Annotated in this window: 302 protein-coding genes and 13 pseudogenes (2 of these 315 only partly in view); 144 read left to right on the top strand and 171 right to left on the bottom strand. The window is 66.1% G+C overall.

Going from position 1 to position 349657, the window contains the following annotated elements; all coding sequences use genetic code 11:
* From LDB29_RS22380 to LDB29_RS22355, 6 genes are all read right to left on the bottom strand, one after another.
* Positions 1–379 carry the start of a hypothetical protein gene (locus LDB29_RS22380; RefSeq protein ID WP_257557951.1) on the bottom strand. 2021 nt of this gene lie to the left of the window's left edge, so 379 of the gene's 2400 nt are visible here — the first part of the coding sequence; its start codon is at positions 377–379; the stop codon falls past the left edge of the window.
* A 125-nt stretch (positions 380–504) separates the two neighbouring features.
* A complete protein-coding gene (locus LDB29_RS22375) occupies positions 505–1221 on the bottom strand; it encodes an HAD family phosphatase (protein WP_257557949.1) in 717 nt (238 codons plus the stop codon).
* Between the two features lie 102 nt (positions 1222–1323).
* Positions 1324–2145 carry a DUF3618 domain-containing protein gene (locus tag LDB29_RS22370; RefSeq protein ID WP_257557948.1) on the bottom strand — a complete coding sequence of 274 codons (822 nt, stop codon included), beginning with the start codon at positions 2143–2145 and terminating at the stop codon, positions 1324–1326.
* Positions 2142–2588 (bottom strand): phage holin family protein, encoded by a 447-nt coding sequence (locus LDB29_RS22365; protein ID WP_257557947.1) that lies wholly within the window; start codon positions 2586–2588, stop codon positions 2142–2144. Before LDB29_RS22365 ends, LDB29_RS22370 begins: the two co-directional genes overlap by 4 nt.
* Complete coding sequence (locus LDB29_RS22360) at positions 2585–3076, bottom strand: hypothetical protein (protein ID WP_257557946.1); 492 nt, start codon at positions 3074–3076, stop codon at positions 2585–2587. The genes LDB29_RS22365 and LDB29_RS22360 overlap by 4 nt, the downstream gene beginning before the upstream one ends.
* A gap of 142 nt (positions 3077–3218) precedes the next feature.
* On the bottom strand, positions 3219–4202 hold the full coding sequence (locus tag LDB29_RS22355; protein ID WP_257557945.1) for a YihY/virulence factor BrkB family protein: 984 nt from the start codon (positions 4200–4202) through the stop codon (positions 3219–3221).
* Positions 4203–4270: 68 nt separating this feature from the next.
* Here LDB29_RS22355 and LDB29_RS22350 point away from each other — a divergent pair, with 68 nt between their 5' ends.
* A complete protein-coding gene (locus LDB29_RS22350) occupies positions 4271–4540 on the top strand; it encodes a hypothetical protein (protein WP_257557944.1) in 270 nt (89 codons plus the stop codon).
* A 33-nt stretch (positions 4541–4573) separates the two neighbouring features.
* Here LDB29_RS22350 and LDB29_RS22345 read toward each other — a convergent pair whose 3' ends face one another.
* Positions 4574–5464 carry an EamA family transporter gene (locus LDB29_RS22345; RefSeq protein ID WP_257557943.1) on the bottom strand — a complete coding sequence of 297 codons (891 nt, stop codon included), beginning with the start codon at positions 5462–5464 and terminating at the stop codon, positions 4574–4576.
* Between the two features lie 113 nt (positions 5465–5577).
* On the opposite strand from LDB29_RS22345, the gene LDB29_RS22340 reads away from it, so the two are divergent.
* On the top strand, positions 5578–6054 hold the full coding sequence (locus tag LDB29_RS22340; protein ID WP_044662929.1) for an Lrp/AsnC family transcriptional regulator: 477 nt from the start codon (positions 5578–5580) through the stop codon (positions 6052–6054).
* On the opposite strand, the gene mtnA is transcribed toward LDB29_RS22340, so the two are convergent.
* Genes mtnA through mtnB form a run of 5 tightly spaced genes read right to left on the bottom strand, consistent with a single transcriptional unit; the run spans position 6041 to position 10194 of the window.
* Positions 6041–7105: an S-methyl-5-thioribose-1-phosphate isomerase gene (mtnA, locus tag LDB29_RS22335; protein WP_257557942.1), complete on the bottom strand. Its 1065-nt coding sequence runs from the start codon at positions 7103–7105 to the stop codon at positions 6041–6043. The genes LDB29_RS22340 and mtnA overlap by 14 nt on opposite strands.
* Positions 7102–8343: an S-methyl-5-thioribose kinase gene (gene mtnK, locus LDB29_RS22330; protein ID WP_257557941.1), complete on the bottom strand. Its 1242-nt coding sequence runs from the start codon at positions 8341–8343 to the stop codon at positions 7102–7104. Before mtnK ends, mtnA begins: the two co-directional genes overlap by 4 nt.
* Complete coding sequence (gene mtnC / locus LDB29_RS22325; RefSeq protein WP_257557939.1) at positions 8340–9023, bottom strand: acireductone synthase; 684 nt, start codon at positions 9021–9023, stop codon at positions 8340–8342. Before mtnC ends, mtnK begins: the two co-directional genes overlap by 4 nt.
* Positions 9020–9571 (bottom strand): acireductone dioxygenase, encoded by a 552-nt coding sequence (locus LDB29_RS22320; protein ID WP_257557936.1) that lies wholly within the window; start codon positions 9569–9571, stop codon positions 9020–9022. The genes mtnC and LDB29_RS22320 overlap by 4 nt, the downstream gene beginning before the upstream one ends.
* Positions 9568–10194, bottom strand: coding sequence for a methylthioribulose 1-phosphate dehydratase (mtnB, locus tag LDB29_RS22315; RefSeq protein ID WP_257557934.1), 627 nt, complete (start codon positions 10192–10194; stop codon positions 9568–9570). The genes LDB29_RS22320 and mtnB overlap by 4 nt, the downstream gene beginning before the upstream one ends.
* A gap of 439 nt (positions 10195–10633) precedes the next feature.
* Between mtnB and LDB29_RS22310 the strand changes: the two are divergent.
* A pseudogene (locus LDB29_RS22310) lies at positions 10634–10843 on the top strand (transposase); the annotation flags it as partial.
* A 217-nt stretch (positions 10844–11060) separates the two neighbouring features.
* Positions 11061–11850 (top strand): annotated as a pseudogene (locus tag LDB29_RS22305) (IS3 family transposase); the annotation flags it as partial.
* On the opposite strand, the pseudogene LDB29_RS22300 reads toward LDB29_RS22305, so the two are convergent.
* Both LDB29_RS22300 and LDB29_RS22295 read right to left on the bottom strand, forming a co-directional pair.
* Positions 11840–12049 (bottom strand): annotated as a pseudogene (locus LDB29_RS22300) (transposase); the annotation flags it as partial. The pseudogenes LDB29_RS22305 and LDB29_RS22300 sit on opposite strands and share 11 nt — an antisense overlap.
* Positions 12050–12208: 159 nt before the next feature.
* A complete protein-coding gene (locus LDB29_RS22295) occupies positions 12209–15931 on the bottom strand; it encodes an autotransporter domain-containing protein (protein ID WP_257557932.1) in 3723 nt (1240 codons plus the stop codon).
* Positions 15932–16571: 640 nt separating this feature from the next.
* On the opposite strand from LDB29_RS22295, the pseudogene LDB29_RS29440 reads away from it, so the two are divergent.
* The 4 genes and pseudogenes from LDB29_RS29440 (at position 16572) to LDB29_RS22270 (ending at position 23317) form a co-directional block, all read left to right on the top strand.
* Positions 16572–17362, top strand: a pseudogene (locus tag LDB29_RS29440) (IS5 family transposase).
* 5 nt (positions 17363–17367) lie between these two features.
* Positions 17368–20124 carry a cadherin-like domain-containing protein gene (locus LDB29_RS22280; protein ID WP_257557931.1) on the top strand — a complete coding sequence of 919 codons (2757 nt, stop codon included), beginning with the start codon at positions 17368–17370 and terminating at the stop codon, positions 20122–20124.
* Positions 20125–20198: 74 nt separating this feature from the next.
* Positions 20199–21971: a type I secretion system permease/ATPase gene (locus LDB29_RS22275; RefSeq protein WP_257557929.1), complete on the top strand. Its 1773-nt coding sequence runs from the start codon at positions 20199–20201 to the stop codon at positions 21969–21971.
* Positions 21972–21976: 5 nt separating this feature from the next.
* Complete coding sequence (locus LDB29_RS22270; protein ID WP_257557927.1) at positions 21977–23317, top strand: HlyD family secretion protein; 1341 nt, start codon at positions 21977–21979, stop codon at positions 23315–23317.
* 311 nt (positions 23318–23628) lie between these two features.
* Here LDB29_RS22270 and LDB29_RS22265 read toward each other — a convergent pair whose 3' ends face one another.
* The gene (locus LDB29_RS22265) at positions 23629–24507 is read right to left on the bottom strand and encodes an SDR family NAD(P)-dependent oxidoreductase (RefSeq protein ID WP_257557925.1); all 879 of its coding nucleotides are present in this window, start codon (positions 24505–24507) and stop codon (positions 23629–23631) included.
* Positions 24508–24704: 197 nt separating this feature from the next.
* On the opposite strand from LDB29_RS22265, the gene LDB29_RS22260 reads away from it, so the two are divergent.
* Positions 24705–25631 carry a LysR family transcriptional regulator gene (locus LDB29_RS22260; RefSeq protein WP_257557923.1) on the top strand — a complete coding sequence of 309 codons (927 nt, stop codon included), beginning with the start codon at positions 24705–24707 and terminating at the stop codon, positions 25629–25631.
* A gap of 27 nt (positions 25632–25658) precedes the next feature.
* Here LDB29_RS22260 and LDB29_RS22255 read toward each other — a convergent pair whose 3' ends face one another.
* Genes LDB29_RS22255 through LDB29_RS22235 form a run of 5 tightly spaced genes read right to left on the bottom strand, consistent with a single transcriptional unit; the run spans position 25659 to position 30528 of the window.
* The gene (locus LDB29_RS22255) at positions 25659–26168 is read right to left on the bottom strand and encodes an aromatic-ring-hydroxylating dioxygenase subunit beta (protein WP_257557921.1); all 510 of its coding nucleotides are present in this window, start codon (positions 26166–26168) and stop codon (positions 25659–25661) included.
* Positions 26165–27532 (bottom strand): Rieske 2Fe-2S domain-containing protein, encoded by a 1368-nt coding sequence (locus LDB29_RS22250; protein WP_257557919.1) that lies wholly within the window; start codon positions 27530–27532, stop codon positions 26165–26167. Before LDB29_RS22250 ends, LDB29_RS22255 begins: the two co-directional genes overlap by 4 nt.
* 11 nt (positions 27533–27543) lie before the next feature.
* On the bottom strand, positions 27544–28353 hold the full coding sequence (locus tag LDB29_RS22245; RefSeq protein WP_257557917.1) for an SDR family oxidoreductase: 810 nt from the start codon (positions 28351–28353) through the stop codon (positions 27544–27546).
* Between the two features lie 44 nt (positions 28354–28397).
* Positions 28398–29552 (bottom strand): S9 family peptidase, encoded by a 1155-nt coding sequence (locus tag LDB29_RS22240; protein WP_257557915.1) that lies wholly within the window; start codon positions 29550–29552, stop codon positions 28398–28400.
* Complete coding sequence (locus LDB29_RS22235; protein WP_257557914.1) at positions 29545–30528, bottom strand: glyoxalase; 984 nt, start codon at positions 30526–30528, stop codon at positions 29545–29547. Before LDB29_RS22235 ends, LDB29_RS22240 begins: the two co-directional genes overlap by 8 nt.
* Before the next feature lie 256 nt (positions 30529–30784).
* On the opposite strand from LDB29_RS22235, the gene LDB29_RS22230 reads away from it, so the two are divergent.
* The 7 genes from LDB29_RS22230 (at position 30785) to LDB29_RS22200 (ending at position 40260) form a co-directional block, all read left to right on the top strand.
* Positions 30785–31714, top strand: coding sequence for a 3-keto-5-aminohexanoate cleavage protein (locus tag LDB29_RS22230; RefSeq protein ID WP_257557911.1), 930 nt, complete (start codon positions 30785–30787; stop codon positions 31712–31714).
* Positions 31711–32751: an SMP-30/gluconolactonase/LRE family protein gene (locus LDB29_RS22225; protein WP_257557909.1), complete on the top strand. Its 1041-nt coding sequence runs from the start codon at positions 31711–31713 to the stop codon at positions 32749–32751. The genes LDB29_RS22230 and LDB29_RS22225 overlap by 4 nt, the downstream gene beginning before the upstream one ends.
* A 225-nt stretch (positions 32752–32976) precedes the next feature.
* Positions 32977–33930, top strand: coding sequence for an aromatic ring-hydroxylating dioxygenase subunit alpha (locus LDB29_RS22220; protein WP_257557907.1), 954 nt, complete (start codon positions 32977–32979; stop codon positions 33928–33930).
* Positions 33931–33985: 55 nt separating this feature from the next.
* Positions 33986–36232 (top strand): TonB-dependent receptor, encoded by a 2247-nt coding sequence (locus LDB29_RS22215; RefSeq protein ID WP_257557906.1) that lies wholly within the window; start codon positions 33986–33988, stop codon positions 36230–36232.
* 54 nt (positions 36233–36286) lie between these two features.
* The gene (locus LDB29_RS22210; RefSeq protein ID WP_257557905.1) at positions 36287–38071 is read left to right on the top strand and encodes an FAD-dependent oxidoreductase; all 1785 of its coding nucleotides are present in this window, start codon (positions 36287–36289) and stop codon (positions 38069–38071) included.
* Positions 38072–38079: 8 nt separating this feature from the next.
* Complete coding sequence (locus LDB29_RS22205; protein WP_257557904.1) at positions 38080–38529, top strand: c-type cytochrome domain-containing protein; 450 nt, start codon at positions 38080–38082, stop codon at positions 38527–38529.
* Between the two features lie 63 nt (positions 38530–38592).
* Positions 38593–40260, top strand: coding sequence for an FAD-dependent oxidoreductase (locus LDB29_RS22200; protein WP_257557903.1), 1668 nt, complete (start codon positions 38593–38595; stop codon positions 40258–40260).
* 635 nt (positions 40261–40895) lie between these two features.
* Here the strand turns inward: LDB29_RS22200 and LDB29_RS22195 are convergent.
* Both LDB29_RS22195 and LDB29_RS22190 read right to left on the bottom strand, forming a co-directional pair.
* Positions 40896–41686, bottom strand: a pseudogene (locus tag LDB29_RS22195) (IS5 family transposase).
* Between the two features lie 209 nt (positions 41687–41895).
* A complete protein-coding gene (locus LDB29_RS22190) occupies positions 41896–43107 on the bottom strand; it encodes an IS256 family transposase (protein WP_011950834.1) in 1212 nt (403 codons plus the stop codon).
* Between the two features lie 418 nt (positions 43108–43525).
* On the opposite strand from LDB29_RS22190, the pseudogene LDB29_RS22185 reads away from it, so the two are divergent.
* The 10 genes and pseudogenes from LDB29_RS22185 to LDB29_RS22145 all read left to right on the top strand — a co-directional run.
* Positions 43526–43927: pseudogene (locus LDB29_RS22185) on the top strand (glucose/galactose MFS transporter); the annotation flags it as partial.
* Between the two features lie 68 nt (positions 43928–43995).
* Positions 43996–44196 (top strand): annotated as a pseudogene (locus LDB29_RS22180) (glucose-6-phosphate dehydrogenase); the annotation flags it as partial.
* Between the two features lie 53 nt (positions 44197–44249).
* Positions 44250–44495 (top strand): annotated as a pseudogene (locus tag LDB29_RS29315) (hypothetical protein); the annotation flags it as partial.
* 443 nt (positions 44496–44938) lie between these two features.
* Complete coding sequence (locus LDB29_RS22170) at positions 44939–46390, top strand: TonB-dependent receptor (RefSeq protein WP_257557902.1); 1452 nt, start codon at positions 44939–44941, stop codon at positions 46388–46390.
* Positions 46391–47023: 633 nt separating this feature from the next.
* Positions 47024–47206 carry a hypothetical protein gene (locus LDB29_RS22165; protein WP_257557901.1) on the top strand — a complete coding sequence of 61 codons (183 nt, stop codon included), beginning with the start codon at positions 47024–47026 and terminating at the stop codon, positions 47204–47206.
* A gap of 484 nt (positions 47207–47690) precedes the next feature.
* The gene (locus tag LDB29_RS22160) at positions 47691–48158 is read left to right on the top strand and encodes a helix-turn-helix transcriptional regulator (RefSeq protein WP_257557900.1); all 468 of its coding nucleotides are present in this window, start codon (positions 47691–47693) and stop codon (positions 48156–48158) included.
* The gene (locus LDB29_RS22155; RefSeq protein ID WP_257557899.1) at positions 48155–49471 is read left to right on the top strand and encodes a type II toxin-antitoxin system HipA family toxin; all 1317 of its coding nucleotides are present in this window, start codon (positions 48155–48157) and stop codon (positions 49469–49471) included. The genes LDB29_RS22160 and LDB29_RS22155 overlap by 4 nt, the downstream gene beginning before the upstream one ends.
* Positions 49472–49481: 10 nt before the next feature.
* Entirely contained in the window at positions 49482–49757 is a 276-nt protein-coding gene (locus LDB29_RS22150) for a hypothetical protein (RefSeq protein ID WP_257557896.1), read from the top strand.
* Complete coding sequence (locus LDB29_RS29435) at positions 49685–49867, top strand: hypothetical protein (protein ID WP_373886383.1); 183 nt, start codon at positions 49685–49687, stop codon at positions 49865–49867. Before LDB29_RS22150 ends, LDB29_RS29435 begins: the two co-directional genes overlap by 73 nt.
* 65 nt (positions 49868–49932) lie before the next feature.
* The gene (locus tag LDB29_RS22145; RefSeq protein WP_257557894.1) at positions 49933–50160 is read left to right on the top strand and encodes a hypothetical protein; all 228 of its coding nucleotides are present in this window, start codon (positions 49933–49935) and stop codon (positions 50158–50160) included.
* Positions 50161–50178: 18 nt separating this feature from the next.
* On the opposite strand, the pseudogene LDB29_RS22140 reads toward LDB29_RS22145, so the two are convergent.
* Positions 50179–50694 (bottom strand): annotated as a pseudogene (locus LDB29_RS22140) (IS5 family transposase); the annotation flags it as partial.
* Between the two features lie 134 nt (positions 50695–50828).
* On the opposite strand from LDB29_RS22140, the pseudogene LDB29_RS22135 reads away from it, so the two are divergent.
* Positions 50829–51148, top strand: a pseudogene (locus tag LDB29_RS22135) (transposase); the annotation flags it as partial.
* 54 nt (positions 51149–51202) lie between these two features.
* Here the strand turns inward: LDB29_RS22135 and LDB29_RS22130 are convergent.
* A pseudogene (locus LDB29_RS22130) lies at positions 51203–51319 on the bottom strand (hypothetical protein); the annotation flags it as partial.
* A 331-nt stretch (positions 51320–51650) separates the two neighbouring features.
* Between LDB29_RS22130 and LDB29_RS22125 the strand changes: the two are divergent.
* Positions 51651–52700, top strand: a complete 1050-nt coding sequence (locus LDB29_RS22125) for an NADP(H)-dependent aldo-keto reductase (RefSeq protein WP_065846307.1) — start codon at positions 51651–51653, stop codon at positions 52698–52700.
* 119 nt (positions 52701–52819) lie between these two features.
* Here LDB29_RS22125 and LDB29_RS22120 read toward each other — a convergent pair whose 3' ends face one another.
* Positions 52820–53713 carry a LysR family transcriptional regulator gene (locus tag LDB29_RS22120; protein ID WP_257557889.1) on the bottom strand — a complete coding sequence of 298 codons (894 nt, stop codon included), beginning with the start codon at positions 53711–53713 and terminating at the stop codon, positions 52820–52822.
* A gap of 76 nt (positions 53714–53789) precedes the next feature.
* Between LDB29_RS22120 and LDB29_RS22115 the strand changes: the two genes are divergently transcribed.
* Both LDB29_RS22115 and LDB29_RS22110 read left to right on the top strand, forming a co-directional pair.
* Positions 53790–54389: a pyridoxamine 5'-phosphate oxidase family protein gene (locus LDB29_RS22115; protein ID WP_025550667.1), complete on the top strand. Its 600-nt coding sequence runs from the start codon at positions 53790–53792 to the stop codon at positions 54387–54389.
* 5 nt (positions 54390–54394) lie between these two features.
* On the top strand, positions 54395–54805 hold the full coding sequence (locus LDB29_RS22110) for a VOC family protein (protein ID WP_025550669.1): 411 nt from the start codon (positions 54395–54397) through the stop codon (positions 54803–54805).
* A 77-nt stretch (positions 54806–54882) separates the two neighbouring features.
* Here LDB29_RS22110 and LDB29_RS22105 read toward each other — a convergent pair whose 3' ends face one another.
* Positions 54883–57849: a TonB-dependent receptor domain-containing protein gene (locus LDB29_RS22105; protein ID WP_257557885.1), complete on the bottom strand. Its 2967-nt coding sequence runs from the start codon at positions 57847–57849 to the stop codon at positions 54883–54885.
* 115 nt (positions 57850–57964) lie between these two features.
* Positions 57965–58921: a cupin domain-containing protein gene (locus LDB29_RS22100; RefSeq protein WP_257557883.1), complete on the bottom strand. Its 957-nt coding sequence runs from the start codon at positions 58919–58921 to the stop codon at positions 57965–57967.
* Between the two features lie 104 nt (positions 58922–59025).
* Between LDB29_RS22100 and LDB29_RS22095 the strand changes: the two genes are divergently transcribed.
* Complete coding sequence (locus LDB29_RS22095) at positions 59026–59487, top strand: hypothetical protein (RefSeq protein ID WP_257557882.1); 462 nt, start codon at positions 59026–59028, stop codon at positions 59485–59487.
* Here LDB29_RS22095 and LDB29_RS22090 read toward each other — a convergent pair.
* Complete coding sequence (locus tag LDB29_RS22090; protein WP_257557880.1) at positions 59465–60784, bottom strand: MFS transporter; 1320 nt, start codon at positions 60782–60784, stop codon at positions 59465–59467. The two genes, LDB29_RS22095 and LDB29_RS22090, sit on opposite strands and share 23 nt — an antisense overlap.
* 108 nt (positions 60785–60892) lie before the next feature.
* Between LDB29_RS22090 and LDB29_RS22085 the strand changes: the two genes are divergently transcribed.
* Together LDB29_RS22085 and LDB29_RS22080 are read left to right on the top strand one after the other, a co-directional pair.
* Entirely contained in the window at positions 60893–61813 is a 921-nt protein-coding gene (locus LDB29_RS22085; RefSeq protein ID WP_257557878.1) for a cupin domain-containing protein, read from the top strand.
* A 58-nt stretch (positions 61814–61871) separates the two neighbouring features.
* The gene (locus LDB29_RS22080) at positions 61872–62888 is read left to right on the top strand and encodes an SMP-30/gluconolactonase/LRE family protein (RefSeq protein WP_257557876.1); all 1017 of its coding nucleotides are present in this window, start codon (positions 61872–61874) and stop codon (positions 62886–62888) included.
* Positions 62889–62933: 45 nt separating this feature from the next.
* Here LDB29_RS22080 and LDB29_RS22075 read toward each other — a convergent pair whose 3' ends face one another.
* A complete protein-coding gene (locus LDB29_RS22075; protein ID WP_065846312.1) occupies positions 62934–63263 on the bottom strand; it encodes a cytochrome c in 330 nt (109 codons plus the stop codon).
* A 9-nt stretch (positions 63264–63272) separates the two neighbouring features.
* The gene (locus LDB29_RS22070) at positions 63273–65198 is read right to left on the bottom strand and encodes a pyrroloquinoline quinone-dependent dehydrogenase (RefSeq protein WP_257557872.1); all 1926 of its coding nucleotides are present in this window, start codon (positions 65196–65198) and stop codon (positions 63273–63275) included.
* Positions 65199–65345: 147 nt separating this feature from the next.
* On the opposite strand from LDB29_RS22070, the gene LDB29_RS22065 reads away from it, so the two are divergent.
* Positions 65346–66533 (top strand): CaiB/BaiF CoA-transferase family protein, encoded by a 1188-nt coding sequence (locus LDB29_RS22065; RefSeq protein WP_257557870.1) that lies wholly within the window; start codon positions 65346–65348, stop codon positions 66531–66533.
* Complete coding sequence (locus LDB29_RS22060; RefSeq protein WP_257557868.1) at positions 66530–67312, top strand: enoyl-CoA hydratase; 783 nt, start codon at positions 66530–66532, stop codon at positions 67310–67312. The genes LDB29_RS22065 and LDB29_RS22060 overlap by 4 nt, the downstream gene beginning before the upstream one ends.
* A 33-nt stretch (positions 67313–67345) precedes the next feature.
* On the opposite strand, the gene LDB29_RS22055 is transcribed toward LDB29_RS22060, so the two are convergent.
* From LDB29_RS22055 to LDB29_RS22020, 8 genes are all read right to left on the bottom strand, one after another.
* On the bottom strand, positions 67346–67822 hold the full coding sequence (locus tag LDB29_RS22055) for a c-type cytochrome (protein WP_025548698.1): 477 nt from the start codon (positions 67820–67822) through the stop codon (positions 67346–67348).
* Positions 67823–67855: 33 nt separating this feature from the next.
* On the bottom strand, positions 67856–69925 hold the full coding sequence (locus LDB29_RS22050) for a PQQ-binding-like beta-propeller repeat protein (protein ID WP_257557866.1): 2070 nt from the start codon (positions 69923–69925) through the stop codon (positions 67856–67858).
* 53 nt (positions 69926–69978) lie between these two features.
* Positions 69979–71463 (bottom strand): NAD-dependent succinate-semialdehyde dehydrogenase, encoded by a 1485-nt coding sequence (locus tag LDB29_RS22045; RefSeq protein ID WP_257557865.1) that lies wholly within the window; start codon positions 71461–71463, stop codon positions 69979–69981.
* Positions 71464–71483: 20 nt separating this feature from the next.
* Positions 71484–72719 carry an iron-containing alcohol dehydrogenase gene (locus LDB29_RS22040; RefSeq protein WP_257557863.1) on the bottom strand — a complete coding sequence of 412 codons (1236 nt, stop codon included), beginning with the start codon at positions 72717–72719 and terminating at the stop codon, positions 71484–71486.
* Positions 72716–73114 carry a c-type cytochrome gene (locus LDB29_RS22035; protein ID WP_048576760.1) on the bottom strand — a complete coding sequence of 133 codons (399 nt, stop codon included), beginning with the start codon at positions 73112–73114 and terminating at the stop codon, positions 72716–72718. The genes LDB29_RS22040 and LDB29_RS22035 overlap by 4 nt, the downstream gene beginning before the upstream one ends.
* A gap of 85 nt (positions 73115–73199) precedes the next feature.
* Entirely contained in the window at positions 73200–74522 is a 1323-nt protein-coding gene (locus LDB29_RS22030; protein WP_257557861.1) for an MFS transporter, read from the bottom strand.
* Positions 74519–75889 (bottom strand): amidohydrolase family protein, encoded by a 1371-nt coding sequence (locus LDB29_RS22025; protein ID WP_257557859.1) that lies wholly within the window; start codon positions 75887–75889, stop codon positions 74519–74521. The genes LDB29_RS22030 and LDB29_RS22025 overlap by 4 nt, the downstream gene beginning before the upstream one ends.
* Positions 75890–76049: 160 nt before the next feature.
* A complete protein-coding gene (locus LDB29_RS22020; RefSeq protein WP_257557858.1) occupies positions 76050–76775 on the bottom strand; it encodes a GntR family transcriptional regulator in 726 nt (241 codons plus the stop codon).
* A gap of 284 nt (positions 76776–77059) precedes the next feature.
* On the opposite strand from LDB29_RS22020, the gene LDB29_RS22015 reads away from it, so the two are divergent.
* The 5 genes from LDB29_RS22015 (at position 77060) to LDB29_RS21995 (ending at position 81579) form a co-directional block, all read left to right on the top strand.
* Positions 77060–77719, top strand: coding sequence for a hydrolase (locus tag LDB29_RS22015; RefSeq protein WP_222886498.1), 660 nt, complete (start codon positions 77060–77062; stop codon positions 77717–77719).
* An 87-nt stretch (positions 77720–77806) separates the two neighbouring features.
* Positions 77807–78646 (top strand): alpha/beta fold hydrolase, encoded by an 840-nt coding sequence (locus tag LDB29_RS22010; RefSeq protein ID WP_257557855.1) that lies wholly within the window; start codon positions 77807–77809, stop codon positions 78644–78646.
* Between the two features lie 20 nt (positions 78647–78666).
* The gene (locus LDB29_RS22005; protein ID WP_025548708.1) at positions 78667–78897 is read left to right on the top strand and encodes a DUF1427 family protein; all 231 of its coding nucleotides are present in this window, start codon (positions 78667–78669) and stop codon (positions 78895–78897) included.
* Positions 78894–80819: an amidohydrolase gene (locus tag LDB29_RS22000; protein WP_257557854.1), complete on the top strand. Its 1926-nt coding sequence runs from the start codon at positions 78894–78896 to the stop codon at positions 80817–80819. The genes LDB29_RS22005 and LDB29_RS22000 overlap by 4 nt, the downstream gene beginning before the upstream one ends.
* A 64-nt stretch (positions 80820–80883) precedes the next feature.
* Positions 80884–81579: a YoaK family protein gene (locus LDB29_RS21995; protein ID WP_140043183.1), complete on the top strand. Its 696-nt coding sequence runs from the start codon at positions 80884–80886 to the stop codon at positions 81577–81579.
* Here the strand turns inward: LDB29_RS21995 and LDB29_RS21990 are convergent, their stop codons facing one another.
* Positions 81580–82509 carry a LysR family transcriptional regulator gene (locus LDB29_RS21990; protein ID WP_257557845.1) on the bottom strand — a complete coding sequence of 310 codons (930 nt, stop codon included), beginning with the start codon at positions 82507–82509 and terminating at the stop codon, positions 81580–81582.
* 123 nt (positions 82510–82632) lie between these two features.
* Between LDB29_RS21990 and LDB29_RS21985 the strand changes: the two genes are divergently transcribed.
* From LDB29_RS21985 to LDB29_RS21970, 4 genes are all read left to right on the top strand, one after another.
* The gene (locus tag LDB29_RS21985; protein ID WP_025548712.1) at positions 82633–83331 is read left to right on the top strand and encodes a pirin family protein; all 699 of its coding nucleotides are present in this window, start codon (positions 82633–82635) and stop codon (positions 83329–83331) included.
* 71 nt (positions 83332–83402) lie between these two features.
* Complete coding sequence (locus LDB29_RS21980; RefSeq protein WP_257557843.1) at positions 83403–83720, top strand: hypothetical protein; 318 nt, start codon at positions 83403–83405, stop codon at positions 83718–83720.
* Positions 83721–84041: 321 nt separating this feature from the next.
* Complete coding sequence (locus LDB29_RS21975; protein WP_257557841.1) at positions 84042–86948, top strand: TonB-dependent receptor domain-containing protein; 2907 nt, start codon at positions 84042–84044, stop codon at positions 86946–86948.
* A gap of 58 nt (positions 86949–87006) precedes the next feature.
* Positions 87007–88548, top strand: coding sequence for a carboxylesterase/lipase family protein (locus tag LDB29_RS21970; RefSeq protein WP_257557839.1), 1542 nt, complete (start codon positions 87007–87009; stop codon positions 88546–88548).
* 52 nt (positions 88549–88600) lie between these two features.
* On the opposite strand, the gene LDB29_RS21965 is transcribed toward LDB29_RS21970, so the two are convergent.
* The gene (locus LDB29_RS21965; protein ID WP_257557837.1) at positions 88601–89254 is read right to left on the bottom strand and encodes an HAD-IA family hydrolase; all 654 of its coding nucleotides are present in this window, start codon (positions 89252–89254) and stop codon (positions 88601–88603) included.
* Positions 89255–89382: 128 nt separating this feature from the next.
* Entirely contained in the window at positions 89383–89862 is a 480-nt protein-coding gene (locus tag LDB29_RS21960) for a pyridoxamine 5'-phosphate oxidase family protein (RefSeq protein WP_025548719.1), read from the bottom strand.
* Positions 89863–89997: 135 nt separating this feature from the next.
* Between LDB29_RS21960 and LDB29_RS21955 the strand changes: the two genes are divergently transcribed.
* From LDB29_RS21955 to LDB29_RS21915, 9 genes are all read left to right on the top strand, one after another.
* Positions 89998–90762, top strand: coding sequence for a histidine phosphatase family protein (locus tag LDB29_RS21955; protein WP_061939158.1), 765 nt, complete (start codon positions 89998–90000; stop codon positions 90760–90762).
* Positions 90759–91661, top strand: a complete 903-nt coding sequence (locus tag LDB29_RS21950; RefSeq protein ID WP_257557834.1) for an NAD(P)H-hydrate dehydratase — start codon at positions 90759–90761, stop codon at positions 91659–91661. Before LDB29_RS21955 ends, LDB29_RS21950 begins: the two co-directional genes overlap by 4 nt.
* 150 nt (positions 91662–91811) lie before the next feature.
* A complete protein-coding gene (locus LDB29_RS21945; RefSeq protein WP_025548724.1) occupies positions 91812–92522 on the top strand; it encodes a Crp/Fnr family transcriptional regulator in 711 nt (236 codons plus the stop codon).
* Between the two features lie 56 nt (positions 92523–92578).
* Positions 92579–92776 carry a hypothetical protein gene (locus tag LDB29_RS21940; RefSeq protein ID WP_257557832.1) on the top strand — a complete coding sequence of 66 codons (198 nt, stop codon included), beginning with the start codon at positions 92579–92581 and terminating at the stop codon, positions 92774–92776.
* Between the two features lie 104 nt (positions 92777–92880).
* The gene (locus LDB29_RS21935; RefSeq protein ID WP_257557830.1) at positions 92881–94371 is read left to right on the top strand and encodes an ATPase domain-containing protein; all 1491 of its coding nucleotides are present in this window, start codon (positions 92881–92883) and stop codon (positions 94369–94371) included.
* Complete coding sequence (locus tag LDB29_RS21930; protein WP_257557829.1) at positions 94368–96380, top strand: ATP-binding protein; 2013 nt, start codon at positions 94368–94370, stop codon at positions 96378–96380. The genes LDB29_RS21935 and LDB29_RS21930 overlap by 4 nt, the downstream gene beginning before the upstream one ends.
* A 171-nt stretch (positions 96381–96551) precedes the next feature.
* Entirely contained in the window at positions 96552–98462 is a 1911-nt protein-coding gene (locus LDB29_RS21925; RefSeq protein ID WP_257557826.1) for a TonB-dependent siderophore receptor, read from the top strand.
* On the top strand, positions 98450–99031 hold the full coding sequence (locus LDB29_RS21920; RefSeq protein ID WP_025548731.1) for a YfiR family protein: 582 nt from the start codon (positions 98450–98452) through the stop codon (positions 99029–99031). The genes LDB29_RS21925 and LDB29_RS21920 overlap by 13 nt, the downstream gene beginning before the upstream one ends.
* A complete protein-coding gene (locus LDB29_RS21915) occupies positions 99028–100746 on the top strand; it encodes an ATP-binding protein (protein WP_257557822.1) in 1719 nt (572 codons plus the stop codon). The genes LDB29_RS21920 and LDB29_RS21915 overlap by 4 nt, the downstream gene beginning before the upstream one ends.
* A 504-nt stretch (positions 100747–101250) precedes the next feature.
* Here the strand turns inward: LDB29_RS21915 and LDB29_RS21910 are convergent.
* From LDB29_RS21910 to LDB29_RS21895, 4 genes are all read right to left on the bottom strand, one after another.
* On the bottom strand, positions 101251–102288 hold the full coding sequence (locus tag LDB29_RS21910) for a zinc-dependent alcohol dehydrogenase family protein (RefSeq protein WP_257557820.1): 1038 nt from the start codon (positions 102286–102288) through the stop codon (positions 101251–101253).
* A gap of 152 nt (positions 102289–102440) precedes the next feature.
* A complete protein-coding gene (locus LDB29_RS21905; protein WP_373886374.1) occupies positions 102441–102656 on the bottom strand; it encodes a 3-keto-5-aminohexanoate cleavage protein in 216 nt (71 codons plus the stop codon).
* A gap of 397 nt (positions 102657–103053) precedes the next feature.
* The gene (locus LDB29_RS21900) at positions 103054–105582 is read right to left on the bottom strand and encodes an ABC transporter permease (RefSeq protein ID WP_257557819.1); all 2529 of its coding nucleotides are present in this window, start codon (positions 105580–105582) and stop codon (positions 103054–103056) included.
* A complete protein-coding gene (locus LDB29_RS21895) occupies positions 105579–106298 on the bottom strand; it encodes an ATP-binding cassette domain-containing protein (RefSeq protein ID WP_103001700.1) in 720 nt (239 codons plus the stop codon). Before LDB29_RS21895 ends, LDB29_RS21900 begins: the two co-directional genes overlap by 4 nt.
* Here LDB29_RS21895 and LDB29_RS21890 point away from each other — a divergent pair.
* A complete protein-coding gene (locus LDB29_RS21890; protein ID WP_044660954.1) occupies positions 106297–106998 on the top strand; it encodes an arylesterase in 702 nt (233 codons plus the stop codon). The two genes, LDB29_RS21895 and LDB29_RS21890, sit on opposite strands and share 2 nt — an antisense overlap.
* Before the next feature lie 36 nt (positions 106999–107034).
* Here the strand turns inward: LDB29_RS21890 and putA are convergent, their stop codons facing one another.
* The 16 genes and pseudogenes from putA to LDB29_RS21810 all read right to left on the bottom strand — a co-directional run bounded on the left by putA (position 107035) and on the right by LDB29_RS21810 (position 124748).
* Entirely contained in the window at positions 107035–110637 is a 3603-nt protein-coding gene (gene putA, locus LDB29_RS21885; RefSeq protein WP_257557817.1) for a trifunctional transcriptional regulator/proline dehydrogenase/L-glutamate gamma-semialdehyde dehydrogenase, read from the bottom strand.
* Between the two features lie 139 nt (positions 110638–110776).
* Positions 110777–110917 (bottom strand): cbb3-type cytochrome oxidase assembly protein CcoS, encoded by a 141-nt coding sequence (ccoS, locus tag LDB29_RS21880; RefSeq protein WP_007688161.1) that lies wholly within the window; start codon positions 110915–110917, stop codon positions 110777–110779.
* On the bottom strand, positions 110914–113046 hold the full coding sequence (locus LDB29_RS21875; protein ID WP_257557816.1) for a cation-translocating P-type ATPase: 2133 nt from the start codon (positions 113044–113046) through the stop codon (positions 110914–110916). The genes ccoS and LDB29_RS21875 overlap by 4 nt, the downstream gene beginning before the upstream one ends.
* Complete coding sequence (locus LDB29_RS21870) at positions 113046–113522, bottom strand: FixH family protein (protein WP_257557815.1); 477 nt, start codon at positions 113520–113522, stop codon at positions 113046–113048. The genes LDB29_RS21875 and LDB29_RS21870 overlap by 1 nt, the downstream gene beginning before the upstream one ends.
* 3 nt (positions 113523–113525) lie before the next feature.
* Positions 113526–114956 (bottom strand): cytochrome c oxidase accessory protein CcoG, encoded by a 1431-nt coding sequence (gene ccoG / locus LDB29_RS21865; protein ID WP_257557814.1) that lies wholly within the window; start codon positions 114954–114956, stop codon positions 113526–113528.
* A 3-nt stretch (positions 114957–114959) separates the two neighbouring features.
* Positions 114960–115865, bottom strand: a complete 906-nt coding sequence (ccoP, locus tag LDB29_RS21860) for a cytochrome-c oxidase, cbb3-type subunit III (RefSeq protein ID WP_257557813.1) — start codon at positions 115863–115865, stop codon at positions 114960–114962.
* Entirely contained in the window at positions 115858–116025 is a 168-nt protein-coding gene (locus LDB29_RS21855) for a cbb3-type cytochrome c oxidase subunit 3 (protein WP_044660960.1), read from the bottom strand. Before LDB29_RS21855 ends, ccoP begins: the two co-directional genes overlap by 8 nt.
* Entirely contained in the window at positions 116022–116768 is a 747-nt protein-coding gene (gene ccoO / locus LDB29_RS21850) for a cytochrome-c oxidase, cbb3-type subunit II (protein WP_257557811.1), read from the bottom strand. Before ccoO ends, LDB29_RS21855 begins: the two co-directional genes overlap by 4 nt.
* Before the next feature lie 98 nt (positions 116769–116866).
* Positions 116867–118525, bottom strand: a complete 1659-nt coding sequence (ccoN, locus tag LDB29_RS21845; protein WP_048576787.1) for a cytochrome-c oxidase, cbb3-type subunit I — start codon at positions 118523–118525, stop codon at positions 116867–116869.
* A gap of 282 nt (positions 118526–118807) precedes the next feature.
* A complete protein-coding gene (locus tag LDB29_RS21840) occupies positions 118808–119575 on the bottom strand; it encodes a Crp/Fnr family transcriptional regulator (protein ID WP_257557808.1) in 768 nt (255 codons plus the stop codon).
* Positions 119576–119822: 247 nt separating this feature from the next.
* A complete protein-coding gene (locus tag LDB29_RS21835; protein WP_048575303.1) occupies positions 119823–120485 on the bottom strand; it encodes an OmpW family protein in 663 nt (220 codons plus the stop codon).
* 336 nt (positions 120486–120821) lie between these two features.
* Entirely contained in the window at positions 120822–121106 is a 285-nt protein-coding gene (locus tag LDB29_RS21830) for an SDR family oxidoreductase (protein WP_257558042.1), read from the bottom strand.
* Positions 121091–121555: pseudogene (locus LDB29_RS21825) on the bottom strand (SDR family NAD(P)-dependent oxidoreductase); the annotation flags it as partial. The pseudogene LDB29_RS21825 and the gene LDB29_RS21830, both read right to left, overlap by 16 nt.
* A gap of 220 nt (positions 121556–121775) precedes the next feature.
* Positions 121776–122747, bottom strand: coding sequence for a Gfo/Idh/MocA family protein (locus LDB29_RS21820; protein WP_373886372.1), 972 nt, complete (start codon positions 122745–122747; stop codon positions 121776–121778).
* A gap of 10 nt (positions 122748–122757) precedes the next feature.
* On the bottom strand, positions 122758–123486 hold the full coding sequence (locus LDB29_RS21815; protein WP_226870331.1) for a FadR/GntR family transcriptional regulator: 729 nt from the start codon (positions 123484–123486) through the stop codon (positions 122758–122760).
* A 191-nt stretch (positions 123487–123677) separates the two neighbouring features.
* Entirely contained in the window at positions 123678–124748 is a 1071-nt protein-coding gene (locus tag LDB29_RS21810; RefSeq protein WP_257557806.1) for a family 43 glycosylhydrolase, read from the bottom strand.
* Positions 124749–124917: 169 nt separating this feature from the next.
* Between LDB29_RS21810 and LDB29_RS21805 the strand changes: the two genes are divergently transcribed.
* From LDB29_RS21805 to LDB29_RS21790, 4 genes are read left to right on the top strand one after another with little or no spacing between them, the layout of a single operon-like run.
* On the top strand, positions 124918–126498 hold the full coding sequence (locus LDB29_RS21805) for a sodium/solute symporter (RefSeq protein WP_257557805.1): 1581 nt from the start codon (positions 124918–124920) through the stop codon (positions 126496–126498).
* Positions 126495–127367: a 2-dehydro-3-deoxygalactonokinase gene (locus LDB29_RS21800; protein WP_257557804.1), complete on the top strand. Its 873-nt coding sequence runs from the start codon at positions 126495–126497 to the stop codon at positions 127365–127367. Before LDB29_RS21805 ends, LDB29_RS21800 begins: the two co-directional genes overlap by 4 nt.
* A complete protein-coding gene (locus LDB29_RS21795) occupies positions 127364–127999 on the top strand; it encodes a 2-dehydro-3-deoxy-6-phosphogalactonate aldolase (protein WP_257557803.1) in 636 nt (211 codons plus the stop codon). The genes LDB29_RS21800 and LDB29_RS21795 overlap by 4 nt, the downstream gene beginning before the upstream one ends.
* Complete coding sequence (locus LDB29_RS21790) at positions 127996–129033, top strand: glycoside hydrolase family 43 protein (protein WP_257557802.1); 1038 nt, start codon at positions 127996–127998, stop codon at positions 129031–129033. Before LDB29_RS21795 ends, LDB29_RS21790 begins: the two co-directional genes overlap by 4 nt.
* A 25-nt stretch (positions 129034–129058) precedes the next feature.
* On the opposite strand, the gene LDB29_RS21785 is transcribed toward LDB29_RS21790, so the two are convergent.
* The 5 genes from LDB29_RS21785 to LDB29_RS21765 form a co-directional block, all read right to left on the bottom strand.
* Positions 129059–130237, bottom strand: a complete 1179-nt coding sequence (locus LDB29_RS21785; protein WP_257557800.1) for an SGNH/GDSL hydrolase family protein — start codon at positions 130235–130237, stop codon at positions 129059–129061.
* A gap of 38 nt (positions 130238–130275) precedes the next feature.
* A complete protein-coding gene (locus LDB29_RS21780; protein ID WP_065846637.1) occupies positions 130276–131358 on the bottom strand; it encodes a cellulase family glycosylhydrolase in 1083 nt (360 codons plus the stop codon).
* A 64-nt stretch (positions 131359–131422) separates the two neighbouring features.
* Positions 131423–132559, bottom strand: a complete 1137-nt coding sequence (locus LDB29_RS21775) for an aldose epimerase family protein (RefSeq protein ID WP_257557799.1) — start codon at positions 132557–132559, stop codon at positions 131423–131425.
* Between the two features lie 19 nt (positions 132560–132578).
* Complete coding sequence (locus LDB29_RS21770) at positions 132579–133430, bottom strand: SMP-30/gluconolactonase/LRE family protein (RefSeq protein ID WP_257557797.1); 852 nt, start codon at positions 133428–133430, stop codon at positions 132579–132581.
* Complete coding sequence (locus LDB29_RS21765) at positions 133430–135160, bottom strand: IlvD/Edd family dehydratase (protein WP_257557795.1); 1731 nt, start codon at positions 135158–135160, stop codon at positions 133430–133432. The genes LDB29_RS21770 and LDB29_RS21765 overlap by 1 nt, the downstream gene beginning before the upstream one ends.
* A gap of 290 nt (positions 135161–135450) precedes the next feature.
* Between LDB29_RS21765 and LDB29_RS21760 the strand changes: the two genes are divergently transcribed.
* The 3 genes from LDB29_RS21760 (at position 135451) to LDB29_RS21750 (ending at position 140145) form a co-directional block, all read left to right on the top strand.
* Positions 135451–138156, top strand: coding sequence for a TonB-dependent receptor (locus tag LDB29_RS21760; protein ID WP_257557794.1), 2706 nt, complete (start codon positions 135451–135453; stop codon positions 138154–138156).
* 476 nt (positions 138157–138632) lie between these two features.
* Entirely contained in the window at positions 138633–139940 is a 1308-nt protein-coding gene (gene hemN / locus LDB29_RS21755; RefSeq protein ID WP_257558038.1) for an oxygen-independent coproporphyrinogen III oxidase, read from the top strand.
* Positions 139930–140145: a hypothetical protein gene (locus tag LDB29_RS21750; RefSeq protein WP_257557791.1), complete on the top strand. Its 216-nt coding sequence runs from the start codon at positions 139930–139932 to the stop codon at positions 140143–140145. Before hemN ends, LDB29_RS21750 begins: the two co-directional genes overlap by 11 nt.
* A 72-nt stretch (positions 140146–140217) precedes the next feature.
* Here the strand turns inward: LDB29_RS21750 and LDB29_RS21745 are convergent, their stop codons facing one another.
* A complete protein-coding gene (locus LDB29_RS21745) occupies positions 140218–141306 on the bottom strand; it encodes a helix-turn-helix transcriptional regulator (protein WP_257557789.1) in 1089 nt (362 codons plus the stop codon).
* 84 nt (positions 141307–141390) lie between these two features.
* Here LDB29_RS21745 and cysD point away from each other — a divergent pair, with 84 nt between their 5' ends.
* The 3 genes from cysD (at position 141391) to LDB29_RS21730 (ending at position 145101) form a co-directional block, all read left to right on the top strand.
* Complete coding sequence (cysD, locus tag LDB29_RS21740) at positions 141391–142302, top strand: sulfate adenylyltransferase subunit CysD (RefSeq protein ID WP_025548510.1); 912 nt, start codon at positions 141391–141393, stop codon at positions 142300–142302.
* Between the two features lie 133 nt (positions 142303–142435).
* Positions 142436–144349 (top strand): sulfate adenylyltransferase subunit CysN, encoded by a 1914-nt coding sequence (gene cysN, locus LDB29_RS21735; RefSeq protein ID WP_257557787.1) that lies wholly within the window; start codon positions 142436–142438, stop codon positions 144347–144349.
* A gap of 2 nt (positions 144350–144351) precedes the next feature.
* Positions 144352–145101: a 3'(2'),5'-bisphosphate nucleotidase CysQ gene (locus LDB29_RS21730; RefSeq protein WP_061937016.1), complete on the top strand. Its 750-nt coding sequence runs from the start codon at positions 144352–144354 to the stop codon at positions 145099–145101.
* 76 nt (positions 145102–145177) lie between these two features.
* Here LDB29_RS21730 and LDB29_RS21725 read toward each other — a convergent pair whose 3' ends face one another.
* The gene (locus tag LDB29_RS21725; RefSeq protein WP_257557784.1) at positions 145178–145810 is read right to left on the bottom strand and encodes a class I SAM-dependent methyltransferase; all 633 of its coding nucleotides are present in this window, start codon (positions 145808–145810) and stop codon (positions 145178–145180) included.
* A 225-nt stretch (positions 145811–146035) separates the two neighbouring features.
* On the opposite strand from LDB29_RS21725, the gene LDB29_RS21720 reads away from it, so the two are divergent.
* Positions 146036–146320, top strand: coding sequence for a hypothetical protein (locus LDB29_RS21720; protein WP_025548506.1), 285 nt, complete (start codon positions 146036–146038; stop codon positions 146318–146320).
* 51 nt (positions 146321–146371) lie between these two features.
* On the opposite strand, the gene pcaD is transcribed toward LDB29_RS21720, so the two are convergent.
* From pcaD to LDB29_RS21655, 13 genes are all read right to left on the bottom strand, one after another.
* Complete coding sequence (pcaD, locus tag LDB29_RS21715) at positions 146372–147157, bottom strand: 3-oxoadipate enol-lactonase (protein ID WP_257557782.1); 786 nt, start codon at positions 147155–147157, stop codon at positions 146372–146374.
* Positions 147157–148359: a 3-oxoadipyl-CoA thiolase gene (gene pcaF, locus LDB29_RS21710; RefSeq protein ID WP_257557780.1), complete on the bottom strand. Its 1203-nt coding sequence runs from the start codon at positions 148357–148359 to the stop codon at positions 147157–147159. The genes pcaD and pcaF overlap by 1 nt, the downstream gene beginning before the upstream one ends.
* Positions 148356–149012, bottom strand: a complete 657-nt coding sequence (locus LDB29_RS21705; RefSeq protein WP_257557778.1) for a 3-oxoacid CoA-transferase subunit B — start codon at positions 149010–149012, stop codon at positions 148356–148358. The genes pcaF and LDB29_RS21705 overlap by 4 nt, the downstream gene beginning before the upstream one ends.
* On the bottom strand, positions 149012–149767 hold the full coding sequence (locus LDB29_RS21700) for a CoA transferase subunit A (RefSeq protein WP_257557776.1): 756 nt from the start codon (positions 149765–149767) through the stop codon (positions 149012–149014). Before LDB29_RS21700 ends, LDB29_RS21705 begins: the two co-directional genes overlap by 1 nt.
* Positions 149768–149781: 14 nt before the next feature.
* Complete coding sequence (locus LDB29_RS21695; RefSeq protein WP_257557775.1) at positions 149782–150672, bottom strand: dioxygenase; 891 nt, start codon at positions 150670–150672, stop codon at positions 149782–149784.
* Positions 150673–150697: 25 nt separating this feature from the next.
* Positions 150698–150988 carry a muconolactone Delta-isomerase gene (catC, locus tag LDB29_RS21690; RefSeq protein WP_025548499.1) on the bottom strand — a complete coding sequence of 97 codons (291 nt, stop codon included), beginning with the start codon at positions 150986–150988 and terminating at the stop codon, positions 150698–150700.
* A gap of 4 nt (positions 150989–150992) precedes the next feature.
* Positions 150993–152162 (bottom strand): muconate/chloromuconate family cycloisomerase, encoded by a 1170-nt coding sequence (locus tag LDB29_RS21685; protein WP_257557773.1) that lies wholly within the window; start codon positions 152160–152162, stop codon positions 150993–150995.
* 87 nt (positions 152163–152249) lie between these two features.
* Positions 152250–152465 (bottom strand): hypothetical protein, encoded by a 216-nt coding sequence (locus LDB29_RS21680; protein WP_025548496.1) that lies wholly within the window; start codon positions 152463–152465, stop codon positions 152250–152252.
* A 5-nt stretch (positions 152466–152470) separates the two neighbouring features.
* A complete protein-coding gene (locus LDB29_RS21675) occupies positions 152471–153778 on the bottom strand; it encodes an acetamidase/formamidase family protein (protein ID WP_061937030.1) in 1308 nt (435 codons plus the stop codon).
* A 49-nt stretch (positions 153779–153827) separates the two neighbouring features.
* Positions 153828–154172, bottom strand: coding sequence for a hypothetical protein (locus LDB29_RS21670; RefSeq protein WP_025548494.1), 345 nt, complete (start codon positions 154170–154172; stop codon positions 153828–153830).
* 10 nt (positions 154173–154182) lie between these two features.
* Positions 154183–155418: an aromatic ring-hydroxylating dioxygenase subunit alpha gene (locus LDB29_RS21665; RefSeq protein ID WP_257557771.1), complete on the bottom strand. Its 1236-nt coding sequence runs from the start codon at positions 155416–155418 to the stop codon at positions 154183–154185.
* A 134-nt stretch (positions 155419–155552) separates the two neighbouring features.
* Entirely contained in the window at positions 155553–156080 is a 528-nt protein-coding gene (locus tag LDB29_RS21660) for a nuclear transport factor 2 family protein (protein WP_226870204.1), read from the bottom strand.
* A 5-nt stretch (positions 156081–156085) separates the two neighbouring features.
* Entirely contained in the window at positions 156086–158491 is a 2406-nt protein-coding gene (locus LDB29_RS21655) for a TonB-dependent receptor (protein WP_257557769.1), read from the bottom strand.
* A gap of 295 nt (positions 158492–158786) precedes the next feature.
* On the opposite strand from LDB29_RS21655, the gene LDB29_RS21650 reads away from it, so the two are divergent.
* The 4 genes from LDB29_RS21650 to LDB29_RS21635 are packed head-to-tail and all read left to right on the top strand — an operon-like array spanning position 158787 to position 161149.
* Positions 158787–159980, top strand: a complete 1194-nt coding sequence (locus LDB29_RS21650) for an aromatic ring-hydroxylating dioxygenase subunit alpha (protein WP_257557768.1) — start codon at positions 158787–158789, stop codon at positions 159978–159980.
* Between the two features lie 13 nt (positions 159981–159993).
* Positions 159994–160362 (top strand): hypothetical protein, encoded by a 369-nt coding sequence (locus LDB29_RS21645; RefSeq protein ID WP_061937042.1) that lies wholly within the window; start codon positions 159994–159996, stop codon positions 160360–160362.
* A complete protein-coding gene (locus tag LDB29_RS21640) occupies positions 160332–160850 on the top strand; it encodes a nuclear transport factor 2 family protein (RefSeq protein WP_140043141.1) in 519 nt (172 codons plus the stop codon). The genes LDB29_RS21645 and LDB29_RS21640 overlap by 31 nt, the downstream gene beginning before the upstream one ends.
* Positions 160847–161149, top strand: a complete 303-nt coding sequence (locus LDB29_RS21635) for a non-heme iron oxygenase ferredoxin subunit (RefSeq protein ID WP_044660979.1) — start codon at positions 160847–160849, stop codon at positions 161147–161149. Before LDB29_RS21640 ends, LDB29_RS21635 begins: the two co-directional genes overlap by 4 nt.
* Positions 161150–161318: 169 nt before the next feature.
* Here the strand turns inward: LDB29_RS21635 and LDB29_RS21630 are convergent, their stop codons facing one another.
* Positions 161319–162347 (bottom strand): AraC family transcriptional regulator, encoded by a 1029-nt coding sequence (locus LDB29_RS21630; RefSeq protein WP_044660980.1) that lies wholly within the window; start codon positions 162345–162347, stop codon positions 161319–161321.
* 528 nt (positions 162348–162875) lie between these two features.
* On the opposite strand from LDB29_RS21630, the gene LDB29_RS21625 reads away from it, so the two are divergent.
* Positions 162876–164096, top strand: coding sequence for an NAD(P)/FAD-dependent oxidoreductase (locus tag LDB29_RS21625; RefSeq protein WP_257557766.1), 1221 nt, complete (start codon positions 162876–162878; stop codon positions 164094–164096).
* 48 nt (positions 164097–164144) lie between these two features.
* Here the strand turns inward: LDB29_RS21625 and LDB29_RS21620 are convergent, their stop codons facing one another.
* On the bottom strand, positions 164145–165053 hold the full coding sequence (locus LDB29_RS21620) for a LysR family transcriptional regulator (protein WP_257557765.1): 909 nt from the start codon (positions 165051–165053) through the stop codon (positions 164145–164147).
* A 100-nt stretch (positions 165054–165153) separates the two neighbouring features.
* On the opposite strand from LDB29_RS21620, the gene LDB29_RS21615 reads away from it, so the two are divergent.
* From LDB29_RS21615 to LDB29_RS21605, 3 genes are read left to right on the top strand one after another with little or no spacing between them, the layout of a single operon-like run.
* A complete protein-coding gene (locus LDB29_RS21615; RefSeq protein ID WP_048575215.1) occupies positions 165154–166653 on the top strand; it encodes a CoA-acylating methylmalonate-semialdehyde dehydrogenase in 1500 nt (499 codons plus the stop codon).
* A gap of 52 nt (positions 166654–166705) precedes the next feature.
* Complete coding sequence (locus tag LDB29_RS21610; protein WP_257557762.1) at positions 166706–167479, top strand: nucleotidyltransferase family protein; 774 nt, start codon at positions 166706–166708, stop codon at positions 167477–167479.
* Positions 167463–168206 (top strand): metallophosphoesterase, encoded by a 744-nt coding sequence (locus tag LDB29_RS21605; RefSeq protein WP_222886766.1) that lies wholly within the window; start codon positions 167463–167465, stop codon positions 168204–168206. The genes LDB29_RS21610 and LDB29_RS21605 overlap by 17 nt, the downstream gene beginning before the upstream one ends.
* Here the strand turns inward: LDB29_RS21605 and LDB29_RS21600 are convergent.
* From LDB29_RS21600 to LDB29_RS21590, 3 genes are all read right to left on the bottom strand, one after another.
* A complete protein-coding gene (locus LDB29_RS21600; protein ID WP_257557758.1) occupies positions 168185–169267 on the bottom strand; it encodes a PepSY domain-containing protein in 1083 nt (360 codons plus the stop codon). The genes LDB29_RS21605 and LDB29_RS21600 overlap by 22 nt on opposite strands.
* Positions 169267–171417 (bottom strand): TonB-dependent receptor, encoded by a 2151-nt coding sequence (locus LDB29_RS21595; protein WP_257557756.1) that lies wholly within the window; start codon positions 171415–171417, stop codon positions 169267–169269. The genes LDB29_RS21600 and LDB29_RS21595 overlap by 1 nt, the downstream gene beginning before the upstream one ends.
* 103 nt (positions 171418–171520) lie before the next feature.
* A complete protein-coding gene (locus tag LDB29_RS21590) occupies positions 171521–171916 on the bottom strand; it encodes a hypothetical protein (RefSeq protein ID WP_025548474.1) in 396 nt (131 codons plus the stop codon).
* 145 nt (positions 171917–172061) lie between these two features.
* On the opposite strand from LDB29_RS21590, the gene LDB29_RS21585 reads away from it, so the two are divergent.
* The gene (locus tag LDB29_RS21585) at positions 172062–174086 is read left to right on the top strand and encodes an elongation factor G (protein ID WP_257557754.1); all 2025 of its coding nucleotides are present in this window, start codon (positions 172062–172064) and stop codon (positions 174084–174086) included.
* A 308-nt stretch (positions 174087–174394) separates the two neighbouring features.
* Here LDB29_RS21585 and LDB29_RS21580 read toward each other — a convergent pair whose 3' ends face one another.
* Positions 174395–174757, bottom strand: coding sequence for a hypothetical protein (locus tag LDB29_RS21580; RefSeq protein ID WP_025548473.1), 363 nt, complete (start codon positions 174755–174757; stop codon positions 174395–174397).
* Between the two features lie 114 nt (positions 174758–174871).
* On the opposite strand from LDB29_RS21580, the gene LDB29_RS21575 reads away from it, so the two are divergent.
* The 3 genes from LDB29_RS21575 to fixJ all read left to right on the top strand — a co-directional run bounded on the left by LDB29_RS21575 (position 174872) and on the right by fixJ (position 177544).
* A complete protein-coding gene (locus LDB29_RS21575; protein WP_257557753.1) occupies positions 174872–175687 on the top strand; it encodes a universal stress protein in 816 nt (271 codons plus the stop codon).
* Positions 175688–175707: 20 nt separating this feature from the next.
* A complete protein-coding gene (locus tag LDB29_RS21570) occupies positions 175708–176853 on the top strand; it encodes a sensor histidine kinase (protein WP_025548469.1) in 1146 nt (381 codons plus the stop codon).
* Between the two features lie 67 nt (positions 176854–176920).
* Positions 176921–177544 carry a response regulator FixJ gene (gene fixJ, locus LDB29_RS21565; protein WP_025548467.1) on the top strand — a complete coding sequence of 208 codons (624 nt, stop codon included), beginning with the start codon at positions 176921–176923 and terminating at the stop codon, positions 177542–177544.
* A 38-nt stretch (positions 177545–177582) separates the two neighbouring features.
* Here fixJ and LDB29_RS21560 read toward each other — a convergent pair whose 3' ends face one another.
* The 4 genes from LDB29_RS21560 to LDB29_RS21545 are packed head-to-tail and all read right to left on the bottom strand — an operon-like array spanning position 177583 to position 180849.
* Positions 177583–178374 (bottom strand): DUF2182 domain-containing protein, encoded by a 792-nt coding sequence (locus LDB29_RS21560; protein ID WP_257557751.1) that lies wholly within the window; start codon positions 178372–178374, stop codon positions 177583–177585.
* Positions 178375–178376: 2 nt separating this feature from the next.
* Entirely contained in the window at positions 178377–179009 is a 633-nt protein-coding gene (locus tag LDB29_RS21555) for a DUF1326 domain-containing protein (protein ID WP_025548464.1), read from the bottom strand.
* Between the two features lie 38 nt (positions 179010–179047).
* A complete protein-coding gene (locus LDB29_RS21550; RefSeq protein WP_257557748.1) occupies positions 179048–180196 on the bottom strand; it encodes a sterol desaturase family protein in 1149 nt (382 codons plus the stop codon).
* A gap of 53 nt (positions 180197–180249) precedes the next feature.
* On the bottom strand, positions 180250–180849 hold the full coding sequence (locus tag LDB29_RS21545; protein ID WP_257557746.1) for a TetR/AcrR family transcriptional regulator: 600 nt from the start codon (positions 180847–180849) through the stop codon (positions 180250–180252).
* Between the two features lie 109 nt (positions 180850–180958).
* Here LDB29_RS21545 and LDB29_RS21540 point away from each other — a divergent pair, with 109 nt between their 5' ends.
* From LDB29_RS21540 to LDB29_RS21530, 3 genes are read left to right on the top strand one after another with little or no spacing between them, the layout of a single operon-like run.
* Positions 180959–183982, top strand: a complete 3024-nt coding sequence (locus LDB29_RS21540; protein ID WP_257557743.1) for a DUF2339 domain-containing protein — start codon at positions 180959–180961, stop codon at positions 183980–183982.
* A gap of 24 nt (positions 183983–184006) precedes the next feature.
* Positions 184007–187402 (top strand): acyl-[ACP]--phospholipid O-acyltransferase, encoded by a 3396-nt coding sequence (locus LDB29_RS21535; RefSeq protein WP_257557741.1) that lies wholly within the window; start codon positions 184007–184009, stop codon positions 187400–187402.
* A 45-nt stretch (positions 187403–187447) separates the two neighbouring features.
* Positions 187448–188293 (top strand): oxygenase MpaB family protein, encoded by an 846-nt coding sequence (locus LDB29_RS21530; protein WP_257557739.1) that lies wholly within the window; start codon positions 187448–187450, stop codon positions 188291–188293.
* A 40-nt stretch (positions 188294–188333) separates the two neighbouring features.
* On the opposite strand, the gene hutC is transcribed toward LDB29_RS21530, so the two are convergent.
* Positions 188334–189029: a histidine utilization repressor gene (gene hutC, locus LDB29_RS21525; RefSeq protein WP_044660992.1), complete on the bottom strand. Its 696-nt coding sequence runs from the start codon at positions 189027–189029 to the stop codon at positions 188334–188336.
* Positions 189026–190354: a formimidoylglutamate deiminase gene (locus LDB29_RS21520; protein ID WP_257557735.1), complete on the bottom strand. Its 1329-nt coding sequence runs from the start codon at positions 190352–190354 to the stop codon at positions 189026–189028. Before LDB29_RS21520 ends, hutC begins: the two co-directional genes overlap by 4 nt.
* Before the next feature lie 302 nt (positions 190355–190656).
* Here LDB29_RS21520 and hutI point away from each other — a divergent pair, with 302 nt between their 5' ends.
* The 18 genes from hutI (at position 190657) to LDB29_RS21430 (ending at position 208786) form a co-directional block, all read left to right on the top strand.
* Positions 190657–191844: an imidazolonepropionase gene (gene hutI, locus LDB29_RS21515; RefSeq protein ID WP_257557733.1), complete on the top strand. Its 1188-nt coding sequence runs from the start codon at positions 190657–190659 to the stop codon at positions 191842–191844.
* Positions 191841–193361, top strand: a complete 1521-nt coding sequence (hutH, locus tag LDB29_RS21510) for a histidine ammonia-lyase (RefSeq protein WP_257557731.1) — start codon at positions 191841–191843, stop codon at positions 193359–193361. Before hutI ends, hutH begins: the two co-directional genes overlap by 4 nt.
* A complete protein-coding gene (gene hutG / locus LDB29_RS21505) occupies positions 193358–194185 on the top strand; it encodes an N-formylglutamate deformylase (protein WP_257557729.1) in 828 nt (275 codons plus the stop codon). Before hutH ends, hutG begins: the two co-directional genes overlap by 4 nt.
* 121 nt (positions 194186–194306) lie before the next feature.
* Positions 194307–195974 carry a urocanate hydratase gene (gene hutU, locus LDB29_RS21500; RefSeq protein WP_257557727.1) on the top strand — a complete coding sequence of 556 codons (1668 nt, stop codon included), beginning with the start codon at positions 194307–194309 and terminating at the stop codon, positions 195972–195974.
* Positions 195975–196081: 107 nt separating this feature from the next.
* On the top strand, positions 196082–196945 hold the full coding sequence (gene phhA / locus LDB29_RS21495; RefSeq protein WP_257557725.1) for a phenylalanine 4-monooxygenase: 864 nt from the start codon (positions 196082–196084) through the stop codon (positions 196943–196945).
* A 67-nt stretch (positions 196946–197012) separates the two neighbouring features.
* Positions 197013–198053: a 4-hydroxyphenylpyruvate dioxygenase gene (gene hppD, locus LDB29_RS21490; protein ID WP_257557723.1), complete on the top strand. Its 1041-nt coding sequence runs from the start codon at positions 197013–197015 to the stop codon at positions 198051–198053.
* A 312-nt stretch (positions 198054–198365) separates the two neighbouring features.
* Positions 198366–199277 (top strand): Flp pilus assembly protein CpaB, encoded by a 912-nt coding sequence (gene cpaB / locus LDB29_RS21485; protein WP_257557721.1) that lies wholly within the window; start codon positions 198366–198368, stop codon positions 199275–199277.
* A 218-nt stretch (positions 199278–199495) separates the two neighbouring features.
* Positions 199496–200617 (top strand): type II and III secretion system protein family protein, encoded by a 1122-nt coding sequence (locus LDB29_RS21480; RefSeq protein WP_257557719.1) that lies wholly within the window; start codon positions 199496–199498, stop codon positions 200615–200617.
* Between the two features lie 2 nt (positions 200618–200619).
* On the top strand, positions 200620–201771 hold the full coding sequence (locus tag LDB29_RS21475) for a histidine kinase (protein ID WP_257557717.1): 1152 nt from the start codon (positions 200620–200622) through the stop codon (positions 201769–201771).
* Positions 201768–203096: a CpaF family protein gene (locus LDB29_RS21470; RefSeq protein WP_257557715.1), complete on the top strand. Its 1329-nt coding sequence runs from the start codon at positions 201768–201770 to the stop codon at positions 203094–203096. Before LDB29_RS21475 ends, LDB29_RS21470 begins: the two co-directional genes overlap by 4 nt.
* Positions 203090–203983, top strand: coding sequence for a type II secretion system F family protein (locus LDB29_RS21465; RefSeq protein WP_257557713.1), 894 nt, complete (start codon positions 203090–203092; stop codon positions 203981–203983). Before LDB29_RS21470 ends, LDB29_RS21465 begins: the two co-directional genes overlap by 7 nt.
* Positions 203983–204846 carry a type II secretion system F family protein gene (locus LDB29_RS21460; protein WP_257557711.1) on the top strand — a complete coding sequence of 288 codons (864 nt, stop codon included), beginning with the start codon at positions 203983–203985 and terminating at the stop codon, positions 204844–204846. The genes LDB29_RS21465 and LDB29_RS21460 overlap by 1 nt, the downstream gene beginning before the upstream one ends.
* Before the next feature lie 8 nt (positions 204847–204854).
* Entirely contained in the window at positions 204855–205457 is a 603-nt protein-coding gene (locus LDB29_RS21455) for a tetratricopeptide repeat protein (RefSeq protein ID WP_306812592.1), read from the top strand.
* Position 205458: 1 nt separating this feature from the next.
* Positions 205459–205656, top strand: a complete 198-nt coding sequence (locus tag LDB29_RS21450) for a hypothetical protein (RefSeq protein ID WP_257557709.1) — start codon at positions 205459–205461, stop codon at positions 205654–205656.
* Entirely contained in the window at positions 205653–207449 is a 1797-nt protein-coding gene (locus LDB29_RS21445) for a TadG family pilus assembly protein (RefSeq protein ID WP_257557708.1), read from the top strand. Before LDB29_RS21450 ends, LDB29_RS21445 begins: the two co-directional genes overlap by 4 nt.
* A gap of 73 nt (positions 207450–207522) precedes the next feature.
* Positions 207523–207705 (top strand): Flp family type IVb pilin, encoded by a 183-nt coding sequence (locus tag LDB29_RS21440; RefSeq protein WP_025551558.1) that lies wholly within the window; start codon positions 207523–207525, stop codon positions 207703–207705.
* A gap of 5 nt (positions 207706–207710) precedes the next feature.
* Positions 207711–208136, top strand: a complete 426-nt coding sequence (locus LDB29_RS21435) for a TadE/TadG family type IV pilus assembly protein (RefSeq protein WP_025551556.1) — start codon at positions 207711–207713, stop codon at positions 208134–208136.
* Positions 208137–208252: 116 nt separating this feature from the next.
* Complete coding sequence (locus LDB29_RS21430; RefSeq protein WP_257557707.1) at positions 208253–208786, top strand: hemerythrin domain-containing protein; 534 nt, start codon at positions 208253–208255, stop codon at positions 208784–208786.
* A 271-nt stretch (positions 208787–209057) separates the two neighbouring features.
* Here the strand turns inward: LDB29_RS21430 and glf are convergent, their stop codons facing one another.
* Complete coding sequence (gene glf / locus LDB29_RS21425; RefSeq protein ID WP_257557706.1) at positions 209058–211304, bottom strand: UDP-galactopyranose mutase; 2247 nt, start codon at positions 211302–211304, stop codon at positions 209058–209060.
* 292 nt (positions 211305–211596) lie between these two features.
* Between glf and LDB29_RS21420 the strand changes: the two genes are divergently transcribed.
* On the top strand, positions 211597–213816 hold the full coding sequence (locus tag LDB29_RS21420) for an NAD(P)-dependent oxidoreductase (RefSeq protein ID WP_257557705.1): 2220 nt from the start codon (positions 211597–211599) through the stop codon (positions 213814–213816).
* Positions 213817–214049: 233 nt separating this feature from the next.
* Positions 214050–215117, top strand: a complete 1068-nt coding sequence (locus tag LDB29_RS21415) for a cellulase family glycosylhydrolase (protein WP_025550482.1) — start codon at positions 214050–214052, stop codon at positions 215115–215117.
* A 140-nt stretch (positions 215118–215257) separates the two neighbouring features.
* On the opposite strand, the gene LDB29_RS21410 is transcribed toward LDB29_RS21415, so the two are convergent.
* Positions 215258–215470, bottom strand: coding sequence for a hypothetical protein (locus LDB29_RS21410; RefSeq protein ID WP_025550480.1), 213 nt, complete (start codon positions 215468–215470; stop codon positions 215258–215260).
* A gap of 315 nt (positions 215471–215785) precedes the next feature.
* On the opposite strand from LDB29_RS21410, the gene LDB29_RS21405 reads away from it, so the two are divergent.
* Both LDB29_RS21405 and LDB29_RS21400 read left to right on the top strand, forming a co-directional pair.
* On the top strand, positions 215786–217006 hold the full coding sequence (locus LDB29_RS21405) for a molybdopterin-dependent oxidoreductase (protein WP_257557704.1): 1221 nt from the start codon (positions 215786–215788) through the stop codon (positions 217004–217006).
* Positions 217003–217317 carry a hypothetical protein gene (locus LDB29_RS21400; RefSeq protein WP_007684475.1) on the top strand — a complete coding sequence of 105 codons (315 nt, stop codon included), beginning with the start codon at positions 217003–217005 and terminating at the stop codon, positions 217315–217317. The genes LDB29_RS21405 and LDB29_RS21400 overlap by 4 nt, the downstream gene beginning before the upstream one ends.
* A gap of 78 nt (positions 217318–217395) precedes the next feature.
* Here the strand turns inward: LDB29_RS21400 and LDB29_RS21395 are convergent, their stop codons facing one another.
* From LDB29_RS21395 to LDB29_RS21375, 5 genes are all read right to left on the bottom strand, one after another.
* Positions 217396–218394 (bottom strand): ParB/RepB/Spo0J family partition protein, encoded by a 999-nt coding sequence (locus tag LDB29_RS21395; RefSeq protein ID WP_025550476.1) that lies wholly within the window; start codon positions 218392–218394, stop codon positions 217396–217398.
* A gap of 94 nt (positions 218395–218488) precedes the next feature.
* A complete protein-coding gene (locus LDB29_RS21390; protein WP_257557700.1) occupies positions 218489–219706 on the bottom strand; it encodes an autotransporter domain-containing protein in 1218 nt (405 codons plus the stop codon).
* Between the two features lie 191 nt (positions 219707–219897).
* Positions 219898–221388 (bottom strand): hypothetical protein, encoded by a 1491-nt coding sequence (locus LDB29_RS21385; protein ID WP_257557698.1) that lies wholly within the window; start codon positions 221386–221388, stop codon positions 219898–219900.
* Positions 221389–221970: 582 nt separating this feature from the next.
* Positions 221971–222531, bottom strand: coding sequence for a 2OG-Fe(II) oxygenase (locus tag LDB29_RS21380; protein WP_025550470.1), 561 nt, complete (start codon positions 222529–222531; stop codon positions 221971–221973).
* 48 nt (positions 222532–222579) lie between these two features.
* Positions 222580–224274, bottom strand: a complete 1695-nt coding sequence (locus tag LDB29_RS21375) for a ShlB/FhaC/HecB family hemolysin secretion/activation protein (RefSeq protein WP_257557696.1) — start codon at positions 224272–224274, stop codon at positions 222580–222582.
* 450 nt (positions 224275–224724) lie between these two features.
* On the opposite strand from LDB29_RS21375, the gene LDB29_RS21370 reads away from it, so the two are divergent.
* From LDB29_RS21370 to LDB29_RS21360, 3 genes are all read left to right on the top strand, one after another.
* Positions 224725–225000 carry an HU family DNA-binding protein gene (locus tag LDB29_RS21370; RefSeq protein WP_007684484.1) on the top strand — a complete coding sequence of 92 codons (276 nt, stop codon included), beginning with the start codon at positions 224725–224727 and terminating at the stop codon, positions 224998–225000.
* Between the two features lie 756 nt (positions 225001–225756).
* Positions 225757–226611 (top strand): MucR family transcriptional regulator, encoded by an 855-nt coding sequence (locus tag LDB29_RS21365; protein WP_257557695.1) that lies wholly within the window; start codon positions 225757–225759, stop codon positions 226609–226611.
* A 1156-nt stretch (positions 226612–227767) separates the two neighbouring features.
* On the top strand, positions 227768–228697 hold the full coding sequence (locus LDB29_RS21360) for a hypothetical protein (protein WP_257557694.1): 930 nt from the start codon (positions 227768–227770) through the stop codon (positions 228695–228697).
* A gap of 794 nt (positions 228698–229491) precedes the next feature.
* Here LDB29_RS21360 and LDB29_RS21355 read toward each other — a convergent pair.
* The 3 genes from LDB29_RS21355 to LDB29_RS21345 all read right to left on the bottom strand — a co-directional run bounded on the left by LDB29_RS21355 (position 229492) and on the right by LDB29_RS21345 (position 233418).
* Positions 229492–230682 carry a replication initiator protein A gene (locus LDB29_RS21355; protein WP_257557693.1) on the bottom strand — a complete coding sequence of 397 codons (1191 nt, stop codon included), beginning with the start codon at positions 230680–230682 and terminating at the stop codon, positions 229492–229494.
* Between the two features lie 388 nt (positions 230683–231070).
* Entirely contained in the window at positions 231071–232168 is a 1098-nt protein-coding gene (locus tag LDB29_RS21350) for a ParB/RepB/Spo0J family partition protein (RefSeq protein WP_061937162.1), read from the bottom strand.
* A gap of 53 nt (positions 232169–232221) precedes the next feature.
* Complete coding sequence (locus LDB29_RS21345) at positions 232222–233418, bottom strand: AAA family ATPase (protein WP_013054122.1); 1197 nt, start codon at positions 233416–233418, stop codon at positions 232222–232224.
* Positions 233419–233617: 199 nt separating this feature from the next.
* Between LDB29_RS21345 and LDB29_RS21340 the strand changes: the two genes are divergently transcribed.
* The gene (locus LDB29_RS21340; protein ID WP_257557687.1) at positions 233618–234958 is read left to right on the top strand and encodes an anti-phage deoxyguanosine triphosphatase; all 1341 of its coding nucleotides are present in this window, start codon (positions 233618–233620) and stop codon (positions 234956–234958) included.
* A 130-nt stretch (positions 234959–235088) separates the two neighbouring features.
* Here LDB29_RS21340 and LDB29_RS21335 read toward each other — a convergent pair whose 3' ends face one another.
* The 3 genes from LDB29_RS21335 to LDB29_RS21325 form a co-directional block, all read right to left on the bottom strand.
* A complete protein-coding gene (locus LDB29_RS21335) occupies positions 235089–236666 on the bottom strand; it encodes a family 16 glycosylhydrolase (RefSeq protein ID WP_257557685.1) in 1578 nt (525 codons plus the stop codon).
* A gap of 412 nt (positions 236667–237078) precedes the next feature.
* Positions 237079–237915: a TIGR00266 family protein gene (locus LDB29_RS21330; RefSeq protein ID WP_025551437.1), complete on the bottom strand. Its 837-nt coding sequence runs from the start codon at positions 237913–237915 to the stop codon at positions 237079–237081.
* A gap of 120 nt (positions 237916–238035) precedes the next feature.
* The gene (locus LDB29_RS21325; RefSeq protein WP_025551439.1) at positions 238036–238251 is read right to left on the bottom strand and encodes a hypothetical protein; all 216 of its coding nucleotides are present in this window, start codon (positions 238249–238251) and stop codon (positions 238036–238038) included.
* A 253-nt stretch (positions 238252–238504) separates the two neighbouring features.
* Here LDB29_RS21325 and LDB29_RS21320 point away from each other — a divergent pair, with 253 nt between their 5' ends.
* Positions 238505–239170, top strand: coding sequence for a TetR/AcrR family transcriptional regulator (locus tag LDB29_RS21320; protein WP_257557682.1), 666 nt, complete (start codon positions 238505–238507; stop codon positions 239168–239170).
* 76 nt (positions 239171–239246) lie between these two features.
* Here LDB29_RS21320 and LDB29_RS21315 read toward each other — a convergent pair whose 3' ends face one another.
* The 4 genes from LDB29_RS21315 to LDB29_RS21300 all read right to left on the bottom strand — a co-directional run bounded on the left by LDB29_RS21315 (position 239247) and on the right by LDB29_RS21300 (position 242288).
* Complete coding sequence (locus LDB29_RS21315; RefSeq protein WP_257557680.1) at positions 239247–239531, bottom strand: hypothetical protein; 285 nt, start codon at positions 239529–239531, stop codon at positions 239247–239249.
* Between the two features lie 32 nt (positions 239532–239563).
* Positions 239564–239983 carry a PaaI family thioesterase gene (locus LDB29_RS21310; protein WP_226870507.1) on the bottom strand — a complete coding sequence of 140 codons (420 nt, stop codon included), beginning with the start codon at positions 239981–239983 and terminating at the stop codon, positions 239564–239566.
* A gap of 31 nt (positions 239984–240014) precedes the next feature.
* A complete protein-coding gene (locus LDB29_RS21305) occupies positions 240015–241196 on the bottom strand; it encodes an acetyl-CoA C-acetyltransferase (RefSeq protein ID WP_025551447.1) in 1182 nt (393 codons plus the stop codon).
* Positions 241197–241358: 162 nt separating this feature from the next.
* On the bottom strand, positions 241359–242288 hold the full coding sequence (locus LDB29_RS21300) for a 3-keto-5-aminohexanoate cleavage protein (protein ID WP_257557677.1): 930 nt from the start codon (positions 242286–242288) through the stop codon (positions 241359–241361).
* A 196-nt stretch (positions 242289–242484) separates the two neighbouring features.
* Here LDB29_RS21300 and LDB29_RS21295 point away from each other — a divergent pair, with 196 nt between their 5' ends.
* From LDB29_RS21295 to LDB29_RS21250, 10 genes are all read left to right on the top strand, one after another.
* Entirely contained in the window at positions 242485–243195 is a 711-nt protein-coding gene (locus tag LDB29_RS21295; RefSeq protein ID WP_025551449.1) for a GntR family transcriptional regulator, read from the top strand.
* A gap of 69 nt (positions 243196–243264) precedes the next feature.
* Entirely contained in the window at positions 243265–243555 is a 291-nt protein-coding gene (locus LDB29_RS21290) for a DUF1330 domain-containing protein (protein WP_044661015.1), read from the top strand.
* Between the two features lie 62 nt (positions 243556–243617).
* The gene (locus LDB29_RS21285) at positions 243618–243776 is read left to right on the top strand and encodes a hypothetical protein (protein ID WP_157009794.1); all 159 of its coding nucleotides are present in this window, start codon (positions 243618–243620) and stop codon (positions 243774–243776) included.
* A 144-nt stretch (positions 243777–243920) separates the two neighbouring features.
* Positions 243921–244223 (top strand): hypothetical protein, encoded by a 303-nt coding sequence (locus tag LDB29_RS21280; protein ID WP_025551453.1) that lies wholly within the window; start codon positions 243921–243923, stop codon positions 244221–244223.
* An 82-nt stretch (positions 244224–244305) separates the two neighbouring features.
* Positions 244306–244989 (top strand): hypothetical protein, encoded by a 684-nt coding sequence (locus tag LDB29_RS21275; protein ID WP_257557669.1) that lies wholly within the window; start codon positions 244306–244308, stop codon positions 244987–244989.
* Between the two features lie 87 nt (positions 244990–245076).
* Positions 245077–246597 carry an aldehyde dehydrogenase gene (gene adh / locus LDB29_RS21270; protein ID WP_257557667.1) on the top strand — a complete coding sequence of 507 codons (1521 nt, stop codon included), beginning with the start codon at positions 245077–245079 and terminating at the stop codon, positions 246595–246597.
* A gap of 248 nt (positions 246598–246845) precedes the next feature.
* Positions 246846–247235, top strand: a complete 390-nt coding sequence (locus LDB29_RS21265) for a DUF779 domain-containing protein (RefSeq protein ID WP_257557665.1) — start codon at positions 246846–246848, stop codon at positions 247233–247235.
* Positions 247236–247276: 41 nt separating this feature from the next.
* On the top strand, positions 247277–248419 hold the full coding sequence (locus LDB29_RS21260; protein WP_044661018.1) for an FIST N-terminal domain-containing protein: 1143 nt from the start codon (positions 247277–247279) through the stop codon (positions 248417–248419).
* On the top strand, positions 248416–250623 hold the full coding sequence (locus tag LDB29_RS21255) for a NahK/ErcS family hybrid sensor histidine kinase/response regulator (RefSeq protein WP_257557663.1): 2208 nt from the start codon (positions 248416–248418) through the stop codon (positions 250621–250623). The genes LDB29_RS21260 and LDB29_RS21255 overlap by 4 nt, the downstream gene beginning before the upstream one ends.
* 116 nt (positions 250624–250739) lie before the next feature.
* The gene (locus LDB29_RS21250; RefSeq protein WP_257557661.1) at positions 250740–251519 is read left to right on the top strand and encodes a phytanoyl-CoA dioxygenase family protein; all 780 of its coding nucleotides are present in this window, start codon (positions 250740–250742) and stop codon (positions 251517–251519) included.
* A 26-nt stretch (positions 251520–251545) separates the two neighbouring features.
* Here the strand turns inward: LDB29_RS21250 and LDB29_RS21245 are convergent, their stop codons facing one another.
* The 8 genes from LDB29_RS21245 to pedF all read right to left on the bottom strand — a co-directional run bounded on the left by LDB29_RS21245 (position 251546) and on the right by pedF (position 259463).
* Positions 251546–251707, bottom strand: a complete 162-nt coding sequence (locus tag LDB29_RS21245) for a hypothetical protein (RefSeq protein WP_162195987.1) — start codon at positions 251705–251707, stop codon at positions 251546–251548.
* Positions 251708–251838: 131 nt separating this feature from the next.
* Positions 251839–254061: a catalase/peroxidase HPI gene (gene katG / locus LDB29_RS21240; RefSeq protein WP_257557657.1), complete on the bottom strand. Its 2223-nt coding sequence runs from the start codon at positions 254059–254061 to the stop codon at positions 251839–251841.
* A 162-nt stretch (positions 254062–254223) separates the two neighbouring features.
* On the bottom strand, positions 254224–254688 hold the full coding sequence (locus LDB29_RS21235; RefSeq protein ID WP_025551354.1) for an aminoacyl-tRNA deacylase: 465 nt from the start codon (positions 254686–254688) through the stop codon (positions 254224–254226).
* A 177-nt stretch (positions 254689–254865) separates the two neighbouring features.
* Entirely contained in the window at positions 254866–255399 is a 534-nt protein-coding gene (locus tag LDB29_RS21230) for a GNAT family N-acetyltransferase (protein ID WP_257557654.1), read from the bottom strand.
* A 100-nt stretch (positions 255400–255499) separates the two neighbouring features.
* The gene (locus LDB29_RS21225; RefSeq protein WP_257557652.1) at positions 255500–256276 is read right to left on the bottom strand and encodes a response regulator transcription factor; all 777 of its coding nucleotides are present in this window, start codon (positions 256274–256276) and stop codon (positions 255500–255502) included.
* A gap of 13 nt (positions 256277–256289) precedes the next feature.
* The gene (locus LDB29_RS21220) at positions 256290–258032 is read right to left on the bottom strand and encodes a methanol/ethanol family PQQ-dependent dehydrogenase (RefSeq protein WP_044661020.1); all 1743 of its coding nucleotides are present in this window, start codon (positions 258030–258032) and stop codon (positions 256290–256292) included.
* A gap of 142 nt (positions 258033–258174) precedes the next feature.
* Positions 258175–259032, bottom strand: a complete 858-nt coding sequence (locus LDB29_RS21215) for an ABC transporter substrate-binding protein (RefSeq protein ID WP_257557650.1) — start codon at positions 259030–259032, stop codon at positions 258175–258177.
* Between the two features lie 5 nt (positions 259033–259037).
* The gene (gene pedF / locus LDB29_RS21210) at positions 259038–259463 is read right to left on the bottom strand and encodes a cytochrome c-550 PedF (protein WP_025551362.1); all 426 of its coding nucleotides are present in this window, start codon (positions 259461–259463) and stop codon (positions 259038–259040) included.
* Positions 259464–259631: 168 nt separating this feature from the next.
* Here pedF and LDB29_RS21205 point away from each other — a divergent pair, with 168 nt between their 5' ends.
* Positions 259632–260603, top strand: a complete 972-nt coding sequence (locus LDB29_RS21205; protein ID WP_257557647.1) for a PQQ-dependent catabolism-associated beta-propeller protein — start codon at positions 259632–259634, stop codon at positions 260601–260603.
* A 223-nt stretch (positions 260604–260826) separates the two neighbouring features.
* On the opposite strand, the gene rpoZ is transcribed toward LDB29_RS21205, so the two are convergent.
* Positions 260827–261171, bottom strand: a complete 345-nt coding sequence (gene rpoZ, locus LDB29_RS21200) for a DNA-directed RNA polymerase subunit omega (RefSeq protein WP_007688625.1) — start codon at positions 261169–261171, stop codon at positions 260827–260829.
* Positions 261172–261290: 119 nt separating this feature from the next.
* On the opposite strand from rpoZ, the gene LDB29_RS21195 reads away from it, so the two are divergent.
* From LDB29_RS21195 to LDB29_RS21170, 6 genes are all read left to right on the top strand, one after another.
* On the top strand, positions 261291–262505 hold the full coding sequence (locus LDB29_RS21195) for a phosphatidylserine/phosphatidylglycerophosphate/cardiolipin synthase family protein (protein WP_257557644.1): 1215 nt from the start codon (positions 261291–261293) through the stop codon (positions 262503–262505).
* Between the two features lie 219 nt (positions 262506–262724).
* Positions 262725–264233, top strand: coding sequence for a glycerol-3-phosphate dehydrogenase (locus LDB29_RS21190; RefSeq protein WP_257557642.1), 1509 nt, complete (start codon positions 262725–262727; stop codon positions 264231–264233).
* Positions 264230–265696, top strand: coding sequence for a glycerol kinase GlpK (locus LDB29_RS21185; protein ID WP_044661021.1), 1467 nt, complete (start codon positions 264230–264232; stop codon positions 265694–265696). The genes LDB29_RS21190 and LDB29_RS21185 overlap by 4 nt, the downstream gene beginning before the upstream one ends.
* Before the next feature lie 66 nt (positions 265697–265762).
* On the top strand, positions 265763–267544 hold the full coding sequence (locus LDB29_RS21180; protein WP_025549454.1) for a diguanylate cyclase: 1782 nt from the start codon (positions 265763–265765) through the stop codon (positions 267542–267544).
* A gap of 271 nt (positions 267545–267815) precedes the next feature.
* The gene (locus LDB29_RS21175) at positions 267816–269204 is read left to right on the top strand and encodes a porin (RefSeq protein WP_257557638.1); all 1389 of its coding nucleotides are present in this window, start codon (positions 267816–267818) and stop codon (positions 269202–269204) included.
* A 117-nt stretch (positions 269205–269321) separates the two neighbouring features.
* Positions 269322–271625 (top strand): TonB-dependent receptor, encoded by a 2304-nt coding sequence (locus LDB29_RS21170; RefSeq protein ID WP_257557636.1) that lies wholly within the window; start codon positions 269322–269324, stop codon positions 271623–271625.
* Here LDB29_RS21170 and LDB29_RS21165 read toward each other — a convergent pair.
* The 3 genes from LDB29_RS21165 to LDB29_RS21155 form a co-directional block, all read right to left on the bottom strand.
* Positions 271622–271828, bottom strand: coding sequence for a hypothetical protein (locus LDB29_RS21165; RefSeq protein ID WP_025549452.1), 207 nt, complete (start codon positions 271826–271828; stop codon positions 271622–271624). The two genes, LDB29_RS21170 and LDB29_RS21165, sit on opposite strands and share 4 nt — an antisense overlap.
* Positions 271829–271893: 65 nt before the next feature.
* Positions 271894–272841 (bottom strand): quinoprotein relay system zinc metallohydrolase 1, encoded by a 948-nt coding sequence (locus LDB29_RS21160; protein ID WP_257557634.1) that lies wholly within the window; start codon positions 272839–272841, stop codon positions 271894–271896.
* Positions 272838–273611 carry a quinoprotein dehydrogenase-associated SoxYZ-like carrier gene (locus LDB29_RS21155; RefSeq protein WP_037482691.1) on the bottom strand — a complete coding sequence of 258 codons (774 nt, stop codon included), beginning with the start codon at positions 273609–273611 and terminating at the stop codon, positions 272838–272840. Before LDB29_RS21155 ends, LDB29_RS21160 begins: the two co-directional genes overlap by 4 nt.
* Before the next feature lie 105 nt (positions 273612–273716).
* On the opposite strand from LDB29_RS21155, the gene LDB29_RS21150 reads away from it, so the two are divergent.
* From LDB29_RS21150 to acs (LDB29_RS21140), 3 genes are all read left to right on the top strand, one after another.
* Positions 273717–274259, top strand: coding sequence for a rhodanese-like domain-containing protein (locus tag LDB29_RS21150; RefSeq protein ID WP_025549449.1), 543 nt, complete (start codon positions 273717–273719; stop codon positions 274257–274259).
* A gap of 61 nt (positions 274260–274320) precedes the next feature.
* Positions 274321–274788, top strand: coding sequence for a pseudoazurin (locus LDB29_RS21145; RefSeq protein WP_025549448.1), 468 nt, complete (start codon positions 274321–274323; stop codon positions 274786–274788).
* A gap of 9 nt (positions 274789–274797) precedes the next feature.
* Positions 274798–276750: an acetate--CoA ligase gene (gene acs, locus LDB29_RS21140; protein WP_025549447.1), complete on the top strand. Its 1953-nt coding sequence runs from the start codon at positions 274798–274800 to the stop codon at positions 276748–276750.
* 67 nt (positions 276751–276817) lie between these two features.
* On the opposite strand, the gene LDB29_RS21135 is transcribed toward acs (LDB29_RS21140), so the two are convergent.
* The 10 genes from LDB29_RS21135 to LDB29_RS21090 all read right to left on the bottom strand — a co-directional run bounded on the left by LDB29_RS21135 (position 276818) and on the right by LDB29_RS21090 (position 285545).
* On the bottom strand, positions 276818–277711 hold the full coding sequence (locus tag LDB29_RS21135) for a pirin family protein (RefSeq protein WP_048575653.1): 894 nt from the start codon (positions 277709–277711) through the stop codon (positions 276818–276820).
* A gap of 119 nt (positions 277712–277830) precedes the next feature.
* Positions 277831–278901: a phosphotransferase gene (locus tag LDB29_RS21130; RefSeq protein WP_025549446.1), complete on the bottom strand. Its 1071-nt coding sequence runs from the start codon at positions 278899–278901 to the stop codon at positions 277831–277833.
* Positions 278898–280067 carry an acyl-CoA dehydrogenase family protein gene (locus LDB29_RS21125; protein ID WP_257557621.1) on the bottom strand — a complete coding sequence of 390 codons (1170 nt, stop codon included), beginning with the start codon at positions 280065–280067 and terminating at the stop codon, positions 278898–278900. Before LDB29_RS21125 ends, LDB29_RS21130 begins: the two co-directional genes overlap by 4 nt.
* Positions 280068–280083: 16 nt before the next feature.
* Positions 280084–280815, bottom strand: coding sequence for a glucose 1-dehydrogenase (locus tag LDB29_RS21120; protein WP_257557620.1), 732 nt, complete (start codon positions 280813–280815; stop codon positions 280084–280086).
* Between the two features lie 19 nt (positions 280816–280834).
* On the bottom strand, positions 280835–281563 hold the full coding sequence (locus LDB29_RS21115; RefSeq protein WP_025549443.1) for an SDR family NAD(P)-dependent oxidoreductase: 729 nt from the start codon (positions 281561–281563) through the stop codon (positions 280835–280837).
* Positions 281564–281588: 25 nt separating this feature from the next.
* Positions 281589–282029, bottom strand: a complete 441-nt coding sequence (locus LDB29_RS21110) for a nuclear transport factor 2 family protein (protein ID WP_025549442.1) — start codon at positions 282027–282029, stop codon at positions 281589–281591.
* 206 nt (positions 282030–282235) lie between these two features.
* A complete protein-coding gene (gene istB, locus LDB29_RS21105; protein ID WP_054944222.1) occupies positions 282236–283003 on the bottom strand; it encodes an IS21-like element helper ATPase IstB in 768 nt (255 codons plus the stop codon).
* On the bottom strand, positions 283000–284496 hold the full coding sequence (gene istA / locus LDB29_RS21100) for an IS21 family transposase (protein ID WP_082430708.1): 1497 nt from the start codon (positions 284494–284496) through the stop codon (positions 283000–283002). Before istA ends, istB begins: the two co-directional genes overlap by 4 nt.
* 96 nt (positions 284497–284592) lie before the next feature.
* Positions 284593–284802, bottom strand: a complete 210-nt coding sequence (locus LDB29_RS21095; protein ID WP_257557616.1) for a TetR family transcriptional regulator — start codon at positions 284800–284802, stop codon at positions 284593–284595.
* A 125-nt stretch (positions 284803–284927) separates the two neighbouring features.
* Complete coding sequence (locus tag LDB29_RS21090) at positions 284928–285545, bottom strand: TetR/AcrR family transcriptional regulator (protein ID WP_257557615.1); 618 nt, start codon at positions 285543–285545, stop codon at positions 284928–284930.
* A gap of 100 nt (positions 285546–285645) precedes the next feature.
* Between LDB29_RS21090 and LDB29_RS21085 the strand changes: the two genes are divergently transcribed.
* From LDB29_RS21085 to LDB29_RS21075, 3 genes are all read left to right on the top strand, one after another.
* Positions 285646–286407: an SDR family NAD(P)-dependent oxidoreductase gene (locus tag LDB29_RS21085; RefSeq protein WP_048575642.1), complete on the top strand. Its 762-nt coding sequence runs from the start codon at positions 285646–285648 to the stop codon at positions 286405–286407.
* A gap of 106 nt (positions 286408–286513) precedes the next feature.
* Positions 286514–287674: an acetyl-CoA C-acetyltransferase gene (locus tag LDB29_RS21080; protein ID WP_257557614.1), complete on the top strand. Its 1161-nt coding sequence runs from the start codon at positions 286514–286516 to the stop codon at positions 287672–287674.
* Between the two features lie 193 nt (positions 287675–287867).
* Positions 287868–289577, top strand: a complete 1710-nt coding sequence (locus LDB29_RS21075) for an ATP-binding protein (protein ID WP_306812586.1) — start codon at positions 287868–287870, stop codon at positions 289575–289577.
* 213 nt (positions 289578–289790) lie between these two features.
* On the opposite strand, the gene LDB29_RS21070 is transcribed toward LDB29_RS21075, so the two are convergent.
* Complete coding sequence (locus tag LDB29_RS21070; protein ID WP_044661041.1) at positions 289791–290444, bottom strand: CoA transferase subunit B; 654 nt, start codon at positions 290442–290444, stop codon at positions 289791–289793.
* On the bottom strand, positions 290444–291154 hold the full coding sequence (locus tag LDB29_RS21065; RefSeq protein ID WP_140043106.1) for a CoA transferase subunit A: 711 nt from the start codon (positions 291152–291154) through the stop codon (positions 290444–290446). The genes LDB29_RS21070 and LDB29_RS21065 overlap by 1 nt, the downstream gene beginning before the upstream one ends.
* A gap of 84 nt (positions 291155–291238) precedes the next feature.
* Between LDB29_RS21065 and LDB29_RS21060 the strand changes: the two genes are divergently transcribed.
* Positions 291239–292141 carry a LysR family transcriptional regulator gene (locus tag LDB29_RS21060; protein WP_044661042.1) on the top strand — a complete coding sequence of 301 codons (903 nt, stop codon included), beginning with the start codon at positions 291239–291241 and terminating at the stop codon, positions 292139–292141.
* Positions 292142–292159: 18 nt separating this feature from the next.
* On the opposite strand, the gene LDB29_RS21055 is transcribed toward LDB29_RS21060, so the two are convergent.
* From LDB29_RS21055 to LDB29_RS21030, 6 genes are all read right to left on the bottom strand, one after another.
* Complete coding sequence (locus tag LDB29_RS21055; RefSeq protein ID WP_025549430.1) at positions 292160–292759, bottom strand: hypothetical protein; 600 nt, start codon at positions 292757–292759, stop codon at positions 292160–292162.
* Positions 292760–293051: 292 nt separating this feature from the next.
* Positions 293052–294848 (bottom strand): fatty acyl-AMP ligase, encoded by a 1797-nt coding sequence (locus tag LDB29_RS21050; protein ID WP_257557612.1) that lies wholly within the window; start codon positions 294846–294848, stop codon positions 293052–293054.
* Positions 294849–294964: 116 nt separating this feature from the next.
* Positions 294965–295831, bottom strand: coding sequence for a cyclopropane-fatty-acyl-phospholipid synthase family protein (locus LDB29_RS21045; RefSeq protein WP_044661043.1), 867 nt, complete (start codon positions 295829–295831; stop codon positions 294965–294967).
* A complete protein-coding gene (locus LDB29_RS21040; protein ID WP_044661044.1) occupies positions 295828–296130 on the bottom strand; it encodes an acyl carrier protein in 303 nt (100 codons plus the stop codon). The genes LDB29_RS21045 and LDB29_RS21040 overlap by 4 nt, the downstream gene beginning before the upstream one ends.
* Positions 296130–296864, bottom strand: coding sequence for an acyl-homoserine-lactone synthase (locus tag LDB29_RS21035; RefSeq protein ID WP_257557610.1), 735 nt, complete (start codon positions 296862–296864; stop codon positions 296130–296132). Before LDB29_RS21035 ends, LDB29_RS21040 begins: the two co-directional genes overlap by 1 nt.
* A gap of 176 nt (positions 296865–297040) precedes the next feature.
* A complete protein-coding gene (locus LDB29_RS21030) occupies positions 297041–297589 on the bottom strand; it encodes a hypothetical protein (RefSeq protein WP_025551310.1) in 549 nt (182 codons plus the stop codon).
* Between the two features lie 243 nt (positions 297590–297832).
* Here LDB29_RS21030 and LDB29_RS21025 point away from each other — a divergent pair, with 243 nt between their 5' ends.
* Both LDB29_RS21025 and LDB29_RS21020 read left to right on the top strand, forming a co-directional pair.
* Positions 297833–300025, top strand: a complete 2193-nt coding sequence (locus LDB29_RS21025) for a TonB-dependent receptor (protein ID WP_065846771.1) — start codon at positions 297833–297835, stop codon at positions 300023–300025.
* Between the two features lie 171 nt (positions 300026–300196).
* The gene (locus LDB29_RS21020) at positions 300197–302314 is read left to right on the top strand and encodes a bifunctional diguanylate cyclase/phosphodiesterase (RefSeq protein WP_025551311.1); all 2118 of its coding nucleotides are present in this window, start codon (positions 300197–300199) and stop codon (positions 302312–302314) included.
* Between the two features lie 190 nt (positions 302315–302504).
* Here LDB29_RS21020 and LDB29_RS21015 read toward each other — a convergent pair whose 3' ends face one another.
* Complete coding sequence (locus LDB29_RS21015; protein ID WP_044661049.1) at positions 302505–303356, bottom strand: glucose 1-dehydrogenase; 852 nt, start codon at positions 303354–303356, stop codon at positions 302505–302507.
* Positions 303357–303452: 96 nt separating this feature from the next.
* Here LDB29_RS21015 and LDB29_RS21010 point away from each other — a divergent pair, with 96 nt between their 5' ends.
* The 4 genes from LDB29_RS21010 (at position 303453) to LDB29_RS20995 (ending at position 307188) form a co-directional block, all read left to right on the top strand.
* Complete coding sequence (locus tag LDB29_RS21010) at positions 303453–304061, top strand: flavodoxin family protein (RefSeq protein WP_025551314.1); 609 nt, start codon at positions 303453–303455, stop codon at positions 304059–304061.
* Between the two features lie 6 nt (positions 304062–304067).
* Positions 304068–305024 (top strand): cation diffusion facilitator family transporter, encoded by a 957-nt coding sequence (locus tag LDB29_RS21005; RefSeq protein ID WP_025551316.1) that lies wholly within the window; start codon positions 304068–304070, stop codon positions 305022–305024.
* 120 nt (positions 305025–305144) lie between these two features.
* Positions 305145–306434: an MFS transporter gene (locus tag LDB29_RS21000; protein WP_025551318.1), complete on the top strand. Its 1290-nt coding sequence runs from the start codon at positions 305145–305147 to the stop codon at positions 306432–306434.
* Positions 306435–306456: 22 nt separating this feature from the next.
* Positions 306457–307188: an SDR family oxidoreductase gene (locus LDB29_RS20995; RefSeq protein WP_025551320.1), complete on the top strand. Its 732-nt coding sequence runs from the start codon at positions 306457–306459 to the stop codon at positions 307186–307188.
* 6 nt (positions 307189–307194) lie between these two features.
* Here LDB29_RS20995 and LDB29_RS20990 read toward each other — a convergent pair whose 3' ends face one another.
* The 9 genes from LDB29_RS20990 to LDB29_RS20950 form a co-directional block, all read right to left on the bottom strand.
* A complete protein-coding gene (locus tag LDB29_RS20990) occupies positions 307195–309231 on the bottom strand; it encodes a M3 family metallopeptidase (RefSeq protein WP_257557609.1) in 2037 nt (678 codons plus the stop codon).
* Between the two features lie 84 nt (positions 309232–309315).
* Positions 309316–309705: a nuclear transport factor 2 family protein gene (locus LDB29_RS20985; RefSeq protein ID WP_137708754.1), complete on the bottom strand. Its 390-nt coding sequence runs from the start codon at positions 309703–309705 to the stop codon at positions 309316–309318.
* A gap of 203 nt (positions 309706–309908) precedes the next feature.
* Entirely contained in the window at positions 309909–310931 is a 1023-nt protein-coding gene (locus tag LDB29_RS20980) for a glycosyl hydrolase family 8 (protein WP_257557608.1), read from the bottom strand.
* A complete protein-coding gene (bcsD, locus tag LDB29_RS20975) occupies positions 310921–311397 on the bottom strand; it encodes a cellulose biosynthesis protein BcsD (RefSeq protein WP_025549999.1) in 477 nt (158 codons plus the stop codon). Before bcsD ends, LDB29_RS20980 begins: the two co-directional genes overlap by 11 nt.
* Positions 311397–314795 (bottom strand): cellulose biosynthesis protein BcsC, encoded by a 3399-nt coding sequence (locus LDB29_RS20970; RefSeq protein WP_257557607.1) that lies wholly within the window; start codon positions 314793–314795, stop codon positions 311397–311399. Before LDB29_RS20970 ends, bcsD begins: the two co-directional genes overlap by 1 nt.
* Positions 314796–314797: 2 nt before the next feature.
* On the bottom strand, positions 314798–319123 hold the full coding sequence (bcsA, locus tag LDB29_RS20965; RefSeq protein ID WP_257557605.1) for a UDP-forming cellulose synthase catalytic subunit: 4326 nt from the start codon (positions 319121–319123) through the stop codon (positions 314798–314800).
* On the bottom strand, positions 319123–319860 hold the full coding sequence (locus LDB29_RS20960) for a cellulose synthase operon protein YhjQ/BcsQ (RefSeq protein ID WP_025550001.1): 738 nt from the start codon (positions 319858–319860) through the stop codon (positions 319123–319125). The genes bcsA and LDB29_RS20960 overlap by 1 nt, the downstream gene beginning before the upstream one ends.
* Positions 319860–320189 carry a hypothetical protein gene (locus LDB29_RS20955; RefSeq protein WP_140043096.1) on the bottom strand — a complete coding sequence of 110 codons (330 nt, stop codon included), beginning with the start codon at positions 320187–320189 and terminating at the stop codon, positions 319860–319862. The genes LDB29_RS20960 and LDB29_RS20955 overlap by 1 nt, the downstream gene beginning before the upstream one ends.
* Before the next feature lie 479 nt (positions 320190–320668).
* On the bottom strand, positions 320669–322039 hold the full coding sequence (locus tag LDB29_RS20950; RefSeq protein ID WP_257557601.1) for an FAD/NAD(P)-binding protein: 1371 nt from the start codon (positions 322037–322039) through the stop codon (positions 320669–320671).
* A 253-nt stretch (positions 322040–322292) separates the two neighbouring features.
* Here LDB29_RS20950 and yaaA point away from each other — a divergent pair, with 253 nt between their 5' ends.
* Positions 322293–323045 carry a peroxide stress protein YaaA gene (gene yaaA / locus LDB29_RS20945; RefSeq protein ID WP_025550004.1) on the top strand — a complete coding sequence of 251 codons (753 nt, stop codon included), beginning with the start codon at positions 322293–322295 and terminating at the stop codon, positions 323043–323045.
* A gap of 85 nt (positions 323046–323130) precedes the next feature.
* Here the strand turns inward: yaaA and LDB29_RS20940 are convergent, their stop codons facing one another.
* From LDB29_RS20940 to LDB29_RS20905, 8 genes and pseudogenes are all read right to left on the bottom strand, one after another.
* The gene (locus LDB29_RS20940; protein ID WP_044661059.1) at positions 323131–324006 is read right to left on the bottom strand and encodes a MucR family transcriptional regulator; all 876 of its coding nucleotides are present in this window, start codon (positions 324004–324006) and stop codon (positions 323131–323133) included.
* 173 nt (positions 324007–324179) lie between these two features.
* On the bottom strand, positions 324180–324527 hold the full coding sequence (locus LDB29_RS20935) for a hypothetical protein (protein WP_025550005.1): 348 nt from the start codon (positions 324525–324527) through the stop codon (positions 324180–324182).
* A 31-nt stretch (positions 324528–324558) separates the two neighbouring features.
* Positions 324559–324705 carry a hypothetical protein gene (locus LDB29_RS20930; RefSeq protein WP_171407208.1) on the bottom strand — a complete coding sequence of 49 codons (147 nt, stop codon included), beginning with the start codon at positions 324703–324705 and terminating at the stop codon, positions 324559–324561.
* 670 nt (positions 324706–325375) lie between these two features.
* Positions 325376–325753, bottom strand: coding sequence for a hypothetical protein (locus tag LDB29_RS20925; protein ID WP_044661060.1), 378 nt, complete (start codon positions 325751–325753; stop codon positions 325376–325378).
* Between the two features lie 72 nt (positions 325754–325825).
* On the bottom strand, positions 325826–326242 hold the full coding sequence (locus tag LDB29_RS20920) for an acyltransferase (protein WP_084694358.1): 417 nt from the start codon (positions 326240–326242) through the stop codon (positions 325826–325828).
* Positions 326243–326328: 86 nt separating this feature from the next.
* Positions 326329–326903: pseudogene (locus tag LDB29_RS20915) on the bottom strand (pseudouridine synthase).
* 6 nt (positions 326904–326909) lie between these two features.
* The gene (locus LDB29_RS20910) at positions 326910–328055 is read right to left on the bottom strand and encodes a cupin domain-containing protein (protein WP_257557592.1); all 1146 of its coding nucleotides are present in this window, start codon (positions 328053–328055) and stop codon (positions 326910–326912) included.
* A gap of 61 nt (positions 328056–328116) precedes the next feature.
* Positions 328117–328569, bottom strand: a complete 453-nt coding sequence (locus tag LDB29_RS20905; RefSeq protein ID WP_007686433.1) for a hypothetical protein — start codon at positions 328567–328569, stop codon at positions 328117–328119.
* 72 nt (positions 328570–328641) lie between these two features.
* Between LDB29_RS20905 and LDB29_RS20900 the strand changes: the two genes are divergently transcribed.
* A complete protein-coding gene (locus LDB29_RS20900) occupies positions 328642–329322 on the top strand; it encodes a spermidine synthase (protein ID WP_025550010.1) in 681 nt (226 codons plus the stop codon).
* A 285-nt stretch (positions 329323–329607) separates the two neighbouring features.
* Complete coding sequence (locus tag LDB29_RS20895) at positions 329608–330195, top strand: outer membrane protein (RefSeq protein ID WP_025550011.1); 588 nt, start codon at positions 329608–329610, stop codon at positions 330193–330195.
* Between the two features lie 60 nt (positions 330196–330255).
* Here LDB29_RS20895 and LDB29_RS20890 read toward each other — a convergent pair whose 3' ends face one another.
* From LDB29_RS20890 to LDB29_RS20880, 3 genes are all read right to left on the bottom strand, one after another.
* On the bottom strand, positions 330256–330774 hold the full coding sequence (locus LDB29_RS20890; protein ID WP_044661061.1) for a GNAT family N-acetyltransferase: 519 nt from the start codon (positions 330772–330774) through the stop codon (positions 330256–330258).
* Between the two features lie 166 nt (positions 330775–330940).
* Positions 330941–332689, bottom strand: coding sequence for an MFS transporter (locus tag LDB29_RS20885; protein ID WP_025550013.1), 1749 nt, complete (start codon positions 332687–332689; stop codon positions 330941–330943).
* 14 nt (positions 332690–332703) lie between these two features.
* Entirely contained in the window at positions 332704–334146 is a 1443-nt protein-coding gene (locus LDB29_RS20880) for a DcaP family trimeric outer membrane transporter (protein WP_025550014.1), read from the bottom strand.
* Between the two features lie 179 nt (positions 334147–334325).
* Between LDB29_RS20880 and acs (LDB29_RS20875) the strand changes: the two genes are divergently transcribed.
* Positions 334326–336278, top strand: a complete 1953-nt coding sequence (gene acs, locus LDB29_RS20875) for an acetate--CoA ligase (RefSeq protein WP_099186592.1) — start codon at positions 334326–334328, stop codon at positions 336276–336278.
* 59 nt (positions 336279–336337) lie between these two features.
* Entirely contained in the window at positions 336338–336895 is a 558-nt protein-coding gene (locus LDB29_RS20870; RefSeq protein ID WP_229742670.1) for a LuxR C-terminal-related transcriptional regulator, read from the top strand.
* Here the strand turns inward: LDB29_RS20870 and LDB29_RS20865 are convergent.
* From LDB29_RS20865 to LDB29_RS20825, 9 genes are all read right to left on the bottom strand, one after another.
* Entirely contained in the window at positions 336885–340214 is a 3330-nt protein-coding gene (locus LDB29_RS20865) for a PAS-domain containing protein (protein WP_065846469.1), read from the bottom strand. The two genes, LDB29_RS20870 and LDB29_RS20865, sit on opposite strands and share 11 nt — an antisense overlap.
* A 95-nt stretch (positions 340215–340309) precedes the next feature.
* A complete protein-coding gene (locus LDB29_RS20860; RefSeq protein ID WP_257557586.1) occupies positions 340310–340525 on the bottom strand; it encodes a hypothetical protein in 216 nt (71 codons plus the stop codon).
* A 163-nt stretch (positions 340526–340688) separates the two neighbouring features.
* Complete coding sequence (locus tag LDB29_RS20855; protein ID WP_099187045.1) at positions 340689–341162, bottom strand: YaiI/YqxD family protein; 474 nt, start codon at positions 341160–341162, stop codon at positions 340689–340691.
* A gap of 58 nt (positions 341163–341220) precedes the next feature.
* Positions 341221–341397 carry a hypothetical protein gene (locus LDB29_RS20850; RefSeq protein ID WP_167706776.1) on the bottom strand — a complete coding sequence of 59 codons (177 nt, stop codon included), beginning with the start codon at positions 341395–341397 and terminating at the stop codon, positions 341221–341223.
* Positions 341394–341633: a hypothetical protein gene (locus tag LDB29_RS20845; RefSeq protein ID WP_025549459.1), complete on the bottom strand. Its 240-nt coding sequence runs from the start codon at positions 341631–341633 to the stop codon at positions 341394–341396. The genes LDB29_RS20850 and LDB29_RS20845 overlap by 4 nt, the downstream gene beginning before the upstream one ends.
* 53 nt (positions 341634–341686) lie before the next feature.
* The gene (locus LDB29_RS20840; protein WP_140043091.1) at positions 341687–344899 is read right to left on the bottom strand and encodes an efflux RND transporter permease subunit; all 3213 of its coding nucleotides are present in this window, start codon (positions 344897–344899) and stop codon (positions 341687–341689) included.
* Positions 344900–344902: 3 nt separating this feature from the next.
* A complete protein-coding gene (locus LDB29_RS20835; protein WP_025549461.1) occupies positions 344903–346030 on the bottom strand; it encodes an efflux RND transporter periplasmic adaptor subunit in 1128 nt (375 codons plus the stop codon).
* Entirely contained in the window at positions 346027–347292 is a 1266-nt protein-coding gene (locus LDB29_RS20830; RefSeq protein WP_257557582.1) for a TolC family protein, read from the bottom strand. Before LDB29_RS20830 ends, LDB29_RS20835 begins: the two co-directional genes overlap by 4 nt.
* 60 nt (positions 347293–347352) lie before the next feature.
* Positions 347353–347691 (bottom strand): hypothetical protein, encoded by a 339-nt coding sequence (locus LDB29_RS20825; RefSeq protein ID WP_025549463.1) that lies wholly within the window; start codon positions 347689–347691, stop codon positions 347353–347355.
* Positions 347692–348379: 688 nt separating this feature from the next.
* On the opposite strand from LDB29_RS20825, the gene LDB29_RS20820 reads away from it, so the two are divergent.
* On the top strand, positions 348380–348520 hold the full coding sequence (locus tag LDB29_RS20820; RefSeq protein ID WP_197565247.1) for a hypothetical protein: 141 nt from the start codon (positions 348380–348382) through the stop codon (positions 348518–348520).
* Positions 348521–348604: 84 nt separating this feature from the next.
* On the opposite strand, the gene LDB29_RS20815 is transcribed toward LDB29_RS20820, so the two are convergent.
* Positions 348605–348955, bottom strand: coding sequence for a helix-turn-helix domain-containing protein (locus tag LDB29_RS20815; RefSeq protein ID WP_226869602.1), 351 nt, complete (start codon positions 348953–348955; stop codon positions 348605–348607).
* A 107-nt stretch (positions 348956–349062) separates the two neighbouring features.
* Between LDB29_RS20815 and LDB29_RS20810 the strand changes: the two genes are divergently transcribed.
* Positions 349063–349657, top strand: partial view of an SDR family NAD(P)-dependent oxidoreductase gene (locus LDB29_RS20810; protein WP_099186588.1) — the 5' portion only. The gene runs 140 nt beyond the window's last position; the window shows 595 of its 735 coding nt (coding positions 1–595); it begins with the start codon at positions 349063–349065; the stop codon falls past the right edge of the window.

Here is a 349657-nt window from a genome sequence, read left to right as displayed (position 1 = left end):
GCGTCATCTGCCGCGCGCCCTTCGGCACGGTCAGGCTGAGGCTGTTGTCCTTCGCCTTCTTCTTCCAGGTTTCGGCGGACTTGATCCAATCCTTGGGCGGCGGATTGGTGGCGCCCCGCAGGAAGGTGGAGAGCAGCAGGAATCTTGCGCCCTGGTCCTCCGGCAGGTCGGCCCCGATCGACAGCCTGTCGCCTTCGGCCAGGCTGGGCACCTGCGCAATGGGCAGCACGTCCTTGCCCCGCATGACCGTGATGCGCAGGCCCGGCCCGCCAAGCTCGAACGGTGCGGGATCGGCCGCCCGCACCGATGCGGCCGACAGCGCGATGCCGGCGGCACCGCAAGCCCAGGGCAGGATCTTCCATCGGCTAGGCAGCGGCATAAGGTCCCGGTATCTTCCTGTCAGCGATCCAGATTCCGCTGTCCCACATCGGCTCCCCAATTCCAAGAGCGCGGGCGACGCAACCGGCTTTGCGACGAAGGGTCAGGATCGCGGGACGAGCAGGGTCAGCCCTTCGCCGAGGGCAGGATCATGGCGGCAAGGTCGTGCAGGCTGGGGAGCACCGCCGCGACCAATGCCCGTTCCGCGTCGGTCGGCGGGAGCAGGTCAGGCACCATCACGGTCGCGATGCCGGCCGCCGCCGCCGAACGCACCCCGGCATAGCTGTCCTCCACCGCCACCGCATCGGCAACCGCCACGCCCAGGCGCTTCGCCGCCAGCAGATAGGGTTCGGGATGCGGCTTGGGCCGTTCCACATCGTTGCGCGTCACAACCACGTCGAAATAGTCGAGCAAGCCCGCCTTTTCGAGGCGATGGCAGGCATGGGGCGCCTCGGTCGAGGTCGCGACGGCCATGGGAATGCCTGCTGCGGCAAACCCGGCCAAAGCCGGTTCGACGCCAGGCCGCTTCGGAATGGCGGCCTCCAACGCCGCCTCGAACAGCAGGTCGCTGTCGGCGTAGAACTGCTCCAGCGGAAAGTCCGCGCCGAAATGCTCCGCCAGCATCACCCGGTTCGCATCGCGGTGAATGCCGACCATGGCAAGCTGCAACGCCTCGGAAAAAGGCCAGCCCAGCGCGGCAGCCGCCTCCGCCATGGTGCGCCGATGCTCCGCCTCCGTATCGAGCAGCGTGCCGTCCATGTCGAAAATCACCGCCCGCACCGGATCGGGCAGGCGGCGGTTGAGGATGGCGGGTTCAGCGCTGGCGAAGGTCGACACTTTCATCGCGCCAATGTGGAGATCAAGCGGCTGTTTTGCGAGTGCATAAACCGCGCGGCCAGATGCAGATCATGCGCATGTGGCGGCGCGGCCTCACCCCCGTCCCGGTCAGGAGGGTTGCCGGGGCGCCGAATGTCCACCCTGCTGGAGCGTCGAATCCGCCTTCTGGACAAGCTCGTCCTTCTTTTCGCGCAGCGTTTCGGCCAAAGCGTCCTTCTGCTCGGCCGCCATGCCGCGCGCCTTCTCGCCCAGCGCACCCAGCCTTTCCTGTTCCGTCCGGCTGAGCGGCAGCACCGATCCCAGCGCCGCGCCGACCGCCGCGGCGATCAGGCCGCCGACGAAGGGATTGTCGTCATAAAGGCTGCGCGCCCTTTCGGTGGCCTGCGTGGCCGCATGTCCGGCGACGTCGCGCGCCTGCCCCGAACCCTGCGCCCAGGCATGGCGCTTTTCCCGGAATTTGTCGGTCAGGTCGTCGAGCCGCTGGCGGAAGCTGCTCTCATCCTCATCATGCCGGCGTTCGAGCATCAGATAGTTGGCGCGTGCGGCGTCGCGGCGGCGCTGATAGGCGATCGCATCTTCCCCATCGCGAATCTCGATGCCGGACATATGGGCCACATAATCGCGATGGTGCGGATCGACATGGCGGTTGCCCGTGCCGGAGCCGAAGCTGGGGAATGGGGAGTCCTTGTCGCTGATCAGCCAGATCGTGCCGGCGGCGATCAGCCCAAGCGCGATGGGGTTGCGCCGCGCGCCGTCCAGCAGCGTCCGGGCGTCGACATGATGTTCATCCGCCTTGTCCAGCAGGGCATTGAACAGGTTGCGCGGCGTCAACCGGTCTCCGATCCTGTCGATCGTGCGGCTCATATCCTCCTGCGTGCGGCGGATGTCGCGCTCTATGGCGTCGGGATCTCGGTCAAGCGTGTCGGTCATGGTCTGTGCTCCGGATTGAGGTCGCCGCGCAGGGCGGAGGGTGTGCGTTCCAGCATGTGCTGCGTGCGTTCGGGCGCGAGTTCGGCGGCGCGAACCTTGGCCAGCGCCCCGCGATAGAGGATGAAGGCGACGATCAGGGCGACGATGCCGACGATCAGCGTAGCAAAGCCCAGATGGTCGATGGCGTCGGCCAGCAGATAGGCAAGGCCCATCAGCAATACGCCAAGCCCGGCGATGCCGACCACGGCCGCGACCGCGACCGAGCCGACGGCCAGTTTCACGCTGGTGGCGGATTCCCGCACTTCGGCCTTCAACAACGCGATCTGCTGTTCGGCCAGATGCGTTCCCTGCCCCATCAGCGCGCGGAGGAGCGAGGCTATGTCCTCGTCCCTGCCGCCGCCGGCTCCGGCGACGCTGGCGCGGTCCGGTTGCGGGTCGCTCATATCACTCCTCCCGTTCCGGAAGGCTGCACGGGCGTCGTGACGGTCGTATAGGGCTGCGGCTGGGGCGCCGGCGGTGCCATGGCGGCACCTGTGGCGCTGCCGTCCGCCTCCGCCCGGAAGATGCGGCTGGCGGCAAATCCCGCCGCCGCGCAGGCGGTCAGGAAGGTCACGGGATTGTCGCGGGCCAGGTGGCGGATGCTGCCGGCCAGTTCCCGGGAGTCCTTCTGCTCGATGGTTTCGGCAAGGCGCCGCATCTGCTGCGCGCCCTGTTCCAGCGTCGATCTGATCCAGGACGGCATCGCGCCCTCGCCCAGTTCGCCCGCTGCCCGGTCGAGCGCGGCGGAGACCGATTTAGCCTGATCGACCAGCGGGCTCTTGCGCGCGTCCACCTCTTCATGGAGGCGGTCGGTCGCGGCACTGGTCAGGTTTTCGGCATCGTTGCGCAGTTCGCTGCGCAAGTCGTTCCGATCATCGGATGGCGTCTGCATAAGTTCATCTCCTGGGCTGTACGGGATGAACAGTATGAAACTGGCGCGGTTCCGTGCCTTTTCCCCGATTTGCGGTGAATCGATATTTGGACGGACTGTCGAAAGATGATGAATATGGATAATCCTTCAGCGAAGATTTGGACTAACCCAATTTGGTAACTTGGGTTTGTCGATCTTCGCCCGCCCGCGTTCCCTGCGCGACATGATCCGCCGCCCAGGCGTTCCTCTGTCCCAGCGGGCGTTCGTCGCCTTCGGTCGTGTCGCGCGCCGTCTGGTGCTCCAGTTCCGAATTGAGTTCTGCGCCGAAGATCAGGATGTAGCTGGACAGATAGAGCCAGGTCAGCAAAATGATGACGGTCGCCAGCGATCCATAGGTGGCCCCGTAATTGCCGAAATTCGCCACATATATTCCAAAGCCGAGCGTCAGCAGCACCCACGCCGCCGCGAAGAACAGGGAACCGGGGGTCAGCCACATCCAGCGAGCGCGGTCGCGCGACGGACCGAAGCGGTAGAGCGTCGCCGCCGCTGCCGCCGCCGCCAGCGCGAGGAGGAGGTAGGACATGAGCCTGGACAGCATGGCAAGGACCGGCGAGGACGGCAGCCAGGCCTCGATATAGGCAAGGACGGTCATGGACAGCAGAGCGAATACGGCCATCGCGACGGCCCCGGCCGTGATGAGAAGCGCGAGCAGGTTCACCTTTACCAGGCCTCGCTTCTCCTCCTCTTCATAGGCGATGTTGAGCGCCGTCACGATCGCCGCCGCGCCATTGCGCGCGCTGAACAGCGCCAGCGCCAGCGCCACCAGCACGCCCAGCCCCTTCTTCCCGCCGGAGGTCTGGACGACATACATCAATTGTTCGCCGATGAAGCGGGCGATGTCCGTGGGCATGACCCGCGTCATCGCCGCCATGTTTTGCGTCACCGTCTGCGGATCGGCAACCAGCCCATAGGTCAGCACGATGGCGCCGAGCAGGGGCAGCAACGCCAGGAAGGCATAGAATGACACGCCCGCAGCGACCAGCCCGACATTGTCCGCCGCGCTTTCCTTCCATGTGCGCATGAGCACGTCCTTCCACGCGCCTGCGGGCATCCGCCAGGGCGAGGTCGCGTCCCGTCCCCTGCTCATGATCCGGTTCCTGCCGATCCGGTCGCGGGCATGGCGGCGGCTTTGCTGATGATGTGCATGGATGTGGAATGGACCGCACCCGGCATTGGTTCCCTGTTCGGCCCGCCATCCCGCCGGGCCGGCAGGCTGCGGATCGCAACGGGATGCGGCAGCGGCCTCCATCCGCGCGCCGCGATCGCCATCGCCTGCAAAGCTTCGCCATCGTCGACGCTGCCCACGATCTCCGCATGCGTCTGGCCGGGCAGAGGCTCACTGTGCCCGATGGCGGTGCGCCGCCGCTACAGGATCGGCTTGCCGCCGGTGACGGCTATCGTCGCCCCGGCCCTTGCGCCACATAGGTCAGCCGCCCTTCCGGTTGCGCCGCCGGGCGATCAGGGCTGCTCCATCGCCTCCCCCGCCCGGGCGGTGACCGCCGTGCCGATGGACGCGCAGATGATGAGGCCGATCGCGAACCATTGGGACAGCGTCAGCACCTCGCCCAGCAGGATCAGCGCCATGACCGCGCCGACGGCCGGCTCCGCGCTCATCAGGATGCCGAATGTGTTGGACGGCAATCTGGGCAGGGCGACCATCTCCAGGGAATAGGGGATGGCGCTGGACACGATGCCCACCGCCACGCCAAGCAGCAGCGCCTGCGGCGTCAGCAGCGCGGCACCGGCATGGACCAATCCCACCGGCGCGACGAGCAGGGTGGCGACAATCATGCCGCCGGCGGACGCGGCGGCTCCGTGCATGCGGCCTGCATGCCGGCCGATCAGGATATAGCCGGCCCAGCACGCGCCGGCGAGGAGCGCCAGCGCAATGCCGCGCCAGTCGAGCTGGGACGCCGCGCCCCAGAGCGGCAGCAGGCTGGCAAGGCCCAGCACCGCAAGGCCGATCCAGAGAAAATCGAGCTTCCGCCGGGAGGTAAGCAGCGCGACCGTCAGGGGGCCGGTGAACTCTATCGCAATCGCCAGGCCCAGCGGAATATAGGCCAGCGCATTGTAGAAGGAGAGGTTCATGACGCCCAGCACCACGCCATAGGCCAGCAGCGACCGCCAGCCCGCCCGCCAGTCCAGCCGCCACGGCCGGAACACCAGCGACAGGATCACGGCGCCGACGATGAGGCGCAGCGTCGTCGCCCCCTCCGGGCCGACGAGCGGGAACAGCCGCTTGGCCAGCGACGCGCCGGAAGTGACCGACAAAAGGGAGAGGGAGAGCGCTCCGAGGGCGACAGGATCCACGCGCGTGGAAAGGGGGCGGGGCGCGGCAACGCTGGACATGCAACACTCGAATATGGATGGACGGACGCGGCATAGCTATCGCAACGCATGCGATAAGTGCGTTCGATTTTGTCGCTTTTCCGATAAAATTTATCGCCTATTCTTTGAAGGCGATGAAAAACGATCTCCTCGATTCCTTCGACCGGAAACTGGTCGAACTGTTGCAGGCCGATGCGCAGCGGCCGGTCTCCGCCCTCGCCGAAACCGTCGGCCTGTCGCCGCCCGCCTGCTACCGCCGCATTCGGCGCCTGCGCGCGATCGGGGTGATCGAGCGCGAGATCGCCATCGTCAGGCCGAGGAATCTGGGCTGGCCCCTCTCCATGATCGTCCTCGTCTCGCTGGAACGCGAAAGCGCGCACACGATGAACGAGATGATGGAGATATTCCGCGACGAGCCCGAGATATTGGAGGCCTGGAACGTCACCGGGGATCATGACTTCGCGCTGCGCATCGTGGCGCGCGACATGGAGGGCTATGACGATCTGGCGCAGCGCCTGTTCGCCGCCAATGACCGCATCCGCACGTTCAAGACGCTGGTCGTCATTCGCGAGGTCAAGCCGCTCAGCCCGGTACCGGTCAACGGAGCGTGAAAAGGCCCGCCGCGTCCCTGATCAAGCCCTTTTCCGTGACATAGCCTGTGACCAGGCCGGCTGGCGTGATGTCGAAAGCCGGGTTGAAGGCGGGCGATGCGGTGATGCCGACGCGGGTCTGCGCGCCATGATCATCGGGGCCGGGGATGAAGCGTATCTCGTCGGAGGCACGCTGCTCGATCGGCACGGCCGCGCCGTCCGGCGTCGCGGGGTCGAAACTGCTGGAGGGAAGCGCGACGTGGAAGGCTATGCCATGCGCCTGCGCCGCCAGCGCCTTCAAATAGGTGCCGATCTTGTTGCAGACATCGCCATTGGCGGTTACCCGGTCGGTGCCGACGATGACCATGTCCACCCTGCCCTGCTGCATCAGCAAGCCGCCGGCATTGTCGACCACGACGCTGTGCGGGACGCCGTGGCCCGCCAGTTCGAAAGCGGTCAGCGCGCCCTGGTTCCGGGGTCGCGTCTCATCCACCCAGACATGGACGGGCAGGCCCTCGTCATGCGCGAGATAGATGGGCGCGGTCGCCGTGCCCCAGTCCACCGTTGCCAGCCAGCCGGCATTGCAATGGGTGAGGATATTGACCGGTTCCCCGCCCTTGCGCGCGGCGATTTCCCGGATGAGGGGCAGGCCGGCTTCGCCTATCGCCCGGTTCGCCGCGACATCCTCGTCGCAGAGGCGGGCGGCCTGTGCATAGGCCAGCGCCGTCCGTTCGTCGGCCGGGCGTTCCGCGACGGCGGCCCGCACCCTCTCCAGCGCCCAGCGCAGGTTGACCGCCGTCGGGCGGGCCGAGGCGAGATGGGCGAAGCTGCGCTCCAGCGACGCGGTGCTCGGGTCTTCGCGCAAGGCCAGCGCCAGCCCATAGGCGGCGACGGCGCCGATCAGCGGCGCGCCCCGCGTGGCCATGTCGGCTATGGCGTCGAACGCCTGTCCGGGCGTTTTCAGGACCAGCCGCTCCAACGCCCAGGGCAGGCGCCGCTGGTCGAAGATGCCGACGCTCCATCCATCCGGCTCCAGCCATATGGAGCGCGTGGCCCTGCCCTCCAGCCTCATGCGGGCGCCCTGTCCAGCCGGATTGCATGCGACACGGCGGCGATGCCGGGAAAGGCGGCGCGATCGACCAGCAGCCTGCGCGCGATCTGGAGCGCCCGGCGCTCGCAATCGGCGCGCAAGGCTTCATCCGCGATGCTTTCGAAATCAGCGACATGGGCAAGGCCGAGGATGCGCCGGATCATCTCGCAACCGGCAAAGCCCAGCGCGTCGGTCCAGATGCCGGCGAGCACATCCTCCATCGCCGCCGCGCGCAGATCGGCATCGCCCCTGGCAAGCGCATGCAGCGCGCCATGGTCCGCCTGGGGATCAAGGGCGTTCCCATACCCGGTGAAGCGCTTTGCAAAGCCCTTCCACAATGTTTCGGACTGGTCCAGCAGCCAGGGGTCGGGCCGCTCCGCCGGACGTTGGCCGGGCTGGGCGAGATAGGCCATCCAGAGATTGGCGAGCACCATGCCGACATCGAAGCCGATCGGCCCGTAAAAGGCGAATTCGGGATCGATCACCTGCGTATCGTCCGCCGTCACCATCACCGATCCGGTGTGGAGATCGCCATGCAGCAACGCCTCCGGCGCGGCGAGGAAGCGCGCCTTCATCCGCTGCGCGGCAAGGCGGAGGGGCACGTCCGTCCGGAAGGCGGCGACGATGTCCTCCAGCCCCCGGGTATGACGGTTCATGGGCGCGTCGAAATAGGGTTCGTCGAAGATCAGGTCCTCTGTTATCCGACACATGGCCGTATTGCCCAGATAGGCGGCGATGCGCGCCTTCTTGTCCACCACCGGCACGGCGAGGTCGGAGGTGAAGAACAGCGTATCGGCCAGGAATTCGGCCAGATGAATGGCAAGCAGCGGGTAGCGTTCCCCTTCGACCAGCGCGCCGCGCAAGGTGCGGTGGGGTTTGAGCAACGCCATCACCGTGAGCGCCATAGCATCGTCATGATGCAGCAGCGGGGGGACGCGCGCAGGCGCATGGGCGGCCTGATCGGCCAGGGCGAGACGCTCATAATAGGCGCGCGACAGCGGCAGCGGCCAGCTTTCGCCCACCATGCGCACATAGGGCAGCGCCTGCTTGGCGGCGACGCCCCCCGACGGCCCGGTCACCAGGAAGACGAGATTGAGATTGCCGTCCCCGACCTCCGCCACCGTCCAATCGCCCGGCCTGCCGCCCAGACGCTCGGCAATGGGGGCTATATCGGCCAGAAAGGGGCCGACGCTGCGTTCGTCCAGGGCGGTGTAGCTCATCGGCGATCCTCCTGCCATCCGATGGCGTCGAAGCTGTCGGCTATGGGAAAGCGGCTGTCGGCCGGTGCCCCGTCGCGCGCCAGCAGGGTCACGGCAAGGCCCGCCTCCGTCGCCGCCGCCAGTTCCTCCGGCGTGTCGGAGAGGAACAATATCTCGGCGGGCGGGCGGTCCAGCGCTTCGGCAATGGCGCGATAGGAGCGCGCTTCCCGCTTGCCGCCGACCGCCGTATCGAAATAGCCGGCGAATAGCGGCGTCAGGTCGCCATGATCGCTATGCCCGAAGAGCAGCTTCTGCGCCGCCACGGACCCCGACGAATAGACATGCAGGGCAATGCCCGCGTCATGCCAGCGGCGCAGCCCTTCGGCCGCGTCGGGATAGACATGGCCGGTGAAATGCCCCTGCGCATAGCCGTCCGCCCAGATCATGCCCTGCAATTGCTTGAGCGGCCCGATCTTGCGGTCGGCATCATGCCATTGGCGCAGAAGGGCGATGCAGGCCTGCCGGTCCAGGTCCGTGCCCGCTTCCGCGCGCACGGCATCGAATATCGCAGCCGCCGCGTCGGGATGATCGGTGAGGAAGCGCTCAAGCCGCGCACGGGAATAGGGGAAAAGCACGTCATGGACGAAGGCGATGCTGGACGTGGTGCCCTCTATGTCGGTGACGATTGCGCCCGGCCTCATGCCGCCCCCTGATAGAGGGGGAGGGCGCGGGCGATCTCATCGCCCGTGAACCGCGCGACCCAGCCTTCCGGCGTCGTGAACAGGCGGATGGCCGTGAAACGCGGCCGCTCCCCGGTGTCGAACCAGTGCGGCGTCCCTGCGGGCAGGACGATCAGGTCCCCCGCCGTGCATTCCAGCGCATGGACCGTGCCGCCGAAGCGAATGTAGAACAGGCCCGCTCCTTCGACGAAGAAGCGGACTTCATCATCGTCATGCACATGTTCCGCCAGGAATTTGGCACGCATGGCTTCGCGGTCGGGATGGTCCGGGGTCATCTTGACGATGTCGCAGGACCGGTAGCCGCCCCGCGCCTTCAGCCGCTCTATGTCCTCCGCATAGGCGGCCATGATCTCGGCATCCGCCGCATCGGGCGAGAGCGTCGCGCCCGCCTCCCACCGCTCAAGCCGCACGCCCGTCGGCTCCAGAATGGCGGCGATCGCGCCGTGATCGTCCAACCGGCCCCGCGCTCCATGAGGCGGGCTGTCGTCATATTGGATCAGACTGGTCATCGGCCCCCTCCCCTCAGCTTCATTTCTTCCCAGGCGCAGGCCAGCAGGAATTCGCACCCCTCCACCATCGCCTCGGCCGCGTCCAGCGTCGGCCCCCAGGCGTAAAGCCCGTGGCCGCGAATGTAGAAAGCCGGCACCAGCCGCTCCTGCGCCAGCAATATCGGCCGCAGCAGGGCGGCGAGCGCGGGCATGTCCTGGCTGTTGTCGACCAGTGGCAGGGTGACGCTCGCCTCATGGGTAGCGACGCCCGGAAAAATCTTGAGCAGCTCATATCCGGCCAGCTCGATCCCGTCCCGGCCGGCCAGCGCCCGGCTGAGGACCGTGCCGGCGACGGAGTGGGTGTGGAGCACCGCCCCGGCGGCGGGATCGACGGCATATATCAGGCAGTGCAGCAACGTCTCGGCAGAGGATAGACCCGCGTCGATGGCCGTGCCGTCCGCCGCCACGCGCATGAACTGCGCGGCATCGAGGCGCCCCTTATGCACGCCCGACCGGGTAATTAGGATCGTCCCGTCGGCCAGCCGGGCGGAATAATTGCCGGCGGTCGCGGGCGCCAGGCCGCGGGCATCCAGGCGGCGACCGGCCTTGGCAAACGCATCCGCTGGATCAGGTAAATCAGACACGGTGGCAGGCATATCCAGATCTGGAGAAAAGCGCGGTTCGGCGCGGCGCCGGTCATCCCTGTCGGACGTCCCGGCTGGACAAGGGCGTTCGGTGATCCTTCGATGACAAAGAACCATGGCGACCTTAGCGGGCGGAACGGAGGGCCGCAATCGGTCCTTTCGCGGCCCGGAGCGCGCGCAGCGTGAAACGATCGGCGGCCGCGCGGCCATCTCCCGTTCCGCCGGGCTCCGGCGACCGTAAAAACAGGCTTGCTCAACGCTTTATGAAATTATCTTGAGTGTCCTGCCGCCTCCAGCGTCTAAGGAGAATGGGCGGAGGCCAGCTTCTATAGGGATACGGAATGGAATATCGCACATTGGGATGCACCGGGATCGAGGTCAGCCTGATCTGCCTCGGCACCATGACATGGGGGCGCCCGAAACATCGATAGGCTATCTGATCGACCGCCGCACGACCCGTCATGATAGTTATGCCGTCAGCCTGCGCATCCGTAAACGGATCGAGGAGGCCTTTGGCTGGGCCAAGACCGTCGGCGGTATCGCCGGGCTCAAGGTCAGGGGCCTCGCCAGAGCAGAGGCCGCCTTCACCTTCCGAATGATCGCCTACAACCTCGTGCAACTTCCCAAACTCATCGCAAAGCCCACATGAAAGCCATCCAACACCCGGCTTGGCGATCAACGACACTGGCAAAACGCCAGTTTGAAACTTCATGTTGCCGCAGCTATCGCCCCAGGGAAGCGATTGAACTGCCAAATCCTGTTTCCCAAACGCAGGCGCCCGCCAGACGATGAGGTGACATGGGCAGAGTGGTCCACACATAACGTTAGTTTTTCCGACGGATTTTCATTGTTGAGGAGGTGCGTCGATGAAGAAGCAGCCGTTTTCGGTGGAGCAGATCGTGGCGGTGCTGAAGCAGGCTGAACTGGGTCTGCCGGTGGCTGATTTGATCATCCGTCAGCTCGGGATCTCGGAACAGACGTTTTGTCGCCTGAAGCGGCAATATGCGGGTCTGGAATCGGACCAGTTCCGCGAGCTCAAGCAGGTGGTGGTGGACGCGCGGCCCAAGAAGCTGGTTGCAGAACTGAGCCTCGACAAAGCCGTGCTGCAGGACGTCCTGTCAAAAAAGGTCCCCGGCCAGCGCTCATGAAGGAAGTTGTAGCCCATAACGTGTCGTCACACGGCTACAGCGAGCGTCGAGCCTGTGAGGTGACGCATCAGCACCGTTCGACGCGGCGTAAGCCGAGTACGCGCGATCCGCGCACGGCGGTTCGGCAACGGATACATGAGATCGTGGCGACGCGGATCCGCTATGGCTATCGACGGTGCGCGTTATGCTGAAGCGCGAAGGCTGGCAGGTCGGGAGGAATGTTGTTTATCGGCCATACCGCGAGGAAGGCTTGACGCTGCGCACCAAGCAGCCTCGTCGCCGCAAGATGGTCATGCACCGACAGGCGCGCTGCCAGCCCAGGCGGCCTAACGAAGCCTGGAGCCTTGACTTCGTCCACCACCAGCTCAGCAAAGGGCAGAAGTTCCGCTCGCTGACGGTGGTCGACGTGTTCAGCCGCGAGGCCCTGGCGATCGAAGTCGGGCAGCGCCTGCGCGGCGAGCATTGCCGAAGTGTTCAATTGGTTTGTAAGGCGCTTCGAAGCAGCCCGCCGCCAACCAGCGCTGCGTCTGTTGATACACGGTCGCCCAAGGCGGCAGGTCGTTCGGCATCCAGCGCCAAGGCGCGCCCCGTCTTCACGATATAGCGCAGACCATTGAATACTTCGCGCAGGCTGTGCTCACACTGCCCCGCATCCTCCCGTTGGAGCGTCAAATACGGTAAGATCAGCGACCACTCTCATCGGACATGTCAGACGGATAGAGCTTGCAAGACGCTCAGGAGCGAATTTCTTGCTCCGAGGCCGGTCGGTCCATTTTCTCATTTTTCAAAGCCTAAAATTGGCCGATTTCCGAACGACCGTCAGCGGAAAACAATTCGGGAAAGCTGGCTTCTATTCTTCTGCAAGATCAAAATTGCCAGTTCAGGCCGGCCTGAAACTGATGATTTTGCCCGCTACGGGCCAGGGCGCCTTGATAACCGAGATTGACCTGCAACCGGTCACGGATCGCGCCATGCAACCGCAATTCGCTGACCAGACTATCCTGTGCAATCGGCAGGCCGCTTACGGCGAAACGCTGGCCGTCAAGGGCAGCCTGAACCACCGGCAGTTGATCTCCGAAAACATGCTGCCAGCCCGCCGATGCGCGCACCGCGAGCCGAGCGCTTCCTACAGCCAGATCGAGGTCGCCGCGCGTGCCCGCGGTCGCGTAGCTGGTGCGCAGGGAATCCGCTTCCAGTTGCAATGCCGCCGCCGCGCCGCTTTCCTGCCCGCGACCGACATCCAGCCTCACATGCGCGATGCTGGCGAAGGGTTCGATCGATCCCGCCGCCGTCTCGATGCGATAAGCGGTCTCGCCGAACATCTGCGCGGTCGTTGCGCGATACTGGGTGGCGACACCGTCTGCAAAACCGGAAAAGCGCACGGAACGCTGGACCGCTACATCCTGCCAGGCGAAGGCCAACCCGCCCCGCAACGCCACCCGGCCCAGCATCCCGCCGCCGTAAAGTCCGGCGTGGTAGCTGTCCACATCCGCCTGCCCCTGTCCCCTCATGCGATCGCGGTTGTGGCCGCCGACCATGCCGAGGCGAAAGCTGCTGCCGGGTGCCTGAGCCTCAATGCCTATCAGTCCGCCCGACGAGCTTTGGTCGAACCGCGCGGCATTGCCGTCGCTGCGCCAATGGCTCCAGGCGTCGAGCGCCTGCCCCCAATAGATCAGCCCCGGACGGTCCGGGGTCGTCCCACGCAGTCGGTCCAGCGCCGCATCGCGCGACAGGCTGCTGTTCTGGATCAACGCGGCACGCAGCGAGGCATGAAATTCGCCGGACAGTTGATCGAAGGCTTTGCGCGCCGTCTCGGCATCACTCATCAACACGGCGTCCTGTACCTTGCTGCCTGCCGCCATCCTCTCCAGCGCCGCACCGGTCGCCTGCTGGTTCGAGGATGCGGCGACATCGCTGAACCGGACATCATTGCGATCCAACCTCAGCCTCACGCTGTCACGGCCGTAGCGGAGCTGAGGCGTCAGGAAGGCGTAGGTGGACGTAACCCCGTCGAACCGGCCCTGCACCCCGCCCTCCGCGAGCAGGATGACATAGGTGGAACTGGGCCGGTAATTGCCGCTGGCGCCGATATGGGCGACTGTGCCGCCGAGCGTCGCCACGCCGGTCACGATGATCGCATCCGCGGACGTGCCGAACGGATCGACCTCCACCTCATAGCGGCTTCCCGGCGCGAAGGTCAGATTTCCCTCGACATGAAGCTTTGCGATCCCAGGGCCGGGCGCGATCCTGCCGCCCGGAGCGACCCGGACGGAACCCAACGTCCCGCGGCCGGCCAGCATCGCGTTCGCCTCCACCGCAATCTGGCCGCCCAGCTTTCCCTCGACGATCAGGCGTCCGAACTGAAGCTGGGTGCTGCCGGTGAAGCCGGAGGAATCGCCATCGAGGGTCAACGCGCCGCCGCCCGCCTTGATGAACCGCCCGCTGCCGCCGATCCGGCCGGAATAGCGGCTGGCGCTGGTCTCCGCGAACTGGAGTTCCGCGCCCGGCCGCAGGTCGGCATTGCCTGTAAAGCGGCTCGCCGCGGTCGTCAGCCGTCCCTCTTCCAATCGCCAGTCGAGCGCGCTGGGGCCAGTGAGCGTCAGCACGCCACTGCTTCTTTTCACCATCGTCCCGGCGTTTCCATCGAGCGCCCGGATCGCGCCGCAGAAACTGCCATTCTCCCGCTGGTCGAACACTAGCGTCGCCGCATTGCTGACATTGCCGCGAAGCGCGCGGCTATTGCCGATCAGCGTGCCCGCCTCGACTTCGGTATCGCCCGTGTAGCTGTTGGCGCCGGACAGGATGAGCGTGCCCGCATCGCGCTTGACCAAGGTGGTGGCTCCGGCCAGGGGCGCGGCGATTTCGGCGGTCAGGCCGGAATCCCACAGGCTGCCCGCGCCGACGCGGATGACCGTGCGATCCCCTCCCGCCAATGTCAGTGTGCCTCCCGACAGGACATAGCCGCCGGTCGCGAACTGCAATCCGCCGGTTTTTACCGCCCCGGCGCTATTGTCGATCAGCACCTGCCCGCTATTGCCGGTGAAGATCGCAAAGCCATTGGCCTTTCCAGCCTCGTTGACGGTTCCGTCCTGCCCGGTCCAACTGAGCGCTCCGTTGCGCCAGACGCCGGGGCCGCCGTCCACCCGGCCGTTTCCATAGCGGGTCGGGTCGCCACCGTCCCAGAATTGCAAGGGCCGCGCCGCCGTGCCGGAAAGAAGATTCACTTGCCCCACCGTCGCGGTCTGGATCGAAAGGCTGCCGGCAGCTTCCCCGGGCGGCAGGGCACCGATCTCCAGCCCGTTGTCGGTGAGCTTGCCGCCATAGCTGATGAGCCGATAAAGCCCTTCACCCAACGGCGCGCCGTTGGAAACATGCAACGTGCCGTCCAGCGTCACATCGCCCGCTACATCGAACAGCGCCGGATCTTGCGTCGTCCCGAAACTGGCCTGGGTGATCGAACCGGCGCCAAGTACAAGACTTCCCATATGAAGCGTCGCGCCGGCCCTGCCCGTCAGGCGCCCGCCTGTGGCGATCTCCACGGCGCCGACCTGCCCCCCGCCGCTCAACATGCCATTCGCACCGACATGGAGCGTGCCGCCCAATGCGCCATCCACCCGCAGCGCGCTGTCGACAACTTCCGTGCGGCCGGAGAATGTGGACTGGCCGGTCAGGACGAGCATGCTGGCCCCTTTGATGTCGAAACGGCCATTACCCGAAAGAGCGTAGGGATAGACGGTTTCCGTCTCCGCCCCCTCGCCCGCGTCGAAGGTCAGCTGTCCCGTCGCGCCTATCTCGACATTGCCGCCAAAGCCGGCCGCGCGAGCCACCAGAGCGCCTTCTTCCACACGCCAAGCCAGATTATTGCTGCTTCCAAGGGTCAGCGTGCCTTCACCCCGTTTGATCATGAAGCCCCAGAAGCTGAACAGGCCGCTCACACCTCCGGCAAAGATTCCGTCTTTATTCTGATCGAAGATGACGGTGCCGCCATTTTCCAGATTGCCGCGGATCGAATCCGCGTTGCCGATCAGCGTGCCGCCATCGACGCGCGTATTGCCTTGATAGCTGTTCGCGCCGGTCAGGATGACCGTGCCGAAATCATTGAAGAACACGCCTCCGTTGCCGGTCAGTTCGGCCTCGATCCGCGTGGTCGCCCCCGCCGTTGAACGAATCGAGGTGTAGGCGCCACCATCGAGTTTCAGTTGCCCGCCGACGAGCCGATAGCCGTCCGTTAGAAAATGCATGCCGGTGACAGCCGGTACGCCGCTCCTGTCGTCGATCGTTACCGTGCCGGCGTGTCCCTGAAAAACGGTGAAGGCGGGGACGGGCCGCATCGGACCATTCACCGTGCCGCTGCTGTCGGTCCAGCTCGGGTCGGTGGCGCTCCAGACGCCCGAGCCACCGTCGATGACGCCATTCTCATGCTCGGCCGGATCGCTGCCGTCCCAAAAGCGCAGCGCCGGTTGCGCTTCCGCACTGTCGGGCAGCACCATCAATCCACCCACGACCAGCGCTGCGATACTATCGCTCGCCAGCCGTCCTGCTTTCGATACGGAATACGCAATCGCTCCGCGCCGTCCTTCACCTCGCATTGGCGTAACCCCTTTATTAAGAAGGCATTTTTATAGCCTCCTGAAGAGCTGTGACGACGCAATAGCTTTGCGCCATTATGTTATCATTCTGCGGGGGAAAGAGGGGTGATCGCCGAACTTGCCGCGAAGGCTGTTATCCCCGCCTCATCGCGAAGCGGAGAGGCGAAGACTTTGAAGAAGTTGGGACATGGTGCATTCGATCTTCTGAGCGCCGGCTTCATAGCCGGAATGCTCTTTGGCCGATCCCAGAACAGGATCCATGGGGAAGCTGCCGTTTGTTTGAACAGGCTGGTCCGCCACATGCATCCCAATCGTGCGCGCCCGTCTTGAGTTTACGATTCCCGCGCTTTTTCAGCCGAGTAACAATGGCGCAATAATATAGCAGATGATATATATCAAACTAGATATTTATGCCGTTTGTTATATACAATTAGTCTTAATTGATAAAATATATGTTCTTTAAAGGGACAACTTATTAATTTTAACCAACAAACATTGGTAACAGTTTTCTCCAAATTATATATGGTCCACCAGATCCGTCCGGATTTTTTTAACAGCGACAGACATGTTTGGGGGGCTAGGTTTCGTGGACAAAGGTTGACAGCAGGATCGGGCGTTGATTCAAGGCTGCCTTTTGGAGGTGGCGTTGGGCGAGCGTATTGGGCTGACGGAGGACGAGTGGGGGATCATCGGCACATTACTGCCATCTGAGCGTGGTCGTGGCTGTCGTCCAGCACAGGACAACCGGCTGTATTTCGAAGGCATGATGTGGATCGCCCGCACAGGTTCGCAATGGCGCCACTTGCCGGATGAATATGGCAAGTGGAACAGCGTTTTCCGCCGCTACCGGCGCTGGGTTACGACCGGGGTGTTCGAGGCGATGCTCGAGACACTGGGCGAAATGGTGGCTCGTGATGCCACTGCGGACATGATCGACAGCACCGTGGTCCGAGCACATCATTGTGCCGTCGGCATAAAAAAGGGACTCAGGAAACCGAGGCGCTTGGCCGATCGCGAGGCGGATTCAGCACAAAGCTCCACGCCCGCTGCGATGCCAAAGGCCGACCGCTCGGCTTTGTCCTGACGCCGGGCCAGAGCCACGATATCCAAGGCTTTGGCCCGCTGTTCCGTTTGATTGCTCATAAGATCGAGGCATTGTTGGCGGACAAGGGCTACGATGCAGATGCCATCCGCGAGGAATTGGCCAATGCTGACGTTGAGGCTGTCATTCCCGCCAAAAGCAATCGGCGCGATCCAATCCCACACGATCGCGAAAAATACCGTTGGCGCAATCTTGTCGAACGCCTCTTCAACAAACTCAAGAACTGGCGGCGTATCGCAACTCGATACGACAAAACCAAAGAGTCCTACCTCGGCTTCGTCAATCTCGTCTCAGCCCTGCAATGGATACCCTTTGTCCACGAAACCTAGTGAACATGGCGAATTCGACTACATCGGTAAACACGACGTCGATGTACAACACGCCGCAGGCAGTGGACGATTTCTATTCCGTCTCGGAAGGGAACGCGACTCACATATTGACGTTCGATGTCATGGCGAACGATCTGGGCGGCAACGCCAAGAGCCTCTATTCGGTCACCGATCAGACCGACAGCGGCGCCGTAAACTACAACACCAGCCAACTGATCACGAAAGACACTCCTGGCGGCGCCTGGGAACCGACGGAACGGGGCGGCAGCATTCGCATCAACAATGGCAAGCTTGAGTATCTCGTCTCTTCCAGTCTGCAGGCGAGCATCGATCATCTCGGCGTCGGCGAAACGATCGTCGACCGCGTGACCTATACCATTCAGCTCGCGAACGGCACGTTGAGCGTCGCCGAAGCCACCATCACCTTCGTCGGCACGAACGACGCGCCCGTCATCAGCCTCGCCAGCGGCGACAGCGCCGCCACGAGCCTTGACGAAACCAACAGCGGGCTGAGCAAAGCCGGTACGTTGACAGTCACTGATGTCGATACATCGGACAAGATTTCCTCCGTCGTGAGCGGCGTGACGGTGAACGGGCCCTCCGGCGGCCTTAGCAACGACGCGCTGAAAGCCATGCTGACCTTGTCGCCGTCCAGCGCACTCGAAGCTAACAGCGGCGATCACAACAATCTTGGCTGGAACTTCAACTCGGGCACGCAGGCCTTCAATTTCCTGGCCGCCGGCGAGACACTGACGCTGACCTACGGCGTGCAGGTGAGCGATGGTCATGGCGGCACCGATAGCACGAATATTACCATCATCATCCACGGCACCAACGATGCCCCCGTTCTGACGGCTCCGGCGGCAACGCTCGCCCATGGCACGGAAGACACCGGCTACACCATCTCGGCCACCGACCTGTTGGCTGGCTTCACCGATGTCGACGGCGATACCCTCGCGATCTCCGGCCTCACCGCCGATCATGGCACGCTCGCCGACAACGGCGACGGCACCTGGACCTTCTCACCGGCCGCCAATTATAACGGCCCGGTCAGCCTCAGCTACAATGTCGTGGACGGCCATGGCGGTTCGACCGCCGCGACGCAGGACTTCGTGCTGGATGCAGTCAACGACGCGCCCGCGCTGACCGGCATGGCGGCCACACTCGCCCATGGCACGGAAGACACCGGCTATACCATCTCGGCCGCCGATCTGCTGGCCGGCTTCACCGATGTCGACGGCGACACGCTCGCGATCTCCGGCCTCACCGCCGATCATGGCACGCTCGCCGACAACGGCGACGGCACCTGGACCTTCTCACCGGCCGCCAATTATAACGGCCCGGTCAGCCTCAGCTACAGTGTCGTCGACGGCCATGGCGGTTCGACCGCCGCGACGCAGGGCTTCGTGCTGGATGCGGTCAACGACGCGCCCGCGCTGACCGGCACGGCGGCCACACTCGCCCATGGCACGGAAGACACCGGCTATACCATCTCGGCCACCGATCTGCTGGCCGGCTTCACCGATGTCGACGGCGATACCCTCGCGATCTCCGGCCTCACCGCCGATCATGGCACGCTCGCCGACAACGGCGACGGCACCTGGACCTTCTCACCGGCCGCCAATTATAACGGCCTGGTCGGCCTCAGCTATAATGTCGTCGACGGCCATGGCGGTTCGACCGCCGCGACGCAGGGCTTCGTGCTGGATGCGGTCGCTGATCCAGCCTTGATCGGCGGCGTCGATACGGGATCGGTGACTGAGGACGCCGCGCTCACGACGGCACAGGGGCAGTTGACCCTTTCCGATCCGGATGGCCCGACGAGCTTTACCTCCACCAGCCAGAGCGGTTCCTATGGCAACTTCAGCATGGGCAGCGACGGCCTGTGGACCTATGCGCTGCTCAACGGCGACGCCGACACGAACGCTCTCAACAACGGCGATCATCCGACGGAAACATTCGTGGTGCAATCTGCGGACGGCACCAGTCATAATGTCGTCATCACTGTGAACGGACATAGCGACTTCGCCTATGTCGCGCCGACGATCTTCACCGGAACGGGCGATCCGAACGACAATGACAGTGAGACCGTCACCGGGGCCAATGCGCAAACCGGATCGAGCGGACCTGACACGCTCACCGGCTCGGTCAATAACGACAAGATCGCAGGCGGGGCCGGCAACGACATCATCAATGCGGGCGACGGGAACGACAGCCAGCTTTATGGACAGGCGGGCAACGACACCCTGAATGGCGGGACAGGAGCGGACAAGCTATGGGGTGGGTCCGGGGACGACCTCCTCTACGGCTATCAGGCGCCGGCAGCCTCTTCGTCGGCTCTGGACGGCGCGGACGACATCTATGGCGGGTCCGGCAACGATCAGATCTTCGGACAGAATAGCGCCGATCTGATCGTCGGCGGCTTTGGCGCCGATCTGCTGACCGGCGGGACGGGCGCGGACACCTTCCGCTATCTCGACGTCCGGGATACGGGCGACACCATCACCGATTTCTCGCAAGCACAGGGCGACAGGATCGATCTGACCGCGCTGTACACGGCCGGTGTGAATGGCGGCGTGCTGATCTTCGACGACGCGCTTTCGGCGGCGGGCGCCGTGGCGGAAGGGCATGTCGGCTACGTCTATGATGCCGGCACCAATGTCACGACCGTCTATGTCGGGGTGAATGCCGCCTACGGGGCCGATCTGGAGATCAAGCTGAACGGCAATATCGATCTGGCGGCGGGCGACTTCCTGCTCTGACCGCCGGGGATCGATGGCGGGCGGGCCGCGGTGGCCGCGCCCGCTCCAGCCACGAAGAACGGATTTGACGGGCCATGCAGCCTCGCTTTTCAGCCCTCTCGCTCCTGCTCAAGGACAAGGAACTGGCCCGGATGGTCGGCCCGTACCGGTCCGCCCTGTGGACGGTGCTGGCGCTCAGTGTCGTCCTCAACATCCTGCTTCTCGCAGGTTCGATCTACCTGATGCTGGTCTATGACTCGGTTCTGCCGAGCCATAATCTCGCGACGCTAGCGGGATTGTTTCTGATGGTGGCGCTCGTCTACGGCTTTCAGGCCATGCTCGACACGATGCGGGCGCGGATCATGGGGGATGTCGCCAATGCGTTGGAGCGCCCCCTTTCGGCGCGGGTGCAGCAGGCCATGTTCCGATCCTCGCTGAGCAGCGCCGCTGGCGCAGGCGATCCGCTTCAGCCCATGCGCGACCTTGATCACGTCCGCGCCTTCCTCGGCGGATCGGGACCGATGACGTTGCTGGACCTGCCTTGGGTGATCTTCTTCCTGCTGATCCTGTCGCTGCTGCATGTCTATCTCGGCCTCACGGCGTTGTTGGGCGCGATGGCCCTGTTCGGGCTGACGCTATTCACCGATCGGGCGACGCGCGATCCAGTGCGAACGCTGGCCGAAGTGACGGGTCAGCGGCAGGCGCTGGCTGCCGACAATGTGCGGCATGTCGAACTGCTGGCCAGCATGGGCATGCGCGGCGTGATGCTGGAACGCTGGGCCGGCATCAACCGGCAGTTTCAATGGGCCCAGACCCGCCTCTCCGAAACGACCGGGGCATTGGGCGGGGTCAGCAAGACCGGCCGCATGTTCCTGCAATCGCTGCTGCTATCGGTGGGAGCCGTGCTGGTGATCCGAGGAGAGGCCAGCGGCGGCGCGATCTTCGCCTCCTCGGTCTTGGGATCGCGCGCGCTGGCGCCGGTCGATCAGCTGATTGGCAACTGGCGCTCATTCGTTTCCGCCCGGCAGGGCTGGTTCAGGCTGACTGAGCTGCTGTTCCGCTGTCCGGCGGAAAACGGTATCTCGACCACCCTGCCGCCGCCCGTCCGCGAAGTACAGGCCGAACAACTGGTCATCGTCCCGCCCGGCACCCAGACACTCGCCGCCCATGGCTTGGACTTCAGTCTGGCGGCCGGCAGCGCGATGGGCGTCATCGGACCCAGCGCGGCGGGCAAATCCTCCTTCGTGCGGGCGCTGATCGGCGTGTGGCCGCCCGTGCGCGGCTGCGTCCGGTTGGACGGCGCGGCGCTCGACCAGTGGGACCGGGATCGGCTGGGCCGTCATATCGGCTATCTGCCGCAGACGGTCGAGCTGCTGGAGGGCAGCGTCGCCGAGAATATCGCGCGCTTCGATCCGGCCGCCCCATCCGAAGCGGTGGTGGCGGCGGCGATGGCGGCGGGATGCCATGACATGATCGTGCGTCTGCCCCAGGGCTACGAAACGCGGGTGGGGCGTGACGGCATCAGTCTATCCGCGGGCCAGCGCCAACGCATTGCACTCGCCCGCGCCCTGTTCGGCGATCCGTTCCTGGTGGTGCTGGACGAACCAAACAGCAACCTCGATGCCGAAGGAGAGGCGGCATTGGAAGCCGCTATCGCCGGCATCCGCCAGCGTAATGGGATAGCAGTGGTGGTATCGCATCGCCCCTCCATTCTTGCGGGAGTCGACCGCATCATGTTCATGCGCCACGGCCGGATGGAGGGCTTCGGCCCCAAGGACGAGATATTGGCACGTTTCGTGTCCGGCCAGGCTGCTCCGGTCGCGATCGACGGCGGCAGGCCCGCGCATGCCGCGCGGGCGAAAGGGTGAGCGGCATGGCCCAGGTTCCGATGACGGTCGCCAACGATATTCTCGCCTCACCCGCCTATGATACCGACGCCCTGCTGCCGATCCGGATCAGGCGCGCGCGCGTCGCCTTGGCGGCGATGGTGTTTGGACTAGGCGGGCTGGCCGCATTCTTGCCTATGGGAGCGGCGGTTATCGCCCCCGGCCAGATCGGGGTCGAATCCCGGATCAAGCGCGTCGCCCATCCCTATGGCGGCACCATCGCGGAAATTTTCGTCAGCAACGGCCAGCATGTGCGCAAGGGCGACAGGCTGATCCGGCTCGACGACAAGGTATCGGGCGGCGATGCCGACCTGTCCCACCTTTCCGTCGACCAGTTGCTCGCACAACGCGCCCGGTTGGAGGCGGAGAGCAATGGCGCCGCCCATATCGCCTTTCCCGCCCTGCTGACGCGGCGGAACGATCCGGGCGCGATCCGGGCGATGGCGGACGAGCAACGCCAGTTCGCGCTCCATCGCGGTGAAGCGGCCGGGCTGATCGCCCAGCTTCAGGCCCGGATCGCCCAATATGAGCAGCAGATACGAAGCCAGCAGGCTCAGGTCGAGGCGCTGCGTCGTCAGGCCGGGTTGATCGAGCCGGAACTGCGCGGGCTGCGCGAACTGTACGACAAGCAGCTGGTGACCATCACCCGGAAAAATCAGCTTGAACGCACCTCGGTGAGCATCGATGGCGAGGCGGCCTCGCTGGAAGCGAACATGGCCGAGGCCCGTTCGCGCATCAGCGAGGCGCGTGCCCAGATCCTGGAGGCGACCCAGAAGAAGCGCTCCGATGCGGGCACGCTGCTCGCCCAGGTCAATGCCGCACTCAACCAGCAACAGTCCAAAAGCCTGTCGTCCACCGACATGCATGACCGCAGCCTGCTGGTCGCGCCTTATGACGGGGTCATCGACAAGCTCGCCTTCAGCGCGGCGGGCGACGTCATTCGCCCGGCCGAGACGATCATGGAAGTCGTGCCCGACAAGGACCAGTTGGTCGTCGAGGCGGCTATCACCCCGATGGACATCGATCAGGTCCGCAACGGTCAGCATGTTCGGATCAAATTCACTTCGCTGAATTCCACGGCAGCCCCTGAACTCACCGGGAGGGTCATCTTCGTGGCGCCATCGCGAACGAGCGATCCCGATGGACACAATAGCTTTTTCCCTGCGCGAATCATGATCGACCGAGAAGCATTGAAGCGGCATTCCACCTTACGAATCCGACCGGGCCTGCCCGCCGAACTGTTCATTGAAACGGGTAGCCGATCGATGCTGTCCTATCTCACCAAGCCATTGCGGGATCAGTTCGACCGCGCGTTCACCGATAATTGAACTATCGCCGTCACTCCTGTTTCGGCCTGGGCAAGAAATTTATACCCGCTCCTTATGGTCGCCTGCCACAGGACAGCGTTCCTGCCGAGAGCCGTGTCCGCACAAGGATATGGAGGCGCGACTCATATGCGCGGAATGACCGTTCCAGAATCGCTATCCGGGTGCTGGAGCGGCCCGAAATGGCGGTAGCAGCCACTTCCGCAGTCGACCCATCGAAGACATTCAACCCCGGTTTTTCTGTTCCAAGCAGCAAATGTCCAGCTTAACCCATCTTCAGTCCCCAATGACCTTCGCGAGATAGGAAACATCTTCTAAGACGTTAATCGGCTATCAGCCCTCGAAATCTCGTGGGCAAACTGATCAGGGCCATGGGCTGGGATAAACGCATCCTGGTGATCATTTATGCTGTGCCAACTGGATAGAATTGCGCCTGCGGAACCGTGCTCCCCAAGGCACAATCCTTGCGTGAGCAAGATCTTGGCAACTTCGAAACTTCCCGCACCAGCGCATAATATGGCGCCGTTCGGGGCATCGTCAGACGAAAGCGCAACGACGCCAGGCGCGACCAGGCCAGGATGGAGCCGAGACAGATCCTCCGACTGATATAATCCATCGGTCATGCGTGTGGCCGCTGACGGCGACAGGCAGTTGACGCGAATGTCGTATCTTTCCCCTTCCAGGCGTAGGGTCTGCATCAACCCCACCAGGGCCATCTTGGCCGCGCCATAGTTGGCTTGGCCGAAATTGCCGAACAGGCCTGATGAGGAGGTGGTGAAAATGATCCGGCCGTATCGCCGTTCCCGCATGCCGGCCCACACAGCCTTGGTGCAATGGACGGAACCCATCAGATGGACCTCCATCACTGCACGGAAATCATCCATTCCCATCTTGGCGAAGCTGCGATCCCGCAGGATTCCGGCATTATTGACGAGAATATCCACGCCGCCCCAATTCTCCTGCGCCGTGTCGATCATGGCATTGACGGCGGCCGGATCGGTAATGTCGGTAGCATCGGCCACCGCTTCCCCGCCCAGCGAGATGATCTCCTGAACGACGGAACCCGCACCGCCGCCGACATCGTTGACCACTATGCGTGCGCCATGGGCGGCCAAAGCGAGAGCATGAGCGCGGCCAAGCCCTCCCCCTGCCCCGGTCACGATTGCTGTCCGGCCCGTGAGGTCGATCTCCATTATCATCATCCGTCCTGCTGCGTCATTGTCGAAAGGCGTCTACGCACGCGAAAGCGGGGCAGGAAATCAGTTCGTCCTATGTTGATCATAAGCCCAAAAGATGAGCAAATCAGAGCTGGGTCTGGCATCTTCACATATATGAGAAGCAGACTGCCGTGAGGGTCAGCCAGTCAGGGAGAGGATGGAAACAAGCATATATGGCTAACCTCAATCGCTTCGATTTCAACCTTCTCCTGGCACTGGACACATTGCTGTCCGAGCGTAGCGTGACGCGCGCAGCCGATCGCCTTTGTGTCACGCAGCCGGCGCTGAGCGGATCGCTGCAACGGCTTCGTCAACATTTCGATGATCCGCTGCTTCTGCGGGTCGGGCGCGAGATGGAATTGACGCCAAAGGCGCGCGCCCTGATCGAGCCGGTTCGCACTGCCTTGCTCCACATCAATGCAGCACTGGAGACGCAGGCAATCTTCGATCCGGGAACATCGGAACGGACCTTTCGTATCGCGATGTCGGATTATTGCGTCCACGTCTATCTGCCCAAAGTCGTGCGCATTCTGGCCGCGCGTGCCCCGCAACTCAGGCTGATGGTCGAAAATGTGTTTGGCCCCAGTTTCTCGCGGCTGGAGGGCGGAGATATCGACATGGTGATCACCCATGGAGATAGAAGCCTATTCGGTCGCGAGGGACGCGACGTCGATCTTTTCTCCGCAGACCTGTTCATGGACCGTTTCGTGTGCGTCGTCGCGCAGGATCATCCGATCGGCGAGAATATGACGAAAGACGACTATCTTACCTATCCGCATGCCCTGGCGTTTTTCGGCGCCAACGTGCGTACTGTCGAGGAAGCCGAAATCGAGCGGCGCGGCATCGTCATCAAGGAGTTGCTGCACGTCCCCACCTTCGCAGGACTGCTGCAAATGCTGCCGGGCACCGAATTGATCGCGACGGTTCAGTGCAAGCTCGCCCAGCAACTTGCCGACAATGACAAGGTGCGGGTGCTCCGCCCACCCATCAATCTCGGGACTCTGCAGGAAACGCTGATCTGGCATGTCCGCAGCGATGACGACCCAGGGCATATCTGGCTTCGAGAGGTGCTGAAGGAGGCGGCGGCGGAACTGACCTGATGTCCTTTCCGCCGTGCCCGATAACGTCTAGAGAAAGACAGCCAGATTGGGCGTCTGCAGGATCGTTTCGGCGAGAATGACGGTGCGACGCACGAGCTGGCATGCACCATCGCTGCCGACCCGGATGCGGTCGATCCGACGCGCCGGAATCCATTCGTAAGCGCGATCGATCGCGCGCTGTCGGTACAGCGACAATGCACTATGGACGCGGTAGATGCCGTCACCCTCGTCCGCCTCGACCAACACCGACCCGACCGTTCGCACGGTTCGCGAGGCAGGGTCTTCCGCCCAATTCTCGTTCGTGCCCATGCGTTCGAGGCGCTTGCGGATCATCGCCATATCCTCATGCATGCGGAAGGCGCCCTTCGGGAACTCATCCTCCCGCTTGCGCGCGCTGATACGCAGAGGAATTTCGTAGAGGATATTCTCGTCGAGCAGCGCGACCCAGTCATCGAGCCGGCCATTGTCCAGAAGCATGGCCTCGCGACCCAGGAACTGGCGGATGGAAAATTCGATGTCAGGCGTGATCGCGCTCATCGGCCGGCCTCCGTCATCTGGCTCAGCCAATGGCGATAGAAGGCTCGCTGGCTGGGTTCGCCAGGGCCGGGACGCCAAGCTTCGCCGGGTCCGTCCCAGCTTTTGTCCAGAACCTGTTGGCCCATGCCCTCCATGCCCATTTGCATGTTGAACACGGTGTTCTCCTTGCGCGCCCAGACGCTGCGCGCGGCTTCCGGCGCGCCTTCCCAGACCACCGTGTCATCCTGCTCGAAGATGCCGGCAGAGCTGAAGCCGAACTGGCCGGCGGCATAGCTGTCGGATGCCTGCTGATCGTCCATGAAGTTCCATTTGAGTTGCCAGGACCATAGCTCCATCTCACCGGGACCGGACGGCTGCCACTGGCGCCAGGAGGTGTAGACGACCGGTGGCTGACCCGGCGAAGGCGGGCCGAAGAAGCGGATGAAGCTGAGGTTGGGGAAGATGGTGCCGACGATTGGCGGATTGCGCCTCACCACATCTTGGAGCACCGGATCGAGCCGATCGAGATCGAAATGCTGCTGGATGTCCGGGGGATAATACCAGACATGGCCGTCGGGACCGAACATGCCGTCGAAATCGTGACCCAGGAAGCTGTGCCCGTTCGGCAGCACGTAGTGGGTCGAGTAATTGTTGAGGACGTCGAAGCCCTGCGCCAGATGGATGGTCTGGACCGACCCATGCGCCACGCCGACATGATAGCCGTCGCCGCCGAAATTCTCCGCCCCCGTCTTCCAGTCACCGCGCACCTTGTAGCGATCGGGCGGGCCCATCGGGCTCATCCCGTCGGGGTGCAGATCCGCAATCCCCCGCATGAACCAGGCCGCGCCACCCAGATAGTCCATGAGTGTTGGCGCGTCGGGATCGAGCGAGGCGAAGATCATCCCCAGGAAGCTGTCGACATGCGGCGCTTTCAGCAGCCCCCAATCCTTGGGATCGAGGCCCTTATATGCCTTGCTCTTATCCGGTGCGCCGATCCAGTCGCCATTATTCTTGAACACCCAGCCGTGATAGGGGCAGCGGAAATGGCTCTGGTTGCCGACATCGGTCTGGCACAGCTTGGTGCCGCGATGACGGCAGAAATTGGCGAGAACATGGATATCGCCCTTGCCGTCGCGAGTGACGATCACGCTATCGCGGCCGATGCGGCGCTGCATGAAATCGCCCTTCTCCGGAATTTCCGTTTCGAAACCCAGAAAAACCCAACTCTTCGCGAAGATGCGCTCCATTTCCGCGTCGAAGATGTCCGAATTGGCGAATATGTTCACGGGAACCAGACCCCGGTCCAATTCGGCACCGGTGCGGGCAAGAATGTCGTCCAGCCGCTCGCCTATGCCAGGGCGTGACGGTGTCGTGTGCATGTCCATGATCGCTTTCCTTAGCGGCTGGAGATGATCGGGCGGTTGGCGAGGCCCTGGTCGGCCATGATGATCTCGCCGGTCAGGATACGCTGCTTCGGATCAGCCAGGATCGCATAGGCCGGGCCATATTCCGCGCCGGTCGGCAGATGATCGAGCAGCGTGACCTTGCGGATCATCGCCATGAAGCTGTCCTTGGGAATGTCGTTCTGGCTTTCACTCTCTAGACCCAGCGCACCGGGGCCACGCAGATCCGAATCCGCGATGCCGCAGGGCGATACGGCATTGACGCGGATGTCGGGAGCGAACTCGAACGCCAGCTGGCGCACCACGCCGACCACTGCATGTTTGGACGCGGTATAGAGCAGCCCGCCGCCGTCGGCGCAGTAGGAGGCGTTGGACGAGGCGGTGAGCGTAATCGACCCGTTGCGCTTTGCCAGTTCCTCGCGGAAGACGATGGCGGACAGTATATAGCCCAGCACGTTGATCTGCATCACCTCGTCGAAGGCGGCCGGCACCTTGTCCACCGGCAGGTCGGAGATCGGACGGTTGCCGTCGAAAATGCCTTGCGCGCCGACCAGACAATCGACCCGGCCGAAGCGGGTGATGATCGCGTCGCGAAACGCCGTCAGCGCGCCGATGTCGCGCACGTCGCCCTGCATCGCCAGGATGTCGTCGCCAAAGCTTTCCTGCAGCGCTGCGACCTTCTCGGACGAAATATCGAGCAGGGCCAGCGTCGCCCCGCAATCGCCGAAATATTGCGCCAGGCCAAGGCCGAGGCCTGAGCCGCTGCCGGTGAGCGCGACGACGGCGCCAGTCAAATCGGTCATGTTCTTTCCTACTCCTACATCATTTTCACGCGACTGTCGCGCGATTAGGTCATTTCGGCAAATCGGTCTTGAATCCAGTCGGTGATATAGCTGCGGACGGGCTCCATATTGTCGGCGCTGCAATGTTCGACGCCCCCTTCGCGGGCCGTGAAGATCTTGAGATCCGCGCGCGGGCTGCGCACCGCCTGTTCGTGCGAGCGATGGGCATATTCCAGCGGGATCTGCCGGTCATTTTCGCCATGCACGACCAGGAAGGGCACGTCGATCCGTTCGACCACGCCGGTCAGGGTGATGCGTTCCGACAGAGCCATGAAAGCGTCGATATCCGTCTGCCCCCACACCCACATGACATGCGCCCAATAATGCGGGACCGGGTTTTCGCCCTCGTTCCGGCGACGGCGCTGCTGCACCAGGCCCCATTCATGATTTGCACCCCAGGCGACGCACAGCTTGAAACGCTTTTCGAACGCGGCGGCGCGTGGCGCATAATAGCCGCCCAGCGACCAGCCCATCATGCCGATCCGGTCGACCGCGACATCGGTTCGCGCTTCCAGCCAGTCGACCGCCCGTCCGGCCCATAATTCTGTCTCGATGATCGCAGGCAGGCCGTTGCGGCGAAGCGCGCCGCCGACACCGGGCTGATCGACGATGAGGCAGGAGATGCCCCGCGCCCGCAACGCCGCCGGCAGGCCGACAAGGAACACCATCTCCTTCACGCTGTCGAGGCCGTTGCAGAAGACCATGCAGGGCGGCGTGGGATTGTACAGGGTCGCGGCCGAACAGAAGAGCGCGGGATAGCTGCTGCCCGCATAGGGAATATCGACGCGCTCGCACGGTGCGCCGCTGCATGCGATGAAGCTGTAGAACGTATCCAGCATGTTGGAATAAGCCTGCTGGCGCGGGGGATAGTCGCTCGCCTGCATCCGCTCGGCGGTGATCAGATAGGCGCAGGCGCGGCGATATTTGGCGGCCGCGCTGCCGACATGCCCAGCGGCATGGTCCGCATCGCCCATCGCCTTCACTCGCGCCGCCATCGCGAGCCAGGTATCGAAGAAGGCGTCTACGCCATTATCCCCCGTTTCCGCCGCGCGGGCGGTGGCGCGGTTGGCCGCGTCGATCTCACCGATCGCGCCGCCCATTTCCAGAGCGAGGTTGATCGACAGGTTCCAGACATAGTTGGTGGGAAAGGGTTCAAACATCCTCGATCCCTTCGGCCACCTGCGCTTCGGTCAGATAGTTGAAATGCCAGTCCGGTTCCGTTTCCAGAAAATGCGGCACATTATGGGTGAAATGGCTGTAGCCGAACAGCGGCACGTCGAATTCGCGAGGGACCCACGCATCGTCCACATAATCGGCGTCCGCGCCATATTCCGCCTCCCCGCCGGCCGGACAGGGCAAATAGTAGAAAAGCGCGGAATCGATGCGATGACGGCCAAGCCCGATGTCGGACGGCTGCCAGCCATGACGCACCATGTAATTGGCGCCGGTCATCAGCTCGTCGATATCCTCCACCCCGAAATTGGCGTGGTCGAACCGCAATTGCCCGTCGCAGCCGGGGAAATGCGCATTGGCGTTCAGGAACAGCAGATTATGGTGATTGTTACTGCCACTGGCGCGCAGATATTGGCCAAAGCCGGTCTGCATGTCGCTGAGGCGAAAGCCGAGGCGCGCACGCATGAAGCGGGCCGCCTCGACATAGTCGGGCAGGCGGAACACGACATGGTTGATCACCTTGGGCCGCGCGCGGCGGCGCCACTTGCGATGCGTGTTGAGCCGCCGCACCACGCCGGGCGCATTCACCGGATCAGGCGCATTGGCGAAAGCACGTGGCGTCCAACGGACGAAGGAAAAGGGAACGCCGAACAGCGTCGCGCGAAAGCCGCCCTCGACGGTTTCCAGCGCATGATCGCGGCCCAGATCATCGGCGAGCGCGCCCAGAGAGGCCTCATCGTCCACGCCCCAGCAAATTTCATGCACGCCATCGCCGACGATCTGCGAGGCGGGCAGCGCTGGATCGCCCGTCGCCAGGACCTCCACCTCCGATCCATTGGCCAGGGTGAAGAGGGCAGGCTTTCCCTTCCCTGCGGGATCAAGCCCGAAATCAGCAAAAAAGCGCCGCGAAGATTCCGTATCCGAGACTGAATAGCGCAGCCGCCTGATCCCGATGATTGCCATTTTCTCGATCTCTCCCTTGCCCTTCCCGGGCTGGATGAGGCTGTTCCTCACCCGGACCATGCCTCGTTGAAAGCCGGGGGTAATATGCCGGGCCGGAGGGCAAAAATCGTTTGTCGAAATGCGTGGCATAATCACCGCCTATCGGCGATCGACGCCCGATCATGGAGGCTTATCAGTCCTATCGGGGAAAGTGATTTCCCGTGCCGCCGCCAATCTGGAAGCTTTGCCACAAACAAGCCGACAGGAAGGATGACGGATGCGTAAGGTGATTGTGACATGTGCGGTGACGGGCGGGATACATACGCCTTCCATGTCGCCGCATCTGCCGGTGACGCCGGAGGAGATCGCCACATCGGCCATGGAAGCGGCACGGGCCGGCGCCACGATCGTCCATCTGCACGCCCGCGATCCCGAAAATGGTCGACCTAGCCAGGACCCGACGATCTACGCGCGTTTCCTGCCGGTCATAGCGGACCGCTGCGACGCCATCATCAACATCACGACGGGCGGATCGCCCATCCTCACGCTGGAGGACAGGCTTGCGCCTGCTCTCACCTTCCAGCCCGAAATCGCCTCTCTCAACATGGGGTCGATGAACTTCGCCTTTTACGAAATGCTGCAACGCTGCGACAGCTTCGAGCACGACTGGGAGGAACCCTATGTGCGCGGCAGCGACAATTACATCTTCCGCAACACGTTCCGCGACATCGCTCATATTCTCGAAAGCTGCTCGGCTCAGGGCACGCGGTTCGAAGTCGAATGCTATGATATCGGCCATCTCTACTCGGCCGCCCATTTCGCAGATCGCGGCCTGCTGAAGCCTCCCTTCTTCATCCAGTCAGTGTTCGGCATCCGGGGCGGCATCGGCGTGCATCCCGAAGATGTCGCGATGATGCGCCGGACGGCCGACCGCCTGTTCGGAGACGATTATATCTGGTCCGTGCTGGGCGCCGGCCGCCACCAGATGCCGATCGCGACAATGTCGGCCTCCATGGGTGGCAATGTCCGCGTCGGTCTGGAAGATTCGCTTTGGGGCGAACCCGGCCGCCTCGCGAAGTCCAATGCCGAACAGGTGGAACGCATCGTCGCGGTGCTGCATGGCCTGTCGCTGGAGGTGGCGACGCCGCAAGATGCGCGCGAGATGCTGCAACTCAAGGGCGCCTCTGCCACGAGGATCGGGGCATGACCGTGATCAGGCATAGGCGCGGGCCCAACCCGCTTGTCGGCTTCAGGGTCGAAGACCCCATGCTGCGCCGTATCGGCCAGGATCTCCAGCGACCGGAATGTATTTTGGCGCAACGAGATGGATCGCTCTGGTCCGCCGACGCGCGCGGCGGCGTGATGCACATCGCGCCGGACGGCCAGCAGACGCTGATCTGCCAGACCGCCGACGCCCATTTCGACCTGTCGGGCGATGCCAAGCAAAGCCTCGTGTCCGGCACCTTGCCCAACGGTCTCGCCTTCGGGCCGGACAACAGCATCCTCATCTCCAATTTCGGCACCGACCGGCTGGAGATCATGGATCGCGACACCGGCGTCACCCGCATCCTGCACGATCGGATCGACGGCAAGCCGATGGGCAAGGTCAATTTCGTGCTGCGCGACAGCAAGGGGCGGCTGTGGGTGACGATATCCACCATGGTCAATCCCTGGACTGACGCGATCACGCCGACGATCCGCGACGGCTATATCGCGCTGGTCGACGAGCGGGGCATCCGCGTGGTGGCGGACGGCTTTGCCTTCACCAATGAAGTGCGGCTCGATGCGGCGGAGGAATGGCTTTATGTCGCCGAAACGACCGGCAAATGCGTTACCCGCCTGCGCGTCGGCGCGGACGGATCGCTGAGCGACCGGGAGGTTTATGGTCCCTCCTCGCTGGGACGCGGCGTGATCGACGGCATCTGCTTCGATGCCTATGGCAATCTGTGGGCGACGATGATCTTCGCCGACCGGCTGGTTGCGATCACGCCGGAAGGCGACTGCCTGGAACTGGCGGAATTCGGCAATGCGGCCGCGACCGATCGGTTCGAGGCGGAGTTCGCCAGCGGCGCGCCGGTCTCCTTCGAGACGCTGGCGGCGTGCGGCGGCACGGTGGCTCCCTGGCTGGCGAGCGTGACCTTCGCCGGACCGGACCTGCGCACCGCTTGCCTCGGGTCGCTGCGCGGCACCCACATACCGGCCTTTACCGCGCCGGTCGCCGGCCTGCCGATGGCGCACTGGTAGGGCGTCCATCGCCGATGCCCCCTCCTTATGCGTGCCATCAGCAACGACAATTGGATGCGCCGGGCGAGGCAAAATAGGGATGAAGTCAAGGAAGCGCGCGCCGAAACGACGCCTTCCAGCCATGCACAGGAGCAGGCATTGTCGACAAGGGCTCACCAACGCAGCTACCCTCTGAACGCTTGGTATATGGCGTGCTGGGCTGATGACCTGGCCCGCGACAGGCTCATGGCGCGGACCCTGCTCAGTCTGCCGATCGTCCTGTTTCGCGGTGCCGATGGCGCACCCGTAGCGCTCGATGATATGTGCCCACATCGTTTCGCGCCGCTTTCGCGCGGGCAGGTGCGGGACGGCATTGTCCAGTGCGGCTATCACGGGCTGCGCTTCGATGCGAATGGCGACTGCCTGGGCAACGAATCCGCCTTCAGCAGCTTTCCCGTAGGCACCTGCGTGCCGTCCCATCCGGTCATCGAGCGGCACCGCGCGATCTGGATCTGGCTGGGCGATGCGGCGCTGGCCGACCCGGCATTCATTCCCAATCTCTCACGCATGCCGCAACCGGGCGGCCATGAGAATATCGGCAATTATCTCCACGTTCAGGGAAACTGGCTGCTGGAAACCGACAATATCATGGACCTGACCCACGTCCATTATTTGCATGACGGTTCGCTTGGCAACGCCAGTATGCGCAGCGGCGAGATGACCGTGCACGAGGCGGACGGTGTCGTGCGCGCGGAACTTTGGATGCCGGGCACCATATGCCCCTTCGGTCCCCTGGAGGGACAGCTCTGCGACCAGTGGAACAATGTCGAGTGGCACGCGCCTTCGGCAATGATCCTGGACTTCGGCGCGGTGCCGCCGGGTGCGCCGGCGGTGCAGGACGAGGGCGGATACGCTTTCCACATCTTCACGCCGGAGACGGAGAGCACCACCCATTATTTCTTCGGCAGTTCCGGCTCCTACGCGGCGGAAGATGCCGATCGGCCACGCATGATCGGCACGCTTCAGAACCGCATCTTCCTCGAAGAGGATAATCCGATGATCGAGGCGATCCAGGAACGGATGGCGGGCCGCGATTTCTGGGAAATGCGCCCGGCCATCCTGTCGAGCGATGCCGCCGCCGTTCGGGTGCGACGCAAGATCGCCAAACTCTGTCGCGAAGAAATCAAGGCCGCAAGTTGAGCACGGCGCTGCGACCGCAAGGATATCAATGAAAATGCAAAAATCGGGAGGATTTATGATCTATAGAAAACTGCGTGTGACGTCTCTTTGCAGCGCAGCGGCCATCGCCCTCGTAGCAAGTCCGGCACTTGCCCAGAACAGCGCGCAGCAGAGCGACGACACGACTGGCTCGTCCGGTATCGCCGATATCGTCGTCACGGCGCAGAAGCGAGCGGAGTCCGTGCAGGATACGCCGATCGCCGTTTCGGCTATTGGAGGCGCCGCTCTGGCACAGCGCGGAGCGACCGACCTGACGGCTATCTCCTCCAGTGTGCCCGGCCTGAATGTGTCCGAACAGGTCGGACAGGCCCGGCTGACGCTGCGCGGAATCGGCGTCGACAACATCTCCACCGGCGCGGAAAGCAGTGTGGCGTTCAACCAGGACGGCGTGTTCTTCTCCCGTTCGGCCGCCGCGCTGGCCTCCTTCTACGATGTCGAACGCGTGGAAGTGCTGCGCGGTCCGCAAGGCACGCTCTACGGCCGCAACGCCACCGGCGGCAGCGTCAATATCATCACCAACCGCCCCACTTTCACCACCAAGGCCGGTGTCAGCCTTACCTATGGCAACTACGACACGATCAACGCGGAAGCCTATTATTCAACGGGCCTCACCGACAAGGTCGCGGTGCGACTGGCCGGACAGATCCAGAACCATGGCGGCTATGGAGAAAATCTCGTCAGCGGCTCGGACGTCGATGACAAGCATTCACAGGCCATTCGCGGGCAATTGCTGTTCGAGCCGACAGAGCGCCTGACGATCCTGCTAGGAGCGGATTATTATCATCAGAAAGACCGGTCCAACATCTATCATTATTTCGGTCCGGCGGGATTTACCGCGGCGGGCGCTCCTGTAACGCCGACCGGCCTGCTGCTCGGCGGCTATAATCCCGGCCCGCGCAACGTAGCGAGCGCGCGTGATCCCTCCAACCGAGCCGAGTTCTGGGGATTGCGTGCCGATATTTCCTATGAGCTGAGCGACACGCTCTCGCTGCGGTCGCTCACGGCCTATCGCAGCAGCGCCTTCTTGGTGGATTCGGACCTTAATCCGGTCGGCAACGACCTCTTCCCGATCACCTTTGGCGAGACATCGGACGAATATAGCCAGGAGCTTCAGCTCAACCTCGACACCGACCGGAACAAGCTGGTCATAGGGGCTTTCTACATGCACGAAAAGATCGACGGCTTCATTCAGGGGCCGTTGAACCTTCGAGCCGTGGGCGGCCCCGACCTGTTCGTGCAGGGCTTCTATTCGGGCGGGCGGCTCAAGACGGATGCGGCCGCTGTCTTCGCGCAAGATAGCTATTCGATCACCGACGCGCTTCGTGTGACTGTCGGCGCGCGATATAGCTGGGAAAAGAAGAAGGTCGCCGACCAGTCGGACTTCAACTTCGACGATCTCTACGATCCCGCCGCCGGCCCCCGTTTTCCCGTCCATCGCGATAGCCAGACCTTCAAGTCCTTCACGCCCAAGATCGGCCTAGACTTCGACATCGCGCGTGATGTGATGGTCTATGCCTCTTTCTCCAAGGGGTTCAAGGCGGGCACCTTCAACCTGGGCTCGACCGGTCCCGCGCTCGATCCGGAGAAGGTCGATGCCTATGAAGTCGGACTGAAATCGACTTTGCTCGACGGCCATTTGCGCGCGAACCTCTCGGGCTTCTACTATGACTATTCCGACCTGCAGGTAGGCAAGGTGCAGGGGCAGTTGCTGGTTCTGGAAAATGCGGCCGCCGCCGAAATCTACGGGCTGGAGGGCGAGTTCACGCTGGAACCGGTGCGCGACCTGATCCTCACGCTCAATGCCAGCTGGCTCCATTCGCGCTTCAAAAACTATGTCACGGCGGACCAGGCACGGCCAGCTGGCGACGGCACCACCGTCGACGAGAATGGCTTACCGGCCTTCGACCTGTCCGGGAACAGGCTGCCACAGGCGCCTCGCTATACGATCGACCTGACGGCGCAGTATAGCTTCGACCTACCCGGCGGCTCGCTGACGATCCGAGGGGAGAGCAACTGGTCGGACCGGATCTACTTTTCGCCGTTCAACCTCAATTACGTCTCGCAACCCGCGTTCGATACGCAAAATGCCTTCGTCACCTATCGCCTGGACAACGGGCTGCGGTTCACGGGCTACATCCGGAACATCGGCAACGAGACGATCCGTGCCTCTGGGCAGGTAGCGACCACTTTGCTCGGATCGCCGGTCATCGGCTTCGTCAAACCGCCGCGCACCTACGGTCTGACGATCGCAGCGGATTTCTGAGCTGTTTCCGCATCACGAAGCTGAGCCGGGAGCAATTTTCAAAGGAGGATCGACATGACAGGCAATCCGACAACAGTTGATGCCGGCTCCTCCCGCCGGCAATTTTTCTCGACGGCGGCCGGCGCAGCGGCGGGTGGGGCCTTGGGGCTTGCCGTGGGCTCCACCCTGTCGTGGCCATCAAGGGCTGCCATCGACTGGGCGCACGAGACCGATATTTTGATCGTCGGTTCGGGCGCCGCGGCTCTGTCGGCGGCCGTCGCGGCCGTCAACGAAGGTGCTTCGGTCATCATAGTGGAAAAGGGCCCCAGTTTCGGGGGAACATCAACAAAGTCCGAAGGCGGGATGTGGGTACCAAACAACCGTTTTCTGCGCGCCCGGGGCAAGGTCGATGACCGCGATGATGCGCTTCGCTACATGGCGCGTTGCGCCTGTCCAAACCTCTATCGCAGCGGCACTCCCTTCTTTGGCATGCCGGAACCGGAATATCGGCTGATGGAAGCGTTTTATGACAATGCAGCCAAGGCTTTCGAGTTCTTGGAGGGCATCGGAGCGTTGAAGACCACGCAGATACTCCAGCTTCCCGACTATTATGAGGGTCCGGAGAACAAGGTTCCCGTCGGCCGACAGATCATGACGCAGAAACCCGATGGCACGTACGGCCTTGGCGTCGAACTGATACGGCAGCTCAAAGCATGGCTGGACGAACGGAAGGTCACATTTTTCCTCAAGCACCGTGCAAAGACGATTCTGCGCAACGAAGCAGGTGAGGTCGTCGGACTTGACGTCACGGCGCCAGAGGAAAAAAGCCTGAGGATACGGGCGCGCAAGGCCGTGATCTTCGCCACCGGCGGCTTTGCGCATAACAAGGATATGATGCGCAATTTCCAGCCCGCGCCGATCTACGGCACCTGCTCGGTGCCGACCAGCGAAGGCGACTTCGTCAAGATGGCGCAGGAGGTCGATGCAAAACTCGGGAACCTCAACAATGCCTGGCGGATGCAGGTCGTGATGGAACATACGCTGGACCTGCCCAGCGTCCCCCGAGGCATCTGGCAGCCGCCTGGCGACAGTATGGTGATCGTTAACAAATATGGCGAGCGCGTGGTCAACGAGAAACATAATTATCATGACCGGGCCAAGGTCCATTTCTCGTGGGATGCCAATCGGGAAGAATATTCCAACCAGTTCCTGTTCATGATTTACGACCGGCGCGTTGCGGAGCTTTTCGCCGATAACTTCCCGTTGCCAGCTAGCGGCGCCAAGGCTGCCTATGTCATCGAAGGCGATAGCCTTGCCGCGCTCTCAGCCGCGATCCAGGCCCGGTTGAAGCAGCATGCAGACCGATGGGGGGAATTTTGCCTGGACAGCCGCTTTCCCACGACCATTGCCGAAACGGTGGCGACCTTCAACGGCTTCGCAGAGGCCGGCACAGACGCACAATTTCAACGCGGCGCATTCCAGTGGGACAGGGACTGGCTGAGCTATACGTCGATCCCGCGCGAAGGCACGTCCTGGAAGACCGGAGAAACACCCAGCGCTACCATGCATCCATTTCAGTCGCAGGGCCCCTATTATGCCATCATCCTTGGGTCAGGCGTGCTCGATACCAACGGTGGGCCCGTTATTAACCCACGCGCGCAGATTCTTGATACGTCCGACCACCCAATTCCCGGCCTGTACGGCGCGGGCAACTGCATTTCCTCGCCGGCGGGCCAAAGCTATTGGGGCGGCGGATGTACGCTCGGTCTAGCAATGACCTACGGGCATCTTGCCGGGATGAACGCCGCACGGGAGCCCGTGAAAGATGATGCCGGCGTGACGCTGTCAGTCGCCGCATGAGAAATGCCATGACGCATTGGTCGAAAGCGACCTTGAACAGAGGTACGCGGCTTCTGCCCTGCCTTGTCCTACTGCTGATCAGCGCCTGCTCGCGCGATGATGCCCAGAAGGCCGACGAACCCCTGCGGGTTGCAAGCGGACCGAGCTTTGCCGGGGAGATACAGCCAATATTCGATGCGAACTGCGTCAGTTGTCATCAGACACAGGGCGCGTCGGGCAATCTCAATCTCGAAAGCGGAGTATCGTTCGGCGCCATCGTATCGGTGAAAAGTGACGAGAGCCCGCTTCTCTACGTCACCCCTGGCAAGCCGGACCAAAGCTATCTGATCCGCAAGGTAGAGGGGTCGCATGTTGCAGCCGGTGGATCGGGCGAGCGAATGCCGCTGACCGGCTCGCTGGACGCGCAGTCAATCGCCAAGCTGAGAGACTGGGTGACGGCCGGCGCCAAAGCTGACTGAGCACCAGAACAGGTCGACGGCAACGCCGTGTCGCCGCCAGTTGCAGAATTTGAGGACTGACTGATGGATAATGACGCGATTTTCGATCTGGTGGTCGTCGGCTCGGGAGCTGCTGGACTCACGGCGGCGATCGTCGCGGCCTCTCACGGACTTTCGGTTCTGGTGATCGAGAAAGGAGAGAAGTTCGGTGGCACAACCGCGCGATCAGGTGCGGTCGCGTGGATACCGAACAACCCGCACATGGCGCCTGCTGGGTTGCCTGACAGCCTCGAACAGGCGGACAGTTATCTGCGCGACCTGATGGGCAACTATTATGACGGGGCGAAGATCGGAGCCTTTCTGCGGCATGGTCCTGATATGATCAGGATGATGGAAGCGAACAGCGCGGTCCGCTTCGATAATTGGCACAGCCTTGACTATGAGCCATCGCGCCCGGGAGCAGCCCGCGGGAGAAGCATAGGTGCAGCCGAGTTCGACGGCAGACGGCTTGGCAAGGACTTGGCAATGGTCAGCCCCGGCCTTCCTAATTTGACCATTCTAGGCGGCATGCAAGTGGGATATGCTGATGTCGCACATTTCGGATCAGCGTTTCGCAGTCGGGCTGCCTTCTCTTACACCGCGCGGAAAATCGGACGATATGTTCGCGATCTGCTGGTTCATCGTCGTCCGACCCGACTGGTAGGGGGCAACGCACTCATTGGAGCATTGCTTTTCACAGCGCGGGAAAAGGCGGTAACGCTCTGGCCATCCACGTCAATGATCAGACTGCATCTCGATGAGGAAAGAGTAAGTGGCGTTCTGGTGCAACGCGATGGCGTTGAGCAACTCTGTCATGCGCGACATGGCGTCGTCTTGGCGACGGGAGGTTATGGCGGCAATGACGCCATGCGCCGAACTTTCCTCCCCTTCGCTGACGCGGGGCGTTCGCTTCAGCCTGATATAAATGCGGGCGACGGAATCCAAGCGGGAGAGCAAGCGGGAGGGCATGTCGTCGCGGATAATATTGCCAACGGCATCTGGGCGGCGCTTTCGACGATGCCGGATCGGCACGGGCGGCCGCTTCATCATCCGCACATATTCCGGGACCGCGCGTTCCCTGGCTTTATGCTCGTGGATCAAGACGGACATCGCTTCGTAAACGAAGGCGTGTCCTATCAGGAATTGGGCAATGTTATGATCCGCAGGGGCACTCGTTCGGCGTGGCTGATCTGCTGCCATTCTGCGTTGCGCAACTACGGCATGGGCCATGTCAAACCCGCGCCCCTTCCCTACAAGGCCTATATCCGCAGCGGCTACCTGAAGGCCGCGACAACGATACCGGCACTCGCCGAGAAGCTTGGAATTCCGTTATCCGCCTTGGATGCGACTGTCCAACGTTTCAACGACTTCGCGCGCAATGGTGTGGATCCCGACTTCGGCAAGGGGCAAGACACTTACACAGCTGAGCAGGGAGATCCACAGCATCGACCAGACCCCACCTTGGGGCCTGTCGCGCCGGGGCCGTTTTATGCGGTTGAGATCAAGCCGGGCGAATTCTGCACGATAAACGGCCTAGACACCGATGCCTCAGCGCGTGTGCTGGATGGCGAAGGCGAGCCAATTGCCGGTTTGTACGCCATCGGCATCGATTCCAATTCTGTATTCCGAGGCGCCTATCCTGGAGGAGGCGCTAGCATCGGTCCGGCAATGACCTTTGCTTATATCGCAGCTATCCACGCGGCAAGTTGCTGATCAGTTTTACGGCTAAGACCGGATCAGAGCCAGTTGATGCCTTCCGAGGCCGACCCTTCTTCGCCGCTCAGCGGCCAAATTTCGCTCCCCAGTAGCAGACATCTCATTACCGCACTCGGGCCGGTCATTATGTCCGCCTTGTCGAACGTCGGAGACTGTCCGGAATAGCCACGCGATATGCAATGAGCGGCCGTTCGAAACGGCGAGGCTGACGCAATCGCTTCATCGTTGAATTTTGGCCTTCAGCCAAACGCCGTCTCAACTATCTCATCTTTTGGCGCAGATCTTCTAATCGCGCCTGGGCCTCGGCAATACCATCGCCATCGCGCTCTGCCTGGTATGCAGCGACCATACGTACTCGAAGGCAGTGTCCCTAAAAGCTGTCGATTGTTCAGGCGTTGGGAGGCACGTCATGAGATAAACTAATCGATCGAACCATGCTTCAGCCCCCCGTTAGCCCCTCGACAGCCTCTCCCTAGATCTTATCAACCGCGGAAGGCATCAATCGCGGCTGGCAAATCCCTGAGCTGTGGTATGACCTTTGCAGAATATTCGGGCAGGGTTTCTCTGACTAAAGCCGAAAAACGGCGGTCTGAGCGCCAAAAAATCTACGTGCGGTATATAAAATGCATGCACTAGGTTTCGTGGACAAAGGGTATCCATTGCAGGGCTGAGACGAGATTGACGAAGCCGAGGTAGGACTCTTTGGTTTTGTCGTATCGAGTTGCGATACGCCGCCAGTTCTTGAGTTTGTTGAAGAGGCGTTCGACAAGATTGCGCCAACGGTATTTTTCGCGATCGTGTGGGATTGGATCGCGCCGATTGCTTTTGGCGGGAATGACAGCCTCAACGTCAGCATTGGCCAATTCCTCGCGGATGGCATCTGCATCGTAGCCCTTGTCCGCCAACAATGCCTCGATCTTATGAGCAATCAAACGGAACAGCGGGCCAAAGCCTTGGATATCGTGGCTCTGGCCCGGCGTCAGGACAAAGCCGAGCGGTCGGCCTTTGGCATCGCAGCGGGCGTGGAGCTTTGTGCTGAATCCGCCTCGCGATCGGCCAAGCGCCTCGGTTTCCTGAGTCCCTTTTTTATGCCGACGGCACAATGATGTGCTCGGACCACGGTGCTGTCGATCATGTCCGCAGTGGCATCACGAGCCACCATTTCGCCCAGTGTCTCGAGCATCGCCTCGAACACCCCGGTCGTAACCCAGCGCCGGTAGCGGCGGAAAACGCTGTTCCACTTGCCATATTCATCCGGCAAGTGGCGCCATTGCGAACCTGTGCGGGCGATCCACATCATGCCTTCGAAATACAGCCGGTTGTCCTGTGCTGGACGACAGCCACGACCACGCTCAGATGGCAGTAATGTGCCGATGATCCCCCACTCGTCCTCCGTCAGCCCAATACGCTCGCCCAACGCCACCTCCAAAAGGCAGCCTTGAATCAACGCCCGATCCTGCTGTCAACCTTTGTCCACGAAACCTAAATCCCCGCCGAAACTGCGTTCGATCGATGCCGATTTGGCCGATACGCCAACAACTTGGAGAGTGTACCCCCGCACCAGAGACGAAAATATAGGGGTCGCGTCCGTCAATGTGGTGTAGAATTGGGTGTGGCCAGCGGGCTGCATTTTCAGGCGGCCTTGGGTGTAATCTGTAGCGGCTGTGCCTCCTCGATCATTGGTGTAGCAAGGGCGGCCATGCCCTCGATCTGCATGTAGCGGTGCTGGAGCTGGTATTCGTCATTCTGCTCCAGCAGGACGGCGCCGACGAGGCGGATGATGCTATCCTCGTTCGGGAAGATGCCGACGACATCGGCGCGGCGCTTCACTTCCTTGTTCAGGCGTTCCAGTGGATTGGTGGAATGTAATTTGACGCGGTGCTGCTCGGGGAAGGTCATGTAGGCCAGCACGTCGTGCTCGGCATCGTCCATGCAGGCGCCGAGCTTTGGCCAGCGGGTACGCAACTGGTCGGCGACCTGGCGCCAGACCTGTGTCGCGGCGGCATGGTCGGGCTGGAGGAAGACCTGGCGGATGGCAGCGGCGACGACGGTGTTCTGGCCCTTGGGCACGTAGGCCAGGGCATTGCGCATGAAGTGGACGCGGCACCGCTGCCAGGTGGCGCTGAGCACGCGAGTGATCGCTGCCTTGAGGCCCTCGTGGGCATCGGAGATGACCAGCTTCACGCCGGTCAGTCCGCGGCGTGCGAGGTCCTTGAGGAAGCTCGACCAGAATGGCTCGGCTTCGGAGGGTCCAATGTGAAGGCCAACGATTTCGCGCTTGCCCTCGGTGTTGACGGCAACGGCTATTATCGCGGCGACACTGACGATCCGCCCGCCCTCGCGCACCTTGAGGTAGGTAGCATCGAGCCAGAGGTAGGGCCAGTCGCCGGTGAGCGGCCGCTTAAGGAAGGCATGGACACGTTCGTCGATATCCTTGCACAGCTTGGACACCGAGGATTTGGAGATGCCGGTCATGCCCATGGCCTGCACCAGCTCGTCGACACGCCGGGTGCTGACGCCGGCGATCCACGCCTCCTGGATCACCGCGACCAGCGCCTTCTCGACGGTCTTCCTGGGTTCCAGGAAGCCAGGGAAGTAGGCGCCGGTCCGTAGCTTGGGAATCCTCAGGTTGAGCGTGCCGAGCCGGGTATCGAGGCTGCGGTCGCGGTAGCCGTTCCGCCAGGTCGTCCGGTCGCCGGAGCGCTCGTGTCGGCTAGCGCCGACCAGGCCATCGACGTCGGCCTCCATGATGATCTGTAATACGCTCTCGGCGATCGTGCGCAGGAAATCTCCATCTCCAGTCTTCGCCATCAGCTCGGCAAGCGGTAGTCTGTCGTCGGTCATCGGGATCAACTCCTCGGTGGGCGTGTGAAGTGTGGTAACTCCACCTTACCGATGAGCCCGGTGGCCACCGAGATCGAAATCGCATGGGGTGGGGCATGCCCCACCCCATGCGATCATCTCAATCTACACCAGAAATTACACCACGAGCGCGGACGCTAACAATATAGGGCACGCTGGGACCGTGGAGCGTAGTTGCGAATTGCCTTTAAAGGCATCGAGCACCCCCGCTGTTCTCGAAAGCCCTCAAATACATCTGGGACATCAGGATACCAGCGGCGCTCGCCTCGCAGAACCAACTCATCGGGCGGGGCATCGATCAACAGCGCGTCATAAGCTGCCTTTGCAACTTCTATGGCTATGGCGCGCGGGGGATATGCCACAGCATTGGCACCGCACAGGCGTTCAATCGCTTCGGCTTTACTCGGGTGGCGCGATGGTCGGCCGCTTTGTGGGCGCGGGCATTCTGCGTGTCATCAATCCGGGCAAGGTGCTGGCGGGCGTCGCTACCGCCGCGATCCTTCTTATCCTCCTCTCGGCCAATACGGTCGGTGCCGTTTCCGGATGGTCATTGCTGGCGATCGGCCTAATGAACTCGATCATGTTCCCGACGATATTCACGCTGGCGAGCGCTGGTTTGGGCAAGCGTGCCGCCGAAGGTTCCGGTGTCATCTGCATGGCGATCGTAGGCAGCGCGATCATTCCACCTCTTACTGAGCAGATGGCCGACATTTCCAGCTTGCGCTCATCGCTGCTGATTCCGGCCATCTGTTACGCCGTCATCGTCACTTTCGGACTGATCTCCCGAAAACCGGATTTCTGACCAGCACATAATCTGGCGCGCGCGGAGCACGGCGCAGGCCGCCGGCGGAAGCGAAAGAGGATGATCTGATGCCTAGGTTATTGCTCTTCGGAGCAACCGGAGACCTGTCACAGCGTATGTTGTTACCATCGCTGTTCGGCCTTGAGGTCGACGGTCTGTTGCCGCCTGATATGCGGATCATCGGAACGGCGCTCAGTTCGATGAACGACGAGGAATTTCGAGCGCTGATCTCCGACGCGCTTGAACGAACGGCCAAAAGCACTCGCCTCCTGGCAGGGCCTTCGCGCGCCGCCGCCGCTGGCGACGCGGCACAGCCCGCAGAGTGGAGCAAGTGGCCCTGCTGCGCTTCCCTGCGGCGTTCCTCTTCTATGCCACCCTCGGCGGCATCTGGACCTTCGCCGGGAGCATCGGCGAGACGGTCGGCCTCGGCAACCCGTCGGTGACGATCCGCGGCATCGGAGTGACGACCTTCGATCCCGTCGCCGGCAATACGGTGGCGACCTATGTCGACGAGGTGCCGCTGGGGTCGACGGGGCAGATGAACTTCACGACCTTCGACCTGGAACGCGTCGAGGTCCTGAAAGGCCCCCAGGGCACCCTGTTCGGTACCGGCACCACTGCAGGCGTCATCCAGTTCGTCAGCAAGCGCCCGACCGATGTGCTCGAAATCACGGCGCGCGCGGGTGCCGCCAACTACGGGAACTTCTTCGGCGAAGCGGTGGTGAGCGGCCCGCTCGGCGAAAATGTCGCCGGCCGGATCAGCTTGCGCGCCGACACGTCGGACGGCTTCTTCCATAATCTCGCGACCGGTCGCGACGCCGGCGGCGCGGACACCATCCAGGTGCGCACGCAGCTTCTCTGGCAGCCCGACGGCGGCACGGTCCTTCTCAAGGGCTATTACAGCCGCTCCGACGGTCGTTCGAACCTCTACGACTACGTTCCGCTGCTCGATCCCAAAGCCAGGCGACCAATTTCTGCGCGCCGATCCAGGCAGGGCTTGCCCGCGGGCGGGTGCTGCAGCGCGACATCGAGCTCGCACGCGCGAGCTGCGTCGACACCTATGGTCAGCGCAGCACGAGCACGAGCCCGTTCGATGCCTATCACCGCTCGGTATTCGGCGATGATCCGAAGAATGTCCTCACCAACTATGGCTTCGTAGCCAATGCGAGCTTCGATCTCGATTTCGCGATGCTGTCAAGCATCACGGCGTTCGATCATACCTCGCAAGGGTCGAACGACCCCGAAGGCCCGGGTCTCGGCGATCGGGCGGGGGCGTTCGATGTCCGCTTCGACACCGACATCAACCAGTTCTCGCAGGAAATCCGCCTGAGCTCGCCCGCCGGCGCGCGCCATACATGGGTCGCGGGCGCGACGCTCATCAAGAATGACACGCGCGTCCGCGAGGCGATCCAGGTCAATTTCAGCTCCTTCGGCGGCGCCTCGCTTTCGACCGAAACGCCGGCGCAGACGCTCGCGGGCTCGAGCGCCTATCTCGAGCCGGTCACGCAGGATGCGGTCGATATCGGGGCCTTCGCCCAGGTCGACTGGAGCCTCGCCGATCGCCTGACGCTGGTGACGGGCCTGCGCGGCTCCTGGTACAAGAAGACCTTCACCGCGAGCCTCGACTTCCCGGGCCTCTCCTTCCCCGAAACTGAGGAGAGCATCTCGCAGTCGAGCATCTCGTTCCGCGCCGGCCTGAACTTCAAGATCAACCGCGATGCGCTGCTCTATGCATCGGTGTCGCAGGGGGTGAAGCCCGGCGGCTATTCGGTCCAGTTCATCCTCAACGCGAACCAGCTGCCGGGCGCCAAGCAGGAACGGTTGCTCGCCTACGAGGCCGGCTTCAAGGGGCGCATCGCCCCCGATCTCAACCTGAACCTCGCCGGCTTCTACTATGACTATGACGACCTCCAGTCGCTCACCCAGGTGCTGGCGAACGGCGTCTTCACGCAGCGCTTCTCGAATATCGGCGATGCCCGCGTCTATGGCGCCGAGGGAGATGTCTCCTGGTCCCCGAGCCGCGCGCTGCTGTTCCGCGCCGGCGCGACCTATCTCGACACGCGGATCACGCGCTCGGTCGATATCGACGGAAACGGCATCGCGGGCGACGTGACCGGCAACAAGCTGCAGAGCGCGCCTAAATGGTCGGCGAACTGGCTGGGCCGCTATACGGCCTCATTGTCATCGGCGGTCGATCTCGTGGTGCAATATGACGGCAGCTATACCGGCGCGAACTGGCGCAGCATCGACAATTCGCCATTCAACTATACCGAGGCCTCAACGCTCCACAATGCGTCGATAGCGCTCGCGTCGCCTGACGACACATGGGAGGCCTCGGCCTGGATCCGTAACATCTCGGATGAACGCGTTATGGCTTGGCAGTTCAATTTCGGGGGCAACATGCGGCGCAGCTACATCCCGCCGCGCACCTATGGCCTGACACTTTCCTATCGGTTCCGGTAGAAGCATCCCGGCCGGGCGCGCCGTTCCATGCGGCGCGCCCCGGCTTCCAGGACTGTCCCGATCGATGGCCGGAACAGATGTCAGGCTGCGGCTGCTCCGCTGACGAGAAGTGGAAAGACGATTGCACCGATCTAAGGCCGATGCTGACCATGGCCGCCCACTCACCCATGCATATCGGGCGTCCCTGTTTTTCAGCCGGGCAGCCGGGGCTTTTCCTTGCTGAAATTTGCCGGGTTCGCGACATGTGCAGTTGGAGATTTTTTACCCTGAGTTGACGGTCCGTTACTTGCCAAGGATACTGTTCCGCTCTGTTCGGCAGAAAACGGGCGCGCATCGCTCCGTCTTGGAGGCATCTCGCGCTGCGTCCGGTCATGCACGCTGCTATGCGCCGCGCGGGAGCGTTGCAGCCCGACGAGTGGCCATGATGATACGGCTAGCAACCGTAAACGCGCCCATTATGCGTTGATCTGCCGTTCGGACTGCGGTCTCGACCTCGGCCATAGCGGCGCCCGGTTCGAACCAGATGCCTTTCCCAACGCCGGCGAGCAAGGCCGGCCGGCCGGCGCGTCACAGGTGACCGCTCTGTTGCGGCAAGCGGCCGATCAGCGCGCGGATGGATCCTATGCCGTCAACATGGAAGCAGACCTAGTCGGTGCCTATTGGGTACGCCTGACCTCGCCGGTGCCGCTGGCGTGCGGTGCAAAGGCGATGTTGGATCGCGCCGAAGCGATGAGTGTCGCTGCCTGGCTGGATTTTACCCAGCAGCTTCGCGGGCGACGGGTTGCCGGCGCGGTATCGCACGATTGCCTGCTCTGACGGTGCTTTGGCGGGTTTCCCAGCGCGACCCAGATTTTCTAGAGTAAGGACGGCGCACATCGACGGGGACCTTTGGACGCGGAGTGTAATCGACTTATCGAAGAGTTGCGGCAGGCAGGATTCAGCCGCACCGCGATCAATGCGGCATGGCCGAGTTGGTGGGATGAGAGCCTCGGCCAATCTCCCTCCGGCCGCGCGGAACTGCGCTTCGCCATCGCCCGGCGCCTTGGTCTGCGACCCCTTCTCGGCGAACGGGTCGAATTCATCTGGAATGACGAGCCCCATTAAGCATCTGACGGCAGATAGTGCGCATCTTTGCGCCATGGCGTGCTCCCGTACGGTAGCGGTTCATTTCGCGTTTCGCATTGCGTTTGAATTTGCTCCCGTACAGGAACCGGGTTCGGCTGAGTATGATACCGAGCGGGATCATTTTTCTTGCCAAATGGGATAAAACGGCCTATCTGCTCCCGCTCAGGAGCATATCGTGGCAAAGTCTTCACATTCATCACCGATCGATCTCGCTGGCGACGGCTCGCTGAGCAATGCGGTGCGATCGCGTGGCGCCGGTGGGCTATCTGGGACTGACCAGGCTGCGATTTCGGACATCCTCGGCGGGGGAAGATCTACTCTTGCGCCCATCGCGCGAGGCAAGCCCGCACTGCCCCCCGGGCCGACGCCACCTGCAGTCCACTCGACGCCAATCGAACCCGGCCCACGCGAAGACCGCAAACGCGGCACCGTGGTCACCTCGGTTGCTGATATCGGCGATCTCGTGCGACAGGCCCGAGTGCGCCTCGGCTTCAACCAGCAGCGCTTCGCCGATATCGCTGGCGTCGGACGTCGCTTCGTCTCCGAACTGGAAGCGGGCAAAGGCAGCGTCGAAACGGAGCGCTTGCTGCGGTGCTGCCTTGCCGCTGGTATCGACCTCTTTGCGCGGCCCCGCCAATCGTGACAACGCTCGACGTCTGGCTGGAGGCGTTCGACCAGCCGGTCGGGACACTCGCGCGCAGCGATGCGGGCGATCTGACCTTCACCTATGCGCAGACCTATCTCGACACAGCAGCCGCGCATCCCATCTCGCTTTCGTTGCCACTGGACGAGCGCGCCTATGACGACCGCATCGCGCGCGCCTTCTTCCAGAATTTGCTGCCCGAGAACAACCAGCTCGATCAGTTGATTGTTCGCGAACGCCTGGAGCGCAGCGATATCGCCGGCATCCTGTTTCATCTCGGCGCCGACCTGTCCGGCGCGTTGTCGTGTCTTCCCACGGGAACGGAGCGGATAAAGATCCCTGGCATCTTCGAACGCGACTATGACCTGATCGACACCGATCAACTCGTCGACATTGTTCGTCGTCTCGGCAATGATCAGCCGCTCCCAGGCGAACTACGTGATCCATCACCCGTGTCGGGCTATCAGCGTAAGGTGGCGCTGACGCTCCTGCCGGGCGATCGCTACGCGGTCCCGAAGCCTGGATGCGGTGCGCCCACAACGCACATCCTCAAGGTGCCCGAGACCGCATTCCCGCGCGAAGCCTTTTATGAAGCGGTCTGCGCGAGCCTTGCCGATCATGTCGGGCTTGACGCCGCGCCCTCCCGGTCCTTCTGGATCGACCAGTACGAAGTCATCTTGTCGACCCGCTACGACCGTGTCGTGGCCGACGGAACCGTCTATCGGCGCCATCAGGAGGATTTCGCGCAGGCGCTTGGCCTACCGCCCCGCCTCAAATATGAACGCGAAGGCCGCGAGGGCTATCGCTATGACACAATATCCATCGCGACTGTCCTTCGCCAGACCGAGAGTCCGGCGCTCTCGATCGACGCATTCCTGCGTGCGACGATCTTCAACCTCGCCATCGGCAACACAGACAATCACGCGAAAAACCATGCCTTGCTCTATGAGGCTGGCGCCGCGCCCCGGCTCGCGCCCCTGTACGATCTGGTACCCATCACGCTGAGCGCCGCGCACAATCACAATCTGTCCTTCAAGATCGGGACCGCTGACCATCCCGATGCCATTGCGTCTGACGACTTGGCTGCGCTGTTGGCACAGTTCGATCTCATCGGTCCCTCGGCGCGACGCTTCATTGAACAACGGCTGGTTCCGGTCATCGCGCCGCTGGCCCAGGCGCGCGACGTCGAGGGCGATTGGGCCAAGCGCTTCGATGCCGCGCTGACGCAGCGAAGTGCGCGCTTGCTCGACCAGCTCGCCCAAGTGATTGAACAAACGAGGCATAGCGCGCGCGGCACCCGGCATCAGGGATGAGAGGAAACGCATGTCCGGCATCGACCTGCTAAAGGCAATCAACAAGGTATCGGACGTGGTGCACAATCGCCCCCGCCCACTGCGCGAGTTCGACCAGATCTATATGAAAACCGGTGATCTGGTCATACAAAGCGATGTCGTCGCCGGCTGGGCGCCGGCAAGCGCCTCGCCTTCATCGGCAACGGCGACGTCGTCAGCGTTTGCGTCGCCTATCTGCGCGACCCCGAAATACTCGCGTTTGGCCCCTCGAAGGTCACCGTCTTCGATTTCGACGAGCGCATCGTAAGCGCCGTCAAACGCTTTGCTGAAAAGGAACGGATCGACGGCGTGCTCGACGCCATCTGGTGCAACGTGCTCGATCCCTTTCCCGAGTCCGGCAGATATGATTGCTTCTAAACCAATCCACCCTGAGGTGAGCACAATGGTGTGGTTTCGAAGCGACCGATTATCGCGGCGAAAGCTTGCTGGTCATCGCAGATGATGATGACTTGCCATGGGCGCAGCAGGTTCTAGCCAACGCCCAACGCTGTGCCGCCGAACGCGGCTTTCGCGTCTCGCAGCTTCAGCCCAGGCGTCATCGCTATCATCTCGATGTCGAGATTCTCTCGTGCAACCTGTTCCTGCGCGTCGTGCCGGGAAATAGCGCGCCGCCTGAACCCACGGGGCCGATCGCGCCCGACCGGCTCTAGGGTGTGGTGACGAATTAATTATTTGAGCCATAGCATGATGCTCGCGAGTTTGACGAAGCCGAGAAAGTTTGCGGCGAGTTTGTCGTAGCGGGTGGTGATGCGTCGCCATTGTTTGAGCTTGGCGAAGAAGCCTTTGATGCCCCAACGCTGCTTGTAGGCGATGCGATCGTAGCGGTGCTGGTATGTGCGATGGCGACGGGTCGGGATGACTGGCTCGCCGCCTTGCTCATAGATGAGATCATGCAGGCTGTCGGCGTCGTAGGCGCGATCAGCGAGCACTTTGTCGGCTGGGATGCCCCGGATGAGATCGCAAGCGGGAGCCATGTCGTTCTGCTGCCCGGGGCCGAGGAAGAAGCGGATCGGCAGTCCCAGCGCATCGACTACGCATGGACCTTGTGCCGAACCCACCTCTCGATCGGCCGAGAGCCTGGGCTTGAGCGCGCCCCCTTTTTACCCGTGCCCGGCGGCTTGAGCCTGAGCGCGGATCACCGTGGCATCGATCGTCAACCACTCTATGTCGGGATCATCCGACACATGGGGTAATCGCGGGAGCGAGTCGCTGAGATGCCTGTGCAAAGGAATTGAACAGGAGGTGGCTGCTCTCCGATAAGATGGAAGTACGGGCTCACGACTGGACGCCGGGCCCAAACATCTAGCGGAGAACAGCCATGGATGAGTATATCGGACTCGACGTTTCGATGAAAGAGACCGCCGTTTCTATCCGTAGTGAGGGCAAGCGGATTTGGCGCGGCAAGTGCGCATCAAATCCCGCAGCTTTGGCAAAACTTGTTCGCAAGCGGGCGCCCTATGCGAAGCGAGTTGTGTTTGAGACCGGGCCGCTGTCGTATGGTTTTTCCATGCCTTGAAGTCCGAAGGGCTGCCAGCGATCTGTATCGATGCACGGCATGCCAAGGCGGCCCCCGACATGGCGCCGAACAAGACCGATGCTAACGACGCCGACGGGCTGGCACATCTGGCCCAAATCGGCATCGAGGCGCCCCTTATGCGCCCCTGACCGGGTGATGAGGATCGTCCCGTCGGCCAGCCGGGCGGAATAATTGCCGGCGGTCGCAGGCGCCAAGCCGCGGGCATCCAGGCGGCGACCGGCCTTGGCAAGCGCATCCGCAGGATCAGGTAAATCAGGCACGGTGGCGGGCATATCCAGATCTGGAGAAAACCGCGGTTCGGCGCGGCGCCGGTCATCCCTGTCGGACGTCCCGGCTGGACAAGGGCGTTCGATGATCCTTCGATGACAAAGAACCATGGCGACCTTAGCGGGCGGAACGGAGGGCCGCAATCGGTCCTTTCACGACCCGGAGCGCGCGCAGCGCGAAACGATCGGCGGCCGCGCGGCCATTCTCCCGTTCCGCCGGGCTCCGGCGACCGTGAAAACAGGCTTGCTCAACGCTTTATGAAATTATCTTGAGTGTCCTGCCGCCTCCAGCGTCTAAGGAGAATGGGCGGAGGCCAGCTTCATATAGGGATACGAAATGGAATATCGCACATTGGGACGCACCGGGATCGAGGTCAGCCTGATCTGCCTCGGCACCATGACATGGGGCTCGCAGAACAGCGAGGCGGAGGCGCATGAGCAGCTCGACCACGCGGTGGGCCACGGCGTCAACTTCATCGACACGGCGGAGGCCTATCCGGTGACGCCCGTATCTCGCGAGACGCAGTTCCTGACCGAAACCTATATCGGCAACTGGATCGCGGGCCGGAAGCGGCGGGACGACGTCATAGTCGCCACCAAGATCGCAGGTCCCACCCGCGACGCCGTGCGGGAATTTCGCGGCGGCAACAACCGGCTCGACCGGCGCAATGTCGAACAGGCGGTGGAGGACAGCCTGCGCCGGCTGCGCACCGACTATATCGATCTTTACCAGGTGCACTGGCCCGACAGGCCGGTGCCGTCCTTCGGCGCTCGCGGCCTCACGCGACTGGACGATACGCCCGACACCGTGCCCATAGAGGAAACGCTGGGCGCGCTGGCCGACCTGGTGCGGGCAGGAAAGATCCGCCATTTCGGCGTCTCCAACGAAACCCCCTGGGGCGTGTCCGAATATCTGCGCCTGTCGCGTGAGAAGGAATGGCCTCGCGTCGCATCGATCCAGAATGCCTATAATCTGCTCAACCGCACCTTCGAACATGGGTTGTCGGAATATGCGCTGCGCGAACAGGTGTCGCTGCTCGCCTATTCCCCTCTGGCCGGCGGCAATCTGACGGGAAAATATCTGGGCGGCCGCATTCCGGAGGGTTCGCGCAGGGACGTGAGCCGCCAGTTCGTGCGGTACGACCTGCCCGGACAACCGACCGCCAGCGCGCGCTATGTCGCCATCGCGCAGGCCCATGGCCTGCCCCCGGCGCAACTGGCGCTGGCCTTCGTCAACAGCCGGCCCTTCGTCACGTCGACGATCATCGGCGCCACATCGCTGGAGCAGCTCAAGATGGACCTCGCCAGCGTCGACGTCCGCCTGGATGCAGATGCGCTGGCCGCCATCGAAGCGATCCATCGCGAACTGCCCGATCCCTGCCCCTGATCGCGGGGATCGGCGGCGATCCTTTAGAAGGCGTGCCGACGGCGCGCTATCACCATATTCGTGCAAAATACCCCAAGCGGGGCGCGGCAGGAGCGATTCCGGCCAGGCGTTTCCCGCCATCAGTCCCACGACCCCTGCCGCGCCCGCTCGCGCATCGCCTCCAGGAACAGCCGCACAGCAGGCATTGCCGCGCGCCCGGCGTCGTAGAGCAGGCTCACCGGCACGGGCGGCGGCGCGTGGTCCTCCAGCAGCCGGACGAGCCGCCCGGCCGCGACCGCCTCCGCCGCCTGGTAGCTCAGGACATTGGCCACTCCCACCCCTGCCTTGGCCGCCGCGATCGTGCCGTCGATCGTATTGACGGCCAGGCGGGGAGCGACCTCGACCGTGCTTTCCGCCTTCCCGCCGAAACGCCAGGCGGCGCCGATCCTGATGCCGCTGCCGACGATGCAGCGATGGCCGGCCAGATCGGCCGGCGTCGCCGGAACGCCATGCGCAGCCAGATAGGCAGGGCTGGCCACGATGGTCTGCCGCACCGATCCGATGCTCATCACCCGCAGCGCGCTGTCGGCCAGCGGCCCGATCCGCACGGCCACGTCGATCCCTTCCTCGACGATGCGGACATTGCGGTCGATCAGCATCATGCGCGCGCTCAGCCCGTCATGAGCCGCCAGCAGCGCGCCGATGGCAGGCAGCACATGCAGTCGCCCGAACATCACCGGAGCGGTCACGTAAAGTTGGCCGCGCGGCGCCGACCGGCCGCCCATGACGATCTGCTCGGCCTCCCGCAGGTCGGACATGATCCGCCGCGCCCGGTCCAGAAAGGCCGCACCTTCGTCCGTCAGCGACACCGCGCGGGTGGAGCGGTGGAACAGCGTCACGCCCAGATGCCGCTCCAGCGCGGCGACGGCACGGGTGACGGCGGGCGGGGACATGCCCAGCTTGCGCGCTGCGGCGGCGAAGCCGCGCTGGTCGGCCACCGCGACGAAGGCGGACAGGGCATCGAAGCGACCCATTATTCCCCGAACTGAAACAGTGAAAGCCAATCATCGACCATTATCATGCAGCGCGCAATGGCTTAGCTTGCCCGGCATGGCACAGGTCTATCTCCACACCATGTTCGGCAACGGCGCACGCGCCATGCAGGAAGCCGCCGGTTCGCGCGCTTCCTATGCGCGCATGGAGGCGAATGCGGGCGCGGCCGACATGCTCACCGACCGGGAGGCGGACTTCATCGCCGCCCGCGACAGCTTCTACATGGCCAGCGTCAGCGAGGATGGCTGGCCTTACGTCCAGCATCGCGGCGGCCCGGCCGGCTTCCTGCGGCGGATCGGGGACAACCGGATCGGCTTTGCCGATTATCGGGGCAACCGCCAATATCTCTCGGCCGCGAACCTCGCCGCCGACGACCGGGTGTCCCTGTTCCTGATGGACTATCCCAACCGCCGCCGCCTGAAGCTGATCGGCCATGCCCATGGCAGCGACGATCCGGCGACCATCGCGGCGCTGATGACGCCCGGCTATGGCGCCGAACCTGAGCGCGCCTTCCTGATCGATGTCGTGGGCTTCGACTGGAACTGTCCGCAACATATCACCCCGCGCTTCACGCAGAAGGAGATCGAGCGCCTCACCGCGCCCCTGGTGGACGAGCTCGACCGGCTTCGCGCACGCATTGCCGAACTGGAAGGATAGAAATCATGAAAGACAAACTCACGCGCGGCGTCCATCATGTCGGGCTGACGGTGCCCGATCTCGACCAGGCGCGGGCCTTCTTCTGCGGCGTGCTCGGCTTCGACGAGGTGGGCGGCGTTCCCGATTATCCCTCCATCTTCCTGTCGGACGGCGCGATCCTCCTCACCCTCTGGCGCGCCGCCGATCCGCTGAGCGCCCGGGCCTTCGACCGGCGGGCCAATATCGGGCTGCACCATCTCTCGCTCGCGGTGGCCGACGATGCAGCGCTGGACACCGCGTGGGAGAAGGTGCGCGCCCATCCGGAGGTGGTGGTCGACGCCCCGCCCGGCCCGATCCGCGCCGGATCGGCCACCCGGCACTTCCTGGTCTTCATTCCGGGGGGCATCCGCCTGGAATTCGCCACGCCCTTTTCCTGAACCGCCGTCCTCCGATGTGGAAAGGGCTCCGGAGCATGCATGCTCCGGAGCCCTTTCCGTGCGACCCGGCGAAGGGATTACATGCGGATGCGCAGGCCCACCGAAACCATGCGCCCGATCGGGTTCGACACGAAGCCGTTATAGCCCCATGCGCCGCCCAATATGCCGTTGGTGTTGCCGTTGTAGAAGGGCGGGTTCTTGTCGAAGATGTTCTGGGCGTCGACATAGATCTGCCATCCCCGGGCGAAGCTTTCACCCTGGAATTCATATTGCAGGTGCAGGTCGAACGTGTCGTTGGCCTTGACCTTGTCGCCGCCGCCGATCGGGTTGCCGATCGAATTGACGATGATCGGCTCCACCGTCGTGCTGATCCAGTTGCGGTAGGAACCGGTATGGTTCCAGAACAGATCGGCGGACAGTCCATCCTTGGCCCAGCCCAGTTGTGCGCGGTTCTTGAACCGCACCGACGGGAAGGTGGTGTTGTAACCGGAAGTGTTGAGGATGCTGAAGTCCGTGCCGCCGCCGAAATTCTGCCGGAACTTCGTGAAGTAGGTGAAGCCCGTGCCGATCACGAAGCTGCCCAGTTCACCGATCTCCGTGCGATAGTTGAACTGCCCGTCGATCCCCTCCACCGTCAGGTTGAGCGCATTGCGGCTGCTCTGGTCGATCAGGAAATAGACCTGCGGCGGGATCGCGCCCGACACCGTCGCGCCATTGGCGATATTGGCGAACTCGTCGATCTGCGCCTGCGAACAGGTCTGCGGACAGATGGTCAGCAGGTTGCGCAGCCCCGCCGAGTTCACGATGGCGCTGGGGCTGGGGGAGGAAACGCCGCCGATGAACTTGTTGTGGAAATAGGTGAAGGCGGCGGTGAAGCCGGGCAGGAAGCGCGGCGCCAGGTCGATGCCCGCCGACCAGCTGCGGCCCTTTTGCGGGGTCATGTTGGAAAAGCCGCCGCCAAGCTGGCGCCGCATGCCCTGGATCGCCGGCGTGCCGATGGTGCAGGTGGTCGCATTGCACTGCACGCCGGGGATGTTCGCCACATCGGGATAGTTGGCGATGGGCACGGCGATCTGCGTGCCGTTCACGCCGACGCTGCCGGATGCGTAGAGATAACCCTGCGTCGGATCGCCGATCACCGCGGTCGGCGGCGCCACGAAGGCGCGGGAATAGTTGCCGCGCAGCTTGACGCCCTCCACCGGCTCCCAGTTCGCGGCGAACTTCGGATTGGTGGTCGATCCCACGTCGCTATAGCTGTCGTAGCGGCCGGAGATGCTGAGGTCGAAACTGTGCACCAGCGGAATGCCCATATCCGGTGAAACGACCGGAATATAGAGTTCGGCGTAAAGCGACTTCACGTCGCGCTTGTAGTTATAGACGCGGAAGTTCGAACCGGTCGTGGTCGGGCCGGTATTGTTGGAGCCCGTGATCTTCTGGGTCTGTTCATACCAGAGATATTCGCCGCCGACCGCGATCTTGAGCTTGCCCGCGGGAAGATTGAACAGCGACCCGTTGAGGTCGAGCTTCATCTGGTTGAAGGTGTTGTAGTTCGTATTTTCGCTATTGTTGCGATAGAGCGAGCGGATGACCGCTTCGGAAGTCCGGTTGGTGCCGTCGAAGGGCCGCCAGACGTCCAGCGCGTTCGCCGCCGTCAGCGGCAGGTTGAGCGCGATGACGTTCTGGCCCGGAATGTCGGTCGCCGTGGTGCTGCCGCTCAACTGCGCGGTGCCGTTCAGCGCCAGCAGGGCGCAGGCGGAACAGAAGCCGTTGACGGTGTTGAGCGCCGAGCGGTTCCAGCCGAAGGCGTCGCTGAAGGTCAGCGTCCAGTCGTCATTGACATGATATTCCGCGACGGCGGTCGAATAGATCGAATCCGACTGCGATTCCTGTTCGCCATAATCCGCGTCGGGCAGCAGGGCGAGCCATGTGATCGTCTGCTGCGTGGCGCCGGGCGCGCCCGCGGGCGCCTGGTAGAAGGGGTTGATCTGGCCGCCCCGGCCCGATCCGGGACCGAATACGGTGGCGTTGGTCAGGCCGCCGGGTCCGGACGCATTATGCGTTTCCTGGCGGTTATAGTTCATCATCGCGGTGACGGTGAACTTGTCCGAAAAATCGTTCGTGACCTTGATCATCGCATTCGCGCGGAACTGCGAAGGCAGAAGATTGGCGTAGACCGAATTGTTGCAGGGCGCGTTCGCCTGAATATTGGGAACTGTCGTCGTTGCACCGGGCGAAAGGAAGACGCCGCTGACCCCCGGCGCGATGATCGTCGCGGGGCTGCACTGATAGCTGTTGGTGTTGGTGCCGCCGACCGGACGATAATCGCCCAGGCTGGAAAAGCGGCGGTCCCTGTTCTTCAGTTCCGACTGGTCGGAATAGGAGCCCGCGACATAGACGCCGCCCGTGTCCCACTTCTTGCCCCAGATGAAGTTGAAGTTGGTATTGTGATAGCTGTCGGCAAAGCCCGCCTGCGCATTCGCCTCGAACCCGTCGAAGGTCCGCCGGGTGATGAAGTTGACCACGCCCGCGACCGCGTCCGACCCGTAGACGGACGATGCGCCGTCGGCCAGCACCTCGACCCGCTGGATCGCGCTGACCGGGATGATGTTGGGGTCGGTCTGGGCGAACTGCGTGCCGCCGCCGGGCAGGCGCAGGCCGTCAAGGATCACCAGCGTGGTGTTGGACGACGATCCCGCAAGGCTGTGGATCTGCGGCGAATAATAGGAATAGGCATTCTCGCCCTGCGCGACCGAACCGGCCGTGGAAATGGACGGCACGGTGTTGACGAGTTGCGACACGTTGACGGGCGCGGTCTTCTCGATCGTATCCTGGCCCACCGAAATCAGGTTGGACCCGACGGGCGCCACGCCCCGGATGGCGGAACCGGTGACGACGATGTCGCTGTCCGTCACCGACTGGCTGTTCTGGGGCGGCGGCGCGATCGTCGCATTGTCCTGGGCCAGCACGGGCTGGCCGGCCACCATCACCGCCGCGATCGCGATCAGCGAACTGTTCAATCGTGCAGGCAGATATTCTCCCAACATGGCTCTCTCCCTCATTATCATATACTATAGGATTTTTATGTGAGTTTATGGCTGTCCGGAGGCTGAAAGTCTCCGGATTCCGGGGTATTTGGCGATGGCCCCCGAGGGGCGCGGTTCAGTGCGGCTGGAAGCTGTGCAAGCCGCGGGGATAAGGGTTGATCGCGACGCGCGTGGCCATCTGGCCCGGCTGCCCGCCGAAGCTGGCGCGATGCCACCGGCCCTGGGCGGCGGTCACGACGTCGCCGGGCGACGCGGTGAAGAACGGCACGCCTTCGATCTGGTAATCGACATTGCCTTCCATGATGAACCAGAATTCATCATAGCCGAAGTGGAAATGGCCAAGATCGCTGGTCGGCGGAGTCTTGATGCCCTTTCCGCGAATATTGTTCACAAACAGATGATCGCCGGCGATGAAGGCGCCGGCTCTTTGCCCGCCGGTCACCACATCCTTGTAATAATCGAGATAAGGCCGGTCGGCGGCGCCATAATGCCCGTCGCCGCCCATCAACGCGGCCTTCACATAGGTGAAGCCCGGCACGTCCCTGGGCTTGTCCGGCCTGGTCGCGGCGGGATAGAGCGGCACGTCGCCCGCGCCGTGCACCTCCAGCCACAGCGCCGGCTCGTCGCCCACGCTTTCCAGGGTGAAAGGCAGGCGGAAGGGAATATTGACCTCTCCGCCCTTGACCGCGACGAAGGGTTCCTGTCCCTTGATGCTGACCCGAAGCTGCCCGCCCCAGACGATGAGGGCGGTCGCATTGTCGGCATACATCAGCGGTTCGGTGCGCTGCCCGGCCGCCATCTGGTGCCAGTCCGCCTCCAGATCGCGGTTGCGGACGATGGCGTGCGTCCAGCTTTTCTGGCCCTTGTGCGCGGCAAGGATGTCGGCGAGCTTCCACCAGGGACGATTGGGCGCGTCATAGGCGCGCGGCGGCGTCCGCTTGGGCGACCAGGCATTTTCCATGGGCGGGCGGGCGGGCGGCGCAGACGGCGCCGGCGCAGATGTCTGGGCCGACGCCCCCAGGATGAGCAGGGCGGGCGAACACAGATAGAATGCGGCCTTTATGATTGCCATCAATCCTCCCCTTGAGCAGACTTTTGCGTCTTGCATTTGATCATATAGGATATGATGTTAGAGCATTAGTCAAACAAATTATGACATGAAAAGAGGAGAAGGGCGTGAAACACATCTGGAAACTGGCCGTGATCGGCGGGATTGCGTTGTTTCCGCAATGTGTCGCGCTGGCGCAGGAAGATGGCTGCGCGCGTCTGGACGACCCGTCGGAACGCCTGGCCTGCTACGATCGCCGGTCTGGCCGGGCCGCGCAGGACAGCCGCCCGATTCCCGTCCCCGCGCCCCCCGCCGCGGCATCGGCGGCTGCGATCGACAGCTATCAGGACCGTCGCGACGCCCTCAAGAGCCGCACGGATTTCGACAGCCGCTTGAAGGCGGCGATCCCGCTGCGGCACGGCTATCACCGGCTGGAGCTGGAGGACGGCACCGCCTACGACACGACGACCGTCGCGCCGCCGCCGCCGGTCGGGGCGGTGATCCATGTCCGCCGCACGCCGTTCGGCACCACCTTCTTCGACATGGAAGGGCGCAAGCCCTTCACCGTCAGGCTGTCGCGCCGCCAATAGGCGCCCTGGCGCCCTCCCCGGCCGGCTGCTCCAGCAGCCGGTTCGGGTCCACGATCACCCAGGCGAGCACGCCCGCCAGCACCACGGCGGCCCCCGCGATGAAGGCGGCGGTCCAGCCGAATTGCGCGGCGATCATCGGCGTCAGGGTGGAGGTCAGCGCCCCGCCGATCTGGCACCCCATGTTCATGAAGCCGGACACGACGCCGCTATGCGGGCCCGCTATGTCCGCTGTCACCGACCAGAAGGAGCTTTGCGAGAGGTAGATCGCCCCCGCCCCCCCGGCCAGGATCAGCACCGCGAGCGGCGCATTGTCCACCATCGATCCGCTGGCCAGGAACAGGCCGGTCAGCACGAAGGAGAGCACGCCCAGCCCGGAGCGTCCCCAATAAAGGCCGTAGCGCGCCGACACCCGGTCGTTGATGACCCCGCCCAGCAGGCAGCCGAAGGTCATGCACAGGAAGGGCAGCATGGAGAAGACAGCGCTGGATTTGACATCCAGATGCCGCGCTTCGGCAAGATAGATGAAGAACCAGCTGAAGAAGATCCAGATCACATAGCCGAAGGCGAAATAGCTGACGAACAGGCCCCAGACATTGCGGCTGGAAAATATGGCGCCCCAGGGAATGGGTCCGGCCGACGCCGTTTTGGCCGGGGGCAGGCCCGCCTCGATATGCGCAAGTTCGGCCGCGTTCACCGACGGATGCTCCCGCGGCCGGTCCCGCGCGAGCCAGAACCAGACCGCGGCGGCGGCAAGGCCCATTGCCGCGCAGGCATAGAAGGATGCGCGCCAGCCGCCCCACAGGATGATCGCGGTGATCAGCGGCGGCGTGATGCCGGAGCCGGCGCCCACCCCGGCGAAGATCCACCCGTTCGCCTTGCCGCGCTCCTGCGCCGGTATCCAGCGCGACAGGAACTGGTTGCCGCACGGATAGACGACCGACTCGCCGATGCCGAGCGCGAAGCGGGTCAGCGCCAGCAGCAGCAGCGCGGCGCTGCCCTCCGGATGGATGAGCGCCGTCGCCGCGGTGAACACGCCCCACCAGAGCAGCGCGCCGGTCAGCACGATGCGGGGACCGTAGCGCGCGGCGAGCCAGCCCGCCGGCACCTGGAACAGCGCATAGCCGATCAGGAAGGCGCTGAAGACCCAGCCCAGCTGCACCTGGTCGATGGCATATTCCTTCCGCATCTCCACCCCGGCGACGGAGATGTTGGTGCGGTCGAGAAAAGCGATCGCGCTGATGATGAACAACAGGAAGATCAGGCCCAGCCTGACCCTGGACCGCGCGGCTCCATTCATAACCATCCCTCCCGCTTGGCTTCTGCGCCAAACAATATACTATATGATTCGTGATAAGATGATGTATGTCGGCATAAGCAGGCAAGAGCAAGCATTGGAGAGGGGAAGATGGGCATGGGCACGCCGCGCATGGCGCTGGTCGCAGCGCTGATGGCCTTTGGCGGAACGGCCATGGCGCAGGCCGCGCCGCCGCTGGCGCAACGTATCGGCCACAGCGATCCGGACAAAATGCGGGTTGCGAACGGCGTCCATGGCGGTGCGGGATCGATGAAGTTCGGGCCGCTGCTCGGCGCCAATGCGCTCAGCACCAACCTCATCTTCGTCCATCGCGGGACGATCGCGCCCAAAAGCGGCATCGGCCAGCATTTCCACAATGATTGCGAGGAGATGTTCATCATCCTCGACGGCGAGGCGGAGTTCACCATCGACGGCCGCACCTCGCGCCTGGCCGGGCCTGCCGGCGTGCCCGACCGCAAGAGGCATGCCCATGGCATCTACAATCCGACCGACAGGCCGCTGCAATGGCTGAACATCAATGTCGGCATGACCAAGAGCTATGACAATTTCGATCTGGGCGACCCGCGCACCGATGCGACGCTCGATCCCGTGCCGCAGTTCATCAGCATGCGGCTGGACCGCGCCCTCCTGAAGCCGGCGGCGGCCGCCCTGCCCGATGCGACCGGCGGCGTCCTCTTTCGCCGCGCGCTGGGACCGGCGGTCTTTTCGACGCCCTGGTCCTATGTCGATCATGTCCTGCTGCCCTCAAATGCGGCGCTCGGCCGCCGGGTGCAGGCGGATATGAGCGAGGTCTATTATGTGATCTCCGGCACGGGCGAAGTGACGCTGGACGGGGAAACCGCGCCGCTCAGCGCGGGCGACGCCGTGCCCGTCGACCTTGGCGAGGCGCGGGCGATCCGCCAGACGGGGGCGCAGCCGCTCGAACTGATGGTGATCGGCGTGGCGCGCGATCTGGCGGCGAAGGCCCGCTACCGCGCCGAAGCCGAAGCGCGCATGCAACCGCGGCGGTAACATCGCGCCGATCCTCTCGCGTCCCTCCTTTTCGATCATCCAAGAAGGAACCAAAGCCATGTCATCCCGCCTTCGCGCCGCCCTGCTTGCCGCTGCGCTCTGCCCCCTGACCGCGCCATTGCTGGCGCAGGAACCCGCCGCACCGGCTGCCGCGCCATCCTTCGAGCGGCTGGACCCGACGCTCGACGCGATCATAGCGCCGGGCACGCCGATCGAGCGGGTGGCGACCGGCTTCGGCTTTACGGAGGGGCCGCTATGGCATGAGGGCCGGCTCTGGTTCTCCGACGTCACCGGGGACAGGATGCGGGCCGTCAGCCCGGATGGAAAGGTGGAGGAACTGGTGGCCAATTCAGGCGGCCTGCCCAATCCCCCGGCGGGCGCCAGCATCGGCTCCAACGGCATGGCCCCCGCCCCCGACGGCACGGTGCTGATGACGCAGATGGGCGCTCGCCGCATCGTCAGGGTCGGCAAGGACGGCAGCCTGCAACCCTTCCTGTCGGAATATCAGGGCAAGCGGCTGAACAGCCCCAACGATCTCGTCTACGACAAGAACGGCGCGCTCTGGTTCACCGATCCGCCCTTCGGCCTGTTCAACGGCATGGACAAGGACCCGGCCAAGGAACTGCCCTTCAACGCCGTGTTCCGCTATGCCGACGGCAGGCTGACGCCGGTCATCACCGACATGACGCTGCCCAACGGCATCGGTTTCTCCCCCGATTTCAAGACCCTCTATGTCGGCAATTACGGCCCCGAAATGTATATCCGCGCCTATGATGTGCGCCCGGACGGCAGCCTGTCCGCGCCGCGCGAGCTGATCCGCTTCCCCGGCGGTCGCGGCGGTCCGGACGGGCTGAAGGTCGACACGGCCGGCAATATCTGGATGACGGGCCCGGGCGGCATCCGCATCGTCACGCCGCAGGGCAAGGTGCTGGGGCAGATCAGGCTGCCGGAAACCGCAGCCAATCTGGCCTTCGCGGAGGATGGGCACATGGTCTATATCACCGGCAGCACCAGCATCTATCGCCTGCGCAGCAAGGTGAAGGGGATGCTGCCGCTCTACGCCGGGGGCCAATGAAGGGCAGCGGGCGGCGACGCGCCGCCCGCTTGGGCCGAACCGCGTTTAACGGCCGCCCGCGCCCGGCCCGGCACCGGGCGCGGGGGCATAGTTTTTCGCCAGATAGGCCGTGATCGTCTTGACCTCCTCCGGCGAGACCTCGGCCCCGCGATCCGCCATGCCCTGCACGGTCGCCGCCCATTCCGCCTCGCTCCGCCGCTTCTGGAAAACCTGCCCGGTCGTGTGGCAGAAACCGCAGCGTTCGTTGATCAGGTCCAGGCCAGGGCCGGGCGGCGGCGGCGCCACGGCTACGGTCGCAGGCGCCTGCTGGGCCAATGCCCCCGCACCGATCAGGGGCAGGGTCAGGGCCATGATCATCAGTCCGACTTTACGCATGTCATGTCCTCAAGGAAGCGCATAGGCCACCACCTCGTCGCTGGTGGCCGGTGAAAAGGCGAAGCCCCCTGTCGCCACGACGGCGACCATCTGCCGTTTCCCCACGGCATAGGTCATCGGCGTTCCGTAGCTGGAACCGGGCAGTTCCGCCGTCCAGAGCAGCTTGCCCGTCTTCGTTTCGAACGCGCGGAAGCGCTGGTCCTTGGTCGCGCCGATGAAGGTCAGCCCGCCCGATGTCGTGAACGGCCCGCCCGCGCTGGTGATCCCCGCATCCTTGAGCGCGGGATGGCCGGTGTCGCCCAAGGGCCGGCGCCACGCCACCGTGCCCTTGGCGACATCTACGGCCATCAGCTCGCCCCATGGCGGCTTGTGACAGGGGAAGCCGGTTTCCATATCCGCGAAATAGGCGTAGCCGCCCTTCATGCCCCAGCTTCCGTCGGGCTGCTGCTCCAACTGCTGGGGGCTGGCGAGTTCGTTGAGGTTGATGACGTAGAGGCCCAGATCGGGGTCGAACGCGCCCCCGCCCCAGTCCACGCCTCCCAGGCTGCCGGGAAAGAAATTGATCGCGCTGTCGGCGCGCAGCGGCTGGAACGGCTTGCTGGGGGTGATGTTCAGCTTCTTGACCAGCGCCTCGCACCGGGCCTTCAGCTCCGGCGTGACATCCAATATGTCCTCGGCATTATAGGACAGGCGGGTAAGCGGCGGCGGCGCGACCGGCATGGGCTGGGTCGGCCAGGGCTGCTCGCCCGGCACGTCGGTCTCGGTCGGGACCGGCACTTCGCGCACGTCGAACAGCGGCTTGCCGGTCACGCGGTCCAGGATGAACATGATCGCCGTCTTGTTCATCGCCACCAGCGCGGGCGTGACCCGCCCGCCGCGCTTGATGTCGACCAGCGTCAGCGTCGGCAGGTCGAGGTCCCAGATGTCGTGATGCACGGTCTGGAAATGCCAGAGATATTTGCCGGTCGCCGCGTCCACCGCGACCACCGAGTTGGAGTAGAGATTGGCGCCCTTTCGGTCAGCGCCCCAGCGGTCGAAGGTCGGCGCGCCGACCGGCAGATAGGCGATGCCGCGCTTTTCATCGACCTGCACGAAGGTCCAGACATTGGTGCCCGATCGCGCCTTCGCGCTGTCGCCCTCCCAACTGTCCGCGCCCTTCTCCCCCGCCTGCGGGATGGTGTGGAAGGTCCAGACCAGCTTGCCCGTGCGCGCGTCCCAGGCGCGCACATCGCCCGCCGCGCCCTTGACCGGCATCTCCTGCACCCGCGATCCGGTGATGACCAGGTCCTTGTAGATGGCGGGCGGGCTGCTCATGCCCAGCGGCGCGGCGCGCAGGCCGTTCATCACCTCGGGCGTCTTCATGTTGACGATCCCGGCTTCTCCGAAAGCGGCGGCAGGCTGGCCGGTCGCGGCATCGAGCGCGATCAGCTTGCCGGACCGGGTGCCGAAGAAGATGCGCGCGCCCTTCCCCCTGGCTCCGGGCCAATAGGCGACGCCGCGAGTCGAGGGCTGGTCCTTGTTCGCGAGCGTATAGGCCCAGCGTTCCTTCCCCGTGGCGGCGTCCAGCGCGACGACGCGATTATAGGGCGTGGCGAGATACATGACGCCGTCGACCACCAGCGGCGTCGCCTCCGACGCTGAGAATCCAGTGGCGAACTTGGCGCGCATGCCGTCTGGCATTGGTCCCACATCGGCGGTCACGCCGGGCGGGCGCATATGATATACCCAGGCCTGCCGCAGCGTGCCCACATTGGCGGTCGTGATCTGCCTGAGGGGCGAATGGCGCGCGCCGCCGGGATCGCGGCCATAGGCGGCCCAGTCGGCATCGGCGGACGGCGCCGCCGTGGCTGCGCCGTGCAAGGCGCCGGCGGCAACGGAAATCAGGGAAGCCAGTGCGATGGACCGGCGGAACGAAGATGTGATTTTCAACGACATGCCTCTCCTGAAGGCGGGGTTTGACCTTTGGTCGACAAGCCCGGTTGTTCTTTTGTCAGGGGAATGCTAGCAGAGGGTCAAATCATATACAATATGATCTGTGACCGAAAATCGGCGCCCCCATATGGCGCATAAGGGAGAAGGAATATGGCGACGCTGCCATTGGCGGGCATCAGGGTACTCGACATTTCGCAGGTCATGGCAGGCCCGTTCTGCTGCATGCTGCTGGGCGACATGGGCGCCGACGTCATCAAGATCGAACCGCCGGTCACGGGCGATTCGACCCGGCATTCGATGGGCTTCCGCCTGAAGGGGGAGGACAGCCCCGGTTTCCTCGCGCTCAACCGCAACAAGCGCAGCATCGCCCTCAACCTGAAGGACGATGCCGATCGCGAAGTGCTCTATGCGCTGGTGAAGAGCGCCGACGTACTGGTGGAAAATGCCCGGCCCGGCGTCGCGGCGCGGCTGGGCATCGACTATGACACGCTGGCGAAGATCAATCCGCGCCTCGTCTATGCCAGCATTTCCGGCTTCGGCCAGACCGGCCCATGGGCGCAGCGCCCCGGCTTCGACCTGATCGCGCAGGCCATGTCGGGCATTTTGAGCTCCAACGGCTTTCCCGGCATGGAACCGGCGAAGAACAGCATCGCCGTGGCCGATCTGGGCGCCGGTCTTTTCTCGGCCTATGCCATCCTCTCCGCCATTATCGGCCGGGAAAAGAGCGGGCAGGGCCAATATATCGACGCCTCCCTGCTGGAAGCGGCGCTGGGCCTTTCGATCTGGGAGACGACGGAGCTTTGGGGAACGGGCAAGTCGCCCACGCCCATCGGTTCGGCGAACCGCATGTCCGCCCCCTATCAGGCGATGCAGGCGTCGGACGGCTGGTTCGTCATCGGGGCGGCCAATCAGGGATTGTGGCTGACCTTCCTCGACGTCCTCGGGCGTCCGGAGCTTCAGGACGATCCGCGCTATTCCAGCAACGCCGCCCGCGTCGTCAACCGGCTCGCGCTGATCGAGGATCTTGCGCCCACCTTCCTCACCCGCACGCGGCAGGAATGGATCGACGCCCTGCTGGCGGCGGGCGTTCCCGCCGCGCCGATCCTCGACTATGGCGAGGCGGTGACCAGCGAACAGGCCGTCGCGCGGGAGATGGTGATGCAGGTGCCCCATCCGGTGGAAGGCGAATTCAAGGCGCTGGGCTTCCCGGTGAAGATGCGGGGCACGCCGCAGGAGGTCCGCCTGCCCCCGCCGCTGCTCAACGAACATAGCGACCTGATCCGGCAGGAACTGGTGGAAAAGGGCCTGCTCGCCCCGCAGCGGGAAGCCGCGAAATGAGCGAGGCGCGCCTCATTTACGAGAAGCGGGGCAATCAGGCCCATATCCGCTTCGACAATCCCGCCGCCCATAATGCGCTGACCGGCGCGATGTGGCACGACCTGCGCGACGCGGCGCGGGACATAGCGGCCGACCCCTCCATCCGCGTCGCGGTGTTCCGCGGCGTCGGGGGGAAGGCGTTCATATCCGGCACCGACATTTCCAAATTCGCGGATTATACGACCGGCCGGCAGGGCGTCGATTATGAGCGCGACATCGACGAATGCATGGGTGCGGTCGACGCCATCCCCTGCACCACCATCGCGGTCGTGGAGGGTTGGGCCGTGGGCGGCGGCATCAACATCTCCTCCGCCTGCGATTTCCGGATCGCGACCCGCGATGCGCGCTTCGGCTCTCCCATTGGCCGCACCATAGGCAACTGCCTCTCCGCCGCCAGCATCGCTCGGATCGGCGCGGCGGTCGGCGTGCAACGGGCGAAGCGCATGGTGCTGCTGGGCGAGATGCTGACGGCGGAGGAGCTGCTCGCCAGCGGTTTCCTGCTGCGGATCGTGGAGCGGGAGACGCTGGATGCGGAGGCCGACGCGCTGGCGCGGCGGGCCGCCGAAAATGCGCCGCTCACCACCCGTGCGACCAAGGAGACGATCCGGCGCATGGCCTTCGGAGCTTTGCCCGATGTCGAGGATCTGATTGCGGAGGTCTATGGCAGCGCCGATTTCCGGCGGGGCGTGTCCGATTTCCTGGCGCGCACGAAGAAAGTGCCGGACTGGACCGGCGCCTGATGGGGAAGCGGGCGGCGGGACGCCGCCCCGCCCTCATTTACCGCATTTGCATTCCGGCGCGGGCTTGGCCGGTTCGGGCCTTTGCGCCACGATCCTGACATTGGGCATCAGCGCCGCATTGGGCGGCAGCGCCAGGTCGCCGGCGGGAAAGCCGTTGGCTTCGAACATATAGGCTTCGATGTCCGCGACCTTCCGCCCGCCCAGGCTGCCCGGCGCGTTGAGCGGCATGGTCGTCTGGATGCGCGCGAACAGATCGCCGGCGGACGTGTTGTTCCAGTTGTTGAGGAAGGTCGGCCCGACCAGAGCGGGCGCGACGTCGATCCCGGCCAGCGTTTCGCCATGGCAGGCCGCGCAATTCTCCGCATAGGCGGCCTTGCCGCGCTCGGCCTGATCCTTCGTATAGACCCCGGTCCAGACATGGCGCTCGGGCGCCTGCGCGCGCGTCACGACCGCGCCGCCCGCAAGCAGCAGCGCGCCCGCCAGCCAATATCCCCGCGTCACCTTGCCCATCGAGCCACTCCCGCCATTAAGCCACTCCTGCCATCAAGCCATTCCTGGAAGTCGGAACGCCACCAGTTCGGCGCTGTAATTGCCGCCGCCAATGGCGACGACGATATATTGGCGGTTGTTCAGCATATAGGTCATGGGCGATCCGCTCTGCGGCGCGGGCATGTAGACCGCGCCCTTCTCCTCGCCCGTGGCCTTGTCATAGGCGCGCAGCATCGCGCCCCGGATGCCATATTCATTGGTGTAGAAGCCCGCCTCGCCGCAGATCACCAGGCTCTTGGTGCACAGAGGCCCCAGATTGCCTGCCCGGCCGGTGCGGGGAATCTTCAGGCCCTTGAGCGCCGGGTGGTTGCGGACATTGTCCGGCGTCTCGCCATGGGCGACCTGCCATTTGAGGTCGCCCTTGCCCAGGTCGATGGCGGTGATGCGGCCATAGGGGGGCTTGAGCAGCGGCAGGCCCTGCACGGTCAGGAAACCGGGCGGCGGCCCCGAACCGGGCTTCGCCGCCGGGGGCCGCATGAAGGGCGTCGGCGCCGCCGCGCCCATCGCCACCTGCGGTCGCACTTCGGACCCGGCAATGCCGTGCACATGCGGAAATTCGGAGACGCTGGGGTCTTCGTTCGGGATGATGCCGATCACGGAGGGCTGGGTTTTCGAATAGACGAAGACGGTATGGCTTTCCGGATCGTAGCAGCCGCCCGGCCAGTTGGTCCCGCCCTGGATGCCGGGCGCGGATATGGTGCCCCAGCGGCCGGGCTTGCTGACCACGGGCGGCGTGTAGAGCGGCCCGATCTTGTACTGCTTCACCAGTTCCACCGCCTGCGCGCGCAGTTCCGGCGTGAAGTCGATGAGGTCGTCGATGCCGACGCCCTGCACGTCATAGGCGGGGGGCTTGGTCGGGAATGGCTGGGTCTTGGCATACCATTCGCCCGGCACGTCGCCCGCCTCCACCGGCCGCTCGACAATGGGCCAGATCGGCTGGCCGTTGGTGCGGTCCAGCACATAGAGGAAGCACTGCTTGGTCGGCTGCGCCAGCGCCTTCACCGTCCTGCCGTTCACCGGAATGTCGCACAGGATCGGCGCGCAGGGGATGTCCCGGTCCCACAGGCCGTGATGGACGAGCTGATAATGCCAGCGCCGCACGCCCGTCTCCAGGTCCAGCGCGACCAGCGACTCCCCGAACAGGGCGTTGCCGCGGCGGAACATGCCCATCTCGTCGCCGGTGGGCAGCTCCACCGGCACATAGACCAGCCCCAGTTCCTCGTCGGCGGACATTTCCGCCCAGACGCCGCCATTGCCGGCTTCGTCGGCGTCGCCGTTCAGCCAGCTGTCATAGCCATATTCGCCCTTTTTCGGGATGGTGTGGAATATCCACTTGCGCTTGCCGGTGCGCACGTCGAAGCCGCGCACATAGCCCTTCACATTCTTGCGCACCGCCGGCACGTCGCCCGCCGTATGCGCCGCGCCCACCACCACCGTGTCGCGGGCGACGAGCGGCGTCGCGTGCAGCCCGACATCGGCGGTTTCCGGATCGATCTCCTGATCGAAATCCTTCTTGAGGTCGACCACGCCGTTCACGCCAAAGGCCGGATCGGGGATGCCGGTCGCCGCATCCAGCGAGACGAGCTGATAACCGATGGTCACGAACAGGATGCGCTCCTGCTTGCCGTCGGTCCAGTAGGAGCAACCATGGCCCGAAAGCTGGCGCGGGGAATTGAGCGCGCGCTGCCCCTCATCCTTGCGGAACATCCAGAGCAGTTCGCCCGTCGCCGCGTCGATGCAGACGCAGTCGCGGCGCGACCCGGCGGTCAGGAACAGCCGTCCCTTGATCAGCAGCGGCGTCGGTTCGAACTGATATTCCTTGCGCGCCCCCAATATGTCCGTCTTGAAGCTCCAGGCCACCTGAAGATCGCTGAAATTATCGGCGTTGATCTGGTCGAGCGGCGAATAGCGCGTATTGGCCTGGTCGGCGGCATAATGGCGCCATTCGGTGTCCGGCCCGCCGGGCAGATCCTGCGCCATGGCGCGCCGCATCGGGGCCGTGCCGATGCTTGCGGCGACGGCGACCGTCCCGCCCAACAGCCTGCGTCGGGTCATCTTGAACATCGCGCTTTCGGCCCCTTCCCTCTCTCTTTTCCGTGCCGTCGACCGGCTGCGGCTTACCAGCTCACCGCGATATATTTCGCCTCGCAATATTCGAGCAGGCCGTGATGTCCGCCCTCCCGCCCAAGGCCGCTCTGCTTGACGCCGCCGAAGGGCGCCGCGGCGTCCGACACCAGGCCGCGATTGACCGCCACCATGCCGGCCTCGATCTGCTCGGCCAGTTGCAGCCCCCGCTTGAGGTCGGCGGTATAGACATAGGCGGCAAGGCCATATTCGGTCGCATTGGCCAGCGCCACCGCCTCCGCCGGATCGTCGAACGGGATCACCGCCGCGACCGGGCCGAACACTTCCGTCGTCAATATCTCCGACCCCGGCTGGACGTTCGCGATCACCGAGGGCGGGTAGAAGAAGCCCGCGCCCTCCGGCGTCCTGCCGCCCAGCCTGACCTCCGCGCCGCGCGCCACGGCATCCGCCACCAGATGCTCGATCTTGTCGATCGCCTGCCGGTTGATCATCGCGCCGCACTGGGTCGCGCTCTCCAGGCCGGGGCCCATCTTCATCGCGCCCATGCGCTCTGCCAGCTTCGCGACGAAGGCGTCATGGATGCCGCGCTGGACATAGAAGCGGTTGGCCGCCGTGCACGCTTCCCCCGCATTGCGCATCTTGGCGACCATCGCGCCCTCGATCGCCTCGTCGATGTCGGCATCGTCCAGCACCAGGAAGGGCGCGTTGCCGCCCAGTTCCATGGAGGAGCTGATGACCTGGTCCGCCGCCTGGCGCAGCAGGATGCGGCCGACCTCGGTCGATCCGGTGAAGGACAGCTTGCGCACGCGCGGGTCGCGCAGGATGCCGCTGCACAGCGGCCCCGGATCGCTGCTGTTGACGACATTGACCACGCCCGCGGGCACGCCCGCCCGGCGCATGATCTCCGCCACGGCGAGCGCCGTCAGCGGCGTTTCCTCGGCCGGTTTCAGGATGCAGGTGCATCCCGCCGCCAGCGCCGGGGCGATCTTGCGCGTCGCCATCGCCGCCGGGAAGTTCCAGGGCGTGATCAGCAGGGCGATCCCGATGGGCTGATATTGCACCATGATGCGGTTCGCGCCGGAGGGCGAGACGGCCAGCTCCCCGTTGATGCGCACCGCTTCCTCCGCATACCAGCGGAAGAATTCGGCGGCATAGGCCACCTCCCCCCGCGCGTCGGGCAGCGCCTTGCCATTTTCCAGCGATATGAGCTGCGCCAGCCATTCCTGCTCCGCCATCATCGCATGGAAGCAGGCGAGCAATATGTCGGCGCGCTTGCGCGGCGGGGTCGCGGCCCAGTCCGCCGCTGCGGCGGCGGCGGCGTCGACAGCGGCGATGCCCTCGGCCGGGCTTGCGTCCGCGACGGAGGTCAACACCGCCTCCGTCGCGGGATTGAGGATGTCGATGCGCTTGCCGCTGGCGGCGGGCACCCACGCCTCCCCGATCAGCAGGTCGGTCGGGATGGCGAAGGGACCGGCATGGCCGTCGGTCGTCGTGCAGCTATAGCTTTGCGTCGTCATGGGAAACCTTGTTCGAGAAGTCAGGCGGACTTGAGCGCCGCCCGCTCGCCGGAAAAGGCGGCGCGGGTGATGCTCTGCATCGCCGGGAGATCGAGGGGACGGGGATTGTTCTTGACCAGCCGGGCGGCGTTCAGGGCGTTTTCCGCCACGAAGTCCTGCTGGTCGGCCTTCAGCCCCAGCGCCGCGAGCGAGGGTGGAATGTTGACGCGGCCAAGCAGGTCCGCGACCGCATCGATGAACGCCTGCGACATGTCCTCTTCCGCCGCATCGGACAGCCCCACCGTCCGCGCCAGTTCGGCGAAGGCGGGGGCGCAGAAGGGCCGGTTGAACTGCATGACATAGGGCAGCAGCGTCGCCACCCCGTCGCCATGCGCGGTGTGCGTCAGGTTGCCGACCGGATATTGCAGCGCATGCGCCGCCGCCGTACCCGCCGTGCCGAAGGCGCAGCCCGCCGCCAGCGCCGCCAGCATCAGCCCTTCGCGCGCTTCCATGTCGCTGCCGTCGCGATAGGCCCGCTCCAGGAAGCGGAAGATGTTGTCGACCGCCAGCCGCGCGAAATGATCCGACAGCAGGTTCTTGCCCACGAACACATGATCCTGCGTCAGCATCGGGTCGGCGGGGCGCGCCAGCGTCGTATAGGCCTCCACCGCATGGGTCAGCGCATCGGCGCCGGAACAGGCGGTCAGGGCAGGCGGGCAGGTGGCGGTCAGTTCCGGATCGCAGATCGCGACCAGCGGGATCAGATGCGGGCTGGCGATGCCGACCTTCACCCCGCGCTCGTCGTCGGACACCACCGCGACCGGCGTCACTTCCGATCCGGTGCCCGCCGTCGTCGGCATGGCGATCAGCGGCATGACCGGGCCGGGCACGGCGAATTCGCCATAATAGGACCGGATGTCGCCGCCATGGGTCAGCAGCACGGCGACGACCTTGGCCATGTCCATCGAACTGCCGCCGCCGATGCCGACCACCAGATCGGGGGCGAAGCCGCGCATCTCCTCGACACAGGCGTTGATCGATCCGATCGGCAGGTCGGGGATCGTCCGGTCGAAGACCCGGACCTCCAGCCCATGGGCCTGAAGGTCCGCGACCATGGCGTGGAATTCAGGCTGGGCGGCCTGCCGTTCGTCAGTGCAGAGCAGGGCGCGCTTGCCCAGCTTGCCGGCGGCGGAGCCGAGCGCGTGGCGCTGCCCGCGTCCGAACAGGACGGAGCGGGGCAGGCGGAGCGCGCCGAAGGCGGGAGGGACGTCGCTCACTTCTTGCCACCATCCGCGCCATATTGTTTCAGATAGGCGATGATGTCGGCGCGATCCTGCGCGGCGGCCATGCCGGGGAAGATCATCTTCGTGCCCGGAACCAGCTTCGACGGACCTTGCAGCAGCTTGTCGATGCTGGCCTCGTCCCATCTGATGCCCGACGCCTTCATCGCGGGCGAATAGCCATAGCCGCCTTGACTGCCCGCCACGCGGCCGACGACGCCGTTCAGCGAAGGCCCCATGGAGCGCGCCGGGTTCGGCCCGACCTTGTGGCACGCGGCGCAGCGCGCGAAAAGCTGCTGCCCATGCGCGGCATTTCCCTTCGGCGCGGGGGCGGCGACCGCCGTGCCGGCGATGACCGCGCCGATGCCCACAGCGAATATCCAAGTCTTCACCTAAACAACCTCCTGTCGTGCGCGCCATGCGCGCGATGTCCGAACCGAAGCGCCGGGGCGCTGCGGATGATTTCCGGCGATGGCATCACGCCTGGGCCCCCTGCCCGTCACGCAGCTTGCGCGAGGCGTCGATGCGCAGGAACAGCGCCGCCGCGATCAGGCAGAGGACGGAGAGGACCGCGAAGGCGGCGAACCAGCCGCTCATGCTGACGATATAGCCGGTGACCGCCGCCGCGACCGCCGCGCCGCTGTTGCCGAGCGTGTTCATGACCGCCGATACCGAGCCCGCATATTCGCCGCCAATGTCGAGCGTCACCGCCCAGGATACGCCGACCGTCAACTCCAGCCCGAACAGCGCGATGCAGAAGCAGAGGATGCTCGCCACATGCCCGTCCATGGCGGCCGCCAGCGGGATCATCGCTGCGGCCGTCAGGAAGCCGACCACCGCGACCGAGCGGCGCGCCATCTTCAACCCCGCGCCGCGCTTCACCAACAGGTCGGACGCCCATCCGCCCATCAGGTCGCCCACCACGCCCGCCATCAGCGGCAGGCTGGCGAACAGGCCCATCATGGCGATGTCGAACCCGCGCGCATCGTGCAGATATTTGGGGAACCAGGTCAGGAAGATGTTGATGCAATAAGCGTAGCAGAAATACATGGCCGACAGCACCCAGAGCTGCGAATTGGCCAGCAGGTGCCGCCATGGCACGCTCACCCGCGCCCGGCCCGCGCCCAGCGCGCCCTCGATCATCGCCAGTTCGGCGCGGTTGACCGAAGGATGCTCGCGCGGCGTGTCGCGATAGTAGAAGAACCACAGGGCCGCCCAGCCGATGCCGACCAGCGCGAAGGCCATGAAGGGCATGCGCCAGCCGAACTGGACGATGAGCAGCGCGACGAACACCGGCGTCACCGCCCCGCCCAGCCGCGCCCCCGCATGGGTCAGGCCCTGCGCCCAGCCCCGTTCCGACGGCAGCATCCAGCGCGAGAGCGACCGGGTGGCGATGGGAAAGGCCCCCGCCTCCCCCATGCCGAAGAGGAAGCGGCACACCATCATCGACCCGGCCGACCAGGTCAGCGCCGTCGCGGCGGTGAAGGTCGACCACCAAAGCACCACGCCGGTCAGCGCCCGGCGCGGCCCGAACCGGTCGCCCAGCCAGCCCCCCGGAATCTGGAACAGCGCATAGGCGATGGAGAAGGAAGCGAAGATCCAGCCCATCGTCACCGGCGAGAAGCCATATTCCTTCTCGATCACCGGGGCCGCCGTGGCGATTACGACGCGATCCATATAGGTGATGAGATAGGCGAGCACCGTCAGCCACAGCACGACATGGCGCGCCCGCGTCGGGCGCGCCGCACCGGCTCCGGCGGCCGCGTCGCGCGGTTCTGCGACGCTTGCCTCGCCGGTCACGGACGGGGCCCGCAGGCATCGGCCGCGCGGCCGGTGCAGGTCTGCCAGATGGTCGGCACCTTGTTGCCGGCGATATAGACGGCGTCGATGGCGCGGGTGTTGCGGATGTCCGCCGTGGGATCGCGATCCAGCACCAGCAGGTCGGCCCATTTGCCCGGCGCGACGGTGCCGATGTCCCTGGCACCCATGAACTCCGCATTGGCGCTGGTCGCGGCCGTGATCGCCTGCATCGGCGTCACCCCGGCCTTCACCATCAGTTCCAGTTCCCAATGCGCGAAATAGCCGGGAAAGCGCGCCGTCGGGCCGCTGTCCGTGCCCATGCCGTAGCGGATGCCCGCCTTCGCCTCCCGCGCGAAATTGTCCATCGCATATTGCAGGGTCGGCGCATATTTGGGGAAATTGGGCGCCGCGCCCAGTTTCGCCGCCCGCTCCGGACTGGCCAGTTCCTTCAGCACGGCGGGCGTCACCCCCCGCGCGAAGAAGGGATCGTCCAGGAAGGGCAGCGTCCTGTAGGTGAAGGACGCCTCGCGGCTCAGCGTCGCCGCCATCTGCCACATGCCCTTCGCCTTCATCTGGCCGAGCAGCGCGTCGTCCACGGCGCGGTCGCGCACGGAATGGGCGAAGGCGTCCACCCCTTCCCGCGTCAGTTCGGCGGCGTTGGAATAATAGAAGATGTGGGCGACGGTCTTCTTCCCGTCCTTGTGCGCCTGGTCGATCACGGCGCTGCTGATCCGGGGCGGCATGCGTTCCTCCAGCATGCCGAATTCGTCGTCGACCCACAGCTTGATGAGGTCTGCGCCCTTCGACGCCTCCTTGTCCACCATCGCCCGCGCCTCTTCCGGCGTGGCGACCGACTGGTCGAGGCCGGGGACGCCGCCATAGCTGCCCTTGAAGACCACGCCCTGCCCGACGGTATAGACCCGCGACATCGCCGTGGGCCCCTTGCGCCTCTGCTGGATCGGGAAGATCAGGTCCTTCTCCGTCCCCAGCGTCTGGACGGTGGTGACGCCATAGGCGGCGTAGATGCGAAGCTGCTTCTCGATATTCTCAGCCGTCTGATATTGCAGATTCTGGGTGATGCCGTCGACCAGCCCCAGATGGATATGGCTGTCGATCAGGCCGGGCATCAGATATTTGCCCTTCAGCCTTTCGACCTTCGCCCCGGCCGGCGCCTTCAGCTTCGCGGACGGCCCGACCCAGTCGATCCGCCCATCCGTCATGACCAGCGCCTGGTTCGCCGCCGGCGCCTTGCCGGTGCCGTCGATCAGCGTGAAGTCGCGCAGCACCCTGGTTTCGGCCAGCGCCGCCGCCGGAAGTCCGGCAAGCATCGCGATCGTCAGGCTGACAAGTGAAAAACCGGCTTTCATGGCTGACCGCATTACCCATCCTCTCCAGGATCTATTTCATATCCTATATGATCCTGTGCGACCGTGGTAGGTGGTTGCCGCGGGCCCGTCAAGGGGCTTTCCCACGTCGTTGAACGTTCGGCCGACACGTGATGCCTCCCTCCTTCCGGGGGTTGCGCGATCAGCGTCGAGACGTGCCGTTCGCCCGGTCCATCCGCTGCTGCGAACAGGTGAGATGGTCGCGCACCGACTGCTCGGCCGCGACGGGATCATGCGCCAGCAAGGCGGCGATGATCGCCTGATGCTCCCGCGCCGCCACTTCAGGCGCATTGGGCTGGGCGCTGTTCTGGTAGAGCGATCGGAAGATCTGGAGATGCGCGTGCAGCCGCTCGATCGTCTCCTCGATCAGGCGGTTCCCGCTGCCCTTCGCGATCAGCCGGTGGAGCTGCGCATCCGCTTCCGCGAAACGGGCATAGGCCTGCTCGTCGCGCTCGACCACGGCGTCCATGTCGGCCTGGATCGACTGCAGGACGGAAAGCGTCTCATCGTCGATCTGCTCGGCTGCCCGGGCGGCGGCATAGGGTTCGATCAGCAGGCGCAGCGTATAAAGGTCGTGCACCTCCTCCGGCGTCATCTGCGGGCTGGCGCGGTAGCCGACATTGGTGGTCTTGTAGACCAGCTTCTCCGCCTCCAGCTGGCTCAGCGCCTCGCGAATCGGCGTCTGCGAGATGCCGAGCTGGCGCGCGACGGTGTCGATGGGAATGCGTTCCCCCGGCGCGATCTTCACCGTCATCAGCATGGAGAGAAGATGCTCATAGGCACGCTCCACCAGCGTCGGTCCGGAGGCGGCGCGTGCCGGGGAACCAAGGGTGCCCGCGGGCTGTGACATGTTGTGAAGGTCGGACATGGAGGCCGCTTATAAGGTCAGATGCGGAACATATAGGATATTTTCGTCGCAATGGCGATGACCATCTTGCAGGAGACAGGGCCGGCGCGACGATCCGTAACCGTCCTGCTACAATGAAGGCGCAATATCGATTATGCTCCATTGGACCAGCCGGCCGCTTAGGCTTTTCCAGAATTTGGAACGAATAGGTAGATTTTATACGCCTGTTTCGCAGAAGCGAGGGAAAGTAGACCGACATCAGCCCGAATGACGGGCCCCTGCACTTTCAAGGAAGGAGACCCGCCATGTCGATCACCGCCATTCCCACCCCCGCCGATGCGCTGCTGTCCCCCGACGACCACGCCCTGATCCTGATCGACTTCCAGTCGCAGATGGCCTTCGCCACCAAGTCGATCGCGCCCGAAATATTGCGCAACAATGCCGCCCTGGTCTCCAATGCCGCGGCCGGATTCCACGTCCCCACCATCCTCACCACCGTTGCGGAGAAGAGCTTTTCCGGCCCGATGTTCAGCGAGATCGCCGACGCCTTTGGCGACCAGCCGATGATCGACCGCACCAGCATGAACAGTTGGGAAGACGCCGCCGTGATCGAGGAGGTGAACCGCATCGGCAAGGACCGCCTGGTCATCGCCGGACTGTGGACCAGCGTCTGCATCGTCGGCCCGGTGCTCTCCGCGCTCGAACAGGGTTTCGAGGTCTATGTCATCACCGACGCCAGCGGCGACATTTCCGAGGAAGCCCATGACCGCGCCGTGGAACGCATGATCCAGGCGGGCGCGCGCCCGATCACGGCGCTGCAATATCTGCTCGAACTGCAACGCGACTGGGCGCGCGCCGAAACCTATGCGCTTACCACCGGCATCGCCCGCCAGTGGGGCGGCGCCTATGGACTGGGCATCACTTATGCCAGCACCATGTTCGGCGCCTCCGAAGGCGGCCACTGATCCCCCTTCCCCACAGCCGGGCCGCCCCTTTGGCCCGGCTGCCCCTTCTCCCGCACCCCCAAGCCAGAGCGATGAAAGGATTTCCCGATGAGCAATTTCGTCACCACCCCGGACGGCGTCGACATCTTCTACAAGGATTGGGGCAGCAAGGACGCCCAGCCGATCATGTTCCATCATGGCTGGCCGCTTTCCGCCGACGACTGGGACACGCAGATGCTGTTATTCCTTGCCCGGGGCTATCGCGTCATCGCCCATGACCGGCGTGGCCATGGCCGCTCGCAACAGGTCGATTCCGGCCATGACATGGCCCATTATGCCGCCGACGCGGCCGCCGTGGCCCGGCATCTCGATCTGCGCGACGCCATCCACATCGGCCATTCGACCGGCGGCGGCGAAGTGGCCGCCTATGTCGCCCGTCACGGCCTGCCCGAAGGGCGCGTCGCCAGGGCGGTGCTGGTCAGCGCCGTGCCGCCGATCATGGTGAAGACGGACCGCTATCCCGGCGGCCTGCCGATCGATGTGTTCGACGGGCTGCGCGCCGGCCTTGCCGCCAACCGCGCGCAATTCTTCCATGAGGTTGCGGCCGGCCCCTTCTACGGCTTCAACCGCGAAGGGGCGGAGGTGAAGCCCGCCGTCGTCGACAATTGGTGGCGGCAGGGGATGATGGGCAGCGCGCTCGCCCATTATGAAGGGATCAAGGCCTTTTCCGAAACCGACCAGACCGACGATCTGAAGGCGATCACCGTCCCCACGCTCGTCCTGCACGGCGACGACGATCAGGTCGTGCCCTACAGGAATGCAGGCCTGCTCCAGGCCGAAATCCTGCCGAACGCCACGCTGAAAATCTATGAGGGCTATTCGCACGGCATGCTGACGGTGAACGCCGATGTCCTCAACGCCGACATTCTGGCGTTCATCAAGGCCTGACGCAGCGAAGGAACGGACCCATGAAAGCCTATATATTCTCGCTGGGCGCCGGGCTGCTGGTCGGCATCGTCTACAGCCTGCTTGGGGTCCGTTCCCCAGCCCCGCCGGTCATCGCGCTGGTCGGGCTGGCAGGCATCCTCGCCGGCGAACGGGTCGTGCCCGTCGCCGGCAGCCTGTTGCGCGGCAAGCCTTTCACCCCCGCGCAACAAAGCGCCGCCGCCCTGCCGCCAAAGCCGGAGCAGGAGCAGTGATCACCCGCCGCCGGGCGCTTGCCGGCGCCGGCGCCACCACCCTGTTCACCGCCACGGAAAGCTTCGCCATGACCGCCAGGGACGTCATCATCATCAATGCCAGGGTCACGACGCTGGACCGGGAAAATCCGGTCGCGCAGGCCGTGGCGATCCGCGACGGCACATTCCTGTCCGTCGGCGGCGAAGGCGAAGTCCGCGCCGCCGCCTCCCCCGATGCGCAGGTCATCGACGCCGGGGGCCGCCGCCTCATCCCCGGCCTGATCGACAGCCACATCCATGTCATCCGGGGCGGCCTCAACTATAATATGGAATTGCGCTGGGAAGGCGTTCCAACATTGGCCGACGCCATGACGATGCTGAAGCGCCAGGCGGAAATCACGCCGCCGCCGCAATGGGTGCGCGTCGTCGGCGGCTTCACCGAGCATCAGTTCGCGGAAAAGCGCCTGCCGACCCTTGAAGAGATCAACGCCGCGGCGCCCGACACGCCGGTCTTCATCCTCCATCTCTATGACCGCGCGTTGCTGAACGCGGCGGCGCTGCGGGCGGTGGGCTATGCGAAGGATACGCCCAACCCGCCGGGCGGCGAGATCGTCCGCGACGCGCAGGGCAATCCGACCGGCCTTTTGCTGGCGCAGCCCAATGCGACCATCCTCTACGCGACGCTGGCGAAGGGTCCGAAGCTGCCGCCCGAATATCAGCTCAATTCGACCCGGCATTTCATGCGGGAACTGAATTCGCTGGGCGTCACCAGCGTGATAGACGCAGGCGGCGGCTCGCAAAACTATCCCGACGATTATGAGATCGTGGAGAAGCTGCACAGGGACGGCGATCTCACCCTGCGCATCGCCTATAATCTCTTCACCCAGAAACCGAAGGAGGAGCTCAGGGACTTCGCCAACTGGTCGACGAAGATCAGGCCCGGCGACGGCGACGACAGCTACCGCCACAACGGCGCGGGCGAGATGCTGGTCTATTCGGCCGCGGATTTCGAGGATTTCCGCGTCGCCCGCCCGGACATGCCGCCGGAAATGGAAGGCGATCTGGAACCTGTCATCCGCCTGCTGGCCGAACGCCGCTGGCCCTGGCGCCTGCACGCCACCTACGACCAGACCATCGGCCGCGCGCTCGACGTGTTCGAGAAGGTGAACAGGGATATTCCGCTGCAGGGTCTCAACTGGTTCTTCGACCATGCCGAAACGATCGGCGACCGCAATATAGACCGGATCGCGGCGCTGGGCGGCGGCATCGCCGTGCAGCACCGCATGGCGTTCCAGGGCGAATATTTCGTGGACCGCTACGGCGCGAAAGCCGCAGAGGCCACGCCGCCGATCAAGCGCATGATGGCGGCGGGCCTGCCGGTCGGCGCGGGCACCGACGCGACCCGCGTCGCCAGCTACAATCCCTGGGTGTCCCTGTCTTGGCTGGTGACGTCGAAGACGGTCGGCGGACTGGCGCTTTATCCGGCGCGCAACCGGCTGGACCGCGAGACGGCGTTACGGCTGTGGACGGAGAAGAACACATGGTTTTCCAATGAAGTCGGCAAGAAGGGGCAGATAAAGACCGGGCAACTGGCCGACCTGGCGCTGCTGTCCGACGATTATTTCACCGTGCCGGAGGATGAGATCGCCCATTTGCGGTCGGTGCTGACCGTGCTGGGCGGCAGGATCGTCTATGGCGAGGGCGACTATGGCCCGCTTGCCCCGGCCGCGCCCAAAGCAATGCCCGACTGGTCGCCGGTCGCGACCTTCGGCGGCCATTACCGGAAGGATGCGACGGCCAGGAAGATGGCGTCGGCCTGCGGTTGCCATTCCGCCTGCGCCGTCCACGGTCATGACCATGCAGCGGCGCTGGGCGCATCGGTTCCCGCCGCCGATGTCCAGAGCTTCTGGGGCGCGCTCGGCTGCGGCTGCTGGGCGGTGTGATTTCGCCTGCCGACCGGATAAACGCGCCCAGCCCCCTTTAACAGCCAAGCGATTCGAGGACATCATGACCGCTCCCAACGGCCCCGCCGCGCCGCTGCCCTGGTTGCTGCTCCTGCTCTCCGTCACCACAGGCCTGGTCGACGCGATCAGCGTGCTGGGCCTGGGCAAGGTGTTCACCGCCAATATGACCGGCAACATCGTCTTCCTGGGCTTCGCCGCCGTGGGTACGCCGGGGTTCCACGCGCTCTCCTATCTGGCCGCCATCGCCGCCTTCCTGATCGGGGCGCTGGTGGCGGGGCGCGTGGGCAGGCATCATGTCGGGCTGCCGTTGCGCCGCTGGCTGATGGTGGCCGCGCTGGCAGAGGCTGTGCTGCTCTGGATCGCGGCGGGCGTCGCCACCGGCTTCGACATCGCCAGCCAGTCGCCCGGCAGCGCGCTCTATGCGATCATCGCGCTGACCGGCCTTGCCATGGGCTTCCGCAACGCGACCGTGCGCCAGCTCAAGGTGCCGGACCTCACCACCACGGTTCTCACCCTCACGCTCACCGGGCTGGCGGCGGATTCGGCGCTGGCGGGCGGCAGCAGCCCCAATCGCGGCCGCCGCATCGGCGGCGTCGCCGCCATCCTGCTGGGCGCGGCCATCGGGGCCTTGCTGGTCAATCGCGCCGGTCTCGTCGCGCCGCTGATCCTCTCGGGCGCGCTGGTCCTCTTCGGCACCGCCGCCTGCGCGCTGCACCCGGACGCCAAGGCGCCCGCCTGATCAGATGTCGCCCATGCCCTCCACGTCCCGGTCCAGCGCGCCCAGCGCCACGAACTGATCGAGCAGCCAGGAGGCGGCCGGCCCCGGCGGCGTGTCGCGCCGCCAGATGGCGGAGAAACGGTACATGCCCCCGTCATGGTCGGGCATGGCGAGCCGCACCAACGTCCCCGCGACCAGATCCGGCTCGATCATCGGCAGCGGCATATTGCCCCATCCGATGCCTTCCCGCAGCAGCGCATGCTTGGCGCTGAGGTCGGCGAGGCGCCAGGTCTTGGGACTGCGCACCGAATAATCCCGACCCTCCGTGAATCGCGAACGGTCCGTCAGCACCAGCTGTATATGGTCGCGCCCGGCGCCCGGCGCGATGGCCTCCATCCGTCCCAGCGGATGATCGGGCGCGGCGACCGGCGCCATCGCCACCGCTCCCGCCGTCCGGCTCTCGATCCCCTCGACCCCTGCGGACAACGGCCCGGATATGCCGACCACCGCCGCGCGGTCCAGCACCATCGCGGTGATCGCGCCCAGCGCCTCGGCATGCAGGCGAAGCTGGACCGTCGGGAATTCGCGGGCGAAGGCGCGCAGCACGCGGCCCAGGCGCTCCGACGGCAGCATCACGTCGACCGCCAGGTCGACCTCCGCCTCCAGCCCGTCGAGCAGCCCCTTCACCTTCGCGCGCAGGCCGTCGACGCCGTCGGCGATGCTGCGCGCCTCCGCCAGCAGGGCGCGGCCGGCGACGGTGAGTTGCGGTTTGCGCGTCCCCTCCCGGTCGAACAGCGTCAGGCCAAGCTGCGCCTCCAGATTGGCGATGCCATAGCTGATGACCGACACGGCGCGGTTCAGCCTGCGCCCCGCCGCCGCGAAACTGCCGCTGTCCACGATCGTCAGGAAGATGTGCAGCTGGTCGAAGGTCGGCATGCCCGGATTGTTCACTGTTCCATTTCCTCGAACGGTTCGATGCAATTTATCCCACTGAACGGGAAAGCCGCACGCCTGTAAAGAGATGTTCAACAGGGCAAGGCCATTTCCGGCCCACGCCCGATGAGGAGACAAGACATGATCGAACTGCGTCCCTTCGACAGCCTCGGCGGCGCCAATCACGGCTGGCTCGACGCCAAGCATCATTTTTCCTTCGCCGGCTATCACGATCCCGCCCGCATGCACTGGGGCAATCTGCGCGTCTGGAACGACGACACCATCGCGCCCCAGACGGGCTTTCCGCCCCACCCGCACCGCGACATGGAAATCATCACCTATGTCCGCGAAGGCGCGATCACGCATCAGGACAGCCTGGGCAACAAGGGCCGGACAGAGGCCGGCGACGTCCAGGTGATGAGCGCGGGCACCGGCATCCGCCATTCGGAATATAATCTGGAGGATGTGACGACCCGGATCTTCCAGATCTGGATTCTGCCCACCCGCGACGGCGAAGCGCCAAGCTGGGGCGCCCGGCCCTTCCCCAAGGGCGACCGCGCCGGTCAGTTCGTCACCCTTGCCTCCGGCTACGACAATGACAATGACGCCCTGCCGATCCGCACCGATGCGCGGGTGGTGGCGGCGACGCTGAAGGCCGGGGAGAGCGCGGAATATCCGATCGGCCGCGACCGCAAGGCCTATCTGGTGCCGGCGACCGGCGCGATCCGGATCGACGACGTGCGCGTCAACGCCCGCGACGGCGCGGCGATCAGCGACATGGACGTGATCCGCGTCACCGCGATCGAGGACAGCGAGATCGTCCTGGTGGACGCGGCATAACGAAAGCAAAAGCAGGAGCGGACGCGGCCCAAAGGCCGCGTCCCTTCACCCTGCGCATGAGGAGGACGGCCATGCTGAATATCGCCACGCCCGAGCTCAGCCCCGCCGAATGGCATGATGTGAAGGCTGCCCTGATCGCGGTGGCCGATTGCGGCTGCGGCGATCCGGCGCCCGTCGGACCGCTGCGCGCGCGCCTTTCCCATGCGCTGAACGCGATCATCGGCGCGCCCCGCGCCGCACGCACGCCGCCCGCCGATCTTCTGCCCCTGCGCGATTTCCTGTGCGAGACCGGCCGCACGCGGCAGATTGCCGAACGGCACATGCCCGCCCTTTACGAAAGAGGCTTTTCCCGGCGGCAGATCGATGCGCTGGCGCTCCTGGGCGCCTGATTTCGTCGCGACGGCCCACTGCGGGAGCGCGGTCGAACCGGCGATGAAAAGCGCGTCCGAGCGATAGAGACACAGCGCGGCCCCCAGATGAAAGGGGTGGCCGCGACGAAGCCGTTGCGGCTGCCCTTCAAGCCGATCCTGCGATGCACCGGCGAAACTCCCTGCCCTGTCACGCCGCGACGGCGCCGCCCGCATGGCGGCGGACACCCGGCGCGACCGCTTGCGAAAAATGCATTGACATGCACTTTTTATGCTTCTAGCGAATTATGCATCACAGTATATATTTGAATAACAAACCCTTCCAGCGAGAGGAGACTTGGGATGAAGCTGTCCGTTGCGTCCGCCACATGCGTCAGTGTGAGCTTGCTGGCACTTGTCGCTCCGGCCATGGCGCAGACCGCTCCCCAGGTCGACGGCGCCCAGGTCCGGTCGGAAGACCCGGCCGACGCCGGCACGGACGCCGCCGCCAGCGACATCATCGTCACCGGATCGCGCATCGTGCGCGACGGCTATACCGCGCCCACTCCCGTGACGGTCGCCACGACGGAGGATCTGGTCAAGGCGACGCCCACCAACGTGCCCGATGCGCTCAACAAGCTGCCGCAGTTCCAGAACAGCTCCAGCCCCTCGCGCAGTTCCCACAACTTCGCCAACAGCGCCAGCCATGGCAATGTCCTCAACCTGCGCGGCGTCGGCGGCAACCGCACGCTGATCCTGTTCGACGGCATGCGCGTGCCGCCCACCACCTATCAGGGCACGGTCGACACCAATGTCATCCCCAACGCCCTGCTCCAGCGCGTCGACATCGTGACGGCGGGCGCATCGGCCGCTTATGGGTCGGACGCCGTGGCGGGCGTCGTCAACTTCGTCCTCAACCGCAAGTTCACCGGCCTCACCGGCAGCGTCCAGGCCGGCGTGTCGCAGCGCGGGGACAATGGCAATCAGCGCATCAGCCTGGCCGGCGGCATGGACCTGTTCGGCGGGCGCGGCCATCTGCTTCTGTCGGGCGAATATTATAATAATGACGGCATGCTGCGGTCCGACCGCAAGGGCGGCAATTCCAACTATGTCTATGTCGGCAGCGTGCCCGGCAGCAGCGCGACGCCGGGTTCCAACGCCAATCCACGCATCCTTCAGGACAATATCCACCTGATCTTCGCCAGCGACAACGGCAAGATACTGGACGGCCCCTTCGCCAATTACCAGATCAACGGCGACGGCACGATCCGGCCCTTCGACAACGGCACGCCGACCGGAACGGCGGCGTTCAACATCGGCGGCGACGGCTTCGTCATCCCGTCGGACGTCCATGCGGTCGCGCCGCTGCGCACCTACCAGACCTTCGGCCGGTTCAGCTACGATGTGACGGACGACATCAATTTCTTCGTGCAGGGCAATTTCACCCGCAGCGAACTCAGCTATATCAGCCAGTCCAATGCCTGGGTCGGCACGCAGAACGCCCCCGTCTTCCAGGGCAACCCCTTCATCCCCGCCCAGATCGAGGCGGCGCTGACCCCCGGCCAGCAGTTCAATATCGGCAAATATTCGGGCGACAGCGCGAAAAAGCCCTTCACCCAGGAACGCACCGATTTCTGGATGGCGACGGCGGGCCTCGAAGGCAATCTGGGCGACGGCTGGAAATGGTCGGTCAACTATACCCATGGCAGTTCCAGGCACAGCGTCGACCAGCATGGCCTCTACGACTATCAGAAGGCCTATGCCGCGCTGGACGCCGTGCGCGACACCAACGGCAATATCGTCTGCCGCCCGACGCTGAGCGCCGATCCCGTCATCCGGGCGCGCTTCGCCGGATGCCAGCCGCTCAACATCTTCCTGACCGGCGACGCCTATACCAACCAGCCGGGCTATGATTATGCGACCGGCACCATGTCCTATGACGCGCGGATCAAGCATGACGCCGCCGCGCTGCAGTTCCAGGGTTCGCCCTTCGAACTGCCGGGCGGTCCGGTGGACATCGTGGTCGGCGGCGAATGGCGCAAGCAGTCGCTGGACCTCACCAGCAACAGCGATCCCTCGCGGCTCGACACCGCCGCTGAGCGCAGCGAATATTTCGCCGGCCTGCGCGGCGTGTCCTCGACCTCCCTCTTCTACTGGCTGACCAATGTGGGCCAGGCGCAGGGCAGCGTGACGGTCAAGGAAGCCTTCGGTGAAATCAACCTGCCGATCGTCAGGGACATGCCGTTCCTCAACTCGCTGGAACTGAACGGCGCGGGCCGCATCACCGACTACAGCACGTCGGGCCAAGTCGAAACGTGGAAGGTCGGCCTCACCTGGAAGCCGGTACAGGACATATTGCTGCGCGGCACCATCTCCCGCGACATCCGCGCGCCCACCTTGTTCGACCTGTTCGCGGGCGACCAGAGCGGCATCGGGCTGCTGACCGATCCGGTGTCGGGCCAGAGCGGCAACGTCTCCACCGTGTCGGGCGGCAACCGCCTGCTCGATCCGGAAAAGGCGAAGACCAGGACCTTCGGTTTCGTGCTGACGCCGCGCTTCCTGCCCGGCTTCAGCCTGTCGGCAGACTATTTCAACCTGAAGATCGACGGCGCCATCGGCACGCTCGACACCACGCGGATCGTGCAGAACTGCGTCGCCAATGCCTCCGCGCCCGAATGCGCGCTGATCACCCGGCCAAGCCCGACCGCCTTCCCCAGCCTGGTCCGCATCGCGGCCGCCAATATCGCCAGGCTGGAAACGGCGGGCGTCGACATCGACGCCAGCTATGCGACGCGCCTTGGCAACGGCAATTTCAGCGCCCGCGCCTATGTCAGCTGGCTCGACAAATATGTGACGCAGCAGAGCGCGGCGGTCCCCGCCTATGACTCCGCGGGCTACGGCATCAACAATGGTCCCATCGCCCGGCCGAAATGGCGCGGCACGCTGAACCTCAACTATGTCAGCGACGGCGGGCTCACCATCTTCGTCTCCGAACAATATACCGGTCCGGTGAAGGTCGGATCGCGCGAACCGAACAACAATTATTCCGGGGCGAAGGCGCCTTCGGTCTGGTACACCGACCTCACCATCAGCCAGAAGATCGAGGGCTGGGGCGGCAGCCTGGAGCCGTTCATCACGATCAACAATCTGTTCGACCGCGATCCGCCGCTGGTGGCCGCAGATATTCCGGGCGTGAACCTGCCGACGATCATCTCCACCTATGACACGGTGGGACGGGCGTTCACCGCCGGCGTCCGGTTCAAATTCTGATCACGGGGCGGGCGGCGCACCGAAAGGACGCCGCCCGCCCTTCCTGGGGAGAGATGGGGTGAAGGCAGCAGCATTTCTGGCGGGCGCCGCCTGCCTTTCGCTGGTCGGCGGCAGCCTGGTCGCGGCGGCTCCGGCAGGTCCGGTGGTGGCGACCGCATCCGGACCCGTGCGCGGCGTGGCGCAGGGCGAAGGCGGCGTCTTCAAGGGCATCCCCTTCGCCCGGACGACCGGCGGCGATCATCGCTGGATGCCGCCGCGCCCGGCCGCCCCCTGGACCACCCCTCGCGACGCCTCCCGCTTCGGCCCGATCTGCCCGCAGCCCGAGACCCCCCATGAACGCAGCGCTCCGCAAAGCGAGGACTGCCTGTCGATCAATGTCGCCACCCCCTCGTTCGACGGCAGGATGCCGGTGCTGGTGCTGATCCATGGCGGCGCCTTCTTCGTGGGTTCGGGCGCGGAACTGTTCGACGATGCCGCCCGGGTCTATAACAGGCGCGGCATATTGGTGGTGTCGCTCAACTATCGGCTGGGGCGGCTCGGCTTCTTCTCGCACCCCGGCCTGCGCGCGGAGCAGCCGGGGGCGCCGACCGGCAATTACTGGCTGATGGACCAGGTCGCCGGTCTGAACTGGGTGCGCGACAATATCGGGCGCTTCGGCGGCGATCCGGACAAGGTCACGATCATGGGCTGCTCGGCGGGCGGCTCCAGCATCAACGCGCTGGTCGCCTCGCCCCAATCACGCGGCCTGTTCGCCCGCGCCAGCGCGCATAGCGGCGGCGGCATCAACAATGCGACCCGTCCGCAGGCGCAGGCCGAACGGGAAGGCGTCGCCTTCGCCGGGCGCGCGGGCGTGACCGGCGAGGGCAAGGAGGCCATTGCCGCCCTGCGCAGGCTCGATCCGGCGGCGGTCATGGCGGCCGATCCCGGCCCCCCCAATTTCGGCGCGGTGGTCGACGGCGAGATGATCCCGGAGGAAACCGCCATCGCCTTCGCCAGGGGGCATATCGCCCGCGTCCCCTATATCGCCGGCTCCACCAGCAATGAAGCGAGCATCTTCGGCCTGATGGGCTTTGACGAAAGGGTGCTGAAGGACCGCTTCGGCATCGACATGGCGGCGGTGCGGAAGGTCTATGATCCGCAGGGCAGGCTGCCCCCGGCGGAACTGCTGCGGCAGGTGCAGACCGACTTCATCTTCACCGCGGCGGCGACCGCGACGGCGGCTCTCGCGGCGCGCTGGCAGCCAAGCTGGTCCTATCATTTCGCCTATGTCCCGCCCGCCGAACGCGGCAAGGCGGCGGGCGCGCCGCATTGCGCCGATTTCGGCTATACGCTGGGCGCGGCCAAGGCGTCGCAGGGCGCCGAAAATGCGCGTCTGGCCGCGATGATGCAGGATTATTGGGCGCATTTCATCAAGGACGGCGACCCCAACGGCCTTGGGTCGGGCAACAGGGCTCTGCCGCGCTGGACGGAATATGAAGGCCCTCATCGCGGCCCGCTGCTGATCGACCGCAGGACCGCCGTCGCGCCCGATTTCCGGGCCGGGCAGATCGCCTATTGGTGGCAACTCTGGGCCGACCGCACCGGCCAGACCCTGCCCTGAGCGAAGGAAGACGATGGCCCGGCGTCCGATCTGACGCAGCCTCCTCCTGGTCTTAGCCGATGGGTCCGATGCGGACGCACCCGCCGGTGGCAGGAACCGCGCCAAGGCCGCGATAGTCGACAATGGCGGGATGCGGGGTCTCCATCGGCCGGTGATGGGTCGCGGTGACGACCAGGATGCTTGCGCCCGCACGCTCCGCCGCCATGATCCCCGCCACCGAATCCTCGATCACCAGACAGCGGTCCGCCGTCGTTCCCAGACGCTCGGCGGCCAGATGGAAGCAGTCCGGGGCGGGCTTGCCGCGTTCCACATCCTCCGCCGCGATCAGCAGCGGCGGAACGGGCAACCCAGCGGCCTGGATGCGGCGCAGGGCAAGCTGCCGCGGGGCTGAGGTGACGACGGCCCAGCGGCAATCGGCCAGCGCCGCGAGAAACGCCGCCGCGCCCTCGATCGCCTCGATCCCGTCGACCGTATCGATCTCCGCCTGGGTGACGAGCGCCGCCTCCGCCACCGGATCGACGCCGGGCAGGCCCAGCCGCCCGATCGTCTCCACCGACTGCACGCCATGGACGGTCGGCAGGAAAGCCTCCACATCCAGTCCATGGCGCAGCGCCCATTCGCCCCAGACCCGTTCCGCCACCTTGATGGAGTTCAGGATCGTGCCGTCCATGTCGAGCAGCACCGCATCCACGGACCTGTGTTCCATCGGCACCGCCATCCTTGCGAAAAGACCATGTGGACGGACCGGCATCCGCCCCCCGACCGCCTCCTACACAGGACCGCCGCGAAACGCACGCCCGTTTCGATCCGGCGGCTCGCCGCCGGATCGCCAGGTCACTTCGCCGTCGTCTCGACCCTGGCGTGGCTGCCCTCCTCGCTCGGGCGTATCCTGCCGCCGAACAGCATCTTGAGCTTTCCGGTCAGCGACACGTCCGCCTCCCACAATTCCGCCTCGTCGATGTCGAAGCGCAACAGGGCCAGATTGGGGTCCGACCTGCCGCCCGGAAACCACGCTTCGACCGTCGTCGACCACAGCTTGTCGATCATCGCCGGATCATTGTCGATGCGCGCGCGACCGGCGAAACAGGCGAAGAAATCGTGCCCCTTGGAAACGAACTGGCCCATCGCCGCGCCGCCGCCGGCCAGACGGTTGTCCTTGCCCACGAAGAACCACAGTGTATCCACCTGGTCCTTGTCCAACTGGACGGTCAGCGGCTCGCTATGCTGCCCGCTGCCGGTCAGGCCCAGCATCATGAAGGGGCTGTCCGACATGCGATCCCACAGATGTTCCTTCAGCTTATGCGCATCGCTCATGATCATCTCCCGATTATGGAACGGACTATACGAATGGCGGGCGCGAAGGGTCCGCCCGCGCGGCGGGATGAAGCCGATCCGCCGCCCGGGCGTTGTCCCCCCGATGCAGGGAAGAAGGGAAGGAGAAGAAGTCAGATGACGATCCGCTGGCCTGCCCAATTGATCATCGCGCGCCATGGCCAGAGCGCTGGCAATGTCGCGCGGGACGCCGCCCATGAAGCGGCGGCCGACCGCATCGCCCTGTCCATCCGCGATGCCGACGTGCCGCTGAGCGATCTGGGGCGGGAACAGGCCGCTTCGCTCGGCCGCTGGTTCGCGCGCCAGCCAGAGGATTGCCGTCCGGATGTGCTGCTGTCCTCCCCCTATTTGCGCGCCTGCCAGACCGCCCGGCTCTTCCGCGACCATGGCGGCGCGGCGGGAGAGGAGCCGATCTGCTTCGACGAGCGGCTTCGCGAAAAGGAGTTCGGCATATTGGACGGCCTCACCACCGGCGGCATCCGCAACATCTTCCCCGACCAGGCCGAATTCCGCCGCCTGCTGGGAAAATTCTATCATCGCCCGCCCGGCGGAGAGAGCTGGTGCGACGTCATCCTTCGCCTGCGGTCGGTGATGGACACCATCTCGCTCCACTATGCCGGGCGGCGGGTGATGATCTTCAGCCATCAGGTCGTGGTGCTGTGCATGCGCTATATATTGGAGAGCCTCACGGAAACCGAGATTCTCGCCATCGACGCGAAGGGTGACGTCGCGAACTGCGCCGTGACCGATTATCGGCTGGAGGCGGATGCGGGCCACGACGGCCGGCTGGTCCTTCAGCGCTACAATGTCACCGCGCCGATGGAGGAGGACCGCACGCCCGTCACCAAGGCGCCCGACGCCATTGCGGGAGCGCGCGGATGAGCCCGCCACGGATCGACCGCCGCTGGCTGCGCGACCATCCGCTGCCGGGGCTCGCGGACGCATCGGACAAGAATGAGCGCGGCCGCGTGGTTGTGATCGGCGGCGCCGAATTCGTCCCCGGCGCCCTGCGCCTGACGGGCGAGGCGGCGCTCAGGGCGGGGGCCGGCAAGGTGCAGCTGGCGACGGTCCAGTCGGTCGCGACCGCGCTGGGCGTGCTGGTGCCCGAGGCGTCGATGCTGGCGCTGCCGTCCGACCGCAATGGCGAGATCGCCGCCCAGGCCGTGGCCATGCTGGAGGACCATGTCGGACGATGCGACGCCATGGTCCTGGGACCGGGGATGAGCGTCAGCGACCGCACCGACACGCTGGTGGCGCGCCTGCTCGCGTCCCCGCGCCAGGGCCTTGGCGTCGTGCTGGATGCGGCGGCGCTGACCTCCGCCCGCGACCTGGCCCCCGTCATCGCCAGCCATGAGGGCCGCGTGATCATGACGCCCCATCGCGGGGAGATGGCGATCTTCGCGGGGATGGATGAAGCCGCCGTCGCCGCCGATCCCGAAGGCGTCGCAGCCGGCATGGCCGGCCGCTTCCGGTCGGTCATCCTGCTCAAGGGGCAGGAAAGCATATTGGCCGATCCGTCCGGCCGGCTGCTCCGCTTCGACGGGGGCTGCGTAGGCCTGGCCACGGCGGGATCGGGCGATGTTCTGGCGGGCATCATCGGCGGCCTGCTGGCGCGTGGGGCCGATCCGTTCCGCGCCGCCGCCTGGGGCTGCTGGCTGCACGGCGCGGCGGGACGGGCGCTGTCGGAAGAGATCGGCAGGATCGGTTTCCTGGCGCGCGAACTCGCCGCCGTCGTCCCCCGCCTGCTGGATGAGACGATGACCGCGCCGCAGGATGGGTGAGACGGAAGCGGACTTCGCTTCGCTGCCGTCTTCCCGCCTCATCCCGGCCGGGCCATGGGACCAAAGGCCGGAGAGAAGAGGCTGGCCGCCGGCAGGCCCTGCTGATAAGCCATTGGCCGGGCCTCCATGCCCTGGGGAGACATGCTGCCGATGATCTTTGCCGACTTCCTCCGCAATCGTCGCCGCGAGCAATTGTCGGATCAGGATCTCGCGGCGCTGGAGGCCAGCGTCAGCCAAGTCCGCAAGACCCATGCGCGACAACTCCTCGCCCATGCGGGCGAACCGATCGCATGCAGCACTTACCTGATGGAAGGGTTCATCTGCCGCTACATGGACGACCGCAACGGCCTGCGCCAGCTCGTCGCCGTCCACGTCCCCGGCGATTTCGTCGACCTCCACGGCTATCCGCTGGGGCGGCTGGACCATGATGTCGCGACCCTCAGCGCTTCCAAGATCGCCATGGTCCCGCATGAGGCGCTGGACGGCCTGCTGGCCCAGCGGCCCAATCTGACGAAGCTGCTGTGGTTCAGTACGCTGCTGGACGCCGCCATGCACCGGGAATGGATATTCCGCCTCGGCCGGCTCGACGCCGTCGCGCGGATCGCGCATTTCTTCTGCGAGATCGAGGCGAAGCTGCGCGCCGTGGGGCTGAGCGACGGCAGCCGGTTCGCGCTGCCGCTGACCCAGGCCGATCTGGGCGAGGCGTGCGGCATGACGTCGGTGCACATCAATCGCATGTTGCGGGAACTCCGGGAACGGGAACTGCTCCAGGTCCAGCGCGGCAGGGTCACCATCTCCGATCTCGCCGCGCTGCGGCGGCTGTGCGATTACGACCCATCCTACCTGTTCATCGGCGGCTGAGGGAACCGCATCCGCCTGCGGAGCGTCCTTCCCACATGAACGGAAGAGGATGGTCCATGCCCCGAGAAGGCGTTTTCGATGAATCCGGCAAGGCCTATGCAGAGGAAGGACAGGTGATGCTCGACGGCCCGGACGGGGTCGCCATCAGCATGACGCCGGATGCCGCGGAAGAGACGGCGAACGAACTCATCAGGGCGGCGTCGGAGGCGCGGCAACAGATCGACGACAGGGAAAGCGGCGCGTCCGGCTTGTGACGCGCATCGGACAGGCCTGACTTGATCGAAATCAATCTGCGACGCATTCAGGGCGGCCGCTTCCCATGGTAATCGCCGATGCTCCTGCCCTGAAAGGAGATGACGTGGAGACCTATTCAACCGAACAGGCCCTGGCGGGCGTGGATGGCCTTGACGACATTCTCTCCGGCGGGCTGACCCGCGGCCGGGTCTTCCTGCTGGAAGGCAGTCCGGGCACGGGCAAGACCACCATCGCGATGCAGTTCCTGATCGAGGGCGCACGGCGCGGCGAACGCTGCCTCTACATCACCCTGTCCGAAACCGAGGACGAGATGCGCGAGAGCGCGGCATCGCATGGCTGGGCGCTGGAGGGGGTGGACCTGTTCGAACTGGTGCCGCCCGAAAGCCTGCTGGACGAGCAGCAGCAGCAAAGCCTGCTCTATTCGTCCGACCTGGAACTGGGCGAGACCACCCGCCGCATCTTCGATGCGTTCGAGCGGGTCCGGCCGGACCGGGTGGTGCTGGACAGCCTGTCGGAAATCCGCCTGCTGGCGCAAAGCTCGCTGCGCTACCGCCGCCAGATACTGGCGCTCAAGCACTTCTTCTCGAAACAGAATGCGACGGTGCTGATGCTGGACGACCTGACGGCGGAGGTGGCGGACAAGACCGTGCACAGCGTCGCCCATGGCGTCATCCGGCTGGAGGAACTGTCGCCCGGCTACGGCCCGGAGCGCCGCCGGATGCGCATCATCAAATATCGCGGCCGGGATTTTCGCGGCGGCTTCCACGATTTCGTCATCGAGAAGGGCGGCGTCCGCGTCTTTCCCCGGCTGGTGTCGGCCGAACACAAGACCAGCTTCGTTCGCGACGTGCTGAAAAGCGATTCCGGCGAACTCGACGCCCTGCTGGGCGGCGGGATCGAGCGGGGCTCCAGCGTGCTCGTCCTCGGCCCTGCGGGCACCGGCAAATCCCTGCTCGCCCTCACCTTCGTCACGGCGGCGATCCGGCGCGGGGAAAAGGCGGCGATGTTCGTCTTCGACGAGGAGATGGGCCTGCTCTTCAACCGCGCCCTGGGCCTTGGCATCGACATGCAGGCCATGGCCGGGAGCGGCGACCTGATCGTCGAGCAGGTGGACGCGGCCGAACTGTCCCCCGGCGAATTTGCCCAGCGGGTGCGCAACTGCGTGGAACGGCATGGCGTGAGGACCGTCGTCATCGACAGCCTGAACGGCTATCAGTCCGCCATGCCGGAAGAAAATGCGCTGGTCCTGCACATGCATGAGCTGCTGCAATATCTGAACCGGCAGGGGGCCACCACCTTCCTGACGGTCGCGCAGCATGGGCTGGTGGGCGACATGAAGACGCCGGTCGATGTCACCTATCTGGCCGACACGGTCATCCTGCTGCGCTATTTCGAAGCGCTGGGCCGGGTGTGCCGCGCCATGTCGATCATCAAGAAGCGGACCGGATCGCATGAGGACACGATCCGCGAATTCCGCATCGGATCTTACGGCATTCGCCTGGGCGAACCGCTGGTGGGCTTCCAGGGCGTGCTGCGCGGGGTTCCGCATTTCGTCGGCAGCGCGCCGGCGCTGCTCGAAGACGAGAAGGCGTGATACCGCATCTTTCCGAACGGGCGCTGATCCTCGCTCCCGTCGGGCGCGATGCGGAGATCGCGGCATCGATGCTGGCCGAGGCGGGATTGCGGTCGCAGATCTGCCGGGACCTTCCCGCCCTGCTGAACGGCATCGACCATGGCGCCGGCTTCGCGCTGGTGACGGAGGAGGCGCTGCACAATCGCGACCTGCACCCGCTGGTCGGCTGGTTGCAGGATCAGCCGGAATGGTCGGACTTCCCCTTCATCCTGCTGACCCGGCGCGGCGGCGGGCTGGAGCGCAACCCGTCGGCGTCGCGCTATCTGGAGATGCTGGGCAACGTCAATTTCCTGGAGCGGCCCTTCCACCCCACCACGCTGATCAGCCTTGCCCGTTCGGCGCTGCGCGGCCGCCGGCGGCAATATGACGCCCGCGCGAGGCTGGAGGAACTGCATCGCGGCGCGGAGAAATATCGCACCCTGTTCGATTCGATCGAGGCGGGCTTCTGCATCATAGAGATGATCTTCGACGAAGCGGGGAAGCCGGTCGACTATCTCTTCATAGAGACCAATCCCGCCTTTGCGCGCCATACCGGGCTCACCGACGCGGTGGGAAAGCGGATGCGCTCGCTCGTGCCGAGGCATGAACAGCATTGGTTCGACATTTACGGCCAGGTCGCCTGCACCGGCGAGGCCGTCCGCTTCGAGGACGCGGCCGATGCGCTGGGCGGCTATTGGTACGACGTCTATGCCTTTCGCGTGGGCGATCCCAGGGCGCCCCAGGTCGCCGTGCTGCTCAACGACATCACCGAACGCCGCCGCATGGAGGCGGCGCTTCGCCAGAGCGAGGAGCGCTTACGCGCGCTCAACGAAACGCTGGAGGAGCGCGTACAGCAGCGCTCGCATGAACTGGAACTGGCGCAGGAGGCGCTGCGCCAGTCGCAGAAGCTGGAATCCATGGGCCAGTTGACCGGCGGCGTCGCCCATGATTTCAACAATCTGCTGACGCCTATCGTCGGCAGCCTCGACCTGCTCCATCGCCGCGGCCTGGGCACCGATCGGGAGCGGCGACTGATCGAAGGCGCCCTGCAATCGGCCGACAGGGCGAAGATGCTGGTGCAAAGGCTGCTCGCCTTCGCGCGGCGGCAGCCCCTGCAACCCACCGCCATCGACATTGGGGGATTGGTGCGGGACATGCGCGACCTGATCGTCAGCACGTCGGGCCCGCGCGTGCAGGTCGAACTGGCGGTGGCGGACGACCTGCCCGCCGCCCATGCCGACGCCAACCAGATCGAAATGGCGTTGCTGAACCTGGCGGTGAATGCGCGCGACGCGATGCCGGACGGCGGGCAGCTTCGCATCGGCGTGAACTGCGACAGCATGGCGGCCGACAACCGGCTGCATCTGCGGGAGGGGCGATATGTCAGGCTGTCGGTGGCCGACACCGGCATCGGCATGGACCAGCAGACCGCCGAAAAGGCGATAGAGCCCTTCTTCACGACCAAGGGCGTGGGCCAGGGGACCGGCCTTGGCCTGTCGATGGTGCATGGCCTGGCCGCGCAGCTGGGCGGCGGCCTCACCATCGAAAGCGCCGTGGGCCATGGCACGACGATCAGCCTCTGGCTGCCGACCAGCGAGATCGAGGCCGGGAAGGAGGCCGCCGGGCCGGACATCGCCCCGGTCAAGCTGGACCATGGCATGGCGCTGGTGGTGGATGATGAGGAACTGGTGCGCGCCAGCACCGTGCACATGCTGCGCGAACTGGGATATGACGTGCTGGAGGCCAGCTCCGCCGAACATGCGCTCGCGATCATGAAGGCAGAGCCGGGCATCGACGTGCTGGTCACCGACCATCTGATGCCCGGCACGACCGGCACCGACCTGATCGAGCAGGCGAGGGCGCTGAAGCCGGAGATCAGGGCGCTGCTGATTTCCGGCTATGCCGAAAATGCCGGAATTTCGGCGGAACTGCCGCGGTTGACCAAGCCCTTCAAGCAGATCGATCTGGCCAAGAGCCTTGCGGCCCTGTGAAGGCGGCGTGCGGCTGCCGGCTTCCAACCGTGGGTTTCAGGCACATTATGCATGGAATTGCGGAGGTTGGCGTGGAACTTTTCCGACGCGGCTGCGTAACGACTCCACGATGCGCGGGCGATCCTCGCGCCGGGGGCAAGCGCAACGGGCAGCGCAGGGGGATGAACGAAAATGGCATGGGCTTTTGGCGGCGCGGCGTTCGGCGGAGTGGCCGTGGGCCTTCTGTCCCTATACTGTACGGCCGCCCAGGCGCAGAGCATCGAAGAACTGCGCGACATGCCGATCGCCGCGCTGTCGAAGCTGGACGTCACGTCCGTCACCCGGTCGGCGGCTTCGCTGGCCGACTCCCCGGCGTCCATCTATGTCATCACCCATGACGACATCGTCCGTTCAGGCACGCTGACGCTGCCCGGCATTCTCCGGCTCGCCCCCAATCTGCAGGTCATGCGCGGCGGCCCCAACGATACGGTCGTCGCCGCCCGCGGGCTTGGCGGCAACGACGCCGCGCAGAATTTCTCCAACAAGCTGCTCGTGCTGATCGACGGGCGCAGCGTCTATTCGCCGCTCTATTCCGGCGTCTATTGGGACATGCAGGACATATTGCCGGAGGATGTCGACCGCATAGAGGTGATCTCCGGCCCCGGCGCCACGCTCTGGGGATCGAACGCCGTCAATGGCGTGATCAACATCATCACCCGCGACGCAGGGGCGACACAGGGCCTGTACGGCACCGGCGTGGTCGGCAACAGCACCTATGATCTGGGGTTGCGCTATGGCGGCCATGCCGGCGGCAACGCCAGCTATCGCCTGTTCGTGAAGCGCCATGAGAATTTCGAAAGCGCGTCGAACGCGGACGACGGCAACCGCCGCACCCAGGGCGGCTTCCGCTTCGACTGGAACGCGACCCCCGCCGACGCGCTGATGGTGCAGGGGGACGGCTATTACGGCTCGCGCTCGCGGGGGACCGCGCCCGACGAGAGCCTGCACGGCTACGACCTGCTTGCCCGCTGGCGCCATGGCGCGGCGTCCGGCGCGACGCTCCAGCTTCAGGCCTATTACGACCACACCGCCCGCAAGATCGAGGATGACGGCGGCCGCTTCGCGCTCGACACCTTCGATGTGGAGGGGCAGCACAGCTTCACCCTGGGGCGCAACCACAGCATCGTCTGGGGCGGCGGGGTGCGCCTCGGCCGCTATGTGATCCGCGACATTCCCGGCCTGGACTTCGTGCCCGAGCGGCGAAACCTTTTCGTCGGCAATCTGTTCGCGCAGGACAGCATCGCCCTGACGCCGTCCATCACGGGCACGGTCGGGGCCAAGCTGGAGCAGCGCAGCTACATGGACCTGACCTTCCTCCCCAGCGTTCGCCTGTCCTGGAAGCCCGACCCCGGAACCCTGGTCTGGGGCGCGATCTCCCGCGCGGTGCGTTCCCCCACCCCCTTCGACGAGGATGTGGTCGAATCCATCGAAGGCACCGTCTTCCTGACCGCCCTTCCAAGCTTCCGCTCCGAAAAGCTGACCGCCTTCGAACTGGGCACGCGGCTGATGCTCTCGCCCCGCGCGTCGCTTTCGGTCTCGGCCTTCTACAATGTCTATGACGACCTGCGGACGGTGGAGCCGGCGCCGGAGGGGCTGCTGCCGCTGCGCTGGGGCAATGGGATAAAGGGCGACAGCTATGGCTTCGACGCCTGGGCCGACATCCGTCTGGCAAGCTGGTGGCGGCTCAAGCCCGGCTACAGCCTGCTGATCCAGAAGTTCCGCTTCAAGCCGGACTCGGTGCCCCTGCTCGGCGTGTCGCAGGTCGGCAACGATCCCAAACACCGCGCGACGCTGCGCTCTTCCATGGACATCGGGCCGGAGGTGAATGTCGATTTCGACCTGCGCTATGTGTCCGCCCTGCCCGACCCCCATGTGCCGGGCTATGTGGAGCTGGGGGCAAGACTGGGCTGGCAATTCGATGAGCGCGCCGAACTGTCGGTATCGGGCTTCAACCTGCTGCACCGCCGCCACCGTGAGCTTCCCGCTTCGCAGGCGACGCCGCTCCGCCGCAGCGTGTTCGTGGCGCTCAAATGGACGATCTGAACCCTTCACCGCGCGGCAGGCGGGCACGACGCCGGCGATGGGCCGCCCTGTCCTGCCTCGCCGCGGCCGCGATCGTCGTTCCGGCGCCCGTGCCGGCCAATTCGCCGACGACGCTGGAACGCGCGATCCAGGCGAATTTCCTGTTCAAGTTCGCGCCCTTCGTGGAATGGCCCCCGGCGGCATTTTCCGGGACGGAAAGGAATTTCGTCATCTGCGTCGTCGGAGAAGACCCGTTCGGCACCCTGCTCAACGAGGTGGTGCGCGGCCAGAAAATGGTCGGCCGGCCGGTGGTGGTGCGGCGGGCCGGCGGGGAAGCGGGCCCGGCCGGCTGCCACATCCTGTTCGCCGGACACTCGACCGATCCCGGCTATGCGCCCTTCGCGACGACCGAGGGGCAGCCGGTGCTGACGGTCGCGGACAAGAGCGCGGGGCCCAGCGGCGCGATGATCGAATTCGTGCGGCAGAGCGGCCGGGTGCGGTTCCAGATCGATGACGGCGCGGCCAGGGCCAACGGCCTCAAGATCAGTTCCAAATTGCTGGGCCTTGCCATCGCGGTGAACCGGAAATGAAGCAAGCGACCCCAAGCCGGCTCAGCCTGGGCAAAGTCGTCGGACAGATGGCGACGCCCCTTTCCGCCGTCCTGATCGCCTTCCTGCTGCTGGCCGCGGGGCTGGCCGCCGCCATCCAGCTCGAACAGCTCGGCCGCGTCGAAAAGCTGCGGCAGACGACCGTCCAGGCGCAGGTTCTGGCCAATGGGATCGCCGCCCCGCTGGCGTTCGAGGACGATGTCGCGCTCCAGGAATATCTGAACGCGCTGAAGGCCGATCCCCAGATCGTCGCGGTCGCCGCCTATGACGGCAAGGGCGCCTTCGCCGCCGGCTTCGCGCGCCCTCCCGCCCGGCTGCCCAAGCGGGCGGAGGAGGCCAGCCGGGACGCGCCGCCCGCCGCGCTCGCCGTCACCGTCCCGGTGAAGCAGGGCAGCACGCGGCTCGGCTCCGTCTATCTCCAATCCACCATGGACAGCCTGTCGCGCCGCCTGACCCGCTATCTGGGCATCGCCGTCATCGTCATCGCGGCGGCGGTGCTGATCGTGATGCTCGCCGCCTCCTATTCCTCGCTGCGCCGCGCGCACCAGGCTCTCCAGGCGGAAATCGCCAGCCGCCAGCAGGCCGAAGAGGCGCTGCGCCAGTCGCAGAAGATGGAGGCGATGGGCCAGTTGACCGGCGGCGTCGCGCATGACTTCAACAATCTGCTGATGGTCGCTTCCGGCGGTCTCGACCTCATGGAACGCACCCAGGACGCGGCCAGGCTGGAAAAGCTGCGCGCCGGGATACGCCAGGCGCTGGACCGGGGCGCGAAACTGACGCGGCAACTGCTCGCCTTCTCCCGCCGCACCCCGCTCAACCCGGAGGTCGTCGACCTGCGGGACCGGATCAGGGGCATGGATGCCCTGCTCGAACGATCGCTGGGCGAAAGCATAGGGGTGACCATGCACCTTCCCGCGGACCTTTGGCCGGTGGAGGTGGATGCGTCGGAACTGGAGGTGGCGATCCTCAACATCGCCCTCAACGCCCGGGACGCCATGCAGAAGGGCGGCACCATCCTCATCGAAGGCGCGAACCGCCCGGTCCATGGCGACCTGCCCGACCGGGTGCAGATAGCGGTGACGGACAGCGGCGCCGGCATCGCGCCGGAACTGGTCAACAAGATCTTCGAACCCTTCTACACGACCAAGGCGGTCGGTCAGGGCACGGGGCTTGGCCTCAGCCAGGTCTACGGCTTCGCGCGGGCGTCGGGCGGGGAGGTGCTGGTCGACAGCATCGTCGGCAGGGGGACGACCATCACCCTGCTGCTGCCGCGATCCCTGCTCGCGCCCCGGGAAAGCGACAGGCCGGCCGAACCCGTCGGCGCCTCCGGCAGGCAGCGCATCCTGCTGGTGGAGGATGACGACACGGTGGCCGACACGGTGGGCGGCATGCTGACGACGCTGGGCTATGAGATGGAGCGGGTCGACAATGGCGACGCGGCGCTGCGCCGGCTGGAGCGGGCGGACGATTTCTCCCTGATCCTTTCCGACATGATCATGCCGGGCGAGGTCGGCGGCATGGAGCTGGCGCTGCGGATCAGGAAGCACTGGCCGCATCTGGGCACGATGCTGATGACGGGCTACAGCGCCGCAGCGGCCTCCGCCGCGAAGGAGGGCGTGCCGCTGCTGGCCAAGCCGTTCACGATCCAGGACCTGTCGGTCCACCTGATGGCGGCGCTGGACCACAGCAAGGCGTGACCGTCGGCCCGGCCTCGGCCCGCCACAAGCGGACTGCGCCGGCCATCCCATCCACTATCCTGACGGCCGGAGGAAAGAGGGGGGAGATCAGGGATGCACTTGTCGGGCCCGATCATCATGGCGGCGTTGGGCAAGTGCGGGGCAGGGCACATCCGCCATCATCTGAAGCATGATATCTTCCGGCGGGCATCGACCATATTGTTCGCGGGAGGAGGGTGAGGACTGGCTGAAGACACCCTTCATCCCCCCTCAGCCCGGCAGCTTGGCCAGGATGATCGCGCAAATCGCGATCACCAGTCCGAACGACAGCGTCGCCAGAAAGACGACATCCAGCGATTGCCTGACCCGATCCACCATCGACATCTTGTTTCTCCCTCATCGAAAACCCGCTTCGCGCCGCCATTGCGGAGCGCGCCGCGGTGAACCGGACGCAAGATCGCGCACGCCGGATCTTTATTGCCGCATCCCTTCAGGCGGAAAGCCGGTCGCCGCCCTTCGACCGGCTCAGGGCGTGATCAGGACCTTCAGCGCTTGGGTCTCCGCCGCCCGCCCGAAAACGTCATAGGCGTCCAATATGGCGTCCAGCGAAAAGCGGTGGGTGACGAGCTGTCCGGCGTCGATCTTCTCCGCCGCCACCGTCTTCAGCAGCATCGGCGTGGTCACCGTGTCCACCAGCCGGGTCGTCACCGTGATATTGTGCGACCAGAGCCGTTCTAGATGCAGGTCTGCCTTCCTGCCATGCACGCCGATATTGGCGATCACCCCGCCCGGCGCGACAAGGTCCTGGCAAAGCTCGAATGTGGCAGGGACGCCGACGGCCTCTATGGCTGCGTCGACGCCCTGGCCGTCCGTCAGGCCCCTGACGATCTCCACCGGGTCTTCGGACCGGCTGTCGATGGTGCATGTGGCGCCGAACCGCCGGGCCACGGCCAGCCGGTTGGCGTCCATGTCGATCATGATGATCTGCGCCGGAGTATAGAATTGCGCGGTCAGCAGCACCGCCAGCCCGATCGGCCCCGCGCCCACGATTGCGACGCTGCTTCCGGGCGCGACCTTGCCGTTGAGCACGCCGCATTCGAAGCCGGTCGGCAGGATGTCGCTCAGCATCACCAGCGCTTCCTCGTCCATCCCCGCCGGAATGGGATAGAGGCTGGTGTCGGCATGGGGTATGCGGACATATTCCGCCTGCGTCCCGTCGATCTCGTTGCCCAGCAGCCAGCCGCCGGTCCTGCAATGGGAATAGATGCCGCGCCGGCAATAGCCGCACCGTCCGCAGGCAGTGATGCAGGAAATGAGGACATGGTCGCCGGGCGTGAAGTTGGTGACGGCAGGCCCGACGGAATCGATCACCCCGACGCCTTCATGCCCCAATATGCGGCCGGGCGCGCAACCCGGCACATCGCCCTTCAGGATATGAAGATCGGTGCCGCAGATGGTGGTGTGCGTCACGCGGACGATCGCGTCGCCGCCCTCCGCGATCTGCGGCTTGGCCCTTTCGCCCAGGCTCTTCTCGCCCGGTCCTCCATAGATCAAGGCTTTCACGATGGCCGATCCCTTCCAGATGGTTCGCCTCAGTGGCGATCCCCCGGAAGTTCCTCTCACCGGCGCTTCATTCCTATCCGTAGATTCCCGGACGGCGCCTGCCTGAACGCGCAAGCGGTCCTTGCCTCATCCTCCTGCCCGCCGGCCCGTGCCTAGAAGGCGACATTGTCGGCGCCCTTGAGGTCAAGGATCGCGCGGGTCTCCTCCGCCGTCGCGACCTCCAGCGACAGAAGTTCGAGGATGGACCGGATCAGCGCGACCTGCTCCGCATTGGATGTCGCCAATTTCCCCTTCCCTGCGAACAGCGAATCCTCCAGCCCCACGCGGATATTGGCGCCGTTCAGCGCCCCCATGGTGACGAACGGCAATTGAGCCGCCCGCTCGCCATCACATCTTCCGCTATGGCGGGCGCTTCCTGACGGACAACTTCCCCTGTTCCCGAATCCGGATCGTGCCGCTGGACCGCGACCGGATGGTGGGGCTTTTCAACCTCGGCATCGAAATACCGTTAGCGCCCTTCTTCGGCAGCATGGGCGTGGCGCGGCCGACCGCACGCGGCAGGGTCGATTCCTCGCCGCCCGCCATCGATCGTGGTAATATGGACAGCCACGCCACGCGCAAGGCGCTTCGCAACATGATCGACTTTCTGGGCGAGGCAGCGTTGCGGGCGATGGCTCGTCGACCGCAACAAGGGCGTGCATGTCGTGCTGCCGAAACGGTTGTTCGCGCAGTAGCGGCCGCTTCCCTGCGCGACAGGGCCGCTCCCTACAACGCCCGCAAGGCGCGGGCCGGCCGCACCGACATCAGCGGGATCGACCCCAACAGCCCGATCCCCAGTGTAAGCACCGCGCCCGCGCCCAGGGTCGAGAGCACGAGCAGCCAGTCCGGCGCCCAGTGGAAATCGAATATCCGCACGATCACGAACCAGCCCGCGCCAAGGCCAAGGCCAAGCGCCACCAGCGCCAGCACACCGGCCAGCAGCGCATATTCAATGCCCTGCGCGCCCAATATCTGCCAGCGGGTCGCGCCCAGCGTCTTCAGGATCACACTGTCATAGGCCCGCGCCTGGCGCGACGCCGCAATCGCCCCGATCAGCACCGCGATCCCCGCCAGGATCGCGACCGATCCCGCCAGCACGATGGCCGTGGACATCTGCCCCAGCAGCATCGTGACCTGCGCCACCACCTCGCCCACGGCGATGATCGAGACGGAGGGGAAGGCCGCCAGCAGCGCGCGCGTCATCGCCCCTTCCGACGCGCCCTTCATCGTGATCGTCGCCGACAGGCTGTGCGGCGCGCTGCGCAGCGTGTTGGGGGAGAAGACCATGATGTAGTTGAAACCCATCGTCTCCCAATTGACCTGCCGCAGGGAGGCGATGCGCGCCTCGATCTCCCGCCCCAGCACCGACACGGTAAGCGTGTCGCCGATGCCGACACCCATCACCTCCGCCGCCTTGCGGTCGAGCGAGACGAGCGGCGGCCCGGCATAGTCCCGGGGCCACCATTGCCCCTCGACCAGTTCCGACCCCTCCGGCAGCGCCTCGCTATAGGTGACGCCCCGCTCACCGCGCAGGAACCAGGCGCCCTCGGGCAGTTCCTTGAGGTCCGCCACCCGCTGCCCGCCATAGGCGACGATCGTCCCGCGCAGGGTCGGCACCATATTGACCTTGGCACCCGGCGCCTCCCTGCCGACCAGCGCAAGGAACCTGTCCTTGGCGGCGATGGGGATGTCCAGCACGAACTGGTCCGGCGCGGTGCGGGGCACGGTGTTGCGGATTTCGGCGCTCAGGCTCGACTGGATCGCCGCCAGCGTCACGAACAGCGTCAGGCCCAGCCCCAGCGCCACCACCAGCGCCGACGTCTGCGCGCCGGGCCGATGGAGATTGGCGACCGCCAGCCGGGCAAGCGGACGACGCGGCGCGGGCAGCCGACGGGCGATGCGCCGGACCAATAGGCCGATGCCGGTCAGCAGCACCAGCATGGCCGCGACCGCGCCCAGCATCGCCGCCGCGAACCAGGGCTCCCGCGCCGTGCCCAGCGCCAGCGCCACGGCGGCCGCCCCCGCCGCGCCCACCGCGATCATGCTCAGCCGATCGACCCCGCGCCGCCGGTCCACCGTTTCGCGGAACAGGGCAGCGGCGGGGAGGGTCCGTGCCCGCGCCAAGGGCGGCACGGTGAAGATGAAGGCGATCAGCAGTCCGTAAAGCGCGCTGGTGACGAGCGGCCAGGGCGCGATGGCGAAACCGGGCTGCACCGGCAATATGTCCCGCATCGCCGTCACCAGACCCAGCGGCAGCACGACTCCCGCCGCCAGCCCGCAGCCAATGGCCAGCACGGCCACCGCGCCGATCTGCATCAAATAGATGCGAGCGATGTCGGCGGAGGAAGCGCCCAATATCTTCAGCGTCGCAATGCCGTTGCGCTTGATCGCCAGATAGGAGGCTACCCCGTTGCTGACCCCGATCCCCGCTATGGCGAGCGCGGCGAGACCGATCAGCGACAGGAATTGCCCCATCCGCTCCAGGAAACGGCTGGTCCCCGGCGCCGCGCCGTCGCGGTCCTTGATCTCGAAACCGGCAGAGGGGAAGGCGCGCTTCAGCCGCTCGCTCTCAGCCCCGGCATCCCTGCCTGCGCCCAGGCGGATGCGATATTTGCTCTCATACAGGCTCCCCGGCTGGATCAGGCCGCTGCGCCTGATGCCCTCTATGGAGGTGAGCGCGACCGGCCCCAGGGTGAAGCCCTCCCCCACCCGGTCCGGCTCCTCCGCGATGATGTCGCGGATGCGGAAGGTCGCCGCGCCATAGCGCAGGCCATCGCCCGGCTTCACGTCCAGCCGGTCCGCCAGCGCCTGTCCGATGACCAGCTCGTCGGCGCGCATCGGCCCGGCCCGCCCGCCTTTCAGCGCCAGCGCGCCATAAAGCGGGTAGGCCCCGTCCACGCCCTTGAGTTCGGTCAGCACGGCGGAGGGTCCGGTGCCCTCCCCCACCCGCTGCGCCATGGCCCGCAGTCTGATCGTCTCGCTCAGCACGCCCTCGCGCCGGAAGGCCGCCTTCTCCGCCGCGCTGGCCTCGCGCTGGGACATCGCCACCTCGACGTCGCCGCCCAGCAACACCTGCCCCTTGCTCGCAATCTCGCCGGTGATCGCGGCGGTCAGGCCGCCAATGGTCGCCAGCGTCGCCACGCCCAGGAACAGGCAGATGAACAGCAGCCGCAATCCCCGGAAGCCGCGATGCAGGTCGCGACGCGCAATCCGCCAGCAGCCGCGCCAGCCCAGCGCGGTTTCGGGCCCCGTCACAGCCTCCGGTCCGCGACAATCAGTCCATCCCGCATCTCCACGACGCGGTCGCACCGCTCCGCCAGTCCGGGGTCATGGGTGATGATCACCAATGTCGCGCCATTCGCTTCCCGCCGGGCGAACAGCAGTTCGACGATCGCCCCGCTGGTCGCGCCGTCCAGATTGCCCGTCGGCTCGTCCGCGAAGATGATGTCCGGCCCCGGCGCGACGGCGCGGGCGATGGCCACGCGCTGCTGCTCGCCGCCCGAAAGCTGGGCCGGATAATGGTGCAGCCGGTGCCCGAGTCCCACCGCCTCCAGCTCGCTCGCCGCGCGCGCGAAGGCATCCCCGAAGCCCGCCAGTTCCAGCGGCACGGCGACATTCTCCACCGCCGTCATGGTCGGCAGCAGGTGGAAGCTCTGCAACACGATGCCCACGCGCCCGCGCCTCGCCCGCGCCAGCGCATCCTCGTCCAGCGGCCCATAATCGATCCCGGCGACCCGAACCTCCCCGCCGCTGGCGCGCTCCAGCCCCGACAATATCGCCATCAATGACGACTTGCCCGATCCCGAAGGCCCGAGGATCGCCAGGCTCTCGCCCCTGGGAATGGAAAGGTCGACGCCCTTCAAAATCAGCGTCGGCGCTTCGCGCGTGCCAAGCGAAAGGGTGACATTGCGCGCTTCAATCGCAATATGGGCAAGGGAGGACGAGCCGTGCATCAGCGAAAGGAACCCCATGAAGGCGGGAAGATGGTCGATATATGTGGGCGCCATGGCGATTGTGCAATTGCTCACCGCCTGTTCGGGCGAACCCGCCGCCGACAATAGCGCCGCGCCGACGGCCGAGGTCCGGAACGCCGCAGCCCCGATGGCCGACGGCAAGCTGGTCCTGGCCTTCGGGGACAGCCTCTATGCCGGCTATGGCGTGGCCCAGAATGAAAGCTTCCCCTTCCGCCTCGAACAGGCGCTGAAGGCAAAGGGGCTGGCGGTTCAGGTCCGCAATGCCGGGGTTTCGGGCGAAACCTCTCTGGGCGGCATGCAGCGCCTCGCCTTCACGCTCGACGGCCTGCCGCGCAAGCCCGACCTGCTGCTGCTCGACCTGGGCGGCAACGACATGCTGCGCGGCCTGCCGCCGGAGGACAGCGAGAAGAATCTGCGCGCCATATTGGACCAGCTCAGGCAGCGGCAGATCCCCGTGCTGCTCACCGGCATGATGGCCGCGCCCAATATGGGCAAGGATTATGGCGCGAAGTTCGACGCCATCTATCCCCGGCTGGCGAAGGATTACGGCCTGCCGCTCTACCCCTTCTTCCTTGACGGCGTGATCGGCAATCCCAGGCTGATGCAAGCCGATTCCATCCATCCCAATCCGGCCGGGGTGAACATCATCGTCGGCAAGATCGCGCCGGTCGTGACGGGCTTGCTGAAGAAAAGCTGAGCGTGACCTGCTCCTGCGAAGGCGCGCTTTAGCCCCTCACCCAATCATCATCAGGCTGGCATTACCCCCCGCAGCGGTCGTGTTGATGGAGGTCGACACCTCCTCCAGCAGCCAGTCCAGCGGATACTCCCCATCCGCCCCCGCCGCATGGACGCTGACGACCGGCCCCGGCATGCCGGCCACGTCCCGAACCACCGCACCGATCCGCGCGGCATCGCCCTCGACCAGCACCGCCCCAAGCGGCCCATCCGCCTGCAACGTGAAATGCGCCGCAATATGCGCGGGCAGCCCCAGCGGCAGTTCCATGTCCCACAGCACCCCGCGATTGCCGGTCGCCAGCACCGCCGCCATCTGCTGCAACAACCCCTGCCGCGTCGCGGGCCGCATCCCGATCAGTCCTCGCGGATGCAGCGCATAGAGGTTGCGCTCCCCCACCGGCCCCGGCAGGGTCATCTCGACGCCCAGCGCCGAGGCATCGCCACAGCGCCGCTCCATGGCCGAAGCCTCCGCCTCGCCCTTCGCCGCCAGCCAGTCGGCAAAATCGCTGAGCGGCGACCTTAGCGAACCGGCCCGCTCCGCAAAGACCGGCGGCACCGCCACCAGCCGCCCCAGATAAAGCGGCCCGCCCGCCTTCGGCCCGGTGCCCGACAGGCCCCGCCCGCCAAAGGGCTGTACGCCCACGATGGCGCCGATCACATTGCGGTTCACATAGAGATTGCCTGCCTTCACCCGCCCCGTCACCTGCGCGACGGTATCGTCCAACCGCGTATGCAGGCCGAAGGTCAGGCCATAGCCGGTCGCGTTGATCGCATCGACCAGCGCGTTCAACCCGGCGCGAGGGAAACGGACGACATGCAGCACCGGCCCGAACACCTCGCGCCGCAATTGCGCGATGTCGTCAATCTCGATGATCGTCGGCGGCACGAAGCTGCCATGCGCGGTTTCCTGCGGCAGCGGCTGCTGCTCCACCGCGCAGCCCAGCGCCCGCATCGCCCCTATATGCCGCTCTATCCCTTCCTTCGCTTCGTCCGTGATGACCGGCCCGATGTCGACCGCCAGCCGGTCGGTCCGCCCGATGCGCAATTCCCTGAGCGCGCCCTTCAGCATCGCCAGCGTCCGGTCCGCCACATCCTCCTGCAGGCAGAGGATGCGCAGCGCCGAACAACGCTGTCCCGCGCTGTCGAAGGCGGATGCGATGACATCCGCCACCACCTGCTCCGCCAGCGCGGAACTGTCGACAATCATCGCATTCTGCCCGCCCGTCTCCGCGATCAGCGGAATGGGCCTGCCCGAAGCAGAGAGGCGGGCGGCCAATTGCCGCTGGATCAACCGCGCCACCTCGGTCGATCCGGTGAACAGCACCCCGGCGGTCTGCGGCGCCGCCACCAGCGCCGCGCCGATCTCCCCAGCGCCGGGCACAAGCTGCAACGCATCGCCCGGCACCCCAGCCTCATGCAGCAGTCGCACCGCCTCCGCCGCGATCAGCGGGGTCTCCTCGGCGGGCTTGGCCAGCACCGCATTGCCCGCGACCAGCGCCGCCGCGACCTGCCCGGTGAAGATCGCCAGCGGGAAATTCCAGGGCGAAATGCACACGACCGGCCCCAAGGCCACCTGTGCAGGGCCGAAAGCCGCCCGCGCCTGCGCCGCATAATAGCGCAGGAAATCGATCGCCTCCCGCACCTCGGCTATGGCGTTGGGCAGCGACTTGCCCGCCTCCCGCACGATCAGGCCCAGCAGGATCGGCATGCGCGCCTGCATCGCGTCGGCGGCCCGCTCCAGCATCGCGGCCCGCTCCGCCACCGACACCAGCGCCCAGCCGCTTCCCTCCGCGCGCAGGACCGCCGCCCGCGCATGGTCCGCCGACCCCTCGAACACCGTCCCCACGACATCGCGCCGATTGGCGGGGTTCAGCACCAGCCGCGCCGTGCCTTCCTCGCCCTGCGGCGCCGCCGTCCAATTGATTTGCGCGCTTTCCGCCAGCGTCTGCGCCAGCATCGCCAGCGCATTCTCGTCGCTCAGGTCGATCCCGTCCGAATTGCGCCGATCCGGATACAGTCCGGACGGCAGCGCGATCTCCGCATGCCGCGCGCCCGGATGCGGCATCGCCAGCACCTGCTCGACCGGGTCCGCGATCATCTCCTCCACCGGCACCGCCGGATCGGCAATGCGGTGCACGAAGGAACTGTTCGCGCCATTTTCCAGCAGCCGCCGCACCAGATAGGCGAGCAGCGTCTCATGCGTGCCGACCGGCGCATAGATGCGGCAGGGACGGTCCAGATTCCCCTTCCCCACCACCTGCTCATAGAGCGGCTCGCCCATGCCGTGCAGGCACTGAAACTCATAGTCGCCCAGCGTGAAACCCGGCCCCGCCAGATGGTGGACCGTCGCCAGCGTCTGCGCATTATGCGTCGCGAATTGCGGGAACACCCGGTCCCGCGCCGCCAGCAGCTTCTTCGCGCAGGCGATATAGGCGACGTCCGTATGCAGCTTGCGCGTATAGACCGGGAAGTCCGCCATCCCATCGACCTGCGCCCGCTTGATCTCCGCGTCCCAATAGGCGCCCTTGACCAGCCGCACCATGATCCGCCGCCCGGCGCGCTGGGCCAGATCGACGATCCAGTCGATGACGAAGGGACAGCGCTTGCCATAGGCCTGCACCACGAAGCCCAGCCCGTTCCATCCCGCAAGCTCCGGGTCCAGCGCCAGACTCTCCAGCAGGTCGAGCGACAATTCCAGCCGATCCGCCTCCTCCGCGTCGATATTGAGGCCGATGTCATAGCTTTTGGCGAGCAACGCCAGCTCCTTCACCCGCGGCAGCAATTCCCCCATGACCCGCTCCGCCTGGGCGCGGGAATAGCGCGGATGCAGCGCCGACAGCTTGATTGAGATGCCCGGCCCGGCATAGACGCCGCGCCCATCCGACGCCCGGCCGATGGCGTAGATGGCCTGCCGATAATCCTCCAGATAGCGGGCCGCGTCCGCCGCCGTCGCCGCCGCCTCCCCCAGCATGTCATAGCTGTACTGGAAGCCCTTGGCCTCCTGCGCCCGCGCCCGCTTCAGCGCTTCCCCGATGGTCTCGCCGGTCACGAACTGCTCGCCCATCATCCGCATGGCGAGGTCGACGCCGCGCCGGATCACCGGCTCGCCCAGCCGCGCCACCAGCCGGGTCAGCGCCGCGCCCAAACCCCGGTCGTCCACGCTGCCGACCAGCTTGCCCGTCACCACCAGCCCCCAGGTCGCCGCATTGACGAACAGCGACCTGCCGCCGCCCAGATGCCCACCCCAGTCGCCATCCGCGATCTTGTCGCGGATCAGCGCGTCGCGGGTCGCATCGTCGGGAATGCGCAGCAGCGCTTCGGCCAGGCACATCAGCGCCACGCCCTCCTGGCTGGAGAGCGAATATTCCTGCACCAGCGCCTCGACCCCGCTGCCCTTGCCGTTGGCGCGCAGCGTCGTCACCAACCTGCGCGCCATGTCACGCACCCCCTGCCGCATGGCGTCGGGCAGCGCGGCGGCTTCCAGCAGGGGCGCCAAGCACTCGGCTTCATCGCGGCGATAGGCGGCGGTAATGGCCCGGCGGAGCGGCGATTGTAGCCGGATGGCGGGGGCGAAATCGGTGAAGGGGGGCGGGTTCGTCATGTGCGCCATGATAGGGAAATCATGGCATGCAATCCGACTTATAAACGGCTCATGTTAAGGCAATATGCCTTATTAATCGCAATTCTCCCGTCAAATCATCCACCTTATCCACCCCAAAAGGGCGAAAATCCGCCTGCCATCAATCCTCGTCAATCAGGATGCGCACAGCCGCTCCATCCGTATCCTCGAACTGGCCATTGCCCAGCGCCCAGAAAAAGGCCGCCAAGCCCAACAGCCCCAGCCCAAGCGCAATCGGAATCAACAGGCTGAGACCGGTCATTTCACGACTCCTTTCAGGCGCAGGGCATTGGCGATCACGATCAGCGAGGATGTCGACATCGCCACCGCCGCGACCAGCGGCGTCACCTTCCCCGCTATGGCCAGCGGCACCGCCAGCACATTATAGCCGATCGCCAGCGCGAAATTCTGCTTCACCACCGCGACCGTCCGCCGCGCCGCATGCACGGTCAGCGCCACCGGCGCCAGCCTGTCGCCCAGGAACACGGCGTCGGCGGTAAGCTGGCTCGCATCGCTGGCGGAGGCGGGCGCCATGCTGGCATGGCCCGCCGCCAGCGCCGGACCGTCGTTCAGCCCGTCCCCGATCATCAGCACCTTCTCGCCCCTGGCCTTCAACCGGTCGATCAGCGCCAGCTTGTCGGCGGGGCGCAGATGGCCGATGGCGGTAGTGCGGGTTTCGCGGGCAATCTCCTCCAGCGCTTCGGGCCGGTCGCCGCTGGCGATCAACATCTTCAGCCCCATGCCGCGCAGCACGTCCAGCGTTTCCGCCGCATCGGGACGCAACGCGTCGGTGAAGCCCAGCAGCAAGGCCTGATCCCCGCGCCGATATTCCGCCGCCAGCCCGAACAGGTTGATCAGGCTGCGCGGACGCGCCAGCGACACGGCCACGCCCCCATAGTCCCCGAACACGCCCTCTCCGGCGACTTCGCGGACATTGTCGAGCGCGGCGGGCGTCACCCCCCGCGCCTCCAATGCTTGCCTCAAGGCGACGCTCAGCGGATGGCGGGACGCCCGCGACAGGGACAGCAGGATCGACCGGTCGTCCCGCCACAGACGGCGCAACCCCTGCGGCACCGGACGGCCCAGCGTCAGCGTGCCAGTCTTGTCGAACACCGCCTCGCTGACCTCCGCCAGCCGTTCCAGCGCCGACCCGTCCTTGACCAGCACGCCCCGCCGCATCAGCGCGCCGCAGGCGACGATCTGCGCGGCAGGCACCGCCAGCCCCAGCGCGCAAGGACAGGTAATCAGCAGCACGGCCACCGCGATCAGCAACGCCTGATGCACGCCCGCCCCGGCGATCATCCACCCCGCGAAGGACAGCGCCGCCAGCAGATGGACGCAGGGCGCATAGAGCCGCGCCGCCCGGTCGGCCAGCCGCACATAGCGCGACTTGCCCTGCCCCGCCTCCTCCATCAGCCGGGCGATGTCGGCAATGACGGTGTCGGCCCCCGCCGCCGTCACCTCCACCCGGATCGGCCCCTCGATATTGAGCGCACCCGCCTGCACATCGTCGCCGGGATGCACCCGCACCGGGGCGCTTTCGCCGGTCAGAAAGGCGATGTCGAGGCCGCTTTCGCCCTCCGTCACGCGCCCGTCGGCGGCCAGCCTTTCGCCTGCCGCCACCAATATCGTCATGCCGGGGCGCAGAGCGTCGGCCCGCGTCCACCGGCTGCTCCCGTCCGCCTCCAGCACCAGCGCGCCCGGCGCGGTCTGCTTCAGCAGCGCCGCCACGCCCGCCCGCGCCCGCCCCCGCATCATGCTGTCGAGCGAGCGCCCCGCCAGCAGGAAGAACAGCAGCATCACCGCCCCGTCGAACCAGGCATGCGCCCCACCGGTGACGGTCTCATAGAGGCTCATTCCGGTGGTCAGCAGCACGCCGATGCTGATCGGCACGTCCATATTGGTCCGCCCCTGCCGCACCGCCGCCCAGGCCGAACGGAAAAAGGGCTGGCCCGCATAAGCCACCGTCGGCAGGGCGATCAGCGCGGAGAGCCAGTGGAACATCTCCCGCGTCGCCCCTGCCGCCCCGGACCAGACAGACACCGACAGCAGCATGATGTTCATCGCCGCGAAGCCCGCCACCACCAGCGCCCGCGTCAGCCGCCGGCTTTCGGCCGCCGCGACATTCAGCCCCGCATCGGCCAGCGGCTCCGCCTCGAATCCCAAAGCGGCGATGGCGGCGCGCAGGTCGGGCGGGGTCAGCGCCGGATCGTGCCGGATGGCGACCCGCTTCGCCCCCATATTGACCCGCGCCGACAGGATGCCGGGCTGGCGCGGCAGGCCCTCCTCGATCTTGGCGATGCAGCTCACGCAATGGATGCCGGGAACGGCGAACAGGCTTTCGACCGTCTCTTCCGCCACCGGATCGGGGATCAGCGCCTTCGTGGCCATCAGTCGACCTCCCTCAACAGATGCTCCTCGCGCCCGGCAAGACGAAGGTCGAAGCGGACCTGCCAGCGCCCCTTGGGCAAGGCGCGGTCGCCGACATAGACGCCCGGCGCGGTCTCGCGAAAGACCAGCGACAGGTCCGGCGTCCGTCCCAGCGGATGCTGCGCCACCGCCGTCACCTGGCCGCCCGCCACTGGCGCGCCCTTGGCGTCGGTAAGGACCAAGCCGACATGCCGCGCCGCATCCAGCGTCACCGCGTCCCGCCATCCCAGCCGCTTCTGCGCCCGCGCCTGCGCCAGCCAGCCGTTGAATTTCTGGCTGGCGACATAGCTGTTTTCGACCACCGTGCCGCCGAAGGACCGCACCGCAACGGTCGCCATCAGCATGTTCACCGCGATCACCACGGCAAAGAACGCCACCAATATCGCCGTCATGTGCCAGCCGGTGAAGCGGCGGATGGGGGATGGAGCAGGGGTCATGCTTCAGGGCCTTTCAAATCGGGCGGGTTCGCTGGCGCTGCCGCCTTCGCGATCGATGGCGCGCACGGTGAAGCGGAAATCCTGCCGCGCCGGGCCGCCGGAAGGCAGCGTCAGGAAGATGCGCAGCTTCGCCACGCTGTCGGCGGGCACGGTCGTCCGCACCGTCGCGGCCGCATTCTCCCGCGACCCCGCATCGGTCCACATCCGGCCGCCGGGCAGGCCGGTGAGGCCCACCTCCATCGGCCGGGGCCGCGCCTGCATATTGCGCAGCTTGACCGTATAGGCGTTGCGGATCGCGCCGTCGGACAGGCGCACGAAGATCGGATTGCGGTCCTGCTGCGCGCTGATCTCCAGCCGCTCGCGCGCGCCCAGAGCGAACAGCATGGCCGCGCCGATCCCCGCCCAGACCGCAAAATAGGCGATGGTGCGCGGCCGCCGCAGAGTCTTGAGCACCGGTCGCGGCGCCGCGCCCTTCTGCTCCGCCTCCGCATCGTCCTGCGTGCAATAATCGATCAGGCCGCGCGGCCGCCCGACCTGCGCCATCACCTTGTCGCAGGCGTCGATGCAGAGCGCGCAGGTGATGCAGCCGATCTGCGGCCCTTCCCGAATGTCGATGCCGGTCGGGCAGACCGCGACGCACTGGTTGCAATCCACGCAGTCGCCAAACGCGCCCGGATGCGCCTGGGCCTTCTTCAGGCTCCCGCGCTTCTCCCCGCGCCAATGCTTGTAGGTGACGACCAGCGACTTCTCGTCCAGCATCGCGGTCTGGATGCGCGGCCAGGGACACATGTAGATGCACACCTGCTCCCGCATGAACCCGCCCAGCACGAAGGTCGTCGCGGTCAGCACGAAAGTCGTCGCATAGGCTTGCCACGCGGCGGTCCCGCTCCAGAACGCCCGTTGCAGCGTCGGGGCGTCCGCGAAATAGAATATCCACGCGCCTCCGGTGACGAAGGCGATCCCCAGCCAGACCGACCATTTGAAAAGCCGCCGGGCGATCTTCGCCGCCCCCCATGGCGCCTTGGCGAGCCGCAACTGCGCATTGCGGTCGCCGTCCACGAACCGCTCGACATGCTGGTAAAGGTCGGTCCAGACCGTCTGCGGACAGGCATAGCCGCACCAGGCCCGCCCCACCGCCGACGTGACGAGGAACAGCCCGATCCCCGCCATGATCAGCAGGCCCGCGACATAATAAAATTCCTGCGGCCATATCTCGGTGGAGAACATGTAGAAACGGCGGTGCGCCAGATCGACCAGCACCGCCTGATCGGGCGCATAAGGCCCCCGGTCCCAGCGCAGCCAGGGCGTGCCCCAGTAGATGGTCAGCGTCACCGCCATGATCGCCCATTTCAGGCGGCGGTAGAAGCCGTCCACCGCCTTGGGATAGACGCCCTTGCGCTTCTCATAGAGCGAGGCGGAGCCGGACATGAACATGGCTTATCGACCTGCCCCCGCATCAGCGGGAGGGGCCACCTCACCCCCGCCCAGGCTGTGCACATAGGCCGCCAGCATCCGGATGGTCGCCTTGTCCAGCTTGTCGTCCCAGCGCGGCATCACGCCATGGCGGCTGTTCCAGACGGTCTCGTGGATGGTCTCCGCATCGCCCCCGTAAAGCCAGATCGCATCGGTCAGATTGGGCGCGCCCAGCTCCCGGTTGCCCTTGCCCGCCGGGCCATGGCAGACCGCGCAATTATCGGCAAAGACCTTGTCCCCGCGCCGCGAAGCCGCGCTCGGGCGGTCCTGCCCGCTGATCGCCCGGACATGCGCCACCACATCGTCCACCTGCGCCGCCGTCAGCAACTGATCCTTGCCGAAGGCGGGCATCAGCGACTGGCGGGTCGCATCATGATCGGGATTGCGGACGCCATCGGTGATCGTCTTCTCGATCGTCGCCAGATCGCCGCCCCACAGCCAGTCGTCGTCATTGAGGTTGGGATAGCCCTTGGACCCCGCCGCCCCCGATCCATGGCACTGGACGCAATGCACCCGGAACGCCGCGCGCCCGCCCTCGACCGCCTGCTGCATCAGTTCGGGCCGCCCCGGCAGCGCCGTGACCGGCGTCGCCGCAATCGCCCGGCGGATCGGCGCGATCTGCCTTTCCCGCGCCGCCAATTCCTTGTCCAGCGCCCCCCGGCTAGACCAGCCCAGCATGCCGCCGGTCGCCCGGTCGATCATCGGAATAGCCGGATAGGCGATCATATAACCGATAGCGAACAGGATCGTCGCATAGAAGGTCCACAGCCACCAGCGCGGCAGCGGCGTGTCCAGTTCCTGAATGCCGTCCCATTCATGATGCTTGATCTCCGTCCCGGTGGCGGGATCGATACGCTTGTCGTCAGCCATGCCCGGCCTCCGTCTGATCGTCGAAAATGGCGAGCGCGGCCTGTGCGCTGCGCTGCCGCCCATGGGGCAGGAAGTGCCAGCCGATGAGGGCCACATAGAGCACCCCCATGAACACCAGCCCCCAGCTATCGGCAAAATGCCGCAAGGCGTCGTAGCTCATCTGTCGACCTCCTGCGGTTTCGCGCTGTCCACATCGACCAGCGTGCCCAGCATCTGGAGATAGGCGACCAGCGCGTCCATCTCGGTCAGCTTGCCCGGATCACCGTCGAAATCGCGCGCCTGCGCCTTGGGATAGCGTTTCAGCAGGTCGCCGCTGTCCGCATCCGGATCGGCCTGCGCCTTCAGATCGTCATTGGCCTTTGCGATGTCGTCCTTCGTATAGGGAACGCCGACATCATTGAGCGCGGTCAGGTCCTTGCGCATGTCGGGCAGCTTCAATTCCCGCTCCGCCAGGAAGGCATAGCCGGGCATGATCGATTCCGGCACCACGGCGCGCGGGTCCTTCAGATGCTGGACATGCCACTCGTCCGAATAGCGGCCGCCCACCCGCGCCAGGTCCGGCCCGGTCCGCTTCGACCCCCACTGGAAGGGATGATCGTACATGCTCTCCGCCGCCAGACTATAATGGCCATAGCGTTCCGTCTCGTCCCGGAAGGGCCGGATCATCTGGCTATGACAATTATAGCAGCCTTCGCGGATGTAGATGTTCCGCCCCGCCAGCTCCAGCGGCGTATAGGGACGCACGCCCTCCACTTTCTCGATCGTATTGTCGATCCAGAAAAGCGGTGCGATCTCCACAATGCCGCCGATGGCGACTGTAATCAGGGCTGCGATGCCCAGCAGCGAAACATTCCGCTCGAGCCTGCCATGATCGAAGAATTTACCCTTGGATGGTACAGTCATTATCCGGTTCCTCAAAGGAAAACCTCCGTTCGCCCTGAGCCTGTCGAAGGGCTTTTCTTCTTCTTGAAGAGCAGGCCCAGCCCGAACGGAGAGGGGTTTCAGGTCGCCGCGGGCACCAATGGCCGGTCGGCCTCCACATCATAGGCCGCATCGTTCATCGGCTTCTCCACGCGCAGCGGGCTGCCCGCAATGGTCCTGCCGATGTTCCAGGCCATGACGATCGCGCCGCTCAGGTACAGAAGGCCCCCCGCCGCCCGGATCAGGTACATGGGGAACATGGCGCTCACCACTTCGGAGAAGGCGTAGACCAGATAACCGTCGCTGCCATATTCGCGCCACATCAACCCCTGCATGATGCCCGCGACCCACATCGACGCCGCGTAGAGGACGATACCCACGGTCGCCAGCCAGAAGTGCCAGTTCACCAGCCGAAGACTGTACAACCGTTCCCGCTTCCACAGTCGTGGCGTCAGATAATAGAGGCAGGCGAAAGTGATGAGCCCATTCCACCCCAGCGCACCACTATGCACATGGCCGATGGTCCAGTCGGTATAGTGGGAGAGACTGTTGACCGCCTTCACCGACATCATCGGTCCTTCGAAGGTCGACATGCCGTAGAAGGCCAGCGCCATCACCATCATGCGGATGATCGGATCGGTGCGGATGCGGTCCCATGCGCCGTTCAGCGTCATCAGCCCGTTGATCATCCCGCCCCAGCTCGGCATCCACAACATGACCGAGAAGACCATGCCCAAAGTCTGCGCCCAGTCGGGCAACGCGGTATAATGAAGATGGTGCGGACCCGCCCAGATATAGAGGAAGATCAGCGACCAGAAATGGATGATGGAAAGCCTGTAACTATAGACCGGCCGCTCCGCCTGCTTGGGCACGAAATAATACATCATGGCCAGGAAACCGGCGGTCAGGAAGAAACCGACCGCATTATGCCCGTACCACCATTGGGTCAGCGCATCCTGCACGCCCGCGAAAGCGCTGTAGCTCTTGGACCCGAGCCAGCTCACCGGCATGGAAAGATTGTTGACGATATGCAGCATCGCGATCGTCAGGATGAAGCTCAGGTAAAACCAGTTCGCGACATAGATATGCGGCTCGCTGCGGCGCAGGATCGTCCCGCCGAACACGACCAGATAGGCGACCCAGACGATGGTCAGCCACAGGTCGACATACCATTCGGGCTCGGCATATTCCTTGCCCTCTGTGATTCCCAGCAGATAGCCGGTCGCCGCCAGCACGATGAAAAGCTGATAGCCCCAGAAGACGAACCGGGCCAGCGCCGGAAAGGCCAGCCGCGCCCGGCATGTCCGCTGCACCACGTAGAAGCTGGTGGCGATCAGCGCATTGCCCCCGAAGGCGAAGATGACGGCGGAGGTATGCAACGGCCGCAGCCGCCCGAAACTCGTATATTCCAGCCCCAGGTTCAGCGCCGGAAAGGCCAATTGAAGCGCGATATAAAGCCCGGCCAGAAAACCCGCCAGCCCCCAGAAGACCGTCGCGATCACGCCCCAGCGGATCGGATCGTCGTCATATCTGCCCTGCAACGCGGGCATTTTCAGCAGCCCGCGGGTGATCGCCTCATAATCGGCGTGCCGCATCGTCAGCACGGCGACGGCCAGCGCGGCCGCGCACACGATCCCCATATGCACGGCAAAGCCGAAGTCCGCCGCCGCCAGCGCCGCCAGAAAGGCCAGCGTCGCGAGCGCGAACCAGCCGCCCGTCTTCCAAACCAGTTGCTCCATAGGATTTCCCCGTCAAAGGCTTTGCGGCGTCCTTCGTCCGGGAGCCGCCCTTATGCATTGACCTCTGTCAAAGCCCGCGCCGCAGGTATGTAGGGGAATGTCCGTATCGGGTGGATTGCGGACATTCCCCTCCCGCAGGCGGGAGGGGGCTAGGGGGTGGGCTGGCGCGACATCTGCGCTGTTTTGCAACGGCTAAGTCAGAAGCTCGCTACGCTCGCGCCCACCCCTAACCCCTCCCGTTTACGGGAGGGGAATGTCTTGGATTGGCCAAATTCGGCCCCCTCACTCCCCCTCGGCCATCCCCTCCAGCCGCCCGGCATCCACGATCCGCACCCCGCGCCGCCCGGCGAGCGCGATCACGCCCATCCGCTTCAGATCGCCGATCTGGCGCGACACCGTCTCGATGGTCAGCCCCAGCACGTCCGCGATCTGCTGCCGCGACAGGGGCAGTTCGATCACCCCATCCCGATCCGCCCGCAACCGCCGGTGCATGTCCAGCAGCAGGGTCGCCACCTTCTCCCGCGCATTCTTCCGCCCCAGCAGCAGCATCCACGCCCGCGTCCGGTCGAGATCATCGAGCGTCCGCTGCAACAGCCGGTGCTCCAACGCCGGATGTTCCCGCGCAAAGCCGTCGAACGCCCCCCGCGGATAAAGGCACAGCCGCGCATCGGTCAGCGCCGTGACGCTGTGCGGCGTCCGCGCGCCGAAGGGGCGGCCGATGAAATCCGATGCATAGACCACGCCGACAATCTGCTCACGCCCGTCGCCGGTGGAGGTGGACAGCTTCAGCGTCCCCTCGATCACATTGGCGACCAGCGTCGAACTGTCGCCTTCCCACATCACGGTCTGCCCGGCCTGCAACGACACCCGCCGCCCGATCCGGTTCAGCGCCACGCGCTGCTTTTCGTCGAGATCGGCGCAGATCGCCTGATCGCGCACCTCGCACCGGTCGCAATATTGCCCGCCACAGCCCTTGGCCGGCGGCGTCGCCGCCATGACGAAGGCCCCATCGTCCTGCGCCTTTTGCGCCAGATCAAATCGCATATCCATGCGCCGATCCATGCCGCCGCCGCGCGCCGCAACCTATCCGTAATTGTCCCTAAGAGGCGAAAGTGGGTGGATTGCGGACATTCCCCCTCCCGCAGGCGGGAGGGGGCTAGGGGGTGGGCTGGCGCGGCATCTGCGTGAATTTTCAACGGCTAAGCTGGAAGCTCGCTACGCTCGCACCCACCCCTAACCCCTCCCGCCTGCGGGAGGGGAATGTCCTGGATTGGCCAAAAGCCGCCACCCCTTCCCATCAGAACTTCATCCCCACACCCACGCCGAAGACAAAGGGATCAAGCTCCAGCTTCACCCTCTGCACCCCGGCGGCAGCAGTCGACAGCCGCGCCGTCGTATCGATGTCGATATATTTGACGTCCAGATTCAGGAACACCCGCTCGTTAAGGTCGATGTCGACACCGACCTGCCCCGCCCAGCCGAAGCTGTCGGACATATGCACCTTGGTCGCGCCCACAGCGTCCTCCAACGCGTTCGACGCCTTCTCATTATAGAATAGCGTATAATTCACCCCCGCCCCGACATAAGGCCGGATCTTCCCTTCGGGCAGGAAATGATATTGCGCCGTCAGCGTCGGCGGCAGCACCCAGGTCGACGCAAGCCTGCCGATACCCCCGGTCGTGCCGGTCCGCCCGCTCGCGCTATGCTTGGTGGTCGCGGCGATCAGCTCGAAACCGATATGGTCGGTCGCCATATAGGTGACGTCCACTTCCGGCATCACGCTGTTGTCGACCTTCACTTTCTCGCCCGGAAAGGCGGGCAGCACGCTCCCGCTCTTCTCGTTGGGCGCGACCATGATGCCGCGCAGCCGCACCAGCACATCGCCCTGCGCCGCCTGCGCCGGCGCGGCCAGAACGGCGCAGCCGGCAGCCGCCCCCAGCAGGATCGTCTTGATGGTCATGTCCTTGATCTCCATCCCTGTTTGTCGGTGCCGCCCTTCTGCCGCGCCCGAACGGACCCGGCATTGATCCTGCGCAACCGGCAATTTGACCTGCCTCAATGCCTCGGTCGCTCGCGTCCCTTCTTATGCCGACGGCGCAGTGATGGCCCGGACGACGATGCTGTCGATCATGTCGGCCGATCTCTCTCGGCCCGCCATTTCGGCCAAGGTTTCAGGCATGGCGTCGAACATCGGAAATGCATCCGGTGACAACGCATTCGCAGTGGGCCGACAGCAGCCATGCCTCCCGTCACCGAACAGATTCCGGTCTCCGGATCAGGCAAATGCGAGGCATTTCTACAAGCTGAGACCACCTGAAACGACCAGGACCTGCCCGCTGATGTAATCGCTCTCGGGAACGCACAGCAGGTAGATGCTGTCCGCGGCCTCCCGCGCCGTTCCCGCCCGTCCCAACGGCACGCTGTCCAGCAGGGCGTCCCGTACCGAAGAAGGAATACCGGTGTGCAGGGGCTGCCCCCCCCAATCGGGATGGATGCCTCCGACCCCGAAATGGGCTGCGTCAACCGCGTGTCGATGATGCCGAAGGCCACGCAATTCACGCAGACTTTCAGGCGCCCCCATTCCTTGGACAGCGTCTTGGTCATGCCCAGCAGGGCGGATTTGGCCGCGGAGTAGTTGATCTGTCCGGCATTGCCGTGGGTGCCGGCCATGGATGATATGTTGACGACCTTGCGGATAACCTCGCGGCCTTCGGCGGCTTCTTTTCGGGCCATCGTTCGCAGAGGCTCCGCGGCTGCGCGCAGGATGCGAAACGGGGCCGATACGTGCACGTCGAGCATTGCCTGGAACTGCTCGTCCGTCTGCTTCTGGATGACGCCGTCGCGCGTGTAGCCGGCATTGCTGACGATGATGTCGAGCCCGCCGAACGCCTCGAGAGCCGTGCGGACGAAGCGCTCGCCGAAGTCATCGGCCGTGACATCGCCAACGCAGGCGGTCGCTGTCCCGCCCGCATTCCCCAGCCGGCCTATACCCGCCCAGGCGCGCAGGAAGTCGAGTCCGCTCGGCAGCATGAGCGCGATCCGGTCTCCCGCCCGAGCCCCGGCCGCCGCCGGCATGCCGGCGACCTGCGCTGCATCGTCCCACAGCCGATGGTTGACGCGACCAAAATCGACCCATCTCCGCCATACAAGGAACCGTTTTTGATCTTCAGGTCCGCAGGGGCAGCTATCCAGACCACACCCCCCAAATGCGAGAGACCGCTTTACGATAATCCCGATAGATAGGCAGCCATTAGAATGCGAAGGCTTCGGTGATCCGCCGCTCCGCAATCAGGAAGGCGTCGGAGACAAGCCGTAGCGGCCTTATATCCACATCGCTTTGCCCCGCTGCGATCAACTCCGCGAACCGGGCGTAGAGGCGTGCATATTCCCGGTCCGCCGCAATGCTCTCCGGTTCGCCGGGAAGTTGCAATATGCTGCCGCCCATGGCGAGGCGCAGGGTGCCGGCGTCGGTATCGACTTCTATGGACCAAATCTGCGGGCCGGTTTCGAGAAAGTCGAATATTGCGTGCACTGCGGCATCGCCGCAGCGCATCCTGAGCTCGGCGGCGATGGGAGACATGCGTCCTGCCGGCACATCCAGGCTGGCCTGCTCAAGCAGCAGTTCGTGCGGCAGGATCTCGGTCGCAATCGACAGGGCGTTGATGCCGGGGTCGAATACGCCAAAGCCCCCCGAACCGAGGATCCATTCCTGATCCGGATGCCAGCGGCGGATGTCTTCGCGCCAGTCGATCCGGACGGCGAGAATGCGTTTATCGGCAAGCCACGCGCGCGCTGGAGCCACACCCGCCGCCTCGCGCGAGTGCCAGGTTGCAAAGAGCGTCACGCCTGCCGCGCGCGCGGCCTGCGTCAGTGCCGCGATATGCGAAAGCGTCACCGTCGGCGGCTTTTCCAGCATGACATGCAGCCCGGCTTCCATGGCGGTCAGCGCCTGTGCGTAGCGCCCATCCGGCGGCGTGCAGAGTGAAACCGCGTCCAGTCGGCAGGCTCCGATCATATCCTCAATGTCATGATAGCCGTCGATCCCCTCCACGCGGCCCTGACGACTGGCAGTGGCGGCAAGGCGGAAGCGGCGGTCGGCGGCGATGGCGGGCAGATGCTGGTCCCTGGCGATCTTGCCGATGCCCACGAGACCCAATCGGACAGGCTCCACGGTAAATCCTCTTGTCTGGACAGGATGCAGGCTGAACGCCTGGCCGGCCATTGGCGCTGGTCTAGGGCAGCCGGTCCTCGATGAGGAGGAGCACATCGCCAATGATCCGCCGCATGGCGATCCGCGCCCCGTCGGGATCGTGCAGGACGATGGCATCGCGCACCTTGGCATGCTCGACGACGTCGGCGGTGCGGCCCTTGATACGATTGGTGAAGCGGATCGAGGTGCGCAATGCGGTACTCACCACATCCCGCAACTGGATGTAGAAGGGGTTTTTCGACGCGCGGAGCACGGCGACATGAAAAGCGATATCCGCTTCCAGCGGGTCATCCAGCCCGTTTTCCGCCGCCTGCATACGCTGCAGGCCATCGTCGATGCGCTTGACATCGTCCTCCCCCGCGACTCGCGCGGCCAGGGCGGCCGCCTCCGGCTCCACCGCCACGCGCAGTTCGTTGAACTGGCGCAGCAGGTTCACCGAAAGCTGGCGTTCCAGCATCCAGCGCAGCACGTCGGTGTCGAACAGATTCCATGAGGAGGTCGGCTGCACGGTCGTGCCCTGGCGCGGGCGGGCGCTCAGCAGGCCCTTGGCGGTGAGCATCTTGACCGCTTCCCGCGTGACGGAGCGGCTGACGCCATGCTGCTTGGCAAGTTCCCCCTCGGTGGGGAAGACGACATCGTCGAACCGGCCGGTAACGATGGCGCGGCCGATGCTGTCGAGCAGGCCATAGGTCAGATTGCGGCCAAGCTGCGCTGCCGGTTCGTCCACGATGAGATGAGATGCCTCTGCCAAGACGCTGTCCTTGTCCTTACCCGCTCCGATGCCATGGCAATCCATGTTAATGCCCGCTCCAGCCCAGGCAAGGTCCTTTCATATGATAAGTCAATTCATATGATAATTCCGACAGGCATTGGACGCCCCTTTGCGCACCTTTATGGGCCGGATCGTGCCGCAGGCGAGCGCGGCACGAGCACGGCCGCCTCTCACTTGCGGTTCGGAAACGCCCTCACCAGCCTATCATATTGCTCCTTGCTGATCTCGACCATGGAGCCGTGGCGCAGTCCGGCCGGCACCTCATAACGGTTCCATTCCGGCACGCCCGAATTGCCCGAGACCTGGAACCAGGGGCCCGTCAGGCGCGGCGCCTTGGACAGGCCATAGCTCGTTCCCGCATATTGCTCATAGTACATCAGCCAATCCTCGCCGTTCGGCGCGCGGATGACGGTCGGCGCTTCGCGGAAATTGGGGCTGACCGGCGGTCCCGGCGGCGGATAGGGACCAAGCAGGTCCTTGGCGCAGGAGATGCGCACCGTCTTGCCGGTGGTCCAGTTGTAGCTGGGATAGCGCTCATCCTTCACGATCGCGCAATAGGCGCTGCCATCGGCCTCCGGCCGGATGAAGGTGTCGATCGTCGCCATGTCCCAGTCGAACAGGCGGCGCGGCGGCTTCGCGAAGCGCTTGAGATCGGGCGAGAGGACGTAGAGCGTGCGCTGGCTCGCCCAATAACGCTCCGGGTCTTCGGGAACGCCAGGGACGGTGGCGGTGTGCCACGTCAGCAGGAACTGGCCCGACGGCTTGTCGAAGAACAGCTTGGGCGCGCCGATCCGCTGCATGGCGTGCGGCAGGCCGGGGATGTTCGACAGGTCGGGACGATAGGTGCCATAGGGTTTCCAACCGACCAGATCGTCCGAAACCCAGAAGCGGATATAAGGGTCTTCGTCGCTCTTGTTGCCGACCAGATAATAGCGCCCGTCGCCCCCGCGCGCGATCGAGGCGTGGCCGTGATAATCCTCCGACACCGGCCTGCCGCCGTTGATCTGCTCCCAGTGCAGCCCGTCCCGGCTGACCGAATAATAGAGCACGCCATAGCGCTCCTTGGTCATGTGGGCGAAGAGATAGGCCTTGTCGGGATCGACATAGGGCGTCTCAGGCGCGCCGGGCACGACCTCGGCGCGCACCGGTTCCGACTGGGCTGCGGCGGGAATTTGCATGAATGAAAGCGTGATGGCGGCCGATGCCGCAGCAAGCGCGAAAAGCGATTTGCCCCGAGCCAATTTCCGTCTCCCTTGATTGTTCGGCGGAAGATAGACCTCTCCATCGAAATATTGTCAAGATTGATATTATAAATATGTGTTTTATGAAGAAGCAGATCGGCAGGCCCGGATCGCGCGATTCGCGGCCATGCGACCGGCACGTCCGTTGCTGGAAGATTGGGGAGACGAGATGGGACTGGCGACGATCGACATCAGCGTGGTCGTGATCTACGCGATCGGCATATTCGGCCTCGCGCAATGGGTCAGCCGCGACAAGGCGGGGGCCGGGCCGAAAAATTCGACGGACTATTTCCTGGCGTCGAAGAACCTGCCCTGGTGGGCCATCGGCGCCTCGCTGATCGCGGCGAACATCTCGGCGGAGCAGATCGTCGGCATGTCCGGTTCGGGCTATGCCATCGGCCTCGCCATCGCTTCCTATGAATGGATGGCGGCGGCGACGCTGCTGATCGTCGGCAAATTCTTCCTGCCGATCTTCCTGCGCAACGAGATCTACACCATGCCGCAATTCCTGGAGCGGCGCTACGGCAACGGCATCCGGACGCTGATGGCGATATTCTGGCTGGTCCTCTACATCTTCGTGAACCTGACCAGCATCATCTGGCTCGGATCGGTCGCGGTGATGAAGGTGGCGGGCGTGAACCAGGACGTGGCGCTGGTCGCGCTCGGCGTCTTCGCCTTGCTCTACCAGCTTCGCGGCGGGCTGAAGGCGGTGGCGCTGACCGACATCGTGCAGGTGACGCTGCTGGTTCTGGGCGGCCTCGTCATCGCCGTGCTGACGCTGGGCGAGATCGGCGGGGGAGAAGGCGTCATCGCCGGTTTCTCGCGCCTGGTCGAACGCGCGCCCGACCATTTCCACATGATCCTCCAGAAAGGCGACCCGCATTATATGGACCTGCCCGGCCTTTCGGTGCTGATCGGCGGCATGTGGATCGCGAACCTCAGCTATTGGGGCTTCAACCAATATATCATCCAGCGCGCGCTGGCGGCCAAGTCGGTGGACGAAGCGCAGCGCGGCATGCTGTTCGCGGCCTTCCTGAAGCTCATCATGCCGATCATCATCGTGCTGCCGGGCATCGCCGCCGTCGTCCTGGCGCCCGACCTCGCCAAGCCGGACGAAGCCTATCCGACGATGATGCGGCTGCTGCCGCCGGGCCTGCTCGGCCTCGTCTTCGCGGCGCTGGTGGCGGCGATCATCGCGTCCACCGCCTCGAAGATCAATTCGATCGCCACCATCTTCACGCTCGACGTCTGGGCGAAGTTCCGCAGGATGGAGGAACCCGGCGAAAGGCGGGAACGCCATCTGGTGCTGGTGGGCCGCGTCGCCGCCGCGATCGCGATCCTCATCGCCATCCTCACCGCCCGGCCGCTGGTGGGCTCCAGCGAACAGGCGTTCCAGTTCATCCAGGAATTCACCGGCTTCTTCACGCCGGGCATCACCGTGATCTTCCTGCTCGGCCTGTTCTGGCGGCGCGCCAACGAGCCGGGCGCGATCACGGCGGCGGTGGCATCGGTGGCGCTGTCCTGGGGCTTCAAGCTCTGGGCGCCGGGCGTCCCCTTCCTCGACCGCATGGGCCTGGTCTTCCTGGCGGCTCTGGCGCTGGCGGTCGCCGTCTCCCTCGCCACCCCGGCGCGGCGCGACAAGGACAGCATAGCGACCGGCGACGTGCGCTACGCCACCTCGACCGGGTTCAATGCAGGAGCGATCGCGGTGATTCTGGTGCTTTGCGTCCTCTACGCGGTGTTCTGGTGAGCGGCGCGGCGTTCATCGCGGTCGATTGGGGCACGACCAACCGCCGCGCCTATCTGATCGAGGGCGGCGAGGTCGTCGCCACCGAGCGCGACGATATGGGCATCCTCTCCGTTCCGCCGGGCGGCTTTCCCGCAGCCGTGGCGGGGTTGCGCGAGCGCCATGGCGGGCTGCCGATGCTGCTCGCGGGCATGGTCGGCTCCAACCGGGGATGGCATGATGCGGGCTATGTGCCCGTTCCGGCGTCGCTCGCGGACCTTGCGGCGCGCCTCGTCTCGCCCGCAGAAGGCGTCGCCATCGTGCCGGGCGTCTGCCGCGACGGCGACGAGCGGCAGGACGTCATGCGCGGCGAGGAAGTGCAGCTTCTGGGCGCGGTCGCGGCGGGGCTGGCCCCCGGCGACGCGCTGCTGTGCCAGCCGGGCACCCATGCCAAATGGGCGCTCATGAAGGATGGCGCGCTTGCCGACTTCACTACCGCCATGACCGGCGAGATGTTCGCGCTGCTCAAGGGTCATGCGCTGATCGGCAGCGAAATGACCGGCGAGGTCGACGCGGATGCGGATTTCCGCAAGGGCGTCGAAGCCAGCGCCGACCGGGACCTGCTTTCCGCCCTGTTCGGCGTGCGCGCCGCGGCGGTGCTGGGCAGACGCGCGCCCGGCGCGGCGGCCGCCTATGTCAGCGGCCTGCTGATCGGCAGCGACTGCCGGGCCCGGATCACGCAGCCGGGGCAGCAGGTCCATCTGCTTGCCGACGGCCTGCTTGCGCGACTTTATTCCGCCGCCATCGCCATCGCCGGGGGACAGGCTGTCGTCGTCGACAGCCATGCTTCCTTCGTCGCCGGCATCACCCGCATCTGGGACATCAAAGCATGATCGATTTTTCCGACGCCTTCTCCCAACTCCCACTGGTCGCCATCCTGCGCGGCATCCGCCCCGATGAGGTGGAGGCCGCCGCCGACGCGCTGGTCGAGGCGGGCTTCCGCCTGATAGAGGTTCCGCTCAATTCGCCCGATCCGCTGCTCAGCATCGAAAGGCTGGCGCGCCGCGTCGGGGATGCCGCCATCGTCGGCGCGGGCACCGTGCTGACCGTCGATCAGGTGGCGCAGGTGCAGGATGCGGGCGGCGCGATGGTGGTTTCGCCCAACACCGACATCGCCGTCATTGCCGAAACCGCCAAGCGCGGCATGGTCTCGCTGCCCGGCTATTTCACGCCCAGCGAAGCCTTTGCGGCGCTGGCGGCGGGCGCGAGCGGGCTCAAGCTGTTCCCGGCGGAGGCGGCGACCCCCGCCGTGGTCAAGGCGCAGCGGGCGGTGCTGCCCAAAGAGGTGCCACTCTTGGTCGTTGGCGGCATCACCCCCACCAATATGGAACCCTGGCGTCAGGCAGGCGCGGACGGTTTCGGGCTGGGATCGGCGCTGTACCGCATAGGCGCCACCACGGAAGAGATCGCCGCCAGCGCCCGCGCCTTCGCGCAAGGCTGGGCCGGACTGGAGGACCGCTCATGATCCGCGCCTTCGCTCCCCTTACGCTGGCTCCCCTGACTCTGGCCGCCCTGCTGGCGCTTGGCGGCTGCGCCACCGCCAGCACGCAGCAGGCCGCCCCGACGCTCGCCAATCCGCTGCTGTCGAGCGGGCCCGATCCGTGGATCGTCCATCATGGCGCGACCTTCTATTTCCTCGGGACCAAGGGCGACCGCATCGCCATCCGCCAGACCGACGATCTCGCGAAACTGGCCGACGCGCCCGAACATGTGATCTGGACCCCGCCCGCCAGCGGCCCCAATGCGATCTCGATCTGGGCGCCGGAACTGCACCGGCTCGACGGCAAATGGTATGTCTATTACACCGCCGCGGAGGCCGGGCATGATGACGACGCCCATCGCGGCGTCTTCGTGCTGGAAAATGCCAACGCCGATCCGCTGAAAGGCGAATGGATCGATCGCGGGCGCGTCAACACCCGCATGACCGGGCTGGACGGCACGGTGTTCGAGCATGGCGGCCAGCGCTATTTCGTCTATTCGGCCTATGACGGGCCGGACAGCGTGCTCGCCATCGCACCGATGACCAATGCATGGACGCTCGGCCCCGGCGAAACGGTGATCGCGCGCCCCGACCAGCCGTTCGAGCGTCAGGGCGGGCGGCAGATATTGGAAGGCCCGGAATTTCTGCCCGGCCCCAAGGGCGACCTGTTCCTCACCTATTCGGCCAGCGCCTGCTGGTCGGACGATTATGCGCTCGGCCTGCTTCACGCCCGGCCCGGCAGCGATCCCATGAACCCGGCGAGCTGGACCAAGGCGCCCCGCCCGGTGCTGGCCAAGGCGCCGCAGAACAATGTCTATGCGACCGGCCATAACGGCTTCTTCACGACCGATGGCGGCAGGCAGACATGGATCGTCTATCACGCCAATGACGGGGCGGACCGGAAATGCACCGCCGCCCGCTCCCCCCGCGTGCAGCGCATGGAATGGAGCAGCGACGGGATGCCGATCTTCCCTGTGCCCTCGCGCGCAGGCGAAGCTGTGGCAGCCCCAAAGCCGTGAAGAAGCTGCGGATTCTCCGCCCGGATCAGTTTGCCGGGCGGAGCGCCGAAAGATCCACCGCATCCCCCATGGCGCGCAGACCCGCGTCATTGGGGTGGAGGTGGTCGCCCGGATCATAGTCGGGCCGCAGGTCGGCGGGCGAGGCCGGATCGCGCACCGCCGCGTCGAAATCGACGACATCGTCGAAAATCGCCCCGGTCCGGATCGCGGCGTTCACCGCCTGACGCGTCCGCTCCTTCGCGGGCGACATATAGCCCGCATGGAGCGCGGGCGTCATGGTCCCGCCGATCACCCTGATCCCCAGCGCATGGGCCCGCGCCACGAACTGGCGATAGCCCTGGACGAGCTGGTCGGGCGCCGTCGCCTCCGGACCGCTGTCCTTGCCCGCGCCGATGTCGTTTATGCCCTCCAGGAAGATTACATGGGTGACGTTGGGCACGCTCGCCACGTCGCGCCAGAAGCGGTCGAGCGCGGATGTCGCCCGGCCCCGGCGCAGCACGCGGTTGCCGCTGATGCCCATGTTGACGACGCCGCAGCGCCGGGCAGAGGGCAGCGCCGCCAGACGCTCGGCCAGACGGCCCGGCCAGCCGCGGGTCTGCGGCGAAAGGCCAAGGAAGCCGTCGGTGATCGAATCCCCGAAGGCGACCACGGTGCAGGGCGCCCGCTTTGCCCGCACCGACGCGAGCGAGAGATAGGATCGCACCTTGATCGGCGTGAATAGCGGCCCGGCCCCGGCGGGCGCGAACGCCATCTCCAGCCCCAGATTGGTGCGCGCCGGCCGCGTCGGCGTCGTGAAGGTGACGCTGACGATCACGTCCTGCCCGACACGGAACGGCGCGGCCAGCGGATCGCTGACGACCGTATGTCCCTCAGGCAGCGCGATCCCCGACTGGCCTGAGAAAGTGAGCGGGCGGAGCGGATGGGCGCCGATCTCCGTGCCGGTGGCGGCCGAAGGTTCGGCAATGCCGACCGCCGCGATCGCCAGCGGCCTGTCCCCCTCCGCATTGCTGAAACTGAGCTGCAAGGCGTCGCCCGCCTGCGTCAGCCTTACCCGGTACCGATAGGTGCCGGGCGGCTGTTCGGGCTCCCGGGCATCGCTGTCGGCCGGAGCATAGCCCCATGCCCCTGCCCACACCGACGCGGCATGGGCGGGAACGGACAGCGCAAGGCCGCAGAGAGCGGCCAATAGCGGGACGGTGCGCATGCAGCTCTCTCCTCGAACCGGCTGACCGGCTGACCGGCTTATTTCTTCGCGGGCACCACGCCCTTGGGCGCCTTGGCCAGCGAACGTATCAGGTCGGTTTCGGCCTGGCGATAGGGCGTGCCGTCGTTGCGGAAGACCTCATGGAACCAGATGGTCGGCTCATCCTGCGTATAGGGTTTTTTCCAGCTGTCCCAGGGCAGGCGGGTCTGCGTCCTGCCGTCGACGAAGCCCCAGTTCATCATCGCCACATTCTCGCGCTTGCCGATCGGCAGCGATCCGTCGAAGGTCGATCCATTGCCCCGCGCCATATATTCGGTGCACAGGATCGGGCGGCCATAGACCTTGAGCTGGTTCACGCGGTCCTGGAATTTCTCCGGCCAGTTATAGTCGTGGAAGGAGATCACGTCCGACTGGCTGAGTTGCAGCTTCTCCATCGGCGTCAATGCGCTTTCGGTCTTCCAGTCGTCATGCTGCCACACGCCCGAGGTGAGCGGCTGCGTCGGGTCCACGTCGCGCGCCCAGCCATAGACTTTGGTGAGCAGCGCCAGGACCAGGGGCTGCTTGCCTTCCTGGCCCTTATACTGGTCGGCGCCATTGTCGGGCTCGTTCCACAGATCCCAGCCGAGCACGCGGTCGTCCTTGGCGAAGGCGCCGACGACGCCCTGCACATAGGCCTTCAGGCGCGGTTCCTGCGCGGGGTCGCGCAGCGCGGGCAGGCCGGGGCTCTGGACCCAGCCGGAATTATGGACGCCGGGGATGGGCGGGCGCTGCGGCCCCAGCACCGGATTGGGGTCCCAGCAACTGTCGAACAGCACGAACAGCGGCTTGATCCTGTGCTTCGCCGCGATCGTCAGAAACTGGTCGATGCGCTTCCTGAAACCCTCGGCATCCTGCTGCCAGAGCTGATCGTGCAGGAACACGCGCATCGTGTTCATGCCGATGCCCTCCGCAAGGCCCAGTTCGTGATCGATGCGCGCCGGGTCCCATGTCTCCGCCTGCCACATCTCAAGCTGGTTGATGGCGTTGGCGGGCGCATAGTTGGAACCGACCAGCCAGGGCTGCTTGGCATACCACGCCTTGGCTTCCACAGGCGTCCATTGCGGGCGCGCATCGGCGGGCATGGCGGTCAGCGCGGCGACGGAGGCCAGCAGGCAGGTGGTGAGAGCTTTCACGAACAATCCCCTCTTATTGTGCGACGAAGAATTTGTAGGTCATGACATTCCGGTAGGTCTTGCCCGGATCGAGGCGGACCGACGGAAATTGCGGCTGGTTCGGGCTATCCGGGAAAAGCTGCGGCTCGAACACCAGCGAGTCGCCCTCGCGGTAGATCTGCCCGCCCTTGCCGACGATCGTGCCGTCCATGAAATTGCCCGAATAAAATTGCAGGCCCGGCTGGTTCGACCAGAGTTCGAAGCCGCGGCCGGACGCGGGTTCGGTGACGCGGGCCATCAGATGCTGGTCTTTGGTGACGGCGTTACCGACCACCCAATTATGGTCATAACCGCGCCCGTAGCGGATCTGTTCGTCCGCGCCTTCGCGCACCCGCGCACCGACCGGGGTAGGCTGGCGGAAATCGAACACGGTGCCCGCGACGCTGCGGTGCTGACCAAGCGGAATGGAGGTCGCGTCGGTGGGCGTGAAGCGATCCGCCGGGATGGTCAGCACATGATCCATCGCCGTGCGGCCCGGCCCTGCGAGGTTCCAATAGGCATGGTTGGAAATGTTGACCACGGTCGGCCTGTCGGTCGTCGCGGTATAGCTGATCGTCAGATTGCCCTGCTCATCCAGCGTGTAGGTCGCGTCGGTGGTCAGCGTGCCGGGATAGCCCTGATCGCCGTCGGGGCTGACATAGCGCATGGTGACGCTGGCCACTCCACCGGATTTCCGGCCCTGCTTCACCTCGCGGATGGTCCAGACGACCTTGTCGAAACCCTTCGTCCCGCCATGCAACGAATTGGGGCCGTTGTTGACCGGGACTGCATAGGCCTTGCCGTCGAAGCTGAACCTGCCCTTGGCGATGCGGTTGGCGACCCGGCCCACCGTCGCGCCGAAGAACTGGCCGTCCTTCGCATAGCCTTCCAGGCTGTCATAGCCGACCGCGATGTCCACGGCCTTGCCGTCGCGGCCCGGCATCATCACCGACTGGATCGACGCGCCCAGCGTCATCACGCGCACCGACATGCCCTTGGCGTTGGTGAGCGTCACCGCCTCGACCGCCGTGCCGTCCGGCATCCGGCCGAAGGTCTCGCGCCGGGCCTCGGCCGCCAAAGCGGAAGTCGACACCGCGCCCAGCAGGGCGACGGCGGTCATGGTCCTCAGCATCGTCTCTCCTCTCGAAACTTCAGTCTTGGTACAGGAACTGGGCCAGCCCGCGGCAACCCGGATCGATCTCGAACAGCGCGCCGCCCTGCGCTTCCTCGACGCCATCGGCGGCGCTCGTGACATAGATCCGGTCGAGGTCCGGGCCGCCGAACACGCAATTGCTGATCTGGCTCGCGGGCAGCGCGATGCGGCGGACCGGCGTGCCGTCCGGCGCGAAGCGGGTGACGCAGGAGGCGCCCCAGCACGCGACCCAGAGATACCCCTCGGCATCGAAGGTCATCCCGTCCGGCGCGCCCCAGCCCGCCTCGAAGCTGATGAACGGTTCGCGCCTGCCAAGCAGGCCATCCTCCAGCGGATAGCGGAAGATCACACCCATCGCGCTGTCGGTGTGGAGCAGGAAGCGCCCTTCGGGATCGATCGCAGGACCGTTGGGAATTGTATAGGGCGTGGCGTCGGCGGGACTGAACAAACCCTTCGCGAAACGATGGAACGCCCCTGTCGGCCCATCGCAGGCGAAGGGCATGGTGCCCAGCCAAAGGCGGCCCTGCGCATCGGCGGCGGCGTCGTTGACGCGGTTGGCCTCCGGCTCGCCGGGGATCGCCGCCAGCGTCTCGCAGGAAAAGGGATCGAGCGACACGCTGGCGACCGAACGGCCGATCCCGGCCACGAAGCCGCCGCTGGCCCGCCCGATGATCCAGCCGACGACGTCCGGCGCTTCCCAGCTCTCGACCTGCCCGGTGGCGGGCGTCAGGCGGTTGATCCGCTTGCCCAATATATCCGTCCACAGCAGCGCGCCGTCGCGGACCGACCAGAACAGCCCTTCGCCCAGAATATCCACGCGGTCGCGGGCGATGACGCGCACGGGGTCCATCAGTGGCTGTCTCTCGGCAATCCGCGCGTCTGGGCGATGCGCTGATATTTTTCGGAACCTTCCAGGATCGCGCCGGTCGCGAACTGGCCCACCAGGCTGCGCTGGATTTCCTGCCAGGGCGTCTGCGATTCGGGCGTGACGGCGCGTTCGATCTCCGCAAGTTCCTCCCGCCGGCGGGCGATCTCCGCATCATCGACCAGCATGTCCGCGCTGCGGTTCTTGAGGTCGATGCGCACCCGGTCCCCCGTGCGCAGCAGCGCGAGGCCCCCGCCCACCGCCGCCTCCGGCGAGGCGTTGAGGATGGAGGGGCTGCCCGACGTGCCGGACTGCCGCCCGTCGCCGATGCAGGGCAAGGCGTGGATTCCAGCGCGGATCAGCGCTGTGGGCGGGCGCATGTTCACCACTTCGGCACCGCCCGGATAGCCGACCGGTCCTGCGCCGCGAATGACGAGAATGCAATTTTCGTCAATGCCAAGGTCCGGATCGTCGATGCGCCGGTGATAATCCTCCGGCCCGTCGAACACGACCACCCGACCCTCGAACCTGTCGGGATGCTCGGGATCGGAGAGATAGCGGCTGCGGAACTCCTCGGAGATCACCGACAGCTTCATCACGGCGCCCTCGAACAGATTGCCGCTGAGTACGGTCAGCCCGGCCGCCTGCTTCAGCGGGCGCCCGAACGGCCGGATCACATCCTCGTCATGGATTTTCGCGCCCGCCAGATTCTCCGCGACGGTGCGGCCATTGGCGGTCAGAGCATCGCCGTCGATCAGGCCCGCCTTGAACAATTCGCCCATCACGGCTGGCACGCCGCCCGCCCGGTAATAATCCTCGCCCAGATATTCGCCGGCAGGCTGGAGATTGACCAGCAGCGGCACGTCCGCCCCCTGCTCCTCCCAATCCTCCAGCGTCAGTTCGACGCCGACATGGCGGGCGATGGCGTTCAGGTGGATCGGCGCGTTGGTCGACCCGCCAATGGCCGAATTCACCCGGATCGCATTCAGGAAAGCCGGGCGGGTGAGGATGTCGGAGGGCTTGCGGTCGGCCTTCACCATCTCGACGATGGCGCGTCCCGTCTCCCAGGCGCATTCCTGCCGGTCGCGATAGGGCGCGGGGATCGCCGCCGATCCGGGCAGCGACATGCCCAGCGCTTCGGCCAGCGAGTTCATCGTCGTCGCCGTGCCCATGGTGTTGCAATAGCCGGTCGATGGCGAACCCGAAGCGACCAGCTTCAGGAAGCCCTGATAGTCCAGCTCCCCCTTCGCCAGCATCTCGCGCGCTTTCCAGATGATGGTGCCCGCGCCGGTGCGCTTCCCCTCATGCCAGCCGTTGAGCATCGGACCGACCGACAGCGCGATCGCGGGAATGTTCACCGTCGCCGCCGCCATCAGCGCGGACGGCGTGGTCTTGTCGCAGCCAATGGTCAGCACCACGCCGTCCAGCGGATAGCCGTAGAGCAGCTCGACCAGGCTGATATAGGCCAGGTTACGGTCAAGGCCCGCCGTCGGCCGCTTGCCGGTTTCCTGCAACGGATGGCTGGGAAATTCGATCGGAATGCCGCCGGCGTCCCGGATGCCCGCCTTGATCCGCTCGGCAAGGACCAGATGATGGCGGTTGCACGGCACCAGATCGCTGCCCGACTGGGCAATGCCGATGATCGGTCGGCCCGACTGCATCTCCTCGATCGAAAGGCCGTAGTTCAGATAGCGCTCCAGATAGAGCGCCGTCATGTCAGGATGGCTGGGATCATCGAACCATGCGCGGGAGCGCAGCTTCAGGGCCGGTTCGATCTTGCCCTCATCAGCAGAAGAAATGTTCGCCTCCCATCCATTTTACCCGATTCGGCCGCTCGCCACGCAAAGCAGCATCTCTCGGGAATGTTAAGGATGCCGCTACCATCGGCTTTTCATACAGGCAACCTATTTATCCTACAAATATGTCTTGTCCGATCAGACCGCGAGGGTTATGAGCGCCACCAAGGCCCAACACAGGGCCGAGCTGCTGTTCGAAGGGGAGGACCATGAACCGTATCGCCCGCTCACTTATCTGGACGTCTTCCGCACTGGCGATCTTCGCCGGCATACCGGCCCATGCGCAGGACGCGGCCGCGCCGGCCGACGATAGCGCCGACATCATCGTCACCGGCCAACGCGCCAGCCTTGAAGCCGCGCGCAATGTGAAGAGGAATTCCGACCTCGTCGTCGACTCGATCGTGGCGGAGGACATCGGCAAGCTGCCCGACACCTCGGTCGCCTCCGCGCTTCAGCGCATCGCGGGCGTGCAGGTGCAGAACGGCTTCAACAACGAAATCCAGAATCCGATCATTCGCGGCATCGGGGACATATTGACCACGCTGGACGGGCGGGAGATCTTCACCGGCGTCGGCCGTGGCTTCTCGTTCCAGGACCTGCCCGCCGAAGCGATCGGCGGCATCGACGTCTACAAGTCGAACTCAGCCAATCTGATCGAAGGCGGCGTCGCGGGCGTCATCGACATGAAGCTGCAGAAGCCCTTCAATTTCAGCAAGGGCTTCACGGTCGCAGCCAACGGCCGCGTCTATCGCGGCGACATTTCCGGCGAGACCAGCTATACCGGCGGTCTTCTCGTCTCGAACCGCTGGGATGCGGGCGACGGCGAAATGGGCCTGCTGGTCGACGTTTCCTATGGGCGCAACAATTTCAGCCGCCCGATCTCCTTCAACTGCGATCCGCGGTCGAGCAACCATGGCCCGGCGGGCGCCGCGAACATCGTCCTGCCCACCTGCGTCGGCGGCCTGACCGATACCGGCCACAACACCCGCCCGCAGGTCAACGCCGCCTTCCAGTGGCAGATCACGCCGGAACTGCAATTCTATCTCGATGGCCTCTACACCGGCTATCGCTCGACCTTCGCCACGAACTTCATCTTCTCGGACCTGTTTGCGGGCAGTTCGATCACCAATGCGGTGGCGAGCGACAATTGTTTTACGGCGGGTGTTGGGAACGACGGCTTCCCCGGTGGCACCGTCGAGAATTTGTGCCTCGGCAAGTCGGCCACGTTCAACGGCGTGGACGTGCTCACCAGCACCCAGGCGAAGAAGCAGCGCACCGACCAATATGTGTTCGGCGGCGGTCTCAAATGGGACAGCGACACGGTGCATCTGGTCTTCGACGGCAGCTACATCCAGTCGAAGAACGCGAACCGCACGATCATCGTCGACACCGCCAAGCATGGCGCGTCGGTGGACATCATCGTCAATGACGGCGGCCACGGCACCACCGTCATGCAGGGCGATCCGCTCGGCAATCCCGACGGCTTCGTCTTCGCGAACTCGCTGTTCCAGGATCTGAGCAAGTCGAACAGCCGCCAATATGCGTTCAAGCTCGACTCGGCCTTCGACATCGAAAGCAATTTCCTGCGCCAGTTCCAGGTCGGCCTGCGCTATTCCGACCGCACCGGAACGTTCCGCGCGGTTGCGGGCGGTCCGAACTTCCCTGGGGCGAACCGCGCCACGCTGGTCTCCTCGGTGGGCCTGCCGTCGGACTTCATGGTGCTTTCGCCGGACTCGATCCCGTACATCAACAACGGGGCCCACTGGTACACGCCGAACCCGGACTATCTGCTCAGCAACACGGATGACCTGCGCGCACTCTATGGCGCCCCCGCCGGCGATCCCGCCTGGGACCCCACGCGCAACTATGAAGCGGCCGAGAAGACCTGGGCGGCCTACATTCAGGGCAAGTATCAGATCGACCTCGGCGGGTCCTCGTTGATCGACGGCCTGGTCGGCGTTCGCCTGGTCGACACCAAGCGCACGCTGGACGGCACCTCGCGCGTGATCGGCGCGGGTCCGAACAATACCGACCTGTTCAATCCGATCAGCCAAGGCACCCGTGACTTCTACGCCCTTCCGAACGCCAGCATCCGCTTCCGCGCCACGCCGAACCTGCAGTTCCGCGCGAGCTACGCCAAGACCGTCGCGCGGCCGACCTTTGGCGACCTCAACCCCGGCCTGTCGCTGGCGGCTCCCGGTGGCAACCCGAACGTCAGGCTGGCCGGCTCGGGCGGCAACCCGGACCTCAAGGCGCAGATGTCCGACAATTTCGACGTCACCGCCGAATATTATTTCGGCCGGTCCAGCTATGTCTCGGTCGCCGGCTATTACCGCAAGCTGAAGGATCGCGTTGCGCCCTCCAACTCGGTGCAGGTCATCAACGGCCAGACCTACCTGATCACCCAGCCGCGCAACCTCGGGTCCTCCAAGCTCAAGGGCATCGAAGTCGCGGGTCAGGCCTTCTTCGACTTCCTGCCGGAAGGTTTCGATGGCCTGGGCGTGATGGGCACCTTCACCCTCGCTGACAGCGAGGTGACGACCCCCGGCGATCCGCTGGAAGGCAAGGAACTGCTCGGCGTCTCCAAATATAGCTACACCGCCGGTGCGCTCTACGAGAAGTACGGCATCACCGCGCGCGTCGTCTATACATGGCGCTCGGGTTACAACGAGTCGCTGTTCGGCGCCGGCACCCTTACCAGCCCGGATTACGACAGCCAGTTCAACAAGGTCAAATCCAATGGCCGCCTCGACTTTTCGGTCGGCTATGACGTGACGCCGAACATCACCGTGACGGTGGACGGCGTGAACGTGAACGGCGGCAAATATTACAGCTATTTCGACTCGCCGGCCTTCCCGCACGACATCCGCATCGATGACAAGTTCTACGGTGCGAGCGTCCGCGTGAAATATTGACGCCACCCTTCCGGGGGCGGGGCGGACTGCACGCCGCCCTACCCCTCCAATGCCCCCGGCGGATCGGGCGGGACGGCGATGGCCGTTCCGCCCTTTTTTTCAGATCATGCGCCGCAACTTCACCGTCCACCTTTGCCGTGGAATTCGCCGATCGATAGTCAGGTAGGACCTCCGTCCCTGCCCTGCCTGATGCCGACCGCCGCGCACCGTCCATAAACAAAGGCTTCCCAAAGTATCGCCGTTGATTTTGAGGCACATCAAGACGGGCTGGCGATCATTGGGCTACATGGCTTTCAACGCTTGTGACCGACACCAGCTGAAGCGTCAGACATCTCTTCGACGGAGCTATCGCCATGTTCATCGCGCATCGTGCCGCGAAATCCCCTGCGCTGGCGAACAGAGCGCGGCAACAAGCCAAAAGCTGCGGAAATCCGTGGCTTTTGGCAGGATATTCGGCGCGCTCCTGAGTGGAAATGATGTGGACCTACCATCCCGACCTGCTCGCCCGGCCCGTGCCGCGCTACACCAGCTATCCCACCGCCGCGCAGTTCAGCGGCGATGTCGGCGCGGCGGAGCTTGCCGCCCGGCTGGACGGGGTGGAAAGGAACGACCCGCTCTCGCTCTACGTCCACATCCCCTATTGCCACGACATATGCTGGTATTGCGGCTGCAACACGGGCGCGGCGAACCGCGTCCAGCGCCTCACCGCCTATGTCGAATCGCTGGAGCGGGAGATTGCGACCGTCGCCGCCCGGCTGAACGGCAAGGGCCGGGTGCAGCGCATCGCCTTCGGCGGCGGCAGCCCCAACAGCCTGCCGCTGGTCGATTTCGTCCGGCTGCTCCAGCAATTGCTGCTCTGCTTCGATGCGCATCATGCCGAATTGTCGGTCGAACTCGATCCCCGCCGCCTCGATGGGCCATGGATCGCGACCATGGCCGCCATGGGCGTCGACCGGGCGAATCTCGGCGTCCAGACCTTCACCCCGCATGTCCAGGCGCGGATCGGCCGCATCCAGCCGCTCGACATGGTGGAGCGCGCCGTCGACCGGCTTCGCGCCGCCGGCATCGCGACGGGTTTCGACCTGATGTACGGCCTGCCCGGCCAGACGCCGGATGACCTCGCCGCCACGCTTGAGGCTGCCATCGCCCTGCGGCCCGCCCGCATCGCCCTGTTCGGCTATGCCCATATGCCCCGGCTGCTGCCCCGCCAGCGCCGCATCGACGCCAGCGACCTGCCCGATCTCGCCAACCGCTTCGCGATGGCGGCGCAGGGCCATGGGACGCTGACCGGCGCGGGCTATGTACCCATTGGCTTCGACCATTTCGCCCTGCCCGAAGACGGCATGGCCCGCGCCGCCCGCCTAGGCACGCTGCGCCGCAATTTCCAGGGCTTCACCGACGACCCGGCGGAGATATTGCTGGGTCTGGGCGCCAGCGCGATCAGCCAGTTCCCCGACCTCATCGTCCAGAACGAGAAACAGGCCGGTCCCTGGCGCGCGCTGGCCGATGCGGGCCGATTATCCGCCACCCGCGGCACGCCGCGCACGCCGGAGGACCGCCGCCGCGGCCGCATCATCGAGGCCCTGCTCTGCCAGGGCGAGGCGCATGTCGGCACCGCCCATCCCATGCCCGATTTCAGCCGCTTCGAGGAACTGGGCCTTGTCCGCGTCAGCGAGGGCCGGGTGGCGCTGACGCGGGACGCGCTGCCCTATGCGCGCAGCATCGCCGCCTGCTTCGACGCCTGGCTGGAACCGGCGGAAAAGCGCTTCAGCCATGCGGTCTAGCGCGCTGGCCCTGCTGGCCGTCATCCCGCTGACGACAGTCCATGCGCCCGCCGCCGCCATGCCGAACCCCTGGTATTGCGGCTCCGCGCCGCCGGGCTGGACGCCCCCCTGGCAGCGCAAGCCCGCCACCCCGGACGACAAGAACGCCCCCTGTCATGTCATCCCCTGCGACCGGAAGAAAATCCGCAGCGAAACCTGCCGGTGACACGACCAGGTGCTCCTGCGCAGGCAGGAGCACCTTGCGCTTAACGGCAACCGCCCGCACCGCCAAACCCCATCAGGCCAGGGCCAGCACGCTCGTCAGAATATAGCGCACCAGTTCCGCCTGCCCCCGCGCCCCCGTCTTGGCGTAGATCTTCTTCGAATAATTCCGCGCCGTCTCCACCGTCAGACCCAGATCGGCGGCCGCCTCGCTGATCGACATGCCCTGCGCGATGGCCCAGGCCAGCCGCGCCTCGCTGGGCGACAGGCCGAACAGGTCGACCAGCTGGTCGCAACGATCCGCCTGCGACCAGCGGTCCCCGCTGATATAGGCGATGGCGACGGGCGCCGACTGGGCGGACAGCGACCGGTCCTGGATCGGCCGCACCAGCATGTCCATCAACGGATCGCGGCTCAGGTTGATCGCCCTCGGCCGCGCGTCCCGATCCGCCGCGAAGCTCTTGACCAAGGCGGTCAGTTCCCGGTCGACCGCCGGGGAAGCCGGCGTCAGCCGGTCATAACGCCCCCGGCGCAACAGCCGCGACCGCTGGAAAAGCTGCTCCAGATGCGGCGTCATGTCGACGATGCGGCACTGGGCGTCCAGCGTCAGCCAGCCGAAATTGAGCCGCCCGAACGCCTCCGAATTGACCGAGGAACGGAACTTCTCCCGCTCGAACGCGACGAAGCTGCGCAGCGCGATGCGCAGATGCGGCACCAGCGCGGTCAGCAGCGCGCCGACGCCCGATCCCACTTCCCGCCCGCCCGCGCAGCTCAGCCAGGCGTCCATGCCGCTCGGCTCGGTGACGCGGACCGAACGCATGTTGGCGATGCCCAGCGGCTCCAGAAACTCGGCGCGATAGCCTTGCTGCACCCTGTCGCCGGGGTCGAGCAGTTCGTCCAGCGTATAGACCCGCGCCTCCCGCATCCGCCGGTACGGCAGGGGATCGCGCCCATATTTCTGGTTGAACAGCCGGTCGAGATGCAGCGGCGTCGGCGGCCCGGCATAGAGTTCGACGATCCGCTCCTCATCCACCGGGCGGAAGGCCAGGCTGGCATAGGCGGCCCCCGACCGCGCCCGCAGCCTGTCGAGGAACCCGTGCCAAAGGGGTTGCTCGAACATACCCTCATGGAGAGCCGCCAATAATCCGCCGTCGTCCAGTCGCATGGCTAATATGTATATCCTCCCATATGGGAGGTCCAGAGCTTCGCCACTTCTGCCATCAGGCAGTCACGAAACAAGGCGGTGAACATGATCGATTCGAAAAGGCTGACGCATTTGGAGCGTCTGGAGGCGGAAAGCATCCATATCCTGCGCGAAGTAGTGGCGGAGGCCGAAAAGCCGGTGATGCTGTACAGCGTGGGCAAGGACTCGGCCGTGATGCTGCATCTGGCGCGCAAGGCCTTCTACCCCTCGCCGCCGCCCTTCCCGCTGCTGCACGTCGACACCACCTGGAAATTCAGGGCGATGTACGAGCTGCGCGACCGCATGGCGCGGGAATCGGGCATGGAACTGCTCGTCTATCAAAATCCCGAAGCGCAGGAACGCGGCATCAACCCGTTCGACCACGGCCCGCTGCACACCGACATGTGGAAGACGGAGGGGCTGAAGCAGGCGCTCAACCTCTACGGCTTCGACGCGGCCTTCGGCGGCGCCCGCCGCGACGAGGAAAAGAGCCGGGCGAAGGAACGCATCTTCTCCTTCCGCACCGCCTCGCACGGCTGGGACCCCAAGAACCAGCGGCCGGAACTGTGGAACCTCTACAACGCCCGCAAGAACAAGGGCGAGAGCATCCGCGTCTTCCCGATCAGCAACTGGACCGAGCTGGACATCTGGCAATATATCCACCTCAACGACGTCCCCATCGTGCCGCTCTATTTCGCGGAGGAACGCCCGACGGTGGAGCGCGACGGCATGCTGCTGATGGTCGATGACGAACGCTTCCCGCTGAAACCGGGCGAGGAGCCGGTGATGCGCTCGATCCGCTTCCGCACGCTGGGCTGCTACCCGCTGACCGGCGCGGTCGAGAGCGAGGCGAAGACCTTGCCGGAGGTCATCCAGGAAACGCTGCTGACCACCACATCGGAACGGCAGGGCCGCGCCATCGACAAGGACGCAGGCGGCGCGGGCATGGAGAAGAAGAAGCAGGAGGGGTATTTTTGACGAGCCGCCACCCCAAGCCGTCATCCCAGCGAACGCTGGGATCTCAGGCCCGATGGCAGACCCTCTCGCAGACCGACCCTTCGACCCAGATCAACCAGATGCCAGCCTCCGCTGGCATGACGGGACAGATGACATGACCGACACGCTCGACGACCCCATCTACAAGACCGACGCCCTCATCGCGGAGGACATCGACCAGTATCTGGAGGTGCACCAGCACAAGACGATGCTGCGCTTCATCACCTGCGGGTCGGTGGACGACGGCAAGTCGACGCTGATCGGCCGCCTGCTCTACGACAGCAAGATGATCTTCGAGGATCAGCTCGCCGCCCTCGAAGCGGACAGCAAGCGCGTCGGCACCCAGGGGCAGGAGATCGACTTCGCTCTCCTCGTCGACGGCCTCGCCGCAGAGCGGGAACAGGGCATCACCATCGACGTCGCCTATCGCTTCTTCGCCACCGAAAAGCGCAAGTTCATCGTCGCCGACACGCCCGGCCATGAGCAGTACACCCGCAACATGGTGACCGGCGCGTCCACCGCCGACCTTGCCGTCATCCTGATCGACGCGCGCAAGGGCGTGCTGACGCAGACCCGCCGCCACAGCTATCTGGCGCACCTCATTGGCATCAGGAACATCGTCCTCGCCATCAACAAGATGGACCTGGTCGACTATGACCAGGCGGTCTATGACGGCATCGTCAAGGATTATACCGATTTCGCCCATAGCATCGGCATCAAGGCCTTCACGGCCATGCCCATTTCCGGCTTCAAGGGCGACAATATCACCGGCCCGTCGGCAAACACCCCCTGGTACAAGGGGCCCGCGCTGATCGAGCATCTGGAAACGGTCGAGGTCGATCAGGTCTCCGACCAGCTCAAGCCGTTCCGCATGGCGGTGCAGTGGGTCAACCGCCCCAATCTCGACTTCCGCGGCTTTTCCGGCCAGATCGCCACCGGCACGATACGCAAGGGCGACGCCATCCGCGTCCTGCCGTCGGGCAAGACCAGCACCGTCAGCCGCATCGTGACGCTGGATAGCGACCTTGACGAAGCCGTCGCCGGCCAGTCCGTCACGCTCTGCTTCACAGATGAGGTCGACTGCTCGCGCGGCGACGTGATCGCGGCGTCCGACAACCCGCCCCAGGCCGCCGACCAGTTCGAGGCGACCATCGTCTGGATGGCGGATGAGGAAATGCTGCCCGGCCGCCCCTATTGGCTGAAGATCGGCACGAAGACCGTCACCGCCACGATCCAGCAGCCCAAATATCAGGTCAACGTCAACACGATGGAGCATCTGGCGGCCAAGACGCTGGAGCTGAACGCCATCGGCGTCGCCAACCTGTCCACCGACCGCCAGATCGTGTTCGAACCCTATGAGACGAACCGGACCTTGGGCGGCTTCATCCTGATCGACAAGATCACCAACGCCACCGTGGCGGCAGGCATGCTGCACTTCTCGCTTCGCCGCGCGCAGAACGTCCATTGGCAGGCGACCGACGTCACCCGCGAATTCCACGCGGGCCTCAAAAACCAGAAGCCCGCCGTGCTGTGGTTCACCGGGCTTTCGGGGGCGGGCAAGTCGACCATCGCCAACCTTGTCGAAAAGAAGCTGGCGCGGATGAACCGCCACACCTTCCTGCTCGACGGCGACAATGTCCGCCATGGGCTGAACAAGGATCTGGGCTTCACCGACGCCGACCGGGTGGAGAATATCCGCCGCGTGGGCGAGGTGGCGAAGCTCATGACCGACGCCGGCCTGATCGTCATCACCGCCTTCATCTCGCCCTTCCGCGCTGAACGCGAGATGGTGCGCCAGATGATGAAGCCGGGCGAGTTCATCGAAGTGCATATCGACACCCCCCTCGCCGATGCGGAGGCGCGCGACGTCAAGGGCCTCTACCGCAAGGCGCGGTCCGGCGAGCTCAAGAATTTCACTGGCATCGACAGCCCCTATGAAGCGCCCGAAAATCCGGAAATCCGGGTCGACACCACCGCCATGACCGCCGAAGAAGCGGCCGAAGCCATCATCGCGAGGCTGATCCCATGAGCATGACCGACGCCGATCTCGCCGCCCATCTGGCCGACATTGCGGGGCGCCTGCTGCTCACGGTGCGCGACAGCGGCCTGTTCAGCGCCGGGGCGCTGGGCAAGGCGGGCGACCAGACCGCCAACCAGTTCCTGGTCCATGCCCTGCGCGAACAGCGCCCGGAGGACGGCCTGCTGTCGGAGGAGATGAAGTGCGACGGCTCCCGCCTTGGCAAGTCGCGCGTCTGGATCGTCGATCCGGTCGACGGCACGCGCGAATATGGGGAGGAACGCGCCGACTGGGCGGTGCATGTCGGCCTGTCGGTGGACGGCGCGGCGACGGTGGGCGCGGTGGCGCTGCCCGGCCTCGACGGCGGCATCGTGCTGCGCACCGACCAGCCCCGCCCCATTCCGCCCGCACCGGAAAAGCTGCGCATGGTGATCAGCCGCACCCGCCCCGCCGCCGAAGCGGTCGCCGTCGCGGAAAGGCTGGACGCCGAACTCGTCCCCATGGGCAGCGCGGGCGCAAAGGCGATGGCGGTGATCCTGGGACAGGCCGACATCTATCTCCATTCGGGCGGCCAATATGAATGGGACAGCTGCGCCCCGGTCGCCGTCGCCCTCGCCCATGGCCTCCATTGCAGCCGCCTCGACGGATCGCCGCTCCTCTACAACCGGGAGGACGTCTATCTGCCGGACCTGCTCATCTGCCGGAAGGACCATGCGCGCCAGGTGCTGGACCTGATCGCCGATCTGGCCCCCACCGGCAACTGAAGTTCCCGCCGCAAAAGGACGAAATGGCGGGAGGGGGCCGGAATTCCCCCTCTCCCGCAGGCGGGTGTCCCGCCCGTTATCCCCGGAACGGACGCGCCGCCCAGTAAAGATGGCATGGCGGCACATTGCGCCATTCGAAACCCGTCTCGACCGTTTCGAACCGCCGCTCCAGCAGGGGCTGCACGGCCTTCCGCATCTGATAGGCGAGGAACCGTCCATCCGGCGCCAGCGCCCGCGCGCTCGCCTCCATCAGCCGCTCCGCCCGGTCCGGCGCCAGAGTGGAGAAGGGCAGGCCCGACAGGATGCAATCGGCCTCGTCCAGCCCATGATCGGCCATGATGGCGCGCACGGCATCGGCGGAACCGGCAACGGCGATCAGCCGCCTGTCGGGCGTCGCCTCGCGCAGATGATCGATGAAGCCCGCACTCGTGTCGATGGCCAGCAACCGCGCATGGCCCGGCAGCCGGTCCAGCAGGGCGCGGGTGAAGATGCCCGTGCCCGGCCCATATTCGACCACGCAATCCATCCGGCCCCAGGCGATGGGGGACAGCATGCGCTCGACCAGATAGCGCGAAGCGGGAAAGGCGGAGCCGACCGCCATCGGATTCCTGAAGAACTCCCGAAAGGCGAGAGCCAGATATTCCGGACCGCGGCCCTCGGCGGCGCCCCATGCGCCCCGCGCCACCCTGTCTTCGAACGATGTCGCCACGATTGCTTCACTCTCCCGTCCTGTGATGCCGCAATGCCCGCGCATCGAAGCTTGCCCAGAAAACCCATGGGATCGGAGGCGGGTTCCTCGAAAACCGCCTTACATGGATCAGGAACCGGCCGCCGCCCGGCGGAAGGAGGGTGACAGCGCGCACCATTGCGCTATCGCGGGGATCGACTTTAAGGACTCGGGCGTCATCGCCGGAAGGCAATGGAGACAATCGACATGCGGCAGGTGGACCCGATGAGCGTGGCACTGGGCTATTGGAGCCTCGGCCTGGAGGCGGCGATGGTGATCGGCCTTCGACTGCCCCGGCTGCTGGCCGGCAATCCGGCGGCGGCGCTGGAGGCGCAGAAGATGGTGGCGGAGAAGATCGAAGCCGCCGCCCTGCTGCAGTGGAAGGCGATGACCGGCGCGCTCGGCACGACGCCGCTTTCCGTCATGCACGCTTCCACCGCCCATTATCGCAAGGCCGTGGGCAAGAACCGCCGCCGCCTGACCCGTCGTTAGGACCGACCCCTCGGTGAAGCAGGGCGCCGTCCACGCAGGACGGACTTCGGCTCAGCCAAGAAACGCCGTCACCGCCTCTGCAAAGGCCTGGGGCTGCTCGACATTGGCGAGATGCGCCGCCTCCAGCATCGTCAGCCGCGCCCCCGCTATCGACCGGCCCAGCGCCTCGCTGTGCGGCGGCGGGGTGGCCGGGTCCTTCGTGCCCCCGATCACGAGCGTCGGCGCCTCGATCAGCGCCACCGTCCGCCGCATGTCCATGTCGCGGATCGCCGCGCAGCAGCCGGCATAGCCCTGCGGATCGGTCGCCTGCAGCATCGCGGCGACGGGCGCGATGGCGTCCCCGCCGCGCGCGGCGAAGGCCGCGGTGAACCAGCGCTCGACCGAAGCCTCCGCCAACGGCGCCATGCCCCGCTCGCGCACCAGCGCGATCCGCGCGTCCCAGGCGGCGGGCGGCCCCATGAAGCTCGACGTGTTGGCCAGCACCAGCCGCCGCAGCCTGCGCGGCTCCCTTATGCCCAGCCATTGCCCGACCATCCCGCCCAGCGACAGCCCGCAAAAATCCACCGCGTCGATCCGCAGCGCATCGAGCAGCTCGATCGCGTCCCGCCCCAGCCGGTCGATGGAATAGCCGCCCGCCGGCGCGTCCGACGCGCCATGGCCGCGCTGGTCGTAGCGCAGCACGCGGAAGGCCCGCGTCCATGCCGCCATCTGCGGCGTCCACATCTCCAGCCCGGTGCCCAGCGAATTGGACAGCAGCAGGACGGGCGCATCCTCCGGACCGTCCATCCGCCATGCGATGCGGCATCCGTCGCCGGTCGTGACGAACCGCTTCTCCATCAGACCCGCTCCACCGCCAGCGCCAGCCCCTGGCCGACGCCGATGCACAGCGTCGCTAGGCCCAGCCTGCCGCCCGTCCGTTCCAGACGATGCACCAGCGTCATTGCGATGCGCGCGCCCGACATGCCCAGCGGATGGCCCAGGGCGATCGCCCCGCCATGGGCGTTGACGCGCGGGTCGTCGTCGGCAAGGCCCAGCCCCCGCAACACCGCCAGGCTCTGGCTGGCGAATGCCTCGTTCAGCTCGACGGCGTCGAACCGGTCGATGGACAGGCCCAGCCGCGCCATCAGCTTCCGCGTGGCCGGCACCGGCCCGATGCCCATGACGCGCGGCGGCACGCCGGCGCTCGCCATGCCCAGGATGCGGGCGCGGGGCGTCAGTCCATGGGTCTTCGCCGCCGCCTCGCTGGCGACGATCATCGCCGCCGCGCCGTCATTGACCCCCGATGCGTTGCCCGCCGTCACCGTGCCGTCCGGCCGCACCACCGGCTTCAGCGCCGCCAGCATCCCCATCGTCGTGTCCGGGCGGGGATGTTCGTCCGCGTCGACCGCGGTTTCGCGACCCTTGCGGTCCGCGACGGCGACCGGCACGATCTCCTCGGCGAAATAGCCCGATGCCTGCGCAGCGGCCGCCGCCTGCTGGCTGCGCAGGGCGAAGGCGTCCTGATCGGCGCGCGATATGCCGAAGTCGGCCGCCACATTCTCGCCCGTCTCAGGCATGGAATCGACGCCGTAGAGCGCCTTCATCCGGGGATTGACGAAGCGCCAGCCGATGGTGGTGTCATGGATCGCATTGCTGCGCGAATAGGCGCTCTCGGGCTTGGGCATGACGAAGGGGGCGCGGCTCATGCTCTCCACCCCGCCCGCGATCATCAGTTCGGCGTCGCCCGCGCGGATGGCTCGCGCGGCGGAGCCCACGGCGTCCAGTCCGGACGCGCAGAGCCGGTTGACGGTCGATCCGCCGACGCTGTCGGGCAACCCCGCGAGCAGCGCGGCCATGCGCGCGACATTGCGGTTGTCCTCCCCCGCCTGGTTGGCGCAGCCCAGGATCACGTCGTCGACGGCGGCGGGATCGACGCCGCTCCGCCCCATCAGCGCGCGCAACGGGATGGCGGCGAGATCGTCGGCGCGGACGCCCGCCAGGCTTCCGCCATAGCGGCCGATGGGGGTGCGCGCCGCATCGCAGAGGAAGGCCTCGCTCATGCGGCGGCGGCCACGCCGGCGACGTCGATCGGCGCGCCGGTGCCCGCCGCGATCTCCTGCACGGTGACGCCCGGCGCCGTTTCGACCAGCCTCAGCCCGCCTGCCCTGCGGTCCACCGCGATCACGCCCAGATCGGTGACGATCAGGTCGACCACGCCCCTGCCGGTCAGCGGCAGGGTGCAGCGCTCCAATATCTTCGGGCTGCCGTCCTTCGACCTGTGGTCCATCACCACGACCACGCGCTTGACGCCCGCGACCAGGTCCATCGCGCCGCCCATGCCCTTCACCATCTTGCCGGGGATGGTCCAGTTGGCGAGGTCGCCGTTCGCCGCCACCTCCATCGCGCCCAGCACGGCCATGTCGATATGCCCGCCCCGGATCATCGCGAAACTGTCCGCGGAGGAGAAGAAGCTGCTGGTCGGCAGCGCGGTGATCGTCTGCTTGCCGGCGTTGATCAGGTCCGGGTCCGCCTCACCCTCATGGGGAAAGGGGCCGATGCCCAGCATGCCGTTCTCGCTCTGCAGCGTGACGTTCACCCCCCGGGGCACATGGTTCGCCACCAGCGTCGGAATGCCGATGCCCAGGTTCACATAATAACCGTCGCGCAGTTCCTTCGCGGCGCGGGCCGCCATCTCGTCGCGGGTCCAGGGCATCAGGCCGCCCCTCCCACGGTCTCGCGCGCCTCCCCGGTCTCACGCGCCCCCCCGGTCTCACGCGGACGCGTCGTCAGCTTCTCGATCCGCTTCTCGTTGATGGTGCTCAGCACGATGCGGTCGACATAGATGCCGGGCGTATGGATGCAGTCGGGGTCGAAACCGCCCTCGGGCACGATCTCCTCCACCTCCGCCACCGTGACCCTGCCGGCCGTCGCCATGTTCGGGTTGAAGTTGCGCGCCGTCTTGCGGAACATCAGGTTGCCCGCGGGGTCCGCGCGCCACGCCTTGATGATGGAAAGGTCGGCGCGCAGCCAGCTCTCCCGCACATATTCCTCCCCCTCGAAGGTCTCGACCGGCTTGCCCTCCGCCACCACCGTGCCCACGCCCGTCTTGGTGTAGAAGGCCGGGATGCCCGCGCCGCCCGCCCGGATGCGCTCGGCCAGCGTGCCCTGGGGGTTCAGCTCCAGCTCCAGTTCTCCCGAAAGATACTGGCTCTCGAACAGCTTGTTCTCCCCCACATAGGAGGAGATCATCTTGCGCACCTGGCGGCTCTCCAGCAGCATCCACAGCCCGAACCCGTCGGCCCCCGCATTGTTGGAGATGATGGTGAGGTCCTTCACGCCCGATGCCCGGATCTCGGGGATCAGGCTTTCGGGATTGCCCGAAAGCCCGAATCCGCCCGACATGATCGTCATGCCGTCGAACAACAGGCCTTCCAGCGCGCGCCTCGGACTATCGACAATCTTCTGCATGGAAAAGCCTCTTCTCAAACCGCTGCGCGGGCCCGTAACGAAAAACCCTCCTCGGTGGAAGCGCCGGCCTTCTGCAGCTCGAAATCGAAGACGATGGTGGCGGCATCGCCCTGCCGGTTCGGCACGGGCAGCAGGCCTTCCCGCGTGGCGAAGGCGAAATCGTCCGCCGCGAACGGATCGTCCCCGAAGTTGATCTGCGTCGTCAGCGTGCGATAGCCGGGCGCCTCGACGAAGAAATGCACATGGGCCGGGCGGTTGCCATGGCGGCCCAGCGCCCGCATCAGCCGGTCGGTCGCCCCGCCGGGCGGCACGCTATAGCCGTTGGGCATCTTCGAATGGAAGCTGTAGCGCCCGTCGCCGCCGATCCGGATGCGGCGGCGGTTGTTGAAGGGCGTCTGCTCGCCGGTCGGGTCGAAATGCGAATACCAGCCCTGCGAATTGGCGTGCCAGACGTGCAGGATCGCACCCTCGACAGGCTCCCCCCCCGGCCCCCTGATCACGCCGCTCATGTACAGCGTGCCGGTATCGTCGGGATCGTCGCTCAGGTTGACGTCCCCCTCCACCAGCGGCGCGCCCGCGACATAGAGCGGCCCTTCGATGGTGCGCGGCGTCCCCCCGGTCCTGCCCGCCTCGGCATCCCGGGCGTCCATCAGCAGGTCCATGAAATGCTCCAGCCCCACGCCCGGCACGATCAGGCCGAATTCAGCGGCGCCTTCCTGGAAATACTGGATCGCGGCCCAGAATTCGCTTTCGCTCACATCATGGCGGACGATGGTCCTCATCACCGCTTCGGCCAGCTCGCGGACGATGGCCTTCAGCCGCCCGTCGCCGCCTTCGGCATCGAGGCCGCTGGCCCGGTCGAGCAGGGCCTGGACCGCTGCGCCGTTCACGAAATCTTCGGTCATGTTCACCTCTCCGGAAGTTTGAATATCAGCGATCATCGTCGTGGAGCGAGGAAGGATGGCGGCACAGCGCCGTCACCTTCACCTCCATGAAGGGATAGAGCGGCAGGCTGGTCAGCAGGTCGTGGAGCTGCGCATTGTCCTCCACATCGAAGATGCTGACATTGCTGTACCGGCCCACCACCCGCCAGATGTGCCGCCATGTCCCGTCCCGCTGCAACTGCTGGAAACGCGCCTTTTCCGCCGCCTTCAACTGCTCGAAGCGCGCCGGGTCGCAACCGTGCGGAACATGGACATCCATGGTGACGTGAAACAGCATCGGCCTATCCCTTCGCCTGTCCGGAAAGAAGGACGGTGGTGCGCGCGGGCGCGTCGCGGCGGAAGGCGGCGACCGCATCGGGGTTCAGCGCGATGCCAAGGCCCGGCCCGTCCGGCACGGCAAGGCTGTAGTCCGAATAGTCCAGCGGCTGCGCCAGCACCTCCTCGGTCAGCAGCAGCGGCCCGAACAGCTCCGTCCCGAAGGCGAGATCGGCGAAGGTCGCGAACAACTGCGCCGACGCGACCGTCCCCACGCCCCCCTCCAGCATGGTGCCGCCATAGAGCGCCACGCCCGCCGCTTCGGCAATGGCCGCCAGCCCCCTGGCGGCCGTCAGCCCCCCGGCCTGGGCGATCTTGATCGCGAACACGTCGGCGGCCCCGGCGGCGGCATAGGCAAAGCCCGTCTCCGGCCCGTACAGCGCCTCGTCCGCCATCACTGCCAGGCGGCCCATCGCGGTCAGCCGCGCCATGCCCGAAAGGCTGCTCGCCCTGATCGGCTGCTCCACCAGGTCGACGCCCGCATCGGCCAGCATCGCCAACCCGCGCTTGGCCGTCACCTCGCTCCACGCCTGGTTCACGTCGACCCGCACGCTGGCCCGGTCGCCCAGCGCCTTCTTGATCGCCGCCGCATGCGCGACATCGGCCTCCAGCGGGCGCTTCCCGATCTTGAGCTTGAAGGCGTCGTGGCGGCGCGACGCCAGCATCGCCTCCGCCTCCTCTATGTCGCGCGCCGTATCGCCGCTGGCCAGCGTCCAGAGCACCGGCAACCGGTCGCGCACCCGCCCGCCCAGCAATTCGCTGACCGGCACGCCCAGCCGCTTGCCCTGCGCGTCGAGCAGCGCCGTCTCCACCGCGTTCCTGGCGAAATGATTGGCGGCGATCTCCCTGCGCAGCCGGGCCATGATCGCGGCCGGGCGCGTGGCGTCCGCCCCGGTCAGGACCGGCGCGAAATAGGTGTCGACGGCCAGCTTGATGCCCTCCGGACTTTCCGCGCCATAGCTGAGGCCGCCGATGGTCGTTCCCTCGCCTATCCCTTCCACCCCGTCGGAACAGACCAGCCGGACGATGACCATCGCCTGCGACTGCATCGTCGCGACCGACAGCACATGCGGCCGGATGGTCGGCACGTCGAGTATGAAGGCCTCGACGCTATCGATGGTGATGGAGGACGCCATGAATTCTCCGTTGCAGTCCGGAACAGATAGAAAGGCCGATCGGCAAGGGAAAATGCCGTTTCGGTTCGATTTCATACCGGCAAGGTATCAGACACCCGGCTCGATGCTCTCGACGCGCCGCACCAGCCGGGCGGCCATGGACGACCGGACCGGCCGCCCCGCAATGATCTTGCGCCAGCTATTATAGCTGATGCCGAACCGCGCGTTCAGCGCCTCGTCGGTCCGGCCGGTCTCCAGATGCAGCATGCGGTCCACGACATCGCGGCCGATGACGACCGATCCCGGCATTTTCGCCCCGCTCATGGCGATCACGCCTGCGTGCCATATTGCCGCCGCACCAGCTCCGCCACGCCCATCCGCTCCAGGATCGGCGTCGGACAGAGGAAGGTGACGCGCACCACGCCGGGCAACCGGCTGATCTCGATCGACCCGGCGATGGTCGCGCGATTGAGGATCTCGTCATAGGGCAGTCCCGTCACCTCGGCGGCGCGGGTCAGCCCGTTCCTGGTCGCGTCGTTCAGCGTCGGCCCCGAACCGATGAAGGTGATCGGCGCATTGTCCTCTATCACCTTCTGCCCATGGCGCTCGGCCAGCCGCCCGACCGCCGCGCGCTCCTCCCGGCTCATCGGCTGCGCCAGGAAGGGCAGGTCGTCGCGATGCTGCAACAGGATTGGGCCGTCCAGCTTCAGCCCCTTGATCACCTTCACTTCCAGCTCGACCACGCCCGACACGTCGGTGGCATGGCCGGCAATCTCGCCATTGCCCTGCTGCGCATGCATGTCGCCCATATAGACGCCGCCGCCGGGCACCTTGACCGGGCAGATGAGGATCGCGCCCTCCCGCACCGAATTGGTGTCCATATGCCCATCGGTCTTGTGCCGGTCCAACTCCTCCTGCGTGAAGCTGTAGCCATGCGGCGCATCGATCAGGAACGACCCGAAATCCCCCGCATTATGCGAATCCGGCAGGTCGCGGGACGGCGCCGTGCCGATATTGCCCAGAAAAGGCCGCATGCGGCTCGCCAGGCCCGCAATATCCGCCCGCGCCAGCGCCAGGATCGAATGCTGGTCCGCCCCGTCCGGAATGGCCGCAATATTCCGCGCATCCCCGGCGATCCGTTCCGCGACATCCTTGCTCACGGTCAGCGACACATTGTTTTCCCGGTCCAGCACGATGACATAGCCGTTGGAAAAGCGGAACGCATTCACCTCCGCCCCGCAATTGTCGCAGCGCACCGCCTCGTCCCCAATGCCTTCGATATGGCTGGACGGCGCGGTCGTGCCGCAGCTCGGGCACAGCTTCGCGACGAAGGGATCGCCCACATAGCGCCCCTCGACAAATTCCATCACGCCCGAAGAGGTGGCGAGCGACGTCACCCGCACGGTCTTCAGCGTGATGGCGATGGCGTCCCCGACCTCCGCCCCTTCAACCAGCACGGGACGGGTGACTTCATGCCCGCCCTGGAATTTCGGCGTGATCATCGGCCCCCAGCAGCCCGGCGGCGTGCCGGTGCGGATGGTGCCGCCGTCGCGAACCGTCCCGGCCGGCGCGATGCCCGGCCCGACGATCCCGCCGCTATAGTCATGAACCTCGATATGCGAACGCGCGTCAGACATTGGAACTACCCTTTGTTGCTATGGGACCGCTCAGTTTCCGTGGGAACGCTCAGAGCGCGGCATCGCCATCCATGCGCACGAAGCGCCGCGCATCGAAGCTGAAGGGAACGGCGCTGCTGCCCCCGTAAAGCTCATGATGCGGCGACGCCTCGGCAAAGGCGCAGGCCAGCAGGAAGAGATTATGGACATCCTCCGGCATGCCGCTGGCCGGATGCTCCGACAACAGCCGCAATATTGCGTCCAGACGCGGCATCATCGCCTCATACAGCGCCCTGAAATCGGCGGCGCTGGCGCTCCAGCGTATCTCGCTGCGCTCATTCTCGCTGGGCCGCGCCCAATGGGCGGCCAGCGGCGCCAGATCGGCAAAGGGCGCGGGGAGTATCGGGTCGGTCATGCTAAAATCCTCAAGCCGCGAGATAGGTGTCGAGCGTGCGCGCCGCGTGGCGGATCAGGAATTCCTGATCCATCAACTGCATCGCGTCGATCGATCCGGACATGATGCCGGCGAAAGTGTCCTCCATGGTGGCGGTATCCTCCAGCCAGGCGTTCCGGTGCAGCGCGTTCACATGCTGCTGCGCCACCTGTTCCGCCGCATTCTGGGCGGGCCGGAAATAGTTGATCCCCTCCCACAGCGTCCGCCCATGGTCGAGCGGCCAGAACTGGTGCGTGAAGAAGGACATGCCCGGATAGCCGCAGCCCGACGCCAGATGGATGATGAAATTGGGGAAGAGATTGGGCAGTTCGAACTGGAAATCCGCCCGCCGCTCCGGGTTGATCGCGGGCGGCAACTGGTCGGGCCGCGGGCGATGGCGCTCGGTCGTGCTCAGCATCGACGCGAAGGCCAGCGTCGACGGCGCCGTGTCCATCCCCGCCCCATAGATGGTGGAGGAGGCATGCGGCCCCATCAGCTTGAAATCGCCATGCTCCACCCCCTTGAAGCCCGGCAGCGACCCGGCATGGATGGTCGGCACATGATAGCCTTCGCTGAAGGCATAATGGGCGACCTTCCAGTTGCAGTTCAGCACCGTCGAATAGCGGAAGGCGGTGGTCGATTCCGCATAGGGATAGCCGCCGAACAACCGGCCGAAATCGCCCAGATAGTCGGTCAGCGTCTGCGCCGGTTCGGCATCGAAATGGATGAAGACGAAACCTTCCCAGCTATCGCAATGGATTTCGCGCAGGCCAAGACAGGCGGTATCCAGCTTGCCGAACTTCTCCTTCATCGGCACGGAACGCAATGGCCCGTCGGTCGAAAACACCCAGCCATGGAAGCGGCAGGCGACGACATTGGCGCGCGACCGCCCGAAAGTCTCGAAACCGCTGCTCGGAACGACCTTGTTCCCGCGATGGGTGCAGACATTGTGGAAGGCCCTGATCCGCCCGTCCTTGCCCCGCACGATCAGCACGGATGCATCCGCCACCGGCAGTTCCTTGACCTTATAGTCGCCGACATGAGGCAGCTCCCAACTTGTCGCGACCTTCAGCCAGGTCTTGCGGAAGATTTTCTCGCGCTCCAGTTCGTAAATGGCCGGATCGCTGATCGCCCGCACCGATACCGGATCGACGCCCAGTTCTTCGCGAATATCATCGACGCTGCGGTTGATATGGCGCAAGTCTTCCGCCGTGCATGTCGTGGTCATCCTACTCTCCGATATTTCCCGTAAACTCTATCGCTTCTTCGCCACAGGACCCAGGGCAACAGCGTGCCGACCCGCCCCCGTTCGGGCTGAGCCTGTCGAAGCCCTCCTCTTTCCTAACAGGACATGCTCCAACATCACGCATCTCCCAAAGCCTCTGGCTTGTCCCGCCACCCATCGGGATAGTGGGAGATCAGATCGGCCCGCAGTTCCAGCGCACCGAACCGCCAGCCGCCCGCCATCTTCCGCACGTCCGCGACATAGCGCCCGCCGATCCAATAGGCCCGCCCGCTGGCTGAGGTCGCAACCTCCCACAGCATGAATTCCACGTCCGCCCGCTCATAAGCGGGATCGAGCGTCACCTTGGGCGAAACCAGATAATGCAGGGTCCATCTGAACCCCTGCTCCGCATTGCCCGCCACACCCTCAGCGATGGCGTCCCCACCCGACAACAGCCCGTATCGGTCGACCCGGAAGACCGCATCCTCGGTGAAAAGCGGCCGCAGCATCTCCGCCGAAGGCCCCGCATCGAAGGCCCGCGAAAGGTCGACGATCAGCGCATCGATGTCGCGCAACGCCTCCAGCCGCTCGACCCTGCGTTCCCATATTTCCGCCATGCCGTCCTCGCCCGCCAGGGCGGACGCCGGGAAGACCGGCGCCCGCATGATTGTCAGAAGGTCCGCCGCGCGCTCAGGAACCATTCGCGGGGCCGCCCGAACGCCCCCTCCGTGATCCCGCCGAAGGAATCCACGAAGCCCGATCCCAGATAGACTTGCTTGGTCAGGTTCTTGACGCCCAGCGTGATCAGCCAGCTTTCCGGCTCGTCGCTATAGCCGATGGAGGCGTTCACCAGATGATAGCCCTTCTGGATCAGCAGCGGGCTGTTCACCGCGTCATTATAGACCTTCGACCGGTAGGACCAGTCGACCCGCGGCGTGAACCGGCCCACCCCGTCGACCCGAATGTCGTAGGAAGCCCCCGCGCTCAGCGTCCATTTGGGCGCATTCTGCAAATGGGAATCCCTGGTCACGCCGCTGTTGAGCGCCCGGATGTCCACCTGCCGATATTTCGCGTCCAGATAGCCGAGCCCCGCCTCCAGCTTCAGCGCCTCGGTCGGCCGGGCCTGCACTTCCAGCTCCAGCCCCTTGATGCGCGCCTTCGCCGCATTCTGGATGATCGGCGCGAAGCCCAGACGCGGGTCGTTCACCGTGATCTGCAGATCGTCATAATCGTTGACGAAGGCCGCGCCGTTCACCCGCAGCCGCCGGTCGAACAGGTCGGACTTGAAGCCGACTTCATAGGTGGTGCTGGTCTCCGGCCGGAAGGACGGAATATTGGCGAAGGGCGGGAAGACGCGCTGGGTGAAGCCGCCGCCCTTGAACCCCTGCGAATAGGATGCGTAGGTCAGGAATTCGGGCGACCAGCGATAGGAAAGGCTGGCCATCGGCGTCCAGGCGCGGTCCTTGATCGTCGTCCGTCCCGGCGGGCCCATCAGCGGATCGCCGTCCTGCAACCCCGACCCGTCGGGATTGAAGGGCTGCCCCGTCAGGAAGCCCGCCGCCACGACATATTGATTGCCATTGTCGAATGTCTTCTTGTCCTCGGTCCAGCGTATGCCGCCGGTCAGGCTGAGATTATGGACGATCTCAAACGTCGCCTGACCGAAGGCGGCAAGGCTCCGCCCATCGAGGATCGCACCGCTCATGAAGACGGCGTCGACAATATTGACCAGATCCTGGTGATTGCCGCTTTCCTTCGAATAATAGCCGCCGACGACCCAGTTCAAACGACTGTCGAGCGCATCGCCGATCAGTTGCAGTTCTTCCGAAAACTGATCCTGCTTCCAGTCGCTCTTGGTCTGGACGATGCTGGCCGGGCTATGATCGGAATCGCGGGTCCAGAAGCCCGTCACCTTGCGATAGGCGGTGATGGACTTGGCCGACACATTCTCGCCCAACCGCCATTCCACCGTGCCGGAAACGCCCCAGATATTGAGGTCCGACGCCGACTGGTAACGCCGCTTCCCGAAATTGTCGAAGACGCTCGACACCGCCCGGAACGTCCCGCCATGGCGATAGGGCGCCTGCGCCCACTGGCTGTTGTAACAGCGCGTGTCGGACAGCCGGGCCGGGTTGGACAGGTCGGTGCAGATGCCCGCCGCGCCCGAATAAAGGCCGTTCCACACCTGTGCCGCCGGCGCGTTCTCATCGACCGCCAGCATGACGTTGGGCGCGGTTTCCTCCCGCGACCGCGTGCCGTCGACGGCGATGTTGATGGAAAGCTTGCTCGTCGGCTCCAGCCGCAGCGCGAAACGCCCCGCCATCGTATTGGTGTCGCCCAGGTCCGGCGCCAGCGGCACCGTGCCTTTCACATAGCCGTCGCGCATATGATAGAAGCCCGAAAGGCTGGTATAGACCCCCTCGGCCAGCGGCACGTCGATCGAGCCCTTGATCTGCACCCGGTCGTAGCTGCCGGTCGTCAGCTCCAGGCTGGCCCCCAGATCGTCGGCGGGCTTCTTCGTGACGACGCTCACCGCGCCGCCAATGGTGTTGCGGCCGAACAAAGTCCCCTGCGGCCCGCGCAGCACTTCGATCCGCTCGACATTGAGGACGTCGAGCACATTGCCGACCCCCCGCGAAATATAGACGCCATCCAGATACAGTCCCACGCCCGGATCGGCGGAAAGCTGATAGTCATTCTGCCCGATGCCGCGAATGAAGATCGCCGCCGTGGCGTTGCTGGCCGATACCGGCACCGAACTGTTGAACTTCACGTTCGGGGTGAAGTCTCCGATCTGCGTGACATTATCGATCCCCCGCTGCGCCAGACCTTCCGAAGTCACCGCCGATATGGAGATCGGCGTGTCCTGAAGCGACTCCGCGCGGCGGCGGGCGGTGACGGTGATTTCCGCGATACCGCTATTCTGGCTCGCAGCCGGGTCTTCCGGCGCCTGCTGCGCCAGAACGGGCGCTCCGGACGCCAGCGCCAGCCCGGCGACCAGCGCGCGCACCGAACCCGATTGCAGACGCCGGGCCGCGCGGCCGGACGATATGGGTTTGCAGCTTTCATCTTCCATTTTCGACTCCCCGTCTCGATTGGCATTTTGTTTTTCTGGTACCGCCATAATCGAACCCAGATCGGCCAGCCGCGCTAGCCTGATCCCGCGAAGTTCATCATCTGAGCGCGACGGAGTGAGGAACCGCGAAAAAGCCCTTCCGCACCGCTTCCGTCCCCCCGCGCCTTTGATGCGCCCCCAGGCTAAGGCGCACCGGATCGGGCTAGCGGGGCATGGCGCGCGCCGACATCATCCATGCCGATTTCACGCATTCGGAAGCCGCAACGACAACCGATGCAACGGCAAGGACAGGATGATGAACGACGCGCATCGCTGGTTACACGAACATCCCGAACTGGGATCGGGGCCCATCTCCATCGAACCCTATATCGACCCGGACTGGTATGAACGGGAACGGGAGAAGATATTCAGGAAGGTCTGGCTCTGCGTCGGCCGCGTCGACGAAATCCCCGACAGGGGCGATTACAAGGTCAAGCGCCTCGCCGCCGCCGACACCTCGGTCATCCTGATGCGCGGCAAGGACGATATCGTGCGCGCCCATCACAATGTCTGCGCCCATCGCGGCAACACCGTCGTCACCGAAACCGGCCCGGAAACCTTCGGCCGCAGCAAGGCGGCCATCGTCACCTGCCGCTTCCACGGCTGGGTCTATGGCGCGGACGGCGCGCTGAAGCATGTGCCGAGCGAGGAACGCTTCTACCCATGTTTCGACAAGCAGCGGAACGGCCTGACCCCTATCCACACCGATGTCTGGGAAGGCTTCATCTTTGTCAACCTGGCCGAAAATCCGGACAACAGCCTGGCCGACTTTCTGGGCGACTATGCCGCGCATTTCGCGGGCTTCCCCTTTGCCGAACTCAACTACCAGTTCACCTACCACACCGAACTGGAATGCAATTGGAAGGTCGCGCACGACGCCTTTGCGGAGGCCTATCATGTCGACACCATCCATGCCGGCTCCTTCCCCAACACCTTCTCCACCGGGCTGCAAAATGTGAAGCTGATGGGCCCGCACCGCAGCTGCGCCGTCTGCCTGACGCTGGGCGCGAAACTCACCCCGGTCGCGGGCATCGCCAATGGCATCGCCGGCGCCTCGCTCGTCACCCAGCGCGCCGAAACCATGCTGCCCCCCGCGATCAACCCGGACAAGCGCGACGATTTCGCCTTCGAACTCAGCGTCCTCTTCCCCAACACGCTGATCCATGTGTCGGAAGGCATCTGGTTCACCCACCAATTCTGGCCCATCGCCCATAACCGCACGCTCTGGGAGGGCCGCTATTATGTCCGCCCGCCGAAGACCAACGCCGAACGCTGGGCCATCGAACATGCGATGACGCTTCAGCGCAACGCCTGGCTGGAGGACACCGCCACCATGGAGGACACGCAAAGGGCGATGCAGTCCCGCGCCAAGCTCGTCCAGAATCTCCAGGACGACGAAATCCTCATCCGCCACAGCGCCGCCGTGGTCGACCGATATGTCAATGCGTGAGGGGGAAAAGACCATGACGCAACCCACTTTGCCCACCGGCTTCGAAGACCTCTCCCCCCTTCTCGACTGGAACCTGCCCACCGCCGACCAGCGCCAGCGCAAGCGGCAGGCATCGAGCGCGGCGGAACTGCGCGCTTTCTACGACCGCATGCTGCCCCGCCTGCCGGACGCGCTGGCGGAGGTCGACCGCTTCCCGCTGGGCGCGCTGCCGGAAAGCCACCACGCCCTCTACAATCTCGCCCTCTCGCTGGCCGAGGTCGCCCCGCATATCGAACTATATTCCGGCTCCCCCGGCGTCCCCTATGCGTTCGAGGAGGCGCGCTTCCTCGCCGTCCATGGCGGGCAGGAGACATGGCGCGGGCTGCGCCCGATGGCCGCCTGAATATGGCTCCCCTGCCCATGGAGGAACGGCTGTTCCGCATCGAAGCGCGCCAGGAGATGGAAGGTCTCGTGGCGCGCTACGCCCACGGCGCGGACCGAAGGAACGACCCGGCGATCATGCGACCGCTGTTCCACGCGGACGCCACCTGGTCGGCGGAGGGCTTCGCCACCTTCCACGGCGCCGCCGCCATTGCCCGGGGCCTCGCCCGCATCGCCGCCGAACAGGTGCTGTGGTCGATCCACTATATGGTCGCCCCCCATGTCGAATTTATGGAAGACGCCCGCTCGGCGCGCTGCCGCTGGTATCTTTGGGAACTGTCCACCATGGCCGGGGACTCCGGTCCGGAAGATCGCTGGCTGGGCGGCTGGTACGACAGCCTGACAATATATGAGGAAGAAGAATGGAAATTCACGTCCGTGAAGCTGGACCTGCGCGTGCAGGGCGTGGCGACGCCCCCCTGGGCGATCAAGAAGGCGTTCGCCCCATGATCCGCCTCTGCGCAATCGACGATCTCAGCGAAGACGAAGTGCACCGCGTCGAACTGGACGGCGGCCACGGCATCGCCGTCTATCTGCTGGACGGGGAGGTGTTCGCCACCGACGACCTCTGCACCCATGGCGAAGCCTCGCTGGCGGAGGGCGAGATAGAGGATGGCAGGATCGTCTGCCCCTTCCACCTCGGCAGCTTCGACATCAGGACCGGCGCGGCCTGCGCGGCCCCCTGCTCCATCGCGCTCAAGACCTATGCGGTGGAGATCATCGACGGCGCGGTGCATATCGCGCCCTGATGGCCGGTGCAGCGCTTAAGTCAAACCTCCACCCTGTTCCTGCGAAGGCAGGAACCCAGTCCCGCCGCTGGAACTGGACTCTCACGAGCCACTCGTCTCGTTCGAGTGCCTTCGCAGGAGCAGGCCGTACCTCAATCCCACCGGAACAGAACTGACACGCGCCCGCCCCTCACCCCTTCAACTGCCGCAACGTGGCCGAAGGCCGCTCCCCGAACCGCTCCGCATAATCGCGGGCGAATTTGCTCAAATGGCTGAACCCGCAGGCCAGCGCGACATCGGTCACGCTATGCCCCTCCTCCACGCCGCCCAGCAGCATCTTGCGCGCCAGGTCCAGCCGCACATTTTTGAGGTAGACCATCGGCGTCACCCCGCGAAACCGCCGGAACCCCGCATGCAGCGACCGCGCGCTGACCCCGGAAATCTCGATCATGTCGATCAGGGAGATCGCCTCGCACGCATGGCCCCGCACGAAATCCTCGACGCGCCGCACATAATAGGGCGCGGGCCCGGATGGCGCGCTGTCGAACAGTTCGGAATGATTGTGCGGCACCGCCGCCAGCAGCAGGCGCTTCAGCGTATCCTCCACCGCGCCGCTGGCGCGGGGATGGGTATAGCCCGTCAGCCCGTAATCGATGTCGTCGCAGATCGTCCGGACCAGATGGGCAAAGGCCTGCGCCGCCCCCACCAGCGGCACCGGCCGGGTCGAAAAGACCAGATCGTCGGGCCGGAACCCCAGTTCGCTCGCCAGCACCTGCTCCAGATCGGCCTTGGGTATCTTGATGGTGAAATGCTTGTAGCCCGCCTCGAACGTCTGGCGGAAATGCGAATCCGGGGCCAGCACGCACATCTCGCCGGGCGCCAGGCTGAAACTGTCCCTGTCATGGGTGATGAAGGACGTGCCCGTCAGCGAGAATTGCACCAGATAGATCTGCCCCATCTGCGGCACGTCGATGGAAATCCGCCCGAAGGGATTGCCATAATCCTGCGCGTTGAAGGTCAGCGCCTTGAGCTGCGCCTGATTGTGGCGGAAATCGATCGGCGGCCGCCCGCCCTGCACGTCCAGCCTGTGGGGGCAGAACATCCGGCTCATATGCGCCTCGACATCGCCCGCGTCGGTGCTGCTGAACCTGTTCCACTGAACCAGCGGAAGCGCCTCGCCATTCCAGAACCGGCTCGGCGCAGCCATTTGCGTCAACATGCTCGTCCTCCCTGGCCCGGTCCCCGACCCGGCTTGAAACGCCTGCCTCGCTCCGGTGGACGCTGCCCACCCCGGCGACGGATCATCGACACGGCCCTCCCTCGGCTGCATCGACATCCGGAAAATGACGCGCCGGACATGGCGGTCCCGCGATCCGGAACGCAGCGTGCCGGAAGCGCGGACGACCGCCCTTTGCAGGCCGTCATGGCTGGATGTCGTTACAGCCTCGTCCCTTGCGCGATGACACTCTTATTACAGGGCCGGGTCAAGCCTGCCGCCCGAAAAGACCGCGCGATCAGGGCAAGGCCTGCGCTCAGGGGATAGTTGCCGCGGCGATTTTGGCCCAGCTTCGAAGCATCGGCATGGGCTGTCGCCGGCCCGAACGATCCGCAATGTCGATGGGAAACAGGCCGTTGCCCCTCGCCGCCCGGCAATCCGTTCGCGCGGCGCGGCGGCGGCGCGCCCGCGACGGGGCCGACAGCGCGCCGGATCGTCGCCGGCGACCGCGCACAGGGGAGGAGAATCGCATTGAACGAGCAAACGGACGTCCTCATCGTCGGCGGCGGCCATGCGGGCGCGCATCTGGCCATTGCGCTGCGGCAGAAGGGCTTTGCCGGCAGCATCGCCGTGGCGGGCGAAGAGGACTGCCTGCCCTATGACCGCCCTCCCCTCTCCAAGGCCTATCTGGTCGGCGCCATGCAGATCGACCGGCTGCTGCTGCGGGACAGCGGCTATTGGGACGAACAGCGGGTCCGGTTCGAACTGGGATGCAGGGTCCGTTCGCTCGATCCCGCCGGGCGGCGCGCCGAACTGGACGATGGCCGGACGATCCGCTTCGGATGGTGCGTGCTGGCGACCGGCGGCAGGGCGCGCACCCTGCGCTGCCCCGGTTCCGGCCTGCCGGGCATCCATCATCTGCGCACCGTCGCGGATGTGGACGCCATTCGGGCGGGGCTTCGCGGCGGCGGCCGGGTCGGCCTCGTCGGCGCGGGCTATGTCGGGCTGGAGGTCGCGGCGGCGGCGCGCGAAATGGGGCATGAAGTCGTCGTCGTGGAGGCGCAGCCCCGCGTCCTCCAGCGCGTCACCTCCCCCCTGCTCTCCGATTTCTTCGAACGGCAGCATCGCCGCCGGGGCGTCGACCTGCGCCTGGACGAACGGATTGCGGGCTTTTCCGGCGCGGATCGCGTCTCTGCCATCCGCCTGGCCTCGGGCGGGGAAATCCCCGTCGACATCGCCATCGTCGGCATCGGCATCGATGCGGAAACGGCGCTCGCGGAACAGGCGGGCATCGCCTGCGACGGCGGCGTGCTGGTCGACGGATATTGCCGGACCTCGGCGGAAGGCATATTGGCGATAGGCGACTGCGCGCGGCACCCCAATCCCCATGCGGGCGGGCTCTGGCGGCTCGAATCCGTGCAGCATGCGATGGATTCCGCCGCCACCGCCGCCGACACCATATTGGGGGCGCCGGCCGAATATCGCGCGCTGCCGACCTTCTGGTCCGACCAGTATGACATCAGGCTGCAATCCGCCGGCCTCAACCGGGATGCCGACGACATGGTCGTGCGCGGCGATCCGGAAAACGGTCCGTTCACCGCCCTCTATCTGCGCGGGGACCGGGTGATCGCGGTCGACGCCATCAACAGCCCCAGGGATTTCATGGGCGCCCGCACCCTGATCCTGAAGGGCGTCGCGGTCGACCGGACAAAGCTGGCCGATCCCGCCATCCCCGTGAAGATGGCGGCCTGAACGCCCGATCTCCCGCCGAAGGCGGCGGTCGGGGATCGGCCCGCGCCCCTATAAGCGCTCCCGCATCCCCCGCGTCACCTCCTCCAGAAAATCCGCCGCCGCCCGCACCCTGGGCAGCCTCTGCAGATCGGCATGCATCACCAGCCAATAGCTGCGCCACACCTCCATCGACTCCGGCATCGACTCCGGCATCGACTCCGGAAACAACTGCACCAGCCGCTCATCCTCCGCCGCCGCGAAGACATGCAGCACGCCCAGCCCCATCCCCGCCGCCACCGCTGCATGCTGCGCGGCGCTGGAACTGGCGCGGAAGACGATGGCCGCGCCGGGCAACAGCTGGTCCAGCGCGATCATCTCCGCGAACCCGGCCAGTTCCTCGATATAGGAAACGAAGACATGACGGCTCAGGTCGCCCCGCCCCGTCGGCGCCCCCTCCCGCGCCAGATAGGCTTTCGACGCATAGAGCCCCAGCCGGTAATCGGCCAGCTTGCGCGTCACGAACCGTCCCTTGGGCGGCGGCTTCAGCATCACGGCGATCTCCGCCTCCCGCCGCGACAGGCTGGCCGCCTTGCTTTCGGACGCAAGCTCCAGCGTCAGGCGCGGATGCCGCTCCCGCAACTCGGCCACGCGCGGCGCGATCAGATGGCTGGCAAAGGCCTCCGGCGTGGCGAGCCGCACCGTCCCCTCCACCTCCCGGTCGCGCCCCGCGACGCTGCTCATCGCGGCGAGCAGCTCGCTCTCGATCCGCTCGGCATGGGAAACCAGCGCGAAGGCGGCGGGCGTGGGCGTCACCCCGCGCGGGCTGCGGTCGAACAGCCGCGCGCCCAGCGTCGCCTCCATATTGGTCAGGCGCCGGGCGACCGTGCTATGATCCACGCCGACCCGCCGGGCTGCGGCCAGCATGTTGCCCTCCCGCATCACGGCCAGGAACAGGCGCAGTTCGTCGGAATTCAGCATGGGCAAATCCGCACAACCAATGTGTCCACATACCCGTATATCTGCAAAGCTGACCCGTCTATACCAAAGCCATCCACCGGCAGGAGAGGAAACCGGAAAAATGCGTTCAATTACTCATTTCATTCATGGACAATCCGCCCCGCTCGCCGGCGCCCGCCTGTCCGACGTGCTGAACCCCGCCACCGGCGCTGTCCAGGCGCAGGTCGAACTCGCCACCGCCGCCCATCTCCAGAAGGCGGTGGATTCCGCCCTCGCCGCCCAGCCCGAATGGGCCGCCACCAACCCCCAGCGCCGCGCCCGCGTCATGTTCCGCTTCAAGGAACTGATCGAACAGAATATGGACGAACTCGCCGTCCTGCTCTCCTCCGAACATGGCAAGGTCGTCGCTGATGCGAAGGGCGACATCCAGCGCGGCCTGGAAGTCGTCGAATTCGCCTGCGGCATCCCCCATCTGCTGAAGGGCGAATACACCCAGGGCGCGGGTCCGGGCATCGACGTCTATTCCATGCGCCAGCCGCTGGGCATCGCCGCTGGCATCACCCCCTTCAACTTCCCCGCGATGATCCCCCTCTGGATGAGCGCCATGGCCATCGCCTGCGGCAACGCCTTCATCCTAAAGCCCTCCGAACGCGACCCCTCCGTCCCGGTGCGCCTCGCTGAACTCGCCATGGAGGCAGGCATGCCCGCCGGCATCCTGAACGTCGTCCATGGCGACAAGGAGATGGTCGACGCCATTCTCGACCATCCCGCCATCAAGGCGGTCAGCTTCGTCGGATCGTCCGACATCGCCAATTACGTCTATGCCCGCGGCGCGCAGAACGGCAAGCGCGTGCAGGCGATGGGCGGGGCCAAGAATCACGGCATCATCCTGCCCGACGCCGACATGGATCAGGCAGTGGCCGACATCGTCGGCGCGGCCTATGGTTCGGCGGGCGAACGCTGCATGGCGCTGCCGGTGGTCGTGCCGGTGGGCGAAGCCACGGCCGACGCCTTCCGCGCCAAGCTGCTGGACGCCATCGAAACGCTGCGCCCCGGCATCCCTACCGATCCCGACGCGCAATATGGCCCGCTGGTCACCGGCGTGCACAAGGCCCGTGTCGAAAGCTATATCCAGATGGCCGCCGACGAAGGCGCGGAGATCGTGGTCGACGGACGCGGTTTCTCGCTTCAGGGCTATGAGGAGGGCTTCTACCTCGCCCCGACGCTGATCGACCGGGTGACGCCGCAGATGAAAAGCTATCAGGACGAGATTTTCGGCCCGGTGCTCCAGATCCTGCGCGCCCAGACCTTCGAGGAGGCGCTCAGCTATCCGTCGAAGCATCAATATGGCAACGGCGTCGCCATCTTCACCCGCAACGGCGACTATGCGCGCAAATTCGCCGCCGATGTCGAAGTCGGCATGGTCGGCATCAACGTGCCGATCCCGGTGCCGGTCGCCTATCACAGCTTCGGCGGCTGGAAGCGTTCGGGCTTCGGCGATCTCGACCAGTATGGCATGGACGGCGTGCGCTTCTACACCCGCACCAAGAAGATCACGCAGCGCTGGCCCGACGGCGGCGCGGTGATCGACCAGAGCTTCGTCATCCCGACGATGCGATAGGCTTCTGCCCGGCAGGGGAACGGAAGCGCCCGCTTGTCCGTTCCCCAGGGTGATGAGCCAGTACCCCGTCACCTTCGATCCCCCTCCGGAGGCTGCCGAATTCTACGCCGAAAGCCTTGCGCATCTGGTGGAATCCGGCATCCCGTTCATGCTGTCGGGCACCTATGCGCTGGGATGCCATACCGGCATCATGCGGCCGACCAAGGATCTGGACGTCTTCTGCAAGCCCGGCGACGCGCCCCGCATCCTCGCCTATTTCAAGGCGCTGGGACATCGCGTCGAATTCGAGGATGAACGCTGGATCGGCAAGGTCTGGCGCGGCAGCAATTTCTTCGACGTCATCTACAACATCTCCTCCGCCAGCCTGCCCGTGACGGAGGAATGGTTCCGCGATGTCTCCCATGCGGAGGTCTATGGCACGACGGTGCGGATCACGCCGCCGACCGAATTCATCCTCTCGAAGGTCTTCATCCAGGACCGCTACCGCTATGACGGCGCGGACGTCGCGCACATCATCCTGCGGCAGCATGAACATATCGACTGGCAACGCCTGCTGGACGCGATGGAACTGCACTGGGAAGTGCTGCTCATCCACCTGCTGAATTTCCGCTTCATCTATCCGACGGAACGCCATTGCATCCCGCTCTGGCTGTTCGAGGAATTGCTGGGGCGCTTGCAGACCCGCGCCGAACTGCCCGTGCCCAATCTGCGGGTGTGCCGCGGCCGTCTGCTTTCACCGCGCGACTATCTGGTCGACATCACCGAATGGGGCTTTGCCGACGTGGTCGGCAAGGGGCTGGAGGAGAGCCATGATCGCAACCAGTGAGCCGCGGCCTAAGGACAGCCTTGTCCTCGCTGCCGTCGGGGACCTGCATGTCACCGATGCGTCCGAACATCGCTACCGCGCCATGTTCGAGGAGATTTCGGCTCAGGCGGACATATTGGCGCTATGCGGCGACCTCACCAATTTCGGCAAGACGCGGGAGGCCGAGATACTGGCCGAAGACCTGCGAAGCTGCACCATTCCGACGGTCGCGGTACTGGGCAATCACGACCATGAATGCGGCCAGCCTGAGGTCGTGGCGCAGATATTGCGCGGCGCGGGCGTGACCGTGCTGGACGATCAGGCGGTCGAGATAAAGGGCGTCGGCTTTGCCGGGGTAAAGGGCTTTGTCGGCGGTTTCGGCCGGGGGGAGCTTGGCGCTTTCGGGGAAAGCGCGATCAAGGGCTTCGTCGAGGAATCGATCAACGAGGCGCGCAAACTGGAAAATGCGCTGCGATCCCTGCGGACGGAAAGGACCGTGGCCGTGCTGCACTATGCGCCGGTGGTGGACACGGTGCAGGGGGAGCCGCCGGAGATTTTCCCCTTTCTCGGTTCCTCACGGCTGGCCGAGGCGATCGACAGGTTCGACAATGTCCGCTTCGCGGTCCACGGCCACGCTCATCGCGGCGCCTTTGAGGGGAAAACGCCCGGCGGCGTTCCGGTCTATAATTGCGCGCAGTTCGTGCTGTCGGAGCGGTTCGACCGTCCCTACGCGCTGATCGCCATTTGACGGGCACGCGCCGGCTTCACAGGACGCCTGAACCAGAAGGTCCAGACCGTCAGCGTGCCGAGCAGCGTCATCGCCAGGCCCGACAGGGTCATGACCAGCCTGAACGCCAGACCGCCGACCTTCGCCGCGTGGAGCGGGTAGAGCAGATTATAGCCCTTCGCCGCCATCGGCAGCGTCGCGGCATCGCGCGCCGCGACCAGCGCGCCGCTGTCCGCCGCGAACCAGAGGGTGGTGCGGCCATTGGGCAGCCATTCCTGCGGCCGCCGCATGCGGATTGCGATCAACCCATTATCCTTGCGCGGCAGGCTGAGGCTGCGCAACTCCGCATCGGGAAAGCGCGCCTTGGCCGTCATGACCATGGCCCCCCAATCGAGCCCTTCGCCAAGTTTGGCGTCGCGCGGCGGCGGTGGAGCGAGCGCCGTGTCGATCTGCGCTGGCGCCCCCGGCCCGAACAGCAGCGCCGCCATCGGCCGGAACACCAGCACGGCCCCTGTGACCAGCGACAGCAGCAGCAGCGGCGCGACGACGACGCCCAGATCGCGGTGATGCCGCACGATCGCCGGGCGGCTCATCCGCGCCGGCCATAGGCGCCATTCGAAAGTCCGCCGCGTGCGCCACCAGAGGATGAGGCCGGTGAACACGAAGAACAGGCCGCAAAGCGCGGCGATGCCGATCACCCAATCGCCCGTCTCGCCGGAAAAGAGATGATGGTGGAAGTCGAACAGCCAGAGTTCGGGCCGCTCCCACTGGCTGCTCCACCGCGTCACCATGGCACCCCGCTGATCCGCATAGGCGCCGCCGCCATTGTCGAACAGCAGCTTCAGCAACCCGAAATCGTCGGACGCATAGCTGATCGACTGGGGCCGTCCCGCCGGATTCGCCATGATGCGCTGCGTCGTCTCGGCCAGTTGGCGGACATCCTCCACGCGCGGGTCGCCGGCGTGGGGCGCCAGGGTCCAGGCATTTTTATGCACCAGCAACGCGCCGCTAAGGCCCAGAAGGGCGAGCAGCAGCCCGATCAGCCCGCCGGTCCAGCGATGGAGGGTGTCGATCAGCTTCATTAGAACCTATAGTCCCATGAGAGGGTGAAATTGCGGCCGCGTCCCGCGAAATAATGGGCGTTGTCATTGGGCCGGACGGTCTGGCTGTAATAATCGATGTAGAATGTGTCGAAGATATTCTGCGCCGCGAGCGTCAATGCCCCGAACCGGGTCTGATAACGCAGCGACAGATCGGTCACGTCATAGCCGTCGAACCGGTAGAGCGGCGGATAGGCGCCCGGCGTCCGTTCGAACTGCCGGGACAGGAAGAATTGCGTCTGGATGCGCGCTGAAACCGGACCGTGCACATAATTGGCGGCCAGGTTCAGACGGTCAGGCGAGATATTGGCGCCATCCAGATCGCGATCCACCTTGTCGATGCCATTGTCCGATCCGTCGGTGCGACCGATCAGATGGGCATAGCCGGTCGAGAGGGTCAGCCCCGGCAGCGGCGTCCTGGCCGACAGGTTCAGTTCCAGCCCATGTATTTCCACCCGCTGACGCTGGACCTCGAACACCCCGCCGCTCTGCACCAGCAGCGATCCGTTCTTGCTGGTGGACCAGAAATAGGCCGCGCTGGCGTCGATCGGGCCTCGCTTCACTTCGAATCCGATCTCCCGGTTGTTGGAGACGATCGGGCTGATATTCACATAATCGTCGATGTCGACGCCGGGCGTGGCGACTGCCCGGGCGATCCGGCCGACATCGGGCACGGTATAGCCCTCGGCATAGCTGGCATAGGCGCGGATGCCGGCCCAGGGTTCCAGGATCACGCCACCATTGAGCAGCGTATCGCTGAATGTCGGCCTGCCGCCCGCGACATCGACGCCGCCGCCATAGGTCCAGAGAGTATGATAGTCGTCGATGCTGATGCGCACATCCTCATGACGCAATCCGCCCGCCACGCGCAGCTTCTTGTCGAACAACGCCAGATTGAACTGGGCGAAGGGCGCGAGGCTGCGATAGTCGGTCGGCGGCACCCAGGTCCGGCCGGTCGCGATCAGCCGCTGTTCGGTCAGGTCATAGAGCGCGTCAAAGCCAATGGTGGCGGTCAGCGCCTCGAACCCCGGCATTGCGCGTTCATAACTGATCTTGCCGCCATATTTGCGGCTGCGGTTCTGCGACTGGTCGAACAGCGTATCCCTGGGCGCGATGCGCGGGTCCTGGAAGCTGGCGATCGGCGCCACCTCCCCGCCATAGGTGTCGCGCGAACGGTTGAAGAAGAGCTGGGCGATGAAATTGCCACCCCACAAGTTGCTGTCGGTCAGGGTCAGCGCCGCACTTTCTGTGCGGTTCGCGGCAGGAACGCCCGGCGGCGTGCCGCGCACCGAACTGGTCGGGCGGTCGACGCGATAATTGCCGTCTACAGCAACATAATCGCCCTCCCCCTTCAACTGGAAGCGGCTCATGGTCAGGTCCAGCCGCGCGCTGTCGCTGAGCGCATAGCCGAAGCGGCCGAACAACGACCAACTCCGGCTATCCTGCGTCTCGCCCTGGGTCAGGTCGGTGCCGACGCGATTGCCATGGCCGTCGTAAAAGGCGCCGCGCTTCTCATAGGCTGCGCCCACCGTCGCATCCCACCCCCCGGAACGCCAGCCGATCAGCCCCGCCACCTTGCCCCCGATGCCGTCGCTGCGAAAGCCGGTGTCGGCATTCCCCTGCACCAGCATCCGGCCGGTCAGTCCATCCGCCTGGGGAGGCGCAACGGTCACTTGGTTGACGATGCCGCCCGTGCCGCCGATCCCCTGCAGCGCATTGGAACCGTAGATCAGCTCCACCCGGTCGATGAAGAAAGGATCGATGGTGAAGCCATCCCTCGCTCCGTCGCGCAGCGGAGCGGTCTGCGGAACGCCGTTGATCGCATAGAGCGGCGAGCGGCCGCGCAGCGTCTCCCCCGCGCCGGACAGCTTCTGCCGCGTGGGCGAGAAGGATGGGGTCAGCGCGGACACCGCATCGACAATGGACCCGCCGATTGCGACCTGCTGGTTGAGCGTTTCCTGATCGATGACGTCGATGGTCAGCGGCAGGGCGTTGGCGGGCAGGATCGTGCGCGCCGCAGTCACGATGATCGGGCCGGCATCCTCGGCTGCAGGTTCGGACTGGGCCAGCGCAGGCTGGCTCAACAGCGCAAGCGCGCTGGTGGCGAACAGGACAGACGAGCGGATATGCATTCTTTCCCCCATAAGGCTGCTCGTCCGCTAGCCAAATGAGCAGGATGTTGCAAGTCATTAGCAGTATAAGAAGGGTGTTTTGCGGGTCGGGCCTGCGTGCACCCTAGCTTTCGATCAACGCTTTCAGGGCCTTCAGGTCGCGGTTGATCCAGCGGATGTCGGCGGCGAATCGGTCATCGTCCATGTCGGGTTGGCGGAACAGCGTCAGCATGACTTCCGCCCCTTCGCCATTCTGCACGACGCGCAGCGGGACAAACACCTCCTCGCCGTTGCCCAGGTCGACATGATGATCCATCACGCCATAGACATTATGCGGCGTGAAGCGGATGCGGATCGGACCTTCGGGGCCATCGGCCAGCCAGTGCGCGCCTTCCTGCCGCAAGCCGGATTCGGCAAGGCCCGACGCCCAGCGCGGGAAATATTCCGGGCGCCAGATGATTTCGTAAAGTGCGCGCCAATCGCGGGCGATGGTGATGCTGAAGGTCCGGGCGGGCAGCATGTCGCTCTCCAATGAATCGTTGCGCGGGGCCATAGCATGCGATGGACGATCTCGCCCTTGCGTTCCGGCCGATATGGGACGAACATCCCTGCTTCCAAGCGACCGGCTTCATCAAGAGAGACGGATGGATTGGAGGAGAGCCAGGATGAGCGGCTGTTACACCCGGGCCATCGCGCTCGTCGGACCCGCCGGGGCGGGCAAGACCAGCCTTGCCGAAGCGATGCTGTTCATAACCGGCGCGATCCCGCGCCAGGGATCGGTTCAGGCGGGAAACAGCACGGGCGACGCCAGCCCGGAGGCGCGCGAACGGGGCAGTTCCACCGAACTCAACCTGATGCATTTCGAATGGATGGGCGACCGGTTCGCGCTGATCGACGTGCCCGGCGCGCCGGGCTTCGCCGCGGATGGGGCATCTGCGCTCGACATGGCCGACCTTGCCGTCGTGGTGATCGATCCCGATCCCGAGCGCGCCGCGCTGGCCCAGCCGGTGCTGCGCAGGCTGGAGGGCGCGGGCATCCCGCACGCATTGTTCGTCAACAAGATCGATCAGGCGCGGGGCAGCATAGAGGACCTGTTGACGGCGCTCGCGCCGATGAGCGCCGCCGCTCTGGTGGCGCGCCAGATCCCGATCCGCGCCGGGGAACGAGTCGCGGGCTTCGTCGACCTCGCGCTGGAGCGAGCCTATCATTATGAGGCGGGCAGGAAATCGCAGCAGGTCGCGCTCGCCCCGCATGTGAAGGACGATGAAAGCGCGGCGCGTTTCCACATGCTGGAACAATTGGCCGACCATGACGAACTGTTGCTCGAACAATTGCTGTCCGACGAACAGCCCAGCCTGGAAACCGTCTTTGCCGATCTGGCGCGGGAGACCGCCAGCGGCCTGATCGTCCCGGTGCTGTTCGGTTCCGCCTCCAACGGTTTCGGCATCCGGCGGCTGCTGAAGATGCTGCGCCATGACACGCCCGCGCCCGCCCGGACGGCGGAGCGACTGGCGATCAGGGGCGAAGCGGCGCAGATCTTCAAAATCTCCCACGCGGCGACGGTCGGCCGGCTGGCGCTGGCCCGCATCTTCGGCGGCGCGCTTGCCGACGGGGCGGAGATGGCCGACGGCAAGGGGCGGCCACTAAGACCCGGCGGATTGTTCGCGATCCAGGGCATGGCGACGGCGAAGATCCCGGCGGCCGAAGCCGGCTCCATCGTCGGCATCGCCAAGGTCGAGGCCGTTCAGGCAGGCGAGCTGATCGGCATGGCCGGCACGGCCCCGCAGAGCGGCCTGCCGGTGGAGAGGAGGGCGGCGAACTGCGCGCTGGCGATCGCGGCGAAGGACCATAAGGACGAGGTGCGGCTTTCCACCGCCCTCAACCGGCTGGCCGAAGAGGATGCCGGACTGCACTGGGACCAGGATGAAGGTTCGCGGGAGACCCTGCTGCACGGCATGAGCGAGGACCATCTCGCCGTCGCAGTCGACCGGCTGAAGCGGCGTTACGGCGTCGCCGTGTCCGTTCAGGCGCCGACGATTGCCTATCGCGAATCGATCCGCAAGGCCGTGACCCAGCGTGGCCGCCACAAGAAGCAATCCGGCGGCCATGGCCAGTTCGGGGACGTCGTGCTGGAAGTCCGTCCTCTCGAACGGGGCGAGGGCGTGCGTTTCGAGGAACGGATCACTGGCGGCGCGGTGCCCCGGCAATATATTCCCGCGGTCGAGAAGGGCGTGATCGACGCCGTCGCAAGGGGGCCGCTCGGCTTTCCCGTCGTGGATGTCTGCGCGGTGCTGGTGGATGGATCGTTCCACAGCGTCGACAGTTCCGAACTCGCCTTCCGCACCGCCGGGCGCATCGCCATGGCCGACGCCCTGGCGGCGGCGTCACCCTATCTGCTGGAACCGGTCGCCCATGTGACGATCATGAGTCCGGGCGCCGCCACGTCCCGCATCACATCCGCCATTGCGAGCCGCCGGGGCCAGATGTTGCGAATGACGACGCGGGACGGCTGGCACCATTGGGACGTGCTGGAGGTCCTCCTCCCCGAGGCTGGGTTGCAGGGGCTGGAAGCCGAGATCCGCTCCATGAGCCAGGGCATGGCGCATTATGAGGCGCATTTCGATCATCTGGCGGAGGTCAATGCGAAGCTGGCCGACAGCATCGTGCAGCGGGCGAAGGAGCCGGCTTAGAGCCAATCGACATTCAGATGATGACGAGCCGAAAATGGCGGTTTTACGTCGAAGTTCACAGTGTACGCGCGCGCGTGCCAGCGCGCGCGTATGCGAAGGCGGGATTTTGATCGGACGTTTCAAAGAGGGACGCGAGATAGCGCGGCAGGGACGGAATAGGACAGGCCGAATGGGCCCTGTTGGAGAAATAGGATGTTTTTGGAGGAAGCTGTTGCGGTTGGGTGACGCATTTGAGGATGGCCGCGCGCAGACGCAATGGGAACGGGCCTAGGCTCAGGACCCAAAGCGGCGGTCCGGCGCGCCTGCGATCAGGCCGGGCTGAGCCCCTTCACCACGAAGGGCAGGCATTCCCCGTCCGGGTCGGTCAGGGTCAGATAGGCGCCCGGATGGATGGCATGCGCGTCCAGCCGATAGATTTTCTCGTCATCCGCCTCCCCCGGCTCATAGGACAGCGCCCAGCCATGCCGGGTGTGCAGCAGCGTACCGTGCCGGTCCGGCTCATTGGGCCAGAACCGCCGCGCCGTCGCCAGTTCGGGATGGATGCGATATTCCCTTTCGTCGATCACGCCGCCGCTGCCGAGCGGCAGGCGCAGGACATAGCTTCGCGCCGCCGATCCATTGGGAAAGGCCGGCGTCCGGGCAAGTTCAAGGCGTATGGTCGTCCAACTCATGACCATTGCAATCGGATTCCGCGGCGGAAAGAGATATAAGGATTATTCCTGATGGCGACCGCGCCGGGGCAGTCCTAGCCAGAGGGTGAAGAGACGCTTGCCGGGAGACAGACGATGAAATCGGTCCTGCTGCACATTCATGAAGATCATGGCGCGGAAAGCCGCTTGCAGGCGGCCTGCGATCTCGCCCGCGCATCGGGCGCGCATATTCATTGCGTGCAGGTGACCGCCATGCCGGATTTCGTGGCGGCCGACATGTATGGCGGCGCGTCCATGGCCCCCGCGATGATGGCGGAGCTTTACGACATCGATGAAAAGGCGCGAATGCGCACCGAGGACCGGCTGCGCCGCGAGGACGTGAGCTGGGCCTGGCGCCATGTGGAGGGCGATGTCGTCCATGGTCTGCTGTCCGCCGCGACGTTGACCGACGGCATGATCGTCACCCTGCCGTCCGGGCCGCGCCGGGAATTCGCCGACCCGCTGCATCTGGCCGCCGATCTGGCGCTGGCCGGGCGGGTTCCCGTGATCGCCGTGCCGCAGGAGGCGAAGTCCTTTCCGGTGACGGGCCGCGCCGTCGTGGCGTGGGAGGGCTCGCAGGAAGCCTCCGCCGCGCTGCGCCTGTCCGTGCCGCTGCTGAAGCTGGCGGAGGAGGTGCATGTCGTGACGGTCGAGGAAGCGGGCAAATATCCCTTCCCCGCGACCGACGCGCCCGAATATCTGGCCCGCCATGGCATCAAATGCCAGTTCCATAGCTGGCCGCAGGATGGCCGGACCGTCGAAGCGGCACTGAAGGCCGCGGTCGGCACGCTGAAGCCGGACTGGGTGGTGATGGGCGCCTTCGGCCATAGCCGGCTCAGGGAAATGGTGTTCGGCGGCGTCACCCGCGCCATGTTGCGCGAGGTACATGTTCCGCTCTTGCTGGCGCACTGAAGCCACGGCATGGTGGAAGCATGGCGGTAGCGGACGATGAGACGGAAGGCTTGACGCAGCGCGAGCACAGCCTGGAACAGGCGCTGCTCGGCTCGATCCTGGCGACCGTGCCGGACGCGCTGATCGTCATCGACATGCACGGGCAGATCGTGTCCTTCAGCGCGGCGGCCCAGCGCATGTTCCAATATGCCGAAAGCGATGTGCTGGGCGAGAATATCTCGATGCTGATGCCCTCCCCCGACCGGGAGAGGCATGACGGCTATATCGGCCATTATCTGTCCACGGGCGAAAAGCGGATCATCGGCATCGGCCGCCTGACCAGCGCGCGGCGGCGGGACGGGTCGACCTTTCCCATCGAACTGTCGGTGGGCGAGGTACAGGACGAGGGGCGGCGGCTGTTCACCGGCTTCATCCGCGACCTGACCGAGAGCCAGCAGGCCGAGCGGCGCGTGGCGGACCTGCAGGCGGAACTGGCCCATGCGGGCCGCGTGACGGCGATGGGCACGCTGGCGTCGGCCCTTGCGCATGAACTCAACCAGCCGTTGACCGCCATCGCCAATTATCTGGAGGCGGGGCGCGACATGCTCGACGCCGAGGGTCCGGTGGACCGCGATCTGCTGCGCGAGGCGATGGCGGAAAGCGCGGCCCAGGCGCTGCGCGCGGGGGAGATCATCCGGTCCCTGCGCGAGTTCATCAAGCGCGGCGAGACGATGCGCCAGCCCGAACCCCTGCGCCTGTTGCTGGCGGAGGGGGCGGCGCTGGCCTTCATCGGCGTCGACAGCCGGGGCCTCGATATGGACATCAGCGTCGATCCGCGCGTCGACAAGGTGCTGGTCAACCGGGTGCAGTTGCAGCAGGTCATCATCAACCTCACCAAGAACGCCGTGGAGGCGATGGCCGGCAGCCCGGCGCGCATCCTGCGCCTGTCCGCCATCCCCGGCGAAAACGGCAGGGTCGAGGTGATCGTCGCGGACAGCGGGCCGGGGCTCGCGCCGGAGATGTCACGCACCCTCTTCACCCCGTTCACCACCACCAAGCCATCCGGCATGGGCGTCGGCCTGTCGATCAGCCAGACCATCGTAGAGGGTCATGGCGGGCGCATCTGGGCCGGACCGTCGCAATGGGGCGGCACGGCCTTCCACTTCACCCTGGACGCAGCGGACTAGCGCATTTTGAAGTCGGCCGGCAAGGCTGACGGGCTCGCAAAATGCGGCCAACAAGAAGGACCAGAGCATGAGCGAGCCATTCCCCATCTATGTCGTGGACGATGACGAGGCGATCCGGCGGTCATTGTCCTTCATGCTGAAGACGAGCGGTTTCGCGGTGAAGCTGTTCGACGGCGGCCTGCCCTTTCTGAAGGAGGCTGCCGACCTGGAGCCGGGCTGCGTGCTGCTGGACGTGCGGATGCCCGACATGGACGGGCTGGCGGTGCAGCGCGAGCTGCGGGCGCGGGGCATCATGCTGCCCGTGGTGATCATGACGGGCCATGGCGACATCGACATGGCGGTGACGGCGATGAAGGCAGGCGCAAGCGACTTCATCGAAAAACCGTTCGAGAAGGCAGCGTTGCTGGGCTGCGTCGATGCCGCGCGGCGGGTGGCCGTGGCCGACCGTGGCGCGAGCGCGCGGGCGGACGATGCGCGGGCGCGGCTCAACATCCTGACGGAGCGGGAGCGCGAGGTGCTGGACGGGCTGGTGGAAGGGCTACCCAACAAGACCATCGCCTATGACCTGGGGATCAGCCCGCGCACGGTGGAAATCCACCGCGCCAACCTGATGCAGAAGCTGGAGGTGAAAAGCCTGGCCGAAGCGCTGAGGATCGCCTTTCATGCGGGAGCGGAGAAGGACGAGGCGTAGATTGGGCTGGCGCCCGGCATGGCCCCGGCCGAAAACCGTCAGCCCGTCAATATCGCCCATCCCAGCAGGATACAGCCCATACCCGCCGCCACGGAGACCATGCGGCCCCAAGGCAGCAGCTTCTCCAATCCCACCAGCAACGTCAGCAAAGCGATCCAGGCCAGGTTCATGGTCCCGCCCACGAACAACAGCGTCATCAGCATCCAGCAGCAGCCGACGCACCAGGCGCCGTGGATCATCCCCATGCGGAAAGCGCCGGTCCATCCCGGCCGATAGTGGCGGCTGAGGAATTGCGCGGGATTGCGGCACTGGCGCAGGCAGGCGTCCTTCCATGGGCTGATCTGATAGGCCCCCGCCCCGATCAGGAGCGCGGCCGCCAACGGGCGGCTGGATGTCGCCATCGCCATGGGGGACAGCATCGCCATTGTGGCCAAGCGCCACTGCGCCAGCGTGGCTGTCAGGGAGAAAAAGCCCCAGACCAGCAGATAGCCCAGGGTGAAGCTCTCCGTCGCGGGGCGCGTGGAGGCGGGTGCGGCGCGAGCGTAGAGGAGGACCATCGGCGCGGCGGAGGGGAGCATCATCGCGATCATCATCACCCACCACATGGCGAACGTCACGATGAACTGCGCGGCTGTCCATGGCATGTCGCCGGGCATCATCATCGCCAGCATCGGGTCTTCCGCCAGGCCGGCCGGAAGCAGGGAGGCGGTCGGCGCCATGCCCATGCCCGCGCCCGAAAGCAGCCAGCCCCAGGCCACAAGGATCAGCACCGCGAGCGCGACAAACGAAATCAAGCGGTGCCGGGCGAGCACCGCGCCAAATGCGGCCACCGTCAGCCCCTGACGACGCCGTGGCTGTCGAGGTGGAGATAGGCGAACTGGCCGTAGCTCGCCGCATGGTCGAGCCGCATCGGCGCAATCGAGCGGCTGGCGCCGGAGCCGACCTCCGCCACTTCATATTCGAAGCCGTCGGGCAAGTGGATCTGGGCGCGGATTTCCGATCCGTCCACCGGGCTGCGGATCGGTTCGCCGTCCATTTCCAGATGGCCCGGGATGCGCAGGCGGCCCTTGCGTCCTTCCACGTCGACCTCAAAATCGACAGGAACGAAGCTGGGTTCGTGCATGGTGGCGATGGTGGAAGCGAAGACGGCGAAGACCGTCGCCATCGGAGCGGTGTCGCCGCCAGTCATGATCGTCAGCAGGGCATTGCGCTGCGCTTCTGTCGCCCGTTCGTCGACGAAGGCGGCACATTCCCCCTGCCCTTCATGGATCGGGCCGGGCCAGCGGAAGACTGCGGCGATATTGAGGCCCGACAGGTCGGTACTGCCGTGGCGCCCCTCATCGATGGCGAAGCCGAAGGCGGCCTGGCAATGCCCCTTGTCGGGCAGGCCGCCGAACTGGCAGTTGCAGCCATATTCACAGTTGCAGTTGGCGAATTCGCGGCCCTTGAGCATCCAGTAGACCATGGTCCGACTCCCCTGACAGCCGGAAGACCATAGCAGATTCACGCGGCCGCGTCGCGCTTTCGGCGGAAGGGATAGAGGAATTGCGCGCGATAGCCCTGGGGCACCTGTTCGGGCACGCCATAGCCGGTCGGCCATGCGCTGTCGGGCAGATGGTGGGTGCCGAACAGGCGGTCCAGCAAAGGGAAGTGGATCGCGAAATTCTTGTCGACCGCGACCTCCTCTATCGCATGATGCCAGTGGTGGAAGCGCGGCGTCGCGACGACCGCGCCCAGGCGGTTGAAGTCGCCGCGCAGATTGGCGTGGAGCAGCGAGGAGTAGATGTAGACGAAGCCGATATAGGCCTGCATCACCGATGGCGAGAAGCCGAAGGTGAGCAGCGGCAGCGATGTCACGCCGCGCAGGGCGATGATCTCGAAGAAATGCATGCGCGCGCCGGCGAGCCAATCCATGGACCTGGCCGAATGGTGCACGGCATGGAAACCCCAGAGGAAGGGGATGCGGTGGAAGGCGCGATGGAACCAATATTGGACGAAATCGGTCAGCAGCACCACTTCCAGGAACTGGAGCGGCCAGGGCTGGCCAGCGATCATGGCGCGGATGCCTGCGAGGCCGGCGGTGTTGGCGTTGATGAAGCTGGACGGCGCCAGCGCGAGGAAAGTGATGAGCTGCACCATCATCGAGCTGATCAGATAATAGAACAGGTCCTCCCGCCATTCCTGTCGGAACAGGCGCTGCTGCGCCCTATGTGGGAAGAGGCGCTCGATGGGGGCGAACATCAGGCCGGTGGCGACCATGTTGACGGCGAAGAAATCGACGCCGAAGAACACGCCCCAATCATGGGTCTCACGCGGCTGGACTTCCGCTCCGCCCAGCAGGGTGGCGAGCAGCGCGACGATGAGCGCGGTGGCGCCGATGGCTTTGCGTGTACGCAAAAGCAGGCTGAGCAATGCCAGCGCATAGCCGCCGATCAGCAGCGCATGGATCATGGGACGCAGCCCGCCCCATGCATGCAGCGCCGCCAGTTCGGGCGTCGAAAACCAGTCGGGCCAGCGTAGCGCCATGACCAGACAGAGCCCGGTGATGCTGAGCAACAGCGCGAAGAAGCCGGAAAACCAACCGCTGCCTAGGCGCCGCACGGCAAGGGGCGATTGCAGGTCGCGTTCCAGACTGTCGAACCAGTTTGCCATGATATGTCCCCTTTGCCTCCGGCTTGCCCCGCCTGCCGAGCCTGCTGCCTATGTTAAAGCTTCGCCCCTGCCGCCCTCAAGCTTTCCTTGACCCGCGCGGTGGCCATTTCGAGAGGGGCCGCCTCGCCCAAAAGGGCGAAGCTGCCGTTGAGCGCGAAGGTGCAATGGCCATGCACCGTCGCCACCAGCGAGCGGGCAAGGCGCGGTGCCACGTCCTTCGCATCCGGCGGCAGGACAGCCGCGACTTCGCGCACGACGACCTCCGTAAGGCCGGCGCGCTGGCGGGCATAATCATCCGGCATGGGAACGCCGGGCGGCAGGCGATGGTCGTAGATCGCCATCCAGATGTTCGTGTTTTCCGATGCGAAGCGGAAATAGCCCTCCACCAGCGCGGCGATCCTGTCCTGCGGCCGGCTGGCGAGACGCTGTTCCAGAAAGGCGGCCCAGAGGTCGAAGGTACGCGTGTTGATGGCGACGATCAGCCGGTCATAGCTGCCGAAGACATTGTAGAGCGTGCCCACCGAATAGCCGATGCGCTTCGCCACCTCCCGCGAGGAGAATTTGGCGAAACCGGACTCGGCCATGTGGCGATGGCCTTCCTCCAGGATGAGCGCCTCCAGTTGTTCGCGGCTATGGTCGGATCGTCTGCCCATGGACAAGCGGATAGAAGATCAATTGAACGCTGTCGAATTATTTTATTGAACGGTGTGTAATTTTTGGGTAGCTGAGACTCCATTGGCTGGGTTTGCAGGGGTTCGACTCATGCTTGTGACGCTGGTTCTGCTGGTTTTCGGAGTGATGCTGTTCGACATGCGCGGGCGGTTGAAGGCGGCCGAGCACAGGTTGACGCTGCTGGAAGGGGGGATTGGAGACGCGCCCTTCCCCGCTCGCTACCGGCACGCCGGCGGGGATGGAGATGACGATGCCGGGGTGAAGACGGCGGCGCCCGCAAGCGTCGTGGAGCGGCGGGTTGCCATGGACACCGCTCCCCCGCACCCCGTGCCTGCGGTCGTGATCGACCGTCGATCCAGCGAAGGCGCGACTCACTCTCCTGCGCGGTCCGCTTCGGATGAGGTTCGGGAGATGGATGCCCCCTTTCCCCCGGATGACGGGGAAAAGGCGGAAGGCATCGATATGGCAGCCGAGCGCCCGGCCCGCCCCTCCTTCAGCTTCGAGGACCTGTTCGGCCGCCGCCTTCCGATCTGGGCGGGCGGGGTGACGCTCGCCGTGGCTGGCGTGCTGCTGGTCAAATATTCGATCGATGCAGGGCTGCTCGCGCCGCTGGTGCGAGTGGTTCTGGGGCTGCTGTTCGGCGGAGCGCTGATCGGCGGGGCCGAGGCGGCGTTGCGGCTGGAGGATCGGGTCCGCGACGCGCGGGTGCGGCAGGCGCTGGCGGGTGCGGGGCTGGCGACGCTCTATGCCGCGATCCTGGCGGCGCACATGCTGTATGGGCTGGTCGGGCCGGGCATCGCCTTTGCGGGGCTTGCGGGCGTGACGGGGCTGGCCATGGCGCTGTCGCTGCGCTTTGGCGCGCCGAGTGCGCTGCTGGGGCTGGTCGGCGGTCTGGCGGCGCCCGCCCTGGTCGAGGCGGGGCAGCCCAATGTGCCCCTGCTGAGCTGTTATCTCGCGCTGGCGGTCGGTGGGCTTTGCGTGCTGTCGCGCACCCAGCGCTGGATGTGGCTGGGGGTGAGCGCGCTGGTCGGCGGGGCCGGCTGGGGCGTGGTCATGCTGGCGATGGGCGCGCTGGATTGGGCATCGTCGCTGTCGGTCGGGTTGCTGGTGCTGATGCTGGGAATGGCGTTGCCGGTCCTGGCCTTTTCCGGAACGCGGGCCGCGCCGCTGCGCATGGGCGCGGCCGTGGCGGCGGCGGGCCAGATGGCGGCGCTGGTGGCGACGGGCGGCTTCGGCCTGCTGCAATGGGGATTGTTCGGGCTGCTGTCGCTCATGCTGGTGTGGCTGGGGCGGGACGCGGCCTTGCGGCCGCTGGCGGCGATCGGCGCCGGTGTCGCGCTGCTGCTGGCGGCGGTGTGGCCGCAGCCGGAAATGGGCCACTTCGCCCTGGTGATGCTGGGCATGGTGGCGATTTATGGCGGCGCGGCCCTGCTGCGGGTCTGGCGCGGCGCTCTGGTCGAGGCGGGACAGATCGCAGGACTGGCGCTGGGTGGATTTGCCGTCGCGCTGGGGCAATGCTGGCGGGTCGGGCTGGACGGGGAATTCGCCCTGCTGGCGCTGGCGGCCGCCGGATTGCCGGGCGCGGCCATGGCGATGGGCTGGCGATGCGGGACGCGGCGGGAGGATGCGCGCTTCGTGACGCTGGCGAGCGCCGCGGCGCTGCTGCTGGTGGTGGCCGGCGGGCTGGGGCTGCCGGAGTGGAGTCTGGCCATGGTGATCGCTGCGGTTGCAGCCGCGCTGCTGAGGTTGGCGGCGCTGGCGGAGGACCGGCGGGTCGAATGGAGCGGCTGGGGCTTCGCCTTCGGCGCGCTGGTGGTTCTGGCCGGATCGGACGATGTCGTCCGGCTGTGGGGAGAGGCGGCGGATGAGCCGGGCTGGCAGGGGGTGATGCGTTGGGCGGCGGGAGCGGCAATGGCGGCGCTGTTCGCCTGGCGGGCGCGCTTTGCCGAGGGGCGGATGGTCGCGCAGGGCGTGGCCGTGCTGCTCGCCTATGGGGCCGTGGCGCAGACGGTGCCGGCGCTCTGGGTGCCGGTGGGACTCGCGCTGGGGCTGGCCATGCTGGCGGAAGGAGCGCGGCGGCTGGCCGTCAGGCGAATGGCGCCCGCCCTGGGGGTGGCCTTGGCGCTGGTGGCGCTATGGGCCGCCTGGCCCCTGGGGATTTGGCTGGGCCGGGTGTTGCTGTCGCTGGTGGGTGAACCCGTGCTGGTGCGGGACTTGCCCGGAATAGGCGAGGTGGCGCGGCGGATCGCCTTGCCGGCGATGGCGCTGGGCCTTGCCCTGTGGCGGGGCGGTTCCGCCGTGGATGCGGTCGGGCGGCGGATCGGCTGCTGTGTCGCGGCGGTGCTTGGCGGAGCGGCGGCGCATGTCGCATTCAAGCAGCTTTTCGCTTTGGGGAGCCTGGCGGAGGTGACGCGCCTTGCCCTGGCGGAGCGCACGCTTTGGGAGGCTGTGCTGATGGGCCTGGGTTTCGTTGCGTTGCGGGGCCGGATCGCGCTGGCCCGATTCCATCCGTTGCGGAAAGCCGGGGAGAATGTCGAGCGCGCGGTCGGGACATGCCTCATCGCGGCGGGATTGGGGCATTTGCTGGTTTATTCGGTGGTGCTGCACAACCCGCTCTGGTTCCCGCAGGCGGTGGGGCGTTGGCCCCTCCTCAATCTGCTGCCGGTGGTGCTGGCCCTTGCCTTCGTGGCGCTGAAGGTGGCGGATGGCTGGTCACGGCGTATGGCGGATGGCGTGCGGATGGCCTTGATCGCGCTGTTCGGCGTGGCGCTGCTGCGGCAGCTTTTCGTCGGATCGCTGCTGACCGTGCGCGGAGTGGGCCAGGTGGAGGATATTCTCCGTTCGGTGCTCGCATTGGCGCTCGCCATCGGCTTCCTGCTCTGGGGCATCCGCGGGCAGGCGCAGGCCGAAAACGCCAGGGACTGGCGCATCGCTTCGCTGCTGCTGATGCTGTTCGCCGTGGCCAAGGTGTTCCTGTTCGATGCGTCCGGGCTGACCGGGTTGCTGCGGATCGCATCCTTCCTTGCCCTGGGCTTCAGCCTGATCGGCATCGGATGGCTCTATAATCGCCTGTTGCGGGAGCCGGTTAACAACTCCGCGACTATTGCTGCATAATGCGTGAAGGACGGGGGTAAGAAAATGTCCGCACCTGATCTGTCTTTGCTAGGTAAACGCCGTTTTGCGCCCTTGTTCGTGGTGCAGTTCCTGGGCGCGTTCAACGACAATCTGTTGAAGTTCGCGCTGCTGTTCCTCGCCAATTTCAGCCTCTATCGGGCCGAGCCCGACAAGGCGGAGATGCTGGCGACCATCGCCACAGGCCTGTTCATCCTGCCCTATTTCCTCTTTTCCGCGCTGGCCGGGCAACTGGCCGACGCCTGGGACAAGGCGAAACTGGTGCGGGCGGTGAAGGCGGCGGAGATCGTCATCATGGCCCTCGCCGTCACTGGATTCTGGCTGGAATCGGTGCCGGTTCTGCTGTCCTGCCTGTTCCTGATGGGGCTGCATTCGACCATCTTCGGGCCGGTCAAATTTTCCATCCTGCCGCAGCATCTGCGTGCAGACGAGATCATGGGCGGCACCGGCCTGATCGAGGCGGGCACCTTCCTTGCGATATTGAGCGGGCAGTTGCTGGCCGGGGTGATCCCGCCCTGGGAAGCGGGACTGGTGGCGGTGGGGCTGGCGACGCTCGGTTTCCTGGCCAGCCTGGCGGTGCCGGCCGCGCCGACCGTGGTGCCGGGCCTTCGGATCGAGCGGAACATCTTCAGGAGCACCTGGCATATATTGAAGGCGGCGCGGCATGGGCGCGGCGTGTGGCTGTCGATCCTGGGGATAAGCTGGTTCTTCGCCGTGGGCGCGGTATTGCTGGCGGAGTTCGCGCCGCTGGTGAGCGGGGTGCTGAAGGCGAAGCAGGAGGTCGCGACCTTCTTCCTGCTGATCTTCTCGGTCAGCGTGGCGCTGGGGTCGATGCTGGTCAACCGGCTGCTGGGCGGGCAGGTTTCGGCGCGCTTCGTGCCGGTATCCGCGCTGGCGCTGGCCGGGTTCATGATCGACCTGTGGCTGTCGACCGGTTCCTATGCGCCGATGCATTCGGGCGCTGGCATAGCCGAATTCGTCGGGTCGCCGGGAAGCTGGCGGATCATGGTCGATCTGTTCGGCATCGCCTTTTCAGGCGGCATGTTCATCGTGCCGCTCTACGCGATCCTCCAGACGCACAGCCCGCGCGAGGAACGGTCGCGCACCATTGCGGCCAACAACATCGTCAACGCGGCGGTCACGGTGGCGGTCGTCACGGCGGTGACGGCGATGCTGGCGCGGGGCGAGAGCGTGCCCGGCGTGATCGGGGTGATGGGCTTCGCCACGCTGGCGGTGGCGCTGATCAGTTGCTGGCTGCTGCCGGAGACGGTGATCAAGGCGATCGTGCGCGGGATGTTGCGGCTCTGCTATCGGGTGGAGGTGCTGGGCGCCGGGAATATGCCCGGCGTGGGCGAACCGGCGGTCGTCGTGGTCAACCATGTGTCCTTCCTGGACGGCCTGCTGCTGGCGGCCTTCCTGCCGGGGAAGCCCACCTTCGCGGTGCATACGCGGATTGCCAGGGCGTGGTGGGTAAAACCGTTCCTGTCGCTGTTCGACGCCTTTCCGGTCGATCCCACCAATCCGCTGTCGGCCAAGGCGATGGTGAAGGCGGTGCGCGAGGGGCGGACGCTGGTGATCTTTCCGGAGGGGCGGATCACCGTCACCGGCGCTTTGATGAAGGTGTTCGATGGCCCCGGCATGGTCGCGGACAAGGCCGACGCGCCGATCATTCCGGTCCGGATCGACGGCGCGCAGTTCACGCCCTTCTCGCGGCTCAGGGGCAAGGTCCGGCTGCGGCGCTTTCCCAGGATCACGCTCACCGTCCTGCCGCCACGCCGCTTCGCCATCGAGGGCGAGATGACGGCGCGGGCACGGCGCGCGATCGCGGGGCGGCGGCTCTATGACGAGATGAGCCAGATGATGTTCGCGACGTCGGACACGGACAGGACATTGTTCGAGGCGCTGCTGGAGGCGTGCCATGTGCATGGGCGCGGGTCGGCCATCGTCGAGGATGTGAAGCGCGAACCGCTGAGCTATGGGCGGCTGGTGACGGGGTCGCTGGTGCTGGGGCGGGTCATGGCGCGTTCGACGCGGCAGGGCGAGGCGGTCGGCGTGCTGCTGCCCAATGTCGCCGGGGTGGCGGTGGCCTTCTTTGCCTTGCAGGCGGGTGGGCGGGTGCCGGCGATGCTGAACTTCACCGCCGGGCTGGCGAACCTGAAGGCGGCGTGCACGGCGGCCGGCATTCGGACGGTGGTGTCGGCGCGGGCCTTTGTCGAGCAGGGCAAGCTCGGCGACGTCGTCGCGGGGTTGGAGGCGGAGGGGATCGCCTTCCTCTGGCTGGAGGATGTGGCGGCAGGCATTGGAACCGGGGCGAAGCTGCGCGGGCTGGTCGCCAGCCGCTTTGCCGGGCGGGCGCATGGGCGGCTCAAGGTTTCGCCGGACGATGCGGCGGTGATCCTGTTCACCAGCGGGTCGGAGGGGCTGCCCAAGGGCGTGGTGCTGACGCATCGCAACCTTCTGTCCAACTGCCGGCAATTAGCGGCGAGGATCGACTTCAATTCGGCCGACGTGGTGCTGAACGCCCTGCCGGTATTCCATAGTTTCGGGCTGACCGGCGGGACGTTGCTGCCGATCTTCCATGGGGTGAGGACGCTGCTCTATCCCAGCCCGCTGCATTATCGGATCGTGCCGGCGCTCGCCTATGACGCCAATGCGACGATCCTGTTCGGGACCGACACCTTCCTGTCGGGCTATGCGCGGATGGCGCATGGCTATGACTTCTACTCGCTGCGCTACATCTTCGCGGGCGCGGAGCGGGTGCGGGACGAGACGCGGAAAATCTATGCTGAGAAGTTCGGGCTGCGCATCCTGGAGGGCTATGGCGCGACCGAGGCGGGGCCGGTGATCGCGGTCAACACGCCGATGCACTTCCGCGCCGGGTCGGTCGGGCGGCTGTTGCCGGGGATAGAGGCGCGGCTGGACGATGTGCCGGGGATCGAGGAAGGCGGGCGGCTTTCGATCCGGGGGCCGAACATCATGGCGGGCTATATGAAGGCCGATGCGCCGGGCGTGCTGCAACCGCCGGAAGGGGGCTGGCACGATACCGGCGACATCGTGACCATCGACGATCAGGGCTTTGTGACGATCCGGGGGCGTGCGAAGCGCTTTGCGAAGATCGGCGGCGAGATGGTCTCGCTGCCCGCCGTGGAGGGCTATGCCTCTGCCGTGTGGCCGGATGCGGACCATGCGGTGGTGACGCGGCCCGATGCGCGCAAGGGGGAGCAACTGGTGCTGTTCACGACCGCGCGGGATGCGAAGGCGGCCGCGTTGCAGGCCTGGGGGAAGGCGCATGGGGTGGCGGAGCTGGCCCTGCCCCGGGACATCCGCGTGCTGGATGCGCTGCCGCTGCTGGGAACCGGGAAGACCGACTATGCGTCCATGACCCAGATGGCGGCCGGGTAGGACAGATCCTTCCTGCGCCGAAGGCATGGGAAGGATTGGGTGTTGGTGGAACGGCCTTCTCATCTGGTGCGGCGGTTGCTGGTGCGCCAGGTGCGGGGCGTGTTCCATGACAGCGCCCGGGGAGAGGCGCCGGTCGTCGCTTCGGACCGGGCGCTCTATCCGCCGGGGTCGGTGATCCGGCGGGTGCATGGCGACGTCACCGGCATGATGATCGGCGGGGTCGGTGCATTGCTGCTCCAGATGCTGCATCCGGCCGCCCTTGCCGGGATTTGGGACCACAGCCGGTTCCGTGACGACATGCTGGGGCGGTTGCGGCGGACGGCGCGGTTCATTGCCGTCACCACCTATGCCGAACGGGCCGAGGCGGAAGAAGCGATCGCGCGGGTGCGACAGGTGCATGAGCATGTGCGCGGGACGCTGGCGGACGGGACGGCCTATGCGGCGGGCGATCCCCGGCTGCTGGCCTGGGTGCATGTCTGCGAGGCGACGAGCTTTCTCGACGCATGGATGACCTATGGCGAACCGTTCATGCCGCTGGCGGAGCAGGACCGCTATTTTGCCGAGGCGGCGCTGGTGGCGCGGGCCCTGGGGGCCGATCCGGTGCCGGACTGCCGGGCCGAGGCGGTGGCGCTGATGGCGCGTTTTCGCGGCGAGCTGGCAGCGACGGAACGGACGCGGGAGGTGGCGCGGATCGTGCTGCGGCAGCCAGCGCCCTTGCTGGGGCTGATGCCGGCGCAGGCGATGATGATGCAGGCCGCGGTGGCGCTGCTGCCGGGTTGGGCGCGGCGGATGCATGGCTTTTCGATGCCGGTCCTGGCGCGGCCGCTGGTCCGGGCGGGGGCCTTTGCGCTGGCGGGAACGATGCGCTGGGCGTTTCGCGGCCAAGATTGATCGCAGCTGCCCGTGGGGGCTGGAATGACGGAAGCGGGGTTCAGGCGTTGAAATGGGCGACGAGGGCGTAGCGTTCGCCGGGGTAGAGCAGGCGGGCGTAGGTGATGCGTTCCCCGCCGCGCCAGGTCCAGCGTTCCAGCGCCAGGCAGGCGGCGTTTTGCGGGACGTCGAGGGCGTCCGCCGTCTCCGGACCGGCGTTGAGGGCGGTGATGCGATGTTCCGCCTCCGTCCAGGGGACATGGGCGAGCAGCCAGGAGCCCGGAGGTTCGGCGCTGAAATCCACCTCGGCCGCTTCGGGAACGGCGCGGAGGTTGATGAGGCGGGTTTCCGTCGCATAGGGCAAATCCTGGGCGAAGTGGCGGCATTCCAGAGCGAGCAGATCGCCGTCGGGCACGCGCAGCAGCGCCTTGTCTTCCGCGCTTGCCCGGCGGCGCTCGCGACGGATGAGGTCGAGGCGGTAGCTGAGGCCCTGCCCTTCCACTTCGGCGCGGATGTCCGGGATTTCCAGCGCGGCACGGTGGAAGCGGGGCGCGGCGACGAAGGTGCCCGCGCGCTTTCGGCTTTCGAGCAGGCCCGACTGCACGAGCGCGCGCAGCGCCTTGTTCACCGTCATGCGGGAGCAGCCATAGGCGTCCATCCATTCCGCCTCCGTCGGGATGCGGTGGCCGGGGCGCCATTCGCCCGACATGATGCGGCTTTCGATGTCGCGGCGGATGCGGCGGTGGAGCGGGGTCAATCGAGCAGGGCCTTGAGAAGTTGGGTGTAGCGCGCCTCTATGGCGGGGCGGGCATGGTGGAGGCCTGCGGTAACGCGCCTGACGCCGGCGCACCAGACGCTATCGATCTGGGCGCGGGCGAAGATCCAGCTGTCGAGCAGGCGGTCGCCGGAGCGGGCGGCGGTGGTGGGCTGGCCGGGGCGGAGGGTGACGATGTCGGCGCGGGCGCCCGGCGTGAGGGTGGCGGGGGGATGGCCGAGCGCCTGGGCGCCTTTCCGGGCATGATGGTAGAGGCTGGCGCCGGTTGACTGGCCTGGGGCGGTGAGGAGGTTGCGGGCCTGGTGGGTCAGGCGCTGGCCATATTCGAGCAGGCAGAGTTCGGCGGCGGCATCGATCCGGATATTTGAGTCTGAGCCTATGCCGATGCGGCCGCCCTGGGCAAGGAAAGCGCGGGCGGGGAAGAGGCCGTCGCCCAGATTGGCTTCGGTGATGGGGCAAAGGCCGACGGTGGCGGCGCTTTTCGCGATGGCGTTCCGTTCGCTGTCGGCGATGTGGGTGGCGTGGATCAGGCACCAGCGTTGGTCGACCTCCGCATGGTTCATGAGCCATTCGACCGGGCGCTGGTTGCTCCAGGCGCGGCAGGCTTCGACCTCCGCGCGCTGTTCCGCGATGTGGATGTGGATGGGGCCGTCCGGCGCCAGCGCGGTGATGGCGGCGAGTTCCTGCGGGGTGACGGCGCGCAGGCTGTGGGGAGCGACGCCCAGGGTCGCGTTCAGGGGTTTCAGGGCTTCCAGCAGGCGGGCGTAGCTGTCGGGGGTGTGGAGGAAGCGGCGTTGGCCTTCCGTCGGGGGGACGCCGCCGAAATTCGAGTGGGCGTAGAAGACCGGGAGCAGGGTGAGGGCGATGCCGGTGTCGCCGGCTGCCTGCGCGATGGCTTCGGCCATGGCGGCGGGGTTGGCGTAGGGCGCGCCGCTGGGGTCGTGGTGGAGATAGTGGAATTCCCCGACGCTGGTGAAGCCGCTTTCGAGCATTTCGGCATAGGCCAGGGCGGCGATGGCGTGGAGGCCTTCGGGGTTCAGGCGGTCGAGGAAGCGGTACATCGCCTCGCGCCAGGTCCAGAAGCTGTCCTGTCCCTCCCCTGCCCTTTCGGTGAGGCCGGCCATGGCGCGCTGGAAGGCGTGGCTGTGGACATTGGGGAGACCGGCGAAGGCGGGGCCGTGGCGTTCGTCGCCGGGTTCGGGGGGAATTCCATGAACGATCCGGTCAATGAACCGGCCTTTCAGAATCATGCGGACGGAAGGACGCCAGCCTTCGGGGAGGAGAGCCTGTTCGAACCAGAGCGCCATTTCGATTTCCCCTCTCCAAAGGCATGGGATTGGCCGGAGATGGCTAATCCAAGACATTCCCCTCCCGTAAACGGGAGGGGTTGGGGGTGGGCGCGAGCGTAGCGAGCTTCTGACTTAGCCGTTGAAAATTCACGCTGATGTCGCGCCAGCCCACCCCCTAGCCCCCTCCCGCCTGCGGGAGGGGGAATGTCCTGATTCCACCCTGTTTCCGTTTCCAACCTGAATCCTTGCGCGCTCTGGACAATGGTGATCTGCTCCATTTATGTATATACATTATTGAGTCGGCGCCAGTGGAAATGACGATGCGGCCTGCCTGCGACAGAATCTGGACCCATGCGCGTCTTGCGACTTTGCGGGATGGGGTGGGTGTCGTCGAAGACGGCGCGGTGGGGGTGCGGGATGGCTTGATCAGCTATGTCGGCAGTGCGGACGGCGCGCCGGATGCGGTCGAGACGATCGATTGCGAAGGGCGGTGGATCACGCCGGGGCTGATCGATTGCCATACGCATCTGGTGCATGGCGGGGATCGGGCGGCGGAGTTCGAGATGCGGCTGGCCGGGGCCAGCTATGAGGAGATAGCGCGGGCCGGGGGTGGGATTTTGTCCACCATGCAGGCCACGCGGGAGGCGAGCGAGGATGCGCTGGTCGAAAGCGCCCTGCCCCGGTTGGATGCGTTGATCGCCGAAGGCGTCACGACCGTCGAGGTGAAGTCGGGCTATGGGCTGGACCTTGAGAATGAGGTCAAGATGCTGCGGGCGGCGCGGCGGTTGGGGAGCGAGCGGGCCGTTTCCATCAGGACCAGTTTTCTGGGCGCGCATGCCCTGCCGCCGGAATTTTCAGGCGACGCGGACGGCTATATCGATCTGGTCTGCGGCATGTTGCCGGAGATCGCGCCGCTGGCCGACGCGGTGGATGGGTTTTGCGAGGGGATCGGCTTTTCCCCGGCGCAGATCGGAAGGCTGTTCGAGGCGGCCGGGCGGCTGGGGCTGCCGGTGAAATTGCATGCGGAGCAATTGTCGAACAGCCGGGGGGCGGAACTGGCGGCGCGGCATGGGGCGCTTTCCGCCGATCATCTGGAGCATCTGGATGCGGCGGGGGTGGCGGCCATGGCGCGGGCGGGGACCGTCGCGGTGCTTTTGCCGGGGGCCTTTTACTTCATGCGCGACACGCAGGCGCCGCCGGTCGAGGCCTTGCGGCGGGCGGGCGTGCCCATGGCGGTCGCGACCGACTGCAATCCGGGGACCGCGCCGCTGACGTCGCTGCTGCTGGCGATGAACATGGGGGCGACCCTGTTCCGGCTGACCGTCGAGGAATGCCTGGCCGGGGTGACGCGGGAGGCAGCGCGGGCGCTGGGGATGCTGGAGCGGGTCGGGACTTTGGAGGTCGGCAAGCGGTGCGACCTTGCCGTCTGGGACATCGAGCGGCCGGCGGAACTGGTGTATCGCATGGGGTATAACCCGCTCCATACGCGTGTGTGGAGAGGACGATGAAGCTGGTTCCGGGCGCGGTTTCGCTGGGGCAATGGCGGGCGATTTACGAGGGCGCGGCGGTGGTGCTGGACCCGGCCTGCGCGCCCCGCATCGCGGCGGGCGCGGCGGCGGTCGAGCGGATATTGGCGCGGCATGAGCCGGTCTACGGCATCAATACCGGCTTCGGGAAGCTGGCGAGCGTCAGGATTGGCGACGACGATCTGGCGGTGCTTCAGCGCAATATCGTGCTGAGCCATGCGGCGGGGACCGGCGCCCCCTCCCCCGTGCCGGTGGTGCGGTTGATGATGGCGTTGAAGCTGGCGAGTCTGGCGCAGGGCGCTTCGGGCGTTCGGCCGGGGACGGTGGCTTTGCTGGAGGCGATGGTGGCGCGGGGCCTGATTCCTGTGGTGCCTGCGCAGGGATCGGTGGGGGCGAGCGGGGATCTGGCTCCCTTGGCGCATATGACCGCCGCGATGATCGGGGTTGGGGAGATCTGGGTTTCGGGCGAGCGGGTGCCTGCCCTTGAGGCATTGGCGCGGGCCGGGTTGGGGCCGGTGGAATTGGGGCCGAAAGAAGGGCTGGCGCTGCTCAACGGGACGCAGTTTTCGACGGCGAATGCCTTGGCCGGGTTGTTCGGGGCGGACCGGTTGTTCCGGACGGCGCTGGTGACGGGGGCGCTCTCGACCGAGGCGGCCAAGGGGACCGACGCGCCGTTCGATCCGCGCATTCACCGGCTGCGGCGGCATGCGGGGCAGATGGCGGTGGGAGAGGCTCTGGCGGCGCTGATGGCGGGGTCAGCCATTCGCGCTTCGCATCGGGCGGACGATCCACGGGTGCAGGACCCCTATTGCCTGCGCTGCCAGCCGCAGGTGATGGGGGCGGCGCTGGACGTGATGCGCTCAGCCGGGGCGATGCTGGAGACGGAAGCCAATGGGGTTTCGGACAATCCCCTGATCTTCGCAGAGACGGACGAGGCGCTTTCGGGCGGGAATTTCCATGCGGAGCCGGTGGCTTTTGCGGCGGACATGATCGCCATGGCGCTGTGCGAGATCGGTTCGATCGCCGAGCGGCGGATCGCGATGCTGGTCGACCCGGCCCTGTCGGGACTGCCCGCCTTTTTGACGCCCCGGCCGGGGTTGAATTCGGGCTTCATGATTCCGCAGGTGACGGCGGCGGCCCTGGTGTCCGAAAACAAGCAGCGGGCCTTTCCCGCGAGCGTGGACAGCATTCCGACTTCGGCCAATCAGGAGGATCATGTGTCGATGGCGGCGCATGGGGCGCGGCGGCTGGCGGAGATGGTGGCGAATGCGGAAGCCGTGATCGGGATCGAGCTTCTGGCGGGGACGCAGGGGTGCGATTTTCATGCGCCCTTGCGGTCTTCGCAGGCGCTGGAGCGGGTGCGGGCGAGGCTGCGCGGGCAAGTGCCGCATCTGGAGGAGGACCGGCATTTCCATGCCGATATGGAGGCGGCCAATCTTCTCGTGCGCGGCGGGGCTGTCGTGGAGGCGGCGGGGCTGGACCTGCCGGGGGTGCTGTGACGGACTGGCTGACGGTCGAGCGGGGCGAGGCTCCGCTGGTGGTGGCCCTGCCGCATGCGGGGACCGATCTGATGGATGTGGAGGGCGCGTTTCGTTCGCCGGAAGTGGCGCGGCGGGATGCGGACTGGTGGGTGGACCGGCTTTACGGCTTTGCCGGGGATTTGGGCGCGACCGTGGTGCGGACCGGGGTGTCGCGCAGCGTTGTCGATGTGAATCGCGATCCTTCGGGGGCTTCGCTTTATCCGGGGATGGCGACGACGGAATTATGTCCGACGACGACTTTCGATGGGGAGGCGCTTTATCCGGGGGATGGGCCGGACGAGGCGGAGATCGCGCGGCGGCGGGAGCGGTGGTTCGATCCCTATCATGCAGCGCTGGCGGGGGAGATTGATCGGCTGCGGGCGCGGCATGGGCGGGTGGTTGTCTATGACGCGCATTCGATCCGCAGCCATGTGCCCCGGCTGTTCGAGGGGGAGTTGCCGCTGTTCAATATCGGGACTTTCGATGGGGTGAGTTGTTCGGCGGTGCTGGCGGGCGCGGTGGAGGCGGTTTGCGCGGCCAGCGGGTGGAGCCATGTGGTGGACGGGCGCTTCAAGGGGGGGTGGACGACGCGGCATTATGGGGCGCCGGAGCGGGGCATTCATGCGATCCAGATGGAATTGGCGATGCGGGGCTATCTGGATGAAGGCGCGGGGTGGCCGCCGGTTTTCGATGCCGGGCGGGCGTCGGGGACGATCGCGGTGCTTCGGGAGGTTTTGGGGGGGTGTTTGCGGTTTGCGGAAGGGGGTGGCTCATTCCCCCTCCCGCAGGCGGGAGGGGGGTAGGGGGTGGGCTGGCGCAACGCCTGCGGGCATTGGCTGGAGCGGAAGCTCGCTGCGCTCGCACCCACCCCCGGCCCCTCCCGCCTGCGGGAGGGGAGCAGAAACGCCATGGTGAGGATGTTCGATGACTCGGATCGATAATAGTCGTGTTGTTCGGCCCGATACCGGGACCACGCTCAGGGCCAGGAGTTGGTTGACCGAGGCGCCTTTGCGGATGCTGATGAACAATCTGCATCCCGATGTGGCGGAGCGGCCGGAGGAGCTGGTCGTCTATGGCGGGATCGGGCGGGCGGCGCGGGATTGGGAGAGTTATGACCGGATCGTCGAGACGCTGACGCGGCTGGAGGAGGACCAGACGCTGCTGGTGCAGTCGGGGAAGCCGGTGGGGGTGTTCCGGACGCATGCGGATGCGCCGCGGGTGTTGATCGCCAATTCCAATCTGGTGCCGCATTGGGCGAATTGGGCGCATTTCAACGAACTCGATCGGCGTGGCCTCGCCATGTACGGGCAGATGACGGCGGGGTCGTGGATTTATATCGGCACGCAGGGGATCGTGCAGGGCACCTATGAGACTTTCGTCGAGATGGGGCGGCAGCATTATCAGGGCGACCTTTCGGGCAAGTGGCTGCTGACCGCCGGGCTGGGCGGCATGGGGGGCGCGCAGCCCCTGGCGGCGGTGATGGCGGGGGCTTCCTGCCTCGCGGTGGAGTGTCAGCCGAGCCGGATCGAGATGCGGTTGCGGACGGGCTATCTGGATGTGGCGGCTTCCTCGATTGACGAGGCCTTGGCGATCATCGGGGAGAGTTGCCGGGAGAAGAAGCCGGTTTCGGTGGGGTTGCTGGGCAATGCGGCGGAGGTCTTGCCGGAACTGTTCCGGCGGGGGGTGCGGCCCGATCTGCTGACCGACCAGACCAGCGCGCATGATCCGGTGAACGGCTATCTGCCCATCGGGTGGACCGTGGCGGAGTGGATCGAGCGGCGGGAGCACGAGCCTGAGGCGGTGGCCAGGGCGGCGAAGGCGAGCATGGCGGTGCATGTGCGGGCGATGCTCGACTTTCAGGCGGCGGGGGTGCCGACGACCGATTATGGCAATAATATCCGCCAGATGGCGAAGGATGAGGGGGTCGAAAACGCCTTCGATTTTCCGGGGTTCGTGCCGGCCTATATCCGGCCCCTGTTCTGCCGGGGGGTTGGGCCGTTTCGCTGGGCCGCGCTGTCGGGCGATCCGGAGGATATTGTCCGGACCGACGCCAAGGTGAAGGAATTGCTGCCCGATGACGCGCATCTGCATCGGTGGCTGGACATGGCGCGGGAGCGGATACGCTTTCAGGGACTGCCAGCGCGGATCTGCTGGGTGGGACTGGGGGACCGGCATCGGTTGGGGTTGGCCTTTAACGAGATGGTGGCGAAGGGAGAGTTGAAGGCGCCGGTGGTGATTGGGCGGGATCATCTGGATTCGGGGTCGGTGGCCTCGCCCAATCGGGAGACGGAGGCGATGATGGACGGGTCGGATGCGGTGAGCGACTGGCCTTTGTTGAATGCGATGTTGAATGTGGCTTCGGGGGCGACATGGGTTTCGCTGCATCATGGCGGCGGGGTCGGCATGGGCTATTCGCAGCATGCGGGCATGGTGATCGTCGCGGATGGAACCGAGGCGGCGGCCAGGCGATTGGAACGGGTGTTGTGGAACGATCCGGCGACCGGCGTGATGCGGCATGCGGATGCGGGCTATGAGATCGCCCGGACCTGCGCGCGGGAGAAGGGGTTGGACCTGCCGGGAATATTGGGATGAGGCTGTTTCAGATTTTTGGGTGATGTGATGATCCTGTTTCAGGAAATCGGGGAATTGGCGCGGAATTGAAACCCCTTTTCCCGTCTGGCGTGCGATAAGGCCTTCCCATGGCACATGCGGAACTGACACTTCCCGAAGGCGCGGCTGCGGACTGGACAGTTCCGCAGGACTGGGCGGCCTATACGCCCGACGAGCATGCGATGTGGGACCGGCTGTTCGAGCGGCAGGCGGCGATGCTGCCCGGGCGGGTGGTGCCGGAATTTCTGGATGGGCTGGATATTTTGCGGATGACGAAGCCGGGGATTCCCGACTTTGCCGAATTGTCCGAGCGGTTGATGAAGCGGACCGACTGGCAGGTGGTGGCGGTGCCGGGGCTGGTGCCGGACCGGGTGTTCTTCGAGCATCTCGCCAATCGGCGCTTCGTGGCGGGGCGGTTCATCCGCAAGCCGGAGCAGATCGACTATCTGCAGGAGCCGGACATTTTTCATGACGTGTTCGGCCATGTGCCCTTGCTGACCCATCCGGCCTTTGCCGATTACATGCAGGCCTATGGCGAAGGCGGGTTGCGGGCCGACCATATGGGGGCGATCGATCATCTGGCGCGGCTTTACTGGTACACGGTAGAGTTCGGGCTGATGCGGCGGGGCGACGACCTGCGGCTCTATGGCGCGGGGATCGTTTCATCCTTTGGCGAGTCGGTGTTCGCGCTGGACGATGCTTCGCCCAACCGGATCGGATTCGATCTGGAGCGGTTGATGCGGACCGAATACCGGATCGACGACTATCAGCAGAGCTATTTCGTCATCGACAGTTTCGAGGATCTTTTGCGCAGGACTTCGGACGTCGACTTCGGGCCGATCTATCGCGCGCTGGAAGGGGCGAGCGATCTGGCGCCCGATGCGGTGCTGGCGGAGGACCGGGTCTATCATCGCGGCACGCAGGACCATGCGCGGGCGAAGATGGCATGCTGACGCGGGAGACCGATCCTGTTTTCGCTGCGGGCATCGCGCCTTTTCCATAATCGAGAGGATTGCCTTCATGGCTGACATCATCAATCCGCTGGGCCTGAACGGCTTCGAATTCGTGGAATTCACCTCGCCCGATCCCGAAGCCATGGGGCGGCAGTTCGAACAACTGGGTTTCGTGGCCAGCCATCGGCACCCGACCAAGAATATCACCCGCTACAAGCAGGGCCGCATCAACCTCATGCTGAACCGCGATGATGCCGGGCGGGTGGCCGCTTTCCGGGGCGAGCATGGGCCGTCCGCGAGCGCCATGGCCTTTCGCGTGGCCGATCCGGAGGCGGCGATGCGATGGGCGCTGGAGCATGGCGCGAAGCCGACCGATGAGGACGACACCGTGATCCAGGGGATTGGCGGCTCCTATCTTTATTTCATCAGGGATGGGGAAGACCCGTATGCGGGCTGGGCGGAGTTTGCCGGGTGGCGGGAGGCCGAGGCGGCGAACAATGTGGGTCTCGATCTGCTCGACCATTTGACGCATAATGTGCGGCGCGGGCAGATGCGGGTGTGGAGCCAGTTCTACCGTACGCTGTTCGGGTTCGAGGAGCAGAAATATTTCGACATCAAGGGGCAGGCGACCGGGCTGTTCAGTCAGGCGATGATCGCGCCGGACAAGGCCATTCGCATTCCGCTGAATGAAAGTCAGGACGACAAGAGCCAGATCGAGGAGTTCATCCGCCAATATCATGGCGAGGGGATTCAGCATCTGGCGCTGACCACCGACAATATCTACGACACGGTGGAGAAGTTGCGGGCGCGGGGCGTCAGGTTGCAGGACACGATCGAGACTTATTATGAGCTGGTCGACAAGCGGGTGCCGGGGCATGGGGAAGATTTGGAGAGGCTGCGCCGGAACCGGATATTGATCGACGGGTCTGTGGAGAATGGCGAGGGGATTTTGCTCCAGATCTTCACCGAGAATATGTTTGGGCCGATCTTCTTCGAAATCATCCAGCGCAAGGGGAATGAGGGTTTCGGGAACGGGAATTTCCAGGCCCTGTTCGAGAGCATCGAGCTGGATCAGATACGGCGCGGGGTGATTTCGGTCGATGCCTGAGGGGGCGAACTCCCCTGTTTGATTTGCTGTGTGCTCCTGCGGCCCGAAGGGGGGCGTAAGCCAGGGCAGGAGCACGGGGGATTGTGGGGCAATCGGAACCGGTTCGGATCAATCGCGGCTGCTTTTGCGTAGCAGGCGGACGCAAAATCCCGGCGGCACCATATGCAAGGCGTGCTTTTCGCGCCCTGTCCGCACTCCATGACTTTGCACCGTTCCGGTTGCTTCTTTCATGCCCTGACAATCGCCCAAAGCCTATGAATTCCCCCGGTTGAAGCATTTTGCGTTCACGCAATATGCGCATGGGGGAAAGCGATGCGTTTGGGTTTGAGGGCCAGGCTGACGATCGCCATCGGGCTGACCGCCGCTTCGGCTTTTCTGCTGCTGGGCGTCAGGGAATTGCGGAAGGCTTCCGCCGCGACGGTTGAGGGCCGGGACGCGCCCGCGAGGGTGGCCGCGCCGGTCGCGCTGCTGGTGCAGGCGGCGCGGGCGATCAGGACCGGGGAGACGATCAGCGCCGCCATGATCCGCAATGCGGCGGGCGATCCGGCGCGCTTTCCCTATGCCGCGACCTCCGCCGAAGTGGTGGGGAAGGTCGCCACGCGGGAGATTCCGGCCGGGGCGCTCATCGCACGCGACGCCGTGGGGATGGAAAGCAAGCTCGCCATTCGCGTGCCCATGGGGATGCGCGCCATCAGCATCGACACGACGGCGGAGATCGCCGTGGCCGGGCTGGTCCGGCCGGGCGACCGGGTGGATGTGCAGGTCGTCTATCCGGGGGCGGACGCCATCAGCGGGGCGCGGGGAGCCGGGCGCAGCCGGGCGCAGGCGCTGTTGCAGATGGTGCAGGTTCTGGCCGTCGGTGAAGTGGTGGTGGGGACGCAGCAGGCGTCCGGAGCCAATGGCGGCGTGGAGGGGGCGCTGGCCGCCCCTCCCCCGCCTGCGCGGACGGTGACGCTGGCCTTGACGCCGGAGCAGGTGTCGACGCTGTCGCTGGCGAAAAGCACGGGCGCGCTGACGCTGTCGCTGCGCAATCCGGCGGATAGCGCGCAGGTGGCGGTGGCCGTCGCGGCTTCGGCCGGGGTGGAGCCGGGGGTCGCGCCGGTCGCGCCCAGGGTGGTGGCGGTGCCTGCGCCGCGTGCCGTGGTCCGCCCGGCGGCGCATGCCATCGAACTGGTCGTGGGGAATCGGCGCGAGACCATCTATTCGGGGAGTGGCGGGCGTTGAGGAATTCCGGGCATTTTGGGTTGAGCCTTTCGATCCGGTTCAGGGACGCGGACTGGGCTTGTTTTCAGTCATCCCAGCGGAAGCCGGGATCTCCGGCGATAGGGCGCGGTCTGGCCTCACGAGATCCCAGCTTCCGCTGGGATGACGGTGTTTATGGGCGGCGCGCTGCTCTATGGCCGGTCGCCGGGTTGATCGCGCTGGCCTTGCCCTTGGGGGCGATGGCGCAGACGGCGTTGCGGGTGAAGGAGCAGCATGTCCTGTCCTACCCCCGCGCCATCGGGCGGGTCGAGGTGGATCGGGAGGGGGTGCTGGCCGTCGCCGCGCCTTCGGCCCGGTCGCTGCGGCTGACGGCGATCGGCGAGGGAGAGGCGACCGTCAGCGTCTATGGCGGCGATGGCGGGTTGATCGCGCGGGAGCCGGTGCGCGTGGGGGCCGATGCGGCGGCGAGCGCGCCGGTGGTCCGGGCGGGCGAGCAGGTGGTGGCGGTGGATGTGCAGTTCGCCGCCGTGTCCGCCACGACGCTGAAGGCGCTGGGGTTCAATTTCTCAAAGCTTTCCGGCGATATTCAGGGGGCGATCGTTTCGCCCAGCAGTCTGGGGAGCGCGTCCTTCAATCCCGATGGGCTGTCGCTGGAGGCGAGCGCGCCGATCCAGAATGCGTTCAACCTGTTCCTCTCCGCGCCCAATCGGGGGATCGGGGCGGTGTTGAGCGCGCTGTCCTCCAACGGATTGTCGCAGTTGCTGGCGCAGCCGACCCTGCTGGTGCGGTCCGGCGAGCAGGCGAGTTTCCTGGCCGGGGGCGAGTTTCCGGTGCCGGTGCCGCAGGTTTCGGGGTCCGGCAATACGCTGTCCATCCAGTATAAGGAATTCGGGGTGCGGTTGTCGGTCACGCCCTTCGTGTTATCGAAGGAGCATATCGTGCTGAAGATCGCGCCGGAGGTCAGCGAACTCGATTATAATAATGGCGTGCAGTTGCAGGGCTATGTCGTGCCCGGGCTGCGGCGGCGGTCGGCGGAGACGACGGTCGAACTGGGCAGCGGGCAGAGCTTCGTCATCGCGGGGCTTAGCTATTCCAGCCAGACGGTGACGAAGGAGAAGACGCCCCTTCTGGGCGATATTCCGGTGCTGGGCGCCTTCTTCAAGCGGCAGCAGAACCAGAAGGAGAAGCAGGAACTGATCATCGTCGCGACGCCCCGGCTGGTGGTGCCGGTGAAGCCGGAGGAGGTGCCGCCCCTGCCCGGCGCGGCGACGGCGGGCATCGATCCGGGGATAGGCGACATGATTTTGGGCACGGACGGGCTGGACCAGTCCAGCGCGCCGTTCGGCGTGGTGCGGCGGTGAGCATGGCGAAGATCCTTCTGCTGTCGGTCGACCGGATGCTGGCGCAGCGCATCGAGGAAGCGGCGGGCGGCCGCGCCACGGTCGAGCTGGCGCAATCGGTCGAGAGCGAGGCGCTGGACGGGCCGGCGCTGATCGTCATCGACCGCGCCGCCATTCCGCCCGAGCGCGCCCTGTCGGTCGCGATCGGCGCCGTGGTGGCGGGCGCGGGCGGGCGGCCCGTGCTGCTGGCGACGGATGAGATGGAGGCCGGGCCGCTGCTGCGCGCCATTCGCGCCGGCGTGCACGACGTCGTTCCGCGCGACGGGGAGCGCGGGGAGATCGCCCCCATATTGGCGCGGCTGTTGAACGAGGCGGTGGCGGACCGGGGCAGCCGGGGACGGCTGACGCTGCTGCTGGGGGCGGATCGCGACGCCTGCGCGATGGTGGCGACGGACATGGCCGTCGCCACGGCGGCGCGGGGATCGACGCTGCTGATCGACTGCACCCTGCCGACGAGCGCGGCGGCGACCTATCTGGACCTGGGCGTCGATTATGGGCTGGCGTCCGCGATCAGCGACATGGACCGGCTGGACGCCAGCCTGCTGGCCAGCACGGTGGCGCGGCATGGGCCGAGCGGGTTGATGCTGCTGACCTTCGACGGCGGGACCGGCGCCGAACCGGCAGGACTGGGCCCGGGCGACCTGGCGGCGCTGATCCGGCGGCTGCTGGGCTGTTGCGGGCATGTGGTGCTGAATGCGGGGAGCCTGCGCCATGGCGGGCTGCTGCGCGAGGTGGTGGCGGAGGCGGATCGGGTCGAACTGCTCTGCGGCCAGACCATTTGCGAGATCGAGGCGTGCCGCCGCCTGCTGGACAGGATCGGGACGGAGCGCGAGCGGATAGAGGCGATGCGGCTGCTGGTGTGGGACCATCTGCCCGGCGTGCTGCTGGATGGGCGGCGGATGGCGGATGCGCTGGGGGTCGGCGCGGCGCTGGCGCTGCCCATCGACCGGGCGCGGATGCGCAATGCGCTGAACGCCGGGCGGCCGATGGCGATGGAGGCGGATGGCGGGGCCTATATGGCGGCGATCCGGCGGGTTTGCGGGGTTGCGCCGAAGCCCGGCGGGATCGACCGGTTGCGGGGGGCGATGCTGCGCGTCGTCCAGCGTGCGTCATGAGCCTGCTGACCGGCGAAGAGGGCTTCATTCCGGCGCGGGAGGTGCGGATGGCGCCTGTCGCGCAGCCTGCGGCGCAGCGGATGAGCGACATCTATCAGATCGCCAAGGCGCAGACCTGCGCCCAGTTGATCGAGCAGCTGGAGGCGCGGGGCGAGACGGCGGAGACGCTGGGGCCAAGGGCGCTGCGCGAGGAGATAGAGCAGGTCGTCGCCAGCCGCAGCCGCCGTGGGCAGATGGCGCTGAACAGCGCGGAGCGGCTGCTGCTGATCGAGGATGTCGAGGATGAGGTGGCGGGCATGGGCCCGCTGGCGCCGCTGCTGCGCGATCCGGGGGTGGACGACATCATCGTCAACGGGCCGGGGCATATCTATGCCGAGCGGGGCGGGTTGCTGGAGAAGGTCGAGACGCGGTTTCGCGACGACGCGCACCTTATGAACATCATCCAGCGGATCGTCGGGCCGATCGGGCGGCGGGTGGATGAGGCCAGTCCCTATGTCGATGCGCGGCTGGCGGACGGGTCGCGGGTGAATATCGTCATTCCGCCGGTGGCGCTGGATGGGCCGACGCTTTCTATCCGCAAGTTCCGGTTGCAGAGCATGACCATCGAGGACTGCGTTTCGGCGCAGATGATGAGCGCGGACATGGCGGCTTATCTGAGCGCGGCGGTGCGGTCGCGGCTGAACATCCTGATCTGCGGCGGGACGGGGGCGGGCAAGACGACCCTGCTCAACATGCTGTCGACCTTCATCGGCGACCGCGAGCGGCTGATCACCATCGAGGACGCCGCCGAACTGCAGTTGCGGCAGAGCCATGTGGTGCGGCTGGAGACGCGGCCGCCCACGGTCGACGGCAGCCGCGAGGTGAGCAGCCGCGAACTGGTGCGCAATGCGCTGCGGATGCGGCCGGACCGGATCATCCTGGGCGAGGTCCGCGGCGTCGAGGCCGTGGAGATGTTGCAGGCCATGTCGACCGGGCATGACGGGTCGATGGCGACGCTGCACGGCAATAGTCCGAGGGACGCCTTTGCGCGGCTGGAGATGCTGCTGGGCTTTGCCGGGGTGCAGAGCGACGTGCGGGCGATCCGGCGCTTCATCGCCAACAGCGTGCATGTGGTGGTGCAGTTGCAGCGTCTGTCCAACGGCAGCCGGCGGGTGATGTCGGTGAGCGAGGTGACGGGGCTGGAGGGCGAGGCCTATTCGCTGAATGAACTGTTCGCCTTTCAGGAGCAGCCCGCGCTGTCGGGGACGGGGGAATTTCGCACTTTGTCGTTGCGGCCGTTTTTCGCGGGGCGGCTGAGGGATTATCGGGGCGGGCGGCCGTGCTGAGCGGGGCGGCCTTTCTGATATTGTCGCTGCTGATCCTGATGGGGATCGGCTGGCCATTGCTGGCGCGGCAGGCGCGGCAGCGGGCGGCGATCGACCGGCGGCTGGGACTGGCCCCGACGGCGGCGATGCCGCGCCCGGCGGTGCTGGCGGCGCCGGACCGGATGGCGCCGCTGCTGGCGCAGGCGCAGATCGACGTGACGGCGCGGGCGCTGGGCATGGTCGGCGGCGGGCTGCTGCTGATCGCGCTGTTCGCCCTGCTGGCGGCGGGGCCGGTGGCGGCGCTGGCGGTGGTGGCGGGCGTGCCGATGGCGCTGATCGGCTGGATGCGGCGGCGGGCGCAGCGGCGCGTGGAGGCGCTGATCGAGGCATTGCCCCATTATATCGACGCGGTGCGGCAGATGCAGGCGGTCGGCAATTCGCTGGCGCAGGCGCTGGACCGGGCGCTGGCCGACGCGCCCGCCGTGGTGCGGAGCTATATCGCGCCGGTCGCAAGGCGGCTGGAACTGGGCGCGCCGGTGGCCGATGCGATGCAGGTGCTGGCGGAGCGGCTGCGCGTTCCCGAAATATCGATGCTGGCCGCCGCGATCCGCACGAACATGCGCTATGGCGGGTCGATTTCGGCGGTGCTGCTGAACCTGGCGAACATCCTGCGCGAGCGCATCCGCATCAAGCGGGAGCTGAAGGCCGCCATTTCCGAAGCGAAGATCAGCGGCCGGGTGCTGATCGTCATGCCGCTGGTGGCGATGGCCGTGCTGGTGGCGATGAACCCCGATTATATCGGCTTCTTCCTGCGCGATCCGCGCGGGCATCGGCTGGCGGCGATCGCGCTGGTCTTGCAGGGCATGGGCATGCTGGTGATGCGGCGGGTGATGAGGCTGGCCTTCTGATGGGGGCGCTGTTCCTCCTTTGCGCGGCGCTGGGCGTCGCCTGCGCCGCGATGGGCGTGCGGATGCTGCTGGCCGACCGGCGGCTGGAGGCGCGGCTGGGCATGGCGGGCGACCGGCCGGGCTTCCGCCTGCCCGTGGCCTTCGCCGCCAGGGGGCGGGACCGGTCGGAGATTGCCGACAGGCTGATGCTGGCGGGGTTCCAGGATGCGCGGGCGGCGGACCGGTTCGTCTGGGCGCGGATGGCGGCGACGGTCGGCGCGGGGCTGGCGGCGATGCTGGTTTCGCGGATCGGCTGGGGCGGATTCCTTGCCCGGCCCCTGCTGATCGTCATCGCCGCCGGCCTGACCTATGTCGGGGCGAAGCAGGCGATCCATCTGCTCGCGGCGCGGCGGGCGCGGGCGATCATGGCGGAATTTCCCTTCCTGCTGGACCTGATGCTGATGATGCTGGAAAGCGGCATCTCGCTGGACCAATGCTTCCGCTCCATTGCGCGGGACGAGGCCATTGCGGTGCCGCACCATGCGCGGCTGATCGCGATGCTGGTCGCCGATCTCGACCGGGGCATGCGCTATGAGCAGGCGCTGGACCGCTGGGCGGCGCGGGTGGCGGTGAACGGGGCGAAGGAACTGGCGGCGCTGTTCCGCCAGGCGCTGTTCCAGGGGGTCGAGCTGGCCCCCGCCCTGCGCGAATTCGTGCGGGAGTTCACCCAGCGCCGCGTCGCCAGCGCGCGGGAGGCGATGGGCGGCATCACCGTGCGCATGGTGGTGCTGATGATCCTGTTCTTCATGCCCGCCCTGTTCGTGGTGCTGGGCGGGCCGCCGGTGGTGGCGATCTTCGATACTTTGCGGGGGGTGTCGCAATGAGGCGGTTGATGCTGGCGGCGATGCTGATGGCGGCCGCGCCGGGGGAAGCGGAGGAAGCGCCCGACACGCGCGGGCTGTATCTGCAGCTCATCCACCAGGCGCGGGCCGACGGGCGGCCACGGGCGGCGCTGGCCTATCTGGACGATTTCGAGCGGCGCTATCCGGGCGATGCCGAGGCGCGGCTGCTGCGGGTCAACAGCCTGATCGACCTCGGGCAGATCGACGCGGCGGAAGCGGTGGTCCTGCCGCCGGAGACGGCGGGCGGAGGGGTCAGCGCGGTGCGCGGGCATCTGCTGGCGGCGCGGGGGCGGTGGGACGAAGCGGCGGCCTGGTACGAGCGGGCGAGCCGGGCGAGTCCGGCCGATCCGCTGCCGCGCAATGCGCTTGGCTATGCGCTGTTGCGGGCCGGGCGGGTCGGCGCGGCGATAGAGGCGTTGCGCGGGGCGAGCGATCTGGCGCCGCAACTGGCGGTGGTGCGCAACAACCTGCTGCTGGCGCTGATCATCGGCGGGCGGCGCGACGAGGCGGAGGCCGGGTTGCGCCGGGCGGGAGACGGGGCGCTGCGGCAGAAACTGGCGGCGGAAGCGGCGCGGATCGGCAAGGGAGGCTGAGATGGTGGTGCTGTTGCTGATGGCGGCTGCGCCCGCGCCGGCGCCGGCGGGCGAAGCGCGGCGGGTGGTGGAAGCCCAGTTGAAGGCCCCGGTGCGCGAGGATGCGGGGCTTTCGGCGGAGGAGGCTGCGGTCATTCGGCAGCGCTATCTGGAGTCCATCGGCCGGCGGGTCGAGCGCGCGGTGGACGGGGCGCGATGATCCGGGCGCGGCGCATCGCTTTTCGTCGGGCATGGCTTCGGCGGCTGGCTGGCGACCGATCCGCGGCCGTCGCGCCGATGATCGCGGCATTGGGGGCGGTGTTGATCGGGGCGGCGGGGTTCGCGCTGGATGGGGGGCTTTATTATGTGAGCCTGCGCAATCTGCGGGCGGCGACCGATGCGGCTGCGCTGGCCGCCGCGCAGAATCCGGCGCAGGCGGCGGCGCGGGCGCGCGACAGCCTGAGCCGCAACGGATATGATCCGGCCATTCTCCGATCGGTCGAACTGGGCCGCTATTGCGCCGATGCGGGGCTGGGCGCGGCGCAGCGCTTCGACGCGAGCATGGCGCTTTGTCCCGGCAATGGGCGGGTCAACGCCGTGCGCATCCGCACCGGGAAGCCGGCGCGCCAGTTCCTGATGCGCGTGCTGGGTCCGGCCAACCCCCTGCCCGACCTGTCGGCCAGCGCCACGGCGGCGCGCATCGACGAGGCGGGGATCGGCATCAGTTCCGGCGTGCTGACCGTCACCAATGCGCTGGTGAACAGCGTCAACGACCTGCTGGGCGCGCTGCTGGGGATCAAGCTGCGCCTCTCCACCGCCGATGTCGAGGCGTTGATGGCGAGCAATGTCGATGCCGGCCTGTTCTTCGACGCGCTGGCGCAGCGGGTCGGGGAGAGCGGCAGCTATGGCGCGCTCACCGCGCGCACGGTGGCGCTTCGCGACCTGCTCGCCGCCGCCGCCAGCGCGGCCGACGACAGCGCGACCGCCGCGACCCTGAACCTGCTCGCCGGGCAGGTCGGCAATGGATATGCCGTGCCGCTCAACGGCCTGTTCGGCCTGGGCGTGTGGAAGAACATGCCGGTCGGCGGGGCGGACGAGAAACCGGCCCTGCGCGCCGGGATCAATGCCTATCAGCTCTTTTCCTACGCGGTGCAGGCGGGCAATGGCGCGGTGGACCTGTCGGACGCGGTCGGCACCGTGGCGCCGGGCAGCAGCGTCCTGCTGGCGGCGATGGCGACCGGGCCGATGGACCGGCCCCGCTTCTCCTTCGGTCCGGCGGGGGAGACCGGCGTTTCCACGTCCGCCTTGCGGCTGCAACTGGATGTCGGGATCAGGAATGTCAGCCTGCTGGGCGTTCCGCTGATCGTCGTCAACCTGCCGGTCACGATCGACATTGCGGCGGCGCAGGGGCAGGTCAGCGCCATCGATTGCCCCGACACGGCGGAACAGGCGCGCGACACGCGGGTGACGGTGCAGGCCGGCAGCGGCCTCGTCAACGCCTATATCGGCGCCTTGCCCGCCGGCGCCATGACGCGGCCGATGCCGCCCCTGTCCGCCGCCGACGTGCGTCCGGTCCAGATCGTCAATGTGCTGGGCGTCGTCGCGGTGGACAGCCGCGCGGTGGCGCAGCCGGTCATGGGCGCGAGCGGCGCCGTCGTCTTCGGCCCCGGCGGGCAGGGCCGCATAGGCCGTCCCGGATCGCCCGGCACGCCCGCCAGCATCGGCAACGGGGCGCAGGTCGGGCCGCTGCTGACATCGCTGGTGGGCAGCCTTGGCGGACAGGACGGGTTGCAGGTGACGTTGCTGGGATCATGCCTGCCGATCGTCTGCGACGCGACCCGGGCGCTCGCCCGGTCCCAATTGTCGAGCGCGGTGGTCAATCCGGTCGCCGGGCTGGTCGGCACCACCATCGATCCGCTGGTCACCAATCTGCTCGCCGCGCTGGGCGTCCAGCTTGGCCATGCGACGCTCTGGGCGACGGGCGCGCGCTGCGGGGTGCCGGTCCTGGTGTGAGTTTTCATGGCGGCGCGCGGTTCCCCCTCGCCATGCGCCGCCGGTCCTTTGCGGAGGGGATTGGAGGACAAGCATGAACAAGTTTCTGGGTTCGCTGATCGCGAAGCTGGCGCGGGATGAGAAAGGCCTGACGGCGGTGGAATATGCCGTGCTGGGCGCGGTGGTGGTCGCCGCCATCGTCGCGGTCGGCGCCAATTTCCGCACGCAGCTGGGCGCCGCCTTCACGACGATGTTCAACAGCGTCAATCCGGGCTGATCGGGATGCGCGCGGCGCGGCGGCTGCGGACATGCGAGCGGGGGCTGGCGGCGCTGGAATTCGCGCTGCTGGCGCCTGCGCTGCTGATGCTGGTCTTCGCGGTCGTGCTCTATTCCTTCTACTTCGCCGCGCTGATGGGCGTGCGCCATGCCGCGGTGGAGGGCGCCCGCGCCGCCGTGGCGGGGCTTTCCACGGCCGAACGCACGGCGCTGGCGCAGGGCCGGGCGCAGGCGGTGATCGGCGGCTATGGCACGCTGCTGGCGGCGGGGGGCGGGCCCGTCGTCACGGCAGGGCCCGATGCGACCGGCACGTTCCGGGTGCGGGTCAGCTATGACATGAGCGGCAGTCCGATGATGCGTTATGCGGCCTTCATACCCATGCCCTCCCCCACGGTGAGCGCCAGCATCGTCGTCACCAACGGGAGCTATTGAAGGGAACGCCCCTTAAACCTGTGTTAGCGGCCTTCCGCTTTGGCCCGCCGTCCAGGAACCGGGGGCGCGGTGCGGCGCTTGCATGGGAGTCACGCCCATGAGCAGAGGAGCATCCCATGTCCGTCATCGACAGGATCGTCGCAGCCGTCACGCCGCCGGAATCGGAAGAGGACCGCGCCCGCGCGCGGGAGAAGGCGCGGGCGGCGGCCATGGCGGGGGACTGGCTCGACCAGATCCTCCAGCACCACCAGCAGATCGAAATGGCCTTCAGCGAGGCGGAGGCGGCGATGGACGCATCCAGCCGGACGCGCGCCCAGAGGAAGCTCGCCGCGCTTCTGACCGCCCATTCCAGCGCGGAGGAGGCGGTCATCTACCCGCAGCTTTCCCACGGTCACAAGACGCATATGGCGATGGCCTATGAGGAGCAGCAGGCCGCCAAGGTCCAGCTCGCGCTGCTGGAAGCGCTCGATCCGCTGAGCGAGGATTGGAGCGAAAAGCTGGAGCATATCAGGGGCGCGGTCGCCCATCATGTCTATGAGGAGGAAAATGACCGCTTCCTTCATCTGAAGGAGGAAATTCCCTTGGCGGATCAGGAACGGATGACCGCGCGCTATCGGGAGGAGATGGCGCGTTACGACAGCGGGCTTTAGAGCCAATCGACATTCAGCCCTGACGGCCTGCAAATGACGCTTTTCCGTCCTTCCGGTGCTCACCTACTTTGAGTAGGCTGCGCGCCGGGTCACGGAAAACCCCCATTTTCGGCTCGTCATCATCTGAATGTCGATCGGCTCTAGGGCGTTTTCCAGGCCGACAGGATCATCGGCCGACTTGGAGAGGGCGATAGAAAAAAGACCTGAAGCGGCCGATCCGATATAGTCGGGTCGGCCGCTTCAGGGTCGGTCCTGTCCAGCCTGTGGCGGGTCAGCCCGCCGAAGGGCGGGGCTGCGCGGCGGCGGCGAGGTGGGCGGGCACGGTGCGGATGGCGGGGGCCCTGGTCATCCGGCGGTAGGTCGCCAGCGCCTGTCCCACCACCTGGTCCATGTTGTAATAGCGGTAGGTGGCGAGCCGCCCGACGAAGGTGACGTCGGTCTGCACCATCGCCAGCGCTTCATAGCGTTTGAAGAGCTGCTGGTTTTCCGGCCGGGGGATGGGGTAATAGGGGTCGCCGTCCGCCGCGGGGAATTCGTAGGTGATGCTGGTCCCCGGCACCTGCTGCCCGGTCAGATGCTTATATTCGGTGATCCGCGTGTGCGGCACGTCGGGGGACGGATAGTTCACCACCGCCACCGGCTGGAACCGGTCGACGTCCAGGCTGACATGCTGGAACCGGAGCGAGCGGTAAGGCAGCTTGCCATGGCGATAGCCGAAATATTCGTCGATCGGGCCGGTGAACACCAGATGATCGTGCGGATAGGCGTCGCGCGCCTCGCAATAGTCGACGCCCAGCAATATGTCGATATTGGGATGGTCCAGCATCCGTTCGAACATGCGCGTATAGCCTTCGAGCGGCATCGCCTGGAACCTGTCGGTGAAATAGCGATCGTCCTTATTGGTGCGCGTCGGCACGCGCGAAGTCACCGCCTTGTCCAGTTCCGACGGGTCGAGACCCCATTGCTTGCGCGTATAGCCCTGGAAGAACTTCTGGTAGAGTTCCCGTCCCACGGCGGAGATCACCACATCCTCCGACGTGCGGACGACCGACACCGGCTCCGCCTGCGCGGCGAGGAAGGCGGCGGCCTCCTCCTCCGTCCCCAGGTCCAGGCCGTAGAGCATGTTGAGCGTGGTCCGGTTGATCGGCATCGGCACCAGCAGGTCGTCCACCGCCGCCAGCACGCGATGTTCATAGGGCCGCCATTGGGTGAAGCGGGAGAGATAGTCGAATATCTCCTGCGAATTGGTGTGGAAGATGTGCGGCCCGTAGCGGTGGATGAGGACCCCGGCATCGTCCAGCTCGTCATAGGCATTGCCGCCGACATGCGGCCGGCGGTCGACCAGCAGCACCTTCCTGCCGCCGTCCGCGGCCAGCCGTTCGGCCATGACGGCGCCCGCGAAGCCCGCGCCGACGACCATCACGTCATAACGCCGCGGCGGGCCGTCCTTCCAACTGGTGGGCGACACGATGGGATGGGCATGGGCGCCGCGCGATATCGCTTCCCTGATGAGGCGGCTCATCTGCTGGAAACTCTTGTCCCAGGACATGCCGGCCAGCACCTTGTCCGCCTCCGCCAGCCAGTCGCCGCCCGAGCGGGACAGGGCCAGCGCCGCGTCGCAGGCGCGGATGAAGGCTTCGCCGCGCTCCGCGATGCGCACCGCGCCGATCCCACCATAATGGCGGATGACGTCGGCGATCGGCGTCGACACGACCGGCTTTCCCGCCGCCAGATATTCGGGCGTCTTGGTCGGGCTGATGAAGCGGGTCGCGTCGTTGATGGCGAAGGGCATCAGGGCCACGTCCCAGCCCGCGACGCAGCCGGGCAGATCGTCATAGGAGCGGCCGCCCAGGAAATGGAGATTGGGCCGTCGCGGCAGGTCCGCCTCGCCGATCTTCACGACCGGGCCGACAATTTCCAGATCCCAGCCGGGGCGCGCATCGGCCAGCGCCGCCAGCAGGCCGACATCCATCCTTTCATCGACGACGCCGTAGAAGCCGAGGCGCGGGCGGGCGTCCTGCGCAGGTTGCGTTCGGGCAGAGCGGGCCTGGGCGAAATGCGCCGCGTCGACGCTGGAGGGAAAGGGATAGACATGGCCATGCCTGTCCTTCTTCGCTTCATAGAGGCTGTAGCCGCCGGTGAACACCAGGTCGGCCTGGGAGAGCAGGCGCTGTTCCAGCGGCAGCAGTTCGGGCGGGGCGCCCCTGAAATTGGCCAGCTCGTCCATGCAGTCGTAGACGATGCAGTCGGCCATGACATGCTCCGAAAAGGGCAGCATCATGGGGGTGTAGTACCAGCGGACGAACGGGCCGGATTCGCCCGCCAGGAACAGGTCGAGCAGGCTCTTCAAATTCTCCCCATCCTGTTCGCGCGCGCCGTCGGCGGGCAGTTGCGGCGTGATGACGGTGACGCCGCTGGCGGCGCAGACGTCGATATGCAGGTCGGGCTCCGCCAGCTTTTCGACAAGGCAGGGTTCTTCCCAGAAGAGGACGCGGGACTGGGCGGCGAAGCGACTCATCAGGTGCTGGGGACGTTGAAAGACGAATTTCCACCGCAAATGACTGAAGCAGAGGATGGTATGCGTGCCGTTCGACGGAATTGATCCAGATTCATGCCAAGGGGAAGACTGGGGCTGGACCATTATATGCAACCTTTCTGCGGGATGAACATTGGTCAAACCGCGGCGGAGAACGATCCGTTCCTTCTTCTCCACTGATCCAGGTTGCTGGCATGTCGCAATTACCCTGCTTTCACTTGATCGAAGTTCAACGAGCCAAATAATCGCGCCCATCATTGCAACGGAGACCGGAATGACCATGCAGCCGCAGCTATGGGGTGGTCTGGAATGCACCGTGAACCGCGTCCACGACAGTTACCGCGACCAGATCCGCGCGACCGGGCATCAGGATCGGGCGGAAGACCTGGACCGGCTGGCGACGCTGGGCATCCGGGCGATCCGCTATCCCGTCCTGTGGGAGAGGGTCAGCCCGCGCGATCCGGACGAGCGCGACTGGCAATGGACCGACGAACGGTTGAAGCGGCTGCGCGACCTTGACATCCGCGTCATCGCCGGGCTGGTCCATCATGGCAGCGGCCCGGCCCATACCGGCCTGCTGGACGAGGGGTTCGCCGCCGGGCTGGCGCGTCATGCCGGGGCGGCGGCGGAGCGCTATCCGTGGATCGCCGACTGGACGCCGGTCAACGAGCCGCTGACCACCGCCCGCTTTTCCGCCTTGTACGGCCATTGGTATCCGCATCACCGGTCCGAACCATCCTTCTGGCTGGCGCTGTTGAACCAGACCGACGCCATTCGCCTGTCGATGCGGGCCATCCGCCGCGTCAGTCCCGGCGCGCGGCTGATCCAGACCGACGATCTGGGCCGCACCTATGCCACCGCCTCCCTTCGGGAACAGGCGGGGTTCGACAATCTGCGCCGCTGGGCGAGCTGGGACCTGCTCTGCGGCATGATGACGCGCGAGCATCCGCTGTGGGATCGCCTTTCGGGCTTCGGCTTCGCGGACCGGCTGCGCGCCATTGCCGACGATCCCTGTCCGCCCGACGTCATCGGCATCAACCATTATCTGACGAGCGACCGCTTCCTCGACCACCGGCTTCACCGCTATCCCGCGCACAGCCATGGCGGCAGCGACACGCAGCTTTATGCCGATGTGGAAGCCATCCGCGTGCTGGAGCCGCCGCCCCAGGGGCTGGAGGGTGCGCTGCGCGAGGCATGGGCGCGCTATGGGCGGCCGCTGGCCGTCACCGAGGTCCATAATGGCTGCACGCGGGAGGAGCAGTTGCGCTGGATCGCGCAGGCCTGGGACGTCGCGAGCCGATTGTGCGCCGAGGGGATAAAGGTCGAGGCCGTCACCCTCTGGTCGCTGCTGGGCAGTTCGGGGTGGAACAGCCTGCTGACGCAGCCGGGTCATTATGAGCCGGGGCTGTGGGACGTCAGCAGCGGAACGCCGCGCGCCACGGCGCTGCTGCCTCTGGCGCGGGCGCTGGCGCGCGGGGGCGAGCGCCCGATGCTGGCGGAGGGCGCCGGCTGGTGGCAGCGCCCCGTGCGGATCGCCCATCCCGGCGTGGCGCGCCCCGCATCGATGAAGGCGCATCTGGCCGGGCGTTTGCATCCCTCTCCGGCCCGTCTCTCTCCGACACGGCCGCTGCTGATATGCGGCGCGACGGGGACGCTGGGGCGGGCGATGGCGCGGGCCTGCGCGTTGCGGAACATTCCCTTCGTCCTCACGTCGCGGGGGGAACTGGACCTGTCGGCGCCGGGGACGATCGCCGCCGCGCTCGACCGCATCACGCCATGGGCGGTCGTCAACGCCGCCGGCTGGGTCCGGGTGGACGAGGCGGAAACGGCACGCGACGCCTGCCTGAACGCCAATGCGCGGGGGGCCGTGGCGCTGGCGAAGGCATGCGGGGATCGCGGCATCGCGTCGCTTTCCTTCTCCAGCGATCTCGTCTTCGATGGGGAGAAGGGCGCGCCCTATGTGGAGGACGACCCGGCTGCGCCGCGCAATTGCTATGGCCTCAGCAAGGCGGAGATGGAGGAAGGGATCGCCGCGCTTGTCCCCCCTCACCTGCCCAATCGCCACCTGATCATCCGCACCGCCGCCTTCTTCTCGCCCCATGACGATCATAATTTCGCGGTCGCCGTGGTGCGGGCGCTGAGCCGGGGGGAGACCATATTGGCGGCGGAGGACCTGATCGTGACGCCCACCTATGTGCCGCATCTGGTCGCGACGTCGCTGGACCTGCTGATCGACGGCGAGGCCGGGCCATGGCACCTGACCAATGGCGAGGCGCTGTCCTGGGCCGATTTCGCCCGCCGGATCGCGATGCGCTGCGGCGGCGACCCCTCGCGCATCCGGGGCGTTCCCCACCGGACGCTCGGCTGGGTGGCGGAGCGGCCCGCCAATACGGCGCTGGCGAGCCGTCGAGGGGCGCCGCTGCATTCGCTCGCCACGGCGATCGATCATTTCGCGGCGCATCTGCCGGGGGAGATGGTCCGGGAAGCGGCGTGAGACCGCATCCCGTCCCATGCGGTTGGTCGTTTCGGACCTGTATTATTTCGATTTCATAATCAAAGGGCGCTTTTCCATACTATAACGATAATGTAACGAAGACGGGTTGGGACAATCTTCGAAAAGATCGAAATTTCCTCTTACACAGACCATATTAATCTTCTTGTCCTATAGATGACCGATGTTAATGGCCGCCTTCAGGGTGACAGTAGAAGCGGGTCTTGAGCGGGTATATGGGCAATCGTTGGACGCCGGAAGCGGCGCATCGCTGGTTCGAACGGCAACCGTGGCTGGTGGGGTGCAATTTCACGCCCTCCAACGCCATCAACCAACTGGAAATGTGGCAGGCGGGCAGCTTCGACCTTGCCACCATCGACCGCGAGCTGGAGCTGGCGGCTTCGGTGGGGATGAACAGCGTCAGGGTCTATCTGCACGACCTGTTGTGGCTGGACGACGCGGCAGCCTTTCTGGACCGCATCGACGCCTTCCTTACGGTCGCGGATCGGCATGGCATCCGCGTCATGCTGGTGCTGTTCGATTCCTGCTGGCATCCCGAACCGGCGCTGGGGCCCCAGCCCCCGCCGCGCGAGGGGGTTCACAACAGCGGCTGGGTCCAGTCGCCGGGCGTCGCCGTGCTCCGGAATCCGGCCGAGCATGCGCGGCTGGAGGATTATGTGCGGGGCGTGGTCGGCCGCTTCGGACAGGATGAGCGCGTGCTGGCCTGGGACATCTGGAACGAGCCCGACAATGGGCCGGAGGTCGCGCTGTGCGATCCGGCGGCGCTCAGGGCGAAGGCCGATCTGGTCGTGCCGCTGCTGGTCGCGGCGTTCGGCTGGGCGCGGGAAATGCAGCCGATGCAGCCGCTGACCAGCGGCATCTGGCTGGGCGACTGGTCGGCGCCCGACCTGCTCAGTCCGATCCAGCAGGCGCAGACATCGCATTCCGACGTCATCTCCTTCCACAATTACGGCATTGCGGAGGATTTCGCGCAGCGCGTCAAATGGCTGAAGACCATGGGGCGTCCGCTGCTCTGCACCGAATATATGGCGCGCCCGGCGGGCAGCACCTTCCAGGCGATCCTGCCGATCGCGAAGGAGGAGCAGGTCGGCACCTTCTGCTGGGGCCTGGTGAAGGGGAAGACGCAGACCCATCTGCCGTGGGACAAGTGGGAAAACCCCAATCTGGAGGGGCTGAAGGAAAAATGGTTCCACGATATTTTCGATGCGGACGGCACGCCGCATGACGAAAGCGAGGTGGCCTTCCTGCGGCTCATCAACCGGCTGGACGAAGTGACCGCCTGAAGGGGCTCTCTTCCTGCGGGCGACGGCTCGGGAGAGGCGGCATCGAGAGACGAGAGCGTTTTCCGGGCAGGCAGAATCATCTGCTGGCCCGGAAAACGCGGTAGAACAAAGGCCGGGGGCGGCCGATGATTCTGGCTGCTCTATATGGGGTTGCGATCCACCTTGCGGAGCGCGTCCAGTATCTCGTCAATGGGGATCGGCCGATCGTGCCGCGGCGGGCGCCTGACGGCGGGATTGCCCTCCACGGCATTGGCGTCCGAAGCCCAGGATGCGAGGATCGCGCGCTTCACTTCAGGTTCCAACTGGGGATGATGGGCCACTTCGAAGGGGCCTTGAAAATGGGAGAGGGACATGGGCTTGCCTCCTTTCTTCCAATCCTCTCTTCCTTCCGGCGGCGACCGCCACGCGCCAAATTAGGGACAGGGCGGAGGCTGTTCAAGATGGTTTTGCGGGGCGGGGCTTCGCTAATGATGATCGTGCTTCCATCCTGCCGAGGCAGCTCCGCACCTCCCGGATTGACTGGCCCGCCGCCGCATCCTACCCACAGCGGATCGGCGTTGCCCGACCCTGGGGCGTCGGGGCGGCGAGAGAAACGAAGCCAGACCGCGCACCGGATCACCGGCCGCATTCCGATCATCAGAGTGCAGGAAGGTGCAGGCAGGACAGCCATGGCGGACGGACGGACCATGAACGGGGTGGATCGGCGCGGCCTTATCGCCGCCATGGCGGGGGCGATGTTGCCGGTGCCCGGCTGGGCGCGGGCCGGTGACGGCCACGCCGCCCTGCCCTTCGGCAATGGCAAGCGGCCCTTGGTCCGCTATCCGCAGAAGCGGGCGCTCATCGGCCTTACCGCGCGGCCGCCGCAACTGGAGACGCCGTTGGCGCTGTTCGACGGGCCGGTCACGCCCAATGATGCCTTCTTCGTGCGCTATCATCTTTCGGATTTGCCGCTCGACATCGATGCGCGGCGGTTCCGGCTGGCGCTGGGCGGTCATGTCGAGCGGCCGCTGTCCCTTTCGCTCGCGGAATTGAAGCGCGACTTTCCCGTGCAGGAGATCGTCGCGGTCAACCAATGTTCCGGCAATGGGCGCGGCTTTTTCGAACCGCGCGTCGGGGGCGGGCAGCTGGGCAATGGCGCGATGGGCAATGCCCGCTGGCGCGGCGTTCCGCTTCGCGCGCTGCTCGACCGCGCGGGGGTGCGCGCGGGGGCGCGGCAGGTTGCGTTCAACGGGCTCGACAATCCGCAGGCCGACGGCATCCCGGACTTCATCAAGGCGCTGGACGTCGACCATGCCCGCGACGGCGAGGTGATGGTGGCCTGGGCGATGAACGGCGCGGACCTGCCCTTTCTCAACGGCTATCCGTTGCGTCTGGTCGTGCCGGGCCATTACGGCACCTATTGGATCAAGCATCTGCATGAGATCAACGTCGTCGACGCGGCCTATGACGGCTATTGGATGAAGACCGCCTATCGCATTCCCGACAATGATTGCGCCTGCGTCGCGCCCGGCGGCAAGCCGGACAGGACGCGGCCCATCGGCCGGCTCAACATCCGGTCCTTCCTCACCAGCCATATGTCCGGGGCGCAGGTGGCCGCGGGCAAGCCGGTGGCGCTGTCCGGCATCGCGTTCGACGGCGGATCGGGAATCGCGCGGGTCGACATCTCCGCCGACGGGGGCGCAAGCTGGCGGCAGGCCGAACTGGGCGAGGATCTGGGCCGCTACAGCTTCCGGTCATGGCGGTCGGCGCAGAGCCTGACGCCCGGCCGCCATCGCATCCTCGTCCGCGCGACGGGCCGGTCGGGAGAGGTCCAGCCGTTCGATCCGCTCTGGCAGCCCGCCGGCTATATGCGCAATGTCGTCGAAGCCGTGGAGGTCGTCGCCCTGTGAAAGCGCTGCTGCCCATCGCCCTTCTCGCCGCGAGCGGCGCGGCTGCCGCGGGCTATCGCCTGCCCGACGAACGACCCATTGTCCTGCCGCCCGGCGACGGCGCGGAACTGACGGCGGCGACCTGTTCCGCCTGCCATTCGCTGGATTATGTCACCACCCAGCCACGCGGCAAGGGCGCGCAATTCTGGCAGGATAGCGTCGGCAAGATGATCAAGGTCTATGGCGCGCCGATCGAGCCTGCCGATGCCGAGCGGATCGCCGCCTATCTGGCTGCCACTTACGGCCGGAAGGAGGCCGCCGGGCCTTCATAGACGCGCCGGCATCAATGGTCGCGGGCTTTTTGCGTATACGCAAAGTCGCCTGTTGAAGCGCTGGAAGCGATTGCGGTCCTATTGCATGACCGGCGCGGCGCGGGCCGCCACGATGGTTTCGCGCAGCCGCGCCAGCAGTTCGTCCAGATCGGCATCCTCCGATATGCTGAGGTCGATGGTCAGGCCGCCGCTTCGACCGGGCCGGGGGCGGCCGATGCGCGCGCCGCCCGCGACGATCGCCATGTCGCGCGCTTCCTCCAAAGGCTGCGGCGTGGCGGCATCGCGCAGCCGGGCCAGCACCGTCGCGGGGGAAAGCATGCGGCCGCCATCCCGCGCGAGCGCCTGTTGCTGTTCCCCGATGGACTGCGCTTCGGCAATCATGCGCGCCCGCTGGTCCGGACGGCGCAGCAGCGGGGTCAGAATTTCGGAATAGCGCACGCGCAATTCATCGGGAGTGGCGAAGGCGTTCACCACCTCCTCCGGCAATTGCGCCAAGGCGAGCAGGCGGCTTAGCTGGCTGTTGGAAAGGGTGAGCGCTTCGGCCATGCGCGATTGCACTCCGCCGTAGAAGCGTTCGACCGCATGCTGATAGCTGCGCGCCCGGTCCAGTTCGCTGATGTCCGCCCGCTCGCGATTTTCGATGTCGGCAAGGCGGAAGGCTTCCTCGTCCGACAGGTCGACGACCAGGGCCGCCAGCCGCATTTCCGGCCGCCCATTATGGTTGAGCCAGTCCACGGCGAAACGGCGGCGGCTGCCGACCAGAAGCTGGTAGGGCCGGTCCGAACCCGGCGGATTGAGGCGCACGAGGACGGGGATGCGGTTGCCGCCTTCGCTGGCGATGGAATCGATCAGCGACCGGCAGCCGTCCGCCGTCAGTCCCGGCTGGTCGCGCGGATTGCCGTCCCAGACCGAACATTCGTCCGGCTGGATCGAAATCGTGCCGCGCGATCCCGGCCCCTTGTCCGCGAAAGGCGCGAGCCGCTGGTCGAGGCGGCTGAGCGCCTGCTGATCGGGCGGGCCCCTGCCGGCGGGTTCGTGGGAAAGGGTCGCCAATATGTCGCGGATGAAGCGGGCCATGGATCACTTCCTTTGCGTGAGCAGGCCCACGCAATAGCGGGATATGCACGATTGTGGCGCGGAATCCGGTTCGTTTCGGAGCAATCCCCTTTGCCTAGAAACGCCGTCCGACCGTCAGCGCCGCCGCGTGGACATGGCGGTCGGAACCGAACTCGCCCGCATAGCCCAGGCGGAAGGTGGTGCGGTTGTTCCAGGTCGCGCTGATCCCGGCATTCACCAAGCCCGCGTCACGCGCCAGCCGGGTGGGACGCAGCGTGAAGATGGGCAAGTCGCGGGTGGCGAAGCGGGCCTCTATTCGGCTGTCGGGGCGGCTGCGCAGTTCGCGCTGCCATTGCGCCTCGACCGAGGGGCGGAGGGTCCAGCCGCCTTGCGTCACATTGGCGGAGATGCGCGCGCCCAACGCGCCGCGAAGCGATCTGGTGCGGAAGGCGGCGACCTCCAGCGCGGCGGGTCCGCCATTTTCGACGAAGCCGCTGACATCGGCATAGCGATGGTGCAGGCCGGCGAAGGGCTGTATCCGGACCGGGCCTGCGCGCAGCATCGCGCCCGCCTCGCCGGATGCGGCCCAGCCGTCGCCGTCCACGGGCGCCACCAGCCGCCCGGTAAAGCCCGCCCAGCCGATTTGGCGCCGCAGCTTATATTCGGAGAGCGTATAGGCCGCCGTCGCGTCGACATAGAAGCGGCCGTCGCTATAGCTGGCATAGGAACCGATCTGGCTGTTGAACTGGCTGATGCGGGGGCGCCGCGCCGGGTCGAGCCGGGCGTCGATGCCGTCGATGCCCAGGGTCGCGCCGACGATGAGGCCGGGCACGGGCTTCACATCGACGGCGAAGCGCAGCGACCGGCTGTCGGATTCCGCTTCGGGGCGGTCGACGCGCGCCTTATAGCTCGCCTGCTTTATCCCTCCGCTCAGCATCACGGTGATGGTGCGGTCGCCGCTGGCCGGAACATCGGCCGGCGCATCGATGGCGATGCTGCGCCGTTCGGCCAGCCAGGAGCGGATTTCCCGGTCGGCGGCGTCCATCGACTGGATCGACAGGCGGGGCAGCAGGGAATAGCTGCGCGGCGAGAGCTGGCCCAGCGCATCGGCACGCGCCGCGGCCGTCGGCAGGGCGTCGATCGATGCGAGCATGGCCGCGCGGTCGCCGCCGGGTGCGCGCGTCGCGGCGTCCAGCATCGTTCCCACCGCGGTTTCGCCCGACGTTGCGGCATAGGGCGCGTAGGGACCGGCCATGGCGGGCTGGGCATTGAGCAGCAGCAGGGCCGCAGCGCCATCGATCAGGCGGCGGATGAAGAAAAGGCGGTTCGGCAAGATGATATTCCCCTTTGGCGAAGATTTTTGCGTGAACGCAAAGCGTGCCGGCCTGCGTTCGGAATCGGTTTGAGGAGGCAGTGCGCCCACTGCCTCCTCGCCCCCGCCCTTCCCCCGGGGGCTATAGGGGGAGAGCATCGTCGGCGTGCGGCCCGCCATGCATGAGGACCATGGCGGGCCGCGCCGCCGCGTCAGTTGCCGCCGCCGAGCAGCCCGCCGAGCAGGCCGGTCACGGGCGCCGTGGCGGAACCCGATCCGGTCGCCGGGGCCAGCGCGCCGTTCAGCAGGCCGGTGACGGGGGCCAGGGCATTGCCGCCGGTCCCCTCCCCTGCTCCCAGCAGGCCGCCGGCCAGGCCGGTCACGGGCGCGAGCGGGGAACCGCTTTCTCCTCCGGGCAGCGTCGGGGCCAGGCTGTTGACGGTGTCGAGCAGGGGCGCGGCGACGCTGTCGACCGTGCTGGTGGCGGCCGCGACCACGGGGGCGACGGCGCTGGTGACCTGAGTGACGGTCGCTTCGGCCTGCGGGCCAAGGAGACCCCCGGCCAGGTTGCCGACCGGTTGCAATCCGGCCTCCACCCCGGCCGCGGTCGTCGGCACGGCGATGTCGACCAGATTGCCCTGCGTCAGGACATCGACCGTCGCCAATTGTCCGGCAGCCGCGCCGCCGTCCGACGGCAGCAGGTTGACCCCGACAAGCGTGCCGGGCGTGGAGGCGCCGGTCAGGACATTGCCGCCGACATTCGCGCCGACAAGCGGTCCGCCCAGCGCGGCGGAAGGATCGCCGCCGACGCCGCCCAGAGCGCCGGTCAGGCCGCCCACCGCATTTTCGATCAGCCCCGTCACGGGGGCGAGGACGCCATTTTCGCCCACCAGCGGACCGGTGACGGGCGAGAGCGCGCCGTTGACCGTGTCGAGCAGCGGCGTGGTGAGCTGGCCGACCGTCGAGGTGACGGCCGCCACCGTGGGGGAGAGACCGTCGGTGAGCTGCGTCACCGCTTCCCCGGCCGGTGCGCCGAGCAGGCCGCCTGCGAGCGTGCCGACCGGCGCCAGCCCCTGCTGCACGCTCTGGGGCGTGGTCGGCAGGGCGAGCTGGGCGACGGTGCCGTCGCCTGTCAGCAGATCGACGGTGGCCACGCTGCCGGTCGCCTGGCTGTCGCCCGGCAGGACGTTGACGCCGATCAGCGATCCGGGACCGGTGGGCCCGACCACCGGCAGATTGCCGATGGAAGCCCCGATGATCGATCCGCCGCTGGTGGGGCTGGTCGGACCGGTGGGTCCGGCAGGACCAGTCGGGCCGCCGGGGCCGGTCGGGCCAGTGGGTCCAGTGGGGCCGCCTGGGCCGGTCGGACCGCCGGGGCCCACGGGACCGGAGGGGCCGGTCGGGCCTGCTGGGCCGGTTGGGCTGGCGGGACCGGCGGAGCCGCCCGGACCCGTGGGGCCGCTGGGACCGGAGGGACCGGAAGGACCGGACGGGCCGGATGGACCCGAGGGGCCGGACGGGTTGGTCGGGCCAGTGGGACTTGTCGGACCTGTCGGGCCGCTGGGACCGGAGGGGGACTGGCCGCCGCCCGCCCCTATGTCGAAGCCCACGCCGTCGGCGCAGGCGCTGAGCAAAAGAAGAGGTATCGCCGTGGCGCACAGCAGATAGTGCCGTCCCGACCGGACCGATCCATAACGTGGCATTGCAAGACTCCCTGTTTTCCTGCGAGCAGATCGCAACGGGAGCAAGTTAGGCCCGGCGGTCCTTATCGCCGCGTCAAGAAGAAACCGGTCTGGTCAGAACGGCCGGCTTTGCCGATATTGGTCCCGGTTCAGCGCGCAAAAGCCTGTTGCCGCCTGCGCAAGGCCGGTCGAAAGATCAGGGAATCCGGATATCTGGCGGCTTTTGGCGGCATCCTTAAGGTCGCTCGTCCGCAAAGCCGGGTTCAGGGCAAGCAAATCGTCCTTCGCGGGATTGCTTCCGATATGGTCCATTTTCCTTCGAAGCGGCGACGGAAGGCATGGGTTGCGGCTGCGGTCGGCGCGTATCCATGCGGACCGCGCCGATCGTGGTTCGATCGCCGGAAGATCAGAGATAGGAGGATCGGACCGTCAGCGGCGGCTTAGAGCCAATCGACATTCAGATGATGACGAGCCGAGCCGAAGGCCACCGAAGGTAAAAGGGTGTTTTTCCGTGACCCGGAGCGCAGCCTACTCAAAATAGGTGAGCACCGGAAGCACGGAAAAGCGTCATTTGCAGGCCGTCAGGGCTGAATGTCGATTGGCTCAGCGCCACCGGGGCCCTTCGATCCAGCTCACCAGGCTGCGGCGGACGCCTCTGGTCACCGGCAGGACGCGATGCTGGAGGAAGGAGGGGAAGATCAGCATGCTGCCGCGTGGCGCGAAATTGACGCCCGGCTGCTGAAGGCCGAAAAATTCGAAGGCGCCGCCCTCATACTCATCGGGGTCGGACAGTTGCACCACCACCGACAGCTTGCGGTCGAAGGGGCGGGAGGATTCCAGCCACACATCCTGATGCCAGTCATATTTGCCCTGAGCCCGCCCATGATATTCGGTATATTGCAGTTCATAGGGGCCGGCGATGTCGATCCCGAAATTGGTGCGGTTGGAAGAATGGACGAACTGCATCAGCCGGTCGACAATGTCCTTGTCGCGATGAACGTCCAGCCAGCTTATGGTGGACGAGCGATATGCATGATCGCTGCGCACCGCCTGCGCGAAGCCGACGGTCGCGCTTTCCGGCTGATAGAGCGCCGCGCGCTTGACGATGGCGTCGCATTCGGCCCCGGTCAGGGCCGAGGGCCATACCTCCCACACATTGTTCATTGTCTTGCCTCCCATTTTCTTGTTTTTGCGTATTCGCAAAAGGACGGATCAAAATGCCCGCCCCACCCCGAAGAAAAACCGCGCCTTGCGGCTGAGGGCCGGGTCGGGCCGCTTGACCGGCACGGCCACTTCCGCGCTGACCCGCCATTTCGCGCCCAGGCCCAGCCGCAGCCCGCCCCCCGCCGATGCAAGGCTGTAGTCCCGCGCCGCGAGGCGGTAGGCAGGCCGCGCCGTGCCATGCGCCAGCGCACCGTCAAGCGCGACGAACAGCGCGCTGGCCTTCAGCACAGGCGACCGGGCGGGCAGCGACCATGAGAGTTCGGCGCTGCCGGCAAGGGCCTGTTCCGCCGTCAGCGTTCCGGTGCGAAAGGCCATGCCCGCGCCCCGGCCACCCAGCGGAAAGCGCTCCGTCACCGGAAGATCGTCTTTCGAATATTGGCCCTTGACCGAAGTCCGGAGGCTGAGCTTGCTGCTGATCCCCTTCACTGCGATGGCCTGAACATTGACCTTGGTGAAGCCGGTTTCGGAAAAGCCGGTGAAGGGCCGGGCGCCCAGCGCGTCGATCCCCTGGCTGACGACCGTGGAAACCGCATAGCCGTTCCTTGCGTCGGCGCGGGACCAGGAAGCCCCCAGGCGCAGCGCCCGCGACCGGTAATCCCCGAAGCGGATGTCGAGGAAATAATTGTCGCTGTCGATGCCGTCGACGGACGCCGTGACCGACAGTTGGGACTTTGTCGACCGCAGCACGGGATAGCTGAGCGTCAGGCCGGCCAATGTCGCCTCACCCGTCGTCCTGCTGTCGCGCGAACGGGTTTCGACATGGGCGGCCTGCGCGGCCAGGGTCAGGCCATTGCTGCCGATGGGCGTGCTGTGGCTGAGCGAATAATATTGGTAGCGGTCGGGATAGAAGGGCAGGTAGCCGGCGATGCGGGTGCTGTCGCCTTCGCGCGCAAGGCCGTTGACCGTGACCGACATCTGCGCCTGCACGCCCTGCACGACATTGCTGACCCCGCTATTGTCGATCGTGAGGCCGATCTGCACCTGCTTGCGCTTGACGATGAGGTCGATCAGGAGATCGCCGGGCGCGCCCGACTGGCGCAGCCGGGCATCGACCGTCTGCCCCGGAATGTCGCGCAGCAGCGCCAATGTCCGTTCCAGACGGCTCTTGCGCAGCGGCGCGTCCCGCATCAGCCGGCGCATATGCGCGGCGATCAGCCCGGCGGGCATGCTGGGCGACATGCCCGCGAGGCGATAATCCCTGACCCGCCCCTCGACCAGACGGACGGTCAGGATGCCGCCGCCAGGCAGCTGGGGCGGAATGGAGACGGAATAGAAGGCGATGTCGCTCTTCGCATAGGTCGCACTGATCGCATGAGCGATGGCCTGGAGCGTTTCACCGGTCAGCGGCCGACCGATAAAGGGGGAAGTGGCGGCATCGAGGCGGGATTTGGGCAGCGTCGTTCCGCTATAGATAAGCCGCGTCAGCAGCGTCTGGGCCGCGGAGGAAGCCGCGGGCGCGACCTGGACCGAGGGCGCCGGGCGCGGCGCGGCGACAGGCGGAGGCGCGATCTGCGGTTCGAGCCGGTCGGTGCGGTCGCGGTCGATGATCGGGGCGGCGCTTTGCTGGCCGTGCGCTGCGTCCTGCGCCGCCGCAGGGACTGCCAGCATCAGCCCGAGGCCCACCGCGACCGCCCGCGCCGCGCGCCTGCACCACCCCATCCCCGCCATGCTCTGCCGCCACATCGTCCCACGCCATTCCGGCCGCAAGGGGCCGCCGTGCAGGAAGGATGGGAGAAAATGACGCGGCCTTCATCTGCAACCGCGACCGGATCGGTTCTATCCGCAAGCTTTTGTAAAAGGGCTGCGTCGGGCCAAAGTCCCGCCCTTGGCGGTCCACCCCCGGCATGGCGCGGGCGGCGCGCGCGACAATTGCGACCATTTTGGCGGAACAGCCGCCCGGAGGGCCCTTTTCACGGGCGAAATGCCTGCTCGTGCGGCGGATCGGAACCCGGGCGGAGGAGTCGCCGCCGGCGGGAAAGGCGGCCCGAAGGCTCCGGTCGGGGGTCATTTTCCGATCCGAAAGCGCCAATAACGCGATTTTACTGCCGATTTTCGCTGTTCGCCGGTCGCAAAGGGGCTAGTTGAGTGCGAAGAGACAGGTTAAGACCATCCGTCCACGAAAGGGAGATCATCATGAACAATACTGAACTCGCCGAAGCACTGGCCGCCGACCATGGCCTGACCAAGGCCGACGCGCGCAAATATGTCGACGGCGTCTTCTCCGCCATCGCCGGTGCCGCCGCGAAGGGCGAGGAAGTTTCGCTGAACGGATTTGGCAAGTTCAAGGTCAAGGACCAGCCCGCTCGCGAAGGCCGCAATCCGTCGACCGGCGCCGTGATCCAGATCGCCGCCTCGAAGAAGCTGACCTTTACCCCGGCCAAGGCCGTGAAGGACCAGCTGAACGGCTGAAGACGATCTTCGGCGGCCGCGCCTGGCCGCCCAAGTCTTCATCGACGCAAGATCGGAAGGATCGGCCCGGACGAACGGGCCGCCATCCCTTCCTTGATCGAATGGCGCGCCCCTGTCGTACCGGCGGGGCGCGCGCCAGTCTGGCGGGATGGACCCCCGCCCTGCCCTTTTCAGACATATGCGTGATCTTTGCCGGGTGCGTCGCACGGCGTGGACGTTCGTCGCGAAGCGTTCGCCCTGAACGATGCGCCGTCCGTGGCAGGGCATTCCGACATGGTGCGATATGAAGCCGGCGCCGGGAATTGCGCGCAACGCAATCACATCGCCGCGCTTCGCATTTGCCATTGGAGGTCCGGCGCGCCATTTGGCGGGTGCCTTTCAGGCATCCTCTCCTAAACTCAGTAGGCCGGTCGAAAGACCGGCCTTTTTTTGTGCAGAACAGGTTTCGCTGTCGACAAATATTGTCGCCCGCCGGTCGAACACTGGTATTGGGCAGGCGAATATAGATGAGCGGCCTGCCTATACTGTTCAAGGCGCCCTGCCTTCGCGCCGTTGACTGGCGAATGATATGGCGAAGATGGTTCCACCCCGGCGGACGGAATTGCGCGGTCAGCCTGTCCCATCTCGAAACAAAATGAGCTTGTTTGTTCCTGTTCGACAGCATGCGGACGGGCTGTCAAGTCGTTTCGGATTTACATTTAACGCAAAACCGCGCAAAAGGCCGTTTCTATTACTCAAAGATGGGAAGCGGGGCCAATGTCTGAAAACAACCAGCCTGACATCACGACGCTCACTGTTCAGCTGGTGAGTGCCTTTGTCTCCAACAATAATGTAGCGAGCGAAGGTCTTGCCGACCTCATTCGGACCACGCGTCTGGCCTTGACTGATGATCTTGCCGCAAAGCCCCAGGAGGCGGCGGCGCCGACTTACACGCCGGCCGTGTCGGTCCGCAAAAGCCTGTCTTCGCCCGAACATATTCTGAGCATGATCGACGGCAAGCCGTACAAGACGCTGAAGCGCCACCTGGCCAGCCATGGCCTGTCGCCCAATGACTATCGCGAACGCTATGGCCTGCCGAAGTCCTATCCGCTGGTCGCGCCCAACTATTCGGAAGCGCGGCGCGCCGTCGCGACGAAGCTTGGCCTTGGCCGCAAGCCGGTGAATGCCAAGAAGCCGGCCGAAGCGGCTCCGAAGGCGGCCGCTGCTCCCAAGGCTGCGCCTGCAACGGCAGCACCTGCAAAGGCAGCGCCTGCCAAGCCGGCGGCGGCCAAGGCCCCTGCGAAGACGTCCGCTCCCAAGCCTGCGGAAGCGAAAGCCCCGGCGGCAAAGGCGCCCGCAACGAAGCCCGCCGAGGCGAAGCCGGTTGCTGCCAAGGCGCCCGCCGCCAAGGCTCCGGCTGCCAAGCCCGCCGCATCGCGCAAGCGCCTCTCCATCGCTACGCCATCGGCGCCCGCGCCGAAGAAGGACGCCGCTCCGGCTGCTGCCAAGCCCGCGGAAAAGGCAGCGGCGGGAAGCAAGGCGGCAACGCCTGCCAAGGCGCCCGCCAAGGCCGCTCCCAAGAAAAAGCCAGCAGCCAAGTCCGCCAAGGCGCCTGTGGCCGAAAAAGCCTGATTGTACGTCTGGCCGGTTCGGACGATCCGGACCGCCGACCAAGATCACGCCCCGAACGACGCAAATGTCGTTCGGGGCGTTTTCCTTTCAAGGATGCGGTTGAGGAGGGCTGGACTTTATTGATGGCGGCGGGGTCAAGGCTATCTGAAAGTCGCGCTGTGCAATCGCAATTACCGGGAGGCGGTGAGAATGGTGGCAGCGGGTTGAACTGTTGATCTATCCGTTTCCATTACTACAATTGAGGTGCCCTTGCCTTGCGATGCAACGTTCGAGCTTTGCAGCAATGCAAGATGATCCGATGGGTGAAAGTCTTCGCTGGATGACATCGCTCCATGCTCTCGGGATAACGGGCTCTTCAATTGGGATGCCCTATAATGGCCTTGGACGGGCTTTGGTCGTGCCTGACTCCGTTTTGCGATTGTCAAAGGCCGGATGCCGGTGATGATTGCTGCACTGGATCATGAATATATCCCATGATCCTCTGCGGGGGCTTTCAGTTGTCCGGTCGATCAGGCGGTGCCCTTGCCTGCTCCCGTCGGGGCGATCGGAATATAGGCCGGGCGTGTTGCGGCATCCGTTCCTGCTCCTTTGATATGATGATGAGTTCCTCCGCAGCAGGTCATCGTGGGGTGAATCGATGCCGCCCTATCCATCGCGTGCGGCTTTATGACGTTCGCGATCCCGAGCAGGATAGGAGCTACGGCAGCCGGCGCATTGTTCCTGTGGGCCGGGAGAACAGATCGATGGGCCTATTGCCTAAAATTTGGGCAGGCTGGGAAGCTCTCTGAAAGGCAAAGGCCGATGGCGACGAGCTTGTCTATATCTCACTCGTCACCGGCGCCTGACGGGCCTCCCAGGGCAAAATAGCCCTGTTTCCTCTTTTGTTCCCCTTTTGCGGATCGGTTGGATGCCCTTCCCCCTTTCGCCTTTACCCGACGGACGTGTCCGAGAGGGGCGTCGTCTTATTTCAGGGCTTTTGTTCGGGTCCCCACTTTGGATGTTCGATTGACGCTGGCGGGCGTTACTGCGTTATGGCATAAGAAAGAGCGTGGCCATTCGCTGGCGATCAGGCGGAGCAGCCTGCCTTCCCACCATCATAGCATATACAACCAACTCGCCTCTTTGGTTGTAGTCCGTCTTGCGCTATCCATGAGAAATGCAGGATTTTTCAGCCTCGCCGGATCATGCTCTGCTTCTTCTCGGGCGGCTCGACGGGCGGCTTTGCAACAGCCCGGCGACCGATGTGTGGCTGGCCAGGGCAAGGCTGAAGGGCGCCTCCATGCTGTCGGGCTTTGCCGGCGTGCCGGTGTCGGTTGCGGAGCTTCAGAACTGGATTTGCGGGCGGACGCCGCCGCCGCGCCATAGCGAGGGGCTCAACGATCCGCTTTCCGTCGCCGCGCTCTTCCATTTTGCGCTGTCGGCAGGCGATGACCGGGACCCGGTCGCGCGCGCGACCCTCAACATCTCCCGCACCTTGCTTGACGACCGCAAGGAGGCGGGATTGTGGGCGCCCGAGGATCTGGTCCGCTTCGGCCCGGCGTGGCGCATGGCCCAGATGCTGCTGGAGGCCCCCTACCCTGCCGGCACCCTGCCGGCGGTCGCGCAGCGGCTGATCGATGCGAGGGGGAGCCTCGATACGCCCGTCACCGAGGGGCATCTGGTGACGACGGCCGACGGGCGGCAATGGCGCATCGATCCGCGACGGTTCGATATGGGCTGGGTGCTTGCCTGCCATCTTCCCGGCGCCTTTGTGGCGGCGGGGCTCAGCCTGCGTCGCCTGCCCTGCCTTGTCGGCCTGCCGCGCTTCCTGCCGGATGATGCCGCTTCATTGGCGGGAGAGATTGCCGCCATGGTCGCGCGCCAGGCGGCGCAGGGGTTGATCGAACTGGATCGGCTGGAGGCGAAGCTGGCGCGGCTGCCGGTGGAACTGGAGGTGACGCGGCGGAGCAAGGCCCCGTTACTGATGCGGCTTGAGCTGGCCTATCCGGGGCTGAGCAAGATGGCGGTCGCGCGGCTGCTGGGCGTTTCGCACCAGGGCGCGACGAAACTGGTGGCGCAGGTCGAAAGACTGAAAGAGCGGTATTAGACGGCGCTGCCCGAGGCTTCCCATCCAGTCTCTCGCCAAAAATATGTCTCGCCCAGGTTATAAGGTTTCTAGGAAAGTTAAAGAGTTACCGGGCGGGGATGTGGGGGGCGAATCGCCATAAGAGCACGAGTCGGCGTTGGTTGGCTGTTCCCATAGGATCGTTGGTCCGTTCCTATAGTGTCGACGCTGGCGTTCCTGAAATGTCGGGGAAACGTTCCTAAAGGGGCGAAGGGTGTTCCCGGAGTGTCGAAGCATGCGATTTGCCGTTGTTGGTCGGTGGGGGATTGAATCATATTGGAGGGGGGTGTTGGAAAGGACGTTCAAATTCCGGGGCGGATTGAGGTCCGGTATCGGGGTGTGCGACGGGTTGTTCTTTCCGATCAGCGCTACCCGACACTTCGGGAACGCCCTCCCCGGCATTTCGGCGTGGCTTGGGCATGGGGTGCGTCGGCTGAATAGCAGGGTCGGGATATGCGGGTTTTGGGGCGGTTTTGGTCGAGCCCTTTGCCTTTTGGGATGCGGCTCGGCATCGAAGGGCGGGTTTTCTGCTTGAAAGGATGTGACGACCTGCGTCCGGTTAACGCAGCGCGCTCTGGAGCGATTTCCAGGCGACCGGTTCCGAATCTGGCGGGAATCGCGGAAGACGGGGAATGTGGAACGGCGACCTGATGGAATCGGAGCGAAACCCGCTCTGGAGCGCGCTGCGTTAAATCATACGCAGGCCGCGCGCTCCAGGCTTTTGTTGTCGCATCCTTTTAAGCGCAAAACCGGTTCCCGCTTTTGCGCACGATGCTCTAGAGGCGGTGGCGGTTCTTCTCGTGGAAGCGGCGGACGAAGCCGATGAACGCCTTCTGATAGTTGACAGGCGTGCGGGTGGGGTCGGCTTCGAGCCAGTCGCGAAACTCCTGATGGAGCGTCTGATAGTCCCAGCCGGGATAGTCGGCGCGCAGGGTCGCCATGGTCGCGTCCGTGATCTCCCCGGCGCTGGCCTTGGCGGACATTCCGGCCAGGGTCCGGCGGATCATGCTGCCGGCATCGACCAGCATGTCGGCGTCGGTTGGTGCGGGGGACGGCGTTGTCTTGGGAGGGGTGGATTGCGAGGCCGTCGCCGGTCGGCGGGCGACGGTTGCGGCCGGGAGCGGATCGGCCTGGGGGCGGCGGCGCATGCGGAGCGACGGTTCACGCTTGCCGTCGGGCTGTTCCAGTTCGACCGTATAGCCGGGCAGGGGATCGCGTTCGGCGATCTTGGCGATTTCGAATTTGAAGCGGCGATAGGCGCCTTCGGCCCCCGACTTTTCGAAGAGGGTGGGCATGGAGATGGCGAAGCCCCCCTCCCCCGCCCCGCCGGCATGTTTGCGCGCGACCTTGTAGAGCCAGCGTTCGCGGCCGCCGGTCAGGTCGAAATAGGCGCGGTCGATGCTGAGCACCCCGCCCTGCATCAGCACGCCTTCATAGAACCAGTTGCTGAGTTCGATGGTCATGCCGCGGGAGCGTTCGGTGCGTTCGTCGACCAGTTGGGTCCAGCCGTCGAGCCAGCTGAAGGTCGCTTCCCGGCGGTTTTCGGCGCGGATGTTGGTCTTGATCGTGGTGGAGACGAGCCGGTCGAGCGACTGGCCGAGCAGTTCATAGGCGCGGCCGGTCGTCGGGCGGTGGATGGCGCGCAGCAGGTCATAGGGCATGAGGTGCAGCTTGCGCGGGATGTCGTTGAGGCCGCGGCGCGCCATGTCGGCCAGGACGGAGGCGCAGTAGATCAATATGTCGGCATCCCAGATGGTGGCCATGCCATAGTCCGGATTGGCCGAGACATGGACCCAGGCCTTGCCGTCGGGGGAGGTGTAGTCGATCGGCTTGACCCGCTTGGACTTGGCGAGGCTGAAGAAGGGGCGCTCCATCATCTCGCGCTGGTCGCGCAGGGGCATGTCCGCGATATAGGGGAGGAAGAGTTCGAACTGGTCGGTGATCTCGGTCCTGGAAGCGCGGGTCATGGGCGGGTCCTGAAGATGAGCGTCAGCCCATGGCGTGATGCGGCAGAGGAGGGGAGGGGCGCGCGGGGGCTATTCCATGAACGTTCCGGAGAATGGACGGGAGTTATGGAATGAGGGGCGCATGTCGGGATGGGGGCCGATGCGTGGCTGCGGTCGTGCGGCGGCCAGGCCAAGCTGGCGGCGCTGGCCGGGGATGCCGGCGAGGGCGGGCTGGTGGCCGGGGGGATGGGGGATCGGCTGTTTCCCCGGGGAAACAGCGGACGTGTTTCCCATGGGGCGGCGGGGACAAGGGGCTGATGTTTCCCCGGGGAAACGGGGGGCAGGGCGGAAGCCGCCGGTTGGACCGGCCTTTCGCTTCCGTCATATGTCCTGTGCCCCCCGCTTTCCATCAGCGCTGGAGCCCCATGCCCTGCCGTTCGAGATGTTCGAGCGTGTCGCGCAGCGCGGTGGCGAGCGTTTCCATGTCCGCGCCCGAACCGGCGTGGAGGCGGATGGTGATGCCCTGGCGGTTGACCGACTGGACCGTCAGCGCCGGACGGCCATAGCGGGTGGTCCAGGTGAAGGGTTCTTCCCTGGGGGCCGACTGGGCGGCGCGGGGGGCGTCGAGCAGGCGTTTGAGCACATCCGAGGCCGGGATGGGCGCGGCGCCCGCCGATCGCAGCGCGCGCTGTTCGGAGGCGAGGCGGTTCGCCTCCGCGCGGATGGCGGGCGCGCCCTTGGGGTCGTCGAGCGACTGGGCCAGCGCATAGGCGGGCTTCAACTGGACGTCGGCCGGGGAGGCGAAGGCGTCGATCACCGCGTCCTCGATGCCCGCCACCTTGATCATCTTGCTGAGCCATCCCTTGGAGAGCTTCAGCCGTTCGGCCATGCGGGTCAGGTGGCTGCCATAATGGGCCTTGAGCGCATCGGCATAGTTGCGCGCGCGTTCGAGGTCCGAGACGTCCTTGCGGGCGCGGTTTTCGAGGTCGGCGAGGCGGAAGGCGGCCTCATCGTCGAGCTGGGCGACCTGCGCCACGAACATCATGTCGGAATAGCTGTTGGCGCGCAGCCAGCTGATCGACCAATGGCGGCGGGTGCCGGCGATCACCTCATAATCATGATCGGGATCGCCCTCTATCCGGCGGACCACGGCGGGCACCTTCTGCCCGCCTTCCGCGATGATCGAGTCGATCAGTTCGCGGCAATTTTCCTCGTTGAGATGCGCATAGAGGCGGGCATTGCCGCTCCATATCCGGACTTTCGCCGGGTCGAGCAGCAATTGCGTGACCTGCCGCACCTCGCCCGAGGCCAGGCGGGCAAGGGCGGATTCGCGGCCGAGCAGGGTGGTGCCGCGGGCGCGATCCTGACGCGGCGCGGCCGGGCCAGAGGAGGGGGAAGGGGGTGATGCGGGCGGGCCTGCCTCCTCCGGCTCGACGGGCGTTGCCGCTGCCGCCTCGGGCTCGTCGGAGAGAAGGGCGGCCAGATAGTCGGATTGCTTACGCGCCATGGCATTCCCTTTCGGCAAAACGGGAACATATCATGAACATACAGCAAGGGGCTTCATGCCGCATTGACGATGTCCTCTTCCCGCGCAGGGGCGACGCGGCCCCAGCCCTGACGCACCAGCGCCTCGATCTGGCCCATGGCCTCGTCCAGATTGGCGCGGCAGCGCTTGTGGGTGCGCGGCGTGCCGATCGGCTTTTCCAGTTCATAGACGGTCATCATGCGCAGCGCGGCATGGCTGATTTCCGCGCTGTCGAGGATCGGAATGGGCAGGAGGGCCGGGCCGAAGCTCTGTTCCATGATCGCTCGGACCATCGAATGGCTGGGATCGTTGCTGTCGAATTTCGAGCAGAGCAGGCGGACGAACTGATAGTCGACCTCTATCCCCGCCTGCTGCAACTGGCCGATCACCTGATCCATCATCGAGAGGAACTGGACGGTTGAACAGAAGTCGGGCGTGGTCGCGGCCAGCGGCACCAGCAGGGCATTGGCCGCCTGCATCACGGCGAGGCTGATCGTGCCCAGCGCCGGCGGCGGATCGAGCAGCACCACGTCATAATGGCGGGCAAGGTCCATCAGGCCCTGCTTCAGCTTGCGGAAGCGCGCCGCGAGGACGGAGCCGCCGTCGCTGCCCGCCGCCGCCAGTTCATATTCCACGTCGAACAGTTCGAGATTGGATGGGATGAGGTCCACATTGGGCCAGGCGGTGTGCTTGACCGCGTAAAGCAGGTCGACCTGCGTCGGGTCGATGGAGAGATAGGGGTAGAGCGTTTCTTCCCGCTGGATGTTGAAATGCGGGTTGAAGCCGAACAGCGTGGTGGTGGTGGCCTGGCTGTCGCAGTCGACCACCAGCACGCGATAGCCCTGCACCGCGAAATAATGGGCGAGATGGGTGGTGACGGTCGACTTGCCGACGCCGCCCTTGAAATTCTGCACCGCGATGATGGCGGGAATGTCCAGCGGGGCGCGTTCGGGCGAGGCGCCCAGCACCTGCCGCATGTTCAGCAGTTCCTCCACCTTGTAGCCGGGGCGGCGGCCGTTTTCGGTCGGCGGGGCAGGGGGAAGGCGTCCGTCCTCCTCCGCCATGCGGATGCGATTCGTGGAGCAGCCGAGCAGTTGCGCGGCTTCGGCGATGCCGAAGCGGATGTTGAGTTCCTTGCGGCTATCCGGCAGAAAAGCCTTGCGCCGCAGGCGTTCGACCATCTTTTCGCCGGCCTCCGCCAGATCGCCGATCTGGGTCACCACTGCGTTCATTCCTGCCCTCTTGCGCGAAGTTGAAGCTTGTTTGGGATAGATGTGGCATAAATAGTTCAAATAGGCAAATGAGGGCGGGGTGGGATGAGGATCGGCATGGAGGAAGCGGCATGAATCGGTTTTCCTGCCCCTGCGCGGGAGAAGCGGCCTATATTCCGGCCAAGAGACAGGCGGTCGGGATTCGCCGGAGAAGAGTGGCATGAACTGGTATGAACGGCAGGAAAACTGGCATGCGCAGAGCGAGGATGCCCGCAATGAAGCGGATGTCGACTATGCGCGGGTCATCCATTCCGCGTCCTTCCGCCGCCTGCAGGGCAAGACGCAGATCCTGAACCTGGGCGACAGCGATTTCTATCGCACGCGGCTGACCCATTCGCTGGAGGTCGCGCAGATCGCGGGCGGCATAGCGCGGCAGTTGCGGCAGGATTTCCCCGACCACCCGGCGATCCCGCATCTGCCCGACCACAGCCTGATCCAGGCCATCGGCTTCACCCATGACCTGGGTCATCCGCCCTTCGGCCATGGCGGGGAAGTCGCGCTGAATTACTGCATGCGGCAGGCGGGCGGGTTCGAGGGCAATGGCCAGACGCTGCGCATCCTGGCCCGGCTGGAGAAGTTTTCGGCCGGGGCGGGGGCCAATCTCATGCGGCGGACGCTGCTGGGCGTGCTCAAATATCCGGTCCCCTATGCGCAGGCCTGCAATCCCGCCTGCGCGCCCCGGCTGAGCGACAGACCTTCTTCCATCCGCATCATCGACCGGGCCGCCAGCAAGCCGCCCAAATGCTATCTCGACAGCGAAAGGCAGGTGGTGCAATGGATATTGGCGCCGCTGTCGAGCGCCGACCGGGAGGCGTTCACGGCGATCGAGCCGCAGGTCGGCAGGCACCACCGGGCGATCCACAAATCCTTCGATTGCAGCATCATGGACGTGGCCGACGACATCGGCTTCGGCGTCCATGACCTGGAGGATGCGCTGGCGCTGCGCCTGATCGGGGAGGAGGCCTTTCGCAGGCTGGTGCCGGAGGAGGAATGCGCGTCCTTCCTGGTCCACCTCAAGCGGAAATATCCGGGCGAATCCGAGAATAATGTCTATGAGCGGCTGGTCGGGGCGCTGTTCGGCGAGGACGGCGGGCGAAAGCGCTGCATCGGACGGATGGTGCATCACCTGATCACCCATTGCCGCATCGACACGCGGGAGGAATTCGAGGAGCCGCTGGTCCGATACCGCGCGGGGATGCAGGAGGGGCCGGCGCGGTTCCTGGGCGCGCTGAGGAACGCGGTCTATCAGGAGGTGATCCGCAGCGCCGGGGTGCAGCAACTGGAGTTCAAGGGACAGAAGATGGTGGTGTCCGTCTTTGAGGCGCTGGCGTCGGAGCCGGAGACCCTGCTGCCGGCCGAGCAATGGGCGCTGGTGCGGGCGGGGGAGGAGGCGCCGCGGGTGATCTGCGACTATATCGCCGGGATGACCGACGGGGCCTTGCTGAAGGCCTATGACCGGCTGTTCAGTCCGCGCATGGGGTCGATCTTCGATCAGTTCTGAGGGGCGCGGTCTTCCCGATCCGTCGCATGCTCCCGCGCGGGGCGGGAGCATGAAGGCGGAGGGGTTGCCGAATATTCGTCGGGCCCGAACGGGGGTGGGATGGTCGCGCCTGGCCGCGCGACCCCTTCGTTCAGCCCCCGTCCGCATAGACCTTGATGTCGCGGACGATCATGTCGCCGGCGCCGTCCGCATAGTCGCCGGTCGTCTTCACCGCGACGTTCATGATCGGGTACCAGCGGAAGCCGGCGAAGGGATTGACCGCCTGATAGGTTTCCTTCCCGTCGATGAACCAGGTGATATAGTCGGGCTGGATGTCGACGGCGAAGCTGTGGAAGCCCGTGGTGAAGCCGCCGATGCCGTAGACCTCTTCGGTGTTCATGAAGACGCCCTGCTGGAAGGTGCGGGTGATGTTGGCGCCGCCGTGCAGCGTGTTGGCGGTGTAGCGGTCGAAATCCCACCAGCTTTCGAAGCCGAACCCTTCGTAAATGTCGATTTCCGGCGGCCAGCCGGCGGTGGAGATCAGCCAGAAGGCGGGCCAGGAGCCGCGCCGGTTCGGCATCTTCGCGGTGAATTCATATTGGCCGTAGCCGATCTGCACCGGCCGGGTGTTGTGGCCGCTGAGCACGACCGCGCCATAGTCGTAGGGGACGCCGTCCCAGGCGATGGGCTGCTTCAGCTTCTGCGTGTGCATGACGAGCCCATCGTCCGTGTAGCGCAGGGGCGCCTCTATGCCATAGTCGCGATAGACCCAGCCGTCGAGATAGATGCCGGTTTCCTGATTGCCCGGTTGCGAGCGGCCATTGGGCAGCTTGGTCGACCAGGCCTTGTCATGGCCGGCGTCGGACCATTTGAGGGTTTCGCGGCTCATCCTCCACTGGAGCGTGCCCGTGGGCTGGAAGGTGCGGGGTTCGCGCCCCGCCACCTGTTCCGCCGTCGGTTCCTGCTGGAAATCGCATTGGACGAAGGCGCGGTCGGTGCCCATCTTGCCGCCCCATGGGGCCTCCACGAAGCGGACGATGAAGTCGGCCTGCGGCACGCCGAGCAATATGGGCACGGAGACCGTCTTGGTCAGCGGGTCGCCGGGGCGGAAGATCACCGCCTTGTAGATGCTTCGATAGTTGATGCCCGCCACGCCGCGGACGAGGCCCGGTCCATCCTCCGTCATCACCCGCGCGATCACGGTGTTGGGCGTTGGGCGGTCGAGCGTGATCGGCACATAGGCGACGGTCGCGCCGGGGCGGTAGAAGGCGGGGCCGACCGACGCCGTCGCCTGTTCAGGATAGCGGGTGCCGCCGGCGAAGTCGAAATTGGCGAAATCGCCTGGCTGCGCGGTGGTGGCGGCGGTGGAGAGGGCCAGCATGGTGCTGGCCGGCGCCATTGGTCCGGCGGCGCGCCCGGCCGGGCCGCCGGTTCGGGCGGCGGCGGCGGCGGCGGGAAAGAGCGCGGCGGGATTGCTGCTGCCCAGCGCCGTGGTCCAGGGGCTGGGGGAGGGGCGGGAGAAGTCGATCTGTGGCGTCGGGTTGGCGGTCCGGCCGAAAAAGCCGTTGGTGAGGATGGAGGCGATGCCCGGCGGGTCTTTCACCGCTGGCGTGGGTGCGGAGATTTTTTCCGTGTCGGCGGTGAGGGACAGGCCCCATTCGCTCATGCAGAATATGAGCACGCACGCGAACAGCACGCCCGCAAGCGGGCGAAGAGAGAAAATGCGCATGGTACGACCCCGTTGTTGAGCGGCCCTGTGCCGCCTTTGTTGAACCTCCTTCCCGGAACGGCGGATTGCCCCGGCGCCGTTGCGGGTTCGCAAGATGGTTGGTGCGGATTCGTCCGCTATGGCTTTGAATAATAATGGATTTTCATGGCCGTGAAAAGGCTGCGGGCGTCATGTGTCGATGTTCATGCACATATCGGCTCAAGGGGGAGGGCGGTCATGCGCGGGGGCGCGCCACCGGCGGGCCGGTTGTGCGGCGCGCCGATGGGGGCTTGCGGTGGGGTTTGGGGGTGGGGGGAAGAGCGGCGGACGGCTATGGCGCGCGATGGCTCAAATCGGGCGCGGGACGCGCGCTCTGGGTTTCTGTCGCATCGGTTTGAGCGGAAAACCGGTTCCCACTTTTGCGCATGATGCGCTAATTATTGCCGCCGATCAGGTCGCCCAGGCCGCCGAGCACGGAGCCTTCGCCGCGATTCTGGCCGCCGCGGCTGCCCGCCGCCGCCAGCATGCGGCCGGCGAGGCGCGAGAAGGGCAGGGACTGTATCCACACCTTGCCCGGCCCGGTCAGGCGCGCGAAGAACAGGCCTTCGCCGCCGAACAGGATGCTGCGCACGCCGCCCGCGCGCTCCAGGTCGAAATCCACCGTGTCGGTATAGGCGGCGACGCAGCCGGTATCGACGTGAAGCTGTTCGCCGGGGGCCAGTTCGCGCTCCACGATGGTGCCGCCCATCTGGACGAACACCCAGCCGTCGCCTTCCAGCTTCTGCATGATGAAGCCTTCGCCGCCGAACAGGCCGGTCATGATCCGCTGCTGGAAATGGACGCCGATCGATACGCCCTTCGCGGCGGCGAGGAAGCTGTCCTTCTGGCAGATCAGCCGCCCGCCGACCTGGTCGAGGCGAATCGGCAGGATCGCGCCGGGAGTGGGAGAGGCGAAGGCGACCCGCGCCTTGCCCCGGCCATTATGGGTGAAGACGGTGGTGAACAGGCTTTCCCCCGTCACCAGCCGCTTTCCCGCGCCCAGCAGCTTGCCCATGAAGCTGCCGTCGCTGCCGCCGCTGCCGTCGCCGAAGACGGTGGTCATGCCGACGGCCGCGTCCTTCCAGACCAGGGCGCCGGCCTCCGCCACGGCGCTTTCGCCGGGATCGAGCTCTATTTCCAGAAATTGCAGTTCCTGGCCCTTGATCTCGAAATCGATGTCGTCGGCCAGGCCGGCTTGACGATGATGTTGCCAGGGACTGGGGTTCGGCATGGTCGCGGGCTCCTGAATGGTTCCGGCCGATCATAGCCGTTCCCGGCCGGGTTGGGCCAGTCTTTGCGTGTACGCAAAGCTCTGCCGGGGGAGCGTGGCCCGGAAGGCAGGCGCGCGGGATTACCGGTCGAAGATGATCTTCAGGCTCTTGATCAATCCGGAAGTCTCGCTGAATTCGAAGAGGTCGACAAGATCGGTGTCGATCCTGACATCGTCCTTGCGTACCCATTCATAGGCGAAATGGGCGGCCCAGCGGCCCGGCAGTTGGAGCCGACCTTGCAGAGCGGCTTCCGTCCGGGCAGCTTGTTGCTGGAGGTGGAGGTTTTCGGCTGCCATTCTGCCGATCTAGACGTTCGAGGCGGGGGCGGCGCGATCCGGCTGGTCAATGACACCGAATATCGGCTGGTCGCCTAATGTCTTCAATCCGATCTGGCCCGGATGCAACGATTGACAGCGGAGTAGGTCGCTCCTTGGGAAAACCCCTTGAACTGAACGGCCATAATATTATGTTGGCTGCAAACAGTCATTTGGGAAAGAGGCGCGTTTTTTCCTGTAAGCGGCTGTGGTCAGGTCACTTATGGGATTATGCATGAGATATCCAAGCGACCATAAGGCGCGTACGCGGGAGCGCATCCTGACGGAGGCTTCGCGGGCGATCCGTTGCCAGGGTATTGACCGGGTGGCGGTGGCGAATGTGATGTCCGCGGCCGGGCTTACCGTCGGCGGCTTCTATGCCCATTTCGCGTCCAAGGACGATCTGGTCGCCCATGCGGTCGAGCATATGTTCCACGAACGCTATGAGCGGTTCTTGGGCCTGCTGGATGTCGGAGAGCCCCGCGCGGCGATCGCCAAATTCTTCGACGGCTATCTGTCGATGACCCATCGCAGCCATCCGGAGACGGGGTGCCCGATCCCGTCGCTCACCAGCGAGCTGGCCCATCTTTCGGAGGATGGGCGTGGGCGGCTGAGCAATGGCATGCGCGGACTGATCGGCGGCGTGACCCGGCTGCTGGAGCGCGCCGGGGTCGACGATCCCGAGGAGGCCGCGAACGCCGCCTTTTCCGAAGCGCTGGGCGCGCTGGTAATGGCGCGGATGACGACCGACCTGAAAACCGCGGAGAAAATCCTCCAGCGGGCGCGGAAATCCGTCAAGGAACGGCTGGGCGTCGCGGATGTCGATACCCGCATTCCCTTGCGTCGCCGCTTCGCCAACAGTTCAGAGGCGGAGTCGGGAAAGACCGAAACGAGCAACTGAAGAAGTCAGGGTGGCTTGCCTTCGCCTTATTGGCCTTCTTGCTCCGCCAGATGGGAACTGCCCATCGGGGGAAGCTTTAGCCGCGGGAAGGCAATGGTCTCCACCGCGCCCGATTCCTTCCGGGTGATCGCCGCCACGCAGTGAAGTTCCGGCCGCCCGCGATCCTCGCGTCATATTCCGCGAAGCTCCTGTTGCCGATCGCTTCATGATAGGTCGGACGCATATGGTCATAGGACGCGCCGGCCGCCTGGATCGTCCGCAATATCCTGTCGCGGCCGACAATCGGTTTGCGCGTGACCGTGGAGTGGAGGACGGACTGATCGTCCAGATCGTCGCGGAACGGATGCTTCGGTTCAGCCATGCGATGCTCCTGAAAGATGGTGCGCCCCGCGTTCAGCGGGGAACGACGCAGGTGGACGTGCCGTGCGCGAAGATCCGGTTGTCGAGGCTTTCGATGCGTCCGTCCAACGCGACAAGGGACCGGCCGCGCGAGATGACGGTGCCGATCACCCGCATTTCCCCGATATTGGCGGGGATGGGCCGCAGGAACTTGACGCTGGTTTCATAGGTGGGGGCGAAACCGCCCTCGTCCAAGGTGGTTGCCGCCGCGAGGCCCATGGCGGAATCCAGCATGGTCAGCGCCCAGCCGCCATGGACGACGCCGCCAAGGTTGAGGAAGCGTTCGCCCGGCGTCGCCCTCAGCTCCACGCGCCCCATTTCGGGCGGAAGAAGGGTGAAGGGCACGGTATCGGCCATGGGCGGGCGGGGCAGTTCGCCCCGCGCCAGAGCGCTTATCGTATCGAAACCGTTCATGACCGATCTTTCCCCCGCATCCGTGCCGCCGTCACAGCGTTTCCAGTGCGAGCGCTATACCCTGGCCGCCGCCGATGCAAAGCGTGACAAGGCCCCGCCGCACGCCGTCCCGCTTCATCGAATGCAGCAGCCGGGTCGTCAGCACCGCGCCGGTCGCGCCGATGGCATGGCCATGGGCGATCGCGCCGCCCTCCACATTGACGATGTCCTCCGGCAGGCCGAGTTCCTTGATGATGGCCAGGGGTACGGCGGCGAAGGCTTCGTTGATCTCGAACCGCTCCACGTCCGGCAGCTTCCAGCCGGCGCGTTCGACCGCCTTCACCACGGCAGGGACCGGCGCGAGGCCGAAGAGGCCCGGCTCCAGCGCGGCGACGGCGTAGGAGACGATCCGGCCCGCCGGTTCGACGCCGTTCGCCTCGGCCCAGGCGCGGGTGGCGACCAGCATCGCGGATGCGCCGCTGTTGAGGCCGGGGGCATTGCCGGCGGTGATCGTGCCGTCCGGGCGGAAGGCGGGCTTCAGCCGGGCCAGTCCCTCCAGCGTCGTATCGGCGCGGGGCGCCTCGTCGCTGGCGAAGCTGACGTCGCCCTTGCGGCCCTTGATGGTGACGGGGGCGATCTCCGCCGCGAACCGGCCTTCCGACTGCGCCTGCACGAAGCGCTTCTGCGAGCGTTCGGCCCAGCGGTCCTGCGCATCCCGCGAAATCTGGGAGCGGGTGACGAGATCCTCCGTATGCCAGCCGGAATGCTGGCCGGAAAAGGCGTCGTTCAGGCCGTCATGCAGCATGGAATCGATGATCGCGGCGTCGCCCATGCGATAACCCCAGCGGCCGCCGGTCATCAGATAGGGCGCGCGGTCCATATTCTCCATGCCGCCGGCGATGGCGACGTCGTGCAGGCCAAGCTGCACTTCCTGCGCGGCGGTCACGATCGCCTGCGCGCCCGATCCGCAGACCCGGTTGACGGTGAGGGCGGGGACCGAGACCGGCAGCCCGGCGTGGATCGCCGCCTGGCGCGCCGGGTTCATCCTGTTGCCGGCCTGGATCACATTGCCCATGGTGACCGCGCCGACGGCATCCGGCGACAGCCCTGCGCGGCGCACGGTTTCCCGGATGGCGACGGCGCCCAGTTCGGCCGCCGGCACGTCCTTGAGCGTGCCGTTATAGCTCCCGATCGGGGTGCGGACGGGATGGGCGAGGATGATTTCCGCGGTCACTCTGGCATTTCCTTCTCTTGTCGTCCGCACCGGTAGCGGCGGACCATCACATGATGTCTATAATATCATTGATCGTGATCGTCGCCTGTCTTTTCAAGGGCGGGGCGCGAATCGGGCCACGGATTCCGGGCCGGCCGATCCGGCGCTATCGACGCGCGGGCATCAGAAGGCGACCTTGTCCCCGCCCTTGAGGCCGAGCCGGGCGCGCGCTTCATCGGCGGTCGCTATCTCCAGGCCCAGATCTTCGATGATCGCGCGCACCTTGCGCACCTGTTCGGCATTGCTGGAGGCGAGCCGCCCCCGGGCGATGTTCAGATTGTCCTCCAGCCCCACGCGCACATGGCCGCCCATCAGCGCCGCTTGCGTCGCGAGCGGCATCTGATGGCGTCCCGCGCCCAGCACCGACCAGTGATAATCCTGTCCGAACAGGCGATCGGCGGTCCGCTTCATGAAGAGGAGGTTGTCGACCTCCGCCCCGATCCCTCCCAATATGCCGAAGATGAACTGGATGAAGACCGGCGGCTTGAAGAAGCCGCGGTCGATGCAATGCGCCAGATTGTACAGATGACCGACGTCATAGCATTCATGTTCGAACTTCACGTCATGGGCATCGCCCAGCGCATGGGCGATCTTGCCGATGTCGCGGAAGGTGTTGCGGAAGATATAATCGTCCGATTCCCGCAGATAGGGCTCCTCCCAGTCATGCTTCCATTGCCGGTAGCGATCCGCCATCGGATAGAGCGCGAAATTCATGCTGCCCATGTTGAGCGAGCACATTTCGGGCGACGCCAGCAGCGGCGCGGCCAGGCGCTGCTCGACCGTCATGGTGAGGCTGCCGCCCGTGGTGATGTTGCAGATGGCGTCGCAGCCCTGCCTGATGCGCGGCAGGAATTCCATGAACAGGGCGGGGTCCGCCGAGGGTCGGCCGTCCCTGGGATCGCGCGCATGGAGATGGAGGATGGCGGCGCCGGCCTCCGCCGCCTCTATCGCCTGTTCCGCGATTTCGGACGGCGTGACCGGCAGCGCGTCCGACATGGTCGGCGTGTGGATGGAGCCGGTGACGGCGCAGGAGATGATGACCTTGTCTTTCATGCTTGATCCCGATTCCAGCCGACGAGTGGTCGGCCATGTCATGCCATTTGCCCGTTCGCGGTCCCGGCCCGAAACCGGCCCCGGGGGAGGCGGGCGGTCGCGCGGACGATGTGCGAGTATTGTCCATGAGTCAAAAGAAAGTGCACTTTTTATTGTAACGGTTGTAGATGGGGAAAAAGTGAACTATCAAGGGCGAATGGCAGAGAAATCACCGGCGCCCAGCCGCACCCACCGCGTTTACGAGCAGATCCGGTCCCGGCTGCTGAACGGCGCGCTTCCGCCCGGTCAGAAGCTCGTCATTTCCGACCTGTGCGAGAATCTGGGGGCGAACCAGAGCGCGGTGCGCGAGGCGCTGGCGCGGGTCACCGCAGAAGGGCTGGTCACCGCCGAACCGCAGCGCGGCTTCCGCGTGAGCGAGATCGCGGCCGAGGACCTGCATCATCTGACGGATGTGCGCCTGTTGATCGAGGAGCCCTGCATCCGCTCCGCCATCGCGAACGCCACCATCGCCTGGGAAAAGGGGATCGTCGCGGCGCTGCACGGCCTGCTGCGGACGCCGCGCAACGACGATGACGGCAAGGTGACACAGGAATGGGCGGACGCGCACCACGCCTTCCATCACGCGCTGGTCGCCACCTGCGACAATCCCTGGCTGCTCCGGGTGCGCGACATGCTGCTGCTGCAGAGCGAGCGCTATCGCTGGCTCTCCATCTCCTCGCCGTCCAAGCGTTCGAATCTGGAGAAGGAATATAGCAAGCTGGCCGACGCCTTTCTGGCGCATGACGCCGATCTGGCGATCAAGCTGATGCGCGAACATTATCTGATGACGACGAAGATCGTGCTGGGCAAGGACCAGAAGCCTGCCCGGACCCGCAAGGCCTCCGCCAAGGTGACGGAAGGGGCGTAGGGGATCGCGGCCGGGCGCGCTTCCCGCCCTGCCGCCCCCGCGCATGACAGGAAGAGGAGAGGACCGTCCATGCCCGCTTATGTCGTCATGATCCGCGACCGGCTGAACGATGCCGGGGAGATGGCCGCCTATGCCGCGCTGGCGGTCAAGGCGCGGGGGGAAAAGCCGGCCCGGCGGCTCGCCTTCTATGGGGAGCATGATGCGGTGGAAGGGCCCGATCCCGACGGCGTCGCCATATTGGAGTTCGACGATCTGGATGCGGCGCGGGCCTGGTACCACTCGCCCGCTTATCAGGAAGCATTGCAGCATCGGCTTGCCGGTGCGGAATATCGCGTGATCCTGGTCGACGGCGCTCGCTGAAGCGCCGCAAGGCACGCCCGCCAAGAGGCGCGCCGGACAGGACTTATTGTGGGAGGATGCCGATGAAGGACAAGTCGCATATTTTCCGCGCGCTTTTCCCGGGGGGCTGGCAGGCGGTGCGGTCGCTGGAAAGCCTGCTCGCCGGCTATGGCGACATCATGCTGCTGCTGGGGGAGGAGGAACGGCCCCGGAAATGGCGGCGGCCGGGCGCGCGCCGCTGACGAAATCCCGCGCCCCCGGTTGGCCCACCCGGGCAGTCCCATCCATTCACCCGAGCGGATGCACAGCCGGACAGAATCCCATTGTCCGGAATCCGGCGCTCGGCTTGGGACGGGGACGGTTCGTTAACTATAAGGAGAATGGAGATGTCGCGGTCTTTCACGAAATTCGCGCCTCTGGCGGTGATTTTGGTGGGTTCGCTGGCGCTGGGGGGCTGTGCCACCAAGGGCTTCGTGCGGGAACAGGTCGCCGCCGTGAACCAGCGCGTCGATGCGCTCGACTCGCGCCTGCAGGCGACGGACGCCACCGCGAAATCGGCGCTGGCGGAGGCGCAGGCGGCATCCGGCCAGGCGCAGAACAATGGCCAGCGGCTGGACCAGATCAATGCCCGCGTCGACGGCATCGAGCAGCGCATGCAGGAAAATCAGCGCAAGCGGCCGCGCAACTGACGCCCGGAACGGGGCCGAATCCGGTGTTCCCGCGCCGGCGTCCGTCCTGGGCGCCGGCGCTTTCCTTCGAGTGCATTGAGCGATGATCCCACTGTTCCTGGCGCTGGCGGTGCTTGCGCCGGCCATTCCCGCGACGGAGGGCGTCCGGGCGGCGGAGCCGGCGAAACCGCAGGCTGACATGCCGCAGGAGGCGGGAGCGAAGCTGTCCGGGGAAGCGGCGCGCGTGGCCGACTGGATCGCCGCGTCCCGCGACAATGGCGCGCTGCCCTATATCATCGTGGACAAGAAGGCGGCGGTTCTCTCGCTCTATGACGCCAGCGGGAAATCGCTGGGTCATGCGCCGGTCCTGATCGGCGTGGCCGTCGGGGATGAGGCGAGCCCCGGCATCGGATCGAAGAATCTGGCGGAGATCGGCCCGGCGGAAAAGACGACGCCCGCCGGGCGCTTCCTGGCGAAATTCGGGCTGGCGGCGGGGCGGCAGAAGGTGCTGTGGGTCGATTATGCCACGTCGGTGGCGCTGCACCCCATCCCCAAGGGCGCGCCCAAAAGGGAACGCCGCCGCGAGCGGATGCTCTCGCCCACCGGCGACGACAATCGCATCACCTTCGGCTGCATCAACCTGCCCATCGCCTTTTACGGCAAGAACGTCAGCCCGCTGTTCCGGAAGAAGGGCGGCTATGTCTATGTGCTGCCCGACACCAAGCCGCTGGAAGCGGTCTTCCCCCGGTTGCGGGTGCAGGCGGCGATGAATGGCGGCGGGGTTTGAGCGTCCCGCCGACCCAAGGTCTAATTGTCCATTTGTCCGAAAGGTTCATCCTGTCCCTCAACTTTCAGACGAGTCCGGGAGAGGATGATGTTACAGCAGGCAATGGCGCGGTTCGCGGGGAAGACGCTGATCCGCGATAAATATGAGAATTTCATCGGCGGCCAGTGGGTGGCGCCGGTTCGCGGGGGATATTTCGACAATCTTTCGCCGGTGACGGGGCAGAGCGTGTGCAAGATCGCCCGTTCGACCGCCGAGGACATCGAGCTGGCGCTGGACGCCGCGCATCGCGCCAAGGAAGGCTGGGGCCAGCGTTCGGCGACGGAGCGGGCCAATATCCTTAATCGCATCGCGCAGCGGATGGAGGAGAATCTCGACCTGCTCGCCATGGCGGAGACGATCGACAACGGCAAGCCGATCCGCGAGACGACCGCCGCCGACATTCCGCTCGCCATCGACCATTTCCGCTATTTCGCGGCCTGCGTGCGGTCTCAGGAAGGCTCCATCGCGGAGATCGACCATGACACGGTGGCCTATCATTTCCATGAGCCGCTGGGCGTGGTGGGGCAGATCATCCCCTGGAACTTCCCGATCCTGATGGCGGCGTGGAAGCTGGCCCCGGCGCTGGCGGCGGGCAATTGCGTGGTGCTGAAGCCCGCCGAGCAGACGCCGATGTCGATCATGGTGCTGATGGACCTGGTGGGCGACCTGATCCCCGAAGGCGTGCTGAACGTCGTCAACGGCTTTGGCGTGGAGGCGGGCAAGCCGCTCGCCACCAACAAGCGGATTTCGAAGATCGCCTTCACCGGGGAAACCACCACCGGGCGGCTGATCATGCAATATGCGAGCGAGAATCTGATCCCGGTGACGCTGGAACTGGGGGGCAAGTCGCCCAACATCTTCTTTGCCGACGTGATGGACGCGGACGACGATTATTTCGACAAATGCCTGGAAGGCTTTGCGATGTTCGCGCTCAACCAGGGCGAGGTCTGCACCTGTCCGAGCCGGGCGCTGGTGCAGGAAAGCATCTACGAAAAGTTCATCGAGCGCGCCGTCGCCCGCGTGCAGAAGATCGTGCAGGGCAGTCCGCTCGACCCCGCGACGATGATCGGGGCGCAGGCGTCGAACGACCAGCTGGAGAAGATCCTTTCCTATATCGACATCGGCCGGGACGAGGGCGCGAAGGTGTTGACCGGCGGTACGCGGGCGCATCTGGGCGGCGAGCTGGAGCAGGGCTATTATGTGACGCCGACCGTGCTGGAAGGGCATAACAGGATGCGCATCTTCCAGGAGGAGATTTTCGGGCCGGTGCTGTCGGTCACGACCTTCAAGGATGAGGCGGACGCGCTGCATATCGCCAACGACACGCTGTACGGGTTGGGCGCCGGGGTGTGGAGCCGGAACGGGAACACGGCCTATCGCATGGGGCGCAACATCCAGGCCGGGCGGGTCTGGACGAACTGCTACCATGCCTATCCGGCGCATGCGGCCTTTGGCGGGTACAAGCAGTCGGGCATCGGGCGCGAGACGCACAAGATGATGCTGGATCATTATCAGCAGACGAAGAACCTGCTGGTGAGCTATTCGACCAAGGCGCTGGGGTTCTTCTGAGGCGAGGGGCGGATCGCATGCCGAAGGCGGGTCCTTCCCCCTTCACGCCTTCGGTTCGGCGGGCGCCTCTCCCGGGCGTCCGCCTTTTTCTTCTTCCCCCTCCCGCAGGCGGGAGGGGCCGGGGGGTGGGCGGGCGCAACCTCAGCGCCATTCTGCAATGGCTAAGCTGGAAGCTCCCCCCGGATCAAGTCCGGGGTCGCGCCCACCCCTAACCCCTCCCGTTTACGGGAGGGGGACTGGAGATCATTATGAACCTTCCACCCCGCATCCTCGCCACGCCGGAGGCCGAAGCGTTGATCGCCCGCCTCACCATGCGTCATGGGCCGCTGATGTTCCACCAGTCCGGCGGTTGTTGCGACGGGTCGGCGCCGATGTGCTTTCCGCGCGGCGAGTTCAGGGTCGGGGGGCAGGATGTGCTGCTGGGCCAGATCGCGGGCGATGTGCCGGTGTGGATCGGCGCGGCGCAGTTCGAATATTGGCGGCATACGCAAGTCACCATCGACGTCGTGTCGGGCCGGGGAGCGGGCATGTCGCTGGAAAGCCCGGAGGGGATGCGGTTCATCGTCCGCTCGCGCGTCTTCACCGATGAGGAGAATGCGGTGCTGGAAGCGGCGGGAGAGCCTTTGCGCGGAGCGTGAAACCGCATAGAAGAACAGGGAGAAAATGCGGGGAGAGGAACATGACGGTGCTGGCATCGGAGATCGCCTTTGCGTCAAGCCATGCGGGCGATCCGGCCAAGGCCATGGCGGAAGTCGCCGGTCAATTGGGGGACGAACCGCTGGCCGGGATGCTGCTGTTCTGTTCGCATCGTTTCGACCGGGAGGCGCTGGCGCGGGCGGTCAACCGCCGGACGGAGGGCGTGGTGGCGATCGGCTGCACCAGTTCGGGCGAGCTGACCGAAAATGGCTATGATGAGGACAGCCTGAGCGTCATCGGCTTTCCGGCTTCGGCCTTTCACATGACCTCGCTCTGTTTCGACGACATCGAGAATTTCGATCCCGCCGCCGCGCGGCAGGCGGTGCGCGGGCTGGCCGCGCAGGCGGAGCGGGAGAGCCGCCATCTGGGCGGGAAGGTCAATCATGTCGCGCTGTTCCTGGTCGACGGGCTGTCGCATCGGGAAGAATTGCTGACCATGACGATCCAGGACGCGCTGGGCGACATTGCGCTGATCGGCGGGTCGTCGGGCGACGGCATGGCCTTTCGGGAGACGGCGGTCTTCCATGGCGGGCGCTTCCATGGCCATGCGGCGGTGGTGGCGATCCTGTCCACGCCGCGCCCGCTGCATGTGTTCAAGGCGCAGCATTACCGGCCGAGCGAGGCGAAGATGGTCGTCACCGGGGCCATCCCGAACGACCGGATCGTGACCGAGATCAATGCGGAGCCCGCCGCGCAGGAATATCTGCGGCTGGCGGGCCATGCGGGCGAGGCGCTGGGCGTCGCCTTCTATGCCGCGCATCCGCTAATGGTGCGGGCGGGGGGCGATTATCATGTGCGGTCGATCCAGAGTGCGAATCCCGACGGCAGCCTTACCTTCTACTGCGCCATCGACGAGGGGATCGTGATGACCGTGGGCGAGCCGGTGGACCGGATTGCGCGGATGGACGCGCTGTTCGCGGACATCGCGGCGGAGGTGGGGCCGGTCGACCGGATCATCGCCTTCGATTGCGTGTTGAACCGCATCGATGCCGAGCAGCGGCAGATCAGCCGCGCCGTGTCGGAGCTGTACGGGCGGCATCGGGTGATCGGCTTCAATACCTATGGCGAGCAATATCATGCGCTGCACGTCAACCAGACCTTCAGCGGCCTTGCCATCGGCCGATGACCGACGCGGCCCTCTCTTCCGCCGAACTGGAGGCGTTGCGGGAAGAGAACCGCAAGTTGCGCAAGATCAATGCGGCGCTGATAGACCGGGTCGAACGGTCGAGCGACATGGCCGGCAACGCCTTTTCGATGTTCGAGACGGCGATCTCGCTGGAAGCCATGGTGCGCGAGCGGACCGTGCAGCTCGAAGACGCGCTGGCGAAGCTGGCGGAGGCCAATGCCGACCTCGCCTCCGCCCATGGCCATGCGGACGCGGCGCGGATGCGGCTGCGCGATGCGATCGATTCGATCAACGAAGGCTTCGTCCTGTTCGACGCGGAGGACCGGCTGGTCCTCTATAACGAGGCCTATCTGGGTTTCTGGCCGGAGATCGCCGATCATATCCGTGAGGGCATGAGCTTCGACGAGATCGCCAAGCTCGCCGCCGCCCATCACCGCCCGGTGGGACAGGACCGATGGGTGTCCGACCGGCTGGCCCGCCATAGCGTGGCGGAGGGCGGGCATGTGCAGGCGCTGTCCGACGGGCGCTGGGTGCAGATCAACGAACTGCGCACCAGCGAGGGCGGCATCGTCGGCATCTATACCGACATCACCGAGGTGAAGGCGGAGGATGCCCGCGACCGGGCGCGGGAACTGGCCGAGCGCAACATCGTGTTGCAGGCGACGCTCGACAACCTCTCCGAAGGCGTGTGCCTGTTCGATGCCGAGGGGCGGCTGGCGGCGTGGAACGAGGCGCTGCAACGGCTGCTGGAACTGCCGGAGGATTGGGCGCAGGAGCGGGATAGCCATGCCGCGCTGCTGGACTGGTGCCGGGGCAATCTGGGGATGGACGACAGGGGCTGCCTCGACCGGGGCGGGGCGCGCCATCGCAGCGAACTGGTCCATGCCGGGGGGCGCAGTTTCGAGATTCGCAGCAACGCCATGGAGCGCGGCGGGCAGGTGATCGGCTTTACCGACGTGACCGACATGCTGCGCGCGCAGGCGGCGCTGCGCGAGACGGCGGAGACGCTGGAGCGGCGGGTGGCGGAACGCACGTCGGAACTGGAGGCGGAGGTGGCCGAGCGGCGCCAGATCGAGGCGCAGTTGATGGACGCGAAGACGGCGGCGGAGAAGGCGAACCTGTCCAAGACCAGCTTCCTGGCGGCGGCCAGCCACGATCTGTTGCAGCCGTTGAACGCGGCGCGGCTGTTCGTCGCGGCGCTGGGCGACCGGCGGCTGGCGCTGCCGACGCGGGCATTGGTCAACCAGACGTCCACCGCGCTGGATTCCGTCGAGGATCTGCTGGAGGCGCTGCTGGAGATCAGCCGCCTCGACGCGGGCGCGATCCAGCCGGAGATCAGCGATTTCCGCATCGACCGGCTGCTCGATACGCTGCGCACCGAATTCGCGCCGATGGCGCGTTCGGCGGGGCTGGTGCTGGCGGTGGAGAGCGCGCCGGTCTGGGTCCGCTCCGACATCCGGCTATTGCGGCGGATTCTCCAGAATTTCCTGTCCAACGCGCTGCGCTACACCCAGCGCGGGTCGGTGCGCGTCGCCTGCGTGGCGGAGGCGCAGGGGATAAGGCTGAGCGTGGCCGACAGCGGTCCCGGCATCCCCGTCGACAAGCAGCAACTGATCTTCGAGGAATTCCGCCGCCTCGACACGCCGGGGGGCAGGGGGGCGGGCGGCAAGGGGCTGGGCCTCGCCATCGTCCGCCGGGCGAGCGACATGCTGCGCCATGAGGTGACGCTGGAATCGGTGCCGGGGCAGGGCGCGACCTTCTCCATCCGCGTGCCGCAGGGCGAGGCGGTGGTGGAAGAGGGCGATGGGGGCAGCGCGCCGCGCAGCGACCGGTCGATGCGCGGCCTGAAGGTGCTGGTGGTCGACAATGAGCGGGCGATCCAGACCGGCATGTCGACCCTGCTGGGCGGATGGGGCTGTACCGTGGCGACGGCCGGGGGATTCGCGGAGGCGGTGGCGGCCTTTGCGGAGGGCGAGGCGCCCGATGTCATCCTGGTCGACTATCATCTGAACGATGGCGAGACAGGGGATGCCGTGATCGAGCGGTTGCACGGCCATTTCGGGCGGGCGGTGCCGTCGGTGATGATCTCCGCCGACCGGGGCGAGGCGTTGAAGGCCAGGATGGACGGCTGGGGCATTCCGCTGCTGGGCAAGCCGGTGAAGCCTGCGCAACTGCGCGCCTTGCTGCGCACAATGTTGAAATAGACGGGTGTTTCTGTCGGGGCTGAAAGTCGATTCCATCGGATGCTTTAGGTGTTCCCACTGATCGCCCGTCCTTGCCATCGGTGATAGGCTGAATCCCCCACATGATGGAGCGGGCTATGAGCGCTTTCGACGTCGCGACGGCTCGATCCTCACTGATCCGGGATGGGTTCACCGTGGTCAGGGACGCCTTTTCCGCCCGGTCCGTGGAGGAGATCGTCGAAATCCACCGCTTGCTGGTCGCGGCGCTCGACGATCCTGTCCATCCCGGCGACCGTTTCCGGATGGACATGGGGCGCGGGCTGGCGGGCGCCGGCCCTGCGCGGCTCAGCCAGCATGAGATACGCTATACCTCCATCCTGGCGCCGCGCCTGATGGCAACCGAGGTGTTCGTGCGGAGCCAGCGGCTGGTCGATGCCATTGCGGGGCCGATGCACTTCGCCTTCGACCATATCATCTTCAAGCCCGGGCATTCCGCCACGACCACGCCATGGCATCAGGACATCGCCTATCGGAAGCTGGGCGGCGGGGCGCATGCCGGGGGCCTTGCCCGGCTCCACCTGTGGATTCCGCTTCAGGACACCAGCCTTGAGCAAGGCTGCATGGAGTTCGTCCCCGGCAGCCATCGCGCCGGGGTCATGCCGCATCGGCCCTTTACGCGCATATCGGGCACTTTGGGCCGGGAGGCGGCGGTTCCGCAAGCGGGCGAGCGGGTCGCATGCCCGGTCGAGGCGGGTGGGCTGACCATCCATACGCCGCTTACGCTGCATTATACCGGCGCCAACCTTACGCCCAGGGCGCGGGGAGCCTGGATCATCCAGTTCAGCCGCTTCGGCCGGATGGAACGCGCGATCAAGCGCCGGCTGGGGATCGCGCCGCGCACCGTCCTGGCGCAATAGCGTGGCGGGAACAAGTGCCGGGGCGATCACCAGTGGCGCGGTTGCAGATGGCGTCTTTCCATTTCGTCCAGCACGGCCTGCTCGAACCCGGACGGGTTCTTCGGGTCGCCCATCCTGCGGCGGATGGCGGCCAGTTCCTTGTCCGTGAGGGCCGCCGCCTCGGCAGCATCCTTCAGATGATCATGCACGGCGAGTCTCCGCATCATGGCGGCGGCACTGTCGCATGAAAAGCGGGCAAGCTCAATTCAGCGAAAGGCTTAGCGTCGACCCCATGCAGGTCACGTGGAAAAGGCCGCCCCCAAAGGAGCGGCCCGACCCCTTATGCCGCCAGGTCGAAACGGTCGGCGTTCATCACCTTGGTCCAGGCGGCGACGAAGTCGTTCACGAACTTGTCGCCCGCGTCGGCGGAGGCATAGACTTCCGACAGGGCGCGCAGTTGCGCGTTCGATCCGAACACCAGGTCGACCCGCGTGCCGGTCCATTTCTGTTCATTGGACTTGCGGCAGGTGCCGGTGAAGATGTCCTTGTGACCCTCCACTTCCTTCCACGCCGTGCCCATGTCGAGCAGGTTGACGAAGAAGTCGTTGCTGAGCGTCCCCGGACGGTCGGTGAACACGCCATAGCCGGACCCGCCATGATTGGCGCCCAGCACCCGCAGCCCGCCGACCAGCACCGTCATTTCCGGGGCGCTGAGGGTCAGCAACTGAGCGCGGTCGATCAGCAGTTCCTCGACCGGCACGCTGAACGGCACGGGCAGATAGTTGCGGAAGCCGTCGACCTTGGGCTCCAGCACCTCGAAATTCTGCACGTCGGTCTGTTCCTGCGAGGCGTCGGCGCGGCCGGGGGTGAAGGGCACCTCGATGCTGCGCCCGCCATCCGCCGCCGCCTTCTCGATCGCGGCCGATCCGCCCAGCACGATCAGGTCGGCGAGCGAAATCTTCTTCGCGCCCGCACTGTCGAACTCGGCCTTGATCTTCTCCAGCGCGGAGAGGACGCGGCCAAGCTGCTCCGGCTGGTTGACGTCCCAGTCCTTTTGCGGCGCCAGCCGGATGCGCCCGCCATTGGCACCGCCGCGATGGTCCGACCCGCGATAGGTGGAGGCCGACGCCCAGGCGGTCGTCACCAGTTCCGCGACGCTGAGGCCGGACGCCAATATCTTCTGCTTGAGCGCGGCGATGTCCGAAGCGTCGACCAAGGGATGGTCGACCGCCGGGATCGGGTCCTGCCAGATCAGGTCTTCGGCGGGGACTTCGGGGCCGAGATAGCGGGCCTTGGGCCCCATGTCGCGATGGCACAGCTTGAACCAGGCGCGGGCGAAGGCATCCTCGAACGCGGCGGGATCGTTGCGGAAGCGTTCGGAGATCTTGCGATATTCCGGGTCCATCTTGAACGCCATGTCGGCGGTCGTCATCATCGTCGGCACGCGCCTGTCGGGGCTGTGCGCGCCGGGGGCCAGATCTTCGGGCTTCTGGTTCACCGGCTGCCACTGCTTGGCGCCCGCCGGGCTCCGCACCAGTTCATATTCATAGTCGAGCAGCATGTGGAAGAAGCTGTGGTCCCAGGTCCGGGGCGTCGGCGTCCACGCGCCTTCGATGCCGCTGGTGATGGTGTGGTCGCCCACGCCGCTTTCATAGCCGCTCTGCCAGCCCAGGCCCTGCTGCGCGATGTCGGCGCCTTCGGGTTCCTTGCCGACCTTCGACGCGTCGCCCGCGCCATGGGCCTTGCCGAAGGTGTGGCCGCCGGCGGTGAGCGCGACGGTCTCCTCATCGTTCATGCCCATGCGCAGGAAGGTCTCGCGGATGTCGCGGGCCGATTGCAGCGGGTCGGGGTTGCCGCCCGGCCCCTCCGGATTGACGTAGATGAGGCCCATCTGGATCGCGGCCAGCGGGCTTTCGAGGACCATGTTCTTTTCGGGCTGGATGCGGGTTTCATTGCCCTCCTGGCCGACCCAGAATTCCTCCGTGCCCCAATAAACGTCCTTTTCCGGCTCGAACACGTCGGCGCGGCCGCCGCCGAAGCCGAAGACCGGGCCGCCCATCGATTCAATGGCGACATTGCCGGCCAGGATCATGAGGTCCGCCCAGCTCAGCTTCTGGCCATATTTCTGCTTGACCGGCCATAGCAGGCGGCGGGCCTTGTCGAGATTGGCGTTGTCCGGCCAGCTGTTGAGCGGAGCGAAGCGCTGCGAGCCGGAGGATGCGCCGCCACGCCCGTCGCCGGTGCGGTAGGTGCCCGCCGAGTGCCAGGCCATGCGGATGAAGAAGGGGCCGTAATGGCCATAGTCCGCCGGCCACCAGGGCTGGCTGTCGGTCATGAGGGCCGTCAGGTCCTTCTTCACCGCGTCATAGTCCAGCGACTTGAAGGCGGCCGCATAATCGAAATCGTCGCCCAGCGGATTGCCGGACAGGCCGTTCTGCTGAAGGATGTCGAGCGAGAGCTGGTTCGGCCACCAGTCGCGGTTGGTGCGCCCCAGCAGGGATCGCAGCGCCGCAGGCTCCTTCACGGGGCAGGCCAGCGGATCATTGCTCGTCTTTGCGTCCATTGCACGATTCCTTTCAGCTTCTCCGGGACCGGATTCTAGGCCATGCCCCGCGAAGGGGGAACTGCGAAGGCCATGTTATTTTTCCGATAACAGTGTGGAATTTATTAGATGAAAGGGGGAACATGACTCCCCTCCCGCCGCGGAGGGGGCACCCCTTCCTCTCTAAATACTGAACGCGAAATGCCCGGAGCCCTTTTGCAGCCGCCGCCAGTTTTCCGCATTCATATGAACGAGGGTGTGATGGTCGCCGCCCTCGAACCAGACATCCTGATCCATCAGCATGTCGTCGTCGATGATCGTCTTCAGCCCATAGGCCGCGCCGACCGGCGGAAGCGCGCCCAGTTCGCAGTCGGGGAACAGCGCCGCGGTCGTATGTTCCTCCGCCAGCGAGACGTCGCGGGCCAGCCATTGCTGCAGGAAGTTGAAGCTGACATGCTTGGAGGAGGGCAGGACGGCCAGCAGATATTCGTCGCCGGCCTGCACCAGCACCGCTTTCGCCACCTGCCGGCCGGGGACATGCGCCGCCTGCGCCGCTCGCGCCATCTCCGCCGAGGGTTCATGCGGCCATTCGTCGAAGCTGGTGCCGCAGCGGTCCATATAGCCGCGCAATCTTTGGGAAATCGCCATGACATCCTCCATCGGCCTGTGCCCGCGGACATGGGTCAGGGGGCGTCGTGCGCGGTGCCGGGAACGGGTGCCGGCACAAGGGCGGGCGGCGGGTCTGGCCAATGCCGTCGATAGGATCAGGAATAGCAGATTTGCGGCCGATAACCAATCGCCCCGGCTGCCCCGTCCGCCGCGCGGCTACGGCCGGGCGGCGGAGGGCGCGGTGGCATTGCCGCCGCCCAGCGCGATCTGCATGTAGACGGTGTCGAGCCAGCGGCCCGCCTTCCAGCCCATGCCGGTGAGGCGGCCCACCTGCCGGAAGCCGCAGGCGGCGTGGAGCGCGACCGAAGCGGGTTCGCCGCCGCCGATCACCGCCACCATCTGGCGGAAGCCGAAAGCCCCGGCCGCGTCCAGCAGGGCATCGAGCAGCGCCCGGCCGATGCCGCCGCCGCGCCGGTCCTGCGCCACATAGATGCTGTTTTCGCACGCATAGGCATAAGCGGGCCGGTCGCGGAACTGCGTCGCATAGCAATAGCCGACCACCTCCGCCCCGTCGCACGCCGCGAAGAAGGGCCAGCCCCGGACGGTCACGCGCTCGATCCTGGCCACTGTCTCCGCAACGGACGGCGGCACGAGCTCGTAGCTGGCGGTGCCGTGCAGGACATGGTGCGCATAGATGGCGGCGATGGCGGCCGCATCCCCGACCGTCGCCTTCCGGACCGTGACGCTCATTGCCCTGTCGCCTCCATCATTTCGCCATCCTGCCCGACGCCGGGCGGCGACACAACCGGCGACCGGTTGGAGAAGAAGGGAAGAAATCGGGGAAAAGGGCTCAATCAGCGCGGAAATGCACCTGATTGGCCTTGATCACCGCCTGGGTGCGGCTGAGCACGCCCAGCTTCTGGAGGATGGCGGAGACATGCGCCTTGATCGTGGTCATCGACACGCCCAGATCATGCGCGATCTGCTTGTTCAGCCGCCCGCGCACCAGATGCGCCAGCACCGTCTTCTGCTGCGGCGTCAGGCTGTCGATGCGGCGGGCGATCTCATCCTCCTCCGCCGTGGGCGCGACATTCTCTCCCATGGCCTCCGGCAGATAGATTTCGCCCGACACCACCCGATGGAGCGCATCGACGATGGCGCTGCGCTTCAGCGATTTGGGAATGAAGCCCGCCGCGCCGGCGGCCAGCGCCTCCTGCACGATGGCGCGGTCGAAGGCGCCCGACACCATCACCACGGGCAGGATCGGGAAACGGTCCCGCAGCAGTTTCAGGCCATCCAGACGGCGGACGTCGGGAATGTTGAGGTCGAGCAGGATGAGGTCGAAATTATCCTGCTTCTCCAGCAGCGAGACGGCCTCGTCCATGCTTGCCGCCTCGAAGATGTCGCAATTGTCGAAGCTGATCGCGATCACGCTGCGCAGCCCGTCGCGCACGAGGGGGTGATCGTCGACGATCAGCACCCGCTCCATGATTGCCTCGCCACCCATATACTGGCCCACCCCTCGACCCGGATCATCGGACAAGTCATGGGCCGTGGCAAGCCGCATCGCGCCGGGCGGAACCGCCTGAATGGAGTGCATGTGGTTGCCGCGTCCCATGACGATCATCGTTCTTGTCCTCTTATCTGGGCAGCTTGAACACCCAGAGCGCGCCGCCCTGGTTGATGTCCTTGAAGCTCTTGGCGACTTCGCCGCCCCAGAGCGGCACCGCGCCGCCCCAGCCGGACATCACCGCCACATATTGCTCGCCATCCTGTTCCCAGGTGACGGGGCTGCCCACCACGCCGGAGCCGGTCTGGAACTTCCACAATTCCTGGCCCGTCTTCGCGTCGAAGGCTTTCAGATACCCCTCCGGCGTGCCGGTGAAGACCAGGTTGCCCGCCGTCGAGAGCACGCCGCCCCAGAGCGGCGCCTTGTTCTTATATTCCCAGACGATCTTGCCGGTCTTGGGGTCCATGGCGCGCAGCGCGCCGATATGATCCTCCGCAATGGGCTTGATGGTGAAGCCCGCGCCCAGATAGGCCGCGCCCTTCTTGTAGGCGATGGGCTCGTTCCAGATGTCCATGCCCCAGTCGTTGGACGGAATGTAGAAGAGGCCGGTGTCCTGGCTGTAGGCCATGGGCATCCAGTTCTTTCCCCCCAGGAAGCTGGGGCTGGCGAAGACCGACTGGCCCTTGGCCGCTTCGCCCGGCGCGCCGGGACGGTTGGCGTCGTTATAGTTCGGACGGCCATTTTTGTTGAAGCCATTGGCCCAGGTCGTCTGCGCGACGAACTTGTTGGCGCTGATGAACTTGCCGTTGGTGCGGTCCAGCACGAAGAAATAGCCGTTGCGGTCGGCCTTCGCGCCCAGCTTCATCGGCTTGCCGTTGATCGTGGCGTCGAAGGGGATGAATTCGTTGACGCCGTCGAAGTCCCAGCCATCATGCGGGGTGGTCTGGAAATGCCATTTGATGACGCCGGTGTCGGGATCGATGGCGAGCGTGGAACTGGTGTAGAGATTGTCGCCGGGGCGAAGGTGGCTGTTCCACGGCGCGGGGTTGCCGGTGCCGAAGAAGAGCAGGTTGGTTTCCGGATCATAGGTGCCGCCCAGCCAGGTCGCGCCGCCGCCGGTCTTCCACAGGTCGCCCTGCCAACTGGCGTTGGTCTTGCCGGTGATGCCGTTATCCTTGCCGTTGAGGGTGCCCATATTGCCCTCGATCGTCGGGCGGCGCCAGATCAGTTCGCCGGTGTTGACGTCGCGGGCTTCCACCGCGCCGGTGATGCCGAATTCGCCGCCGGAGTTGCCGTAGATCACCTTGCCCTTGACGATCATCGGCGCGGCGGTGGCGGAATAGCCCGCCTGATAATCGGCGGTCTGCTTGTTCCAGATGACCTTGCCGGTGTGGCGGTTGAGCGCGACCATGTGCGCGTCCAGCGTGGCGAAGATGATCTTGTCGCCATAGATCGCCGCGCCGCGGTTCACCACGTCGCAGCAGGGCATGATCGCTTCGGGCAGGCGGGCGTCATATTGCCACTTTTCCTCGCCGGTGCGCGCATCGAAGGCGAAGAGGCGCGAATAGCTGCCGGTGACGTAGATGGTGCCGTCATAGACGATCGGCTGCGCTTCCTGCCCGCGCTGCTTTTCCCCGCCGAGCGAGGAGGCGAAGGCGGGGACCAGCTTTGCGACGTTGGAGGCGTTGATCGCCTTCAGCGGGCTGAAGCGCTGCGCCTGCGGACCCATGCCATAGGTCAGGACGTCGCCGGGCGTCGCCGCATCGTTCATCAGGTCCGCATCGGTGGGGCCTTCGGCCAGCAATGGCGCGGCGGCGATCGCCAGGCCCAGGATCGCGGCGCCGGACAGGGCTCGCGTCAAACGTCCTTTCATTCCATCCTCCCTCTGTTGAAAGGGCGTGCTCCGCGCCCCCGACTGTTTCAGATTATTGCACCCGTTGTGCGCAGCAATTGGACCTTGGGTCGGTCCTTCCGTCTTTGGCTCCTTCCCCTCCAGAGGAGGGAAAGGGCAGGGTTCATCCTGCCGCCAGCGCGGGCGTCCACTGCACGCCATAGGTGGCGAACAGCGCCTTCATCTCGCCGCTTGCGGCCATGGCGGCGACGATCTCCTCCACCGCATCGCCCAATGTGCGGCTGTTTTCCTTGACCGCCATGCCGATGTCCCAGCCGGGCGAGGTGAAGGCGGGCAGCGGCCCCTTGCGCAGGGTGAGGCCCTTCGCGCCGCGGTGCAGCACTTCCTCGATCTGGGCGCGGCTGGCGAGCACGGCGTCCGCCTTGCCCGCCGCCACCGCCGCCACCGCGTCGGAGCCGCTGGGATAATGCGCCACATCCTTCGCCAATATGCCGCCGAAGGAGCCGATCAGGTAGAAATCGGGGATGGAGTCGAGTTCTGCCGCCAGCCTGTGCCCGCGCCAGCCGGTGGGCGGCGCTTCCAGGTCGATGGCGTTTTGCGTACCCGCAAAACGGAAGCTTTCGCGATAATAGGGCGCGATGATCGCCACCTGGTCGTTGCGGGCGGCGAAGGTCCGGTCGAAGGGGACGTGCAACATCAGGTCGCCCGGCGCGAAGCCCAGCAGCCCGCCCTTCCACACGCCATGGCGCAGATCGTCGTCGGCGCTTTCATCCGCGACGAGCTGAGCGAGGTCGGCGCGCACGCCCAGTTTCGCGGCAATGGCGCTCGCCAGGTCGGCGTCGAGGCCGACCAGCTTCCCGCCCTCCTCCCAGGACCAGGGGCGATTGTCCTTGTAGACGACCACCCGCAGCACGCCCAGTTCCCTGACCTTGCCCAAAGGCGCGGCGTGGGTCATGCCGGGGCAAAGCCCCAGCGCCATCGCCGCGCCCGCTCCGCCGATCAGGCCACGCCGGCTGAGCATGGCCTTTAGCCCTGGAACTTGGTTTCGAGCCAGGCGCGGATCGCCCAGCCGGCCTTCTGGCCCAGCACGTCGCCGAAGGGCGGCATATAGACCTTCCCATCATGGCTGGAACCGTGGCGGAAGCGTTCGACGAACCACTGGTCGCCCGATTCGCCCTGTTCCAGATAGCGCAGGTCGGGCGCGATGCCGCCGCTTTCCGCGTCGAGCCCATGGCAGCGGGCGCAATTCTGGCCATAGGCGGACTGGCCGATCTCTATCGCCTTGGCATTGCCGCTATAGGGGTTTTTCGCAAGCCATTCCTCGCCAATGTCCGGCAGGGCGGAGGTGTCGACGGCCTGCGGCGTCACATTGCCGTGCGCCATCAGGCCGGTTGCCGTGGTCGCGCCCAATATGGCGATGGCGCCCAGCAGCGAAATGCGTCCCAGATTCATGCTCGAAATCCTCACCCGAATTGATTGGGGCGAGTGTAGGGCAGCGCGCTTTGCGTCCCTATTGGCCGTTGGTACAATCCCGGTGACGCTGTGCGCGCTATAGAGCCATAAGCGCTTATGCGCAGGAACATGACGCATAACGAGGCACGGCGGAGAGGATCGGGGCATATGAAGCGCATCATTCTGGCGGGGTTGATGCTGGTTCCCATGAGCGCGCAGCCAGTGAGCGCGTGGGCGGAGACGCTCTATGTCTCCAACGAGCGGGGCAACAGCGTCACCGTGATCGATGCGGCCAGCGCGAAGGTGATCGCGACCTGGGCGGTCGGCGGCCGGCCACGGGGGATCACCGTGTCGAAGGACGGCAGATATATCTATCTCTGCGCGTCGACAGACCATGCGGTGCAGGTGATCGAGCGCGCCACGGGTAAGGTCGTGGCGGAGCTGCCGTCCGGGGAGGACCCGGAGCAATTCTTCCTCGCGCGCGATGGCGGGACGCTGTTCGTCGCCAATGAGGACAATGCCGCGCTGACCGCCATCGACCTGGCGAACCGGACCGTCGCCTTCCAGGTCGATGTCGGCGGCGAGCCCGAGGGCGTGGCGCAAAGTCCCGACGGCCGGTGGGTCGCGGTGACTTCGGAGGAGGAGAATGTCGTCAACTGGGTCGATGTGGCGAAGAAGGAGATGATCGACGCGACGCCCGTCGACCTGCGCCCGCGGCATGTGGAGTTCACGGGCGACGGCGCGCAGCTGTGGGTCGCGGCGGAGGTGGGCGGGACGGTGCAGGTCGTCGATACGGCCTCCCGCAAGGTGGTGGAGACCCTGCATTTCGCCATTCCGGGCGTGGCGGAGCATCGCATATTGCCCTGCGGCATCCGCTTCACGCCGGACGGCCGGACGGCGGTGGTGGCGTTGGGGCGGGCGGATCATGTCGCGCTGGTCGACGTGGCGAGCCGCAAGGTGCGCGCCTATGTTCCCGTGGGCAAGCGGGTGTGGCATGTCGCGGTCAGCGGCGACGGGGCGCGGGCCTATGCGGCCAATGGCCTTTCGGACAATGTGAGCGTGATCGATCTGGCCAGGGGCGAGGTCACGGGAACGATCCCGGTGGGCGCGGCGCCGTGGGGGATCGTGGCGGTTCCCTGAAATGGCGGCTGCGCCGGCATTCGGAGGAGAGTTTTGGCCCATTAGAGGCTGATCGCACAAGGCAGTCCCGGGAAGCGGCGCTGAGCCACTGCCTTCGCAGGAGCCATACCGACCCGTGGCGACAATTGGCCAAGCACGCCATGCCCAGCTGCATCCAAAACGGTGAGGCCCGGTCCTGCTTGCGCAGGCCGGGCCTCATTCCCTCTCCAAACTGGTGACTGGATCAGCCGTCGTAGTCGCCGCCGATATTCTGGTTGCGCGGCGGGGCGGCGGCGGTCAGGCGCAGGGCCTCCGCCGACTGGGCGATCGAACCGATTTCGTCCGGCGTGTCGTCGTCATCGATCTGCACCTTCTGCAGCGAGGCGACGAGCGAATCATGCAGATCCACCGGCAGGACGGTCTCTTCCGCGATCTCGCGCAGGGCGACGACGGGATTTTTATCGCGATCACGGTCCAGAGTCAGCTCGGCGCCCCCCGAAATCTCACGGGCGCGCTGCGCGGCAAGCAGGACGAGGTCAAAACGGTTGGTAACCTTGTCGACGCAATCTTCGACGGTAACGCGGGCCAAACGGGCGCTCCTGAACCAAGAGAAATGGTGAAATGCGCGCCTAACAGCGCAGGCCTTAAGAGTCAATGAAAAGCCCATAAACTGTGGCCAGCCGCCCTGAATGCGGGCATGAACGGAATATGGCGAGCATCCAGCAGGCAGGGCCGGGTGATGGCGGGCGGGAGGGCGCGGGACAGATCGGCCTGTCGCTGCACGCCGACCGCCTGCGCGTGATCGAGACGGGACCGGCGTTGCGGCAGGCCCTGGTCGACCTGATCGACGGCGCGCGGGAGAGCCTGAAGCTTTATTATTATATCTTCGCCGCCGACGGCAGCGGGCAACTCATCCTCGACCGGCTGATCGCGGCGCGGGGGCGCGGCGTTGCGGTCACGCTGATGATCGACGCCTTCGGATCGGGATCGACGCCGCTTGCCTTCTTCGATCCGCTGGTGGCGGCGGGCGGGCATTTCGGCCGCTTCGGGGCGCGGCGCTCTACGCGCTACCTGATCCGCAACCATCAGAAGCTGGCGATCGCCGACGACCGGCGGCTGCTGACGGGCGGCTTCAACGTCGAGGACGGCTATTTCGGGATTCCGGCGGAGGATTGCTGGCACGACCTGGGCCTGCTGGTGGAAGGGCCGCAGGTGCAGGCGATGACAAGCTGGTACGGCCAGCTCTGGCGCTGGGTGTCGACGCGCAAGCAGCGATTCCGCACGCTGCGCCGCATGGTGCGCAACTGGCACAGCCCTCTCCACACCGCGCCGGGCGAGCCGATGCGCTGGGTGATCGGCGGTCCCACCCGCCGGCTCAGTCCCTGGGCGCAGCTTGTGAAGCATGACCTTGAGCGGGCGCGGCGGCTCGACATGGTGGAGGCCTATTTCTCGCCGGGTCGCGGCATGCTGAAGCGCATCGCCCGGGCGGCGCGGCGAAAGGGGTCGCGCCTCGTCCTGCCCTCCAGGTCCGACAATGGCGCGACCGTCGCGGCGGCCCGCCTGCTCTATGGCCCGCTGCTGAGGCGCGGGGTGGAGATATGGGAATATCAGCCCTGCAAGCTGCACATGAAGCTGATCGTGGTGGACGACGCGGTCTATATCGGATCGGCCAATTTCGACATGCGCAGCCTGTTCCTCAACCTGGAGATCATGCTGCGCGTCGAGGACGCCGGCTTCGCGCAGGCGATGCGCGCCCTGATCGATCGGCGGGTCGCGCAAAGCCGCCAGGTCACGCTGGAAACGCACCGCGCCCAGCGCAGCCTGCCGACGCTGGTCAAGCAGTGGATCAGCTATTTCCTGGTCGGCGTGCTGGACTATACCGTGACCCGCCGGCTCAATTTCCGCGATCCGGATGCCGACTAGGGCCAATCGACATTCAGATGATGACGAGCCGAAAATGGTGGTTTTCCGTGACCCGGCGCGCAGCCTACTCAAGGTATGTGAGCACCGGAAGCACGGAAAAGCGTCATTTGCAAGCCGTCAGGGCTGAATGTCGATTGGCTCTAGCATCGGAACCGGCCTCTTGTCCGGGGCGGGTCCGTTTCGGTTCCCCCCGTCCCCGAAGCGCGCTAGGGTGGCGGCGTGACAAGGGATAAGGACCCGGCGGCCCATGATCTTGCCGTGATCGGCGGCGGCGTCAACGGCTGCGGCGTGGCGCGCGATGCGGCCGGTCGGGGTGCGCGGGTGCTGCTGCTGGAGCGCGGCGATCTGGCGCAGGGCACCTCCTCCGCCTCCACCAAGCTGATCCATGGCGGGCTGCGCTATCTGGAGCATCGGGAATTCGGGCTGGTGCGCGAATCGCTGGCGGAGCGCGAGCGGCTCTGGGCGATCGCGCCGCATATCGTCCATCCGTTGCGCTTCGTGCTGCCCTGGGTGCCGGGGCTGCGGCCGCGCTGGATGCTGCGGCTTGGCCTCTTCCTCTATGACCATATCGGCGGCCGACGCGCCCTGCCGCCGACCGAGAGCGTCGACCTGCGCAGTCATCCGGCGGGCCGGCCCCTGAAAACCGGCTTCGGCACGGCCTTCGTCTATTCCGACGGCTGGGTGGACGATGCGCGCCTGGTCATCCTGAACGCCCGCGATGCCGCCGACCGGGGCGCGGAGGTGCACAGCCGGACGGAGGTGCGGCGGCTGGAACGGGAAAGCGGCGGCTGGACCATATATGCGCGGGCGGCGGACGGAACGATGCCGCGCTTCCGCGCGCGCGCCGTGGTCAACGCCGCCGGGCCGCTGGCGCTGGACCTGCTCCATCGCGCCCATGGCGAAACGGACCGCCACATGCGGCTGGTGCGCGGATCGCATATCGTCGTGCCGCGCCTGTTCGACCATGGCTTCGCCTATTTCTTCCAACTGCCCGATGGCCGCATCTTCTTTGCGCTGCCCTATGAGCGGGACTTCACCCTGATCGGCACCACGGATCGCGATCATCGGGGACCGGTCGACGATGTCCGGCCCGATCCCGACGAGATCGCCTATCTCTGCGAAGGGGCGAACCGTTATTTCCGGAAGAGCATCGCGCCGCAGGATGTGCTGTGGTCCTATGCCGGGGTCCGCCCGTTGGTCGACGACGGTTCGGGAAGACCGGAGGCGGCGACGCGCGGCTATCGGCTGGAGCTTGATGCGCCGGACGGAGAGGCGCCGCTGCTGAGCCTGTTCGGCGGCAAGATCACCACCTACCGCCACCTCGCCGCGGAGGCGGTGGCGATGCTGAAGCCCTTTCTCCCCAGCCTGTCGGGCGGCGACTGGACCGCGAAGGCGGCGCTGCCGGGCGGCGACTTCCCGATGCAGGGGCGCGACCGGCTGATCGCGGACCTGGGCTGCGACTATCCTTTCCTGGACTATGCCTCGGCGGAGCGGATCGCCTGCGCCTATGGCACCCGCGCCTGGGAGTGGCTGGACGGGGCGCGGGACATGGCGGCGCTGGGCGCGCATTTCGGTCATGGCCTGACCGAGGCGGAGCTGCGCTATCTGGTGGCGCGGGAATGGGCGATGACGGCCGACGACATATTATGGCGCCGGACGAAGCTGGGGCTGCGTCTGGATGCGCGCCAGACCGCGCATGTCCGGGAATGGCTGGGGGAGAAGGCATGAGCGAACGGCCGATATTGGTGCTGGACGAGGGCACGACGTCGACGCGGGCCATGCTCTATGCGCCGGACGGGCGGCGGCTGGGCATGGCGCAGGCGGACCTCAGCCAATATTATCCGCGGCCCGGCTGGGTCGAGCATGATGCGGCGGAGATCTGGGACAGGACCCTGGCCTGCGCGCGCGACATGGTGGCGCTGGCGGGCGGGGCCGACCGTGTCGCCGCCATCGGCATCACCAACCAGCGCGAGACCGTGGTCGCGTGGGACCGGCGGACGGGCGAGCCGCTGGCCCCCGCCATCGTCTGGCAGGACCGCCGCACCGCCGATCATTGCGCCGCCCTGCGCGAGGCGGGCAAGGAGGAGGCGATCCAGCGGCGGACGGGGCTGGTGATCGATCCCTATTTCTCCGCGACGAAGATGCGCTGGCTGCTCGATCATGCGCCCGCCGTGGCGGCGGCGGGCAGCGCGCTGGCCTTCGGCACGGTCGAAAGCTGGCTGATGTGGAAGCTGACCGGCGGCCTGCATGTCAGCGATGCCAGCAACGCCAGCCGCACCCAGTTGATGGCGCTCGACGCCGCCGATTGGGACCGGGGGCTGTGCGACCTGTTCGGCGTGCCGCCGCATGCGCTGCCGGAGATCGTCGACAATATCGGCCCCTTTGGCGAGACGCAGGACCAATGGTTCGGCCGGCCGATCCCGATCCGGGGACTGATGGGGGATCAGCAGGCGGCGACCATCGGCCAGGCCTGCCTGACCCCCGGCGACGCCAAGGCGACATTGGGCACCGGCGCCTTCGTCCTTGCCCATATGGGGAGTAGCGTGCCGGTATCGCGGCACCGCCTGCTCGGCACATTGCTCTGTCGATTGCCGGGCGAGACGAGCTATGCGCTGGAAGGGTCGCTGTTCGTCGCGGGCAGCCTGATCCAGTGGCTGCGCGACGAACTGCGCCTGATCGCAACGGCGGAGGAAAGCGAAGCGATGGCCCGTTCGGTGCCGGACAGCGGCGGCGTCGCCATGCTGCCCGCGCTGGCGGGGCTGGGCGCGCCGCACTGGCGCGCCGACGCCAGGGGGGCGATCCATGGCCTGACGCTGGGCACGAAGCGGGCGCATATCGTGCGCGCGGCGCTCGAATCGCTGTCGCACCAGCTTCACGACCTGGCTGGCGCATTCGCGGCCGACGGCATGCCCTGGCGCGCCCTGTGCATCGACGGAGGAATGAGCGCCAATGACTGGATCGCGCAGGACCTGGCGGACATTCTGCAGCTGCGCGTGGATCGCCCCGCCGATGTGGAGACGACCGCCCGGGGCGCGGCGATGCTGGCGGCGGTGGGCGCGGGCCTGTTTCCCTCCCTTGCCGAGGCGGCGGGGGCCATGGGGGCGGAACGGCGAAGCTTCGCCCCGGCCCTGCCGGACGATGTCAGAGGCGAAAGGCTGGGGCGATGGCAGGCATTGCTGGCGTCGGCATGATTTTCCCCTGTGTAAAATCATCATCGTGAGTATATCTTAACGATAAGCGTCTAGGGCGGGGCGAACATGCAGACGTCTCTTCGACATCCTTCTTCCCGCGTGGAACCGGTTGCCCTGGGTTGCGCCTATTTCCTGGCGGCGTCGCTGGCGCTTGCCAGTTCACGATTCGAAGGGGGATTGGCCTTCATCTGGGGCGCCAACGCGCTGTTGATGGCCTATCTGCTGACATCGCGAACCGCTTCCTGGCCGTGGGCGCTGATCGCCTGCGGCATGGCCAGCGCGCTGTCGACCGCGCTGTGGGGGATGGGGACGCTCGCCGCCGTGCCGATGGCGGGCATCAACCTGCTGGAAGCGCTGATCGTCGCGTTGATCTGCCGCCGCTTCGCGCGAGGCGGGAAGTTCGCCGGTTCGATGCAGCCGCTGTTCGTCTTCATCCTGGCGCTGTGCGGTCCGGCCAATCTGATCGCGGGCCTGGCCGCCGCCACTGTCGCGTCGGCGCTGACGACGGTGTCCTTCGGCGCATCGCTGCTGCAATGGTATACCGGGCATGTGCTGGGCGCGCTGACCTGCACGCCGATCCTGATGATGCTGATGCAGGGCGAATTGCGGCGCTGGTTCGGCCAGACTTCGCGCAGGGGCAAGTGGGAAGCGCTGGCGCTGCTGCTGCTGTTCGCGCTGGCGACCGCCTTCGTCTTCTACGCGGCGCGCTATCCGATGCTGTTCGCGCTGCTGCTGCCGATGGTCGCGATGGTCTTCCGCCTGGGCAATCTGGGCGCGGCGGCTTCGGTCATGATCCTGGCCATCATCGGCGGCATGGCGACCATGACCGGTCATGGGCCGCTGTACATGATCCCCGGCACGCTGGGCGAGCGGATGCAGTTCTTCCAGCTCTTCCTGGCCTTCAGTTTCCTGCTGTCGATGCCGATCGCTGCGGAGCTGAACAGCCGCCGCCGCCTGTTCCAGATGTTGCAGGAAAGCGAGGCCCGCTATCGCGCCATTGCGGAAAATAGCGGCGACGTGGTGCTCAACATCAGCGTTGGCGGCGTGATCGAATATGCCTCCCCCGCGGCGGCCGAACAGATCGGCTGCGCGCCGGAACTGCTGGTCGGGCAGGACGCGGCCAATCTGGTCGACCCGGCGGACCGGGAACAGGTGATCGCGACGCTGGACCGGGCGCTGGAGCAGCCGGGCGAGGTGCAGACGGTGGAATTCCGCCCCTTCATTTCCGCGCAAGGCAGCGACTGGTGCGAGATGGTGGCCCGCGCCGTGGTCGACGAGCGCGGCCTGCCCACCGGCCTTGTCAGCACGATCCGCGACATGTCCCGGCACAAGGCGCGGCAACGCGCGCTTCAGCAGGTGGCGGCGCTGGATTCGCTGACCGGGGCGGACAGCCGCCGGGCCTTCCTCGAAAAGCTGGAGGAGGAGATGCTGCGCGTCCGGCATGGCGCGCGGGCCTGCCTGCTGCTGATCGACATCGATCATTTCAAGGCGGTCAACGACGGCTACGGCCATGGCGCGGGCGACCGCGTGCTGGCGGGCTTCGTCGAGCGGTTGCGTCCCGGACTGCGCAGCGTCGACAGCATCGGCCGTCTGGGCGGGGAGGAATTCGCCATCCTGCTGAGCGGCACCGACGTCGTGCGGGCGAGCATGATCTGCGAAAGGCTGCGCGAAATGGTCACGGCCCATCCGGTGCAGATCGATTCGGGCGAGGTGATCCCGGTGACGTTCAGCGCGGGACTGGTGGCGCTGGGCGGCCAGAGCGAGGGGCAGGCCGTGCTGGAGGCCGCGGACAAGGCGCTCTACAACGCCAAGCATAGCGGACGCAACTGCCTGCGATTGGCGGCGTAAGGTCAAGATCCTGACCCTTGCCGCGGATGCTCTCCGCGCGAACATCCATGCGCCCTTCGACCAAAGTAGTGCCTGATTCCTCCTGTCTGAACCGGGCTCTTGCGCGCCGCGCCCTTGCTTCGAGCGTCCGCGCAGGCGCCGCCTGCGGCCTGGAGCCATGCGTCCCTTCCTCCCAAGGGAGGAGGCCCTAAGTCCAATTTCCGCCGCGCCCTGCCGGCCTCAATCTCTCTTCAGCCGGGGGCATTGACCGGCACAAAAGAGGGAGGATGTTATGAAAAGGACGCTGCTCCTCGCGAGCGCGGCCATGGGGCTGCTTTGCGCGACTGCCACGCCGGCGATGGCCGGGACCACCGCCGATCTGCTGAAGCGGCTGCATGAAAAGGGAATCCTCTCCGACGAGGAATATCAGGAACTGCTGAAGAATGAGAGCGCGGAGGCCGCTGCCGCGCCGGCCGCGCCGCCGGTGACGCCGGATGCGTCGGGCGGCGGTCGGAGCGTCCGCATGACCGACAGCGGTGTCGGCTTCGAAATGGGCGACGTCACGCTCAAATTCTCCGGATCGGTCAATGGCTTCTACGTCCATGACAATGGCGAGGCGCCCAGCGCCACCAACAGCGTCGTCGGCGGCGTGGCGACGGTGGGTGGCAAGAGTTCGGCCATCCGCAACGGTCTGCTGCCCGGCTTCCTGAAGGTGGAGGTCATGACCAGGCAGGGCGGCTGGGACGTCGGCGCGCATTTCGGCATGTATCCGGGCATCAACTCCGTCAGCTATGCGGGCAGCGGCGCGAACAGCCCCGGCAATCCGCGCGGGCTCCAGACGGCGGGCATCGATTTCCGCCAGACCTACCTGACCTTCGGCCGTCCGGGCTTTGGCGAGGTGAAGATCGGCCGCGACATCGGCCTGTTCGCCTCGGAGCAGATCCTGAACGACATCACCCTGCTGTCGTCGGGCACGCCGGCGGGCAATGTCGCGCCGTCCAACACCACGCTGGGGCGGATCGGCGTCGGCTATATCTACACCGATTTCCAGCCGCAGATCACCTATACCACGCCCAGCTTCAGCGGCTTCACCGCCAGCATCGGCATTTTCGAGCCCTTGTCCTCGCTGACCGTACCGGACGAGGCCAACAAGGAGCCGGGCTTCCAGGGCAAGCTGGTCTATGACGGCAAGTTCGGCGGCGTGGGCACCCGCCTGTGGGCGGCGGGCATCCGGCAGAAGCATGATGTGATCGCCGGGCCGGACTATACGAGCTGGGGCTGGGACGCGGGCGCGAAGGTGACGGTGGGGCCGCTGACGCTGGTCGGCACCTATTATGACGCTTCGGGCCTTGGCACGACGGCGCTCAACCTGTTCGACACCGATGGGCTGGGCAACAAGCGCGACAGCCATGGCTTCTATCTGCAGGGGCTGGCGAGCTTCGGAAAATTCTCTGTCGGGGGCAGCTATGGCGAGAGCAATCTCGACTATGCCAATGCCGCCGACGCGCTGGCGAACCCGACGCTGGTGGACAAGAATTCGAGCTGGGTGGGGCAGGTCCGCTACGGCCTCACAAGCTGGGTCACGCTGCTGAGCGAATATGTCCACACCAGATCGGAAGCGCATAACGGCAATCAGGCCAGTTCCGACGCCATCGCGGCGGGGGCCATCCTGTTCTTCTGATCCCGACCGAAGGAACAATGTCACGGGGCGGGGCCGCATCCTAACAGGGATGCGGCCCCATTTTCATGGCTGGACAATGGCCTGGCCGTTGGGGAACAAAGAAGAAGAGGCACGGGGATGAGGAAGGGCATGTGGCTGGCCGGCGCGGCATGGGCGATTCTGGCGGGGCAGGCCACCGCGCAGAACGCATGGGCGGATACCGCCGGCGCCGATGCGGACCGGCAGCCGATCGTCGTCACGGCCCCCGGCGGCGCGATCGATGCCGACGATGCGCTGCGCCTGACCGGCGCGGACATCAGCCGCGCGGGAACGCCCGATCTGCTGGGCGCGCTCACCCGGTCCATCGCCGGCGTCACCCTGCAGGACGCGCAGGGCAATCCGTGGCAGCCCAATCTGGTCTATCGCGGCTTCACCGCCTCCCCGCTGCAGGGGCAGGCGCAGGGGCTGGCAGTCTATCTCGACGGCGCGCGATTCAACCAGCCCTTTGGCGACACGGTCGCCTTCGACCTGTTGCCGGAGGCGGCGATCCGCAGCCTTACCCTGTTCGACAGCAGCGCCGTCTATGGCCTGAACGCGCTGGGCGGGGCGATGGTGATCGACACCAAGACCGGGACCAGCGATCCGGGGCTGGAGGCGAGCCTGACCGGCGGACGCTTCGGTTCGCGGGAGGCGAGCGTGGCGGGCGGGTTCCGGAAGGGCGATTTCAGCGCATTCGGCGCGTTCCAGTACAGCCATGAGGATGGCTGGCGCGACCATTCGCCCTCCACCCTCCATAATGGCTATGCCGATCTGGGTTTCGACACCGCGAGCGGCGGGCTGCATCTGAAGTGGATCGGCGCCGACACGGACCTGACGGGCAATGGCGTCGCGCCGGTCGAGTTGCTGGCGGTGGACCGGCGCGCCGTCTTCACCTGGCCGGACAATGCCAGGGCGCGCTATGGCCGGATCAGCCTGCATCCCTGGGTCGCGCTGGGGGAAGGGATGCGGATCGAGGGCACGCTCTATGCGCAACGGTTGAAGCTGCGCACGGTGAACGGCGACGCCGCCGACATAGAGGGGTGCGAAGACGGGCTGCTCTGCCTGGAGACCGTCGAGGGGGCGGACGAGGCGTTGCTGACCGATGCGGACGGCCGCACGATTGCCGATGTGCTGGGCGGCGAGGGCTATGGCGTGCTCAATCGGGGAAGGCTGGACAGCCGGGCGATGGGCGTGCTGGTCCAGATGATCGACGAGCGGCCGCTGTGGGGCGGGCGCAATCACCTTGCCATCGGCATGAGCTATGACACGAGCCGCAGCCGCTTCGGCGCCTCGACCGAACTGGCTGCGCTGACGGAGGATCGCGGCGTCGAGGGGCTGGGGCCGGCCATCTTGCAGGCGGACGGCGCGATCGGGCCGGTGGGTCTGGTCGCCCATGCCGGCTATTGGGGGCTGTTCGCGCAGGACCGGCTGCCGCTGACCGACCGGCTCTCGGCGGAGATCGGGTTGCGCTACAATCATGTGGTGATTGCGATGCGCGACCGGATCGGCACGGCGCTCAACGGCGATCATCGGTTCAGGCGGCTGAACCCCGGGCTGGAACTGGATTACCGGCTGACGGAGGGGCTGAACCTGAGGGTGGGCTATGCGGAGAGCAATCGCGCCCCGACGCCGGCCGAACTGTCCTGCGCCGACGAGAATGCGCCGTGCAGCCTCGCCAATTTCTTCATCGCCGATCCGCCATTGAAGCAGATCGTCGCCAGGAGCTGGGAAGCGGGCGCGGGCGGGCGGGGCCGATGGGGCGGGTTCCGACTGGAATGGCTGTTGTCCGCCTATCGCACGCGCAACCGCGACGACATTCAGTTTGTCGCGTCGGCGATTCGGGGGCGCGCCTGGTTCCGCAATATCGGCGCGACCCGGCGGCAGGGCGTGGAATTCACCCTGAAGGCGGTGCGCGGCGGCCTTTCGGGGGCGTTCAGCTATGCCTTCACCGATGCAACCTACCGTCATGACCTGGCGCTTTCCAGCCCCGCCAATCCGGCGGCGAACGGGGACGGGGTGATCTTTGTCCAGCCGGGGGACCGGTTGCCCGGCATTCCGCGCCACAGTGCGACGCTGTCGCTGGATTATGCCGGGCGCGGCTGGTCGGTCGGCGGCGACCTGATCGCGCGGACGGGGCAATATCTGGTGGGTGACGAGGGCAATGACCAGCCGCGGCTGAAAGGCCATGCGCTGGTCAACCTGCGCGCCGGGATCGACATGGCGCCGGGGGTGACGCTGTTCGGGGAACTGCACAATGCGTTCGACCGCAAATATGCGACCTTCGGCACGTTCAGCGACGTCGGGGAGGTGGAGATGGCGCAGGCCCCCGATGCGTCCAATCCGCGCGCCTATGGGCCGGGCGCGCCGCGCCGCTGGTATGCGGGGGTGAAGGCGCGGTTCTAGGCCTTGATGACTGGCTGGTCGACGAGGGCTTCCGGCTGCGGCGTGGCGACGAGGCCGATCGTCATCATCTCCGCGAAGTTCGCGTCGTCATGCCATTTGCGCGCGGCGGCCAGGGCGGCGTCCTGCGCGTGGCGGGACATTTCGGCGCCCGCGCGGCGTTCCCACAATTCCGCCTGTTCCCTGAAGAATTCCGACGTGGGCATCGCATCCTCCCCCCTTTTTAACCAGCGCCCGAACGCGCGAACGGGGCGTTAGTTCCGGGGGCGGATCAGCCGGGCCGGTCGATGCGGGGCAGCAGCCGCGCCTCCAGTCCCGGATAGAGGTGGGAGACGCTGCGTTGCAGCTCATAGCGCGCCGCCGCCATGGTCGCGAAGCGCGGCGGGATCGGCAGTTCGCCCGCCTCCACCATGTCGAGGCCCGACTGCACCGCCTGCGTCAGCGCCTCGTCCAGCCAGTCGATCCAGTCGCGGGTCTGGGCAATGGCGGCCCGGCCGCTGGGATCGAACGGGCCATGGCCGGGGATCAGGCCGCCATGCGGTTCCCGCGCCAGCCGGTCGAGACTGGCGCGCCAGCCGGGGAGGTCGGCGGTCGGGGTGCTGGGCGCGCGGTCGTGGAAGACGAGGTCGCCGCCGATCAGCACGCCGCTGCGTTCGTCGAGCAGCGCCAGGTCCGCGCCGCTATGGCCTGAAAGCGCCAGCAGCCGCAGCCCTCGCCCGCCGAACTCCTCCCGTCCGGCGGCGATCGGCCGGCCCGGCAGCACCAGTTCGGTGCCGCGCATCCAGTCGTTCAGCAGCCGGTACATGGCGTCCGAATAGCCGCGCCCCTCACGCGCCAGAGCCTCTATCGTGCCGGGCAGGGCCGCGACGATCCGGGGATCGAAGGCGGCGATGCCCATGCCATGGTCGGGATGCAGATGGGTGACATAGACGCGGACCACCGGCTGGCCGGTCAGTCCCTCCGCCACCTTGCGCAGCGCCTGTCCATAGGCGAGCGACGGGCCGCAGTCGCACAACACTGTTCCAGCGGGCGTGGCGATGATGGCGATATTGGCGATGGCGCCGCCATTGGCCGGTTCTATGGGGGCGTCCGCGCCGTGGATCATCCAGATGCCGTCCGCGACCGGGACGGGGGCAATCGCATAGCTGCGCCGCGCCTGCGCGGGCATGGCGGCCAGCGCCATGCTCCCCGCGATCAGCCTGCGCCGGGTCAGCATCATCGCGGCAGGGGCGACTGGCGCGCGACGGCCAGCGCCGCGTGATAATCGCGTCCATTGGTGTCGCGGGCATCGACGGCCAGCATGTCGCCCGCCGCCGCATGGGGGATCAGGGTGATGGCCGGATCTTCCGCGACCGAGGCCCAGATTTCCATCCGGCCCAGTTCGCGACCGGCGGCGTCGCTGACGGTCAGTCGTTCCAGATGATAGGTGGGAATGGCGTCGACCAGCCCGGTGTCCATCGGGTGCCGGAAGTTGAGGCGAAGGCGGCTGGCGTCGACCGGCCCCGCGACGGGCCAGGCCTCGCCCCTGATCTCGCCCAGATGGTCCGCCCAGTCGCCCTTGACCCGGCTGACCGGGGGCGTCGAGCAGCCGCCGCCCGCCGCGTCGATCCAGCCGCCCGACACCAGCCATTCGCCGCTCGCCAACTGCACCGCGCCGCGCACGGGGGTGCGCTGGTCCAGCTTGATGCGGGTGGCGAGATAGGCTTCGCTGTCCGTCGGGCGATAGTCGACCGCGATCGGGATCGGGTTGAGGTCCGCCATCAGGACGATGCGCCGGACGCCGGGGATCGCGCGGGCGTCGATGGCGACCGGGAAGCTGCGCTGGTTCTCCGCGATCTGGGGGAAATCGACCTTCACCCGCGGGTCGAAGCGGACCGGATCGTTGCCGAACAGCAGCTTTGCATGGGCTTCCCACATCGGCGATTCCAGCGGATCGGCGGGCGTGGATGCGCCCGCCCCCGCCGCCAGCGCGAGCAGGGCCAGGGTCATGGCTGCGTAGCTTCGCCTTTTCACATCCTTCTCCCTTGGTGCAGGTCTAAAGGCTGGCGCAATGCGCTACCATTGGTCCTTGGGTCGGATGGGGAGGGAAGCGGGATGAGGAGGACGATCTGGGCCGGTGCTCTGCTGCTTTGCGCGGCGCCCGTGGCGGCGGAGCCGTTGTTCGCGCCTGACGGCTATCGGATCGCCGCCTATCGCGCGCCGGTCTCCCGCCCGCCCGCCGGGGTCGGGCGGATCGCGCCGGCCGCCGCCGCAGCCCTGCGGCCGGGCCGGGATGCGCTGTTCCTCGACGTCCTGCCGGCCGAGGGCGGGCATCGGGAGAGCGACGGGCGCTGGCGGCTGGCGGCGCAGCATGAGAGCATTCCGGGCGCTCGCTGGTTCCCCGAAGCGGGAAGGGGCGTGCCGGAGCCCGACATCGCGCTCTGGTTCGCGGCCGGCGTGCGGCGGCTGACGGGTGGCCGGCGCGATCGCATGCTGGTCGTCTTCTGCCGGTCCGATTGCTGGATGAGCTGGAACGCGGCGCGGCGGCTGCGCGCCATGGGCTATCGCAATGTCTGGTGGCTGGCGGAGGGGACGGACGGCTGGCGCGACCTGGGGCGGCCCTTGGTTCGAGTGGCGCCGGAGGGGCGCGCGCCCTAGGACCAATGGCCCATTGCGGGGGTCCGCTGCGCTGCGTCATCACTTGCCCAAGCATGTTTGCATGGGAGAGAGAGCCTTGATCCGCATTCGCATCACCCTGGGCGGCGTTGCCGCCGCCGCGCTCCTGACGCTGGCGCCGCTGTCGGCGCAGGCGAAGGACATCGTCGTCCATATGAAGAACCAGGGCGCGGACGGCGCCATGGTGTTCGAGCCGTCCTTCGTGAAGGCGGCGGTGGGCGACACCATCCGTTTCCAGCCGACCAATCCCAGCCATAATGCCGAAACCATCGCGAACATGCTGCCGGCCGGCGCGACCCCGATGAAGGGCGCGATGAACAAGGAGGCGGTGCTGACCGTCACCAAGCCCGGCCTCTACGGCATCAAGTGCATGCCGCATTATTCGATGGGCATGGTCGCGCTGGTGCAGGTGGGCAAGGTGGCCCCGGCCGATCTCGCGGCGGCCAAGGCGGTGAAGCTGCCGCCCTTCGCCGCCAGGCGGATGACCGCCGCGCTCGCCAAAGTGAAGTGAGATCCGCCGATGCTGACAACAGCTCCCCCTGTCTATCCCGTGCCGCTGGCCTGGTCGGCGGAGGCGAAGGTCGATGCCGCCGCCTATGCCGCGGGCTATCGCCGATCGCTGGATGACGCCGACGCCTATTGGCTGGAGCAGGCGCGGCGGCTGGACTGGCTGCGCGAACCCACCCGCGCCGACGAGAGCAGCTTTGCGGAAGGGGATTTCGGCATAAGCTGGTTCAGCGACGGCATGCTCAACGTGTCGGCCAATTGCGTGGACCGCCATCTGGAGACGCGCGGCGATCAGGCGGCGATCATCTGGGAACCGGACGATCCGGAGGAACCGGCGCGGCGCTTCACCTACCGGCAATTGCATGAAGAGGTGTGCCGCTTCGCCCATGTGCTGAAAGGCGCGGGCGTGGGGCGCGGCGACCGGGTGACGCTCTATCTGCCGATGATTCCGGAGGCGGCCTTCGCCATGCTCGCCTGCGCGCGGATCGGGGCGATCCACTCGGTGGTGTTCGGCGGTTTCTCGCCCGAGGCGCTGGCGGGACGGATCAGCGATTGCGACAGCCGGATCGTCATCACCGCCGATGAGGGGCGGCGGGGCGGCAGGATCGTGCCGCTGAAGCGCAATGTCGACGCGGCGGCTGCCCTGGCGCCGGGGCTGGAACGCGTGATTGTCGTCCGGGCGACGGGCGGGGACGTCGCGATGGACCCCGCGCGGGACGCCTATTATGACGAACTGGCCGCTGAGGTCTCCGCCGACTGTCCGGCAGAGGCGATGGCGGCGGAAGACCCGCTGTTCCTGCTCTACACCTCCGGATCGACGGGCAAGCCCAAGGGCGTGCTGCATTCGACCGGCGGCTATCTGCTCTGGGCGGCGATGACCTTCGACCTTGCCTTCGACCATCGGCCGGGCGAGGTCTTCTGGTCCTCCGCCGATGTCGGTTGGGTCACAGGCCACAGCTATATCGTCTATGGACCGCTCGCCAATGGCGGCACCACGCTGATGTTCGAGGGGGTGCCGAACTGGCCGACGCCCAGCCGCATCTGGGAAGTGGTCGACCGGCATCGGGTGACGACGCTCTACACCGCGCCGACGGCGCTGCGTTCGCTGATGAAGGAGGGGGACGAACATGTGACCCGCACCAGCCGCGCCTCGCTGCGGCTGATGGGCACGGTGGGGGAGCCGATCAATCCCGAAGCCTGGCGCTGGTATCATGAGGTGGTGGGCGAGGGGCGCTGCCCCATTGTCGATACCTGGTGGCAGACGGAGACGGGCGGCCACATGATCACGCCGCTGCCGGGCGCGACGGACCTGAAGCCGGGCGCGGCGACCAAGCCCTTTTTCGGGGTCGAGCCCTTGCTGGTCGACGGCAATGGCGTCGCCGTGGAGGGCGAGGGGGAAGGCAATCTCTGCATCGCGCGGAGCTGGCCGGGGCAGGCGCGGACCGTGTGGGGCGATCATGAGCGCTTCTTCCAGACCTATTTCACCACCTATCCGGGCCTGTACTTCACCGGCGACGGCTGCCGGCGCGACGCGGACGGGGACTATTGGATCACGGGGCGCGTCGACGACGTGATCAACGTGTCGGGCCATCGCATGGGCACGGCGGAGGTGGAAAGCGCGCTGGTGCTGCACGAGGCGGTGGCGGAGGCGGCGGTGGTGGGCTTCCCGCACGACATAAAGGGACAGGGCATCTACGCCTATGTGACGCTGAACAGCGGCGAGGAAGCGACCGACGAACTGCGTCAGGCGCTGGTGAAATGGGTGCGCAGCGAGATCGGGCCGATCGCGACGCCCGACGTGATCCAGTTTGCCCCCGGCCTGCCCAAGACCCGTTCGGGCAAGATCATGCGCCGCATCCTGCGCAAGATCGCGGAGGGCGAGGTGTCGCCCCAGGCGCTGGGGGACATATCGACGCTGGCCGAGCCGGCCATTGTGGAGGAATTGATCCGGAACCGGGCCCGGTGATGCTTTCGGCCCCTGGGTCTCATCGAAACCCGCAGCCTTGGCGGGTTCCGATCGTCTGGAAATCGCTCTAGCGGAAGACCGGCACGCTTCCCGATGCCGTCCTTGCAGGGCCCTCCTGCCTCAGCCGCTGGGCGATCTCCGCGATCCGCCCTTCGCCCTCCGCAAGGGCGGCGGCTGTCGTGTGCACCGAATAGGAACCGAGGTGAAGCGGATGGGGATGCGGCCGTGCGGACCCCAGGACGAAGATCGCGCCCGCATCGCCCGCCTGGAGCGTGATCGCCTCCTCTCCCGGCTCGAACAGCGCCATCTCGCCCTGCGCTATCGGGGCGGAGCCGGAAAGACCGCCCTTCGCTACCGCCGCCCAAGCGAGCGAATGGCCGGGGGGCGGTGCGTAGGTCCAGCTTTCCCCGGCTTGCAGGCGGACCAGCAGATAGGTGATCCCGTCAGGCGCGCGGACCGGGCTCTGCGCGCCCGCGTGTCGGCCCAGGATCACATAAGCGGGGCCGGCCATGGGCATATGGTCCGCCTCTATATATTGGCTGTCGACCGGTCCGTTCTCCAGTTCGGGCGGCAGGGCGATCCAGAGCTGGAAGCCCTGCATCAGCGCCGAGCGTCCGGCGGACAGTTCCTTCCCGTGCCAGACGCCGCCGCCCGCGCGCATCCATTCCACGCCGCCGAAGGCCAGCGTGCCGGTGCCCGCCTGCGGATCGTCATAGGTCACGTCCCCTTCGGTGAAGACGGTGACGGTCGCGATGCCCGAATGGGGATGCAGCGGCATGGCGGCGGAAAGCTGCCGCATGTCGCCTGCAAACAGGTCGAGGAACACGAAGGGCTTCAGATAGCGGCCCAGATCGGACGGGCTCATCAGCCGGACGATCGAACCATGTCCGCTGCCGCGCGTGCGATGAACGACCGGGCGGGGGGCCGCCGTGCCGGCCATCATTCCATGAAGGGTTGCCATAATGCTTCCTGTTCCTGCTCCGCAGCGATCGAGACGATGATTTATGGCGGCGGGAATCGGGATGCCAGGCCCATTTCCTCAAAGCATCGTTGCCATATCCGGAACGATCGCCCGGCGCGTCACCCTGCCGCCGCCCTTTCCGCCTGCATCCAGGCGAGTTCGGCCAGTTCCGGGAACGCGTTCGCCCGTTCGCGCGCCTGGGCCGAGGCGGCGGTGCCGCGCAGCGCCCTGCCCTTGATGCCGTGGAAGATCGCCGCCAGCCGGAAGAAGTTGAAGGCGACGTGGAAATCATGATCGGGGATCGCCTGCCGTCCGGTCCGGCGGCAATAGGAGGCCACATACTCCGCCTCGGTGGGAATGTTGAGCGCGGCGATATCCATGCCGCCCAGTCCCGCGACGATGTGGGGCGGCATCCGGTACATCATCGCATGATAGGCGAAGTCCGCGAGCGGATGGCCGAGCGTCGACAATTCCCAGTCGAGCACCGCCAGGACGCGGGGTTCGGTGGGGTGGAAGATCATATTGTCGCAACGGAAGTCGCCATGGACGATCGACGTCTGGTCGTCCGGCGGAATATGCGCCGGCAGCCATTCGACCAGCCGGTCCATGTTCCGGTCCCGCCCGGCATCGGCATCCTCCAGATATTGCCTGGACCAGCGGTCGATCTGACGCTGGAAATAATTGCCGGGGCGGCCATAGTCGGCCAGTCCGATCGCTGCATAATCCAGGCTGTGCAGCCGGGCCAGCGTCTCGTTCATCGCGTCGAAATAGGCAGGGCGGTCATGGCTGGCGACCTGCGGGAAGCTGGCGTCCCAGAATATCCGCCCCTCGACCATGTCCATGACATAGAAGGGGGTGCCGATGACCCCTTCGTCGACGCAGAGGGCATGGACATGGGCGACCGGAAATCCCGCCGATCCCAGCGCGGACAGCACGCGCGCCTCCCGCTCGACGGCATGCGCGCCCTTTACCAGCCGGCCCGGCGGCTTGCGGCGCAGCACATAGTGGCGACCTGGCGTGACGAGCTTGTAGGTGGGATTGCTCTGCCCGCCCCTGAACTGTTCGACGCGGAGCGGTCCCGAATAGCCATCGACATGATCCGCCATCCATCGCGCCAGACCGGCTTCATCGAACCGGTGCGCCTCCCGAACGGCGACGGTGCCGGCGTTTTCCGCTTCACCGGTGCTCATGGCACGTCCCCCGGATGGGCGCGCCCGATGGCCTTGGCGAGCGACCATTTGTGCACCTCCGTAGGTCCGTCATAGATGCGGAAGGCCCGGATTTCGCGGAATATCTGCTCTACCACCGTGTCGCCGCTCACCCCGGTCCCGCCCATGACCTGCACGCAGCGGTCCGCGATCCGCCACAGCGCTTCGGATACCGCCACCTTCGTCATCGAGCTTTCGATGATGCCGGGCGCGCCGGAGTCCAGCACGCCCGCGCACCAGTCGATCATCAGTTCCGACTGTTTCAGGTCGATCAGATTGTCCGCCAGCATGAAGCCCACGCCCTCATGGTCGATCAGCGGCTTGCCGAAGGCCTGTCGCTTGACGGCATAGCCGCGGGCGATGTCGTGCGCGCGCCTCGCGCTGCCCCACCAGCGCATGCAATGGGTGAGGCGCGCGGGCGCCAGACGCACCTGCGCGTAGCGGAAGCCCTGATCGACCTCCCCGAGTATCCGGGTCGCGGGCACCCGCACGCCGTCGAGCCGCACGACGGCATGGCCGCCGGGCATGGTCCCATCGATGGTGTCGAGCAGCCGCTCGACCTTGATGCCGGGGCTGTCCATGTCGACAAGGAACATGGTGGCCGACTCCCCCGTGCGCGCCATGACGATCGAGAAGGCAGCGCCCTGCGCGCCTGTCGCGAAGCTCTTGCGCCCGTCGATGATCCAATGGTCGCCATCGGGGCGCGCCACGGTCCTGAGCATCGAGGGGTCGGAACCGGCCCCATCCTCGTCCGCCGGTTCGGTCATCAGGAAGGCCGACCGCGTCGTCCCGGCGGCAAGCGGCCGGAGGAAGCGGTCGATCTGCGCCGGGGTGGCCACGCGGGCGAGGAGGTGCATATTGCCCTCGTCCGGGGCCGCCAGGTTCATCGCCAGCGGTCCGAGCGGCGAATAGCCGGCCGACCGGAACAGCCGCGCCGTCGCGGCATGGTCCAGCCCCTGTCCGCCCAGTTCCGGCGGCAGATGGGGGGCGATGAGGCCGGCATGGCGCGCCCGCGCCCGCAAATCCTCGACCAGCGCGTCCGATGGGCCGTGACCGCCGATCCGGGGGTCGGTTTCGAAGGGGATCACCACGTCGCGGATGAAGGCGTCCGTTCGCGCGAGCAGTTCGTCCAGACTATCCCGCGTCATGGATGCGATAGCCGCGTCACTGCGCAAGATAGCCGCCATCGATCACCAGTTCGGCGCCGGTCATGAAGCTGGATTCGTCGCTGGCGAGGAACAGCACGCCATTGGCCAGTTCGATCGGCTGGCCCATGCGTCCCAGCGGCGTCGCCGCCACCACCCCGGCGCTGGTTTCCTCCGCCTGATCCTCCAGCACCATGGGGGTGGCGATGATGCCGGGATGGATCGAGTTCACCCGCACATTGTCCGGCGCATAGGTGACGGCGGCATGTTTGGTCAGGTGCCGGACGGCCGCCTTGGACGCATGATAGGCGGCCGCGCCGGGGACCGCCGCGATCCCCCAGATCGACGAGAAATTGACGATCGACCCCGCCCTTTTGGCGCGCATGCCCGGCAGCACGGCGCGCATGCCCAGGAAGACGCCGGTCTGGTTGACCGCGATCACCCGGTCCCAGTCGGCCAGATTCTCATCGGCAAGCGGCAGTTGCGACCCGCCGATGCCCGCATTGTTGACGAGGATGTCGACGGCGCCATGACGCGCCACGATGCCCTCCACCAGCTCCGCCCATTGCCCTTCGTTCGCGACGTCCATGATGGAAAAGCGGATCGCCGGATCGTCATAGGGCGCGTCGGGCGGGTTGACGTCGGTGACATGAACCTGCGCGCCCTCGCGGGCGAAGAGTTCCGCGGTGGCGCGGCCGATGCCGCGCCCCCCGCCGGTGATGATGGCAACCTTGCCCTGCAACCGCCACATATGATGTCCTTTCGATCCTTCAGCCGATCCCGCCGTCGACGGTGATTTCCGCGCCGGTGACGTAGCTCGCCTCGTCGGAGGCGAGGAACAGCACCAGCCGGGCCACCTCGTCGGTGGTTCCGATGCGCTTCATGGGGATCATGTCCTCGTAGAATTTCAGCCGTTCGGGCGTGTTCTCGCCCAGCATCGGCGTGTCGATGATGCCGGGATGGATCGAATTGACGCGGATGCCGAGCGGCGCGAGTTCCGACGCCGCCAGCTTGCTCATGCCGCGCACGGCCCATTTGCTGGTGGCATAGGCGAAGATGCCGGGAACATTGCCCAGGCCCGCGCCCGACGAGATGTTGACGATGGCGCCGCCGCCGGTCTTCGCCATCGCCTCCGCGGCGGCGCGCATCCCCAGGAAGACGCTGAGCTGATTGACGCGATAGTGCAGGTCCCACAGCGCGGCGTCCGTCTCCAGCAAGGGCGCGGGCTTGTAGACGCCCGCATTGTTGACCAGAATGTCGATCTTCCCGAAGCGCTCCTCCGCCTCGCGCACGACCCGCGCCCAATCGGCCTGTTCCGCCACGTCATGGCGAACGAAATGACCGTTGGCTCCCAGTTCGGCGGCGACCGCCGCTCCGGCTTCGTTGAGGTCGGTGACGACCACCTTCGCGCCCTCCGCCGCGAACAGCCGCGCTTCCGCCGCGCCCTGGCCGCTTGCCGCGCCCGTGATCAGGGCGACCTTGCCTTGCAGCCTGCTCATGCGAACCTCTCCTCCTTCATGGCGATCACCAGCGCCGGTCCTTGCCCCACAGGAACCGCGCCTCGTCCCGGCTGGTGTAATCGGGGTCGAGATAGATGTGCATGCGGGCGATCAGCGCGCCGCGAAATTCGAAGACGCTGCAAAAGCGCCCGCCCGGCGTCGTGCCGCCTTCCCATGTCGCGCCTTCCCTGTCTTCGCCGCGCGTGGTGCCTTCGACCACCACGCTGTCGCCGCTCTCGATGAAGCGCAGCCCGTCAATATCGTGCCCGAACGCCTTGAACGAACCCACAAGGCCGGCGGCGAAGGCCATGAAGTCATCGCGACCCCGGCCGATGCCGAATTTGGGAAAGAAAAATTCGAAATCGTCGGTGAACCCGTCGAGCATGTCGGGCCGACCCGCGTCGCCCCGCCGGAAATAGTCGATCACCGCCATGATGCGGGGCGAATGGTCCTGCTGCTCGGCCATGGGCTCTCCCTCCCTGTCGATTGCTCTAGAAGGTGACATTGTCGCCGCCCTTCAGCGCCAATATCTCACGCGTCTCCGCCTGTCAACGGCGGAGTAAAAGTCGGCCATTGGGCGGCGCAAAATCAGGCCGGGTGATCCGTGTGCTGGCGAGCGCCGCGAGGGCGTAGCCCGAGTGGGGGTCGCCAACACACGGATGGTCTTTTCTGTCAGGGGTTGGAGCGTGCCTTGCGCGCCTGGCTTTGGGCCAGACGATAGCTCTCTCCGTTCATCTCGAGTATGGAGACGTGGTGGGTAAGCCGGTCGAGGAGCGCGCCTGTCAGGCGCTCGGAGCCGAACGTTTCGGTCCACTCGTCGAACGGCAAGTTGCTGGTGATCAGCGTCGAGCCGCGCTCGTAACGCTGCGAGATCAGCTCGAACAGCAGTTCCGCGCCGGTTTTCGAGAGCGGCACGAACCCCAGTTCATCGATGATGAGGAGCTTGTATCCGGCCATTTGCTTGTGGAGGCGCAGAAGGCGGCGTTCGTCGCGTGCCTCCATCATCGCGCTGACCAGCGCGGACGCGGTGGTGAAGCCGACCGTCAGGCCCTTCTGGCAGGCGGCAAGGCCGAGGCCGATCGCCACATGGGTCTTGCCGGTTCCCGAGGGACCAAGGGCTATGACGTTCTCGCGGCGGTTGATCCAGTCGCAGCGTGCCAGTTCCAGCACCTGCATCTTGTTGAGCTTGGGGATCGCGGCAAAGTCGAAGCTGTCGAGGCTCTTGGCGGCCGGGAACTTCGCAGCCTTGATCCGGCGCTCGACCATCCGGCGTTCCCGGTCGATCAGCTCCAGTTCGACAAGCCGGGCAAGGTAGCGGACGTGATCTGCGCCCTCGGCCGCGCATCGCCGGGCCAGCTTGTCATGCTCGCGCAGGAAGGTTGGTAGCTTGAGCGTCTTGAGGTGGCTGGCCAGTAACAGCTCGGGGGACGGACTGCTCATGCCGCATCCTTCGCATCGCCCGAGAGCAACTGCATGTAGGAGCGCGCCGATGTCGTCTCCACCCTGGCTCTGGGCAGATAGGGATAGATCGCCATGTCCAATCGGGGTGGTCGGCGCTCCACCCGGCACAGCAGGAGATGCTTCACGGCATCAAAGCCGATCGCCCCGATATCGAGAGCCTGCTTTACGGCCGCATGCAGATCGGCAAGCGTGAAGCTCTCCAGCAGACGCAGCACCTGCACATACTCGCGCCGACCATGCTTGCCCATACGAGCTTCCATGAGGCGGCGCAGCGTTGCAAACGCTTCGGGCAGGTGCCAGCCTTGCAGGGGCGCTGCCTGATCGAGCGCATTGATCTTCTGTTCGATCAGGGGAAGGTAATGGATGGGATCGAAGATCACGTCCTCGCGCTCGTAGCTGCGCACATGACGGGCAATGACCTCGCCCCGGCAGCCGATCACCACCTCGCCGACATAGCCCCGGATCCATACCTCCTGATGGCCGAAGCGCACCGGCACCGAGTAATCATTGGTCCGGTAACGCACCAGCGCCTGCGACGAGACCTGGCCGCTGGTCTGGTCACAAGCCTCGAACGGGGCAGCCGGCAGTTCCTGCATCGCCGCCAGATCGCGCTTCAGCCTCTCGCCGATCGTCTCGCTCTCGCCCCGCAGCCGGTCGTTCTGACGCTTGCGGCATTGCTCCTCGAGCCACAGGTTGAACGCCTCCCACGTCGCGAACCGGGGGATCGGCACCATGAAGTTGCGGCGAGCATAACCGACCAGCCCTTCAACACTGCCTTTGTCGTTCCCCCTGCCGGGACGGCCGTAACGATCGCGGATCAGGTAATGCGACAGGAAGCCGCTGAACAGCCGGGCGCGCTGCCTCGTGCCGTCGGGCAGGATCTTCGAGACCAGGCAGCGGTCGTTATCGTAGACGATCGACAGCGGCACCGCGCCGAAAAACGCGAAGGCGTGCACGTGGCCGTCCATCCATGCCTCGGCAACGGCAGCGGGATAGGCGCGCACGTAGCAGGCGTCGCTGTGCGGTAGATCGAGCACGAAGAAATGCGCCTTCTGCACAACACCGCCGATCTCGACCATGGCCTCACCAAAATCTGCCTGGGCATGGCCGGGCGCATGCGCCAGCGGCACGAACATCTCCCGGCTGCGCTGCTCGCGCTGTCGGATGTAATCCTTGATGATCGTGTAGCCGCCGGTGAAACCGTGCTCTTCGCGAAGGCGGTCAAATACCCGCTTCGCCGTATGACGCTGCTTGCGCGGAACCTGACGGTCACCATCAAGCCATGCATCGATGATCGGAACGAACGCTTCCAGCTTGGGCCGCCGCACCGCCGCCGTCCGGCGGTAACCGGGGGGCTCCGAATACGACAGCATCTTGCGGACCGTGTCGCGCGATACGTTGAAATGCTTCGCCGCCTCACGCTGGCTCATGCCGCCCGCGCAAGCAAGACGCACCTTCAGGTAAAGATCCACGGTATATATCTCCACGCCCTCCCTGCTCGCGCAAAGAAGGCAAAGTGGACGACTTTTACGCCGCCCGCAGCAGCACTTCGCCGCCGCCACCGTGGTCTAATTTTGCACCGCCGTTCTCACCCCGATGCGGCGCACGCTGCTGCCGTCGAACCCGCGCTCGGCAAATTCGTTGAGCGCCGCCTCCAATATCGCCTGCCGCGTTTCGACGGACCGCTGCTGTTCGCGCCGGTTGGTCTTCCGCCGCTGTCCGGGCTGTTTCGCGGCGGCGCTTTCGTCCGGGGCCTTTTTGCGGTTTGTCTCTGCCATTGAGCCTCCAAATTGCAGCCGTGAAGCGGAAGCGTGCCCGTGTCCCCCGGCATCCTGCCCTGCCGCCGTGATCGGGATCGACGTTGGAAGGAGGGCAAGCCGCCTTCGCGCACGCTCTACCCAAGTCAATCGCGCGGATCGAGTCCCGAAACCAGAATGTCGACCAGCTTTTCCGCCACGGTCCCGGCCGGCATCGCCCCTTCCGGATCGTACCAGCGCCCCGGCCAGTTGAGCGCCCCCGCCAGCGCGAAAGCAGCCATCTTCACGTCGATCCGCGCGATCGAACCATCGGCAACGGCGTCTTCGATCAATCTGCGCAAGGCATCGTCGATCTCCCGCTTCAGCGCGCGATAGCGCGGCCGGCTTTCCGGCGAGAGCACTTCGTCCCCGGTCCGGATCACGCATCGCCCGAAATCGTCCATGTTGACCTCGGCATAGCGGCGCAGGAAGCGCGTCAGCCGATGGCGGCCGTCGCCGGGCTCCCGCCGGGCCTGATCGGCCGCTTCCAGCAATTGCTGCAGGCCGATGGTGACGCATTCCAGCAGCACCTGATCCTTGTTGGCCAGATAGTGGTAGATGGTGCGCTTGGATATGCCCAGGCTGGCGGCGACGTCGTCCAGCGACGTCGCGTGAAACCCGCGTTCGTTGAACATCCGCACCGCCGCGCGCAGCACGGCCTCCCGCTTGGCAAGGCGCTCGGCTTCTTTCTGGGCGGGGGTGCGAAATGGTGAAGCGGCGTGCATCAATGTCCTCTTTTTCTCCAGCGGAGCGTTGACAGGAAACCCGGCGCGACGCAATACACCCAAAAGTGCATGAGTCACTCATGAGTTTCCGGAGGCTGAAATGGATCTGAAGGGAATGGCTGCCATCGTCACCGGCGGCGCGTCGGGATTGGGCGGCGCCACCGCCGCGCGTCTGGCCCGGGGCGGCGCCAGGGTGACGCTGTTCGACCTGAACGCCGAATTGGGGACGGCCCATGCCGACGCCATTGGCGGCCAGTTCATGAAGGTCGACGTGACGGACGAGGGCGCCGTCGCGGCAGCGTTCGAACAGGCCGAGGCGCTGCACGGCGTCGCCCGCATCCTGGTCAACTGCGCGGGGATCGCGCCGGCGATCAAGACCGTCGGCAAGGAGCATGCGCCCCATCCGCTGGACGTGTTCAGGCGGACCGTCGAAGTGAACCTGATCGGGACATTCTGCATGATCGCCCGCTTCGCGGCTTCCCTGGCGAAGGCGGACGAGATCGAGGGTGAGCGGGGCGTCATCGTCAACACGGCGTCGGTTGCGGCGTTCGACGGCCAGATTGGCCAGGCCGCCTATAGCGCCTCCAAGGGCGGCGTCGTCGGCATGACCCTGCCCATCGCCCGCGACCTGGCGCAGCACAAGATCCGTGTGATGACCATTGCGCCGGGTATCTTCCTGACGCCCATGCTGGAGGCGTTCCCCCAGCATGTGCAGGATGCGCTGGGCGCGCAGGTGCCGCATCCCAGCCGCCTTGGGAAGCCCGACGAATATGCGCAGCTCGTGGACAGCATCATCGCCAATCCCATGCTGAACGGCGAGGTCATCCGACTGGACGGCGCGATCCGAATGGCGCCGCGTTGAGCGGCCCCGGCAGGCGAAGCGCTGGTTCCACGCGCGCGCCTGCCGCCTTCTGGAGCGGGGAACCGGTTCGGTCCGCCGCTCCTCCTCATGTCGAAGGAAGCTGAAAATGGCCGAAGCCTATATTGTCGAGGCGCTGCGCACTGCCGGCGGCAAGCGCAAGGGGGCGCTGTCGGGCGTTCATCCGGCGGATCTGGGCGCCGTGGTGCTGAACGCATTGGTCGACCGCAGCGGCATCGATCCCGCCGCGGTCGAGGATGTCATATTGGGCTGCGTCACGCAGGGCGGCGAACAATCCTTCGCCTTCGGCCGCAATGTCGTGCTGGCGTCGAAACTGCCCGACAGCGTTCCCGCCGTCACCATCGACCGGCAGTGCGGATCGTCGCAGCAGGCGCTGCATTTCGCGGCGCAGGCGGTGATGTCCGGCACGCAGGACCTGGTGATCGCGGCCGGCGTGGAAAGCATGACGCGCGTGCCGATGGGCTCCAACTTCAATCTGCATGCGCAGGCGGGAATTGGGGAAGGTCCATGGCCCGCCAGCATCCGCGAGCGCTACGGCGTCGACGAGTTCAGCCAGTACCATGGCGGGCAGGCGATTGCCGACAAATATGGCTTCAGCCGCGAACACATGGACGCCTACGCGCTGGAGAGCCATCGCAAGGCCGCGGCGGCCATCGCCGCGGGCGCTTTCGAGCGCGAGATCGTGCCGGTCGACACGCCGGACGGCCGCTTCGCGCAGGATGAGGGCGTGCGCGCCAATGGATCGATGGAGGCGCTGGCCGGGCTGAAGACGCTGACCGAAGGCGGCACGATCACCGCTGGCAATGCGAGCCAGATGACCGATGGCGCCTCCGCCGTGCTGGTCGCGAATGAGGAGGCGCTGAAGCGGTTCGACCTGAGGCCGCTGGCGCGCATCCATAATCTGACGGTGACGGCGGGCGACCCCGTCATCATGCTGGAGGAACCGATTGCGGCCACGGAAAGGGCGCTGCGCCGGGCGGGGCTGGGCCTGGACGAGATCGACCTGTTCGAAGTGAACGAAGCTTTCGCTTCCATTCCCATGGCCTGGCTGAAGGTGCTGGGCGCCGATCCGGGCAAGCTGAACGTCCATGGCGGTGCGATCGCGCTGGGCCACCCTCTCGGCGCGAGCGGGACGAAGCTGATGGCGACCCTTGTCCATGGATTGAGGGCGCGGGGCAAGCGCTATGGGCTGCAAGCTATGTGTGAAGGCGGCGGCATCGCCAATGTGACCATCGTCGAGGCATTGTGACGGTTCCTGCGGAGCGGGCGTCGCGGGCTTGCGCGCCCGGCACCCGCGCCGGCGGACCGGCGGATGAACAGGGTTAAGGATGAGTTGACGGGCCGCAAACCCAGGCCGCCTCTAAGCCATTGATCATAATCGCTTTGTGATCGACGCCGTCCGATGTTAGAAAGACGCGCGGTTCCGATGCAGAAGGTTGTCGATGGATAGGAAATTGGCAAGCGAACGGGGTGCCGAACAAAAGGCGCTGGCGGCACGATGGACCATAGCCGCCGAAGCCATGGAGGCGCTGGCCGGCGCGCGGTCGATGGAAGCGATCATAAATGTCCTGCGGGCCTTTGCGCGCCGCGCGGTGGGGGCGGACGGCATCGCGGTCGTCCTGCGCGACGAGGACCAGTGTCATTATATCGCTGAAGATTCGATGGAACCGCTCTGGGCGGGACAGCGCTTCCCGGCATCGAGTTGCGTGTCCGGATGGGCGATGGAGCATCATCGGACGGCGGTGATCCCGGACGTCTTCGACGATCCCCGCGTGCCGGTGGAGGCCTATCGCACCACATTCGTGCGGTCGATGGTGATGGTGCCGATCGGCCGCATCGAACCCATGGCCGCTCTGGGCGCCTATTGGTCCGAATTCGCGCAGCCCACCGACAATGAGATCGCGCTGCTGGAGGCGCTGGCCCGCGCCGCGTCCACCGCGCTGGAGAACGGGCGGCTGTTCGCGTCGCTGGAAGCGCTGAACGACCAGCTCGAACGCCGCGTCCGGGAACGCACCACGGAACTGGAGCGGTCGCAGGACAGCCTGCGCCAGGTCCAGAAGCTGGACATGCTCGGCCAGTTGACGGGCCATGTCGCCCATGACTTCAACAATCTGCTGATGCCGATCGTCGGCGGGCTGGACCTGATCCTGTCGGGCAAGCGGACGCCCGAATCGATCGAGCGGCATGCGACCATCGCGATGCAGGCGGCGGAGAGCGCGCAGACGCTGGTGCAGCGGCTCTTGACCTTTGCCCGCCGCCAGCCCCTGACCGCAAAGGCGGTCGACCTGTCGGACCTGCTTGGCGGGATGCAGGCCTTGCTGACCAGCACGCTGGGACCGCGGATCGCGCTGTCGGTCGATCTCCAGCCGATGGTGCCCCCGGTGCGCGCGGACGCCCATCAGCTTGAGGTCGCGCTGCTCAACCTGGCCGTCAACGGCCGCGACGCCATGCCCGACGGCGGCGCGCTCAGCATAAAGGCACAGGCGCGCCAAAGCCGCCTGCCCGCCGCGCTGACGCCCGGTCCCTATGTCTGCCTGACCGTCAGCGACACCGGCACCGGCATGACCCCGGCGGTCAAGGCGGCGGCCATGGAGCCCTTCTTCACGACCAAGCCGTCCGGCCATGGCACGGGGCTTGGCCTTTCCATGGTCCACGGCCTTGCCGCCCAGCTTGGCGGCACGGTGGAGATCGACAGCGCCGTGGGACAGGGCACCAGCGTCCGGCTATGGCTGCCCGTCGAGCGGGCGCCTACCGTGAAGGCGGCTTCCCCAGCAGTCGAGGAGGGGCCGAAAGAGCGTTCGGGCAAGGTGCTGCTGGTGGACGACAACGATCTCGTCCGGAACAGCACGCGGGAGATGCTGATCGACATGGGCTATGAGGTGGTGGACACCGATCGGGCCGAACGCGCGCTCAGCATGATCGAATCCGGCGACCGGCCGGACATCCTGATCACCGACCATATCATGCCGGGCATGACGGGGGTGGAACTGGCGCTGCGCCTGCGGGCCGATCATCCGCACATCGCGTTGCTGATCATATCGGGCTATGAGGGGGTGGACCTGATCGCGCCCGACATCACGCGCCTGTCCAAGCCCTTCCGGCATAATCACTTGCAGGCCTGCATAGCCGCGGCGCGGGCGCAGGCAGCCTGATCCGCATCCTGTTTCGGGGTCATGGCCCCTCTGCGGAGAAAAGCTTGGCGCCGGCCTGGCCCGGATATGTCCTGTGGCGCTTCGCTTCACTCTATTCAGGCCATCCCTGAAAAGGATGACTTTGCCGTGGATCGGAAGACGCGACCCAGGGCGCATTCGCTTTCATGCCTGAGGCGGCGAGGCCCTTGACGGGACGGGCCTCGCCCTCTTTCCTCAGGCCGGTTGAGCGACGTCCACCGTGTAATGCGCACTGGTCTTGGCGGCGACTTCCTCCGCCGTGACGCCCGGCGCGCATTCGATGAGGCGGAACGGGCTGTCATGGTCGGGCCGCTGGAACACGCAAAGGTCGGTGACGATCATGTCGACCACATTCCTGCCGGTCAGCGGCAGGGTGCAGGCCGGGATGAACTTGGGACTGCCGTCCTTGGACGTGTGTTCCATGACGACGATGATCTTCTTGACGCCCGCGACCAGGTCCATCGCGCCGCCCATGCCCTTGATCATCTTGCCCGGGATCATCCAGTTGGCGATGTCGCCATGTTCCGAAACCTCCATCGCGCCCAGCACGGTCAGGTCGATATGCCCGCCCCGGATCATCGCGAAGCTGTCGGCGCTGGAAAAATAGCAGCTCTGCGGCAATTCGCTGATCGTCTGCTTGCCCGCATTGATCAGGTCGGCATCCTCCTCCCCCTCATAGGGGAAGGGGCCGATGCCCAGCATGCCGTTCTCCGACTGCAGCGTCACTTCCACGCCGTCGGGAATGTGGTTCGCCACCAGCGTCGGGATGCCGATGCCCAGGTTCACGTAGAAACCGTCCTGCAATTCCTTCGCCGCCCGCGCGGCCATTTCGTCACGAGTCCATGCCATTATGCGGCCTCCCTCTGGCGGACGGTGCGGAATTCGATTTTCTTGTCGTAAGGCGCTCCGACGATCATGCGCTTGACGTAGATGCCGGGCAGATGGATCGCATCGGGGTCGAGGCTGCCGGTGGGCACCACCTCCTCCACTTCCGCGACGCAGATCTTCGCCGCCGTCGCCATGGGCTGGTTGAAGTTGCGCGCCGTCTTGCGGAAGATGAGGTTGCCGCTCTCATCGGCCTTCCAGCCCTTGATGACCGCCACATCGGCGAAGATGCCGCGCTCCAATATATAATCCTGCCCGTCGAAGCTCTTCACTTCCTTGCCCTCGGCCACCGCCGTGCCCACGCCCGTCCTGGTGTAGAAGCCCGGAATGCCCGCGCCGCCCGCCCGGCAGCGTTCGGCCAGCGTGCCCTGCGGGCAGAACTCCACCTCCAGCTCCCCGGCCAGATATTGCCGCTCGAACTCCTTGTTCTCGCCCACATAGCTGGAGATCATCTTCCTGACCTGACGCGTGCGCAGCAGCTTGCCCAGCCCCTCGCCATCGATCCCCGCATTGTTGGAGGCGATGGTCAGATCCCTGACCCCCGAATCCCGGATCGCATCGATCAGCCGCTCGGGTATCCCGCACAGCCCGAACCCGCCAGCGCACAGATGCATGCCGTCGAACAGCAAACCCTCCAACGCACTCGCCGCATCCGAATAAAGCTTTTTGACCATAAGCATGCCTCTCCTTCGGATCGCCATTCTGGCGGAGGCCAATTATCATTTCTAATGATTTGTTTTTTGCTTTAGCCAAAAGCCATGTCTATCAATCGCATTGGCCTCTTCCATCTGGAAACCCTGCTCTGGATCGACCGGCTCGGCACGTTCGCTGCGGCGGCGGAGCGGTTGAACACCACCCAGCCGGCAATTTCGGCGCGGGTAAGGGAACTGGAGAGCCATCTGGGCGCCCGGCTGTTCCGCCGCGAAGGCCGGACCATGTCCTTCACCCCCGCCGGGCGGCAACTGGTGCGCGATTGCGGACCTCTCTGGAGCGATCTGCAGAGCATGCTGCTGCGCTGCGGCGGATTGGCGGAAGCGAGCGGCGTGGTCCGCATCGGCGCAGGCGAAATCGCCGCGGCAAGCTGCCTTCCGGACTTCGTGTCGCAATTGAAGGGGGCAATGCCGCATGTCAGCCTGGAACTGGAAATCGACCTGACCGCCAACCTGATCCAGCAATTGCTGGTCGGGCGCGCCGATATTTCCTTCGCGGCCGGGCCGATCGCGCATCCGGCGCTCCAGTCGCGTCCCATCGGCGGGGTGAGCCTGGTCTGGCTCGCCAGTCCCGCCATTGCCGCGTCATTCCACGGCGATGCGGCGGACCGCACCATTCCGATCTGGTCGCTGGCCAGCCATTCCCCGATCTATGGGCGAATGCGCGACGCGATCGCCGCTTCGCAGATCGCCCGTAAATCGCTCAACCTGTGCAACAATGCGCGGATGATGATCGACATCGCCAAGGCGGGTGGCGGGATCGGCATCTTCCCGGAACCCATGGCCCGCGCCGACCTGATGAGCGGAGCCCTTGTGAAACTGGAGGGCATGCCGGCCCTGTCGCCCATCGAGTTTCATGTGGCCAGGCGTATTTCGGACAATGATCCGGTGATCGCCGCCATTTTCGAGCAGGCGAGCGCGCTGCGGCTGGGGCCGGAGGGCGAGGGCTGACCGCTGCCGGGACGGGCTTCAGGAACCCAGCGCCTGATTGGGATCGACGGTCCTTATGCTGCCGGGCATGTCGCGGCTTTCGGCCGGAGTGGCGGCGGCCGGGCCGCCCGGAGCCACGCCCGATCCCAGGGAAACCTCCTTGTCGACATAGACCTCGAACAGCGTGCCGGCGGGCAGCTTGACGTCCTTTCCGCGGACGATCACCGCCAGCGGCAGGAAGACGATGCCCGCGCCCACCGCGCCCAGGGTGCCGGACTTGCCCTGGGAATTGCGCTGGCCGCGCACCGGCACGTCCATCCCGCCCGCCCTGACCGTGCTGACCTTGATGTCGAGCTTGCCCGAGCGGCCGAGCAGGCCATTGTCCCTGACGCGGCTCACTTCCCCCACCGCCGGGCTGCCGGCGGGGATGAGCGTCACGCCGCCGATCGTCACGGGCTTGGCCACGGCCAGTTCGATCCTGTCGCCGACGCGGGCGGATTTGGAGGAAATCTCCTGTCGGGTTTCCAGTTGGATGGCCATGCCTTCGGGAAGGATCGTCGATTGGGCAAGGGCGGGACCCGCGCTCGCCGCCAGCAGCAGGGGGATGGCAGAGCGCATCGGCAATGACAGGCGAATCATCGGTCCATCCTCTCCGCTTCGGCGGCCACGCCCCCGACCGCCGTGCAATTTACGCTTCCGGGGCCAGGGCATCAAGGAACGAGTCGGGCCTGGCGCGGGCGAACGGCGCAGCCATTGCCGCGACGACCTTCCGCTGTGCCGACCGTCAGCCAGAGCGCCGCGTTCAATCGGACGCAGGTCGCGCCTTCGCGCGGATGCCGATGCGGGAGACGGCCGGGCGGACGCCGGCCGATCCCGGCCCTCAGGGTTTCACCTGTCGGGCCGAACCGCGTTCCACCCTGTCAGGACGAACTCAGGCGGATGCCCTTTGCCCGGACGGCGCGAACGCCTGCGCCAGCGGTCCCGCCATGCCCAGCACCGTCAATTCCCCGTCCATCAGCATCCTGCCGGCCTGCTTGCGCTGCACCTTGCCGCTGGTCGTGCGGGGGATCGCGCTGGCGGGCACCATCACCAGATCGGTGATGGCCAGTTCCAGCCGCTCCATGGCCGTGGCGCGCAGCCGGGCGGCAAGGTCCTGGAGTTTCTCGTCCGACAGGGACCGGGCGTCGTCGCGCTTCATCTCCGCGATCAGGACGATATGCTGCGCATCGCCCATCTCGATCTCCACGGCGGCGGCGCTTGCCTGTCCCACCGTGCCGGAAAGTTCCGACCAGATCTGTTCGACATCGCTGGGCGCATGGTTGCGGCCCCGGACGATGATCAGGTCCTTGAGGCGGCTGACGATGAAAAATCCATCGGCCGTGGAAAAGCCGAGATCGCCGGTGCGCAGGAACGGCCCGCCTTCGTCCAGCCGGCCGAAGCTCGCCTCCGTCGCGGCGGGATTGTCGATATAGCCGGCGGTGATGTGCGGGCCGCGCAGCCAGATTTCGCCCACCGCGCCATCGGGCAGCGCCTCGCCGCTTTCGGGATCGACGATCCGCGCCTCCGCCCCGGCCATGGCGGGGCCGCAGCAGGCGAGGTCCAGCACGGCGTCCCCGCCGGCGCTCTCCACCGCCCGACCTGCCGCGAGAGCGCGGCTGTCGTAGCTCTTGACGATGGGGTCGCTCCGGGGCGGAACCGCGATGGTCACGAGGGTGGATTCAGCCAGTCCATAGCAAGGCAGGAAGGCGCGCCTGTCGAAACCGGCACCGGCAAAGCATTCGGCAAAGCGGTCGAGCGTGGCAGGCCGCACCCGCTCCGCCCCGTTGAACGCGACGCGCCAGCCCGACAGGTCGAGACCGTCCGGCATGCCCCGCCGCGTGGCATGGTCGACGCAAAGGTCGTAGCCGAAATTGGGCCCGCCGCTGGTATGCGCGCGATAACGGGAAATGAGTTGCAGCCAGGACATCGGCCTGTTGATGAACGCGGCGGGCGAGGTGATCACGCAGGTCGAGCCCAGGAACAGCGGTTGCAGGATGTTCCCGAACAGCCCCTGGTCGTGATAATGCGGCACCCAGCCGACGAAATGGGAATCCCGGTCGTGGCCGAAGGCGGCGCGGATCATCGTCTCGTTGGCGATGATGTTGCCATGGCTGATCATCACCCCCTTCGGGTTCGACGTGGTGCCGGAGGTGAACTGGAGCACGGCGAGCCGGTCCGGCGCGAGCGCCAGCGGCGAGAAGGCGTGCGATACCGCCGCGAGCGCGGCAAATTCCAGATAGCGCACCGGGCCGGCGGACAGGGCGGCGGACAGTTCCTCCCCGAACAGGCCGGCCATGCTGTCGTCCAGCAGGATGCAGTCGGGCCGGATGTCGTCCAGCATGTTCAGGATATTCCGAAGCCGCGCCTTGCGCCGGCCGACCGGGGCGAGCGGAATGGCGACGCCGCCGACCGCGAGGCAGGCAAGCAGCGCGAGCGCGAAGTCGGTCCCCGCCGAGAAGAGGAGGGCGATCCGGGGACCGGCCAGCCCCCCCGCCGCCAACCCCCCCGCCGCCAACCCCCGTGCCGCCATGGCGCCGGCAAGCTGCCCGACCTGCGCCGCCACCTGCGCATAGGTCAGGCTGCTCTGCGGACCGTCGCCCTGGTCGAATATCAGCGCCGGCCGGTCCGGGACGCTGTTCCCATGGTCCAGTACGATGTCGACGATCGACCGGCTGAAGTCTATCTGCATCTTTTTTGCGAACCCGATGCTTTGGAGCCTTTTCACATGGAGCGAAAACGCCCAGTCCTTTGATGCCGCATGATCCCGGTCGCCAGGCGATTCCGCCCGGCTTGGGGATGTTCCGGTCATTCCGTCGCGAAGGCTATCCGGAGCAGGCCGATCTTCCGCATGCGGAAACCGGCGGCCGACATGCGCAGATAACGGGAATATTTCTCGACCGGATGGATGGCCGGATCGACCACCCCGCTGCGGACCGCGCCGCGCAGCCGGTTGCTCCACATCTCGCAGGTGCGCGCATAGTCTAGCCCGTCGTCGCGCAGCCGCTCGACGCGGAACAGACCCTTGCAGGCGACCACGATGTCCTCCAGCGTCGGCAGTTCCGCCGCCGGGAAGATCTCGTTCGCAATGAAGGGATTGGCGTCCTCCGGCGACATCCTGCCATAGGCGATGGTCTGGAGCGACAGACGGCCCTTCCCTTGCATCCAGTCGCGGCAGGCCTGGAAGAATTCGCGGTACACGCCGCGGCGCTCGTCCACGCTCTGCTGCGGATGGGCGAAATGCTCGAACGCGCCGACGGAGATGATCGCGTCGAACGGCCTGTCGGGACGATAGTCGTGCCAGTTGGAAAGGACCGCGCCTATGCCGGGATCGCCCGATTGCTCGATATAGGCGAGCTGTTCCTCGCTCAGCGTCAGGCCGACGCATTCGGCGGCGCCATGCCTGCGCCGCAGGTTGCGCATCATGCCGCCCCAGCCGCAACCGACGTCCAATATGCGCATGCCCTCGCCGGCGCCGACCGATTCCGCATGATAGTCGAGCTTGCGCTGCTGCGCCTCCTCCAGCGGGGCGTCCTTGGGCAGGCCGTCCCACATCGCGCTGGAATAGGTCATGCTGGGGTCGAGCCACGCCGAATAGAAGTCGTTGCCGACATCATAATGGTGGCGGATGGCGGCGGCCGATCCGCCAAATTCGATCTGTTCGTCCTGGATCATGGCTGGACGCCGCCCTGCTGGGCCGCCATGTCGCTGACCGCCCCGGCGATGCCCGTCGCCGCGTCGCGGATCGCCTCCGCCTCGAACAACAGTTCCAGCGGCAGTTCGTCGGGCAGGTTCAGCCAGTTCTCCAGCTCCACCATCAACGAGATCGCCTTGGCGGAATCGATCCCGAAACTGTCGAACGGCGCATCGGGAGAGACGGCGGCGGGCGCCACATTCACGATTTCAGCGATGCGGGCAATGATCCAGCTTTCGATTTCCTCTGCCGATGCCTGTCGAATAAGGTCGGAATTCATCAATGTCCCCCTGAAGCCGAACGGGTCGCCCCGAATCTGCCATAATAGACGTCCGCCCCGGTCGTGGCGGGCGGGTGTGTGACGGAACCGATCTCCGGCTGGGCGGCGATCTTCTGCAGTTCTGGATGCTCGCGCGCCAGCCGGGCCGCCGCGACGTGCACATTCTCCTCCTCCGGAAGAAGCTGGTCGATGGTGATGTGCGAAGGCCGGGGCAGGCCCCACATCTGGCGCATCTCGTCGAGCGCGGCCTGCGACACCTCCACCTCATAGGCGACGGCCTCCCCCTGGCCATAGTCCATGGCGGAACCGAGCAGGGTCAGCTTCCAGCCGACGCCGTAGCAGAAGCTGAGCATGCGGACATCGGTGAAGCCCACGCAACGGTCGATCCCGGCCTCATAGGCCAGTTCCAGCGGCGCGATCATGCACGCGGCCTTCCGTCGCAGATTGTGGCGGCGCATGCCCCGCTCAATGCAGAATCCGCGGCTCAGTTCCCAGGTCCGCCCGTCGTCGATGGGGCGGATGCCGGCCGGCAGGACATGCGAAAAATGATCGAGCAGCATGGAACAGTCGTCGGTGGGGCGGAAACGCAGCCCCATGACGACCCGGTTCTCGGTCGAAAAGCCTATGATGTTGCTCGCGCGCGCATCATCATATTCGTCATATTCCAATCCGTCCTCGACCCTGAGATCCCAGCCGAGCTGGTTGACGAACACCTCCGCGCGGGCCTGGTGCAAATCTCTGATCTCGTCCTGGTACAGTGCGGAATTGTTCTTCGAAATCAGATGAATCAAATCCGTTCGTCCCCCGCATGCAGCGGCAGCGCCTGTAACACATTATACAGGGGAGGTCATCGGAAAGTTGCAGGGTGCAATCCATGTTCCCCGCAAAAAACCCGGTCGATAAAGGGGGTTCAGGCGGCCTGCTTCTGCCGGGCGCGCTGGACATGCACCTTCACCGCCTGGACGGAGCGGTCGAGTGCCTCGGCAATGTCGAGGTCGCACCACCCGGCCTGCCGCTGGTCGAGGCAGAACAGCTCGGTCTCGGTCAGGGCGGACGCGGCCAGATCGTCGCGCGCGTCGAGCAGGGCGATGCCCCGGCACAGGTAGAGCGTCGCCATGGCGTGCAGGTTCGCGCGTTCCTCCGGGCTTTCCAGCATGCTCAGCAGGCGGATCTCAACCTCATATTGCCGTTCGTCCCAGCCGGTGATCGGAAAGCAGATCTGCGGCAGGACCTCCGGCTGTGCGATCGGCCCGCACCAGCCGGTCTCACCGAACAGGAAGCGCCGCTCCCCATCGCCGACAGCGTAGCAGGCATGGCTCGCCGCCTGAAGGCCCAGGGCCTGGCTGAAGCGGGTGACGAGGCTCTCGATGCTGAGCGTGCTGTCGACCCCCGCGTTGAAATCGGCGGCGGTGGTCGAACTTCCGGCGCGAAGCTGGGTGCTGGGGATATATTCGCTCATGGTTCCTCACGCGGCATATGCCTGCCGTCATGCCGCGTCAGGTCTTAAAAGCGGGTTAAGCGTGCCTTCCTGCCGCCTGATTCCTGTTTGCGGCGGAACGAGCGTTCGCCGGGTTGCGGGGCCGCCGGCCGCAGAGCGCAAGCTCGTCCGATCCGGAGCCGGACGCAGGAAGAGTTTAACCAGCGGTTTACCAAGTCCGCCTATGATCGGCGGATTGAAAAAATATAGCGGGTTTCGTGGGCGATGACGAATTTTGGGTACAGGCGGCGATGGAAGTGGGCACTTCTGGTTTCCGCGACGATCGAACTGGCAGCTTCCGGCACGGCCCGGGCGCAGGCCCCGGCCGATGCGGACATGCGCGCCGACATCACGGTGACGGCGCGCAAGGTGCCGGAACCGCTGCTGAAGGCGCCGCTGGCGGTCACCAGCATTTCGGGCGATTCGATCGTGGCGGCGGGGTTGCAGACCATCACCGACCTGACCCGCATGGCCCCCAATGTCGACATCGGCGGGGGCATTGCAGGCCAGTTGCAGGGGCAGATCTCGATCCGCGGCATCTCCACCCTGGTCCGCAATATCGGGCTGGAAACCGGCGTCGGCATCTATGTGGACGATGTCTATGTCGGCCGGCCGGAAAATTTCGTCCAGCATCTTCTGGATGTCGACCGGGTGGAAATCGTGCGCGGCCCGCAAGGGACGGAATATGGCAAGAACACCATCGCCGGCGTCGTCAACGTCCAGACGAAGCAGCCCGACGCCGATCCCGGCGCCTCCATCCGGCTGGACGCGGGCAATTACGATTACAGGCGGGGCGAGGCGGTGCTGGGCACGCGCCTCAACGAACGGCTTTCGGTGCGCGGCGCGGTGGCCTATGCCCGGCAGGACGGCTTCTACAAGCATCTGTCCGGCGGCAGGGATGCGGGATCGACCGACCTGCTGACCTGGCGGCTGTCGGCCAAATATGCGCCGACCGACCAACTGTCCTTCATCGCCCGGTGGGAGGGGCTGCGCGACCGCGGCACGCCCGCCTTCTTCCAGGCGGACGCGCTGGCCGGCTATCCGGCGGATTTCCCTTCGCGGGAGCCGCTGCACATCAACAACAACCGGCCCAACCGGTTGCACCGCGACAGCCAGGGCATTTCGCTGAGGACGGAATGGGCATCGGACGCGATCACGCTGACGGCCATCACCGCCTATCGCGATTCCTCCTATCATGCCTCGCTGGACGACGATCAGGAGCAGGTCGACTTCGTCTCCGCGGACAATTTCAGCGACGATTCCCATTTCTTCAGCCAGGAACTGCGGCTGGCGGGCGGCACCGGCAAGCTGCGCTATCTGCTGGGCGCCTATTATTTCGACCAGATGGTGCGCACCGACCGGGGCCTGGGTCTGGGCGCCGATACGGGCGTGCCGGGCGAACCGATGCTGACCACCAAGGGCAGCGTCAAGACGGAGAGCGGGGCGCTGTTCGGGCGGCTCGACTATGAACTGACCGATCGCCTGTCGCTTTCCGCCGGCCTGCGCTACACCAGGGAGAAGAAGCGCGCCCATTTCGTCCAGGATGACGCCAGCGGGACGGGTATCTTCACCTATCTGGGCTTCCCGAACCTCACCTTCGACGGCCGGTCGACCGATGACGACCTGTCGCCCAGCGCGACCATTTCCTATGAGGTCGTGCCGGACGCCAATGTCTATGCGCGCTTCTCCCGCGGCTTCAAGAGCGCGGCTTACAATGTCGACCTCGCCTCTTCGCTGGGCGGGCTGACCGCCAGCCCGGAAAAGGCGACCAGCTATGAGGTCGGCTTCAAGATGCTGACGCTGGACCGGCGGATGCGGCTGAACCTTGCCGCGTTCCACACCGATTACGACCGGTTGCAGGTGTCGCAGGTGCTGGGCAGCGGGCTGGCGCTCACCAATGCCGGCCGCGCGCAGGTGGAGGGCGTGGAAGGCGAGCTGTCGCTGCAACTGACGTCCCGGCTGCGGCTGGAGGGGAATGCCGCCATTCTGGACGCACATTATAAGAGGTTCGACAATTGCGGCGTTCCCGCATCGGTCATTCCCTCTGTCGGCAGCCCCAGCACCGACTGCACCGGCAACGACCTGGTCCTGGCGCCCCATTTCACCGGCTATGGCGCCGTCAGCTATGAGGTTCCGGTGCGGATCGGCACGATCTTCGCCCGCGCGGATGTGGATCACCGGTCGACCGTCTATTTCGAGCCGACCAATTCGGACGCCTTCAAGGCCGGGCCGCGCACGCTGGTCAACCTGCGTTTCGGCCTGCGTCGCGGGCAGTGGGACATCGCCGCCTGGGTCCAGAACCTGACCGACAGGATCTACAAGACCTATGCCGACGACCGGTCCGGTCTGGGCGTGTACCGAACGGCGGCATACGGGCCGCCGCGCACCTATGGCGTCAGCCTTTCGGCGGCATTTTAGGACGTTGCGCTTGGGCGTGCTGGCTATGGCCCATATGGCGGCCATTAAGGAAATCTTAGCCAGCAAATGGTGAAACCTTCTTAAGGGCCGCGGCGCCGGGACAGCAGGAGTAGAATGGCGGACCAGATTTCATCGCGGTCACCTGATGAATTTCAAGGCAGGCAGGACCCGATGGATGGCGACCAGCAGATACTGGCGTCGGCAGGGGTCTTGCGGTGGTCGGTTGACGGGGATGGGCTATGCCATCCCGATGCCGCCACCGCGAGCCGTTTCGGCGTGCGGGACGGCCAGCCGCTGCTTCGCTGGTTCCGCGGCGTGCACCGGATCTTTCGCAAGCCCGTGCTCCAGCTTGCCCGCGCCGTTCTGCGCATGGGCAGGGCCGAAGCGACGCTGACGCTGGAGGATCGTGAAGGCGTCATGAGGAATATGCGTGTCGTCGCGCGCATCCGTCGTGACGGGGCGGGCCGGCCGGCGGCCGACCTGGTGATGATCGACGTCACGACCGAACATGCCGAAATCGGACGGCTGCGCCGCAGCACGGAAAATCTGCGCCTGATCGTCGAATATAATCCTCAGCTTCCCTGGCTGGCCGATCCCGACGGCCGGATCATCGACTTCACCGATCGCTGGCTGGAAAGTTCCGGCCTGGACCGGGAGGAGGCGGAGGGCAATGGCTGGCTTGCGGCGACGCATCCGGATGACATCGGCCCGCTGACCCACCGGATCACCCATTCGCTGACCACCGGCGAGCCCTTCGACGTGCGCGTGCGGCTGATGGTCAACGACCAGTATCGCTGGATGCGGGCGCAGGCCTATCCCCGGCGCGACGAGGAAGGCCGGATCATCCGCTGGTACGGCTATACCGAGGACATCCATGAAAGCGTGCTGATCGAGGAGCAGATACGCTGGAACGCCGAGCATGATTCGCTGACGCAACTGCCCAACCGGGCGATGTTCAACGCCTGCCTGGACAAGGCGCTGGCGAGCGCCATGACCGACTTCAAGAAGGTCGGCGTCTTCCTGCTCGACATCGACAATTTCAAGGACGTCAACGACCTGATGGGCCATCATGCCGGTGACGAGCTGTTGAAGAGCTTTGCCTCCCGCCTCAAGGAAATCTTCGCCGGCGACGGGGTGGTGGCGCGGCTGGGCGGCGACGAGTTCGCCATATTGATCGAGAATGTCGAAAGCCGACAGCAGCTTGCCGATCTCGCCAATCGCGTCCTCACCATTCGGGAGACGCTGTTCGCCGCCGGGCGCTCGCTCGAATGCCGCGGCAGCATCGGCGTGGCCGCATTCCCCGAGGATGGCCGGGTCGCGACGGAACTGCTGCGCCATGCCGACCTGGCGCTTTATCGCGCCAAGTCGCTGGGCCGGGGGCGCATGCAGATGTTCGAGCAGTCGCTGCTGGAGGACATGCAGGAGCGCGTGGCCATGATCAACCGGGCGCGGACCGCCGTGCGCGACGGCACGATCATCAGCTATTATCAGCCCAAGGTGTCGTTGCAGACGGGCGAACTGGTCGGGTTCGAAGCGCTGCTGCGGTGGCGCGACAGTTGCGGCACCATCCGCTCGCCCGCCGAAATCTACGCGGCGTTCGACGATCATGACGTCGCCGACATGATCGGCCAGACGATGACCAGCCAGGTGTTCGCCGACATGGCCGCATGGCGCGCGCGCGGGCTGACGCTGGGGCATGTCGCCATCAACGTGTCCTCGGCCGAATTGCGGCGGGAACGCTTTGCCGGACGCTTGATCGAGACCATGGACCGCTTCTCCATCGCGCCCGATTCCATAGAGATCGAGATCACCGAAGGGGTGTTCCTGGGCGCGGGGTCGGACACGGTGCGCCGTTCCATCGACGAACTGCACATGTGCAACATCCCGCTGGCGCTGGACGATTTCGGGACCGGCTTCGCCTCGCTTTCCCATTTGCGGTCGCTGCCCGTCAGCACGCTGAAGATCGACCGTTCCTTCGTCAGCGGCGTGACGGCGCGCGAAAGCGATGCCGCCATCGTTTCCGCGCTGATCACGCTGGGCCGCGCGCTCAACATGAAGGTGGTGGCGGAAGGCGTCGAGGAAGCGGACCAGTCGGTCAAGCTGCGCGAACTGGGCTGCGACTATGCCCAGGGTTTCTATTTCGGCCGCCCCGCGCCGTCGGAGAATATTCCCGCGCTGATCCAGTCGTGGAGCGAGAATAGCGCCATCATCACCCTGAACCGGCGGGCCGCGCCCTGGTCTCCGCGCGGGATGCGCGGGGAAGGCCGCGCGGACTCGCTGACCGCCTGAGGGAAGACCGGATCCCGGTCAGGTGAGGCGCAGCGACGTGATGCGGCTTCAATCCGCTCGCGCCTGGAGCACGCTGCGCCAGATCGGACGCGGGTCGCGTGCTCCAGCTTTCTGTTGTCCGATCCTTTCAGGCGGAAAACCGGTTCCCGCCCGTCGGCAGGCTCAGGGCAGCTTTTCCGCACGATTGGCTCTAGCCGTTGACGATGGTGCCCCCATTGGGATGCAGCACCTGCCCCGACATGTAGCTGGCGTCATCGCAGGCGAGGAAGAGGAAGGACGGGGCGACTTCATTGGGCTGGCCCGGCCTGCCCATGGGCGTGCTTTCCCCGAAATGCTCCAGCTTTTCCGGACTTGCCCCGCCGCTGGGGTTGAGCGGGGTCCAGATCGGACCCGGCGCGACGGCGTTCACCCTGATGCCGTCCCCCACCAGATTTTCGGACAGCGACCGGGTGAAGGCGGTGATCGCCCCCTTGGTGCTGGAATAGTCGAGCAGTTCCTTCGACCCCTGATACATGGTGACGGAGGTGCAGTTGACGATCGCCGCCCCGCGCTTCAGATGCGGGCGGACCGCCTGCGTCAGGAAGAACATGGCGAAGATGTTGGTCTGGAAGGTGCGGCGCAGCTGTTCCTCGCTGATGTCGGTGATGTCGCTGTCCGGGTGCTGCTCGCCCGCATTGTTGACGAGGATGTCGATCCGCCCGAACTGCTCGACCACCTGCGCCACGGCCCGCTGGCAGAAGTCCCGGTCGCCCAGGTCGCCCGCGATCGTGAGCGCCCGCCGCCCTTCCGCCCTAACGATCCCGGCGGTCTTTTCCGCGTCGTCATGTTCGCAGAGGTAGAAGATCGCGACATCGGCCCCTTCGCGGGCATAGAGCGCCGCGACCGCCCGCCCGATTCCGCTGTCGGCGCCGGTGACGATCGCCACCTTGCCCGCCAGCCGGCCGGAGCCGGGATAGCGCGGTTCCCATTCGGGCTTGGGCTCCAGCCGGCTTTCATGGCCGGGCAGGCCATCCTCATGGATCATCTCTTCGGTATCGGGCATCGCAAATCTCCTTTCCCCGAAGAACACATTGCCTGCTGGGGAGTTCATTGGCTGGAGCCCGGTTCGGCGCGTGGATGGGGCGGATGGAGACATGCGATGGTTCTGAAAGCCCTGGCCCTCAACTGCAGCCTCAAGGCGGGGGACGGCGAATCCAGCTCGACCGACGCGATGATCGCGGTGCTGGCGAAGGCCCTTGCCGCCCATGATGTCGAACTCACCGGCACGGTGCGGGTCGCGGCGCTCGACATCAGGCCCGGCGTGACGTCCGATGAAGGAGAGGGCGACGCCTGGCCGGCGTTGCGCCGCAGGATATTGGACCATGACATAGTGATCTTCGGCGGCCCGATCTGGCTGGGGCAGATCAGCAGCGTCGCCAAGCGGGTGCTGGAACGCATGGACGCCTTTCTGGGCGAGGCAGACGAGCGGGGCCGCATGCCGAGCTATGGCAAGGTTGCGGTCGCGGCGATTGTCGGCAATGAAGACGGGGCGCATTTTTCGACCGCGCAATGGTTTCAGGCGCTGAACGATGTCGGCTGGACGATTCCGGCCACGGCCGCCTGCTATTGGGTGGGGGAAGCTATGGGCTCGATCGATTTCAAGGATCTGGGGGAGGTGCCGGAGAAGGTGGAGAAGACCGCGAAGATGGTGGCGGGCAATGCGGCGCATCTGGCCGGCCTGCTCCGGTCCTCCCCCTATCCGGGCTGAACCCAGGTGGCGAAAACCGGCCGCGTCGCGCACATCCGGGAAAATATCGTCCTTTACGGCGCGCTGCTGGCCAATATCGGCATTGCGGTCGCCAAGTTCGTCGCCTCGGCCCTGACCGGCTCCTCCTCCATGCTGACGGAGGGGGTGCATTCGATGGTCGACAGCGGCAACCAGTTGCTGCTGCTCTATGGTCAGGCCAGGGCGAAGAAGCCCGCCGACGCCGCCCATCCCTTCGGCTATGGGCGGGAGCTGTATTTCTGGGCCTTCGTCGTCGCCATCCTGATCTTCGCGGTCGGCGCGGGCGTATCCATTTATGAAGGCTGGCTCCATATTCGGCAGCCGGAGCCGCTGCGCGACCCCGCCGTCAACTACATCGTCCTGGCCATCGCCTTCCTGATGGAGGGCGCATCCTGGACCATCGCCGTGCGGGAATTCGGACGCAAGCGCGGCCCCAGCAGTTGGTGGCAATCGATCCGCCGGTCGAAGGACCCGGCCGGCTTCATCGTCCTGTTCGAGGACAGCGCCGCGCTGATCGGGCTGATCGTGGCGGCCATCGGCGTCTGGGCCAGCCATTATTTCGGCAATGCGCGGCTGGACGGCGTCGCCTCCATCGTCATCGGGCTGGTGCTGGGCGCGGTGGCGGTGCTGCTGGCGCGGGAGGCCAAGGGCCTGCTTATCGGGGAGAGCGCCGACCGGGCCATCATCGACGCGGTCTGGGCGCTGCTCGACCGGCGGCCGGAGATCACCGCCGTCAATCACATCCGCACCATCCACACCGCGCCCGACGCGGTGTTCGTGGCGATCAGCGCCGATTTCGCCGACGATCTGCGCATGGGCCGGGCCGAAAGCCTGATCGAGGAGATGGAAAGCGAGATGAAGCGGGCGATTCCCGAACTCACCTCCATCTATATCCGTCCGGAAAAGCGGGAGGACGCCCTGGTCCAGCCGCGCGCTTCCGCCTGACGGCCGGCCCGCCCCGCCTGTTCGCGGCCTTCCACGTCCATATTCCGTCAATTGGCCCCTTGACCATCTGATGACGATCGTCATCTAACGCCGGTCGATCGATCCGGGAGGAAGGCCTTCATGCTGTCAGCGACTCTCGCCCGCCAAATGGGCACGCGGCAAATCCATTATGGATGGGCCGTGCTGGCCGCGACCTTCTTCACCATGCTGGTCGTCGCCGGCGCCGTGGGCGCGCCCGGCGTGTTCATCATCCCCCTGCAAAAGGAATTCGGCTGGAGTTCGGCGGATATTTCCGGGGCGCTGGCGATCCGTTTCCTGCTGTTCGGCGGGATGGGCCCGTTCGCCGCCGCCTTCATGAACCGCTTCGGCGTGCGGCGGATGATGCTGATCTCGCTGTCCATCATCGTCGGCGGACTGCTGCTGTCGATGGGCATGACCCGATTGTGGCATCTCGTCCTGCTGTGGGGCGTCGTCATCGGCATCGGCACCGGGCTCACCGCCATGGTGCTGGGCGCCACCGTCGCCACGCGCTGGTTCGCGCACAGGCGCGGGCTGGTCATGGGGCTGCTGTCGGCCAGCACCGCCACGGGTCAGCTGGCCTTCCTGCCGCTGCTCGCCGCGCTGACGGAGCGGTTCGGCTGGCGCGCCTCGGTCCTGCTGGTGTGCGGCGCGATCCTGCTGGCGGCGATGGTCGTGCTGCTGCTGATGCGCGACCGTCCCGCCGACCTCGGCCTGCCGCCCTATGGCGAGAGCGAGGTGCATCCCGCCCCGCCGCAGCCCGCCAGCTTCGGCGCCCTGTTGATGAGCCCGCTCCGCATCTTGGCCGATGCCGCGCGGGTGCCCAGCTTCTGGATATTGTTCTTTTCCTTCTACATCTGCGGCGCCAGCACCAACGGGCTGGTCCAGACGCATTTCATCGCGCTTTGCGGCGACTATGGGCTGGCGGCGGTGGGCGCGGCGTCGATGCTGGCGATGATGGGGCTGTTCGATTTCGCGGGCACGCTGGCGTCGGGCTGGCTGTCGGACCGGTTCGACAATCGCTGGCTGCTGTTCTGGTATTATGGGCTGCGCGGCCTTTCGCTGCTCTATCTGCCGTTTAGCGACTTCTCGTTCTACAGCCTGTCGGTCTTCGCGATGTTCTACGGCCTCGACTGGGTCGCGACCGTGCCGCCGACGGTCAAGCTGACGGCGCAGCGTTTCGGACCGGAGCGGGCCAATGTCGTGTTCGGCTGGATCTTCGCCGGGCATCAGCTCGGCGCGGCGAGCGCGGCGCTGGCGGGCGGCCTTTCGCGCACCGTCTGGCAAAGCTATATGCCCGCCTTCGTCGCGGCGGGGATATTGTGCCTGATCGGGGCGGGGCTGGTGCTGCTGATCAATCGCGGGCGGAGCAAGACCTTCGTCCTCGCCTGACCGGCTGTGTGGAGAGGCTTGGATGCTGCAAGGAAAAATCGCCCTCGTCACCGGAGCCGGACGCGGCCTGGGACGCGAGATCGCGCTGGGCCTGGCCGGGGCCGGCGCGCATGTCCTGCTCCATGGCCGAAATGTCGAGCAGCTTGAGGCGACCGCCGCCGCCATCGCCGCCTCGGGCGGGACGAGCGCGCCGCTGATCTTCGACCTGCAGGATGGCGAAGCGCTGCGGGCGGCGCTCGGCCCCTGCGGCCCGATCGACATATTGGTCAACAATGCAGGCCATCGCGACCGCAGGCCGCTTGGAGAACTGGACCGGCCCGCGGTGCGGCGGATGCTGGAGGTCAATCTGGTCGCGCCCTTCGACCTCGCCCGCACCATCGCGGCCGGGATGAAGGAGGGCGGGCGGATCGTCAACGTCACGTCCATCGCGGGCCAGATCGCCCGGTCCGGCGACGCGGCCTACACCATGGCGAAGGGCGGGCTGGACGCGCTGACGCGGGCGCTGGCGGCGGAACTGGGCAGTCGCGGCATCACCGTGAACGCCGTCGCCCCCGGCTATTTCGCGACCGAGGCCAATGAGGAGATGACCGCCGACCCCGCCATAGCGGATCACCTCGCCCGCCGCACGTCGCTGGGGCGATGGGGCCGGCCGGAGGAGATTGTCGGCCCGGTTCTGTTCCTGGCGTCAGACGCGGCATCCTACGTCACCGGACAGGTGCTGGCGGTGGACGGCGGCTACACCGCCCACTTCTGAAGCGATTCAGGCGGCCAACCCCCGCATCCGCAGCAGCGCGTCGACCTCCGGCGCGCGCCCGGCGAAAGCCCGGAAATTCTCGGCGGCGGGGCGGCTCGCCCCGGCGGCAAGGATTTCACGCCGGAAAGCGGTCGCCCCGCCGCCCGGAATGTCGGCATGGGCGAAAATCTCGAACGCGTCGGCCGACAGCAGTTCCGCCCAGAGATAGGAATAATAGCCCGCCGCATAGCCGCCCGCGAAGATATGGCTGAACGCATGGGCAAAGCGGTTCCATTCCGGCGGATGCACCACGGCCACCGCCTTGCGCACCTGATCCAGCACGGCGTTGACCCGCGCGCCCTGTGCCGGGTCATAGTCGCGGTGGAGCAGCAGGTCGAAGGTCGCGAATTCGATCTGCCGCAATATGGCAAGGCCCGCCTGGAACTGGCGCGCCGCCAGCAGCCGGTCGAACATCGCCTGCGGCAGCGGCTCGCCGCTGTCGACATGGCCGGACAGGCCGATCAGCGTGTCCCCGTCCCAGGCGAAATTCTCCATGAACTGGCTGGGCAGTTCCACCGCGTCCCATTCCACGCCGCTGATGCCGCCGATCGACGGCAGGTCCACCTCGGTCAGCAGGTGATGCAGCACATGGCCGAATTCGTGGAACAGCGTCACCACGTCATTATGCGTCGCCAGCGAAGGCCGGTCGCCCGCGGGCGGCGCGAAATTGGTGGTGAGGTAGGCGATGGGCAGATGCAGCCGGTCGGCATCGCGGAAGCGCGAACGGCACACGTCCATCCACGCCCCGCCCCTTTTGCCCGCCCGCGCGAACAGGTCGAGATAGACGCCCGCCACCACGCTGTCGTCCGCGTCCAGCACGTCGTAGAACAGCACGTCCGGATGCCAGGTCGGCACGCCCTGCCGGGCGACGAGGCGGACGCCGAACAGCCGCTCGATCAGCGCCTGCGTTCCCGCAAGCACGCGGGGCAGGGGAAAATAGGCCTTCAGCGCCTCCTGATCCACGCCATGCAGCGTGCGGCGCAATGCTTCGGCCACATAGGAAAGGTCCCATGGCTGCACATCGTCCAGCTCCAGATGCTCGGCCGCGAAGGCGCGCGCCTCCGCCAGTTCGCGTTCCCCGACCGGCCGCGCCCGCCGGGCGAGGTCGGCCAGGAACGCCAGCGCTTCGTCCGCGTCGGCGGCCATCTTGGTCTCCAGCGAATGGGCGGCGGAATCGGCAAAGCCCAATATCTGCGCGGCTTCATGACGCAGCGCCATGATCGCGTCGATCCGTTCGCTATTGTCGTGGCTCCTGTCCTCCGCCTGATCGGAGGCGCGGCTGTTGTAGGCGCGATAGACCCGCTCCCGCAGCGCCCGGTCCTGCGCATGATAGAGGATCGCCAGCACGCTCGGCTGGCGCAGCGTGATCAGCCAGCCGGTCAGCCCCTTTTCCTGCGCATAGGCGGCCAGGATCGCCCTGTCGCTGTCCGGAACGCCCGCCAGCGCCGCCTCGTCGGTGACATGCTCGCTCCAGGCCTCGGTGGCGTCGAGCACCGCATTGCCGAATTTGGTGCTGAGGTCGCTCAACTCCACACCGATGTCCAGGAAACGCTGCCGCGCCTCACCCTCCAGCGCGACGCCCGCCAGACGGAAGCCACGCAGGGCGAGATCGACGGCCCGCTGCGCGGCGGGCGGCAGGCTGGCGAAATCGGGGCGGGCGGCGAGGCGGGCGACGGCATCGTGATGGGCCCGGTTCTGGCCCGCCTCCATCAGATAGGCGGTCATCAGCGCCTGCGCTGCGGCGTGCGCTTCCCGCAATTCGGGCGTGTCAGCGACGGAGGCGAGATGCCCCACCGGCGACCAGACCCGCGACAGCAGGAAATCGGCGCGCTCGGCGGCCAGGATGACCGCGTCGAAATCATCCTTCCCGCTGGCGGTGATCCCTTCGATGGCCGCGCGGTGGGCCGCGATCGCTTCCTCCATGGCGGGGACGACATGGGCAGGCCGGATGGCGGCGAAATCGGGCAGGTCGCTGTCGGCAAGAAGGGGATTGGCGGTGGTCATGGCTACTCGTGGCTTGCGGGCCTCCGTGGCAGGAGGAACAGCCTCTAATTGGGCGCGGGCGAGCGGCTGTTCAAGCGTTTCCGGTCAGGCGAGCGTCAGATAGATTTCCGCTTCGATGACCCAGTCCGCGCCGACCTGCCGCCATTTGGCGCTGTAGGTGCCGGATGCGAGGGGACGGTCCGAACCGGCGGTCACGCCCTGCCATCGGCCATGCTCCATCGCGATGGGTTCGACCGGCGAGGCGACGATATGCTCCGGCGTGCGGGTGTAGACGGTGCGCTCCGCTGCGGCGAATTCCCGCTTCCACGCCTGAAGCTGCGCCTTGCGGCCGGAGATCACCGTGCTGTCCGATCCGGTGACGAGCATGGCCTGGGGCGCGAGCAGGGGGCCGATGGCATTCAGGTCCGCCTCCGCCAGGGCGCGGTTGAAATCGGCGCGGCGCATGCGGATGGCAAGGTCGGGGGGTGTCGTCATCGGGCGGCTTTAGGATTCTTGACCGGAAATGGCCAGTTTAAGACATTCCCCTCCCGCAGGCGGGAGGGGTTAGGGGTGGGTGCGAGCGCAGCGAGCTTCCAGCTTAGCCGTTGAAAACTCACGCTGATGCCGCGCCAGCCCACCCCCTAGCCCCCTCCCGCCTGCGGGAGGGGGAATGTCCGCAATCCACCCCGGAAAACCGCTCAAATCCGCATCTGGTTCATCAGTCCCAGCGTCGCGGCATAATAGTCCTGATCGGCGGCGGCGGCCGGCAGGTTGCGGTTCAGCAGGCGTCCGGCGATGGCGGTGGCGCCGGCGGAGAGCGCATAGGGCGCGGTTTCGCCCGTGACCACATTCACCCAGGCGGGCAGCGGCCTGCCCGCGCGCACGAGGGCGAGCCAATAGCGCGCGATCGAGTCGCAAGCGCTCCGCCGCCCGCTCATCAGGCAGTAGAGCGGCACGCGGATGCCTTCGAAGCCGAAGACCGGATCGCGTCCCTCCGCCGGTTCGACCACGCCCTTGCCCTTGATGTCGAGCCAGTCGGCGGGAAGGCCGGAGGGGCCGAAGCGCGCGGCCTTCGGGATCTTCAGCCCATCGGCGGCCAACGGACCCCAGACGCGCGGTTCCAGCCGGGCGAAGGCGTCGATCGCCGGCCAGACATAATAAGAGGGGTTGACGATCACTCGATCCGCCTTGGCGAAGCCGACAAGGCCGGGCAGCAGCAGGGTGAAGCCGTGGCGCTGCACGATCAGCTTCTGCGCGACCGCGCCCCGGACCGCTGCCGACTGCTGCAGATAATCCGCCTTGCCCCAGCGGCGACCCGCCATCAGCAGCGCCCAGGCGATCAGCAGGTCGCCGTCGGTCGCATTGTTGGGATCGGCCACCGGATCGGCGCGGCCGGGCGTGTAGCGCCAGCTATGCAGCGCCATGTCCTTGCGCAACAGCGTCTGGGCGGTCCAGCGCGCCATGACGTCGAAGGCCGCGCTGTCGCCCGCCGCCTGCGCCAGCGCCATGCCATAGCCCTGACCCTCGCTATGGCTGACGCCGCCATTGCCATTGTCGACGATCCGGCCTTCTGGCGCCAGGAAGCGGGCCTTGTAGCCCTGCCAGAGCGCGGGATCGAGCATCAGGCCGTCCATGGATTTGGCGGAGGACTTGGCGCGGGCGCAGCCGGTCGTCAGGGCAAAGGCGAGGGCGGTCAGGACCGTCCGCCGTTCAAATCCCATGACGCAGTTCGATATGCCCGCCCTGGCTGCGTGAAATCCGGGTGCTGAGCCGTTCGCCGCTGCCCATCTGCCGGAACCATGCGTCATAGGCTCCCTCCAGGATGAAGGGGGCGACTCCGGCCCATATGCCGTCGGCATCACCCTCCAGCCTTTCGGGCAGGCCGTCATGGAAGATGTCGATTCCTTCATCGTCCAGTTCGAATCGGACGCTGCCCCAATGCAGCCTGTCCCAGACCATGTTGCCGTGCTGGGTCAGCCTGTCCATATCCTTGGCATTGACGATCGGATGGCTTTTGGCAAGCCGCGCGCCGACCGCGCGGAAAAAGCCCTGCATCTGTTCCGCCGTGGCGGCGGAGGCGATTTCGCCGAGGATCAGGCTGACGAAGCGCTGTGCAGCCTCCCCGCCGGATGCGAGCATGGCGATGTCCTGATTGCCCGCCATCGGGAAATCCTTCACGAACAACATCAATTGCCTCCGATATTCTGCTTGAGCCCGATCAGTGTCTTGAACTCCTTATATTCACCGAAAGTGTTGATATTCAGTTCCCCGCCCAGCCGCGTGTTCGGGCTGACCCGATAGGAAATCGCGCCGGCCGCCGACAGGCCGAAGCCGGTCTTGCTGATGCTGTCATAACGGGAACGGACGTCGCTGTTCTGGCTCTTGAGGAAATCCAGCACGCCCTGCGCGCCCGGCTCCGTCGGATAGACGGGCTCACCCTGCTGATCGTAGCTCTGATAGCCGGGCGCGACGCTGGCCTGGATGCTCATCGGGCCGTCATTCGTCCAGTAACGGATCGGGAAATTGACGCTGAGGAAGCTCTGCGGGCTGAAATAGCCGCCATGGCCGTAGGTGAAGTAATTCTGGTTGTTGTCGTAATTCTGGTAATTGACGTTGAAGCCCACGGAAACGCCCGAGCGCGCATTCTGCCACGCCCGCAAATAGCCGCCGGCATTGATCTCCACGCTGTCATTGTCGCGCACCGCCGTGCCGTCATAATGATAGAAGGAGCCGTCGGCATAGACGCCATTGCCGTTGCGGTCATAGGACAGGGACAGGCCGCCGCCGCTCTTCATCACAGCGCCCCAGAAGGCGCCGGTGCGTGGGTCGTCCGTGCCAGCATAGGCGATGATGCTGTCGGTCACGGGCTTGCGGTCGGCCCAGATGCGGGCGGTGGCGTTGGTGGACAGGCGGGGCGTCACCTCGATCCTGCCGGTGACATGCTCCTTGGGGAAACCCAGCGGCGTGACGCCCGCTTCCAGCTTCAGCAGCTTGCTGACATAGCTGGCGGTGACGGCGACGCCTGACTGATGCTGCGTTTCGGCGCTGGTGAGCTGGGACGGCTGCTCGTCCACGATCCCCTGCGCCTCGGGCGTGGCGTTGGTGCCGAAGCGGGCGAGGCCCGACCCGGTCGGGCGGCCCGAATCCAGCACGACCGCCGTTGCCTTGACGCCGACCCGGCCCCCCGCGACGGGTGCGGAGAGGGAAGCGCTGCCAGTCATTTCGCGCAATTTGCTGAGGCCCGTTTCGCCCGAGCGCGACCGATAGCCTGTGTCGACGTCGACGCGCGGGCCGCTTTCGTCGGCCGATTGCTGCAATTGCTGGTCGATCTCCGCCAGCACCGGATCTGCGGGGACGTTCGTTACGCCGCTGTTCCGATCGGCATAGGCCTGATCGGCATAGACCGGGTTGCCGTAGGAAGGCGCCGGGGCCGCCATTCCGGGAAAGCCGGCGGGGGCGGCATAGCCCGGCGCGGGCGGGTAGGCGGGCATGGCAGCCGGGGCGGGCACGCCAAAGCCTGACCCCACGGGCGGCTGAGGGGCAAAGCCCATGGGCGGCGCATAGGGCGCCGACAGGGCCGCGGGATTGCTGCCGAGCGCGAACGGATTGACCGGCTGCGGCGCGGCCATGGCGCGGAAGGGGTTGGCCGATTGAGGCGCCGCCGCGAAGGGATTGCCGTTCGCCATGACGGCGCCAGGCGCCATGCCGGTTTCGCGCATGTAGAGCGCACGGGCGGTCTTGAGGTAACGCGCCGCGTCCCCGTCATTGCCGCGCGTGCGGGCCATGCGGGCGGCCGCCATATAGACCCGGTAATCGGCCGGATGCATCTGGATCGCCTGCTGGGTGACGGCGCGCGCCGTTTCCATGTCGCCCGATGCGCTGGCCGTGTCGATCAGGCCCACCATCGCGTCGCGATCCGCCGGCTTCTGCGCCAGCAGCATGCGGAAGGTCTGCGCCGCTTGCGCGTTGAGGCCGCCCGATTGGTACAGCCGCGCCAGGGCGGAAAGGATTTCCTCATTGCCCGGCGCATCGTTCCATGCCGCCTGCAACATGTCGAAGGCCGGGGCGAACTGCCCCGCCTGCCGCATCCGGTCCGCCTGCGCGGCCGCCAGCGTCGCCTTCAGATTGCCAAGGCTGCGTTGGCCCTGAAGCGAGGGGCCGGCCAGCGCCGACGCCTTCTGCACGGCGCTCATGGCGATGCCGTCCTGTCCGGTCTGCGCCAGCACCCGCACCGCCGCGTCATAGGCGCCGGCATCATTGGCGGGGGCGTCCAGCGCCTGCGCCGCCAGCTGGCCCGCGCCGCGCGCATCGCCCAGTTCCAGCATGCCCTGCGCCAGCGCGCCCATGCGGTCGGCGGACAGGCCGCGCATCTCCGACGCCTGGCGCAACATGGCGAGCCCCTGGCCCTGCGCGCCCCGCGCCCCAGCGGCCTTCGCCTGGGCGATGGTGGCGGATATGCCGAGGCCGGCGATGAAGTTGCGCATCTCCGCCGTGCGCTGCCCTTCCGGAATGCGCGCGGCGACGGCCTGCGCATCGCCGGTGCGTCCCGCGCGGTCCAGGATCAGCGCGGCGGCGTAAAGCGGTTCGGGCTTGTCGGAATAGGAAAGCTGGCGGACCAGCGCGTCCTGCTCCGCCACGCGGCCCTGCTGCTGAAGCAGCCCGGCAAGGTCGTAGGCGACCCAGGGATCGTCGGGCGCATTGCCCATGGCGGCGCGCAGCAACTGTTCGGCGCGGGCGCTGTCCCCTGCGTCGAGGGCGGCGCGCGCCTCGTTGCGGGTGGCGCTGGCCTGGGCCGTGGCGGCTCCAGCGCCGGCCTTGCCCAACTGGCGGTAGAGTTCGGCCGCCTCATTATAGCGGCCCTGCCGTTCATAGACGCTGGCCAGCACCGATACCGCAGGCCCCCTGTCGCGAAAGTCCGACTGGCTGAGCGCGGTGGCGAGCCGCTCCGCCTGCGCGAGGTCGCCCTTGTCGAGCGCCGTCCGGGCGGAGTCCAAATCGGCATAGAAGCGCGCCGACTGCAATGCCTCGGCCCATTTGCCCGCGCCCCCCATGCGCGAGGCGCGGGTCAACAGGTCGCGGGCCTGCGCGAATTCGGACTTGCGCAGCCGCACGATCCCCATACCGCCCAGCGCGTCGGCGTCGTTGGGATTGGCGGATAGCGCCGTGCGGAAGCGGGCGGCCGCGGCGTCGAGCTGTCCGGCCTCCAGCGCGCGGAAGCCGGCGGCACGGGCGTCGCCGCCCCGGTCCGTACGGGTGGGGCGCGCGGGCGCGGGCGCGGTGCGCGCCGGGGCGGGCGCCGCCGCCTGGGCGGGAGGGGCAGGGCGGGCGGCTTGCGCAGGCTGCGGCCTCGCCGCGGCCTTGGGCTGGGGCGCATTGCCGGCAAGGCCGCGCCGCGCTTCGGCATTGGCGGGATCGATGGCCAGCACCCGGTTATAGGCCTGTCGCGCCAGGTCGCCGCGTCCCTTGGACTGCCAGTAGCGGGCCTGCTTGAGCAGCGGGGCGACACCCTGCACCTCCGCCTGCGCCAGGGGCAGCGTCGCGATGGCCAGCAGCGGCAGGCCGAGGATGGAGATCGTCTTCTTCATGATCATTTCACCGCTTCGAGGCGCTTGGTTTCCTGCCGCTTGAACAGCAGATAGACCGGTGCGGAGATGAGGAAGGCGACCAGCAGGCCACCCAGGGCGATCAGGAACGGCCGCTGGCTCATCCAATAGGCGATCTTCATCCAGACCGGCAGCGATCCGACCCAATAGCCGTCGCCCACCGCAAAGCTCGCCATGCCTTCACCGTCCACCACCGAAAGATCGCCCTGCACCTGCGCGTTGATCCTGGTGTCGTTGAGGCCGTTGACCAGCGCCGGCAGCGCTTCGGGATCGCTGGCCAGCAGCGCGACGACGCTGCGGTCGGTGTCGAAGGGCGACTGGAAGCCGACGATGCCGCTGAAGCTGTCGGACCCGGAGAAGAAGCCGTCGACCGTGCCGCTGTCGCTGCGCTCATAGGGGGAGAAGAGGTCGAAGGCCCGCTCCACCGGCGTGCGTTCGGTGACGCGCAGCCGGCCGTCCTGGTAAAAGACGGGCGCGCCGGAAAAGAGCGATTCCGACTGGGCGATCTGGACCGGGCCGATGACCAATATGTCCTTGCCCGCCATGCGCGCGGCATCGACCGACCGGGTGACGCTGGCCCGGATCGCGGGTGCGCCGGTCGCGTCCCCGAAACGGCCCATGACGTTCAGGAAGGCCTCGACCACGGCGGCCGTCGGATCGCCGGGCAGCAGGACGACCGTCTCCGCCATGTCGGGCCGCACGGTGAAGGGATAGCCCCCGCCCGCGAAGCTCGCCAGATTGGGCATGTGCAGCGCATGATAGGCGTGGCTGAGGTCGATCGAGCTTTCCGGCAAGATGCTGACGCGCACATTGTCGGGCAGCATCCCCTCGCAGCGCTGCTTGGACTGGACCAGCAGATTATAGTCGAACACCAGCGAGTTCTGGCCGAACAGGTCGTAGCGCGGCAGCACGACGTCGGCGCGCGACGTATAGGCCGTGGGCCGTCCGCCGCCGAACCATTTGTCCCACCAATGTTCGCCGGTCAGCGGCAGGGTGGTCAGATATTGGCCGTTCATCGACAGGTCGAGGCGCGAGCGGGACTTGTCCAGCCAGGGGGCGGACGGATAGCGGTAGCGCAGGTCGAGCTTGGCCCCCTGGCGCGGCCAGAAGAACAGGTCGGGCGCGACATGGAAGCCGGCGCTGAGCGGGCCGGGCGGCAGGCCGATGCCCTGCAGGGCATAGCGCGGCACGATCTCGCCCAGGCGCACCGGCCGGTCGGTCCGCAGCCAGCGCGGCGCGGAATAGCGGGGGAAGGAGGGCAGGCGCACGCCGTCCAGCGACGCGCTCGCCCCGCCCAGCATGCCCCGTCCGATGGCGAGCGCCGCGGCCGCCTGCTTCAACTGCTTCTCGTCGCTGCCGCTGACGACCAGCAACTGGCCCTCGCTGTCCACCGGATTGGTGATGATGGTGGCGGCGGACCCCCCGGGAAGGTTGATGCCGGGAATGCGGCGGCCCGGCGTCACGAACAGCACGGCGTTGCCGGCGGGGATCTGGCCAAAGCTGGGCTTGAAGGAATAGCCGCGATAGCTGGCCATGCCGCCGAACCAGGATGCGGTGCTGGCCGCCGCCTCCAGCTCGCCATTGGTGGGCTTGCCCGCGAAGACGAAGGGCAGTTTCAGCGCCACATTCTCGTTGCGGTCGAAAAAGGGCGCGGGCAGGCGCGCGAGGTCGGGCTTCAGCGGCAGCGACTGGGTGGTGATGTTCAGCACCGACCGCGTGTTGCTGACATTGGCCCAGAGCGAGCTGTGGAAGGGGTCTTCGCAGTCGCGGGTGTAATGGCCGATGAAGCGCAGGTTGAGCGAATTGTCGCCCGGCAGGAACAGCGCCGGGTTGATCGGCACGGTCACCGTCTGCGTCGTGCCGTCCGAAGGCCGAAGCGGCAGGGCGTTGACCACTTCTCCGTTCAGCAGGACGACGATCTGGCTGAGGTCGCCCAGCAGCGAGGGCGAGAAGTTGAAGGCCAGGTTCAGAGAGGCGCCGGTCACGACCTGATTGCTGCGCAGGCCGAAGGGAATGCCATATTCGCCGCGCGTTCCGGCGAGGCGGATGGGGTTCTTGACCTGCAGGTCCTTGAGCAGCAGCCGCTGCGGCTTGCCGCCCGCCGCCGGGACCGGCGTGGCCGCGGCGGGGGTGCTCGCCGGCACGGCGGGAACCGCATTGGCGGAAGTGGTGGCGAGCGCCCCGGCGGCCGCGGCGGCGGCCATGGCGCGCATCGCCTTCTTCCGGCGGCGCGGCAGGCGCCATATGTCGATGATCGTGTCGATGCCCACGCTGAAAATATCCCTGATGGATTTGAGGCCGGCGACCGGCGCCAGCGGCTTGTCCGATTGCCACGCATCGGCGCGGCCCATGACGGCGCGCACCAGATGACGGGCATGCACCATGTCGAGCGGCTGGAAGCGCAGCTTGGCCCGGCCGTTATCCAGGCGAACCGTGTCGACCGGAATGGTCAGCGTCTCGTCGCCCATCGGCAGCGAGATGTCCGTGACCTTGCGCCCCTGGAGCGCGAAACCGTCCGGCAGCTCCGCCGCCAGCCCGCCCAATGAAATGTCCACGGTCGTCCCGTCGACGACATAGCCGTCGTCGAAATAGAGCGTCACGGGCATTTGCGCGGTGATGCGGATATTCTCGCGTACCTGCCGCTGTTCCCGTGCGACCGAAATCGCCGCGATCAGGATCAGCAGGCTGAAGCTCGCCCATGCGGTGTTCAGCAGCACCGTGTCCCACTGGGCGTCGAACAGGAGGGGGAAGTTCAGCTTCACGAAGCCGAAGATCACGCCGAACACCAGCAGCAGCGCGGTGATGACATGCGGCCGCACCGTGGTGCCGTCGAAATAGGTCTGGTCCAGCAGGCCGCCCTTGTCGGTCACGTTGAACTTGCCCTTGCGCGGGTTCAGCAGCGTGAACAGCGTCGGCTTCACCAGATGGAAGGCGAGCAGCGTTTCGTAGATCTCGCCCCAGAAGGGCCGCCGGTCGCCGCCCTGGATGCGCTCGCTCGACATGGTGGAGATGAACAGGTGCGGCAGCGCATAGGCGAAGATCAGCGCGGCCGACGCATGGATGATGTTCTGTCCGCCGATCAGATAGGCGAGCGGCGACGTCAGGAACACGATGCGCGGCAGCGGAAACTGGAAATGCAGCATCGCGTTCAGGTAGCAAAGCCGCTGGTGCCAGTTCAGGCCCGGCCCGAACAGCGGATTGTCGATCCGCATGATCTGCGTCATGCCGCGCGCCCAGCGGATGCGCTGGCCGACATGCAGCACCAGCCGCTCGGTCGCGAGGCCCGCCGACAGGCGGATGCCGATATAGGCGGTGTTCCAGCCCATGCGCTGCAGTTTCAGCGCGGTATGCGCGTCCTCCGTCACCGTCTCGCCGGCAAAGCCGTTGGTCTGCTCCAGCGCGGATCGGCGGATGACCGCGCACGACCCGCAGAAGAAGGTCGCGTTCCACAGGTCGTTGCCCTTCTGCACCGCGCCGTAGAACAGGTCGCCTTCGCCCGGCAGTTCCTTCACATTGCCCAGGTTCCGCTGCACCGGATCAGGCGAATAGAAATGGTGCGGCGTCTGCATCAGCGCCAGCCGCGCGTCCTTCTGGAACCAGCCGACCGTCATCTGCAGGAAGGCGCGGGTGGGGACGTGGTCGCAGTCGAAGATCGCGATCAGTTCCCCGTCGGTCTTCTTCATCGCGGCGTTCAGATTGCCCGCCTTGGCGTGCAGATTGTCGGCCCGCGTCAGGTAGCCGCAGCCGGCCTGCCGCGCGAAGGCCCGGAATTCGGGGCGGCGGCCGTCGTCCAGGATATAGACGTGGAAGCGGTCGCGCGGATAATCCATGTCCATCGCCGCGAAAACCGTGTTCTGGACGATCGCCAGGCTCTCATTATAGGTGGGGATATAGACGTCGATGACCGGCCATTGATCGGGCTCGCCCTCGATCTCCACGACCGGGCGGTCCAGCGGCCAGCTCGTCTGCAACAGGCCCAGGACCAGGATGACCCAGGCGTAGAGTTCCGCCAGATAAAGGCCGGTGCCCAGCAGGGCCGCGGGCAGGCTGTCGAAGTCCAGCGTGTGCGTCGTGCGCCAGAACAGATAGCGGGTGGACACCAGCAGCGACAATATGCCGATGGCGATGGTCGACCGTTTGCCGGGCGAACGGTTGAACAGGATCACGCCCGCCATGGTGGTCAGCGCGAATATCCACTGCGATTCCAGGTCGAGCGGCACCGTCACCACGACGATGACGACGGCAGCCACGAAGAGCCCCGCCGCAAGCCTGAGAAGGGCCTGCGGGGCGAGTTGGGAAGGGAGGGACATCAGGCGTCTCCTGTAACCTCGATGTTCGCCTCTCCCGGGGCGGGTTTCAGTCCGATGCGCTCTTCCACGGCGTCGGCGAACAGGCGCAGGTCCTGCAACGCGGCGCTCGGCGGCGCATATTTGCTGATGAGTTCGAACCGCGCGAGCGCTTCGTTGACGGCCTCGTCGCGGCGGATGGTGGCCAGCAACTGGTCCCCGAACAGGTCGCGGACGAAGCTGTGGCTGTGGCGCGACAGCTTCTGCCGGTCGTCCAGCTGGTTGAGGACGAAGACGGTGCGGTCCAGCTTCATCGCCGGGGCCGTCTCGCTCAGGCGGTTGAGCGTGGCGAGAGAGGCGGCAGTGGGCAGTAGGGGACAGATATGCAGCACGCAGCGGGGCATCAGCAGTTCCAGCAGGTGCCGGTCCTCCGATGCGACATCGACGATCCAGATATGGCCGGGATCGAACATCCGCTCGAACTCCCGGTCCACCCGGGCCGCGAAGGCGGCGGAGCGGCTCTGGCCATGGCCCTGCATGACGCTGACCCCGAAGGCCACCAGCGGTTCGCCGCCGCCCGCGCCCCATTCCGGCACGGCCTGCGCCGGCATGAAGCCGAAATGCATCTTCAGCGAATCCTGGAAGGTGCAGTCGAGCGCGTTGACCTCATAGCCTTTGCCGGCAAGGTGCAGGGCGAGCTGGGCCGCCAGGAAAGTCGTGCCGGTGCCCCCCTTGGGCGATTGAAGCAGGATGACGGCCATCAATCCAGCTCCGAGAAGCGGTTGAAGAATTCCTTGAGGTCGACATTGTTCTTCGGCGCCGCCCGCCGCTGGGGCGCGCCATATTGGGCGAAGATCTGATTCGGCGCGGCCGGGGGCTGCGATGTCCTGGCGGCGGGGGCGGGCCGTTCGTCCTGCTGGACCTGCCGGACGGGCAGCCGTGCGGCGTCATCGCCCACCACCTTCTGGTCGCCCAGCACGGCCGCGAAAATGGGCCATAATTCCGTTTCCGAGAACCGGTCCTCAAATTCGCGATAGGCGAAGTCCTTGCGGTTCAGCTTCTCCAGCAGTTTGCGAGCATCGCGGCGCATTGGCCCCCCATATGCGTGAACGGTAAGTAGTTTGTTGCTTATAGCTAATTTACTATATCTTTCTTAATAGAATGACAGTGGGATGCGACAAAAAACTGAAAGCTGATATGGATCAAGAAAGATATGCCGATCGTTTCGCTAATAGACTGTTTCTGAACGGTATATGTCGGCAAATACATTCCAGCGGGCTTTTCCGTCATGTCTCATCCGTAACGATCACGGGCAGCAAGGATCGGTTTTGTGCCAATGAGATACAGGTGCGGCTCGATTCATGGCATTTTTTCGACCTGAACCGGATTGGATTATAAAGGGAATATCATGATCGGGCGGCTGGCGGATAAAGGCCTGTCATTTCCCTTGCGACCCGGACAAGTGTTAAACAAGCTGGAATCACTGGCGCATCATCGCCGGATAGGCGACTTCATCAGGACCATATCATGAAGTGGTGGCCGATCCCGCAAGACGGGGATCGGGCTTTACTACAAACCCTCGGCCTCGACCCAATGGGCGCCAGTGATCTCCCGCGCCAGTTCCCAAACCTGGCGGCGGATGTCGGGAACGGCGACGATTTCCCAATGGGCGCCGCGGGTCATCGGGCCGACGACGAAAAGGCGGGGCTGGGCCGATCCGTCGCGGGCTATGGCATGGCATTGGCGGTCGACATCGATGCCGATCGCCAACGGATCGGGGCGGATGTCGCCGCGCGATGCCAGGCGGCGCAGCAACGGATCGTCGGTGCGCCGCAGGTCGCCCAGCGGGCCGGTGCAATTGACGACCCTGGCGAAGGCGACGGTCTCGCCCTCTTCCCGGCCACGACGACGCAGATGCACATGGATCGTGCCGCCCTCCGGAACGGCCTGCACGACTTTCGCGGCGCGGATTTCCAGCCGTCCTTCCGCCTGCATCGCCGCCAGCCGCTCCGCCACCTGCGGTGCGATGCGGTGGCGGTGCACGTCCCAATAGGGGCGCAGGTGGCGCAGGAAGCGGCTGCGCTCCTCCGCGCTGGCGGCCCGCCACATATCCTGGGTGAAGCGGCGAAGCTCATCCACGGCATTGCGCCAGCCGATTTCCCCGCTGCGTCTGCGCAGCGTCCGGACCAGCGTGGAAGCGGCGCCCTTCGGCCGGTCGCTGCGCGGCGCATAGGGGGGCGCCGGCGCATGGCTTTGCGGCGCCAGCCCACGGCGGGATAGGGCGACGATCCGCCCCCGGAATCCGGCGCGATCCAGGCTGAGCGCGCAATCCACCGCCGTCAGCCCGCTGCCGAGCAGCAGCACCCGATCGCTGTCCTGCAAGCCCGCCGCGATGGTCGCCGCCCAGGGATCGTTCACATAGACGGCATTGTCGGGGCCGTCCCTGTCGCGCAATCCGGCAAAGGCGGGCAGGTCGTGCGGCGGCAGATTGCCGGGCGCCAGCGCCACGATGTCGGCTTCGATCCCGCCCCCGGAACGCAGGACGACGCATATGCCGTCGTCGCGCAGCTGCAGGTCGACGGCATCGCCGTTCAATATGGTCAGCCTGTCCGCGGCCTGCCCCCGCACCTCGTCCAGCATGGCGCTGAGATAGGCGCCATAGTCGCGCCGGGTGGCGAAGCTGCCTTCCTGGCCCAGTCCCTGCTGCTTCAGCCAGTCGGTGAAATGATCGGGGCTGTCGGGCAGGGCGCTCATATTGGCGGCGCGCACGTTGAGAACATGGCCGGCATGCGCCGCTCCATAGGCGAGGCCCCGGCCCATCCGTTCTTCATGGCGCTCCACCATCGTCACGCGCAACGCACCATGACGAAGCAGGTTGATGGCGAGCAGCGTGCCGCTGAACCCTCCTCCGATAATGGCGGCGTGATCGACCTTCAGCATGGATCAGGCATTTTTCCATAACAGCGGTTGGCCCGGATGGCGCGGCGGACCATGGAAGAAGCAGGATCGCAACTGTCCCAACCCCTTCCGCCCGAACGCATTTCCCAAGCCTAGGAGCGGACAGGCAATAGGGGCAAGCCCCATTGTGGACAAGGGTCGCGGCAATGCCGATCCGGCGTCATGGAACGCCGTCGGCAATATGCTGTGCAACGGCATTTTGACGCATGGGCGGCCGCTCGCTACGGAGGCTGGCATGATCGCACTGCTATCCCCCGCCAAGACGCTTGATTTCGAACGCGCGCTGCCGCCCCTGCCCGTCACCACCCCGCATTTCGCCGAAGAGGCGCGCGGCCTGGCCAGATCGGCCGCCAACCTTTCGCAGAAGCGGTTGTCGGAGTTGATGCATATCTCGCCGCGCCTGGCGAAGCTCAACGCGGACCGCTTCCGCGATTTTGCCGACTTGCCCGAACGGCAGGCTCTGTTCGCCTTTGCCGGCGATGTCTATACAGGTTTCGAAGCCAGTACGCTGGACGAAGCGGCGGTCGCCTTCGCGCAGGACCATGTCCGGATGCTGTCGGGCCTTTATGGCCTGTTGCGGCCGCTGGACGCGATCCGGCCCTACCGGCTGGAGATGGGGACGCGCTGGGCGCCGCGCCACAAGAAGCTGACCGACTGGTGGGGCGATCGCATCGCTGAACTGCTCCGCGGGCAGATCGCGGAGGAGGGGTCGGGCGTGGTCCTCAACCTCGCCAGCCAGGAATATTTCGCGGCGGTGGAAGGCAAGCTGGCGGGCATCCGCATCATCGACGTCGATTTTCGCGAGCCCGGTCCCGACGGACCGCGCTTCGTCAGTTTCAATGCCAAGCGCGCCCGGGGCATGATGGCCCGATGGATGTGCGAGCATCGCATAACCGACGTCGATGCGATGCGCGGCTTCGACAGCGACGGCTATCGCTTCGATGCCGGGGAGAGCGAGCCCGATCGCTGGCGCTTCACTCGGACCTGAGCGGGCTTACCGCCGTTCCGTTGCTACGACCGCCCGGATGGCCGGATGGGAAGCGAGATCGTGATCGCTCGCTTCCCGTCCATGATCAGGATTTGGCGGTTGCGGCTTCGGGCGTTTTTTCCTCGCCGCCCAGATGCGAACTGGCTGCTTCCAATGCCGCCTTCAGCGACTTGGGCTTGGCGGTTCCATTGGCCTTCGCAGGAGCGGCCTTCTTTACCGGGGCCTTTTCCTGCGCAGGCGCCTTGGAAGCGGCGGCAGCCTTGCCGTCCGCCTTGTCGCCCTTGGCGGCGGCGATCGAAAGGCGCTGGCGCGGCTCCTTCCTGTCCTTACTGGCGGAGGCCGGCGCCGCGGCGCGATTGCCGCGGTTCGATATGACGGGGGCGGGCCCATCCTTCGCCTTGTTCGTCTTTGGCGCTGCGGCCTTAGCAGGCGCCGCGGCCTTCGCCGGCGCATCGGACCCGGCGGCGGGAGCAGCCTTTTCCGATGATTTGGGCGCGGCGGCCGGGCTTGCCGGAGTGGCCGCTGCCTTCGCAGGGGCTGCGGCCTTCGTAGCGACGACCGGCTTACGGCCCAGGCCGGCCTTTTCCGCGACGGCGCGACGCGCCTGCGAATAGCTTTGCGCCACCAGCGGATAGGTGCTGGGCAGCTTGTAGCGTTCCCGATATTGTTCCGGCGTCAGGCCATGGGCGGCCAGATGGCGCTTCAAGGTCTTGTACGGCCTGCCGTCGATCAGGCTGAGGATATGATCGGGCGAGGCGAGGCTCTTGCGCACCGAAACCGCAGGCGTGAAGGTTTCGGCAGCGGGCTCGGCAATGGTCGCCGTGGCATTTTCCGTCAGCGCCGTGCGGGTGGTCTTGATCAGATCGGCCAAGCTTTCGCTCGGAACGCTGTTTCGCGAGACATAAGCGCTGAGCAACTGGACGGTAAGGGCAGTGATGTCGTTCTTGTCTTCGTCGGCCATGTGAGCGAACCCGTTTCAGGAGGATGTTAGCGCTATTTGCGCAAATCGACGCAGATTGTAAATGTCGGATTTCCAGTAAATGGTCTTCTATGCCTGTATTTGCCGGCAATCGATCCAATGTCGGAAAGTCGATCCCGTTCCATGATCGTCAAATCGGCGTGCGTGATCGGGCATCAATCCTTCTCAATGACATCGGTCCTGGGCATGAGGCGGCAGTCGCGCCAGTTCCGGTCGCCCCTGGGCACGAACGACACATAGTCGCCGTCGATGATGAGGGCCGCCCGGGGACTTCGATAATATCGGCCCAGCGATATTGCCCCGCGTTTGAGCGTGAGCTGCCCGTCCTTCCAGACGACCGTGGCGCGGTCGGCATCGGCGCGGACGGAAAAGCGCCGTCCGGCGGCGCACTGGACCTCCATGTCGGCGTCCGGGCGTTGTGCGCCTGCCGGCGCGAGGGTCGCGGCGGCCGCCACTATGGCGGCCATCGGCATGAGGGCGCCGGGGAAAGAGCGGCATGTCATTGCTGGAGCCTTGTTGGAACGGACTTCCTCCCTAACTCGCCGTCGAGTCGTCGGTTCCTGTGGCGAGGGCGTTGGCGATCATGGCGGCCAGCGTCTCCTCCGCCCGCTGCTTGACGCCCGCATCCTTGGACAGCAGGTCGTGCCTGATCCATTGCGGCGCCCGACTGAGAATAGCCATGATCAGATTCGTCGTCTTCTCGTCCATGCAACCGCTATGCGGGCCCTGTTTGCTTCCGGCAACCGCAAAAGGAATCACCCAGATCAAGCTGCGCCTTGGGCGTCGCGGACAATGGCCGCCGCGGCCATGGCGGAACGGCTCCGCCCCTTGACCGATGTTGAACCTGCGGGCGCTGAGTTGTTGCGGCGTGTCGCGAATTTTCGATGGGTTTGCCACGAAGCATGTCAGGCTATGAACCATGTCCGAACAGGTCGACGAAGATGCTGTTGCACCTCCATCCTGTTTTCAGCAATGATATTATATGAGAAATATTATTCGGGCATGGTCCGACCATTTATGGCGTGGCAGCGAGGCGTGTCGGCCCCGCTGCCAAAACGCGGGGGAAGTCTTCAGTCGTCAATCCGAATTAAATCACCGGATGAACGGGTCTGGGCCGCCCACGGCGCGGAGGTCGAAGGGGCTCTTGATGGAGCATCGATCTTCTCGTGCCTGTAGAAGGGCTCGACGACAAGCTTGTTCCTCTCGCTATCGAGGTTGCGTTGCAGTTCCTGCGACTATTCGTCCGACGTCTCCCTAAGTCGATGGGAAAAAGATCGATGAGGCCCGATTCCATGAGGAACGATTTACCGCTTGGCCAAGCCGCGGGGCATCGATGCTCGCAGCAGCCTGTTCATTGCCGAATGGCGAATGCCTTGCGCTTTACCGTGAATGTCTCGCGACGGCGGAGCCAATGCTGCACCGGCCGGTCCAGCAGGGCGAAGCCAGGGATGGACGCAAGCATGGCCATCGGCAGCATGGTGATCGCCAAGGCAATATCGCTTGCGGCCCCGGCGCCTGACCACCTTTCCATGAATGTGATCATCGGCCGGTGAACGAGATAGAGAGCGAAGGAGGCCGCTCCCAGCGATTGCAGCCCAGGCTGGCGGAGCAGATGCGATAATGCGCCCTGACCATGGGCGAATATCAATATCAGGACAGCCATCGGCGGCAGGAAGATGAGCTGGTAGCGAAAAGCGAGGGGAACTGCGAACCATTCCACGGCGACCATGGTCGCCGGCAGCGAAATGGCCGCAAGCGCTTCCGTTGCGCTCGTCGCCCATCGTCGTCCGATGCCCGATCGCTAGGCCCGGCACAGCAGGATGCCCGCGATGAATTCGAACAGCCGGGTAAGCGGGAACACATAGAAGATCCAGTCCACCCATGGCGAATAACCCGCGACCGTAAGGGCTGTAAAACAGCTTCCCGCCACGATCAGGACCATGCCGGCGATGAAGACCGCGCGCAGCACCGGCTCGCGCCATTTCAAAAGCCATGGGAAAAGCGCATAGAAGAACAGCTCGTCGGACAGGCTCCAGGAGGGGCCGTTGAGCGAATAATGGACCAACGGGTCTGGAGACCAGCTATGATCAACTGGACGGTCGAAGTGGGCGCAACCGACGATGCCAGCGATATTCGCACGACGTTGCGCATACCCTTTAGCTTGAACTAGACCAGATTTCGACCCGTCGGTTCGGCCGCTCTGGATCTGTGTTTTCACCGCCTTTTCCGGGTCGGCAGAGGATTGCTCCTGCTTGGAATATGCTCTGGCGCGGCGATCCGGTTATATCGGATGGGCGGGACACTCTACTGCGCGCCTGGTCGGACCCTGCCCTGTTCTGCCGCCGCTTCGCGCCATTGTCCCTGCGCGATGCCGTTGAGCGTCCAGTCCCCGATCCGCCACCGCACCAGCCGCAAAGTCGGGTGCCCCAGGGCAGCCGTCATGCGCCTGACCTGTCGGTTGCGTCCTTCGCGGATCGTCAGGCTCAGCCAGCAATCCGGCACGCTCTTGCGAAACCGGACCGGGGGATCGCGGGGCCAGAGGGGGGCGCGTCGATGCGTTCGACCTGCGCGGGCAGGGTCAGGCCGTCCTTCAGGCGCACGCCACGCCGCAGCGCCGCCAGCGTCGCCCCGTCCGGGTCCCCCTCCACCTGCACGAGATAGGTCTTGGGCATCTTGAAACGCGGGTCGGCTATCCGCGCCTGCAGGCGGCCGTCGTCGGTCAGCAGCAACAATCCCTCGCTGTCGAGGTCGAGCCGGCCCGCCGGATAGAAGCCGGGGCGGTCGATATAGGCGGCCAGCGTCGGACGGGGCGGGCCCGTCCGTTCATCGCTGAACTGGCAGAGCACGCCATAAGGCTTGTTGAACAGGATCAGCGCCATGACGGATCAGTCCGCATCGAACGCCAGGCTGCCCTGGTCGATCAACGCCGCAACCAGCGTGACCACGGCGGCGGAGGCCGCGAGTTCCGCATCCACGACCATGGCCGGTTCCATGCACAGCCCCTCGGCCAGTCGCGCCGTGTCGCCGTCGCAATCGAAGCCATGGCCGTCCACGAACAGCAGCAGTTCCGGCTCTCCCTGGCGGATGAAGGAAAAGCGGCTGGCGGGATTGCGGCTGAGCGGCACGCCCTGAGCCAGAAGGGCGCGCACCGTCGCTTCGTCCGCCGGCTCATCCGGCCGCCAATCCATGTCCGCCGACTTGGGCAGGCTGTTGTAAAGGCCGAACCAGCGGGCGAAGGCGCGGCGGTCGGACAGCGCCTCCAGCACCATGGCATGCATCCGGTCGAGGGCCGACGCCGCGATCTCACCGGCATTGGGCTGGATGATGAGGTCGGGATCGGCATAGCGATCCTCGTCCACCATGTCGTCGGCCTGATGCCGGCACCAGTTTTCGATTAGTTCGGCGCGGGACGGCGCGCGGAAGCCGATGGAATAGGTCATGCAGTCCCCGCCCACCGCCACGCCGTCATGCGTGAAGCAGGGCGGGACATAGAGAATGTCTCCGGGTTCGAGGACATAGTCCCCCGTCGCCTCGAAATCGGGGATCAGGCGCAGGTCGTCATGCGGCAGCAGCGGCGTTGCGGAATCGCATCGCGGGCCGACGCGCCAGCGCCTCTTGCCCAGGCCCTGCACCAGGAACACGTCATATTGGTCGAAATGCGGCCCGACGCCGCCCCCGTCGGTAGCATAGCTGACCATCACATCGTCGATGCGCCAGTCGGGTATGAAGCGGAAGGGTTGGATCAACGCCGCGACATCGGGCACATGATGGTCGACCGCCTGCACCAGAAGTGTCCCGGCGTCGCCGAGTTCGGTGAAACGATCCTCCGACAGCGGGCCGCTTTCCATGGCGAGCCTATCCGCCTGCCGGGTGATGAGGCGCGATTCGACGCCCTCCTCGCAGGCGAGGCCGGCCAGCTCGTCCGGCTCCAGCGGGTTGCGCCACGCGCTCCACGGGTTGCGGATCAGCAGCGGGCGCTTCTGCCAATGGTGGCGCAGGAACAGGTCAATGTCGAAACGGGCGAGGTGCATGCCCCGCCCATGCGCCGTCCTGCACCCGCTGTCAAAGAAAGGAACCGCGCCAGCGCGCCGTTCAGACGGCCCAGTTCAGGTAGAAGTCCTTGAGCGCGTGCGCATCATGGAGGGCGTTGTGCGGCATCCGGCTGTTGGACGCGGCGCTGAACCCCGCGCCGTTGATGAGTTCAAGGCGCAGCCCGTCCAGCCTGATCATCTCGGCCGGGCCGGTCACGAGCAGGGCGCAGAAATGGGCGAGGTCATCGGGCCAGTCGGCGATGATAAGCGGATCGCGGTCATGCGCCAGATAGGCTTCCAGATGCTGGGCGGCCTCCACCCGGTTCAACTGATGGTCGACGCCCGGCGGCACGAAGCGCAGATAGGGAATCACATTCTTCTCCACCCAGGGATGGATTTCGGCCGGCAGGGGAAGCGAGACGTAGAAATCCTGGTCTCCAATTTCGGGGACGAGCGCCAGGCTGATGAGGTCGCCGCCGAAGCCGTTGAATTCTGTATCGAGGAAATATCGCATCTCGCTCCTTTGACGCCGCGCCGCATTGCCGTAAAGCCCCCGCTGGCGGCGGACCCGCCGGGAGTAGTTGGTATGCAGGCACGCGAATTCATCGGAACGGCGCAGGTTCCCGGCGGGGAGGAACTGACCCTCTATCGCCGAGGCGGGGATTTCATGATCGTGCTCGACCGCAACGAACTGATGAGCAGCCGGATGAGCGGGTCGGAAGAGGCGCTCGCCAATCTGAGCTGCGAACGGCTGCGCGGCCGGGCGCGCCCGCATCTGCTGATCGGCGGCTATGGCATGGGCTTCACGTTGCGCGCGGCGCTGGCGGCGCTCGACGGCACGGCAACCGTCACCGTGGCGGAACTGGTGCCGGAGATCATCCAGTGGGCGCGCGGGCCGATGGCGGAACTGGCCGCGGGTTGCCTGGACGATCCGCGCGTGCGGCTGGTCCAGGCTGATGTGGCCGATCTGATCGGCACGGCGCGGGGGCTGTACGACGCCATCCTGCTCGACGTCGACAATGGGCCGGACGGCTTAGTGCGCCAGGCGAACGACCGTCTCTATTCGGCGCAGGGGATCGCGGCTGCGATCGCCGCGCTCAGGCCCGGCGGCATATTGGCGATCTGGTCCGCCGCTCCCGATGCGAGCTTCACCCGCCGCCTTTCCCGCGCTGGCCTGACGGTCGAAGAGGTTGCCGTGCGCGCCCGCAGCAACGGCAAGGGGCCACGGCACGTCATCTGGTTCGCCACGAAAAGAGCGTCCCGATAGCGCAAACGTCCGGGGTGACCCATGAACAGGGTCAGCGCGGCATGGGAATGCGCCTGCACGAACAACAGCAATAATGGTTCCGTCCTCTCATAAAAAAATCCCGGCCTCACGATCCGATGAGAAGGATCGTCCGTCATACGGGCTTATCGGCGACGTCGCTGGTGCAATTGTGCAACAAGGACAAGCTGTTGCGACCAATGAAGACCGACCGGCGGTTTACGCGGGACTATTCGAATTCTAAGTGCGGCACCCTCTGGATTTCGAAGCTTCTCGAAGGATATTGACTTGAAGAAGATCATCGCCATCGCCGCCGTCGCGGCTTCTTTCGCCTCTCCCGCCTTCGCGCAGGACGCGGTGCGCTCCAACTTCTCCGGCCCCTATGTCGGCGCCGTCGTGGGTGCCGACCATGCCGATCTCGGCGCGGACGCGCATGACACCGGGCTGCTCTATGGCGGCGTCATCGGCTATGACATCAACCTGCGGGGCGCGGTGTTCGGCATTGAAGGCGAATATGCCGATTCCGACACCAAGGATTCGAGCACCGACGTCTTCGTCGCCGGCGATCGCGTCAGCGCGCGCACCGGCCGCGATCTCTATGCCGGCATTCGCATCGGCGGCCAGGTTGCCGAAAATGTGATGCTCTATGCCAAGGGCGGCTACACCAACGCCCGTGCCAAGGGTTCCTATCAGAACGGCGCCACGATCCAGACCGCCTCGGGCAACCTTCAGGGCTATCGTCTGGGCGCTGGCGTCGAAACCAATGTGATGGGTTTCCTTGCCCGCCTCGAATATCGCTATTCGAGCTATGAGCGCGTCTTCGACGTGAAGCCCGAGCGCCACCAGGCTGCGCTGGTCGTCGGCTATCGCTTCTGACTTGGACGCGGGAGCGGCGCCCCATCGGGACGCCGCTCCCGCGGCATCTGGTTTGCCCGTTCAGCGAAATGATCTGGCGAGGATGACCAGCGTCGGATCGCCTTCCACCGGTTCGACCGCAAAGCCCTTTTCCCGCTCCAATTCTATGGTGCCGTGATTGTCGCGGCTCTCGATCGAGATCACCCGCCGCACGCCGCGCTTCTGCGCCTCGCCGGCCAGATGGTCGAGCACCGCCCAGCCGACGCCCCGGCCCTTATAATCCCCGCGCACCGATACGGCGACTTCGGCCGTGTCCATCGCATTGTCGCAGGCCAGGATGCCGGAGGCGACGAGTTCGCCCGTGGCGCCATCGAACGCCAGGATGCTTTCGCTGCGGAAATGGTCGGCATGGATCAGCGGGTCGAGTTGCTCATGACCGACATGGGGCACGGCGGAAAAGAAGCGGAAGCGTCGGTCCTCGTCGCTGACCTTGTCGAAAAAGGCCGCGAGCAGCGTCTCGTCGCTTTCCTCCGCAGGCCGGACATGGAGCTGGAGGCCCGACCGGGTCGGCAGGCTGAGGATGGTCTTGGCGTCGGTCATGAAACTGTCTCCCTTGTCAACGGCGCCAGAGTAGCTGTCGGACCGACGGCGCACCTTGATCCTCGACAATCTGGAAGGATCAGGGTGCGCCGGCAGGGAACCTCCAGGCCTTTGCTTTACCGCGTTTTCCAAGCCAGCAGATGATCCCGTCTGCTGGGAAAACGCCTTAGGCGTCGATATTGCGCCGGAAGGTTTCGGGCAGGAAGATCATTCCCAGGACGACGGTCGCCGCCGCCACCACCACCGGGTACCAGATACCGTAATAGATGTCCCCGGTCGCCGCGACCATCGCGAAGCCGATCGCCGGAAGCAGCCCGCCCAGCCAGCCATTGCCGATGTGATAGGGCAGCGACATGGAGGAGTAGCGGATGCGGCTGGGGAACAGTTCGACCAGCATGGCGGCGATCGGACCATAGACCATCGTCACCAGCAGCACGAGGTAGAAGAGCAGGGCGACGACGAGCGGCTTGTTGATCTCGGCCGGGTTCGCCTTGCCGGGATAGCCGACCCTGGCGAGTTCACCCTCGACGGCAGGGCGCGCCGCGACGGCAGGCTTGTCGCCCTCCGCCGCCCTGGCCGGGCTGGCGGGCGCGCCGATCAGTTGGGCGGTGAAGGCCGCGATGGCCGCCTTCTTCGCGTCGCCCGAAAGCCGGGACGGGTCGGGCGCCGTGAAGCGCCTGCCGCCGACCGCGACCGTTGCGACTGTGCCGGGCGCGGCGACGACGTTGGTGTAGTTGACGCCCGCCTTGGCCAGTGCGTTCTTGACGATGTCGCAGCTTGTCGTGTCGAACTTGTTCGCGCCGACCGGATCGAACTGGGAAGAACATTCCGCCGGGTCGGCCGTGACCGTGACCGGGGCGGCTGCCTGTGCCCGGGCCAGCGCCGGATTGGCGGCGTCGGTGAGCAGGTGGAAGACCGGGAACAGCGTCAGCGCGGCCAGGGCGCAGCCCGAAAGGATGATGGGCTTGCGGCCGATGCGGTCGGACAGCCAGCCGAAGAACAGGAAGAAGGGCGCTGCCATGAGGAGCGCGATGATGATGAGCGTGTTGGCGGTCAGGCCGTCGATCTTCAGCATCTTCTCCAGGAAGAACAGCGCGTAGAGCTGGCCGCAATACCAGACCACCGCCTGGCCCGCGATCGCGCCGAAAAAGGCGATGAAGACGATCCTGAGGTTCTTCCACTCACCGAAGGCTTCCTTGATCGGGGACTTGGAGCCTGTGCCCTCCGCCTTCATTTTCTGGAAAACGGGCGATTCATGCAGCTTCAGGCGCAGCCAAAGGCCAAGGACGAGGAACAGGCCGGAGACCAGATAGGGAATGCGCCAGCCCCATTCCTTGAACGCTTCCTCGCCCACGCCCGTGATGGGCGATCGGACGGTGATCACGATCAGCAGCGCCATGGCGAGCCCTGCGGTCGCGGTGATCTGAATCCAGCTCGTGTAGAAGCCCCGCCGGTTGTCGGGCGCATGCTCCGCGACATAGGTCGCCGCGCCGCCATATTCGCCGCCCAGCGCCAGCCCTTGGAACATGCGCAGCACCACCAGCATGATCGGCGCGGCGACGCCGACCGACTTGTAGGTGGGAAGGCACCCGACCAGGAAGGTGGACAGGCCCATGACCAGCAGCGTGATGATGAAGGTGTAGCGCCGCCCGAACAGGTCGCCGATGCGGCCGAAGACGAGGGCGCCGAAGGGACGGACGATGAACCCCGACGCGAAGATCAGCAGCGCCATGATGAAGGAGGTGGTCGGGTTGAGGCCCGTCAGGAACTGCGCCGCGATGATCGCGGTCAGCAGCCCGTAGAGGTAGAAATCATACCATTCGAACACGGTGCCGAGCGAGCTGGCGGTGATGATCAGCTTTTCGCTTCGCGTCGCCTCATGATGTTTTGGCAGTCCGTCATATGTCGAAGCCATAACCGTCCCTCCTGTCAGAAATTATATTTCGCCGCGACGTCGAACCGGTCGACATGGCCGTTGAGATCGTTGACGAGCCGGCGCTCGCCATGCCGGTACTCGATGCCGAGATCGACGTTCTTCACCGGGGAATAGAAGAGGTTGCCGGCGACGCTCCACGCCTGGCGATTGAACATCGCTATGCCCGAAGTCGTCGCCGGATCGAGATCGTCGGCGTAGAAGATGCGCTGATAGCTGGCGATCAGGTTGACGCGCCATTGGTCGTCCAGCGCATAGCGGCCCGCGCCGAACAATGCGAGGTTGCGGACGCGGGCAAGTTCCCCATTGGCCTGGAGGACCGCGTCCGGGCCGAAGTTCAGGCCGAGATAGCGGCCGATCCCTTCGCCATAGCTTGCCTGGAACCGGATGTCGCTGCCATGCCTGTCGTCCAGGAAGATCTTGCCGGCGGCGCTGATGCCCCATCCCAGGCGGGAATCGACGATATGGGCTGCGCCCGTTTTCGCATTGTCGACGCGCAACTGGCGGCCCAGCACCGCAAGGTCGAGGAAACCGAACCCGCCCGCATATTCCAGCCGCCCGGTTATGTCGGGCGCATGGTCCTCGCCATTTTCGACGAGGGCGGGTGCGCCGGCGGTGGCGGAAGCCGTTTCCGGATTTTCCGCCGCCAGATGGAAGGCGAGGCCGTGGCCCAGCGGAAGGCTGTAGCGCACCATCGGCTGGCGCACGAAGATCAGGCCGTCCACGCCCCCGACATAGTCGGTGCTCTCCGGGAAGATCGCGGGGTTGGAGAAATTGGTGAAATCCTGCCCGAAGGTCCAGCGATCGAGCTGGATGAAGGCGCGCCGCATGGCGAGGTCATAGGCGTTGGTCGTGCGCTGCGTGCCCTGGCCCAGCGCCTGGGGCGTGCCGGGCGCGGCCTGGAAGTCGAATTCGATATAGGCCTTCAGCGCATGCTTGCCGAGCTTGGTCGTGGCATCCACCCAGAAGCGCGTCTGCTTGGCCGAGAAATCGGTGACATGGGTGGGGGAAGTCGGGGAGGCGGGATTGAAGACGGGAATGGACTGCGGCAGATAGAGGTCGCGCCCCAGCGTGTTGCTCGGATCGTCGCCGCCGCTGTAGCGGGCGCTGCTCGCGAGCAGCTTCACATAGCCGGACAGGACGACATTGCTATTGCCAGAGCGGAAGCCAAGCCTGGGCGTGCCGTCCGCCAGTCGGCTCATCTGCGCCGAAGCCTCCTGGCTCTTGCGGGTGGCGTCGGCGGCGGCGGCGCGGGTTTCGTCCTGCTGGCTGCGCGCGGCGGCGAGTTCCGTCCGGAGCTGGGTGATCTCGCTCTCCATCCGTTCCAGACGCGCGGCGAGATCCGCCTCCTTCATGGTCTGCGCGCCGGCCAACTGGGGCGCGGCGAGCGCGCTCGCCCCCAGCAGCACGCGCAATAATGGCCTGTTCGGCTTTGGCATCGACCTCTCCAGGATCCGGCTTGTGTTCCGGCTATGGTCAGGATCGCGCATGCCGCCGTGGCGCGACAGCCGAACCATGGTCGGACATGTTCGACCTTCGTCGGGGGTCCGATGTGCGCCTGCGGCAATTAGGATGCCGCCCACGGATCGGTAGCGATCAAGGAGAGGAGTGCGAGACTATGGACCAGGGCATTTACCCCGTTCCCAACCACTGGGCGAACGAAGCGCTGGTCGACGCCGCGCGATACCGGCAGATGTATGCGCGCTCGATCACCGATCCGGATGGCTTCTGGGCGGAGGAGGCGCAGCGCCTGGACTGGATGCGTCCTTTCAGCCAGGTGAAGGCGACCAGTTTTTCGGCGGAGGATTTCGGCATAAGCTGGTTCGCTGACGGCACGCTCAACCTGTCCGCCAATTGCCTCGACCGCCATCTGGCGGAGCGTGGCGACGCCATCGCGATCCTCTGGGAGCCCGACGATCCGGCAGAGCCCGAACGGCGCATCAGCTATCGCGCGCTGCATGAGGCGGTATGCCGCTTCGCCAATCTGCTGAAGGCGCGGGGCGTCAGGCGGGGCGACCGCGTCACCCTCTATCTTCCCATGGTGCCGGAGGCGGCGGTCGCGATGCTGGCCTGCGCGCGGATCGGCGCGATCCACTCGATCGTCTTCGCCGGCTTCTCGCCCGAAGCGCTTGCCGGCCGCATCGAGGATTGCGCGAGCCGCATCGTCGTCACCGCCGACGAGGGCCTGCGCGGCGGCAGGAAGGTTCCGCTGAAGGCGAATGTCGACGCCGCCCTCGCCCATTGCGCGGATGTCGATACCGTCATCGTGCTGCGCCGCACCGGCGCCGATGTGGCGATGGTCGGGGGGCGCGACATCGACTGGGCCACGGCGGTGGAAGCCCAGCCCGCGGAGTGCGAGCCGGAGGAGATGGGCGCGGAAGACCCGCTCTTCATCCTCTATACCTCCGGTTCGACGGGCAAGCCGAAGGGCGTGCTGCACACGACCGGCGGCTATGCCGTCTGGGCGGCGATGACGCACCAATATGTGTTCGATTATCGCCCCGGCCAGATCTACTGGTGCGCCGCCGACATCGGCTGGGTCACGGGCCACAGCTATGTCGTCTATGGGCCGCTGATGAACGGCGCGACGACCGTGATGTTCGAGGGCGTGCCCAATTTCCCGGATGCATCCCGCTTCTGGCAGGTGGTGGACAAGTTCGGCGTGGAGATTTTCTACGGCGCCCCCACCGCCCTGCGCGCGCTGATGCGCGAGGGCGACGAATGGGTGCGCAAGACCAGCCGCAAGTCCCTGCGGCTGCTGGGCAGCGTCGGTGAACCGATCAATCCGGAGGCGTGGGAATGGTATCATCAGGTCGTGGGTGAAGGGCGTTGTCCCATCGTCGACACCTGGTGGCAGACCGAGACCGGCGGCGCGATGATCAGCCCGCTGCCCGGCGCTGTCGCGCTCAAGCCGGGCTCAGCGACGTTGCCGATGTTCGGGGTCAGGCCCGAACTGGTCGATGGCGACGGGCGGCTGATCGAGGGGGCGGGCGAAGGCTGCCTCGTCCTCGCGGATAGCTGGCCGGGGCAGATGCGCACCGTCTGGGGCGATCATGACCGCTTTTTCCAGACCTATTTCACGACCTTTCCGGGGCGCTATTTCACCGGCGACGGATGCCGGCGCGACGAGGACGGCTATTATTGGATCACCGGCCGCATCGACGATGTCATCAACGTTTCCGGCCACCGCATGGGCACGGCGGAGATCGAGAGCGCGCTCGTCGCCCATCCCAAGGTTGCCGAGGCCGCCGTCGTCGGCATGCCGCACGACCTCAAGGGGCAGGGCATCTACGCCTATGTCACCACCAATGCCGATGTCGAGCCGGACGACGCCCTGCGCGGCGAGCTGATACGCTGGGTACGCAGCGAAATAGGCCCCATCGCATCGCCGGACGTGGTGCAGTTCGCCCCCGGCCTGCCCAAGACCCGTTCGGGCAAGATCATGCGGCGCATATTGCGGAAGATCGCGGAAAACGACGTTTCCAACCTGGGCGACACGTCGACGCTTGCCGATCCCACCGTGGTCGATAATCTGCTGGCGAACAGACCACGGTTGGAAGAGGCGCAATAGAAACGATTCTCATCGCGGACGACCACCCGCTTTTCCGTCAGGCGCTGGCGGTGGCGGTGATGAAGGTCGCTCCGCGGGCCAGCATCATCGAAGCGGGGACGCTCGCCGGCGCCGTTCAGGCGGCGAGCGGGGCCACGGGCCTGCGCCTCATCCTGCTCGACCTGAAGATGCCGGGCGCGGTCGGCTATTCGGGCATAGCGCTGTTGCATGCGGAACAGCCGGACGTGCCGATCCTGGTGGTTTCAAGCGCGGACGGGGCCAAGGCGGCGGAGGAAGCCCAGGCGCTGGGCGCCGTCGGCTTCCTCTCCAAGGATAGCGACCTGCCCGCGATCGAGGCGGCGATCGCGCGGGCGTTGGGCGGCCACCGGCTCCCGCCCGCTCCGCCGCGACCCGAGGATGCGGTCCAGAAGGAGATCGCATCCCTGACGCCGACCCAGTTGAAGGTCCTGCTGGAGGTGCTGAACGGCAAGCTGAACAAGCAGATCGCGCACGACCTCATGGTGACCGAAGCGACGGTGAAGGCGCATATGACCGCGATCATGCGCAAGCTGGATGTGCAGAACCGCACGCAGGCGGCACTGGTCGCGCGCTCGCTGGGGCTCGATCTCAACCACTGACGCGGGCCAGGAAGGCCGAGATCGCCTCCGGCGCCGCAGGCTTGGCGATGAAGGCGATGTCGAGCATGGCGGCGCGGGTGGCGAGGCTCGCATCGTCCTCCGCCGTGACCAGCGCGGCGGGCAATCCCGGATGCTCCCGCCGCAGCGCCGCGATCAGGGCAAGGCCGTCCTCTTGCGTCCCAAGCTGGAAGTCGACCAGCGCGGCGTCGGCTGCGGACGCGAGCTTTCGGGCGGTCCTGCCTTCGGCGGCGGCCAGCGGCCGATGGCCGAGGCTGGCCAGCAGCGCCTCGGTCGCGGCTACGATCATCGGATCGTCATCGACCACCAGCACGGCCAGACCCCTCGCCGCCGGAAGGGGGGCCTGCGCCCCCGGTGCCGGTGCCGGCGCGGCTGGCCCGGTTGCGGCAGGCATCAGCAGGCTGAACCGGCTGCCCTTTCCGGGCACGGACCGCACCTCGATCCGCCCGCCGAGCAGCCGGACGATGCGGCGTGCAAGGGCGAGGCCAAGGCCGAGTCCCTCGACGTCCAGCGCGCCGAGCCGGGTGAATTCTCCGAAGATCGTCCCGATCTGGTCGGCGGCGATGCCGACGCCGCTATCGACGACGTCGATCCGGATCATCGAACCCCTGCGCCGGACGCCCAGTAATATCCCGCCCTGCTGCGTGTAGCGCAGGGCGTTGGAGACGAAATTCTGGAGGACCGAGCGGAGCAGTCCCGGGTCGGTATCGAGATGGCCGGAAAGGGGACCGGTCAGCAGGCGCAGCCCCTTCTCCTTCGCCATCGGCGCGAATCCTTCAGCAAGGCTGGTGAGAAACGGCGTAAGGTCGATCGGCTCCGGGCTGGGCTCGACACCGCCGGCATCGAGCTTGCTGATGTCGAGGAGAGCGCGAAGCAGCCCTTCCGCCGCCATGATCGCGCTGTCGATGCGTTCGGCAAGGATGTGCGGCGTTCCTTCCACCTCGCGTTGCAGGGCGGCGGTGAACAGCCGCGCGGCGTGGAGCGGCTGAAGCAGGTCGTGGCTGGCGGCGGCGAGGAATCGGGTCTTGTCCTTCGTCGCCTCGGCCAGGCGCAAATTGGTCTCGCTGAGTTCGCGTGTGCGGTCGGCGACGCGGGTTTCCAGTTCCGCCAATGTGCGGCCCAGCTCGTCGCGGATGCGTGCATCCTCGGTGATGTCGATGAAGCTGGTGACATAGCCGCCGCCGGGCATCGGCCCGCCGATGGTCTTGATGACGCGGCCGTCCTTTCGCCGCCGTTCGAAACTGTGGGGCAGGCCGCGGCGCATGTGCCGAAGACGTTTCCTGACGTGGAATTCTATGTCCTCGTCGCCGAAATCGCCCAGCCGCCCATTATGGCGGATCAGTTCCGCGATCGGCACGCCCACCCGCAGGAAGCCGGGAGGAAAGTCGAACAGGTCGAGATATTGGCTGTTCCATGCGATCAGGTTCATGTCGGCGTCGACCACGCTGATGCCGGCATCGATATGCTCGAAGGTCGCGGCGAGCAGTTCGCGGGAGAAGCGAAGCGACTGGCCGCGCTCTCCCAGCAGCCGGGTAACGTCGGAAAGGCTCATCTGCCCCCCGGCCAGTGCCGAGGCGACCAGCGCGCGGGCGGAGGAAGCGCCGACGACGCGCGCGATGAGCGTGCGGGCGCGCTGCGCCGACCGCCTGTCGATGGGCGTGCCCCGCATGGCCGCCGGAAATTCGCGGGCAGCCTCCTCTTCACCGATGAAGCTGGCGGTGAGCTGCGCCAGTTCGGCCAGGTCGGTGATCGGGCGCTGGCTGCCCAAGCGGGGCAGGACGGGCGCCTTCACCTTGCGCGCGGCGACCAGGCCGAAGACCAAAAGGTTCGCGCCCAGGCTCCACGCCACGCCATGCACCAGCGGCGACGCGGCGCCGATGCCGAAGAGGCGCAGGGGATCGGCGGCGCTTCCCTCCAGCGCATCCAGCCAGGCGGGCGGCAATATGGGCGGCAGGGCGAGGGTGTAGAACCAGATGACAAGGCCGACGGCAAGGCTTGCCCGCGCCGCCAGCGCATCGCGACCCGGCGCATAGGTGGCCAGGATCAGGTGCGGCGTGAACTGCGCCATGGCGGCGAAGGCGACAAGGCCGATCGAGGCGAGCGACTGTTCGGCCGAAACCAGCAGCGCCCAGGCGAGCGCCGCCGCGATGATGGCGAGGATGGAGAGGCGCCGCACGAGCAGCATGCGCCGGCCGAGCGCCCCGGCGCCCGCTTCCCCGCCGTTCTCGCGCGCGAGCAGGGTGGGGAAGAGGAGGTCGTTCGAGACCATGGTCGCGAGCGCGGTCGAATCGACCACGACCATCGACGCCGCCGCCGCGATCCCGCCCAGCAGGGCCAGGGCAAGCACGATGCCCTGTCCGGTCATTCCGGGCAGGGCCAGCATGTAGAGATCGGGTTGGGCGCCGCGCAGCAGGCTTGCGCCGGCCAGCGCGATGGGCAACACCATCAGCGCCATCGCGCCGAGATAGGCGGCCAGTCCCCAGCGCGCGCCGACAAGATCGCCCGGTTCCCGCGCCTCAACCAGGCCCATGTAGAATTGCCGGGGCAGGACGATGACGGCCATGGCGGAGATGAGGAAGATGATGCCGACCTCGATCGACAACCGTTCCGGCCGGAAATTGGCGGACAATATGGCGACGCCGCGGCTGAGGTCCGTCGGGTCCGCCTGTCCCAGCAGGACGAAGGCGAGGACGGCCACCGCGGTCAGCGCGACGATCTTGAGGAGGGATTCGATGCCGATCGCATAGACCAGGCCTTCGCTGCGCCCCGCCAGTTCGAACCGGCGGGCGCCGAACAGCATGGCGAACAGCGCCAGCAGCCAGGCGGCGGTCAGCATGGTCAGCGTCGCGACGGGGCGGCCCGTCACGATGGAGATCGCGCTGCCGATGGAGCGGAATTGCAGCGCGACATAGGGCACTGTTCCCAGCAAGGCGATGACCGTGACCAGACGGGCCACGACCACATCGTGACCGAAACGCGCGGCGATGAAGTCGGACACGGTGGTTGCCTGTTCCTCCGCCACCGCCTCGGCCAGCCTGCGCAGGAAACGGGGCGCGACGATCAGCAGGCAGATCGGCGCGAGATAGATGGGGAGGTAATGCCAGCCGTCGCGCACGGCGCTCCCGACCGCGCCGTAGAAGGTCCAGCTTGAGCAATAGACGCCCAGCGCCAGCGCATAGGCGCCGTGGCGCACGTCATAACGGCCGAGCGCAAGGCCGCCGCGCCTCTCGACGATGGTGGCGATCCCGAACAGCAGCAGGACGATCGCGAGCGCGAGAAGGGCCGCCGAAAGCAGACTCATGGCCCATCTCTACTGGCTCGACGACGCCGGAACAATGCGCCGAAGAGGTCGTATTTCCGCCGGTGCGCGGAGCGCCCGGTTCCGGCAATTCCGCCTTATCGGTCGCTGATATTGGAGCCCGTCGCCTGATTATCCGCGCCCGGCGCGTTGGGCGGCACCTCGCCAGATCCGCTGGTCGGCAGCGGTCCTGCGGCGCCATTGCCCGGCGCATCGTCCGCGCGGTTGATGGCCGATCCGTTGACTGCATTCCGGTCGGACGGGGTCTCGCCCGAACAGGCCCCGGCAAGCAGGCTGCCTGCGATCAAAAGCATACGGACCATCCTTTCCTCCTCTCTTGGCATGCGCACCAGCGTCCCGCGAGCCGATCACCGACCTGCGCCTCATCAAACGCGACCGGGCGCCGGGCGATCCTGTCCCATCGATGACGCAGGTTAGGGCGCGGTCGGGTTTCGGGCCCTGCTCCAGGTCTTGGTCTTACCGCCGCCGCAATCGGACGACCGCTTCGTCCAGGGCGGACAGGAAGCGGGACCGGTCGGCCTTCGCGAACGGCGCTGGTCCGCCGACGCCGTCCGCCAGGATGCCGGCGCGCAAGTCCGCCTTGACCGCCCGTACCGCCACGGCATTGCCGATGGAGGCATGGGTGAAGGGCTTGCCCGTGGGCGCGATCACCGCACCGCATCCAGCCTTCAGGCATCGGTCGGCCAGCAGGATGTCCGCGGTGATGATGATCGAGCCGGCGTCCACATGCCCGGCGATCCAATCATCCGCCGCATCGAAGCCCTCGCCCACAACGATGCGGGAGACGAGCGGATGCGCCGGCACCCTGATGGGACTGTTGCTGACGACGATGACCGGCACGCCATGGCGCCAGGCGACCTTGTAGGTCTCCTCCTTCACCGGGCAGGCGTCGGCATCGATAAGGATGTTGGGCGTTTTGGTCTGGGACATGGCTGCCGCTCCATGCACCGCCTGATGGGCGCCGCGCAAGGCGGGATGAATGCGTGATCTAATCCGCCGGGCGCATCGGTTCGCCCTCCGGCGGCATGGCGCCCGTGGGGGGTCGCGACGCCGGATCGGGCGCGTCGATGCTTGAATGGATCATCAGGCCGACGATGACGACAATGCTCAACAGGATCGCCGTCAGCAGCAGGCCCAGGCCAAGCCTTCTGCGTCGCCCGCTCATCGCCTGTCTTTGGCGCGGGGCTCGGGCCGCGCCGGCAGCTCATCCAGCTTCGCGAGCAGGTCCTTGAAGAGGTCGTCATCCTGTATGGGAAAGTGCCGCCGGAATCCTTGACCGAGAAGCTCAAGGTCTTTCGCTGTCAGCAGGCCAATGGAAACGATCTGGTCCGGCACGGCATCCTCCTTATCGCTGGGAACTGCGGCGGAGCCTGCAAGTGCCAAGGATTCCACCTGCGACATGAAATCTCTCCCGCTCCCCCGGCAGCAAGCCGGGGGAGCGGGCCATTCCCCTTTCAGGAGATGGCCGCCATTTCCTCCTGTCCCAGCGCAGCCGACCCGCCCCGCCGGCCGAAGCGGGCATAGAGCGTCGGCAACAGGAACAGGGTCAGCAAGGTTGCGGAAACAAGGCCGCCGATGACCACGGTGGCGAGCGGCTTTTGCACCTCCGCCCCGGGGCCGGTCGCCAGCGCCATCGGCACGAAGCCGAGCGAGGCGACCAGCGCCGTCATGACCACCGGCCTCAGCCGCGCCCGGGCGCCTTCACAGGCTGCCTTGCCGCGATCCATGCCGCGCGCCATCAGGTCCTGGATCGACGTCACCATGACCAGCCCATTGAGCACGGCGATGCCGGACAGGGCGATGAAGCCCACCGCGGCCGAGATCGAGAAAGGCATGCCGCGCAGCGCCAGCGCCAGAACGCCGCCGACCAGCGCGAGAGGGATGCCGGTGAAGACGATCACGGCGTCCCGCACGCTGCCGAGCGCCCCGTAGAGCAGCAGGAGAATGAGCGCGAAGCAGGCCGGTACGACCAGCAGCAGCCGTTCCCGCGCCGATGCCAGATTTTCGAACTGGCCGCCCCATTGGAGATAGGTGCCGGCGGGCAGCCGCACGTCCCGCGCGATCCCCGCCCGCACATCCGCGACGACGCCGGACACGGCGCGCCCGCGCACATTGGCCTGCACGACGATCCGGCGCTTGCCGTTTTCGCGGCTGATCTGGTTCGGGCCGTCGACCAGCGCGATTCGGGCGACGCTTGCCAGCGGCACGAAGGCACCCGCCGGAGTGGGCACCGGCACCTGGCCCAGCGTCTCCAGATCGGTTCGCGCCTCCTCGCCCAGCCGGATCGTGACGGCAAAGCGCCTGTCGCCCTCGAAGATCATGCCCGCGTCGCGCCCGCCCACCGCGGCGGCCAATATGTCCTGCAACACCCGCGCGCTGATGCCCAGCCGCGCCATCGCATCGCGATTGGGTTGCACGTCGAGAATGGGGAGGCCTTCGGTCTGTTCCACCCGCACGTCGGTGGCGCCCGGGGTCCGCCGCAGCACGGCGGCGATGCGATCCGCCGTGCCGCTCATCTGGTCGACATCGTCACCGAAGACCTTGATGGCGATGTCGCCGCGCACCCCCGCGATCAGCTCGTTGAAGCGCATCTGGATCGGTTGGGTGATGTCATAGGCGTTGCCCGGCAGCTTCGCGAGCCGCTGCTCCAGCCGTTCGACCAGATCCGCCTTGGCGAGGCGGGGGTCGGGCCATTGCGCGCGGGGCTTCAGGATGACGAAGGTGTCGGTCGCATTGGGCGGCATGGGGTCCGAAGCAAGCTCGGCCGTGCCCGTCTTGGAAAAGACGAAGCGGACTTCGGGCTCGCCCGCGACGACGCGTTCGACCGCGAACTGCATGGCCTGGCTCTGGTCGACCGAAGTGCCCGGAACGCGGACCGCCTGGACGAGTATGTCGCCCTCGTCGAGCTGGGGCAGGAATTCCTGCCCCAGCATCGAAAAGCCGGCGATGGCCGCCAGAAATGCCGCGACCCCGATTCCGATCGTCCGGCTGGGCCGGCGCATCGCCGCTTCCAGCCCCGGCCGATAGCGTGCGTTCAGCCAGGACATGATCCGCCCCTCCTTCTCCTCGACCGGCTTCGACAGCAGCAGGGCCAACATGGCCGGAACGAAGGTCAGCGAGAGGATGAAGGCGAAGCCGAGCGCGAGGATGACCGTCATCGCCATCGGCGTGAAGGTCTTGCCCTCCACCCCGTCCAGCGTGAGGAGCGGGACATAGACGAGGATGATGATCGCCTGGCCGTAGACGGACGGGCCTATCATCTCGCGCGCGGCCAAGGCTACGGCCGACAGCCTTTCTTCAGGGTTCAGCGTCCGGCCACTGTCATGCTGGTGCTCGGCGATCCGGCGCAGGGCATTTTCCACGATGATGACGGCCCCGTCGACAATGAGCCCGAAGTCGAGCGCGCCCAGGCTCATGAGATTGGCCGAGACACCGCCGCGCAGCATGCCGAAGCTGGTGAGCAGCATGGTGATGGGGATGACCAGCGCGGCGATCAGCGCGGCTCTGAAATTGCCGAGCAGGGCGAACAGCACGACGATGACGAGCAGCGCGCCTTCGGACAGGTTCTTCGCCACCGTGCCGATCGTCGCGTTGACCAGCGCGGTGCGATCCAGCACGGGCTCTACGATGACGTCGGTTGGCAATGAGGCATTGATCTCGTCCAGTCGCCCGGCGACGGCGGAGGCAACGGCCCGGCTGTTTTCCCCGATCCGCATGACCGCGGTGCCGACGACGACCTCCCGTCCGTTCTCGGATGCGGACCCCATCCGCAGCGCCTGGCCGGTCCGCACCGTCGCGACCTGATGGAGCAGGATGGGAACGCCTTCCCGCGTCGCGATGACCGTTCGGCTGAGATCGTCGGCGTTGCGGATGCGGGCATCCGACCGCACCGTCAGCCCTTCGCCGTTGCGGTCGATGACGCCCGCGCCGACGGCGCTGTTATTCTCCTCCAATGCGGTCGCCAGATCGTTGAGGCTCAGGTTCAGCGCCGCGAGCCGCTGGACATCGGGCGCGACCTGATATTGCTTCACATGGCCGCCGATGGAATCGATGCCGGCGATGCCTGGCGTGTTCTTGAGCAGCGGGGCGACGATCCAGTCCTGCACCGTGCGCAGATAGGTCGCCTGATCGGACTGGCCGACCAGCCGCTCGCCCTCCGGCGTGATATAGCTGCCGTCGGGCTGGATGCCGGGTTCGCCGGGCGAGTGTCGATCATCCTTGCGATGGGCCAGATGGACCGTCCACATATAGACTTCGCCAAGGCCGGTGGCGATCGGGCCCATTTCAGCCGTGACGCCGTCCGGCAGGCTATCCTCCGCGCTGCGCAGCCGTTCGGCAACCTGGGCGCGGCCGAAATAGATGTCGGTGGAATCGGTGAAGACCGCCGTCACCTGGGCGAAGCCATTGCGGCTCAGCGATCTTGTATATTCCAGCCCCGGCACCCCCGCCAGCGCGGTCTCTATCGGGAAGGCGACCTGCTTTTCGACCAGTTCGGGCGACAGCGCGGGCGCGCGGATATTCACCTGCACCTGGTTGTTGGTGATGTCGGGAACCGCGTCGATGGGCAGGCGGCTGAGCGCCCAGCCGCCGATCGCGGCCGCGATGAGGGTGACGAGCAGCACGAACCAGCGCCGCTCGACCGAAAAGGTCACGATACGCCCGATCATGGTTCAATCCTCATGCGTGGCTTCGCTCTTCCCGAGCTCGGCCTTGAGAGTGAAGCTGTTGGCGACGGCGATCTGCTCGCGCCCGGTCAGGCCCGACAGGATCGTGACCGCGTCGCCGCCTGGCCGGCCTGTAGTGACCGGCACGGCCCTGAACCCCTGGGCTGTGCGGACGAAGACCGAGGGCCGCCCTTCGACCGTCTGGACCGCGCCGGACGGCACCGTCATGCCGCCCGATTCGCCCGTCACCGCGATGGCGGCGGTGACGGGTTCGCCGATACGCCACTGGCCGCCGCGATTGTCGATAATGGCCAGCACGGGGACGAGGCGCGTGCTCTCATCGAGCACCGGAGAGACGAAGCCGATGCGTGCGCTGGTCCTGCGGCCCGGCGCGGTGATGTCCACCCGCGCGCCCGGCCGGACGCGGCTCGCATCGCCAGGGGAAAGCGACAGGCGGACCGCCAGTTTAGAGAGATTGGCGACGCGATAGAGTTCGGCATCCTCGGCGACCATCTGCCCCAGCGTCACGGTGCGGGTGATGACCTGGCCACCGATCGGTGCGGCGATGCCCAGCCGGTTGAGCCCACCGCCCCCGCCCCCTGACGCCGCAATCCGCTGCCGGGCGAGGCGCAGCGCGATCCCGGCCTCCGTCGCGGCGGTGCGTGCCGCGACCAGATCCTGTTCGGGCGAAACCCGTTCGGCAAACAGGCGCTGTTCCCGCCGCAAATTGGATTGGGCGAGCGCCAGCCGCGCCTGCGCCGCTTCGGCCTCCGCCTTGAGCGAGGCGATCTCGCGGCTTTCGATCACCGCCAGCATGTCGCCCTTGCGCACCCATTCGCCCAGATTGCGGCTGAGGGCCACGATGCGCCCGCCGATCGCGGCGGAAACCACCTGCGTCCCCTGCGGATCGCCCTCTATGGTGGCGGGCAGGGTGATGGCGCCCGCCCCACCCGGGGTGGGCCGGGCGAGTTCGATGCCCGCGGCGGCGATCTGCTGCGCGGTGAGGCGGATCAGCCCTTCCCCGCCGGCATGCGCCTCCCCTTCGGCATGGCTTTCTTCGGCAGGCTGGTTTCCGCAGGCGGCGACCGTGAATGTCAGGATTGCGGCCATGACGGTCCGCTGGAGGAGGTTCATCGATCGTCTCCCTGATCCGGCGCGCGAGCGGTCAATCGCTCCAGCTGCGCTCGTGCATTGTGATAGGCGAGCAGCGCCTCTATGGCGGCTGCCTTCGTTTCGGTGAGCGTGCGTTCGGCATCGAGCAGGTCGAGCTGACTGAACTTGCCCTCGCGATAGCCGATGCGGGCGATGCGGGCGGCTTCCTCAGCGGCCGCAAGGGCGGGTCCGGTCGCCGTCTCCGCGCCGATGGCGGCGTTCGCGGCCTCGGCCTGCGCCTGGGCTATCGCCTGGGCGACCTCCTGCGCGGTGGCTCGCCGCTGGGCTTCGGCGCGACGCTGCTCCGCCAGGGCCTGCCCGACCGCCGCCTTGCCGCCGTTGAGGAAGGGGAGGGGCAGCGACAGGCTGAAAAGCGCTGCGCTGTCGTTGGTCGCTTCCAGTCGGCGGACGCCCGCGCCCACCGTCAGATCGGGAATGCGCTGGGTTCGGGCAAGCCGCACCTGCGCGCTGCTCGCCGCCAGATCGGCGTTGGCGGCGGCAAGCGCCAGCGTCTCTGTCAGCTCCAGGGGCTGCAACGGGCCGGGGGCTGTGCCGATGCGGTCGAACCAGCCTGCGTCGAGAGCGCCGGGGATCGCCTGCCCGATTCGCTGGGCCAGGATGAAGCGGGCCGTTTCCGCCGACCGTTCCATCCGCACGAGAGCGGCCTGCGCATTGATCCTGGCCAGCTCGGCGCGCTGCACCTCCATGGGCGAGGCGCGGCCGGCACGCAGGCGGACATGAGCGGCATGCAAGCCTTCCCCGGCAATCCGAAGCTGGTCGCGCGCATTCGCCAGCCGCCGCTCCGACGCCGCGGCCTCCGCATAGGCCCGCGTCACCGCGAACCGCAGGTCGACCCGCGCAACCGCCTGTTCGATCATGGCGCGATCGCGCTGGGCGGCCGCGATGGCAAGCCGGGCCGATCGCTTTCCGCCCAGTTCCAGCGGGAGGGCCAGCGAAGTCGTGGCCTCCAGGCTTTTCGTGTCCGAATAGAGGCCGGTGCCGGCCACATTCTCGGCTTCGACGGTGAGGATGGGGTTCGGCCGCAGACCGGCCGCTGCCTGCGCGGCCCTGGCTGCATCGACGCCGGCCCCGGCCGCGTCCAGCGAAGGGGCAGTGGCGCTGGCGAGATCGAGCGCCTGCTCAAGCGTCAGGCCGGGCGGTGCTTCGGCCGTCGGCGCGGACTTCGCCTGCGCGGCGGATAGGGGTGAGGTGGCGGCAAGCAACGCCGCCAGCAAACGGTTCATGTTCGGAAACTCCTGACAACGGATGACCGCCTGCGCGATGCGCAGGCCGGGCGGCAGTGGTCAGGCGATCGGCGGTCTCAACTCGCTCCGCGGAGGTGCGGCGCCATGGATGGTGGGCGTCCAACGCAGCTTCACCATCCGATGGACCGGACCGGACGTGATTTCCGACATGGCGACAGCGGCCGCGACATGATGCCCATGGCATCCCCCATGTTGGTGAGGATAGGCGCGGTCGGTATCGCCGGACGTCTGTCCCGCATCGCCGCCGTCATGCGTTTCGGCAGCCGCTGGTCCTTCTGCGTCGATGCAATCGATCGGCTCCATCGCATGCGCGACCGATGCCGTCGTAAAGGACAGCGCCAGCGCGAGACAGGCGAATAGGGCGAGCAGCCGGTTCATGCGCCTGCCTTTAACGAGCATTTTCGGGCTGGTTGCAAGGGGAGAACGCTACCCCGCAGCGCGTTTTTCGGCATGGCGATGGATATTCGAGCGACGATTCCGCCATGCGGGCGCCTCATTTCCTGGAGGAAGCGGCTATGTTTTGACGGCTACTGCCTCGTTGAAGCGGAGCGCGGGACGCGAAGCACCGTCAACCGGTGCGGGGGTGAGGCTTGTCGGCCTGAGGCTTATGATCAGGGGTCTCCGTCAGGCATGTTGTTCCTCCAGCGCACGCGTTTGCAGGCGATCTGCCGCTGGCCTGCCTATACGCCTGCTATCGTCCAGAAGGTTCGACAGGACTGACAGGGAAGGGGAGCGATGGTCCGGCTTCCGGACATGCCGGCCTGCGGTCATGGCATCCTCCTGCAGCGGGCTGAGCCGGAGCATGTCCCTGATGCGGTCCGCCAGTTGCCGGGCGCGTTGTGAGGGCTTGGAGGAAAGGGCAACCTCGTAGGAGATGGCTGGCAGGGCCGGCAGCAAGCCGGTGAAGCCGGGTGTCGAATTGTCCGCGAAGAAGCGCGAATGCGCCGTTATCTCGATGCCGCAGGCCACCGCCGCACGAAGCGAGGCAAGTTTGGAGGATTAAACGACGACTTTGAACCGTCGACCCGCCTTGTGAGCGTGGAGAAGATCTTCTCCCGATAGAGGCATGGCTCCTCCTGAACCATCCTATGTCCTCTCGCAACAGGCGCCGAACGCCAAGCTGGTCCGTTGTCCCGAGACCGGGCATGGCTTCCTGTTCCAGGAAATCGAGGACTTCGTTGCCGAAAGCGATCGCTTCCTGGCCTAGGCGGATGGAGCGGCGGCACCGGCTTCCGCCTGTGGAAGCACGACCCATGTGGCAGTCCGGGGCGGTTCGCCCCTCGGGAATCGCCTAGCCCCGCCGCCATTTGTCACGCTCGGCAAAGACGCGGGCGACTTCCTCCATATGTTCCGCGCCCCAATTGGACAGGGGCGCTAGGGCATCGGCCAGGCTGCGGCCCAGTGCGGTCAGCGAGTAATCGACCCGGGGCGGCACTTCCCTATAGTCCGTCCGGACGACGATGCCGTCGCTCTCCAGTTCCTTGAGCTGCTGGATGAGCACCTTGTCGCTCACGCCGCGCACGGCCCGCTTCAGTTCGCCATAGCGATTGGGCGCTTCCAGCAGGAAGTAGATGATCAACGGCTTCCACTTGCCGGCGATCACCTTGAGGGTGGCGTCCAGGCCGCAGGAGAAGCCCGGCATGCAGGATGGTTGCTCGGACATATTTTTGATACTTACCAAAAGGTGCATACTTGTCCATAGGAATGTGCCTCGCCAGCTACGCATCACCTGAACAAGGAGACGCGAAGATGAAGAGATTGAATGGCAAGACGGCGGTGGTGACGGGCGGCGCAAGCGGCATCGGTTTCGCCACGGCGCAGCGTTTCGTGGAGGAGGGCGCTTTCGTTTTCCTCTTCGGACGTCGGCAGGAAGCGCTTGATGCGGCCGTCGCCCGGCTTGGCGGGAACGCGGTCGCCGTGCAGGGATCGGTGACGAGCCCTGAGGATCTCGACCGGCTGTTCGCCGCGGTGGAAGCGCGCCGGGGCCAGCTCGACATCGTGGTGGCCAATGCAGGCACCGGCGAGTTGGTGCCTTTGGGCGAAATCACCCCGGAACATTATGACCGCACGTTCGACGTCAATGTGAAGGGCGCGATCTTCACGGTGCAGAAGGCCTTGCCACTGATGCGGGATGGCGGCGCGATCATATTGACCGGCTCGACCACCGGAGAAATGGGAACGCCCAGCTTCAGTGTCTACAGCGCTTCCAAGGCCGCCGTCCGCAATCTGGCAAGGAGCTGGGCGCTGGACCTCAAGGGCACCGGCATTCGCGTGAACGTGCTCTCGCCCGGGCCGACGCTCACCGATCTGGCGCTCGACGTCGTCGGCAGGGAGGCTTTCGAGG

Source organism: Sphingobium sp. CFD-2 (assembly GCF_024611135.1).
In the GTDB taxonomy this organism is placed as follows: Bacteria; Pseudomonadota; Alphaproteobacteria; order Sphingomonadales; family Sphingomonadaceae; genus Sphingobium; species Sphingobium fuliginis.
Note: the sequence above shows the minus strand (reverse complement) of the source record. Positions and strands in the feature narration are given on the sequence as shown.

Excerpts from the sequence above, each read along its gene's own strand:
- LDB29_RS21615 (WP_048575215.1), top strand. The coding sequence starts at position 165,154 with ATGCGTTCAATTACTCATTTCATTCATGGACAATCCGCCCCGCTCGCC.
- LDB29_RS20905 (WP_007686433.1), bottom strand. The coding sequence starts at position 328,569 with ATGCGATATTTCCTCGATACAGAATTCAACGGCTTCGGCGGCGACCTC.
- ccoN (WP_048576787.1), bottom strand. The coding sequence starts at position 118,525 with ATGGAGCAACTGGTTTGGAAGACGGGCGGCTGGTTCGCGCTCGCGACG.
- LDB29_RS21280 (WP_025551453.1), top strand. The coding sequence starts at position 243,921 with ATGTCGCGGTCTTTCACGAAATTCGCGCCTCTGGCGGTGATTTTGGTG.
- ccoS (WP_007688161.1), bottom strand. The coding sequence starts at position 110,917 with ATGACCGGTCTCAGCCTGTTGATTCCGATTGCGCTTGGGCTGGGGCTG.
- LDB29_RS21015 (WP_044661049.1), bottom strand. The coding sequence starts at position 303,356 with ATGCCCGATACCGAAGAGATGATCCATGAGGATGGCCTGCCCGGCCAT.
- LDB29_RS21940 (WP_257557832.1), top strand. The coding sequence starts at position 92,579 with ATGCCCCGAGAAGGCGTTTTCGATGAATCCGGCAAGGCCTATGCAGAG.
- LDB29_RS22250 (WP_257557919.1), bottom strand. The coding sequence starts at position 27,532 with ATGGACATGCACACGACACCGTCACGCCCTGGCATAGGCGAGCGGCTG.
- LDB29_RS21030 (WP_025551310.1), bottom strand. The coding sequence starts at position 297,589 with ATGAGCGAATATATCCCCAGCACCCAGCTTCGCGCCGGAAGTTCGACC.
- LDB29_RS22220 (WP_257557907.1), top strand. The coding sequence starts at position 32,977 with ATGGCGCGGACCCTGCTCAGTCTGCCGATCGTCCTGTTTCGCGGTGCC.
- LDB29_RS21635 (WP_044660979.1), top strand. The coding sequence starts at position 160,847 with ATGATCCGCCTCTGCGCAATCGACGATCTCAGCGAAGACGAAGTGCAC.
- LDB29_RS21995 (WP_140043183.1), top strand. The coding sequence starts at position 80,884 with ATGACCGCTCCCAACGGCCCCGCCGCGCCGCTGCCCTGGTTGCTGCTC.
- LDB29_RS22225 (WP_257557909.1), top strand. The coding sequence starts at position 31,711 with ATGACCGTGATCAGGCATAGGCGCGGGCCCAACCCGCTTGTCGGCTTC.
- LDB29_RS21150 (WP_025549449.1), top strand. The coding sequence starts at position 273,717 with ATGAGGAGGACGATCTGGGCCGGTGCTCTGCTGCTTTGCGCGGCGCCC.
- LDB29_RS21665 (WP_257557771.1), bottom strand. The coding sequence starts at position 155,418 with ATGACCACGACATGCACGGCGGAAGACTTGCGCCATATCAACCGCAGC.
- LDB29_RS21980 (WP_257557843.1), top strand. The coding sequence starts at position 83,403 with ATGCTGAATATCGCCACGCCCGAGCTCAGCCCCGCCGAATGGCATGAT.
- LDB29_RS22355 (WP_257557945.1), bottom strand. The coding sequence starts at position 4,202 with ATGAGCAGGGGACGGGACGCGACCTCGCCCTGGCGGATGCCCGCAGGC.
- LDB29_RS21040 (WP_044661044.1), bottom strand. The coding sequence starts at position 296,130 with ATGAATTCCGACCTTATTCGACAGGCATCGGCAGAGGAAATCGAAAGC.
- phhA (WP_257557725.1), top strand. The coding sequence starts at position 196,082 with ATGGCACATGCGGAACTGACACTTCCCGAAGGCGCGGCTGCGGACTGG.
- LDB29_RS22280 (WP_257557931.1), top strand. The coding sequence starts at position 17,368 with ATGGCGAATTCGACTACATCGGTAAACACGACGTCGATGTACAACACG.
- LDB29_RS20860 (WP_257557586.1), bottom strand. The coding sequence starts at position 340,525 with ATGCTTTTGATCGCAGGCAGCCTGCTTGCCGGGGCCTGTTCGGGCGAG.
- LDB29_RS21685 (WP_257557773.1), bottom strand. The coding sequence starts at position 152,162 with ATGGCGTCCTCCATCACCATCGATAGCGTCGAGGCCTTCATACTCGAC.
- LDB29_RS21835 (WP_048575303.1), bottom strand. The coding sequence starts at position 120,485 with ATGACCATCAAGACGATCCTGCTGGGGGCGGCTGCCGGCTGCGCCGTT.
- LDB29_RS22010 (WP_257557855.1), top strand. The coding sequence starts at position 77,807 with ATGAGCAATTTCGTCACCACCCCGGACGGCGTCGACATCTTCTACAAG.
- LDB29_RS21785 (WP_257557800.1), bottom strand. The coding sequence starts at position 130,237 with ATGCGCACCGTCCCGCTATTGGCCGCTCTCTGCGGCCTTGCGCTGTCC.
- LDB29_RS21165 (WP_025549452.1), bottom strand. The coding sequence starts at position 271,828 with ATGCCCACGTCGGAATTCTTCAGGGAACAGGCGGAATTGTGGGAACGC.
- hemN (WP_257558038.1), top strand. The coding sequence starts at position 138,633 with ATGTGGACCTACCATCCCGACCTGCTCGCCCGGCCCGTGCCGCGCTAC.
- LDB29_RS21555 (WP_025548464.1), bottom strand. The coding sequence starts at position 179,009 with ATGGTCTACTGGATGCTCAAGGGCCGCGAATTCGCCAACTGCAACTGT.
- LDB29_RS21135 (WP_048575653.1), bottom strand. The coding sequence starts at position 277,711 with ATGGCAACCCTTCATGGAATGATGGCCGGCACGGCGGCCCCCCGCCCG.
- acs (WP_025549447.1), top strand. The coding sequence starts at position 274,798 with ATGCTGACAACAGCTCCCCCTGTCTATCCCGTGCCGCTGGCCTGGTCG.
- LDB29_RS21670 (WP_025548494.1), bottom strand. The coding sequence starts at position 154,172 with ATGACCGACCCGATACTCCCCGCGCCCTTTGCCGATCTGGCGCCGCTG.
- LDB29_RS22370 (WP_257557948.1), bottom strand. The coding sequence starts at position 2,145 with ATGACCGACACGCTTGACCGAGATCCCGACGCCATAGAGCGCGACATC.
- LDB29_RS22120 (WP_257557889.1), bottom strand. The coding sequence starts at position 53,713 with ATGGGTCGCTTCGATGCCCTGTCCGCCTTCGTCGCGGTGGCCGACCAG.
- LDB29_RS21795 (WP_257557803.1), top strand. The coding sequence starts at position 127,364 with ATGATCGATTTTTCCGACGCCTTCTCCCAACTCCCACTGGTCGCCATC.
- LDB29_RS21145 (WP_025549448.1), top strand. The coding sequence starts at position 274,321 with ATGGGAGAGAGAGCCTTGATCCGCATTCGCATCACCCTGGGCGGCGTT.
- LDB29_RS21470 (WP_257557715.1), top strand. The coding sequence starts at position 201,768 with ATGAGCCTGCTGACCGGCGAAGAGGGCTTCATTCCGGCGCGGGAGGTG.
- LDB29_RS21820 (WP_373886372.1), bottom strand. The coding sequence starts at position 122,747 with ATGGCCGGCCAGGCGTTCAGCCTGCATCCTGTCCAGACAAGAGGATTT.
- LDB29_RS21675 (WP_061937030.1), bottom strand. The coding sequence starts at position 153,778 with ATGTCTGACGCGCGTTCGCATATCGAGGTTCATGACTATAGCGGCGGG.
- LDB29_RS20820 (WP_197565247.1), top strand. The coding sequence starts at position 348,380 with ATGGCTCCTCCTGAACCATCCTATGTCCTCTCGCAACAGGCGCCGAAC.
- LDB29_RS22015 (WP_222886498.1), top strand. The coding sequence starts at position 77,060 with ATGTCGATCACCGCCATTCCCACCCCCGCCGATGCGCTGCTGTCCCCC.
- LDB29_RS21025 (WP_065846771.1), top strand. The coding sequence starts at position 297,833 with ATGACGAATTTTGGGTACAGGCGGCGATGGAAGTGGGCACTTCTGGTT.
- LDB29_RS21640 (WP_140043141.1), top strand. The coding sequence starts at position 160,332 with ATGGCGCGGGCTGCGCCCGATGGCCGCCTGAATATGGCTCCCCTGCCC.
- LDB29_RS21895 (WP_103001700.1), bottom strand. The coding sequence starts at position 106,298 with ATGGGGTTCCTTTCGCTGATGCACGGCTCGTCCTCCCTTGCCCATATT.
- LDB29_RS21605 (WP_222886766.1), top strand. The coding sequence starts at position 167,463 with ATGATCGCAACCAGTGAGCCGCGGCCTAAGGACAGCCTTGTCCTCGCT.
- hutU (WP_257557727.1), top strand. The coding sequence starts at position 194,307 with ATGACTCGGATCGATAATAGTCGTGTTGTTCGGCCCGATACCGGGACC.
- LDB29_RS21085 (WP_048575642.1), top strand. The coding sequence starts at position 285,646 with ATGGATCTGAAGGGAATGGCTGCCATCGTCACCGGCGGCGCGTCGGGA.
- LDB29_RS22345 (WP_257557943.1), bottom strand. The coding sequence starts at position 5,464 with ATGTCCAGCGTTGCCGCGCCCCGCCCCCTTTCCACGCGCGTGGATCCT.
- cysN (WP_257557787.1), top strand. The coding sequence starts at position 142,436 with ATGACCGACACGCTCGACGACCCCATCTACAAGACCGACGCCCTCATC.
- ccoP (WP_257557813.1), bottom strand. The coding sequence starts at position 115,865 with ATGGCTGACGACAAGCGTATCGATCCCGCCACCGGGACGGAGATCAAG.
- LDB29_RS21090 (WP_257557615.1), bottom strand. The coding sequence starts at position 285,545 with ATGCACGCCGCTTCACCATTTCGCACCCCCGCCCAGAAAGAAGCCGAG.
- LDB29_RS21550 (WP_257557748.1), bottom strand. The coding sequence starts at position 180,196 with ATGGCAAACTGGTTCGACAGTCTGGAACGCGACCTGCAATCGCCCCTT.
- LDB29_RS21385 (WP_257557698.1), bottom strand. The coding sequence starts at position 221,388 with ATGCCACGTTATGGATCGGTCCGGTCGGGACGGCACTATCTGCTGTGC.
- LDB29_RS22070 (WP_257557872.1), bottom strand. The coding sequence starts at position 65,198 with ATGTCGTTGAAAATCACATCTTCGTTCCGCCGGTCCATCGCACTGGCT.
- LDB29_RS21320 (WP_257557682.1), top strand. The coding sequence starts at position 238,505 with ATGAGATATCCAAGCGACCATAAGGCGCGTACGCGGGAGCGCATCCTG.
- LDB29_RS20985 (WP_137708754.1), bottom strand. The coding sequence starts at position 309,705 with ATGACGACACCCCCCGACCTTGCCATCCGCATGCGCCGCGCCGATTTC.
- LDB29_RS21345 (WP_013054122.1), bottom strand. The coding sequence starts at position 233,418 with ATGAACGCAGTGGTGACCCAGATCGGCGATCTGGCGGAGGCCGGCGAA.
- LDB29_RS21055 (WP_025549430.1), bottom strand. The coding sequence starts at position 292,759 with ATGATTCGCCTGTCATTGCCGATGCGCTCTGCCATCCCCCTGCTGCTG.
- LDB29_RS21705 (WP_257557778.1), bottom strand. The coding sequence starts at position 149,012 with ATGCCCTGGACCCGCGACGAGATGGCGGCCCGCGCCGCGAAGGAACTG.
- LDB29_RS21255 (WP_257557663.1), top strand. The coding sequence starts at position 248,416 with ATGACCGACGCGGCCCTCTCTTCCGCCGAACTGGAGGCGTTGCGGGAA.
- LDB29_RS21545 (WP_257557746.1), bottom strand. The coding sequence starts at position 180,849 with ATGGGCAGACGATCCGACCATAGCCGCGAACAACTGGAGGCGCTCATC.
- LDB29_RS21250 (WP_257557661.1), top strand. The coding sequence starts at position 250,740 with ATGAGCGCTTTCGACGTCGCGACGGCTCGATCCTCACTGATCCGGGAT.
- LDB29_RS22295 (WP_257557932.1), bottom strand. The coding sequence starts at position 15,931 with ATGCGAGGTGAAGGACGGCGCGGAGCGATTGCGTATTCCGTATCGAAA.
- LDB29_RS21070 (WP_044661041.1), bottom strand. The coding sequence starts at position 290,444 with ATGGCATGGACTCGTGACGAAATGGCCGCGCGGGCGGCGAAGGAATTG.
- LDB29_RS21415 (WP_025550482.1), top strand. The coding sequence starts at position 214,050 with ATGGGCAATCGTTGGACGCCGGAAGCGGCGCATCGCTGGTTCGAACGG.
- LDB29_RS21020 (WP_025551311.1), top strand. The coding sequence starts at position 300,197 with ATGGATGGCGACCAGCAGATACTGGCGTCGGCAGGGGTCTTGCGGTGG.
- ccoG (WP_257557814.1), bottom strand. The coding sequence starts at position 114,956 with ATGTTCATGTCCGGCTCCGCCTCGCTCTATGAGAAGCGCAAGGGCGTC.
- LDB29_RS22065 (WP_257557870.1), top strand. The coding sequence starts at position 65,346 with ATGGCGACGCTGCCATTGGCGGGCATCAGGGTACTCGACATTTCGCAG.
- LDB29_RS21335 (WP_257557685.1), bottom strand. The coding sequence starts at position 236,666 with ATGCGCATTTTCTCTCTTCGCCCGCTTGCGGGCGTGCTGTTCGCGTGC.
- LDB29_RS21680 (WP_025548496.1), bottom strand. The coding sequence starts at position 152,465 with ATGAGCGGGGCGAAAATGCCGGGATCGGTCGTCATCGGCCGCGATGTC.
- LDB29_RS22260 (WP_257557923.1), top strand. The coding sequence starts at position 24,705 with ATGGCTAACCTCAATCGCTTCGATTTCAACCTTCTCCTGGCACTGGAC.
- LDB29_RS22205 (WP_257557904.1), top strand. The coding sequence starts at position 38,080 with ATGACGCATTGGTCGAAAGCGACCTTGAACAGAGGTACGCGGCTTCTG.
- LDB29_RS21300 (WP_257557677.1), bottom strand. The coding sequence starts at position 242,288 with ATGAAAGACAAGGTCATCATCTCCTGCGCCGTCACCGGCTCCATCCAC.
- catC (WP_025548499.1), bottom strand. The coding sequence starts at position 150,988 with ATGCTGTTTCACGTCACCATGGATGTCCATGTTCCGCACGGTTGCGAC.
- LDB29_RS22230 (WP_257557911.1), top strand. The coding sequence starts at position 30,785 with ATGCGTAAGGTGATTGTGACATGTGCGGTGACGGGCGGGATACATACG.
- LDB29_RS20825 (WP_025549463.1), bottom strand. The coding sequence starts at position 347,691 with ATGAACCGGCTGCTCGCCCTATTCGCCTGTCTCGCGCTGGCGCTGTCC.
- LDB29_RS21080 (WP_257557614.1), top strand. The coding sequence starts at position 286,514 with ATGGCCGAAGCCTATATTGTCGAGGCGCTGCGCACTGCCGGCGGCAAG.
- LDB29_RS21215 (WP_257557650.1), bottom strand. The coding sequence starts at position 259,032 with ATGCTCAGCCGGCGTGGCCTGATCGGCGGAGCGGGCGCGGCGATGGCG.
- LDB29_RS20935 (WP_025550005.1), bottom strand. The coding sequence starts at position 324,527 with ATGACATGCCGCTCTTTCCCCGGCGCCCTCATGCCGATGGCCGCCATA.
- LDB29_RS21630 (WP_044660980.1), bottom strand. The coding sequence starts at position 162,347 with ATGTTGACGCAAATGGCTGCGCCGAGCCGGTTCTGGAATGGCGAGGCG.
- LDB29_RS21350 (WP_061937162.1), bottom strand. The coding sequence starts at position 232,168 with ATGGCGCGTAAGCAATCCGACTATCTGGCCGCCCTTCTCTCCGACGAG.
- LDB29_RS22125 (WP_065846307.1), top strand. The coding sequence starts at position 51,651 with ATGGAATATCGCACATTGGGACGCACCGGGATCGAGGTCAGCCTGATC.
- LDB29_RS21535 (WP_257557741.1), top strand. The coding sequence starts at position 184,007 with ATGTCCGCACCTGATCTGTCTTTGCTAGGTAAACGCCGTTTTGCGCCC.
- LDB29_RS21360 (WP_257557694.1), top strand. The coding sequence starts at position 227,768 with ATGCAGGATTTTTCAGCCTCGCCGGATCATGCTCTGCTTCTTCTCGGG.
- LDB29_RS21370 (WP_007684484.1), top strand. The coding sequence starts at position 224,725 with ATGAACAATACTGAACTCGCCGAAGCACTGGCCGCCGACCATGGCCTG.
- LDB29_RS21645 (WP_061937042.1), top strand. The coding sequence starts at position 159,994 with ATGACGCAACCCACTTTGCCCACCGGCTTCGAAGACCTCTCCCCCCTT.
- LDB29_RS21435 (WP_025551556.1), top strand. The coding sequence starts at position 207,711 with ATGCGCGCGGCGCGGCGGCTGCGGACATGCGAGCGGGGGCTGGCGGCG.
- LDB29_RS21375 (WP_257557696.1), bottom strand. The coding sequence starts at position 224,274 with ATGTGGCGGCAGAGCATGGCGGGGATGGGGTGGTGCAGGCGCGCGGCG.
- pedF (WP_025551362.1), bottom strand. The coding sequence starts at position 259,463 with ATGAATCTGGGACGCATTTCGCTGCTGGGCGCCATCGCCATATTGGGC.
- hutH (WP_257557731.1), top strand. The coding sequence starts at position 191,841 with ATGAAGCTGGTTCCGGGCGCGGTTTCGCTGGGGCAATGGCGGGCGATT.
- LDB29_RS21175 (WP_257557638.1), top strand. The coding sequence starts at position 267,816 with ATGAAAAGGACGCTGCTCCTCGCGAGCGCGGCCATGGGGCTGCTTTGC.
- LDB29_RS21650 (WP_257557768.1), top strand. The coding sequence starts at position 158,787 with ATGAACGACGCGCATCGCTGGTTACACGAACATCCCGAACTGGGATCG.
- LDB29_RS20940 (WP_044661059.1), bottom strand. The coding sequence starts at position 324,006 with ATGGCCGACGAAGACAAGAACGACATCACTGCCCTTACCGTCCAGTTG.
- LDB29_RS22350 (WP_257557944.1), top strand. The coding sequence starts at position 4,271 with ATGGACCGCACCCGGCATTGGTTCCCTGTTCGGCCCGCCATCCCGCCG.
- LDB29_RS21115 (WP_025549443.1), bottom strand. The coding sequence starts at position 281,563 with ATGAGCAGGCTGCAAGGCAAGGTCGCCCTGATCACGGGCGCGGCAAGC.
- LDB29_RS22240 (WP_257557915.1), bottom strand. The coding sequence starts at position 29,552 with ATGTTTGAACCCTTTCCCACCAACTATGTCTGGAACCTGTCGATCAAC.
- LDB29_RS21585 (WP_257557754.1), top strand. The coding sequence starts at position 172,062 with ATGAGCGGCTGTTACACCCGGGCCATCGCGCTCGTCGGACCCGCCGGG.
- LDB29_RS22060 (WP_257557868.1), top strand. The coding sequence starts at position 66,530 with ATGAGCGAGGCGCGCCTCATTTACGAGAAGCGGGGCAATCAGGCCCAT.
- cpaB (WP_257557721.1), top strand. The coding sequence starts at position 198,366 with ATGCGTTTGGGTTTGAGGGCCAGGCTGACGATCGCCATCGGGCTGACC.
- LDB29_RS21285 (WP_157009794.1), top strand. The coding sequence starts at position 243,618 with ATGAAGGACAAGTCGCATATTTTCCGCGCGCTTTTCCCGGGGGGCTGG.
- LDB29_RS20955 (WP_140043096.1), bottom strand. The coding sequence starts at position 320,189 with ATGCGCCGCGATGCTCGCAAACTGCTGGAGAAGCTGAACCGCAAGGAC.
- LDB29_RS21420 (WP_257557705.1), top strand. The coding sequence starts at position 211,597 with ATGACCATGCAGCCGCAGCTATGGGGTGGTCTGGAATGCACCGTGAAC.
- LDB29_RS21155 (WP_037482691.1), bottom strand. The coding sequence starts at position 273,611 with ATGACCCTGGCCCTGCTCGCGCTGGCGGCGGGGGCGGGCGCATCCACG.
- LDB29_RS20865 (WP_065846469.1), bottom strand. The coding sequence starts at position 340,214 with ATGAGTCTGCTTTCGGCGGCCCTTCTCGCGCTCGCGATCGTCCTGCTG.
- LDB29_RS21160 (WP_257557634.1), bottom strand. The coding sequence starts at position 272,841 with ATGATGCTGACCCGGCGCAGGCTGATCGCGGGGAGCATGGCGCTGGCC.
- LDB29_RS21380 (WP_025550470.1), bottom strand. The coding sequence starts at position 222,531 with ATGAACAATGTGTGGGAGGTATGGCCCTCGGCCCTGACCGGGGCCGAA.
- LDB29_RS22050 (WP_257557866.1), bottom strand. The coding sequence starts at position 69,925 with ATGTTCAAGATGACCCGACGCAGGCTGTTGGGCGGGACGGTCGCCGTC.
- LDB29_RS21235 (WP_025551354.1), bottom strand. The coding sequence starts at position 254,688 with ATGGCGATTTCCCAAAGATTGCGCGGCTATATGGACCGCTGCGGCACC.
- LDB29_RS20980 (WP_257557608.1), bottom strand. The coding sequence starts at position 310,931 with ATGGGATTTGAACGGCGGACGGTCCTGACCGCCCTCGCCTTTGCCCTG.
- LDB29_RS21205 (WP_257557647.1), top strand. The coding sequence starts at position 259,632 with ATGAAGCGCATCATTCTGGCGGGGTTGATGCTGGTTCCCATGAGCGCG.
- LDB29_RS21475 (WP_257557717.1), top strand. The coding sequence starts at position 200,620 with ATGGCGAAGATCCTTCTGCTGTCGGTCGACCGGATGCTGGCGCAGCGC.
- putA (WP_257557817.1), bottom strand. The coding sequence starts at position 110,637 with ATGACGAACCCGCCCCCCTTCACCGATTTCGCCCCCGCCATCCGGCTA.
- LDB29_RS21985 (WP_025548712.1), top strand. The coding sequence starts at position 82,633 with ATGATCGAACTGCGTCCCTTCGACAGCCTCGGCGGCGCCAATCACGGC.
- hppD (WP_257557723.1), top strand. The coding sequence starts at position 197,013 with ATGGCTGACATCATCAATCCGCTGGGCCTGAACGGCTTCGAATTCGTG.
- glf (WP_257557706.1), bottom strand. The coding sequence starts at position 211,304 with ATGAGTCGCTTCGCCGCCCAGTCCCGCGTCCTCTTCTGGGAAGAACCC.
- LDB29_RS21955 (WP_061939158.1), top strand. The coding sequence starts at position 89,998 with ATGACGATCCGCTGGCCTGCCCAATTGATCATCGCGCGCCATGGCCAG.
- LDB29_RS21125 (WP_257557621.1), bottom strand. The coding sequence starts at position 280,067 with ATGACGCGGGATAGTCTGGACGAACTGCTCGCGCGAACGGACGCCTTC.
- LDB29_RS21480 (WP_257557719.1), top strand. The coding sequence starts at position 199,496 with ATGGCGCAGACGGCGTTGCGGGTGAAGGAGCAGCATGTCCTGTCCTAC.
- LDB29_RS21890 (WP_044660954.1), top strand. The coding sequence starts at position 106,297 with ATGAAGGCGGGAAGATGGTCGATATATGTGGGCGCCATGGCGATTGTG.
- LDB29_RS20850 (WP_167706776.1), bottom strand. The coding sequence starts at position 341,397 with ATGAGCGGGCGACGCAGAAGGCTTGGCCTGGGCCTGCTGCTGACGGCG.
- LDB29_RS21000 (WP_025551318.1), top strand. The coding sequence starts at position 305,145 with ATGCTGTCAGCGACTCTCGCCCGCCAAATGGGCACGCGGCAAATCCAT.
- LDB29_RS22105 (WP_257557885.1), bottom strand. The coding sequence starts at position 57,849 with ATGTTGGGAGAATATCTGCCTGCACGATTGAACAGTTCGCTGATCGCG.
- LDB29_RS21660 (WP_226870204.1), bottom strand. The coding sequence starts at position 156,080 with ATGCGGGCGCCGGTCTTCCCGGCGTCCGCCCTGGCGGGCGAGGACGGC.
- LDB29_RS21915 (WP_257557822.1), top strand. The coding sequence starts at position 99,028 with ATGAAGCAAGCGACCCCAAGCCGGCTCAGCCTGGGCAAAGTCGTCGGA.
- LDB29_RS21600 (WP_257557758.1), bottom strand. The coding sequence starts at position 169,267 with ATGAAGCTGATCGACACCCTCCATCGCTGGACCGGCGGGCTGATCGGG.
- LDB29_RS22075 (WP_065846312.1), bottom strand. The coding sequence starts at position 63,263 with ATGCGTAAAGTCGGACTGATGATCATGGCCCTGACCCTGCCCCTGATC.
- LDB29_RS20970 (WP_257557607.1), bottom strand. The coding sequence starts at position 314,795 with ATGAAGAAGACGATCTCCATCCTCGGCCTGCCGCTGCTGGCCATCGCG.
- LDB29_RS22190 (WP_011950834.1), bottom strand. The coding sequence starts at position 43,107 with ATGACCGACGACAGACTACCGCTTGCCGAGCTGATGGCGAAGACTGGA.
- LDB29_RS21450 (WP_257557709.1), top strand. The coding sequence starts at position 205,459 with ATGGTGGTGCTGTTGCTGATGGCGGCTGCGCCCGCGCCGGCGCCGGCG.
- LDB29_RS20910 (WP_257557592.1), bottom strand. The coding sequence starts at position 328,055 with ATGCACCTCGCCCGTTTCGACATTGACCTGTTCCTGCGCCACCATTGG.
- LDB29_RS21730 (WP_061937016.1), top strand. The coding sequence starts at position 144,352 with ATGACCGACGCCGATCTCGCCGCCCATCTGGCCGACATTGCGGGGCGC.
- LDB29_RS21925 (WP_257557826.1), top strand. The coding sequence starts at position 96,552 with ATGGCATGGGCTTTTGGCGGCGCGGCGTTCGGCGGAGTGGCCGTGGGC.
- LDB29_RS22045 (WP_257557865.1), bottom strand. The coding sequence starts at position 71,463 with ATGACGACGCAAAGCTATAGCTGCACGACGACCGACGGCCATGCCGGT.
- LDB29_RS20930 (WP_171407208.1), bottom strand. The coding sequence starts at position 324,705 with ATGGCTATTCTCAGTCGGGCGCCGCAATGGATCAGGCACGACCTGCTG.
- LDB29_RS22200 (WP_257557903.1), top strand. The coding sequence starts at position 38,593 with ATGGATAATGACGCGATTTTCGATCTGGTGGTCGTCGGCTCGGGAGCT.
- LDB29_RS21010 (WP_025551314.1), top strand. The coding sequence starts at position 303,453 with ATGGTTCTGAAAGCCCTGGCCCTCAACTGCAGCCTCAAGGCGGGGGAC.
- LDB29_RS21290 (WP_044661015.1), top strand. The coding sequence starts at position 243,265 with ATGCCCGCTTATGTCGTCATGATCCGCGACCGGCTGAACGATGCCGGG.
- LDB29_RS21185 (WP_044661021.1), top strand. The coding sequence starts at position 264,230 with ATGAGCGAACGGCCGATATTGGTGCTGGACGAGGGCACGACGTCGACG.
- LDB29_RS22375 (WP_257557949.1), bottom strand. The coding sequence starts at position 1,221 with ATGAAAGTGTCGACCTTCGCCAGCGCTGAACCCGCCATCCTCAACCGC.
- cysD (WP_025548510.1), top strand. The coding sequence starts at position 141,391 with ATGATCGATTCGAAAAGGCTGACGCATTTGGAGCGTCTGGAGGCGGAA.
- LDB29_RS20870 (WP_229742670.1), top strand. The coding sequence starts at position 336,338 with ATGAAGGTCGCTCCGCGGGCCAGCATCATCGAAGCGGGGACGCTCGCC.
- LDB29_RS22055 (WP_025548698.1), bottom strand. The coding sequence starts at position 67,822 with ATGGGCAAGGTGACGCGGGGATATTGGCTGGCGGGCGCGCTGCTGCTT.
- LDB29_RS22265 (WP_257557925.1), bottom strand. The coding sequence starts at position 24,507 with ATGGAGATCGACCTCACGGGCCGGACAGCAATCGTGACCGGGGCAGGG.
- LDB29_RS21405 (WP_257557704.1), top strand. The coding sequence starts at position 215,786 with ATGGCGGACGGACGGACCATGAACGGGGTGGATCGGCGCGGCCTTATC.
- LDB29_RS22165 (WP_257557901.1), top strand. The coding sequence starts at position 47,024 with ATGGAAGCAGACCTAGTCGGTGCCTATTGGGTACGCCTGACCTCGCCG.
- LDB29_RS20835 (WP_025549461.1), bottom strand. The coding sequence starts at position 346,030 with ATGAACCTCCTCCAGCGGACCGTCATGGCCGCAATCCTGACATTCACG.
- LDB29_RS21440 (WP_025551558.1), top strand. The coding sequence starts at position 207,523 with ATGAACAAGTTTCTGGGTTCGCTGATCGCGAAGCTGGCGCGGGATGAG.
- LDB29_RS21110 (WP_025549442.1), bottom strand. The coding sequence starts at position 282,029 with ATGGCCGAGCAGCAGGACCATTCGCCCCGCATCATGGCGGTGATCGAC.
- LDB29_RS22365 (WP_257557947.1), bottom strand. The coding sequence starts at position 2,588 with ATGAGCGACCCGCAACCGGACCGCGCCAGCGTCGCCGGAGCCGGCGGC.
- LDB29_RS20900 (WP_025550010.1), top strand. The coding sequence starts at position 328,642 with ATGCAGGCACGCGAATTCATCGGAACGGCGCAGGTTCCCGGCGGGGAG.
- LDB29_RS21225 (WP_257557652.1), bottom strand. The coding sequence starts at position 256,276 with ATGATCGTCATGGGACGCGGCAACCACATGCACTCCATTCAGGCGGTT.
- istB (WP_054944222.1), bottom strand. The coding sequence starts at position 283,003 with ATGAGCAGTCCGTCCCCCGAGCTGTTACTGGCCAGCCACCTCAAGACG.
- LDB29_RS21770 (WP_257557797.1), bottom strand. The coding sequence starts at position 133,430 with ATGGACCCCGTGCGCGTCATCGCCCGCGACCGCGTGGATATTCTGGGC.
- LDB29_RS22100 (WP_257557883.1), bottom strand. The coding sequence starts at position 58,921 with ATGGCAATCATAAAGGCCGCATTCTATCTGTGTTCGCCCGCCCTGCTC.
- LDB29_RS21355 (WP_257557693.1), bottom strand. The coding sequence starts at position 230,682 with ATGACCCGCGCTTCCAGGACCGAGATCACCGACCAGTTCGAACTCTTC.
- LDB29_RS21570 (WP_025548469.1), top strand. The coding sequence starts at position 175,708 with ATGGCGGTAGCGGACGATGAGACGGAAGGCTTGACGCAGCGCGAGCAC.
- LDB29_RS22275 (WP_257557929.1), top strand. The coding sequence starts at position 20,199 with ATGCAGCCTCGCTTTTCAGCCCTCTCGCTCCTGCTCAAGGACAAGGAA.
- LDB29_RS21920 (WP_025548731.1), top strand. The coding sequence starts at position 98,450 with ATGGACGATCTGAACCCTTCACCGCGCGGCAGGCGGGCACGACGCCGG.
- hutI (WP_257557733.1), top strand. The coding sequence starts at position 190,657 with ATGCGGCCTGCCTGCGACAGAATCTGGACCCATGCGCGTCTTGCGACT.
- LDB29_RS21720 (WP_025548506.1), top strand. The coding sequence starts at position 146,036 with ATGCGGCAGGTGGACCCGATGAGCGTGGCACTGGGCTATTGGAGCCTC.
- LDB29_RS22210 (WP_257557905.1), top strand. The coding sequence starts at position 36,287 with ATGACAGGCAATCCGACAACAGTTGATGCCGGCTCCTCCCGCCGGCAA.
- LDB29_RS21295 (WP_025551449.1), top strand. The coding sequence starts at position 242,485 with ATGGCAGAGAAATCACCGGCGCCCAGCCGCACCCACCGCGTTTACGAG.
- adh (WP_257557667.1), top strand. The coding sequence starts at position 245,077 with ATGTTACAGCAGGCAATGGCGCGGTTCGCGGGGAAGACGCTGATCCGC.
- bcsA (WP_257557605.1), bottom strand. The coding sequence starts at position 319,123 with ATGTCCCTCCCTTCCCAACTCGCCCCGCAGGCCCTTCTCAGGCTTGCG.
- LDB29_RS21195 (WP_257557644.1), top strand. The coding sequence starts at position 261,291 with ATGGCGAGCATCCAGCAGGCAGGGCCGGGTGATGGCGGGCGGGAGGGC.
- LDB29_RS21130 (WP_025549446.1), bottom strand. The coding sequence starts at position 278,901 with ATGAGCACCGGTGAAGCGGAAAACGCCGGCACCGTCGCCGTTCGGGAG.
- LDB29_RS20950 (WP_257557601.1), bottom strand. The coding sequence starts at position 322,039 with ATGCTGAAGGTCGATCACGCCGCCATTATCGGAGGAGGGTTCAGCGGC.
- LDB29_RS21065 (WP_140043106.1), bottom strand. The coding sequence starts at position 291,154 with ATGGTCAAAAAGCTTTATTCGGATGCGGCGAGTGCGTTGGAGGGTTTG.
- LDB29_RS22080 (WP_257557876.1), top strand. The coding sequence starts at position 61,872 with ATGTCATCCCGCCTTCGCGCCGCCCTGCTTGCCGCTGCGCTCTGCCCC.
- LDB29_RS22340 (WP_044662929.1), top strand. The coding sequence starts at position 5,578 with ATGAAAAACGATCTCCTCGATTCCTTCGACCGGAAACTGGTCGAACTG.
- LDB29_RS22025 (WP_257557859.1), bottom strand. The coding sequence starts at position 75,889 with ATGAAAGCCGGTTTTTCACTTGTCAGCCTGACGATCGCGATGCTTGCC.
- LDB29_RS20880 (WP_025550014.1), bottom strand. The coding sequence starts at position 334,146 with ATGCCAAAGCCGAACAGGCCATTATTGCGCGTGCTGCTGGGGGCGAGC.
- ccoO (WP_257557811.1), bottom strand. The coding sequence starts at position 116,768 with ATGACTGTACCATCCAAGGGTAAATTCTTCGATCATGGCAGGCTCGAG.
- LDB29_RS21260 (WP_044661018.1), top strand. The coding sequence starts at position 247,277 with ATGACGGTGCTGGCATCGGAGATCGCCTTTGCGTCAAGCCATGCGGGC.
- LDB29_RS22215 (WP_257557906.1), top strand. The coding sequence starts at position 33,986 with ATGATCTATAGAAAACTGCGTGTGACGTCTCTTTGCAGCGCAGCGGCC.
- pcaF (WP_257557780.1), bottom strand. The coding sequence starts at position 148,359 with ATGAGCGAGGCCTTCCTCTGCGATGCGGCGCGCACCCCCATCGGCCGC.
- mtnA (WP_257557942.1), bottom strand. The coding sequence starts at position 7,105 with ATGAGGCTGGAGGGCAGGGCCACGCGCTCCATATGGCTGGAGCCGGAT.
- LDB29_RS21780 (WP_065846637.1), bottom strand. The coding sequence starts at position 131,358 with ATGCCCGCCGATGCGCGCCCGCAATGGACGCCTGTGGAAGCCAAGGCG.
- LDB29_RS21655 (WP_257557769.1), bottom strand. The coding sequence starts at position 158,491 with ATGGAAGATGAAAGCTGCAAACCCATATCGTCCGGCCGCGCGGCCCGG.
- LDB29_RS20845 (WP_025549459.1), bottom strand. The coding sequence starts at position 341,633 with ATGTCGCAGGTGGAATCCTTGGCACTTGCAGGCTCCGCCGCAGTTCCC.
- LDB29_RS21695 (WP_257557775.1), bottom strand. The coding sequence starts at position 150,672 with ATGACCGAAGATTTCGTGAACGGCGCAGCGGTCCAGGCCCTGCTCGAC.
- LDB29_RS21275 (WP_257557669.1), top strand. The coding sequence starts at position 244,306 with ATGATCCCACTGTTCCTGGCGCTGGCGGTGCTTGCGCCGGCCATTCCC.
- LDB29_RS21595 (WP_257557756.1), bottom strand. The coding sequence starts at position 171,417 with ATGCATATCCGCTCGTCTGTCCTGTTCGCCACCAGCGCGCTTGCGCTG.
- LDB29_RS21830 (WP_257558042.1), bottom strand. The coding sequence starts at position 121,106 with ATGGGGGCGCCTGAAAGTCTGCGTGAATTGCGTGGCCTTCGGCATCAT.
- LDB29_RS21445 (WP_257557708.1), top strand. The coding sequence starts at position 205,653 with ATGATCCGGGCGCGGCGCATCGCTTTTCGTCGGGCATGGCTTCGGCGG.
- LDB29_RS21590 (WP_025548474.1), bottom strand. The coding sequence starts at position 171,916 with ATGCTGCCCGCCCGGACCTTCAGCATCACCATCGCCCGCGATTGGCGC.
- LDB29_RS21855 (WP_044660960.1), bottom strand. The coding sequence starts at position 116,025 with ATGAGCTACGACGCCTTGCGGCATTTTGCCGATAGCTGGGGGCTGGTG.
- LDB29_RS21265 (WP_257557665.1), top strand. The coding sequence starts at position 246,846 with ATGAACCTTCCACCCCGCATCCTCGCCACGCCGGAGGCCGAAGCGTTG.
- LDB29_RS20885 (WP_025550013.1), bottom strand. The coding sequence starts at position 332,689 with ATGGCTTCGACATATGACGGACTGCCAAAACATCATGAGGCGACGCGA.
- LDB29_RS22115 (WP_025550667.1), top strand. The coding sequence starts at position 53,790 with ATGGCACAGGTCTATCTCCACACCATGTTCGGCAACGGCGCACGCGCC.
- LDB29_RS22235 (WP_257557914.1), bottom strand. The coding sequence starts at position 30,528 with ATGGCAATCATCGGGATCAGGCGGCTGCGCTATTCAGTCTCGGATACG.
- LDB29_RS21765 (WP_257557795.1), bottom strand. The coding sequence starts at position 135,160 with ATGACGGCGCTCTATCTGGAGCGCTATCTGAACTACGGCCTTTCGATC.
- mtnK (WP_257557941.1), bottom strand. The coding sequence starts at position 8,343 with ATGAGCTACACCGCCCTGGACGAACGCAGCGTCGGCCCCTTTCTGGCC.
- fixJ (WP_025548467.1), top strand. The coding sequence starts at position 176,921 with ATGAGCGAGCCATTCCCCATCTATGTCGTGGACGATGACGAGGCGATC.
- LDB29_RS21775 (WP_257557799.1), bottom strand. The coding sequence starts at position 132,559 with ATGCTGAGGACCATGACCGCCGTCGCCCTGCTGGGCGCGGTGTCGACT.
- LDB29_RS21805 (WP_257557805.1), top strand. The coding sequence starts at position 124,918 with ATGGGACTGGCGACGATCGACATCAGCGTGGTCGTGATCTACGCGATC.
- LDB29_RS21430 (WP_257557707.1), top strand. The coding sequence starts at position 208,253 with ATGTCCGTCATCGACAGGATCGTCGCAGCCGTCACGCCGCCGGAATCG.
- LDB29_RS22090 (WP_257557880.1), bottom strand. The coding sequence starts at position 60,784 with ATGAATGGAGCCGCGCGGTCCAGGGTCAGGCTGGGCCTGATCTTCCTG.
- LDB29_RS20855 (WP_099187045.1), bottom strand. The coding sequence starts at position 341,162 with ATGTCCCAGACCAAAACGCCCAACATCCTTATCGATGCCGACGCCTGC.
- LDB29_RS21700 (WP_257557776.1), bottom strand. The coding sequence starts at position 149,767 with ATGCAGAAGATTGTCGATAGTCCGAGGCGCGCGCTGGAAGGCCTGTTG.
- LDB29_RS21075 (WP_306812586.1), top strand. The coding sequence starts at position 287,868 with ATGGATAGGAAATTGGCAAGCGAACGGGGTGCCGAACAAAAGGCGCTG.
- LDB29_RS22320 (WP_257557936.1), bottom strand. The coding sequence starts at position 9,571 with ATGACCAGTCTGATCCAATATGACGACAGCCCGCCTCATGGAGCGCGG.
- LDB29_RS21840 (WP_257557808.1), bottom strand. The coding sequence starts at position 119,575 with ATGGATATGCGATTTGATCTGGCGCAAAAGGCGCAGGACGATGGGGCC.
- LDB29_RS21410 (WP_025550480.1), bottom strand. The coding sequence starts at position 215,470 with ATGTCCCTCTCCCATTTTCAAGGCCCCTTCGAAGTGGCCCATCATCCC.
- LDB29_RS22255 (WP_257557921.1), bottom strand. The coding sequence starts at position 26,168 with ATGAGCGCGATCACGCCTGACATCGAATTTTCCATCCGCCAGTTCCTG.
- LDB29_RS22020 (WP_257557858.1), bottom strand. The coding sequence starts at position 76,775 with ATGTCCGACCTTCACAACATGTCACAGCCCGCGGGCACCCTTGGTTCC.
- LDB29_RS21575 (WP_257557753.1), top strand. The coding sequence starts at position 174,872 with ATGAAATCGGTCCTGCTGCACATTCATGAAGATCATGGCGCGGAAAGC.
- LDB29_RS21315 (WP_257557680.1), bottom strand. The coding sequence starts at position 239,531 with ATGGCTGAACCGAAGCATCCGTTCCGCGACGATCTGGACGATCAGTCC.
- LDB29_RS21455 (WP_306812592.1), top strand. The coding sequence starts at position 204,855 with ATGCTGGCGGCGATGCTGATGGCGGCCGCGCCGGGGGAAGCGGAGGAA.
- LDB29_RS21965 (WP_257557837.1), bottom strand. The coding sequence starts at position 89,254 with ATGGAACACAGGTCCGTGGATGCGGTGCTGCTCGACATGGACGGCACG.
- LDB29_RS21180 (WP_025549454.1), top strand. The coding sequence starts at position 265,763 with ATGCAGACGTCTCTTCGACATCCTTCTTCCCGCGTGGAACCGGTTGCC.
- LDB29_RS21620 (WP_257557765.1), bottom strand. The coding sequence starts at position 165,053 with ATGCTGAATTCCGACGAACTGCGCCTGTTCCTGGCCGTGATGCGGGAG.
- LDB29_RS21230 (WP_257557654.1), bottom strand. The coding sequence starts at position 255,399 with ATGAGCGTCACGGTCCGGAAGGCGACGGTCGGGGATGCGGCCGCCATC.
- LDB29_RS21790 (WP_257557802.1), top strand. The coding sequence starts at position 127,996 with ATGATCCGCGCCTTCGCTCCCCTTACGCTGGCTCCCCTGACTCTGGCC.
- LDB29_RS20995 (WP_025551320.1), top strand. The coding sequence starts at position 306,457 with ATGCTGCAAGGAAAAATCGCCCTCGTCACCGGAGCCGGACGCGGCCTG.
- LDB29_RS21330 (WP_025551437.1), bottom strand. The coding sequence starts at position 237,915 with ATGCCGAACCCCAGTCCCTGGCAACATCATCGTCAAGCCGGCCTGGCC.
- LDB29_RS21460 (WP_257557711.1), top strand. The coding sequence starts at position 203,983 with ATGGGGGCGCTGTTCCTCCTTTGCGCGGCGCTGGGCGTCGCCTGCGCC.
- LDB29_RS21760 (WP_257557794.1), top strand. The coding sequence starts at position 135,451 with ATGAACCGTATCGCCCGCTCACTTATCTGGACGTCTTCCGCACTGGCG.
- LDB29_RS21365 (WP_257557695.1), top strand. The coding sequence starts at position 225,757 with ATGTCTGAAAACAACCAGCCTGACATCACGACGCTCACTGTTCAGCTG.
- LDB29_RS21610 (WP_257557762.1), top strand. The coding sequence starts at position 166,706 with ATGAGCCAGTACCCCGTCACCTTCGATCCCCCTCCGGAGGCTGCCGAA.
- LDB29_RS22150 (WP_257557896.1), top strand. The coding sequence starts at position 49,482 with ATGTCCGGCATCGACCTGCTAAAGGCAATCAACAAGGTATCGGACGTG.
- LDB29_RS21870 (WP_257557815.1), bottom strand. The coding sequence starts at position 113,522 with ATGACCCCTGCTCCATCCCCCATCCGCCGCTTCACCGGCTGGCACATG.
- LDB29_RS21520 (WP_257557735.1), bottom strand. The coding sequence starts at position 190,354 with ATGGCGCTCTGGTTCGAACAGGCTCTCCTCCCCGAAGGCTGGCGTCCT.
- LDB29_RS20925 (WP_044661060.1), bottom strand. The coding sequence starts at position 325,753 with ATGGTCGCCGTGGAATGGTTCGCAGTTCCCCTCGCTTTTCGCTACCAG.
- LDB29_RS21960 (WP_025548719.1), bottom strand. The coding sequence starts at position 89,862 with ATGAGCGATGCGCATAAGCTGAAGGAACATCTGTGGGATCGCATGTCG.
- acs (WP_099186592.1), top strand. The coding sequence starts at position 334,326 with ATGGACCAGGGCATTTACCCCGTTCCCAACCACTGGGCGAACGAAGCG.
- LDB29_RS21975 (WP_257557841.1), top strand. The coding sequence starts at position 84,042 with ATGAAGCTGTCCGTTGCGTCCGCCACATGCGTCAGTGTGAGCTTGCTG.
- pcaD (WP_257557782.1), bottom strand. The coding sequence starts at position 147,157 with ATGGAGAAGCGGTTCGTCACGACCGGCGACGGATGCCGCATCGCATGG.
- LDB29_RS22085 (WP_257557878.1), top strand. The coding sequence starts at position 60,893 with ATGGGCATGGGCACGCCGCGCATGGCGCTGGTCGCAGCGCTGATGGCC.
- LDB29_RS20815 (WP_226869602.1), bottom strand. The coding sequence starts at position 348,955 with ATGCCGGGCTTCTCCTGCGGCCTGGACGCCACCCTCAAGGTGATCGCC.
- bcsD (WP_025549999.1), bottom strand. The coding sequence starts at position 311,397 with ATGTTGTTCGTGAAGGATTTCCCGATGGCGGGCAATCAGGACATCGCC.
- LDB29_RS22270 (WP_257557927.1), top strand. The coding sequence starts at position 21,977 with ATGGCCCAGGTTCCGATGACGGTCGCCAACGATATTCTCGCCTCACCC.
- LDB29_RS21950 (WP_257557834.1), top strand. The coding sequence starts at position 90,759 with ATGAGCCCGCCACGGATCGACCGCCGCTGGCTGCGCGACCATCCGCTG.
- LDB29_RS20830 (WP_257557582.1), bottom strand. The coding sequence starts at position 347,292 with ATGAACCGTTTGCTGGCGGCGTTGCTTGCCGCCACCTCACCCCTATCC.
- LDB29_RS22245 (WP_257557917.1), bottom strand. The coding sequence starts at position 28,353 with ATGACCGATTTGACTGGCGCCGTCGTCGCGCTCACCGGCAGCGGCTCA.
- LDB29_RS20840 (WP_140043091.1), bottom strand. The coding sequence starts at position 344,899 with ATGATCGGGCGTATCGTGACCTTTTCGGTCGAGCGGCGCTGGTTCGTG.
- LDB29_RS20960 (WP_025550001.1), bottom strand. The coding sequence starts at position 319,860 with ATGGCCGTCATCCTGCTTCAATCGCCCAAGGGGGGCACCGGCACGACT.
- LDB29_RS21045 (WP_044661043.1), bottom strand. The coding sequence starts at position 295,831 with ATGATCCAGGACGAACAGATCGAATTTGGCGGATCGGCCGCCGCCATC.
- katG (WP_257557657.1), bottom strand. The coding sequence starts at position 254,061 with ATGGACGCAAAGACGAGCAATGATCCGCTGGCCTGCCCCGTGAAGGAG.
- LDB29_RS21395 (WP_025550476.1), bottom strand. The coding sequence starts at position 218,394 with ATGGCCCGCTTCATCCGCGACATATTGGCGACCCTTTCCCACGAACCC.
- LDB29_RS21220 (WP_044661020.1), bottom strand. The coding sequence starts at position 258,032 with ATGAAAGGACGTTTGACGCGAGCCCTGTCCGGCGCCGCGATCCTGGGC.
- mtnC (WP_257557939.1), bottom strand. The coding sequence starts at position 9,023 with ATGAGGCCGGGCGCAATCGTCACCGACATAGAGGGCACCACGTCCAGC.
- LDB29_RS20890 (WP_044661061.1), bottom strand. The coding sequence starts at position 330,774 with ATGACCGACGCCAAGACCATCCTCAGCCTGCCGACCCGGTCGGGCCTC.
- LDB29_RS21540 (WP_257557743.1), top strand. The coding sequence starts at position 180,959 with ATGCTTGTGACGCTGGTTCTGCTGGTTTTCGGAGTGATGCTGTTCGAC.
- LDB29_RS22005 (WP_025548708.1), top strand. The coding sequence starts at position 78,667 with ATGAAAGCCTATATATTCTCGCTGGGCGCCGGGCTGCTGGTCGGCATC.
- LDB29_RS22360 (WP_257557946.1), bottom strand. The coding sequence starts at position 3,076 with ATGCAGACGCCATCCGATGATCGGAACGACTTGCGCAGCGAACTGCGC.
- LDB29_RS22110 (WP_025550669.1), top strand. The coding sequence starts at position 54,395 with ATGAAAGACAAACTCACGCGCGGCGTCCATCATGTCGGGCTGACGGTG.
- LDB29_RS21050 (WP_257557612.1), bottom strand. The coding sequence starts at position 294,848 with ATGCAGATAGACTTCAGCCGGTCGATCGTCGACATCGTACTGGACCAT.
- LDB29_RS21060 (WP_044661042.1), top strand. The coding sequence starts at position 291,239 with ATGTCTATCAATCGCATTGGCCTCTTCCATCTGGAAACCCTGCTCTGG.
- LDB29_RS21750 (WP_257557791.1), top strand. The coding sequence starts at position 139,930 with ATGCGGTCTAGCGCGCTGGCCCTGCTGGCCGTCATCCCGCTGACGACA.
- LDB29_RS21580 (WP_025548473.1), bottom strand. The coding sequence starts at position 174,757 with ATGAGTTGGACGACCATACGCCTTGAACTTGCCCGGACGCCGGCCTTT.
- LDB29_RS21095 (WP_257557616.1), bottom strand. The coding sequence starts at position 284,802 with ATGGCAGAGACAAACCGCAAAAAGGCCCCGGACGAAAGCGCCGCCGCG.
- LDB29_RS21170 (WP_257557636.1), top strand. The coding sequence starts at position 269,322 with ATGAGGAAGGGCATGTGGCTGGCCGGCGCGGCATGGGCGATTCTGGCG.
- LDB29_RS21340 (WP_257557687.1), top strand. The coding sequence starts at position 233,618 with ATGAACTGGTATGAACGGCAGGAAAACTGGCATGCGCAGAGCGAGGAT.
- LDB29_RS21745 (WP_257557789.1), bottom strand. The coding sequence starts at position 141,306 with ATGCGACTGGACGACGGCGGATTATTGGCGGCTCTCCATGAGGGTATG.
- LDB29_RS20990 (WP_257557609.1), bottom strand. The coding sequence starts at position 309,231 with ATGACCACCGCCAATCCCCTTCTTGCCGACAGCGACCTGCCCGATTTC.
- LDB29_RS21120 (WP_257557620.1), bottom strand. The coding sequence starts at position 280,815 with ATGTGGCGGTTGCAGGGCAAGGTTGCCATCATCACCGGCGGGGGGCGC.
- LDB29_RS21325 (WP_025551439.1), bottom strand. The coding sequence starts at position 238,251 with ATGGCAGCCGAAAACCTCCACCTCCAGCAACAAGCTGCCCGGACGGAA.
- LDB29_RS21875 (WP_257557816.1), bottom strand. The coding sequence starts at position 113,046 with ATGGCCACGAAGGCGCTGATCCCCGATCCGGTGGCGGAAGAGACGGTC.
- LDB29_RS21945 (WP_025548724.1), top strand. The coding sequence starts at position 91,812 with ATGATCTTTGCCGACTTCCTCCGCAATCGTCGCCGCGAGCAATTGTCG.
- yaaA (WP_025550004.1), top strand. The coding sequence starts at position 322,293 with ATGATCGCACTGCTATCCCCCGCCAAGACGCTTGATTTCGAACGCGCG.
- LDB29_RS21310 (WP_226870507.1), bottom strand. The coding sequence starts at position 239,983 with ATGAACGGTTTCGATACGATAAGCGCTCTGGCGCGGGGCGAACTGCCC.